At 71.7% G+C, this 457,098-nt stretch carries 397 protein-coding genes, 6 pseudogenes and 1 riboswitch (2 of these 404 running past the window's edge); of the genes and pseudogenes, 197 read left to right on the top strand and 206 right to left on the bottom strand.

Annotated features, from left to right (window positions below):
* The 5 genes from HS041_RS20765 to HS041_RS38515 form a co-directional block, all read left to right on the top strand.
* Positions 1 to 458: the 3' portion of a 5-dehydro-4-deoxyglucarate dehydratase gene (locus tag HS041_RS20765; RefSeq protein ID WP_196442304.1), read on the top strand. 418 nt of this gene lie to the left of the window's left edge; 458 of the gene's 876 nt are visible here — the last part of the coding sequence; its start codon lies beyond the left edge, outside the window; its stop codon occupies positions 456 to 458.
* On the top strand, positions 455 to 1,516 hold the full coding sequence (locus HS041_RS20760) for a mandelate racemase/muconate lactonizing enzyme family protein (protein ID WP_196442303.1): 1,062 nt from the start codon (positions 455 to 457) through the stop codon (positions 1,514 to 1,516). Before HS041_RS20765 ends, HS041_RS20760 begins: the two co-directional genes overlap by 4 nt.
* Before the next feature lie 14 nt (positions 1,517 to 1,530).
* Positions 1,531 to 3,543 (top strand): DUF6807 family protein, encoded by a 2,013-nt coding sequence (locus HS041_RS20755; protein WP_196442302.1) that lies wholly within the window; start codon positions 1,531 to 1,533, stop codon positions 3,541 to 3,543.
* A complete protein-coding gene (locus tag HS041_RS20750; RefSeq protein WP_196442301.1) occupies positions 3,540 to 5,702 on the top strand; it encodes an aldehyde dehydrogenase family protein in 2,163 nt (720 codons plus the stop codon). Before HS041_RS20755 ends, HS041_RS20750 begins: the two co-directional genes overlap by 4 nt.
* A gap of 230 nt (positions 5,703 to 5,932) precedes the next feature.
* A complete protein-coding gene (locus HS041_RS38515) occupies positions 5,933 to 8,194 on the top strand; it encodes a pectinesterase family protein (protein ID WP_230879158.1) in 2,262 nt (753 codons plus the stop codon).
* 76 nt (positions 8,195 to 8,270) lie between these two features.
* Here HS041_RS38515 and HS041_RS20740 read toward each other — a convergent pair whose 3' ends face one another.
* Positions 8,271 to 8,666 carry a hypothetical protein gene (locus HS041_RS20740; protein WP_196442300.1) on the bottom strand — a complete coding sequence of 132 codons (396 nt, stop codon included), beginning with the start codon at positions 8,664 to 8,666 and terminating at the stop codon, positions 8,271 to 8,273.
* A gap of 206 nt (positions 8,667 to 8,872) precedes the next feature.
* Between HS041_RS20740 and HS041_RS20735 the strand changes: the two genes are divergently transcribed.
* Entirely contained in the window at positions 8,873 to 9,514 is a 642-nt protein-coding gene (locus HS041_RS20735; RefSeq protein ID WP_230879157.1) for a DUF4396 domain-containing protein, read from the top strand.
* A 272-nt stretch (positions 9,515 to 9,786) separates the two neighbouring features.
* Complete coding sequence (locus HS041_RS20730; protein WP_196442299.1) at positions 9,787 to 10,650, top strand: MBL fold metallo-hydrolase; 864 nt, start codon at positions 9,787 to 9,789, stop codon at positions 10,648 to 10,650.
* Between the two features lie 75 nt (positions 10,651 to 10,725).
* On the opposite strand, the gene HS041_RS20725 is transcribed toward HS041_RS20730, so the two are convergent.
* Positions 10,726 to 11,577, bottom strand: coding sequence for a DUF72 domain-containing protein (locus HS041_RS20725; protein WP_230879156.1), 852 nt, complete (start codon positions 11,575 to 11,577; stop codon positions 10,726 to 10,728).
* Positions 11,578 to 11,619: 42 nt separating this feature from the next.
* A complete protein-coding gene (locus HS041_RS20720; RefSeq protein WP_196442298.1) occupies positions 11,620 to 13,209 on the bottom strand; it encodes a serine/threonine-protein kinase in 1,590 nt (529 codons plus the stop codon).
* Positions 13,210 to 13,321: 112 nt separating this feature from the next.
* Between HS041_RS20720 and HS041_RS20715 the strand changes: the two genes are divergently transcribed.
* Entirely contained in the window at positions 13,322 to 14,044 is a 723-nt protein-coding gene (locus tag HS041_RS20715) for an FHA domain-containing protein (protein ID WP_196442297.1), read from the top strand.
* Between the two features lie 65 nt (positions 14,045 to 14,109).
* Here the strand turns inward: HS041_RS20715 and HS041_RS20710 are convergent, their stop codons facing one another.
* Together HS041_RS20710 and HS041_RS20705 are read right to left on the bottom strand one after the other, a co-directional pair.
* Complete coding sequence (locus tag HS041_RS20710) at positions 14,110 to 15,057, bottom strand: M23 family metallopeptidase (RefSeq protein ID WP_196442296.1); 948 nt, start codon at positions 15,055 to 15,057, stop codon at positions 14,110 to 14,112.
* Between the two features lie 23 nt (positions 15,058 to 15,080).
* Positions 15,081 to 15,971: a M23 family metallopeptidase gene (locus HS041_RS20705; protein WP_196442295.1), complete on the bottom strand. Its 891-nt coding sequence runs from the start codon at positions 15,969 to 15,971 to the stop codon at positions 15,081 to 15,083.
* Positions 15,972 to 16,184: 213 nt separating this feature from the next.
* Here HS041_RS20705 and HS041_RS20700 point away from each other — a divergent pair, with 213 nt between their 5' ends.
* Positions 16,185 to 16,436 (top strand): TfoX/Sxy family protein, encoded by a 252-nt coding sequence (locus tag HS041_RS20700; protein ID WP_196442294.1) that lies wholly within the window; start codon positions 16,185 to 16,187, stop codon positions 16,434 to 16,436.
* A 41-nt stretch (positions 16,437 to 16,477) separates the two neighbouring features.
* Here the strand turns inward: HS041_RS20700 and HS041_RS20695 are convergent, their stop codons facing one another.
* Positions 16,478 to 17,428, bottom strand: a complete 951-nt coding sequence (locus HS041_RS20695) for a helix-turn-helix transcriptional regulator (protein ID WP_196442293.1) — start codon at positions 17,426 to 17,428, stop codon at positions 16,478 to 16,480.
* Between the two features lie 88 nt (positions 17,429 to 17,516).
* On the opposite strand from HS041_RS20695, the gene HS041_RS39410 reads away from it, so the two are divergent.
* The 3 genes from HS041_RS39410 to chrA (HS041_RS20685) all read left to right on the top strand — a co-directional run bounded on the left by HS041_RS39410 (position 17,517) and on the right by chrA (HS041_RS20685) (position 19,753).
* On the top strand, positions 17,517 to 17,648 hold the full coding sequence (locus HS041_RS39410; RefSeq protein WP_255529981.1) for a hypothetical protein: 132 nt from the start codon (positions 17,517 to 17,519) through the stop codon (positions 17,646 to 17,648).
* Positions 17,645 to 18,253, top strand: a complete 609-nt coding sequence (locus HS041_RS40105; protein ID WP_196442292.1) for a YdeI/OmpD-associated family protein — start codon at positions 17,645 to 17,647, stop codon at positions 18,251 to 18,253. Before HS041_RS39410 ends, HS041_RS40105 begins: the two co-directional genes overlap by 4 nt.
* Before the next feature lie 216 nt (positions 18,254 to 18,469).
* Positions 18,470 to 19,753, top strand: a complete 1,284-nt coding sequence (gene chrA, locus HS041_RS20685; RefSeq protein WP_196442291.1) for a chromate efflux transporter — start codon at positions 18,470 to 18,472, stop codon at positions 19,751 to 19,753.
* A 44-nt stretch (positions 19,754 to 19,797) separates the two neighbouring features.
* Here the strand turns inward: chrA (HS041_RS20685) and HS041_RS20680 are convergent, their stop codons facing one another.
* Positions 19,798 to 20,871 (bottom strand): hypothetical protein, encoded by a 1,074-nt coding sequence (locus HS041_RS20680; RefSeq protein WP_196442290.1) that lies wholly within the window; start codon positions 20,869 to 20,871, stop codon positions 19,798 to 19,800.
* A 129-nt stretch (positions 20,872 to 21,000) separates the two neighbouring features.
* Here HS041_RS20680 and HS041_RS20675 point away from each other — a divergent pair, with 129 nt between their 5' ends.
* Entirely contained in the window at positions 21,001 to 22,053 is a 1,053-nt protein-coding gene (locus HS041_RS20675; RefSeq protein ID WP_196442289.1) for a sensor histidine kinase, read from the top strand.
* A gap of 76 nt (positions 22,054 to 22,129) precedes the next feature.
* Positions 22,130 to 22,771, top strand: a complete 642-nt coding sequence (locus HS041_RS20670) for a response regulator (protein ID WP_196442288.1) — start codon at positions 22,130 to 22,132, stop codon at positions 22,769 to 22,771.
* 89 nt (positions 22,772 to 22,860) lie between these two features.
* Here the strand turns inward: HS041_RS20670 and HS041_RS20665 are convergent, their stop codons facing one another.
* Positions 22,861 to 25,833 carry an ATP-binding protein gene (locus tag HS041_RS20665; protein ID WP_196442287.1) on the bottom strand — a complete coding sequence of 991 codons (2,973 nt, stop codon included), beginning with the start codon at positions 25,831 to 25,833 and terminating at the stop codon, positions 22,861 to 22,863.
* Positions 25,834 to 26,175: 342 nt separating this feature from the next.
* Between HS041_RS20665 and HS041_RS20660 the strand changes: the two genes are divergently transcribed.
* Entirely contained in the window at positions 26,176 to 26,778 is a 603-nt protein-coding gene (locus HS041_RS20660; RefSeq protein WP_196442286.1) for a hypothetical protein, read from the top strand.
* 74 nt (positions 26,779 to 26,852) lie between these two features.
* On the opposite strand, the gene HS041_RS20655 is transcribed toward HS041_RS20660, so the two are convergent.
* Positions 26,853 to 27,767 (bottom strand): LLM class flavin-dependent oxidoreductase, encoded by a 915-nt coding sequence (locus HS041_RS20655; RefSeq protein ID WP_196442285.1) that lies wholly within the window; start codon positions 27,765 to 27,767, stop codon positions 26,853 to 26,855.
* Positions 27,768 to 27,826: 59 nt separating this feature from the next.
* Between HS041_RS20655 and HS041_RS20650 the strand changes: the two genes are divergently transcribed.
* Positions 27,827 to 28,306: a MarR family winged helix-turn-helix transcriptional regulator gene (locus HS041_RS20650; RefSeq protein ID WP_196442284.1), complete on the top strand. Its 480-nt coding sequence runs from the start codon at positions 27,827 to 27,829 to the stop codon at positions 28,304 to 28,306.
* Positions 28,307 to 28,347: 41 nt separating this feature from the next.
* Here the strand turns inward: HS041_RS20650 and HS041_RS20645 are convergent, their stop codons facing one another.
* A complete protein-coding gene (locus HS041_RS20645; protein ID WP_196442283.1) occupies positions 28,348 to 29,454 on the bottom strand; it encodes an FAD-dependent oxidoreductase in 1,107 nt (368 codons plus the stop codon).
* Positions 29,455 to 29,751: 297 nt separating this feature from the next.
* On the opposite strand from HS041_RS20645, the gene HS041_RS20640 reads away from it, so the two are divergent.
* From HS041_RS20640 to HS041_RS20605, 8 genes are all read left to right on the top strand, one after another.
* Positions 29,752 to 30,378: an HAD family hydrolase gene (locus tag HS041_RS20640; RefSeq protein ID WP_196442282.1), complete on the top strand. Its 627-nt coding sequence runs from the start codon at positions 29,752 to 29,754 to the stop codon at positions 30,376 to 30,378.
* Between the two features lie 242 nt (positions 30,379 to 30,620).
* Positions 30,621 to 31,613, top strand: a complete 993-nt coding sequence (locus HS041_RS20635; RefSeq protein WP_196442281.1) for a fumarylacetoacetate hydrolase family protein — start codon at positions 30,621 to 30,623, stop codon at positions 31,611 to 31,613.
* Positions 31,610 to 32,572 (top strand): cyclase family protein, encoded by a 963-nt coding sequence (locus HS041_RS20630; RefSeq protein ID WP_196442280.1) that lies wholly within the window; start codon positions 31,610 to 31,612, stop codon positions 32,570 to 32,572. Before HS041_RS20635 ends, HS041_RS20630 begins: the two co-directional genes overlap by 4 nt.
* Before the next feature lie 7 nt (positions 32,573 to 32,579).
* Complete coding sequence (locus HS041_RS20625) at positions 32,580 to 33,707, top strand: FAD-dependent oxidoreductase (RefSeq protein WP_196442279.1); 1,128 nt, start codon at positions 32,580 to 32,582, stop codon at positions 33,705 to 33,707.
* Positions 33,704 to 34,711, top strand: a complete 1,008-nt coding sequence (locus HS041_RS20620) for an amidohydrolase family protein (protein ID WP_196442278.1) — start codon at positions 33,704 to 33,706, stop codon at positions 34,709 to 34,711. The genes HS041_RS20625 and HS041_RS20620 overlap by 4 nt, the downstream gene beginning before the upstream one ends.
* Before the next feature lies 1 nt (position 34,712).
* Positions 34,713 to 35,648, top strand: a complete 936-nt coding sequence (locus HS041_RS20615) for a VOC family protein (protein WP_196442277.1) — start codon at positions 34,713 to 34,715, stop codon at positions 35,646 to 35,648.
* A gap of 7 nt (positions 35,649 to 35,655) precedes the next feature.
* On the top strand, positions 35,656 to 36,591 hold the full coding sequence (locus tag HS041_RS20610) for a fumarylacetoacetate hydrolase family protein (RefSeq protein ID WP_196442276.1): 936 nt from the start codon (positions 35,656 to 35,658) through the stop codon (positions 36,589 to 36,591).
* Positions 36,592 to 36,752: 161 nt separating this feature from the next.
* Positions 36,753 to 37,667, top strand: a complete 915-nt coding sequence (locus tag HS041_RS20605; RefSeq protein ID WP_196442275.1) for a LysR family transcriptional regulator — start codon at positions 36,753 to 36,755, stop codon at positions 37,665 to 37,667.
* Between the two features lie 201 nt (positions 37,668 to 37,868).
* On the opposite strand, the gene HS041_RS20600 is transcribed toward HS041_RS20605, so the two are convergent.
* The 3 genes and pseudogenes from HS041_RS20600 to HS041_RS20590 all read right to left on the bottom strand — a co-directional run bounded on the left by HS041_RS20600 (position 37,869) and on the right by HS041_RS20590 (position 40,206).
* Positions 37,869 to 38,441 carry a hypothetical protein gene (locus tag HS041_RS20600; protein ID WP_196442274.1) on the bottom strand — a complete coding sequence of 191 codons (573 nt, stop codon included), beginning with the start codon at positions 38,439 to 38,441 and terminating at the stop codon, positions 37,869 to 37,871.
* A gap of 33 nt (positions 38,442 to 38,474) precedes the next feature.
* Positions 38,475 to 39,487 (bottom strand): annotated as a pseudogene (locus tag HS041_RS20595) (IS5 family transposase).
* A 179-nt stretch (positions 39,488 to 39,666) separates the two neighbouring features.
* Positions 39,667 to 40,206, bottom strand: coding sequence for a hypothetical protein (locus HS041_RS20590; protein ID WP_196442273.1), 540 nt, complete (start codon positions 40,204 to 40,206; stop codon positions 39,667 to 39,669).
* 228 nt (positions 40,207 to 40,434) lie between these two features.
* Between HS041_RS20590 and HS041_RS20585 the strand changes: the two genes are divergently transcribed.
* On the top strand, positions 40,435 to 40,881 hold the full coding sequence (locus HS041_RS20585; protein ID WP_230879155.1) for an MFS transporter: 447 nt from the start codon (positions 40,435 to 40,437) through the stop codon (positions 40,879 to 40,881).
* 88 nt (positions 40,882 to 40,969) lie between these two features.
* On the opposite strand, the gene HS041_RS20580 is transcribed toward HS041_RS20585, so the two are convergent.
* Entirely contained in the window at positions 40,970 to 41,131 is a 162-nt protein-coding gene (locus HS041_RS20580; protein ID WP_196442272.1) for a heavy-metal-associated domain-containing protein, read from the bottom strand.
* Positions 41,132 to 41,186: 55 nt separating this feature from the next.
* Here HS041_RS20580 and HS041_RS20575 point away from each other — a divergent pair, with 55 nt between their 5' ends.
* Genes HS041_RS20575 through HS041_RS20565 form a run of 3 tightly spaced genes read left to right on the top strand, consistent with a single transcriptional unit; the run spans position 41,187 to position 45,491 of the window.
* Positions 41,187 to 41,930 (top strand): (2Fe-2S)-binding protein, encoded by a 744-nt coding sequence (locus HS041_RS20575; protein ID WP_196442271.1) that lies wholly within the window; start codon positions 41,187 to 41,189, stop codon positions 41,928 to 41,930.
* Positions 41,931 to 41,945: 15 nt separating this feature from the next.
* Entirely contained in the window at positions 41,946 to 43,640 is a 1,695-nt protein-coding gene (locus tag HS041_RS20570) for an ABC transporter ATP-binding protein (RefSeq protein ID WP_196442270.1), read from the top strand.
* A 15-nt stretch (positions 43,641 to 43,655) separates the two neighbouring features.
* Positions 43,656 to 45,491 (top strand): ABC transporter ATP-binding protein, encoded by a 1,836-nt coding sequence (locus HS041_RS20565; RefSeq protein ID WP_307845382.1) that lies wholly within the window; start codon positions 43,656 to 43,658, stop codon positions 45,489 to 45,491.
* A 139-nt stretch (positions 45,492 to 45,630) separates the two neighbouring features.
* Here the strand turns inward: HS041_RS20565 and HS041_RS20560 are convergent, their stop codons facing one another.
* Genes HS041_RS20560 through HS041_RS20550 form a run of 3 tightly spaced genes read right to left on the bottom strand, consistent with a single transcriptional unit; the run spans position 45,631 to position 62,760 of the window.
* Complete coding sequence (locus HS041_RS20560; protein WP_196442269.1) at positions 45,631 to 45,852, bottom strand: MbtH family protein; 222 nt, start codon at positions 45,850 to 45,852, stop codon at positions 45,631 to 45,633.
* Positions 45,849 to 61,664: a non-ribosomal peptide synthetase gene (locus tag HS041_RS20555; RefSeq protein ID WP_196442268.1), complete on the bottom strand. Its 15,816-nt coding sequence runs from the start codon at positions 61,662 to 61,664 to the stop codon at positions 45,849 to 45,851. The genes HS041_RS20560 and HS041_RS20555 overlap by 4 nt, the downstream gene beginning before the upstream one ends.
* A 43-nt stretch (positions 61,665 to 61,707) precedes the next feature.
* Positions 61,708 to 62,760, bottom strand: a complete 1,053-nt coding sequence (locus HS041_RS20550) for an iron-siderophore ABC transporter substrate-binding protein (protein WP_196442267.1) — start codon at positions 62,758 to 62,760, stop codon at positions 61,708 to 61,710.
* 214 nt (positions 62,761 to 62,974) lie between these two features.
* Here HS041_RS20550 and HS041_RS20545 point away from each other — a divergent pair, with 214 nt between their 5' ends.
* Together HS041_RS20545 and HS041_RS20540 are read left to right on the top strand one after the other, a co-directional pair.
* Complete coding sequence (locus HS041_RS20545) at positions 62,975 to 64,066, top strand: FecCD family ABC transporter permease (RefSeq protein WP_307845381.1); 1,092 nt, start codon at positions 62,975 to 62,977, stop codon at positions 64,064 to 64,066.
* Positions 64,067 to 64,069: 3 nt separating this feature from the next.
* Positions 64,070 to 65,137, top strand: coding sequence for a FecCD family ABC transporter permease (locus tag HS041_RS20540; RefSeq protein WP_196442265.1), 1,068 nt, complete (start codon positions 64,070 to 64,072; stop codon positions 65,135 to 65,137).
* 89 nt (positions 65,138 to 65,226) lie between these two features.
* Here HS041_RS20540 and HS041_RS20535 read toward each other — a convergent pair whose 3' ends face one another.
* Positions 65,227 to 66,543, bottom strand: coding sequence for a lysine N(6)-hydroxylase/L-ornithine N(5)-oxygenase family protein (locus HS041_RS20535; protein ID WP_196442264.1), 1,317 nt, complete (start codon positions 66,541 to 66,543; stop codon positions 65,227 to 65,229).
* 166 nt (positions 66,544 to 66,709) lie between these two features.
* Here HS041_RS20535 and HS041_RS20530 point away from each other — a divergent pair, with 166 nt between their 5' ends.
* A complete protein-coding gene (locus HS041_RS20530) occupies positions 66,710 to 67,657 on the top strand; it encodes a methionyl-tRNA formyltransferase (protein WP_196442263.1) in 948 nt (315 codons plus the stop codon).
* Between the two features lie 181 nt (positions 67,658 to 67,838).
* Here the strand turns inward: HS041_RS20530 and HS041_RS20525 are convergent, their stop codons facing one another.
* Complete coding sequence (locus tag HS041_RS20525) at positions 67,839 to 68,555, bottom strand: TetR/AcrR family transcriptional regulator (protein WP_230879154.1); 717 nt, start codon at positions 68,553 to 68,555, stop codon at positions 67,839 to 67,841.
* 256 nt (positions 68,556 to 68,811) lie between these two features.
* On the opposite strand from HS041_RS20525, the gene HS041_RS20520 reads away from it, so the two are divergent.
* On the top strand, positions 68,812 to 70,068 hold the full coding sequence (locus HS041_RS20520) for a YncE family protein (RefSeq protein WP_196442262.1): 1,257 nt from the start codon (positions 68,812 to 68,814) through the stop codon (positions 70,066 to 70,068).
* Positions 70,069 to 70,110: 42 nt separating this feature from the next.
* Here HS041_RS20520 and HS041_RS20515 read toward each other — a convergent pair whose 3' ends face one another.
* A complete protein-coding gene (locus tag HS041_RS20515) occupies positions 70,111 to 71,622 on the bottom strand; it encodes a vanadium-dependent haloperoxidase (RefSeq protein ID WP_196442261.1) in 1,512 nt (503 codons plus the stop codon).
* 712 nt (positions 71,623 to 72,334) lie between these two features.
* Between HS041_RS20515 and HS041_RS20510 the strand changes: the two genes are divergently transcribed.
* The 6 genes from HS041_RS20510 (at position 72,335) to HS041_RS20485 (ending at position 79,186) form a co-directional block, all read left to right on the top strand.
* Positions 72,335 to 73,600: a YibE/F family protein gene (locus tag HS041_RS20510; protein WP_196442260.1), complete on the top strand. Its 1,266-nt coding sequence runs from the start codon at positions 72,335 to 72,337 to the stop codon at positions 73,598 to 73,600.
* 90 nt (positions 73,601 to 73,690) lie between these two features.
* Positions 73,691 to 74,125 carry a DUF6153 family protein gene (locus HS041_RS20505; RefSeq protein WP_196442259.1) on the top strand — a complete coding sequence of 145 codons (435 nt, stop codon included), beginning with the start codon at positions 73,691 to 73,693 and terminating at the stop codon, positions 74,123 to 74,125.
* A gap of 90 nt (positions 74,126 to 74,215) precedes the next feature.
* Positions 74,216 to 74,833: a DUF305 domain-containing protein gene (locus HS041_RS20500; protein WP_196442258.1), complete on the top strand. Its 618-nt coding sequence runs from the start codon at positions 74,216 to 74,218 to the stop codon at positions 74,831 to 74,833.
* Between the two features lie 184 nt (positions 74,834 to 75,017).
* Positions 75,018 to 75,704: a class I SAM-dependent methyltransferase gene (locus HS041_RS20495; RefSeq protein WP_196442257.1), complete on the top strand. Its 687-nt coding sequence runs from the start codon at positions 75,018 to 75,020 to the stop codon at positions 75,702 to 75,704.
* 183 nt (positions 75,705 to 75,887) lie between these two features.
* Positions 75,888 to 77,564, top strand: coding sequence for a carotenoid oxygenase family protein (locus tag HS041_RS20490; RefSeq protein WP_196442256.1), 1,677 nt, complete (start codon positions 75,888 to 75,890; stop codon positions 77,562 to 77,564).
* Positions 77,565 to 77,713: 149 nt separating this feature from the next.
* Positions 77,714 to 79,186 (top strand): AMP-binding protein, encoded by a 1,473-nt coding sequence (locus tag HS041_RS20485; protein WP_196442255.1) that lies wholly within the window; start codon positions 77,714 to 77,716, stop codon positions 79,184 to 79,186.
* A 155-nt stretch (positions 79,187 to 79,341) separates the two neighbouring features.
* On the opposite strand, the gene HS041_RS20480 is transcribed toward HS041_RS20485, so the two are convergent.
* The gene (locus HS041_RS20480) at positions 79,342 to 80,340 is read right to left on the bottom strand and encodes a zinc-binding dehydrogenase (protein WP_196442254.1); all 999 of its coding nucleotides are present in this window, start codon (positions 80,338 to 80,340) and stop codon (positions 79,342 to 79,344) included.
* Between the two features lie 297 nt (positions 80,341 to 80,637).
* On the opposite strand from HS041_RS20480, the gene HS041_RS20475 reads away from it, so the two are divergent.
* Positions 80,638 to 81,336 carry an alpha/beta hydrolase gene (locus tag HS041_RS20475; protein ID WP_196442253.1) on the top strand — a complete coding sequence of 233 codons (699 nt, stop codon included), beginning with the start codon at positions 80,638 to 80,640 and terminating at the stop codon, positions 81,334 to 81,336.
* Between the two features lie 64 nt (positions 81,337 to 81,400).
* Here HS041_RS20475 and HS041_RS20470 read toward each other — a convergent pair whose 3' ends face one another.
* Positions 81,401 to 82,081 carry an NADPH-dependent FMN reductase gene (locus HS041_RS20470; RefSeq protein WP_196442252.1) on the bottom strand — a complete coding sequence of 227 codons (681 nt, stop codon included), beginning with the start codon at positions 82,079 to 82,081 and terminating at the stop codon, positions 81,401 to 81,403.
* A 326-nt stretch (positions 82,082 to 82,407) separates the two neighbouring features.
* Here HS041_RS20470 and HS041_RS20465 point away from each other — a divergent pair, with 326 nt between their 5' ends.
* The 3 genes from HS041_RS20465 (at position 82,408) to HS041_RS20455 (ending at position 86,241) form a co-directional block, all read left to right on the top strand.
* The gene (locus tag HS041_RS20465; protein WP_307845380.1) at positions 82,408 to 82,977 is read left to right on the top strand and encodes an STAS domain-containing protein; all 570 of its coding nucleotides are present in this window, start codon (positions 82,408 to 82,410) and stop codon (positions 82,975 to 82,977) included.
* 20 nt (positions 82,978 to 82,997) lie between these two features.
* A complete protein-coding gene (locus HS041_RS20460; protein ID WP_196442250.1) occupies positions 82,998 to 83,624 on the top strand; it encodes an NUDIX hydrolase in 627 nt (208 codons plus the stop codon).
* 244 nt (positions 83,625 to 83,868) lie between these two features.
* Complete coding sequence (locus HS041_RS20455) at positions 83,869 to 86,241, top strand: putative bifunctional diguanylate cyclase/phosphodiesterase (protein ID WP_196442249.1); 2,373 nt, start codon at positions 83,869 to 83,871, stop codon at positions 86,239 to 86,241.
* Positions 86,242 to 86,314: 73 nt separating this feature from the next.
* Here HS041_RS20455 and HS041_RS20450 read toward each other — a convergent pair whose 3' ends face one another.
* The 4 genes from HS041_RS20450 to HS041_RS20435 are packed head-to-tail and all read right to left on the bottom strand — an operon-like array spanning position 86,315 to position 92,561.
* Positions 86,315 to 87,658 (bottom strand): FAD-binding oxidoreductase, encoded by a 1,344-nt coding sequence (locus tag HS041_RS20450; protein ID WP_196442248.1) that lies wholly within the window; start codon positions 87,656 to 87,658, stop codon positions 86,315 to 86,317.
* Entirely contained in the window at positions 87,655 to 89,514 is a 1,860-nt protein-coding gene (locus HS041_RS40100) for an ABC transporter ATP-binding protein (protein WP_196442247.1), read from the bottom strand. The genes HS041_RS20450 and HS041_RS40100 overlap by 4 nt, the downstream gene beginning before the upstream one ends.
* Positions 89,515 to 89,519: 5 nt before the next feature.
* The gene (locus HS041_RS20440; protein WP_196442246.1) at positions 89,520 to 92,357 is read right to left on the bottom strand and encodes a type 2 lanthipeptide synthetase LanM family protein; all 2,838 of its coding nucleotides are present in this window, start codon (positions 92,355 to 92,357) and stop codon (positions 89,520 to 89,522) included.
* 15 nt (positions 92,358 to 92,372) lie between these two features.
* Positions 92,373 to 92,561 (bottom strand): DUF6229 family protein, encoded by a 189-nt coding sequence (locus HS041_RS20435; RefSeq protein WP_196442245.1) that lies wholly within the window; start codon positions 92,559 to 92,561, stop codon positions 92,373 to 92,375.
* Positions 92,562 to 92,654: 93 nt separating this feature from the next.
* Here HS041_RS20435 and HS041_RS20430 point away from each other — a divergent pair, with 93 nt between their 5' ends.
* The gene (locus tag HS041_RS20430; RefSeq protein WP_196442244.1) at positions 92,655 to 93,296 is read left to right on the top strand and encodes a response regulator; all 642 of its coding nucleotides are present in this window, start codon (positions 92,655 to 92,657) and stop codon (positions 93,294 to 93,296) included.
* Here the strand turns inward: HS041_RS20430 and HS041_RS20425 are convergent.
* Both HS041_RS20425 and HS041_RS20420 read right to left on the bottom strand, forming a co-directional pair.
* Positions 93,271 to 94,491: an ATP-binding protein gene (locus HS041_RS20425; RefSeq protein WP_196442243.1), complete on the bottom strand. Its 1,221-nt coding sequence runs from the start codon at positions 94,489 to 94,491 to the stop codon at positions 93,271 to 93,273. The two genes, HS041_RS20430 and HS041_RS20425, sit on opposite strands and share 26 nt — an antisense overlap.
* Before the next feature lie 220 nt (positions 94,492 to 94,711).
* Positions 94,712 to 95,284, bottom strand: a complete 573-nt coding sequence (locus tag HS041_RS20420) for a TetR/AcrR family transcriptional regulator (RefSeq protein ID WP_196442242.1) — start codon at positions 95,282 to 95,284, stop codon at positions 94,712 to 94,714.
* A gap of 90 nt (positions 95,285 to 95,374) precedes the next feature.
* Between HS041_RS20420 and HS041_RS20415 the strand changes: the two genes are divergently transcribed.
* The 5 genes from HS041_RS20415 (at position 95,375) to HS041_RS20395 (ending at position 100,399) form a co-directional block, all read left to right on the top strand.
* A complete protein-coding gene (locus tag HS041_RS20415; protein WP_196442241.1) occupies positions 95,375 to 97,306 on the top strand; it encodes a fumarylacetoacetate hydrolase family protein in 1,932 nt (643 codons plus the stop codon).
* Positions 97,303 to 97,920, top strand: a complete 618-nt coding sequence (locus HS041_RS20410) for a DUF2867 domain-containing protein (protein WP_196442240.1) — start codon at positions 97,303 to 97,305, stop codon at positions 97,918 to 97,920. Before HS041_RS20415 ends, HS041_RS20410 begins: the two co-directional genes overlap by 4 nt.
* Positions 97,917 to 98,372, top strand: a complete 456-nt coding sequence (locus tag HS041_RS20405; protein ID WP_196442239.1) for a DUF6463 family protein — start codon at positions 97,917 to 97,919, stop codon at positions 98,370 to 98,372. The genes HS041_RS20410 and HS041_RS20405 overlap by 4 nt, the downstream gene beginning before the upstream one ends.
* A gap of 143 nt (positions 98,373 to 98,515) precedes the next feature.
* Positions 98,516 to 99,733, top strand: a complete 1,218-nt coding sequence (locus HS041_RS20400; RefSeq protein WP_196442238.1) for an exonuclease domain-containing protein — start codon at positions 98,516 to 98,518, stop codon at positions 99,731 to 99,733.
* A gap of 180 nt (positions 99,734 to 99,913) precedes the next feature.
* Positions 99,914 to 100,399, top strand: a complete 486-nt coding sequence (locus HS041_RS20395) for a VOC family protein (RefSeq protein ID WP_230879153.1) — start codon at positions 99,914 to 99,916, stop codon at positions 100,397 to 100,399.
* 129 nt (positions 100,400 to 100,528) lie between these two features.
* Here HS041_RS20395 and HS041_RS20390 read toward each other — a convergent pair whose 3' ends face one another.
* From HS041_RS20390 to HS041_RS20375, 4 genes are all read right to left on the bottom strand, one after another.
* On the bottom strand, positions 100,529 to 101,251 hold the full coding sequence (locus HS041_RS20390) for a class I SAM-dependent methyltransferase (RefSeq protein ID WP_196442237.1): 723 nt from the start codon (positions 101,249 to 101,251) through the stop codon (positions 100,529 to 100,531).
* A complete protein-coding gene (locus tag HS041_RS20385; RefSeq protein ID WP_196442236.1) occupies positions 101,251 to 102,204 on the bottom strand; it encodes a TauD/TfdA family dioxygenase in 954 nt (317 codons plus the stop codon). The genes HS041_RS20390 and HS041_RS20385 overlap by 1 nt, the downstream gene beginning before the upstream one ends.
* Positions 102,205 to 102,791: 587 nt before the next feature.
* Positions 102,792 to 104,384 (bottom strand): AMP-binding protein, encoded by a 1,593-nt coding sequence (locus tag HS041_RS20380; protein WP_196442235.1) that lies wholly within the window; start codon positions 104,382 to 104,384, stop codon positions 102,792 to 102,794.
* Positions 104,385 to 104,438: 54 nt separating this feature from the next.
* Positions 104,439 to 104,963 carry a thermostable hemolysin gene (locus HS041_RS20375; protein ID WP_196442234.1) on the bottom strand — a complete coding sequence of 175 codons (525 nt, stop codon included), beginning with the start codon at positions 104,961 to 104,963 and terminating at the stop codon, positions 104,439 to 104,441.
* A gap of 424 nt (positions 104,964 to 105,387) precedes the next feature.
* On the opposite strand from HS041_RS20375, the gene HS041_RS20370 reads away from it, so the two are divergent.
* Complete coding sequence (locus tag HS041_RS20370; protein WP_196442614.1) at positions 105,388 to 107,055, top strand: sensor histidine kinase; 1,668 nt, start codon at positions 105,388 to 105,390, stop codon at positions 107,053 to 107,055.
* A 94-nt stretch (positions 107,056 to 107,149) separates the two neighbouring features.
* On the opposite strand, the gene HS041_RS20365 is transcribed toward HS041_RS20370, so the two are convergent.
* The 4 genes from HS041_RS20365 to HS041_RS20350 form a co-directional block, all read right to left on the bottom strand.
* Positions 107,150 to 107,581 carry a pyridoxamine 5'-phosphate oxidase family protein gene (locus HS041_RS20365; RefSeq protein WP_196442233.1) on the bottom strand — a complete coding sequence of 144 codons (432 nt, stop codon included), beginning with the start codon at positions 107,579 to 107,581 and terminating at the stop codon, positions 107,150 to 107,152.
* 30 nt (positions 107,582 to 107,611) lie between these two features.
* A complete protein-coding gene (locus HS041_RS20360; protein WP_230879151.1) occupies positions 107,612 to 108,280 on the bottom strand; it encodes a response regulator in 669 nt (222 codons plus the stop codon).
* A 162-nt stretch (positions 108,281 to 108,442) separates the two neighbouring features.
* Complete coding sequence (locus tag HS041_RS20355) at positions 108,443 to 109,129, bottom strand: helix-turn-helix domain-containing protein (protein ID WP_196442232.1); 687 nt, start codon at positions 109,127 to 109,129, stop codon at positions 108,443 to 108,445.
* Between the two features lie 107 nt (positions 109,130 to 109,236).
* The gene (locus HS041_RS20350; RefSeq protein WP_196442231.1) at positions 109,237 to 109,380 is read right to left on the bottom strand and encodes a hypothetical protein; all 144 of its coding nucleotides are present in this window, start codon (positions 109,378 to 109,380) and stop codon (positions 109,237 to 109,239) included.
* A 108-nt stretch (positions 109,381 to 109,488) separates the two neighbouring features.
* On the opposite strand from HS041_RS20350, the gene HS041_RS20345 reads away from it, so the two are divergent.
* The 4 genes from HS041_RS20345 (at position 109,489) to HS041_RS20330 (ending at position 112,045) form a co-directional block, all read left to right on the top strand.
* Positions 109,489 to 110,037, top strand: coding sequence for a nitroreductase/quinone reductase family protein (locus tag HS041_RS20345; RefSeq protein WP_196442230.1), 549 nt, complete (start codon positions 109,489 to 109,491; stop codon positions 110,035 to 110,037).
* Between the two features lie 288 nt (positions 110,038 to 110,325).
* Positions 110,326 to 110,820, top strand: a complete 495-nt coding sequence (locus tag HS041_RS20340) for a hypothetical protein (RefSeq protein WP_196442229.1) — start codon at positions 110,326 to 110,328, stop codon at positions 110,818 to 110,820.
* A gap of 71 nt (positions 110,821 to 110,891) precedes the next feature.
* Entirely contained in the window at positions 110,892 to 111,554 is a 663-nt protein-coding gene (locus HS041_RS20335) for a nitronate monooxygenase (RefSeq protein WP_230879150.1), read from the top strand.
* Positions 111,551 to 112,045 (top strand): hypothetical protein, encoded by a 495-nt coding sequence (locus HS041_RS20330; protein ID WP_230879149.1) that lies wholly within the window; start codon positions 111,551 to 111,553, stop codon positions 112,043 to 112,045. Before HS041_RS20335 ends, HS041_RS20330 begins: the two co-directional genes overlap by 4 nt.
* 103 nt (positions 112,046 to 112,148) lie before the next feature.
* On the opposite strand, the gene HS041_RS20325 is transcribed toward HS041_RS20330, so the two are convergent.
* Positions 112,149 to 112,559, bottom strand: a complete 411-nt coding sequence (locus HS041_RS20325; protein WP_196442228.1) for a pyridoxamine 5'-phosphate oxidase family protein — start codon at positions 112,557 to 112,559, stop codon at positions 112,149 to 112,151.
* Positions 112,560 to 112,934: 375 nt separating this feature from the next.
* Here HS041_RS20325 and HS041_RS20320 point away from each other — a divergent pair, with 375 nt between their 5' ends.
* From HS041_RS20320 to narI, 7 genes are all read left to right on the top strand, one after another.
* Positions 112,935 to 113,468, top strand: coding sequence for a DUF8744 domain-containing protein (locus HS041_RS20320; RefSeq protein WP_501224833.1), 534 nt, complete (start codon positions 112,935 to 112,937; stop codon positions 113,466 to 113,468).
* A complete protein-coding gene (locus tag HS041_RS40095) occupies positions 113,465 to 116,098 on the top strand; it encodes a multicopper oxidase domain-containing protein (protein ID WP_196442226.1) in 2,634 nt (877 codons plus the stop codon). Before HS041_RS20320 ends, HS041_RS40095 begins: the two co-directional genes overlap by 4 nt.
* A gap of 52 nt (positions 116,099 to 116,150) precedes the next feature.
* Positions 116,151 to 116,588: a hypothetical protein gene (locus tag HS041_RS20310; RefSeq protein ID WP_196442225.1), complete on the top strand. Its 438-nt coding sequence runs from the start codon at positions 116,151 to 116,153 to the stop codon at positions 116,586 to 116,588.
* A gap of 249 nt (positions 116,589 to 116,837) precedes the next feature.
* The gene (locus HS041_RS20305) at positions 116,838 to 120,572 is read left to right on the top strand and encodes a nitrate reductase subunit alpha (RefSeq protein WP_196442224.1); all 3,735 of its coding nucleotides are present in this window, start codon (positions 116,838 to 116,840) and stop codon (positions 120,570 to 120,572) included.
* A gap of 87 nt (positions 120,573 to 120,659) precedes the next feature.
* A complete protein-coding gene (gene narH / locus HS041_RS20300; RefSeq protein WP_196442223.1) occupies positions 120,660 to 122,315 on the top strand; it encodes a nitrate reductase subunit beta in 1,656 nt (551 codons plus the stop codon).
* Positions 122,312 to 122,938 (top strand): nitrate reductase molybdenum cofactor assembly chaperone, encoded by a 627-nt coding sequence (gene narJ / locus HS041_RS20295; RefSeq protein WP_196442222.1) that lies wholly within the window; start codon positions 122,312 to 122,314, stop codon positions 122,936 to 122,938. Before narH ends, narJ begins: the two co-directional genes overlap by 4 nt.
* Positions 122,935 to 123,666, top strand: a complete 732-nt coding sequence (gene narI / locus HS041_RS20290) for a respiratory nitrate reductase subunit gamma (RefSeq protein ID WP_196442221.1) — start codon at positions 122,935 to 122,937, stop codon at positions 123,664 to 123,666. Before narJ ends, narI begins: the two co-directional genes overlap by 4 nt.
* Before the next feature lie 611 nt (positions 123,667 to 124,277).
* Here the strand turns inward: narI and HS041_RS20285 are convergent.
* From HS041_RS20285 to HS041_RS20260, 7 genes and pseudogenes are all read right to left on the bottom strand, one after another.
* Complete coding sequence (locus tag HS041_RS20285) at positions 124,278 to 125,528, bottom strand: nitrate/nitrite transporter (RefSeq protein WP_304609535.1); 1,251 nt, start codon at positions 125,526 to 125,528, stop codon at positions 124,278 to 124,280.
* A gap of 348 nt (positions 125,529 to 125,876) precedes the next feature.
* Positions 125,877 to 126,422, bottom strand: a complete 546-nt coding sequence (locus HS041_RS40090; RefSeq protein WP_374058867.1) for a pyridoxal-phosphate dependent enzyme — start codon at positions 126,420 to 126,422, stop codon at positions 125,877 to 125,879.
* Positions 126,410 to 126,493: pseudogene (locus tag HS041_RS40470) on the bottom strand (serine O-acetyltransferase); the annotation flags it as partial. The pseudogene HS041_RS40470 and the gene HS041_RS40090, both read right to left, overlap by 13 nt.
* 203 nt (positions 126,494 to 126,696) lie before the next feature.
* Entirely contained in the window at positions 126,697 to 127,143 is a 447-nt protein-coding gene (locus HS041_RS20275) for a hemerythrin domain-containing protein (protein ID WP_196442219.1), read from the bottom strand.
* Positions 127,144 to 127,302: 159 nt separating this feature from the next.
* Positions 127,303 to 128,964 (bottom strand): sensor histidine kinase, encoded by a 1,662-nt coding sequence (locus HS041_RS20270; protein WP_304609534.1) that lies wholly within the window; start codon positions 128,962 to 128,964, stop codon positions 127,303 to 127,305.
* Positions 128,965 to 129,140: 176 nt separating this feature from the next.
* Entirely contained in the window at positions 129,141 to 130,001 is an 861-nt protein-coding gene (locus tag HS041_RS20265; protein ID WP_196442217.1) for a universal stress protein, read from the bottom strand.
* Between the two features lie 192 nt (positions 130,002 to 130,193).
* A complete protein-coding gene (locus HS041_RS20260; RefSeq protein WP_230879148.1) occupies positions 130,194 to 130,730 on the bottom strand; it encodes a flavodoxin family protein in 537 nt (178 codons plus the stop codon).
* A gap of 168 nt (positions 130,731 to 130,898) precedes the next feature.
* On the opposite strand from HS041_RS20260, the pseudogene HS041_RS40465 reads away from it, so the two are divergent.
* A pseudogene (locus HS041_RS40465) lies at positions 130,899 to 131,123 on the top strand (alcohol dehydrogenase catalytic domain-containing protein); the annotation flags it as partial.
* A 132-nt stretch (positions 131,124 to 131,255) separates the two neighbouring features.
* Here the strand turns inward: HS041_RS40465 and HS041_RS38495 are convergent.
* From HS041_RS38495 to HS041_RS20245, 3 genes are all read right to left on the bottom strand, one after another.
* Positions 131,256 to 131,411: a hypothetical protein gene (locus tag HS041_RS38495; RefSeq protein WP_230879147.1), complete on the bottom strand. Its 156-nt coding sequence runs from the start codon at positions 131,409 to 131,411 to the stop codon at positions 131,256 to 131,258.
* 291 nt (positions 131,412 to 131,702) lie between these two features.
* Positions 131,703 to 132,032 (bottom strand): hypothetical protein, encoded by a 330-nt coding sequence (locus HS041_RS20250; RefSeq protein ID WP_196442215.1) that lies wholly within the window; start codon positions 132,030 to 132,032, stop codon positions 131,703 to 131,705.
* Positions 132,033 to 132,363: 331 nt separating this feature from the next.
* Positions 132,364 to 132,729, bottom strand: a complete 366-nt coding sequence (locus HS041_RS20245) for a GvpU-like protein (protein WP_196442214.1) — start codon at positions 132,727 to 132,729, stop codon at positions 132,364 to 132,366.
* Between the two features lie 207 nt (positions 132,730 to 132,936).
* Between HS041_RS20245 and HS041_RS20240 the strand changes: the two genes are divergently transcribed.
* From HS041_RS20240 to pflA, 3 genes are all read left to right on the top strand, one after another.
* Entirely contained in the window at positions 132,937 to 133,899 is a 963-nt protein-coding gene (locus HS041_RS20240) for an Acg family FMN-binding oxidoreductase (RefSeq protein ID WP_196442213.1), read from the top strand.
* A gap of 270 nt (positions 133,900 to 134,169) precedes the next feature.
* Positions 134,170 to 136,431 carry a formate C-acetyltransferase gene (gene pflB / locus HS041_RS20235; protein ID WP_196442212.1) on the top strand — a complete coding sequence of 754 codons (2,262 nt, stop codon included), beginning with the start codon at positions 134,170 to 134,172 and terminating at the stop codon, positions 136,429 to 136,431.
* Between the two features lie 82 nt (positions 136,432 to 136,513).
* Positions 136,514 to 137,239 carry a pyruvate formate-lyase-activating protein gene (gene pflA, locus HS041_RS20230; RefSeq protein WP_196442211.1) on the top strand — a complete coding sequence of 242 codons (726 nt, stop codon included), beginning with the start codon at positions 136,514 to 136,516 and terminating at the stop codon, positions 137,237 to 137,239.
* A 163-nt stretch (positions 137,240 to 137,402) separates the two neighbouring features.
* On the opposite strand, the gene HS041_RS20225 is transcribed toward pflA, so the two are convergent.
* From HS041_RS20225 to HS041_RS20190, 9 genes and pseudogenes are all read right to left on the bottom strand, one after another.
* Positions 137,403 to 139,718, bottom strand: coding sequence for a phosphoketolase family protein (locus HS041_RS20225; RefSeq protein WP_196442210.1), 2,316 nt, complete (start codon positions 139,716 to 139,718; stop codon positions 137,403 to 137,405).
* Between the two features lie 152 nt (positions 139,719 to 139,870).
* Positions 139,871 to 140,272, bottom strand: a complete 402-nt coding sequence (locus tag HS041_RS20220) for a BON domain-containing protein (protein ID WP_196442209.1) — start codon at positions 140,270 to 140,272, stop codon at positions 139,871 to 139,873.
* 11 nt (positions 140,273 to 140,283) lie between these two features.
* Entirely contained in the window at positions 140,284 to 140,883 is a 600-nt protein-coding gene (locus tag HS041_RS20215) for a hypothetical protein (RefSeq protein WP_230879145.1), read from the bottom strand.
* Positions 140,884 to 141,350: 467 nt separating this feature from the next.
* Complete coding sequence (locus HS041_RS20210) at positions 141,351 to 141,842, bottom strand: hypothetical protein (protein WP_196442208.1); 492 nt, start codon at positions 141,840 to 141,842, stop codon at positions 141,351 to 141,353.
* Complete coding sequence (locus tag HS041_RS20205) at positions 141,832 to 142,263, bottom strand: MarR family winged helix-turn-helix transcriptional regulator (RefSeq protein ID WP_196442207.1); 432 nt, start codon at positions 142,261 to 142,263, stop codon at positions 141,832 to 141,834. The genes HS041_RS20210 and HS041_RS20205 overlap by 11 nt, the downstream gene beginning before the upstream one ends.
* Before the next feature lie 99 nt (positions 142,264 to 142,362).
* A complete protein-coding gene (locus HS041_RS20200; RefSeq protein WP_196442206.1) occupies positions 142,363 to 142,740 on the bottom strand; it encodes a hypothetical protein in 378 nt (125 codons plus the stop codon).
* 386 nt (positions 142,741 to 143,126) lie between these two features.
* Positions 143,127 to 145,565 carry an ATP-binding protein gene (locus HS041_RS20195; protein WP_196442205.1) on the bottom strand — a complete coding sequence of 813 codons (2,439 nt, stop codon included), beginning with the start codon at positions 145,563 to 145,565 and terminating at the stop codon, positions 143,127 to 143,129.
* Between the two features lie 161 nt (positions 145,566 to 145,726).
* Positions 145,727 to 145,843, bottom strand: a pseudogene (locus tag HS041_RS40605) (IS30 family transposase); the annotation flags it as partial.
* 323 nt (positions 145,844 to 146,166) lie between these two features.
* Positions 146,167 to 147,417 carry a serine hydrolase domain-containing protein gene (locus HS041_RS20190; RefSeq protein WP_196442204.1) on the bottom strand — a complete coding sequence of 417 codons (1,251 nt, stop codon included), beginning with the start codon at positions 147,415 to 147,417 and terminating at the stop codon, positions 146,167 to 146,169.
* 506 nt (positions 147,418 to 147,923) lie between these two features.
* Here HS041_RS20190 and HS041_RS20185 point away from each other — a divergent pair.
* From HS041_RS20185 to HS041_RS20175, 3 genes are all read left to right on the top strand, one after another.
* Positions 147,924 to 148,541, top strand: coding sequence for a hypothetical protein (locus HS041_RS20185; RefSeq protein WP_196442203.1), 618 nt, complete (start codon positions 147,924 to 147,926; stop codon positions 148,539 to 148,541).
* The gene (locus HS041_RS20180; RefSeq protein ID WP_196442202.1) at positions 148,495 to 151,701 is read left to right on the top strand and encodes an AfsR/SARP family transcriptional regulator; all 3,207 of its coding nucleotides are present in this window, start codon (positions 148,495 to 148,497) and stop codon (positions 151,699 to 151,701) included. The genes HS041_RS20185 and HS041_RS20180 overlap by 47 nt, the downstream gene beginning before the upstream one ends.
* Positions 151,702 to 152,174: 473 nt before the next feature.
* Positions 152,175 to 152,345, top strand: a complete 171-nt coding sequence (locus HS041_RS20175) for a hypothetical protein (protein WP_196442201.1) — start codon at positions 152,175 to 152,177, stop codon at positions 152,343 to 152,345.
* A 286-nt stretch (positions 152,346 to 152,631) separates the two neighbouring features.
* Here HS041_RS20175 and HS041_RS20170 read toward each other — a convergent pair whose 3' ends face one another.
* The 3 genes from HS041_RS20170 to HS041_RS20160 form a co-directional block, all read right to left on the bottom strand.
* Positions 152,632 to 153,498, bottom strand: coding sequence for an NAD(P)-dependent oxidoreductase (locus tag HS041_RS20170; protein WP_196442200.1), 867 nt, complete (start codon positions 153,496 to 153,498; stop codon positions 152,632 to 152,634).
* 468 nt (positions 153,499 to 153,966) lie between these two features.
* On the bottom strand, positions 153,967 to 154,266 hold the full coding sequence (locus HS041_RS20165) for a hypothetical protein (RefSeq protein WP_196442199.1): 300 nt from the start codon (positions 154,264 to 154,266) through the stop codon (positions 153,967 to 153,969).
* A 193-nt stretch (positions 154,267 to 154,459) separates the two neighbouring features.
* A complete protein-coding gene (locus tag HS041_RS20160; protein ID WP_196442198.1) occupies positions 154,460 to 155,197 on the bottom strand; it encodes a hypothetical protein in 738 nt (245 codons plus the stop codon).
* 846 nt (positions 155,198 to 156,043) lie between these two features.
* Between HS041_RS20160 and HS041_RS20155 the strand changes: the two genes are divergently transcribed.
* Positions 156,044 to 156,562 (top strand): hypothetical protein, encoded by a 519-nt coding sequence (locus HS041_RS20155; RefSeq protein ID WP_196442197.1) that lies wholly within the window; start codon positions 156,044 to 156,046, stop codon positions 156,560 to 156,562.
* A gap of 205 nt (positions 156,563 to 156,767) precedes the next feature.
* Here HS041_RS20155 and HS041_RS20150 read toward each other — a convergent pair whose 3' ends face one another.
* Complete coding sequence (locus HS041_RS20150) at positions 156,768 to 156,998, bottom strand: hypothetical protein (protein WP_196442196.1); 231 nt, start codon at positions 156,996 to 156,998, stop codon at positions 156,768 to 156,770.
* A gap of 45 nt (positions 156,999 to 157,043) precedes the next feature.
* A complete protein-coding gene (locus HS041_RS20145; protein WP_196442195.1) occupies positions 157,044 to 157,670 on the bottom strand; it encodes a TetR/AcrR family transcriptional regulator in 627 nt (208 codons plus the stop codon).
* A 113-nt stretch (positions 157,671 to 157,783) separates the two neighbouring features.
* Between HS041_RS20145 and HS041_RS20140 the strand changes: the two genes are divergently transcribed.
* Positions 157,784 to 158,338 (top strand): carboxymuconolactone decarboxylase family protein, encoded by a 555-nt coding sequence (locus tag HS041_RS20140; RefSeq protein WP_196442194.1) that lies wholly within the window; start codon positions 157,784 to 157,786, stop codon positions 158,336 to 158,338.
* A 121-nt stretch (positions 158,339 to 158,459) separates the two neighbouring features.
* On the opposite strand, the gene HS041_RS20135 is transcribed toward HS041_RS20140, so the two are convergent.
* The 3 genes from HS041_RS20135 to HS041_RS20125 all read right to left on the bottom strand — a co-directional run bounded on the left by HS041_RS20135 (position 158,460) and on the right by HS041_RS20125 (position 161,209).
* Positions 158,460 to 159,023, bottom strand: coding sequence for a carboxymuconolactone decarboxylase family protein (locus HS041_RS20135; protein WP_196442193.1), 564 nt, complete (start codon positions 159,021 to 159,023; stop codon positions 158,460 to 158,462).
* Positions 159,023 to 159,631, bottom strand: a complete 609-nt coding sequence (locus tag HS041_RS20130) for a TetR/AcrR family transcriptional regulator (protein WP_196442192.1) — start codon at positions 159,629 to 159,631, stop codon at positions 159,023 to 159,025. Before HS041_RS20130 ends, HS041_RS20135 begins: the two co-directional genes overlap by 1 nt.
* Before the next feature lie 579 nt (positions 159,632 to 160,210).
* Positions 160,211 to 161,209: an NADPH:quinone oxidoreductase family protein gene (locus tag HS041_RS20125; protein ID WP_196442191.1), complete on the bottom strand. Its 999-nt coding sequence runs from the start codon at positions 161,207 to 161,209 to the stop codon at positions 160,211 to 160,213.
* A 110-nt stretch (positions 161,210 to 161,319) separates the two neighbouring features.
* Here HS041_RS20125 and HS041_RS20120 point away from each other — a divergent pair, with 110 nt between their 5' ends.
* Positions 161,320 to 161,946, top strand: a complete 627-nt coding sequence (locus tag HS041_RS20120) for a TetR/AcrR family transcriptional regulator (RefSeq protein ID WP_196442190.1) — start codon at positions 161,320 to 161,322, stop codon at positions 161,944 to 161,946.
* Positions 161,947 to 162,209: 263 nt separating this feature from the next.
* On the top strand, positions 162,210 to 163,274 hold the full coding sequence (locus HS041_RS20115) for a LacI family DNA-binding transcriptional regulator (RefSeq protein WP_307845378.1): 1,065 nt from the start codon (positions 162,210 to 162,212) through the stop codon (positions 163,272 to 163,274).
* Between the two features lie 70 nt (positions 163,275 to 163,344).
* Here HS041_RS20115 and HS041_RS20110 read toward each other — a convergent pair whose 3' ends face one another.
* From HS041_RS20110 to HS041_RS20085, 6 genes are all read right to left on the bottom strand, one after another.
* On the bottom strand, positions 163,345 to 164,217 hold the full coding sequence (locus tag HS041_RS20110) for an alpha/beta hydrolase (protein WP_196442189.1): 873 nt from the start codon (positions 164,215 to 164,217) through the stop codon (positions 163,345 to 163,347).
* 89 nt (positions 164,218 to 164,306) lie between these two features.
* Positions 164,307 to 166,961, bottom strand: a complete 2,655-nt coding sequence (locus tag HS041_RS20105; RefSeq protein ID WP_196442188.1) for a family 78 glycoside hydrolase catalytic domain — start codon at positions 166,959 to 166,961, stop codon at positions 164,307 to 164,309.
* A 159-nt stretch (positions 166,962 to 167,120) separates the two neighbouring features.
* Complete coding sequence (locus HS041_RS20100; protein WP_196442187.1) at positions 167,121 to 167,915, bottom strand: alpha/beta hydrolase; 795 nt, start codon at positions 167,913 to 167,915, stop codon at positions 167,121 to 167,123.
* Positions 167,912 to 169,186: an amidohydrolase family protein gene (locus tag HS041_RS20095; RefSeq protein ID WP_196442186.1), complete on the bottom strand. Its 1,275-nt coding sequence runs from the start codon at positions 169,184 to 169,186 to the stop codon at positions 167,912 to 167,914. The genes HS041_RS20100 and HS041_RS20095 overlap by 4 nt, the downstream gene beginning before the upstream one ends.
* A 243-nt stretch (positions 169,187 to 169,429) precedes the next feature.
* Positions 169,430 to 170,254, bottom strand: coding sequence for an IclR family transcriptional regulator (locus tag HS041_RS20090; RefSeq protein WP_196442185.1), 825 nt, complete (start codon positions 170,252 to 170,254; stop codon positions 169,430 to 169,432).
* 101 nt (positions 170,255 to 170,355) lie between these two features.
* Positions 170,356 to 170,949 (bottom strand): PadR family transcriptional regulator, encoded by a 594-nt coding sequence (locus tag HS041_RS20085; RefSeq protein ID WP_196442184.1) that lies wholly within the window; start codon positions 170,947 to 170,949, stop codon positions 170,356 to 170,358.
* A 223-nt stretch (positions 170,950 to 171,172) separates the two neighbouring features.
* Between HS041_RS20085 and HS041_RS20080 the strand changes: the two genes are divergently transcribed.
* The 5 genes from HS041_RS20080 to HS041_RS20060 are packed head-to-tail and all read left to right on the top strand — an operon-like array spanning position 171,173 to position 175,063.
* On the top strand, positions 171,173 to 171,928 hold the full coding sequence (locus HS041_RS20080) for an SDR family NAD(P)-dependent oxidoreductase (RefSeq protein ID WP_196442183.1): 756 nt from the start codon (positions 171,173 to 171,175) through the stop codon (positions 171,926 to 171,928).
* A complete protein-coding gene (locus HS041_RS20075) occupies positions 171,925 to 172,500 on the top strand; it encodes a carboxymuconolactone decarboxylase family protein (RefSeq protein WP_196442182.1) in 576 nt (191 codons plus the stop codon). Before HS041_RS20080 ends, HS041_RS20075 begins: the two co-directional genes overlap by 4 nt.
* On the top strand, positions 172,497 to 173,369 hold the full coding sequence (locus HS041_RS20070; protein ID WP_196442181.1) for a fumarylacetoacetate hydrolase family protein: 873 nt from the start codon (positions 172,497 to 172,499) through the stop codon (positions 173,367 to 173,369). The genes HS041_RS20075 and HS041_RS20070 overlap by 4 nt, the downstream gene beginning before the upstream one ends.
* Complete coding sequence (locus HS041_RS20065; protein WP_196442180.1) at positions 173,366 to 174,253, top strand: fumarylacetoacetate hydrolase family protein; 888 nt, start codon at positions 173,366 to 173,368, stop codon at positions 174,251 to 174,253. The genes HS041_RS20070 and HS041_RS20065 overlap by 4 nt, the downstream gene beginning before the upstream one ends.
* Positions 174,254 to 174,277: 24 nt before the next feature.
* Positions 174,278 to 175,063, top strand: coding sequence for an SDR family NAD(P)-dependent oxidoreductase (locus HS041_RS20060; protein ID WP_196442179.1), 786 nt, complete (start codon positions 174,278 to 174,280; stop codon positions 175,061 to 175,063).
* Positions 175,064 to 175,152: 89 nt separating this feature from the next.
* Here HS041_RS20060 and HS041_RS20055 read toward each other — a convergent pair whose 3' ends face one another.
* Positions 175,153 to 175,986, bottom strand: a complete 834-nt coding sequence (locus tag HS041_RS20055) for an IclR family transcriptional regulator (RefSeq protein WP_307845377.1) — start codon at positions 175,984 to 175,986, stop codon at positions 175,153 to 175,155.
* Between the two features lie 177 nt (positions 175,987 to 176,163).
* Here HS041_RS20055 and HS041_RS20050 point away from each other — a divergent pair, with 177 nt between their 5' ends.
* Complete coding sequence (locus HS041_RS20050; RefSeq protein WP_196442177.1) at positions 176,164 to 177,480, top strand: MFS transporter; 1,317 nt, start codon at positions 176,164 to 176,166, stop codon at positions 177,478 to 177,480.
* Between the two features lie 401 nt (positions 177,481 to 177,881).
* On the opposite strand, the gene HS041_RS20045 is transcribed toward HS041_RS20050, so the two are convergent.
* Positions 177,882 to 178,646 (bottom strand): hypothetical protein, encoded by a 765-nt coding sequence (locus HS041_RS20045; protein ID WP_196442176.1) that lies wholly within the window; start codon positions 178,644 to 178,646, stop codon positions 177,882 to 177,884.
* 533 nt (positions 178,647 to 179,179) lie between these two features.
* Entirely contained in the window at positions 179,180 to 179,557 is a 378-nt protein-coding gene (locus HS041_RS20040) for a helix-turn-helix transcriptional regulator (RefSeq protein ID WP_196442175.1), read from the bottom strand.
* 212 nt (positions 179,558 to 179,769) lie between these two features.
* On the opposite strand from HS041_RS20040, the gene HS041_RS20035 reads away from it, so the two are divergent.
* Positions 179,770 to 180,213 carry an STAS domain-containing protein gene (locus HS041_RS20035; protein ID WP_196442174.1) on the top strand — a complete coding sequence of 148 codons (444 nt, stop codon included), beginning with the start codon at positions 179,770 to 179,772 and terminating at the stop codon, positions 180,211 to 180,213.
* 181 nt (positions 180,214 to 180,394) lie between these two features.
* Here the strand turns inward: HS041_RS20035 and HS041_RS20030 are convergent, their stop codons facing one another.
* Positions 180,395 to 182,740 (bottom strand): ABC transporter permease, encoded by a 2,346-nt coding sequence (locus HS041_RS20030; protein WP_196442173.1) that lies wholly within the window; start codon positions 182,738 to 182,740, stop codon positions 180,395 to 180,397.
* Complete coding sequence (locus HS041_RS20025) at positions 182,737 to 183,426, bottom strand: ABC transporter ATP-binding protein (RefSeq protein WP_196442172.1); 690 nt, start codon at positions 183,424 to 183,426, stop codon at positions 182,737 to 182,739. The genes HS041_RS20030 and HS041_RS20025 overlap by 4 nt, the downstream gene beginning before the upstream one ends.
* Positions 183,427 to 183,541: 115 nt before the next feature.
* On the opposite strand from HS041_RS20025, the gene HS041_RS20020 reads away from it, so the two are divergent.
* Positions 183,542 to 184,126: a TetR/AcrR family transcriptional regulator gene (locus HS041_RS20020; RefSeq protein ID WP_307845376.1), complete on the top strand. Its 585-nt coding sequence runs from the start codon at positions 183,542 to 183,544 to the stop codon at positions 184,124 to 184,126.
* Between the two features lie 42 nt (positions 184,127 to 184,168).
* Here HS041_RS20020 and chrA (HS041_RS20015) read toward each other — a convergent pair whose 3' ends face one another.
* From chrA (HS041_RS20015) to HS041_RS20005, 3 genes are read right to left on the bottom strand one after another with little or no spacing between them, the layout of a single operon-like run.
* A complete protein-coding gene (gene chrA, locus HS041_RS20015) occupies positions 184,169 to 185,545 on the bottom strand; it encodes a chromate efflux transporter (RefSeq protein WP_196442170.1) in 1,377 nt (458 codons plus the stop codon).
* A 30-nt stretch (positions 185,546 to 185,575) separates the two neighbouring features.
* The gene (locus HS041_RS20010; protein WP_196442169.1) at positions 185,576 to 186,007 is read right to left on the bottom strand and encodes a chromate resistance protein ChrB domain-containing protein; all 432 of its coding nucleotides are present in this window, start codon (positions 186,005 to 186,007) and stop codon (positions 185,576 to 185,578) included.
* Positions 186,004 to 186,603 carry a Chromate resistance protein ChrB gene (locus HS041_RS20005; RefSeq protein WP_196442168.1) on the bottom strand — a complete coding sequence of 200 codons (600 nt, stop codon included), beginning with the start codon at positions 186,601 to 186,603 and terminating at the stop codon, positions 186,004 to 186,006. Before HS041_RS20005 ends, HS041_RS20010 begins: the two co-directional genes overlap by 4 nt.
* Positions 186,604 to 186,828: 225 nt before the next feature.
* On the opposite strand from HS041_RS20005, the gene HS041_RS20000 reads away from it, so the two are divergent.
* From HS041_RS20000 to HS041_RS19980, 5 genes are read left to right on the top strand one after another with little or no spacing between them, the layout of a single operon-like run.
* Positions 186,829 to 187,845 (top strand): sulfate ABC transporter substrate-binding protein, encoded by a 1,017-nt coding sequence (locus HS041_RS20000; RefSeq protein ID WP_196442167.1) that lies wholly within the window; start codon positions 186,829 to 186,831, stop codon positions 187,843 to 187,845.
* 6 nt (positions 187,846 to 187,851) lie between these two features.
* The gene (gene cysT / locus HS041_RS19995; protein WP_196442166.1) at positions 187,852 to 188,706 is read left to right on the top strand and encodes a sulfate ABC transporter permease subunit CysT; all 855 of its coding nucleotides are present in this window, start codon (positions 187,852 to 187,854) and stop codon (positions 188,704 to 188,706) included.
* Entirely contained in the window at positions 188,699 to 189,493 is a 795-nt protein-coding gene (locus HS041_RS19990) for a sulfate ABC transporter permease subunit (RefSeq protein WP_196442165.1), read from the top strand. Before cysT ends, HS041_RS19990 begins: the two co-directional genes overlap by 8 nt.
* Positions 189,494 to 189,500: 7 nt before the next feature.
* Entirely contained in the window at positions 189,501 to 190,466 is a 966-nt protein-coding gene (locus HS041_RS19985; RefSeq protein ID WP_196442164.1) for a sulfate/molybdate ABC transporter ATP-binding protein, read from the top strand.
* Between the two features lie 46 nt (positions 190,467 to 190,512).
* Positions 190,513 to 190,908, top strand: a complete 396-nt coding sequence (locus HS041_RS19980) for an RrF2 family transcriptional regulator (protein ID WP_196442163.1) — start codon at positions 190,513 to 190,515, stop codon at positions 190,906 to 190,908.
* A 112-nt stretch (positions 190,909 to 191,020) separates the two neighbouring features.
* Here the strand turns inward: HS041_RS19980 and HS041_RS19975 are convergent, their stop codons facing one another.
* The 4 genes from HS041_RS19975 to HS041_RS19960 form a co-directional block, all read right to left on the bottom strand.
* Positions 191,021 to 191,173, bottom strand: coding sequence for a hypothetical protein (locus HS041_RS19975; protein WP_196442162.1), 153 nt, complete (start codon positions 191,171 to 191,173; stop codon positions 191,021 to 191,023).
* Positions 191,174 to 191,257: 84 nt separating this feature from the next.
* Positions 191,258 to 191,626: a DUF1259 domain-containing protein gene (locus HS041_RS19970; RefSeq protein ID WP_196442161.1), complete on the bottom strand. Its 369-nt coding sequence runs from the start codon at positions 191,624 to 191,626 to the stop codon at positions 191,258 to 191,260.
* Between the two features lie 268 nt (positions 191,627 to 191,894).
* Positions 191,895 to 192,395 carry an MTB12 C-terminal domain-containing protein gene (locus HS041_RS19965; RefSeq protein ID WP_196442160.1) on the bottom strand — a complete coding sequence of 167 codons (501 nt, stop codon included), beginning with the start codon at positions 192,393 to 192,395 and terminating at the stop codon, positions 191,895 to 191,897.
* 140 nt (positions 192,396 to 192,535) lie between these two features.
* Complete coding sequence (locus tag HS041_RS19960; protein WP_230879141.1) at positions 192,536 to 192,859, bottom strand: ArsR/SmtB family transcription factor; 324 nt, start codon at positions 192,857 to 192,859, stop codon at positions 192,536 to 192,538.
* Between the two features lie 84 nt (positions 192,860 to 192,943).
* On the opposite strand from HS041_RS19960, the gene HS041_RS19955 reads away from it, so the two are divergent.
* Both HS041_RS19955 and HS041_RS40460 read left to right on the top strand, forming a co-directional pair.
* Entirely contained in the window at positions 192,944 to 194,071 is a 1,128-nt protein-coding gene (locus tag HS041_RS19955) for a cation diffusion facilitator family transporter (RefSeq protein ID WP_230879140.1), read from the top strand.
* 68 nt (positions 194,072 to 194,139) lie between these two features.
* On the top strand, positions 194,140 to 194,628 hold the full coding sequence (locus tag HS041_RS40460) for a copper resistance CopC family protein (RefSeq protein WP_196442159.1): 489 nt from the start codon (positions 194,140 to 194,142) through the stop codon (positions 194,626 to 194,628).
* A gap of 18 nt (positions 194,629 to 194,646) precedes the next feature.
* Here HS041_RS40460 and HS041_RS19945 read toward each other — a convergent pair whose 3' ends face one another.
* The 7 genes and pseudogenes from HS041_RS19945 to HS041_RS19915 form a co-directional block, all read right to left on the bottom strand.
* A complete protein-coding gene (locus tag HS041_RS19945) occupies positions 194,647 to 195,885 on the bottom strand; it encodes a Dyp-type peroxidase (RefSeq protein WP_196442158.1) in 1,239 nt (412 codons plus the stop codon).
* On the bottom strand, positions 195,882 to 196,475 hold the full coding sequence (locus tag HS041_RS19940; RefSeq protein WP_196442157.1) for a copper chaperone PCu(A)C: 594 nt from the start codon (positions 196,473 to 196,475) through the stop codon (positions 195,882 to 195,884). The genes HS041_RS19945 and HS041_RS19940 overlap by 4 nt, the downstream gene beginning before the upstream one ends.
* A gap of 553 nt (positions 196,476 to 197,028) precedes the next feature.
* The gene (locus HS041_RS19935; RefSeq protein WP_196442156.1) at positions 197,029 to 198,381 is read right to left on the bottom strand and encodes a PepSY-associated TM helix domain-containing protein; all 1,353 of its coding nucleotides are present in this window, start codon (positions 198,379 to 198,381) and stop codon (positions 197,029 to 197,031) included.
* A 216-nt stretch (positions 198,382 to 198,597) separates the two neighbouring features.
* Positions 198,598 to 199,143, bottom strand: a complete 546-nt coding sequence (locus tag HS041_RS19930) for a hypothetical protein (protein WP_196442155.1) — start codon at positions 199,141 to 199,143, stop codon at positions 198,598 to 198,600.
* 133 nt (positions 199,144 to 199,276) lie between these two features.
* Entirely contained in the window at positions 199,277 to 200,554 is a 1,278-nt protein-coding gene (locus tag HS041_RS19925) for an FAD-dependent oxidoreductase (RefSeq protein ID WP_196442154.1), read from the bottom strand.
* A gap of 167 nt (positions 200,555 to 200,721) precedes the next feature.
* Entirely contained in the window at positions 200,722 to 201,033 is a 312-nt protein-coding gene (locus tag HS041_RS19920) for a hypothetical protein (RefSeq protein ID WP_196442153.1), read from the bottom strand.
* Positions 201,034 to 201,144: 111 nt separating this feature from the next.
* Positions 201,145 to 201,943, bottom strand: a pseudogene (locus HS041_RS19915) (SDR family oxidoreductase).
* Positions 201,944 to 202,329: 386 nt separating this feature from the next.
* Between HS041_RS19915 and HS041_RS19910 the strand changes: the two are divergent.
* A complete protein-coding gene (locus tag HS041_RS19910; protein WP_196442152.1) occupies positions 202,330 to 202,554 on the top strand; it encodes a hypothetical protein in 225 nt (74 codons plus the stop codon).
* A 44-nt stretch (positions 202,555 to 202,598) separates the two neighbouring features.
* A complete protein-coding gene (locus tag HS041_RS19905) occupies positions 202,599 to 202,811 on the top strand; it encodes a hypothetical protein (RefSeq protein ID WP_196442151.1) in 213 nt (70 codons plus the stop codon).
* A 267-nt stretch (positions 202,812 to 203,078) separates the two neighbouring features.
* Here HS041_RS19905 and HS041_RS19900 read toward each other — a convergent pair whose 3' ends face one another.
* Entirely contained in the window at positions 203,079 to 204,722 is a 1,644-nt protein-coding gene (locus HS041_RS19900; protein WP_196442150.1) for an ATP-binding protein, read from the bottom strand.
* A 492-nt stretch (positions 204,723 to 205,214) separates the two neighbouring features.
* On the opposite strand from HS041_RS19900, the gene HS041_RS19895 reads away from it, so the two are divergent.
* The 3 genes from HS041_RS19895 to tcmP all read left to right on the top strand — a co-directional run bounded on the left by HS041_RS19895 (position 205,215) and on the right by tcmP (position 211,060).
* Positions 205,215 to 207,755 carry an ATP-binding protein gene (locus HS041_RS19895; protein ID WP_196442149.1) on the top strand — a complete coding sequence of 847 codons (2,541 nt, stop codon included), beginning with the start codon at positions 205,215 to 205,217 and terminating at the stop codon, positions 207,753 to 207,755.
* Between the two features lie 915 nt (positions 207,756 to 208,670).
* On the top strand, positions 208,671 to 208,802 hold the full coding sequence (locus tag HS041_RS39395; protein ID WP_255529980.1) for a hypothetical protein: 132 nt from the start codon (positions 208,671 to 208,673) through the stop codon (positions 208,800 to 208,802).
* 1,073 nt (positions 208,803 to 209,875) lie between these two features.
* The gene (gene tcmP, locus HS041_RS19885) at positions 209,876 to 211,060 is read left to right on the top strand and encodes a three-Cys-motif partner protein TcmP (RefSeq protein WP_196442148.1); all 1,185 of its coding nucleotides are present in this window, start codon (positions 209,876 to 209,878) and stop codon (positions 211,058 to 211,060) included.
* On the opposite strand, the gene HS041_RS19880 is transcribed toward tcmP, so the two are convergent.
* Positions 211,046 to 211,798: a DUF5131 family protein gene (locus HS041_RS19880; RefSeq protein WP_196442147.1), complete on the bottom strand. Its 753-nt coding sequence runs from the start codon at positions 211,796 to 211,798 to the stop codon at positions 211,046 to 211,048. The two genes, tcmP and HS041_RS19880, sit on opposite strands and share 15 nt — an antisense overlap.
* Before the next feature lie 92 nt (positions 211,799 to 211,890).
* Here HS041_RS19880 and HS041_RS39390 point away from each other — a divergent pair, with 92 nt between their 5' ends.
* Both HS041_RS39390 and HS041_RS19870 read left to right on the top strand, forming a co-directional pair.
* On the top strand, positions 211,891 to 212,142 hold the full coding sequence (locus HS041_RS39390; protein WP_307845409.1) for a helix-turn-helix domain-containing protein: 252 nt from the start codon (positions 211,891 to 211,893) through the stop codon (positions 212,140 to 212,142).
* 88 nt (positions 212,143 to 212,230) lie between these two features.
* Positions 212,231 to 213,163, top strand: coding sequence for a DUF3644 domain-containing protein (locus HS041_RS19870; RefSeq protein ID WP_196442145.1), 933 nt, complete (start codon positions 212,231 to 212,233; stop codon positions 213,161 to 213,163).
* A 33-nt stretch (positions 213,164 to 213,196) separates the two neighbouring features.
* Here the strand turns inward: HS041_RS19870 and istB are convergent, their stop codons facing one another.
* The 5 genes from istB to HS041_RS19845 form a co-directional block, all read right to left on the bottom strand.
* Complete coding sequence (istB, locus tag HS041_RS19865; protein ID WP_196442144.1) at positions 213,197 to 213,994, bottom strand: IS21-like element helper ATPase IstB; 798 nt, start codon at positions 213,992 to 213,994, stop codon at positions 213,197 to 213,199.
* Positions 213,994 to 215,217, bottom strand: a complete 1,224-nt coding sequence (gene istA / locus HS041_RS19860; RefSeq protein ID WP_196442143.1) for an IS21 family transposase — start codon at positions 215,215 to 215,217, stop codon at positions 213,994 to 213,996. The genes istB and istA overlap by 1 nt, the downstream gene beginning before the upstream one ends.
* A gap of 48 nt (positions 215,218 to 215,265) precedes the next feature.
* A complete protein-coding gene (locus HS041_RS19855; RefSeq protein ID WP_196442142.1) occupies positions 215,266 to 218,403 on the bottom strand; it encodes a hypothetical protein in 3,138 nt (1,045 codons plus the stop codon).
* A gap of 227 nt (positions 218,404 to 218,630) precedes the next feature.
* Positions 218,631 to 219,851, bottom strand: coding sequence for an acyl-CoA dehydrogenase family protein (locus HS041_RS19850; protein WP_196442141.1), 1,221 nt, complete (start codon positions 219,849 to 219,851; stop codon positions 218,631 to 218,633).
* Between the two features lie 246 nt (positions 219,852 to 220,097).
* Positions 220,098 to 221,054: a glucosyl-3-phosphoglycerate synthase gene (locus HS041_RS19845; RefSeq protein ID WP_196442140.1), complete on the bottom strand. Its 957-nt coding sequence runs from the start codon at positions 221,052 to 221,054 to the stop codon at positions 220,098 to 220,100.
* Between the two features lie 135 nt (positions 221,055 to 221,189).
* On the opposite strand from HS041_RS19845, the gene HS041_RS19840 reads away from it, so the two are divergent.
* Positions 221,190 to 222,728, top strand: coding sequence for a CHAT domain-containing protein (locus HS041_RS19840; protein WP_196442139.1), 1,539 nt, complete (start codon positions 221,190 to 221,192; stop codon positions 222,726 to 222,728).
* Here HS041_RS19840 and HS041_RS19835 read toward each other — a convergent pair.
* On the bottom strand, positions 222,713 to 224,182 hold the full coding sequence (locus HS041_RS19835; protein ID WP_374058858.1) for a helix-turn-helix domain-containing protein: 1,470 nt from the start codon (positions 224,180 to 224,182) through the stop codon (positions 222,713 to 222,715). The two genes, HS041_RS19840 and HS041_RS19835, sit on opposite strands and share 16 nt — an antisense overlap.
* 313 nt (positions 224,183 to 224,495) lie before the next feature.
* On the opposite strand from HS041_RS19835, the gene aceA reads away from it, so the two are divergent.
* The 3 genes from aceA to HS041_RS19820 all read left to right on the top strand — a co-directional run bounded on the left by aceA (position 224,496) and on the right by HS041_RS19820 (position 226,832).
* On the top strand, positions 224,496 to 225,785 hold the full coding sequence (gene aceA, locus HS041_RS19830; RefSeq protein ID WP_196442138.1) for an isocitrate lyase: 1,290 nt from the start codon (positions 224,496 to 224,498) through the stop codon (positions 225,783 to 225,785).
* A gap of 268 nt (positions 225,786 to 226,053) precedes the next feature.
* On the top strand, positions 226,054 to 226,266 hold the full coding sequence (locus HS041_RS19825; RefSeq protein ID WP_196442137.1) for a hypothetical protein: 213 nt from the start codon (positions 226,054 to 226,056) through the stop codon (positions 226,264 to 226,266).
* Between the two features lie 278 nt (positions 226,267 to 226,544).
* Complete coding sequence (locus tag HS041_RS19820; protein WP_196442136.1) at positions 226,545 to 226,832, top strand: HU family DNA-binding protein; 288 nt, start codon at positions 226,545 to 226,547, stop codon at positions 226,830 to 226,832.
* A gap of 417 nt (positions 226,833 to 227,249) precedes the next feature.
* Here HS041_RS19820 and HS041_RS19815 read toward each other — a convergent pair whose 3' ends face one another.
* From HS041_RS19815 to HS041_RS19805, 3 genes are all read right to left on the bottom strand, one after another.
* Positions 227,250 to 227,984: a DUF7873 family protein gene (locus tag HS041_RS19815; RefSeq protein ID WP_196442135.1), complete on the bottom strand. Its 735-nt coding sequence runs from the start codon at positions 227,982 to 227,984 to the stop codon at positions 227,250 to 227,252.
* 54 nt (positions 227,985 to 228,038) lie between these two features.
* A complete protein-coding gene (locus HS041_RS19810) occupies positions 228,039 to 229,646 on the bottom strand; it encodes a serine/threonine-protein kinase (RefSeq protein ID WP_196442134.1) in 1,608 nt (535 codons plus the stop codon).
* A 272-nt stretch (positions 229,647 to 229,918) separates the two neighbouring features.
* On the bottom strand, positions 229,919 to 230,920 hold the full coding sequence (locus HS041_RS19805) for an alpha/beta hydrolase (RefSeq protein ID WP_196442133.1): 1,002 nt from the start codon (positions 230,918 to 230,920) through the stop codon (positions 229,919 to 229,921).
* Positions 230,921 to 231,211: 291 nt separating this feature from the next.
* Here HS041_RS19805 and HS041_RS19800 point away from each other — a divergent pair, with 291 nt between their 5' ends.
* From HS041_RS19800 to HS041_RS19790, 3 genes are read left to right on the top strand one after another with little or no spacing between them, the layout of a single operon-like run.
* Positions 231,212 to 231,985: an ABC transporter permease gene (locus HS041_RS19800; RefSeq protein WP_196442132.1), complete on the top strand. Its 774-nt coding sequence runs from the start codon at positions 231,212 to 231,214 to the stop codon at positions 231,983 to 231,985.
* A 29-nt stretch (positions 231,986 to 232,014) separates the two neighbouring features.
* Complete coding sequence (locus HS041_RS19795; RefSeq protein ID WP_307845375.1) at positions 232,015 to 232,803, top strand: ABC transporter permease; 789 nt, start codon at positions 232,015 to 232,017, stop codon at positions 232,801 to 232,803.
* Between the two features lie 4 nt (positions 232,804 to 232,807).
* The gene (locus tag HS041_RS19790; RefSeq protein WP_196442130.1) at positions 232,808 to 233,581 is read left to right on the top strand and encodes an ABC transporter ATP-binding protein; all 774 of its coding nucleotides are present in this window, start codon (positions 232,808 to 232,810) and stop codon (positions 233,579 to 233,581) included.
* Positions 233,582 to 233,617: 36 nt separating this feature from the next.
* Here HS041_RS19790 and HS041_RS19785 read toward each other — a convergent pair whose 3' ends face one another.
* Positions 233,618 to 234,142, bottom strand: a complete 525-nt coding sequence (locus HS041_RS19785) for a hypothetical protein (protein WP_307845374.1) — start codon at positions 234,140 to 234,142, stop codon at positions 233,618 to 233,620.
* Positions 234,143 to 234,382: 240 nt separating this feature from the next.
* On the opposite strand from HS041_RS19785, the gene HS041_RS19780 reads away from it, so the two are divergent.
* Together HS041_RS19780 and HS041_RS39795 are read left to right on the top strand one after the other, a co-directional pair.
* Positions 234,383 to 234,931 carry an MFS transporter gene (locus tag HS041_RS19780; RefSeq protein ID WP_230879137.1) on the top strand — a complete coding sequence of 183 codons (549 nt, stop codon included), beginning with the start codon at positions 234,383 to 234,385 and terminating at the stop codon, positions 234,929 to 234,931.
* Positions 234,932 to 235,015: 84 nt separating this feature from the next.
* Positions 235,016 to 235,810 (top strand): YcnI family copper-binding membrane protein, encoded by a 795-nt coding sequence (locus HS041_RS39795; RefSeq protein ID WP_196442128.1) that lies wholly within the window; start codon positions 235,016 to 235,018, stop codon positions 235,808 to 235,810.
* A 73-nt stretch (positions 235,811 to 235,883) separates the two neighbouring features.
* Here HS041_RS39795 and HS041_RS40600 read toward each other — a convergent pair.
* The 4 genes and pseudogenes from HS041_RS40600 to HS041_RS19760 form a co-directional block, all read right to left on the bottom strand.
* Positions 235,884 to 236,099, bottom strand: a pseudogene (locus HS041_RS40600) (four-helix bundle copper-binding protein); the annotation flags it as partial.
* Positions 236,100 to 236,115: 16 nt separating this feature from the next.
* Entirely contained in the window at positions 236,116 to 237,066 is a 951-nt protein-coding gene (locus HS041_RS19770; RefSeq protein WP_196442127.1) for a DUF2705 family protein, read from the bottom strand.
* Positions 237,053 to 238,000: an ABC transporter ATP-binding protein gene (locus HS041_RS19765; RefSeq protein ID WP_196442126.1), complete on the bottom strand. Its 948-nt coding sequence runs from the start codon at positions 237,998 to 238,000 to the stop codon at positions 237,053 to 237,055. Before HS041_RS19765 ends, HS041_RS19770 begins: the two co-directional genes overlap by 14 nt.
* Positions 237,997 to 239,178: a LolA family protein gene (locus tag HS041_RS19760; protein ID WP_307845373.1), complete on the bottom strand. Its 1,182-nt coding sequence runs from the start codon at positions 239,176 to 239,178 to the stop codon at positions 237,997 to 237,999. The genes HS041_RS19765 and HS041_RS19760 overlap by 4 nt, the downstream gene beginning before the upstream one ends.
* A gap of 203 nt (positions 239,179 to 239,381) precedes the next feature.
* Between HS041_RS19760 and HS041_RS19755 the strand changes: the two genes are divergently transcribed.
* The 4 genes from HS041_RS19755 (at position 239,382) to HS041_RS39785 (ending at position 245,210) form a co-directional block, all read left to right on the top strand.
* A complete protein-coding gene (locus tag HS041_RS19755; protein WP_196442124.1) occupies positions 239,382 to 240,056 on the top strand; it encodes a response regulator transcription factor in 675 nt (224 codons plus the stop codon).
* Positions 240,046 to 241,521, top strand: coding sequence for a sensor histidine kinase (locus tag HS041_RS39790; RefSeq protein ID WP_196442123.1), 1,476 nt, complete (start codon positions 240,046 to 240,048; stop codon positions 241,519 to 241,521). The genes HS041_RS19755 and HS041_RS39790 overlap by 11 nt, the downstream gene beginning before the upstream one ends.
* A 317-nt stretch (positions 241,522 to 241,838) precedes the next feature.
* Positions 241,839 to 243,257 (top strand): pyridoxal phosphate-dependent decarboxylase family protein, encoded by a 1,419-nt coding sequence (locus HS041_RS19745; RefSeq protein WP_196442122.1) that lies wholly within the window; start codon positions 241,839 to 241,841, stop codon positions 243,255 to 243,257.
* A 180-nt stretch (positions 243,258 to 243,437) separates the two neighbouring features.
* On the top strand, positions 243,438 to 245,210 hold the full coding sequence (locus HS041_RS39785; RefSeq protein ID WP_196442121.1) for a S8 family peptidase: 1,773 nt from the start codon (positions 243,438 to 243,440) through the stop codon (positions 245,208 to 245,210).
* A gap of 142 nt (positions 245,211 to 245,352) precedes the next feature.
* Here the strand turns inward: HS041_RS39785 and HS041_RS19735 are convergent, their stop codons facing one another.
* The 3 genes from HS041_RS19735 to HS041_RS19725 form a co-directional block, all read right to left on the bottom strand.
* Positions 245,353 to 246,015 (bottom strand): potassium channel family protein, encoded by a 663-nt coding sequence (locus HS041_RS19735; protein WP_196442120.1) that lies wholly within the window; start codon positions 246,013 to 246,015, stop codon positions 245,353 to 245,355.
* Positions 246,008 to 246,868 (bottom strand): dihydropteroate synthase, encoded by an 861-nt coding sequence (gene folP / locus HS041_RS19730; RefSeq protein ID WP_196442119.1) that lies wholly within the window; start codon positions 246,866 to 246,868, stop codon positions 246,008 to 246,010. The genes HS041_RS19735 and folP overlap by 8 nt, the downstream gene beginning before the upstream one ends.
* A 105-nt stretch (positions 246,869 to 246,973) precedes the next feature.
* Entirely contained in the window at positions 246,974 to 247,843 is an 870-nt protein-coding gene (locus HS041_RS19725; protein WP_196442118.1) for a LysR family transcriptional regulator, read from the bottom strand.
* A gap of 514 nt (positions 247,844 to 248,357) precedes the next feature.
* Between HS041_RS19725 and HS041_RS19720 the strand changes: the two genes are divergently transcribed.
* Positions 248,358 to 250,094, top strand: coding sequence for an LCP family protein (locus HS041_RS19720; RefSeq protein ID WP_307845372.1), 1,737 nt, complete (start codon positions 248,358 to 248,360; stop codon positions 250,092 to 250,094).
* 102 nt (positions 250,095 to 250,196) lie between these two features.
* On the opposite strand, the gene HS041_RS19715 is transcribed toward HS041_RS19720, so the two are convergent.
* Positions 250,197 to 252,242: a spermine/spermidine synthase domain-containing protein gene (locus HS041_RS19715; protein WP_196442116.1), complete on the bottom strand. Its 2,046-nt coding sequence runs from the start codon at positions 252,240 to 252,242 to the stop codon at positions 250,197 to 250,199.
* A gap of 185 nt (positions 252,243 to 252,427) precedes the next feature.
* Here HS041_RS19715 and HS041_RS19710 point away from each other — a divergent pair, with 185 nt between their 5' ends.
* Positions 252,428 to 253,780 carry a S8 family serine peptidase gene (locus HS041_RS19710; RefSeq protein ID WP_196442115.1) on the top strand — a complete coding sequence of 451 codons (1,353 nt, stop codon included), beginning with the start codon at positions 252,428 to 252,430 and terminating at the stop codon, positions 253,778 to 253,780.
* 10 nt (positions 253,781 to 253,790) lie between these two features.
* The gene (locus HS041_RS19705; RefSeq protein ID WP_196442114.1) at positions 253,791 to 254,024 is read left to right on the top strand and encodes a hypothetical protein; all 234 of its coding nucleotides are present in this window, start codon (positions 253,791 to 253,793) and stop codon (positions 254,022 to 254,024) included.
* Between the two features lie 85 nt (positions 254,025 to 254,109).
* On the opposite strand, the gene HS041_RS19700 is transcribed toward HS041_RS19705, so the two are convergent.
* Positions 254,110 to 254,841, bottom strand: coding sequence for an ABC transporter permease (locus HS041_RS19700; RefSeq protein ID WP_196442113.1), 732 nt, complete (start codon positions 254,839 to 254,841; stop codon positions 254,110 to 254,112).
* Positions 254,838 to 255,644: an ABC transporter ATP-binding protein gene (locus HS041_RS19695; protein ID WP_196442112.1), complete on the bottom strand. Its 807-nt coding sequence runs from the start codon at positions 255,642 to 255,644 to the stop codon at positions 254,838 to 254,840. The genes HS041_RS19700 and HS041_RS19695 overlap by 4 nt, the downstream gene beginning before the upstream one ends.
* 76 nt (positions 255,645 to 255,720) lie before the next feature.
* On the opposite strand from HS041_RS19695, the gene HS041_RS19690 reads away from it, so the two are divergent.
* Together HS041_RS19690 and HS041_RS19685 are read left to right on the top strand one after the other, a co-directional pair.
* Entirely contained in the window at positions 255,721 to 256,356 is a 636-nt protein-coding gene (locus HS041_RS19690; RefSeq protein ID WP_196442111.1) for a TetR/AcrR family transcriptional regulator, read from the top strand.
* Between the two features lie 197 nt (positions 256,357 to 256,553).
* Positions 256,554 to 257,042, top strand: coding sequence for a nitroreductase family deazaflavin-dependent oxidoreductase (locus HS041_RS19685; RefSeq protein WP_196442110.1), 489 nt, complete (start codon positions 256,554 to 256,556; stop codon positions 257,040 to 257,042).
* A gap of 125 nt (positions 257,043 to 257,167) precedes the next feature.
* Here the strand turns inward: HS041_RS19685 and rpsD are convergent, their stop codons facing one another.
* Positions 257,168 to 257,782 (bottom strand): 30S ribosomal protein S4, encoded by a 615-nt coding sequence (gene rpsD, locus HS041_RS19680; RefSeq protein ID WP_196442109.1) that lies wholly within the window; start codon positions 257,780 to 257,782, stop codon positions 257,168 to 257,170.
* Between the two features lie 86 nt (positions 257,783 to 257,868).
* On the opposite strand from rpsD, the gene HS041_RS19675 reads away from it, so the two are divergent.
* On the top strand, positions 257,869 to 258,609 hold the full coding sequence (locus HS041_RS19675) for a DUF2470 domain-containing protein (protein WP_196442108.1): 741 nt from the start codon (positions 257,869 to 257,871) through the stop codon (positions 258,607 to 258,609).
* A 137-nt stretch (positions 258,610 to 258,746) separates the two neighbouring features.
* Here HS041_RS19675 and HS041_RS19670 read toward each other — a convergent pair whose 3' ends face one another.
* On the bottom strand, positions 258,747 to 259,325 hold the full coding sequence (locus HS041_RS19670) for a ClpP family protease (protein ID WP_196442107.1): 579 nt from the start codon (positions 259,323 to 259,325) through the stop codon (positions 258,747 to 258,749).
* A 304-nt stretch (positions 259,326 to 259,629) separates the two neighbouring features.
* On the opposite strand from HS041_RS19670, the gene HS041_RS19665 reads away from it, so the two are divergent.
* Positions 259,630 to 260,838, top strand: a complete 1,209-nt coding sequence (locus HS041_RS19665; protein ID WP_230879466.1) for a GAF domain-containing sensor histidine kinase — start codon at positions 259,630 to 259,632, stop codon at positions 260,836 to 260,838.
* A gap of 111 nt (positions 260,839 to 260,949) precedes the next feature.
* Here HS041_RS19665 and HS041_RS19660 read toward each other — a convergent pair whose 3' ends face one another.
* The 3 genes from HS041_RS19660 to HS041_RS19650 all read right to left on the bottom strand — a co-directional run bounded on the left by HS041_RS19660 (position 260,950) and on the right by HS041_RS19650 (position 263,669).
* The gene (locus HS041_RS19660; protein WP_196442105.1) at positions 260,950 to 261,423 is read right to left on the bottom strand and encodes a hemerythrin domain-containing protein; all 474 of its coding nucleotides are present in this window, start codon (positions 261,421 to 261,423) and stop codon (positions 260,950 to 260,952) included.
* Positions 261,424 to 261,469: 46 nt separating this feature from the next.
* Positions 261,470 to 262,651: a zinc-dependent alcohol dehydrogenase gene (locus tag HS041_RS19655; protein ID WP_196442104.1), complete on the bottom strand. Its 1,182-nt coding sequence runs from the start codon at positions 262,649 to 262,651 to the stop codon at positions 261,470 to 261,472.
* Positions 262,652 to 262,715: 64 nt separating this feature from the next.
* A complete protein-coding gene (locus tag HS041_RS19650) occupies positions 262,716 to 263,669 on the bottom strand; it encodes an LLM class F420-dependent oxidoreductase (protein WP_196442103.1) in 954 nt (317 codons plus the stop codon).
* Positions 263,670 to 263,915: 246 nt separating this feature from the next.
* Between HS041_RS19650 and HS041_RS19645 the strand changes: the two genes are divergently transcribed.
* The 3 genes from HS041_RS19645 to HS041_RS19635 all read left to right on the top strand — a co-directional run bounded on the left by HS041_RS19645 (position 263,916) and on the right by HS041_RS19635 (position 267,649).
* Entirely contained in the window at positions 263,916 to 264,284 is a 369-nt protein-coding gene (locus HS041_RS19645) for an STAS domain-containing protein (RefSeq protein WP_196442102.1), read from the top strand.
* A gap of 52 nt (positions 264,285 to 264,336) precedes the next feature.
* A complete protein-coding gene (locus tag HS041_RS19640) occupies positions 264,337 to 265,401 on the top strand; it encodes an NAD-dependent epimerase/dehydratase family protein (RefSeq protein ID WP_196442101.1) in 1,065 nt (354 codons plus the stop codon).
* A 175-nt stretch (positions 265,402 to 265,576) separates the two neighbouring features.
* Positions 265,577 to 267,649, top strand: a complete 2,073-nt coding sequence (locus tag HS041_RS19635; RefSeq protein WP_196442100.1) for a catalase — start codon at positions 265,577 to 265,579, stop codon at positions 267,647 to 267,649.
* A 104-nt stretch (positions 267,650 to 267,753) separates the two neighbouring features.
* On the opposite strand, the gene HS041_RS19630 is transcribed toward HS041_RS19635, so the two are convergent.
* Entirely contained in the window at positions 267,754 to 268,203 is a 450-nt protein-coding gene (locus HS041_RS19630) for a DUF4383 domain-containing protein (RefSeq protein WP_196442099.1), read from the bottom strand.
* A 124-nt stretch (positions 268,204 to 268,327) separates the two neighbouring features.
* Here HS041_RS19630 and HS041_RS19625 point away from each other — a divergent pair, with 124 nt between their 5' ends.
* Positions 268,328 to 269,260 (top strand): DUF72 domain-containing protein, encoded by a 933-nt coding sequence (locus HS041_RS19625; RefSeq protein ID WP_196442098.1) that lies wholly within the window; start codon positions 268,328 to 268,330, stop codon positions 269,258 to 269,260.
* Positions 269,261 to 269,276: 16 nt separating this feature from the next.
* Here the strand turns inward: HS041_RS19625 and HS041_RS19620 are convergent, their stop codons facing one another.
* The 11 genes from HS041_RS19620 to HS041_RS19570 all read right to left on the bottom strand — a co-directional run bounded on the left by HS041_RS19620 (position 269,277) and on the right by HS041_RS19570 (position 280,703).
* Positions 269,277 to 269,660: a response regulator gene (locus tag HS041_RS19620; protein WP_196442097.1), complete on the bottom strand. Its 384-nt coding sequence runs from the start codon at positions 269,658 to 269,660 to the stop codon at positions 269,277 to 269,279.
* Positions 269,657 to 270,808, bottom strand: a complete 1,152-nt coding sequence (locus tag HS041_RS19615; protein WP_196442096.1) for a PAS domain-containing sensor histidine kinase — start codon at positions 270,806 to 270,808, stop codon at positions 269,657 to 269,659. Before HS041_RS19615 ends, HS041_RS19620 begins: the two co-directional genes overlap by 4 nt.
* Before the next feature lie 107 nt (positions 270,809 to 270,915).
* The gene (locus tag HS041_RS19610; RefSeq protein ID WP_196442095.1) at positions 270,916 to 271,884 is read right to left on the bottom strand and encodes a UDP-glucuronic acid decarboxylase family protein; all 969 of its coding nucleotides are present in this window, start codon (positions 271,882 to 271,884) and stop codon (positions 270,916 to 270,918) included.
* Positions 271,884 to 272,930, bottom strand: coding sequence for a glycosyltransferase family 9 protein (locus HS041_RS19605; RefSeq protein ID WP_307845371.1), 1,047 nt, complete (start codon positions 272,928 to 272,930; stop codon positions 271,884 to 271,886). The genes HS041_RS19610 and HS041_RS19605 overlap by 1 nt, the downstream gene beginning before the upstream one ends.
* Before the next feature lie 28 nt (positions 272,931 to 272,958).
* Complete coding sequence (locus HS041_RS19600; RefSeq protein WP_196442094.1) at positions 272,959 to 273,639, bottom strand: SDR family oxidoreductase; 681 nt, start codon at positions 273,637 to 273,639, stop codon at positions 272,959 to 272,961.
* Positions 273,640 to 273,655: 16 nt separating this feature from the next.
* The gene (rfaE2, locus tag HS041_RS19595; protein ID WP_196442093.1) at positions 273,656 to 275,104 is read right to left on the bottom strand and encodes a D-glycero-beta-D-manno-heptose 1-phosphate adenylyltransferase; all 1,449 of its coding nucleotides are present in this window, start codon (positions 275,102 to 275,104) and stop codon (positions 273,656 to 273,658) included.
* Positions 275,101 to 275,697 carry a D-sedoheptulose-7-phosphate isomerase gene (locus HS041_RS19590; RefSeq protein WP_196442603.1) on the bottom strand — a complete coding sequence of 199 codons (597 nt, stop codon included), beginning with the start codon at positions 275,695 to 275,697 and terminating at the stop codon, positions 275,101 to 275,103. The genes rfaE2 and HS041_RS19590 overlap by 4 nt, the downstream gene beginning before the upstream one ends.
* A gap of 2 nt (positions 275,698 to 275,699) precedes the next feature.
* Positions 275,700 to 276,908 carry a glycosyltransferase gene (locus tag HS041_RS19585; RefSeq protein ID WP_196442092.1) on the bottom strand — a complete coding sequence of 403 codons (1,209 nt, stop codon included), beginning with the start codon at positions 276,906 to 276,908 and terminating at the stop codon, positions 275,700 to 275,702.
* Positions 276,905 to 277,972 (bottom strand): glycosyltransferase family 9 protein, encoded by a 1,068-nt coding sequence (locus HS041_RS19580; RefSeq protein WP_196442091.1) that lies wholly within the window; start codon positions 277,970 to 277,972, stop codon positions 276,905 to 276,907. Before HS041_RS19580 ends, HS041_RS19585 begins: the two co-directional genes overlap by 4 nt.
* An 83-nt stretch (positions 277,973 to 278,055) precedes the next feature.
* On the bottom strand, positions 278,056 to 279,066 hold the full coding sequence (locus HS041_RS19575; RefSeq protein ID WP_196442090.1) for a glycosyltransferase family 2 protein: 1,011 nt from the start codon (positions 279,064 to 279,066) through the stop codon (positions 278,056 to 278,058).
* Positions 279,063 to 280,703, bottom strand: coding sequence for a carbamoyltransferase family protein (locus HS041_RS19570; protein WP_196442089.1), 1,641 nt, complete (start codon positions 280,701 to 280,703; stop codon positions 279,063 to 279,065). The genes HS041_RS19575 and HS041_RS19570 overlap by 4 nt, the downstream gene beginning before the upstream one ends.
* Before the next feature lie 187 nt (positions 280,704 to 280,890).
* Between HS041_RS19570 and HS041_RS19565 the strand changes: the two genes are divergently transcribed.
* The 4 genes from HS041_RS19565 (at position 280,891) to HS041_RS19550 (ending at position 283,682) form a co-directional block, all read left to right on the top strand.
* The gene (locus tag HS041_RS19565; RefSeq protein ID WP_307845370.1) at positions 280,891 to 281,502 is read left to right on the top strand and encodes a D-glycero-alpha-D-manno-heptose-1,7-bisphosphate 7-phosphatase; all 612 of its coding nucleotides are present in this window, start codon (positions 280,891 to 280,893) and stop codon (positions 281,500 to 281,502) included.
* Positions 281,499 to 282,488, top strand: coding sequence for a glycosyltransferase (locus HS041_RS19560; protein WP_196442088.1), 990 nt, complete (start codon positions 281,499 to 281,501; stop codon positions 282,486 to 282,488). The genes HS041_RS19565 and HS041_RS19560 overlap by 4 nt, the downstream gene beginning before the upstream one ends.
* A gap of 30 nt (positions 282,489 to 282,518) precedes the next feature.
* Complete coding sequence (locus HS041_RS19555; protein WP_196442087.1) at positions 282,519 to 282,914, top strand: hypothetical protein; 396 nt, start codon at positions 282,519 to 282,521, stop codon at positions 282,912 to 282,914.
* A gap of 93 nt (positions 282,915 to 283,007) precedes the next feature.
* Positions 283,008 to 283,682: a DUF6766 family protein gene (locus HS041_RS19550; protein WP_196442086.1), complete on the top strand. Its 675-nt coding sequence runs from the start codon at positions 283,008 to 283,010 to the stop codon at positions 283,680 to 283,682.
* A gap of 71 nt (positions 283,683 to 283,753) precedes the next feature.
* On the opposite strand, the gene selD is transcribed toward HS041_RS19550, so the two are convergent.
* Both selD and HS041_RS19540 read right to left on the bottom strand, forming a co-directional pair.
* Entirely contained in the window at positions 283,754 to 284,740 is a 987-nt protein-coding gene (selD, locus tag HS041_RS19545; protein WP_230879134.1) for a selenide, water dikinase SelD, read from the bottom strand.
* Between the two features lie 323 nt (positions 284,741 to 285,063).
* Complete coding sequence (locus HS041_RS19540; protein WP_196442084.1) at positions 285,064 to 286,206, bottom strand: PQQ-dependent sugar dehydrogenase; 1,143 nt, start codon at positions 286,204 to 286,206, stop codon at positions 285,064 to 285,066.
* A 548-nt stretch (positions 286,207 to 286,754) separates the two neighbouring features.
* On the opposite strand from HS041_RS19540, the gene HS041_RS19535 reads away from it, so the two are divergent.
* The 8 genes from HS041_RS19535 (at position 286,755) to HS041_RS19500 (ending at position 291,371) form a co-directional block, all read left to right on the top strand.
* Positions 286,755 to 287,492 carry a hypothetical protein gene (locus tag HS041_RS19535; RefSeq protein ID WP_196442083.1) on the top strand — a complete coding sequence of 246 codons (738 nt, stop codon included), beginning with the start codon at positions 286,755 to 286,757 and terminating at the stop codon, positions 287,490 to 287,492.
* A 2-nt stretch (positions 287,493 to 287,494) separates the two neighbouring features.
* Complete coding sequence (locus tag HS041_RS19530; protein WP_196442082.1) at positions 287,495 to 287,986, top strand: thioredoxin domain-containing protein; 492 nt, start codon at positions 287,495 to 287,497, stop codon at positions 287,984 to 287,986.
* Positions 287,983 to 288,474: a twin-arginine translocation signal domain-containing protein gene (locus HS041_RS19525; protein ID WP_196442081.1), complete on the top strand. Its 492-nt coding sequence runs from the start codon at positions 287,983 to 287,985 to the stop codon at positions 288,472 to 288,474. Before HS041_RS19530 ends, HS041_RS19525 begins: the two co-directional genes overlap by 4 nt.
* Positions 288,475 to 288,477: 3 nt before the next feature.
* Complete coding sequence (locus tag HS041_RS19520) at positions 288,478 to 288,621, top strand: hypothetical protein (protein WP_196442080.1); 144 nt, start codon at positions 288,478 to 288,480, stop codon at positions 288,619 to 288,621.
* Between the two features lie 18 nt (positions 288,622 to 288,639).
* On the top strand, positions 288,640 to 289,185 hold the full coding sequence (locus HS041_RS19515; RefSeq protein WP_196442079.1) for a hypothetical protein: 546 nt from the start codon (positions 288,640 to 288,642) through the stop codon (positions 289,183 to 289,185).
* A complete protein-coding gene (locus HS041_RS19510) occupies positions 289,182 to 289,568 on the top strand; it encodes a MauE/DoxX family redox-associated membrane protein (protein ID WP_196442078.1) in 387 nt (128 codons plus the stop codon). Before HS041_RS19515 ends, HS041_RS19510 begins: the two co-directional genes overlap by 4 nt.
* A 154-nt stretch (positions 289,569 to 289,722) precedes the next feature.
* Positions 289,723 to 290,232: a SigE family RNA polymerase sigma factor gene (locus HS041_RS19505; protein WP_196442077.1), complete on the top strand. Its 510-nt coding sequence runs from the start codon at positions 289,723 to 289,725 to the stop codon at positions 290,230 to 290,232.
* A 29-nt stretch (positions 290,233 to 290,261) separates the two neighbouring features.
* Positions 290,262 to 291,371 carry a TolB-like translocation protein gene (locus HS041_RS19500; RefSeq protein ID WP_196442076.1) on the top strand — a complete coding sequence of 370 codons (1,110 nt, stop codon included), beginning with the start codon at positions 290,262 to 290,264 and terminating at the stop codon, positions 291,369 to 291,371.
* Positions 291,372 to 291,448: 77 nt separating this feature from the next.
* On the opposite strand, the gene HS041_RS19495 is transcribed toward HS041_RS19500, so the two are convergent.
* Positions 291,449 to 292,816 (bottom strand): DUF2254 family protein, encoded by a 1,368-nt coding sequence (locus HS041_RS19495; RefSeq protein ID WP_196442075.1) that lies wholly within the window; start codon positions 292,814 to 292,816, stop codon positions 291,449 to 291,451.
* A gap of 259 nt (positions 292,817 to 293,075) precedes the next feature.
* On the opposite strand from HS041_RS19495, the gene HS041_RS19490 reads away from it, so the two are divergent.
* Positions 293,076 to 293,492, top strand: coding sequence for a CBS domain-containing protein (locus HS041_RS19490; RefSeq protein WP_196442074.1), 417 nt, complete (start codon positions 293,076 to 293,078; stop codon positions 293,490 to 293,492).
* Positions 293,493 to 293,610: 118 nt separating this feature from the next.
* On the opposite strand, the gene HS041_RS19485 is transcribed toward HS041_RS19490, so the two are convergent.
* From HS041_RS19485 to HS041_RS19465, 5 genes are all read right to left on the bottom strand, one after another.
* On the bottom strand, positions 293,611 to 294,522 hold the full coding sequence (locus tag HS041_RS19485; RefSeq protein WP_196442073.1) for a carbohydrate ABC transporter permease: 912 nt from the start codon (positions 294,520 to 294,522) through the stop codon (positions 293,611 to 293,613).
* Complete coding sequence (locus tag HS041_RS19480) at positions 294,519 to 295,430, bottom strand: carbohydrate ABC transporter permease (RefSeq protein ID WP_196442072.1); 912 nt, start codon at positions 295,428 to 295,430, stop codon at positions 294,519 to 294,521. The genes HS041_RS19485 and HS041_RS19480 overlap by 4 nt, the downstream gene beginning before the upstream one ends.
* A 133-nt stretch (positions 295,431 to 295,563) precedes the next feature.
* Complete coding sequence (locus tag HS041_RS19475; protein ID WP_196442071.1) at positions 295,564 to 297,009, bottom strand: extracellular solute-binding protein; 1,446 nt, start codon at positions 297,007 to 297,009, stop codon at positions 295,564 to 295,566.
* A 262-nt stretch (positions 297,010 to 297,271) separates the two neighbouring features.
* Positions 297,272 to 298,927 (bottom strand): catalase, encoded by a 1,656-nt coding sequence (locus tag HS041_RS19470; protein WP_196442070.1) that lies wholly within the window; start codon positions 298,925 to 298,927, stop codon positions 297,272 to 297,274.
* 185 nt (positions 298,928 to 299,112) lie between these two features.
* Entirely contained in the window at positions 299,113 to 299,508 is a 396-nt protein-coding gene (locus HS041_RS19465; protein WP_196442069.1) for a ChaB family protein, read from the bottom strand.
* A gap of 119 nt (positions 299,509 to 299,627) precedes the next feature.
* Here HS041_RS19465 and HS041_RS19460 point away from each other — a divergent pair, with 119 nt between their 5' ends.
* Both HS041_RS19460 and HS041_RS19455 read left to right on the top strand, forming a co-directional pair.
* On the top strand, positions 299,628 to 299,906 hold the full coding sequence (locus tag HS041_RS19460) for a hypothetical protein (RefSeq protein ID WP_196442068.1): 279 nt from the start codon (positions 299,628 to 299,630) through the stop codon (positions 299,904 to 299,906).
* 83 nt (positions 299,907 to 299,989) lie between these two features.
* Entirely contained in the window at positions 299,990 to 300,985 is a 996-nt protein-coding gene (locus HS041_RS19455) for a hypothetical protein (RefSeq protein ID WP_196442067.1), read from the top strand.
* Between the two features lie 57 nt (positions 300,986 to 301,042).
* Here the strand turns inward: HS041_RS19455 and HS041_RS19450 are convergent, their stop codons facing one another.
* Positions 301,043 to 302,212 (bottom strand): ROK family transcriptional regulator, encoded by a 1,170-nt coding sequence (locus HS041_RS19450; RefSeq protein ID WP_196442066.1) that lies wholly within the window; start codon positions 302,210 to 302,212, stop codon positions 301,043 to 301,045.
* Between the two features lie 144 nt (positions 302,213 to 302,356).
* Here HS041_RS19450 and zwf point away from each other — a divergent pair, with 144 nt between their 5' ends.
* The 7 genes from zwf (at position 302,357) to HS041_RS19415 (ending at position 310,418) form a co-directional block, all read left to right on the top strand.
* Entirely contained in the window at positions 302,357 to 303,832 is a 1,476-nt protein-coding gene (zwf, locus tag HS041_RS19445; protein ID WP_196442065.1) for a glucose-6-phosphate dehydrogenase, read from the top strand.
* 68 nt (positions 303,833 to 303,900) lie between these two features.
* On the top strand, positions 303,901 to 305,775 hold the full coding sequence (gene edd, locus HS041_RS19440; RefSeq protein WP_196442601.1) for a phosphogluconate dehydratase: 1,875 nt from the start codon (positions 303,901 to 303,903) through the stop codon (positions 305,773 to 305,775).
* Positions 305,772 to 306,737, top strand: a complete 966-nt coding sequence (gene glk / locus HS041_RS19435; RefSeq protein WP_196442064.1) for a glucokinase — start codon at positions 305,772 to 305,774, stop codon at positions 306,735 to 306,737. Before edd ends, glk begins: the two co-directional genes overlap by 4 nt.
* Positions 306,734 to 307,354, top strand: a complete 621-nt coding sequence (gene eda / locus HS041_RS19430; RefSeq protein WP_196442063.1) for a bifunctional 4-hydroxy-2-oxoglutarate aldolase/2-dehydro-3-deoxy-phosphogluconate aldolase — start codon at positions 306,734 to 306,736, stop codon at positions 307,352 to 307,354. Before glk ends, eda begins: the two co-directional genes overlap by 4 nt.
* Before the next feature lie 182 nt (positions 307,355 to 307,536).
* Positions 307,537 to 308,340, top strand: a complete 804-nt coding sequence (locus HS041_RS19425) for a MerR family transcriptional regulator (protein WP_230879133.1) — start codon at positions 307,537 to 307,539, stop codon at positions 308,338 to 308,340.
* Positions 308,341 to 308,412: 72 nt separating this feature from the next.
* Positions 308,413 to 309,576, top strand: a complete 1,164-nt coding sequence (locus HS041_RS19420; RefSeq protein WP_196442062.1) for a TIGR03118 family protein — start codon at positions 308,413 to 308,415, stop codon at positions 309,574 to 309,576.
* A gap of 242 nt (positions 309,577 to 309,818) precedes the next feature.
* Positions 309,819 to 310,418 carry an ATP-binding protein gene (locus HS041_RS19415; RefSeq protein ID WP_196442061.1) on the top strand — a complete coding sequence of 200 codons (600 nt, stop codon included), beginning with the start codon at positions 309,819 to 309,821 and terminating at the stop codon, positions 310,416 to 310,418.
* 28 nt (positions 310,419 to 310,446) lie between these two features.
* Here HS041_RS19415 and HS041_RS19410 read toward each other — a convergent pair whose 3' ends face one another.
* The gene (locus HS041_RS19410) at positions 310,447 to 310,926 is read right to left on the bottom strand and encodes a DUF6789 family protein (RefSeq protein WP_230879132.1); all 480 of its coding nucleotides are present in this window, start codon (positions 310,924 to 310,926) and stop codon (positions 310,447 to 310,449) included.
* A 229-nt stretch (positions 310,927 to 311,155) separates the two neighbouring features.
* On the opposite strand from HS041_RS19410, the gene HS041_RS19405 reads away from it, so the two are divergent.
* On the top strand, positions 311,156 to 312,022 hold the full coding sequence (locus HS041_RS19405) for a GNAT family N-acetyltransferase (protein ID WP_196442060.1): 867 nt from the start codon (positions 311,156 to 311,158) through the stop codon (positions 312,020 to 312,022).
* A 59-nt stretch (positions 312,023 to 312,081) separates the two neighbouring features.
* Here the strand turns inward: HS041_RS19405 and HS041_RS19400 are convergent, their stop codons facing one another.
* Together HS041_RS19400 and HS041_RS19395 are read right to left on the bottom strand one after the other, a co-directional pair.
* Positions 312,082 to 312,318: a hypothetical protein gene (locus tag HS041_RS19400; RefSeq protein WP_196442059.1), complete on the bottom strand. Its 237-nt coding sequence runs from the start codon at positions 312,316 to 312,318 to the stop codon at positions 312,082 to 312,084.
* A 181-nt stretch (positions 312,319 to 312,499) separates the two neighbouring features.
* The gene (locus tag HS041_RS19395; protein ID WP_196442058.1) at positions 312,500 to 312,952 is read right to left on the bottom strand and encodes an Lrp/AsnC family transcriptional regulator; all 453 of its coding nucleotides are present in this window, start codon (positions 312,950 to 312,952) and stop codon (positions 312,500 to 312,502) included.
* Between the two features lie 112 nt (positions 312,953 to 313,064).
* Here HS041_RS19395 and HS041_RS19390 point away from each other — a divergent pair, with 112 nt between their 5' ends.
* Positions 313,065 to 316,673, top strand: coding sequence for an indolepyruvate ferredoxin oxidoreductase family protein (locus tag HS041_RS19390; RefSeq protein ID WP_196442057.1), 3,609 nt, complete (start codon positions 313,065 to 313,067; stop codon positions 316,671 to 316,673).
* A gap of 36 nt (positions 316,674 to 316,709) precedes the next feature.
* On the opposite strand, the gene HS041_RS40085 is transcribed toward HS041_RS19390, so the two are convergent.
* Both HS041_RS40085 and HS041_RS19380 read right to left on the bottom strand, forming a co-directional pair.
* A complete protein-coding gene (locus HS041_RS40085; RefSeq protein ID WP_196442056.1) occupies positions 316,710 to 317,597 on the bottom strand; it encodes a carbohydrate kinase family protein in 888 nt (295 codons plus the stop codon).
* A gap of 34 nt (positions 317,598 to 317,631) precedes the next feature.
* Complete coding sequence (locus HS041_RS19380; RefSeq protein WP_196442055.1) at positions 317,632 to 318,696, bottom strand: LacI family DNA-binding transcriptional regulator; 1,065 nt, start codon at positions 318,694 to 318,696, stop codon at positions 317,632 to 317,634.
* A gap of 297 nt (positions 318,697 to 318,993) precedes the next feature.
* On the opposite strand from HS041_RS19380, the gene HS041_RS19375 reads away from it, so the two are divergent.
* Positions 318,994 to 320,283 carry an ABC transporter ATP-binding protein gene (locus HS041_RS19375; RefSeq protein WP_196442054.1) on the top strand — a complete coding sequence of 430 codons (1,290 nt, stop codon included), beginning with the start codon at positions 318,994 to 318,996 and terminating at the stop codon, positions 320,281 to 320,283.
* 45 nt (positions 320,284 to 320,328) lie between these two features.
* Here HS041_RS19375 and HS041_RS19370 read toward each other — a convergent pair whose 3' ends face one another.
* The 7 genes from HS041_RS19370 to HS041_RS19340 form a co-directional block, all read right to left on the bottom strand.
* Entirely contained in the window at positions 320,329 to 320,967 is a 639-nt protein-coding gene (locus tag HS041_RS19370) for an ACT domain-containing protein (RefSeq protein WP_196442053.1), read from the bottom strand.
* A 121-nt stretch (positions 320,968 to 321,088) separates the two neighbouring features.
* On the bottom strand, positions 321,089 to 322,375 hold the full coding sequence (locus HS041_RS19365) for a right-handed parallel beta-helix repeat-containing protein (protein WP_230879131.1): 1,287 nt from the start codon (positions 322,373 to 322,375) through the stop codon (positions 321,089 to 321,091).
* 143 nt (positions 322,376 to 322,518) lie between these two features.
* Entirely contained in the window at positions 322,519 to 323,571 is a 1,053-nt protein-coding gene (locus HS041_RS19360) for a LacI family DNA-binding transcriptional regulator (RefSeq protein ID WP_196442052.1), read from the bottom strand.
* A 5-nt stretch (positions 323,572 to 323,576) separates the two neighbouring features.
* On the bottom strand, positions 323,577 to 325,199 hold the full coding sequence (locus tag HS041_RS19355) for a glycoside hydrolase family 13 protein (protein ID WP_196442051.1): 1,623 nt from the start codon (positions 325,197 to 325,199) through the stop codon (positions 323,577 to 323,579).
* Between the two features lie 49 nt (positions 325,200 to 325,248).
* A complete protein-coding gene (locus HS041_RS19350; RefSeq protein ID WP_196442050.1) occupies positions 325,249 to 326,115 on the bottom strand; it encodes a sugar ABC transporter permease in 867 nt (288 codons plus the stop codon).
* Entirely contained in the window at positions 326,112 to 327,128 is a 1,017-nt protein-coding gene (locus HS041_RS38455) for a carbohydrate ABC transporter permease (protein WP_196442049.1), read from the bottom strand. Before HS041_RS38455 ends, HS041_RS19350 begins: the two co-directional genes overlap by 4 nt.
* 3 nt (positions 327,129 to 327,131) lie before the next feature.
* Positions 327,132 to 328,424 (bottom strand): extracellular solute-binding protein, encoded by a 1,293-nt coding sequence (locus HS041_RS19340; protein ID WP_196442048.1) that lies wholly within the window; start codon positions 328,422 to 328,424, stop codon positions 327,132 to 327,134.
* A gap of 367 nt (positions 328,425 to 328,791) precedes the next feature.
* On the opposite strand from HS041_RS19340, the gene pulA reads away from it, so the two are divergent.
* Positions 328,792 to 334,635 (top strand): pullulanase-type alpha-1,6-glucosidase, encoded by a 5,844-nt coding sequence (pulA, locus tag HS041_RS19335; RefSeq protein WP_196442047.1) that lies wholly within the window; start codon positions 328,792 to 328,794, stop codon positions 334,633 to 334,635.
* Between the two features lie 192 nt (positions 334,636 to 334,827).
* Positions 334,828 to 336,606: a carbohydrate-binding module family 20 domain-containing protein gene (locus tag HS041_RS19330; protein ID WP_196442046.1), complete on the top strand. Its 1,779-nt coding sequence runs from the start codon at positions 334,828 to 334,830 to the stop codon at positions 336,604 to 336,606.
* Between the two features lie 365 nt (positions 336,607 to 336,971).
* Here the strand turns inward: HS041_RS19330 and HS041_RS19325 are convergent, their stop codons facing one another.
* Positions 336,972 to 337,466, bottom strand: coding sequence for an NUDIX domain-containing protein (locus HS041_RS19325; RefSeq protein ID WP_196442045.1), 495 nt, complete (start codon positions 337,464 to 337,466; stop codon positions 336,972 to 336,974).
* Positions 337,467 to 337,579: 113 nt separating this feature from the next.
* Between HS041_RS19325 and HS041_RS19320 the strand changes: the two genes are divergently transcribed.
* The 5 genes from HS041_RS19320 to HS041_RS19300 all read left to right on the top strand — a co-directional run bounded on the left by HS041_RS19320 (position 337,580) and on the right by HS041_RS19300 (position 341,824).
* Positions 337,580 to 337,825, top strand: coding sequence for a hypothetical protein (locus tag HS041_RS19320; RefSeq protein WP_196442044.1), 246 nt, complete (start codon positions 337,580 to 337,582; stop codon positions 337,823 to 337,825).
* Positions 337,822 to 338,016 carry a hypothetical protein gene (locus tag HS041_RS19315; RefSeq protein WP_196442043.1) on the top strand — a complete coding sequence of 65 codons (195 nt, stop codon included), beginning with the start codon at positions 337,822 to 337,824 and terminating at the stop codon, positions 338,014 to 338,016. The genes HS041_RS19320 and HS041_RS19315 overlap by 4 nt, the downstream gene beginning before the upstream one ends.
* Positions 338,017 to 338,091: 75 nt before the next feature.
* Complete coding sequence (locus HS041_RS19310; protein ID WP_196442042.1) at positions 338,092 to 339,057, top strand: alpha/beta hydrolase; 966 nt, start codon at positions 338,092 to 338,094, stop codon at positions 339,055 to 339,057.
* 257 nt (positions 339,058 to 339,314) lie between these two features.
* Positions 339,315 to 339,500, top strand: a complete 186-nt coding sequence (locus HS041_RS19305; RefSeq protein ID WP_196442041.1) for a CsbD family protein — start codon at positions 339,315 to 339,317, stop codon at positions 339,498 to 339,500.
* 260 nt (positions 339,501 to 339,760) lie between these two features.
* A complete protein-coding gene (locus HS041_RS19300) occupies positions 339,761 to 341,824 on the top strand; it encodes an N-acetylneuraminate synthase family protein (protein WP_196442040.1) in 2,064 nt (687 codons plus the stop codon).
* A 98-nt stretch (positions 341,825 to 341,922) separates the two neighbouring features.
* Here the strand turns inward: HS041_RS19300 and HS041_RS19295 are convergent, their stop codons facing one another.
* Positions 341,923 to 343,461 carry an RtcB family protein gene (locus tag HS041_RS19295; protein WP_196442039.1) on the bottom strand — a complete coding sequence of 513 codons (1,539 nt, stop codon included), beginning with the start codon at positions 343,459 to 343,461 and terminating at the stop codon, positions 341,923 to 341,925.
* A gap of 416 nt (positions 343,462 to 343,877) precedes the next feature.
* On the opposite strand from HS041_RS19295, the gene HS041_RS19290 reads away from it, so the two are divergent.
* Positions 343,878 to 344,807: a glycosyltransferase family 2 protein gene (locus HS041_RS19290; protein ID WP_196442038.1), complete on the top strand. Its 930-nt coding sequence runs from the start codon at positions 343,878 to 343,880 to the stop codon at positions 344,805 to 344,807.
* Between the two features lie 117 nt (positions 344,808 to 344,924).
* On the top strand, positions 344,925 to 346,238 hold the full coding sequence (locus HS041_RS19285) for a polysialyltransferase family glycosyltransferase (RefSeq protein WP_196442037.1): 1,314 nt from the start codon (positions 344,925 to 344,927) through the stop codon (positions 346,236 to 346,238).
* A 79-nt stretch (positions 346,239 to 346,317) separates the two neighbouring features.
* On the opposite strand, the gene HS041_RS19280 is transcribed toward HS041_RS19285, so the two are convergent.
* Together HS041_RS19280 and HS041_RS19275 are read right to left on the bottom strand one after the other, a co-directional pair.
* Positions 346,318 to 347,589: a DUF6716 putative glycosyltransferase gene (locus HS041_RS19280; RefSeq protein WP_307845369.1), complete on the bottom strand. Its 1,272-nt coding sequence runs from the start codon at positions 347,587 to 347,589 to the stop codon at positions 346,318 to 346,320.
* Between the two features lie 11 nt (positions 347,590 to 347,600).
* Entirely contained in the window at positions 347,601 to 348,641 is a 1,041-nt protein-coding gene (locus HS041_RS19275; protein WP_196442035.1) for a hypothetical protein, read from the bottom strand.
* Positions 348,642 to 348,785: 144 nt separating this feature from the next.
* Here HS041_RS19275 and HS041_RS19270 point away from each other — a divergent pair, with 144 nt between their 5' ends.
* The 9 genes from HS041_RS19270 (at position 348,786) to HS041_RS19230 (ending at position 359,377) form a co-directional block, all read left to right on the top strand.
* Positions 348,786 to 349,613, top strand: coding sequence for an aldo/keto reductase (locus HS041_RS19270; RefSeq protein WP_196442034.1), 828 nt, complete (start codon positions 348,786 to 348,788; stop codon positions 349,611 to 349,613).
* A 118-nt stretch (positions 349,614 to 349,731) separates the two neighbouring features.
* Positions 349,732 to 349,869: riboswitch (cyclic di-AMP (ydaO/yuaA leader) on the top strand.
* 15 nt (positions 349,870 to 349,884) lie between these two features.
* Positions 349,885 to 350,610, top strand: a complete 726-nt coding sequence (locus tag HS041_RS19265; RefSeq protein WP_196442033.1) for a CHAP domain-containing protein — start codon at positions 349,885 to 349,887, stop codon at positions 350,608 to 350,610.
* A 1,015-nt stretch (positions 350,611 to 351,625) separates the two neighbouring features.
* Complete coding sequence (locus tag HS041_RS19260; RefSeq protein ID WP_196442032.1) at positions 351,626 to 352,978, top strand: ABC transporter substrate-binding protein; 1,353 nt, start codon at positions 351,626 to 351,628, stop codon at positions 352,976 to 352,978.
* Positions 352,979 to 353,060: 82 nt separating this feature from the next.
* On the top strand, positions 353,061 to 354,041 hold the full coding sequence (locus HS041_RS19255) for a carbohydrate ABC transporter permease (RefSeq protein WP_196442031.1): 981 nt from the start codon (positions 353,061 to 353,063) through the stop codon (positions 354,039 to 354,041).
* Positions 354,038 to 354,919, top strand: coding sequence for a carbohydrate ABC transporter permease (locus HS041_RS19250; RefSeq protein ID WP_196442030.1), 882 nt, complete (start codon positions 354,038 to 354,040; stop codon positions 354,917 to 354,919). The genes HS041_RS19255 and HS041_RS19250 overlap by 4 nt, the downstream gene beginning before the upstream one ends.
* Positions 354,916 to 356,337 carry a GH1 family beta-glucosidase gene (locus tag HS041_RS19245; RefSeq protein ID WP_196442029.1) on the top strand — a complete coding sequence of 474 codons (1,422 nt, stop codon included), beginning with the start codon at positions 354,916 to 354,918 and terminating at the stop codon, positions 356,335 to 356,337. The genes HS041_RS19250 and HS041_RS19245 overlap by 4 nt, the downstream gene beginning before the upstream one ends.
* A 30-nt stretch (positions 356,338 to 356,367) precedes the next feature.
* Positions 356,368 to 357,375 carry a LacI family DNA-binding transcriptional regulator gene (locus HS041_RS19240; protein ID WP_196442028.1) on the top strand — a complete coding sequence of 336 codons (1,008 nt, stop codon included), beginning with the start codon at positions 356,368 to 356,370 and terminating at the stop codon, positions 357,373 to 357,375.
* A gap of 79 nt (positions 357,376 to 357,454) precedes the next feature.
* On the top strand, positions 357,455 to 358,336 hold the full coding sequence (locus HS041_RS19235) for an aldose 1-epimerase family protein (protein WP_196442027.1): 882 nt from the start codon (positions 357,455 to 357,457) through the stop codon (positions 358,334 to 358,336).
* A 51-nt stretch (positions 358,337 to 358,387) separates the two neighbouring features.
* The gene (locus HS041_RS19230) at positions 358,388 to 359,377 is read left to right on the top strand and encodes a phosphotransferase family protein (protein WP_196442026.1); all 990 of its coding nucleotides are present in this window, start codon (positions 358,388 to 358,390) and stop codon (positions 359,375 to 359,377) included.
* Between the two features lie 88 nt (positions 359,378 to 359,465).
* Here HS041_RS19230 and HS041_RS19225 read toward each other — a convergent pair whose 3' ends face one another.
* Positions 359,466 to 359,762, bottom strand: coding sequence for a hypothetical protein (locus tag HS041_RS19225; protein WP_196442025.1), 297 nt, complete (start codon positions 359,760 to 359,762; stop codon positions 359,466 to 359,468).
* Between the two features lie 368 nt (positions 359,763 to 360,130).
* Between HS041_RS19225 and HS041_RS19220 the strand changes: the two genes are divergently transcribed.
* Both HS041_RS19220 and HS041_RS19215 read left to right on the top strand, forming a co-directional pair.
* A complete protein-coding gene (locus HS041_RS19220) occupies positions 360,131 to 361,348 on the top strand; it encodes an FAD-dependent oxidoreductase (RefSeq protein WP_196442024.1) in 1,218 nt (405 codons plus the stop codon).
* 137 nt (positions 361,349 to 361,485) lie between these two features.
* The gene (locus HS041_RS19215; RefSeq protein ID WP_307845368.1) at positions 361,486 to 362,817 is read left to right on the top strand and encodes a class II 3-deoxy-7-phosphoheptulonate synthase; all 1,332 of its coding nucleotides are present in this window, start codon (positions 361,486 to 361,488) and stop codon (positions 362,815 to 362,817) included.
* 111 nt (positions 362,818 to 362,928) lie between these two features.
* Here HS041_RS19215 and trxA read toward each other — a convergent pair whose 3' ends face one another.
* Positions 362,929 to 363,297, bottom strand: coding sequence for a thioredoxin (gene trxA, locus HS041_RS19210; RefSeq protein ID WP_196442023.1), 369 nt, complete (start codon positions 363,295 to 363,297; stop codon positions 362,929 to 362,931).
* A gap of 128 nt (positions 363,298 to 363,425) precedes the next feature.
* Here trxA and HS041_RS19205 point away from each other — a divergent pair, with 128 nt between their 5' ends.
* A complete protein-coding gene (locus tag HS041_RS19205) occupies positions 363,426 to 364,064 on the top strand; it encodes a class I SAM-dependent methyltransferase (protein WP_196442022.1) in 639 nt (212 codons plus the stop codon).
* 171 nt (positions 364,065 to 364,235) lie between these two features.
* Here HS041_RS19205 and HS041_RS19200 read toward each other — a convergent pair whose 3' ends face one another.
* Complete coding sequence (locus tag HS041_RS19200) at positions 364,236 to 366,578, bottom strand: ExeM/NucH family extracellular endonuclease (RefSeq protein WP_196442021.1); 2,343 nt, start codon at positions 366,576 to 366,578, stop codon at positions 364,236 to 364,238.
* Between the two features lie 120 nt (positions 366,579 to 366,698).
* Complete coding sequence (locus tag HS041_RS19195) at positions 366,699 to 368,039, bottom strand: IS630 family transposase (RefSeq protein ID WP_230879130.1); 1,341 nt, start codon at positions 368,037 to 368,039, stop codon at positions 366,699 to 366,701.
* 192 nt (positions 368,040 to 368,231) lie between these two features.
* Here HS041_RS19195 and HS041_RS19190 point away from each other — a divergent pair, with 192 nt between their 5' ends.
* The gene (locus tag HS041_RS19190) at positions 368,232 to 368,933 is read left to right on the top strand and encodes a permease prefix domain 1-containing protein (protein ID WP_196442019.1); all 702 of its coding nucleotides are present in this window, start codon (positions 368,232 to 368,234) and stop codon (positions 368,931 to 368,933) included.
* 62 nt (positions 368,934 to 368,995) lie between these two features.
* Here the strand turns inward: HS041_RS19190 and HS041_RS19185 are convergent, their stop codons facing one another.
* Positions 368,996 to 369,325, bottom strand: coding sequence for a PadR family transcriptional regulator (locus HS041_RS19185; protein WP_196442018.1), 330 nt, complete (start codon positions 369,323 to 369,325; stop codon positions 368,996 to 368,998).
* 95 nt (positions 369,326 to 369,420) lie between these two features.
* Here HS041_RS19185 and HS041_RS19180 point away from each other — a divergent pair, with 95 nt between their 5' ends.
* The 8 genes from HS041_RS19180 (at position 369,421) to HS041_RS19145 (ending at position 377,815) form a co-directional block, all read left to right on the top strand.
* Positions 369,421 to 370,602: a cytochrome ubiquinol oxidase subunit I gene (locus tag HS041_RS19180; protein ID WP_196442017.1), complete on the top strand. Its 1,182-nt coding sequence runs from the start codon at positions 369,421 to 369,423 to the stop codon at positions 370,600 to 370,602.
* Between the two features lie 9 nt (positions 370,603 to 370,611).
* Positions 370,612 to 371,370, top strand: coding sequence for a cytochrome d ubiquinol oxidase subunit II (locus HS041_RS19175; protein ID WP_196442016.1), 759 nt, complete (start codon positions 370,612 to 370,614; stop codon positions 371,368 to 371,370).
* Between the two features lie 18 nt (positions 371,371 to 371,388).
* On the top strand, positions 371,389 to 373,122 hold the full coding sequence (cydD, locus tag HS041_RS19170) for a thiol reductant ABC exporter subunit CydD (RefSeq protein WP_196442015.1): 1,734 nt from the start codon (positions 371,389 to 371,391) through the stop codon (positions 373,120 to 373,122).
* On the top strand, positions 373,119 to 374,867 hold the full coding sequence (locus HS041_RS19165; protein WP_307845367.1) for an amino acid ABC transporter ATP-binding/permease protein: 1,749 nt from the start codon (positions 373,119 to 373,121) through the stop codon (positions 374,865 to 374,867). Before cydD ends, HS041_RS19165 begins: the two co-directional genes overlap by 4 nt.
* Positions 374,868 to 375,097: 230 nt before the next feature.
* On the top strand, positions 375,098 to 375,724 hold the full coding sequence (locus HS041_RS19160; protein WP_196442014.1) for a hypothetical protein: 627 nt from the start codon (positions 375,098 to 375,100) through the stop codon (positions 375,722 to 375,724).
* Entirely contained in the window at positions 375,721 to 376,041 is a 321-nt protein-coding gene (locus HS041_RS19155; protein WP_196442013.1) for a transcriptional regulator, read from the top strand. Before HS041_RS19160 ends, HS041_RS19155 begins: the two co-directional genes overlap by 4 nt.
* A gap of 55 nt (positions 376,042 to 376,096) precedes the next feature.
* Positions 376,097 to 377,005 (top strand): ABC transporter ATP-binding protein, encoded by a 909-nt coding sequence (locus HS041_RS19150; protein WP_307845366.1) that lies wholly within the window; start codon positions 376,097 to 376,099, stop codon positions 377,003 to 377,005.
* Between the two features lie 72 nt (positions 377,006 to 377,077).
* Positions 377,078 to 377,815: an ABC transporter permease gene (locus HS041_RS19145; protein WP_196442011.1), complete on the top strand. Its 738-nt coding sequence runs from the start codon at positions 377,078 to 377,080 to the stop codon at positions 377,813 to 377,815.
* Positions 377,816 to 378,027: 212 nt separating this feature from the next.
* Here HS041_RS19145 and HS041_RS19140 read toward each other — a convergent pair whose 3' ends face one another.
* The 8 genes from HS041_RS19140 to HS041_RS19105 form a co-directional block, all read right to left on the bottom strand.
* Positions 378,028 to 379,395 (bottom strand): S1C family serine protease, encoded by a 1,368-nt coding sequence (locus HS041_RS19140; protein WP_230879129.1) that lies wholly within the window; start codon positions 379,393 to 379,395, stop codon positions 378,028 to 378,030.
* A gap of 184 nt (positions 379,396 to 379,579) precedes the next feature.
* A complete protein-coding gene (locus HS041_RS19135) occupies positions 379,580 to 381,115 on the bottom strand; it encodes an acyl-CoA synthetase (protein WP_196442010.1) in 1,536 nt (511 codons plus the stop codon).
* A 159-nt stretch (positions 381,116 to 381,274) separates the two neighbouring features.
* On the bottom strand, positions 381,275 to 381,874 hold the full coding sequence (locus HS041_RS19130; protein WP_196442009.1) for a hypothetical protein: 600 nt from the start codon (positions 381,872 to 381,874) through the stop codon (positions 381,275 to 381,277).
* A gap of 174 nt (positions 381,875 to 382,048) precedes the next feature.
* Complete coding sequence (locus tag HS041_RS19125) at positions 382,049 to 382,891, bottom strand: MetQ/NlpA family ABC transporter substrate-binding protein (RefSeq protein ID WP_196442008.1); 843 nt, start codon at positions 382,889 to 382,891, stop codon at positions 382,049 to 382,051.
* 67 nt (positions 382,892 to 382,958) lie between these two features.
* A complete protein-coding gene (locus HS041_RS19120) occupies positions 382,959 to 383,615 on the bottom strand; it encodes a methionine ABC transporter permease (RefSeq protein ID WP_196442007.1) in 657 nt (218 codons plus the stop codon).
* 55 nt (positions 383,616 to 383,670) lie between these two features.
* Entirely contained in the window at positions 383,671 to 384,633 is a 963-nt protein-coding gene (locus HS041_RS19115; RefSeq protein WP_196442006.1) for a methionine ABC transporter ATP-binding protein, read from the bottom strand.
* A 369-nt stretch (positions 384,634 to 385,002) separates the two neighbouring features.
* Positions 385,003 to 385,734 (bottom strand): response regulator, encoded by a 732-nt coding sequence (locus tag HS041_RS19110; protein WP_307845365.1) that lies wholly within the window; start codon positions 385,732 to 385,734, stop codon positions 385,003 to 385,005.
* A complete protein-coding gene (locus HS041_RS19105) occupies positions 385,731 to 387,020 on the bottom strand; it encodes a sensor histidine kinase (RefSeq protein WP_196442005.1) in 1,290 nt (429 codons plus the stop codon). The genes HS041_RS19110 and HS041_RS19105 overlap by 4 nt, the downstream gene beginning before the upstream one ends.
* Before the next feature lie 230 nt (positions 387,021 to 387,250).
* On the opposite strand from HS041_RS19105, the gene HS041_RS19100 reads away from it, so the two are divergent.
* On the top strand, positions 387,251 to 388,495 hold the full coding sequence (locus HS041_RS19100) for a serine hydrolase domain-containing protein (RefSeq protein WP_196442004.1): 1,245 nt from the start codon (positions 387,251 to 387,253) through the stop codon (positions 388,493 to 388,495).
* Positions 388,496 to 388,611: 116 nt separating this feature from the next.
* Here HS041_RS19100 and HS041_RS19095 read toward each other — a convergent pair whose 3' ends face one another.
* Together HS041_RS19095 and lon are read right to left on the bottom strand one after the other, a co-directional pair.
* The gene (locus HS041_RS19095; RefSeq protein WP_196442003.1) at positions 388,612 to 389,805 is read right to left on the bottom strand and encodes a cytochrome P450; all 1,194 of its coding nucleotides are present in this window, start codon (positions 389,803 to 389,805) and stop codon (positions 388,612 to 388,614) included.
* A gap of 189 nt (positions 389,806 to 389,994) precedes the next feature.
* On the bottom strand, positions 389,995 to 392,397 hold the full coding sequence (gene lon / locus HS041_RS19090; RefSeq protein WP_196442002.1) for an endopeptidase La: 2,403 nt from the start codon (positions 392,395 to 392,397) through the stop codon (positions 389,995 to 389,997).
* 178 nt (positions 392,398 to 392,575) lie between these two features.
* On the opposite strand from lon, the gene HS041_RS19085 reads away from it, so the two are divergent.
* The 5 genes from HS041_RS19085 to HS041_RS19065 all read left to right on the top strand — a co-directional run bounded on the left by HS041_RS19085 (position 392,576) and on the right by HS041_RS19065 (position 397,457).
* Entirely contained in the window at positions 392,576 to 393,847 is a 1,272-nt protein-coding gene (locus HS041_RS19085; protein WP_196442001.1) for a sensor histidine kinase, read from the top strand.
* A 13-nt stretch (positions 393,848 to 393,860) separates the two neighbouring features.
* The gene (locus tag HS041_RS19080) at positions 393,861 to 394,535 is read left to right on the top strand and encodes a response regulator (RefSeq protein WP_196442000.1); all 675 of its coding nucleotides are present in this window, start codon (positions 393,861 to 393,863) and stop codon (positions 394,533 to 394,535) included.
* 227 nt (positions 394,536 to 394,762) lie between these two features.
* Complete coding sequence (locus HS041_RS19075) at positions 394,763 to 395,503, top strand: alpha/beta hydrolase (protein WP_196441999.1); 741 nt, start codon at positions 394,763 to 394,765, stop codon at positions 395,501 to 395,503.
* A complete protein-coding gene (locus tag HS041_RS19070) occupies positions 395,496 to 396,743 on the top strand; it encodes an acyltransferase family protein (protein WP_230879128.1) in 1,248 nt (415 codons plus the stop codon). Before HS041_RS19075 ends, HS041_RS19070 begins: the two co-directional genes overlap by 8 nt.
* 60 nt (positions 396,744 to 396,803) lie before the next feature.
* Complete coding sequence (locus HS041_RS19065; protein WP_196441998.1) at positions 396,804 to 397,457, top strand: biliverdin-producing heme oxygenase; 654 nt, start codon at positions 396,804 to 396,806, stop codon at positions 397,455 to 397,457.
* A 33-nt stretch (positions 397,458 to 397,490) separates the two neighbouring features.
* On the opposite strand, the gene HS041_RS19060 is transcribed toward HS041_RS19065, so the two are convergent.
* Positions 397,491 to 398,597, bottom strand: coding sequence for a winged helix DNA-binding domain-containing protein (locus HS041_RS19060; RefSeq protein WP_196441997.1), 1,107 nt, complete (start codon positions 398,595 to 398,597; stop codon positions 397,491 to 397,493).
* A gap of 138 nt (positions 398,598 to 398,735) precedes the next feature.
* Between HS041_RS19060 and HS041_RS19055 the strand changes: the two genes are divergently transcribed.
* The gene (locus tag HS041_RS19055; RefSeq protein ID WP_196441996.1) at positions 398,736 to 399,329 is read left to right on the top strand and encodes a TetR/AcrR family transcriptional regulator; all 594 of its coding nucleotides are present in this window, start codon (positions 398,736 to 398,738) and stop codon (positions 399,327 to 399,329) included.
* 10 nt (positions 399,330 to 399,339) lie between these two features.
* Here the strand turns inward: HS041_RS19055 and HS041_RS19050 are convergent, their stop codons facing one another.
* Positions 399,340 to 399,747 (bottom strand): PaaI family thioesterase, encoded by a 408-nt coding sequence (locus tag HS041_RS19050; protein WP_196441995.1) that lies wholly within the window; start codon positions 399,745 to 399,747, stop codon positions 399,340 to 399,342.
* 48 nt (positions 399,748 to 399,795) lie between these two features.
* Here HS041_RS19050 and HS041_RS19045 point away from each other — a divergent pair, with 48 nt between their 5' ends.
* Positions 399,796 to 400,410 carry a TetR/AcrR family transcriptional regulator gene (locus tag HS041_RS19045; RefSeq protein WP_196441994.1) on the top strand — a complete coding sequence of 205 codons (615 nt, stop codon included), beginning with the start codon at positions 399,796 to 399,798 and terminating at the stop codon, positions 400,408 to 400,410.
* A gap of 168 nt (positions 400,411 to 400,578) precedes the next feature.
* On the opposite strand, the gene HS041_RS19040 is transcribed toward HS041_RS19045, so the two are convergent.
* Together HS041_RS19040 and HS041_RS19035 are read right to left on the bottom strand one after the other, a co-directional pair.
* Positions 400,579 to 400,902: an ArsR/SmtB family transcription factor gene (locus tag HS041_RS19040; RefSeq protein ID WP_196441993.1), complete on the bottom strand. Its 324-nt coding sequence runs from the start codon at positions 400,900 to 400,902 to the stop codon at positions 400,579 to 400,581.
* A gap of 185 nt (positions 400,903 to 401,087) precedes the next feature.
* A complete protein-coding gene (locus HS041_RS19035) occupies positions 401,088 to 402,041 on the bottom strand; it encodes a serine hydrolase (RefSeq protein ID WP_196441992.1) in 954 nt (317 codons plus the stop codon).
* A 156-nt stretch (positions 402,042 to 402,197) separates the two neighbouring features.
* Here HS041_RS19035 and HS041_RS19030 point away from each other — a divergent pair, with 156 nt between their 5' ends.
* The 4 genes from HS041_RS19030 (at position 402,198) to HS041_RS19015 (ending at position 404,769) form a co-directional block, all read left to right on the top strand.
* Positions 402,198 to 402,524, top strand: a complete 327-nt coding sequence (locus HS041_RS19030; RefSeq protein ID WP_196441991.1) for a DUF8820 family protein — start codon at positions 402,198 to 402,200, stop codon at positions 402,522 to 402,524.
* Between the two features lie 27 nt (positions 402,525 to 402,551).
* Entirely contained in the window at positions 402,552 to 403,583 is a 1,032-nt protein-coding gene (locus HS041_RS19025) for a DUF6745 domain-containing protein (RefSeq protein ID WP_196441990.1), read from the top strand.
* Positions 403,584 to 403,807: 224 nt separating this feature from the next.
* Positions 403,808 to 404,032 (top strand): hypothetical protein, encoded by a 225-nt coding sequence (locus tag HS041_RS19020; protein ID WP_196441989.1) that lies wholly within the window; start codon positions 403,808 to 403,810, stop codon positions 404,030 to 404,032.
* A 521-nt stretch (positions 404,033 to 404,553) separates the two neighbouring features.
* The gene (locus HS041_RS19015; protein WP_196441988.1) at positions 404,554 to 404,769 is read left to right on the top strand and encodes a hypothetical protein; all 216 of its coding nucleotides are present in this window, start codon (positions 404,554 to 404,556) and stop codon (positions 404,767 to 404,769) included.
* A 282-nt stretch (positions 404,770 to 405,051) separates the two neighbouring features.
* Here HS041_RS19015 and HS041_RS19010 read toward each other — a convergent pair whose 3' ends face one another.
* The 7 genes from HS041_RS19010 to HS041_RS18980 form a co-directional block, all read right to left on the bottom strand.
* A complete protein-coding gene (locus HS041_RS19010; protein ID WP_196441987.1) occupies positions 405,052 to 405,939 on the bottom strand; it encodes an STM4011 family radical SAM protein in 888 nt (295 codons plus the stop codon).
* Positions 405,926 to 407,293 carry an STM4012 family radical SAM protein gene (locus HS041_RS19005; protein ID WP_196442592.1) on the bottom strand — a complete coding sequence of 456 codons (1,368 nt, stop codon included), beginning with the start codon at positions 407,291 to 407,293 and terminating at the stop codon, positions 405,926 to 405,928. The genes HS041_RS19010 and HS041_RS19005 overlap by 14 nt, the downstream gene beginning before the upstream one ends.
* Positions 407,294 to 407,313: 20 nt before the next feature.
* The gene (locus HS041_RS19000) at positions 407,314 to 408,132 is read right to left on the bottom strand and encodes an STM4013/SEN3800 family hydrolase (protein ID WP_196441986.1); all 819 of its coding nucleotides are present in this window, start codon (positions 408,130 to 408,132) and stop codon (positions 407,314 to 407,316) included.
* Positions 408,129 to 409,241, bottom strand: a complete 1,113-nt coding sequence (locus HS041_RS18995) for an STM4014 family protein (RefSeq protein WP_196441985.1) — start codon at positions 409,239 to 409,241, stop codon at positions 408,129 to 408,131. Before HS041_RS18995 ends, HS041_RS19000 begins: the two co-directional genes overlap by 4 nt.
* Positions 409,238 to 410,245, bottom strand: coding sequence for an STM4015 family protein (locus HS041_RS18990; protein WP_230879127.1), 1,008 nt, complete (start codon positions 410,243 to 410,245; stop codon positions 409,238 to 409,240). The genes HS041_RS18995 and HS041_RS18990 overlap by 4 nt, the downstream gene beginning before the upstream one ends.
* Before the next feature lie 70 nt (positions 410,246 to 410,315).
* Complete coding sequence (locus HS041_RS18985; protein WP_196441984.1) at positions 410,316 to 411,269, bottom strand: STM4015 family protein; 954 nt, start codon at positions 411,267 to 411,269, stop codon at positions 410,316 to 410,318.
* Between the two features lie 81 nt (positions 411,270 to 411,350).
* Positions 411,351 to 412,247 (bottom strand): STM4015 family protein, encoded by an 897-nt coding sequence (locus HS041_RS18980; protein ID WP_196441983.1) that lies wholly within the window; start codon positions 412,245 to 412,247, stop codon positions 411,351 to 411,353.
* 242 nt (positions 412,248 to 412,489) lie between these two features.
* On the opposite strand from HS041_RS18980, the gene HS041_RS18975 reads away from it, so the two are divergent.
* Positions 412,490 to 413,947 carry an MFS transporter gene (locus tag HS041_RS18975; RefSeq protein ID WP_196441982.1) on the top strand — a complete coding sequence of 486 codons (1,458 nt, stop codon included), beginning with the start codon at positions 412,490 to 412,492 and terminating at the stop codon, positions 413,945 to 413,947.
* Between the two features lie 73 nt (positions 413,948 to 414,020).
* Here the strand turns inward: HS041_RS18975 and HS041_RS18970 are convergent, their stop codons facing one another.
* Positions 414,021 to 415,253 carry a cytochrome P450 gene (locus HS041_RS18970; protein WP_196441981.1) on the bottom strand — a complete coding sequence of 411 codons (1,233 nt, stop codon included), beginning with the start codon at positions 415,251 to 415,253 and terminating at the stop codon, positions 414,021 to 414,023.
* A gap of 94 nt (positions 415,254 to 415,347) precedes the next feature.
* On the opposite strand from HS041_RS18970, the gene HS041_RS18965 reads away from it, so the two are divergent.
* Positions 415,348 to 416,796: an FG-GAP repeat protein gene (locus HS041_RS18965; RefSeq protein ID WP_196441980.1), complete on the top strand. Its 1,449-nt coding sequence runs from the start codon at positions 415,348 to 415,350 to the stop codon at positions 416,794 to 416,796.
* On the opposite strand, the gene HS041_RS18960 is transcribed toward HS041_RS18965, so the two are convergent.
* The 4 genes from HS041_RS18960 to HS041_RS18945 form a co-directional block, all read right to left on the bottom strand.
* Positions 416,777 to 417,325: a hypothetical protein gene (locus HS041_RS18960; protein ID WP_196441979.1), complete on the bottom strand. Its 549-nt coding sequence runs from the start codon at positions 417,323 to 417,325 to the stop codon at positions 416,777 to 416,779. The genes HS041_RS18965 and HS041_RS18960 overlap by 20 nt on opposite strands.
* A gap of 40 nt (positions 417,326 to 417,365) precedes the next feature.
* Positions 417,366 to 418,922: an alkaline phosphatase D family protein gene (locus tag HS041_RS18955; protein ID WP_196441978.1), complete on the bottom strand. Its 1,557-nt coding sequence runs from the start codon at positions 418,920 to 418,922 to the stop codon at positions 417,366 to 417,368.
* A 165-nt stretch (positions 418,923 to 419,087) separates the two neighbouring features.
* Positions 419,088 to 419,921, bottom strand: coding sequence for a hypothetical protein (locus HS041_RS18950; protein WP_196441977.1), 834 nt, complete (start codon positions 419,919 to 419,921; stop codon positions 419,088 to 419,090).
* A gap of 12 nt (positions 419,922 to 419,933) precedes the next feature.
* A complete protein-coding gene (locus HS041_RS18945; RefSeq protein ID WP_196441976.1) occupies positions 419,934 to 420,572 on the bottom strand; it encodes a hypothetical protein in 639 nt (212 codons plus the stop codon).
* A gap of 67 nt (positions 420,573 to 420,639) precedes the next feature.
* On the opposite strand from HS041_RS18945, the gene HS041_RS18940 reads away from it, so the two are divergent.
* Both HS041_RS18940 and arfB read left to right on the top strand, forming a co-directional pair.
* On the top strand, positions 420,640 to 421,281 hold the full coding sequence (locus tag HS041_RS18940) for a TetR/AcrR family transcriptional regulator (RefSeq protein ID WP_196441975.1): 642 nt from the start codon (positions 420,640 to 420,642) through the stop codon (positions 421,279 to 421,281).
* 31 nt (positions 421,282 to 421,312) lie between these two features.
* Positions 421,313 to 421,732: an alternative ribosome rescue aminoacyl-tRNA hydrolase ArfB gene (arfB, locus tag HS041_RS18935; protein ID WP_196441974.1), complete on the top strand. Its 420-nt coding sequence runs from the start codon at positions 421,313 to 421,315 to the stop codon at positions 421,730 to 421,732.
* 145 nt (positions 421,733 to 421,877) lie between these two features.
* Here arfB and HS041_RS18930 read toward each other — a convergent pair whose 3' ends face one another.
* Positions 421,878 to 423,176 (bottom strand): MFS transporter, encoded by a 1,299-nt coding sequence (locus tag HS041_RS18930; RefSeq protein WP_196441973.1) that lies wholly within the window; start codon positions 423,174 to 423,176, stop codon positions 421,878 to 421,880.
* Positions 423,177 to 423,258: 82 nt separating this feature from the next.
* On the opposite strand from HS041_RS18930, the gene HS041_RS18925 reads away from it, so the two are divergent.
* Positions 423,259 to 423,702, top strand: a complete 444-nt coding sequence (locus HS041_RS18925; protein WP_196441972.1) for an NUDIX hydrolase — start codon at positions 423,259 to 423,261, stop codon at positions 423,700 to 423,702.
* A gap of 64 nt (positions 423,703 to 423,766) precedes the next feature.
* Here the strand turns inward: HS041_RS18925 and HS041_RS18920 are convergent, their stop codons facing one another.
* The 4 genes from HS041_RS18920 to HS041_RS18905 form a co-directional block, all read right to left on the bottom strand.
* Positions 423,767 to 424,666 (bottom strand): TIGR03619 family F420-dependent LLM class oxidoreductase, encoded by a 900-nt coding sequence (locus tag HS041_RS18920; RefSeq protein ID WP_196441971.1) that lies wholly within the window; start codon positions 424,664 to 424,666, stop codon positions 423,767 to 423,769.
* A gap of 100 nt (positions 424,667 to 424,766) precedes the next feature.
* Positions 424,767 to 425,399 carry a hypothetical protein gene (locus HS041_RS18915; protein WP_230879126.1) on the bottom strand — a complete coding sequence of 211 codons (633 nt, stop codon included), beginning with the start codon at positions 425,397 to 425,399 and terminating at the stop codon, positions 424,767 to 424,769.
* A gap of 44 nt (positions 425,400 to 425,443) precedes the next feature.
* The gene (locus HS041_RS18910) at positions 425,444 to 426,226 is read right to left on the bottom strand and encodes an HAD-IIA family hydrolase (RefSeq protein WP_307845364.1); all 783 of its coding nucleotides are present in this window, start codon (positions 426,224 to 426,226) and stop codon (positions 425,444 to 425,446) included.
* Between the two features lie 244 nt (positions 426,227 to 426,470).
* A complete protein-coding gene (locus HS041_RS18905) occupies positions 426,471 to 426,902 on the bottom strand; it encodes a nuclear transport factor 2 family protein (protein ID WP_196441969.1) in 432 nt (143 codons plus the stop codon).
* 235 nt (positions 426,903 to 427,137) lie between these two features.
* Between HS041_RS18905 and HS041_RS18900 the strand changes: the two genes are divergently transcribed.
* Positions 427,138 to 428,076: a phosphotransferase family protein gene (locus tag HS041_RS18900; RefSeq protein WP_196441968.1), complete on the top strand. Its 939-nt coding sequence runs from the start codon at positions 427,138 to 427,140 to the stop codon at positions 428,074 to 428,076.
* Between the two features lie 47 nt (positions 428,077 to 428,123).
* Positions 428,124 to 428,411 carry a TFIIB-type zinc ribbon-containing protein gene (locus HS041_RS18895; protein WP_196441967.1) on the top strand — a complete coding sequence of 96 codons (288 nt, stop codon included), beginning with the start codon at positions 428,124 to 428,126 and terminating at the stop codon, positions 428,409 to 428,411.
* A gap of 80 nt (positions 428,412 to 428,491) precedes the next feature.
* On the opposite strand, the gene HS041_RS18890 is transcribed toward HS041_RS18895, so the two are convergent.
* The 3 genes from HS041_RS18890 to HS041_RS18880 form a co-directional block, all read right to left on the bottom strand.
* The gene (locus HS041_RS18890) at positions 428,492 to 429,517 is read right to left on the bottom strand and encodes a hypothetical protein (protein ID WP_196441966.1); all 1,026 of its coding nucleotides are present in this window, start codon (positions 429,515 to 429,517) and stop codon (positions 428,492 to 428,494) included.
* Between the two features lie 116 nt (positions 429,518 to 429,633).
* The gene (locus tag HS041_RS18885) at positions 429,634 to 431,280 is read right to left on the bottom strand and encodes an ABC-F family ATP-binding cassette domain-containing protein (RefSeq protein ID WP_196441965.1); all 1,647 of its coding nucleotides are present in this window, start codon (positions 431,278 to 431,280) and stop codon (positions 429,634 to 429,636) included.
* Positions 431,281 to 431,570: 290 nt separating this feature from the next.
* Positions 431,571 to 432,140: a TetR/AcrR family transcriptional regulator gene (locus HS041_RS18880; protein ID WP_196441964.1), complete on the bottom strand. Its 570-nt coding sequence runs from the start codon at positions 432,138 to 432,140 to the stop codon at positions 431,571 to 431,573.
* Between the two features lie 59 nt (positions 432,141 to 432,199).
* On the opposite strand from HS041_RS18880, the gene HS041_RS18875 reads away from it, so the two are divergent.
* The 6 genes from HS041_RS18875 to HS041_RS18850 all read left to right on the top strand — a co-directional run bounded on the left by HS041_RS18875 (position 432,200) and on the right by HS041_RS18850 (position 439,570).
* Positions 432,200 to 434,035, top strand: coding sequence for an AMP-dependent synthetase/ligase (locus tag HS041_RS18875; RefSeq protein WP_196441963.1), 1,836 nt, complete (start codon positions 432,200 to 432,202; stop codon positions 434,033 to 434,035).
* Positions 434,036 to 434,226: 191 nt separating this feature from the next.
* Entirely contained in the window at positions 434,227 to 435,333 is a 1,107-nt protein-coding gene (locus HS041_RS18870; RefSeq protein ID WP_196441962.1) for a hypothetical protein, read from the top strand.
* Positions 435,334 to 435,335: 2 nt separating this feature from the next.
* Entirely contained in the window at positions 435,336 to 436,520 is a 1,185-nt protein-coding gene (locus HS041_RS18865; protein ID WP_196441961.1) for a toxic anion resistance protein, read from the top strand.
* Positions 436,517 to 438,124: a substrate-binding domain-containing protein gene (locus tag HS041_RS18860; protein ID WP_307845363.1), complete on the top strand. Its 1,608-nt coding sequence runs from the start codon at positions 436,517 to 436,519 to the stop codon at positions 438,122 to 438,124. The genes HS041_RS18865 and HS041_RS18860 overlap by 4 nt, the downstream gene beginning before the upstream one ends.
* A 53-nt stretch (positions 438,125 to 438,177) precedes the next feature.
* Positions 438,178 to 438,795, top strand: coding sequence for a hypothetical protein (locus tag HS041_RS18855; RefSeq protein WP_196441960.1), 618 nt, complete (start codon positions 438,178 to 438,180; stop codon positions 438,793 to 438,795).
* Positions 438,796 to 438,982: 187 nt separating this feature from the next.
* Positions 438,983 to 439,570 carry a hemerythrin domain-containing protein gene (locus HS041_RS18850; protein WP_230879125.1) on the top strand — a complete coding sequence of 196 codons (588 nt, stop codon included), beginning with the start codon at positions 438,983 to 438,985 and terminating at the stop codon, positions 439,568 to 439,570.
* An 80-nt stretch (positions 439,571 to 439,650) separates the two neighbouring features.
* Here HS041_RS18850 and HS041_RS18845 read toward each other — a convergent pair whose 3' ends face one another.
* The 14 genes from HS041_RS18845 to HS041_RS18780 all read right to left on the bottom strand — a co-directional run.
* The gene (locus HS041_RS18845; protein ID WP_196441959.1) at positions 439,651 to 440,853 is read right to left on the bottom strand and encodes a hypothetical protein; all 1,203 of its coding nucleotides are present in this window, start codon (positions 440,851 to 440,853) and stop codon (positions 439,651 to 439,653) included.
* 161 nt (positions 440,854 to 441,014) lie between these two features.
* Positions 441,015 to 441,797 (bottom strand): polyphosphate kinase 2 family protein, encoded by a 783-nt coding sequence (locus HS041_RS18840; RefSeq protein WP_196441958.1) that lies wholly within the window; start codon positions 441,795 to 441,797, stop codon positions 441,015 to 441,017.
* A gap of 75 nt (positions 441,798 to 441,872) precedes the next feature.
* Complete coding sequence (locus HS041_RS18835; protein ID WP_196441957.1) at positions 441,873 to 442,307, bottom strand: protease inhibitor I42 family protein; 435 nt, start codon at positions 442,305 to 442,307, stop codon at positions 441,873 to 441,875.
* Positions 442,308 to 442,518: 211 nt separating this feature from the next.
* Positions 442,519 to 443,148: a GTP-binding protein gene (locus HS041_RS18830; protein WP_196441956.1), complete on the bottom strand. Its 630-nt coding sequence runs from the start codon at positions 443,146 to 443,148 to the stop codon at positions 442,519 to 442,521.
* Positions 443,129 to 443,515 carry a DUF742 domain-containing protein gene (locus HS041_RS18825; RefSeq protein WP_196441955.1) on the bottom strand — a complete coding sequence of 129 codons (387 nt, stop codon included), beginning with the start codon at positions 443,513 to 443,515 and terminating at the stop codon, positions 443,129 to 443,131. The genes HS041_RS18830 and HS041_RS18825 overlap by 20 nt, the downstream gene beginning before the upstream one ends.
* The gene (locus HS041_RS18820) at positions 443,512 to 443,943 is read right to left on the bottom strand and encodes a roadblock/LC7 domain-containing protein (RefSeq protein ID WP_196441954.1); all 432 of its coding nucleotides are present in this window, start codon (positions 443,941 to 443,943) and stop codon (positions 443,512 to 443,514) included. Before HS041_RS18820 ends, HS041_RS18825 begins: the two co-directional genes overlap by 4 nt.
* A gap of 91 nt (positions 443,944 to 444,034) precedes the next feature.
* Complete coding sequence (locus HS041_RS18815; protein ID WP_196441953.1) at positions 444,035 to 446,626, bottom strand: sensor histidine kinase; 2,592 nt, start codon at positions 446,624 to 446,626, stop codon at positions 444,035 to 444,037.
* 213 nt (positions 446,627 to 446,839) lie between these two features.
* Positions 446,840 to 448,501, bottom strand: coding sequence for a prenyltransferase/squalene oxidase repeat-containing protein (locus HS041_RS18810; protein WP_307845362.1), 1,662 nt, complete (start codon positions 448,499 to 448,501; stop codon positions 446,840 to 446,842).
* 53 nt (positions 448,502 to 448,554) lie between these two features.
* Positions 448,555 to 449,439, bottom strand: coding sequence for a terpene synthase family protein (locus tag HS041_RS18805; RefSeq protein WP_307845361.1), 885 nt, complete (start codon positions 449,437 to 449,439; stop codon positions 448,555 to 448,557).
* Positions 449,436 to 450,830: a cytochrome P450 gene (locus HS041_RS18800; RefSeq protein WP_196441951.1), complete on the bottom strand. Its 1,395-nt coding sequence runs from the start codon at positions 450,828 to 450,830 to the stop codon at positions 449,436 to 449,438. The genes HS041_RS18805 and HS041_RS18800 overlap by 4 nt, the downstream gene beginning before the upstream one ends.
* 416 nt (positions 450,831 to 451,246) lie before the next feature.
* Entirely contained in the window at positions 451,247 to 452,218 is a 972-nt protein-coding gene (gene meaB / locus HS041_RS18795) for a methylmalonyl Co-A mutase-associated GTPase MeaB (RefSeq protein WP_196441950.1), read from the bottom strand.
* Between the two features lie 49 nt (positions 452,219 to 452,267).
* On the bottom strand, positions 452,268 to 454,475 hold the full coding sequence (gene scpA, locus HS041_RS18790) for a methylmalonyl-CoA mutase (protein ID WP_196441949.1): 2,208 nt from the start codon (positions 454,473 to 454,475) through the stop codon (positions 452,268 to 452,270).
* Between the two features lie 67 nt (positions 454,476 to 454,542).
* Positions 454,543 to 456,534 carry a methylmalonyl-CoA mutase family protein gene (locus tag HS041_RS18785; RefSeq protein WP_196441948.1) on the bottom strand — a complete coding sequence of 664 codons (1,992 nt, stop codon included), beginning with the start codon at positions 456,532 to 456,534 and terminating at the stop codon, positions 454,543 to 454,545.
* Between the two features lie 86 nt (positions 456,535 to 456,620).
* Positions 456,621 to 457,098: the 3' portion of a TetR family transcriptional regulator gene (locus HS041_RS18780; RefSeq protein WP_196441947.1), read on the bottom strand. 170 nt of this gene lie beyond the right edge of the window; the window shows 478 of its 648 coding nt (coding positions 171-648); the start codon falls outside the window, past its right edge; the stop codon is at positions 456,621 to 456,623.

The raw sequence follows: 457,098 nt of genomic DNA, 5'->3' as shown, positions 1-457,098 counted from the left end.
CGGCCTCGGTGGTGGAGCTCGCCCGCATCCCCGGCGTGATCGGCCTGAAGGACGGCGTGGGCGACATCGACCTGATGCAGCGCATCGTGCTGGCGGTCCGGCGGGAGATCGGCCCGGACTTCACCTTCTTCAACGGCCTGCCGACCGCCGAGCTCACCATGCCCGCCTACCGCGGCCTCGGCGTGGAGCTGTACTCCTCGGCCGTGTTCGCCTTCGCTCCCGAGATCGCCATCGCGTACTTCAACGGCCACGACCGGCTGCTGACGGAGTTCTACGCGCCGCTGGTCGAGCTGCGCAGCAAGGCGCCGGGGTACGCCGTCTCCCTGGTGAAGGCCGGACTGCGGCTGCGCGGCCTGGACGTCGGGCCGGTCCGGGCCCCGCTGACCGACCTCACCCCCGAGCACCTGGCCGAGCTCGACGGGCTCATCAAGAACGGCCTCGCCCTGGTGTCCGAATGACCACCGGCATCATCAAGGACCTGAGGACCACCCTGCGCTCGGCGCCGCTGCGCCGTCCGTGGGGCGAGGACGTGCCCTGCAACCACGTGATCGTGTGCGAGGTCATGCTGGAGGACGGGCGGATCGGCACCGGTTTCTCCTGGACCCCGCAGATCGGCGCGAGAGCCGTGCAGGCGCTGCTGGACAACGACATCCGCGAGGCGCTGATCGGCGGCCCGGCCCACCCTGAGCTGGTGTGGGACCGGTTGCGCACGCACCTGAGCGAGGCCGGGCGCGGCGGGCTCACCACGGTCGCGATGGCCGGGGTCGACCTGGCGCTGTGGGACCTGCGCTGCGGGGAGTCGTCCCTGGTGGACGTGCTCGGACCGCGCCGGGAGAGCGTCCCGGTGTACGGCAGCGGCGTCAATCTGCACTACTCGCTGGAGGAACTGGTCGAGCAGGCCGGGCGCTGGAGCGCCGCGGGCTACCCGGCCGTCAAGATCAAGGTGGGCAGACCCGACCTTGCCGAGGACGTCGAGCGGGTCGCCGCGGTCCGCGAGGCCGTCGGCCCCGGCACGATCCTGATGATCGACGCCAACCAGCGCTGGGACCTGCACCGCGCCCGCCGCGCCATCGCGGCGCTGGAGCCCTACGGCCTGCACTGGATCGAGGAGCCGCTGCCCGCCGACGACGTCGCCGCCCACGTGGAGCTGCGGCGCAGCATCGGCGTGCCGGTCGCGGTGGGCGAGAACGTCTACACCGTCCACGGCTTCCGCGACCTGCTCGTCGCGGGCGCGTGCGACGTGGTCCAGCCCAACGTGGTCAGGGTCGGCGGGATCACCCCGTTCCTGCGCATCGCCGAGCTGGCCCGCGCCTTCGACGTCCCGGTCTACCCGCACCTGCTGACCGAGCTGTCGGGCCAGCTGGCCCTGACGCTGCACCACCCGGTCATGGTGGAGCTGGTCGAGGACGCCTCGCTGGCCGACCTGGGTCTGCTGGCCGAGCCGTACCCGGTGGAGGTCGGGGACGCCCGGCTGCGCTCGGCGGGCAATGCCGGACTGGGGCTGGCATGGACGTGACCGGAGAAGAAGGCATGACCGAGGGCACGACCGGTGACCGGGTGACCAGGGTCGTGCTCGCGGGCGCGTACGGCCACGGCCGCTCGCATCTGGAGAACCTGCGCGGGCTGGCGGGGCGCGGGCTGGTCGAGCTGGTCGGCGTCTGCGATGTGCGTCCGGTGGAGGAGGACCGGCTGCACGGCCTCGGCGCTCCCGAGCAGGCGCGCCCCGACGGCCTGGCCGGGTTGATCGAGCGCACGGGCGCGGAGATCACCATCCTGTGCACGCCCATCAACACCCACGCCGACCTCGCCGTGACCGCGCTGCGCGCGGGCTCGCACCTGCTGCTGGAGAAGCCCCCCGCGTCGTCGCTGGCCGACTTCGAGCGGATCGCCGCGGCGGTCACGGAGAGCGGGCTGGCCTGTCAGGTCGGCTTCCAGAGCCTCGGCTCCGCCGCGGTCCCCGCGCTGCGCAAGCTGATCGCCTCCGGCGAGCTCGGCGAGATCCGCGGCATCGGGGTGGCGGGTGCCTGGGAGCGGCCCGCCGACTACTTCACCCGCTCGGCCTGGTCGGGCCGGCGGCGGCTGGACGGACGGGACGTGGTCGACGGCGCGCTGACCAATCCGTTCGCGCACGCCACGGCCACCGCCCTGGCGGTCGCCGGCGCCGAGGAGCGCGGCGCGATCGCCTCGGTCGAGCTGGAGCTGTTCCACGCCAACCCCATCGAGGCCGACGACACCGCCTCCGCCAGGATCCGCCTGGCGGACGGCCGGGTGATCACTGTGGCCGTGACGCTGTGCGCGACGGGACGGACCGAACCGTACCTCATCGTGCACGGCTCGGCGGGCACGGCCCGGCTGACCTACACCACCGACGACCTCGACGGCGCCGTCCACCCCCGGGCGAACCTGCTGGAGAACCTGGTCGCGCACGTCAGGACCGGCGCGGAGCTGCTGGTGCCGCTGGCCCGCACCGGCGCCTTCATGGAGTTCCTCGAGGCGGTACGGCTGGCGCCCGACCCGCTGCCGATCGCCGACGGGCATCAGGTGATCCATCCCGACCGGCGCGAGCTGCCCGGCGTCCGGGAGCTGACGGACCGCAGCGCCGAGCGGCTGGCCCTGTTCTCTGAGCTGGACGCGGCCTGGGCGGTCACGCGGGAGTCCGGAGCGGGTGAGTCGTCCGCGCGAGAGCTGGAGGCGGACGAGGCGGCCGCCCGGGAGCTGCAGGTGGGCGGGGCGGCGGTCGCCTCCTACGTGTGGCGGCCCGACCTGCCGGTGACCGACGCGCCGCGGCCGTACCTCCACCCGGTGCGGACCCTCGGCGGCGCGGAGGTGACCGAGTTCCGCCCCGCCGACCACGTCCACCACCTGGGCGCCGGCCTGGCCATAGCGGACGTCGGCGGGGTGAACTTCTGGGGCGGCCGGACCTTCGTCCGCGGCCGGGGCCCGGTCTGGCTGGACGACCACGGATGCCAGCGTCACGACGCCTTCACCGAGATCGAGGGCGGGTTCCGCGAGGAGTTGACCTGGCTCGGCCCCGGCGGCGCGGCCGTCGCCCGCGAGGAGCGGACCGTGCTGGCCAGGCCGCTGCCGGCGGACGCGCCGATGGGCGCCTGGGCGCTGGACTTCGCCTTCGCGCTCACCGTGCGCGAGCCGCTGGAGATCAGGAGCTCGGCGTGCAAGGGGCGGCCGGGTGCCGGGTACGGCGGATTCTTCTGGCGCGCGCCCGCGGGCGCGGCGGGGCCGGCCGTGTTCACCGGCGAGGCCGAGGGCGAGCGGGACGTGCACGGCAGCCGCTCCCCCTGGCTGGCGCTGGTCTCGGACGCCTGGAGTCTGGTCTTCGTCCAGGTCGGGCACGTGGACCCGTGGTTCGTGCGCGTGGCCGAGTATCCCGGCGTCGGCCCCGCGCTGGCCTGGGACCGGCCGCTGGCCGTCGCGGACACGCTGCGGCGGCGGGTGGTGACGGTCGTGGCGGACGGGCGGCTCGGCAGGGCCGTCGCCGCGGAGCTGGCAGGGGCCGCGGCGGCGGGGACGGAGGCGGCGTCGTGAGGGTGTTCGTCGCGGGAGACTCCACCGCTGCCACCTACCCGGTCACGCTCGCGCCGCAGGCCGGCTGGGGGCAGGCGCTTCCGCTCTTCTGGGACGTGCCCGTCGTCAACGAGGCCGTCCCCGGCGCCAGTGCGCGCACCTCGGTCGAGCGGCTGGGGATGTACGAGCGGATCATGTCCGCCCTCGGCCCCGGCGACGTCCTGCTGGTCTGTTTCGGCCACAACGACGGCAAGCACGAGCAGGGCCGCTTCGCCCCGCCGTACGGCGGTTACCAGGAATTCCTGCGCCGCTACGTGCACGGGGCCCGGGAACGGGGCGCCCGCCCCGTGCTGGTCACCTCCGTCGAACGGCGCACCTGCGGCACGGAGGGCACACACGGCCGCTACCCCGGCGCGATGCGGGACCTGGCCGCCGCCGAGGCGGTACCGCTGGTCGATCTGCAGGCCGCCAGCCTGCGGCGCTGGCGGGAGCTCGGCCCGGAGGCGACCAGGGAGCTGTTCCTCTGGCTCGACCCGCACCCCAACTACCCGCGCGGCAGCGCCGACGACACCCACTTCACCGCGCGCGGCGCGGTCGAGGTGGCCAGGCTGCTGCTGGAAGCCGCCGGCGACCTGCTCCCCCGGGCGGTCAGGACGCCCGACCCCGACCTCATGGATTGGAGACCGGTCATGCCTGTCTGGAGCATCGACGCCCGCTCGGGCGAGCGCCGCCACGAGTACGCCTCCACCAGCCCGGAGGAGGTCGGCCGCGCCTGCCGCGAGGCCGAGGCGCTGCTCCCCCTTCTGGACGTCTCCGGGCCGCCGGGGCGGGCCGCCCTGCTGGAGGCCATGGCCGACGCGCTGGACGCGCGGGTGGACGACCTGGTCGCCGCCGCCGACGCCGAGACCGCGCTCGGCCCGCCCCGCCTGACCGGCGAGGTCGCCCGGACCAGCGGCCAGCTCCGGCTGTTCGCCGAGGCGCTGCGCGAGGGCTCCTTCCTCGACGTGCGGCTGGACGCCGCCGACGGGGTCAAGCCCGACCTGCGACGGATGAACGTCCCGCTCGGCGTGGTCGGCGTCTTCTCCGCCAGCAACTTCCCCTTCGCCTTCAGCGTCGGGGGCGGCGACACCGCCAGCGCCCTGGCCGCGGGCTGCCCGGTCATCGTCAAGGCCCATTCGCTGCATCCGGAGACCTCCGAGCTGACCCTGGCCGCGCTGCAGGAGGGCGCCCGCGGCGCGGGTTTCCCCGCCGAGGTCGTCCAGCTCGTCCACGGCCGTGAGGCGGGCGTCGCGCTGGTCAGGAATCCGCTGGTCAAGGCGGTCGGGTTCACAGGGTCGATTCCCGGCGGGCGCTTCCTGTACGACATCGCCAAGGCCCGTCCCGAGCCGATCCCGTTCTACGGCGAGTTGGGCAGCCTCAACCCACTCGTCGTCACCCCCGGCGCGGCGGCCCGCCGTACCGAGGAGATCGCGGCGGGGCTGGTGGCCTCGGCGACGCTGGGCGCGGGGCAGTTCTGCGTCAAGCCGGGGCTGGTCCTGGCCCCGGCGGACGGCGCGCTGGTCGAGGAGATGGCGCGGCACTTCACCGAGCTGGACCCGCAGGTGCTGCTCGGCGACGGCATCCGGGAGAGCTTCACGACGGGCGCGGGCGAGCGGGAGGTCATCCCGGGCGTGCGCGTGGCGGCCACCGGGCAGGTCGGCGGCGAGCGGCAGGTGACGGCCCGGCTGCTGACCGGGCCCGTCTCCGCGCTGAACGCCTCCGAGCTGCTGCTGGAGGAGTGCTTCGGGCCGATGACCGTCGTGCTCACCTACGGCGACGAGGACGAGCTGCTCCATGCCCTGGCCGCCACCCCCGGCAACCTGACCGCGACCCTGCACAGCGAGCCCGAGGAGGAGAAGCTCGCCGCCCGGATCATGACGGTGATGCGGGACCGGGCCGGGCGGCTGGTCTTCGACGCCTATCCGACCGGGGTCGCGGTCGGCTGGGCGCAGCAGCACGGCGGTCCGTACCCGGCGACCACCGAGCCGTCGACCACCTCGGTCGGCACCGCGGCGATCTTCCGGTTCCTGCGGCCGGTCGTCTACCAGAACTGCCCCGCGCACCTGCTGCCCGAGGCGCTGCGGGACGACAACCCGTGGCGGCTCCCCCGCCGCCTGAACGGGATGCTCACCCTGCCCTGACCCTTCCCGCCCCGGCGGCGCTTCCCCGCCGCCCTTTCACCCTCGTCCCGTCCCACTTCCGCGGCCCCGGTGGGCCTCCCCGTCCCCGGGGCCGCAGGCATGCCCCGATTCCGCCATGAACTGCAATCGATTGCAGGAATGACCCGTGATTTTCTAGTGGGTATTGACGTTAATGCGGGATTACGTCAGCGTTTCATACAACCGATTGCCGCTTCCCCTCAAGGTTGCACATGCGACTTCTGACACTCCCCCCGGTGATCGCTCTCACGATCATCGCGACGGCCGCCCCGGCCGTCTCCGCCACCCCGCCTCCCGCCACCATCGTGGTCGCGGCCGACGGCTCCGGCGACCACAGGACCGTGCAGGACGCGATCAACGCCGTCCCCTCCGGCAACGCCAGGCCGGTCACCGTCCTGGTCCGCGAGGGCACCTACAAGCAGCAGGTGGTCATCCCCGCCGACAAGCCGTACATCTCGCTGGTCGGCGCCACCCGCGACCCGAGCAAGGTCGTGCTCACCTTCGACGCCGCCGCCTCCGCCCCGAAGCCCGACGGCTCCGGGACCTACGGCACCTCGGGCAGCGCCTCCTACGCGATCAGCGCGCCCGACTTCACCGCCCGCAACCTCACCTTCGAGAACTCCTACGACGAGGCCGCCAAGGGCAACAGCCAGGCCGTGGCCGTACGGACCACCGGTGACCGGCAGGTCTACGAGAACGTCCGGTTCATCGGCAACCAGGACACCCTCTACGCCAACACCTCCTCCGCCACCACCGTGGCCCGGCAGTACTTCCGCAACTGCTACGTCGAAGGTGACGTCGACTTCATCTTCGGCCGGGCCACCGCGGTGTTCCACAACTGCGTGCTCAAGGCCCTCGACCGCGGCAGCACCGACAACAACGGGTACGTCACCGCCGCCAGCACCGAACTGTCCAACCCCTACGGCTTCCTGATCTACCGCAGCCACCTGGTCAGCGACGCCCCCGCCAAGACCTTCCACCTGGGCCGTCCGTGGCCGGCCGGCGGTTCGGCCACGGCCCGGGGCCAGGTCCTGGTCCGCGAGTCCTGGCTCGGCCAGCAGTTCAAGGACGCGCCCTGGACCGACATGTCCGGTCTGAACTGGCGGGAGGCCCGGCTCTCGGAGTACCTCAACCGCGGTCCGGGCGCAGCCGTCAACGGCGACCGGCCGCAGCTGACCAGGGAGCAGGCCAGGCAGTTCGATCCGGAGGACTACCTGAGGGGCCAGGACGGCTGGGACCCCTTCCGCAGCTTCCCCACCGGCTCCGACCACCAACCCGGCCGCCAGGTGCTCCCGAAGAACGACGGCTGGGCCGCCGCGGGCACCGGCACCACCGGCGGCTCGGCCGCCCGCCCCGAGGACATCCACATCGTCTCCACCCGGGCGCAGCTGCTCGCCGCGATCGGGGACCCCGCCGACAACACCCCGAAGATCATCTATGTGAAGGGCGCCGTCGACGCCGACACCGACGACGCGGGCAACCCGCTCACCTGCGCGAGCTACGCGGTGGACGGCTACAGCCTCCAGGCCTATCTCGCCGCCTACGACCCGGCGGTCTGGGGCAGGGACAAGGTCCCCTCAGGCCCGCTGGAGGAGGCGCGCAAGGCGTCCTACGAGAAGATGGCGCAACACGTCACCGTCACCCTCGGCTCCAACGTCACCCTGGTCGGGCTGGGTCCCGACGCCGCGCTGAAGAGCTTCGGCATCCGGATCACCAACGCCGACAACGTCATCGTCCGCAACCTCACCATCACCGACACCTCCGACTGCTTCCCGCAGTGGGACCCGACCGACGGCGAGGACGGCGCGTGGAACGCCTCCTTCGACAACGTCGAGGTCTCCGGCTCCACGCACGTGTGGCTGGACCACAACTTCCTCAGCGACGGCGACAACCCCGACTCCGGCCAGCCGCTCTACTTCGGCCGGCCGTACCAGGTCCACGACGGGCTGCTGGACGTGGTGCGCGGCTCGAACTACGTGACTCTGTCGTGGAACCACATGAGCAACCACGACAAGGTGACGCTGATCGGCAACACCGACAACCCCACCAGGTACGGCGAGGCCGACAAGCTCAAGGTGACGCTGCACCACAACCACTTCGAGGGCCTGGGCCAGCGGACCCCGCGGGTGCGATTCGGCCAGGTGCACGTGTACAACAACTACTACACCGGTTCGGACATCTACCAGTACAGCATCGGCGTGGGCTACGGCTCGCAGGTCTACGCGCAGGCCAACGCCTTCGACGGCATCCCGGCCGGGAAGGTGCTGTCGGTCCTGAAAGGCACCGCGGCCACCGCCAGGGACAACCTGGTCGACGGCAGGCCCGCCGACCCGGTCGCCGCCTACAACGCCGCCAACGGCGCCGCCCTCGGCTCCGACGCGGGCTGGACGCCCACCCTGTTCACCCAGGTCCACCCCGCCCATGCGCTGCGCGGTCTCGTCCCCGCGCGGGCGGGAGCCGGGCGCATCGGCTGAGGAACCGGCGCCGACGTCCGGTACGGCCCGCGCCGCGCGGGCCGTACCGGACGCGACCGGTCAGGTCGTCACGGCGTCACCAGTCACGCCACTCGTCGGTGATCTCCGCCCGGCCGATGCCGCGGCGTGCGGCCAGCGCGTCCACATCGATCCCCGCCCCGGACAGGGAGGCGTCGATGTAGTCGCACAGATCCTCCCGGTCGAGGGTGTCGAAGCCGACGCCGCACTCGGCGTCGATCGTGTTCAGCGCCACCGCCACGCGCTCGACGGCGGCGAACACGTGGTCGTCCGAGGCGGTGGCGAGGGTCTTCAGCTCCTCCTCGAAAACGCGGAAGGCCTCCTCGGCAGGGGTGACCGCATCGCCGTAACGCGCGGCGTAATATGCCTCGCTCGCGGCCAGCTCGCCCGCGGCGATCTGCTGTGCCTCTGTTTCGATGCGCTTGCGCCATCGGTCCGTGGGACGAATCGTCATGCCGGAAACCTAGCGGAACCACCCGACAGTCCCCGTGCCGACGGGACCGAAGATCCCGCCCGGGCGGCGGCCTCGGCACCCGGCCCGCAAACGGGTCCTCCGGATTCGCGGCGACAGCCGCGAGACGCCGGGGAGCCGGTTGCGATATACCCCCCAGGGGTATATCGTCAGAGGTGTCACCCCGACCGATCGACAAGGAGAGCACGATGACCGGACCCGCCGACCGAACCCGGCACGAAGGACACCACGGCTCCCACGACCACCACCGCCACGAAACGCACCACGGCCCGGACGACCACGAGGAGAGCGCCCGGCACGAAGGGCACGAGCCGCGGGAACACCACGGTGAGCACGGGCAGCACGAAAGCCGTGAGGACCATGGCGGCCACGCGCACGCGGGCCACCCCGCCAGGACGACCTGGCGGATGGCCGCCTCCGCCACCCTGCACTGCCTCACCGGCTGCGCCATCGGAGAGGTCCTCGGGCTGGTCATCGGCACCGCGCTGGGCTGGGCCACCGCGCCCACCATCGTCCTGGCCGTGGCGCTGGCCTTCTTCTTCGGCTACCTGCTCACCCTGATCCCGCTGCGCCGCGCCGGGGTGAGCTGGGGCACCGCGATCAAGCTCGCTCTCGCCGCGGACACCGTCTCCATCATCGTCATGGAGATCGTCGACAACGGCGTCATGCTGGTCATCCCCGGCGCCATGGACGCCGGCCTGGCCACCGGCCTGTTCTGGGGCGCGCTGGCCTTCGCCTTCCTCGTGGCCTTCCTCGTCACCACCCCGGTCAACAAGTGGATCATCGGCCGGGGCAAGGGCCACGCGGTCGTCCACGCCTACCACCACTGACCCCGCCGGCCGCCTCACCGCAGGACGGAGGATCTCGTGCAACGGCTCGCCGCCGGGTCCGCCGCATCCGGCGAGCCGTGCAGGACGCCGGAGGACGAGATCCGCTCACAGCCCCGGGCACGGGCCGCGGATTCCCGGACAGACGCTCCCCGAGTGTTCCGTAGTGAACGGCACCGTCCCATCTGACGGTTGACCCCCGCTCCCATCAGGCGGTACCTCCTTTTCCGAACACTCCTGTTCGATATGGAAACCCGCTCTCCGAGGAGCCGACCGTGTCCCTGCACATCCCGCCCCAGCCGGCGTCCGTCGCGGTCGGACGGCGCACCGTCGTCCCGCTGATCGACGCGGCCGGACAGGTCCTGCCCCCCGAGCGGCTGTTCCCCGACCTGCCCCCCGAGGAGCTGACCCCGCTCCTGGCCGCCGGGGGAATGCGCGAACCGATGGTCGTCACCGGCTTCGCCGTCCTCGGCGCCGGCACCACGATCCTGGTCGACACCTGTCTCGGCGGCGGCAAGCAGGGAAGGAAAGGGCCTTTCCCCGGCTTCACCTCCCGGTGGATGACCACCCTCGAGGAGGCCGGGATCGAACCCGACTCCGTGGACGTCGTCGTCAACACCCACCTCCACCACGACCACATCGGCTGGAACACCACCGAGGACCTGAAGCCGGCCTTCCCCCGCGCGCGCTATCTGCTGGCCGAGGCGGAGTACGAGCACTTCACCACGGGCCGCGTCCGGCATGCCGACCGGGTCGGCGAGTGCGTCCTGCCCCTGCGGGACGCCGGCCTGCTCGACCTGGTCGCCGGGATCCACGAGATCGACGAGGGGGTACGGCTGCTGCCCGCCCCCGGGCACACCCCCGGCCACCTCGTCGTGGAGATCACCGACGGCGGCCGGACCGCGGTCATCGCGGGCGACCTGGTCCACCACCCCCTGCAACTCGCCCGCCCCGACGTCTCCTCGTCCCTCTGCGACGACCCCGCCCTGGCCGCACGGTCGCGCCGCCGCGTGCTCGACGACCTCGCCGACCGCTCCGGCATCTTCCTGGCCGCCCATCTCGCCCGCTCCGGAACGGTCCACCGGCAGGGCACCGGCTTCCTCCTCCGGGCCCCGCAGGCGGCCCCGCCGTCGGCGTGAAAGGCGGCTCGGCCGGGTCCGGCGGACCGTGCCCGGCCGAGCCCGAAGCCGTCCACCGCGGCGCGGTCCGGCCGGTCAGAAGAGGGTCAGCGGCTCGACCGGCGTCGGCTGGGGCAACGGCTCGACCTCCGGCAGGCAGGCCCGCACGTCGTCGTGGAAGCGGCGGGCCAGCGTCAGCGCGTCGGCGTTGTCGGGAGTGTGGATGAACACCGTCGGCGACCGGCCCTCTCGCAGCCACCCGGTGACGGTGCCGATCCACTGCTGCCAGCCCTCGACCGTACGCGCCGTGTCGTCCCGGCCGAGGTAGCGGACGATCGGGCGGTCGGTGAGCGCCCGCGACCGGCGCGGCATCCGCGGTTTCTTCGTCCACGCCTCCCGCTCCGCGTCGCTGGTCGGAGGGCTCTGGAACAGCGCGGTGGTGTCGAACGGGATCCACTCGGCCCCCGCACCGGAGAGAACCCTCTCGAGGAGCCCTTCCGACCTCGCATCGTCGAAGAACGCTCGGTGGCGCACTTCGACGGCGTATCTGTACGCGGCGGGGAGCCTGCGGAGGAAACCGGCCAGGACGCCGAGGTCGGCCGGAGTGAACGACCCGGGTAGCTGCACCCAGAGGGCGTGGGCCCGCGGGCCGAGTGGCTCGATCGCCTCCAGGAACGACCGGAGCTCCTCGTCGGCGCCGGTGAGACGACGCTCGTGCGTGATCGCTCTGGGCAGCTTGACCACGAGACGGAAGTCGGGGGCGACCTGCCGCGCCCACGACTCCACGGCGCTTCTCGCCGGTGTCGCGTAGAACGTCGTGTTGCCCTCCACCGCGTTGCACCAGGTCGCGTAGGCCCGCAGGCGCTCCCCCGGAGGGAGCGGGTGAGGCAGGAGGCGTCCCTGCCACGGCTTGTGCGTCCACATCGCGCACCCCACATGAAGCTGCATGGCCTCGACGCTACCGAAGCCCCGCGGGAGCCTGGCCGGCCGTCAGCGCGGCCGGTAGTCGTCGAGATACCGCTTGACCCGGGCGGCGTGCTCGCGCCACTCCCCCGGGACACCGCCGTGCTCGCGCACCACGTCGACGCCGGTGCGGTAGAGGCCGACCAGGTTCGCCTCGGGGTCGCCCGGCACTTCGGCGATCTGCGGTCCGAGCTTGCAGAAGAACCGGCCCATCGCCGGGATGGACAGCTCGGGCGAGAGCGGCGGCTCGGGCACGGGGTTCTTCCGACCGCCCGGCTGCCAGAACCGCAGCACATGCGGCGTCCACCTCGCGATGCCGTACTCGTCGCGTTCGGGATCGGACAGATCGGGGTCGAAGCCGCTCTCGGCCTTGAGCAGGGCCGCGATGAAGGCGGGGCTGAGACCGGGCAGGTCGCAGGTGTGCCCCGCCTGAACGATCAAGTCGCGGTACCGCTCGGGAACGTCACTGCGCACGTTGAGCCAACGGGCGTGGCGGTCGGTCGCGGCCGGCGCCCCGGTCGCGGAGGAGGCAGCCGGGCCGGAGGGGGTGGACGAGGCCGGGCCGCCGGCCGGCAGGTCGGCACCGCGCAGCAGCAGGGCGCCGCTCGCGAGGGCCGCGATCAGGACGCCTCCACCGAGGAGGGCGTGTCGTCTGAAGGGCGCCACGAGGTTCGGGATGTGCCGCGTGCGGCCTGCGACCGGCCGCGCCTCATCACCGCCCCGGGCGGTCCGCGCCTCATCACCGCCCCGGGCGGTCCGCGCCTCATCACCGCCCCGGGCGGTCCGCGTCCCTCCGCCGCCCCGTGCGGGCTCTGCCTCCCGGCGCTCCGCGGCGGCCGAGAGCGCGTCCGCGAACGCCCGCGCGGACGGCCAGCGGGTCTCCTGGTCGGCGGCCAGCGCCTTCATCACCACGTCGCCGACCGCCGCGGGGATCTCCGGACGCGTCGCCTCCGGGCGCTCCTGCTCGCCGTACGGCGCCGGAACCCGCCCGGAGATCAGGTGGTAGACGAGTGCGCCCAGGCCGTAGACGTCCGTGCGTGCGTCGAGGCCCTGGCCCAGCGGCAGCTGCTCCGGGGCGGCGTACCCGGGGGTGCCGAGCCCCGCCGTGGGCCCGTTGGTGGCGGCGAACCGCTTGGCGATGCCCAGGTCGGACAGGAGCAGCCGATCGCCGTCCTCCCCGCTGGCCGGCGAGTGGACGAGCACGTTGGAGGGCTTGATGTCGCGATGGACGACGTCCGTCGCGTGCAGGGCGGTGAGGCCGGACGCCACCGCCTCGGCCACGCGCAGCACCTCGCCGAGGGGAAGCGGGCCCTCGGCGAGCCTGTCCTCAAGGGTGCCCCGGTCGGCGTAGGTCATGACGAAGTACGGCCGGCCGTCGGGGAGTTCTCCGATGTCGAAGACCTGGACCAGCAGGTGGGAGTCGACCCGGCGGAGCAGCCGAGCCTCCTGGAAGAAGCGCTGCCTGACGCCCTCCCGTTCCGCCCAGTGGGATGCGAGGATCTTGATGGCGACGGGCGCGTGCAGTTCCTCGTCATGGCCCAGCCACACCGTCGCGAACCCGCCTTCGCCCAGACGCCTGTCGATGCGGTAGCGCCCTGCATAAGTCGGTTGGTGCATGCATAACCTGTAACACTGGTGCGAATAGGAACAAAGCTCCCCCTGGCCACCATGAGTATCAACACTGCGGAATCGTCCGTCAACGCTCCGATATGCGGCTAGGGTGCGGCAGGTGGAAACGGTCCTGATCCAGACAGACGCGGCGGACGACGGAGCCGACCTGCGTTCCTGGGAGCTGACCCCCGGCAACGCCGTCACCTTCGGCCGTGGGGCTCCCGACATCGAGGTGGACATCGTTCTCCACCACCCGGCGGTGTCCCGGCTCGCCGGCCGGATCCGCGCCGTCGACACCTACTGGACCCTCACCAATCTGGGCCGGGCCCACACCTACGTCGTGGAGAACCCCGAGGGCGGCGGGGAGTTCGTCAAGGTGGTCCCGGGACGGGTCGACGCGCCGGTCCCGTTCGAGTTCGCCAGAGTGATCCTTCCCAGCGACGAGGGCGCCACCTCCTTCCTCGTCTTCGCCCCCGCCCATCCCTTCCTCGACCCCCTGTCCGTCTCCTCGGGGACCAAGACATCCGTGGCCTTCCCTCTCGACCCGACCGCCAAGTACTTCCTCGTCCTCGTCGCACTCTGCGAGCCCCGCCTGCGCGACCCGTCGTCGCCGGTGATCCCGACGGTGCCGCAGATCACCGATCGGCTCGCCGGATCCGGCCTCACCCCCTCGGCGATCTCCTTCCACATCAAGTACCTGGCCGCCAGCAAACTCCGGGTCCGGCAGGACGGCGACGAGGGCAAGGCCGACTGGCAGCGGGCGGCGCTGGTCTCGCTCGCGCTCCGGTTCGACCTGGTACGGCGGGAGCATCTCGCCCTTCTTCCCCGGCCCGGTGCCTGACACGACGCGGCGGGGGCGGCACCTGAGGTGGTGCCGCCCCCGCCCTTCCCCGGTCGCCGCCCCGATCAGCAGTCGCGGATGTCGTTGCCGCTGTTGTCCTTGGCCTGGTCGTTGCCCCAGCGGGAGAGGTAGTAGGCCGAGACCCACTGGTTCCGCCAGGGGTTGCCGGAGTCGAGGTCGGTCTTGAGCCACCAGTGGTTGTAGTCGGCGCCGACCTGGACCTTGGGACCCCGGGTGCGGCAGTAGACGTAGCCGGTGCCCTTGTTGAGGGTCCCGGTGCGGGTGCCGCCGGGAGAGGAGTGCCCGGGCGCGGCCGAGTGGATGTCGACCATGTACTTCCTGGGGTTCGGCCCGGAACCGGTGCCGCCCCCGTCGTTGCCGCCGCACTTGTTGCGGCTGGTGACGTTGCGGAAAGTCTGGTTGTTGCCGCTGCCGTACGTGACGCCGTTGAAGGCGGCCTTGACCCGCTCGGCACCCGAGAAGCCCCAGGACGCCTGCCCGTCCCCGTTCGAGTCGTACCCGAGCTCGAAGTGCAGGTGCGGATGGTTGTTGGAGGTCGGCCCCGTTCTGCCCACCTTGCCGATCACGGTGCCCTGCTGCACCCCGGCACCGACGCCGACGGCCCGTGACTGGAGGTGCAGATACGTGGTGAACCAGCCGCCGCCGTGGTTGATCTGGATCACGTTGCCCGCGTTGTTGTGCCAGTAGGACTGGCTGACGGTTCCGGCAGCGGGGGCGACGAGTGCGGCGCCCTCGGTGCCGCTCTGGTTCGGTTCCTTGACCATGTCGAGCGCGGGGGCGTGCGCCCAGCTGTCCAGCCTCCACTGCTGGTTACACGGGAAGGGCAGCTGCAGGCTGGGGGCCGCCGCCCCGGAGGTGGACTTTCCTGCGGACCCCAGGGCGGGCGGGGACGCCGCGGAGGCTCCGGTCGTCTGGAACGTGGTCGCGGCCAGCACGGTCAGCCCCGCCATGCTCAGCAGCAGTCGCATGCGCCGTGATCTGTCTGTCGTCATGGGAATCGGTCCTTAGGTCGGAGTCAGCAGTCGCGGATGTCGTTGCCGCTGTTGTCCTTGGCCTGGTCGTTGCCCCAGCGGGAGAGGTAGTAGGCCGAGACCCACTGGTTCCGCCAGGGGTTGCCGGAGTCGAGGTCGGTCTTGAGCCACCAGTGGTTGTAGTCGGCGCCGACCTGGACCTTGGGACCCCGGGTGCGGCAGTAGACGTAGCCGGTGCCCTTGTTGAGGGTCCCGGTGCGGGTGCCGCCGGGAGAGGAGTGCCCGGGCGCGGCCGAGTGGATGTCGACCATGTACTTCCTGGGAGCGGGGGGCGGGTTGTTCCCCCCGCCACCGCAGTTGTTGCTGGTCTCGGCGTGCTGGCCGTACGACCACTTGACAGGGATGAGGTGCCCGTTGACGGTGGCCTGGACGACCGCCCCGTTCAGCTTCTGCTCGTAGTGCAGGTGCGATCCGCTGGTCCACGTCCCCGAGTTGCCGACGGCGCCGATCCGCTGGCCCTGGCCGACCGTGGTGCCGACCCCGACGGCCCTGCTGTCCAGGTGCAGGTAGCGGGTCACCCAGCCGCCGCCGTGATCGATGACGACGGTGTTGCCCGCGTCGTTGTAGTAGGCCGACGTGGTCACCCGCCCGGCGGCGGAGGCGAGGACGGCGGTGCCGTGTGTGGCGCCGCTCTGCGAGATCATGTCGACCATGTACTGGTTGGCGTGCCCGCCGTGGGTGGACGTCGTCCATCGCTGACCGCAGGGAACCGGCAGCTGGAAGCTCGGTCCCGCCGTTGCCGCCCGCGTTCCGGCGGTGCCGGTGGCGTCGGCCTGAGCGGGCAGGCCGGCCAGGACGAGAAACGCCGTCGCGGCGGTCGCGCAGGCGGCCTCAGCCGTCATGCGGGCGGTCGGGGACCGTCTGGTCGTCGTCATTGTCATTCCCTCCCGTCACTCGTGTTGCTCGGTGACGGGATGAGACAACAGGAGAACAGGGCGGGCCGGCTACCTCCCAGTTACGAGGATGGGGTGCGGCACCCGGGCCTTCCCCGCGCCGGCGCCGCCCTTTCCGGCCCGCCCTCGCGCCCGTGACCCCTCACCACGGTCCCCGCCGCACCGCCGCGGAGCGCGGTGCCGGAGAATAGCGGGGTGAGGATCCGCGACCTGCGCAACCTGGGCCCCAAGAGCGAGGTGTGGCTGGAGCAGGTGGGTGTCCGCGACGCCGGCCTGCTGGCCGAGCTCGGCGCGGTGGAGGTCTACCGGCGGCTGCGGGACGCCGCCGTGCCGGGGTTGTCGCTCAATGCCCTGTGGGCGATGGAGGGCGCGCTGGCCGACGTCGACTGGCGCCTCCTGCCCGCCGAGCGCAGGCAGGAGCTCCTCGCCGAGCTCGCCGAGGAGTGAGCGGGCGCGCCCACGGCGCCGGTCCGGCCAGGAGCGTCCGGCTAGTGCCGGCCGGAGTAGCGGCCGGAGAGCTCGGCGCCGATCCGCGCCAGCTCGGCCTGGACGGACGGCGGTTCGACCACCTCGACCATCGCGCCCCAGCCGGCGAGGTTCCGGGCGATGTCCAGCGGGGTCGGGGCGGCGAGGCGGACCCGCGCACGGCCGTGGTCGAGCTCGCCGACGGTGTGGCAGTGCCGCCCGAACTGGTTCTGCAGCACCGGCACGAACCTGGCCTCGATGATCACAGTCGCCCAGGTGCGTGAACGCCGCTGCTCCACCTCGCCGACGACCTCGTTCCACGCGGTGGCGAGCGTGAAGTCGTCCGGGCGCTCGGCGGGCAGATCGGTCGGTTCGGCCTCGGCGATCCGGTCGACCCGGAAGGTCCGCCGCCCTCTCTCGGTGCCGGCGAGCAGGTACCAGATGTCGTCCTTGTCGACCAGGCCCCACGGGTCGACCAGCCGTTCGGTCCGCTCCCGGGCACCGCTGGTGTAGGTCAGGCGGACCTTCCTCCGGCGGACCACGGCGGTCTGCAGCAGGTCCACGATCTCGGGTCGGCGGCGATCGCGCTCACCCCACCGGGTGGGGTCGATCATTGTGGCGTCGGCGGCGGCCTCGGCGTCGGCCCGGAAGGTCTGCGGCAGCGCCCGTACGAGCTTGCGCAGCGCCGCTTTGGCCTCGCCCGAGACGGCTGCGGCCGGGCCGACGAGCAGGAACAACGCCTGCGCCTCGGCCGCCGACAGGCCGCTGAGGTCGGTGCGGGCGCCGCCGACGAGCGACCAGCCGCCGCCGCGTCCGGGCTGCGGGTACACCGGGATGCCCGCTGCGGACAGCGCCTCCAGGTCACGGCGGGCGGTGGCGACGGACACCTCGAGCTCGGCGGCCAGCTCGGCGGCGGTCACCCGGCCACGCGCCTGCATGAGCAGGAGGGCGGCGACGAGCCGGTCAGCGCGCATGCTTTCAGCTCTCCAACAAAGTGATCAGTTGATGAGCACTTTAGACCGGAGAATGGTGGCTGTCACCGACCGAAGGAAGGAAGCCCCGATGTTGCGAGGACTCACCACCGTCAGCTTCTTCGCCGGCGGCCTCACGGCCGCCCGGAGCCGGCGCACCGAGGTGCCCGGCGTCGTCGACAGCCGGTTCGCCGCGCACGGCCGGACGGAGGCGGGGGCGTGAACACCCTTTTCGCGAGCACCACCGCCGACTGGCGTGCGTGGCTGGCACGCAACTGCCGGTCCGAGAAGGAGGTATGGCTGGTCATCCATCACAAGGACAGCGGCACGCCGAGCCTGCGGTATCACGAGGCGATCGAGCACGCGCTGTGCTACGGATGGATCGACAGCCAAGCGCGCAAACGCGATGCCGACAGCTCCCAACTCCGCTTCACCCCGCGCAACCCGCGCAGCAGGTGGAGCGGGGTGAACCGGCGGCGCGCCGCGCAGATGATCGAGCAGGGTCTGATGACCGAGCACGGCCACGCATCGATCGAGCTGGCCAAGGCCAACGGGACCTGGCAGGTCCTGCCGGACGCGGAGAGCGCGACCGTACCCGATGACCTGCGGGAATCACTCGATCGGAACGAGGCCGCCCGCACGAACTTCCAGAGTTTCCCGCCGTCCTCGAAACGGCTCATCCTGGAGTGGGTGGCGGCGGCGAAAAGACCGGAGACCAGGCGGCGCCGAATCGACCGGACGGTCAGCCTCGCGGCGGTGGGCGTCCGGGCCGGTCACCCCGGAACCCGCGTGCGCGACGGAGGCGAACCCGGCGGGGAATCGTCGTAACGAGCCCGCGGGGACGGCCGGGGTCGTCAGCGTGGAGGCTCCGAGCTTTCATCGGGGCCTCCGGCGGCCTCTCGGCGCGGTTGTGCGAAGGCGGCTTCGCGCGAATCCGCTGATAGCGTCGTCCGGGCTGCTGATCGCCACCTGCTGATCGCCACCTGCTGATCGCCACCTGCTGATCGCCACTGGGGCCGTGCCGCTCACCCGGGCCATCGGGTGATGCGATCGGCGGCGGTCATCGTCGCCGCCCCCGGCGTTCACCTCGCGTTCAACGGGCTGGTCGACAATGCCTCACCTGACGGATTCGGCTGGAGGTCACGGATGGGCGGCTCGTACGGCGGAGCACGCGAGGAGGATCGCGGCGCGCGTCCGGGCAGGGCACTGGCCGAGGTGATCGGGATCTTCCTCAAGCTGGGCGTGATCGGCTTCGGCGGGCCCGCGGCGCACACCGCGATGATGCGCGACGAGCTGGTACGGCGGCGCGGCTGGGTCTCCGACGAACGGTTCGTCGACCTCATGGGCGCCACCAACCTGATCCCGGGACCGAACTCCACCGAACTGGCCATCCACCTCGGCCACGAACGCGCCCGGTGGCGCGGGCTGATCGCGGCGGGGGTGTGCTTCATCCTGCCCGCGTTCGCCATCGTGCTGGCCCTGGCGTGGGCGTACACGCGCTACGGCCGGACGCCCGCCGCCGAAGGCCTGCTGTACGGGATCAAGCCCGTGGTCGTGGCGATCGTCGTCTGGGCGCTGGCCGGACTGCTGAAGACCGCGGTCAAAGGCCGGCTGACCGGCCTGGTCGCGGCGGCGGCGCTGGCGGCCTACCTGCTCGGAGTCGACGAGCTGCTCGTGCTGGCGGCCGGGGGGCTCCTGGTCATGGCGGTGCGCACCGGGGAGAGCTGGCTTCCCCGGGGCGGGGCGCCCGCCCTGTTCCTGCCGCTCCTGGGCGATCCGCGCTTCCCCGATCCCACGGGCGGCCAGCTGACCCAGCTCTTCCTGAACTTCCTGAAGATCGGATCGGTGCTCTACGGCAGCGGCTACGTGCTCCTGGCGTTCCTGGAGGGCGACTTCGTCGAACGGCTCGGCTGGATCACCGGAGACCAGTTGCTCGACGCGATCTCCATCGGCCAGGTCACCCCCGGGCCGGTCTTCACCACCGCCACTTTCATCGGCTATGTGGTCGCCGGGCTTCCGGGTGCCGTGCTGGCCACGGTAGGGATCTTCGCACCGTCGTTCGTGTTCGTCGGCCTGCTCACCCGGGTCGTCGACCGCATCCGTGACCGGGCCTGGTCGTCGGCGTTCCTCGACGGGGTCAACGCCACCGCGCTGGCCTTGATGGCGGGGGTGACGATCGAGCTGGCGGGCGAGGCGTTCGTGGATCCGCTCACCGTCGGCCTGGCCGTACTCGCGCTTCTCCTGCAGTGGCGCACCAAACTCAACACCGCCTGGTTCATCGCCGTCGCCGCCGTGATCGGCCTGGCCCGAGTGCTGATCATGCAGTAGACCCACCGGCGCGTCACCGCGGACGTCCGGACGGCGGGCGGAGGCTATCCGCACCGGCGGCACCTCCCCCGCCTGCGCAGGTGATAGCCCAGCGTGGCGACGCCGAGCGCGACGGCCCACAGGGGCCAGTACGCCATCGGGCTGAGCAGCCAGGCGGCCGGGTCGCTCCAGTCCGTGATGCGCACCGCCGTGGCACCGGCCGACGCCAGCACGGCCGTGACCAGCGAGGCGAAGACGACGGGGAAGGCGGGGGGCACACGCCTGCCGGCCAGCCCCACCACCCAGCGCGGCCAGATCTCCCCCCAGCGCTGCGTCAGCCCGAGTGCGAGAACCCCTCCGATCGCCGCCAGCGTCGCCAGCGCCGCACCCGCCCAGACCAGCCCGCTTCGGTGGAGCCCGTCGAGGTCCCGCTCGGAGAGCAGCAACGGGATCCCCAGCGCCCACGCCCACCGCACCACGGCGTAGAACAGCGGCACGGCGAAGGCGACGTACGCCGCCCGGCGGCCCCACCGCTCCGCCGAGGCAGGGCTCGCCCATCCGGGGGCCCGGCCCTCCACCCGGCCGCAGCTCTCGCAGGCGCCACGGGTGCGCCGCTGGAACGCCAGCGCCGCGGCTCCCCACAGCACTCCGCCGGCCAGGCAGACCAGCAGGTTCAGCACCGGCCACGGCAGCGCGACCTCGAAGTAGTCCGCATCGGGCCAGCCCCACGGCGCCCCGGCCAGGAAGATCGGCGCGTAGGCCAGCGCGAGCAGAACCCGTGCGTCGGGAACGAGTGCGACCAGCGTGAAGGCGGCGCTCCACGCGGAGACGAGTGCCAGGGCGCGAAGCACGCCGCGCGGCCGTACCAGAGCGAGCAGCGGTGCCAGCAGCGCGCCCCCGGCTCCGAGGACCGCGATGACGGGAGCGGTTCCCGCCGCGGTCGCCGAGCCGAGGAACGATTCCGCCCGCGCGTCGGGGACGTCGCCTTCCCCGAAGGGGAAGCCGGGCCCTCCACGCGACCACCAGAGTCCGAGCGCGCCGTACCCGAGCGACCACACGCCCGCCGCGGGCGCCGCCCACCGGGCCCACCGCTCCCGCCGCGCCCACCGGGCCTTCTCCTGGGTGATTGTCGTGTCCATGGCGACCAGCCTGGCCGGGGGCGGGCCTGCGGCCTATCCGCCGTCCGGCGGATCCGGTACGGCCGCCGCCCCGCCCGATCGGCCGTTCGGCGGATCCACCCGCGGGCGCTTCCCCCTAGAGTCCATCGCATGGACGTGATCGCGGCTCTCGCGGCGCTGGGTGCGATGGTCGCGGCTTTCGTGCCGCGGGTGCCCCTCGCCCAGGCGGCGGGGACGGCCGGTGCGGTGTCCCTGGTCGTCACCGCCGTTCACCCGCCGCTCGGACGGCAGGCCGCCGGCGTGGCGTGGCTGATGGTCGAGGTGCTGGCGCTGCTCGTGCTGGTCCTGCGGGCGGCCCGGTGCGTGCCGGGCCGCCGGGCGATCGCGGCGGCGGGGCTGCCGGGCGCCGCGGTCGCCTTGGTGCTCATGCGCGTCCTGTGGCCGGGCGAGCCGTCGCTCATGGTCACCGGCTGCGCGGGCTGGTCTCTCCTGGCGATCGCGGCCGCCGCGATGGGCCTGTACACACGCTCACTGGACACGGCCCGGAGCCGCGCGGTGACCGAGGCCAAACGGGCGCAGCGCCTCGCACTCGCCCGCGACCTGCACGACTACGTCGCCCACGACGTCAGCGGGATGCTCGTCCAGGCCCAGGCCGCTCGCATGGTGCCCGGCCCGCTGCCCCCCGCGGTGGCCGACGCGCTGCGGCGCATCGAGGAGGCCGGCCTGCGGGCGCTGGCCTCCATGGACAGGACCGTGGAGATGCTCCACGATCGACCGGACGCCGGCCTCGACCGCCGGCTGCCGGGCGTCGAGGGCCTGGAAGGGCTGGTCGACGGATTCTCACCACCGGTGAGCCTCAGGGTCGATCCCGGCCTCGACCTGTCCCGCGAGACATCCGCCACGGTCTACCGCGTGGTGACCGAGGCGCTCACCAACGTGCGCAGGCATGCCGGACAGGCGACTTTCGTCGAGGTCGAGGTCACCGCGGAAGGGCGGGCGGTACGGGTGCGGGTCGCCGACGACGGTGGCGGGCGTTCCGAATCCGCCGGCAGAGGCGGGTTCGGGCTGGCCGGGCTTGCCGAGCGGGCCGGCATGCTGGGCGGCTCGCTCTCGTCGGGCCCCACCCGGGCCGGATGGCATGTCACCGCCCTGCTGCCCGCTCAGGCTCCCGAAGCCGCGGATGCCTCCGAGGTCACGCGGTGACGGCCCCGGACCCCGTCCCCTCCGGCTCTCCCCGCAAAGACACGGCCGCGCCGGCCCCGGCCCTCTGGAGGGTGACATGACCACGCGGATCCTCATCGCCGACGACCAGGAGGACGTGCGGATCGGCTTTCGGCTCATCCTCGACTCCCAGCCCGACATGACCGTCGTGGCCGAGGCCGCCGACGGGCGAAGCGCGCTCGAACAAGCCCGCCACCTGCGCCCCGACGTGGTGCTCGCCGACATCCGAATGCCGCGCCTGGACGGGCTGGAGGTCACCAGACTTCTGGCGGCCGAGACCCGGGTGATCGTGGTGACCACCTTCGACCTCGACGAGTACGTCCATACGGCGCTGCGCAACGGCGCCTGCGGGTTCCTGTTGAAGCGGTCGGGGCCTGTGCTGCTCGTTGAGGCGGTCCGCGCGGCCATGGCCGGCGACACGCTGATCAGCCCGCAGATCACTGTCCGGCTCCTGCGTCACCTGCGCGTCCCCGCAGCCTCCGGCCGGCCGCCCGCCGAGCCGCTGACCGGCCGGGAGCTGGAGATCGCCCGGCTCGTGGCGCGCGGCGGGACGAACGCCGACATCGCCGCCGAACTGATGATCAGCCCCGGTACGGTCAAGACACACATCGCCAACATCCAGCGCAAGACCCGCACGGCCAATCGCGTCGGCATCGCGGCATGGGCGTGGAGCGCCGGCCACATGGAGCACACCGGTTAGCGTCCCGGGGGCGGACCCCGGGCACCGGGCAGCGCCGCACGGGCCGGCCGCGGCGTCGGGGCCGCCCCGGCGTCGGCCGGCGGGTCCGTTCAGCTCTGCGTCGGCGGATCCACCGGCAGGCGCACGGTGAAGACGGTGCCGCCGCCGTCACGGGGCGCGGCGGTGACGGTGCCGCCGTGCGCGGTGACGATCGAGCGGGTGATGGCCAGCCCCAGGCCGGTGCCCTTGATCCCGGCCTCCTTGGCGGTGGAGGCGCGGAAGAACCGGGAGAACAGCTGCCCGTACTGCTCCGCCGGGATGCCGATGCCGGTGTCGGCGACGGTGATGGTGACGCCGTCGCCGCCCCCGCCCCCGCCGTCGCGGTCGGCGGACGCGGCGGTGACGGTGACGGTGCCGCCTTCGGGGGTGTACTTGATCGCGTTCGACAGCAGGTTGTCCAGCACCTGGCGCAGCCGCACCGGGTCGGCGTGGACGGCCAGCCGGGCGGGCAGGTCGGTGATGACATCGATCTTCTTGGCCTTGGCGGCGGGCCGGTGGTCGTCGACGGCCTGGCCCACCAGCCGGGTCACGTGGACCAGCCGCAGATCGATGGCGATGTGCCCGGCGTCCAGGCGGGCCAGCTCCAGCAGGTCGTCGACCAGGCGCTGCAGATGGGCGCTTTTGCGGTCGATGACGTCGACGAACATCTGCTGGGCGTCGGTCAGGTCCGCATCGTCGGCCAGCATCTCGGCATAGCCGCGGATGGCGCTGACGGGATTGCGCAGCTCGTGGGTGACCAGCGCCATCAACTCGTCCTTCATCGCGTCCAGCTCACGCAGCCGCCGTACCTGCCGCTGTTCCCGAGCGAGGAGGCGCTCACGCTCCTCTTCCATGCGGCGGCGGTCGGTCATGTCGGTGGAGACGCCGTCGACGAACAACCGCGCGCCTTCGCGGCGTGGCCTTCCCCGGATCCAGATCCATCGCATGGCGCCCTGCAGGTCGACGAAGCGGCATTCGATCTGCGCCGGCGCGCCGTTCACGAGGGTGGTGCAGAAGTCCATGTAGGCCTTGCGGTCGTCGGGGTGGACGTAATCGGCCATGACGGCGATCATGTCGCCGCTGCCGACCGATACCCGGTCGCCGACCACGCCGCCCTCGGTGGAGCTGAGATACACCGGCCGGGCCTCGCCTTCAGCGGTGATCTCGACGCTCCACACATCGTCGTTGAGCTGGGCGACGACCTGGTCGAGGCGCCGGCGGCTCTCGGCCAGGGCCATGGCGAGCTCTTCGGCGCGGCGGCGCTCCGTGTAGCGGCCCACGTGCGCGCAGACGCCGTCGAGCAGGTCGACCAGCTCATCGTCGGGTTCCTGGACGGTGTCGGCGTAGAAGCCCAGCACCCCCAGCACCTTCTCACCGCTGCGCACCGGCAGGGCGATGGCGGCACGCAGTCCCGACCGCAGCGCGGCCGGCTTGCGCACGAAGTCGCGCGGATCGGCCGTCAGGTCGGGGATCCACACCGCACGGCCGGTGGTCCAGGCCAGCCCGGCCAGCCCCTGTCCCGGCCTGAAGCTGATCTCCTCATCGCTGGTGAAGGCCGACACGTCCCGACCCGGCGTGCTCCAGGAGCCGATGCGGGTGATGCCGTCACCGTCGGGGTCGGCCTGCCAGTATTCTCCGCAGGTCCAGCCCAGTGCCTCGGTGACCGCGGCGACCGCGCCGGTGGCGGCCTGCCTGCTGGAGACGGCCTCGGCCAGCGCCTTGGCCACGGCGTGCTGGGCGTCACGCAGCACCTCGGCACGATGCTGTTCGGTGATGTCGTGCACGACGGCCACCGCGCCCAGGCGGCGGCCGTCGGGGGCCTCGATCGGCCGGCCGTTGACCAGGTAGCGGCGCAGGCCGGCCGGGGTGCGCACCCCGTAGTGCCTGCCGTCGATCGTCTCACCGGCCAGTGCTCGTGCCAGCGGTGTCTGCTCGCAGTTCAGCGGTGTCGGCTCGTAGTCCAGCGTCACCTGCTCGTCCACGGCGAACAGCTCGTAAGGCGCCAGGTCGCACACGTGCTCCGGCTGGTGCAGGAGGTGGGGGTCCTCGCGCAGCGGCTGGTTGAACAGCACGATCCGCCCCTCGCTGTCGCAGGCGGCCACCCCGACCTCCAGATTGTCCAGCAGCGCCTGCAGGAACACCTGCCGATCCTGCAACGGCACTTCGCCCGCCCGCTCGCCGTCGGCGACGTGCAACAAGGCGTGCAGGACCGGCTCGCCGTGCTCGACGGCGGCCCGCACCACCAGCTCAGCGGGGAACTCGCGCCCGTCGCGGTCGGCCCCGGTCAGCTCCAGGCGCTCGGCGGGCGCCGCCGCGCCGCGTCCGAGCACCCGGCGCACGTCCTCCTCCAGGGTCTCCCGCATCCGCTCGGGAACCAGCACCTCCCCGGCCGGCCGCCCGACGGCCTCGGCCTCCGTCCAGCCGAACACCCGCTCGGCCGCGCCGTCCCATCCCGTCACCGTCGCGGTGGCGTCGACGCACACGAACGCGTCCGCGCGCTGGTCCAGCACCGTGCGCATGCGCGCCTCCTGCGCCTGCGCCCGGGCCCGGGCCAGCCGGGCGGCGATCTCCGCCTCCACCATCGCGGCAAGGTCGTCCAGAAGCCTCAGCTGCTCGGCGCTCCACTGCCGGGGTTCGGGATCGATCACACACAGCGCGCCCAGCACCTGGCCTGCGTCGGTGCGCAGCGGCGTCCCGGCATAGGCCGTCACCCGCCCCTCGCCCACGGCGTCGATGGCGTGCCACCGCGCATCGGCGCGCGCGTCAGCCACCACGAGCGGGGCATCGGTCGCCACGATCTGCCGGCACATGGACTGCGACAAGGAGCTGTCGCGGACCGGCCCGGAACCGGCGGACCCGGCCGCGCTGATGACGACCTGCCGATCTCGGGTGATCAGCGACACCATCGCCACCGGCGCATCCACCAGCCGCACCGCCAGCCCGGTCACCCGATCCAGCAGCGGCACCTCCTGCGCCTCCAGCAGGCCGGTGGCATGCAATGCCCGCATCCGCCACGCGTCCTGGACGCGATCTGTCGTCACCACGGTCTTATCCCCCTGACCTGGTGTTATCCACACCCGTCCCCTCCTTCAACGGTAGGCGCCGACATCGGCGACACCGGCTCAGCCCCCCGGACGCGGTCCTGCGCTCCCGAAGACGTCCCGCGTCGCCGGGCGTCGGTCCCGCAGGGGCGCCCCGGAGGCGACCGGCACGGTCCGGCCGGGCCGGAGGGTTCTCGATCGCCGGTCCCGCGCCTGCCGGGAGGGGACGGAGTCCTTTCCCGGCGATTACCTGCAGCAAGGCGCCCCGGCTGCCGATGGAAGACATGCCATCGACGCGGTCTGGACCGTGCCGTCCACCTCGAAGTGTCACGCGCAAGGAAGCGTATGGAACTGCATGACCGCCACGGAGGGCGGGTGTTGTGGCTGGGGGACCTGCCCGGCCAAGGGGCGACATACCGGCTGCGCCGCGGCCGGATGTGGCTGGGCGACCACGGCCGTGAGGCCTTGGCCGCCGCGGCGGCCTACCACGGCATCACCCTGGCCGAGTGCCGGCCGGCCGCTCACTTCAGCTGCACCACGGTGAACCTGAGCAACCGGACGTGCTGTCGGCGACGGGCCCGTACGGCGCGCACCGACACCACGACCGGCCTGATCCACCGTCTGTGCAGCCCCTGCTATGAGGCGTCCGCGCAACTGGCCGGGACCACGCAGGGGCCGCCACCCGCCCTCGCGGCGGCCGCGGCCGGCGATGGCCTGCTGCCCGGCTGGAGCGATCTGGACGAGTGGTGGCTACGCCTGCGTGAACACGAGCGCCAGCGCATATCAGCCGATCTGCGCGGTGCGATCACCGTGATCTACGCCGCCTGCGAGAACCTCATCGACATGGACCTGCCGCCCGGCCTGCAGGGCGAGTTGCTGACGCTGATCTACACGCGTGCCACGGGTCTGCGTGACCTGCTGGCCACCACCAGGTGGGCGGGTCTGTGACCCGACCGGGACCCGGCCGGGTCCCGGTCGGGGGAGGCCGGAGCCGGGGATGACCGTCCGGGCGGCCTCGGCCGTCAGGAACCGGCCGCCACGGCCTCCCGGACCCGTGGGACGACCTCCTCCGCCCAGCGGCCGAGCGCGACGTCGGCGGCCGTGTCGTCGGCCGTGAAATAGATGAAACCGGCCGCGTCATGCTTCAGCACCGCGTTGGTGAGCTCCTCGGCCCACTGCTCGGCCGAGCCGCCGATCCAGCGGCCGTCGCGGTCGCGCGTGGCGGCGAGCGGGGTGGGGGTGATGACGCCGAGCATGTTGTAGATCGTGGCGACGTCGCGGGGGTCCCTGCCGGCATCGGCTGCCGCCCGGTCGATGACGGGACGCGATGTCCGGTATCGAGGGCTGAGCCAGTCCGCGGCGTGTCCGGGGATCCAGCCGTCGGCCAGCCGGCCGGTGACGGCCAGCGATTTCGGCCCGACCGAGCCGGTCCACACGGGCGGAGCCGGGGCCGGAGCGGGTTCAAGGTCTGTGACCTGGTAGAACTCGCCGTCGAAGGTCACCGGGTCGCCACCGCCGGACAGCGCCCGCACCAGGGTGATCGCCTCTCCCAGCGCGCGGACCGCGGCGCCCGGCCCCAGCCGCGGGACGCCCAGTTTGGCGATCTCGTCCCACAGGCCGCCCGCGCCGAGACCCAGCACGATCCGGCCTCCGGACAGGGCGGACAGCGAGGTGACCGTCCGCGCCAGCATGGGTGCGGGGCGGCTCGGGAGGTTCGTGACGTTCACCAGCCCCGAGATGCGGGTGGTGCGGCCGAGAGCCATCCCCACGATGGAGTAGGCGTCCAGGCGCCCGCCGACATAGGGATGATCGGAGACCGTGAACAGATCGAGCCCGGCGCGGTCTGCCCGGGCCGCGTGCCGGAGAGCCTGCGGCGCCGCGTCGGCCGCGGTCGAGATCCCGACACCGAACATTGTCTTCCGTCGTGGCGTCGTCATGGTTTCCCTCCATGGTGTAAATAGTTCGTGTGGCGAACCATGCGTGGTAGCCTGGCCGGATGGGCAAGGCTGAGGAGAACTGGGGGGTCGTGACCGCGTTGGTGCGGTCGTCCTTCCTGGTCAACGCCGTGTACGCCGAGGCGGCCCGGGAGTACGGGCTGACCCCCCAGCAAGGTCAGCTGCTCTGCGTGCTGATGGCGCAGCCGTACGGGATGAGCGAGCTGGGCGCGGTGCTGAGGCTGGCCAAGTCCAGCCTCACCGAGCTGGTGAACCGCAGCACCCAGCGCGGCCTGGTGCGGCGCGAGCCGGACCGGAAAGACCGGCGAGCGGTTCAGGTCACGCTCACCGAACAAGGCGGCGAGCTGGCCGAGGCGTTCTACACCGCAGCCTGCCGGCGGATCGACGAGCTTCCGGCGGGCCTGGACGAGGCGGAGCGCGCCACGCTCACCGAACTGCTCAGCCGGGTGGTACGGGACAACAACGTGCCGATGGTCTTCCTCGGGCGGGACGAGGCGGCGCCCTCCGCGCACGGCCGCTGACGGCTCCTGCGGGGGCCGGGCCTGTCACGGCACGGGCAGGATCAGGCGGCCGCGGGGGCGCCGCCCACGCCGAACAGGTCCGCGAACCGGCCGGTGAACAGGTCCGAGCCCTTGTACTCGGCGACCTCCCGCGCGGACAGGACGACCGGCCCGTCAGGGGAAGGCAGCTGGCCGACACCGCCCTCGGGCCCGAGCGGGAGCAGTACGAAGGGAACGGGAGACGGCCGGTAGACCGCCGCGGGCCGTTCACCGCGCACCTGGGCGATGATGTTCTTCGCCACGACCTCGGCATGCTGCATCGCGTTCCCGGCCATCTTGGCCTCCGCGACGTCGGTGATGTCACCGACCGCGTAGACGTGACCGTAGCCCTCGACGTTGAGGGTCTCGGTCACCCGGACATATCCCTCCGGCGTGCGTGCGTCCGCCAGGCCGTCACCGAGGTAGTCGCTGTCGACGCTGACACCGTGGGCGCGGAACCAGATGTCGGCGGAGATCTCTCCGCCGGTGGAGGGCACGGTGAAGGGCTGCGCCCGGCCGGGCTCGGTCGGCGGCTGCGCGCCCAGAGCGGTGGCCAGCCGCAGCTCCACGCCGAGCACGCCGAGTTGGCGACGCAGGTCTTCACGCATCTGCGGATGGAAGCCGGGGAGCAGCAGCGGCGTCGGGTCGACGACGGTGACGTGCTTGTCCGGCCAGACCGCCTTGATCTCGCCGGACAGCTCCAAGCCGACCGGTCCCGCACCGGCGATCAGCACGCGGGCGGCGCCCGCCAGCTCGGCGTGGACGGCCAGGAGCCGCTCTCGCGCCTCACTGGACAGATCGGTGTCGAATTTGAACGGGAAGGGATATCCGGAGCCGGTGGCCAGAACGAGGTAGTCGGCGTCGACGCGCCCGCCGGACGCCAGGACGACCCCTCCGGAGTCGACCGAGACCGCGCGTTCGCGGATGACCCTGCCGCGCTGGAGCAGCCCGTCGTACGGGAAGAACAGGTTGCCCGCCCAGTCCGGCCGGACCAGCGCTCGAAGAGACACCGCGTTCTGGACGAAAGCGTCCTTGGGCTCGATGAGGACGACGTCTGCGTCCTGATCCAGCGCCTTGGCGACGGCGGCGCCTCCGTAACCTCCACCGATGACTGCGACCGTGTGACCCATTGTGCTCGCTCCCATGAGGACGACATCTGGTTCGTGTCACGAACCATATTAGTTCGTGACACGAACCACAAGTCACCGGCCCCAGGTTTCGCGGCCCGCCTCCAGGACGAACGGCGCCCAGCAGAGCGAACGGGGTTCCCGAAGCCGGTCGTGGACGGAAGCCCGCGCCGAGGACGACAATGACCGCGGGCACGATCGGGATCCGCGAACGGCAGGCGAGCCCGGGAGGTCGAGCGGGCGCCGGCGACGCCCGCCGGACTCTCGGCCGCCTCGGACGAACCGACGGGAGTGACGACCATGAGCGGTGGGGGGCGCCTGCCGTACGACGCGGTGCTGTGCGACTTCTACGACGTGATCGGCTACGTCGACCTGACCGGGCACGAACGGCGCGAACGCTCCTGCGGGCTGGCGCCGGGCACCACGGAGAAGATCGCCTTCACTCCGGAGCGGGCCGTACCGGCGGCTCTGGGGAGAACCACGGCCGAGCAGTGGACGGAGTCGATCGCCGCCGAGCTCATCGCACTGGTCGGCTCGGAGGAGAGGGCCCGGGAGCTGAGCCGGGGGTTCGTCGAGGCGGAGTGCCGGATCGACGAGGAGGTCGTCACACTCCTGCGGCGGGCCCGGACCCGGGTGCCCGTCGTGCTGGTGTCCAACTCCACCCTCCAGATCAACGCCGTTCTGGAGTCGGCGGGCCTGAGCCGGTCCTTCGACGCGGTGGTCACGAGCGCACAGGTGGGGGCGGCCAAGCCGGATCCGCGGATCTACCATGCCGCCGCGCGGGAGGCGGGCGCTCCCGTCGGCCGCTGCCTGTTCGTCGACGACCAGGCCCCGAACGTGGCCGCGGCGGTCGAGCTGGGAATGACCGGTGTCGCCTACCGCGGACCCGCGGATCTGCGTGAGGCGCTGGCTCCGCTGCTGAGCTGAGGGCACGGCTCGGCCGCCTCCCCGCAACCGAGGCCGGCCGGCGGTCCGCAGCGACGGACGGCCTGCCCGGACGGTACGGACCCACCCGCCGACGGTCCCGTCCCGCTCTCGCCGCCGGACCGGAGAGGTCCGCGAGGCCCTTCTCCAACCATCCACCCGGTGGATACCTGCATCTGAAGAATCAATTTCCCAGATCGGTTCCATTAGCCCAAGGTTGGGGGCACACACCGGGAGGAAACATCGTGGAAACACCCCCGTCTCTTGCCGGCCCGTTCGCGCTCGGCACCTTCTCCGCAGGGAACGGCTCGGCCTTCCCCGGTCTGGTCACCGGCGATCGGGTCCTGGACCTGCGCACCGTCCCCGCGCTCCGCGCACCGGGCGCCGGCGAGCCCACCACCCGCACACTGCTGGAGCGGTGGGAGAGCGCGCTGCCGCTGCTGCACGCCGCCGCCGCATCGGCGGAGAGCGAGTGGCTGCCGCTGGCGGACCTGCGGGTGCACGCCCCCGTCGAACCCCGGCAGATCCTGCAGTCGGGCGCCAACTACCGCACCCACGTCATCGACCTGGCGGTCGCGCACGAGCCCGAGGGCGGCCGCCCCGCCGAGCAGGTGAGGGCGGAGGTCGCGGCGATGATGGACCGCCGAGCGGCCGAGGACCAGCCGTACGTGTTCATCGGCCTGCCGTCCTCGGTCGCCGGCCCCTACGACGACGTGGTGATCCCCGGCTGGTGCGCCAAGCCCGACTGGGAGCTGGAGCTGGCCGCGGTGATCGGCCGCCCGGCCTTCCGGGTCCCGGCCGAGCGGGCGCTGGAGCACGTGGCCGCCTACACCATCGCCAACGACCTCACGGCCCGCGAGCTGGTGTTCCGCCGCGACATGCCGGAGATCGGCACCGACTGGCTGCGGGCCAAGAACGCCCCGACGTTCACCCCGCTCGGCCCCTACCTGGTGCCGTCCGCCTTCGTCGCCGACCCCGGTGACCTGCAGGTGACGCTGAGGCTCAACGGCGAGGTCATGCAGGACGAGTCCACCAAGGACATGATCTTCGACGTGGCGCGGCTGGTGTCCTACGTCTCGCAGACCGTGGAACTGCTCCCCGGCGATCTGGTGCTCACCGGCAGCCCGGCCGGCAACGGCATGCACTGGGGCCGGCTCCTCCGTGCCGGTGACGTGATGGAGGGCACGATCACCGGCCTGGGCGTCCAGCGCAACCGCTGCCTCGCCGAGGGATCATGATGCTCGACCGTACCGATCCCGAGGGCGCCATCGCCGAAGCCGCCGCCGCGTGCTCCAACTGGGGCCGCTGGGGGGACGACGACGTGCTGGGCACCGTCAACTTCATCGACGAGGCCAAGCGCCGGGAGGCCGCGGCGCTGGTCCGCCGGGGCATCCCCTTCTCGCTGTCCCAGCGTTTCGACACCGACGGCCCGCAGAAGGGCTGGCGGCGCCGTACCAACCCGGTGCACACCATGACCGACACCGGCCTGGACGCCGTCCACGGCGGCCAGGGGTTCCCGCACGGGTTCGGCGGCGCGGACGACGTCATCGCCATGCCGCTGCAGTGCTCCACCCAATGGGACGGCCTCGGCCACATCTTCGACCACGGCAGGGCGTGGAACGGCCGCCCCGCGGACAAGGTCGTCACCTCCCTCGGCGACCTTGTCACCGGAATCGAGCACCTGGCCGCGCCCGTCGCGGGCCGCGGCGTCCTCCTCGACGTCGGCCGCGTGTTCGGGCAGGAGGGAGAGCTGCCGGACGGCTTCGCGATCACCGAGGAGCATCTGACCGCCACCGCGCGGGCGCACGGCGTCGCGGTCGGCCGCGGCGACATCGTGTGCGTGCGCACCGGGCAGCTCACCCGGGCCCGCCGCGACGGCTGGGGCGACTACGCCGGCGGCCCCGCACCCGGCCTGTCGTTCACCACCGCGGGCTGGCTGCACCGCACCGAGATCGCCGCCGTCGCCACCGACACCTGGGGCTTCGAGGTGCGGCCCAACGAGTTCGAGAACGCCTTCCAGCCCCTGCACCAGGTCGTCATCCCCCACATCGGCCTGCTCATCGGCGAGATGTGGGACCTGGACGCCCTCGCGGCGCACTGCGCCGCCGACGGTGTCCACGAGTTCCTCCTCACCGCCGCCCCGCTGCCCGTCACCGGCGCGGTCGGCTCCCCCGTCAACCCCATCGCCATCAAGTGAGGTCTCCATGGCAGCCGTAGGGAACGTCCTCATCGTCGGCGGAGGCACCGCCGGATCGGCCCTGGCGATCCTGCTCGCCCGCGGCGGCGTCGCGGTCGACGTCGCGGAGCTCAAGCCGGAGCTGACCGCGCTCGGCTCGGGCATCACACTGCAGGGCAACGCGCTGCGGGTGCTGCGCGACCTCGGCGTCTGGGACCGGGTCGCCGCCGCGGGCTTCGCGTTCGGCTCCCTGGGGATCCGCACCCCCGACGGGCGTCTGGTCGCCGAGATCCCCGACGCCCGCACCGGCGGCGCCGACCTGCCGGCGACACTCGGCATGAACCGCCCCGAACTGGCCGCGATCCTCGCCGACGCCGTACGGGAGTCCGGTGCGAGGATCGGCCTCGGCCTGACCGTGGAGACCCTCACCGACACCGGCGACGGCGTGCGGGCGCGGTTGTCCGACGGGACCGCCGGCACCTACGACCTGGTCGTGGGCGCCGACGGCATCCGCTCCAAGGTCCGCGGGCTCATCGGCGTCGAGGCCGCCCCCCGGCCGACCGGCATGGGCATCTGGCGCATCCACACCCGCCGCCCCGAGGACGTCGAGCGCACCGACCTGGTCTACGGCGGGCCGTGCTTCATCGCCGGTTACTGCCCCACCAGCGAGGACAGCATGTACGCCTACCTGGTGGAGAGGGCCCGGCCCCGCGAGTCGGTGGCCGACGCCGACAAGCCCGCCCGCATGCGAGCCCTCGCCGAGGGGTACGGCGGCGCCTGGGACGGGATCCGCGCCGACATCACGGATCCGGACCGCATCAACTACACCTGGTTCGAGTCGCTGCTGGTGGACCGCCCCTGGAACCGCGGCCGCGTCGTCCTGATCGGCGACGCCGCGCACGCCTGCCCGCCCACCCTCGCCCAGGGCGCCGCCCAGTGCCTGGAGGACGCCGCCGTCCTCGCCGAGCTGCTGCTCGCCGCCGACCGCCTCGACCAGGCGCTGTTCGACGCCTTCATGGACCGCCGGTACGAGCGCGTGAAGGCCGTGGTCGAGGCGTCCCTGCAGCTGGCCGACTGGCAGCTGAACCCCGTCCCGGACGCCGACGTGCCCGGTCTGATGGGCCGCATCGCCGCGATGGTGACGCAGCGTCCATGAGCGCGCCACGTGTGAGAACCGTCGACGTGCACGCCCACGTCATCCTGCCGCAGGTCGAGCAGGCCGTGGCCGGGCAGCCGGGCCTGCAGGCCCAGCGGGAACTGGACGCCCGCCGCAACGGCCCCGACGCCCTGGCGGTCTCCGGGCGGATGGTGGGCGAGCGCATCGCCCGCCTCACCCAGGTCCCGGTACGACTGGCCGACATGGACGCCGCCGGGGTGGACGTGCAGATCGTCAGCCCCTCGCCCTCGCACTACCACTACTGGGCCGGCGAGGAGCTCGCCGAGAAGGTCTGCCGACTGGCCAACGAGGGCACCGCCGCGCACTGCGCCCAAGCCCCCGGCCGGCTGTACGGCCTCGGCCTGGTCCCGCTCCAGCACCCCGGTCTGGCCGTCGAGGCGCTCGACCACGCCCTGGCGCTCGGCCTGAAGGGCGTGGAGATCTCCTCGCACGCCCCCGGACGCGAGCTGTCCGACCCCGCCTACGAGCCGCTGTGGGCGCGGGCGGCCGAGACCGGGGCGGCGGTCTTCCTGCATCCGTTCGGCTGCACCCTCGACGAGCGGCTGGACCGCTGGTACCTGTCCAACATCGTCGGGCAGCCGGTCGAGAACGCCGCCGCCCTCTCCCATCTGATCTTCTCCGGGGTCCTCGACCGGCATCCCGGCCTGAGAATCGTGGCCGCGCACGGGGGTGGTTACCTCCCCACCCACCTGGGCCGGGCCGACCACGGCTGGCGGGTGCGCCCGGACGCGCGCGGCTGCGCCCGCGAGCCGAGCAGCTACCTCAAGGACCTCTGGTTCGACTCCCTCGTCCACGATCCGGCGGTGCTGCGCCACCTCGTCAGCGCCGCCGGGCCCGGCCGGGTGCTGCTCGGCTCGGACCACCCCTTCGACATGGGCACCGACGATCCCGTGGGCGCGCTGCGCGCCGCCGGGCTCGACGATGACGCCTTCGACGCGATCCGCGGACGCAACGCCGTACACCTCTTCGAGATCGAGGACTGACATGCAACGCCTGATCACCCACCTGCGCCACGTCGACCTGGCCGTGCCCGACTACGACAGGCAGCGCGAGTTCTACTCCGGGGTCTGGGGCCTGACCGAGGTCGCCGGTGACACCGGCATCAGCTTCCTGGCCGCCGAAGGCTCCCCTGAGCAGTACGTCATCCGGCTGCGCAAGGACGCCGGCAAGCGGCTGGACCTCGTCGCCTTCGGCGCCGCAACCCCCTCCGACGTCGACGCCCTGGCCGAGCGGCTGCGCGTCGCGGGCGTCCGGCTGATCTCCGAACCCGGGAAGATCGACACCCCCGGCGGCGGGTACGGCTTCCGCTTCTTCGACCTCGACGGCCGCACCGTCGAGGTCTCCGCCGACGTGGCCGTGCGCAGGCACCGCCGGCTGGAGGCCAAGGAGGCCGTCCCGGTGCGGCTCTCCCACGTGGTGCTCAACTCCCCCGACATCGACGCCACCCGCGCCTGGTACGAGACGCACCTGGGCTTCGCGCTCTCCGACACCCTCGCCCATCCGCGCATGGGCCAGGTCATGCACTTCATGCGCTGCAACCCCCAGCACCACAGCATGGCCATCGCCCGCGGCCCCCACGCCAGCCTGCACCACATCAGCTTCGAACTGCGCGGCCTGGACGAGTACATGTACGGCACCGGCAGGCTGCTGCGCGCCGGGGTGAAGATGATCTGGGGACCGGGCCGCCACCTGGCCGGCGACAACACCTTCTCCTACTTCCTGGACCCGCACGGCAACACCGTGGAGTACACCACCGAGCTGGAGGAACTGGACGAGGACGCCTGGCACCCGCACGTCTACGACTTCTCCCGGCCCGAGGTCACCGACCAGTGGGGCACCGCCAACCCGATGAACGAGCTGGTGGCCAAGGAGTCGTTCAACGATGTCGACCGCGGCGTCTTCGTCGCCCCGCCGGTCTGAGCCCGTCATGCGTCTCGCGACCTTCGAGTATCTCGGCCTGCGCCGCAGCGGCGTCGTCGACGGCGGCTCCGTCCTGCCCTTCCCCGAGGAGACCGGCCTCCTCGACGTCGTCCGTACCGGCTCCGTCCCGGACACCGGAGCGGCCGTGCCCCTGGCCGCGGTGCGGCTGCTCCCGCCGATCGAACCGCCCTCGGTCCGTGACTTCGTCACCTTCGAGGAGCACGTCGAGGGCGTGCGCCGCAGCGTGAGCGGCGCCGCGGGCGTCCCGGACGCCTGGTACGACGCGCCGACCTTCTACTTCACCAACCCCTGCGCGATGGTCGGCGCCCACGACGACGTCCCCGTCCCGCCCGGCTGCCACGCCCTGGACTTCGAGCTCGAGGTGGCCGCGGTCATCGGCCGCGAGGGCCGCGACCTCTCCCCCGAGCAGGCCCGCGACCACATCTTCGGGTACACGATCTTCAACGACTGGTCGGCCCGCGACCTGCAGTCCCGGGAGATGCAGGTCGGGCTCGGCCCCTGCAAGGGCAAGGACTCGGCGGCCACGCTCGGCCCCTGGCTGGTGACCGCCGACGAGCTGGAGCCCTACCGCGACGCCGACGGATTCCTGCGGCTCGCCCTGACGGCCGAGGTCAACGGCCGGGAGGTCGGCCGCGATCTGCTGTCCAACATGGCCTGGCCGTTCGAGGATCTGGTGGCCTACGCGTCACGCGGCGCCCGGGTGCGCCCCGGTGACGTGCTCGGCTCCGGCACCTGCGGCAACGGCGGCTGCCTCGCCGAGCTATGGGGCCGGAACGGACGGCAGGACCCTCCGCCGCTGCGGCCCGGGGACACCGTCACCCTCACCGTGGAGGGCATCGGCACCGTCTCCAACACGGTCGTCCCCGGCACCGCGCCGGTGCCGGTGCCGCCGGCCCGCAGACGCCCGCGCACCCGTCCCTGACCACGGTCCCCGGTGGCCGTCCCGCGCTGCCGTGCCCGGTTCCCGCCGGATCCGGGCACGGGCGCCCCGCAGGGGCGAAGCGTCCCCCTGGGACAAGCCTGCGGATTTGACAAGCAGATAGGTTGTATGAGCGCATCCATCGCATGAATCCGGAGAGGCCGATGGGGCTGGAGAGCCTGGACCTGAACCTGCTGACCACGCTGCACGCGCTGCTGGAGGAACGCAACGTGACCCGCGCCGGTCAGCGGATCGGGCTCAGCCAGCCCGCCACCAGTGCCGGCCTGGCCCGCCTGCGCCGGCACTTCGACGACGAGCTTCTCCTGCGCGTCGGCAACGGCTTCGAGCTCACGCCACTCGCCGCCTCACTGGTCGACGCGACGGCGCTGGCGGTCAGCGTCGTCGATCGGGTCTTCTCCGCCCGGCCCGATTTCGATCCCGCCACGAGTGACCGCGAGTTCATCCTGGTCAGCTCCGACTACGCACTGACCGTCCTCGGCAAGGAGCTGATGCGCACCGTCGAGCACGCCGCTCCCGGCATCCGGCTGCGGTTCCTGCAGATCAACGTCCCGCGGGTCGACGACATCGACACCACACTGCGCTCGGTGGACGGCCTGCTGATGCCGCACGGCTTCGTCTCCGCCCATCCGGCGGTGGACCTCTACACCGACAGGTGGGTCATCATCGCCGACCGGGACCATCCCGACCTGCGCGACGGCATCACCATGGACCACCTGCGAGAGCTTCCGTGGGCGGTGACCTTCCGCGGTCCGACGGCGATCGCCTCGGCGGCCCGGCAGCTCACCATGCTCGGCGTGGAGCCGCGGGTCGAGGTCGTGGTGGAGAACTTCCAATCTCTGCCGTTCCTCGTCCCCGGCACCCGGCGCATCTCCCTTCTCCAGGAGCGGCTGGCCAGGCGGATGTCCGGGCTGGAGGACTTCCAGATCCTGCCCTGTCCCTACGAGGCGGTGCCCGTCATCGAGGCGTTCTGGTACCACTCGGTCCACCAGGCCGACGCGGGGCATCGGTGGCTACGCGAAATCCTCGTCGGCGTCGGAGCGCGGGTGGGCGGGCGGTGAGATGGAATGCGGCGCCTCGTCCCCGCGGTTCGCCCGTGCACGTCCGCACCTTCCGGCCGGGTACCGCTCCAGCGCGTCGGCCCTGCTCGCGCCGGCTTTCCTCGCCGTCACCCGGGCTCGCCGCCCGGACGATCACGACCGGACGCCCGACGCCCGGAGGGAGGCGAACACCGGCCCCTCCAGGGAGCAGAGAAGCCATGATCAGTACGAACACGTTGTCTCCGTCCCATGCGCCTCCCACAGGTGCATCCCCAGCAGGTACAGGCCGAGGATGAGAACCGGTGACAACCACGCGATCACCCGCGAGCGGCGAGCCGCGATGAGCAGGACCACCAGAGCAGGCGTGGCCGAGAGGGCGAGGAGACCTCCGAGCGCCTCCACCTCCGGGGCGGGCCGGTTCAGCGACTCGAAGGAGCAGCCTGTGCCGCTTCCGCTGCGCTTGTCGTGTTGCAGGATGAGGTCGAAAAAGGCGAACAGGCCACCCACCAGCCAGGCCGCCACCGCGAGCAGGCGGCCCGGCATGGAACTCCCGCGAGAACCGCCTGCGTCGGCGCGTCCTGCCCGGACACCGCAGACGATCATCAGAGTGACCACGACGGCGATCGCCACGGTGATGACACCCGCCACCACGCCCCAGTACGGCGTGCGCGACTCGTTGTCCTGAGCGAACCAGCGCCACGCCGCAGCCGCAGCCGCGAACGCGGCCCATCCTCCGATGACCACCATCGCCTCGGGGCGGGGCCGCGACACGTGCTCCTTACCGGTGAACGCCATGCCGGCGACACTAGGAGCTGTTCGAGGTTCGGATCATGTGGTTGAGGTGAGGAACTTCAGCCACATGATCGAACCTCGAAGGTAGAGTCCAGCCTCGTAGCTCTCCGGGGCCTTGTCATAGCGGGTCGCCAGAGCGCGCCAGGTCTTGATCTTCTGGAAGCAGCGTTCAACGGTGTTGCGCTCCTTGTAGAGATCGGTGTCGTGACTGACGGGCCGACCGCCCCGGCTGCCCTTCCTCCTGCGATTGGCGGCCTGGTCCTTCTTCTCCGGGATGACCGCCTTGATGTGGCGTTTCCTCAGGTAAGCACGGTTGGAACGGGAGGAGTAGGCCTTGTCCGCGGCGAGGGCGCCCGGCCGGGTGCGGGGCCGACCGACCGGACCGGGAACGCGGATCTTGTCCATGACGGTGATGAACTGCGGGCAGTCGGCGGCCTGGCCGGGCGTGAGCACGAAGGCCAGCGGCAACCCTCGGGTGTCGACCGCGGCATGGACCTTGCTGCTCAGCCCGCCGCGGGACCGGCCGAGCCCGGCGGCCTTGGTCCGGGCCCTGCGGCGTCGCCGCGCAGCGGCGCGATCCTGCTCCGACGAGGTGTCCGCGCCGGGTGTCACCGGAGGCGCATCACCCGCAGCACCGGCGGCTGCTCCGATAGCGGAGCCCCCTTTTCCTCGGTCAGGGCCTGCTCCAGCGCATCCAGGGTCTCCCCGGCCACGGCCAGACCGGCCGATTCTTGATGCGCCCGCACGATCGTGGAGTCCACGCTGACCAGTTCCAGCCCGACCTGCCCGCGCGATGCCGCCTCAGCGATCAACGCGTCCATCAGCCCTTGGAACACCCCGGCCTTGACCCAGCCGTTGAACCGGGAGTAGAGCGTGGACCAGGGCCCGTAGCGTTCGGGGACGTCACGCCAGCCGGACCCGGTGCGAAAACGCCACAGGATCCCGTTGAACTGATCACGCACCCGCCGCGGCAGCGGCCCGGTGGCCGCCACCGGCAGATACGGCTCGATCAACGCCCACTCGGCGTCCGTCACATCAAAACGCGCCACGTCCGAGTTCTACCAGCCGCCGGCCCGCCACCGGGCCCTACCTAGATCCGAACCCCAAACAGCTCCTAAGGGAAGGGTCGTCAACCAGCCAAGACGGATGATCCTCCCGGGGAGAAGGGCGCCCGGAGAGGCGAGACGGCCTCGGTACCCGCAGCGGGCACCTCACCCAGGGATGATGATCAGAGCCAGCTCTCGCGGATGCTGTCGGCCGCTTCCTCTCCGGACGGCCGGTCGAGTCCTCCGGCCCGGACCTTCACCAGCAGCCGGTTCACGCTGTCGAGGATTTCCGGAACGCACGCCCGGACCCGGCTCGCATCGGCGGCGATCACGTCGTCACCGTCGATTCCCGCCTCCTGCAGCACCCCGTCCAGTTCGGACAGCCTGCCCGCCAGCCAGCCGAGGGGATCGCTCGACAGCTCCTTGCTGAACACCCGCGGGCCCGGGTCCCAGCCGGTGAAGACGGGATGGTGATGGGCCCGGTCGAAGCTTCCGGGCTGCCCGGCGACCGATTCCAGCAGATCCACGCGCCAGATGGGCTGATCGACGTGAATGGGGCGTGCCGAGTAGATGGAACCCTTCAGCTGTCCCCGCTCCAGCATCCGCACCTCCAGGCGGACGCCGCGCTCAGCTCCTTCCTGACCCTTGTTCGGGTTCGGGTCGACGAAGAAGATGTCGCTCACCGCCACACCGATCCGTTCGAAGCCGAAGACGTACAGCATGAGGCGGCCTCCTCCGACGCGTGTCCTTCGGGCTTCCCTCCCGGGGAAGGGGATTCCGGCCACCGCCGGCGGTCTTCCTGCTTCACCGCGCCGGTGGCCGCTTCCAGCATAGTCCGGCCCCCGCAAGGTGATCGTTTTCCGCCGGGCCCGGCGGGCCGGAAACCGGCCGGGCCCGCGCGGCCCGGGGATCGGCGCGCCCCCGAACAGGGCTGGAGCTCGGCCGCCACCGTGCTGGAGCTGGCCGGGGCCGTCGCACTCCTGGTGGCGTTCCTGCTCATCCAGCGCAGCGTGCGCGAGCCGCTCATGCCGCTCGCGATCTGGCGCACCCCGGGCCTGGCCACCGCCAACCTGGCCATGGCGCTGCTGGGGGCGGCATGGATCCCGATGCGGTACTTCCTCAACCTCTATCTCCAGCAGGTGCTGGGCTACGGCGCCTTCGCCAGCGGCGCGGCGCTGCTGCCGATGACCGTCGCCATCATGATCTTCATGATCGCCACCTCCTCCGGCGCCGACCGGCTCGGCGACCTGCCCCGGCTCACCGGCGGCTTCCAGGCCGCCTTCATCGGCGCCGGGACCGTCACGGCGGCCGGGGCGGTCCTGACGGTGCTGCTCATGCGCCAGCCGAAGCCCGCGGTCACCGGGCAGGACATCCGGCCCGAGGCGGTACGGACCTGATCCGGGCACGGCTTCCACACGTCCCCGCCATCGCGAGCCCTTCCAGGGGCGTGATGGCGGGGATGTGACGCTTCGGGTGGCGTACGCCCTACAGGGCCAGAGCGGTCAGTTCGTAACCGGCCCTGCGTACGGCGTCGGCGATCCGGTCGGCGGGCAGCGGACGGCCGCCGGTGACGGTGACCTGTCCGGTGGGGAGGTCCACGGTGACGTCGCGGACGCCGTCGATCCGCCGATCGAACCCGCACGGCACTCCCCCATTCGATCGTTTTAGGTTAGCCTTACCTGACCTGATGATCGGAGGAGGCGTGAACGCGACGGGGACCGCGCTGCTGGGCGGCGAGCCGTCCGCCGAGACGATGCTGGAGCCGCTGACCGCGCGTCTCCGCGCCGCCGCCGAGGCCGGGCTTCCTCTCGCGCTGACGCCCGGCCTGTACGCCGGAGGACCGGACTGGTACACGGCGGCGGAGCTGGCGGCCCCGCCGTACCGGCGGCTGGGTGAGCTCCTCGACGTGGCCCGGCGCGAGTGGGAGGCGCCACCGCACGTGGCCGCCGCCCTGTGGTGGAAGGGATTCTCCTACTGGACCACCCTTCCGGTCGTCATGGGATGGGCCATCAACCGGCACGTCCCCCTGATGACCGCGCGCAACACGGTGCTGCGCTCGTCACCGGCCGAGCCCCGCCTGCGGTTCGGGCTGTGCGAGCCGCTGGTAGCCGGCGGCGGGCTTGAGGAGCTGGGCGCGGTCATCCGCAGCACGTTGCTGGAGGACCTGCACGCGCCGCTCATCGAGGCGCTGCACGCGCTCACCCGGACCGGCAGACGGGGCCTGTGGGGTTCGGTGGCCGAGGCTTTCGCCCAGCCGCTCGTCTCCTTCGCCCAGGACCTGCTCGACGATCCCGCCGGCGCGGCGGAGGCCCTGCTGCGGTCGGCCGGAGGCCCGGTGGCCGATCTGCTGGAACTGCCCTCGATGCGCCGGCGCACCTGCTGCCTGTGGGTGACGCTCCCGGGGCGGGAGGCCTGCTCCACCTGCTGCCTGATCACATGCGACTGACCTGGAGGAGCGGCGATGCCGATCGAAGGCCGTGACGTCCTGCGACGTTCGATCACCGGGCACTGGAGGCACACGGCGGGCGGCTCCGCCCTGGCCGCCGGGCACCAGGCCTGCGAAGCCCTGGTGCCCGTGATGATCGGAGTGGTCATCGACAGGGCCATCTCGACCGGTGACGCCGCGGAGCTCGCCGGCTGGATCGCGGCGCTGGCCGCGGTCTTCGCCGTGCTGTCCTTCAGCTACCGTTTCAGCTTCCGGATCGCCGAGCGGGCGTCCGAGCTGGCCGCGCACGGGCTGCGGGCCGAACTGGCGGGCCGGGTCCTGCAGGCCAGGGGCGGCGCGGAGGCCGGACGGCTCCCGGGCGAGCTGGTCGCGGTCGCCACACAGGACGCCAAGCGGGTCGGCGCCGTGAACGTGGCCCTGGCCGCCGGCGTCTCGGCGCTGGCCGGGCTGCTCGCCGGGGGAGTGGCGCTGCTCCGGGTCTCCGTGCCGCTGGGCCTGGTGGTCCTGCTGGGGATCCCGCCTCTGCTGCTGCTCGCGCACCTGCTGGGCAAGCCGCTGGAGCGGCGCAGCGGCGCCGAGCAGGAACGCGCGGCGCACGCGTCGGGCGTGGCCGCCGACCTGATCGCCGGACTGCGGGTGCTCAAGGGCATCGGAGCGGAGGCCGCAGCGGTCGACCGCTACCGGCGCACCAGCCGGGACTCGCTGGCCGCCACCCTGCGGGCGGCACGGGCCCAGGCCTGGCACGACGGCGGCATGCTCACCCTGACCGGCGTCTTCATCGCCATCGTGGCCCTGGTGGGAGGCCGGCTCGCCGCACAGGGCGAGATCAGTGTCGGACAGCTGGTGGCGGCGGTCGGGCTCGCCCAGTTCCTGCTCACCCCGCTGTCCATCCTGTCCTGGGCCAACGGGGAATTCGCCCAGGGGCGCGCGTCGGCCGCCCGGGTCGCCTCGGTGCTGGCCATGCCGCCCGCGGTGACCGGAGGCGACGACGTCCTCCCGGAACCCCTTCAGGGCCGGATCCGGTTGCACGAGGTCACGCACGGCGCGCTGCGCGGGCTGAGCCTCGACGTCGCACCGGGCGAGCTGCTGGGCGTCGTGACGGCCGATCCCGCGGTCGCCGCCTCACTGCTGCGGGTGCTGAACCGCACCGCCGATCCCTCGTCGGGCGTGGTGGAACTGGACGGTGTGCCGCTGCGCACCCTCGACCCCGCCGAGGTGCGCCGCGCCGTCGTCGTCGCCGACCACGACGCCGACCTGTTCGAGGGGAGCCTGCTCGGCAACGTCACCGCCGCCATGCCGCCGGACGCGGCTCCGGACGCGGCCGAGGCGGCGATGGCGGCCGCGGCGGTCGACGAGATCGCCCGGGTCCTGCCGTACGGCGCCGCCACCGCGCTCACCGAGCGAGGCCGTTCGCTGTCGGGCGGGCAGCGCCAGCGGGTGGCCCTCGCCCGCGCCCTGGCCACCGGCGCCCCGGTCCTGGTCCTGCACGATCCGACCACCGCGGTCGACGCGGTCACCGAGGCCCGGATCGCCGAGGGGATCCGCAAGGTCAGGTCCGGACGGACGACGATCATGCTGGTCACCAGTCCGGCGCTGCTCGCGGCGGCCGACCGGGTGATCTTCGTGGACGGCGGGGTCCCGGCGGCGGAGGGCCGCCACGTCGAGCTCGTCCACGACAACGAGGCCTACCGGGCAACGGTCCTGGCCTGAGCCCGGGAGGATCCGGTGGAGGAGAACACCCAGATGAGCATGACCGGCACGGCAGGAACACGGCAGGACGAGGATCGGGAGCTGCTGCCCACCGCGACCGCGGCGCAGACCCGCGCGGCCGTACGCGAACTGGCCCGCCCCCACCGCGCGGCGGCCCTGAGCGGCCTGGCGATCCTGATCGCCTCGACCGGGGTCGGGCTGCTCACCGCGCCGATCCTCGGCCACATCATCGACCTGGTCGCCGCAGGGCGGCCCGCCGCCGCGATCACCGCCCCGGTGGCCTGGCTGGCGGTCATCGCGGTCGCCCAGGGGGTGACCGCCGCGGCCGGCGTCTCCTTCATCGCCCGGCTCGGCGAGGGCATGCTGGCCACGCTCCGGGAGCGGTTCGTGGAGCGGGCCCTCGGGCTCCCCCTGGAACGGGTGGAGCGGGCCGGGTCGGGAGACCTGACCTCGCGCGTCACCAACGACGTCTCGGTGATCACGAACGCGGTCCGCGACGCGATGCCGGCATTGGCCCGCTCGCTGCTGACGATCGGCCTCACCCTGGTCGGGCTGGCGGTCCTGGACTGGCGGTTCCTGCTCGTGGCGCTGGTGGCCGTCCCCATCCAGGTGCGCACGGTGCGCTGGTACGTGCGCCGGGCGGTCCCGCTGTACGCCGCACAGCGCGTCGCCGTCGGCGCCCAGCAGCAGCAACTGCTGGACACCGTCGGCGGGGCGTCCACCGTCCGGGCGTTCCGGCTCGCCGAGGAGCACGTCCGCCTCGTCGGCACCCGCTCACGCGCGGCGGTGGACCTGGCGCTGCGCGGTGTCGGGCTGGTGACGCGGTTCTACTCCCGGCTCAACCTCGCCGAGCTCGCCGGGCTGTCCGCGGTGCTCGCGACCGGGTTCCTGCTGGTGCGGAACGGGGATGCCAGCGTCGGTACGGCCAGCGCCGCGGCGCTCTACTTCCACAGCCTGTTCACGCCGGTCAACATCGCGCTCGGCCTCGCCGACGACGCGCAGGCCGCCGTCTCGGGTCTCGCGCGGCTGGTCGGGGTGGCCGACGCCGCGCCGGTCCCAGCCCCGAGCCCGGCCCCGGCCCCGGTGCGGGCTCTCCCGGCCGTCTCCCTCCCGGTCCGCGTCTGCGGCGTCGAGTACGCCTACCGGCCGGGCCACCCGGTCCTGCACGGCGTGGACCTCGACATCGCCGCCGGGGAGCGCATCGCCCTGGTCGGCACGAGCGGCGCGGGGAAGACCACACTGGCCAAGATCATCGCAGGCGTCCATCCGCCCGGCAGCGGCTCGGTCACCGTGGACGGCACGGAACCCTCCGGGACGGACCGGGCGGCGGCCGGACGGCCCGTCGCGCTGGTCACCCAGGAGGTCCACGTCTTCTCCGGCACTCTCGCCGACGACCTGCGGCTGGCACGGCCGGAGGCGGGGGCCGACGAGCTCCGCCGCGCGCTGGAGCGGGTCGGGGCGCTGACCTGGGCGCAGGCGCTGCCCGAAGGGCTGGACACGGTGGTCGGCGAGAACGGCCACCGGCTCACCCCCGCCCAGGCGCAGCAACTGGCGCTGGCCCGGCTCGTCCTGGCCGACCCTCCGGTGGTCGTGCTCGATGAGGCGACGGCGGAGGCGGGCAGCGCGGGGGCACGGCTGCTGGAGGCCTCGGCCTCCGCCGCGGTGGACGGCCGGACCGCGCTCGTCGTCGCGCACCGGCTCACCCAGGCCGCGGCGGCCGACCGCGTCGTGGTGCTCGACGGAGGAAAGGTGGCCGAGACCGGTACGCACGCCGAGCTGGTCCGTGCCGGCGGCGGCTACGCGGCGCTGTGGGAGGCGTGGTCGGACAACCGGCAGGCGCCGGGCGACTGAGCCCGTCGCGGCCGCCATGATCCGCGGGACACGCCTCAGGTGACGCGGCCGGCCCTCATCTCGTGGTCGTCCGGCCGCGAAAGGACGGCGGCTCCGCCCCGGCCGGTGCCGGGGCGGAGCCGCCGTCCGCGTGAGCGGGTCAGTTCCGCGTCTCGCCCATGGCCTCGGCCAGGCTGCGCGGGCGCAGGTCCGTCCAGTTCCGCTCCACGTACTCCAGGCAGGCGTCGCGGGAGTCCTCGCCGAAGACCGGCTCCCAGCCCGCCGGCACCTCGGCGAAGGTCGGCCAGAGCGAGTGCTGGCCCTCGCCGTTGACCAGCACCAGGTAGCGGCCCTGGGGGTCCTCGAACGGGTTGGTGCTCATGAGTCGTTCCTCCTGTGGTCGTCGTGGATGGGCGGCCGGTCGGGATCGGCCACCGCCGTCTTCAGGATGCGGACCAGATCGTCCGCGAGCTGCCGGATCGTGTCCCGGTCGAACAGGCCGGTGTCGTACTCCAGCAGGCAGTCCACCGGTCCGTCGCCGCGCGGTTCGAAGAAGCTGAGCGTCAGATCGGCGTTGAGCGCCCCGGTCGGGACCGGTTCGAACGCCGCCCCGATGTCCTCCATCTCCGCCATCCGCGCCTGCTCGTGGTGGACCAGCATCACCCGCGGCGCGGGCAGGCCGAGCTCCCGCGCAACCCGGGCGAAGGGGACGTCCTGCCGGTCGAGCGCGGCGAGGTCGGCCTCCCGGATGCGCGCGAGCAGCTCGCGGAAGGTCGGCTCGCCCGAGGTGTCGGTGCGCAGGATGACCGTGTTGAAGAAGCATCCGACCAGGTCGGTGAGCGCCTCCTCGGTACGGCCCGCGACCAGCGAGGCGATCGGCAGGTCCGTCCCGGCCCCGTGCCGGGTGAGCAGGGTCGCCAGCGCCGCCTGGAGCACCATGAACATGCTGGTGCCCGTCCGCGCGGCGAGGTCGTCGACGGCGGCGTGCAGGACCGGGTCCAGCACGAGATCGACGTGGTCGCCGCGTCCACCGGGCTCACCGGCCCCGCCGGGACCCTGCCCGCGCGGCCGGTCGTACGGCAGCGCTGGGTCGAGGGGCAGCCCGCGCAGGGTCTCCCGCCAGTAGCCGAGCTGCCGGTCGGCGACCCCGCCGAGCAGCTCGTGCGCCCACGACGTGTAGTCGGCGTAGCCCACCGGCAGCTCGCTCCAGGCCGGGGTGTTCCCCCGCCGCCGGGCCGTGTAGGCGGTGACGAGGTCGCGGACCAGCGGCACGATGGACCACTCGTCCACGCCGATGTAGTGCACCGTCAGCAGGAGCGCCTGAGCGCCGGAGCCGTCGGTGAGCAGCCGCGCCCGCAGCGGCGGGCGCCCGGTCAGGTCGGCTTCCTCGGCCGCCAGCGCGCGCAGCCGCTCGTCCAGGTCGGTGACCTGGACGAATTCGAGTCCCTGCGTGGCGGGCTCCTGGACCAGTTCCACCCCCGGCACGGCGGGTTCCCGGGCCGGAGGGCAGATCTCGCCGTCCCGCCCGGCGGACCCGATCGCGGGCTGTCGGCCGCGCTCGGTGAGGACCGTGCGGAGCGGCTCATGGCGTGCGGCGACGTCGGCGAGCGCGGCGGCGAGCGCCTCCGCGTCCAGGCCGCCGGGGGCGCGCAGCGCGAATGCCATGTCGTAGGCCCGGCCGGTCCCGGTGCGGTACCGGGTCCACTGCCACTCCTGGGGCGGCGCGGCCGGCAGGACCGGCGGCCTGCCGGTCCGGGCGAGCCGCGGACGCTGGACGCTCCCGGTCTCGTCCGCGCGGTCGCCCAGGCGCTCGGCCAGCGCCGCCACCGTGGGCGCCTCGAAGACGTCGCGCAGGGCGAGGTCGGCGTCCAGCACCGTGCGGACCCGGCCCAGCAGCCGCATCGCGGACATCGAGTGACCGCCCAGCAGGAAGAAGTTGTCGTGGATCCCCACCTCGGGGAGTTCGAGGATCTCGGCGAACAGCTCCGCCAGGGCCCGCTGCCGCCCGGTGACGGGGCGGGCCGTGCCGGTCAGCGCCGACCAGTCGGGCGCGGGCAGCGCCCGGCGGTCCAGCTTGCCGTTGGGCGTGAGCGGGAGCGGCCCGCCGAGCACCACCACCGCGGCCGGGACCATGTAGTCCGGGAGCAGCTCCGCCACGTGGGCGCGGATCCCGGCCGGGTCGAGCGGGAGGCCGGTCCCGTCGCGGCTGGGAACCGCGTAGCCGACCAGCCTCGGCTCCTGCCCGCTGCGGTCCACCACGACCGCCGCCTGGGCGACGGCCGGGTGCCGGGTCATTGCTCCGGCGATCTCGCCCGGCTCGATCCGGAAGCCGCGGATCTTCACCTGGTCGTCGGCCCGGCCGAGGAAGTCGATGTTCCCGTCGGCACGCCAGCGTGCCCGGTCGCCGGTCCGGTACATCCGCGTGCCGGGCGGGCCGAAGGGGCAGGCCACGAACCGTTCCGCGCTCAGACCGGGCCGTCCCAGGTAGCCGCGGGCGAGGCCGCGGCCGGAGACGTACAGCTCCCCCGCGACGCCGGGCGGCACCGGCCGCAGTCGCGCGTCCAGCACGTACGCACGGGTGTTGGGGTCGGGCACGCCGATGGGCACCGCCCCTGCCCAGCCCGGCTCGGCCGGCCACAGCGTCGAGTTCACCGTCGCCTCGGTCAGTCCGTAGGCCGCCAGCAGCCGCAGGCGCCCGGCCCACCGCGCGATCACGGCGGGCGGCACGGTCTCGGTGCCGACCAGTACGGTGGCGCCCTCCGGCAGCTCGCAGTCGGCGGGCAGGGCCGCCACCAGTGAGGGCGGCAGAATCGCGTGGGTGATCCGCTGCCCGTTCATGAAGTCGGTCAGCTCGCGGCCGGGCACCCGGGCCTCGTCGGGGACGAGCACCAGGCAACCGCCGTGACACAGCGCCATGGACAGCTCGAAGATGGTCACGTCGAAGCCGATCGAGGCGAACTGCAGCACCCGGCTGTCGGGGGTCAGCCCCATCCGGTCGACGGCCGTGGCCACCAGGCTGCCGATCCCCTCGTGCGGGACGAGGACGCCCTTGGGACGGCCGGTCGAGCCCGAGGTGTAGATGACGTAGGCGGCCTGGTCCAAGGCGACGGGCGGGAACGGCCCGCCCGCCTCGATCCCGGCCAGTTCCCCGGCGACCCCGGGGGCGTCGAGCAGCAGCGCGTGCAGCCCGTCGACCTCGGGGATCTTGCCCGCGACCTGCTCGGTCGCCACGACGACTTCCGCCCGCGCGTCGCCGAGCATGTACGCCAGGCGGTCGGCGGGGTGGGCGAGGTCCAGCGGGAGGAAGGCGGCGCCCAGCTTGTTGGCGCCGAGCATCACGGCGACCATCTCCACCGAGCGCGGCACCGCCACGCCGACCACGCTCTCGGCGCGCACGCCGTACCGGGCCAGCAGCCGGGCCATGCGGTCCGACAGCGCGTCCAGCTCCGCGTAGGTGACCGAGCGCGGCCCGTCCACCACGGCGACGGCGCCGGGGCGCTCAGCCGCGCGCCGCCGGAACATCTCCGGGAAGCTCTCCTCCGCCACGATCCGGTCGGTCCGGTTGAAGCCGGTGACGACCTGCGCGCGCTCGGTCTCGGTGAGCACGTCGACGCGGCTGACCGGGAGGCCGGGGTCGGCGGCCACCGCGCCGGCGAGCGCGGCCAGCCGGTCGCCCAGCGTCGCGACCGTGGCCCGGTCGAACAGGTCGGAGCGGTACTCGATCACGCAGGCGATCCGGCCGCTCCCGGCGTCCTCGGCGAAGCTGAACACCAGGTCGAACTTCGCCGTGCGGGCCTCGACCGGCTGCGGCAGCACCTCCAGCCCGGCCATGGCGAAGCCGTCGTCCGCGCGGTTGCGGTAGCCGACCATCACCTGGAACAGCGGGTTGCGGTCGGGCGAGCGCACCGGGTTCAGCTCCTCCACCACGGCCTCGAACGGCACGTCCTGGTGGGAGAAGGCGGCCAGGGCGGTCTCCCGGACCCGGCCGACGAGTTCGGTGAAGGTCGGGTCGCCCGACACGTCGGTACGCAGCACGAGGGTGTTGACGAAGAAGCCGACCAGCTCGTCCAGGGCCCCGTCGGTGCGGCCCGAGATCGGCGCGCCGAGCGGGAGGTCGTCGCCGGCCCCCAGGCGGTGCAGCAGCGCGGCGACCACCGCGTGGCACGCCATGAACATGCTCGCCCCGGCGCCCTGGGCGATCCCGCGCAGGCGCGCGCAGTCCTCCGGGTCCAGCTCGACGACCAGTTCCCCGCCGGACGGGCTCGGCCGCGCCGGATGGGGCCGGTCGGTGGGCAGTTCGAGCTGCTCGGGCGCGCCCCGAAGGGCCTCGGCCCAGTAGGCGAGCTGGCGCGCGGCCAGGCTCCCGGGATCGGAGCGGTCGCCGAGCAGTTCCCGCTGCCAGAGCGTGTAGTCGACGTACTGGACGGGCAGGGGCTCCCACCGGGGTTCCCGCCCGCTGCGGCGGGCGGCGTAGGCGGCCGACAGGTCGCGCAGGAACGGGCCGTCAGACCACTCGTCGGTGGTGATGTGGTGCAGCAGCAGCGCCACCACGTGCTCCTGGGCGCCGAGCCGTACGGCCGTGGCACGCAGGGGAAGCTCGGCGGCCAGGTCGAACGGGCGGCCGAGCACCTCGGACAGGACCTCTCCGAGCCGCTCCTCGTCCGCCTCGACCACCTCCAGGACCGGGCGGGCGGCCTCGGCCGGGACGACGTCCTGGTACGGGCGGCCCTCCCGCTCGGCGACGAGGGTGCGCAGCGCCTCGTGCCGCGCCGCCACGTCGGCCAGCGCGGCCCGCAGGGCCTCGACGTCGAGCGCGCCGCGCAGCCGGATGACGAGCGGGAAGTTGTAGACCGCCGACGGGCCTTCGAGCTGCTCGATCACCCACAGCCGCTGCTGGGCGGACGAGAGCGGGGGCTCGGCGGGCCGCTCGTCCGCGGGCGCCAGGGCCGGGCGCCGTACGGCGTCGGCTGCGACGACCCGGGCCGCCAGCTCGGCGACCGTCGGGGCCTCGAACAGGTCCCGGATGGCCAGTTCGGCGCCGAGCGCGGCACGGGCCCTGCTGACCAGCCGGGTGGCCAGCAGGGAGTGCCCGCCCAGGTCGAAGAAGTCGTCGTCGATCCCGACCTGCTCCACGCCGAGCAGCTCGGCGAAGAGCGCGCACAGGACCCGCTCGTGCGGCGAGCGCGGCGGCCGGCTCCGGCCCCCGGCGGTGACGGCGGGCCGGGGCAGCGCCCGCACGTCCAGCTTGCCGTTCACGGTGAGCGGCAGGCGGTCCACCACCATGAGCGCGGCGGGGACCATGTAGCCGGGCAGCCTGGCCTTCAGCGACTCCCGAAGCGCCGTGACGAGCTCCTCGGCCTCCGAGGGGTCCCCGAGAGCCCGTTCGTCCTGGGGCACGACGTAGCCGACCAGCCGCTTGGCGCCGCCCGGCCCGGAGCCGTCGGCCACGACGGCGGCGTGCGAGACCAGCGGGTGGTCCTCCAGCGCCGCCCCGATCTCCCCCAGCTCGACCCGGTAACCGCGGATCTTCACCTGGTCGTCGGTGCGGCCGAGGAAGTCCAGGTTCCCGTCGGGGCGGCGGCGCACGAGGTCACCGGTGCGGTACATGCGCATCCCCGGCTCGCCGCAGAACGGGTCGGCGACGAAGCTCGCGGCGGTCAGGCCGGGCCTGCGGTGGTAGCCGCGTGCCAGGCCGACGCCGCCGATGTAGAGCTCGCCCGGGGTGCCCGGCGGGACCGGGCGCAGCGCGGAGTCGAGCACGTAGGCGCGGGTGTTCCAGATCGGCCGCCCCACGGTGGAGGTCGGGCTGTCGTCGGTGGAGGCGCCGAGCGTGTTGATCGTGTACTCGGTCGGCCCGTACAGGTTGTAGCCGAAGGTCCCGGGGGTGTCCCTCAGTGTGCTCCAGACCGTCTCCGACACCGCCTCGCCGCCGAGCAGCACCAGCGGGGGCCGGTGCCCGTCGAGCAGGCCCTCCTCGATGAGGTGGTGGGCGTAGGTGGGCGTCACGTTGACGACGTCGACGCGCTCACGGTCGCAGTAGGCCACCAGTGCCTCGGCGTCGCGGCGCAGGTTCTCGTCGCAGACGTGGACCTCGTGCCCCTCGACCAGCCACAGCAGCTCCTCCCACGACATGTCGAAGGCGAAGGAGACCGTGTGGGCGATGCGCAGCCGCCGCCCGCCGGCCGCCGCGATCGCCGGTTCGAAGATGGCCTCGCGGTGGTTGAACTGCATGTTCGTCAGCCCCCGGTAGGGCGTGACGACGCCCTTGGGGCGGCCGGTGGAGCCCGAGGTGAAGATCACGTACGCCGGGTGCTCCAGCCGGTGCGGCAGGTCGCGGGCGAAGGCCGGGCGCTCGCCGTCGGAGAGCGTGCCGGAGGGCAGCGCCGCCAGTGCCGCGGCGGTGACCGGGTCGTCGAGCAGGACGCGCACCACCCCGGTGTCCGGGAGCGTCGCGGCGACCGCCGTGGTGGTCACCACGCACGCCGGGGCGGTGTCCTCCAGCATGAACTCCAGCCGCTCCGCCGGATACTCCAGGTCCAGGGGAAGGTAGGCGGCGCCCGTCTGGAGCACCGCGAACAGCGCCACGACCATGTCGGCCGAGCGCGGCAGGGCCAGCGCGACCACCCGCTCCGGTGCGGCGCCGTGCGCCAGCAGCAGGCGGGTCATGCGGTTGATCCGCGCGTCGAGCTCGGCGTAGGTCAGGCGCTCGGCGCCGAAGACCAGGGCCACCTCCTCCGGGGTGCGCGCCGCCTGCTCGGCCAGCAGCTCGGCGACGGTCGCCGGGGGCAGCGGACGGCGCGTGGCGTCCCACTCCGCGCCGAGGCTGCGCCGCTCGCCCGGCAGGAGCAGGTCGAGCGCGCCGGTCCGCTCCGGCAGGCCGTCCACCAGGCGCTCCAGCACCGCCGTGTAGCGCTCCAGCAGCGCGGCGGCCTCCTCCGGCCCGAACACGTCGGGCCGGTACGACAGCGTCACGCGCAGCCGGGCGCCCTGGGTCACGATGAGGGTGAGCGGATAGTGGGTGGCGTCGATGCCGGCCACGTCCACGATGCCGTTGCGCCGGGTGAACGCGGTCATCCGGTCCTCGCCGTCGGCGTCGCGCAGCACGAAGAGCGTGTCGAAGAGCCTGCGGTGCCCGCTCTCCCGCTGCAGCTCGCCCAGGCCCAGGTGCTCGTACGGCATCAGCGCCACGCGCTCGTCCTGCACCCGCCGCAGGAGGTCGAGCACGGACTCGCGCGGGTCGAAGGAGATCCGCACCGGGACGGTGTTGAGGAACATCCCGATGATGCTCTCCACCTCGGGTACGGCCACCGGCCGGCCCGCGACCGCCGCGCCGAAGACCACGTCGTCGCGGCCGACGGTGGCGGCCAGCATGAGCCCCCAGGCGGCGTTGAGCACGGTGTTGAGGGTCAGGCCGTGCTCGCGGGCCGTGGTGCGCAGCCGGTCGCCGAGCCCGGCGGGGAGCAGGCTGTCGAGGTTCAGCGGGATGACCGGGCGCAGGCCGTCGTCGGCGGGCCGCAGGAGCGTCGGCTCGGTCAGGCCGGACAGGGCCTCGCGCCAGGCCGCCAGCGCCGTCCCGGACTCCTGCCCCGCGAGCCAGGCGAGGTAGTCCCGGTAGGAGCCGGGGGCGGGCAGGCCGCGGTCGTCTCCGGCCTGGTCGTACAGCGCGAACAGCTGCTCCAGGAACAGCCACGCCGACCAGCCGTCCCACAGGATCAGGTGGTGGCTGACCACCAGCCGGTCGTGGTCGCCGAGCCGGATCAGCAACAGCCGCATCAGCGGCGGGCTGGACAGGTCGAAGCGCCGGGTCCGGTCCTCGGCCAGCAGGGCGGCCACCCGCTCGTCCCGCTCGGCGGCGGGCAGGTGGGACAGGTCGATCTCGCTCAGCGGGGAGGGCACGTCGGCGCCGATGAACTGCACCGTCCGGGGCAGCCCCTCGCCGGTGAACCCGGCGCGCAGGCTCGGGTTGCGCGCCAGCAGCGCCGCGCAGGCCGCGCGGAGCCGGTCGGCGTCGATCCGCCCGGCGAACGCGAAGACGTCCTGCGAGGTGTAGACGTCGATCGCGTCCGCGTCGTTGGCGTCGTAGGTGGAGTGGAAGAAGATGCCCTCCTGCAGCGGGGAGAGCGGCCAGACGTCCTCGACCGGGACGGGGCTCGCCATCCGCACCCGGTCGGTCTCCCCGGCGGTCAGGTGGATCAGCTCCGCCTGATTCGCCTGATCCGTGTGACCGGCGTCGGCCGCCTGCGCCCCGGCCGCCGCCGCCAGCGCGGCGGGGGTCCGGTGCGCGAAGACGTCGCGGGGGCTGAGCGGCAGGCCGGCCCGGCGGGCGCGCCCGGAGACGGCGATGGAGGCGATGCTGTCGCCGCCGAGCACGAAGAAGTCGTCGTCCGCCCCGGTCTCGGTCCCGAGGACCTCGGTGAAGATCTGGCAGAGCAGCGCCTCCCGCCCGGTGCGCGGCGCCCGCACCTCCCGCCGGGCGGTTCCGGCGGCCTCCGGGACGGGCAGGGCGGCGCGGTCCACCTTGCCGTTGGGCGTCAGCGGCAGCGCGTCGAGCACGACGACCGCACCGGGGACCATCGGGGCGGGCAGCGCCGCGGCCAGCGCGGAGCGGAGCGCGGCGCCGTCGAGCCGGGCGCCGGGCTCCGGCAGCGCGTAGCCGATCAGGCGCGCGGCGGTCCCCGAGCCGTGGACCACGACCACGGCCCGCGCGACTCCGGACTCGCCCGCCAGCCGCGCCTCGACCTCGCCGAGCTCGACGCGGTTGCCGCGGATCTTGACCTGGTGGTCGGTCCGCCCCAGGTACTCCAGCGCGCCGTCCGCGCGGCGCCGTACCAGGTCGCCGGTGCGGTACATGCGCGTGCCCGGCGGGCCGTACGGGTCGGCGACGAATCGCTCGCCGGTCAGGCCGGGACGGCCGTGGTAGCCGAGGGCCAGCTGGGCTCCGGCGATGTAGAGCTCTCCCGGCACGCCCTGGGGGACGTGCCGCAGGCAGGCGTCGAGGACGTAGAGGCGGGTGTTCCAGACCGGCCCGCCGATCGGGACGGCCTCGCCGCCGGACGGCTGCGACTCGGGCTGCTGCGACTCGGGCTGGTGGGCCCCGTCCTGCCAGGTGACCTGGACCGTGGCCTCGGTGGGCCCGTAGCAGTTGTCCACCGGCACGCCGGTCAGCTCCCGCCAGCGGCGGGCCACCCCGGCGGTCAGCGCCTCGGCGCCGCCGAAGACCTTGCGCAGGCTCGCGGCCCACGCTGAGTCGCCGGCGACCTCGTCGGTGGCCAGGAACGCCTGGATCATCGAGGGGACGATGTCCAGCACGGTGACGCGCCGCTCCTGGATGAGACCGGCCAGGTAGACCGGGTCGAAGTGCCCGCCGGGCTCGGCGAGCACGACGGCGGCCCCGGTGCACAGCGGCCAGAAGATCTGCCAGACGGAGGCATCGAAGCTCGCCGACGCCTGCTGGAGCATGCGGTCGCCGGAGCCCATCCGGAACTCGCCCTGCGCCCACGCGAGATGGCCGGTGATCGCCTGGTGCGTGACGACGACGCCCTTGGGGCGGCCGGTCGATCCCGACGTGTAGATGAGGTAGGCGGGATCGCCGGGCGCGGCCGGGCGCGAGCCGGAGCCGTCGGCGGCAGCGGGCCCCGCCCCGGCGGCGGGCTCGGTCTCCGCGCCGTCGATGACGCCGCCGATGACGACGTGCTCCACGCCGTCCGCCTCGGGGAGCCGTGCGGTCGCCTCCGCCGTGGTGACCACGGCGCGGGCGCCGCAGTCGGCGAGCATGAACGCCAGCCGGTCCGCGGGGTACTCGACGTCCAGGGGCACGTACGCCGCGCCCGACTTCAGCACGCCGAGCAGCGCGACGATCATGTCGATCGAGCGCGGGACCGCCACCGCCACGAACTGCCCCGCACCGATCCCCCGGGCGGCCAGCCGCCGGGCGAGGGCCTCGGCCCGGCGGTCCAGCTCGGCGTAGGAGACCTCCGCCGCACCGGAGATCAGCGCGGTGGCGGCGGGTGACGCGGCGACCTGCGCGCTGAAGGCCGTCGCCAGCGTCTCCTCCGGGAGCGGCCTGACCGCTCCGGTGAGTGCCGCCCGCTCGCGGTCGGCGGCGGGCAGCAGGTCGAACCGGCCGGCCGGGCGGCCGGGGTCCGTGACCATCTCCTCGAGCAACCGCATCAGCCCCGCCGAGAGCCGCGCGGCCGTCCCGGCGTCGAAGCGCTCGGTGTCGTAGTCGAGCCGCAGGTCCAGCCGGTCCCCGGGCACCACGGTGAGGGAGAGGGGATAGTGGGAGGCGTCGCGGACGTCGACCCCGGTGATCTCGAAGGCGCCGCCGGGAGCGCGCAGGTCCCCGGTGACGGGATAGTTCTCGATCACCACGAGGGTGTCGAACAGGCTCCGCGCGTCCGGGTCGGTGAACCCGGCCAGCCGCTGGATCTCCGCCAGCCCGAGGTGCTGGTGGTCGAGCAGGTCCGCCTGGGCGTCCTGCAACCGGGCCAGCAGGTCGGCCGGGCGCTCGTCCGGCCGCCACGTCACCCGCACCGGCAACGTGTTGACCAGCAGGCCCACCATCGACTCGACGCCCTCGACGGCGGCCTGGCGGCCGGAGACGGTGGTGCCGAACACGATGTCACGGCGGCCGGTGAGGCGGCCGGCCAGCAGTCCCCAGGCGCCCTGGATGACGGTGCCCAGCGTCAGCCCGCGCGTCCGCGCCCAGGCGGTCAACCCTGCGGTCAGCTCCTCGGTGAGCTCGGCGCGAACCTGCCCGATCGGCCCGGGAGCGGCCTCACGTCCGGGTACGGCCTCGCGCCCGGCCCGCGCCAGCAGGGTCGGCTCCTCCAGCCCGGACAGCGCCCGCCGCCAGGCCTCGCGTGCCGCCTCCCGGTCACGGTCCCTCAGCCAGGAGAAGTATTCGCGGCAGAGCGAGACCGCGGGGAGAGCGTCGACCGCCGTCTCTCCGGTCGCGTACCCGGCGAGGAGGTCACGCAGCATGATCGGCACTGACCAGCCGTCGGCGACCAGGTGGTGCAGCGTGAGGATCAGCCGGTGGCGGTCCGCGCCGCGGACGAATGCGGCACGCACCAGCGGCGGCGCGGCCAGATCGAACCGGTGGGCCCGCTCCTCCTCCGCGACGGCCTGGACCGTTTCGTCGCCCGTGTCCGGCGCGTCGATCTCCTGCCACGGCACGGTCACCGCGTCGGGGAGGAACTGCACGACCCGCCCGTCGGGCCGCTGCCGGAACCCGGCGCCCAGGAGCGGGTGCCGCTCCAGCAGTCCCCGCACCGCGCGGTGCAGGGCGCCGCCCGCCGAGCCGTCGACGGCTCCGGTCAGCTCGATGACCTGCTGGACGGTGTAGACGTCGGAGGCGTCCTCGTCGAAGAGCGCGTGGAAGAACAACCCCTGCTGGAGCGGCGTGACCGGAAGGACGTCCCGCAGTCCGTGCGGGGCCGCCTCCAGCTCGTCGATCTCGTCCTGCCCGATCTCCACCAGGGGGAAGTCCGAGGGGGTGTGCCCTCCCGCGTCCGGGCCGGACAGGTGCGCGGTGAGTCCCCGCAGCGCCTCCAGCCAGAGGCCGGCCAGCTCGGCGACGCCGGAGTGGTCGAGGACCCCCTCCGGCCACGACCAGGTCGCGCTGAGCTCCGGTCCCGCGGCCCCGTCGCGGACGATCGCGTTGATCTCCAGCGGGTGCCCCGACGGCATCCCCGGGTCGCGGCCGGCCGTCAGCGGCTCGGTGTCGCCGGCGAGCCGCCAGTCCCCGCTCTCGCCCGCCCGGAAGCGGCCCAGGTAGTTGAAGAGCAGCTGCGGCTGCGGCGCAGCGGCCAGCGCACCCGCCGTCTCCTCGTTCAGGTGGCGCAGCTGCCCGTAGCCCAGGCCGGCCCCGGGCAGGGCCCGCAACTGCTCCTTCACCTGCTTGAGCGCGCGACCGGCGGCGGGCCCGCCGGCCCGGAACTGCTCCCAGTCGACGTCGTCGGCGTCGATCCGGACGGGGAAGACGCTGGTGAACCAGCCCACGGTGCGGGACAGGTCGGCCCCGCCCGCCAGGTCGTCCTGCTCGCGCCCGTGGCCCTCCAGCTCCAGCAGGAGTCCCCGGCCCGCACCCGGGCCGGGATCCGAGCCGGAGCCGCTCGGGCGGTCATGACGCCAGCGGGCGACGGCGACGGCGAGCGCGGTCAGCAGAACGTCGTTGACCGTGCCGTGGTAGGCGGCGGGGAGGTCGGCGAGCAGCGGGGCGGTCTGGTCGCCGGACAGCGACACCGTCAGCGAACGCTCGCTCGCCGCCGTGTCGGCCGCCGGGTCCAGCGGACGCAGGCCGAGTGCCGGGGCGGGCTCGCGGAGCAGGTCCTGCCAGGTCTCCAGCTCGGCCCGGCGGGAGGCGGTCAGCGCGTCCGCGGCCAGCATCCGCGACCAGCGCGGGAAGGAGGTGCCGACCGGCGGCAGGGCGACCGGCTGCCCGGCGGCGAGGGCCTCGGCGGCCTGGGCGAGATCGGCCAGCAGGATGCGCCAGGACACCCCGTCGACGACGAGGTGGTGGGCGACCAGAACCAGCCGTCCGGGGGCGTGCCGCCCGGCGTCGAGCCAGACCGCCTGGAGCATCCGGCCGTCGTCGGGGGCCAGCCGGCCCACGGCCCGGCGGCGGTGCTCGGCGATCACCTCGTTCAGGATGTCCGCACCGTCCGAAAGGTTCGTCTCGTGCGGGGTGTTCGTAGCGGGGAGGGCACTCGCGCCGATCTCGACCCGCTCCAGGAGGTCGGCCGCCCGGACCGTGCCCGGCGGCGGGACCTCCAGGGCCCAGTCATCGGCCCGCACCAGCCGGGCGCGCAGCATTCCGTGGTGGTCGAGTACGGCCTGCAGGGTGGCGGCTAGCACCTCGGCAGTGAGGTCCGCCGGAACCTGCAGTGTCACGGCCTGGTAGAAGCCGTCGATCGGCCCGCCGGTCTCCGCGCGCTCGCGCAGCCAATGGACGATCGGGGTCGCCGGCGCGGTGCCGACGCCGGGGTCGTGAACCTGCTCCGGGGCCTGACCGGCCCGTTCGCGGGCGAGCGCGGCGACGGTCCGGAGCCGGAAGACGTCACGGGGGGTGATGACCAGCCCGGCGCGACGGGCCCGGTTCACCAGCTGGATCGCGACGATGCTGTCGCCGCCGAGCTCGAAGAAGCTGTCCTGGACGCCCACCGCGGGCAGCCCGAGCAGCTCGGCGAACAGCTCCGCGAGGACGCGCTCGGCGGGGGTGGACGGGGCGGCGCCGCCCGCCTGCGCGGTCCACTCCGGCTCCGGCAGGGCCTTCTTGTCCAGCTTGCCGTTCGGGGTCAGCGGGAGCACCCCGTCCAGCACCACGATCGTGCCGGGCACCATGTGGTCCGGGAGCGAGCCCGCCACCAGGCTCCGCACCTCCGCCACGTCGACGCCTCCGGCGTCGGTTCCCGTCACGTGTGTTTCCGTCACATAGGCCACGAGCCGCTTGACGCCGCGGTGGTCCTCGCGGGCGACGACCGCCGCCTGCGCGACGGCGGGATGGGCCATCAGGGCGCTCTCGATCTCACCGGGCTCGATGCGGTGGCCCCGGATCTTGAGCTGGCCGTCCTCGCGGCCGAGGAAGTCGAGGTTGCCGTCGGCGCGCCAGCGGGCCCGGTCGCCGGTGCGGTACATGCGCGATCCCGGCGCGCCGAACGGGTCGGCGACGAAGCGCTCGGCGGTCAGGCCATGCCGGCCGAGGTAGCCGCGCGCCAGGCCGCGGCCGGCGACGTACAGCTCGCCCACGGTGCCGGGCGGCACGGGCCGCAGCGCGGAGTCGAGCACGTAGCAGCGGGTGCCCGGGTCCGGCACCCCGATCGGGACCGGACCGGGCTGGTCGGGGTCGGCGAGCCAGAGCGTGGAGTTGACGGTCGCCTCGGTCAGGCCGTACGCCACCACCACCTGCATCCGCCGTCCCCAGCGGGCGATCAGTTCGGCCGGGACGGCCTCGGTGCCCACCACGAGCACCCCCCCGGCGGGCAGTTCGCAGTCGGCGGGCAGCGCGGCCACCAGCGACGGCGGCAGGATCATGTGGGTCGCGCGGTGCTCGGCGAGATAGTCGGTCAGCTCGTGGCCGGCGACGCGGCGCTCGGCCGGGACGACGATGACGGTACCGCCCACGCACAGGGACATGACCAGATCCCAGACGGCCACGTCGAAGCCGACCGACGCGAACTGCACGACGCGGCTGGCGGCGTCCACACCGAGCCGCTCGGCGGCGGTGGCGATGAGGCTGCCGATGCCGTCGTGGGAGACCACCACTCCCTTGGGGCGTCCGGTCGATCCCGAGGTGTAGATGACGTAGGCGGCCCGGTCCAGCTCCGGGCCGGCCGCCTCGGCGAGGTCGGCGTCCTCCAGCGCGGCCAGCTCCGCGGTGACGGCGGGGTCGTCCAGCAGCAGGCGGGGCACGGCGGACTCGGGGAAGTCGGGAAGGTCGCCGGCGAGGGCGGTCACGGAGACGACGGCACGCGCCCGCGCGTCCTCGACCATGTACGTGATGCGGTCGGCCGGGTGGTCGGAGTCGAGGGGGAGGTAGGCGGCGCCCGCCTTCATCACGCCGAGCAGCGCGACGACCATGTCGGCCGAGCGCGGCACGGCGACCGCGACGACGTCCTCGGTGGTCACCCCGCTGCGGCGCAGCAGCCGCGCCAGGCGGTTGGCGCGGCCGTTGAGCTCCGCGTACGACAGCCGCTGCGCCTCGCAGACCAGGGCGGTCGCGTCCGGAGTACGGGCCGCCCGCTGCTCGAACGCCGCGGTCCACGACAGTTCCCGGACCTCCGGCTGCGTGCCGGCGAACCGGGTGAGCACCAGCTCGCGCTCGTCGGCGGAGGCCAGGTCGATCGAGCCCAGCGGCCGGTCCGGATGGGCGGCCATCGCCTCCAGCACCGACAGGAGGCGCCGTTCGTGCCGGGCGAGCTCGTCGGGGTCGCACACATCGGCGTCGGCGTCGAGGTCGATGCGCAGGCCCTGCCCGGCGGGCCGGTCGTAGACGGCGACGGACAGGTCGCCGACCGGGCCGAGGGACAGGTAGTGGACGGTGCCGGACAGGTCACCGAACCGGATCTCCCCGTGGAACGGCATGACGTTGACGGTGGGACCGATGAGGGCGCGCAGGCCCTCGGCACGCCCCAGTTCCCTGGCCAGGTCCTCCCCGCGGTAGCGCGCGTGCTCGCCCAGCTCGCGGACCCGCCCGGCGATGTCCTGGACGAGCTGCGCGGGCGTCGTGCCGGGCCGCACCGTCAGCCGCAGCGGCAGGACGTTGGACACCATGCCGGGGGTGTATTTCAGCTCGGGGTCCAGACGGGCGGTCACCGGCAGGCCGAGCACCACGTCCTGCTCGCCGGTGACCCGGTGCAGGTAGGCCGCCACGGCGGCGATGGCCAGGCGCGACAGGCGGGTCCCGGCGGAGGCGGCGGCCTCGCGCAGCCGCTCGGTGCGCTCGGCGGACAGCTCCGCGGTGCGCCGCCGGGTCCGGGCCGCCTGCGCGGGCGGGCACTCCACCAGCCGGGCGGGCTCGGCGGGCAGGCCGGCGAGCCGCTCGTGCCAGAAGCCGCGGTCGGCCGCGTGCCGGGCCGAGCCGCGGTAGTCCGTGTCACCGGCCACCAGGCTGCTCAGGGACCAGTCCTGCGCGAGCGCCGCGCCCTCCTCGGGCCCCGAGCCGTACAGCTCGGCGGTGCGGTGGATGAGCTGCAGGATCCCGAACCCGTCGGTGAGCAGGTGGTGGTAGCGCTGGTACCACCACAGGCCGCGCTCGCCCAGATCCAGCAGTGCGTGCGCGAACAGGGGACCGCGGGCGAGATCGGTCGCGCGGCCGGCCGAGGCGAGGTCGGCGTCCATCCAGGCGCGGGCCGCCGCCTCCGGATCGGCCTCTTCCGCCAGGTCCACCACCGCGGGTGACCAGTCACCGGGCGCGCGGAGCACCTGGGCGGGCTTCCCTCCGTCTTCGACGAAGACCGCGTGCAGGGGCTCGGCCTCCCGTACGGCACGGCGCACCGCGGCGGCCAGCCGGGACACGTCGGGCGCCTGCCGTTCGGTGGCGGTGTCCGCCCGTCCCCGGACGGGTCCGGGAAGCTCGACGTAGCAGCCGATGGTGTAGGCCGGGCTGTCCGGCTCGATCTGCTGGGCCAGCCAGATTCCCGTCTGCGCTCCGGTCAGAGGCAGCGCGAAACCGTCACCGAACATCGTCTTCATGCCTTCCGTGGCCTACCGCGGTGGATATCGTCGAACTGGAGGATCACTTCTTGAGCAGCGGCACGACCTGCTCGACGGCATACGGGATGCTGAGCACCGTGTTGAAGGACAGCGCCGCACCGATCGGCGGGTCCTGGTAGGTCAGGAAGAGGTCGCGGCCCTCCTTGGCGACCTTCAGCTCCTTGTAGACCTTGTCGTTCTTGATGCGCTCCCAGGGCTCCTTGCCGGTGGTGAGCCACACCAGCCGGTCGACCTCCAGCATGTTCAGGCCCTCGGAGCCGAACTCCGCGACGTTGGACGCGCCGGCCTGCTTGGTGATCTCCTCGGGGATGGTGAAGCCCAGCTCGGCCAGGAACGCCGACTTGGGGTCGCCCTTCTGGAAGGCGGAGTACTGGCCGGGCTTGAAGCTGTCGGCGGCGACCGCCGTCTTGCCCGCCCACTGCGGGTTGTCCTTGCGCACCTGGGCGAACCGCTCGCCGATCCCGGCGATGAGCTGCTCCGCCTTGGCCTCCTCACCGAGTGCGCGGCCGGCCAGGCGGGTGATGTCCTGCCACGGGGCGGCGTAGGGGTCGTAGCCCTTGGGCTGCGCGACCACCGGGGCGATCTTCGAGAGCTGGTCGTAGTGCTCCTTCTGGATGCCGGAGTACATGGCGAAGATCAGATCGGGCTTGAGCGCGACCAGCTTCTCGAACTTGACGCCGTCCTCGCGCAGGCCGAGCACCGTGGGCTCGGCCCCTCCCCACGCCTGCTTCGCCCACGGCCAGTCGGTGAACGGGCTGCGCTGGAACCAGTCCACCACGCCGATCGGCTTGTGGCCGAGCGCCAGCACCGGCTCGTGGTCGCTCAGGCCGAAGGTGACGATCCGCTCCGGCTTCTTGGTGATCTCCGTCGTGCCGTACAGGTGCTCGACCTTCACGGGGAAGGCGCCCGCCGGAGCGGAGGAGGCCGCACCCGCGCTCGACGGTGCCGCGGTGCTTTCACCGGACCCGCCCGCGCTGCCGCAGGCGGCCGCCGCGGTCAGCGCCAGTACGGCGAGGGCCGCCAGCAGGTGCCTGAGCGGCCGGGCGCCTGTGATGGAGGTGGAGGGATGGGCCATCGTTTCCTCTTCGAACTCGGGTCGGCGTGCGGGCCGTCTTCCGGCCTCCGGCATCCCTGTGGGACCACCGGCCGGATGGCACGCGCCGTACCGGCGGACAACATCAACAAGGAGATACTAAGGTTAGCCTTACCTACATTCAATTCCGCTTCAAGCCTTGCATATCACTGCGAACTGAGGTATGCCTTACCTAAAAGTCCATGATGGGATCTTCGTGACACCCCAGAAAACCTCGCCTCCGACCGGGGCGTCACCAGACCGTGACACCGCACAGGGGACACCCATCGGTACGGCGAGGCCGCGATCGGCCCGGCGCCCGCGGCTGGTCATCGCGGCTGCGGCCTCCCTGGTCGGACTGTGCCTGCTGTCGCTGGCGGTGGGGAGCCGGGCCATCCCTCTCGACCAGGTGGTGCGCGCCCTCCTCGACCCCGGCCATCCCGGACTCGACACCGAGGTGGAGGCCATCGTCCGGGGCACCCGGCTGATCCGCACCCTGGTCGCCGTGCTCGCCGGCGCCGCACTGGGCCTGGCCGGAGCGGTCATGCAAGGACTGACCCGCAACCCGCTGGCCGACCCCGGCCTGCTGGGCGTCAGCGCGGGCGCGGCCTTCGGCATCGTCACGGCCACCGGCGTGCTCGGCATCACCACGCTGGCGGCCTCGATCTGGTTCGCCTTCGCGGGTTCCGCGGTCGCCGCCTGCGTGGTCTACCTGCTGGGCAGCCGGGGCGGCGGCGCCTCCCCGGTCAAGCTGGCCCTCGCCGGAGTCGCCGTAACCTACCTGCTGGACTCTCTGACCAGCGGTGTCGCACTGACCGACCCCGAGTCGCTGGACCGCTACCGCTACTGGTCGTCGGGCTCCCTGACCGGGCACGACGGCGACGCGCTGCTGGGCATCGCACCGTTCCTCGCCGTCGGCGCGATACTGGCGTTGAGCACCGCACCGGCGCTCAACAGCCTCTCCCTCGGCGACGACGTCGCCACCGCGCTGGGCCGCCGGCTGGGCCTGGTCCGCCTGAACACCGCGCTGGCGGTCATGCTGCTGACCGGCGCGACGGTGGCGGTCACCGGCCCGATCGTATTCGTCGGCCTGGTGGTGCCCCATCTCGTCCGGATGGTCACCGGTCCCGACCATCGCTGGCTGCTGCCGGGCACGATGCTGGTCGCGCCGTGCCTGCTGCTGGCCGCCGACATCATCGGGCGCGTCGTGGCGCGTCCGCAGGAGATCGACGTGAGCCTGATCGCCGCGTTCCTCGGAGCGCCGTTCTTCATCGCCCTGGTCCGCCGCCGACGGCTCGCGGAGCTGTGAGCGATGTCCGGACTCGAACTGACCCGCTCCGGCCGGCGCGTCGCCTTCCGGCTGACCCGGCCCGGCGTCTCCGGCGTCCTTCGCCTGCGCCTGGCCCTGGTGTGGCTGACCCTCGCCGTCGCCGCCGCCGGGACCTTCTGCCTGACCGTGGGCATCGGCAGCGGTGACTACACCGTCCCGCTGGGCGAGCTGCTGCCGGCGCTGTGGGGCACGGGCGAGCCCGCCACGGTGTTCGTGGTCCAGGAGCTGCGCCTGCCGCGGGCCGCGGTGGCCCTGCTCGGCGGCACCGCCTTCGGCATGGCCGGCGCGATCTTCCAGGCCGTCACCCGCAATCCGCTCGCCAGCCCCGACATGCTCGGCATCACCCAGGGAGCCGGTGCCGCCGTGGCCGCCGGGATCGTCCTCGGCACCGGACCGGGGCTGAGCACGCAGACGCTGGGACTCGCGGGCGCCCTCGGCGCCGGCCTGCTGATCTACCTGCTGGCCTGGAACCGGGGCACCACCGGGTACCGGATCGTCCTGGTGGGCATCGGGATCAGCTGGATGTGCGTCAGCCTCACCTACTACCTGCTGAGCCGGGCCGAGCTGTACCAGGCGCAGAAGATGCTGGGCTGGCTCGTGGGCAACCTCAACGACCGGGGCTGGGCCCACGCCGAACCCCTGGCCCTGGCCCTGGCGGTGCTGGTGCCACCGGTGCTGCTGCTCGGGCGGCTGCAGCGGGCACTGCTCCTGGGTGACGAGGTGGCCGCGGGGCTGGGCGCTCCGGTGCAGCGCGTCCGCATGGCCCTGCTGATGTGCGGGGCCGCTCTGGCCGCCTTCGCCACCGCCGCGGCCGGCCCGGTCCTGTTCGTCGCGCTGGCCGCACCGCAGATCGCCCAGCGGCTGGCCCGCTCCCCCGCCCCGCCGGTCACCTCCGCGGCCCTCACCGGTTCGGCGATCGTGCTGGTGAGCGATCTGATCAGCCAGCGGCTCCTGCATGACACGGTCCTGCCGGTCGGCGTGGTGACCGGGGTGCTCGGCGCGCCGTTCCTGCTCTGGCAGCTCAGCCGTACCGGCCGGACCGGCTCCTGATGTCCGGAGGCCGGCGCCCCGGAGCGCGCCCGGGCGGCCGGGGCGGACCCGCGCGTCTCCCCCGCCGGCGGGCGGGGGAGACGCCGGCCTCAGCGCTGGAGCGCGTAGGCGGAGCGGCCGGCTTCCCGCCGCCGCCCGGCGACCGAGCGGACGATCTCTCCGACCCGCACGGCGGTGTTGGACAGCAGGGTCGAGGTGATGCCGTGAGTGTGCTCGGTGGCGCCCTGCACGTAGATGCCGCAGCGCACCGCGTCGGTGGTGACGACCCGGTAGTCGCGGTCGATGCGCAGGCCGCCCCCGGGCAGGCGCAGGCAGTGCTCTCCGGCCTCGCCCAGCAGGGTGAGGGGGTCACCGGACCGGTAACCGGTGGCGTAGACGAGGAGGTCGGCGTCCAGCACGGTGCGCTCCCCGGTCGGCAGGAACTCGACCGTGGCCCGCAGGCCGGTCGCCGCCTCGGCCACGTCGACGAGCCGGGAGGCGTTGAAGATGCGCAGCCGCTCGATGCCGCGGACCTTCTCCTGGTAGTGGCGCCGGTAGAGCTCGTCGATGAGCTCGAGGTCGACCACCGAGTAGTTGGTCGAGGCGTGGTAGCGCCGCAGCGTCTCCTTGACCTCCTCGGGCGCGGCGTAGAAGTGGTCGACCGCCGCGGGGTCGAAGATGCGGTTGGCGAAGGAGCTGTCGTCGGCGGGGGTGTAGCCGTACTTGGTGAAGACGGCGCACACCTCGGCGTCGGGGAAGGAGCCGTGCAGGTAGTCCGTCACCTCGGCCGCGCTCTGGCCGGCCCCGACCACGACCATCCGCTGCGGGTCGCGCAGCTCCGGCACCCGGATGAGCAGTTCCTCGCTGTGCCAGACGCGCTCGTCGCTCACCACGCCCTCGGGCAGGACCGGTTCCAGGCCCGTGGCGATCACCAGGTTGCGGGTCCGCCGGGTGGTCAGCTCGTCGCCCCGGCCGCCCTGCCGTACCACCACGTCGAAGTACTCGATCATCCCGTCGGCGGTGACCGGCGTGACCGCGACGACCTCCGATCCGTACTCCACCTGATCGGCGAACGGCGCGGCGGCCCACTCCAGGTAGTCGTGGAACTCCAGCCGCGAGGGGAACATCGTCTTGTGGTTGATGAAGTCGATCAGCCGGTCCTTGTCCTGCAGGTAGCGCAGGAAGCTGAACTCGCTCGTCGGGTTCCTCATCGTGACCAGGTCCTTCAGGAAGGACACCTGCATGGTCGCGTCCTGCAGGAGCATCCCCCGGTGCCAGCCGAAGGCCGGCTGCTTCTCGAAGAACACCGCATCGATCGGGTCGCCCGTCTGCGCGCCGTGCTCTCGCAACGCGATCGCCAGCGCGAGGTTGGACGGTCCGAAACCGATGCCGACAAGGTCGTGGACACGCTTCTCCGACGGAGACATCTGGGGCCTTTCCTGGAGTGGACTCAACGGGGGCGGAAGCCGTACGGCACGCCCCGATGACCGCAGGCGTGCATTTCGGCGGCTTCCAATGATCCGAAATTTAGTTTAGGTTAGCCTCACCTAATAAAACCCTAACCGGCCTTGATCCACCTGACAAGGAGAGACCATGCGGATCGCGATGTTCGGCTACCAGACATGGGGGCACCGAACGCTGCAGGCGCTCCTGGACTCCGGACACGAGATCGTCCTCGTGGTGACGCATCCCAGGAGCGACCACGCCTACGAGAAGATCTGGGACGACTCGGTGGCCGAACTGGCCGAGGCGCACGGCGTCCCGGTGCTGCTGCGCAACCGCCCCGACGACGAGGAGCTGATGCTGCGGCTCAAGGAGGCCCGCCTGGACCTCATCGTCGCCAACAACTGGCGGACCTGGATCCCGCCGGAGATCTTCACCCTCCCCCGGCACGGCACCCTGAACGTGCACGACTCGCTGCTGCCCGCCTACGCGGGGTTCTCCCCCCTCATCTGGGCGTTGATCAACGGCGAGGAGGAGGTCGGGGTCACCGCGCACATGATGAACGAGGAACTGGACGCCGGCGGCATCGTGCTGCAGCGCGCCGTTCCCGTCGGGCCCGCCGACACCGCCACCGACCTGTTCCACCGCACCGTCGACCTGATCGGACCCGTCGTCCACGAATCGCTCGCCCTCATCGCCTCCGGGCGGACCGACTGGACCCCTCAGGACCGGTCCAAGGCCAGCTTCTTCCACAAGAGGTCCGTCGAGGACGGCAACATCGACTGGACCTGGCCCGCCGAGGACATCGAGCGCCTGGTCCGGGCGCAGTCGGACCCGTATCCGAACGCCTTCACCCACTACAAGGGCGAGCGCATCCGCGTGCTGAAGGCCTCGGTCTCCAAGGGCGTCTACGGCGGCACCCCCGGCCGCGTCTTCATCCGCGAAGGCGACGGCGTGGTCATCGTCGCGGGCGCGGACGCCCGCCGCGGGCGCAGCCACGGCCTGGTCATCGAACGCGTCCGCACCGAGGACGGCACCGACCTGCCCGCCACCGAGGTCTTCCGCACCATGGGCGGATATCTCACCAGGACGGCCTGAACGTCAGCAGGACGGCTGCGGCGCGACCGCGATGAGCATGACGCCGCGCACAGGCGTCATGAACAACGCGGTCGCGGCTCCCGCCGGTGGGCGGCGCGCCCGTCCCGGCCCCCACCCGGGCGATCCGCCCCTCCGTCCGCCACCACTTCCCGATCTCGCTCCGGACCGCCGCGCGGGCGGGTCAGGCCGGCGCGCAGGGTCCGGGCGGGCGGTGGCCGGGTGCGGCGGGCGACGGCATGGTGCGGAGGTTGGCCACGAGCATCCGCAGGAGTTCGTCGGTGATCTGGTCGAGGGTGGCGTCGACCCAGCCGACGGTCCAGTCGTGCATGAGGCCGTTGACGGCTCCGATGAACGCGGCTGCGCTGATGCGGTAGTCGCGGGAGGGGAGTTCGCCGCGGTCGACGGCGGCTTCGGCTTGTGCGCAGATGAAGTCGATCCAGCGGACGCGACGGTCCAGGCGCTGGCGGTCCACGCGGGGGCTGACGCCGATGATCTCGACGAAGGCGACACGGGTGTGGCGGGGATCGGTGGTGGCTCCGGCGGCGTAGGCGCGGAACAACCGGGTGCAGCGGTCGATGAGGTCCAGGTGCTGCACCTGGGGGAGGACGGCCAGGACTGCCTGCTCGGCGACGTCGTTGACGTACAGGTGCAGCTCGGCCAGCAGGTCCTCCAGGGTGTGGAACTCCTCGTAGAACTGGCGGGTGGACAGCCCTGCGGCCTTGCAGACATCAGTGATCTTGGTGGCGCGGTAGCCGGGGCCGCCGCCGAACAGATCCAGGCCCGCCTGCAGGAAGCGCCCGCGGCGTTCGGCCTGCCGCTCCGTGGCCGGCCTGCCCCCGTACCGGCCCGTCGCCGGTGTGATCCTGCCCGCCACCGCGCCCTCCGCTCTGCGATGCATTGATTTTCTCGCATTGGGTCTTGTGGCGGGCATCACACGTGCCTACCATCCAGTAACAAACTCTGAATATTGAGATATTCAGAGTTGACGGGATCCGCCGCGGGCCCCGATGTCTGCGGACTCTCCCGCCCTGCCCGACCACCGTCCGGTTGCTCCGCTTCGTCCGAGTGAAGGCCCCGCAGGCCGTCACACCGTTCCTGAGGCGCGGAGTCCGTTCCGCGCTCCTCCCGCCCCTCCCGCCCCCCGGAGGAAGAACATGCGCGCTCCGTCCCCTGCACGCTGGCGCAACTCCCTGATCGTCGGCGCCGTGGCGGCCGTCGGCGTCGTGTCCGGCGTCCCCGCCGGTCCCGCGAGCGCCGCCCCCGCACTGCAGGAGGTGATGCTGGTCGGCAACAACTGGGCCGGCACCGCCGACGTCATCACGTCCGCCGGCGACTTCGCCAGGATCGGCCGGATCAACCTCGTCCCCGACAAGAACGAGCGGCTGCGCGAGATCTACAGCAACCCGATCCGGCTGGCCTTCTTCCTGGGCATCCGGGAGACCGCCGGCGAGGGCCACGACCAGTACGTCGACGATATGTACACCACCTCCGACGGCTCGGCCATCGTGGTGTCGCGGCCCAGCTTCGCCGACGTCGCCTCCATCGACACCGCCACCGGCAGGCTCAGGTGGCGCTTCCCCGTCTCGGGCTTCCGCTCCGACCACATGGCGGTCTCCCCCGACGGCACCCGCGTGGCGGTGTCGGCCTCCACCGGCAACACCGTCCATGTCCTGGACATCGGCACCGGGCGGCAGGTCGGCTCCTTCAGGACCGGCGACAAGCCGCACGAGAACGTCTTCACCGACGACGGCAGGTACATCTGGAACATGTCGATCGGCGAGGTCAACAACGACTTCGACGCCCCGTCCCAGGACTGGCTGAAGGGCGACCGAAAGATCACCATCGCGGATGCCGCCACCTACAGGACCGTCAGGACCATCGACATGCGACAGCGCCTGAACGCCTTCGGACGCAAGGACCTGTCCGACGCGGTCCGGCCCGTCGCCTTCACCCCGGACGAATCGAGGCTGTACTTCCAGGTGTCGTTCTTCAACGGCTTCCTGGAGTACGACGTCGCCACCGACAGGATCCTCCGGGTCAAGACGCTGCCGAAGAACCCCGCCACCAGCGATGACCGCACCACCTACGTCAACGACTCCCGCCACCACGGCATGTCCATGAGCCCCGACGGTGCCAAACTCTGCATCGCCGGGACCATGGACGGCTATGCCACCGTCGTCGACCGCGCCTCCCTGCAGGAGGGACCGCTGGTGCCCGCCGCCAAGCCGTACTGGGCGACGGTCAGCGGCGACGGGAGGGCCTGCGTCATCTCCGAGAGCGCCGCCGACCAGGTCACCGCTATCGACTTCGCCACCGGTCAGAAGATCGTCTCCGTGCCGGTGGGCGACCACCCCCAGCGGGTCCGCCTGGCCCACCTCCCGGTCGGCTGGACCGGCCCGACCGGCGGCTGACTCCCCCTCGGTACCCTCCGGCCGGGCCGAATCCCTATCCGATCAGGGGTTGGGGCACGTGGAGATGCACGTCAGCTTGTTCGCGTAGACGTAGGAGGCGATCTTCTCACCGAGTTCGAGTCCGTCGGTGGCGTCCCACGGATAGTGCACGCCCAGATAGACGCGGCTGTCGGCGTTCTCCTTCGCCGCCTGGCTGAAGCTGGTGAAGTTCTTGGTGCGCACCGGGGCGTGCGGGTCCTCGCTGGTGAGCTGGACGGGGACGTTGTCGGTGCCGAAGAACCGCTTCATGACCCCGGCCCAGGCACCGGCGAAAGCGGCGTGGCCGGAGGCCCAGGCCGGGAAACAGGGGGAGAAGCTGACCCCGTCACGACCGGCCGACAGGGGGCGCCAGTTCGGGTCCAGCCCCCCGTCGCGGATCGCCGACTCCGGCCGCCACAGGTCGATCGGCGTGCGGTACTTGACGTCCCACTCGGCGATGGCGGCGTCGGCCATCGCCAGCGACACCAGGGTGAACAGGCGGGCGTTCTCGTACTTGCTGGTGATCCCCCGCTGCTTGGCCACCAGGCGGGTGTGCTCGATCAGCTGGCCCGGCGGCTTGTAGGTGCCGTCCAGGTCGTTGGCCCAGAACCAGGCGGCCGCAGTCTGCGCCGTGGTGCGCTCGTTGCGGGTGGCCGCCGTGGAGGCGGCCCCGCCCAACCGGCGCACCTCCGCGACCTGCTGCTGGTAGGCGGGGCTGTTCAGCAGTTCCGCATAGCTCGAATACGTCTCCGGCGTCGGCGGCCGGAACACCGAGCCGCTGGTGATCGCGAACGGTTTGACCTCGCCCCACCTGGGCGCGACGGCGTCGGCGGCCGACGCGCACGAGCTTCCGGGCCCCCCGGTGGGCCGCCACGCGCCGGGCTGGCCGTCCAGGACGTAGACCGTGGAGTCATCGGAGCCGTCACCGGCGCGGTCGTTGCGCATTCTGGTGACGACCGAGCTGACCACCTGGATGTCCAGGTAGTCGTCGGCGGTCGGCTCGGTTCCGAACCTGGCCTTGAAGCGCTGGTCCAGATAGTCGGTCTGGTCGGGGCTGTCCATGAGCTTGTTCGCCCCGAAGAGGTCGAGGAGGATGTTGTAGGCCGTACGCCCGATGACCCGCTCCTCCTCGTCCGGGGTCTCGACGAAGGAGAAGTAACTCCCGGCCTGCAGGTACGGACGGTACTTCCGGACCTTCCACTTGTCGTGGTACATGGTCTCGGCGTCGAAGATCGCCGCGTTCATCATCGCGGCCGCCCGGGCCAGCCTGCCCGGGGCCGCGTCCCGCCCCTTGAGGTTGCGGAACACCTGGACCAGGGTGCTGTTCCAGTACTGGGTCGGATCGCCCTCATAGTTCGGGGCTGCGGCGGCGGCCGGCTGCGCCGTGACTGTCACCGAACCGGTGGCCATGAGCAGGGCGGCGGCCACGGCGGCCACTCCCCTGCGCGCTTTTCCCCTCCCCGCCGGTCCGGCGGTGCGGGGAAGTCCCCCCGCACCGTCCACGCCCACCGGCATGTTGTCCCTCTGCGATCTCATGCGCTCTCCCGCTGTGTATGCGTGCGCCCTCCGCACGCCGTCTCGGCGTGCGGAGGGCGCACCGGGGCCTGACGAACGCGATCAGCAAAACATTCGGAGATCGACCCGGGCGTCCCCTGGAAAGTCGAGATCCATCGTGACTTTGGCGGTAGGACTGCAGGGATTTCCACCTTTTGCGGTACGGAAAGTCAACTCGGCGGCTACGGCCCCGGCATCGAGCGGGCCGGAGTGGAGACCGGCTCCCGGGTCGCCGGCGGCAGCCGGCGGTCACCTGCGGACAGGCGTTCTCACCGGCCTCTCCCACTAGCCTCCATAGGAGCTTCCACCGCCTACAGGGGTCCCTCCGTCCGGGTCCCTCCGCCGCGGCCACCCCGGCGAGCACGACGGCGGTCCGGCGAACCCGGGACCGATCGAGTCGGGCGTCGGCGGCTGGCGGCGGCGCAGTACGGCGGGCGGGCCGCCGGAACCGTACGAAACGGGTGTGCCGTGCCCCTAATCTATGGCGGTGGGGCGGTCGCCATCCCGGACTTCGTCCATGTCGCCGTGCGCGGTCGCATCGGGGAGGGTCTCCGCTCGGTCACCGGCGCGGGATGTCATCGCCTGACCGCCGGGAGATCGGCGGGCCGGCTCTCCGGGCGTTCCGGGCTTCCCGGTCCGGCCCCTGCGGCCTCCCTCCGTCCGCTTCCACTGCCTTCGAGGAGAGCCTGACACCATGGGCGCCAACCACTCCCACGGTCCGGCCATCCCCCGCTCGCGGGCGACGGTGTGGGCGACCTTGGCCGTCATCGTCCCCCTGGCGATCGCCACACTCGTGACGCTGGTCTGGATGTGGCCGACCGAACCCGTCTCCACCGCCGAGCAGCCGAAGTTGCAGCGGGTGACCGGGACGATCACGAGCATCACCCTCACCCCGTGCCCCGAGGAGCCTCCCCTCGAAGGGGCTCCCCCCACCGCGCCGCCGCCCTCCGACCCCGCCACGTGCGGTGATGCCAAGGTCGAGCTGACCGACGGCGCGCAGGCCGGTGAGCGCGTCACCAGTCCCCTGCCCAGCGGTCCGGGCGCGCAGCGGTTCTCCGCGGGCGACGACGTGGTGCTGATCCACACGCCTGACAGCACGCTGGATGTGCCGCCGTACCAGATCTCCGACCACGACCGGTCCTCACCGCTGCTGCTGGTCGGTGCCGCGTTCGCGCTGGCCGTGATCGCTTTCGGCCGATGGCGCGGGGTGACGGCGCTGGTCGGCCTGGCCATCACCTTCGTGCTGCTGCTGATGTTCGTCATCCCGGCGATCCTGGCCGGTCAGCCGCCCCTGCTGGTGGGGATCGTCGGCTCAGTGGCGATCATGCTCAGCGTGCTGTACCTCACCCACGGATTCACCGTCACCACCTCGGTGGCGATCGTGGGCACCGTGGTCAGCCTCAGTCTCACCGGCGCGCTGTCCTTCGTCGGCATCGGCATCGCCGACCTCAGCGGGATCACCGACGAGAGCTCCTTCTACCTGGACAACAGCTATCGCATCAACACCCAGGGACTGCTGCTGGCCAGCATCATCATCGGCTCGCTGGGTGTGCTCGACGACGTCACCGTCACCCAGGCCGCCACCGTCGCCGAGCTCGCCCACGCCAATCCGGGCTACGGGTTCGCCCAGTTGTACCGGGCCGCCGCCCGGGTCGGCCGCTCGCACATCGCCTCGGTGATCAACACGATCATCCTCGCCTACGCCGGCGCGTCCCTGCCCCTGCTCCTGCTCATCAGCGTCGGAGAGGAGCCCGTCGGGCAGGTGGTGACCAACCCCGTCCTGGCACAGGAGATCGTCCGCAGTGTCGCCGGCACGCTGGGGCTGATCGCGGCCGTCCCGATAACCACCGCGCTGGCCGCCCTGGCCGGTGCCCGCGGCGGTTCCACCGACCACGACCACTCGCCGCGCCGGGCACGGCACCGGCGACCGCCGGACGTCCTGTCCGATCCCGTCTCCTGAGGCGGGATCCGGCACCGCTCACCGATCTACGATCATGGGCCGTAGAATGGCCGTGGCAACGATCCGGATCGCAGCGCACGGGGAGGGGCGGTGGACGATTCGACCCGCCGGTCCGCCGTACGCGCAGGTCGCTGGACCCTCCTCCTCGCACTGGTGCTGGGTGTCGCGGGAATGCACACGCTCGGGCACCTCGACCACGAGCGCCGGCACGACGGCGTCACCGCCTCCGGGCATGCCCCGGCCGCCGGCCATGGACATGCGCGGGCGCACCTCCCGCCCGCGACGGCCGACGGCACGCAGCCGGTTTCGGGTCTCGGTGACCTGCCCGCCGGTTTCGACCCGACCTCTGTCTGCCTGGCCGTACTGGCCTCGGTCCTCCTCGTCGTCGCCGGCGCGCTCTGGGCGTGGATACGGCGAGCCTCGGAAGTTCGAGCCGCCGGAGTCCGGCCTGCCCTGTTCGTAGCCCGGCCTCCTCCGCGGCGGACGGCTCTGCGCCTGGCTCGTCTCTGCGTTCTGCGCATATAAACCGGTCTCTTCGGGGACGGGTGATCGCTGAGCCCTGCCCCCGGACGATCGGCACGCAGAAACGACGAACCGGAAAGAGACCGAGCAGCCATGTCCACGAACCGATCCATCGACTCCAGGCTCGCCCTGACCACCGCGGCCGGCGCCGCGGCACTGGCGCTGCTCACCGCCTGCGGAGGCGACCCGATGGCGGGCCACACCATGACCGCGAGCACTCCCGCGGCCACCGCGAGCGCGCAGCCGTCGGCCGCCTTCAACGACGCCGACGTCGCCTTCGCCCAGATGATGATCCCGCACCACGAGCAGGCTGTGGAGATGGCCGAGCTCGCCGAGACCCGAGCCGCGGATGCGGAGGTCAAGGAGCTGGCGGCGAAGATCAAGGCCGCTCAGGACCCGGAGATCGCCACGATGACCGGGTGGCTGACGTCGTGGGGCAAGGATGCCGTGCCCCACGGCGGCCACGGCGGGCACGGCATGCCGGGCATGATGACCGAGGAGGACATGACCAAGCTCCAGCAGGCCAAGGGCGCGGAGTTCGACCGCATGTTCGCGGAGCTGATGATCGTTCACCACAGGGGCGCGATCGAGATGGCCAGGACCGAGCAGTCGCAGGGCGCCAATCCTGAGGTCAAGCAGCTGGCCAGGACCATCGAGACCGCCCAGCAGGCCGAGATCGAGCAGATGGACAAACTCCTCGAACGCCTCTGAGTCACACCTCGCGGCGGGTGACGCCCGGACCGCACGCCACGGTCCGGGCGTCACCGCTCCGTCTGAGCGGGTGACGACAGGCGCTCTCCCGCGGACAGGTGAAGGGGTTTTTGCTGCTGCCACGGCCGGGTTCGGCGGCTGGCGGCGTGGGCGGCGACGGGGACGGCGCCCCAGAATGGGAGGCATGACCTCACTGCGGCTCTACCACGGCACAGGCCCGGGACCGATCACCCCGGACGGCTGCGCGGTCGATTACTACGCCACCCTCACCGCAGGCGGCGAGCCCGAACTCATCCACGCCGCGGTCCCTCCCGGAGCCGGCGTCCTGGAACTCGGCGCCGGCGCCGGACGCATCACCCGCCCCCTGCTCGCCCTCGGCCACCAGGTCGTCGCGGTGGACGAGTCCCCCGAGATGCTCGCCCACATCACGGGCGCCGAGACCGTCTGCTCCCCCATCCAGACCCTGGCCCTGCCCCGGACCTTCGACCTCGTGCTGCTCATGTCGTTCGTCATCGAGACCGCCGACGACGACCTGCGCGCCGCGTTCCTGCGCACCTGCCGCCGCCACGTCGCCGCCGACGGCTGCGTGATCCTGCAGCGTAAGCCTCCCGAGTGGTACGACACCGTCCAGCCGTTCGAACGCGCCACCGGCGACGGCCGCACCGTCCGCATGACCGGCATCAGCAGGCCCGGCCCCGGCCTGCTCGAGGCCACCATGGAGTACACCGTCGGCGAACGGCGCTGGACCCACACCTTCGTCAGCAGACGCCTCGACGACGACCGTCTCGAACGCGAGCTCGACCAGGCCGGCCTGGCGATCTCCAGATTCCTGGACGACGACCGCGAATGGGTGCGCGCCGTACCCCGCTGACACCCGCCCCTCCCCAGATCGGGGAGCCCGCCTCGGGGCCCGAGCCGGCGTGGCCGCCCGGACATCGGTGTCGGTCTCGAGGCGGCTCCGCGCCGGCCCGCCCAGCCGTTGACGGGTTGACGCGGGGCACGCGAGACGATTCGTTGGCAGTAGTGCCGACCAGAATGCGATTCGGAGGCTGCCGTGCCGATCCCGCGCTCCATCCTGACCAAGGGCGACCTTCCCGACCTGGAGCTCACGGTGGTGAGCGGCCGGTGGCCGGACGACATTTCCGGATATTTCCTCATCAGCACCTCGGATCAGCGAAGCAATCCGATCCACGCCTTCTTCGGCGACGGCATCCTGGTGCGGCTGTCGCTCACTCCCGACGCGGGCGGCCGCTTCGCATGGCGTCCCCGCGTGATCGACTCTCCTTCCGTACGGCTGCGCCGGATGAGGCCGGAGCTGTTCCAGGCGGGACCGGTCGGCACCAACTCCCCGTTCGGCGCCGTCAACGCCGCCAACACCGCGCCCCTCCCCTGGGGCGACCGGCTCTTCGCCACCTGGGATGCGGGACGGCCGATCGAGGTGGATCCGGCAACCCTGGCGTTCGTCGCCGAGGTGGGCCATCGCGACGACTGGGCGCCGGTGCTGGACGCGCCGGTGCTGCCGTCGATCCTGTCCACCGCCCACCCGGTGATCGACCCCGAGCGCGGCTGCCTGTGGTCGGTCACCCGCGATCCGCTCACCGGTGTCCTGTCGGTCGTCCGTTACGACGGCAGCGGCAGGCGGGTGCGCCGCTGGCCGGTCGAGGGCGCCCTCTTCCCCCAGGCCACCCATACGATCACGCAGACCAGGGACTGGCTGGTGCTGGCCGACACCGCCTACAAGGTCGATTTCGACGAGGTGCTCGGCTCGGGTGACCGGAAGGTGGCCAACAACCCGGACGGGCCGCTGGTGCTGGTGCGCAAGTCCCGGTTGGAGGAGACGCCGTCCGGTGAGGCCGTACAGGGAGAGGTCTTCCGGATCGCCCCGGAGGTGAACCACTTCTACGCCGCCTACGACGACTCCGGCGGCGTCAGGGTGCTCCTGGAGCACACACCGGGCGTGGACATCGGCATGTATCTGCGGGAGGACGACCTCGACGCCTTCGGCCGGCCCGTCGACCCGGCCCTGCGCGGGATGTACTGCCACGGGATGAGTCCCGCGGTCACCACCGTCATGGAGTTCGACCCGGTGGGAGGCCGGATCACCGAAGTGGCCCGGCTGCGCGACCCGGAGAGGTACTGGCAGGCGGAGCTGTCGGCGATCGACTGGTCGTTCGAGGGGCAGCTCGCCCCCACCCGGCACCACCTCCTCTTCCAGGGCTTCCACCCCGAGGCGGTCAGTCAGCGGGTGCTGCGCAACTACGGCGAGCGCATCGACCGCTCCCTGTTCCCCGGCGAGCAGACCCCGGCGGTCCTGGCCTCGCTGGAGCGCGACTCGCTGAAGCCGCTGTCGGAGTGGGCGTGGGGGCTGGACGACTACCCCACCTCGCCCGCCTTCGTGCCCCGCGCCCCCGGGGCGAACGGGCGCTCGCGCTATGCCGGGGCGGCCCCCGGCGGACACGAGGGGTATCTCGTGGTGATCGTCCACAACGACCGGCGTTTCCGTGTCGAGCTGTTCGACGCCTCCGACGTCTCCAAGGGCCCGATCGCGGTGCTCGCCCCGCCCCTCGGCGTGGTCGCCCCTTTCATGATCCACGCTGCCTGGATGCCGACCGCGCTGCCGCACGACCCGTCGGTCGAACGCCTGCGGTTCGCCGACGACCTGGACGACCGGCTCACCCAGTTGGATCCCGATCTCCAGGAGGTCGTCCGGGAGGTCGCCGCCGATCGCTGACGACCGCCCTCCCCGTCGTCCCTCTGAACGGGTACCGCTTCCGTGCCCGCTGACGCGCGCAGGGAAGCGCCGCGCCGAGCAGGCGCCCGTTCTGCGTCCCGGCGGCAAGACCGCGTCCCGCCTGTCATCCCTTCGCAGGAGACCACCGCATGACCGATCCTTCCGGCACTCCCCCGCCCCCGTCCCTGGGCCGCCGCGTCCGCGAGTTCGCGGGGGAACGCCCCGGCGCGCCCGCCGTCTCCTGCGGGGAGTCGACGCTGACCTGGGCGGAGCTCGACCGGTCCACGAACCGCCTGGCCCGGGCGATGGCCGCTCGCGGCGTCCGGGAGGGAGCGCTCCTCACGATCGCCCTGCCGAACGGGATCGGGTTCGTCCGGGCGTGCGTGGCCGCGTGGAAGCTGGGCGCGGTACCGCAGCCGGTCTCGTGGCGGCTGCCCCGGGCCGAGCTCGACGAGATCGTACGGCTGGCGCGCTCCGCGCTCGTCCTGCTCCCGGACGACCTGGCGGGCCCGACCTCGCCGTACGGGGTCCGCCTCGGCGAGCTCGACGCCGACGGGCGCGAGGCCACGCCCCTGCCCGACGCGGTCTCGCCCTCCTGGAAAGCTCCCACCTCCGGGGGCAGCACCGGCCGGCCGAAGCTGATCCTGGCCGGAACGCCGGGCGTCGTGGACGGCTGGGCATCGCGGTTCTGGCGGTGCGGGGACGGGGACGTCCTGCTCATGCCGGGCCCGCTCTATCACAACGGCCCGTTCTCCTCGGCCTTCGCCGGGTTCTTCCAGGGCGCCCACCTCGTGGTGATGGAGCGCTTCGACCCGCTGCGCACCCTGGAGCTGGCCGAGCGGTGGCGGGCGACCTGGTTGTACCTGGTCCCGACGATGATGAACCGCATCTGGCGGTTGCCGGAGGCCGACCGGCTCCGTCCCGACCTGTCCTCGCTGCGGACCGTCTGGCATCTGGCCGCGCCCTGTCCCGCCTGGCTGAAGCAGGCGTGGATCGACTGGCTCGGAGGGGAGCGGATCTGGGAGTTGTACGGCGGGACCGAGTCGATCGCCACCACGGTCATCAACGGCGCCGAGTGGCTGGAACACCGGGGTTCGGTGGGGCGCCCGGTCCACGGTGAGGTCACCGTCCTCGACGTGGACGGGAAACCGCTCCCGCCCGGCGAGACCGGAGAGGTCTACATGCGCCGCACCCCCGGCACCCCGCCCACCTACGCCTACGTCGGCGCCGCGCCCCGGGCGCGCGGAGAGTGGGAGTCGCTGGGAGACATGGGTCGCCTCGACTCCGACGGCTACCTCTACCTGGCCGACCGGCGGCCGGACATGATCCTCGTGGCGGGCGAGAACGTCTACCCCGCCGAGGTCGAAGCCGCGCTCGAGGAGCACCCGGGGGTGCTGTCCTGCGCCGTGATCGGGCTGCCCGACGAAGACCTGGGGCAACGGGTGCACGCCATCGTGGAAGGAGCGGTCCCGGAGCAGGAACTGCGCGCGCACATGGAGGAACGGCTCGTCCGGTACAAGCTGCCCCGGTCCTACGAGTTCGTGGACCGGCCGGTCCGCGACGATGCCGGCAAGGTCCGGCGCTCCTGGCTGATCGCCGAAAGGACCGCCGGACGAAGCTGAGAAGCCGGCGGCCTCCGTCCGCCCGCCGTACGGCACCTGTACGGCGAGCGCGTGCGCGGCGACGTGCGGGTCGACCCGCCGGGACCGGAGCGGGCCGGCGCAGAGCAGAAAACCCACAGTCATGATCTGCAGCATGCGGGTCGTTCACACCGGTCTCACCTGGTGAAGCCGGAGGAGGACGGTGTCGGCCGTCCGGTCAGCAGCAGCGACTTGCCCACCGTGGTGCGCGCGGCCAGGGCGCGGTGGGCGTCGGCGGCCCGCTCCAGCGGGTAGGTGGCGCCGATCGACGGCCGCAGCCGCCCCTCCGCGGCCCGCTCCAGCGCCGAACCCAGCAGTTCGCGTACGGTCTCCTGGCCCGGCGGGCCGTCCAGCAGCGGGGTGAACAGCCGTACGCCGCGGCGGGCGGCCAGTTCCGGGTCCAGAACGGCGAAGCCGTCGGCGGTGCCGTAGGTGACCAACCGGCCGCCGTCGGACACCGCCTCCAACGCGGCCGTGCCGAGCGGGCCGCCCGCGCCGTCGTAGACGAGCGTGACGCCGCCGCCGGTCGCCTCGCGCACCCGCTCGACCCAGTCTGGTCGCGTGTAGTCGACGGTGATCTCCGCGCCCAGGTCGCGGGCCAGTGCCAGCTTGGCGTCGCCGGATGCGGCGGCCACCACCCGGGCCCCGGCGTCGGCGGCCAGCTGCACCAGCAGCGACCCGGCCCCGCCGGCCGCGGCCGAGACCAGCACCCACTCGCCCTTCTCCGGTGCGCCCAGCCGGTTCAGGCTGAGTGCGGTCACACCGTCGTGCACCAGCGCCGCCGCCGTCTCGGCGGCCAGGCCGCCGGGAACCGGCATGATCTCCCCGACGCCGGCGACGACCCGTTCGGCGTAGCCGGTGGCGGTCCGCACGACCACGCGCCGGCCGACCCATGCCGGGTCCACCCCCTCACCGGTCTCCAGCACCTCGCCCGCTCCGCCGCCACCCGGCACGTACGGCAACGTCCGCGGGAAGAAGTCCTGGCCCCAGCCGCCGCGCAGCAGGGTGTCGAGGAAGATGACGTCCGCCGCGGCCATGCCGACGACGACCTGGCCCGGCCCGGGCACCGGGTCGGGCAGCTCCACGGGGGACAGCACTTCCGGACCGCCGAACGAGGCCACCTGGATCGCACGCATGAGCAGCACCTTTCACTTGGGGGGGCGTCCCCGTCAGTGTTCAACCTGAAGCAAGGTCGAGGTCAAGGTGCGACCGAAGCCGGCTTCCGATCCGCCCCTCACCCGCCGGATCCGCCCCCGGCCGATCCACAGGACGCATCAGAGCCGTCGATCCCGGGCGGACCCGACGCCGAGCAGCCGATTCGCCGGCCGTCCGCGGCGATTGCCGAACCATGAACCCGTGTGCCCTCTCACCGCGCCGGGAACAGTGCACGGGAAAAGTGCACGGGAACAGACAGGCAGTGGAAGGTGATCGGAGTGCCGGCGCCGGAAGAGACCTCTCCCCATCCCCGCCCGGACGAGGGCGTACGGCACGGCAGGCTCACCGCCCGCCCGGCCGCGAACCCCGTGGCGGTCGAGCCCGGCACGCACCGGCTGGACGGGCGAGCGCTGCTGCATGTGCCCCCGGACCCGGAGGACGGGCCGTCCCGCCTGGCCGTGGTGCTCCACGGAGCGGGCGGCACCGCGGAACAGGCCTTGCGGTGGCTGTCCCCGCACGCCGGCGCCGATGGGCTTCTCCTCCTGGCACCGCAGTCCGTCTCCTCCACCTGGGACGTGATCGTCGGCGGCTACGGCCCCGATGCGGCCCGGCTCGACGCCGCGCTGAAGGAGGTCTTCGCACGCACGGCGATTGACGCGGACCACGTGGCCGTGGCCGGGTTCTCCGACGGAGCCTCCTACGCGCTCTCGCTGGGAGTGGCCAACGGGGACCTGTTCCGCACGGTCCTGGCCTTCTCCCCGGGGTTCATGGCGCCGATGGTCCGCCACGGCCGTCCGCGGTTCTTCGTCTCGCATGGCACCGGCGATCCCGTGCTGCCGATCGACCGGTGCAGCCGGCGTCTCGTCCCGGCGTTGCGGGAGACCGGGTACTCCGTCACCTACCAGGAGTTCGACGGTGGTCACGAGATACCGCCGCAGACGGTGACCGCCGCGGTGCGGTGGTGGACGGACGGGTGAGAAGGCTCGTCTCCGGAACGCCGGCCCCGCCGGAGCGCCGGCTGCGACCGACGCACGGCAGGGATCAGGAAAGGGACGAGGCGCGCTCAGCGAGGACCGCGCGGTTGCGCGGGCGTCCACCGGAGTCACCCGCCGGAGGCGGCGCGAGGGCCGGCGCGGGGACCGCTGCCGGGCTTGCGGGAGCGACCAGCCCGGACACCCGGCAGGCGGCCTTGACCTCCAGAGCTCCGCGGGCCGATGCGTGCATCATCCGTAGCACCGAGCGGACCCGGTCGCGGGCCACCGGATCGGCGAGCCTGCCGATGGCGTTGAACTGCCGGGCGACCGCGGACACGGCGAGGTCGGTGCCATGCACGACCGCACCGCCCATCCCGAGAAGCCGGTGCAGCTCCGTCTGCGCCCACATCGCCTCGTGCGGGCTCACGCAGGAGGTGATCACAGCGGCCGGCTTGCCCACCAGGGCGCCGCCCGCACTGGGCGACGCCGCCCAGTGCAGCGCGTGCGTCAGCTGGATCGGCAGGGCGCTGTGCCCCGGAGCCACGATCAGCAGGCCGTCCGCCGCGGCCAGCACCCGGCACAGCTCGGCGGCCTCAGGCGGGAGCGGCCCGCCGACCGGGGGGATCGACTCCAGCCCGTCCCACAACTCGACGTCCGCCGGTTGGGGGAGCTCCAGCGTGACCGCGTCCAGCAGGCGGCGGACATACGCTCTCGGACGAAGGACCCCCACGATTCCTACGATCTTCACTCTGCCCTCTCCTGGTTCGTCGGCCCGCCCGCACGTTGCTAGGCCCGCTGATGCCCTGTCGAGGCGGTGACGAACGTGTCACCAGGTATCGATTTCGCGAGGAAGGGATGGTCCGGCAAGGCAGATGACGATCTTCGATGTGCGGCGGATCCTCCGGATCCCCTCAGGGGATTCGCACCCACGGCGTCGTCCGGCTCTCGCCGTGCCCGCCCGCCCTCCGATCCCGAAGATTTCCGACATTCCGGTGGACGACAGGCATGAACGGGCGCCTGGCGGTAAGAGGCAGGTGTGCCTGCCCTGTCCCCCGCAGGCGTAAGGAGCCCACGGTGACATTCCCCCATGGCCGCGGTCGGCCGACGCTCACCGTCTCCACCGGGCTGCACGATGAGGCCGTCACCGTGCGCGCCATCGGCGAGCTCGACCTGGCCGGCACGCCTGTCCTGCGCGCCCACCTGGAGCACGTCTGGGAGCTCCCCGACGGGATCGTGCTCATCGTGGACCTGAGTGAGCTGACCTTCTGCGACTCGACCGGGTTGAGCGAGCTCGTCCGTACCCGGCAGCGCGCCCGGGCTCGCGGGATCCGGCTGGTGCTGGCCGGCGTCGGCGCCAATCTGGCCCGGACCCTGGCCATCACCGGGCTGCGTGACGGCTTCGAGATCCACAGTGATCTGAGCGCGGCCCTGGAGGCCGTCACCGACCGGCGCGAGCGGCCCGGGATGAGCGGCTCGGCTCCGCACCATGACCCCCCGGCTGACCGTCAGACGCCCCCGACCCGCGTCACCGCTCCTTCTCGGGCGTACATGGCCTGCACCGGGAACCGGTCCGGGTCCGCGGTCGGACGGCCGCCCCCGGACACCGGCTCCTTCGAACCCCCGCCCGAGCCGGCGAGCGGGTGATCGTCTGACATCATGCGTCCATGAGCGATCCCCTCAGCGACCTGGCGGCGTTCCGGGCGTCCGCCGTCGCCCGGCTGTCCGCTCACCGGCACATGACGCTGCCCGACGCGCCGGGCATCCGGCGGGCCGCGGTCGCGTTGTGCGTCGTCGAGCATGCGGGCGTCCCCTCGGTGATCGTCATCAAGCGGGCCTACCGGGGCCGCAACGCGGGCCAGTGGGCGCTGCCGGGCGGACGCCTGGACCCCGGCGAGACCCCGCTGCGGGCGGCGCTGCGCGAGCTGCACGAGGAGATCGGGCTGGTCGCCGCGCCGGACGCCGCGCTGGGGCGGCTCGACGACTTCCCCGCCGCCTCGAGATTCACGATCACCCCTCTCGTGGTGGCGGTGGCGGATCCGGGACCGCTGGCGCCCAGCGCCGACGAGGTCCACTCCGTGCATCATGTGCCGCTGCGCCGGCTGGCCGCGGAGGACGTGGTGCGGTGGGTGCCGCAGCAGGACGGCGGGCAGCTGCTGCAGATGCGTCTGGGCCCGGAGATGGTGGTGCACGCTCCCACCGGAGCGCTGCTGTGGCAGTTCCGCGAGGTGGTGCTGCTCGGGCGTACCGCACGGGTGGCCGACTTCCTGCAGCCGGAGTGGACGCATCGCTAGCGCGCCGACGAAGCCCGGGTTCCCGAACGACACTCCGGTCGGCCAGGCCGGTGACGCGCTGCCGATGGAGGCCGAGCCGCCCTCCCCGATCCGCTGACGCGACGGAATCGTGATCCTTCGCCCACGCCCCGACCTCGCCACGATTCACAAAGGACCGAATATCCGCAAAACGCTCATGATAGGCAAAAACGCGCCGATGGTGCGCTTTGACCGATCATCGGCACACCGGCGAAGAGAGGGAGAGATGAACCGAGTCGCGTCGGCGGTGCTCGTCTCCGCCCCCTCTCCTCGTATCTGCCATCCCCGCAGCTGGCTGGTCTATCTACTGGCCGGAGGACTGCTGGTGGTTGTCGCCTCGTTTTCGCTGGGCCTGTCACCGGTCACCGATGTACTGGCCTGGGCTCTGGTGCAGGGCGCCACCACGGTGGCCGTCGCAATCGCCATCCGCCGCCACGGCCTGACCCGGTCCTGGCCCTGGCGCCTGATCGGTGGTGCTGTCGCGGTCAGCGGGCTGGCGGTCACGCTGGCGTGGGGCATCGGCTGGATCGGGCTGGGGATCGGATTCTTCCTGGACCTCTACAACGTCTCCATCGTGGTCGCCTACGGCCTGTCGCTGAGCGCCCTGATCATGCTGAACATGCGGGCTCCGGGAGCGCGCAGCACGGCGCTGCTGGACGCCGGCATCATCACCGTCGGCGTGGCCATGCCGATGTGGTCGCTGTTCATCGACCCGGCCCTCGACCACAGCGCGCACACGGGCGTTGACCTCGCCTTCCACCTGATCATCCCCGTCCTCGACCTGTTCACCGTCGGCCTCGCGATGCGGCTGGCCCTGGACAACGGCCGCGCCCCCTGGCTGGTGCTGCTCGGTGCCTCCTTCCTCGCCCTGTTCTTCGCCGACGGCGCCTACCTGCTCGATGTGGCGGCGGGCCGCCCCTACGACTCTCTGTCCATGGCCGGCTGGCTGGGCTGGTCGGTGCTGGTGGGCAGCGCGGTGCTGCATCCCAGCGCGGCCGGCGCCGCCCGGTTGCGGGCCCCGGTCGTCTCCAGCCGGGCGCGGGTGACCGTGTTCCTGGCGCTGGCACTGCTCAGCCCGCTGATCTCCGGTCTGGGCCAGATGCTCGCCGGCCCCGCCGGGGCAGGGAACCTCCACGACGGCATGGTGATCATCGCATTCACCGTGCTGCTGGCCGTGCTGCTGATCCTGCGTCTGGCCATCGTCGCCCGCCTGGCGGAAGAGCACGCCGCCGACCTGGGCGCCGCCCTGTACCGGCAGGAGATCCTCCGGCGCAGCCTGTCGCACAACGCCCTGCACGACCCGCTGACCGGCCTGGCCAACCGGACCCTGCTGGGCGAGGCCCTGCAGCACTCCATCACCGTCGGCGCCGCCACCCCCGGTGCGTGCCCGCCCGCACTGCTGCTGCTGGATCTGGACGGCTTCAAAGACGTCAACGACACCTTCGGCCACCCCATCGGCGACGCGCTGATCACCCAGGCCGCCACGAGGCTGCAGGCGGTCATCGGCGACGGCCGGCTGCTGGCCCGGCTCGGCGGGGACGAGTTCGCCGTCATCCTGCCCGGAGCCGGTGCGGACGAGGCGCTCGCCCTGGCCCGGCGCATCCTGTCCGTCATGCAGGCGCCGTACCGTGTGGACGGCCTGCAGTTGCATGTGACCACCAGCATCGGCGTGCTGGCCGGCCTGGCCGTCGCCACTCCGTCGCAGGCCCTGCGCGATGCGGACCTGGCCCTGTACGCGGCCAAGAACGCCGGCAAGAACCAGATCACGCTCTTCACGCAGGAGTTGCGCCAGGCCCGCCTGCAGCGCGTCCAGCTGACCGACGGCCTGCGCCAGGCACTGGCCGGCGGCGAACTCACCCTGGAGTACCAGCCGGTCGTCGACCTGGCCTCCGGCGACATCCACAAGGTGGAGGCGCTGCTGCGCTGGAGACCTCCCGGCGAGCGGCCGGTGCCGCCGGATGTGTTCATTCCCATCGCCGAGGAGACGGGGCTGATCGTCGCCATCGGCCGGTGGGCGCTGGAGCAGGCCGTCGCCGACGCCCGCCGCTGGCACACCCGGTACGGCGTCACCGTCACCGTCAACGTCTCCGGCCGCCAGCTGCGCGAGGAGAACTTCAGCGACCTGGTCCTGGACATCCTGGCCCGGCACGGCCTGCCCGCGCGGGCACTCATCCTGGAGATCACCGAAAGCATGCTGCTGGCCACCACCCCGGCCGAGACGATCCGCATCATCGCCTGCCTGACCCGGTTGCGCGAGCACGGGGTGCGCATCGCCCTGGACGACTTCGGCACCGGGTACTCCTCGCTGTCGTACCTGCGCACCCTGCCCGTCGACATCCTGAAGATCGACAAATCCTTCGTCCCGGCGTCCGGCCACACCGATCACCAGCAGATGCTCGCCTTCGTCAAGGCCATCGTGGAGTTGTCGGCGAGTCTGGGCCTGAGCACCGTCGCCGAAGGCGTCGAGACGCGCGAGCAGGCCGTGCTGCTGCAGCAACTGGGCTGCCCGATGGCGCAGGGGTACCTGTTCTCACCCCCTGCAACCGCCCACCAGATCGACGGCCTGCTGCACACCGCGCCCTGGCGGCAGGCGGCCTGATCGAGGCGGCACGCCTCCGTGGCCGAAGAGCCACGCGGCAGGACCCGGGACGGCGTGCACGGGTGCGGCCCCTTCAGCGCAGGGACTGGGCGAAGCGGAACAGGCCGGCGGGGTCGTAGGCGGCCTTCACCTCCCGCAGTCTCGGCAGGTTGCTCCCGTAGTACGCCTGCGCCCAGTCCTCCAGGTCGGCGTCGGGGTAGTTCGGGTAGACGGCCCCGGAGGCCCACGGCGACAGCCGCGCCCACGCCCCGCACAGCCATGCGTGCGCGTCCCGTCTGCGGCTGTCCGTGGCGCGGAATCCCACCTGGACGGCCTGCTTGAGCAGAAAGCGCGGGGTGCGGTGGACGAAGGCGCTCGCGTCGGGGGCGACACGGGCGATCGCGCCCGCCCAGGGCACGAACTCCAGATCCCGGATCTCGCCGCGGACGCGGTCGGCGACCAGCCGCCCCAGCAGGTCCTCGATGACCACCCGGGGCAGATACCCGTCGAAGAAGCCCGACTTGTTCAGGCGGAGCCCGGGCCGCTCGCCGTACGGCAGCGCCGTGACGGCGCCCTCCCCGCCGTCGGCGTAGGCGTGGTGGCAGGCGGCCGCGGCGCCCTCCAGGCGGGTGAGCCGGAGGCGGTCCAGCGGCGCGAGGTCGCCGACCAGCTTCCCGGCCCACTCCTCCGGCCCGGCGACGATGCCGAAGAGCACGGCGTAGGGCGGTTCTCCGGGCTCGTCACCGGAGACGACGGCGATCTCCAGGTTGACCTCGTCCGGCGCTTCGGGTGCCCAGTGCTGCCACGCGTCGACGAGATCGGCGGCGCGGCCGAAGTCGCAGACCGCCTGGACGGCGGTGATCGGCACGATGGGCCGGGTGCGCAGCGTCAGCTGCGTGACCACGCCGAAGTTGCCGCCGCCGGCCCCGCGCAGCGCCCACAGCAGATCGTCTCCCGCCTCGACGCTCCGCCCGTCGGCCAGGACTGCGCGCGCCGCCAGCAGGTGGTCGGCGCCGAGCCCGTACAGGCGGCTGAACGGGCCGTATCCGCCGCCCAGCACCGCTCCGGCCACGCCGACCGTGGGGCACCAGCCGCAGGGCACCATGCGCCCGTGCTCGGCCAGGCGCCGGGCCAGCTCACCGATCTGCACGCCGGGGCCCACCCGCACGCTCTCCGCGCCGACCTCGATCGTCTTCATCGCGCCGAGGTCGACGAGCAGCCCCGTCGTGGAGGAGTGCTCGGCGAAGCTGTGGCCGCCGCCGCGCAGGGCGAACGGCAGACCGCGGGCGCGGGCGAGCTCCAGGGCACTCACCACGTCCGCCTCCGAGGCGCAGCAGGCAACGGCGACGGGCAGTTCCTCGGCGAGCGTACCGAGGAAGGCCTTGCGCCTGGCCTGGTAGCCCGGCTCGTCGGGGTGGATCATGCGCGGGCCCGTCACCGGCGGGCCGCCTTCCCGGTCTGCAGCGCGTACAGCTCGGCGTAGCGTCCCCGCAGCGCCAGCAGTTCCTCGTGCGTGCCCTCCTCGGCGATGCGCCCCCGGTGCAGCAGGTAGATGCGGTCGGCGTGCCGTACGCTCGTCAGCCGGTGCGTGATGAGCAGGACGGTCCGCTCCCCCGCGATCTTGCGGAGCGTCTCGTAGACGGCGTACTCCGCCTTGGCGTCCAGCGGCGCGGTCGGCTCGTCCCAGATCAGCAGGGGCCCGTCGCGGAAGAGCCCGCGGGCCACGGCCAGGCGTTGCCACTGCCCCGCCGACAGCTCGTGACCGCCCCTGAACTGCTTGGACAGCAGGGTGCGCCATCCGGCGGGCAGGCCGGCGACGACATCGTCGGCCGCGGCGAGCGCGGCGGCCTCGTGCAGGACGCGGTCTCCCGGGTCCGGGCGGTCGTGGCGGCCCATGCGCACGTTGGTCCTGACGTCGTGCGGCCAGCGGACCGGGTACTGCGGCACCAGGACCACGCGGTCGGCCACGGTGTCCGGGTCCAGATCGGCGGTGTCGAGCCCGTCCCACCGCATGGTGCCGCCGGTGGGCCGGTAGAGACCGGCCAGCAGCCTGGCCAGCGTGGTCTTGCCCGAGCCGTTCTCGCCGACGAGCGCGATCGTCTGGCCCGCGTGGATGGTCAGGTCGATCTCCCGCAGTGCGGGGCTCCGGCTGCCCGGATAGGTGAAGCCGACGCCGTGCAGGGTGATGCGCTCGGGGGAGCGCGGCGCCGCCGTACCGCCCGCCGGCGGTCTCCTGGCCTCGGCGTCGGCGAGGAAGTCGTGGTAGTCGGCGACGTACAGCGCCTGCTCGAACAGCTGGTTGGCGGCCTGGGCGAGCTGCCGCAGCGACGCGGCCGCCACCCTGACGGCGATCACCGCGGTGCCCGCCGCGGCCAGCACGATCCAGCCGGAGTGCAGCATCAGCCCGAGGCCGGCCAGCACCCCCGCCATGGCCAGGCCGCCCGCGGCGCGGCCCGCGGCCTTGATCCGCGCCATGGACAGCCCGACCCGTGTCTCCTCCGCCCTCAGCACGTCCGCCGCCCGGCGGTACTCGGCCAGCACGTACGGCTGGGCCTGGCAGGCCCGCAGCTCGCCCGCCGGTTCCCGCTCGGTGGCCAGCTCGGCGAGCTGGTCCACCCGGCGGTTCAGCGTGACCATGCTCCTCATGCCCGCGTACCCGAGCTGCGCGGCCTTCAGCACCGCCCACGCCTCCGGGATCACGCTGACCACGAGCAGCGGCACCAGCAGCGGGTGCAGGACGGCCAGCCCGGCCGCCGCCGCCGTCACCCCGCAGGCGGCGCCGAGCAGGTCGATGGTGTTGCCCGCCGAACGGTCGAGGTGGAACAGCCCACGGTCGCGTGCCCGGTGCAGGCCGTCGTAGAAGTCCACGTCGTCGAAGTCGGCGAGCTGCACGCCGAGGGCGGCGGTGAACAGCCGCTCCTCCGCCGCCCGCCGCAGCGCGGGCTCCAGCCGCGCCCTGGCCAGCTCCACCGCCGCCTCCGCCGCGCCGCGCAGGGCCACGATCGCGGCGACCAGGGCCAGGCCGGGCACCGCCGCCAGGAGCCGGTCGGAAGCCGCTCCCGAGGCCAGCAGATCTTCCAGCACCGCCGTGGTCGCCAGCAGCCCGCTGGCCGTCGCGGCGCCCGCGGCGAGCTGGAGGACGAGGATGACGAACGCGGGCCGCCGCCCGCTCTCCCAGATGAGCCGCAGCACCGGCGCGGTGAGCGCGGGCAGCCGCCGCAGCGTGCGCCGGGGCCCGTCCGGCCGGTCCAGGTGCCAGTAGGGGGTGGCGAGCTCCTCCACCTCCTCTTCCACCGGCTTCACTCCAGGTCCGGGAGCAGGACGGAGGGCAGTGCACACTCCGGGTGCATGCGCAGCAACTGGTAGGCCACCCCGCCCAGACCGGGTAGCAGGCCCGGCGCGAAGGCGTCTCTGGCCAGGCCGCTGACCGGGCCGTTGACTTCCAGGCTGCCCAGGATGCGGGCCTCCAGCAGCTCCCGCTCCACCGGCGCGACCCCGGCCGCCCGAGCCTGTTCGATCGTCTCCCAGCAGCCGAGGTCGCCGTGGCAGAGCGTGTGGTTCCAGCCGACGCCGTCGGCCCAGCAGGAGGCGGCGGCGCGCGCCAGCCGGTCGCGCCAGTGGGCGCCGCCCTCACGGGCCAGCCGGTCGGCGGCGACGATCCCGATCCCGCCCGCGCCATGGCACCATGCTTTGGCGGCGAAGCCGTCGTTGCGCAGGTCCAGCCAGCCGCGCTGGTCCGGGTCGTAGAGGGAGTCCTCGTAGGCGAAGGCCGCCTCGGCGAGCTCCCGCATCTCCTCGGAGCCGTCGGGGGATTCCGCCAGCCGCGCCAGGGCCCAGCCGATGCCGGTCGCGCCATGGGCCAGCCCGCCGAGCCCCTGCGGGAAGCGCGGGCTGGGCCAGCAGACCCCGCCGGAGCGGCGCTCCGCCAGCCCTGCCAGGCGTACCCCGACCGATCGGGCCAGTTCGGCCCACTGCGCTTCCCCGGTCTCCCGGCTCAGCCGCAGCAGTGGGACGATCGCCCCCGCCATCCCGGAGAGCAGGTCGTAGTTGTCGTCGGCCTCGATCGACTCCGGGAGCAGTCCGGCCAGCACGCGGGCGCGTTCCAGCGCCTCCTGACCGGCCACGCCGAAGGCGCGCAGCAGCAGCCAGCCCCACGCCTGCGAGGCGATCCCCAGGTAGGCGCCGGGCGGCTCCGGCCGCACCCGCATGGCCTCCTGCCGCTTGGCGGCGTCGCGGTCCTCCATGCGGCGTATGGTGCGCAGGACCGCCTCCAGCAGGCCGGGCAGTTCCCCGACCGGCTCGGCCCTGCCGTCCGCGGCCTCGCCGATGTAGGCGGCCAGCAGGAACGCCACGCCGTGGGCTCCGCCGTACAGGTCGGGCGAGAGCGGCTGCACGGCCCAGCCGGTGGGGTTGAGCACGGGCGTGATCCAGGTGACCGTGCCGTCCGCGCCGCGCACGGCGCCGTCCAGGACGCCGCGCATGATTGCGGCCGCCGCCGCGCGCCGCCGGGGCTCCAGGCGCTCGGTACGGATCAGGCCGGGTGAGAGCCGCGCGTCCTCCGGCATCCAGCCCTCGTTGAGGTAGGCGCTGACCAGGGCCGCCTGGGCCACCCGGCGGTCCAGGCCGTGGTCGCGCGCCCGCCAGCGGGCCACGGCGTCGGCGATCAGATCGTTCTCCGGGCCGCACCTGGTGTCGGCGGGGCCGCGCAACATGCCGACGCGCGGGGTGGTGTCGAACATCGGGATGTCACCGTGACACAGCTCCTCCACTTCGGCGGCGATGATGGCGGGGTCGCCGGGGGCCCCCGGCACGTTCTCCGACATCTTGGCCAGCAGCGCGGCGGCCTTCGCGCGGGCGGGCGCCTCGTCGTGGAGGGCGGCGGGATGCCAGAGCATGCGGCCCAGCTCGGCGTACGACTCGGTGGAGCGCAGCACCGCGCGGACCGGGCAGTCGGCGAAGCCCGCCAGCAGCGGCTCCAGCTTGCCGGACCGGTCCAGTTCGGCCAGCCGGTCGTCGAGCTCGTCGAACCCGGTGATGATCACGTCCCAGTAGCGGCCGAGCACCGGTTCGGGGCTGGGATGGTTGGCCGCCAGGGGCAGTTCCACCCGCTCGGTGCCCATCCGGGGGCTGTCGGTGCCCGCGCCGAGCACCACCGGCAGCTCGACCTGCGGCTGCTGGCCGGGAAGCGCGCCCGCCCCCGACATGTCCACGCCCCGCCATCCCAGGGCCACCCCCCGTCCGGGGAGCAGCCCGGTGCGCATCACCGAGGTGTCCACCAGTTCCACGGCCAGGTCGACGGCCTGGCCGTACCCCGAGGGGCGGGCTTTGGCGTGTGGGGCGAACAGGCTCTCGCAGTCGACGACCACGGGGTGCGGTCCGGCGGCGATGAGGTTCTCGGCGTGCAGGTCGCTGCCGCCGAGCAGGCGCATGAGCGCCAGCCAGTGGCCCATGCCGCGGTAGAAGGCGCGCAGTTCTCCGGCTCCGGCGCAGTGGCGGTGCTCGATGTGCTCGGCCCAGCCGTACCCCTGCCCGGTCACCACCGCGGGCACGCGCATGGTGGAGTCGCCGAGGTGGGTGAGCAGCCCGGCGAGTTCCGCGTCCACCGCCAGCGAGCGCGGCTTGTAGACCACCCGGCCGTCCGCGGCGTGCAGCACGACGACTGTCTGCCCGCCCCGGTGGCTGTCCCCGGCGCCGAACTCGACGCGTTCCAGCGCGCCGGACGGCGCTCCCGGGAGCGTGGCCAGCGCTCCGCGGTCGGCGGCGAAGCGTTCGGCGAAGCGCGCGGCGGCCTCGCACCGGTTGCGGATCGCCGTCGCCAGCCTGGGCATCATGGTGGGGTACGGCACCGCCAGACCGTCCCAGAACGCCGGTTCGGCGACGCTCCGTTTCCATTCCTCCCAGCGGGCGGCGGGGTCGGGGGCGGTCAGCCGACCGGACAGCCGGGCGGCGTTCAGCTCCAGCACCAGCACCCTGGTGATCTTGCGGCGGACGTCCTCCTCGACGGACAGCGCGGCTCCCGCCAGGACGGCACCGCGCTCGGACGGGGCGAGGCCGGTGAGCGACCCCAGCCGGGCCTCCAGGTCGGCCAGGGCTGGTCCGATCAGCGGGTCCAGCGGAGGGTCGAACTCACCGGCCATGCGTTTCGGCCCCTCTCAGCAGCACATGTAGGTTCGGGAGCCCGAGCAGGCGGTCCCGCAGCGGCCGGAGTAACCCGGCCCGGTCATCGTGATCTCGGACTCGACGTACATGCCGGGCAGCACCGGGCCGACCGGGCTGTCCGGCTCGTCGCCCGACCTCCAGGCGGCGATGATCTCCTCGGCCCTCTCGAGCGTGACGGTCATGCTTGCTCCCTTCTCGGACTTGGCGCCATGATCCACGTCCAGTCTCTGGACCGGTAGCCGCCATAACTGCGCACTTGACATGAATTGCCGGATATGGGAAAGACAGACGTGATCACCGTTTCTGTAGTGGACGACGACCGGATGCTCATCGAAGGGCTGGCCGCCTGGCTGGCCGGCGTGCCCGACGTACGGCTGACCGCCTCGGCCGCCACTGTCGCCGAGTTGCTCGAAACGGAGCCGTCACCGGCCGACGTGGTACTGCTCGACCTGCTGCTGGCCGACCGCTCCGACCCCGTGGACAACGTGCGCACGCTGGCGCGGCTGCGGCGGCGGGTGATCGTGGTCAGCGTGGTGACCTCGGGCGACATGGCCAGGCAGATGATCGACGCGGGAGCGGGCGGGTACCTCACCAAGGACCACGACCTGGCGGCTCTGGTGGCGAAAGTCAGGGAGGTGGCGAAGGAGGAGGTGGCCGTCTCCCCCGAGCTGGCGCTGGGCTGGCTGGCCGATCGCAACGACGATCGGCCCGTTCTGTCTCCGCAGGAGCGTGCGGTGCTGCTCGCCTACGCTTCCGGCATGACGCTCAGCGCGGCGGCCCGCAGCGCCGGGGTGCAGCCGGGAACCGCCAAGAACTACCTGGAGCGCGTCAAGGACAAGTACCGGAAGGCGGGCCGTCCCGCCTACACCAAGCTGGAGCTCGCCACCCGCGTCAGAGAGGACGGTCTGGCCACGTGAGCTCTACGCACACCCCCTCGCCGGGAGCCGTGATGATCTCCGCGCTTCCGCCGATCTCGCGCATGCGCCCGATGACCGAGGAGCGCAACCCGTAGCCGGGCTCGACCCCGCCGGGATCGAAGCCCTGGCCGCGGTCGACCACACGGACGGTGACCACGCCGTCCACCTCGACGGCGGTGAGCCAGGCCTCCCGCTCTCCGGAGTGCCGGACCACGTTGTTGAGCGCCTCCGCGCCGGCCTCCGCCATGGCCGCCGCCACACCGGCCGGCAGGTCCTCGGGCAGCGCCTCGGCGGCGTAGCGCACGCACAACCCCAGCCCCGCCGCCCTGGCCACGACGCGGGTCAAGGCGTTGCCCAGCCCGGTGGCGGGGCCCGCGGCGTCTTGTCCGATCAGCGCCCGGACGTAGGCCGCGTCGGCCGCGCACCGCCGCCGCACCTCCTCCGTGTGGTGGTCCAGCCCTCCCCGGGCGATCGCGGTCAGCGTGGCCAGGACCGTGTCGTGCAACTGCCGGTAGTGCGCCAGCCTGGCCTGCTCCGCGGCCTGTTCGGCCTCGGCCGCCCGTCGCTGATCCGCCAGGACGTCCAGTCGCGCGGCCTGGGCGGCCAGGTAGCGGCGGATGAAGAAGACGATGACCGCGAACCAGACGTAGCCGTTGACCCGCACGGCCAGCTCCAGCATGGGCGGGAAGCGCTGGCCGAGGTCGTCGGCGTGCGCGATCGCGTAGACCCCGATCGGCGGCAGCAGGGCGGCGAACTGGAGGGGGCGCTCGCTGACCGCGCCGATCAGCGCTCCCGTCGCCAGCAGGGCGTGCGAGGACCAGTTGGTCACGCACGTACCCGACCCGGGCAGGCACGCATCGGTCACTCCGATCATGAAGGCGCAGGTGGCCAGGACATCGATCACCACGGCCTGCGGCGTGAACCATCCGCGCCGCGCGACCCAGCGGAACAACGTCACGTTCCAGGCCAGGGCCAGCGCCAGCAGCACCGCGTTGCGACCGCGGGCGGAGAAGAGCGCCTCACCGGCGAACAGGCTCGCGCACGCGGGCAGCAGGTAGCTGAGCCGCTGCAACATCAGCAGCATCGCCACGAACCGGCGTACACGCTCGCCGCTTGGCCTGGACGCCAGGAACAGCGGATCCCGCCAGCCGAGGGAGCCCCGTCCCACCGTGGCCTGTTGGACGGTGTCGCGCACGGATGGTGGCTGCATGCGAAGTGACGCCCTTCTGACGAACCGGACTCAACGATCTATCGATCTTGACGCGCTCTCAAGAGCAGGCCGTACATGAGCTTGTTCCGCTTTGACGGGCACCGTCGTCGTGACGGTCGAAACGCGCAGGGCGGAGCGGGCCCACCGCGCCCACTCGCTGCTGGAACGCGCCGGACGGTGCCCCGAGCCGGAGGGCGGCGCGGCGTCAGGTCCGTCCGGGACCCGCCGGCAGCAGAGCGCGGATCGTGGCGTGCACGGCCTCGAGGTCCACCGCCTCGGGGGCGACCCGCCACTGGGCGTGAACGCCGATGACGGCTCCCACCAGCAGGACCGTCAACGCCTCCGGGGTGGTTCCGGCGGGTAGCGCTCCGGCCGGTATCCGGGCCTGCACCCCCTTCCGGAGCGCCGCGTGGAGCCGCGCGTAGTGCTCGCGGACCGGCGAGCCGACCTCCACGGCCTCGGCGAGCAGGGTGATGAACAAGCGCGTGGCAGGCAGGCGGATGAAACCCATGACCTGGTCCAGCAGATCGCCGGGGCGTTCTCCCGCGGGCGGGGCGAAACCGGTCAGCACGGCCTGGAGCCGGTCGTCGACCACCGCTTCCAGCAGTCCCAGTTTGTTGCCGAAGTGCCACGGGATGGAACCGCGGCTGATGCCGGCCTTGTCTGCGATGTCGATGAAGCTCGTCTGCCGGTACCCCTTCTCGGCGAAGAGCTCGGCGGCGGCCGCCACCAGCAGCCGTCGGCTCTCCTGAGTCCTCTCGATGCGTCGCGTGGCCATGCGAAACATCTAACCAGGCATGCCGGTCGGCAGACCAAATGTTGGCTGATATAGCCTATGTCAGCCAACACAGAAACAAGGAGGTTCTCCATGCGCTGGGTGACGTACGCGACGGACGCCGGGGACCGCGTCGGGGTGATCGGCGGGGACCGGATCCACCCCGTCACTGCGGGTGTGAGCCTGCTCGAGCTCATCGGCCGGGGCGGGGAGGAGATGCGGGCGGCCGGGGAGGCGGCCCTGGCATCGGCGGAACGGACGGTTCCGCTGGCCGAGGCCGGGCTGCGCCCGCCGATCCCGCGCCCACCCTCAGTCCGCGACTGCCTGTGCTTCCTGGACCACATCCGCAACTGCCAGCAGGCCGCCGGCTCGCCCCGCACGCTCAAGGACGCCTGGTACCGGATCCCGGCCTTCTACTTCGCCTGCCCCTCGACGATCGTCGGCCCGCACGACGATGTGACGGTCTCCCCCGGCAGCGCCTGGTTCGATTTCGAGCTGGAGATCGCCGCGGTGATCGGCCCGGGTGGCCGGGATCTCACCCCGGAGCAGGCCGAGGAGCACATCATCGGCTACACCATCTACAACGACTGGTCGGCCCGGGACCTGCAGATGCGCGAGACGCCGCTGGCCATCGGCCAGGCCAAGGGCAAGGACGGCGCGACCACGCTCGGCCCGTTCCTGGTCACCCCGGACGAGCTGGAGCCCTACCGCCGCGACGGCAGGCTCGCCCTGCGGGCCGAGGCGAAGGTCAACGGCGTGACCGTCGGCTCGGGCCGTACCGACGCCATGGACTGGAGCTTCGGCGAGGTCATCTCCTACGCCTCGCGCGGCGTGGACCTGGTGCCCGGTGACGTGTTCGGCTCGGGCACGGTGCCCGGCTGCTGCCTCGTCGAGCACCTGTCCCTCACCGATCCGGCCGCCTTCCCCGGCTGGCTGCGGGACGGCGACATCGTCGAGCTGACGGTCGAGGGGCTGGGCCGTACCCGCCAGACCGTCCGCGCGTCCGCCGCGCCGTACCCGTTGACACCCCGGCACGATCCCGACCGGCGCCCGCCACGCCCGCGCGTGAACCGCGCCCCGTCGAGGCTTCCCTACACCCGCGGTCTGCACGAGGTCGGCGCGAGGGTGTGGGCCTGGCTGCTGCCCGACGGCGGGTACGGCTGGAGCAACGCGGGACTGGTCGCGGGCGAGGGCGCCTCCCTTCTCGTCGACACCTTGTTCGACCTGCCGCTGACGGCCGAGATGCTCGACGCCATGCGCACCACCACTGATCGGCACCCGCTCACCCACGCCGCCATCACCCACTCCAACGGCGACCACACCCACGGCAACCAGTTGCTGGGCGAGCATGTCCGGATCATTGCCGCGGAGGCCACCTGCGCGGAGATGCGGCATGAGATGCCTCCCGAGATGCTGGCCGCCACCCAGGTCGTGGACATCGGCCCGGCGACCCCCTACTTCCGCGAGCGCTTCGGCGCCTTCGACTTCAGCGGCATCCGCCTGCGACTGCCCGATGTGACCTACGACAGGGAGCTCACTCTGGACATCGGCGGCCGCGAGGTGCGCGTGATGGACCTCGGCCCCGCCCACACCGCCGCCGACTCGGTCGTGCACGTGCCGGACGCGGGCGTGCTCTTCGCGGGCGACCTGCTGTTCGTCGGCTGCACCCCGATCGTGTGGAGCGGCCCGATCGCCAACTGGATCGCCGCCTGCGACAAGATGATCGCCACCGGCGCCGACACGATCGTCCCCGGCCACGGCCCGGTCACCGATCCCGACGGGGTCCGCGCGGTGCGGGGCTACCTCACCCACGTGATCGAACAGGCGGACGCCGCGCACGCCCGCGGCCTGTCCTTCTTCGAGGCGGTCGAGGCGGTGGACCTCGATGAGTACGCCACCTGGCTGGACGCCGAACGGATCGTGGTCAACCTCCACCGCCGCTACCGCGAACTCGATCCCACCGCTGCGCCCGATCTGGACCAGATGACACTGATGGCCATGATGGCCGAAAGGGGGCTCTCATGAGGCTGCCGGAGACCGCGCACACCTCCCGCCCGTGGCGCATCCACGACCTCACGAGCGACTTCTCGGTCGAGGATGTGTGGTCGTTCCGCACTCCCGGCGCCGGGCCTGACGACTTCCCGGCGATGCTCGCAGCGATGCGAGCCGCAGGCGGACCCGCGAAGCACCCCTGGCCGGTCAGGTCCTTGTTCGCCCTTCGGTGGAAGCTCGGCGCACTCCTCGGCTGGGACGAACCGTCAACGGGCGTCGGTGAGCGGGTTTCCTCGCTTCGCGACCGCCTGCCCGGCGACATCCGCGACGCCCCCCGCGGTCCGGACGACGAGAGCATGCCCCTCAAGGCGATCTACGAGCTCGACACGGAGGCCGCTCGCGAGCTGGCGAACAAGACCGTGCACACAGTGATGCATCTCGGCTGGGTCCGAGGGACGAACGGCGACCATGAGCTGCGGATGGCCGTCCTCGTCAAGCCCAACGGATGGTTCGGTCGGCTCTACATGGCCGCCATCGCGCCCTTCCGATATCTCATCGTCTACCCGGCCCTCACCCGGCAATGGGAACGGGCCTGGCGCGACCGCACCCGTCCCGAGACGGAGCACGAAGAAGGGACGTCGCGATGAACTCCGGAAAGCGGCTGCTCCGCTGGGCGAGCGGGATCATGCTCGTGCTGGGGACAGGGCACCTGTCCTTGCTCGCGCTCGTCGCCTGGGAGGACATCGCCGGCTGGGTGGACCGCGGGATGTGGGCAGCCGTCCCGCTCGCGCTCACCGACGGAGGCGCCGTCCAGGCGGTGGAGTCCCTTCAGAACAAGGTCACCTTCTGGGCCGGTCCGGGAAGCTTCTCCGTGCCCCTGATCCTCCTGGGCTGCCTGACATGGCACCTCGCTGGACGCGGGGTGGCGGTGCCCGCCGCAATCGGCTGGGGGCTCGCGACGTGGTGCGCCCTGGGCGGCGTCCTGCTCGTGCCGTCCCCCTTCTTCGCCGGGATCGTCTCCGGGGCGCTCATCATCGTGGCAGCGCGGAAGGAAGGCCGACCGGAAGCGGCCAGGGACCGGGAGAAGGAGCCGGCGTGATTCGCACCCTCACGCGAGCGCGGCAGGCGGCCGATCTCCGATCCCGTTTGTCACGAGACCATTACGCTGTGCTTATTTGCGCTGCTCATCCGGGCCTAGCATGTAATCGTCCGCGGAGACGGTCACTGCAGAAAGGCATCGCGATGCTCGACGACTCCTCCGGCTACGCGGTCATCGACGTGGAGACCACGGGGCTGCATCCCTCCCTGCACGACCGGGTGATCGAGATCGGCGTCGTGCACCTCGATCCCGCAGGCGACGTCACCGGCGAGTGGAGCACCCTCGTCAACCCCGGACGCGACCTCGGCCCGCAGCGCGTCCACGGCGTCACCGCCGCCGACATCCGCCACGCCCCCGCCTTCGCCGACATCGCGGGCTCCTTGGCCGCCCTGTTGCGCGGACGCGTCCCGGTCGCCCACAACCTCCCCTTCGATCTCGGCTTCCTGACCTGCGAGTTCCAGCGGCTCGACGTGAGCGCGCCGCTCCGCCACGACGTCGGTGTGTGCACCATGGCCGAGGCCGTCCGCTTCCTCCCCCACGCCCCGCGGACCCTCGCCGGTTGCTGCGCCCTGGCCGACATCCCGCTCGTCGACCACCACGACGCGCTCTCCGACGCCCGTGCCGCCGCCGGGCTGCTGCGTCACTACCTCACCCTGACCGGCCCCACTCCCCCGTGGCACCCCCTGCTCGCCACCGCGACGCGAACCCCCTGGCCCACCCTTGCCGACATCGCCACACCCTGGGTACGGCGCGGCGTCTCCGCCGAACGCGACCCCCACTTCCTCGCCCGCATCCTCGACCGCCTTCCCCGCGTCCCCGAGCCCGCGGCGGCCGACTCCTACCTCGCCCTGCTCGACCAGGCTCTGCTCGACCGGCACGTCTCCGCCACCGAGGCCGACGGCCTCGTCCGGCTCGCCACCGACCTCGGCCTGACCCGCACCGACGCTGAACGCCTGCACCGCGACTACCTGACCGCGCTCGCGCACGCCGCCCTGGCCGACGGCGTCGTCACCGCCGCCGAGCGGGCCGAACTGGACCTGGTCGCCGTGCTGCTCGGCCTGCCCGGCGACTCCGCCGACGAGGCGCTCACCCGCGCCTCCCGGGAGTCCTCCCCCTCGTTCCCCCGCTTCCGGCTGCTCCCGGGCGACCTGGTGGTGTTCACCGGCGAGATGGGCGACGGCCGCGAGGCCTGGGAGACCCGCGCGCGTCAGGCTGGATACGTCCCCCACTCCAACGTCACCAAGAAGGTCCGGCTCCTGGTCGCCGCCGACCCCGACACGCTCTCCGGAAAGGCGCGCAAGGCCCGCGCCTACGGCATTCCCATCGTCACTCCGGAGGCATTCGGCCTCATGCTGGGCTGAACCGGCCTTGAGCGAACCACGCCGGGTTCCGTGGGGGCGGATGAGCGCTCACATTGCGAACCGCATCTTCGGGGCGGCGAGCAGGGCCGCGCCGGCGGTTGACCTGAACCAAACTTGAGCTTCTAGGTTCCTCTTGGGCCGCAGGAACCGACCGGCGGCTCCTTTCCGAGGAGGTTCGCCATGACCGAACGCACAACTCACATCGAGATCCCCGACCGCTACCACTACGCGGTGATCCCGCACATCATGGTCGACGACGCCGCCGCGGCGATCGATTTCTACCAGCGGGCGTTCGGCGCCCGTGAGGATTTCAGGCTCGACGCTCCGGGCGGCGGGGTCCTGCACGCCGAGATCACCATCGGGCGGTCGGCCCTCATGCTGGGCGACGCCAGCGGGGGCGAGGCGGAGACCGCCTCCTTCGCCGCGCCGGCCTCGCTCGGCGGAGGCACATCCGTCACGCTGCACGTCTTCGTGCCGGACGTCGACAGCCTGGCGGAGCGCGCAGAAGCTGCCGGCGCCGAGATCCTCCAACCGCCGAAGGACATGTTCCACGGCGACCGCACCGTCATCCTCAAGGACCCTTCGGGTCACATATGGGTGTTTCTGACCCACGTGGAAGACGTCTCGGAGGAGGAGCTTCGGCGCCGCCTGGCCGCCGCCGGGTGATCGGCCGCCGTGCACGCGGCGACCAGGCCGAATATCGAGGACCGTACGTGACGGAACTCGCCCGCTGGAGCACTCGGGCCCTGTCTGACACCCCGCGCGGGCCCTCGGCCCCGGCCGTCATGCGACTCGTCACTTGATCGCTCGGATGCCCACGATGGTGGGGTTGGCCCGGAAGTCGTCCCAGAATGCGTCCTCGCCTTCGGCTGTCAGCACCGCGGGAAGGATCTCCACTGAGCGGAAACCCGCTTCGCGCAGCGCGGTGACTATCGGTTCCTCCTCCCAGAAGCAGGCCTGGAACGAGATGGGAGGGTCCACGTGCGCGGTGACCGTCAGTTCCTTTCCGCCTGGGAACTCCGCGTCGGGACGATGGGTCAGGCCGTACGCGGTGGCCTTGGGGCCGCTCCAGTCGAAGCGAGGATTCATCTCCACGCCCACGTAGACGCCCCCGCGGGCGAGGTTGTCGTAGATGGCACCGGCCATGGCGGACAGGTCGAGCCGGTTGCGGGCGTAGCACAGCAGCCACACCGCGGTGACCATGTCGAAGCGGCCGACGGTGTCGAGCAGCCGGGCGTCGCAGACCTCGTACCGGATGCCGAGCGGCTCACGGGCCTCGGAACGTTCGGCGGCGGCGACCATTTCCTCGGAGATGTCCACTCCGAGCACCGAGGCCGCGCCCGCGCGGGCGAGGGTCCTGCTGTACCAGCCGGTCCCGCACGCCAGATCCAGCACGGACCTGCCCTCAACCTCGCTGGTCAGCGCCTCGAACGTCGCCCGCTCGGGGCCGCGGGCCAGCGGCATCTCCCGCTTGAGCCGCTCGTAGGACTGGCCGATCCCGTCGTACTGGGTTCCCATCAGGCGCTCCTGCGGCCGGGGGACGCCAGCTCGCGCACAGCGCCGACGATGTCGTCCTTGGCGTAGCTCTGGGCGTTGTAGAGAGAGCGGCGCGGATCACGGATCTTGCGCCTGCCGTGCATGAGCCTGCTGTTGTCCACCAGCGCGATGTCGCCCTCGTGCCAGTCGATCTCGTCGGTCTCCAGTTCCGTGGCTTCGATGACCTGACGCATCAGCATGGCGTCCAGCGGGCGGCCGTCCTCAAACTCGATCACCGGAGGCTCGTAGTTGACCGACGGGGTCAGGATGCTGTTGGCGAACGCGATGTCGGTGCCGAACAGCGTGGTGTGGGCGGCGTAGGTGAAGTACTTGTAGTGCACGGAGCCGTCAGGACGTAGCTGGTATTTGACGTCGACGTCGTCGTCGGTCACCGTGAGCAGGTCGTCGAAGGTGATCTGCTCGACGGACTTGGCGCCGTCGAGAAGGCGGAAGACGAGGTTCTTCCACTTGTCCTCAGGCATCGGCCTGGCGAAGGTGATCCGCGTGGACAGGAACAGCTCCTGGGTGCGCGCGGGCAGCCGGTCCCACACGTACAGCCCGTCGCAGATGGTGGTCTGCGAGCCGATCTTGGCCGGGGTCTCGCAGTAGAACCACACCAGGTCCGGCACCCACGGCGTCGCGCCGTTCTCCACATGCAGGCCCTGCGGTACCAGGCCGGCCTCGATCTTCTGCGCGACGTTGCCGCCCGCGAACTTGCGCGCCGGGTCCAGGGTGATCCGCGAGGACACGCTCTGGATGAGCGCGGAGAATGTGACCGGGTCGGAGTCGAAGCCGCGCAAAACGACGTAGCCGTGCTCGGCGAGTGCGGTCATCAGCTCGATGCGGTCGACGGTGTCCACTCCGGCGCGGTCGGCGGTGGTGACGACCAGGCCCTTGCCCTCGGTGTGATCGGTCGTGACGAAACGGTCCAGCATGGTTCAAGCCTCCATTGAGATAGGGCAGTCTCCTGCTTTTCCCGGTGGTTTTCTCTGGGGAACCGGTCCCCTCTCGCAATAAAACTCTGCTGCATATCTGCCGGGCGGACCAGGAAATCTGCGGTCATCAAGCTGTCCCGGGGCATCCACTTCCTGCCATCCGCGGATTCATGGCCGGGCCGGGAGGGTGGTAAGACGTCGTTCCGGAATAAACGGTGCGTCGACCGGCAGCCGGAAACCGGGCGTGCACGAGCCGGCGACGGGAGAGGCGGATGCTCCTCGCCTCATGGATTGGCGCGGATCTGCGTCCGAACGCGCCGGCGAGGAGATCAGGCGGCTGTCGTATCAGCCGTTTCTGCGGCCGTGCCCCGGTACCGCCTTTCGCGGGAGCGGTTCATCGACGCCAAGGCCAGTCCTGCGGATCACGAGGGCCAGGCCGGAATGGCGGCCGGCAGGATCCGGCAGCGGTGAACGACCGCGCGGCGGCGGGCAGGGTGCTACGTGTTCACAGGTCATCGGGAACGGGCCGGAAGGACACACGGCCGGTCTTGCCCGGGCGGGCCGGCCGTCACCGGCCGGCCCGTCACTCATCTCTCGACGGGCTGCAGGTCGAATCGGCCGGTGGCGAGCGCGTCCTTGATCTCCTTGCGGCGGGGGCGTCCGGTGACGGTGAAGAACTCGGTGTAGAAAGCCTCGGTGGCCTCGACGAGCGCGGCGCTGCCGACTCGCTCGATCTCCGAGAGCACCTCGCTGTTGATGTGACGGATCTCGGTGAGTGCGGCGGCTGGGTCGGCGCCGCGTTTGACGACGAAGATCCCGATCAGCTGCTCCATGTTGTCGCCGAACACGGCGGCTGCCTCGATGCTGGGCTGGCTCTTGTACTGCGCCTCGACCCACTCCGGGCTGACGTTGCGCCCGTTGGATGTGATGATGATGTTCTTGAGCCTGCCGGTGATGGTGACGTAGCCGTCGGCGTCGATGTCGGCGATGTCGCCGGTGTGCAGCCAGCCCTCGGAGTCCAGGGGAAGGGCGGTCGGGTCGTCCGATCCGAGATAACCGGTGAGCAGGGACGAGCTGCGGATGAGGAGTTCGCCGGTGTCGGAGCGCTTGACCCTGCAATGGCGAAGGGGTTTGCCGACCGTGCCGAGGCTGACGAGCCCGGGGCCGTTGAGTGTGGCGACGGAGCCGTTCTCGCTCAGGCCGTACGCCACGTACACCGGCAGGCCGCGATCCCACATGACACGCAGGACCTCGTCGGACACCGGGGCGCCGCCGCTGAACAGCAGCATCGGGTCCTCCCGGCCGTACACCGCCAGCGACAGCTCGCGCGTGGTCGCGTCCGGGGTGGTCTTGGCGCGGGCCGCGATGGCCTCCACGAGGGACGGCGGCACCAATGACACGGTGGGCCGGGCCGTGGCGAGCAGCCCGCACACCTGCTCGACGTCGCCGCCGGCGGTGCCCAGCGGCTTGGCCTCCTCGGGCAGGAACACGACCGTGCCGCCTGCGAGGAAGGTCAGGTAGACGGCGAAAACCTGCTCCACCAGCAGGCTCAGCGGCACGACGGAGACGTAGCGCTGCCACGCCTCCACGCCGATCCGGCTGGTGATGGAGTCGATCAGGTCGTCCACCGCGCCCCGGCGGAGCATGACGCCCTTCGGGGTGGAGGTCGTGCCGGACGTGTGAACGATCTTGCAGATGGCGGACTCGTCCAGCGCCGCCGCGGCCCGGATCCTGCTGGCGATCTCTTCCGGATCGTGCCCGCTCCCGACCGTGACCGGGATGATCTCGCAGCCTTCGGGGAGGATCTCGGCCTCGCCGCCCCACTCCGCCAGGCGCTTGCGTCCTTGCTCGTCGACCAGGCAGACGATCGAGTGCGACAGCAGGTGGCGGGCCTGGTCCCGGCCGAAGGCGATCGGGATGGGCACCGACCGCACGCCGGTGAGCAGGCAGGCCAGGTCGCCGACGACTCCCTCCACGCCGTTGCCGGTGAGGATCCCGATCGTAGCGGTGTCGCTCTGCCTTTCGCCGGCCGCGGACACGATCGCATCGCCGGTACGGACCGCCGCACCCAGTACGGTCCCGTAGGTGTACCGGCGGGACGGGCCGGATGATCTCAGCTCCTCGACGGCCACCGCTTCCAGCGAGTCGAGGCGGTCGAGGGCGTGTCCAAGCCAACGCATCGGCGGACTCCTTCTGCGCATTCGGATTTTTTGTCGCTCTTGAAATGAACTTCTCTAACCGGTGGCTCGCAGGGCGACACTCTGCTCACAGTGGAGAATGCCCGTACGGGGTTTCGTGGAGTAATAGGTGCCCCAGTCGGCGGTCTGGGGCCCGATGAGGTCGGCGCGGCGGGCGTTGGTGAGAGTGTGGAATTCCCAGCCCACGGCCTTGACCACCTCGTGGAGTTTCTCGGTCAGCGTGGAGAGCAGGAAGTCATATCCCGAGGAGAACGCGACCCACGGCAGATTGCGCATGAGGAATGCTCCAATGCCCGGGTGAAACGATGCGACCGGGCCCATTTCCGCGATACGGCTGCGGTCGGCGCGGATCCCGGGAACCAGGTCGGCGCATGCCTGCTCGATCGGGACGTCCAGATAGTCCTCCGACAGGAGCCTGCGTCCGGCGGCGTTGGTGAGCCCCGCGACGCCCAGCGTGCGGCCGAAGGTGGGCGAGTGGCGGGCGCTGTCCCACGCGGTGACGAACAGGTCGGGCCGGGGGTCGACCACGGCGCCGTACCGGTCGAGATACTTGCGCTTCACCTGGTCGACGCAGAACCGGTAGTGCGGCGTGCCGGGGTGGACGAGCCCGGTCTGGAGACAGAGGGAGGCGGCCGGCCCGGGTCGGCCCCTCTCCGGCGGGAGGAGGGACGCGGGAAGGGAGGCAGGCGCAGTGCCGATCGTCGTCATTGCGTGCTTACCACTCACTTCTGCCTTTGGGCGCGATGCGGTCTCGAGCGGACCATCCGATACCGAATGCATGAAACAGAGTGACACTTGCCGAACGACGCCTGCTTCTTCGGCGTTGCTGTGGTGTGACGGTGACGCACCGCAGCCCGGGCGTACTCGTGTATCCGGGGATGTTCTTTCTGCCCCGCCGAGGGGGGATGAAAGACTGGCCGGGAGAAGCACGCCGGACCGGCGGGAGGAGAGAGCAGGCGTGGCCGACAAGCCGCTGGTTCCGCACATGCGGCTGGACGACCTGCTGTCGGAGCTGCACAGCCGGCTGGAGGCGGTCCTCGCGACCCGGGACCGGGTCCACGCCCTGCTGGAGGCCGTCGTCTCGGTCGGCAGTGACCTGGATCTGGAGACCGTGCTGCGGCGGATCACCGAGGCGGCCACCCGGCTGGTCGACGCCCGTTACGGGGCGCTCGGCGTGGTCGGCGAGGGCGGCACGCTGGAGCGGTTCATCCCCGTGGGGATGACCGAGGAGGAGATCGCGCGGGTCGACCACTGGCCGCACGGCAAGGGCCTCCTCGGGCTGCTGATCAAGGAGCCCCGGACGCTCCGGATGGCCGATATCACCGACCATCCCGAGTCCTACGGCTTTCCCGACGGCCACCCGCCGATGCGCAGCTTCCTGGGCGTGCCCATCCGGGTCCGCGACGAGGTGTTCGGCAACCTCTACCTGACCGAGAAGGCCGGGAACGGGGTGTTCGACGAGGACGACGAGGCCGTGGTCACCGCGCTGGCCAGGGCCGCGGGCGTCGCGGTCGAGAACGCCCGGCTCTACGACGAGACCCGGCGACGCGAGGACTGGCTCCGGGTCTCCACCGAGATGACCACCGGCCTGCTCTCGGGCGACGACCCGGACGAGGTGCTCGTCGCCATGGCCCGGCGTGCTCGGGAGCTGGCCCGCGCCGACACGGTCACGGTGAGCTTCCCGCACGGCGAGACCATGCGGATCGAGATCGCCGAGGGGTTCGGCGCCGAGCTGCTGCGTGGGCGGGACGTGCCGTTGGAGAGCTCGCTGGCCGCCGCCGCGTTGCGCACCGGCGCGTTGCAGAGCACGCCGGACCTGCGTGCGCACACGGCCTACCCGGCGCATCTGGAGCAGGTGCCGCTGGGGCCGGCGATCGCCGTCCCCCTGGGTAGGGCCGGTACGGCCCGCGGCGTGCTGAGCCTGGCCAAACGGGTCGGGCCGCCGCCGTTCAGCGAGGCGGACCTGCGGATGGCCGAGGCGCTGGGCGGGCAGGCGGCGGTCGCGCTGGAGCTGGCCGACGCGCGCCGCGACGCCGAGCGGCTGGGCCTGCTGGAGGATCGCGACCGCATCGCCAAGGACCTGCACGACGTGGTCATCCAGCGGTTGTTCGCGGTGGCGATGACGCTGATGAGCACGGTCAGGATGGTGGACCACCCCACCGCCACGACCCGGATGCAGCATGCGGTGGACGAGCTGGACCAGACCATCAAGGAGATCCGCTCCACGATCTTCGCGCTGCAGTCGCCGCCGCAGACCGGTCAGAGCCGCAGCCTGCGCGGGCAGGTGACGGAGCTGGTGGAGGCGGCGCGGGATCAGCTCGGCTTCATGCCCGGCATCCGGATGGAGGGCCCGCTGGACAACACGGTGCCCGAGGAGGTGGCCGAGCAGCTGCGGGCGGTGCTGCGTGAGGCGCTGTCCAACGTCGCGCGGCACGCCCGGGCGAGCAGGGCCCGGGTGCTGGTCGAGGCGGGCGGCGGCGCGCTGCTGCTGGAGGTGAGCGACGACGGCGTCGGCATCCCCGAGGGCGGGCGGCGCAGCGGGCTGCGCAACCTGGCGGACCGGGCCGCGCGCCTGGGCGGCACGTTCACCGCGGAGCGCGCCGAGGGCGGCGGGAGCCGCCTGCGCTGGCAGGTTCCCCTCGACCGGGGATGAACGCGGGGGCGCCCTCCGGGAACGGCTCCGGGTGCGGAGCGTCCGCCCCTGACCGGACCGGCGCTCACGAACGGTGCCGGGCGTCCGTCCCGGATCAGGGATAGGCCTCGACCCGGCGGCCGGAGACCTGCTCCACCGGGAGCACGATGTAGTGGTCCCGGTGCTCCGGCCGCTGCCCGTCCCGGGGCGTCCAGGGCGTCAGGGGCAGGAGGGCCAGCCGGCTGAACTCGCGGCCCTCCGGCACGGCGCGCGCGTGCCCGACCACGGTCACCGACCAGCCGGTCCGGCCTGCCGGGTCGAACGCGTCGGCCTCCAGGGCCACGACCGCATCGCGCACCGCGGTGGCCAGCTTGGAGCCGGCCCTGGTGCGGATCACCAGCCGCTCCCCGTCCAGCACGTAGTTGACCGGCTGGACGGCCGGCAGCGCGCGGTCGGTGAAGACGATCCGCCCGATCGGCGCCGAGGCGAGCAGTTCCATGCACTCGGCCCGCGAGAGCACCCGCAGGCCCGTGGAGTCGGCTTTCATGCCTCCAGCATCGGCCTCGGGCACCGTCTCTCACCAGGGACGAAGGTCTCCCCGCTCACCGCGTTCGGCCTTCAACCGGGTGACCAAAGCCGCCGCCTGAGTGCGCCGCTGCATGTCGAGCTTGCCCAGCAGGTTGGAGACGTAGTTCTTGACGGTCTTCTCCGCCAGGAACATGCGCTCGCCGATCTGCCGGTTGGTCAGTCCCTCGCCGATCAGCTCCAGGATCTGCCGCTCCTGCGCCGACAGAGCCGACAGCGGGTCCTTCCTGCTGTCATGCTCGCGCAGGCGCGCCAGCATGGCCGCGGTCGTCTGCGGGTCCAGCAGCGACTGGCCCGAGGCCACCGTGCGCACCGCGCCGACCAGGTCGGAGCCGTGGATCTGCTTGAGGACGTATCCCGAGGCGCCCGCCATCACCGCGTCGAACAACGCGTCGTCGTCGGCGAAGGAGGTCAGCATCAGACAGGCCAACCCGGGAACGGCCGAGCGCACCTGCCGGCACACCTCCACGCCGCTGCCGTCGGGCAGGCGCACGTCCAGCACCGCCACATCCGGCCGCAGCGCGGTGATCCTGGCCACGGCCGACTCGGCGGTCCCGGCCTCCCCGACCACCTCGATGTCGTCCTCCGAATCGAGCAGGGCCGCCACACCGCGTCGCACCACCTCGTGGTCGTCCACCAGCACCACGCGAATCACACTCATGCCCTCAGCCCTCCTCCACCACGACCGCGGGCGACCGGGCCCTCCAATCGACCCTGTCCTGCGGGAGACCATCAAAACACAGACCACGGCGTGACCGGCGTGCAGGTTCCCGCCAGAAGCGAGGATCCCGCGGCCCGGGAGGCCTACGGCTCGGGCGGGAGGTCACCCGTGGTGCCGGATCCGGCGGCCGGTGACCTCCGCGGGAATTATCTTTACGTAGAGCTCCCGCTCGCCGCCCGCCCAGGACTGCACGTCCGCCGCCTTCACGATCGCCTGCTCCTCGGCGGAGGAGACCAGGTGCGCGCCGCCCCTGATGAGCACGCTCCAGCCCTCCCGATTGGGGTCGTCGATCCGGTCGACCTCGAAGGCGACCTTGAACTCGACCCCCTCCACACCGGTCCGCAGGTTCTCGTCGAACGGGCCTCCGACGGCGGTGCGGAAGACCACGGCGTTATCGTGCAGCACGTAGTTGACCGGCAGGATCATCGGCCCACCGGCGTCGGTGAAGGCCACCCGGCCCACACCGCCAGGGAAGATCAGGTGCAGGCACTCGTTGGGATCGAGCATGTCCAGCGAGGGCGCGGCGGCGGCGGGACCGCGTCCGGGCGGCAGATCGACCGTGCCGCCGAGCAGTTCCTCAGGAGTGGTCTCCAGGGCGGCGGCCAGGCTCTGCACGGTCTCGCTGGTCGGGGACGCGGCGCTCTCCTCCAGGTAGGCGAGGTAGCCGGAGTCGATGTCCGCCTGCCCGGCCAGCTGCTCGCGGCTGAGGCCGAGGGCCTCGCGCCGCGCGGCGACCCGCCTGCCGAGGTCGCCGGGGGCCGCGCCGGGCGCCGTGCTGTGTTCGGTCATGGATTCTCCCGGTGGAAGACGGAAAAGCCGGCTCGGGTCCGGTGATGATCGGAGGGCTGCGGATCCGGGTCCGGATCACTTCCGGACCTCCCCCGGGGCGGCAGACTCTAACCCGCCGGGCGCCCGACCCGGACAGCCTGCCGTACCGGATCGGTACGGCGGACCGTGATGACCTGATCGGTCACGACTGCGCTGACCAGCATGGCCACGACTTCCTCCGGCGTCCGCTCTCCTGTCATCCCATCGTCCACCGGGGCTCCGTGCAAAGGCCGGAGGTCCCTGCCGGCAGGGTCTTTGGACCACTGCGGGACGGGCGGGGAAACGGTCGAATGACAGCAGGACGCTGAGGAGGCGCGGACATGACGGCGTACACGACGGGGCACACGACGGGGACGGGCGGCACGGCTCCGCCGTGCGGGAAGCCCCTGACCGGGAGCGACCTCGACCGGGTGGTGGTGCGCCGGCACCTGACGGACAGGCTCCGGAACCGCCTGGTCAACCCGGTCGTGCGAGGACTGGCCCGCTCCCCGCTGCGCTTCCTGCTGGACGACGCGGTGGTCCTGCTGACCGTGCGCGGCCGCAGGAGCGGCAGGGAGATCACGGTGCCCGCCGGCTACGCCGAGCAGGACGGCGAACTGCTGCTGGTCAGCCGTACCGGCCGCCGGTGGTGGCGCAACCTGCTGGACGGGGCGCCGGTCCGCGTGCTCCTGCGTGGACGCGAGCAGCGGGGAACCGCGCAGGTCTTCACGGACATCGGGCAGGTCACGCAAGTCCTGCTGGCGATGTCGGCGGCGCCGGGCCACCTGTCGGGGGCCGCGCAGTCGGCCTGGGCCCGCGACGCGGTCGCGATCCGGATCCGCCTCGACGACCCGAGCCCGGCTGAGGACCGAAGTCCCCCGCACCGGTGACGGCGATCCCGGAGGAGACGACGATCGAACGAAGAACCCCGCCCACCTGAGACTGACCAGGTTCCGGGGCGAGCTCTTCCTGATCGACTTCGCTCCCTTCCCCTGGCTGCCCGAGCCCGTCGATGGGACCTTCAGCCCGGATATCGGGGACCGGTGACCCTGCCCGATGCCCGTGCCGAGAACGCACTCTTTCTGTGCGGACCTCTCGAAAGGGTCCTGCATCGGACCGGTCACAGGCCGGTCACCCATCCCATGGGTCTCATCGTGAGTCGGCAAGGAGAAGAACCGGTGGACAACGTGCGAGGGCTGACGCTGATGCTGCTGCTGGGCGGCGTCGGCGTCGCCATGCTGACGGCCGGCGCGGTCATGACGGTCCGCGGCCTGCGGGGTAAAGAGGAGATCCGCGACGAACTCATCCGCCAGAAGATCACTTTCCCGGCCAAGGGCCTGCCCGCCGAGCACGGCCGCTACGCCGGGCGCCGGGTGGAGAACGGCACCCACGCCCGTGTCTTCTCCGAAATGATCAGCGGCAACGTGCGAAAGGCCACCGGTGGGCGCAGCTACTCGGAGATCAGCGCCGACCTGCACGCCTCCGGAGGCAAGGACGAGAAACTCGCCGAGCTGCGCCAGACCGCGTTCATGGGTGAGACGCTGCGTGCCTCGCTGATGAGCGCCTACCAGGCCTGGCAGGTCACCTCCCTGGCCGTCGGCCTGGGCGCGATGCTGATGGGCACCGGCGCCGCGCTCGTCGCGGTGGGCACCGTCTTGTCCGCGGCGCAGTAGCAATCCGCCGCGGGGCGGCATCCGTCCCACAGCGGTTCGCGGACCGGCATCGCCGATGGCTTGCTCGTCTGTTGCCGCAACGGACTCCGGCAGGTGACCGGGGCCCCATCCGCGGGACTTTCGGCGCCGCCAACTTCACCGAGGTGTTCCTCGCCCGAGAAGGACACGACGGCCCCATCGGCGTCAACTACCTGGAGAAAATCCAGATGGTCACACCCGTCGGCGGGCACAGCGCGCCACCGCGCGGCCGGATGCGGCTCGGCCCGACCGGCGAACCCGTATACGGGCCCCGTGACCATGCCGACGCCTCCAAGGTCGCCGAGCTCGGCCTGCCGTTCTGGCTCGCCGGTGGATACGCCGGACCCCACGGCCTGGCGCGGGCGCTGCTGGCCGGCGCCACCGGCATCCAGGTCGGAACCGCCTTCGCCCTGTGCCGTGAGTCCGGCCTGGACGACGCCCTCCGGCGTGACCTGCTGCGCCGCGCCGCCGACGTCTACACCGCCCGCCCGCGCCTGTGCGATCTGGGACACCTGCGCACGCCATACCTCAAACCCGACGGCACACCCGGCTACCGCTGCCCCGCCGAACCCGTCGACGCCCACATCCGCAAGGGCCGCACCATCGCCGACACCGACGGACGCCGCTGCCTGTGCAACGACCTGCCCGGCGACTACACCGCCGCCGACGTCGTCGGCCACCTGCTCGGCACCGGCTGCGAAGGGAACACATCATGAAGGGCGACGTGAGCCCACCCCAGCGGCACATCCTGCAGGCCCGCGGCGCCGACCACGTGGAAACACTCGGGCTGGGCCCCCTCTACCACGCCCCGCGGCGGCGCGCCGTACACTCCGGCCTCGTCCGCGCCACCCGCACCCGCCGCCCGCCGATCGACGTCAGCGCCGGCCGTGGCCTGGTGTTCGTCTCCCACACCGGGCAGGTCTCCCCGTCGGGATTCCTGCCGCTCCCGGCCGGCAGCGTCCGCGTCCACCCGCTGACCGAGATCTACCGGACCTCCCCGGTCTTCACCGCCCTGCGCGACCCCGGTCTGCTGGCCGGACGCTGCGGGGCATGCGAGTTCCGCACCGTGTGCGGCGGCTCCCGCTCCCGCGCATTCGCCACCAGCGGCGACGTCCTCGCTGAAGAACCCTGGTGCTCGTATGTGCCCGGAAGCTTCCCCCACCAGGACGACCTGGCCGGCTACCTCGGCGCGGCCCCCGGAGCATGACGGCGGGCCGTCGTCCCCGGGAAAGCCTCCGCGCCGCCTCATTCCGCGGTGGCGACTTCAGCGAGGCGGCCGGTCCGCGAACACGAGCCGGCAGGTCCCCGGCTCAGCCGCCACCGATGCGGCGGCCGGAGACCTGCTCGGCCGCGATGACGATGAAGTGGTCCCGCTCGCCCGGTGCCCACGGCGTCAGGGGCAGCCCCGCCAGCCGCGCGGCCTCCGCCGGATCGTCCACGGCCCGCGCGTGTCCCACCGCGGTCACCGACCAGCCGGTGCGCTGCGCCGGATCGAAGTCGTCGATCTCGAACGCCACGACCGTCCGGCGCGTCGCGGCGGCCAGCTTGGATCCGGCCGTCGTACGGATGACGATGTCCTCGCCCTCGAGGTGGAAGTTGACCGGCTGCACCGCCGGCAGGGCACGATCGGTGAAGACGATCCGCCCGATCGGAGCCGTCGCCAGCAGGCGCATGCACTCCTGGTGGGAGAGCACCTGCAGGCCGGCGGAATCGAGTTTCATACCCTCCAGCTTCACTGATCGTCCACCTGATCGGTTAGGGACGAAAGTCCTCTTCCCACCCGCTGTTGTCCCCTGCGTTCGATCCGACGTGTTCCGAAGGGACCGGCAGCGGAGGGCACGCTCCTGCCCGGAAGTCCGCGGGCAGGACTCCGATCAGGCGGTTACGAGACACCTCGGCACACCTCGGCGCGGCGACGGAGGACTTTGGTCCCTGCGGTCGTGGCCTTTGAGCCCGGTCCCTGTCACGACGGTGGAACTTAGGCTCGGCTGAGTCCATTCATGTGACGATCAGTGGAGACGATCTGGCCGTGGCCACACCACCGATGATCGCGGGATCCCCCGATCGTCCCCGTCCGTCCGTCCGGCACGGCTCCGGTGAGCCCGCCGCGCGCCCGGCCCCGCCCGGCCGCCGGGCGGCTTCCGATACTGTCCGGTGCCGCCGTCGCCCTGCTCGCCGGCCTCTACGGGGGTCTCGCGCTCCTGTTGCCCGGGGTTCCCGCACCCCCGTCTGTGTCCCGTGAGCACGGGCCGCTGATGGCGCTCGGCTTCCTGGGCACGCTGCTCTGCCTGGAGCGCGCGGTCGCGCTGCGCCGCCGCTGGGGGTACGCCGCACCCGTTCTGTCGGCGCTGGGCGCGCTGTTCCTGGGGTTCGTCATGTCGATGGTGTTCGGGCACGCCCCGGTGATCCTGCCCGCGGTGCTGCGGGTCGGCCTGCCCTACCGCCCGGTGCTGTACGCGCCGCTGGCGCTGCTGCACGCGGCCGTGGCGGTCCACGTCGCCGGGGATCTGGCCGCTGCCGACGCGGTGCGCACCGCCGGCGGCCTGCTCGCCGAGATTTCTCTGCTCGTATTCGTCGGATGCGCCGCAATGCTGGCGCGCCGGGCCCGATGGGAAGGTGACCCGAGGTGACATCGGTCGAGGTGCATATCGAGAAGGGCCCGCCGGCCGGGCCGCCCTCCGGACCTGCGCGCCACCGTGCGCCCTGGCACCTGCGGGCCAACGCGCTCGTGGTGGCCTGGCTGGGGCTGACGGTCGCCGCCGCGGCGGTCGGCGACGGACTGCCGGCTCCGCGCTGGCTGCTGATCCACGTCTTCCTGCTGGGCGCGGTCAGCACCGCGATCCTGATCTGGAGCGAGCACTTCGCCGTCGCGCTGCTGCGCGCCCGCACGCCGGAGCCGCGCTGGAGCCTGTCCCGCCTCGCCCTGCTCAACGCCGCGACGGCGGCCGTGCTGTACGGCGTGACAGCCGGTCCCGCGGCGGTGGCGGTGGCCGGGGCGGGCGTGATCGTGGCCGTCGTGCTCTGGCACGCCGCCGCGCTGGTACGGCTGACCCGACGGGCGCTGCCCGGCCGGTTCGGTCACGTCATCGCCTGGTACGTGTGCGCGGCCGGGGCGCTGGCTGCCGGCGGAACCCTCGGCGGTCTGCTGGCCGCGCACGTCGGCCACGGCGCGGTGCACGAGCGGCTGCACGCCGCGCACGCCCAGGTGAACCTGTTGGGCTGGGTGGGCCTGACCGTGCTCGGCACGCTGTTCACGCTGTGGCCGACGGTGCTGCGCACCCGCGTGCCGGAGCGCACCCGCCTGGCGTCCCTGGCGGGGTTGCGGCTGGCCGTTCCCGGGCTGGCGCTGCTGACCGGAGGGCTGCTGGCGGATCTGCGCTGGGTGGCGGCGGCAGGGGTGGCGGCGTACGCGGCCGGGGCGGCCGCGGCGCTGCTGCCGCTGGTCGAGGCGCTCCGGGCGCGCCGCCCGCACACCGGGGCGGCCTGGATGCTGGGCGCCGGCGTGGTCTGGTTCGAGGTGGCGCTCGCCGCGGACGTGGTGGTCGTGGCGACCCGGCCGGCGGGCGGGGTGGCCGCGGCGCTGGAACCGCTGCTGCCGCTGGTGCTGGCCGGGTTCGTCGGCCAGGTGCTGCTGGGGTCGCTGCTGCACCTGCTGCCGGCGGTGCTGGGCGGCGGCCCGGCCCGGTTCAAGGAGAACGCGGCGTTGCTGGAGCGCGGCTGGGCGGTCCGGTTGACCGCGCTCAACGCCGGCGTGCCGCTGCTTGCGCTGCCGGTGCCGCGGCCGCTGGCCCTGCTGGGCTGGGCCCTGGTACTGGCATCGGCCGCGGCGTTCGTCGTGCTGGCGGTGACCGCCCTCACGCGGGCCTGGGCGGCCGAGCACCCCGAACGCCGGGCGCTCGCCTCACCCGCGCTGGCCGGGATGACGGCCGGGTGCCTGCTGACGGCCGCCGCGGTCGTCGTCGCCGTCACCGGAGGCTCCGGCCCCGCCACCGTGGCCGCCACCGGCACCCGGACGGTCGAGGTGACGCTGTCGGGGATGCGGGTCCGGCCGGCGGTGATCGAGGCCGCGCCGGGCACCGCGCTGACGCTGCGCGTCACCAACACCGACGCCCAGCGGCACGACCTGCGGCTGGCCACCGGGGAACGCACCCCGTTGCTGGGAGCGGGCGAGAGCGCCACTCTGAGGCTCGCCCCGCTCGGCGAGGCGGTCGACGGCTGGTGCACCGTGGCCGGGCATCGCGCAGCGGGCATGACGATGCGCATCGTTCCCACCGGCGCACTCGCCCGGCCCGGCACCGATACCGGGCACGGCGCGCACGGCTCGGCCGGGCGGGCGACGTCCCCCGACGGGAACGGCGGCACGGCGGCCGGCACCGGGCAGGCCGGCCTGGACCTGGCCGCGCCCGTGTCACCGGGGTGGAGGCCGTACGACGCGACGCTGGCGCCCGCGCCCGGCGGCGCCGAGCACGAGGTGGAGATCCGGGTGGACGACAGCGCGGTGCTGGAGGTCGCGCCCGGTGTGCGGCAGCGGATGTGGACGTTCAACGGGACCGTGCCCGGGCCGGTGCTGCGCGGCACGGTGGGCGACGTGTTCACGGTGACGTTCGTCAACGGCGGCACGATGGGTCACGGCATCGACTTCCACGCCGGGGCGAACGCACCGGACGGGGTGATGCGCACGATCCAGCCGGGCGAGCGGCTGACCTACCGGTTCCGGGCCGAGCACGCGGGGGCGTGGCTGTACCACTGCTCGACGATGCCGATGACGCAGCACATCGCAGGCGGCATGTACGGGGCGGTGGTCATCGATCCGCCGGACCTGCCGCGGGCGGATCGGGAGTTCCTGCTGATCCAGGGCGAGCTGTATCTGGGCGAGCCGGGCAGCGACGCGCAGGTCGCAAAAATTCGCGAGGGCCGTCCGGACGGGTGGATGTTCAACGGCACCGCCGCCGGTTACGACCACGCGCCGCTGCGGGCGAAGGCGGGTGAGCGGGTGCGGATCTGGGCGGTGGCCGCCGGGCCGAGTTCGGGTACGGCGCTGCACGTGGTGGGGGCGCCGTTCGACACCGTCTACAAGGAGGGCGCCTACCTGCTGCGCGCGGGCGGCGCGGGGGGTGCGCAGGTGCTGGACCTGGCTCCGGCGCAGGGCGGGTTCGCCGAGCTGGTCTTCCCCGAGCCGGGCACGTATCCGGTGGTGGACCACACGATGCGCCAGGCCGAGGGCGGGGCGCACGGGCTGTTCCGGGTGGGTGCCCCGTGATGTCCGAGACGACGTTCGAGGGGCGGCCGATGCCGATGGAGGTGGATGTGCGGTGACGTGGTGGTCGGTGGTGCGGTTCTTGCACGTGTTGTCGGCGGCGCTGTGGGTCGGCGGGCAGCTGACGGTCTCGCTGGTGGTGCTGCCGCTGGCGCGGCGGCTGCTGGAGACCGAGCGGCGCGGGCAGGTGATGCGCGCGGTGGGGCGGCGGTTCGGGATGTTCACCGGGGCGGTGTTCCTGCCGGTGCAGCTGGGCACGGGCGTGGCCATCGCCTGGCGCAAGGGCGTCACGTGGACGTCGCTGGCCGAACCGGGTTACGGGCGGATCCTGGCGGCGAAGCTGGCGCTGTTCTGCGCGGTCATGGTGGCGGCGGGCCTGCACGGGTGGGCCACCGGCGCGGGGCGTCCCGGCTTCGCGCGGGCGATGGCGGTGTCCGCGCTGGTCGGCTCGGTCGGGGTGGTGCTGCTGGCCACCGCGCTGCCGGCCACCTGAGCCGGTGTCCGCCGCTCGCCTGGATCTTTGGGTCTTTGGGCCGGTTGCGAGGGACTAAAGACCCTGAGATCGGGATATGTGCCCCAACGAGGATGAAGACGTCGCACCGGACGCCCCGGTGCCGGAGTGATCGACACCGACATCGCGAGAGATTCGGTGAGCGCCGGTTTTCCGCGCGGTTCGCGCGGCCACGAGAGCACACATGCCGGAATTGCCTGGTTCGCGATGGAAGAAAAGAGGAGTGCACATATGGCGGGCATGGACGGGCCGGTCGACGACGCCCTGCTGCGGCTGGGCCGGCATCTGCGTGCCGGGAAGGTCTCAGGTGACCTGCGGACGCTGCACCAGATCGGCGGCCGCCAGGCCGACGCCTTCTACCGCGACCGGTGGAGCCACGACAAGGTGGTGCGCTCCACGCACGGGGTGAACTGCACCGGCTCGTGCTCGTGGAAGGTCTACGTCAAGGACGGGATCATCACCTGGGAGGCGCAGCAGACCGACTACCCGAGCGTGGGCCCGGACCGGCCGGAGTACGAGCCGCGCGGCTGCCCGCGCGGGGCGGCGTTCTCCTGGTACACCTACTCCCCCACCCGGGTGCGCTTCCCGTACGCCCGCGGGGTGCTGGTGGAGATGTACCGGGAGGCGAAGGCGCGCCTGGGCGACCCGGTGGCGGCCTGGGCGGAGGTGACCTCCGACCCCGACAAGCGGCGCCGCTACCAGTCGGCCCGGGGCAAGGGCGGGCTGGTGCGCATCACGTGGGACGAGGCGACCGAGATGATCGCCGCCGCGCACGTGCACACCATCAAGGCCTACGGCCCGGACCGGGTCGCCGGTTTCTCCCCCATCCCGGCCATGTCGATGGCCTCCCACGCCGTCGGCGCCCGGTTCGTGTCGCTGCTGGGCGGCACCATGCTGTCGTTCTACGACTGGTACGCCGACCTGCCGGTGGCCTCCCCGCAGGTGTTCGGCGACCAGACCGACGTGCCGGAGTCGGCCGACTGGTGGGACGCGGCCTACCTGATGCTGTGGGGTTCCAACGTGCCGGTGACGCGCACGCCCGACGCGCACTACATGACCGAGGCCCGCTACCGGGGGCAGAAGGTCGTGGTGGTCAGCCCCGACTACAGCGACGCCACCAAGTTCGCCGACGAGTGGCTGGCGCCGCGTCCGGGCACCGACGGGGCGCTGGCCATGGCGATGGGACACGTGATCCTCAAGGAGTTCTTCGTCGACCGGCAGGTGCCGTACTTCGTCGACTACGTCAAGCGCCACACCGACCTGCCGTTCCTGGTGACGCTGGAACAGCGTGACGGGGAGGGCGGCGGGGATCAGTACGTGCCCGGCAAGTTCCTGACGGCCGCCGACCTGGGGCGGGAGGGCGAGCAGGAGGCGTTCAAGACGGTGCTGCTGGACGCGGCGAGCGGCAGTCCGGTGGTGCCCAACGGCTCGCTGGGCTTCCGTTTCACCCCCGAGGGCGAGGGGCGCTGGAACCTCGACCTGCAGGGAGTGGACCCCCTGCTGAGCCTTGACGGCGGGGCGGTCGCGACGGTCCTGCTGCCCCGCTTCGACCAGGCCGGCGGCACGACCGGCGACGGGGCCGGTGACGGGGTGCTGCGCCGCGGGGTTCCGGTCCGCACCGTCGCCGGCCGGCTGGTGACCACGGTCTTCGACCTCATGCTCGCCCAGTACGGCGTCGCCCGGCCCGGCGGGGCGAGCGCGGCCGACGGCCCGCAGGGGGCCCGGCAGTGGCCGGCCTCCTACGACGACGCAGGCGCACCGTACACACCGGCCTGGCAGGAGGCGATCACCGGCGTGCCCGCGGCGAAGGCCGTGAAGATCGCCCGCGAGTTCGCCCGCAACGCCGAGGAGTCCGGCGGCCGCTCGATGATCATCATGGGGGCGGGGACCAACCACTGGTTCCACTCCGACACGATCTACCGGTCGTTTCTGGCGCTGACCACGCTGACCGGCTGCCAGGGCGTCAACGGCGGCGGCTGGGCACACTACGTGGGGCAGGAGAAGTGCCGGCCGGTCACCGGATGGGCGCAGCTGGCGTTCGGCCTGGACTGGTCGCGCCCGCCCCGGCAGATGATCGGCAGCGCGTTCTGGTACCTGCACACCGACCAGTGGCGTTACGACACCTACAGCGCCGAGGTGGTCTCCTCGCCGCTGGCCCCCCGTGACGGGGCGTTCGCGGGGAAGGCCACCGCGGACCTGCTGTCGCAGTCGGCGCGGATGGGGTGGATGCCGTCGTATCCGACGTTCGACCGCAACAGCCTGGAGCTGGCCGAGGAAGCGGCGGCCTCCGGGCAGGAGGCGGGGCCGTACGTCGCGGCGAAGGCCGCCGTCGGGGAGCTCGGCTTCGCCTGCGAGGACCCCGACGCGCCGCAGAACTGGCCGCGGGTGCTGACGGTGTGGCGGGCCAACCTGCTGGGGTCGTCGGCCAAGGGCAACGAGTACTTCCTGAAGCATCTGCTGGGCGCCGGAGGGGCGGTGCGCGCTCACGAGGCCGCGCCCGAGCAGCGGCCCGCCGACGTGACCTGGCGGGACGAGGCGCCGCAGGGCAAGCTCGACCTGCTGTTGTCGCTGGACTTCCGGATGACGTCGACGACGCTGTTCTCCGACATCGTGCTGCCGGCCGCCACCTGGTACGAGAAACACGACCTGTCCTCGACTGACATGCACCCGTTCGTGCACGCCTTCAGCCCGGCGATCGACCCGCCCTGGCAGACGCGCACCGACTTCGCCGCCTTCCACGCCGTCGCCGAGGCCTTCAGCGCGCTGGCCAGGACCCACCTGGGCGTGCGCAGGGACCTGGTGGCGGTTCCCCTGCTGCACGACACCGCCGACGAGTACGCCACCCCGCACGGGCGGGTCCGCGACTGGCGGGTCACGGGTGAGACGCCCGTTCCGGGCCGGAACTTCCCGAAGATCACGGTGGTGGAGCGGGACTACGGCGCGGTCGCCGAGAAGATGGCCGCGCTCGGGCCGCTGATGGAGAAGCTGGGCGCCACCACCAAGGGCCTGACGTTCGACGTCGCCGAGGAGGTCGGGCGGCTGGGCCGGCTGAACGGGACCGTGCGCGGCGGAGTGGCCGACGGCCGGCCGTCGCTGGCGCGCGACATCGACATGTGCGAGACGATCCTGGCGCTGTCGGGCACCACCAACGGGCACCTGGCCGCGCAGGGGTTCGCCACGCTGGGCCGCCGGACCGGCACGAGCTTCGACGGCCTGGCCGACGAGCACAAGAAGATCACCTTCGCCGACACGCAGGCACGGCCGGTGCCGGTGACGACGTCGCCGGAGTGGTCGGGCAGCGAGACCGGGGGGCGCCGCTACTCGGCGTTCACCATCAACGTCGAGCACCGCAAGCCCTGGCACACCCTCACCGGCCGCCAGCACTTCTTCCTGGACCACGACTGGATCCACGAGGCCGGGGAGGCGCTGCCGGTCTACCGGCCGCCGCTGAACATGACGGTGCTGTTCGGCGAGCCGGGCATCGGCTCCGGCGGCGAGCAGGGACTCGAGGGGATCACCGTGCGCTACCTGACCCCGCATTCCAAGTGGTCGATCCATTCGGAGTATCAGGACAACCTGCTGATGCTGACCCTGTCGCGGGGCGGCCCGAACATCTGGATGAGCCCGGCCGACGCCCAGCGAGCGGGTATCCGCGACAACGACTGGGTGGAGGCGGTCAACCGCAACGGCGTCGTGGTGGCCCGGGCGATCGTCTCGCACCGCATGCCCACCGGGACGGTGTACATGTACCACGCCCAGGAGCGGGTGGTGGACGTGCCCAAGAGCGAGATCTCCGGCAGGCGGGGAGGCATCCACAACTCCCTCACCCGTCTGATGATCAAACCCACCCATCTGATCGGCGGCTACGCCCAGCTGTCGTTCGCGTTCAACTACCTCGGGCCGACCGGCAACCAGCGGGACGAGGTCACCGTGATCCGCCGCCGCAGCCAGGAGGTCGACTACTGATGCATGGGCGAACCCGACGTGGCGAACGGAGCGGTCGGCCGTGGAACGAGGCCGCCCGCACAGTGGATGAGGAGCAGTGAGCGAACGATGCGAGTGATGGCACAGCTCGCCATGGTCATGAACCTGGACAAGTGCATCGGCTGCCACACCTGTTCGGTCACCTGCAAGCAGGCGTGGACCAACCGGGCCGGCACCGAGTACGTGTGGTTCAACAACGTCGAGACCCGCCCCGGGCAGGGCTACCCGCGCACCTACCAGGACCAGGACAAGTGGAAGGGCGGCTGGGAGCTCAACTCCCGCGGCCGGTTGAAGCTGAAGGCCGGCGGGCGGCTCAAGAAGCTGTTCTCGATCTTCGCCAACCCGCTGATGCCGTCGATCCAGGACTACTACGAGCCCTGGACCTACGACTACGACCGGTTGTTCTCCGCGCCGATGCAGGCCGACACCCCGGTCGCGCGTCCCCGCTCGCTCATCACCGGCGAGCCCACGAAGATCAGCTGGAGTGCGAACTGGGACGACAACCTGGCGGGCGGGCCGGAGCTGGCGCCGGCCGACCCGGTGCTGCGCAAGGTGTCGGACCAGGTGAAGCTCGACTTCGAGAACGCCTTCATGTTCTACCTGCCGCGCATCTGCGAGCACTGCCTCAACCCCTCGTGCGTGTCGTCGTGCCCGTCGGGGGCGATGTACAAGCGCTCGGAGGACGGCATCGTCCTGGTCGACCAAGACCGCTGCAGGGGCTGGCGGATGTGCGTGACGGGGTGCCCGTACAAGAAGGTGTACTTCAACCACCGCACCGGCAAGGCCGAAAAATGCACGTTCTGCTTCCCCCGGGTGGAGGTGGGCCTGCCGACCGTCTGCTCGGAGACGTGCGTGGGCCGGCTGCGCTACATCGGGATCATCCTCTACGACGCCGACCGGGTGCTGGAGGCGGCCTCCGTCGCCGACGACAAGGCCCTGTACGAGGCGCAGAAGAGCGTGATGCTGGATCCGCACGATCCGGCGGTCATCGCCGCGGCGCGGGCCGAGGGCATCCCGGAGGACTGGCTGGAGGCGGCGCGCCGCTCCCCCATCCACCAGCTGATCTTCGAGTACGGCGTGGCGCTGCCGCTGCACCCCGAATACCGGACGATGCCGATGGTCTGGTACATCCCGCCGCTGTCGCCGGTCGTCGACGTCCTGTCCGGCACCGGTCACGACGGTGAGGACGCCGGGAACCTGTTCGGCGCGATCGACGCGCTGCGCATCCCGATCGGTTACCTGGCCGAGCTGTTCACCGCCGGGGACCCGGAGCCGGTGCGCGGCGTGCTGCGCCGCCTGGCGGCGATGCGCTCCTACATGCGGCGCCTCAACCTCGGCCAGGAGCCCGACGAGTCGATCGCCCGGGCGGTCGGCATGACCGGCGAGCAGATCACCTCGATGCACCGGCTGCTGGCCATCGCCCCCTACGGCGAGCGCTACGTCATCCCCAAGGCCCACGCCGAGCAGGGCGCGCAACTGGAGGAGCTGGCCACGGGGTGCAGCCTCGACTACGAGGGCGGCCCCGGCATGGGCGGCCCGTTCGGCGAGGCCTCCGGCAGGACCGCCCCGATCGCGGTGGAGAACTTCCACGCGCTCAAGGAACGGCAGACCGGTGACGACCTGGAAGAGGCGCACGAGCTGCGCGGCCGGGTCAACCTCCTGAACTGGGACGGCAAGGGCACGCCCGACGGCCTGTTTCCGAAGAACGGCGAGAAGGAGTCATGAGCGCACTCAGCGACGGCGAGCTGCGCACCGCCCACCTGGTGGCGTCGGTGCTGCTCGGCTATCCCGACGACACGTTGTACGGCGGGCGGCGGGTGCTGGCCGGGTCGGTGGCGGCGCTGCCGGCCGGTGAGGTCCGCACCCGTCTGGCCGCCTTCCTCGACCACGTCGAGGCGACCCCGCCGACCGAGCTGGCCGCCCACTACGTGGCGACGTTCGACCTCAAACGGCGCTGCTGCCCGTATCTCACCTACTACGCCTACGGCGACACCCGCAAGCGGGGCGGGGCGTTGCTGCGCTTCAAGCACGCCTTCGCCGCGGCGGGTTTCGAGCTCGCCGACGGGGAGCTGCCCGACCACCTGGCGGTGGTGTGCGAGCTTCTCGCGCGCGGCGCCGTACGGGAGGCCAGGCGTCTGCTGATCGAGCACCGCGCGGGCCTGGAACTGCTGCGCACGGCCCTGCGGTCGGAGGACTCGCCGTACGCCGACGTCGTGGCCGCGGTGCTGGCCACGCTGCCGGCGGCGAGCCTGCGCGACCAGGAGGCGGCGCTGCGGCTGGCGACCCAGGGGCCGCCGGCCGAGGAAGTCGGACTCGAACCCTACGCCGTGATGGAGGCAAGCCGGTGAACGCGCTGGATGTGGCGCTGTGGGTGGTGGCGCCCTACGTGGCGCTGACGGTGTTCGTGCTGGGGCACGTGTGGCGCTACCGCTACGACAAGTTCGGCTGGACCACCCGCTCGTCGCAGATGTACGAATCCGGGCTGCTGCGCATCGGCAGCCCTCTGTTCCACTTCGGCATCCTGGTGGTGGCGCTGGGTCACATCGGCGGCCTGGTGATCCCCAAGAGCTGGACCGAGGCGCTGGGGGTCAGTGAGGAGCTCTACCATCTGGTCGCGGTCGTGCTGGGCACGATCGCGGGGGTGGCGACGCTGGGCGGCATCGCGATCCTGATCTACCGGCGCCGCACCGTCGGCCCGGTGTTCACCGCCACCACCCGCAACGACAAGCTGATGTACCTGGTCCTGGGCGTCACCATCGTGCTCGGCCTGGCCGCCACGGTCGCGGCGAACATCATCGGCGGCGGCTACGACTACCGCACCACCATCTCGCCCTGGTTCCGGTCGATCTTCTACTTCCAGCCGGATCCGGCGCTGATGGCCGGCGCCCCGCTGCTGTTCAAGCTGCACGCCCTCAGCGCGCTGCTGCTGTTCGCGATCTGGCCCTTCACCCGGCTGGTCCACATGCTGACCGCGCCGGTCGGCTACCTCACCCGGCCCTACGTGGTCTACCGCAGCCGCGACGAGCAGCGGGCCGGTGCCCGCGCCCCCCGGCGGGGCTGGGAGCCGTCACGCTGACCTCCCGACGGAGCCGACCGCCCCTGCGGGGGCGGCGAGGCGGAACAGCATCCCGCCGGTCAGCCCGCCCGTCACCGCCTGCCCGATCGGCGAGGGCGGCCTGTGCGCCGCCGGCGTCGTAAGGAGCGCCTGCTCAGCCGGACGGCGTGCCTTGCGCTGACCGCGCCAGGTCTTCGGCCCTGTGGCTCTGCCCGCGGATGCCCGGGCTTCACCTCGGGGCATCTTCTGAGGGCTTGGGCGCCATGCCGATGGCCGATGCTTCGCCCACCCGGCGTGCACGACACGGTCGGCAGGCTGGTCAGGAGTCCGACCGGCGCCCGGCGAGTTCCAGAATCCCATCGCGACATGGATGCCCGGCGGGGTGAAAGGTGCGGAGCCGGGGCGTGGATGTGCCGCCGCGTGGCCGGTTGCGCGCCGCGGTCCGGACCGCCTGGCAGACGGCTCACGCGCCGTCGATGAACTGACGAGGACCGCCGGCACTGAGCTGCCGGCGGTCCTGGGAATCGTCGTCTCTCGCTGCGGGGTGCGGATCTCCGGAAAAAGGGCCGTGGTCCGATCTCACGGCGATGAGCCGGCAGCCGGTGGGACCGGCCGCCGGCTCATCGCCGGTGTCACCGCGAAGACACCGTCCGCGCCTGCGGCGCGGGCGAGCGCCGGCGGGCCGCCGAGCGCACCGCGGTCACCGTCAATACCAGCGTCATGACCGACACCCCTGACAGCAGGGCCAGCCCCAGGCCGTAGGACCCGAGCCGGCTATAGATGAGGCCCATCACCAGCGGGGGCACGAACCCGCCCAGACCGCCGGCGGCGCCGACCAGGCCGGTGACCGACCCCACCTTGTCGGCCGGGGCCACCTGCGCGACCAGCGCGAAGGTGGCCCCGCTGCCGGTGCCCAGCGCCGCGGCCATGGTCAGGAACGCGATCGTGCCCACCGGCATCAGGGACGGGGTGAAGGCCTGCACCGCCGCGCAGAGCGCGACCACGGCGAAGACGGCGGTCAGCACCGGCAGCGGCCCGATCCGGTCCGACAGCCAGCCGCCGATCGGGCGCATCAGGACCGCCAGGAGCACGAAGCCGGCCATCCGGTTGGCGGCGTCGGCCTGCTCCAGCCCGTAGGCGGTCTGCAGGTAGGCCGGCAGGTACACCGAGAACGCGACGTACCCGCCGAACGCCACCGCGTAAAGGATGCATGCCTGCCAGGTGATCGACAGCTTCGCGGTGGCCGCCAGGCGCGCCATGAGCGGCTGGGTCGGGACCGTGCGGCCCGGCGCGTCGCGCATGACCAGCCAGGCCAGGACCGCGTAGGCCGCCAGCACGATCGCGGTGATCACGAAGGGCGTGGCCGCGCCGCCGGTCTTGACCAGCTTGACCGTGGTCAGGGCGCTGATCGCGGTGCCGCCCATACCCGCGCCGAAGATGCCGACGGCCAGGCCGCGGCGGTGCGGGGGGAACCAGGCGTTGACGAAGGGCACGCCGACGGCGAACACCGTCCCGGCGATGCCCAGGAAGAACCCGCCCACCAGCAGCGCTGTCAGCGAGCCCTGCCCGGCCACGCCGATGAACAGGACCGGGACGATGGTGGCGGCCGAGATCAGCGGGAACATCGCCCTGCCGCCGAAGCGGTCGGTGAGCGCGCCGACGGGGATGCGGCCCAGCGAACCGACGATCACCGGGACCGCGACCAGCAACGCCTGCTGGGAGGCCGACAGGCTCAGCAGTTCCTTGAAACGCGGCCCCAGCGGGCTGAGCAGCGCCCACGCCCAGAAGTTCACCGCGAAGCCCAGCGTCGCCAGCGCGAGCATCAGCGCCGGGCGGCGGTCGACGCCGCGTCCGGCTTGCCCGGTGGTCACATCGGTGTCCATCTTGTCCATCCTTATTATCGCGATCCATGCTCGGACACCGAGCGTGCCGAGCCTTGCTCCGTCCGGCGGATGAGCAGGCCTGCGGGGAGCCGAGCCGCACGGCTCGGCTGGAACGCTCGGATCGGGTTCCCGCCCGCGGCGGCAAGGCGCGGTCAGCCGCGGCCCGCTCCTGGGGCGGACCATCTGGATGGTCCGCCGCCCCGTCAGGCGCTGCCGGTCGGCAGCAGGTTTTCGTCGAGGGTTTTCTTCCTCGTCGTCAATTCCACCTCAGAAGCCTTGTACCCCTGTAGGGGCCAAGGTCCCGTTCACGAGGGACCTGCTCCCTTTTGCGGCCTTCAGCCGACATGATCAGGGGCGGCCGACGCGCACCCGCCACACCGCAGGGCCGGAATCGACGTAGTCCCAGGTGAACTCGCCGGGGCGCTCGGCGGCGAACTGGTAGTACAGCGGCTTGGGATCGTGGTCGTTGACGAGCACGAACGCCATGCCCGCGGGCAGCTCCGCGAACGTGGCGAAGATCTGCGCGTGGCGCTGGGCCGGGATCAGACGGCGCGCGTCGGCGCCGCCGGAGACGCCCGTGAGGATTCCCTCGGCGCGGGCCAGCCGCCGGGCGGCGTCCCGGGCGGTGTCCCGGGCGGTGTCCACATCGACCAGGAGCATTTCGCCGTAGACCCCGGTGTCCAGTACCTCGGGCACGAAGCCCGCGCCGAGGCCCTGGATCCCGTGCGGTCCCGGCGCGCCGCCGGAAAGCACCGGGGACTCTGCGGGCTCGACCGCCACCACCTGCACATCCGGCTTCTTCTCCCGCAGGAACCAGCCCACCCCGGTGACGGTGCCGAGACCCGGGCCCCGGCGGGCACGTCCTTCAGGACCAGGGCGTGGGCGCCGATCGATGCGTCGTCGCCGACGTGCACGCGCCCGAGGATCGAGGCCCCCACGCCGACGATGACCCGGTCGCCGAGCACCGGGTGGCGGGTGGCCCCCCTTGCCGTCGGCCTGGAACCCCCGGCCCCGGGCCGCCGTCACCACCGCAGGTCACTCCGGGACGGGACCTTCGGCCCTGGATTCCCGGGACGTTCGGCCCGGGCGGCTCACAGCGGGAGGTCGTCCCCGGCAGGCGCACGGTCCATGGGGCGGAGACCGTGCGCCTGCCGGGGGCGACCCGCTCCTATCCTCCGACCGTGGACTGCTCCGGGGTGATGCGGTCCCAGGCGGCTATCGGCAGCATGATCACCGAGGCGGGGAACAGGCCGTGCTCCTCGTTGTCGATGTGTCGATGCAGTTTCCGGATCGCCTCCAGCACGGCGGGCCAGTCCGGTGCCGTGCGGTCGATCGCGCCGAACACCCCGTGGATCTCGTCGTGCTCGGCGCAGAGCCGGTCGACCGCCTCGGTCAGCGACCCCTCGGCGCGCAACTCGGCGAACAGCCCGTTCTCCTCGGTGGCGGTGTGCGGGACGAGCTGTGCGAGCAGCTCATCGAGGAGGAGTACGGCCTCGCCGTACCGGCTCTCGTTGATGGCCCGGCGCAGTGCCCCGGCGGTCTCCTCGATCTGCCAGTGTTCCTCGGAGAGCCGGCCGAGCAGCGGGAACTCGCGGCAGCCGCAGTAATTGCACATAATTCCTCTTCCCCCACGTTCATGGTGACTTCACCATGCCTGCCGGGGGCTTTCCCCGGTAGGGCACGTGGTCGGTCAGGAACAGGGCTTTCGTCCTTCACTCCGTCGTCGCCCAGACCTGGGCCGGTGCGGCCCTTGACCCGCCATGAGGCACAGGGATCACAGCGGGATGCTCCAGCGCAGCCGGGTGCCGTCCTCCTCCCCCGTCGTGACCTCGAACGAGCCGCCCAACCCGACAGCGCGTTCCTGCAGGTTGCGCAGACCGCTGCGACGGCCGCCGACCGGCAGGCCGACACCGTCATCCCGCACCACCAGCGTCAACCGCCCACCGGCCACCTCCACCGCCACCTCGGCCCTGGTCGCCTTGGCATGACGCACCAGGTTCGACAACGCCTCACGCAGCACCGCCAGCAACTGCTCGACGACCGGCTCGGGCACCTGGTTGTCCAGCGGCCCCTCCATCCGCAGACCCGGCATGAACCCCAGATGCCCGCGCGCGCCCTCCACCAGCTCCACGATCTGCGCCCGCAGACCGGGCGCGGCATCATGACCCGAGGCCTGCAAAGCGAAGATCGTGGAGCGGATCTGCCGGATCGTCTCATCCAGCTCGTTGATCGCATTCTGCAGCCGCCCCGACGCCTCGGGCCGCTCCACCAGCCGCACCGTGCTCATCAACGTCATCGCCACCGCGAACAACCGCTGGATGACCACATCGTGCAGATCCTTGGCGATGCGGTCGCGATCCTCCAGCAACCCCAGCCGCTCGGCGTCCTTACGCGCCTCGGCCAGCTCCAACGCGATCGCGGCCTGCCCGGCGAACGCCGCCAGCATACGCAGATCGGCCTGGCTGAACGGGCTGCGACCGGGCTTCTTGGCCAGCACCAGCACCCCGCGTACCGCCTGCGCGGCCCCCAACGGCACCATCAAACCGGGACCGAACCCCGACGCCCGCAGCGGCGAGGCCGGGTAGGGAATGTCCTGCAGGTCGGCATAACTCGCCGGCTCACCCCGGGAGAAGACCGCGCCCGCCGCCGACCCCTCGATGGGGAAATCCATCTCCTGAAGCCGATCCGCCCCAAGACCTTCGGCGATCCCCACCCGCAACATCCGCCCGCCCCCATCGGGCAGCAGGACCTGAGCCAGGTCGGCATCGGTCATCTGCCGCGCCCGGCGGGCGATCAGGGTGAGCACCTCGTCCGGCCCGGCTCCCGACAGCAGGCTGGTGGTCACCTCCGATGAGGCCTGCAACCAGGTCTCCCGGCGCCGCGTCTCCTCGTACAGACGGGCGTTCTCGATCGCGACACCGGCGGCGGTGGCCAGCGCCACCACGATCGCCTCGTCCTCTTCGTCGAACTCCCCGCCACCGCGTTTCTCGGTCAGATACAGGTTGCCGAAGATCTCCTCGCGCACCCGCACCGGCACGCCCAGGAACGAGCCCATCGGCGGATGACCGGGCGGAAACCCGTAGGACTCCGGATGATCGGAGATGCGCGCCAGCCGCAACGTCTGCGGCTCCTTGATCAGCAAGCCGAGCAGGCCCAGCCCGTGCGGCCAGTGCTCGATCGCCGCGATCTCCTCCTCACTCAACCCCACCGGCACGAACTGCATCAGCGTGTGGTCCTCGCCCACCACGCCCAACGCACCGTAGCTGGCCTCCACCAGGGTGGTGGCGGTCTCCACGATCCGCCGCAGCACCGTCTCCAGATCCAGGTCACTGCCGACCGAGACCACCGCCTCCATCAGCGCGTGCACCCGATCCCGGGTGGCCAGCACCGCGCTCAGGCGGGTCTGCAACTCCGACAGCAACTCATCCAGCCGCATACCCGGGACCAGGGAACGCGACTCCTCATCCGTCATAGCGGCAGCTTCGCATCACAACCACACCGGTGCCCACCCCGCCCGGCTCCAACGTCATCTGCCGTAAGGACCAACGGCTCCCGCGAACGACCTCGCGGGCACGGTGGACTCAGGAAACCGGGCTCCCAGCTATACGGCCGTCAAGCGCGCGGTGACCGGACCACGGCCACGGCGCCGCGGGCGTGGTGCAGGATACCGCGGCTGACCGAGCCGAGCGCCAGCGACCCCAGGGCTCCCCGGCCGTGGGAGCCCACGACGACCAGATCCGCCTTCTCCGAGGCCGCGTTCAGCGCTTCGACCGGGTGCGCGGACCGGACGTCCTCGACCACCTTCACCTGAGGATACGTCTGCCGCCACGAGGCGAGCTTGGCGGCTGCGACCTGGTGCTGGGCCCGACGGATCTCATCCATGTCGTAGACGATCTCCGGAGCGTAGGCGTGCACCGGGGCCTGCCAGGCGTAGAGCGCCCGCAGCGTGGCACCGCGGAGCACAGCCTGTTCGAAGGCGTAGGCGAGGGCGGGATCGCACTGCGGGGAGTCGTCGATGCCGACGACGATCTCTCCGTGGGCGGTCCGGAGGCCGGCGCGGACGACGACCACCGGCCCGCGGGCGTGCCCGGCCACGTGCACGCTCACCGAGCCGAGCACGGCTCCGGCGAACCCGCCCAGGCCCCTGCTGCCGACCACGATCTCGGCGGCGCCGTCGGCCTGGTCCCGCAGGACCACAGCGGGCGCCCCCTCGATCGCCTGGGTGGTCACCTCGATCTCCGGCCGGCGTTCGCGGGCGAGGGTTTCGGCCTCGGTCAGGACTTTCTCCGCGTTGCGGGTCAGGGCGTCACCCCACTCGCGAGTGGAGAACTTCGGAATGTCGTACGGCGAGCGGTCCAGGGCGAAAACGATGCGCAAGGGGGCGCGCATGCGCGCCGCGTCATCCGCGGCCCACTCCACGGCGGCGGAGCCGGCGGCCGAACCATCAGTGCCCACGACGACGGGATCGGACATGGACTTCTCCTTCACTCTTTCTCGGTCTTACCCTCATCTCACTCCCGACGGAGTGCGATTTGACCCGCTATGACCATGTACGGCTGCCACGCAAGACTCGGGCGCGGCACGAGCGCCGCCTTCACCCGGTGAGAGCACGATGTGCCCGGTCCGCTTCCCCGGTTCCTCTCGGGTATGGCGCCGAGTGGTTTCCTACGCGATCCGGTGGGTGCCGGCCTGCCGGGCCGTGGCCAGCGCCGTACCCCAGTAGCGTGCCCGCTCCGTCTCCCCCTCCAGGAGAGGACCGGGAGTACCGGAGACGTAGAAGCTCTGCGAACCGGTCAGGATCGCGAAGCCCTGCCTGCGCAGGCGTCTTTCGGCTCCGTGCCGGGCCGAGCCGGGAATCCAGGGGTTCTTGACCCGGGTGTCGAACGCCGCGGCGGCCACATCCGGGGCGTGCCCGCCCAGCGCGGCCAGCCACTCGCGCAGCCCTTCCCCCTTCGACACCAGGCCGCCGGGGGCCTGCTGGGCGGCCGAGCGCCGGGTACCGGGCCGGCTCATGCCGAAGGCGTGGGTGGGTGCACCCACGACGAGCAGGTCCACGTCATCGGGAACGGCCGCCGGAGCGCTGCCGACCTCGACGAGGTCCACGTCCATGCGGGTGGCCAGACCGTCGGCGATCGCCTCGGCGACCGCTTGAGTGTTGCCGAACATCGATTCGAAGACCACGAGCGCGCGCATCAGGATCATCTCCCTGTCCATTGACGCTCGGCAGGAGGCGGGATCGGGGGCGGTCTCGCCTCCTGCCGGTCGTCTTCAGAATCCCGCCCGCCGGTTCGCGGGTGAAGGGGCCTACGGCCACCGCGGGGAGGACCAAAGGCCCTGATCCCGCCCGGCCGCCGGGGCGAAGGCTCGGAGATGAGAACGAGGAAAGGGAGAACCATGAACATGCGCGCCGCCGTCGTCACCGCGTTCGACAAGCCCTTGGAGATCCAGGAGGTCCCCATCCCCGAACCCGACGCCCACCAGGTCCTCGTCCGCATCGAAGCCAGCGGCCTGTGCCACACCGACATCCACGCCGCCCACGGTGACTGGCCCGTCAAGCCCGCGCCGCCCTTCACGCCCGGCCACGAGGGTGTCGGCGTCATCGCCACGACGTATCTCCGATGCACCGTGACGACATGTTTTGCGCCCTTGCATCCGTCACGCCACAAGCCGTCCCGCGACGTCGTCGGCAGGTCCGTGCCGTCGACGGACGGCATCGCGGGCCGCCGGCTACCGTTCTGTGGCCATGCGTGCGGCCATCTCCACCAGCCGGTCGGCATAACCCCGTTCGTTGTCGTACCAGCCGAAGACCTTGACCAGCTCGCCGTCGGCCTGGGGCAGACCGGAGTCGAAGACGCAGGAGGCGGAGCCGTTGATGCCGATCATCGGTGGTTCCCTCCGACGTCGAGTTCCGACCTCATCGTCCGGCGCGGTGACCGGCCGTTTTAGGGGCAAAGGGCCCGCCGAAACGGCACGATGGCCCGGTAACGAGGGACTGCAGCGAGGCGGAGATCGCCGCACGGATGGCGCTGCGGATCAACGGTGTGGTCGACGCCGTCAACGAGATCCAGTGGAACGAGGACGACAGCCCGGCCTGGACGGGCCGGTAGAACCCGTACGGCTCCCGCCTCCCCGGGATCAAGCTCCCGGTCCGGGTGTCCACCGGCCCGAGGTCCCTCACGCCGAGGACGGGCGGTGGGCCACCGCCCGCACCGAGGCCCGTACCCGTTCCGGGTCGTGGCTGACGCTCGCCTGCCCGGTGCGCTCCTCACCGCGCAGGGTGAACCGGAGCGGGGCGCCGCCCTCGATGCTGCGCCACCGGGTCCGGGATCGCTTGCTGATCAGCGTCAGCCTCTGACCGTCCCGGGCGTACCGCGCCGGGACCAGGAGGATGGCTCCGCTGCTCACGACGGCGACGGCCAGGCGGATACGCTTCTGCCTGTGGCGCTCGGCGGCAGCCCTGGCGTCGCGTAGCTCACGGGATCTGGCCCGTGCCTGCGTACTCATGATCTCGTCTCCCGTGCTCCCGCGTGGATGAAAGCTCGGACATCACGGCTGCGGCGTTGCCGCCTCTTCGGCCGGCGCTCGGGAATGACCCGGTCCGCGCTCGCCGGTGGCGTCCACCGCCCGGTCTGCGGTGAACCGCCCCTCGCGGACCGGAGGCTAAAATCCCTTACCGCCACGACCTCCGTCCCAGAGCAGACGATGAGGACTCGGTGCCGGCAGTGCGGCCGGATGCCTGACGCGCCGAGCCCGCGGGCGAGTGCCCGCGGTCCAGGCAACGCGGCGAGCTGACGGCGCCGGGCCGGTGTGAGGCGGACGGAGCCACGCCGGCCAGCTACCTCAGCATGGACACCTGGCCGCAGGACCATCCGCTGACGTCGGCGATCCGGATGCGCCACCAGCCGCCCTCTCCCTGGAGGGCCTCAGCGCACGTGGTCAGATGCGCGTTCCTCAAGTGCAGGAACTCCCCGCGGGCAGCCTCGCCGAGGTGCTCGAAGAGGAGGTTGAATCCCTTGACGTCCTCGGAGGCGAAGTCGTGTGCCCGGCTTATCTGCTGGGCGACGTTGGTGGCGAACTCCTCGGCGGAGATGAGTATCCCGGTGATGGGCGCGCCGTCGGCTGTCACGGTGATGTTGATATCGGCCTGCGTGTGGGTGACGACATCGACGAGGGTCTGGAGTGCGACATCTGATTTTGACATGAGGGCAGATTACGCAATGTCACCGCTTGAATCCGTGCAGCGAGGTCGAGGCGCTCCCGGGAGCCGGTGTCGTCCCGTCTCACGACCCGGGCGCGCCCTTCTCCCGTCCGCAGGTCCCTGCGGTCCGGAGGTCCCCCATCACCGGGACCTTCGCCCCTGCCCCCGGCCGGTGGCGGTGCACGAATCTCAAGGCAAGGAGGTTCCGCCATGCTCAACCCACTCGCCACGCACGCCGGAGCACGCCGTCTCATCACCGCGGCCGGAGCCGCGCCCTCGGTGCACAACACCCAGCCGTGGCGCTTCATCGTCCGCCATCGGGAGTACGTCGAACTCCACGCCGACCCGGACCGCTGGCTGAAGGTCGCCGACCCGCGCGGCCGCTCCCTGCGCATCAGCTGCGGCGCGGCCCTGCTCAACCTCCGGCTCGCCCTGCGCGTGAGCGGCCACCGGCCGGTCACCTGGTCCGTCCCGGGCGCCGGGGACGGCTCACCCACCCTGCTGGCCGCCGTACGGCCCGCATCCGCCGCGCCCGCCTCGGCGGCCGAGCACGACCTGTACGGAGCGATCAAGACCCGGCGCACCAACCGGCAGCCGTTCACCGGCGCCCCCGTCCCGCAGACGGTCATGGACGAGCTGATCACGACGGCCCGGATCGAAGGGGCCGCTCTGGTCCCCCTCCGCGCCCCGGCGAGCGCCGCACTCCTGGAGGAGGTCGCCACGGCCGAGGAGGCGCTCACGGGCAACCGCGGCTACCGCACCGAGCTGGCCCGGTGGACCTCCGGGCAGTCGGACTCCGACGGCGTGCCGCCCTACGTCCAGGGGCCCCGGCCGATCGGCGACCTCGCGCCCGTACGCGACTTCGCGCGGGTGACCAGGGAGAGGGTCCGCTTCGAGGCCCATCCCCAGCTCGCCGTCCTGACCACCCCGGGTGACGGCCCGGCGGACTGGCTGCGCGCCGGTCAGGCCCTGCAGCGCGTCCTGCTCGTCGCCACCCTGCACGGCGTCTCCGCCTCGTTCCTCAACCAGCCTCTGGACCTGCGCGACATGCGCCGCCACACCGACCCCCGGCACCCCGGCGGCCACCCCCAGGTGATCATCCGTCTCGGGTACGGCCCCGCCGTACCGCGCGCCCCGCGCCGGCCGGTCCCGGAACTGCTCCGGGCGGCGTGACCTGCGGCGATCCCGCACGCCGTACCACCACAGAGCCGTACCACCACAGAGCCGCATCCCCGTAGAGCCGTGACCCCGTAGAGCCGTGACCCCGCACGATCCGCCGGACGTGCGGGGTCACGCGTTCCACGCCCCCGCTGCTGCCGGAGGGCCGTCGGACTTCATCCGCTCGTGACCAAGGTCCCCCTCCGCGGGGACGTCTTCCTCCGGCCGTCCGGCGTCCGGCTGCCGAAGATGGGATCACTACCGAAGTTCGCAGGAGGTCCCGTCATGAGCATCACCCTTGAGACCTGGCACGTCGCCGAGAAAGGCGCCTGGCGCGGCTTCCACCGGGGGATCTGGTGCTCGGACATCGACGTGCGGGACTTCGTGCGGGCCAACTACACGCCCTACACCGGGGACGAGGGCTTCCTGGCCGGGCCCACGACACGCACGCTGGCCGTCTGGGACCGCCTGACCGCGATGTTCCCCGAGGAGCGGGCGCGCGGGATCCACGACGTGGACGCCTCGACCCCCTCTTCGATCACCTCGCACGCCCCCGGTTACATCGACCGGGACCGCGAGCTGATCGTCGGGTTGCAGACCGACGCCCCGCTGAAGCGGGCGATCATGCCCAACGGCGGGCTGCGGATGGTCGAGAACGGCCTGGCCGCCTACGGATACACACCTGACCCCCGGGTGAACGAGATCTTCACCAAGTACCGCAAGACGCACAACGCCGGCGTCTTCGACGCGTACACGCCGCGGATCCGGGCGGCCCGCCGTTCGGGCGTCATCACCGGCCTGCCCGACGCCTACGGCCGGGGCCGCATCATCGGCGACTACCGGCGCGTCGCCCTCTACGGCGTCGACCAGCTCATCGAGGTCAAGAAGGCTGAGCTGCGCACCCTGGACGAGGTGCTCTCCAGCCCGGACGTCATCCGCGACCGGGAGGAGCTGGCCGAGCAGATCCGCGCGCTGGGCGAGCTCAAGGAGATGGCCGCCTCCTACGGCTTCGACATCGCCGGGCCCGCCGGCACGGCCCAGGAGGCGATCCAGTGGCTGTACTTCGGCTATCTGGCGGCCGTCAAGGAGCAGAACGGTGCCGCGATGTCGCTGGGCCGCACCTCCACCTTCCTGGACGTCTACCTCCAGCGCGACCTGGAGGAGGGCACGATCGACGAGAGCTGGGCCCAGGAGCTGGTCGACGACTTCGTGATCAAGCTGCGGATCGTGCGGTTCCTGCGCACCCCCGAGTACGACCAGCTGTTCTCCGGCGATCCCACCTGGGTCACCGAGTCGATCGGCGGGATGGGCCGCGACGGCCGCACCCTGGTCACGAGGACCAGCTTCCGGTTCCTGCAGACGCTGCACAACCTGGGACCCGCGCCCGAGCCCAACCTGACCGTGCTCTGGTCGCCCGACCTGCCGGAGGGGTTCAAGCGGTTCTGCGCCCGCACCTCGATCGAGACCAGCTCGATCCAGTACGAGAACGACGAGCTGCTGCGGCCCGAGTACGGCGACGACACCGCCATCGCCTGCTGCGTCTCGGCCGCGCCGGTGGGACGGCAGATGCAGTTCTTCGGCGCCCGGGTCAACCTGGCCAAGACCCTGCTGTACGCGATCAACGGCGGCCGCGACGAGATCACCGGCGAGCAGGTCGGACCCGCCCTCCCCCTGGTCACCGGCGATTACCTCTCCTACGACGAGGTCGCCGCGGCGCTGGACCGGATGATGGACTGGCTGGCCGAGACCTACGTGGACGCCCTCAACGTCATCCACTACATGCACGACAAGTACGCCTACGAGCGCATCGAGATGGCGTTGCACGACTACCCCGTCAAGCGCACCCTCGCCTGCGGCATCGCCGGGCTGTCAGTGGCCGCCGACAGCCTCTCGGCCATCAGGTACGGCGGTGTGCGGGTGATCCGCGACGAGACCGGCCTGGCCGTCGACTACGTCGTCGAGGGCGGCTACCCGGCCTTCGGCAACGACGACGACCGGGTCGACGACATCGCGGCCGGGCTGGTGCGGAGCTTCATGGAGAAGATCCGCAGGTACCCGTCCTACCGCGGCGCCGAGCACACCCAGTCGGTGCTGACCATCACCTCCAACGTGGTGTACGGCGAGCACACCGGCAACACCCCCGACGGCCGCCGCGCGGGCGAGCCGTTCGCGCCGGGCGCCAACCCGATGAACGGCCGCGACCGGCACGGCATGGTCGCCTCGGCGCTCTCGGTCGCCAAGCTCCCCTACGATCAGGCCAAGGACGGCATCTCGCTCACCAACACGGTGACGCCCGCCGGGCTGGGCCGTACCCCCGCCGAGCGGATCGGCAACCTGGCCGGCCTGCTGGACGGCTACTTCGACGGCGGCGGCTTCCACATGAACGTCAACGTCCTCAACCGCGACATCCTGCTCGACGCGATGGACAACCCCGACAAGTATCCCCAGCTCACCATCCGGGTCTCCGGGTACGCGGTCAACTTCGTCCGCCTGACCAGGAAGCAGCAGCTCGATGTCGTCAACCGCACCTTCCACGGCTCGCTCTGAGCCGGGCGCCGCGGCCCGGCCCACTGCCGGGCTCACTGCCGGGCTCACTGCCGGGCTCACTGCCGGGCTCACTGCCGGCCCCGTGACCGGCTCCGTCCACTCCTGGGACATCTCCACCGGGGTGGACGGGCCCGGCACCCGTTTCGTGGTGTTCACCGCCGGCTGTCCGCTGCGCTGCCTGTACTGCCACAACCCCGACACCTGGCAGCGGCGGTCGGGTACGCCGACCACCGCCGACGAGCTCATGGCTCGCATCAAGCGCTACCGCAGGTTCATCGAGATCGCCGGCGGCGGTGTCACCGTCAGCGGCGGCGAGCCGCTTCAGCAGCCCGCCTTCACCGGTGAGATCCTGCGCCGCTGCCGCGAGCTGGGCCTGCACACGGCCCTGGACACCTCCGGCTTCCTCGGCGAGCGCGCCACCGACGCGATGCTCGCCGACACCGACCTCGTCCTGCTGGACGTCAAGTCGTGGGACCCGCGGACCTACCGGCGCGTCACCAGGGCCGGCCTCTCCCCCACGCTGCGCTTCGCGCGCCGCCTGGCCGAGCTGGGCACGCCCACCTGGATCCGGTTCGTGCTGGTGCCCGGACTGACCGACGCCGAGGAGAACGTCGACGGACTCGCGGCCTTCGCCGCCACGCTGCCCAACGTCGAGCACGTCGACGTCCTGCCGTACCACCGGATGGCGGAGCACAAGTACGCCGAACTCGGCCTGCCCTACCCCCTCCCGGGCGTCGAACCGCCGGACGCCGCGCTGCTGGAGCGCGTGCACGCGCAGTTCCGCGCCCACGGCGTGACCAGCCGCTGAGCTCACCGGACCCGGCGGCCGGGTCCCACATCGCAATCGCCACCGGAGCCGGGGGCGACGCCGGGCTCAGAAGGGGAGCCTCTGGACCCGACTCGCCGCCGCCGGCCGACGATGGTCATCTACCGCTACCGGTTCCCGGAATCCCGGCAGAGGCTGTCGTCGATCACCGGGGCCAGGTCCAGTCGCGGATGTCGGGGACGTCCTCGCCGTGCTCGCGGGTGTGGGCGCGGGCGCGCAGGCGGGTGTCGGACATCTGCTGGCGCAGGTGGGCGGCGGTGGTGCCGAGGCCGGGGACGCGGTCGATGACGTCCATGACCAGGTGGTAGCGGTCGATGTCGTTGAGCATGACCATGTCGAAGGGAGTAGTGGTGGTCCCCTCCTCCTTGTATCCGCGCACATGGATGTTGGCATGGCCGGCGCGGCGGTAGGTGAGGCGGTGGATCAGCCAGGGGTAGCCGTGGAAGTTGAAGATCACGGGCTTGTCGGTGGTGAACAGGGCGTCGAACTCGGCGTCGGGCATGCCGTGCGGGTGCTCGGTCGACGGCTGCAGGCGCATCAGGTCGACGACGTTGACGACGCGGACCTTCAGCCCGGGCAGGTGCTCACGCAGGAGCGCGGCGGCGGCGAGGGTCTCCAGGGTCGGCACGTCGCCGGCGCAGGCCAGCACGACGTCGGGCTCGGCTCCGGCGTCGTTGCTGGCCCATTCGATGATGCCCAGACCACGGGTGCAGTGGACGATGGCCTCGTCCATGGTGAACAGATCGAGGACGGGCTGCTTGCCGGCGACGACGACGTTGACGTAGTTGTGGGAGCGCAGGCAGTGGTCGCCCACCGACAGCAGGGTGTTGGCGTCCGGCGGCAGGTAGACCCGCACCACGTTGGCTTTCTTGTTGACGACGACGTCGAGGAAGCCGGGGTCCTGGTGGCTGAAGCCGTTGTGGTCCTGGCGCCAGACGTGGGAGGACAGCAGGTAGTTGAGTGAGGCGATGGGCCGCCGCCAGGGGATGTCGTTGCATGCGTCGAGCCATTTGGCGTGCTGGTTGAACATCGCGTCGACGATGTGGATGAAGGCCTCATAGCAGTTGAACAGGCCGTGGCGGCCGGTCAGGAGATAGCCCTCCAGCCATCCCTGGCACAGGTGTTCGCTGAGCACTTCCATGACGCGGCCGCCGGGGGCGAGGTCGTCGTCGCCGGGCAGGGTCTCGGCGTTCCAGGCGCGGCCGGTCGCCTCGAAGACCGCGCCGAGCCGGTTGGAGGCGGTCTCGTCGGGGCCCATCAGGCGGAAGGTGTGCGGGTTGGCGGCGATGACGTCGCGCAGGAAGGCGCCCAGGACGCGGGTGGGCTCGGTCAGCTGGGCGGCGGGGGCCTTGACCTCGACGGCGTAGTTGCGGAAGTCGGGGATGGCCAGGGGGCGCAGGACCTCACCGCCGTTGGCGTGCGGGCTGGCGCTCATCCGGCGCCGGCCTTCGGGCACCAGCTGCACGATCTCGGGCATCGGGCGGCCGTCGGCGTCGAAGAGCTCTTCGGGCCGGTAGGAGCGCATCCATTCTTCGAGCATCGCCCGGTGGGCGGCGTCGTCGCGGACCGCGGCCAGCGGCACCTGGTGGGAGCGCCAGGTGCCCTCGACCTGGAGGCCGTCGACCTCGCGGGGGCCGGTCCAGCCCTTGGGCGTCCGTAGGATGATCATGGGGAGGCGCTGGGCGCGGCCGTCCTTGAACTCGGCGATCTGGTCGAAGACGGTGTCGAGGGTGCGCTGCATGAGCTCGTGCATGGTGGCCGGGTCGTCGCCGGAGACGATGTGGGGGCGGTAGCCGTAGCCCTCCATGAGCTTGATCAGCTCTTCTTCGGGGATGCGGGCCAGGACCGTCGGGTTGGCGATCTTGTAGCCGTTCAGGTGCAGGATGGGCAGCACGACGCCGTCGCGGTAGGGGTCGAGGAACTTGTTGGAGTGCCAGCTGGCGGCCAGGGGGCCGGTCTCGGCTTCGCCGTCCCCGATGACGCACGCGACCACCAGACGGGGGTTGTCGAAGGCGGCGCCGTAGGCGTGGGCGAGGGCGTAGCCGAGTTCGCCGCCTTCGTGGATGGAACCGGGGGTCTCGGGGGCGACGTGGCTGGGGACGCCGCCGGGGAAGGAGAACTGACGGAACAGCTGGCGCATGCCTGCCGCGTTCTGCGGGATGTCGGGGTATTTACTGGAATAGGAGCCCTCCAGCCAGGCGTGCGCGACCGCGGCGGGGCCGCCGTGCCCGGGACCGGCGATGTAGATCATCTCCTGGTCGCGTTCGATGATGACCTGGTTGAGGTGGGCGAAGCAGAAGTTCAGTCCCGGCGTGGTGCCCCAGTGCCCGAGCAGGCGGGGCTTGACGTGCTCGGCGGCCAGGGACTCGGTCAGCAGGGGGTTGTCCAGCAGGTAGATCTGCCCGACCGACAGGTAGTTGGCCGCTCTCCAGTAGGCGTCGATCCGCTGTAGTTTCTCCATGGATCCGACCCTTCCCGCATCCCCCTTGATCATCTAGGGGATTTGGTCCTCATTGAGAAAGCCATGTAGCGGCATAGATGAGGAAAATGGACCTCTCGAAAGCACAGACGTCGCCGTCCCCGCGGGAAGCGACGCGAAGGCTTCGCCTCGGTTCAGAGGCACGGCAGGGCAGCGGCGGCGAGGTCGTCGTCCTGGAAGGTCACCGCCTCCCTGACCTCCTCCACCCCCTCGGCCTCCGCAACGGCCGCCACCAGCGGGGCGACCTGCGAGCGCAGGGCGACCTGCCCGCTCAGCGTGACGACACCGTCCTCGACGCCGACGGTGACCCCTCGGGCGGGAAAGCCGCGCTGTGCCAGGTCGTCGACGATCTCCTGGCGGATGTCGGCCGGCGGGCGCATGAAGACCTTCAGCAGGTCACCCTGGTGGACGGTTCCCACGATCTTGCCCGTCATCGCGTCGATCACCGGCAGCTGCTTGTGCTGGAGGCTCCCGCTGTACGGCAGCCGCTCCTTCGAAACGGATGCCCGTCCCCTGGTCTTTCGGGGGACGGGCATCGTGCGGGCGGTCACTTCAGGATGGGGAGTCGCTTGACCAGGGCGGTCCTGCCCCACCAGGCGCCGATGCCCAGGGTGTCGCCGGCGCCTGCCAGGGCCAGGCCGACCAGGACGACGGCGTAGACGATGTGGTCGTCCATGAACGGGTTGGTGGCCAGCGGCAGCGAGGCCGCCCACATCATCAGCATCATCACCGCGCCCGCGCCGGCCGCGATCCGCAGGCCCGCACCCAGCAGGAGCGCGCCGCCGACGCCGAGCAGGCCGAGCATGAACAGCCAGTCGACCCAGGCCTGTCCGGCCAGGCCGGAGAAGAACCCGCCGAGGGCGTTCTCACCGCTGCCCTTGAGGAAGCCGGTGGTCGGGCTGCCGCCGCCCGCCCACGCCTTGGCGGCCGGGGTGGCGAAGCCGAGGCCGAAGGTCTTGTCGACGAAGGCCCACAGGAACACCCAGCCCAGGGCGATGCGGGCGGCGGCCCAGGCGTAGGCGGCGGCGGGGGTGCGGCCCCGCGCGGCGCGGGCCCCGGCGGGAGCGCCGGTGGGGGCCGGGGCGGGGGTCGGGGCGGGGGTGGCGGCGCGGCCGTTGACCGGCGTGCGCCCTTCGATGACGGCCATGACTGGCTCCTTGTCCGATGTCCTTGGTTCTCTTACCTCACCCAGTACATCGGCCCGGCCTGGCCTTTCCACAGAGCCGTACGGCTCGCGCCCGCGACTCCAAGGTCCTGGAGCCGATGGGACTTCCGTCCCGGTCCCGCCCGCAGGGACCAGCGGCGCCGAACCGTACCGGCTCACCGGCGCGGTCGGCGACGTCGTCGATCGCGTGGAGCGCAGTGCGTGGTTGTCAGCGTCGTGAAAGGCCCACCCGAATCCGGAGGAGTCACAACAGATGAGGCGTTCCGGGCCCGGTGACCCCGACAGTGCTGGCATTCCGTACATCGGGCCGGCGCTTCTTGCTCCGCGCCGGGCGGCTCGGGAGCAGCTGAGCAGCCCGGCGCGGAAGGGCTCAGATGATTGTTCTTCGTCCGGGTTCAGCCGGGCACCAGAGACCAGGTGCGTCCGCCGTCGATGGCCCTGCGTCCGAATCAGCCGTGTTCGGCGTGCTCGCCGTGGTCGCTCACCTGGGCGTCGAACCAGGCGTGCAGGGCCGTCACCAGGACGGGGTCAGAGGCGGTGTAGGTGAGTTTGGCGCCGTCGGGAAGCTCGGCGTAGGCGACCTTGATGTTCCGGTAACCCGTCGACAGCTCGCGCAGGCCCGGCATCTGCCCGCCGTGGATGGAGGCGGGGTCGCCGAAGTCGCCGCGACCGAACCGGGCGGCCTCCTCGGTGAGGTGTTCGCGGATCAGGCGGATCTGCGCGGCGTCGGCGGGGTCGTCGGCGGTGACGGTCTGCACCCCGCCGTCGCCGGCCTTGGCGAACCGGTGCGTGGTGCGGTCCAGGTCGAACGGCATGACGGCCCGTCCTTTGGCCGCCACCTCCTGCTGACGGGTGCCGCCGGTCGACGTGAGCAGTGCGATCGCCGTCACCAGGGCGGCGGCCCCGGCGACGAGGATGATCAGCATGCGGTTACGGCTCATCAACGGCCTCCGTGAGCAGGGTGAGCGCACGCAGGACGGCGTCGCGCTCGTCGGCGGGGATGCGCTCCAGCGCGGTGCCGAAGCGCGCTCGGCGGGCGGCGGCCAGTCGGCGGGCGGCCTGGTGGCCTTGGGGGGTGAGCCGGACGAGGACGCCGCGGCCGTCACCGGGGGCGGAGGCCCGTTCGGCCCAGCCCCGCTGGACCAACTGGGCGACGATACGGCTGGTGGTGCTTTTCTCCAGCCGCAGCCGGTGCACCAGCTCGACCTGGCGCAGCTCTCCGTCGCGAGCGAGCTCCCCCAGCGCGTGGGCCTCCGAGGTCGGGATGGACGTGCCGCAGGGGGTGCGGTCCGGCTGGTGCAGGCCGAAGGCCCGGACGAACCGGGCCACGGCCTCCTGGAGATCGGCTGCGTCGGACGACATGGTTCGACCATACAACCAGATAGTTCGATAATGCAACCAAATGGCGGTGTGGCCGAATCAGTCGCCGGCAGTCAGCGGGCCCTGTCGACCGGCGGCCCCTCATCCGCAGTTGAAGGTTTTCGATCTGTCCCAGTTGGTACGCCATACGGTGGGCGCGGTGGTGATGCAGTCGTACCGATAGGTCAGCGCGGGTCCACCGGAGATGGAGGCGACGAGAACGCCGTTGCGGTAGACCTTGAGTGAGATCGGCCCTACGCCGCAGCTCTCGTCGGGGAGTTCGGCGTGGGCGATGATGGCCGCAACGGGTTGTTGGTAGAGCTCATGGTGCACCAGGCAACCGTTCGCGACCGGCGCCGGCGCCGCCGAGGCGGGCGCCGCCATCAGAACGAGTACGGCGGCGGGCGCCATGGTGATGCCGAGCGCTCGCCGGAGGCGGCGCTTGATGCGACTGCGGGATTCAGGGCTGCCGGTGGCCATGACGGTCTCCTCGTGACTTCGGGCGTCCTCATCGGAGGACGCTGCTTTGGGGCGCTTGACGAGGGAGCGGTACAAAGAGCGCAGCACCGCTCCCCGCTTTCCTTCGAACCGGTTCGCCACCATTTGACTCCGAGGCCCATCAGGTGCGCATCCGTGCTCAGTACGGAACTCCCGTCAGTGGTGAGGGCCATGCCCGCATCTACCGAGACACCGTCGAGGCCGCCTCGAGCAGGCCCCAGCCCTGCGACCCGGCTCCGTCGGAGGCCTTGAACCGCGGGGACGCCGGGACGAAGCCGCCCGGATGCCCCACCACCGCCTCTCGAGTGTCCGTCACCGGCCGCGGACACCCACCGCCGCCACCGACATCGCCATTGAAATGGCCCGGGTCACCGGGAGAGCAGGGTGGTGAGCGGAATCCGGTGCCCGGCGGCAAAGGCGGATGCGAAGCCCACGGGACCGAGCCGGTCGCGCAGTGCCGTCCGTAGCGCCTGGTCATCCGGCACGGGGTTCCCCCGGCCTTCGGGATCGAGACGTCGGGCGGCGCCGAGCAGGTTGGCGGCGCGCCTGAAGCAGCCGGTCGCGTGGTCGGACTCGGCGAGCAGGTACAGGCCCGTCAGCGTGGCGCGGAGGTCTCCGACGCCGACGGCGAGTTCGACGCCTTCGGCGAGATGGCGCCGTGCCTGTCCGTGGTCGCCGCCGAAGGCCGCGGCCCGGCCGAGACCGAGCAGGCAGCGGACCATGCAGCGGTGGTCGCCGATACGGCGGAACTCCGCGAAGAGCCCGCCGAACCGGGCTTCGGCGCTCGTATGATCTCCGCGGTGCTGGTCGAGATCGGCCAGGGAGACCTCAGCGTGCAGCCGTTCGTGGTCGTTGCCGCTGAGCCGGGCCAGCCGCGCCGCCTCGGTCAGCCAGCTTCCCGCCTCGTCGAGGCGGGTCCGGCCCTCGATCGCGCGGATGGCCATCTGGGTGAGGCAGCTCGCGCGATCGACATGGTCGTGGAGCCGGGCGAACAGATCGGCGGCGCGGGACAGCAGCGTCTGGGCGAACTCGGTATCCGATGTGGCGTGCGCGAGGCCGAACAGTGCGATGGCATGGTGCCAGTCGTCGTGCAGCCGCTCGAAATGCGAGGCCGCCCGTTCCAGGTGCGTGATCGCAGGTGCGCGTTGCTCGCCGGACATCGTCGCCCAGCCGAGGGCGAGAAGGGCGAGTGCCTGCTCGCGCTCGCCGCCGTGCTCGGCGCGCTCATGCGCCTGCTCGGCGAACGTCAGCGCCCGGCCGGTGTCCTGGTAGCACAACAGGAGGGCTGAGGTGACCGCGGCCTGGATGCCCAGGTCGCCCGCAGGCAGGGGCCGTTGGAGCAGCCTGTCGATCCAGTCGAACAGCTCGCCGCGTGTGCCGAGTATCTGCCAGCCCGTGCCGACACCGGCGAGGAACTGCCAGGCCGGGGTGGTCTCGGGCTGTTGCAGGGCCCAGCGCATCGCGGTCCGCAGGTCCGCCCAGTGCCGCTCGAACCAGCGCAGCGCGCCCGCCTGGTCCCGGCCGCGCAGGTCGGTCAGCAGGGCTGCACCATGGCGCAGATGGTGGCGGGCGTGCCGCTCGTGTGACGCATCGGCGGCACCGCGCGATTCCAGCCGCCCGTGAGCGAACTGGCGGACGCTGTCGAGCAGACGGTATTCGGTGGCCTGGCCCCGGCGCCGGCGGGAGATCAGCGAGCGGTCCAGCAGACGCGGGAAGAGCCGGAGGAGGTCGGCGGAGCCGAGCGGAGGGTGGACCAGGACCTCCGCCGCAGTGTCGTAGTCGAACTCGCCGGGAAACACCGAACAACGCTCGAACAGCAGCCGTTCGCCGTCGCCCAGCAGGTCGTAGCTCCACCTCAGGGCTTCTTCCAGCGTGCGGTGCCGGCTCGGAGCGCCGTGTGCCCCATCGGTCAGGAGGGCGAAGCGGTCGTCAAGACGCGCCAGCAGCTCGGCCGGAGAGAAGAACCTGACGCGCGCGGCCGCCAGCTCGATGGCCAGGGGCAGGCCGTCCAGTCGCCGGCAGATCATCGCGACGTGCCGGGCGTTGTCGGCGGTGACCTCGAAGCCTGGCGAGACCGCGGCCGCCCGGTCGGCGAACAGCCGCCCGCAGGCGGCACCCAGCACAGCCGCCGGATCGTCGGGCTTCTCGGAAAGCGCCAAAGGCGCGATCTCGTAGACGACCTCCCCTGCCACTCGCAGCGGCCCGTGGCTGGTGGCCAGCACGCGCAGGTGGTCCGTGGTGGCCAGCAGATCGGCGAGCAGTGCCGCCGCGGTGGCGCTCACGTGCTCGCAGTTGTCCACCACCAGCCAGTGCCGGTCCCCGGCGAGCACCTGGCGTATCAGGGCGGGCAGCCGACGCTCGTCCCCGGAGACGCCGAGGGCGTCCGCGAACGCTCGTTCCACGCTGTCGCCGGGAGGCACGGATGCGAGATCGACCAGGATGGCGGGCGGCAGCGTGGTCACCGAGTGAGCCACATGCAGCGCCAGCCGGGTCTTGCCGACGCCGGCAGGCCCGGTCAACGTCAGCAGCCGGTGGACGTGGACCAGCCGCAGCAGGTCGTCGGTCTCCTGGCTCCGCCCCACGAACGACGACAGCGCTCTGGGCAGCGCGCTGCCCGGCCCCCGGCGGGCGCGAAACCGCGTCGCCGCGTCAACCAGAGCCAGCCGGTTGGACCCGCCGAGCTTGCGCAGCAGGGACGACACGTGGCTCTCCACCGTCCGCTCCGACAGCCGCAGGCTCTCGGCGATCTCCCGGTTATGCAGGCGGTCGCCCACCAGCCAGAAGACGTCGAGCTCTCGTGGTGTCACTCCGGCCGTCCGAAGCGGACCGGGTAACGCGTCCGGACTCATGGAGCCAGTATCCCGCCACGAACGAATTCCACACCGAGCACGGGTGCCGCGGCGCCCGGGTCCGGGATCGAATGACCGTACCGTCGGCAGCCAGTGCCGTTTAGTTAACGATGACGGCCTCAAAGGATCAACGCGTCACCGCTGCTCAAGATCTCAGCGTAGACCTCCGCCGGGGTGCGGTAGTCGTGGATCTTCCGAGGGCGGTCGTTGAGCTCGGCGGCGATGGCGTCCAGGTCGGGAGGGCGGGACCGCAGAATCCGGCCGGGCCCGCGCAGAGCACCGGGCCGGAGAATCGATGTATCCGTTCTCCACGCAACGCATTTCGACTTCGACCGCAAGAGGTCACCCGAGGAGCCGGTCAAGGCACGTGACCACGTCGTGATCGCAGCGGGAAGGGTAGAAGGCTTCGGACAGGGCCGCGATATCTACACCCTGGTGACTTTGTCCGCGAAAGACGGCTCCACATGACAGTCAGCCAGTACTACAACGACATTTCGTTGTAGTACTGGTGGGCGTTTCGAAAGTGGGTTAAGCGGTGGCGTGCGGGAGTACCGGGCCGTCACGGTGTGGCCGTGCCCCCGTCCACGCCGATCGGCAAAAGCGGCCGCGCTGCCTTGGTCGCCGCCCCCGCGTCAGGCCCGCACGCCGCCTCCAGCAGGTGGTCCCCGATCGCGAAGTCGATGGCGTGCGCGACTGGACTACCGTTCTCATCGAGTTGCTGGTAATTCCTCAGGTTGATGCCGAAGGCGAACTGGCGGCCGCCGTCGGCACTGGAGAACGCGAAGGTCTGCATACCGGGGACACTCCCGTCGTGCCCCCAGAACCTGCCGCACGGCAGATCGAGGGGAAAGATCCCGAGACCGTAGTCGACCACGGCGCCCGAGAGCGACCGGATGGACACGGTCTTCTGCATCTCGTCGAGCAGAGCCGCGTCGAGCAGTTCGCCGCGCAGCAGCAGCCGGAAGAAGCGGTTGAGGTCCTCCATCGTCGAGACGACCGCAGCCGAGGTCCAGCCCCAGGACATGTTGTAGACGCTGTAGTCCCTGGGCGGGTCGAAGAACCCGAAGAGCGCCTCGTACGCCTTGGAGCTCGGCCCGGGCAGGTACGGCGTACGCGGGAACACCGTGTGCCGCAGCCCGGCCTTCCGGAAGACGTGGTCGGTGATGTACCGCTCGGCACTCATGCCCGTCACCTTCTCCAGCAGCAGGCCGGCGATGACGAAGTTCGTGTTCGAGTACGCCCCGGGTGTCACCCCCGGCTGCCCGGTCGCGGGGGCGCCGAGCCCCGCCCGCGCCAGCTCCTCCGGCAGGAAGGCACGGAAGCGGTTGGCGTCCAGGCTCTCGACCGTCGAGAAGAGCACGTCGGTGTGGTTGGCGATGTGGCTGGTGTGGTTGAGCAGCATGCGTACGGTGATCTGCTGCCCGCGCTCCCCCGGGACCAAATCCGGCAGATAGCGGCCGACGGGGGCATCGAGCTCGATCGTGCCCTTGCCGACCTGCTGTAACACGGCCACCGCGACGAACGACTTGGTGATGCTCCCGGCCCGGTGCACCATCTCGGGACGCATCAGGCGGCGGGTCCCGACGTCGGCGACGCCTGCGGCGCCCTTCCACCTCCGCCGGCCGTCCACGACGTTCGAATAGATGCCGTACATGCCGGCCTCGTGCACGGCGTCCAGCGTCTGGCGCAGCCGCTGCCGGTCGAGGCCGCCGTCCGCAGTGGCGGCCGCGGGACTCGCCGCGAGCAGCGCGGCGGCCAGGGTCACGGCTCCCAGCCGCGAGGCGAACGTACCGAATCGACGAATGGTCATGGCGCCCAGCATGCGTCTTCCGCTTCATGTACTGGCTTGCTCGTCGGCGCGACTGCCGTAGGCGCGTGGTAAGGCGGGCTTACTCAGGGGTAAGGCGGGCTTACCCGCTGCGCGCCACCGGCCGCACGGTATAGGCGATCGACTCGCTCTCGGTCGCCCGTCATCAGGAGCGTCATAGCGTCACCCGGGCCAAGGCTGACCACGCCGACGCCGACGGACATTCTGCGTGCCGACGCCGCCCGTCATCGGCCTCGCCTGCTGATTCCGAACTCGTTCAGGCGGATGAACCGGCTTTCCCCATCGGCGTGGTCCGGACGGTAACCGAACTGGGGCCGCTGGCAGCGGCGGTCTGTGCGGCCCGTATGGCGAAAGACCGCGCTGGGGCGTGGCGGCGCTGGTCTACCTGCTGTCGGTCACCATCGCTCTTGCCGAGCACGGGCCGTATCTCGCCGTATCTCACCGTGCGGCATCTGGCCTGCTGGGCCCTACTCGCCCTTCTCTCCGTCATGTCCGAGCCCAAGGAGACGGAGGCGCAGAAGAAGACGGCGGCCGGTGACTACGCCGCGACCAAGCAGGTCAGGACGGAGTACGGTTACCGGATCTTCTCCCAGTTCGTCTACCCCGACGACTCCGCCTCGGGCACGCTGGTCGCCGACGTGATCAAGATGCACGTCGACCTCGAGAAGCAGCTCACCACCCGGCGGGTCGACGGCGACGCCGAACTGGTGCGCCTGGCCGCGACGTCCGGCGACTGCCTCAAGGGCAGGGGCTGCACGATCACCTCGCTCAAGCCGAAACGAACAGGCTGCCGTGAAGCGGGCCGTCGAGGTGGCGAGGAGCTGACGGTCACGGCAACGTCGCCCTCGAGCGACAGTGTCGAGTGTCGCCCTCGAGCGACAGTGTCGAGTTCTGCATCACATGCACGCGGAAGCCATCCCGGGTCAGCTCGTCGTAGACGCCCTACCGGCCCTTCAAGATCGAGTAGGAGAATGGGTCAATGGCACCACGGTCGCCGCATGGCGATGGGTGTTCGCGATCAGGACGGAGCTTCCGCCGGCTTGTCGGCTCCAGAGGAGGATGACGTTGCAGTTTCGCGTACTGGGGCCGGTAGACCTGTGGCGTGACGGATGCTCGATCACGGTCACCGGTGAGAAGCAACGGACGCTGCTGGCGGTGCTGGTCATGCACGCCGGGCAGACCGTTTCCCGGGATCGGCTGCTGATCGCGCTGTGGGGAGTCGAGCCCCCGGCCTCGGCTCGAAGACTGCTGCATAACTACGTGTGGTCACTGCGCCGCCTGCTGAGCGATGCCGACGCCTTGACGCGTATGCCCACCGGGTACTGTCTGCGGCTCGCACCAGGTGATTCGGATCTGGAGGTGTTCCTCACCACTGCCCAGGAGGGGCGCCGTCTCGCCGCGGCAGGTGAGGTTGAGCAGGCGGCACAGCGATTTCACCAGGCTCTGGCATTGTGGCGGGGTCCTGCTCTCACCGGTACCAGTGCCGAACTGCAGTCGACGGATGGGAGCACGCTGGATGAGCAACGGATAGCCGTTCTGGTCGAGCGGATCTCAGCCGACTTGGCGTTGGGCCGCCATACGGAACTGGTCGGTGAGTTGCGCCGGCTCGTGACCGACCACTCCCTGCACGAACCGCTGCGCGGGCTGCTGATGCTTGCGTTGTATCGCGCCGGCAGGCAGGCCGAGGCGCTGGCCGTCTTCCGCGAGTTGCGCCAGGTGCTCAACGCTGAGTTGGGCACCGAGCCGGGACCAGACCTTCAGCGCTTGCACCAGCGTGTCCTGGCCGCCGATCCGGCGCTTCAGACGGCCTCGCCCGCGAGTGCCCCGGCACCGGCCATGGCCCGGCACGTCACCGCCGAGGCGGTATCGGAAGATCCGACCCTTTCGGCGAAGGCGGCAGGACCGTGTCAGTTGCCCCGGGCCGTCGGCGATTTCACCAGCCGTGATGACGAGGTGGCCAGGCTGGTGCGTGCGACGACCGGCGAGGAGCCCTCCGCGGTGGTCATCGATGCGATCGACGGCATGGCCGGAGTGGGCAAGACCGCTCTGGCCGTACATGCGGCCCATCGGCTGGCCGCCCGCTTCCCCGACGGGCAGCTCTATGTGAACCTGCACGGCCACACTCCCGGCTACCAGCCGTTGCCACCCCTCGATGCGCTGCGGACCCTGCTGCGCGCGGTCGGCGTGCCGGCGGAGAAGATCCCCGACAACGTCGAGGAGGCCGCCGCGGCATGGCGCTCGGCGATGGCCGGGCGCCGGATGCTCATCGTGCTGGACGACGCCGCCACCGCCGACCAGGTGCGGCCGCTGCTGCTGGGCCGGCCGGGCAGCCACCTCATCATCACCAGCAGACGGCGGCTGGCAGATCTGGAAGACGTCGCGGTGCTGTCACTGGATGTGCTGACGCCTGACCAGGCCACGGCCCTGTTCACCCGGATCATCGGCGTCGAGCGGGCCCGTGCCGAAACCCAGGCCGTCGCTGAGGTGGTCGGCTTGTGCGGCTACCTGCCGCTGGCCCTGCGGCTGGCGGCCGCCCGGCTGCTGCACCGTCCCGCCTGGACGGTGCGGGATCTGGCCGTGCGCTTGAGCGACCAGCAGCACCGGCTGCGGGAGCTGCGCGCCGGTGATCGCGACGTCGCCACCGCCTTCGCGGTCTCCTATGAGCAGCTGACCGCCGCCCAGCAGCGCATGTTCCGGCTGCTGAGTCTGGTGCCGGGTGATGACTTCGACGCTTACGCGGCCGCAGCGCTCACCGGCCTGGCCGTACATGAGGCCGAACAATGCCTGGAAGAGTTGCTGGACGCCCATCTGCTTCAGCAGCACACCGCGGGCCGCTACCGCTTTCACGACCTGCTGCGCGATTACGCCCGGCAGGAAAGCCAGACCGGTGCACCGCAAGTCGAAGGCACCGGCGCCCCGGCCCGCCTACGCGACTACTACCTGGCCACCGCGCTCCGCGCCACACAGATCCTCGGTCACCGCGACCCGCGCCGCCCCCTGCGCACCGAACCCGCCGCGATTGCGGACTATCCACCCCTCGCGAATGCCGACCTGGCGACCGCCTGGCTGGAGACCGAGCGCGGCAACCTCCTCACCGCAGCCCTCGCCTCCCAAGGCGAGTGGGCCGTCGATCTGTCCACGGCCCTGTGGCGGCATCTGCATTTCAGCGCTCACCGCAATGAGGCGTTGGCTCTACAGGAGCATGCCGCATCTGTCGCTCACCGGCTCGGCGACCAGGAAGCACAGATCCAGGCATTGATCGATCTGGGTATCAGCTGCTGTCAGACGGCGCAATACGAGCAGGCGCTGGAGCATCAACGCCAAGCCCTCGCCCTGGCCTGCCAGATCGGCGACCGCGCCGCGCAGAGCCGGGTGCTGAACAATTTGGGCGTCACCTGCTCGGAACTGGGACGCATCCAGGAGTCGAACGACTACTTCGAGCAAGCTCTGATCCTGGCCCGTGATCTGAACGACCGCCAACGTCAGCGCCGCGCCCTGCTCAACCTCGGCACCAATCACAACCGGCTGGGCGACTACCCGCGCGCCCTCCGCTACCAGCAGCGATCCCTGACATGCGCACGCGAGATCGACGACCGGGCGGGCGAGAGCCGGGCTTTGAACAATCTCGGCTACACCTACTCCCAGACGGGGCGCTATGAGCTTGCCGAAAGCCACTGCCGGCTGGCGCTCACCATCGCCCGCCAGATCGGTAACCGGGTGATGGAGATCGCCGCGCTGAATTACCTCGGCATCGCCTGCAGCGGGTTGGGACGCCACCAGGAAGCCCTCGACCACCACCACCAAGCCCTCGCCTTCTGCCGCCGAGCAGACGACCCCACCACCCAAGTCGACGTGTTGGTCCACCTCGGTAACCTCTGCCTGCGACTGGGCCGCTACCAGGATGCCTACGATCACCATCGGCAAGCTCTGGCAACCCTCGGCGAAACCTGCGATCCCGTCACAAAGATCACGGTGCTCAACGGTCTGGGCCGGGCCCTGTGCGCCACAGGCGAGCCCGCCGCAGCTCTCGATCACTATCGTCAGGCTTTGGCACTGGCCCTCGACATCAGCCATCCTTACGGACGAGCCTGTGCTCATCGCGGCATCGGCGACGCCCTGCACCTCACCGGGCACGTCGAAGCCGCCACCGCCTCATGGCAACAGGCGCTCGGCCTCTTCACCGCCCTCGGCGTTCCCGAACGCGAGGAGATGAGCCTGAGGGTGAAAGGCGGAAGTCACGGCGGCTCGGAACCGGATCCGGTCTGAGCGATGACACCCTCCGGCAGGCCGCGGCGTGCATCGCATCCACTTGAAGCACGCCGGGTGCCACGGAGGCCGTGGTGTGCCCCGCGACACCCGGCGCGGTTCACCTGCGACCCTTCAAGATCAACAGCAGCCGGCTGGAGGAAACCACCCGGAGCGCCAGAGCGGCCGGCAGAGCACGTCCTTTCGCTCCGGTGACCGCATCCATCCGCTCGCCCCGCCGGATGTCAGCGGGCCGAGTACACACAGCACTCCGACCTCCCCAAGGCCGTGACCATCCTGATGCAGCTCCCGATCGCCCGAACACGCTTCTCCCCCGACATCGCCTGACGGGCGGTTTTTCATGACGGGCGGGATCTCCGCGGAGAGAACACCAAGATCTCGACATTCTGACCGACAAGAGCAAGAGCGCCGTACGGCATGCTCGAGATGATCGTCCCCGGCTGTCAACGCCGATCAACACCGAAGGGACAAGAATGAACCCGAAGAACATAGCCTTCGTGGTGACGATGGTCTACAGCGTCGCCGTCGCCCTGCTCGCGATCTTCACCTCGTGGTCGGTCACCGCGTGGGTAGCCATCCCGGGTGCGTTCCTGGTGGGAGGCCTCTACATGTGGGCGTCCATGAGCAAGCAGCGGTCCACGTAGCCGACTCGGGACCAAGGGCGGACCGGCACCCGCCCGGCCTGCCGGCTCACCACGGCGTCGAGCCGGATGACACTGATCCGACCGATCCGCTCCTTGCCCGACCCGCAGCCGGCATCCGCTCCCCCGCTGCTGGGCGTGGACGACTTCGCGCTGCGACGTGGCCACACCTACGGAACGATCCTCATCGACATCACCACCAGCCGACCCATCGACGTATCGTTCGACCGGTCAGCCGACGGGCCGGCCTCCTGGCCGCGCACCCATCCAGGCGGCGGTGAGCTGAGCGCTACCCGATCGTCGCGGTCAGCCCCTCGCCTCCGCGGCCGTCTGCGATGAGCGCTTCGATTCTCGCCGCCACCTCCGGCAGCCCTCCGTCGCCGAGACGCCGGCCGCTCCGGAGCACGACGAGGTGGCGGATGACCGCGAGGTGCTCGGTGAGGCCGGCGGGACCTGCGGGATAGTCGGCCCGCAGCAGTTCGGAGACGGTGCCGGGAACCGCCTCGACCACGTGGCCGAGCTGGAGACCGGCCGTGCGGGAGAATTCGGCGACGTCGATGCCGGCTTCCCGCACGGTCTCGAGGGCGCGCAGCAGGCCGAGCTGGGCGTCGTACCAGACGCCGAAGAGGGCGAGATCCCAGATCGCGGCCGCCTCCGGCGCCTCCCCGACGAAGCGCGGCCTGCTCAGCAGTCCAAGGGCCGCGGCGTGTTGTTCGAACGCGGACCGGTGACCGCTGTACAGGATGGTCGCCGCGTCGGTGCCGATCATGTCGGGCGAGGCCTGGATGCCCGCGTCCAGGTAGCGCGCTCCCAGGGCTGCGACCCGCTGGGCGGCCGACCGCGCGTCGTCGGCGGTTCCGGTGCACATCGCGACGATGGTCCGCCCGGACAGGTCCGTATCCAGGGCGGCGAGGCACTGCCGTACCGCTGCATGGTCGGTAAGGGTGAGCAGGACCAGAGGGCTGGATGAGATGGCCTCCCTGATCGATCCCGCGGGCAGTGCCCCCTCCTCCACCAACCGGGCCGAACGGCTCGCCGTGCGGTTCCACACCACCACGTCGCGTCCACCGGCGAGCAATCGGCGCACCACCGCACTGCCGATGGCCCCTGTGCCGATCACGGTGACCCGCGGCGTCGAGTTTTCGATCTCTGTCATGGCGACGATCTTCGGACATCAACCATGCTCGAGGTCAAGATGGCGCCTCTGCCCTGGGGCTCGCAGTGACTCGATCGCCTTCCGGGAGGCGGGTCCACCGATGACGGGAACGGCGGGCGGTGCGGCCGGACGCCGTTCATCGTGAAGCACACCGCCACAGGCAGGAGACGGCATCGACGCGGGTGGAGCTGTAGGAGCAGAAGTCGATCACCTGTCTGCTGGTCCGCAGCAGGTAGGCGCTGTCGCGGCCGTCGTTCCATGCGTACTGCCGCCGGCCCCAGTAGGCGGATCGTCCACCCCTCGAGGCCGATCGCCTGCCGGGCGACATTCATGATCGTCACGGGGCCGTCGTGGCCAGGCAGGTCGATCGCTCGCGGCAGGACCCGGGCGCCGGCCGGACATGGCCGGATACGACAGCGGCCCCGTCTCAGAGGACAGGGCCGCCCGGCCGGGATCGAACCCCCTGGGTCAGCAGCCTTCCAGACCCCACCGGCTCATGACGGGGGTGTCGTCTTTCGAGTGCAGTACTCCCGAGGTGTAGGGAGGTACGATCTTGCACCCTCCCCAGGTCCGCCAGATGCCGAAATCGATCCACGCCCGCATCCTGAACGAGTTCGTGCTGCCGCAGTTGCGGTAGACGACGTACTGCACGCGGCCGGACACATAGGAGCTCGCGCCACACGGCTCGGCGTGGGCCGGCGAGGCCGGGATGGTCAGGGTTCCTCCGACGAGTGCGGCAACGGCGGCTGCCCGGATGGCTCGTTTCATGGTGTCTCCTCGCAGGCATGGGGTCTGTGATCAGCATTGGCCTGGCTGCCTGCCGAAACCCTGCAGATTTCTCAACGTCCTGGGTACGGCCTCCGGGGAGCCGGCAAGCGGCGCCCGATTTCTCCGCGCGCAACAGTTCGCACCCAGGTGGCAGTGAGTGCTGCACCGTTCGCGCTTGCCCCGCACGCGATCGCTATCGCAGTCGCATCAGGTCGAGGTCCCTGCCCCATGCGTCCAGCACCGCGCCGTGACCGGCGCGCCGGGCGGCTTCCTCGACGCGGGTGAAGAGGCTCCGTTGCAGGGGCACGTCGCCCGTTGCCGAGATGCGGTCCGCGACCTCCAGCAGCGTGCCGGTGTCCCAGCCGGGCAGCGGGTGGCGGGTGAGTTCCCATTCCAGGTACTTGTTGTAGGGGCGGGGGCGGCGGTCGAGTGCGAAGAGCAGCTCCAGCAGGAACCGGACGCTGTCGGCGGCGTCGAGGCGGGCGGCGCGTGAATGTCCGTCGCGGTCGTTCTTGATGGAGCGGTAGAGGGAGTTGGCGTAGGCGTCGAGCCATTCACCGGAACTCCGGAAGGCTTCGCCGGCGTCGAGCCGGGCCTTGGCGGCCAGGATGCGGGCGATGCCTCCGTCGAGCCGGTCGAGCACGATCTGGGCGCGGGCGAGGGCGTAGCGCTCGAAGCCGGGCATGCCGGCCGCACGGAACTCGGTCAAGGTGATGACGGCGAGGTCGAGATCGGGGGTGCGGTGACCCGTGAACCGCGTGAGATCCGTCCTCGCGCCGTCGGCGAGGACGACGTACAGGTCGTGGTCGGAGTGCTCGGTGGTCATGCCGTCGTGGGCGCGGGAGCCTTTGAGGACGAGCCCGACGACGGCGGGATCGGCGGCGGCGAGTTCGACGAACGCGTGGTAGGTGAGGGGCTGCGGGATGGGCATCGTATTCTCCGGTGGGGTGGTGACGGGTGTACCTGTCGGGGCGGTCCACCTGCCGGGGGATCGCCTGCACCGTCCGCGGCAACCTTGGTCGCCGCCCGGGAGATCAACGCACGCGTGGACTCTACCGTCCGGGCGGTCCGAGAGGTGCCGGCTCCGGTGTGGCCTTGAGCGAGGCCGGTACCGCAGGACGGCACGAGCCCCGCGCGAACCTCGGCCACAGCCGTTCATCGGCGATCGTGATCCGAACGCTCCATCGCCCGAAGCTGCAAGATGATTCCGGACACCCAGCGGCGGTCTCGTCCGGGCCCGCATTGCAGCTCGCAGACCAGCGTCGCGGAAAGGTGCAGCCTTCCGCCGGAAGGGACAAGCATCCCCCGGGTGTCGTCAGTGGATACGCCCGGTTGATGGGCTCTGGCCCGCTTTCGGTGATCCCGGAAGCAGAGCGTGCGGAAGGGGCGATCAGCCCGAAGGCAGGAGGCCGACCCGTAGGAGGTCGGAGCCGACCTGGTGGTGCCCCGCAGGCTGGTTGCCTCGCTCACGGTCACGCCGTCACCGGAAGTGGGCCAGAGCCTGAGTAGCAGCAGCGTTTCTCGGTCAGTTCGGACAGCACTCGGAGGCTGATCGGGCCGGGAATGTCGGTGAGAAGTAGCAGCACCCGGAGGCTCGACTACTCGCCTAGCGTGTTCGTGTGATTGCCGATAGGGACGTTCGGGGTCAGCGCGGCGCCGGGCGCATGAGCTCGGGGGTGCCACCGGAATACGGCTGGAACGGCTGTCCGCCGGTTCCGCAATCCCGAGAACAGCGCGTCGTTATCCTGGGGGCGTGATCTCTGGTAATGATCCCCGCATGGCCGCCACCCAAGTCTCCGTCATCTCGGCGGCTCGCGCTCAGGGCTTGACCTCCGTGGCAGACATCCGACATGCCGACACGCAGATCTCCGGTTTCTCACCTGTCAGAGAGCCGACCGTTCCTTCGGGCACGGACCGTCAGGCCGTGCGGTTTGGCCGAGAGACCATGATTGCGGGCACCCTCCTCGGCCGTGCTCCACGCACGCTGAGCACTCACCATGCGAAGGCTTGGGCCACCAGCCTGCTGCGGACGCGACTGCTGCCCTGGACGGAAATCGAAGAGGACTGCTGGCACACCACCAGCGACCTGCTCATTCAGCAGTATGCTCTCTTCTCCGACCGCGGTTGGATCCTGCTCGGTGGGGTCGTCCGGGCGCCCCGGCCGAGTGCGGGCACGAACGCGTACATGCTGGCGTGGGCTGAGGAGGCGCTCGGCTTGGCCGATTCTCCGGCGTGGCTGCCCGGACCGGAACATGACGGCACGTGGTACGCAGCCCTGCCTGACACGAAACCCTAGGATGCACTGACATAGGCGCCCTCGGCTGTCGGCGTCCGGCAAAGCAGGTCCACGCCGGCACGACAACGATGGCGCCAGTCGTCTGGATCAACCAGCTCGGCATCGAGGCCCGCCGTACGCACCCACTGAGCAGATCCTCATCGCTCTGCGCCAGCCGAATCCCTGGAAACCAGGAGTCCCAGAGTCTCGGGCGTTTCCCAGGCCGTCAGATGCCGCTCTGGGTCGTTTCCTCCTGCGCGAATTGGTTGATCAGTTCGGCGAGGGCTCGCCGGTCCTGATCTGACAGGTCCTGCAGGAGGGCGATCACCGGCTCCGGCAACCGCGGCGGCGCCGTGTCTTCGGCGCATGACGGCGGAGGCTCGACCGACCACCATGCGTCCTCGTAGGTGTCGGTGTCTTGCCCGGTGCGCGGCGACGACCGCCAGGCGATGACCAACGAGGGTTCTTCCGGGTACGGTCGGCCCGGGCCCGCGTCGAGGCCTCAGCCGCCCGGCAGGCCGCCACGGGCTGGCGCCCCTTTTCCGCCGTCGCCGGCGGATCCCTGGCCGTGGGCGGTGAGCAGGAGGGCCGCGGTCGAGCGCGCGGTCGCGGCGGCGCGGGTGTCGCGGTCCAGGTGAGCGGTGGTGATGGCGCCGTCGCACAGCTGCACCAGGGCCGCGATCAGGGCGTCGTCGGCCGGCGGTGGTTCCAGCAGCCGGCCGAACAGGTCCGGCAGCCATTGCCGGTGGTAGGCGATGACGGCCTGGATACCCTCATGGCGGGGGTATTCGGCGGCGGCGTTGACGAACGGGCAGCCGCGGTAGGCCGGGTCCGACAGCTGCTCGTGGAAGACGTCGAAGAGCGCCAGCACCCGTCCGGCCGGGTCGTCGGCGCGGGCGTGCACCTGGGCCTCGACGTGGGCGCGCCAGGTGTCGGTACGGCGGCGCAGGTAGGCGGCGACCAGGTCTTCTTTGGTACGGAAGTGCACGTACATGGTGGAGCGGGAGACCTGGCTGTCGTTGATCACCCGGTCGATGCCGACCGCCCGGATGCCTTCGGCGTAGAACAGCGCGTCGGCGGTGGCCAGCAGGCGCTCACGCACCGGCGAGGGCTTGGGGTCCGTCTTCACCCCGCCAGTATCGAACCGAACGTTCTGTATTGACAAATCAGGTGGCGCGTCTCTAGCGTCACCTCTCGAATCGAACCGATCGTTCTGTTCGATCGGAATTGAAGGAGTCTGCCATGTCCCGTGTGCCCCTCATCGACCCGGCCACCGCCACCGGCGCCGCCGCCGAGCAGCTCGCCGCCACCCAGCAGACCATGGGCCTGACCCCCAACATGGCCAGGGCGCTGGCCAACAGCCCCGCCGCGCTCAAAGGCTTCCTCGGCCTGTTCGGCGCCTTGAAGCAGGGCACGCTGCCGCCCGCCCTGCAGGAACGCCTCGCGCTGGCCATCGCCGAGGCCAACGGCTGCAGCTACTGCCTGTCGGCCCACACCATGGTCGCCCGCAACGTCGTCAAGCTGCCGCAGGCGGAGATCGAGGCGGCCCGCCACGGCCGCAGCGCCGAACCGAAGGACCAGGCCGCGCTGAGCCTGGCGCTGGCCATCACCCGCAACCGCGGCCCAGTGGAGAAGGAGGTGTTCGACGCCGCCCGCCAAGCCGGACTGAGCGACGAGGAGATCGTCGAGGTGATCGCCAACGTCGCCCGCAACATCTTCACCAACTACGTCAACGAAGCCCTCGAGGTCGACGTCGAGTGGCCGCGGGTCACCCCCTTCGCCCACACCCCCGCCTGAGGTCGGAAGACAGCGCGGGAGGGGTGCGCACCGAAACGCGGTGCGCACCCCTCCCGCTGATCACAACTGCCAGACGCACAACCTCTCCGCCCGCCCCCGCCGTCAGGCCGTCACCGGGGATTCAGGCGCCGGCGGGCTCGCGGCTCCACTCCTGGCCCTGCCAGGCCGGGTCCAGAGGGGTGTGGGCGAGGTGGTTGGTGTAGTTCGACAACGTCTTCATCCCGACGCCGAGCACGACGTCCAGCACGTGGCGGCGGGTGTGGCCGGCGGCCAGGAACGCCTCGATCTGCGCGTCGTCGACCCAGCCGCGCTGGGCGACCATCGCCCGGGTGAGCCACCGCACCGCCTCCAGCGCGGCGTCGGCAAGCGGTGCACCGGCCCGCAGGCCCTCGACCACCTCGGCCGGGACGCGGGAGCGCAGGGCGAGGGTGGAGTGCGCGGCCACGCAGTACGCGCAGCCGTTCTCCACGCTGGCGGTGATCTGCACCACGTGCTTGGCCGGTCCGGGCAGCGAGGACTTGGCGAACTGCTCGGCCAGCGCGTTGTAGCCGGCCAGCAGCTCCGGTGATTCGGCCATCACCCCGTTCAGCGTGGTCACGAACCCCATCCGCTTCTTGGCCGCCTCCAGCACCGGGCGGGCCGCTTGGGGGGCGTCGCTCTCGTCGTACACGCGAAAATCGATCACTATCTCTCCTCGGTCGTGGTGGGATCGGAAAAGCCGTCCAGGACGGCACGCACGCCCGCCGTCAGCTCGGCCGCCTCGGCTCCGGCCCGCGAGCGCAGGTTGACCCCGTAGGCCAGCAGCGCCAACGTCTGCGCGCCCGCCTCCAAGTCCATTGCGGGCCGCAGCTGACCGCGCTCTCGTGCCGCCTGCAGTGCGGCGTGCATCGCCGCGCACAAGGCGGCGTGGTGGGCGTCCAGGACCTGCCGGATCTCGGCGACCTCGCGGGCGGCGCTGGTGTGGGTGTTGGTGACCAGGCAGCCCCAGCGGGCGTGCTCGCCCGTGCAGCGCGCCGCCACCAGCCGCTCGAAGAAGGCGGCGACGGCGGGCAGGCCGCTCTCGTCGGCGGCCAGGGCCTCCAGCACCGGGCGGGACCGCCGCTGCAGGTAGCGGCGCAGCGCGGCGGCTTGCAGCTGTTCCTTGCCGCCGAAGGTCGCATACAGGCTGGAGCGGCTCAGCCCGGTCGCCTCCACCACCTGGGCGATCCCGGTGACATCGGCCCCGCGCTCCCAAAACAGGCGCACGACCTGCTCCAGCACGAGGTCGGGGTCGAAATGCTTGACGTCCGGCATCTCCGAACTCCCATCTTGGAACGACTAGTCCAAGATAAGGGGATGGATCTCTCCAGGGCAACCGGCGCATGCACGCGAACACTGCCGGCCGCAGAATCCGGCCGGCCGCACCCGCCTCCTTCGGACCTCACCTCCCGCTGGAACCCCAAAGGCGACAGTTCCGCGTTCCCAGACCGGCGGCGGGTTTCCCTCGGCGCCGTCCCAGCCTCCACGGCCTGCCGGTCGCTATCGATCTCCCGGTGGAGGTCTTCACTGTCCGCCGCAAGGGTTCGGGCTTAACCGCGCTGCTCAGCGCCTTCTGCGAGCGCTGGACGGCATGCTCTTCCACTCGACACCGGTCAGTTCCGCTGCACCAGCCCGCCCTCTCTCCTGGTGCGGATGCACGACGTCCTGGCCGCTCCTGGAGTGCGCAGGTTCGGATTCTCCGCATGGACCAGACCAGATCTGCGCTGCCTCTATCAGCGTCGATGCGCCCGAGGAAGCCGACGGTCTCCGCGAGCGCCAGCCTTCCATCCTGGGCAAAGCGGCGTGGCCCTCGGAGAAGCAGAGGGGACCCCGCCGCCTGGCCTCGCGGTCCGCTCAGGGCAGCAGTGCCAGCTTGCCCACCGTGGCCCGTGCTTCCAGTTCCGCGAGTGCTTCCGGCCCCTCGGCCAGTCCATAGACGGTGGGCTGGCCGGGGCCGAGCACCCCGGCTGCGAGGAGCCCGAACATCTCGCCCATGACCTCGCCGAAGATCTGCGGTGCAGCCTGGATCAGGATGCCGATGTTCAGGCCGATGACGTGGATCTGGTGCTTGTAGACCAGTTCCCAGTTGGTGATCGCGGCTTGGCCGCCGGCCGTGCCATAGACGACGACCCGGCCGGTGACCCGCTTGGTCGCGGCAAGGCTGGTGGCGAGGGTGGCGCCGCCGATCGATTCCAGCACCAGGTCGGCGCCCGCGCCGTCGGTCAGCCGCAGGACCTCGGCGGTGAGGTCGGCGCCGTGGGAGTCGATGACGTGGTCGGCGCCCAGCGCCCGTACCACCTCGTGCTTGCCTGGCGAGGCCGCGGCGATCACCGTCGCGCCGTAGTGCTTGGCCATCTTCACCGCGGCTTGGCCGGTCCCGCCGGCCGCGGCGTGGATCAGTACGGTCTGCCCTGCGGAGAGGCCGCCCAGCGGCTTGAGCGCCGCCAGCGCGGTCGGCCAGTTCACGACCAGGCCCAGTGCCTGCTCGTCGGCCCAGCCCGCCGGCACCGGCACTGCCCCGGCCGCGGGCAGCACCATGTACTCGGCGAAGGCGCCGCCTGCGATACCGACGCCGATGACGTGGGCGCCGAGCCCCAGATCAGTCACCTCCTCACCAACCGCGATGACTTCACCGGCGCCCTCGACGCCGGCCAGATACGGCGGCTGCGGGCCGCCTGCGAACGTGCCGCGGGCCTGCGAGATGTCGACGAAGTTGACACCGGCGGCGGTAACCCGGATCAGGACCTCGCCCGGGCCCGGGCCCGGTACCGGCGCGTCAGTGATCAGGCGCAGATCCTGCGGACCGTTCAGGGACGTCTGCTGCAGGGCGCGCATGGTCGCGGGAATGCTCATGACGATGGCCTCCTTTGTTTATCGAACGACAAATAAACCGTGGCATGGTCACTCAGCGCAGGTCAAGGTAAACTTGATCGAACGACAAACAAATGTGGAGACGCATCCCGATGGCTACTCGCGGCAGGCCGCGCACATTCGACCCGGACACCGCCCTGCGCCAGGCGCTGGACCTGTTCTGGGAACGGGGCTACGAGGGCACCTCGCTCAACGACCTGGCCCAGGCCACAGGCATCGCCTCGGCCAGCATCTACACCTGCTTCGGCAGCAAGGAGAACCTGTTCCGCAAGGTCATGGCACTCTACGGCACGACCTCAGGCGAGCCGCCCAGGCGCGCGCTGCGCGAACAACCGACCGCCCGCGCCGCGATCCACGCCATGCTGCGCGCCACCGCCGATGAGATCACCCGCCCCGACGCCCCGCACTACTGCATGCTCATCCTGGCCGCACCGACCGGCGCCGTGGAAAACCACGCGATCCGGGAGTTCCTGGCCGGCCTCCGGCACGACCAGCTCACCACCATCAAAGACCGGCTCGCCCGCGGCGTCACCGACGGCGACCTCACCGCGCCGCCCGCCGGCCTGGACGCCCTCGCCCGCTACTACACCACCGTGGTGCAGGGCCTGTCCGTGCAAGCCCGCGACGGCGCCACCCGTGCCGAGCTGGAAGAGGTCATCACCTGCGCGATGGCCGCCTGGGACACGCTCGCCCCCGCACCGTCACACATCGGCGGTTGAGTCGTGTTCGTTGCCGGCGTCAACGAGTCCCTCGCCGAGGTCAACCCGCGTCCCGGGAATACCGCAGCCTCCGGATACCGCGGCCTCCGAAAGCGAATCAAGGATCACTTGATAATGAAACGTTTCATGGCGGGATGTCACCGTAAGACAGGGCTCATGACGCGGCCGAGCCGGCAGGGGTCCCACACGGTCGCGCCCGGGCGGATGCGGCGACCGGGGTCTCCCTAGAATCCGGTATGACGTTTCACGGCAGAAGGGCCGGGGTGACACAGCAGATGCGCGACAGCCGGGCTCCGTCGGCCAAAGACCCGTCGGTCAAAGATGTGGCCGCAGCCGCGGGCGTCTCCCTCGGGACGGTCTCCAACGTCCTCAACCGGCCGTCAACGGTCAGCGCCGCCACCCGGCAGCGGGTCGAGCGGGCCATGTCCGAGCTGGGCTTCGTGCGCAACGAGTCGGCCCGGCAACTGCGCGCGGGCAGGAGTCGGGCGCTGGCGTACGTCATGCTCGACGGCGGCAACCCGTTCTTCCACGACGTCGCCGCCGGGATCGAACCGGCGGCCGAGGCCGCCGGCCTGTCGCTGTTCGTCTGCAACAGCGACGGCCGCGCCGACCGGGAGGCCAGGCACCTCGACCTCCTGGTCCAGCAGCGGGTGCAGGGCATCCTGCTCACTCCGGTGGACCCGGACGCCCCCCACCTGGCCGAGATCAGCCGCCGCGGCATCCCGCTGGTCATGGTGGGCCGGTCGAACCGGGCCGGTGACCGGTGCTCGGTCACCGTGGACGACGTCTCGGGCGGCCGCATCGCCGCCGAACACCTGGTGGACCGGGGCCACCGGCGAATCGCCTTCGTCGGCGGCCCGGACTCGATCGGCCAGGTACGCGACCGCCTGCGCGGCGCCCGCGAGATCTGGGCCGAGTACGGCCGCCTCGCCGAGGACCTGATCCACCTGCCCACCGAGGCGCTCACCGTCGGCGAGGGCCGGGCCGCCGGCGAACGGCTCGCCGGCCTGCCGTCGCGGCGGCGGCCCACGGCTGCTTTCTGCGCCAACGACCTGCTCGCGCTGGGCCTGCTGCAGCACGCCGTCAGCGTGGGCCTGCGCGTCCCCGACGACCTGGCCATCATCGGCTACGACGACATCGACTTCGCCGCGGCCGCCGCCGTCCCGCTCACCTCGGTGCGCCAGCCCCGGCGCGAGCTGGGCCGGACGGCCGCGCGGCTGGTGCTCGACGAAGCCGCCGATCCCGGGCACCGCCACGAGGAGGCAGCCTTCGCACCGGTCCTGGTCGCCCGCGCCTCCACCGGCACGATCCGGTCCCACGCGGGGTGAACGGCTCCCTTCCCCCGCCTCCCGGCGAGGCGGCGGCGGTCTCCCCCGCCGGGACGTCCCGGCGGCCCGATCAGGCGGGCAGGACGTCCAGCCAGGCGGTGAACCGGTTGATCGTACGCCGCGCCGCCGGGTCGTCGGTCCTGTCCAGGTAGCCGTGCCCGGTACCGCGCTCGCGCAGGACGGTCACGTCGACACCGGCGAGCGCCAGCTCGGCGGCGAAGGCCTCGCCGGACTTGCGTAGCCGGTCCGTCTCCGCGTTGACGATCAGAACCGGTGGCAGACCCCGCAGGTCGTGGCCGGCGGGATAGACGTACGGGTCGTCGAGAGCGTCTCCGGCGTAGTTGTGGTTGACGGCCCGCATCACCTCCGGCGGGAAGGCCAGCATCGGGGGCAGCGGCGCGAGCATCGCCGTCAGCTCGTCGTCGACCGGGGGCACAGTGTGGTGCAGAACCGGATAGGCGAGCAGGACGAAGCCGGGCCGGACGCCGGCGCGGTCGCGCAACCGCATGGCCGCGGAGGCGGCGAGGTTCGCGCCGGCGGAGGCACCGCCGATGCCGACACGGTTCCGGTCGCCGCCCAGGACGGCCGCGTTGGCCGACGCCCATTCGAAGGCGGCCGCCGTCTGCAGCGAGGCGACGGGGAAGCGGGCACGCGGCCTCTGGGAGGCCGGCACCGGTGGCGGCGGTGCTTCGAAACCGGCCGGCAGCGGCAAGGCGGCCAGCGCGTCGAGCGGGGCGAGCGTGTAGTCGACCGAGACCACGCCGATTCCGTGCTCGGTCAGCCGGCGGGCCACCTGGTCCGCCTCCGGCATGTCCAGGTCGCCGAACATGAACGCGCCGCCGTGCAGCCACACCAGCACTGTTCCGGACGGCTGAGCGGGGATGTACAACCGCAGCCCGAAGGCGTGCCCTGCAGCCTCCAGCTGGACTTCCTCGATCTTCACGGATCTCCTTTCGAGTCGATGCCCCGCCCGCGCCGGGCGGGGCGTCGTATCAGGTCACGGGAGCCGGGTGGTCCGGCGGCCCGATCGGGTCATCGGGGAAGCGGCGGGGTGGCCGCGAAGGTGTGTCGCCCCGGTCCTGCGATGTGGGTCCGGCCGTCGGGCAGGACGACTTCGGCGCGGGTGCCGCTGGGGACGGCGACCCGCAGCGTGAACCGGTCACCGTCGATGTCCCAGGAGGACTCGATGCGCCCGTACGGGGATTCGTGCGCGGCCTCGGCCGAGGCGAGGCCGCCGCCCGGCCGGGGCCGGATCCGGAAGCGCCGGTAGGCGGGCGCGTCGTCGAGCGGTTCGATCCCGGCGGTGTACCGGTGCAGGAAGGAGACGACCGCGCCTTTGGAACAGTGGTTGAGCGACTCGTGCGGTACGCCGTCGGCGTCCACCCCGTTCCACGCCTCCCACACCGTGGTGCCGCCGCGGTCCACCATCACCAGCCAGGACGGCTCGGTGTCGGTGAGCAGCAGTTCGTAGGCGACGTCGAGGTGGCCGGTGTCGGCGAGCACCGGCAGCAGGTACGGGGTGGCCAGGAACCCGGTGGCGAGGTGGGTGCCGGCTCCGCGGATCAGCTCGACCAGCCGCCGCGCCACGGACGGCCGCAGACCGGCCGGCACGAGGTCGAAGGCGAGGGCGCGCACGTGGTTGGCCTGGGTGTCGGGTGTCAGCCGTCCGTCGGCGTCGAGGTACTCGGCCTGCCAGGCGGCGCGCGCGTGCTCGCTCAGCTCCGCGTACCGGACGGCCTCATCCTCCTCGCCCAGGAGCTCGGCGATCCTCGCCATGAGCCGGGAGCTGTGGGCGTAGTAGGCGGTGGCGACGTCACCCTTGTCGGCGGCGGTGAACGCGGGGAAGTCGTGGATCTGCTCGCCCGGGACGAGCCACTCGCCCCAGTGGAAGCCGCTGTCCCACAGGTACCGCTCGTGCGGCGCCGGGTCGGGTCGGCGCGCGACCCTGTCGGGGTGCCGCCGGGTGGCCGCCTCGCGCTCGACCCGGTCCATCCAGCGGGTCATCGTCGGCCACAGTTCGGCCAGGACGGCGGTGTCGCCGTACGCGCGGTACAGCTCCCACGGGACGATCACGACCGCGTCGCCCCAGCCGGCGGAGCCGTTGAGGAACGCCGTCGGCCCGTCGGGCCCGTCCGCGCGGGCGTTCGGGCTGATGTTGGCGACGGTGCCGTCGGGCCACTGGTCCGCGGCGACGTCGCGCAGCCACTTGACCGACAGGCCCGCGACGTCGTACAGGAACGCCGCGGTCGGCACGAAGAGCTGCCAGTCACCGGTCCAGCCCGCGCGCTCCCGTTGCGGGCAGTCGGTGGGGATGTCGCAGGCGTTGCCCCGCAGGCTCCACACCGCGGCCTCGTGCAGGCGGTTCACCCGCTCGTCGCTGCAGGAGAACCATCCCGTGCGCCGCATGTCGGTGTGCACGACGACGCCGCGGACGTCGGCGACGCCGAGGTCTTCGGGGTGCCCGTCGATGCCCACGTACCGGAACCCGTGGGTGGTGTGGCGCGGCTCGAACACGTCACCGGGCGCACCCGCCGAGACGACGTGATCGACCTGCCCCGCGGGCAGCGGGTGGGGCAGGAACGGCACCGCCGGCCGGAGGTGGTCGGTCGTGACGTCCCCGTCCGGGCCGGTCCACTCGGCGTGGGTGAGGGTGAGATGTGTGCCTGCCGGGCCCAGCCGGGTCAGTCGGATCCAGCCGTTGATGTTCTGGCCGAGGTCGACGACGTGCCGCCCGCCGGGCAGCCTGGTCACTGAGCGCGGGACCAGTTCCTCGATCCGGCGTACCGGCGGGGCCGGGGAGTCGACCAGACCGGTGTGGCCGTCGGCGAGCACCACCACGTCGTCCCAGCCGGTGTCGTCCCAGCCGGTGTCGTCCCAGCCGCGTGGCAGCAGCGGGAATTCGACGGTCTCGCCCGCGATGAGGTCGGCGGCCGTGACGTGCCCGAGCACGCCGCGCCAACCGGGGCCGGTGCCCACGACCGTGCGCGAGCCGTCGTCGTGCGTCAGGTGCAGCTGCGCGAGCAGAGCCGTACGGTCGCCCCACTGGTCGGCATGGCGCGGGATGCCGATCTGACCGCGGAACCACCCGTCGGACAGGATCGCACCGATGACGTTGCGGCCCGGCCGGACCTGAGCGGTGACGTCGTAGGTCTGTACCTGCAGCCGGGCGTCGTACTGGGTGAATCCGGGGGTGAGTTCGGCGTCGCCGACCCGGCCGCCGTTCAGGAAGGCCTCGTACAGGCCCCGTGCGGTGGCGTGCAACCGGGCCGAGACGACGGGCCGGTCGACGACGAAGGCCCGCCGCAGCAGTGCGGCGCCGCGGGTACCGGGCGCCCCCTCCGGCATCCGGGCGGGTTCGATCCATGCGGCCCGCCAGTCCTCGGCGGTCAGCAGGCCGGTCTCGAACCACGCCGGATCCGACGGCCGGCTCTCGCCCAGGTCGGTGCGGACCCGGACGTGCCAGGTCACCCGCTGCGAAGAGCCGAGCCCCGGCCCGGTGTACGGGACCAGGACGCTCTGGTCCGAATCGACCCAGCCGGTGTCCCAGCCGTTGTCGGCGACGACCCGGTAGGCGTGCTGCTCGGCCGCGCCGTCGGGCAACCGCCACGACAGCCGTGGCGTCGCCGAGCGGATGCCGAGGGGGTGATCGAGGTGCTCGACCCGCAGGCCGGACGGTGCGGCGGTCATCGTGCTCCCTGTGGCAGACGTGGCGGGTGTCAGGATCCTGCCTGATTCACCCGAACTTTTTTGTAACGTTTCATCAACGGCCGAGCCCGGTGTGCGGGCGGACTGGGCGTGGTACTTCGTGACGACCACGGCGCGCTCGCACGCCGGACGGCCGGAGTCTCAGACGTGCCGGAGGAGCCATCGGGCCGAGCGTGCCGCCAGCCGCCGCAGCGCTTCCAGGCCGAGCTCGGGGAACATGTGGCCCGCGCCGGGGACCTCCTCGACGCCGGCGACGCCGCCGACCGTGCGCAGCGCCCGTGCCAGCCGATGGCTCTGCCGGCAGGGCACGGCGACGTCCCGGTCGCCGTGCATGAGCAGGAACGGCGGAGGGCCTTGCCGTACGGCGTGCACCGGGCTGGCGGCGCGAGCCAGGTCGGGGCGCTCGGCGGCGGTCGCGCCGAGCAGCAGCGCCTCCCGCGAGCCCGGGCCGCGGTCGGCCTGTCCTCCCGCGGCGTCGATGTCGTCCGGCAGGTGGAGCAGGTCGGTCGGCGCGTACCAGCAGACGACGGCGGAAACCGCCGGCGTCGGCGTCGTCAGAGCGTGCAGCGCGGCGAGGTGTCCCCCGGCGGAGACGCCCCAGCTCACCGTGGCGTCCGTGGAGACGCCGAAGTCGCGCCGGTGTTCGGCGAGATAGCGCGCCGCGCCGGTCAGGTCCTCCAGTGGCGCGGGGAAGCGCGCCTCGCCGCTGAGCCGGTACTCGATGCTCGCCACGGCGAGGCCCAGCCGGGCGATCCGCTCGAAGAACGACGGATCGTCGAAGGGCGGCCGGGTACGGCTGCCGACCCGCCAGCCACCGCCGTGCAGGTAAAGGCACAGGGCCGCCGGCTCCGGCGGCACGTGGAGGTCCAGGCGGAGCGGGCGGAAGCCCGGCGGCTGCGCGTAGACGACTTCCCGGAAGACGGCCACCTCGGTCACGGGGCGGAGGCTCCGGGTACGGGCTCCTTGTGGAAGCGTCCGCCCTGCATGATCGCGAGGATGTTCTCCCCGTCCTGCAGAATTGTGACGTCGCTCGCCGGATTTCCCCGCACCATGAGGACGTCGGCCAGGTAGCCGGGTGCGAGCAGGCCGAGCTCGTCGCCCATGCCCATGACCTGGCCGCCGTACCGCGTGGCGGCGCGCAGGGTCTCCAGCGGGGTGAAGCCGAGCAGTTCCACGAAGAGCTGAAGGTCACGGGCGTTGCGGCCGATGGGGTTGTTGGGGAATCCGTAGTCGCCGCCGGGGAGGACGCGGATGCCGCGGGCGCGGATCTCCGGGTAGATACGGATCATGCCCTCCAGCGCGGCGACCGATCCCATCTTCTCCGCCGTGGCGCGGTCGATGCCGAACTCCTCGCCCTCGTGGACGTTGGCGTAGATGATGCCGGGCGCCGGGGAGACGAAGATCTCGTCCTTGACCGACTCCAGCAGGTCGAGGGCCTCCTCGTCCGCGTAGGTGCAGTGGTAGATCGAGCGGAAGCCGGCGCGTACCGCGATCTTCACGGATTCGGCGGACTGCGCGTGGCAGTTGAGCCACACCCCGCACTCGCGGGCCGCCTCGCCGGCGGCCGAGGCCTCCTCCTGGGTGTACTGGGTGAGCTGCGAGCCGCCGGGGATGAACACGTCGTCGTTGCTGAGCAGGAACTTGACGCTGTCGAAGCCCATGGCGGCCTGTTCGCGGACGAACGCCCGGCAGGCGTCGGGCCCCTGCCAATCGGGCTCGACATGGCCGTCCGGCCGCACGGGGTGGTTGTCGCGCTCCATGCTGGCCGCGCGCAGGCGCGGGCCCGGCACCGCCCCGGCGGCGATCTTGTCGCGCAGGATCACCTCGGTCGGCATGGGCAGGAGGGATCCCGCCGAGTAGGCGGAGGTGAAGCCGGCGTCCAGCAGGATCGCCGCATTGCGTTCGGCCCGGGCGACCTCGGCTTCCAGTCCTTCGATCCGGCCGAAGAAGCTGACGTCGAGCGGCGGGTTGAAGCCCGTGTCGATGTGGCCGACCGCAGAGGGGAAGGTCAGGTGGGAGTGGGACTCGACCAGGCCGGGCATGACCGTGCAGCCGTGGGCGTCCACCACCTGGTCCTCACCGTGCTCGTCCCGCCAGCCGCCGCGGACCTCGACGATGCGGTCACCCTCCACGACCACTTCACCGGGTTCCGGGGGCGAGCCTGTTCCGTCGAAGACGAGTCCGTTGGTGAAGACGATTCGCTTCATGGTGCACGCTCCCGACTTATTCTCACTGTGCGAGAACAATTTTCTTCATCTGTATTGAAGAAAGGGTGGCCACGGAGCCGCCGCCTGTCAATGCCCCGGAAACGCCGATCATCCGCACGGCCACGGCTCGCCCGTCCAAGGTACGCGCCGCGCCGAGCACGTCTTGCCAGGTCACCGCAGCGTTCAGGCCACCGCAGCCCGCGGATCTCACCACGACGAGCGGGCCGTCGGTCTGGCAGGCCGTCAGCTCGCGGGACAGCCGAGCAGGGTGGAGATCTCCTCGCCGGTCCGCGTCGCCTGCGGGCAGAGCTCCCTGATGAGCCGCTGGGTCGACCAGTCGCGGGCCTGGACCGCGACGTTCAGGCCCGCGATCACCCGGCCCGAGGCGTCACGCACCGGTACGGCGAGCGAGCGCAGGCCGAAGGAGAGCTCCTCGTCCTGGACGGCCCAGCCGTCCCTGCGGATGTCGGAGAGCTCGCTCCGCAGCTCGTCCAGCGACAGCTTCGCGTTGGGGCCGTGCGGGGGGAGGAAGGAGTCGGCGGTGACGCGGGTCTCGAGCTCGGCGTCGTCCAGGTGCGCCAGCAGCAGCTTGCCGATCGAGGTGTAGACGGCCGGCAGCGTCGAGCCGACCTGGATGTTCGCGGTCACCAGGTCGGAGTTGCGCAGCCGGATCAGGTAGAGCACGCGGTCGCCGGTGAGCACGCACAGGTTGACGGTCTCCCCGGTGGCTTCGGCGAGCGCCCTCAGCGCCGGGGTCGCGAGTTCGACGAGGTCCATGCCGCGCAGCGCGGCGGTCCCCAGGGTGAGCACGCGCACCCCGGGCCGGTAGTCGCCGTTGGGCAGGTGGACGAGATAGCCCTCCGCGGCCAGCGTCATGACCACCCGGTAGACCGTCGGGAGGGGGATGCCGGTGGCCGCAGCCATATCGCTGACCCGCCAGACCGGGTGCCGCTCGGTGAACAGCGACAACAGCCTCAGACCCTTGGCCAGCGCCTCGATGCGGTATTCCGGCCGGGAGGCGGGCGCGGTCGCCGACACGGTCTGGGCGGGCCTTCGTCTGGCGGGCATGCCACGCGCCTCGCTCTCTCACGCCGTCCCGGGCGACTCGCTCACTTGGGAACCGTTTTCGAGGCGCGAGAATACCATGGGCGCGTCGACCGGCAGGCCGATCAGGCGGACGGCGGATCCTCCATGCCCTCCAGCCAGGCGAGTGCGTCCTCGGCCCAGGCGATCTCGGCGCGGGAGCGCGCGACGTTCCCCTGCATGGCCAGCACCTTGAGCCCGGTGACGAGCGCGTGCGCGCCGCGAGGGCGGTTGGCGAGCCGCTTGACCAGCCGGGGAAGGACGCCGCGGTGCATCTCGCGCAGCTGTCGGGTGTAGACGGCGAGCAGGTCCTCGTGGTGCTTTCGATGCGCCTCCAGATGGTGCCGGATCACCTCTATGGGGACGGTGTCGAGGAACATCAGCTTGACCCGTTCGACGTCGCGGACGGGGGGATACTCCACCGGCTGCGCCAGCCACGCCTGCAACTCGGCGGCGCCCTGCTCGGTGAGGCGGTAGGTCCGCTTCGGCTTGCCCGGATTGTCATGGGTCACGGTGCTGGTGACCAGCCCCTGGCTCTCCAGCCGCCGCAGCTCCGGATAGATCTGGGTGTGGGAGGCGTGCCAGAACCACCCCAGCGACTCGCCGAACTCGCGCGCCAGGTCGTATCCCGAGGTCGGCTCGGTGCTGAGGAAACCCAGCAGGGCGTACTTCAAAGACATCTGACCGTCCTCCACGCTCGGGGTCCGTACGGCGGAGCCTGCCCATAACCTAATGTCAATCCTTACATGGATTCTGCGGGACCACGCAGGATCAACGTGCCGAGATAACAGTGCATTGTGACATTCCAGTTTGGCCGCTGGGCGTGGACAGGGGCGCAGGCCCGGGCTAGCATGGCCGCCGATTCTGAAAGCAACTTTCGTCTAGTGAACTTGGAGGCCGGTCATGGGTTGGCTCGGTCTGAACGGCCGCAAGGCGCTCGTCATGGGCGCGGGCGGCCTGGGCGCGGCCTGCGCCGGAGGCCTGGCGGATGCCGGGGCATCCGTGCTGGTCGTCGACGTGGAGGAGGCCAGGCTCAAGGAGCTGCAGGCCGATCCGCGCCTCGCCTCCGCCGACCTCCGCGTCCTGTCCGCGGACCTGACGAGCGCGGAAGCGTGTGAGGCGGCGGTGACGAGCGCCGCCGAGAACCTCGGCGGACTGGACCTGCTCGTGCACGCGGTCGGGACCAACGACCGGCGGCCGGTGGTCGACACCCCCGACGAGGTGTGGGAGCGCATCATCACGCTGAACCTCTCCAGCGCGTTCTGGATCGGGCGGGCCGCGGGCCGGCTGATGCGGGAGGCCGGCGGTGGCGGCATGGTCTACTTCTCCTCGGTCTCCTCGCAGCTCGCGCACCCGCACCACGGCCCCTACGCGGCCAGCAAGGGCGGCCTGGACCAGCTCGTCAAGGTCATGGCCAGGGAGTGGGCGGCCGATCGGGTGACCGTCAACGCGGTGGCCCCCGGCTACACCGAGACGGAGCTGACCCGCGGCTACCTGGCCGAGCCCGGGAGGCGGGAGGAGATGACCCGGCTCGTCCCCGCGGGCCGTCTGGGGACGCCGGACGACGTGGTGGGCGCGGTCCTGTTCCTGCTGTCACCCCGGGCCTGCTTCATCACCGGCCAGGTGCTGTACGTCGACGGTGGCAGGACGCTCGTATGACCGCCCGGCTGGCCGGGCTGCTTCCGCAGGACCTGGACGACGAACAGGCCGAGGTCTACCGCGCCGTCACCGGCGGACCGCGGGCCGCGGGGCCGCAGGCCTTCCCGCTCACCGACGGGTGGGGACGGCTGCGCGGCCCGTTCAACGCCATGCTGCTGAGCCCGCCCGTCGGCCTCGCCCTGCAAGAGGTCGGCGCGGCTGTGCGCTACGGCTCGGTTCTGACCGGCCGGATCAGGGAGATGGCCATCCTGACCGTCGCCGCGCACTGGGGCAGCGACTTCGAACGCGAGTCGCACGAGGCGGTGGGCCGGACCTGCGGCCTGACCGAGGAAGAAATCGCCGCGCTGCGCGAGGGCGGGCTGCCCGACCTGGCCGATCCGGACGAGCGGGCGGCCGTGCGGGCCACCGCCGCGCTGACCGGTGCGGGCGCGCTGACCGACGAGGAATACGGCGAGGCGGTGGCGGCAATGGGGGAACGGGGCCTGTTCGAGCTGACGACACTGGTCGGCTACTACGCCACGCTCGCCCTCCAGCTGCGTGTCTTCGCAGGTGAACACAAGGAGAGAGCATGAAGCTGATCACTTTTGACGACGGCCGCGTCGGGCGGCTGGAGCTGGAGGAGCGGCTCGTCATCCCGCTGGAGGTCCCCTCCACTCGGGCGTACTTCGAGCACGGGGGCCACGCCCCGGAGACCGGCGAACGCCTGAGCCTGGACGACGTGCGGCTGCGGGCCCCGATCGCGCCCAAGAAGTTCTTCCACACCTCCGGTAACTTCCGGGAGCACGAGGACGAGTCGAAGCACGTGGACTGGTCGCACCCGATGCACAAGGGCATCGTGTTCTTCCAGAACGTCGACGCCATCGTGGGCCCGGACGAGCCGGTCGTCTACCCCGAGCACCTCACCGGCGAGCTGGACTACGAGCTGGAGATCGCAGTGGTGATCGGCAAGCCGGGCAAGTTCTTCGGCGTGGACGACGCCCCCGGCCACATCGCCGGATACGTGGTCTACAACGACATCACCGCCCGCGACATCCAGCGCCGGGAGATGGAGTCGGGCGTGTTCTCCTTCTGCAAGGCGATCGACACGTTCAACCCGCTGGGGCCGTACATCGTCACCGCCGACGAGATCCCGGACCCGCAGAACCTCGACATGGAGCTGCGGGTCAACGGCCGCATCCGGCAGAAGTCCAACACCAGCCGGATGTCGGTGTCCATCCCGCACCTGGTGGCCTACCACTCGCCACAGGGCTACAGCGCCGGCGATCTGATCTCCACCGGGACGATCCAGGGGGTGGCCGGCTTCAGCGGCGACCCCGATCTCTACCTCAAGCCGGGCGACGTGATCGAGGCCGAGGTCGAGCGGCTCGGCGTGCTGCGCACCCCCGTCGTGAGCTGGGAGCAGGCGTACGGCACCCCAGCGCCGGAGAAGGTGGACTGGTGAGGCTCGGCGTCCAGGACGGCCGGGCCGTGCTGGTGCGCGATGACCGGGCCGCGGACGTCGCCGCCACCGGGCTGCCCGGCGATCCGGCGGTGCTGCTGGAGCGGTGGCCGGAGCTGCGCGAGCGGGCGGACGGCCTGCCGGACGACGTCTTCGACCTGCCGATCGACCACGGTGCCTGGCAGGCACCGGTGCCGAACCCGCGGCAGGTGTTCGCGGTCGCGCTGAACTACCCGCCGCACGCCGCCGAGGCCGGTTTCGAGCCACCGGCCGACCCGCTGGTGTTCACCAAGTTCCCGACCTGCCTGACCGGGCCACGCACGACCGTCACCCTGCCCGAAGGGCCCGGAGGCCCGACCGGGGTCAAGGTGGACTGGGAGGCCGAGCTGGTTGTGGTGATCGGACGGCGCGCGCACCGCGTCCCCGAGGATCGGGCATGGGAGCACGTGGCCGGATTCATGGTCGGCCAGGACCTGTCCGAGCGCGTCACCCAGAGCAGGGGCACGCCCGCGCAGTTCAGCCTGGGCAAGTCCTTCCCCGGCTTCGGCCCCACCGGCCCGGTGCTGGTCACCCCGGACGAGCTGGCCGACCCGGACGACCTGGAGATCACCTGTCTGCTCAACGGCGAGGTGGTCCAGCACGACCGCACCGGATCGATGATCTTCCCGGTGCCGGATCTGATCGCCAGGATCTCGGCCGTGGTGCCGCTGCTGCCGGGAGACCTGATCTTCACCGGCACCCCGGCCGGTGTCGGCAACCGCCGCACCCCGCCCCGCTACCTGGGAGCGGGTGACGAGCTCGTCACCCGCGTCCAGGGCATCGGCGAGCTGCGCCAGCGTTTCCGGTCGAAGGGTGCGCCTACTGCGGCGCGTCCCGGCTGGAGGTAATCGATGAGGACAGGAGAGTTCCGCGTGTCAGAGCAGTCCATCCCCCGGCGGTTCGTCGGCAAGAGCGTCCTGGTGACCGGGGCGGGCACCGGCTACGGCGCTGAGATCGCCGTCCGGGCCGCCCAGGAGGGTGCCTCGGTGGCCGTGCACTACAACACCTCGGCCGCCGGCGCGGAGCGCACCGCCGCCCGGATCAAGGACCTGGGCGGCGAGGCGTTCACCGTCCGGGCCGACATCAGCAGCTTCGCCGACATCCGCCGCATGGCCGAGGATGTCTTCGCCCGGTTCGGCGGCCTGGACGTGCTGGTCAACAACGTCGGCGACGTGGCACCCGAGCAGATGTCCTGGCGCGACCTCACCGAGGATTCCGTCGACCGGGTGCTCGCGGTCGATGTCAAGGGCACCATGCTGTGCACCCACGAGTTCGGCTCACGCATGCTGGAGCAGGGCCACGGCTCGATCATCAACATCGGCTCCACCGTCATCGTGCGAGGCAGCCCCCGCGCCCCGCAGTACGCCGCCGCCAAGTACGGCATCCTCGGCATCACCAAGTCCTACGCCGCCGCGTTCGCCCCGACCGTGCGGGTCAACACGTTCGCGCCCGGCTTCATCGAGACCGAGGCCACGTTGAACCGGCACGACTGGAAGTCCGGCCGCCGCGAGGAGCTCGTCTCCCGCACTCCGATGGGCCGGATCCCCGGCCCGGCCGAGCTCGCCGGGACCGCGCTGTTCCTGGCCACCGACGACGCCGCTCACATGACCGGCGTCTACCTCAACGCCGACGGCGGATACAACATGCTCGGCGCCTGATCACCGGTTCCCGCACCGCCTGCGAAGCCCCCTCCGCGAGCAGCGGGAGGGGGCTTTCGCGGGTGCGGCCCCGGCCGTCAGCCCGACTGTCAGCCCGGTCGAGGGCCGTCGGATGACGGCGCGTCGGTCGGACGGCGGCTGCCCAGCTCACGCGAGATTCCCCGCGCGGCGGTCTGCACCGCCAGCCCCATGCGCCGGGGCTCCGCGGTCCGCGTCGGCACCAGCACGCCCAGGACGCCCACCACCGTCTCGTCCCGGCCGAAGACCGGTGCGGCGATCGAGACGATCGACTCGTCCTCACGGTGGAACACCGCCAACTGCTTCAGGCGCACATCGGCGAGCGTGCGGCGGAGCGTGCCGGCGGGGATGAGCCTGTTGCCCGGCTCGCTGTAGACCGGTCTGGCGAGCAGTTCCTCCCGCACCTCCTGGGGCGCGAAGGCGAGCAGGACCAGGCCGACTCCGGTCGAATGCAGGGGGAGGCGGCCACCGGTCCGGTACTCCACCGACGCCGCCTGGTGCGCGGAGAGCCGCTCCACGAGCATCGCCTGCATTCCGTCGCGTACAGCGAGCTGCACGTGCTGGCGGGTGACCTCCGCGAGGTCGTGCATGAACGGCAGCGCGACCTCGCGGAGCCCGTGCCCTCGCGGGGCCAGCGTGGCGATCTCGAGCAACCGCAGCCCGACGCAGTACCGGCCCGCGCCGTCCCGTTCGAGCGCACCCCAGTTCACCAGGCGGTTCGCCAGGCGGAGGGCGGAGCTCGGAGGGATCTGGCTGCGACGGCTCAGCTCGGTCAGGGACAGGGTGCGGTGGTCGGTGTCGAACGCCGCGAGCAGGGACAGCGCGCGGTCCACGACCGGCTCGCCATGCGGAGGCCTGCGGCCGCGCACCTGGGGAGGCGAGGAGGGCGCGGCGGTCGCCGCCACATCGGATTGGCCGGATTGTGATGACTCCGGCTTTCCATTGATTGGCATGACGATTCAACCGTACATCACTGCGGCGCCATTCTTCCTGCATGTCAGGCGTGTGAAGGTCGACGGCTTTGAGATGCCTTCGCGTGATTCGCCCGCCGATGGCTGACCGCTCGGCGAAAGGTGCCAACGATGAGTACTCCCAACCTGCGAGGCGGAAACCGGCCGGATCCGGCGGTTCCCGTCCCGGACGACCACGGCGCCCCTCCTGGAGGCTGGCCCAACCCTCGCAACGGGTTCCTGTTCTTCCTCGGCTTCGCCGGCATCGGCGCCGCGATGGCGAACCTCGTGCCGCTCGTCCTGACGATGTCGATCAAAGCGACGGCGATCGACCCGCAGAACGCCACCACTGTGCTCTCCGTCGTCGTCAGCGTCAGCGCCCTGTGCTCGCTCGTCATGTTCCCGGTGTTCGGCAGGCTCAGCGACCGCACCACCGGGCGGCTCGGACGGCGCCGGCCGTACCTGCTGCTGGGCGCCCTGCTGATCCTGATCAGCGCGGTCGTCATGCTGACGGCAACCACCACGCTGACGCTGGCGATCTCGGGCGTCCTCACCTCGGTGGGGCTCAGCGCGGCCACCGTGGCCCTCACCGCGGTCCTCCCCGACCAGTTCGCGCCGGACCGGCGGGGCCCGGGGTCGGCGATCGTCGGTCTGAGCCTCCCGGTCGGCGCGGTCGTCGGCCTGTTCATCGCACAGCTGGTCTCACCGAACCTGGCGGCGATGATCCTGCTCCCTGCGGGCATCGGGGCCGCCGGCTGCACCCTGTTCGCCGTCACGCTGAAGGACCGTCAGCTGTCAGCGGCCGAACGCGCACCTTTCGGCTGGGGTGAGCTGCTCAGCACCTTCTGGGTCAACCCGGCGCGCCACCCCAGCTTCGGATGGGCCTGGCTGAGCCGCTTCCTGGTCTTCCTCGGCGTGGCCGCCGTACAGGCGTACCAGGCCTTCTATCTGATCAGAGTCCTGCACTTCCCGCCCTCGGAGGTCGCCGGAGCCGTCTTCGTGTCGACGCTGGTCCTCACCGTGGCCGCGCTGGTGTTCGCGCCGATCGCCAGCAAGGTCTCCGACCGGATCGGCCGCCGCAAGCCCTTCGTCATCGCATCGGCGCTGATCTTCGGCGTCGGTCTCCTCCTCGCCGCCTTCGCGAACTCCTTCCCGTTCTTCCTGGTGGCGATCGGCATCATCGGGCTCGGCCAAGGGGTCTACTTCGCGGTCGACATCGCGCTGGTGACGCAGGTCCTGCCGGACCCGGCCAATCCGGCGAAGGACCTCGGCATCATGAACCTCGCCAGCAGCCTGCCGTCCTCGGTCCTGCCGGCCATCGCCCCGGCGATCCTCGCGATCGGCGCCACGGCGGCGGCGCCCGAGAACTTCTCGGCGCTGTTCGTCCTCGGATCGATCGCCGGTCTGCTCGGTGCGGTCCTGATCCTGCCGATCCGGACGGTCAGGTAACACCACGATCGGTCCGGCGACGCACGGAACGCGCCGCAGAACGCGCAAGGTCCCGGTCCCCTCCGCACCCTCGGGACGTGCGGGGAGACCGGGGCCTTCGAATGGTCTGGCGTCCGGTCGCCGGACCTTCGTGCCGTAGAGCGAGCTCAGCGGAGAGGCACGAGGACCGTCGCCGCCAGGGATGATCTTCCACGATGCGCGGCCGGACGCTCTGACGGAACAGCGACGGAACAGGGACCGAAACCGGTGCATCACGCCGTGATCAGAAAACCGGACATCTTCAGCGAACAGGCAGGTGACGGCGCGGCCACCGCGGTTCCCCCTCAGCGACATGCCGACCGCGATCGGAACATCCGATCCCGACATGGACCTGCCGGCTCCCGTAGCCGGGCTCTCGTCCTCTACGCCAGGCCCCGGCCGAGCCCGGATGAGGGATCGGCCGCCTCGACGGCCCTCAGCTGCGCGGCGATCGCAAGGGTCTCCTCCGACGCGTCCGCGCCCGGGTGGTGGATCCACCACCCGGTCCCCCAGCGCAGGACCTTGCCGTAGAGGGTCAGGACCAGGCCGCCGTCGAAGTCGTCCGCCGGGACGCGCACCGACCGAACCAGCGGAGCACCCTCGGAGAGGGACTCGTAGGTCCCCTTGCCGGGCACGTAGCGCCGGGCGGGCTCGTCCCAGCAGTCGAAGAACGCCCACTCCCCCGCCGCGGAGACGTAGCAGAGAACCCGCCCGCCGACGACCAGACCGGGCGCCCCGAAGACCGCTTCGACCTCGTCGCGCCGTACGTCCCGCTCTCCGATGCGGCCGCGCACCTCCCCGATCAGGGTGTTCCACGCGCTCTCGCCGAGCACACGGCCGGCTTCCAGGTAGCCGAGACGGTGGAGTTGCTCGGCGTAGACCGAGGCCACCTCCTCCACGCAGTCGCGGTCGTGCCCGAACATCGCGGCGAACGGCCCGTGCACGCCGAACTTGCCGTAGCGGTCGGCGAGCATCCCGCCGACCGCGGTGAGGTCGTCGTCGCGTTCATCGACGAAGCAGAGGTTCTCCAGGAGGGTCCGGCCGACGGTCTCCATCTCCCGGCCGTCCCTGGCGTACATGCGGGTGCGCGCCATCACGCGGGGGATGGTCTCCAGCCAGCGCTGCCGCAGCTCGGTCGCCGAACGCACTCCGTCACCCTATCCGCCGGGGCAGCGGGCTGCTCCTAGGAACAGCCCGTCAGGATCAGCGCCGTGGTCACCACCCGCTTCCGGCTCGTGCCCGCACTGGCCAAGGCCCTGTCGGTGGCGACTCCGGCCCTGCCGCAAGCCCGGCACGGTCTGGGTAGCGCTCGACCGCCACCGCGAGCGCGCCCTCGAGGCCGGGCACACCGGCCGCCTGCTGGCTCCGGACGGCCGCTATGAGCACCTGCCGCTGCGTCCGGTCGACGTGGAGGCGGCCGATGCGGCCACGCTGTCGGCGTCCGCCAAGACCCTGGGCGACCCGGGCGCCGGCCACGTCGTGCGCGAGGGCTTGGAGGATGGCCGGTCCAGCCTTCCCGCCGACCAGCTCATGATGCGCACAGCGCAACTGGCCGGACTGCTGGATCTGGAAGTCACCCGGACACCGCGATGCTGCGCGAGCGCCTGGCCGCCGTCGACCCCGGCGCCGACGTCGTGCCCACCGCCGCAGAAGAGGCCGCCTACCAGCGTGGCCACCCGGTTCAACGAGATGTGGACGCTGGGTCGCGGCTTGGACCGCTTCCTGTGCCGAGTGCGGAGGCACCGGTATCGGGCAGGTCGTGCTGGGTGAACAGGTCGATGAGCAGCCGGACGGGCAGGTTGGCCTCGGTCGGATAGCGAAAGCCGCGCTCGGGGTTGAGGGTGTAGTGGTTGCGGCGGCCGACCTTGCTGAGGGTCAGGTAACCCTCCTGGTGCAGGTCGGACACGATGCTCTGCACGGCGCGCTCGGTGATGCCGATCCGGGTGGCGATGTCGCGGATGCGGGCGTGCGGGTCGCGGGCGATCTCCAGCAGCACCCGGGCGTGGTGGGTCAGGAACGTCCAGGTGGAGGTGGGTCCACCACCGTTGGCTGAGACCATGTCACCTCTCTTCGGGGCTAGCCTGATCCGGCCGGGGAGCGACGGCGGCACATCCTTACCATAAGATTACTACCTGAAGTTTCTTTCAGGTATACGTCTTCACGAAGCAAGATGCGGGTGAGATGATGCCAGTCAACCGGTCTCCCTCCTGTAGTGGGGGTCCTCATGCCTGCGCTTCCACCCTCGCGCCCGTACCTGCGCACGGCCTTCAGATGCACAGCCGGCCCCGTCTCTCCTCGGTCCGCAGCGCCGTGAGCTTCCCGCACGATGACGCCTTCGGCGTCCCCGCCTCCGACGGCGCCGCCTCTGGCGTCGTCGGCGCGGTCCTGTATGCCGATCGCCAGCTGCGGCTGACCTACCATCCCCACCCCAGCGCGACCCTGATCCAGCTGATCGGGGAGGTCGATTTCACCAACGGCGCCGCGCTGGAGGAGACGCTGAGACGCGCCGGGCACGGCGACGATCGTCTCCTGGTCGACCTGCGGCACCTGCGCTTCATCGACACCGGCGGGATGCGCCTGCTGGCGCGGTTGTGCAGCACGGGCGCGGTCCGGCTGGTCAACGTGCCGCCCTACTTGCGGCGCCTGGCGGATCTGCTGGACCTGCCGCTGCGCATCAGCACCCCGGACGGCACCACGGCGCACGATCCCCGCTGATCGCGGTGGTGCACGTGGACGTCGACGGACCGTAGAGGGCGTCCGCCGGGGGCCGCTTCCTCCGCTCCGGGTGCGATCCGTGAGCGGCGCTGGGAACCTCGCCAGGGGGCGTGCCGAGTAAGCGTCAAAGACGCACTCCGGTCACAGACCATGGCTGAAACCGGTCCCGGGGCGGAGTATCTCATTCGTAGGCGAGAGTCTCCCTGATCGTGAGCCGGGAGGCGCGGCGGGCTGCGGTGAGGGTGGCCGTTGTCGCGGCGGCCAAGCCCAGCACCGTCCAGGCGGCCATTCCGGTCACTGACAGCTCCAGCGGGAGCGGCAGGCCGAAGGAGAGCCTGCCCAGGAAGGAACCGACCCCGGCTGACAGGGGCACCCCGACGGCCAGCGCGATGAGACAACCCGTCAGGCCGATCGCCAGACCTTCCCAGATGATCGTCAACCGGACGGTGCGCGAGGTGGCGCCGATGGTCTGCATGATGCCGAACTCGCGGGTCCGCTCGGTAACCGCGATCCCCATGGCCGAGGCCAGGCCCAGCGCGCCGACCATGGCCATGAGCGCGGCCAGGACGATGAGAGTCTGGATGAAGATCAGCACGTGTTCGTCGATGGCCATACTCAGCTCCGTCACGGGCATGACCGTCTGGGCGTGGATGCCTGCCGTGGCGAGATACCGTTCGACCTGACCGGGAACGGACGGGTCGTCATGGGCCAGACGGATGGCGGTGGCGGTGGGCACGGCCGGATCCGCCGCGGTATAGACGGCCGCAGGTCCGCCTACTTCGGCGGCTATGCCTACCAGACGCAGTACGCGGGTGCGCCCTTCCACGCTCAGTGTGATCTTCTCACCCGGGCGGGGGTTCCCCAGTCGGGTGGCGGCGCCCTGGTTGATGACGGCTCCGTCCTGGTCGCCGGTGTCCAGCCATCGGCCCTCCAGTATCTCGAAGTCGATCAGAGGGCTCTTGGCGGGCAACGCGATGAGGTTGAAGGCGCCGTGGCCGCCGTCGGGATAGGTTCGCGATATCTCGGCCTGCCCGTCCCGGACGGGGGTGGCGGGCAGGACCGCGAGGGGTTCGGCCGCGCTCAGACCGTCGACATCGCGCAGCAGGGCGGTGAGCCGGTCCGCGGAAACGGGGGCGGTCAGGGTGATCTCGGTGTCGTAGGAGCGGCGCGCAAGCCCCTCTCGCACCCAGGTGTTCCATGCGTCCGCGGTGTTCAGGCCTCCGGTGAACAGGGCGCCGCCCACAGTGAGCAGAACCAGGGTGAGCATCAGCCGGCCGCGTCTGCGCAGCGCGTTGCGGACGGCGAACGACAGCATGCGGTTGCCGCCGGGGATGCGGATCGCCCGCTGGCGGGTTCGACTCGCGGTAGCGCCCCGGTGGTCCAGAGCGGAACGCACCGTGGTGCGGGCGGCTCGTGTCAGCGGCACGAGCGCGACCGAAAGCGGTACGCCGAGCCCGGCGGCGGCCAGGGCAGCGAAGACCCGTAGGGGTACGGAGGTGTCGGTGATGTCCAGGTTGAGCAGGCCCGCCATCAGGTCGGTCAGGGCCAGCCCCGCCAGCACGGACGGCCCGGCAGCCAGGATGAGCGCCGCCACCGCCACCGTCAGGGTCATCAGCAGATAGGTGCCGAGAACCTGCCCGGTGGTGGCACCGAGGGTTTTGAGCACCCCGATCTGGCGGGTCTGCTGGGCGAGCATCCCACCCAGTGTGGTGGCGACCACGACGGCCGCCAGTACCAGTGCCGCTGCTGCGAAGCCGAGAAAGAGCAAGGTGATGGTGTCGACCTGGTTCTGGTGCGGATGGCGGCCCGGCGGGGGTGCCTGGACGGCGTGAACGGCGTGTCCGCCTGCGGTGAGCCATGCCGCCAGTTCACGGGCACGGGCGTCGACGGCGTCCTGGTTGCCGGAAACGATGATCTTCAGCTGGTCCCGGTTCGGACTCAGGCCGAGCCGGGACAGGCCCGCCGGGGTCAGGTAGCCGTACCCGGTGCGCTCTTGTGCAGCGGGGGCCAGGGCCGCGTCGTGGACCACACCGGTCACGGTGAAACTGCCGCTGCGCCCGCCTGGTGCGGTGACGGTCAGGACGCGGGGACCGCCGAGCACGGCCAGTGCCGAGCGTTCCAGCAGTAGACCGTCAGCGGGCGGGGGCCAGGCGCCGCGCTCGACGTCGAAGCGGGCGACGCGCAGCGGGTCGTCGGCGTCGATGACGAACAGCAGCATCCTGTGCCAGGTTCCCCCGACGCGAACGCGAGCGGTGACGGTCTGGCGGGCGGTGGCTTCGGTGATCCCAGGACGAGTGCGGACTTGTTCCAGCAGGTCGCCGGTGACGCCGCCGGCCACGTCCAGGGTGGCCGAGGCGGGATGGGTGGCGGCGTAGTTGGCGGCGGCCTCGCGCAGCACGACGGTGCGCGCGGTCAGCATCGCACCGATGGCGATCAGGCTGAGAGCGACCGCCACGATCATCAGTACCACGCGGCCGCGCGCGTGCCACAAGTCGCGCCGGAGTTTGGTGTAGCGGGGACGGCTCATCGTGTGGCTCCGGTGGCGATCCGCCCATCGGCCAGGTCGATCCGGCGGTGCGCCCAGCGGCCGAGATCGCGTTCGTGGGTGACCGCCACCACTGCGGTTCCTGAGGCGGCCTGAGCGGCGAACAGCTCCCAGATCACCTCGGCGGTGGCCGAGTCCAGGTTGCCGGTGGGTTCATCGGCCAGCAACACCGGCGGATCGTTGGACAGGGCCCGGGCGATGGCGGCCCGCTGCTGCTGCCCGCCCGACAGGGTGGCGGGCAGTTTGTCGGCCTGCTCGGCGATGCCGACCCGCTCCAGCAGTTCCATGGCCCGGGGGCGGCGGAGACGCGGGGGGTAGGTGGCGCAGAAATCCATCGGCAGCATCACGTTCTCAGCGACGGTGAGGGTGGGCAGCAGCTGGAAGAACTGGAAGACCATGCCTATGGTGCGGCCGCGCCAGGAGGACAGGCGTGATTCGGGCAGCAGGTGCACATCGGTGCCGGCCACCTGGATCTGCCCGGAGGTGGGCCGGTCGATTCCGGCCAGCAGATTGAGCAGGGTGCTCTTGCCGCTGCCCGAACGGCCGGTCACGGCTACGAACTCGCCGGGGACGACAGCCAGATCCGTCTTGTCCAGGGCGAGGAAGTCTCCGGCGGGCGTGGGGTAGGTCTTGGTGACCCCGTTCAGTGTGATCACATCAGCCGTCATGAACGCTCCATTCATAAGCGAACAGCTTGTTCGGTTATGAATGGTGCGTTCGCTAGCATTGGCGGGTCAATCCACAAAGCAGGCGAGCTGTGCCGTAACGAACGGGAACGGGAAAGTGTCCGGAAACGGTAGCGGGAAAGAGATCGACCGGAGGGTACGGCGCACGCGCGAGGCGATCAGGAAGGCGCTGGTCGCGCTTATCGTCGAGCGGGGCTACGACGCGGTGACGGTCACCGACGTCATCGCCCGAGCCGACGTCGGCCGTTCCACCTTCTACGCTCACTTCACCGATAAACGGGACGTACTGGCCGCCAACCTGGAGGAGTTGGCGGGTTTCCTGCGAGCGAGCAGTGCGGCCGGGCCGGACCGGCTGTTCGCCTTCAGCTTGCCGATGTTCGAGCACATCGATGAGCAACGCGACCTGGTCCGGGCGCTGCTGGGCCGCCGGGGAGGCGGCGCGGTCGTCCCGTACATCGAACAGGTCCTGGCCACCATCGTCCGGGAGGAGTTGCTGTCTCGGCTTCCTGCGGGCGCGGCACCATCTGATCTCGACCTGGTGGTGGCGTGTGTGGTCGGCGCGTTCATGGCCCTGCTCGCCCGGCACGCCGACGGCGAGATCTCGACGACTCCCCGGCAACTGGACGCGGCCTTCCACGCCGTGGTCGCTCCAGGCGTGCAGGCGATCCTGCACCAGCGGTGAAGCCATCAAGAGCGCAGGACCATCCGGAGGCAGGCCGCAGGTTCAGGGCAGCAGGATGGTGCCCATGCCCAGCAGGGCGCAGACACCCAGGATGCGCAGCATCGGCCATTTCAGGACGAACGTCATGAGCAGCGCGGCCACGGTGATCGCCAGGGCGGCGGGGCTGAGCGTGCCGGGTTCGGGCAGTTGGACGCTGAACGGGCCCCAGGCCCAGGTGGACGTGCGGGCGAACAGGGTGTGCTCGGCGAAGTACAGCGCCAGGTTGGCGATGACCCCGACCACGGCGGCGGTGATGCCGGTCAGGGCCGCGCTGATGGCGGTGTTGTGGCGCAGGCGCTCGACGTAGGGGGCGCCGAGGAAGATGAACAGGAAGCACGGCACGAAGGTGACCCAGGTGGTCAGCAGGGCGCCGAGCAGCGCACCCGCCCAGGGGGTCAGGGTTCCGGGGTCGCGGTAGGCGCCGAGGAAGGCGACGAACTGCACTACCATGATCAGCGGACCCGGGGTGGTCTCCGCCAGCGCCAGGCCGCGCACCATCTCGCCGGGGGTCAGCCAGGCGTAGGTCTCCACGGCCCGCTGGGCGACGAAGGCCAGCACCGCGTACGCGCCGCCGAAGGTGACCAGCGCGGTGCCGGAGAAGAACAGGCCCTGGGTGGTGAAGACGCTGCCGGTCCCGGTGAGGACGGCGACCGCGGCCACCGGCAGCCACCAGGCGGCCAGACCGACAGCGAGGATCTTTCCCGCCGAGCGCCAGGACGGCCGGGCGTGGTGCAGGGCGTCGTCGGGGATCAGCGGGGCGGGTCCGCCGTCGCCGCCGTGGCCGGTGCTTGTGGCGAAGGCGCGCGGGGCGAGCCGGTGCGCCGTCCAGCCGATGAGCGCGGCGACGGCGATCACGATGGGGAACGGCACACCGAACAGCGCCAGGGCGGCGAAGGCGGCCGCCGCCACGGCGATGAACACCGGGTGGGTCAGGGAGCGTTTGGCCACCCGGATGACGGCCTGGGCGACGATGGCCAGCACCGCCGGGGCGATTCCGGCGAACAGGGCAGCCACCACGGTGGTGTCGCGCCACAGGATGTAGACGGCCGACAGGGCCAGCAGCGCGAGCATGCCGGGCAGCACGAACAGGATGCCGGCGGCGAGGCCGCCGCGGGTGCCGTTGAGCAGCCAGCCGACGTAGATGGCCAGTTGCTGGGCTTCGGGTCCGGGCAGCAGCATGCAGTAGGACAGGGCGTGGTTGAAGCGCTGCTGGCCGATCCAGCGTTTCTCCTCCACCAGGGTGCGCTGCATGACGGCGATCTGCCCGGCCGGGCCGCCGAAGGTCTGCAAGCTGATCAGGAACCAGGTGCGTACGGCCCGGCGGAACGGGATCACGTCATCGGCGGGCAGCGGGCCGGCGGCGGGCTGGATATCGCTCACGAGGGCTCTTCCTTGGTTCAGGCAGGCGGGTCAGGCGGGTGGGCGGCCGAGGAGGAACGCCCGCCGGTAGTACTCGTACATCCCGTCGAACAGCGGGCCGGTCAGCTCCAGGACACGCTCGTCGGCGCAGGTCATCGACAGCCCGCGCAGGATGACGTCCAGCCCGGGAGCCTCGGGGGCATCGAAGCGCTCGTCGTCGAGGTCGGCCTCGTGCACGATCTCGGCGATCTTCCACAGCACCGGGTCGGTCAGCTCGTAGCGGCGCAGGATGGTCTCGAAGCTGCAGTCGCCGCCGCGGTGGCCGAGATCGACGCCGCGCATGTCGAAGGCGGTGGCATCGGGCGGGACCTGGGCCGGGTCGTCGACGAAGACGAAGGCGGCGTCGGCGTCGATGTGGCGGCGGATCAGCCAGGCGCAGGCGGCCCGGTCGATGTGCACCCCGGCGCGGGTGACCCACCTCATCGCGCACCGCCGTCGGCCGGGACGTCCCCGGTCGAGACGTCCATGACCGGGGCGTCCGCGGCCGCTGACGCCCCGCACTCCGGCCGGTCCGGCGCCGCGCTCACCGGCGGCCCGTCCGCGATGGCGGCGCCGGCGCCGGGGTCGGTCAGGGCGCGGACGGCCCGCTGGGCGATCTCGCGCTCGGCTGGAGGGAAGAAGTCCCGGCGCGTGATCCGCTGCAGCTGCGCCCGCAGCCGCCCGGCCAGGCGCGCGCGCTCGCCCGGCCCTGCCGCACCGGCGGCCCGCGCCTGGTCGACGACCGCCTGGTATTCGGCGGTGCGGGCCTGGCGCATCTCCTGGACGATCGCCCGTTCCTGGGCCGCGGCGGCGGGTACGGCCAGCCACACCGTGGCGCTGCCCCCGGCGTCGAGGACGTCCTGGGCGATCCAGTCGAGCTGTTCGCGGGTGCGGGCGTCGGCGGGCAGGCCGACCAGCCCGTCGCCCAGGCGGGCCACCCCGAGGCGTTCCAGCTTGCGCCAGATGGCGATCCGCGGCGAAGACGGCTCGCGGGGGATCTTGTAGGCCAGCAGCACCCACCGGCCATCTGCGTCGGTCACGATGTCCGCTTCCGCATACCAGCCGCCCTCCGGGTCCCGTGCGTCCTGCACCCTTCATGTGAAGGCAACCATGGTTACCGCAACCGTTGTTACGAGTCAAAGCCGCGCGCAGAAGGAAGAGGGAAACGAAACGGTAACGAAGGATCGCCGCCCCCTTGACCGTCGCGCCCTCCGCTCCTTGAATTACCTATTGCAGACTTGTTAAGTAGGAAATAGGGAGAATCGATGAACGTTCGCAGGCTCCGAGGTCTGGCGGCGGCCACGGCCGTGGCGTCGCTCACCGCTGTGACCGCGGCCTGCGGGGGCGGTGACGCGACCGGGGGCCAGGGGGCCAAGGTCCGGCTGGCGCTGGTCGCCTACTCCACGCCGCAGGCCGCCTACGAGAAGATCATCAAGGCCTACCAGGCCACGCCCGCCGGCAAGAACATCACCTTCACCAAGTCCTTCGGCGGCTCCGGTGACCAGAGCCGGGCCGTGGAAGCGGGCCTGCAGGCCGACATCGTCGCCTTCTCCCTGGAGCCGGACATGACCCGGCTGGTCAAGAAGGGCCTGGTGGCCGAGGACTGGAACACCGGCCCGACCAAGGGCATGGTCACCGACTCCGTCGTGGTCATCGCCACCCGCAAGGGCAACCCCAAAAACCTCAAGACCTGGGACGACCTGACCAAGCCCGGCATCGAGGTGATCACGCCCAACCCGTTCACCTCCGGCGGCGCCCGCTGGAACGTCCTGGCCGGCTACGGCGCCAAGTCCAACAAGGGGGCCGACGAGGAGGCGGGCGTGGCCTACCTCAAGGCGTTGTTCGCCAACGTCCCGGTGCAAGACGACAGCGCCCGCAAGTCACTGCAGACCTTCTCCACCGGCAAGGGCGACGCCATCCTGGCGTATGAGAACGAGGCGATCTTCGCCCAGCAGAGCAACCAGCCGCTGGAGTACACGGTGCCCGACTCCACGATCCTGATCGAAAACCCGGTCGCGGTGACCAAGAACTCCAAGCACCCGGCCGAGGCCAAGGCGTTCCTGGACTTCCTGTACTCCGCCGACGCGCAGAAGATCTTCGCCGAGAACGGCTACCGTCCGGTGACCAAGGACGTGCCCGGCGCCGCCTTCCCCACCCCGCCGGCGCTGTTCACCATCGCCGACCTGGGCGGCTGGCCGAAGGTCACCGCCGAGTTCTTCGACCCCAAGGGCAGCATCATGGCCGACATCGAGCGCGGGCTCGGCGTCTCGATCGAGAAGTAGCAGCCGGTGTCCACTTCGACCATCCCGGCACCTGTCTCCGGGTCCGGCACGCCGCCTCGGGGCAGGCGGCCCGCTCTGCCGCGGGGCGGTGGCGCCGCGTTCGGCCTGGGCGCGGCCGTCATCTACATGAGCCTGATCGTGCTGATCCCGCTCGCGGCGGTGGTGTGGCGCTCGCAAGAACGCGGACTGGGCTACTTCTGGGAGGCGGTCACCACCCCCGACGCCTGGGCGGCGCTGACGCTGACCGTGGGCGCCTCCCTGGTCGTGGCGGTGATCAACCTGGTGATGGGCACCATCATCGCCTGGGTGCTGGTGCGCGACCGCTTTTGGGGCAAGGGCGTCATCGACACGCTCATCGACCTGCCGTTCGCGCTGCCGACCATCGTCGCCGGTCTGGTGCTGCTGGCCCTGTACGGGCCCAGCAGCCCGCTGGGCATCGATCTGGCCTACGCCCGCTCCGGCGTGGTGCTCGCGCTGCTGTTCGTCACGCTGCCGTTCGTCGTGCGCACCGTCCAGCCGGTCCTGCTGGAACTCGACCCCGACATGGAACAGGCCGGCGCCTCACTGGGGGCCAGCCCGTTGCAGGTCTTCCGCCGGATCATCCTGCCCAACCTGATTCCCGCGATGCTGTCGGGTACCGCGCTGGCCTTCGCCCGGGCGATGGCCGAGATCGGATCGGTCGTGCTGATCTCAGGCAACCTGCCGTTCAAGACCCAGGTCGCCTCGGTGTACATCTTCGGGCAGATCGAAACCGACAACCCCATCGGGGCCGCGGCGACCTCCACCGTGCTGCTCGTCGTGGCCCTGGTCACCCTGGTCGCGTTGGACCTGCTGCAGCGATGGGGCAGCCGCCATGCCTAAAAACCTCATCCGCTACGCCCTTCGCGCGCTCGCCGTGGGCTACCTGCTGTTTCTGCTGGTCCTGCCGGTCGTCCTCATCGGCTGGCGGACCTTCGCCAACGGGCTGGGCCCGATCTTCGAGGCGCTCAGCACCCCGCAGGCGATCTCCGCCTTCCAGGTCACCCTCGTCGTCGCGTTCTGGGCGGTGGTCGCCAACACCGTCTTCGGCGTCGGAGCGGCGATCTTGCTGGTCCGCCATGCCTTCCCCGGCAAACGCGTCCTGAATGCGCTCATCGACCTGCCGATGGCCGTCTCCCCCGTCGTGGTCGGCCTGGCGCTCATCCTCGTCTACGGCAAGTTCGCCGCCGTCGGCGGCTGGCTGGAAACCCTGGGCGTGCAGGTCATCTTCTCCGTCCCCGGCATGGTCATGGCGGCGGTGTTCATCTCCCTGCCCCTGGTGGTACGCGCCGTGGTCCCCGTCCTGGAAGAGCTCGGCGACGAACAAGAACAGGCCGCCCGCACCCTGGGCGCCGGCTGGTGGCAGACCTTCCGCCGCATCACCATCCCCGGCATCCGATGGGCGCTGGGATACGGGATCGTGCTGTGCCTGGCCCGCGCGCTCGGCGAGTACGGCGCGGTCGCCGTCGTCTCCGGCCGCCTGGTCGAACAGACCCAGACGCTCACCCTGTTCGTCGAGGAACGCTTCCAAAACTTCGACGAAACCGCCGCCTTCGCCGCGGCGACCAGCCTGGCGCTGCTGTCTGTGATCACTCTCCTGCTCACCAAGATCCTGCGTCCGAAGGACTGAACTTTCCATGGCCATCGAAGTACGAGATGTCAACAAGTCCTTCGGGGTGACCCCGGTGCTGCGCGACGTCTCCATCGACGTGACCTCCGGGTCGCTGACCGCCCTGCTGGGCCCCAGCGGCGGCGGGAAATCGACCCTGCTGCGGGTCATCGCCGGTCTGGAGCAGCCCGACACCGGCACCGTGGTGATCTCCGGCGTCGACGCCACCCGCCTCTCCCCGCAGCGGCGCAACGTGGGCTTCGTCTTCCAGCACTACGCCGCGTTCAAGCACATGACGGTCTTCAAGAACGTCGCCTTCGGGCTGGAGATCCGCAAACGGCCCAAAGAGGAGATCCGCCGGCGCGTCATGGAACTGCTCGAACTGGTCCACCTGGACCAGATGGCCGAGCGCTACCCCTCGCAGCTGTCCGGCGGCCAGCGCCAGCGCATGGCCCTGGCCCGCGCCCTGGCCGTGGAGCCGCAGGTCTTGCTGCTGGATGAGCCGTTCGGCGCCCTGGACGCCCAGGTGCGCAAGGAACTGCGGACCTGGCTGCGCCGGCTGCACGACGAGGTCCACGTCACCACCGTGTTCGTCACCCACGACCAGGAGGAGGCGATCGAGGTCGCCGACACGATCGTCGTGCTGGCCGACGGGCAGGTCAAGCAGGTCGGCAGCCCCGCCGAGGTCTACGACAACCCCGCCGACCAGTTCGTGATGCGCTTCTTGGGCCCGGTCACCCGGCTCGGCGACAGCCTGGTGCGCCCGCACGACATCGAGATCAGCCCTGCGGCCGACCCCGCCGGCACCACCGCCACGGTCGTGCGGGTGGTGCGCCTGGGCTTCGAAGTCCGGGTGGAGCTGCTCATCGACGGCCAGGAAACGTGGGCGCAGCTGGCGCGCTCCACCGCCGACCGGCTGGACCTGCAACCGGGCCAAGCGGTCACCGTGCGGCCCAGCCCGGCCGCACGGCCGCTCGCCCTGAGCGCGTCATGACCTGCTACGCCCGGAGCCGCTGGGGACTGCACCAGCGCGTGTGCTGATGCGTATCTCCGCCCGCACCCAGTACGCCCTGCGGGCCGCCGTCGCTTTAGCCGCGGCCGCCGACAAACCGATGCACGCCGAGGAGATCGCCGCCGACCAGGACATCCCCCGCCGGTTCTGCGACAACATCCTGCTGCAGCTGCGGCGGGCCGGACTGATCCGCAGCCAACGCGGCCCGGAGGGCGGGTACTGGCTGGCCCGTCCCGCAGCCGAGATCACCCTGGCCGACATCGTCGAAGTCACCGAAGGCGTCCCGGAGGAGATCGGCCAGTTCCCCGGCGTCGCGGGACCGCTGGCCGACGTGTGGGCGATGATGCGCGAGCACGAGCACGCCCTGCTGAGCGAGGTGACGCTCGCCCACATCGTGGCCTCGGCCCGAAGCGATCCCTCCTAGGAGGCGCCCGTTCCCCAGCGCCGAGGACGGCCCTGCACCGCAGCGATCCGCGGCGAAGACGGCTCGCGGGGGATGCGATAGGCCGGCAGCACCCAATGCCCCACGGTGCCGGTCACGACTCCAGCACCCGCACCAGCAGCCGGACCCGCTGCTGCAGCTCGGCGGCCATCTGCTCATCGAAGTCGGCGTGACGCAGACGCCAGTGCACCGCATCCGGCAAAACGCCGGGCGGGCAGACGAACAACACCGCCCCGCCCATTCCCATCTCCCTGTCACAACCACGGTTACGGTAACCACCGTTGCGGCAAAGAAGGCAGTCGTGGATCGAGCGACTCGACGGTCGACTCGGTCAAGCCGCCCGCAGGCGCTCTTCGTCACCGCCCCCTCGCAGCGCGGCGATGACCTTTTGCACCTCGGCGGCGGTCATCACGAAGTCACCGTTGACGGAGGCCTTGCCGCCACCGGTGGACTGGAAGTTCAGCGCGGTGCCGACCCCCATGCCCGCACTGATCACCCGGCCGTGTGAGGTGACCTGCTCGGTGCGGGCGAAGGAGCCCAGGGCGAACCCCGGCTTGATCGCCCCCCCGTGGGAGGTGACTTTGAGGTCGGCGCGGAGGAAGCCGACGCGGTAGACGGTGCCGTCAGCCGACAGCTTGCCGGACCGGCTGTTCCCGATCGACCGGGTGGCTCCTGAACGCGCGACCGGAAGACAGGACAAGGGGGGCGTCGCCCAGCCGGGAGCAACCTTGCCAAGGTCGGCCGGCCCGTTCGGCGTCTGACCCGGACCGACCCCGGAGACCGCGGTGCTGCAAGGACGACGACCAGCAGCACCCGCTGCCGCAATCCCCACCCTGACGACCACGCCTCAGATCTCGATACCGTCTCCGATCTTGCGGATTGCGTCTTCGGCGCCCACGTGCTCTGCCCTCCTTTCCGCAGGAAACAGACGGGGCGGTGGCCGGGAGGTGCGGCGATGACCCGGCTCGTCAGCAGCCGGACGCCTCGGCGGTGCTGGAGCCGTACGGCATCCACGAGCACAGGGTCGTGCGGGAGAGCTTCCAGCGGCCGTTCTCACGGACGGAGACGCCGGTGCTGCGGGGCAGCACCGATCTTCCGTCGCGGAACAGGGAGTAGGTGACCTGGGCCCGGGTCGCAGAGGTGAACGCTACGATCTCGACACGGGCCAGCAGTCTGCGGGCATATTCGTCCTTGAGGAAGGCCCGCACCAGCCGTTCGTTCGCCTCGCCGCTCTCGATGAGGCGTTTCTTTTCCGTGTTGGCGACCTGGGGATCGGTGAACTTCTCCCATGCTCGGCTGATGTCATCCTCGGCACTGGTCGGATCGGCTGGCGCGGTGGGTGTCGCCTCGATCACGGCCGCGGTGTGAGATCTGGCCACGCCGGTGCCGGCGGTTTGTCCGCAGGCCACCGTGAGCGGGAAGGTCGCCGCCGCGAAAACGCACACACCCCATCGAGTCGCAGACGCCATGCTCCTCACCCCCAGGAGCCGTCCTTATCTTCCCCTACCCCGGGCTGTCGGCGTCATTCCTGCTCAGCGTGGGTTCAGGCCGCTGCGGTGGGGATGCCGACTGCACCGGGACGCCTGCGGAGCCGAGGATTGAGGCATGGTCAGTCCTCGTGGCGGGGGATGCCGGAGACCTCGTGATCGGCGTGGAAGAGAGCTTGAGTGATCAGGCCGCGCACGTGCACATCTCTGGCCCGATACAGCACCCGACGGCCGTCTCGGCGGGTGCGTACCAGGCCGGCCAGACGGAGTTTGGCCAGGTGCTGGGAGACCGACGGGCGCGCGACACCGATGGTCTGGGCCAGGGAGGAGACGTCGTACTCGCCGGAGGACAGCAGCCACATCAGCCGGAGCCGGGTGGTGTCGCTGAGCATGCGGAAGGCCTCGACGGCCGTCTCCACCTGGGCGTCAGTGGGTTGCTGTTGCAATGGATGCGCACCTGATTCGTTGTCGCGTGCGTATATGGATACATATACTCCGGGCTGCCGCTGTCATCCGCAAGTGAGGTAGCCATGTCCGAGCAATCGCATCCCGATCCTGCGCCCATCGACGGACCTGGCCCCCAGCACGGGCACGGACACGGGCACGGGCACGGGCACGGGCACGGACACGGGCACGGACACGGACACGGGCACGGGAAGACAGGTGGAGGCGGCAGAGTCCGTGCGCTGCTGGCCCGGGCCGGGCATGCCTTCGCCCCGCACAGCCATGACAGCGCGGAGAAGACCGACGCGGCGCTGGAGTCCAGCAGTCGTGGGATGCGGGTGCTGGTCGTCTCCTTTGCGGCGTTGATGGTCACCGCGCTGATCCAGGCGGTGATCGTGGTGGCCTCCGGGTCGGTGGCGCTGCTGGGCGACACGCTGCACAACGTCGCCGACGCGCTGACCGCGGTGCCGCTGGGCATCGCGTTCTGGGTCGGGCGCCGCGCTGCCACCCGCCGCTTCACCTACGGCTACGGCCGGGCTGAGGACCTGGCCGGGATCGTCATCGTGGTCATCATCGCCGCCTCCGCCGGCCTGGCCGGATACGAGGCGATCAAGCGGCTGATCGACCCGCAGGACGTGCGGGCGCTGGGCTGGGTTGCCGCCGCAGGCCTGGTCGGCTTCCTGGGCAATGAGTGGGTGGCCCGCTACCGGATCACGGTCGGCCGCGAGATCGGCTCGGCCGCCCTGGTGGCCGACGGGCTGCACGCGCGCACCGACGGCTTCACCTCCCTGGCCGTGTTGCTGGGGGCCGGCGGCGCCGCGCTCGGCTTCCCGATCGCCGATCCGATCGTCGGGTTGCTGATCACGGTGGCGATCTGCTTCGTGCTGCGGGATGCGGCCCGGCAGATCTACCACCGGCTGATGGACGCCGTCGATCCGGCCCTGGTCGATCAGGCCGAGCAGATCCTTTCTGCCACCCCCGGGGTGCGCCGGGTCGGGGCGGTCCGGATGCGCTGGATCGGCCACAGCCTGCGCGCCGAGGTCGACATCGCGGTCGATCCGGCGTTGTCGGTGGTGACGGCGCACGCGGTCGCGGTGGAGGCTGAGCACCGGTTGATCCACCAGCTTCCGCGGCTGCGGGCGGCCACGGTGCACGCCGACCCCGACGGCCCGGCCGACGCCGACCACCATGCCGTCTTGACCGACCACCGCTAGACCCCAGAGGCGAAGAGGTCTCCCAGCCCCACCGGTTGTCATATCGCCAGTGCATCGGGCGCGCCTTGATGACGGTGGCGGTCGCTGTCGGTCTGTTTGCCGCCATGACCGGCACTGCATCGGCGCACGCGCATCTGGAGCCGAGTAGTCCGGCCGACGGTGCGACCGTCACGCAGATCCCCGCCGAAATCGAGCTCGTCTTCAGCGAGACCGTCAACCGCAACTTCGCCACAGTCGTGGTCACCGGTCCCGGCGGGGAGGAGATCGCCGACGGCAAGCCCGCCGTCAACGGCGGCGGCGGCCGATGCGCTTTCTCCGTCTCCTGCCGCCATCACCTCCGACGACGGGCAGAACGGCGGATCGGGCGCGGCGATCACTGTGATGATCGGCGTCCAGCGGGCCCTGCCATCATCGGACCGGTGTCGTGTCGACGTCGAGAGCCAGTCGGCCCGCTGAGCGGCCCGCCGTCACCGCGGAGCGCTCCGCGGTACCCAGCACGCCCTCGGGGCGAGTCTCCTTCTGCGTACTGTCCGGGTGCCCGGTCACCGGGTGCGTGACCGGGCACCCGGCGGCGGTCAGGACAGCAAGGTCTCGCCGATCCAGCCTCCCTCCGCACAGCCCGGCGGGATGGCGAACACCGCCGAGCCGATCGGCGTCGTCCACTCATTCAGTAGGTCGGCCTCAGCCAGACGTTTCTGGATCGGAAGGAACTGCCGGGCGATGTCGGCCTGGTAGGAGGCGAACACCAACCCCGAGTCAGCATGTCCCTGGGAGGTCAGACCCTCGTCGTAGTTGTAGACCCGGCGGAAGATCCGCAAGGCCGGGTCGGTGACATGAGCCCGGCGGATGTGGGCCTGTTCAGCGATGACGGGGAAGCCCACCGGGGTGAGCGTGGCGAAGTCCGGCTCATCGTGTTCCCTCGTTCCGGTGAGCGGGGCACCGGTGTCCAGACGGCGGCCCACGGCGAACTCCTTGCCCACCCGGTCGACGGCGTCCCAGGTCTCCAGCTCGGCCCGGATGCGCCGCAGCACCAGCGTGGTGCCGCCGCGCATCCCGTCGGCCCCCTCGGATATCCATACGGCCCGGTCGAAGTCGGCCGTCCCCGGCGCGGGGTTGACGGTCCCATCCAGCTGGCCCATGACGTTGCGCTGGGTCGTCCCGGGCGCCTGCGCATGGGCGGCGCGCCGGAAACCGCGCTGGAGCCAGCGCGCCCTCGCGAAGGAGCGGGCGTCCTTGACCGTCATGCGCAGCGCGTGCGCTACGGTCAGGGCGTCGTCGGCGCAGATCTGCACCAGCAGATCGCCGCCGCTCCACCGCTTTTCCAGCCTGTCGATCGGGAAGGCGGGCAGGGGCGCCACCGATTCGGGCCGCAGGTGCTCGGCCTTGGCCGCGGTGAACAGGCCGGGGCCGAAACCGAAGGTGACGGTCAGCCGGGCCGGGAGCGCGGCCAGCTCCGGTTCGGTGTCGGCCAGCGCGGGGGCGCCCTGCGTCAGGCGGCGTGCGTCATCGGTGAGCAGCCTCATCAGCCGCACCACGGCCTCCCGGCCGGTTCCGGGCAGCAGGTCCAGGCCGACGAAGACGGCGTGGGTCTGCGGTGGCGTGGCGACGCCCGCCTGGTGAGCGCCGTGGAAGAGCTCGACGGCCGTGCCCGAGGAGGCTGCGAAAGAGGGGGCGGCCGAGGGACCTTGTCCGCGCGCGGCGGCTGCCTGCGGCGCGGTGAGCGCCTCGGGTGAGCACCCTGCCGCGACTCCGGCCGCCACGGTGGCGCCTCCCGCCAGCAGCCCCCGCCGGGTGATCGAGGGACCGGCCGTCACTGGTCGTCCTTGCCGGTGTGGCCGCCCTTGTCGCCGCCCATGTCCATGCCGGGCTGGTAGTCCTCCTCGCCGCCGGCGAAGTCCTTGCCGACGGCGGTGAACTCCAGGATCGAGCCGTCGGCGAGGGTGAGGGTGAAGGCGACCTGCGCGCCGGGCTTCACCTCTTCGGTGACGCCCATCAGCATGATGTGGTCGCCGCCGGGCTGCAGGGGATGCGTGCCGCGCGCCGGAACGACGAAGCCGCCCTCCTTGGGCCGCATGACCATCTTGCCGCCGGAATCGACGACCTCGTGCAGCTCAACTTTCGGTGACAGCGGGGAGGCGCCGGAGACGATGACCACGTCGGTGCCGGTGGTGTTGACCAGGGTGCCGAAGGCGGCGGTCATGCCCTCCTTGGTGGTCTTCACCCACGGGTCGGTGATCGTCAGCGGGGATGAGGCGGTGGAGGTCGAGGGGGCTGCGGATGGCGTGGCCGCGGCGGACGCGGTGCTCGCGGGTGCGGCCGAGGTGGTGGTCTGGGAAGCGCATGCGGTGAGCGCCACCGCGGCGGCCAGCAGGGCGGCAGCGGAACGAGTGCGGCGAGAAAGCACGCTGAAAAGCCTTTCTGGTGGTACGACAGGCCGCCATGGAAAGAGGGGCCGTGCCGGAAAGCGACGTCAAACGGGTCGAATTCGCCGGGCCACGACACCGGCGGCCCCGGCGGGCATGCATAGGCCCGCGGCAATGCGAAACCGGCCTCCGGCGATCCGAACGGTCAGCCGAAGGCGGCGTCGGCCCGGCGGGGAGGGCCACGCCGGTGCACGGCGTGACGCAACCGGACCGAGTGCCATGTCCGGGGTCCTGTCGCGGGGACGGCGAAGGACGGTATCCGCGGCGAGGAGGCGCACCTGCGAAGGAGAGGGCGCAGCCGGAGCGGCAGCCGCCGTAGCAGCGCCCGCCGCGCCGCGCACGCCGACGGAGCCTCCGGCCAGCAGGTGCGCCGTCACGCTCAGCCCGAGGCAGAGCGCGGTGAAGACGGCAGCGCGGAGGAGGCGGAAGGACGGGGAGGCGGCCATGACGCGATCATCCTTCCGTGCGGGGTCGACGCCTTGGTGTCGGGACCGGTGCGGTGCCGGCGTGCAAGCGGTCAGGGGTTGGACGGACTCAGCCGGCCGCCTTAACCCTGCCGAGGACGACGTCGGCGAGCAGGAAGGCGAGCAGGGAGAGGCCGAGCAGCGGGATGAACACCCCGACCGCGATCACCACTGCCGCCGCGGGCAGGAGCACCGCCAGGGGCACGTCCCGCCAGCCGCCGCGCGCGTAGGGGGCGGCGAAGCCGCGGGTCGGGCGGCGCTGCCACCACATCCGGTAGCCCCAGACGATCATGAAGATCGCGCTGAGTGCCAGCGCCATCAGCAGGAGCTGGTTGGCCAGGCCGAACAGCACGCCCATGTGCCCGTCGATGCCCCAGCGGATCAGTTTGGCGACCAGGGGGAAGTCGTCGAAGCGCAGTTCCCCGGCGACCCGGCCGCTCGCCGCGTCGATGGCGACCTGGTCGTTGCGCTGCGGCCACTCGCGGTCCATCTCCTTGACCGTGAAGGCGGCGCCGGACTCGGCGGGCCAGACGATCTCCAGCGGACCGGACAGCCCGGCGCCGTGCGCCGCCTGCACGATCCGATCGGCGTCGGCCTCGGCGGAAGTGCCAGCGGAGTGACCCGCATGGCCCGAGTGGTCCCCGGCGGAGGCGGGCAGGGCCGGGGTCGTCCAGCCCAGCGCGGTCTGGATCTTGTCGACGTTCGCCCCGGCATACGCCGACCAGGTCAGCCCGGTCGCCGAGAGGAAGAGCAGGCCGATCGTGATCCACAGCCCCACCGAGCCGTGCCAGGACAGGGTCCGCCGCAGGCCGTGGACCCTGCGGTCGGGACGGAAGGTCCGGCGGCGGTGGCTCAGCCAGAGCACCGCGCCGCCGAGCGCGACCACCCAGAGCCAGCTGGCCGCCAGCTCGCTGTAGAGGCGGCCGGGCTCGCCCAGCTGCAGATGACGGTGGAGGGTGGAGATCCAGGCGCGCACCGGGAGCGCCCCCGAGCTGCCGTAGCTCTCCAGCGCTCCCCTGACCTCGCCGGTGTAGGGGTCGACGAAGACCGCCAGCCGGGTGCTCTCCGGCAGGCCCGGCACATCCAGCAGGACCCGGGTGGTCTCCTCCGGCTCGGCGGCGGGCCGCAGCGCGCCGATCGTGCCCTGCGGATGTGCGGCCCGGGCGGCGGCGAGCTGCCGGGCCAGCGGGAGCCGCTCCTGCCCGGGCGGCACGGCGCCGACGGTGAGCTCGTGGGAGTAGACCGCCTTCTCGATCTGGAAGGAGGCGGCGTACAGCAGGCCGCTCGTCGCCGCCACCAGCAGGAAGGGCGCCACCAGGATGCCCGCGTAGAAGTGCAGGCGCAGCACCAGCGCGCGCAGCGCCGGCCAGGGGGAGGGCCGGGATGGTTCCACGGCGGGCTGGATCTGGACGTCAGACGTCATGAGGTTCTCCGTTCACGGAGCGGCGCGCTCGTCAGGGGGTACGCGCCGTTCCGGCGTGGGGTTCGTCCGTTCGGGAAAGCCGCGGCCGGCGGTGCGAGAGCACAGCGGCCCGGATCGCGGCGGGTGACGACGGCCGCGACGGCAGGCGGCCTGCGGGCGTGCCCGCGCCGGACCGGACGAGGTGGACGTCCGGTCCGGCGCGTGCGAAAGCCCGGATCAGATGGCGGAGAACCCCACCGGCGGCCCGCGCCGGGAGACGGCCGCGGCGAGCAGCCGGGAGAGGAACGAGGGACCGTCCTGCTCGGTGATCGGCCGGGTGACGTGCCCTGCCGCGGGCGCCCGCCACACCAGCAGGATGAGGACGGAGGCCACCAGCAGGCGCAGCAGCGTGGCCAGCGCGCTCTCACCGCGCTCCAGCCAGTAGGCCGACAGCAGTGCCGTCACCGCGTGGGCCAGCAGCATGGCCACGTCCGCGGCCAGGCCCCCGTGCCCGTGGGCGGGGACCGGCGGCTGCGCCGCGGCCGCGGCCGCGGAGAACACGTGATGCAGGCCGTACTGGGTGGCGAAGGCCGCGGTGAGCAGGACTCCCAGACCCTGTTGCCGCCGAGCCAGCACGAACGCGCCAGCGCCGACCGGTGTCACCGCGGCGGCAAGGACGGCCGGGTCGACGGCGGCGCCGCCGGCCAGCACGTGCATGCCCAGTGACATCAGCACGCACACGACCGCGAATGCGGTGGCGCGCAGCAGACGCAAAGCGGGCATGCCCCCATCGTGGCAGAGATCGCCGAGCATGCCCAACCTGTCGAGCCCTTTGTGAAGACCCTGGTGATCTCCACGAAACTCAACGCAGTTCAGCGGTTCCCCGGTAAACCGGGGGATCGAAACCAGGCTCTGATCAGCGTTGCTCCATCCGCCGCGCCAGGTGAGCGCTGATGCGTCCCGCTGCGAAAGCGGTGCCGGCGACGAAGCGCAACATCGGCCCGAACATTGGCGCGGCCAGCGACCCGGCGAAGTACAGCCCCGGGAGCGTCGACTCCAAGCTCCTCGACAAATGCGGGGCCCGGGAACCGGGCACGCGGGCCACCCGCCGGCGTACCGCCTCGGACAAAAACCCCAAAGCGTCCAGGTCGATGCGATAACCGGTGGCAGCCAGCACATGGTCAACCGTCAATCCGGTCGGCCCCTCACCCTGACCTGCCAGCAGCAGGCGGACCTCAGCCCCGGTCAACGACGCCTGCGTGATGCGGCGTCGGAGATGAACAGGGACGACGCCTTCGACGCGATCACGCAGCCACCACCCGCCCGAGGGCCCCAACGCGCGGCGAAACAGCCACAACCGGGTCGCCGCAGGCAACCGGCGGACCGCGCCCGGCGCCCGGCACACCCCGCTCAAAGCCCAGCCGGAGCCCAGCGGGGAAGCAGGGTGCATGATCCGCTGGCCCAGCGGACGTTGTAGCACCGGGACCGCTCCCCACCGCACCTGAGCACTGCGTACCAGGACATGCGGTTCGGCGCCCGCCTCGTGCAGCAGCGCGGCGCTCTCCAACGCCGACTGCCCGCCCCCGACTACGGCAACGCGCCGCCCGGCGTAGCGGGACAAGTCGGCGTGCTGGCTGGTGTGAGACAGCACCCCACCGGGACCTGCCCCCTCGGGCGCCAGGTGCCGCAGCTGGCGGGGAATATGCGCCAGTGCCCCCAAACCGGTGGCCACGACCACGGCAGCGGCCTCGATCTCCTCACCGTCCTGCAGGCGCACGGTGAAGCCGGCGTCTTCCTGCTCGACGGCCGTTACGTGTGTCGCTTCGACCTCACCGACGTATCGGCGGGCGAACCACATGCCATAGCCGACGAACACCTCGCACGGGATCGGAGTCAGCTCGGTCAATTCCGGCTCGCCCGATTCTCTGCGGAAATCCGCCAATCTCCCACCCGGCACCGGGGCCGACAGATCGGTCGCCTGCGGAGTCGACTTCAAGAACATGCCGGTGGCCATCGCGTGCCGCCAGCTCCCCATCGTTTCCCCGAAAACCCGCACCCGGACCCCGGCAGCACGCAGATGTGCAGCCACCGACAACCCATACGGCCCAGCACCGACCACGACCACGACACGGCTCGACCGCCCAGGTGCCTGCTGGGCTTGGCCGTCACGGTATTTCAGAACCGGCTGCGTCATACATTCCCGATCTTCGACACACCCGCCGGGGATGTGCACCCACCTTCGGGGCGGCCCACGAGCAGGTGCCGCATTCGCCGATCCCCCTCGGCACCAGGATGGCGCTCCCCCACAGTGCCGGCGCTCGCTACCACAACGCCGCATCCAAGGCTTTGCCGTCTTCATCCCTACTTCAGGAACGGGGCGGCGCCTGCCGCGATGCCACCGGCCGCCCATATGGAGGCGGACAGGACTGTGAGGGCGGGCAGGCACAACACCAGCGGCGCCCAGGGATGCAACCGCCGCCAGATGGGCCGCCAGCCGGCCGCGGCAGCCATCGCCTGCAGCACGGCCAGAGCGAGGAACAAGGGACGCTGACCGGCCGGGACCGACAACAGCACCTCCGCCGCGGTCTGCACACCGCAGGCGACGACGGCCAGGCCGCAGCCGCCGCCGGGCAGACGCGCCCGGACGACGACGAGGAGATCTGACCTTTTCATGGGTTCCCGTGGCAGTCGCGGGAAAATCCACCGGGCCCAACGCTGACCTGCCGATACCGGTCGCATTTGCGCGGACCGGTGCGGATCGTCGCTGCGGCGGTTCGTGCCGGTTCAGGAGGCGTCGTCGTGGGCGAGGGAAGACGACAGGTCGCGGTGGGCGCCGGCCTGGGCGAGCAGGGCATGGGCCTTCTGCTCGACGGCGCCGACCGCGTCGGCCCCGGCCGCCCAGCGGGCCGGCGGCTCGTCGGAGCCGGCGAGCTGGACCAGCGCCGCGGCGAGCTTGGCGGGGTCGCCGCCCTGCTGCCCGTTCATGCCGTTCCAGGCCGTCACGGTCTGCCGGGTCCGTTCGGCGTAGTCGTCGATCGAGGGGGCGGCGTAGCTGGTCGGCTCGGGGGACAGCAACTCGGTGCGGAAGAACCCCGGCTCGACCAGCATCACGCGGACGCCGTAGGGCGCAATCTCAGGGGCCAGGGACTCGATCCAGCCCTCAACGGCGAACTTGGAGGCGGCGTAGGCCGACACGAACTCCTGCCCGACGATCCCGGCGACCGAGGAGATCGCCACGATCAGCCCGGATCGCTGGGCGCGCATGACCGGCAGGACGGCGCGCGTGACATTGACCGGCCCGAACAGGTTCGTCTCGATCTGGGCGCGGAAGTCGGCGGGGGTGATCTCCTCGAAGTACCCGGCGTAGAAGTTCCCGGCGTTGTTGACGCACGTCGATCGTGCCGAACCGGCCCACGGCCGTCTTGACCGCGGCGTCGACGCTCGCGGGGTCGGTCACGTCCAGCATGGCGACCAGGAGATCGGCGTGCTCTCCGACTGCGGAGGCCACCTTCTCAGGGTTGCGGCCGGTGGCCACGACCGCGTACCCGGCCGCCAGAGCGGCCCGCGCGATGTCCACGCCCATGCCCCGCCCCGCGCCGGTGATCAGCCAGACCTTCTTGCCAGTGCTCTCGGCCATGTCCTCATGCCTTCGTCTCGGAAGTTCGGAAGTTGGGCCCGCCCTGGGCGGCCGAGGCCCGCGGAGGGCTCCGCGTCCCGGCCGGGGCGGCGTGAAACCCATGCAACCCGGTACCCGAGCAGGGGAGAAGTCACTGCTGGAAGGTGTACTGGCAGCCCGCCCCTCAGCTTCGGATCCTCACCCAACGCGGCAAGGGTGGACAACCGCGACGAGGTCAAGACGTTCCTCAGTTCCCGCCGGGCCAAGATCAGCCCGGCCCAGGCCGGGCTGCCCGACTCGGGCCGGCGAGCAGCCACTACGCGTTGGGCGGATCACGAACGTACGGTAAGGGCATGCGAAAGATCATTAAGATTCTCGGCTTCATCTTGGGCGCTTACCTAATCATCCGCGCCATCGCGGAACCGTTTGTCATCGACGTATCCGACCCGGCCACGTACCGAAACGACTGGGGCGGTCCTAGCCTCGCCGGGGTACTTGCAGTGCACTGTGGGCCCGGCCTTGTAGCAGCCGCGTTGATGGTGTGGGCACTGATGCGCCGCCGGGTCACGGCCTCGTAGGGGGGCAGACCGAGTTTGGATGGCTGTCCAGAACGGAGGATGCGATGACCGAACCCTCGCCCGAGATCACCGGACCGGGTGGCGTCCACGGTGGCGCCGACCCCGGTGAGGCGTACGAGCGCCACTGCCGCCGCCTGCTGCGGCTGGCCTACCCGCCCCGCTTCATCCAGACGCGGGGTGAGGAGGTGCTCGGCACGCTCCTCGACCTCGCCGAGCCCTTCCTGGCCCGCGCCGGCTTGACCGGCGGCCAGGGCTGACCTCTGCTCGCCACCGCCCCGATCGGCCGGATCGGCCCCGGGTCGATCGCCGGGGTCATGGCAGTGGTCTCCTACACACCCGCCATCCCTGATCCCGACGGCCTGGTCGGCTTCCTCGCCCTGCTCGTCCAGACCACCCTGCTGACCGTACGGCCAGCGCGGTACGACTTGCGGGAGAAACGACTCGCCAGCGGTAGGCATGAGGTGCCCGAAGCGGTCGGCCAGGGGGTTGCCGACATGGATTTCCGCCGCGAATGGCCGAGGCTCTCAGGCGGGCAGGGTCAGGGTGAAGGTGGAGCCCTCGCCCGGAGTGCTGGTGGCGGTGATGGTGCCACCGTGCGCCTCGGCGATCGTCTTGACCAGCCACAGTCCCAGGCCGACGCCCTGGATGGCGTTGTCCTGGGCGTAGCGGGTGCGGTAGAAGCGCTCGAACACGCGTGGCAGGTCCTCGGCCTCGATGCCGACGCCGTGATCGGTGACCGCGACCGCCACCTGCCCGCCCTCCGGTGAGGCGTGCACGGTGATCGGCGTGTTGATGGGCGAGTACTTGACCGCGTTCGACAGCAGCGCGCTGATCGCCCGCACCAGCAGGTCGTGGTCGGCGGTGACGGTCTGCACCCCGGCGTCGATGATCCCTACCTCGATGAGGTGGCTGCTGCTGCGGGCCTGGGCTCTGGTAGCGCGCACCGCGCCCTCGACGGCCTGACTCACCGGCACCGCGGCCGCGTCCACGACCAGTTCGCCGCCCGTCAGGGTGTTGGCTGCCAGCAGATCCTCCACCAGGTTCTGCAGCCGGGCCGCGTTACGCGTCATCGCCTCCAGCATGCGCCGCTGGACGGGGTCGGTGTCGTCGAGCAGCTCCAGATATCCGCTCAACGTGGTCAGCGGGGTGCGCAGCTCGTGGGAGACGGTGGCGATGAAGGCGTCTTTGGCCGTGTCCAGTTCCTTGAGGCGGGTGACGGTCTGCTGCTCGGTCTCATAGGCCTGCCGCAGCGCCTGCTCGGCGCGGCGGCGCTCGGTGATGTCGTGCACGAACGCGTGAAAGGCCCATGTGTTCGCCTCACGGGTGGCCCACACCACGATCTCGATGGGGAACTCACTGCCGTCGGGCCGGGCACCGGCCAGTTCCAGGCGCCGGCCCAGCACGTTCGACTGTCCCGTGGTCAGAAACCGGGTCCGGCCGGCCTGATCGGCTCTGCGGTAGCGCTCCGGCATGATCGTCTCGTGCACCAGCCGACCCAGCACCTGCTCACGCGCACGGCCGAACATGTGCGCGGCCGCGCTGTTCCACTCGGTGATGTGCCCGGCCGCATCGGTGGAGATGAACCCCTCCACCGAGGCGTCGACGATCTGCTGCAGCCGGTCCCGGCCGGCCTGGGCGGTGTCGCGGACCTTGCGGCGGTCGGCCACCCGGCCCAGCTGATAGCCGATGGCCGCCATCACCCGCAGCAGCGGCTCGTCTCGAGGGATCACCTGCTCGGAGAAGAACTGCAGCACCGCCACCACGCCGTCGACCGCGATGACCGGGAAGGCGAAGACCGCCCGCACGCCCGGGTCGCGGCCCCGCAGCAGGCGCACCGCCAGCGGATCGGCGGTCATATCGCGAGACCACACCGGCTCGCCGGTGGCCGCGACCCGGCCGATGACACCGGTCCCGGCCGTGAAGCGGGTGGTGGCGGCGATCTCGCGCAGCACCGGAAAGTCCTCGATCGGCCCGATCCAGATGCCGGCCGAGACGAACGCCTCACCGTCGCCGGCGGGCACGCCCAGGTGTCCCAGCGGCCAGCCGGTCACCTCGCACACCTCCGACAGCGTCGCGCGCGCGGCTTCTTCCAGGTCATCGGTAGCGTTGGCCACCGCGGTGATGTCATCGATCAGTGAGACCAGTGCCATCTCCCGCTGCCTGCTCATCGGTCCTCCGCCCTTTTCCTCAACCGATGCCGCAGCCGACGCGGCCGTCCGCCCCAACCTATCGCTCTCGCATCCGATTGATTACCTGGAGTGATTGATGGAAGGGTGGAGCGACCGACGATCTGTGCGGGTCGGCGAAGATGGCTCGCCGACAGGTCACTGCCCGGTGAAAGGATCTCGGCGCTGCGGTGCGTCGCCAACGACGGTGATCGCCTATGCAACAGGCCGTCGAGCCCGAGCCATCCAGGACGGGATTCGTTTCATGAGGCGCTGCAGATTCCCAAGCAAAGCCTCATCACGCTTAGGCAGGCTCCACCCGGTACGGCCCCGCTCGGCCGACACCGGCTTCCCAGGTCTGGCACCGGACAACGATCCGGGGCTGTCGGGGCGGCTGATCGCCCAGCGCTGCCGGGTGCGTAACGTGGCTGGTAGGCGAGGGGGCGAACCCGGATATACACAGGGCCCGGCGAGGGGCCGGGTTCGCGGGAGGAGATGACGACCATGCCGGCCACCGACCGCATCCACGACGCGCGACGGTTGCGGCTGCTGCACGCCACCGGCCTGCTGGAGGAGAGCGAGGTGCCGCTGCTGGACCGGGTGACCCGGCTGGCGGCCCGGTGGCTGCGGGCGCCGGTGGCGATGGTCTCGCTGATCGAGGCCGATCGTCAGGTCGTGGTCAGCTCGGCCGGGCCCGCCGACCCCTGGCGGGTCGAGCACAGTCCTCTGTCGCAGTCGCTGTGCCAGAACATCGTGGTCGACGACGCGCCGCTGACCGTGGCGGACGCGCGGGCCGATGTGCGCTGGCGCGCGGTCGAGACGGTCTCCGGCGGAAAGCTGACGGCCTACGCCGGGATGCCGCTGCGGGCCGGCGGCGGCCAGGTGCTGGGCGCGTTGTGCGTTATCGACGACCGGCCCCGGCAGTGGAACAGCGAGAACCTGCAGACGCTGGAGGATCTGGCCGCGATGGTGGAGTCGGAGATCGCGGTGCGGCTGGCCCGCACCCAGGCGGTGCTGGACCGGGTGCCGGAGGCGGCGCTGTCCTTCGACGCCTCCGGCGCGGTGACGGCGTGGAACGTCGCAGCCGAGCATCTGTTCGGCTGGTCGACGGCCGAGGCCACCGGCTGTCAGGCCGGCGCGCTGATCAGCCCGCGGCAGCTGCGGACCGGCTGGGAGCAGGTGGTGCGCCGGATACGTCAGGAGAGCACGTCATCCCCGATCGGGCAGCGGCTGGAAGTGACCGCGGTCGACCGGTCCGGGCGGGAGTTCCCCGCCGAGATGATCGTGCAGGTCGACGCCGAGCAGGACGGGTCGCTGTGTCATGCGGTGCTGCACGACATCACCGCCCAGCGCCGCATGCAGATGCTGCGCGAAGCCCATCACGCCGTGGTGCGGGTACTGGCCGACGCGCACTCCAGCCAGGAGGCCGCCGCCGGCGTGGTCACCGCCATTGCCGACGCGCTGGGCTGGACCTGCGGCGAGTACTGGCAGGTCGACCCCGGCCAGAACGGCATCACCCGCACCGCCTCCTGGTGCCGGCCCGGGCGGGACGTGTCGGCCTTCACCAGCTGCGAGCCGCTCACCTTCACCCGCCGCCAGGGGCTGGCCGGGCTGGTGTGGGACAGCGGCCACCCGATGTGGGTGGACGACCTGGCCACCGATCCCCGCAATTTCACCCGCAAGCCCCAGGCGATGCAGACCGGCCTGCACGCGGCCATCGGCCTGCCGATCCACAGCGGCGAGCAGGTGCACGGCGTGCTGACCTTCTTCACCGACACCGCCCAAGAGGCCGACGAGGACCTGGTCGCCCTGCTCGACAGCATCTGCGCGCACGTCGACCGCTACATGGAACGCCGCCGCGCCGAGGAACTCGCGCTGGAGCTGGCCGAAAGCCGCCGCCGCTTCGAGCAGATCATCGCCCAGCTCGACGATGATGTGTGGACCATCGAGATCGGGCCGGACGGCGCGCCCCGGGCGCTGGAGGTCAGCCCGAACCTGGCCAAGCTGCTCGGCGGCCCGATCCCCGCCGGCACCGACCCGTCCGAGCTCGTCATGCGCCAGGTCCACCCCGACGACCGCCCGGCCGTATCCGCCTTCCAGGCCACTACCGCCTCCGGCGGGAAGGCCGAGACCGAATACCGGCTCATCGGCCTGGACGGCGTCACCCGCTGGATCTGGATGCGCGGCATGCCGCGCCGCGAGGGCGATCTGCTGGTGGTTGACGGTATCTCCACCGACATCACCGACCGCCGGCAGCTGGCCGAACAGCGCGAGCGCCTGCTGGCCGCCGAGCAGCAGCAGGTACGGCGGCTGCGTGAGCTGGATGTGATGAAGGACGAGCTGATGGCGCTGGTCACCCACGAGCTGCGCAACCCCATCGGCGCCATCCGCGGCTACGCCGAACTGCTGCTGGACGATGAGACCTTGACCGGCGAGCAGCGTTCCTTCGCCGACGTCATCGACCGTAAAAGCGCCCATCTGCAGCGCCTGGTCGACGATCTGCTGGACCTGGCCCGGCTGGAGGCCGGAGGCCTGGGCATCGACCCGCGCCCGGTCGCGCTGACCGGCCTGCTGCGCGAGACCATCGACGACCACCGGGCCGCGGCCGCGGCCAAGCGGCTGACCATCGTCACCGACCTGGCGCAAGCCTTGCGGGTGCACGCCGACCCGGTACGGATCCGTCAGCTGGCCGACAACCTGCTGTCGAACGCGATCAAGTACACCCCCGTGGGCGGGACGGTCACCGTCACCGCCGCACCCGCCACCGGCAGGGATGGTTGCGTGGGTGAGGAGGTGGTGGTGACGGTCGCCGACACCGGCATCGGCATCCCGGCCGAGCAGTACGGGCAGCTGTTCTCGCGGTTCTTCCGCGCCTCCACCGCCAAAGCGGCCGGGGTCAAGGGCACCGGCCTGGGCCTGGCCATCACCAAGGCCATCGCCGAAGCGCACGGCGGCACCATCACCGCCGCCCCGCGCGAGGGCGGCGGCACCGTCTTCACCGTGTGCCTGCCGATCGACCCATCGTCCGGCCGTTGAATCCGCCTGGCGACAACATGAATGTTCATGCAGGCAGGCGCATACTTGACCGTGGTGTGGAGGAAGGTCCGGCGCGACGCTCTGACGGAACAGCGGCGGAGCAGAGGCCGAAATCGGGCTCTCACGCCGTGATCAGAAAACCGGCCATTCTAGCGAACGGGCAGGCCGGTGACCGCGCGGCCGATGATCAGGCGCTGGATCTCGCTCGTGCCCTCGAAGATGGTGTAGTTCATCGACCCACGCTCCGTCCACCTGCGAAAATACGCCGATCAGCACGCTGACCAGCATTTACACCTTCAGTCGCCACCCATGGGTATGCAGTGTCTTTCACCCTCTGGCGGAACAGCGACGGAACAGAAACCGCTGGTGATCTTCACTCTGGATCCACTGAGGCGGCTACGTAGCGTGATGGCCGGCTTCGCTCCACACAGATCCCGAAACTTCAGTCACGGCAGTCACTGGCCACCCGTACGCACCGATGCCCACCCTCTAGTGCCCAGCTGATGAGACTGCACCGATCTCCCTCGACACCGGCCAGTCCGTCGATCCACTCCGACAGGAACGGGCGATGGCCTGGCCACTCCTGGAGTGCGTAGGTTCGAATCCCCTGCGTGGACCGGACCAGATCTGCGCTGCCTCTACCAACATCGATGCACCTGAGGAAGCTGACCGTCACCGCGAGCGTCGGTCTTCCAACCTGACCCTCACCCGTCACACTCCGCGCTCGCGCGGCCGTGACGGGTGAGGGACCATCCGCCACGGCTTTGATCCCACCCTGTAGAGGAGGGCAAGACCCCTGAAGGAGCCTACGAGCGCCCCGCCCCGCCCCGCAACCCAGCGTCGATCACACCTTCTACGACCGAGCAGGAGGTACACGGCAAGCCGGATGCCGAGGAGCAAACGACCGCGCCTGCCGTGGAGAGGTTCATCGCCCGCACCCTCACCACCTTCATGATGCTGATCGCGCTGCTGGCCTTCGTCTTCAGCTTCGGCAACGTCTGGCACCTGGCGTTGATGCTCGGCGTCCCGGCGTGGATCGCACCCTGATCGGATCGGCCGTGGGCCTATCGGCAGTCGGACTCCTGCTGGGCATCCAATACGTCTGTCTTCGCAGCCCGAGTCCGAACGGACTCCGGTCGGCCCGTGCCCTGCTCATCTTCTCCGGCCTGGCCCCCTCGGACTCAACGTCGCCGAACCCCTCTCCTGCGGCCGGTACGGCAAAGCCGCCGTCAATGCCGTTGCCCTGCTCCTCTGATCGGCTGGTCCGAAGTCGGACCCGGCCTGCTCCGCCAGATCTACGCCGTGCGGTCCGACTACACCACGGTTTCCCAAGCGGACTCCCCCCAGCTGCAACGACCACCGGGAGTCCGACTCAACACACCAACTGGAACAACGCACCACCCGTCACCGACCTCCACGGAATGCAACAAAGATCGACCGAAACGCCTCAGAGCCCGACTCAGCCCTGTTGAAACGTGCTCGTCACATCAACAAACTGCACCATGACCAGCACGGCTGTCCCATCTCCGCCGACAACCTCCGTCGTGAACTAGCCATCAGACAGCCAAGGCCCGCATCCTTACTGCGGCGCTTCGTATCGAGTCCGGCTCAGCCACATGAACCACATTGGCGGCGTAGAGCGGCGCCCTCGAAAATTGAACGCATGTGCGAGTCCGTCATTGTTCACAGTTCTGCCCGGACTCTCACCTGCTACACCCATCCAGTCTCCGCCCTGAGCCAACGGACCCGCGCTCCGGGCAAGGAGGATCTGGTCCGAGAGAAAGCCACCCACCACTCGGTATGCCCGACAGGCGGTCCGACAGACCAGAGACGAGCACCAAGCTCGCCCCCCGGCCACCTATATAACGACACTACTACACTATCGAACATATGATCCAGAAAACCTCAACTATCTCCATTGTCAAGGGCGAATCATGACAGATGTATGAACAAATATCGAACGCACCTGACCCAGACAGGCTCTTCTGCGAAGTTCAGCTCACCTATTCCCGCACGTTGAGGAACACAGGTACCGTTTAATAACCTTGACGGAAACACCGACCTCACGTACTGGTAGAGCGCGGGTTACCTGTTGTAAACGACGTGAGTCGGGAGAGTTTATGTCGACGGGCACATCAGGCGACCTACTTGACGATCGCAACAAGCATGCCCAGTCAGTCTTCAAGCATGAGATACTGCGTCACTACATCAAGCCCTTCATCGCGATGCCCGGTAGCACCGCAGCGGACAACCGTGTTGTCATTCTCGATGGGTTCGCTGGCAGGGGAAGGTATCCCGACGGAGAACCCGCCTCCGCCGAACTCATTCTGCAGGCAATCAGAGAGCTTCAAGCATCACGTAAGGTAACCGGCTTCTTCGCCGAGAAGGAGCGAGTGTCGTTCGAGAGCCTGAGCCGGGTGGTGCGAGAGTACCAAGCAGGCGGTCTCGACGTACTCGCTCTTCCGGGCAATGTAGAAAACCATCTAGATAAGGTCGTAGCCGCCGCGATCGGCGTCCCGCTCTTCCTCTTCCTGGATCCATGCGGCGCTGGTCTCCCGTTTGAACGGCTCCGTACCGTCCTCAGTGGGCCGCGGCGCGAAAACCGCCCACAGACGGAAGTGCTCCTCAACTTCAGCGCTGACCTTTCCCGCCGAACTGGCGGGCTGCTGAACAAGAATTCGGATGCGGAAGCAGCCTGGATGGATGACGCATGCGGCGGTCCATGGTGGCGAGATATCGCCATGAATGCACTACGCGCGTCAGAGAAGGGAAGCTTCGAACCCGTAGTCCATGCTGTGGCGGAGGAGTACGCACGACGACTCGCAGAAGTTAGCGGCTCCTTCCCTATCGTGGTGCCGGTGCGCCGGAGGCTTCATCACCAGCCCATCTACCATTTGATCTTCTTAACGAGAAGTCCTTATGGGTTGTGGGTATTCGCCGATGCGGTAGGCAAGGCGAGGGCGATCTACCTTCGGCATCTAGGGCAGCTGGACGATGACGAACCTGAGATGCTCTTCACTCCGGCAGACGACATGGAATGGCTGATCGAGCGTGAATGGAACAAAGCCATAGAGATCGTTAAAGGCAATATCCGAAATCTTCTTCGGGCCAGGAAAGGTCAACCGTTCAAGCTTGTCCAGGAGGCCAAGGCCGTATTCGGCAGTTCGTACGGCTTTGCAACTGAGTCCGTAGTAGTCGCAGCTCTCCAAGCTCTCGTAGCCAGCCGGGAGGCGGTCATCGTCGACCCGGGAAAGCGTCTGCGGGAACGAGTGATCGGGGCTGCGTCGCCACTACGAGCCGGCTAGCGAAAGGGCTGGCATCTCGTCCCAGGAGCGACCGTCAAGCTCGCGTCCTCCGCGCTTCGGGGTACGCCCACCCCACTGCTTGAAGAAGAAGGGTGTGCCCGATGCCACGCATCGATCCCGGATCACGCTTACCCACGCGGGATCGAGCGGACGATGACCCGGGCCGGACTCCCCGCCCGCTATCACCCAGTCGATATCAGTGAGATCAAGACCAGGCAAAGGACCGAGAAGCGGTTCGCATGATAGAAATCGCACCCGTGCGGGGGTGGCTCGAAGGTCATCAACTCGGTAAAGAACATCGCCACTCTCTACCGAGACCCCCATCCAGAGATTGTCCGGCCAGTCGAGCCGGTCTGCGATCTTCCGAAGGCGGGCCGACCGCTTTGTAAGCACCTGGTACGTATGCTGGGGCGTATCAGCTATGACTTCGAACACCGCTCGAACGAAGTCCAGCGAAACCCGGGCGTGAAACAGGTCGCTCATCGAGTTGACGAACACCACTCTCGGCGTTCGCCAGCTGTACGGTTGTTGCAGCGCAGCAGGATGCGTGGTTAACCCGAATCCTGGTCCTGACGTCCGCGGGTCACCATCGTTTTGGTACTTTTCCGCCCCCATCGCCTTCAAGCGCTTCGCCAAGGTCAAGGCATAGCAGTTGTCGCAACCGGAAGAAATCCGGTCACAGCCGGTTGTGGGGTTCCATGTGACCTCGGTCCATTCAATGCCTGTCCGCTTGGCCATGGGTCAGCCTCCCTGAACTCCAGACTCTCGCAGCTTCGCGATCTGCACCAGAGTAATGATAAATTTTTATCGGTATTAATTTATCACTGTTGGTGGTCTTGGTGCGCCCTGGACGAAGAAAACGCGAGGTCAGTCGCTACGCCGACCAGGCGGCGCGCCTGTCCGCACAGCTGCGCGCCCTACGCGAGCAAGCCGGCATGACACAGCTGGAGCTCGCCATCCGAGCCGAGGTCTCAGAGTCGACCGTACGGAAGATCGAACAAGGCCAGGTCATCGAGCCCGGGTTCTTCCTGGTGATGGCCCTGCTCAAGGCCCTCGGCACAACACCCGCAGCCCTGGACTGATCAGCTAGAAGGTGATCGCGAGCAGGCTTGTTGACTGTGTGCGCATACTGAGATGCGCAGAGAGAGCGAGTTCGGGATCATATGTGACGTGAAGCTAAAGCAGGAGACCAGGGTGCTGGAGGGGAAGGCACTCTCTTCCTTCCGGCAAGCGCTGACCGCCTTCAACTCACCAGAGGAGGACGGTCGCGCCACAAGAGTCCTACTCTGCCTCCAACATTCGTTCGAGATGCTGCTGAAGGCCACCCTGGTCCAACGCCGAGGTGCCTCCCATGTCTTTGACAGCAAGCTCGGCCGATCGATCGGCTTCGACAAGTGTCTCAACCCGGCGAGTAACGACTCCAAGATCAGGCTAACTACAGGTGAGGCCGGCACCCTGCGTGCGATCGACACAATGCGCGACGACGAGCAGCACTGGTACAACATCGTCCCCGAACAGGTGCTGTACCTTCATGCCCGCGCCGCGGTCACGATCTTTGATGATCTACTGGCCCGTGTGTTCTCAGACCGTCTCGCGGACCATCTCCCGGTCAGAGTACTGCCGCTGTCGACCGAGCCTCCTCAGGACCTGCAGCTTCTCATCGACCGAGAGTACAGCCAAATCCAGAAGCTTCTCACGCCCGGGCGGCGAGTGGGCCACGATGCCAAGGCAAGGATCCGTACCCTCCTCGCACTAGAAGCTCACGTTGACCCAGATGTCCGCGTCAGCGACAAGGACGTTACTCGCGTGGAGAAAGCCATTAAGACTGGCTCACAGAGGACTCAGATATTCCCCAAGTTGAGCAACCTCGGAACCGCCATAGAAGACACCGGCATAACCGTATCTGCCCGAATTTCCAAGGCAGAATACTGCTTGCCCGTCCGCCTCGTAACCGGCGACGAAGCAACAGAAGCTGCCGCCATCCGCGAATTCGATCTTCAGAAGAGATATCCGCACTCGGCTGCCGACCTTGCCAAGAAGCTGGACATAACAGGATGTCAACGACGCTCGAACTCTGACCCCCTACCGACGACTGAAAGTTGACCCCCTGACGCTGATGTTGGTCACGGATTGTCGCTAATGGTCGCTGCCGGATTCGGCCGCAGGAATCCTGCCCAGATCACGGTTCTTCAGCCGGTAACTGTCTCCCTTCAAGCTGATGACCTCGGCGTGATGGACGAGACGGTCGATCATCGCCGCGGCCACCACATCGTCGCCGAACACCTCACCCCAGCGCCCGAACGGCTTGTTGCTGGTGACGATCAGCGACGCCCGCTCGTAACGGCTGGACACCAGCTGGAAGAACAGGTTCGCCGCCTCGGCCTCGAACGGGATGTAGCCCACCTCATCGACGATCAACACCGGGATGCGGGAGAGCTTGACCAACTCGTCCTGCAACCGGCCGCCGGCATGTGCCTCGGCCAGGCGGGCGACCCATTCGGCCGCGGTGGCGAACGCGACCCGGTGACCAGCCTGACAGGCCCGGATGCCCAGCCCGATCGACAGGTGCGTCTTGCCGGTGCCGGGCGGGCCGAGAAACACCACGTTCTCTCTGCCCACCACGAAGTCCAACGTGCCCAGATGAGCGATGACCTCGCGCTTGAGAGAGCGCTGATGATCGAAATCGAAGTCCTCCAGCGCCTTGCGCGCCGGGAAACGCGCCGCGCGGATGCGAGCCTCACCGCCGTGCGATTCGCGGGCGGCGACCTCACGCTGCAGGCAGGCGGCCAGGAACTCCTCATGGCTCCAGGACTCGGCCCGGGCGCGTTCGGCCAGGCGCTCCACCGCCGCCGCCAGCGACGGCGCCTTCAGCACCCGGGTCAGATAGGCCAGCTCAGCGGCGACGTTGCGCGAGCCGGTCGCAGCAGCGGCCATCAGGCCACCCCCTCGATGCCCAGCAGCGTGTCGTAGTCACTGAGCCGCCGCTGCTCGACCTCCAGCTCGGCCGGGGGCCGAGCGGCCTGGTTGACCGAGCGGCGCATCGCCGCCGCCGCGGCGGCGTGACCGGCATCAGTGATCGTCTGGTGGGCGGCCCAGCACCGCTCATGCCGGGCCACCAGACGACCGCCGCAGGTCACGACCACCTGCTCCAGGTCGGCGGCGACCTCGACCAGCCGGCCAATGACCGACGGGTGGACCGAGTAGTCGTTGGAGGCGATGCGCACGTAGTGGTCGCGGGCCAGCCGGGTCGAGCTGCGCCAGCCGGTCACCGGGGCGACCGGCGGCAACGTGACCATCGCGGTCCGGTCGGCGTCGAGGCGGTCGATCGGCCGGCACTCGATGCGCCGGTGATGACGCGCGTTGGCGCGATTCAGCCAGTCGGTCAGCTGGGCGTTGAAGTCGTGCGGGCCGGCGAAGGAGCGCCCCGGCAGGAACGAGGTCTCCAGATAGCCGTTGGCCCGTTCGACCAGGCCCTTTGCCTCGGGATCGGCCGGTCGGCACTGGTGGATGGCCACGCCCAGCGTTCCGCGGAACGCGCTGGCCTCGGTGGTCAGTTGCGGTCGGCCCGCCTTCCACTGCCCGATCGCGCTCTCGTTGTCCCACACCAGCGTCTTGGGCACCGCACCCAGAGCGGTCAGCAGGGCCCACATCCCGGCGAACAGGTCCCCGGCCGCGCGTGAGGGCAGCATGCGGGCCATCAGCCAGCGCGAGTAGCCGCTGACCATGACCAGCACCGGCAGGATCGCCGTCTGTCCGGCGCCCACCGGGATCCGCACCGGCGGGAACCACAGGTCGCACTGGGCCAGTTGCCCGGGCTGATACGTCGTGCGCGAGGCCGGGTCGGCGGGTTTGTAGTGCGGCCGCAGCAATCGGATGCGGTCCTTGAGCACGGTCAGGGAGTTCTGCCAGCCGATCCGCTCGGCGATCACGGTGGCCGGCATGTCCGGGAACTCCTCCAGCAGTTTGCGGATCTGCGGCTCGGCCGCGTCTGCGATCGATCCCTTGCTCGCCCGCCGGTACTTCGGCGGTTCTGTGGCCGCCAGCGCGCGCTTGACGGTGTTCTTCGAGATGCCCATCCGCCGAGCGATCGCCTTGATCGGCATGTTCTCGGCCCGGTGCAACCGGCGGATCTCCGCCCAGTCCTCCACCTTGATCACCCTCCACGATGACAGCGGAGGGGTCAGATTTCGGCCGTCGCCTGAGAGTCAGTTTTCACGCGTCGTCGACAGCTGTTGGACTGATGCCGTCATCGACAACCGTCTCACGGAGTAGCGCCGATCCGAGGCCAGTACCTGCTGCACTTCGGGAGCTGGGACTTCAGCCTTGGACAAGGTACTTGCCAGCGTCCGGCGGACGATGGCGGACCTATCTTCGGCCAATCGCAAGCCGATCTCCAAGGAGCGCTGAGCTGTGCTCGCCGCCCACCTTACGGCGGCCAGGGCACGAACACTCGAATGAGGATGCGCAATGAGCATGGCTGGAGGCGTCAGGGCGGCGTGCGGGGGGAGCCAGGACAGCGCGGCGGCGACCGTTCGTGCTGTCACCTCGTCGGCATTGACCAGAAGCGCTATTCCAAGGGCTTCAACTTCGGAGGCGCGGTCACTCCCGCAAAGAGCACTCGCCAGCTGCAATCCGGGAACAGCAAGACGTGTGTCCCCCATCGTGAAGCGGAAGAGGCTCAGCGGGTGTGAGCTGTCCGCGAATGGCCCGTTCTGAGCGGCACCGTCCTCACCTCCTTTCGCAAAGGAGATCGCTGCCTCGAACAAGTGCTCCCTCGTCTCAGCAGAAAGGGAATCAGCCAAAACAGTGAGGGCCGTCAGCGCCTCCCGGCGGTTGACCGACGCCTCTTGGAGATCACTGGCGCGCGTAAGGAGAGCTTCGGCGACTGATTCCCTATCTTCCTGCGTGAGTTGGGTGACCAGACGAGCTCGCTGGGCGAGGCCGCTGGCGTAGGAAATGACTCCAGGCGGATGAGCGTACGGGGCCAAGAGCGCGTCCCTGGCCTTCAAGGCCAATGTGAGGTCGGGAAGCGGCGCGTCCATGAGGACCAGCAAACGAGCCGCTGACGACCGCACTGTGGCTGCCGCTGTCAGGCCCTTCTCGAAAAGATCTCGCCGCTCTGCGATAGCGGATCCCGCGATCTTCGCTACCTGCTTCGAGATGGAGGCTTCGAGCGAAAGCATCCGAATGAGTTGACCGGCCGCCTGCTCGGCGAGGTCCGTGTGGCCGTTCAGCACACCGACAAGCACCTTGATGTGCGCCTCATCGGAGAACCGGTACCTGTTCACTTCCCGGCCGACCAGGGGCTCGAGCAGTCCCAACAGGCGAAGCACTTGCGACGGGAGCGCTCGCTCGGTGAGTTCGGCTAGGAGTTTTAGGGCGGCGAGTCCTGCGGACGGGCTCAGGAAGCCCTCTCTCGTGGCACCGAGAAGGTATCTTTCCCACTCGTCGAGCGCCACCTCGACCATGGTCTCGACTCGGCTGTCCGGAATCAGATCTGCCTGTACTGCCATACCAGTGAACGCAGCAGCACGGTGTCCGGGTACGGGGTTGGAGACGTACCCCGTCAAGTCGACGTACTCGTCCTCGAGAGTGCCCAGAAGCTTGGCGAGCGTCTCAGGCTGGCTTAAACGAACGTACAAGCCTGCGGCGCGCGCATGTTCGCCAGCCGCGGTATAGATCTCTGCGAGTAGATCTCGTGCGAACTGCTCGCTGTGAAAGTGCCCGGCCGCGATCGCAGCGCGCAGCGCGCGCCGGGCGGCGTGCGCCGCCCGTGGCAGCTTCTGGCGCCTCAACGCAGTCGCAGCGTCCTCATAGTGGTTACGGCGGTGTCGAAGGATCGCGCTCCCCCCGCTGGCGCGCATGGCCTGCGCGAGAGGGTGTGTCTCGATGTATTCGGAATCCGGGCCGTACATGGAGACGCAGGTGCGCACCGAGTAGAGCCACTCGGCGGTGTCATCGCCCAATCCGGCGAGCGCGCCGACGTTGATGGCGTCCCACCACATTTCGATGGCCGCATCCGCCGAACCGGTCAGCGTGAGATAACGGGCGTATCTGGCGAGGATGAGCGCCGCCATCTCGGGCAGAACACGTCTTCGCTTGGCCAGCGTGACGATGTCCTGCCAGTCAGCGGTCACCTCCGCGATGATGAGCTTGATCCGGATGCCTGTAGCGGAGGACGGCTCTGCGGCTTCCGCTTGAGAGAAAACGTTCAGCCGGTCAGAGATCACGGTTGGTTGATCACTGGCAATGGCGAATTCCCCCAGCGCCACAGCGTATTTGGGCAAGCGATCGTCCTTGATCGCGGCAAGGGCGTCCACGGCTTCTGAGAGGGAGCCGAGGTCGTCAAAGGCATTCCATGTAGCCGTGTGAAGAGCTAAAGCCGCAGCCGCACGTTCCCTGGCGGGAGAGGTCAGGTTTCCTGTGTGGAACAACCGAGCAAGACGATGACGGACGTCACCATCTTCGTCCGCCCCTTCGTGTTGTGCGTACTGCTCGACGATGTCGGCGAACAGGATCGCGGCTCCGTTGGGGTCCCCTCCTGCCTCCAGGGTGCCACCGGCGCGGATCAACATGAGAAGTTCATGACCTTGGTAGTCCGCAGCTCCCAACGAGGCCGCGATCTCCCGATAAAGGGTCGCGGCGTGGATCGGATCCTGAGCCTGCGCGCCCTCGGCTCTGGCAAGCTTTTCGGCCAACCCCGGGATCGCATTGACCGGCCCACGCGCCAGCGCATCCGCCCGAACCGTCAGGTCCACCGCCGACCGTTCCCGGTCCGGCGCTTCCTCCGGCGCACCGGCAAGAAGCGCTCGGGGAAGATCGAGGTACCGCTGGGCAATCCAGCGGGTCTCGGGGTCACTCAGATTGCGGGCGATGGCGCCACCATCGAGAATCTCCAGTTCCAGGCCGTGAGTGCGATCCGCCCATTCCTGCAAGCCGTGTCGGAGCTTGACTGTCACATCAGCCTCGACGAAGGCGTACACCACGTCGACCTTCCGGCCGGCCATCACCGTGGTGACATCAGATTTGATCTTTCCCGCGATGTCCTTGCGCTGCAACGTGCAGGTGAAAACGATCGTCTTGCCAGCCTCCCGGGAGACGAAGGCGCCAGGCAAGGACTCGCGTACGAAGCTGCGGAAGGTTTCGAAGTCGCGGCCCTGATCACCACCCGCAGATACAGGGCCGGTCGCGGGAAGGATGTTCCGGCTGATGGTCGCACGAGCGAGTTCACGGCATACATCCTCAAACTTGTGATGCCCGTTATGAACCGGCAGCTGGGAAAGCGCCCAACGCACCATCTGGGTGATCACATCAGGAGTTTCAGCGAACATCTGCTCAGACATCAGCTCAGAGGTTACCGGGAAGGTCGCCGCCTCCGGGGAAGACCGAGCCGAGCACAGTTCAGACGACCTTCCGAACCCCCGTGAGCAACTACTGTCCGTAACCGATCTGGGTCCACCTCTCGTCAGCCGACGATCTCTTCTTCGGAAGCGTCTCCGGCTCTGACTGAACAGGGACTGAACAGGCCCTAAAACGAGGGGTCAGGACTCGCTTTCGGGAAGCGGACATTTCAGCGAACGGGCAGGCCAGTGACCGCGCGGCCGATGATCAAACGCTGGATCTCCGACGTCCCCTCGAAGATGGTGTAGATCTTGGCGTCGCGGTGGAAGCGCTCGACCGGGTGCTCGCGGGTGTACCCCGCCCCGCCCAGGATCTGGATCGCCTGCTCCGTCACCCAGACCGCGGTCTCCCCCGCCACCAGCTTGCACATCGAGCCTTCGGCCTGGTCGAAGGTCCTGCCGTTACGGGCCATCCAGGCGGCCCGCCACGTCATCAGGCGGGCGACGTCGACGCGGGTGGCCATGTCGGCCAGCAGGAAGGCGATGGCCTGGTTCTCCCCGATCTTGCGCCCGAACTGCTCGCGCTCGCGGGCGTAGTCGCGGGCGTACTCGAAGGCGGCCCGGGCGATGCCGACCGCCATGGCGGCCACCGAGGGCCGGGTCGTCTCGAAGGTGCGCAGGGCGGCCTGCTCCCCGGACCGGCCGCCCTGGCGCACGCGGGCCAGCCGGGCGTCGAGTTTCTCCTTGCCGCCGAGCAGGCAGGAGCCGGGCAGGCGGACGTTGTCGAGGACGACCTCGGCGGTGTGGGAGGCGCGGATGCCGTGCTTCTTGAACTTCTGGCCCATCGACAGGCCGGGCGTCCCCGGCGGGACGACGAAGGAGGCCTGGCCCCGGGTGCCGAGGGAGGGGTCGACCGAGGCGACGACGACGTGCACGTCGGCGATGCCGCCGTTGGTGGCCCACGTCTTCACCCCGTTGAGGATCCAGTCGCCGGAGGCCTCGTCGTAGACGGCCCGGGTCCGGATGGCCCCCACGTCGGACCCGGCGTCCGGCTCCGAGGCGCAGAACGCACCGAGCTTGACGTCGTCGGGAGTACCGAACATCTGCGGGAGCCACTGCCCGATCTGCTCGGGGGTGCCGCTCGCGGACAGGGCCGCCGCGGCCAGACCGGTGCCGACGATGGACAGGCCGATCCCGGCGTCGCCCCAGAAAAGCTCCTCGAACGCCACGATCAGGCCGAGGCCGCTGGGCTCGAACCACTGCTGGGCGAAGAAGTCGAGCGAGTAGAGGCCGATCTTGGCCGCTTCCTGGATGACCGGCCAGGGCGTCTCCTCGCGCTCGTCCCATTCGGCACCGGCCGGGCGGACGACCGTACGGGCGAACTCGTGCACCCAGTCGCGCACCTCGCGCACGTCGTCGCTCAACTCCGGGCAGAAGCCGGTCTCGCTCATTCTTCCACTCCTCCAGGGCTGCGTTACCAACGGTAACACCCATACCTTACTGGCCGGTACAGCCTTCCGCGCAAGGTGGGTGACCGCTGGATCTCCCCCTCTTACCTGCCCCGCGGCGAGACGAGAACGCCCCGGCGCCCACGCCCCGGACGAGGTGGCCGGGGCCCCGGCGGCATCCGGCGACGATCCGGCGCAGCACGTCGGCAGGCTCTACGGCTTCCGCCTCGCCGACCCCCGCCCGCCCGGTCACTCCCCCGGGCGGGAGCCGTACCCGGGGACGGTGATGATCGGAGGACGCTCGGCCACGGCGACGTCCCGCACCGTCGCGCGGTGCCCGCCCTCGCCCCGGCGGAACTGGGCCAGCCGGGGGGACGGCTCGTGCAGGGGGATCATCTTGTCCTGGCGCTCCAGCCGGGACCAGGAGGTCTGCAGGAGCTGCGCGGCCATGCCGCCGAGGGCCTCGGTGGACTGATGGGAGTGAACCCGGCGGCCCAGGTCGACCTGGGCGAGGGCGTCGAGCCCGGCCAGCTCCAGCAGGTCGATCAGCAACCCGAGCTCCACCCCGTAGCCGGTGACGAACGGGACCCGCTCCAGCACCGCACGCCGCCCGGCGTACTCCCCCGCCAGCGGCTGGACGAACCCGGCCAGCAGCGGCCAGTGCAGGTTCAGCAGAGGGCGGGCGACCAGCTCGGTGACCCGGCCGCCGCCGTTGCCGATGTCGCGCAGCGGCCGGTCGTAGCAGCCCTTGACGTAGACGACGCCGGGATCGCCGAGCAGCGGGCCGAGCAGCCCGGTCACGAAGGACGTGCGGAACTCCCGCAGGTCCGCGTCGATGAAGACCAGCAGGTCACCGGAGGTCACGGCGAGGGACTTCCACAGCGCCTCCCCCTTGCCGTCCAGCGGTTTGAGGTCCGGCAGGATCTCGTCCTGCGCGACCACCACGGCCCCGGCCGCCGCCGCGCGGGCGGCGGTGTCATCCGTCGAGCGGGAGTCGATGACCACCAGCTCGTCGACGAGCGGCACCTCTTCCATCAGCTCGCGCCGGATCGCGGCGATGATCTCCCCGACCGTCTCTCCCTCGTCCCTGGCGGGCAGCACGACGCTGATCGTGGTGCCGCCCTTGGCCTGCAGCAGCCACGGCAGGGACCAGTCGTCCGATGATGATGTACGGCTGCGCAGCCATGCCTCCACCTCAGGCAGCACAGCTCACCCTTCCCATCACCTCGGAATCCACGGGTATCACCCTATGGTGCACTGATTCGCCCCAAGCACCGGCTCCCGTCTCCGGCCGCGAGATGGGAAGATCAGCTCAGGCCCGACCGAGCGGGAGGAGACGGCATGGATCCGGCAGTCCCGGCCCGGCGGAAACGGCCCTCGGTGCTGCACCGGCTGACCGGAGCCTTCCGCAAGCCGGACGGGGGCCGGGCGGCCCCGGCGGAGTGGGCGGCGTTCCCGCTGATCGACACGGCCGGGGAGGTCGTGGCGGGCGGGGACCTGGAGCTCCGGGTCGGGATAACGGCCGGCACGGTCCCGGACGTCACGGCGGGCCCGCGGGGCGCCGCGGCGCCCGGCGAACCGTTCGAGCTGGACGTCCAGGTCGTCGCCGAGGGCTTCGAGGCGCCGGACGGCTGGCGGGTACGGCTCCGCGTGGACGAGACGTCACCGTATCCCTGGGCGGTCCTGCGCCTGGTCGCCCTCCCGCTGGACTCCCAGCGCCCGCAGAACCCCGGCGAACCGCCGGAGCGCGGGGGCCGCAGCGGTCCCGGGGACGCGCGGGCCCCTCACCCGCCACCGGACCGGGAAGCCGCCCGGGCGGTGGTCCGGCGGATCCAGGCGGTCTACTCGGTGCGGGGCCAGGTGATCGGTTGCGGGGCGCAGGCCGTCGCGGTCCTCGACTCCCCCGGCCTGCTCGGCCGCGACGCCGTCCCGGCGCCGGTCACGGGCACCCCCGTCCGGCCGTTCCCGCCCGGCGGCTTCGCGGACATCACCGTCGTCATCACCCACGGCGACCGGCCGGGACGGCTGTGGTGGTCCTATCTGTCACCGCACTTCGTCACCCCTGACCGGCCCGAGGTCTGCGACCTGGGCACGCGGGCCCCGGCGTTCGGCCGGGATCTGCTCGGGCAGGTCGCTGCGGGGACGGGTCACGCCGGAGCGGGCCTCCCCCCGCGGAGCGCCGCCGGGCGGCGGCTCGCGCCGAAGGTCCCCGCCGGGTTCCGGGAGCTGCTGGAGGCGGTGGCCGCGCGGATCTCACCGCGTCCGCCGAGGATTCTCCTGCTCTCGGAGGATCCGTACGTCCCGTGGGAGCTCGCGGCGCTGGAGCGCCCGATCGATCCGTCGCTGCCTGCCTCCCTCGACTGCCAGGCGGTGGTGGGCCGGTGGTCCCTCGGCGGGCACCGGCCGGAGCTGCCCCCGCCGCCGGTCATCCGGGGTGAGGCGGCCGGCCTCCGCGACAGCCTGGCGGCGCTCCACGGCACGCTGGCGGCGTACGGCGAGCCGTCGGAGCTGATCGGCCTGACCGTGCCCGGGGGAACCGGCGGCCTGCTCTGGATCGGCGGCTCGGAGCCGGTGTCCCGCGTGGTCGCCGGGCAGCGCCTGGAGGGCGCGCCCTTCGTCCTCCTCGCCGGGGAGGCCGCCGCGGACCTGGCCCCGGCGTTCCTGGTGGCGGGAGCGGGCGGGGTGGCCGCCCCGCTCTGGCCGGTCGGCGTCGAGGCCGCGCGGGAGCTCGCACTGGAGCTCCACCGGCGCTGCATGGCCGGTGAGGCCCCCGCGGACGTCCTGCGTTCGCTGCGCTGCGCGGGCTCGGCCGCGGCGCTGGCCTACCGCTTCTCCGGCCACCCGTCGGCCGTTCTCACCCCGCCTCACTCGACGGCGTGACGCTCCAGGAAGGTGTAGACGTCGGCCTCGTCCACGCCGGGGAAGGAGCCCGGCGGGAGCGCGGCCAGCACGTGGGAGTTGGCGCGGGCCGAGGGCCAGGCGTAGCCCTCCCAGCGCTGGGTCAGCTCGGCGGGCGGGCGGCGGCAGCAGTCGCCGGTGGGGCAGTTGGACTTGGTGCGGTGGGTGGTCTCCCGGCCGCGGAACCAGCGTGACTCGCGGTAGGGCACGCCGAGGGTGATGGCGAAGTCCCGCTCGCGGCTCGGGTCCACGTGGGCGACGCAGAAGTAGGTGCCGGTGGGAGAGTCGGAGTACTGGTAGAAGACCGAGAAACGGTCGGGCGAGGCGAACACCTGGCGGCCCGACCACTGCAGGCACATCCGCTGGCCCTCGATCGCTCCCTGCTCGTCGGCGGGGAAGACGATGCCGTCGTTCTCGTAGGCCTTGTAGATGATCCCACCGGCGTCGTTGCGGACGAAGTGGCAGGTCAGGTCGAGGAAGTGCGTGGCCAGGTTGGTGAAGCGGTGCGCGGCCATCTCGTAGGAGACGGCGAACACGTCGCGCAGGTCCTCCACGCTGAGCGCCCGGTCCTGCTTGGCCTCCCGCAGGTACGGCACCGCGGTGGCCTCGGGCACGAGCACGGCCGCGGCGAAGTAGTTGGCCTCGGTGCGCTGGCGCAGGAAGTCGGCGAAGTCGCGGGGTTTGTGGTGGCCGAGGGCCAGGTGGCCGATGGTCTGCAGCAGGATCGTGCGGGGGGTGTGCATGCCGACCTGCTCGTGCTTGACGTAGATGCGCCGGTTGCGCAGGTCGGTGATCGAGCGGACCGTCCGGGGCAGGTCCTGCACGGTCTGCACGGTGTAGCCGAAGTGGGTGACCAGCGCCTGGACGGTGCTCTGGGACAGCGCCCCCGACCGGTAGCCGACCGCGGCCAGCGCCTCGGCCGCGGCCTTCTCGATCTCCGCGAAGTAGTTGCCCTGCTCGCGCTGCTTGCGGCGGAGCTCGGCGTTGGCGACCCTGGCCTCCTCGGGGGTCGCGGTGCCCTTGGTCTCGCGGGCGCGCAGCTCGCCGTACAGGCCGAGGATGTGTTCGAGCACGTCGTTGGGGACGCGCGCGGAGACCTTCAGCCTGGCCAGGCCGAGCGCGGAGTAGAGCGGGTCGCGCTGCGCCTCCTCCAGGGCCATCTCCAGTTGCGCCCGCCGGTTGGGCGCCTGCCTGCGCAGCAGTTCCTCCACCGGTACGCCCAGCGCGGCGGCGAGTCCCTTGAGCAGCGAGAGCTTCGGCTCGCGCTTGCCGTTCTCCAGCAGGGAGAGCTGACTCGGCGCGCGGCCGACGCGTTCACCCAGGTCGGAGAGGGTGAGGCCGCGCTGTTTGCGCAGATGGCGCAGGCGCTGCCCGAAGGCGATGAGATCGAGCTCCTGCGTCAAAGAAAGCGGTTCTTCACCCACCAAGGATCCCATGACCCCGATCCTAAGCGAAATTTCCCCGTATTTTCCACCGGGTGAGACCGCCCCGGGCTCCCCGTCCGCCGACCACGGCGCGACGCGTCCCACTTCTCGCTCTCGTACGCCCGGCGTCCGGAGTGGTCTGCACCACAGGCCCGATTGGTCTAGTCCATAGCGAAAACTGGGAAGTTCTTCTCTGCCAAATACCCGCCAGTATTCCCAAGGAGAGAAGAAATGAGATTCTTTCCGCAAAATCAGCCTTGTTTGCCCGTTTCGTCTGGGCACAGACTCAGGGCAAGGCACCCAGGGGACGACAAGGAGTGAAAAAATGAACGATCGCCTCAAGGGAGCCGCAGAAGAGCTGCGGCGCGAGTGGGAGACCAACCCCCGCTGGAAGGGCATCGAGCGGTCCTACACCGCTGAGGACGTGATCCGGCTGCGGGGTTCGGTCCAGGAGGAGCACACGCTCGCCCGGCTCGGCGCCGAGCGCCTGTGGAACCTGCTGCACACCGAGGACTATGTGCACGCGCTCGGTGCGCTGACCGGCAACCAGGCCGTCCAGCAGGTCAAGGCCGGTCTGAAGGCGATCTACCTGTCCGGCTGGCAGGTCGCTGCCGACGCCAACCTCGGCGCGCAGACCTACCCGGACCAGAGCCTCTACCCGGCCAACTCGGTCCCGGCCGTCGTGCGCCGCATCAACAACGCGCTGCTCCGCGCCGACCAGATCACTTGGTCCGAGGGCGACGAGAACGCGCCGCACTGGCTCGCTCCGATCGTGGCCGACGCCGAGGCCGGCTTCGGCGGCGTGCTGAACGCCTTCGAGCTGATGAAGGGCATGATCGCCGCCGGTGCGGCGGGCGTGCACTGGGAGGACCAGCTCGCCTCCGAGAAGAAGTGCGGCCACCTCGGCGGCAAGGTGCTGATCCCGACCAGCCAGCACGTCAAGACCCTGAACGCGGCCCGCCTCGCGGCCGACGTGGCGGGTGTCCCGTCCCTGATCATCGCGCGGACCGACGCCCAGGCCGCGACGCTGCTGACCACGGACGTCGACCCCCGCGACCAGGCCTTCACCACCGGCGACCGCACCGCGGAGGGCTTCTACCGGGTCCGCAACGGCGTCGACGCCTGCATCGCCCGCGGTCTGGCCTACGCGCCCCACTCCGACCTGCTCTGGATGGAGACCTCCACCCCGGACCTGGACGTGGCCCGCGAGTTCGCCGAGGCCATCAAGGCCAAGTACCCGGACCAGATGCTCTCCTACAACTGCTCGCCTTCCTTCAACTGGAAGAAGCACCTGGACGACTCCACCATCGCCAAGTTCCAGCGCGAGCTCGGCCACATGGGCTACAAGTTCCAGTTCATCACGCTGGCGGGCTTCCACTCGCTCAACTACTCGATGTTCAACCTGGCCCAGGGCTACGCCAACGACGGCATGACCGCCTACGTCGAGCTCCAGGAGGCCGAGTTCGCCGCCGAGTCCCGCGGCTACACCGCCACCCGCCACCAGCGCGAGGTCGGCACCGGATACTTCGACCTGGTCAGCACGGCCATCGCGCCGGACTCCTCCACCACGGCGCTCAAGGGCTCCACGGAGGAGGAGCAGTTCGAGGCTCACTGATCTCGGACGCGGTCTTCGCGTCGAGCCCGCCCGAACACTTCCAGGGCATGGGATGGTTCCCCGGGCGGGCTCGATGACCCCCGATGACCGTTTGACGACCAGGTCGTCGAACGAGGCCCCGCCGTACGGACTTCCCCCCCGAGTCCGCACGGCGGGGTCTCGCGCGTACTCCATGGATTTCACGCGATTGCCCTGGTTGCCACTAATCCATCCCGATATGCCCTATTGGTTACCCCATGCTTACCCCCCTCTCCGTAGCCTCGGACCCATGGGGATCTGGCAAGGGCCGGACGGCATCCAGGTCGAGGCGATCGTCCGCGACGACCAGCCGTGCCTGCGTGTCACGCGCATGGTCGGCGGGGAACGGCTGCTGATCGCGTACTGCGCCGGGGTGCGCGAGGTGGGACGGTACGTGGACCTGGCAGCGCTGGTGCCGGTGGAGACCGGGAAGAAGACGACGCCGGGTCACGCACCGGTCTGATCCGAATAGAGCGTGAACTTTTGTGGCTCGTGGGGCGTCGGTGTAATCAGGGAGGCCCGATGGACGTTCTGGACGGCCTCGCCGACGAAGACCTCCGCCTGGAGCTCGTGCTCGTCGAGGCCCTGTACCTGGAGGCGGAACGGCTGGCCGCACAGCCCGCCCGCCCCTGAACGACCCTCCCGTGCCCGCCGCCTTCTCCGAGGCGGCGGGCACGGGTTCTACCGGCCGGGGCGTTCCCCGTAGTGTTGGCCCTCCCGGGCACACACGAGGACGAGAACATGAACAAGCGCGAGCTGATCGAGAAGGCCGCGGCGGAGGCGGGCCTCACCCGGCGGCAGACCGCCGCCGCCCTGGACGCGATCCTGGACACCATCCAGCACGCCGTCGCGAGCGAGGACAAGGTCGCGATCCCCGGCTTCGGCTCCTTCGAGATCGTGCACAAGCCCGCCCGCACCGGGCGCAACCCGCAGACCGGCGAGCCCCTGGAGATCGCCGAGACCTGGACCGCGAAGTTCAAGCCGAGCCCGGGCTTCATGGGACTGATCCGCCAGCGCAAGAAGGACTGACCCGGCTCCCGGCCCGCCTACGCCGGAAAGGCGGTGGCCCCCGGGGAAGTGTCCATTCCCCGGGGGCCGTCTGTGCCGCCATGTCGCGGCGCCGGCACGTTTAAGAGGGCCGGTCATCCGTGATGATGTCGTGCTCTGCCGTTAAGCTACGGACGCACGTGGAGCGTCCAGTGGGACTCGAACCCACACCCGACGATCTTCGCCTGCCCTCGGTCGATCCGGCGCTCGGCGGCGAATGCTGAATCTGGAGCGATAGTCTGAGCTTGAGCGGCCGCCTCTGCCTGTTGGGCCATCCCGGCGTGGAAGTGCCGGGAGAGGGACTCGAACCCCCACCGATGCCGCGTGTCAGTCTGATCTTTCAGTTTCAGCTTTCGCGCTCTCGCGCGTCCCCGCGCTCCCACGGGGAGTCTGCAGAGACTACCTCAGGAGGTAGTCAAAGATCTTGTCTCCGATCCGCTGGTCGGCGACCTCGGTGCCGTTGGCCTCCTCGCGGGCGAACTTCACGGCGTCCTGGAGCTTGCTCACCCGCTCCAGCAGCTCGTTGACCCGCTTGCGGGGCACGGCGCCGGAGAAGACGACCTTGGTCCAGAAACCGATGACGATGTCCTCGTGGTAGACCTCGACCTGGGCGGGGTGCTTGTCGGTCGCCTCGGCCTTGACGTGGTTGCGCGGGACCCGTTTGGTCCGGGTCGTCTTGACCGGCTCGGTCCGCCAGCAGTCGGTCGAGGCGTCCAGCGCCCAGGTCTCGGCCGCGTCCAGCACCGGCAGTTTGGAGATGAAGGTGTGCAGGTCGACCAGCTGCTTCTCCAGGAAGAGCAGGTAGGTGACCGGCACCTGCTCCAGCAGGACGACGCCGTCGACCTTCACGTCGGCGTGCGCGGTGCGGTTGGCCCAGTCCTTGGTGGCGGTCACGTCGAACAGCCGGGTCAGCGCGGCTCCCACCTGCTTGAGCAGATCCTCGGCCTGGACCTGCACCCGCGTCGACTCCGCCGGGAGGTGCTCCCCGTCGTCGTCGATCGGCTGATAGGTCCGCGAGATGCCCGAGAGCAGGGCGTTCTTCTGGATCGTGTGGTACGCGTCGGTCACCTTGCGTTGGGTGTCGGACTTGACGCCCTTCTCCACGGCGAGGATCTGGTTCAGCTTGGTCGCCATGCGGCCAGGGTATCGACAAGATCCATGACGTTCATCCCGTTTTATTCCGGTGCCTCAGCCTCCGATCTGGATCGAGGGGCTGGGCGTCGGGGACACCGTGGCTGCCGGCGTCCCCGGCGTACTCGCCGTCGGCGTCGGTGACGGGCTCTCTCCGTCACCGGTCTGCGGGATCTGGGTGAAGGAGGGCTTGGGACCGGTCGTCGCGGTCGGGCAGCCCTTCGCCCCGCCCCTGCCCTTCCCCTTGCCCTTGCCCTTGGCGTTCACGTCCGCGCAGGTCTGCGGCTCTCCGGGATCGTCAGGTGCACCGGCGCCCGGATCGTCGGGCGAGCCCTGCGGATTCTCCGGTGAGGGCTCCTGCAACCGGTCGGTCGTCCCGGGCAGCGGGACGGTCCGGGTGGCGGTGACCATGATCGTGGAAGGGCTGACCGGAGGCGGGCTCCCCACGCGGCCTCCTGGGGGCCGGGTCCCCCGGGAGGCCGCGCCCGCGGTCGTCCCATCGGCGGGGATCACCATCGGGACGTGCTCGGGCACCCCGCCGCGGCTCGCTCCGGGACCGCCGTTTCCCGCGGCGACCACGGTGAACGCCACCATCGACACGGTGGCCAGCGCCGCGAAGCTCGCCTGCGGCAGGTGCGCCCCCCGGCGCGGCTCGGCCCGGCGGGACCGCCGGGCCGGGGGCCGGTCCGAGACCGGCCGCTCCGGGCGGTCCGCCGGGGCGGCCGATCCGCCGGAGGCCAGCCGGAGACGACCGCCTCCGGGCGGGTACGGCACCGGCGTCCAGATCTCGGCCAGCACCTCGGCGACCGCCTCGCGCAGGTCCCACGGGTCGCCGATGCCGCCGGCGGCGAGCAGCGCCCCGAGCAGGTCCGCCGCCCTGGGCCGGCGTGCGGGCTCCCTGGCCAGCGCCGCCTCCACCGCCGGGCGCAGCAGCTCGGGCACCGCGGACAGGCGTGGCGGCTCGACCAGGATCCGCCGGGTCAGCACGTCGGGCTCGCCCGCGCCGAACGGGTGGTGGCCGGTGGCCGCGTAGGCGATCAGGCAGCCCCAGGAGAAGACGTCCGAGGCGGGCAGGGCGGGACCGCCGGTGAGCCGCTCCGGGGCGACCCATCCCGGACTCCCCATCACCTGCCCGGCCTGGGTGTGCGCGGCGAGGGTGTCCACGTCCCTGGCGATCCCGAAGTCGATCAGCCGGGGACCGGTCTCCGAGAGCAGCACGTTGCCCGGCTTCAGGTCCCGGTGGACCAGCCCGGCCTCGTGCACCGCCGTCAGCGCGCCCGCCACGCCGAGGGCAACGCCGTAGGCCAGGTCCGGGGTGAGCGGGCCGCGCGCGGCGACCACCTGGGAGAGCGCGGGACCGGGGATGTACTCCGAGACCAGGTAGGGCCGCTCCCTGTCGGTGCCGTCCTCCACCACCGCTGCGGTGCAGAACGGCGTCACCCGCCGGGAGAACTCCACTTCCTCCGCGAAACGGGCACGCAGCGTGGGATCGTTGAGGTGTACCGGATGCGGCGTCTTGAGCGCCACGACCCCGCCCTGGGGATGCTCGGCCAGGTAGACCACACCCATGCCGCCCGTGCCGAGACGGCCGAGCAGGAGATAACGGCCGATGATGACCGGGTCCCCGACGGTCAGGGGCCGCACGCCGGGTGGCATGCCGCTCATGGGGCCAGTTCCGCCACGTGCCATCCGGATCGAGCCTCTCTGTACGGGCTACGGCAAGCACACTGTGACGGGATCCGAGAGGAGTTCGCCCCTGACTAGTCATAAGGGATATAGCGGGTAAGACCAATCATCCCTCAAGGTAAGTAACCATTGGGATCAAAGGGGCTGGACAGGCGAATGTGACCGCTGGGAGCGCCGAGCGGCGCGGCCTTCTGCGGGGCGGCCCGGCAGGCGGATCCGCAGTGTCCCGGCCCCGGCCCGGGGCGGGGCCGTCAGGCGGCGGCCGTACGGTCTCCGGCATCCCCCTGGACGTCCCGGGCGGTGAGCCGCTGGGCGGCCGCGAGGAAGCGGGAGATGTGCTGGAACACCTTACGGGCCTCGGGGACGACGTCGGCGAGGATCGGGAAGACGTGCGGCATCCGCCGCCACTCCTCGTAGGTGACCGGGACCCCGGCCGCGCGGGCGCGTTCGGCGACCCGCCGGCCCTCGTCGCGGAGGACCTCCGTCGAGCCCGTCACGATCATCATCGGAGGCAGGCCGGTGTAGTCGCCGAAGACCGGGGAGACGAGAGGATCGCGGGTGTCGAGGCCGGAGGTCCAGCGGCGGGCGAGCCAGTCGACCCGGCCCGCCGGGATCACCGGGTCGAGCAGCCGGTTGACCCGCCGCGGGGCGTCGGTGAGATCGGCCCAGGGCGACAGGCACACTGCGGCGGCGGGCAGCGGCACCCCCCGGTCGCGCAGCGCCAGCAGGGTGGCCAGGGTCAGGTGGCCCCCGGCGGAGTCGCCGGCGACCAGGACGTCGGCGGGATCGTAGCCCCGCTCCAGCAGGCACAGGTAGGCCGCCACGGCGTCCTCCAGCGACTCGGCCAGCGTGTGGACCGGCCCCTGGCGGTAGTCGACGGCCAGCACCGGGCGGCGGGCGGTGACCGACAGGCGCCAGGTGATCGGCCGGTGGGTGGCCGGGGAGCAGACGAAATAGCCGCCGCCGTGCAGGTAGAGCAGCACCTTTCCCTCGTCGAGCCCGTGCCCGGCGCGGACCCACTCCCCCGGGCACCCCCCGGCGTGGTCCGGCACGAGGCTCACGTGCGCAGGCAGCCGGAGCGGCACCCTGCCCGCGGCCGCGACCAGCCGCGAGGCGGCGAGCACGCTGAGGTCGGAACGCAAGAGAAGACCGGAGATCGGTTTGACCGTGCCACGCATGATCGCGTTGAGCGCCGAGGCCTGCCAGCTGACGGGGTAACCGGGACAGACGTCCACGTCGATCTCATCGCGCATGCGGGAACCTCCTGAGAGGAGGATTCCCAGCCAGAACTTCGTTCTATCATGTATCGGACATATCGCTAGGGTTACGGCTGCGTGTCGCGCCGCCCCGAACACCCCCCTCCATCGCGGGCCGTACGTCCCGCGCGGCCCGTCCCGATCGCTCGCCCCACCGCTGCCCCCGAGCCGGTCGCACCGGGCCCCGGCCGCAGGCGCCGCGCCATAATCCGTTGCCGCGGTCACGGGCCGCGAGGAAGATGGGACGGTTGCCCGCACGCGTCCCGGGAGGCCGCCTTCCTTCTCTACATGCGCATCGCCTGGTACGGCTTCCGCCGCCACTCCGCCTACCGGGCCGCAGCCCTCGCCGGGGCCTTCACCAACACCGTCTTCGGGATCCTGCGCGCCTACGTCCTGATCGCCCTGTGGGAGGCCCGCCCCGGCCTGGCCGGGTACGACGTCGCCGACGCCGTCACCTTCTGCTTCCTCAGCCAGGCGTTCATCGGCCCGATGCAGCTCTTCGGCGGCGGGGTCCAGCTCGCCGAGCGCGTGCGCACCGGCGACGTCGCCGTCGACCTCCTGCGCCCGGCCTCCCTGCAGACCTGGAACCTCGCCGACGACCTGGGCCGCGCCGGCTACCTGTTCCTGCTGCGCAGCGTACCGCCGACACTCGTCGGAGCCGCGCTGTTCGGCATCGTCACCCCCGCGGAACCGGCCACGTGGGCCTTCTTCGCCGCCAGCTTCGTGCTCGGCGTGGTCGTCAGCTTCGGCTGGCGCTACCTGGTGGCGCTGTCGTCGTTCTGGATCGTCGACGACCGGGGCACGCAGTCGCTGTCCATGGTCATGTCGATGTTCTTCAGCGGCATGGTCCTGCCGCTGAACCTCTTCCCGGGCTGGCTCGGCACCGCGGCGCAGTCCCTCCCCTGGGCCGCGATGGTCCAGGTCCCCGCCGACGTCTACCTCGGCAAGAAGGACGTGCTGGAGGCCCTCGGCTTCCAGGCCCTGTGGGCGGCGGCGCTGCTGGCCCTCGGCGCCCTGGCCACCCGCGCCGCCCGACGGAAGGTGGTGGTCCAGGGTGGATGAGCGCGCGGGGCCGCTGCGGGAGGCCGCCCGTGGCTAGGATCTACCTCCTGCTCGCCTGGACCTGGCTGCGCGCCTCGGCGCAGTACCCGATCCCGCTGGTCATGATGACCCTGGGCTCGTTCGTGCTGAACGGGCTGGACGTCGCGGCGATCTGGATCATCTTCGAGCACACCGGATCGCTGGGCGGTTTCGGGCTCGCCGAGGTCATGTTCCTGTACGGCACCGCGGGCATGTCGTTCGCCCTGGCCGACATGCTCTTCGGCAACGTCGACCGGCTCAGCCAGCACATCCGGGCAGGCACCTTCGACGCCATGCTCATCCGCCCGGTGAGCGCGTTCGTGCAGATGGCCACCGACCGGTTCGGTGTGCACCGGTTCGGCCGCCTGGCCCAGGCCGCGGTGGTGCTCGGCATCGCCCTGCCCCGGCTCGACCCGCCCTGGAGCCGGCTCTGGATGGTCCCGCTGATGATCGGTTGCGGGCTCGTCATCTTCGTCTCGATCTTCACCATCGGCGGCGCGCTGCAGTTCCTGCTGACCGACGCGCCCGAGGTGAGCAACGCCTTCACCTACGGCGGCAGCACCCTGACCCAGTACCCGCTGACGGTCTACGGCGGCGACCTCGTCAGGGCCGTCACCTTCATCGTCCCGCTGGCGTTCGTCAACTGGCAGCCCGCCCTGTACGTGCTGGGCCGGGACGACCCCTTCGGCCTGCCGTACGGGCTGCGTTTCGCCGCGCCCGCCGCGGCCCTCGCCCTCGCCCTCGCCGCCGCCCTCGCCTGGCGGACGGGCATCCGCCGCTACCGCTCCACGGGGAGTTGACCGCATGATCGAAGTCGACCGGGTCGGCCGTTCCTTCACCGTCGGCCGCGGCCGGGCCCGCAGGACCGTGCACGCCGTGCGGGAGCTGTCGTTCACCGTCGGGGCCGGGGAGTTCGTCGGCTACCTCGGTCCCAACGGCGCGGGCAAGTCCACCACCATCAAGATGCTCACCGGCATCCTCGCACCGACCTCGGGCCGCCTCGAGGTGGCCGGGCTCGACCCGACGCACCGCCGTACGGCTCTCGCGCGCCGGATCGGGGTGGTCTTCGGCCAGCGCACCACCCTGTGGTGGGATCTGCCGCTGAGGGACAGCTTCGAACTGGTCCGCCACCTTTACAAAGTAGATCGAGATGATTTCCGCAGCAGGCTGGCCGAGCTGGCCGAGCTCCTCGACCTCGGCGGCTTCCTGCACACCCCGGTCCGCCAGCTCAGCCTGGGCCAGCGCATGCGCGGCGACATCACCGCCGCGCTCCTGCACGACCCCTCCGTCCTGATCCTGGACGAGCCCACCATCGGGCTGGACGTGGTGAGCAAGGCCGCCATGCGCGAGTTCCTGCGCCGGCTCAACGCCGAGCGCGGCACCACCGTGCTGCTCACCACCCACGACCTCGGCGACATCGAGAAGCTCTGCCGCCGGATCATGCTCATCGACCGCGGCCGCCTCGGCTTCGACGGCACCCTCGACGACCTGCGGGCCACCGCTCCCGGCGGGGACTCTCTCGAGGACGTCGTGGCCCGCCTCTACACCGGCGAGCGCGAACCGGCGCCCGGCGGCTGACCCTCACCCGCCGGAGCGGCGGCGGGTCCGGCCGTGTCAGTAGTAGGACGGCTCGCCGGCCTCCTCCTCGTACTCCTCGGCCTCGCCGGAGCGCCGCCCCGCCCAGCGGGAGGGCATCAGGACGGGCAGGAAGAGGGCGACGCCGATCATGGCGTAGACCCCGCTGGCGAGCAGGGTGCTCATGCCCACGGGCGCCGTGTCGAGCGCCTCGTGGAAGGTGGGCGTCTCGGTCAGGAGGCTCACGGCCCGCCGCGCGTCGAGAGCGTAGATCACGGTCCCGGCGAGCAGGACCATGGACGGGACGAACCCGGCCAGCGGGGAGACCCTGCCGGCGATCACCAGGCCGAGCAGCAGGCCGATCCCGGCCATGACGCCCAGGGCGATCCAGATCTTCGCATCGGTGGACGAGACGGGTGCGCCGTCCACACCGGGCACGGGCCGCGCGAGGGTCGTCACGGCCGCCCAGCCCCCGCCCAGGAGCAGGGCCGCCGTCGTCACCAGCCCGATGAGCAGCCCGAAGAAGTGCCGCATCGCCACCACCCCGGCTCCACGTGCTTTCACGGTCGCGGCAACCATAGCTACAAAAGCCGCAAAACGGCAGGCATCACACACCATTGGTTATCTCGCTCGATGCCCGGACGCCTCCGCCCGGTCCCGGTATCCGGCCCGCACCGCGAGAGCCGGCCCCGACGGCCGCCCCGATCAGCCGGACCGGGTGGCTCGCGCCGTTCGGGTCGAGGACCGGCGGTCGGGCGTGAGACCATGTCCGGCGTCATGCGTGCCCGCCTCCCGCTCCGCCTCATGCGTTCGGCCGCCTTCTCGGCCGTCTGCGTGACGCTCGCCGTCCTCGGCCACGTGGCCGCGGGCGGCTCGGGGCCGGAGCCGTGGGCGGTGGCCGCCGGGACGGCGGCCGTCACGATGACGGCGCTCTCCCTCGCCGGGCGCGAGCGGTCCGCCACGACCGTCCACACCACGCTCACCGGCGCGCAACTGCTCCTGCACGAGCTGTTCGCCCTCAGCGACCCCTCCGGGGGCTCCCCGGGCTTCCACCCGCACGGCCAGGGGCTCGGCGAGAGCCTGGGCATGCTCCTGGCCCACCTCACCGCCACGCTGATCACCGGCTGGTGGCTGGCCCGCGGCGAGAGCGCCCTGTGGGCGCTGCTGCGCGCGGCAGGGCACCGGCTCGCCGCCGCCGGGCGCCGCGCCGGCGCGGCGTTCCGGTTGCTGGCGGTCCCGGCGAGCCTCCGGGCCGCACCGCCCGCCACCCCGCCCGGCACCGTCCCCCTTCCCGTCCGGGCCCTTCTCCGCCACACCGTCAGCAGGCGCGGCCCTCCGCTCCGCACCTGCTGAGCTCCTTCCCTTCCCGGACCCCGCCGGGGCTCCCGCGAGCCCCGGGGTTCCGGCGACCCCGAATCCCCGAAGCGGAGAACATCCATGTCCCTTTCCCCCGTGCGCCTTTCCCCCGTGTGCCGCCGCGCCGCGGCGGTCACCGCGGCCGCCGCCGCCCTCACCGTCGCCCTGGCCGCACCCGCCCTCGCACACGTCACGATCAACCCCGGAAGCGCCGAACAGGGCGCTTTCACCAAGGTCGCCTTCCGGGTGCCCAACGAGCGTGACGACGCCTCGACCAGCAAGGTCGAGGTCGCGTTCCCCGCCGACCACCCGCTGCCGTTCGTCTCGGTCAGGCCGGTGCCCGGCTGGAAGGTCGAGGTGACCGAGGAGAAGCTCGGCACGCCCGTCACCACGGAGTACGGCGAGATCACCGAGGCGGTCACGAAGATCACTTGGTCCGGCGGGAGGATCGAGCCCGGCCAGTTCCAGGAGTTCGAGGTCTCGATGGGCATGCTGCCCAAGGACACCGACCAGCTGGTCTTCCCCGCGACCCAGACCTACACCGGCGGCGAGGTCGTGAAGTGGGCCGACGAGCCCAAGGCCGACGGCTCCGACCCCGCCCGGCCGGCCCCGGTCCTCAAGCTCACCCCCGCCTCCGGCGGCGCCGGCCACGGTTCCGGCCACTCGGCCACCCCGTCGGCCGGACCCGCCTCCGGATCCGCGCCGTCGGTGACCCCGGTCGCGGCCGCCGATACGGCCTCCGCCGACGGCACCGCCCGCCTGCTCGGCGCGGGCGGCCTGCTCGCCGGGCTCGTCGGCACCGTGATCGGCGCCCTCGGCCTGCGCCGCGGGAGCCGCGGGGCCTCCGCGGGCCCGGATCAGGCACCGGTCGCATGACCGGCTCCGGCCCGGCCCGTGCGGAAACGGGCCGGGCCGGGCGCCTCCGGGGTTCGCCGACGCGGCAGGCATCGGCGCAGATGCGGCAGTGCCGGTGGGCGTCGGCGTGGCCGGCGCACTCGTCCCCGCAGGACTTGCACGCCATGGCGCAGGCCTCCGGCAGGGTCCGGCTGATGCCGGCGTCGTAGCCGGTGTGCCGCGACAGCACCCGGGCGGTGGTCGCGCAGATGTCGGCGCAGGCCATGTTGGTGCGGATGCACTGGATGCACTTGGTCAGCTCGGCCACCATGCCCGCGTGGGCGCGCTCAGGAGGTGATGTCCTTGCCGGTGAAGCGGGCCCAGGCGATCGAACCGAAGATCACGACGTAGGCGGCGAAGACGAGCAGGCCCTGACCCATCTCGCCGGCGGCGACCGGATCGCGCAGGACGCCGTCGAACTCGTTCCACCACTGCGTCAGCAGGTACGGCTGCAGCCAGGCGAGCTGCGGGATCACGCCCAGGACCTGGATCACGATCACCGTCACCACCGTCGCGGCGATGGCGCCGATCGCCACTTCGGTCAGCGTGGACAGGGCCAGGGCGAACGCGGCCAGGGCGGCCATCCCCGCCGTGACGTAGAGCACGACCAGGCCGATCCTGAGCAGTCCTTCGGCGAAGGAGATCGTCGTGCCCGACAGCAGGGTGATGGGCCCGATCGGGAACAGCGCCAGCCCGGTCACCAGGGCCGACAGCGCGATCACGCTGACGGCCGCCAGGCAGAAGAGGACCGCGTTGCCGTACTTGGCGGCCAGCAGGCGCGTCCGCCCCGCCGGGGCGGTCAGCAGGTAGCGCAGCGTGCCGCCGCCCGCCTCCCCGGCGACCGCGTCACCGGCCACCACCGCGACGGCGACCGGGAGCATGAGCTGCACCAGCACGGAGAGCGCGGCGAAGGTGAGGAAGAGACCGTTCCCGGTGATCTGCGCGAAGATGGCCCCGCCGTTCCCCGGCCCGTCCGCGGCCTCGGCCGCGATCGGCTCGGCGAACAGCCGCATGACGACCCCGATCAGCACCGGGATGATCCCGAGCACGGCCAGCACGGCGAGGTTGCGCGGGCGGCGGAAGGTCAGCCCGGCCTCCGAGCCGAGCAGCCGCAGCCAGGCGCGCGCCGCTCCCGGCCTCCGGGAGGCGGGCGTGTCCTCCCGGAGGCCGGGGGCCGCGTCCGGCACGGGGGCGGGACCCGCCTCGGCCGTGACTCCCGTGACGTCAACCGTCGACATCGAAACCCTCCCCGGTCAGTCCCACGAACACGTCCTCCAGGCTCGGCCGCTGCACGGCCAGCCCGCGTACCGCGACGCCCGCCGCCACCAGCGCGGCGGTGACGCGTTCCGGCGCCTGCTCGCCCAGCTCGGCGGCGGCCTCCCCGGCTCCGGTACGCACCCCGGCCAGGCCGAGTCCCGACAGCACGGCCGCCGCCTCGGCGGTGTCCGGGGTCTCGACCCGGACCCTGACCGCCTCCCCGCCGAGAAGCCCGGCGATGGGTCCCTCGGCGACCAGCCTGCCGGTCCGCATGACGCCGACGTGGGTGCACATCTGCTCCACCTCGGCGAGCAGATGGGAGGAGACGAACACGGTCGTCCCGTCGGCCGCGATCTCCTTCACCAGCGCCCGCACCTCACGGGTGCCCTGCGGATCCAGGCCGTTGGTCGGCTCGTCCAGGACCAGCAGTTCCCTGGGGCCGAGCAGCGCGGCGGCGATGGCCAGCCGCTGGCGCATGCCCAGCGAGTAGGCCCGGTAGCGCTTGCCCGCCGCCGCGGTCAGCCCGACCCGGTCCAGGGCGAGCCCGATCCGCCGGGAGGCGGTGCGCGGGTCGGCCGCCGGGTCGGCGGCGTCGTAGCGGCGCAGGTTGGCCTCGCCCGACAGGTAGGGATAGAACGCCGGCCCCTCGACCAGCGCACCCACCCGGGGCAGCACCGCGGACACCCCGCCCGGCATCGGTGTGCCGAGGAGATCCCAGCCGCCCTGCGTCGGCGCGACGAGCCCGAGCAGCATGCGGATGGTCGTGGTCTTCCCCGAGCCGTTCGGGCCGAGGAAGCCGAAGACCGACCCGCGCGGCACGGACAGATGGAGATCGTCCACGGCCACCTGGCCGCCGCGGAACCGCTTGGTCAGCCCGCGCGTGACGATCGAGTGGTCTCCGGCTTCCGTCGTCACCGCCCGGCCACCTCGGTCAGCTTCTCCGGGGTGACCGCGCCGAAGAGCAGGCGCCCGTCGTCGGTCAGCAGCGCGGAGACCAGCTTGGTCCGGACGACCTTGCCGCTGCCCCACGGCCCGCTGACCGGGGTGGCGGACTTCAGCAGGGCGTCGGTCACCGCCTGGGCCTCGGGGGACCCGGCCTCCTCACCCGTCTGCCCCTGCGGGGCCAGGCCCTTGAGGTCCTGCGCGGAGAAGGGGAGCACCGCGACCGCGGTCCAGCCCTTGCCGACGGTCCGCATGCCCTCGGCGATCTTCCCGCCCTTCTCCTGCCGGGCCTGCGGATCGGCCCCCAGGCCCTTGGCGAGCTCGTCCAGCGACTGCTCCTTCACCTTGGCGCCGGGCGGCGGGGTGAAGGTGAAGTTCTCCGGGGCGGGCGGGGTGAAGCTCACCGAGGTGAAGCCGACCTCGAAGGCGGGTTCCGCCGCGCTCTTGGCGTAGACCTGGACCCTCAGCGGGACGAAGGTCTCCCCGTCGAGGGCCAGCTTGACCTCCTTGACCAGGGACGAAGCGTCCTTGGGGGCAAGGGTGAGCTGGTAGGCGTCACGCCCGGCGACCTTCTCGCTGGAGCTCACGCCGACGGCGGTGTCGGCGTCGGCCCGCTGGAGCACCTCCTTGGCGATCTGCTGCGGCGTGGCCGCCGTGGGCAGGGCCTCGGGGTGCCCCGACTCGTGCCCCGACTCGTGCCCCGGCCCCTTCCCGGACGCGTGCCCGGCGGCCTCGCCGGTGTCCTTGATCCGGGTGGCCGTGCTGGAGTCGCTCTCCCAGAGCCAGGCCTGGTCGCCGTTGACGATCAGGTCGGTCTCGCTCATCCGGCCGGGCATCGCGAGGCGGAGCCGTTCGTCGCCGCCGTACCAGACCTTGAGCTCGTGGGAGCCGGTGAGCAGGGCGGCGGGCGAGGTGCCGCCCATCCCCGACGACACCTCCGGCAGCCCCGGAACGCCGAGGGAGGCGGTCTGCAGGACGGTGCCCGACATGGGCGTCGGACCGGACTTCGTGGCCTGCAGCGCGTCGGCGAGCAGCTGCTCGGCCGTGCGCTCGGGCAGCACCGGATCTCCCTGGACCGCGGCGATGACGGGTCCGGCGCCGACGGCCCCGGCGACCACCGCGACCGCGGCGATCGGTACGCCCCACCTCACGGCGCGCCCTCGACGCGCTCGCCGCTGCTGTGTTTGCTCTGACATGTCACTCCTCAACGGTATGCCGTCACTGCCTTTCACCAGCAGCCTGCGTGAACGCTCCTGTGCGGGAGCTGAGACAGACTGAGAGGGCTCACAGACTTCTCAGCCGGGTCTCAGGCGCGCTGCCCGACAATGGGCGGGTCAGGTGAAAGGGGCAACAGATGCGGGTTCTCGTCGTGGAGGACGAGCGGCGGATGGCCGCGGCGCTCCAGCGCGGGCTGCAGGCCGAGGGGTTCGCGGTCGACCTCGCGCACGACGGCGAGGACGGCCTGCACCTGGCCAGGCAGGGCGAGTACGACGTGGTCGTGCTGGACATCATGCTGCCGAGGCTGTCGGGCTACAACGTCTGCAAGCAGCTGCGCGCCGAGGAGAACTGGGTGCCGATCCTGATGCTGTCGGCCAAGGACGGCGAGTACGACATGGCCGACGGGCTCGACCTGGGCGCCGACGACTACCTCACCAAGCCGTTCTCCTACGTGGTGCTGGTGGCCAGGCTCCGGGCGCTGCTGCGCCGCGGCGGGAGCCGCCGGCCCGCCGTGCTGCAGGCCGGGGACCTCTCCCTGGACCCGGCCCGGCGCAGGGTGGCCAGGGGGGAGACCCCGGTGGAGCTGACCCCCCGGGAGTTCGCCCTGCTGGAGTACCTGCTGCGCCGGCACGACGAGGTGGTCTCCAAGACCGAGATCCTGGAGCACGTCTGGGACACCTTCGACACCGATCCCAACGTGGTCGAGGTCTACGTCGGCTACCTGCGCCGCAAGATCGACGTGCCGTTCTCGCGCAACGCGCTGCAGACCGTGCGGGGCGCCGGATACCGGCTGGCCGGCGATGGAGGCTGAGCCGGGCTCCGGAGCCGGACTCCGGCCGGCCGGGCGGCCCCGGAAGGAGGCGGGCGCCCGCCGTACCGCCGGGTGGTGGCGGCGCAAGAGCCTGCGCTTCCGGCTGACCGCGGCCGCCTCGGCGGTGCTGGCGGTGGCGCTGGCGGTCTCGGCCTACGTGATGATCGGGGTGCTCGGTCAGGCGCTGATCGCCACGATCGACGATTCGATCTACCAGCGGGCCCGGGAGATCGTCTCGCAGGCCGACGCCGGGCAGGTACCGGACGAGCTGGCCTCGCCCGACGGCGTCCTGATCCAGGTGATCGACTCCGCCGGTCGCATCACCCACGCCACCACCGGGACCGACCGGCTGGTCCCGCTGCTGGACGCGGCGGAGCGGTCGGCGGCGATCGCGGAGAAGCGGGCGCGTTTCCTGCACGGCGGGCCGTACGGGATCCCGCACATGCTGCGCGTGCGGGTGCTCAGCGCCGACGAGGGGCGGACGGTGATCGCGGCCCGGCCCTTCAGCGAGGTCGAGACCAGCCTCCGCACCGCGGGACACGTGCTGTTCGTCGGCACCCCGCTGCTGCTCGTGCTGCTCGCCGGGGTCAGCTGGGTGATCATCGGCCGGACGCTGCGGCCCATCACCGCGCTGCGCCGGGGCGCCGAGGAGATCACCGGCACCGCCCGCTCCCGCCGCCTGCCGGTCCCCGAGTCCCGCGACGAGGTGCACAGCCTCGCCACCACTCTCAACGCCATGCTGGACCGGCTGGAGCGGGCCGACGCCCGCCAGCGGGCCCTGGTCTCCGACGCCGCGCACGAGCTGCGCAGCCCCCTGGCCAGCATCAGGCTCCAACTGGAGGTGGCGCTCGGCCATCCGGGCGGGCAGGACGACTGGCGGGAGACCGCCGAGGGCGTGCTGGAGGACACCACCCGCCTGACCCGGCTGGCCGAGGATCTGCTCGCCCTGGCCCGCCTGGACGAGCGCGGCGGCGCGCTCGCCCGCAGGGAGCCGGTCGGGCTGGACGATCTGGTCCCCCAGACCCTGGAGCGGTACGGCGGGGCCGTGGTGTTCAGGATCGGCGGCGGCCCGGCGGCCCGGCCCGGGGACCCGGCGGGGAACGGCTCCCGGGCGGGCGACCCGATCGTGGTGGCCGGGGACGCCCTGGACCTGGGGCGGGTGCTGGTCAACCTGGTCGACAACGCGTTGCGGCACACCGCCGCCCCTGTGGTGGTCGAGCTGCGGGCACAGGGCGCGGACGCGCTGCTCACCGTCACCGACGACGGGCCGGGCATCCCCGAGGCCGACCGGGAGCGGGTCTTCGACCGGTTCACCCGGCTGGACAGCGCGCGCAGCCGGGACGAGGGCGGGGCCGGGCTGGGCCTGGCGATCGTCCGCGAGACGGTCAACGCCCACGGCGGCGCGGTCCATCTGGAGGACGCCTCCCCCGGCCTGCGCGCGGTGGTGCGGCTGCCGCTGTCCTGACCGCCCCACCGGCCGGCCGGCCGGCCACGCTCAGGCAACCCGCGGTCGTCCGTTCCTCCCGGTGAGAGGGCCGGCGCGATTCCGTGACCCCCATGGCCGACATATCTCAATCAATCAATTGATTAGGCAGGAAGGGCAGACATACTGTCACTTCCGTCGCGTGCCTGGCGGGAACGTCTCGGCCTCGCGTCCCCGCCCCGCCCTCCTCCCGGGGAGCCCTCGGTGATCGCCTGCCCTCCGCCCGGCCGCGGACGCCCGCCCCGCCCGGGCCCGGTGGGCGCCGGGGTCTTCCCAGCCGTACGACAGAAGGAGTCTCCATGAACCTGCCCGACAAGGGCCGCGACGCCGGCGAGCTGCTGACGGAGATCGCCCGGCTGAAGGAGGCCGACCTGCCGGTGCGGGGAGGCAGGGTGACCGCCTACGTCTACGACACCGGCCGCCCGGAGGTGCACGAGGCGGCGACGCGGGCCTATGTCGAGATGCTGGAGGTCAACACGCTCGACCCGACGGCCTTCCCCAGCGTGGTGGAGATGGAGCGGCAGGTCGTCGGCGCGGTCGCGGACCTGCTCGGCGGCGGCACCGGGATCTTCACCAGCGGCGGCACCGAGTCGATCATGCTGGCGGTGAAGGCGGCGCGCGACTCCCGCCCGGTCGCGGGCCGTCCCCGGATGGTGGTGCCGGTCACCGCCCACCCGGCCTTCCACAAGGCCGCGCACTATCTCGGGGTGGTGGTGGACGCGGTGCCGGTGGACCCGGTGACCTTCCGGGCGGACGCCGCCGCGGTGGAGGACGCCATCACCGGCGACACGGTCCTGGTGGTCGCCTCGGCGCCCTCCTACCCGCAGGGGGTGATGGACCCGGTCGAGGCGATCGCCGCGGCCGCCTCGGCGCGCGGCGTGCTCTGCCACGTGGACGCGTGCGTGGGCGGATGGCTGCTGCCCTGGCTGCGCGAGGCCGGCGCCGAGATCCCGCCGTTCGACCTGTCGGTGCGGGGGGTCACCTCCATCTCCTGCGACCTGCACAAGTTCGGCTACTCCCCCAAGGGCGCCTCGGTCGTGCTCTTCGCCGACCCCGCGCTGCGCCGCGCCGCCTACTTCGCGTCGGCGTCGTGGCCGGGCTACACCGTGATCAACGCCACCGTGCAGAGCTCCAAGTCCGCCGGCCCGCTCGGCGGCGCCTGGGCGACCCTGCAGGCCCTCGGCCGGGAGGGCTACCTGGAGCTGGGCCGCACCACCCTGGCGGCCGCCCGCCGCCTGCGCGAGGGCGTCGCCGCGATCGGCGGCCTGCGGGTGCTCGGCGAGCCCGAGTCGTCGCTGGTCGCCTTCACCTCCGATGAGATCGACGTGTTCGTGCTCTCGGACGAGGCCAGGAGGCGCGGCTGGTTCCTGCAGCCGCAGTTGTCCTACGCCGGCATCCCGGCCAACATCCACATCACCGTGACCGGGGTGACGCTGGGCGGCGTGGAGGCGATGCTGGAGGTGATCGCGGAATCGGCCGCGGCCGCCCGGGAGCGGGGACCGGCCGAGTTGCCGGAAGGGCTGGTGGAGCTGGTGGCGGAGCTGGACCTGGAGGCGCTGGACGACGCGGCCTTCGGCGAGCTGGCGGCCTCGGTCGGGGTGGACCTGAACGGCTCGGGCCAGCCGGAGATGGCGGTGGTCAACGCGGTGCTCGACGCGCTGCCCGCCGACCGGCGGGAGGCGGTCCTGATCCGCTTCCTCTCGGTCATCTACGGCTGAGCAGCCGGCGCACGCCGTTACGTCCACGCCTCTGTCCGGAACGGAGTATGTAACAAATAAATTTACGTCAGTCAGGATATTGCAGCAAAAATCGTGGCGGTTCACGATAAGGGCGCTCACCTCCGTCCGGAACACCCTACGAGGGCTCCGGATTCACCCCCCACCAGGAGGATCGTCATCATGAGCAGGATCTCCCCCGCCCGATTAACCGGACTCACGGCCGCGGCGCTGGCGCTCGTCCTCGGGACGGCCCAGCCCTCCTCCGCCGACCCCGCGCCCCAGGGCGCGATCACGGCCGCCGACAGCCCCACCGCCGTCGCCGGCAGCTACATCGTGGTCCTCAAGGGCCAGCTCACCCGCGCCGACCGGGACCGCAGGGCGCGCGAGGTCGCCGACGCCGAGGGCGCCTCGGTGAGCGCCGTCTACCAGCGCGCCCTCAACGGCTTCGCCATGAAGGCGACCGAGGCGCAGGCCCGGGCCGTCGCGGCCCGCTCCGACGTGGCCTACGTCGAGCAGGACCAGGAGTTCAGCCTGATCGAGCAGCCCGCGCGGCAGAGCGTGGCGCAGGCCGTCGCGTCGTGGGGTCTGGACCGGGTCGACCAGCGCAACCTGCCGCTGGACGGCAACTACACCCCGCCGAACAACGGCTCGGGCGTGCGCGCCTACATCATCGACACCGGAATCCGGATCAGCCACTCCGACTTCGGCGGGCGGGCGCAGAACGGCCGCGACGTCTACGACGACGACAACGACGTGGCCGACTGCAACGGCCACGGCACCCACGTCTCGGGCACGGTCGGCGGAAGCCAGTACGGCATCGCCAAGGCCGTCACGCTCGTCGGCGTGCGGGTGTTCGGCTGCGGCAGCACCACCTCCACCTCGATCATCATCGAGGGCGTGGACTGGGTGACGGCCAACGCGGTCAAACCCGCCGTGGCCAACATGAGCCTGGGCGGAGGTGCGAGCGCCGCGCTGGACACCTCCGTGCGCAACTCCATCAACTCCGGCGTCGTCTACGCGCTGGCCGCGGGCAACGAGAACACCGACGCCTGCACGCGCTCCCCCGCCCGGGTCGCCGAGGCGATCACCGTAGGCGCCACCACCAACACCGACGCGCGCTCCTCCTTCTCCAACTACGGCACCTGCCTGGACCTGTTCGCCCCCGGCTCGTCCATCACCTCGGCCTGGCACAACGGCGACACGGCCTCCAACACCATCAGCGGCACCTCGATGGCCTCCCCGCACGTCGCGGGGGCCGCGGCCCTGCTGCTGAACGCCGGCCCGTCGTCCACCCCGGCGCAGGTCCGCGACGCGATGGTCACCGCCGCGACCACCGGCGTGGTGAGCAATCCCGGCGCCGGCTCCCCCAACCGGCTGCTGTTCGTCGGAGGGGGCGGCGGCGGCCCCGACCCGACCGTGGTCTACTCCGACGACTTCGAGGCCGACCGCGGCTGGACGGTCAACCCGGGCGGCTCCGACACCGCGTCCACGGGCCGCTTCGAGCGCGGTGACCCCGGGCAGACGACCAACGGCGGCACGGTGATGCAGCCGGGGACCACGCCCAGCGGGAGCAACGCCCTGGTCACCGGTGCCGCGGCCGGGTCGAGCGTGGGAGCCGGCGACATCGACGGCGGCGTGACGAGCGCCCAGTCACCGGCCATCACGCTTCCCGCGAGCGGCACGCTCACGCTGTCGTTCTCGTGGTATCTCGGCCACCTCACCAACGCCAGCAGCGCCGACTACATCCGGGTCCGCGTGGTCGGCACGACCACCACGACCGTGCTGGACCAGCGGGGCGCGGCGTCCAACCGGGCCGCCGCCTACGCCACCGCAACCGCGAACGTCTCGGGCCACGCCGGCCAGACCGTCCGCATCGTGGTGGACGCCGCCGACGCCTCAGGCGCCAGCCTGGTCGAGGCCGGAGTCGACGACGTGAGGATCACCGCTCAGTAACCCTTCGGAGAACCCGGAGACCTCCGGAAGAAGTGAGGCTCCACCCCGCCTCACCTGGCCGGGCCACCCGTTCCCCCCGCGGGTGGCCCGGTCCTGTCCGTCTTCTGTCCGCACGGTCTTCTGTCCGCACGGCCCCGCCCCGTCAGGGCAGCTCGGCGAAGCGCTCGACCTGCTCGATCTTCCCCGCGATGATGATCACGTCGCCGTAGCCGAGGACGGTGTCCGCCCCGGCGTAGGTGAACTCCTCGCCCTGTCCTTTGACGCAGACCACCGTCACGCCGTACTTGCGGCGCAGGTTGGTCTCCCCGAGCGGGACCCCGATGTAGTCGCGCGGCGGGCGGGTCTTGACCAGCGCGTAGTTCTCGTCGACCTCCATGTAGTCGAGCATCCGCCCGTTGAGCAGGTGCGCCACCCGTTCCCCCATGTCGTGCTCGGGGAGGATCACGTGGTGGGCGCCGACCCGCTCCAGGATCCGGCCGTGGTCGCGGCTGATGGCCTTGGCCCAGACGTCCTCGATCTCCAGCTCCACCAGCAGGGAGGTGGTCAGGATGCTGGACTCGATGTCCGTGCCGATGGCGACCACGGCCCGGTAGAAGTCCGGCACACCGAGCTGGTTCAGCGCCTCCAGGTCGGTGGAGTCGGCCGCGACCACGTGGGTGAGCCTTCCCGCCATGCTCTGGACCACCTTGGGCCGGTGGTCGATGGCGAGCACCTCGGTGCCCCGGCGTACCAGCTCCGCCGCGAGCGAGCTGCCGAACCGGCCCAGCCCGATCACCACGACGGGATCGTTCCTGGCGTCAGGCAACGGTCGTCCTCTCTTCGGAGAGCCCGCGGAGACGGGCGACGGCGGCGAGGGCCGTACGGGCCGAGGCCGCGTCGTGGACCCGGAACACCCGGGCGCCCTGCCACGCGGACACGGCGAGAGTGGCCATGGTACCGGCGTGACGCTCGTCGACCGGCAGGCCGCCGAGGGTCTCGCCGACGAAATCCTTGTTGGAGACCGCGACCAGAACCGGCCAGCCGGTGGCGGTCATCTCGCCGAGGCGGCGGCTGACCTCCAGGGAGTGGTAGGTGTTCTTGCCGAAGTCGTGCGCCGGGTCGATGAGGATCGACTCGCGGGGGACCCCGGCGGCGGCCGCCCGCTCGGCCAGCTCGGTGGTGTAGCCGATGACGTCGGCCACCACGTCGTCGTAGGCGATGCGGTGCGGACGGGTGCGCGGGGCGACGCGTCCGGCGTGCGCGCAGACCAGGCCGAGGCCATGGTCGGCGGCGACCCGCGCGAGGGCCGGATCGACCCCGCCCCAGGTGTCGTTGAGCAGGTCGGCGCCCGCCGCGGCCACGACCTCGCCGACCTCGGCCCGCCAGGTGTCGACGCTGATGATCAGATCGGGATAGCGATCGCGGACCGCCGCGACCAGGTCGGCCACCCTGCGGATCTCCTCGGCCGGGTCCACCTCGTCACCGGGGCCCGCCTTGACGCCGCCGATGTCGACGATGTCCGCACCGCCGCGGACGGCCCCGTCCACCGCCTCCAGGGCGGCCTCGAAGCCGTAGGTCCTCCCCCTGTCGAAGAACGAGTCGGGGGTGCGGTTGACCACCGCCATGATCGCGAACTCATCGGGCCGGAACTCACGGCCACGCAGGCGCAAGATAGTCATCGGGACCGAGCCTATCGCCCGGTGCCGGAGAGGCCGGCGCTCCCACCTGCGCCGCCTCTGTGGGGTGTCACAACGGTTCTCACGGGCGCCGTGCCCGCGGCGGTCCTACGCGGCCGACCCACCCTCGGCCACGGTCAGGAACTCCTGCGCGACGGCGGGCAGCCGCCGCCGCGCGTGCACGATGGCGATCACCCGGCGGACCGAGGGATCGAGGGGCCGGACCACCAGGCCGGCCCTGGCGGCCTGCTCGGCCATCCCGCGGTACCAGAGCAGGGAGGCCGCGCCCGCGCGGACCGGCCCCAGCCAGTTGCCGCGCTCTTCGGTCTCCAGGGCCGCCACCGGGGCGACGCCGTACTTGGCGAACAGCGAGTCGAACTCCCTGCGCCGGGCGCTGCCGGAAACCGGCAGCACCAGCCGCATGCCGTTGAGCCTGCTCATCGGCACCGGGTCGGGCAGGTCGAGGCCGGGCGGGGAGATCAGCACGATCTCCTGCCGCTCCAGCGGATGGCTGATCAGATCGGTGGGGACGGGCAGGTCCGTGAGGCCGATGTCGGCCCGCTGGTTCCTGATGGCGTTCACCACGCCGTCCCGTCCGTCGCAACGGACGATGTGCACTCGCACCCCTGGGTGTTCGGCGGTGTAGGCGGGGAGGATCCGCCCGGCCAGTCCCGGCTCGAGGCTGGGCGTCGAGGCGATGCGGAGCTCCGCCTCGGACGAGTGGCCGTGGGTGGACAGCGCCTCGATCTCGTGAACGGCGTCGAGCGCCTCCCGGGCCAGCTTGACCACCCGGCGCCCCTGCGCCGTGACGACCACGCCGCGCCCCGAACGGGCGAACAACGTCATTCCGAGCTCTCGTTCCAGGTCTCTGATCGCACGGGAGAGCGCAGGTTGTGCGATGTACAGCGACCTGGCCGCGTCGGTCATGGTGCGGTGCTCCGCCGTCGCGACCACGTAGCGGAGCTGCTGCAGATTCATGGCTCCGAAGCTAGGACAACGGAAGCGGCCGGGTCCGGCACATCGCGGAGATCACCTCGAATGATTTCGGACCGTAGCCGAATACGGTCACATCCGTGACGGGTGATAAATCTGGGGGCTTACGTCCAGAATTATGCAAAGGCCCCGGCGATTCGGCCGTACCGGACCTCCAGCGCCGTAGAGCCACGGAACGGCAGTCAACGGGCAGCACCCTCCAGCGTCACCCTCATCCCACAGACACCCGCGGCGGCCGCCTTCCCCCGGCCTCCATCGATTAAACGGCCATTCACCCTAGCTTGGGCATCTGTCTGTCATGTCCGGGTATGGGGGCTAGAATCCAGGGCAATTCTGTGCAATCGGGGGACCTCGGCCGTTTTGCCAGGTGAACCGGGACGAAGACCGAGTAGGAAGCGGTGTGACGATGCGCCTTGGGCAGGACTCGGGGGATCTCTCCGGTGAGGCCGGGAAACGGCGCCCTCGCCGGCGCGGGAGCCGCGCGGCCCGGCCTGCGGGCGTGCCCGACGCGCGTGCCGACCGCGCTCCCGCCTCCTCTCCGGAGCACACCCCGGGGGATCGCGCCGGGGCGGCGGCGACCGCGGCCTCCGCGGCGGAGCACGGAGCGCTCCCCGCGCAGGCGCCGGCCGCCCGGGCGCAGCACGGCGCGGCGGCGCGCGGCGGGACCGCCACCCAGGTGAAGCACGATCCGGAGCCCGTGCCGCAGGACGGCGGACCCTCCCGGGACCGCCGCCCTCACCCGCCCGCACCGGGCCCGGCCGCCCCCGGCACCGGCGGCTCCGCCGCGCGGCCCAGGTTCGCCCGGCCGCTGACGACCGGCTCGCTCATCGGCTGGACCGCGCTGTCGGCGATCCTGCCGGGCATGGCGCACCTGCGGGCGGGGCGCCGCCGTACCGGCTACGTCCTGCTCGGCGCCTTCGGCGTGCTGCTGGTCCTGGGAGTGATCGCCGGGATCACGCTCACCGGCGAGGGCAACACCGGCATCGCCTCCCGGGACGGCGTGCTCGGCCTGGTCGCGGGCCTGGCTGCGCTCGGCGCGCTCGGCTGGTTCCTGCTGGTGATCTCCTCCTACATCGCGCTCGGCCCCAACCGGCTCAACAGCACCGGCCAGATCGTCTCCGGCATCGTCATCGGCACGCTCTGCGTGACAGTGATGGCCCCCTTCGCGCTGGCCGCCAGCACGGTGCTGACCGCCAAGGAGACGATCAACGACATCTTCCCGAACGCGCCGCAGGACCCGGCCGCCCCCACGTTCAAGCCCGAGGACCCGTGGAACGGGCAGGACCGGGTCAACTTCCTGCTCATCGGCGGCGACGGCGCGGGCAACCGAGAGGGCGTGCGGACCGACAGCATGAACGTGGCCAGCATCCACATCAAGACCGGCAACACCGTCATGTTCAGCCTCCCCCGCAACCTGCAGCACGTGCGCTTCCCGCCGTCCAGCCCGCTGGCCAAGCAGTTCCCCGACGGATTCATGCGCGAGCTGCCCAACGGCGGCCTGCTCAACGAGGTCTGGCAGTACGCCGAGGACCACCCGGAGATCATGGGCCGCAAGCACCAGGGGCCGCGGGCGCTCATGGACGCGATCGGCTACACGCTCAACCTGAAGATCGACTACTACGCCCTGATCAACATGTACGGCTTCGCCCACCTGGTGGACGCCATCGGCGGGCTGAAGATCAGGATCGACCAGGACGTGAAGTACGGCGGCTCGTTCGGCACCGCCGGCACGATCAAGGCGGGCTACCGCACGCTCTCCGGCGAGGAGGCTCTGTGGTACGGCCGCTCGCGCGTCGGCAGCGACGACTTCTCCCGGATGGCCCGCCAGCGCTGCGTCATCGGGGCCTTCGCCAAGCAGGCCACCCCCGGCACCGTCCTGACGAACTTCACCAAGATCGCCGGCGTGGCCAAGAAGGCGGCCCAGACCAACATCCCGCGTGACATGCTGGAGCACCTGACCAACCTCGCACTGAAGGTCAAGGACGCGAAGATCACCAGCCTGCAGTTCGTGCCGCCGGAGTTCTACACCGGCTCCCCGGACTGGCAGAAGATCCGCGCCGCGACCGCCAGAGCCCTGCGCCAGTCGCTTCAGCCCAGCCGCCGCTCCCTGGCCGGCCGGGCGACGCCCACGCCGGGCGCCACCGGTGCCTCCCCGACCCCGACGCTCACCGCGCCGAGCAGGACCCCCACGGCCAACAAGAGCGCCCAGTCCCTCGACGAGCTCTGCGGCATCTGACGGAGCCGTGACGCCCGGGGCCTTCCGGCCGCCCCGGGCCCGCGCTCCGTCCGCCGGCGGCGCGGGCCCGGGGGCCCGATCAGGACCCCGCAGGGGAACGGCTCAGCCCGCGGTCCGGGCGCCCCTGGGCAGCAGGGCGAACGCGCCCAGGTAGAGCGCGCCCGCCACGACCAGCAGCGCCTGGTAGCCGACGACCAGCGCCAGGTACTCCAGGCAGCCGCCGACCATCGCGCCGAGCAGGTTCGCGCCGAAGGCCGTGGTGCCGTCGGCCGAGTCGGCGAAGCGCTTGGCGAACACCACGTTGGCCGCGAAGATCGGCAGGAACGCCACGACCACGGCGACCACCGCGCGCAGCGGCACCGGCAGACCCAGCAGCCAGGAGTTCGGCACCAGCCAGGCCAGCACCAGGCCGGCCAGGAGCACGCCGTACATGACGGGCAGCGACGGGGTGCGGAAGCGGCGGGTCACCTCCACCGCGGCCAGCACCGCGACCAGGACCCCGGCGAACACGATCGCGTTGACCACCCAGGTGGTGCCGAACAACAGCGCGAACCCGGTCACGCTCTTGGTCTCCAGCAGCAGGAACGCCACTCCCAGCAGGAACAGGTCGGCGTAGGGGCGCATCCGGGCGTACGGCCCGGCGACCGCGCGGACCGCCAGCACGCTCACGATCAGGATGAGGAGCAGGGTGATGACGTAGATCTCCGGGATCGTCCGGTCCTTGAGGTAGAGGAAGGGCCGGTCGTCACCGGAGGGCGGCGGGGTCGCCGCGGTCGCCCCCGCCCACTCGGCGCCGCAGGCCTGGTCGGCGGCGCCGAGCCCGGAGGTGATCACGGCCTGCTGGCCGGTCTCGCTGACGATGTCCACGCACGGCTTGTGACCGAAGGCGGCCTGCACCGTGGAGGCGAGCCGGTCCACCAGCCAGCTCTCCCGGTAGTAGTTGTACATCGAGAAGGTGCCGCCGGGCTTGAGGCGATCTCTGGCCGCCTCCATCGCCTCCTTCGTGAACAGGTAGCTCTCCAGCCGCAGCGAGCTGGCGCCGGAGACGAGGGTGAGCGAGTCGGGCAGCGCGAACAGGATCAGGTCGTACCTGCGGCCGGTCTGCTCCAGGAACGCGCGCCCGTCGGTGACGTGCGTGGTGACCCGGGGGTCGTCGTAGGGCCGGTCCGGGTGGTAGGTCCCGCCGAGCTGCCGGAGCTTGGGGTCGATCTCCACGGCGTCCACCCGCCCGGCGCCCTTGGACAGCGCGATCGCCACGTCGGTTCCGCTGCCCGCGCCCACGATCAGCACGTCGTCCAGCCGCCCGGCGGCCGAGCGCTCGTACGGCAGGGCGTACTGCCGCTCCCACTCCAGCCGCCTGTCCGCCGGGACGGCCCGCTGGTGGGGGATCCCGTTGACCTGGATGTCCATCACCGGCACGTCCTGCTCGGTGAAGCGGCTGTGGGTCACCTTGTAGTACGGCGACCACAGCGCCCCGGCGGTCAGCGTCTCGGCCGCCAGCGCCGCGACCACCACCAGCGACGGCACGGCCAGCGCGACCCGGGCCCAGACCCGCCTGGGCCGCAGCAGGACGGCGTAGGCGAGCGCGGCGATCACTCCCCACACCACCGGGGGCGCGCCGAGGAACGACAGCGCGGTGAACAGGCCGATGCCGGTGAGGCTGCCGATCAGGTCGTAGCGGTAGGCCTCCAGCCGCCCCAGTTCGGGGAAGCAGCGCCCGACCAGCTCGGCCGGGCCCATCAGCACGATCGCCGCGGCGGCGAAGACCACCGGCAGGATCAGCCAGGCCGGCGGTCCGGCGGTGCTGAGACTGGTCCAGTACAGCACGCCCTCGGTCTGCCGGTCGACGGTGACCGGGAAGACCAGGACGACCATGACCAGGACGGCCAGCGTGATCGGCGAGTAGTACGGCTGCCGGGCCGTGCGGCCCACTCTCAGGAACCCCAGCCCGATGCCCAGGAACGAGCCGAGCAGCACGAAGTTGGTGAAGTAGCTCAGATGCACGATGTTCGACCCGGTCCACCGGATCAGCGCCAGTTCCAGGAAGAGCATGAAGGCACTGGCCACGATCAACCTGGGCCGGGTGGCCAGCCAGTGCGCGCGGACGTCGTGGCGGGGAGGTGGCGTGGTCTGCGCCGCTGCTGTCATGCCGTCAAACGCTAGTGATCCCTGTCCCGCCGGGGAAGGAAAAATGACCACGATGGTTTGCGGAGTTCGCACCCGAGGATGCTGGTGAGAGGCGATTTGGACCGGTGGACGTGATCGTCATGATGAAGGAATGTGGTGGGGTGCGTTTCCCCTAACCGGTTTCCCGACCAGCAGGTGGTGGCATCATGCGCGTCCTGATCCAGCTCCGCCCCTCATCCGACCTCGTCGCGGCCGTGACCGACCCGGCCGTGAGCGTGACCGCGGCCGACGTGGCCGGCGGCCTGCCCGGGATCGCCCTCGACTCCTCCTTCGCGCCGGTGGCGGTGCCGCGCCCGGTGCCCGCCGCCGGGGGCGACCCCCTGTCGATGAGCGGTCCGCTGACCTTCTCCCTGGCGGCCGAGGACGCCTCGGTCCTGGTGCGGGGGGAGATCTCCGACGACGAGTTGTCCACCCGGGTCAGCCTGCTGCCCGGCACCCGGCCCGACGTCGTCGGCGTCTTCGCCGACCCCGTGATCGAGCCGTACCTCACCTGCGGCGGCGATCCACCGGTGGGCGACTGGCACGACGTGGAACGCCTGCTGGCCGTCGCGGAGCTCGCGGCCGGCGGCCTGGACGGCTCGGAGGTGGCGCTGGCGGTGCTCGACACCGGGATCAACCTCGACCACGTCTCCCGCCACCTGGACCGGGAGGTGGCGCTGGACGCCGAGCGCAGCTGGGTCCCGGGCGGAGTGGACGGCACGCCGGGCCGGTTCGACGTGGACCACGGCACGATGTGCGCCTTCGACGCGCTCATCGCCGCGCCCAAGGCGACGCTGCTCGACCTTCCGGTTCTGCTCTCCCGGCGCCAGGGCGGTTCCGCCCTGGACGGCCTGCTCTCCGACGCGGTCGCGGCCTTCGCCCACCTGCGCGAGGTGCTGGGCGCCCAGCCGGAGGAGAGCCGGGCCCTGGTCGTCAGCAACAGCTGGGGGTCGTTCTCCCCGCGCTGGGACTTCCCGGTGGGCCACCCCGGCAACTACTCCGACAACCCCGCCCACCCGTTCAACGTGATCGTGGCCAGCCTGGAGCAGGCGGGCGCCGACATCCTGTTCGCCGCCGGCAACTGCGGACGCGACTGCCGCGACGGCCGGTGCGCCTTCCCCGACCGCCCGATCGTGGGCGCCAACTCGCACTCCGCCGTGCTGTCCATCGGCGGCGTGGACGTCGAGAACGAGCGGGTCGGCTACTCCTCCCAGGGACCCGGCCGCCTGGCCAAGCGCAAGCCGGACGTCTGCTCCTACACGCACTTCTCCGGTTCCAAGGCCTTCGGCGACGACCAGCCCGACTCCGGCACCTCCGCGGCCTGCCCGGTCGCCGCCGGTCTGGTGGCCGCCGTCCGCACCCAGTGGCCCGCCTCCCGGCTGTCCCCCGCCCAGTTGCGCACCCTGCTGCGCCGCACCGCCGACGACCGCAGCACCGCCGGGTTCGACTACGACTACGGCTACGGCATCACCGACGCGAAGGGCATCCTCGCCGCACTGCGGCGCAGAAAAGACGCGTAGCGTAGGGTCCATGTTCCTCGTCACGGTACGGCTCCCGCCCGAGGCGACGCTGGCTCAGGCCATCGAGCGCCTCGGGCTCTCGGAGGACGACGTCGACACCGGTTACGGCCTGGTGCTGATCGACCCCACCCAGGATCTGTACGGCCTGCGCGTCACCGAGGCCGCCGCCCGCCGGATCGATCCCGCCATGGGCGAGGGCCCCTACTCCGACCCGCCCATCGAGCCTTTCGGCCCGCCCCGGTAGCGACGCGGCGGATGATCGCGCACGGAGGCGGGCGGGCCCCTGTAGACCGCCGGCGCGGGCTCCCTCCGTCTTCCCGTGTCTTCCGTCAGGCGTTCTCGCGGTTGAAGATCCGGGTGCCGACGGCCACGCACGCCAGCGTGAGCACGACGGTCGCCGCGGCCCCCGCCGCCACCGTCCAGGTGGCGTAGCGGCCCGCGAACAGGTCGCGGATCGCCTCCACCACATGGCGGAACGGGGTGGCGAGGGAGATCGCGTCCAGCCAGGCGGGTGCCATGGACATCGGCAGGAACGCTCCGGACAGCAGGACCAGCGGGACGATCGCGGTGCCCATGACCGGCGCGAAGAGGTCGGGGTTCATGGTCAGCGCGATCGCGTTGGACAGCGCGGCCAGGCCGACGCCGAGCAGCGCCATGAGGACGAGCCCGGCCAGTACGCCGGGCAGCGGCGCGCGCAGGCCGAAGGCGTAGCCGGCCGCGAGCAGCACGACCGACTGGATCAGCAGCGTGAACGAGCTGCCCAGGACCCGGCCGAGCAGCAGGGCCGTGCGGTGCGCCGGGGTGACCCGGAGCCGCTCCAGCACGCCGGAGCGCGCGTCCATGACGATGCCGAACCCGGCCAGGCCCGCGCTGAACAGGGCGACCTGGGCCAGCAGTCCGGGGACCAGCGTCTCCCAGGTGCCGATCGTGGCGAACAGCGGGCCGAACAGCACCAGGTAGAGCAGTGGCTGCAGCACCCCGAAGACGATGCCCGCCTTCTGCCGCAGGGCGATGCGGGTGTTGTGCCGGAAGACCAGCCAGGTGTCGCGGATCGCGTTCACGCCGCCCCTCGCTTCCCCGCCGTGCCGGCGGCCGCCGTCCCGTTCCCCGCCGCTCCGGGTTCCCCGGTCCCGCCGTCCTCCCTCAGGGAGCGGCCGGTGATGGCCAGGAAGGCGTCGTCGAGAGTGCCGGCACCCCCCTTGATCTCGGCAGGGGTTCCCTCCGCGACGACCGCGCCGTGGTCGATGATGACCAGCCGGTCGGCCAGCGCGTCCGCCTCGTCGAGATAGTGGGTGCTGAGCAGCACCGTCAGCCCGTCCTCGTCCCGCAGGCGGCGGATGTGGTCCCAGAGGTTGGCCCGGCTCTGCGGGTCCAGGCCGGTGGTCGGCTCGTCCAGGAAGAGCAGCGCCGGCCGGTGGACCAGGCCGAACGCCAGGTCGAAGCGGCGGCGCTGGCCGCCGGAGAGCGCGCCGCCCGCCCGGTCCGCCAGGCCCGCCAGTTCCAGGCGCTCCAGCGTCTGCGCGACCCGCTCGCGTGCCTGGGCCGGGCGCATGCCGTACAGCATGGCGTGCAGCTCGAGCTCCTCTCCCACCGGATTCAACGGGCCGATCCCGCCGTCCTGGGACACATAGCCGATGTGCCGCCGCACGCCCTGCGGATCGGTGAGCAGGTCGCGCCCGGCGACCGTGGCGGTGCCCGCGGTGGGGCGGAGCAGGGTGGTCAGCATGCGCATGGTGGTCGTCTTGCCCGCGCCGTTGGGACCGAGGAAGCCCACGATCTCTCCGGAATCCACGCTCAGATCCACGCCGCGGACGGCCCGGACGCCGCCCCTGAAGGTCTTGCTCAGACCCGATGTCTTGATCATTTCATCGCCTCCAAATTTACAGTAACACTAAATTTTAAGTCACTGCAATATTTGTCCGGCCCCATAGAATGCCGGGATGAGCGAGAGCCTGCGCGAGCGCAAGAAGCGGGAGACCCGGCTGCGCATCTCCGACACGGCGACGGGGCTGTTCCTGGCCCGCGGGTTCGACAACGTGACCGTGGCCGAGGTCGCCCGGGCCGCCGACGTGTCGGTCAACACGGTCTTCAACTACTTCGCGGCCAAGGAGGACCTGCTCCTGGACCGCACTCCCGAGATGGAGGACACCCTGGCCCGGGTGGCGCGGGAGCGCAGACCGGGAGAGAGCGTGCTGCAGGCGGTGCGCCGGGACTTCATGGAAGCGCTGGAGAGCCGCCACGAGCGTTACGGGTTCCACGAGGGCAGCGACGCCTTCACCCGGATGATCGAAGCCAGCCCGTCTCTCGTCGCCCGGGTCCGCGAGCTGAACGAGACGAGGGACCGCCGGCTCGCGCAGGAGATCGCCGGGGAAATCGACGCCGACCCGGACGACCTCGCCCCCGCCGTGGTCGCCGCGCAGATCGGCGCCGCCCTGCGCACCGTGGTGGGCTACGCCGTACGGCGGATGATGGCCGGCGAGACCGTCGAGGCCATCGCCCCGGACCTGCGCGAACGGGCCGAGCAGGCCTTCTCCCTGCTGGAGACGGGGATCGGCGGCTACTGCGTCCGCGGATAGGGAAGCGGGCTCCGCACCGCCGGGGACGGCGAGGTCCCCAGCGGCGAGGCCGGGCAGCCGGTCGGCCGCCCCCGGCCGCCGAGGCGGGGGTGTCGGCAATAAACCTAGCGCTTGCTACGATCCAGGACGGGTGGTCGCCCCGGCCGCCCGGGGTACCGCGGGCCCCTCATGCGCCGCCCGGGAAACAGGAGGCCACCATGGGTTCACGCCTCGTCGAGAGACTCAAGCCGATCTTCCAGTGGCTGGCGACGACCGACGCGTTCATGAAGGCCGGGCCGAAGATCGTGCCCCGGCTGGACCGGGCCGTGCACCGCCTGACCGGCGGCCGGCGGGTCATGAGCGATCGGATGATCCCCACCCTCCTGCTCACCACCACCGGCAGCAAGAGCGGCGAGCCCCGCGTCTCCCCGCTCGCCTGCCTGCCCGAGGCAGGCGGCTCCTTCCTGGTCGTCGGCTCGAACTTCGGCCGGGAGCACCACCCCGCCTGGAGCGGCAACCTGCTCAAGACCCCGCAGGCGGAGGTCTCCTTCCGCGGCCGGGTGGTCCCGGTCACCGGCCGCCTGCTGGACGGCGAGGAGCGGGACCGGGCGTGGGAACAGCTGCTGAGGATCTGGCCGGTCTATGACCGCTACACCGAGAAGTCGGGCCGCGAGCTGCGCGTCTTCCGCCTCTCCCCCATCCGCTGACCCCTGAGCGCCCCGGCCCGGCACCGGCCGGGGCGGGGCGGAGCGGCTCCCCGGCCGGGCGGCACCGCGCCGCGCCCGACCGACCGACCGACCGACCGACCGACCGACCGACGGGAGCAGAACCGTCAGCGGGAGTAGAACTCCACGACCATCTGCTCGTCCACCGGGACCACGATCTGCTCGCGCAGCGGGCGGCTGACCACCGTGAAACGCAGGTCTGCGTGGCTGACATCCAGATAGGAGGCGATCCGCTCGTCGGCGTAGACGCCCTCGGCGGCGGCGACGAACGGCTGCATCCGGCGGGACCGCTCCCGTACCGCGACGACCTGGCCGGGCTTGACCAGGTAGCTGGGGATGTCCACCTTGCGGCCGTCGACGGTGATGTGGCCGTGCGCGACGTACTGGCGGGCGGCGTAGATGGACGGGGCGAGACCGGAGCGCAGGACCAGGGAGGCCAGGCGGCTCTCCAGCAGCACCACCAGCTCGGCGCCGGACCGGCCGGGGCTGCGCAGCGCCATGTCCCAGTAACGGCGCATCTGCCGCTCGGAGACGTCGTAGTACCAGCGGAGCTTCTGCTTCTCCATCAGCCGAAGACCGTAGTCGCCGGTCTGGCGGCGGTTGGTCTTACGGCCGTGCTCGCCCGGGGGATAGGGCCGCTCCTCGAAGTAGCGGACGGCCTTGCGGGTGAGCGGGACGCCGGCACGGCGGGAGAGCCGCACCTTGGGTCCGGTGTAGCGCACGATCGCTCCTTGTGGTTAGGTGTGCCTTACTGAGGTAAGGCTTACCTTAGACGTAACCGTCGCCCGATCTCAAGGAGAGCCGGTCCATGCAGCACCCCGTCACCGCTCCGCCGATCCCCGAACGGGTCCGCACGCTCGCCGCGACCGCCACGCCCACTCACGTCTCCCTCGCCGGCACGGCCCGGCCCGCCCGGCCCGCCCGGGGCGGCGTGGACGCTTCCGGCCGTCCCGTCCTGCTGGTCCTGCCGGGAGACCCGCTGTACGGCGTGCGGGACGAACCGGTGGTGACCGTGGATCTGACCGCGAGCCGCTCGCTCGGCGGCGCCGAGCTCTCCCGCGGCCTGCTCAAGGTGCAGGGATGGGTGCAGACCGTGCCCGCCGGCGAGCTGCGCGAGGCCGCGGTCGCGATCGCCGAGCGCTGCCCGGACGAGGCCCTGTTCGAGGCGGTGGAGGATCCGGGGAGCCCCGGCTGCCCGCGGCTGCTCCGCGTGGACGTCGGCCAGGTGGTGTATCTCACCGGCCCCGAGTCCGGCGTGCTGGACGCCGAGGAGTATCTCGGCGCCGCGCCCGACCCTCTCCTGGCCGACGCCGAGCGCATGATCCGCCACATCAACGGCGCCCACCGGGACCGGCTGGAGACCGCGCTGGCCTCCCTGATGGCCGCCCCGGTCGCCGACGCCTGGCTGTGGGAGCTGGACCGGTTCGGCGTCACCGTGCGTTCAGGCGCCCTCGACCGGCCCACCCTGGTCCGCCTGCCCTGGCCCGCGCCCGTCACCGACGCGGACTCCCTGGAGGCGGCCCTGCACTGCCTGCTCTGCCACCGCTGACGGCGGCGCGGCCGGGCCCCGTCCCGCCGGCGCGGCACCGGCCGCGCCGGCGAACTCCGCGTCATCGGGAACGGCCGAAGAATCCGATCGGCGGCCAATGGAGAACGGCCCGGTAAATTTATTCGGAAAGCGGAATCCTAACGTTCCGGAAGTGCTTCGCTCGTGCTCCGGACGACGTGGTCGACGAATCCGTAGTCCCTGGCCTCGGTGGCGGTGAACCAGCGGTCGCGGTCCCAGTCCGCCTCGATGCGGTCCAGGGCCTGGCCCGTGTGGAAGGCGATCCTCTCGCGCATCATCTGCTTGGTGTAGAGCATCTGCTCGGCCTGGATGGCGATGTCGGTGGCGGTACCGCCCAGGCCGCCGGAGGGCTGGTGCATGATGATCCTCGCGTGCGGCAGGGCGTACCGTTTGCCGGGGGCTCCCGCGCAGAGCAGGAACTGCCCCATCGAGCCCGCGATGCCCATGGCCACGGTTACCACGTCGTTGGGGACGTACTGCATCACGTCGTAGATGGCCATCCCGGCCATCACGGAGCCACCGGGCGAGTTGACGTAGAGCGAGATGTCCCGCCGGTCGTCGTCGGCGGAGAGCAGCAGCAGTTCCCCGCAGATCCGGTTGGCCACCTCGTCGTTCACCTCGCTGCCGAGCACGACGATCCGGTTGCGCAGCAGGCGCTGATAGAGCTGATCCTCGTACGCGGGGTGCGGACTGGCCATCTTCTCTCCCTGTCCCGAGCCGGAAATCCGGCGAAGCGAATCCATGCGACCATAACGCCGGAGACCTCCGCATTTTCCCCTCGTTCGCTTTCAGCGCTTTTCGCTGACGGCGCAGAACTGAATCGCTTTTCATCCGCCCCGGTTTTCCGCGCGTTTCTCTTCTCTCCCGGGAAGGGCGGGCCCGGCCTCACCTCCATGACCTCTCCTTTACCTCGCCTCCGGCGCGTGCGCCGCGGCCCACGGGCAGGGAACGGGATAGAAGTGGCCGTGAAGACACAGGGAGCGCCCGAGGGGGGTGACGACGATGATGCCGGTCCCGCCCGACGAGGCCGCCCGGTTGCGGGAACTGGAGGATCTGCAGGCACTCGACGCTCCGCTGGAGCCCGACTTCCAGTCGATCGCGGAGCTCGCCGCCTCCATCTGCCGGACCCCGATAGCACTGGTCACCCTGGTGGGCAAGGACTGGCAGCACTTCCGGGGACGCAGCGGTTTCGACACCCCCGAGCTGGAGCGGCGAATCGGGTTCTGTCCGTACGTCGTCTCCGGCGGCGAGCCGCTGGAGGTCCCCGACGCGCTGGCCGACCCGCGTTTCCAGGACGATCCCCTGGTCGCCGGGGAACCGCACCTGCGCTACTACGCGGGGGTGCCGCTGTCCGGCGGCCGGGGCCACACGCTGGGCACGGTGTGCGTGCTGGACTACCGTCCCCGGCGGCTGGCCCCGGAACAGCACCGCACCCTGGGTGTTCTGGCCTCCCACGCCGCCGCCCTGCTGGAGCTGCACCGCCATGCCCGCCAGGCCGGCGAGGTCGCCCGGCGGCTGCAGGACGTGGAGGAGCTCAAGCAGCAGTTCCTGCGCAGCGTCAACCACGAGCTACGCACCCCGCTGACCTCCATCCGCAGCTATCTGCAGCTCATCCAGGACGGCGGGCTGGACGAGCCCACCGAGCGGAACTTCCTCGGGGTGATCGAGCGCAACAGCGAGCGCCTGCTGAGCCTGCTGGACGAGCTCCTCCTGATGGCCAGCCTCAACGCCCACACCGCCGTCTTCACCCCCGAACGGGCCAACCTGTCGGCCGTCACCCGCGAGGCGGTGGACATCTCCATGGCCAAAGCCGGGCGCAGGGACCAGGCCCTGCGCATGCACGCGCCCGCCGAGGTGCCGGTCTGGGCCGACGCCGGGCGGCTGCGGCACGCCCTGGTCCACCTGCTGGACAACGCGGTCAAGTTCACCCCCGCCGGAGGGAGGATCGACGTCGTCGTCACTCCCGGGCCCGGGCCGAGAGTGGAGATCCACGACACCGGGATCGGCATCGGGGCCGAGGACCTGGAGCACGTCTTCGAGGACTTCTACCGGGCCCCGGAGGCGGAGAGCCAGGCGATCGGCGGTACCGGCGTGGGCCTGTCCATCGTCAACAAGATCATCCAATTGCACGGGGGGGCCATCCGGATGAACAGCAAGCCGCACGAGGGCACCTGCGTCCAGATCAGCCTGCCCGACCCGCCCAGGTCGTAGCGCCCCGTCCGGAGTCCTCGCTGGTCCTCGCTCCCGGAGCGCCGCGGGCCTCACCGGCCCCGGCGCCCGCTCCCGGCGGGCGCCGGACGGCCGTGTCCCGTCTCCTCGGTCCTACTTCCTGGCGCTGGGTACGGCCAGCGGCTGCGACGGCGCCTTCCCCTTGGCCTCGGCCATCTGCTCGCTGAGCTCCTGGAGCCTGTTGCGGCCCATCGCCTTACGCACCTCGGGGAACCACTCGTCCTCCTCCTCCTCGACGTGGTGGCGGACATTCTCCATGAGAACGGTGACCTTGGCGTCGAACCGCTCGTCGCGGGGGTCCATGTCCTTGAGCTCGGAGAGCATCCAGACCACCACGTGGTGCTCCTCGATGCTCTCCAGGACGTGCTCGCAGACCTCCGGCGCCTCGGCGCGGACGGTGGGGTAGAAGATCTGCTCCTCGATGTAGGCGTGGGCGGTGAGTTCCTCGATCATCTGGTCGACGAGCTTGCGCTTCTCGTCGTAGGCGTCCTCACCCGCCTTCTCGAACTGCTTGAACAGCTTCTCGACCGTCTTGTGGTCGTCCTTCAGGAGCACGATGGCGTCCACGGGGTTCCCTTCCTCTGGTTCGATGGGGTTCACGGGTTCGGGGGGTTCACGGGTTGAGCAGGACCTTGACGGCCCCCTCGCGCTTCTTCTGGAAGATCTCGTAGCCGTGCGGGGCCTGGTCCAGCGGAAGCCGGTGGGTGGCCAGGTCCATCACCCCGAGGGGATCGGCGTCGTCGGTCACCAGCGGCATCAGGTCGTCGATCCAGCGCTTGACGTGGGCCTGCCCCATGCGCAGGGTGACGCCCTTGTCGAAGATCCTCAGCATCGGCATGGGGTCGGCCATGCCGCCGTAGACGCCGCTGATCGAGATGGTGCCGCCGCGCCGTACGGTGTCGATGGACTGGTAGAGGGCGGCCAGCCGGTCCACGCCCGCGTGCGACATCAGCGGGGCGGCGATCGCGTCGGGCAGCAACCCGGCGAGCGTCTGGGTGAACTTCGCCACGGGGGAGCCGTGGGCCTCCATGCCGACGGCGTCGATGACGGAGTCGGTGCCGCGGCCGCCGGTCAGTTCGCGGACCGCCTCGGCGACGTCGGGGGTCGCAGAGGCGTCCAGCACCTCGACGCCGTACCGGCGCGCCATCGCGAGCCGTTCCTGGACCCCGTCGACGCCGATCACCCGGTAGCCGAGGTGCTTGGCGATGCGGGCGCTCATCTGGCCGATCGGCCCGAGGCCGAAGACCGTGACGCTGCCGCCGTCGGGGATGTCGGCGTAGTCCACCGCCTGCCAGGAGGTGGGCAGCACGTCCGACAGGTAGACGAACCGCTCGTCGGGCGGGCCCTCGGGCACCTTGATGGGACCGAACTGGGCCTGCGGGACCCGCAGGTACTCGGCCTGTCCGCCGGGAACCTCGCCGTACAGCTTGGTGTAGCCGAACAGGGCGGCGCCCATGCCGTGGTCGCGGACCTGGGTGGTCTCGCACTGGGCGAACAGCTTCATGCCGCACATGTGGCAGTGGCCGCAGGAGATGTTGAACGGGATGACGACCCGGTCGCCGGGCTTGATCTGCCCGACGTCGGCGCCGACCTCCTCGACGATCCCCATGGGTTCGTGGCCGAGGATGTCGCCCTCCGCGATGAACGGGCCCAGCACCTCGTACAGGTGCAGGTCGGAGCCGCAGATCGCGGTGGTGGTGACCTTGATGATCGCGTCGGTCGGCTCCTTGATCGCGGGGTCGGAGACCTCCTCGACCCGTACGTCGCGCTTGCCGTGCCAGGTGACGGCCTTCATGGTCTGTCTCCTCTTCGATCCGGCCGGAAAAAGACCGGCTACCCGCTGTCGGGCGGGTAAACGGTCAGCGCAGGCGGGGCAGGACCTCTCTGGCGTAGAAGTCGAAGAAGGCGTCCTGCTCCTCGCCGATCTGGCTGATGTAGACCTCGTCGAAGCCGGCGTCGAGGTACTGCTTGATCGCCTTGACGTGCACCTCGGGGTCGGGGCCGCACGGCGAGCCCTTGCTCGCCTCCTCCTCGGTGACCATCTGGGCGAGCTGCTCGAAGTGCCGGGGCAGCGGGAGCAACTGGGCCGCCTCGCCCTGGACGCCCTGGGTCGGCCAGAGCCGGTGCACGGTCTTGCGCGCCGTCCCCTCGTCCTCGGCGTAGCAGACCTTCAGCCCGCCCTGCACGGTCTTGCCCGCCCCGCCCGACGTGCGGAACCTGCCGACCATCTCGGACGAGGGACCGGTGGTGATGTAGCCGTCGGCGATGCGCCCGGCCAGTTCCACCGACTTGTCCCCGAAGCCGGACATGTAGATCGGCGGCGGCTCGTCGGGCAGCGTGTAGATGCGGGCGGTGTCCACGTCGTAGTGCTCGCCGCGGTGCGTCACCAGCTTGCCGCTCCACAGCTCCCGCATGATCTCGACCGCCTCCTCCAGCATCTCCAGGCGTTCCTCCGCCGGAGGCCACCGGGAGTCGACGACGTGCTCGTTGAGCGCCTCGCCGGTGCCGACGCCCAGCCGGAACCGGCCGCCGGTCAGCACCGCGCTGGTGGCGGCGGCCTGGGCGATGATCACCGGATGGATGCGGACCAGCGGGCAGGTGACGGCGGTCGTGATCGGCAGCGAGGTCGCCTCGGCGATCGCGCCGATCACCGACCAGACGAACGGACTCTGGCCCTGCTCGTCCAACCACGGGTGGAAGTGGTCGGAGATCCACAGGCCCTCGAACCCCGCCTGCTCGGCGAGCTTCGCCTGCCGCACGAGCTCCTTGGGGCCGTGCTCCTCGCTCGACAGGAAATATCCGAATTTAGCCACATCTCCTCCTTGGCCTGAGCTGCACGGGCTTCTCCATACCCTTGAGGAAAGGGACAAACAGATCACTCCGGCCGAGGCGGATCGCGCAGCGGCGGCGGCCCGGCCGACGGGGGACCTGCGGAGACGGCAGCCGCCCGCTCCGCCTTGTGCCCGCACCGTCACAGGGGCGAGACTGGGGGGATCAGGCGCATGAGCGGGTCCGGAGATTCCGGGACCGCTGCGATCATGCCGCCTCTGGAGCCACCTATGACGCTGGAGATCAGCAGGGAGCACCGCAACGACTTCACCATCATCACGATCGTCGGGGAGGTCGACAAAACCGAGGCGGCGATGCTCAGCGCTCAGATCGACGAGGCGTTCACGGCCACCCCGCCGCGGTTGCTCTTCGACCTGTCGTCCATGAACTTCATCGACTCGTCCGGCCTGCGGCTCCTGGTCCAGGCGTCCAGCAGGGCCCACCGCTGCGGCGGCAGCTGCGCCCTGTGCTGCCTGAACCCCGTGCCCCGCAGGATCATGAGGCTCACCGGGCTCGACGCCGCCTTCGACCTCTACCCCACGCTCGGCGCCGCGCTCACCCGGGGAAAGCCGGAGAGATTCGCCTCGGCGGAGTTCTGACGCCGACGGCGGCCGGGCGCTTATCCCGGCCCTCCCGGGGCATCCGGGGGATATGCGTGTAACAGTCGTCGGGGCGACCGGGAACGTGGGCACGAGCGTGGTGTCCGCCCTGATCGCCGACAAAAACGTCACCTCCGTCCTCGGCCTGGCCCGCAGGACGCCTTCCTGGTGCCCGGAGAAGACCGAATGGCGTTCCGTGGACGTCTCCACCGGTGACCTGGCACCGCATTTCGAGGGCTCGGACGCGGTCGTGCACCTGGCCTGGCTGTTCCAGCCGACCCGCGACCCGCTGACGACCTGGCACGTCAACGCGCTGGGCAGCCTCCGCGTCTTCGCGGCGGCCGCCCGGGCGAAGGTGCCCGCCCTGGTGTACGCCTCCTCCGTGGGCGCCTACTCCCCCGGGCCGAAGGACCGCCCCGTCTCCGAGGACTGGCCCACCCACGGCTGGCCCGGCGCCGCTTACGGCCGGGAGAAGGCCTACGTGGAACGAGCCCTGGACTCCTTCGAGCAGAGCCATCCGGAGATCCGGGTGGTACGGCTGCGCCCCGGTTTCATCTTCAAGCGGGAGGCAGCCACCGAGCAGCGGCGGCTGTTCGCCGGACCTTTCCTGCCCCAGCGGCTCGTACGGCCCGGCCTGATCCCCTTCGTCCCGGACATCCCCGCCCTCCGGTTCCAGGCGGTCCACGGCGACGACATCGGCGAGGCCTACCGCCTGGCGGTGGTCGGCGACGCCTCGGGCGCCTTCAACATCGCCGCGGACCCGGTGATCGACCCCGCGGTGCTGGCCGAGCTCCTCGGCGCCCGCCGGGTGCCCGTCCCCGCCGGGCTGCTGCGCGGTGCCGTATCCGCCGCCTGGCGGATGCGACTGGTGCCCGCCGCCCCGGAACTGCTCGACATGGTGCTCGCGCTGCCGATCATGGACATCTCCCGGGCCCGGGCCGAGCTCGGCTGGCAGCCCCGGTACTCGGCGACCGACGCCTTCCGCGAGCTGCTGGAGGGCCTGCGCACCGTGGCCGGCATGGCCACACCGCCGCTCTCCCCGCAGACCGGGGGACCCGGGCGGATCGGTGAGCTGGCGAGCGGGGCCGGGAAACGGGACATGGCCCGGATCCCCTGATCCCGGACCCCCTGATCCCGGACCCTCTGGCCTCGGATCCTCCGACGGAGGCGGACCGTCCCGCGCCGGGCGGGAGACGGTATCAGGCCGTGCTCTTTCCCCTCCCCTGGCACGCGAGGGGTATGCCGCTCCGTGGGCGGGACGCCTCCTGCCCGACCACGCACCAGGAGGATCGATGATCGGTGACGGCCGCACGGACAAGGACCGGCAACTGGACGACGTACGGGTCGACTACCAGGACACCTCCCTCACCACCGACCAGGGCGCCAGGGTGGACGACACCGACAACTCACTCCGCCCGGGTGAGCGCGGCCCGACGCTGATGGAGGATTTCCACTTCCGGGAGAAGATCACCCACTTCGACCACGAGCGCATCCCCGAGCGGGTGGTCCACGCCCGGGGAGCGGCCGCGCACGGCTACTTCGAGCCCTACGACGACTCCCTGGCCGCCTTCACCCGCGCGGAGTTCCTCACCTCGCCCGGGACGCGGACGCCGGTGTTCGTCCGCTTCTCCACCGTGGCGGGCTCGCGCGGCTCGGCCGACACCGTCCGGGACGTACGCGGCTTCGCGGTGAAGTTCTACACCCCGCAGGGCAACTTCGACCTGGTCGGCAACAACATCCCGGTCTTCTTCATCCAGGACGCGATCAAGTTCCCCGACTTCGTGCACGCCGTCAAGCCCGAGCCGCACAACGAGGTCCCGCAGGCCTCCTCGGCCCACGACACCCTCTGGGACTTCGTGCAGCTCCAGCCGGAGACCACCCACATGATGATGTGGCTGATGTCGGACCGGGCGCTCCCCCGCAGCTACCGGATGATGCAGGGCTTCGGCGTGCACACCTTCCGGCTGGTCGACGCCGCCGGCCGGGGCACGTTCGTGAAGTTCCACTGGAAGCCCAGGCTCGGCATCCACTCGCTGGTCTGGGACGAGACCCAGAAGATCGCGGGGAAGGACCCGGACTTCAACCGCAAGGACCTGTGGGAGGCCATCGAGACCGGCAACCTCCCCGAGTGGGAGCTCGGCGTGCAGCTCGTGGCCGAGGAGGACGAGCACGCCTTCGACTTCGACCTGCTCGACGCCACCAAGATCATCCCTGAGGAGCAGGTGCCCGTCCGGCCGGTCGGGCGGCTGGTACTCGACCGCAACCCCGACAACTTCTTCGCCGAGACCGAGCAGGTCGCCTTCCACATCGGCAACGTCGTCCCGGGCATCGACTTCACCAACGACCCCCTGCTGCAGGGCCGGCTCTTCTCCTATCTCGACACCCAGCTCATCCGGCTCGGCGGCCCGAACTTCCCGCAGATTCCGATCAACCGGCCCCTGGCCGACGTGCGCAACCACCACCGCGACGGCTACCACCAGATGACCATCCCGCGGGGACAGGCGAGCTACCACCCCAACTCCACCGGCGGAGGCCGCCCCGCGGTCGGTGAGCCCGGCGCCTACACGCACTTCCAGGAGCGGGTGGACGGCAACAAGATCCGCAGGCGCAGTGCGAGCTTCGCCGACCACTACAGCCAGGCGACCCTGTTCTGGAACAGCATGTCCGCCTGGGAGAAGAAGCACATCGTCGCCGCCTTCCGCTTCGAGCTCGGCAGGGTGGTGCGGCCCTCCATCCGCGAGGGCGTCATCCGCAACCTCAACAACGTCGACCACGACCTGGCCGCCGAAGTCGCCGCGGGCATCGGGGTCGCCGCCCCGCCCGCGCCCGCCGTGCCCAACCACGGCCGCAGCTCCCCCGCGCTCAGCCAGGCGCACGCCCCTGTGCAGAGCGCCGCCACCCGGAAAGTCGCGGTCCTGGTGGCCGACGGCGTGGACGCCGCCCAGGTGGAGGCCGTACGGGCGGCGATCGTCACCATGGGCGCGATGTGCGAGGTCCTGGCCCCGCGGGGCGGCGCCGTACGAGGAGAAGGCGGCGAGCCGGTCCCGGTGACCCACGCGCTGAACACCATGGCCTCGGTGCTCTACGACGCCGTCCTGGTGCCCGGCGGACAGGAGTCGGCCCGGACGCTGAGCATGGACGGCGAGGCCGTGCACTACGTCGCCGAGGCGTTCAAGCACGGCAAGGCGGTGGGCGCCCTCGGCGCCGGGTCCCTGCTGCTCGAGACCGCCGGGCTCGGGCCCGGTCCTCACCCGGGCGTGGTGGTCGGCACCACAGGGGACATGGAGGACTTCATCGAGGCCTTCGGCACGGCCGTGGCCGCCCACCGCCACCCGGAACGCGCGGCCGACAGCGTTCCCGCGTAGGCCGCAGGGCCCGTACCGGGGCGCATGCGCGGCCCCTCGGCAGCGAGAAGGTCCCATGCGTCATCGCATGGGACCTTCTCCGCTTCTCCGGCTCCGCGGTCGCCTCAGATGCGAGAGGTGACGGCGCGGCGGCCGAGCAGGAAGCCCAGCGCGACCATGCCCAGGCCGAGGAACAGGTGCAGCCAGTTGTCCGCGGCGTTGAGCGGGACGAAGTTGGCCGGGCTGTCATGGGCGATCAGCATGCCGTACAGCCAGAGCAGCAGGTAGACCGCCCCGCCGCCGATGAGGTAGTTGCGGGCACCGGCCCAGGTGCGGGCGAGGGCGACGCCGGCCACCCCGAACAGCAGGTGGACGATGTTGTGCAGGATCGACACCTCGAAGACTCCCAGCAGCAGCGCGTCCGACTGATGCCCGGCGAACTCGAGCTCGTCGACGTTGGACGTGATGCCGGGGATGAAACCCAGGACTCCGACGAGAAGGAATACGATTCCCACGACCAGCGCGGCGAGTTGCAGCGGCGACCGGGGGGTGGTGCGTGCGGGCGAGGGGTTCATGACGCCTCCCATATGTGAATGCCTCTGGACCGGCCTCGCTACCCTCCCTGACCGCGGATAGTCATAAACGACGGTCTCCCGTATCACCGGTGATACGGCCGCCTCCGTGGGCAGGGGCAGTCGCATGGCGGAGACGATCCTGGTGGGTACGGCCTCGTGGACCGACCGGTCGCTGCTCGACTCGGGCTGGTACCCCTCCGACGCCTCGACCCCCGCAGAACGGCTGGCCTACTACGCCGGGCGGTTCCCGCTGGTCGAGGTGGACGCCACCTACTACCACCCGCCGGCGCTCAGGACGGTGGAGGCGTGGCGGGACCGCACGCCTGCGGGATTCACCTTCAACGTCAAGGCGTTCTCCCTGCTCACCGGTCATCCCACTCCCGCCAGGTCGCTCTACAAGGACATCCGGGTACGGCTCGGCGACCCGGACGGCACCCTCTACGCGCGTGACCTCGGCCCGGAGGTCGTCGACGAGGTGTGGCGGCGTTTCCTCGGCACGCTCGCGCCTCTGCACGAGGCGGGCAAGCTGGGCGCCGTCCTGCTGCAGTTCCCCCCGTGGTTCCCGGCCGGGGAGCGCAACCGGCGTCACGTCCTGGAGTCCGTACGGCGCTGCGCCCCGCTGCGCGCCTGCGTGGAGTTCCGCAACCGCACCTGGATGGAGGGGGACGGCGCGGAGGAGACGCTCGGCTTCCTGTCCGCCAACGGCATCCCCTACGTCAGCGTCGACATGCCCCAGGGTCACCCGTCGTCGGTCCCGCCGATCCTGGCCGCCACCGCCGACCTGGCCGTGGTGCGCTTCCACGGCCATTCGGAGAAGTGGGCCAGCAAGAAGATCGAGGAGCGTTTCGCCTACCTGTACTCCGAGTCGGAGCTGGAGCGGTGGGCGGCCAGGCTCCGGGAGTTCTCCGGCCGGGCGGAGACCCTCCATGTCCTGATGAACAACTGCTGCCGCGACAACGCCCAGCGCAACGCCGCCCGTCTCGGGGAGCTTCTCGGCGTCACCCGGCCGGTGACCGCCCGGCCCGGCGTGGCCGGCACGGCCGCCGAACGGTCGTGAGCCCGGGACGGCCCGCTCAGCCGGTGGCGGCCAGCCGCCGCACCGCCGCCACGATCTCGGTGTTCGGCACACCTTTGATGAGGTAATCGGCCACGCCCGCGCGCCGCATCTCCGCCACGATGCCGGTGTCGCCGTAGGCGGAGAACGCCATGACCCGGGTCCCCGGCGAACGGCGCAGGATCTCGCGGGCGGCGCCGGCCCCGCCGCCCGGCATCCGCACGTCCAGGATGACGACGGCCGGCGCGTGCCGTTCGGCGAGCCGGACGGTCTCGGCGGCGTCCGGGGCGACCGCGACCACGTCGAGGTCCGGCTCCGCCTGCAGCACCTCCCGGAGCACCTCCCGGATCATCGGCTCGTCGTCGCCGATGAGCACGGTCAGCCGCCTGGGCACGGCGTTCACAGCAGGGGACCCCCCTCGCCGTGCGCCAGCGCGGGCACCCAGAACTCCACGGTCGTTCCGGCGCCCGGCTGCCCGTGCATCCTCCACCAGCCGCCCGCCGTCTCCGCCCGCTCCCGCATGTCGATCAGGCCGAAGTGGTCGGGCCGGACCAGCGCGTCGACCGGCCGGCCGATGCCGACGCCGTCGTCGGCGACCCGCACCAGCACGCCGTGGCCGGCCGACACCAGCGACACGGTCACCTTCTTCGCCCGGGCGTGCTTGCCGACGTTGGCCAGCGCCTCCTGGCAGATCCTGAAGACCGTGATCGCGGCCTCGGACGGCGGCTCGCGGTCCAGGTCGTGCCGGAACTCGTAGGCCAGACCCGCCTCCCCCATCATCTGGTCGAGGTAGCCGGACAGTCCCTCCACCAGCCCGCCGCGGTCGATGCCCGGCGGGTGCAGGCGGAAGGTCAGCCCGCGCAGGCGGCTGACGGCCTCGTCCACGGCGTCGTTGAGCCGGCGCATCGCCGGGGCGTGCTCGCCGGGCAGCCGGCCGGCCAGGAGCTGCAGACGCATTCCGACCGCGACCATCGCCTGGATCGTGTCCTCGTGCACGTTCCAGGCGATGCGGCGCCGTTCGGTCTCCTGGGCCTGGACGAGGCGCGACAGCAGCCTGCCCCGCTCGTCCAGGGCGCGTTCGGCGGTGCGCCGCTCGGTCATGTCCCGGGTGACCTTGCCGAATCCGCGCAGCCGCCCGGTCTCGTCGAACAGCGGGGTGATGACCACGTTCGCCCAGAACCGGGTGCCGTCCTTGCGCACCCGCCAGCCCTCGTCCTCCAGCCGCCCCTCGACGACGGCGGTCTTCAGCTCCCTGCCGGGCTTGTCGGCGGCTACTTCCTCCGGCGGGTAGAACACCGAGAAGTGCTTGCCGATGGCCTCCGCGGCCGTGTAGCCCTTGATCCGCTGTGCGCCGGCGTTCCAGCTCGCGATCCGGCCGTCGGAGTCGAGCATGAAGATCGCATAATCGACGACGCTCTGGACCAGCAGGCGGAAGCGCTCCTCGCTCTCGCGCAGCGCCTGCTCGGCGGGGTGCTGCCCGGTCGGGTCCGGCCCTCCCCTGCCGGACCCGCGCGAGCGCCCGCTCTCGTCGAACAATTCAGCATCGGGCATACCAAAGCTTCGCACGGCCGGGCGGTCGCCGCATGCCACATGCGGACGGCGGCGTCGCCGCGGCTCAGGTCACGGCGGGCCGCTCCCCGCGCCTGGCGGGACACGCCCTAACGGCTGGCCAGGGCATCCCGCTCCTCGCCGAGTTTGTCGGCGACCCAGGTAATGGTGCGGCGCAGCCCGTCGACGGCCTCCACCTCCGGCCGCCAGTCCAGCCGGGAGGCGGCCAGGGTGGTGTCCGGGCGCCGGACGGCCGGGTCGTCGGCGGGACGGTCGACGAATTCGATCGGCGAGGACGAGCCGGTCAGCTCGCGGATGGTCTCGGCGAGAGCGAGCATGGTCAGCTCCGCGGGGTTGCCGATGTTGACCGGGCCCGCGAAGTCGCTGTCGGCCAGGGCGAGGATGCCCGCGACCGTGTCGGTCACGTAGCAGATGGAGCGGGTCTGGCTGCCGTCACCGGTCACGGTGATCGGCTCGCCGGACAGCGCCTGGCGGATGAAGGTGGGGATGGCGCGGCCGTCGTGCGGGCGCATCCTCGGCCCGTAGGTGTTGAAGATCCGCACGATCGCCGTGTCGGTCCCGTGGGAGTTGCGGTAGGCCGTCGTCAGTGACTCGGCGAAGCGTTTGGCCTCGTCGTAGACGCTGCGCGGGCCGACCGGGTTGACGTTCCCCCAGTAGCTCTCCCGCTGCGGGTGCTCCAGCGGATCACCGTAGACCTCGCTGGTGGAGGCGAGCACGAACCGGGCGCCCTTCTCCCGGGCGAGGCCCAGGGCGTGCAGCGTTCCGAGGCTTCCGACCTTGAGCGTCTCGATCGGGTGACGCAGATAGTCGAGCGGGGACGCCGCGGAGGCGAAGTGGAGCACCAGGTCGACGTCGCCGGACACGTGGACGAACCCGGTCAGGTCGCATTCGACGAGCCGGAACAGCGGCCCGCCCATCAGGTGGGCGACGTTGTCCGGCGAGCCGGTGAGGAAGTTGTCCATGCAGATCACCTCCGTCCCCCGTTCCACCAGCCGTTCGCACAGGTAGGAGCCGAGGAATCCGGCCCCGCCGGTCACCACCGCACGTCGTGTGCTCATCAGACGCTCACCTCCAGCAGGTTCAGGGCCGCGTCGAGGACCTCCGGTACGTCGATCCGCAGCAGCCCGGGATCGGGTTCGCTTCCATGGGGGTCCCCGGACCGCCCCGCCCACAGGGCGATGTGCGGCCCGGTGGGCGGCGGGCCCCAGAGCGCGGGTGCGACGGGCCCGAACAGCACCACGGACGGCGTGGCGCACGCGCTGGCCAGGTGGGCGACCCCGGTGTCGCCGCAGACGACCAGCCGGGCGCCGGCCACCACCGCGGCCAGCTCCCGCAACCCGGTACGGCCCGCCAGCACGTGCTCGGCGGGCAGGTGCGCCAGGGCGGCCACCTGGCGGGCGAGCTCCCGTTCCGAGGCGTTGCCCGTGATCACCACATCATGCCCGGCACGGCGCAGACCTGCCACTACCAGGGCGAACCGTGTCGGGGGCCAGCGCCTGGCAGGGGAGGCCGCTCCCGGATGGACCACGACCGGCCCTGTTCGCGCCCCGGCCGGCCCGGCGACCGGAGGACCGGAGGGGCCGGAGGGATCCGTCAGGAGCAGGTCGGCGGGGTCGGCCGGGATGCCGTACCAGCCGAGCAGGTCGCACCATCGCCGCACCTCGTGCACGCCGGCCCGCCACTCGGGGCCGGGCACGGCGGGGAAATCGGGGTGGGCGTGGGTCAGCAACCGTCCCGGACCGGTACGGCTCAGCGCCTCGACGCTCTGCGGGCCGCGACCGTGCAGGTTGACCGCGATGCCGGGAGAGCCGAGGGGCACCGGTCCCGGTCCCGAGACGTCCAGCAGCTCGTCGACGGCGCCGATCATCGGCAGCAGCTCCGCCAGGGCCGACGGTGCGGCCAGCACGAGCCGGTGCTCCGGGAACGCCCGCCGCAGCGCCCGCAGCGCGGGCACCGCGGTGAGCAGGTCCCCGAGCGCGAGGCCGCGCAGCGCCAGCAGAACCGGGCGGCCGTCGTCACGCTCCCCCGCCCGGGCCCGCCCGTCACTGCGCCCGTCCGCCCGCCTCCGGCCGCCACCGGCTTCTCCGAGGCCGTCGGCGGTCACGAGGGCTCCGCAACGGCAACGGCGACGCTCACGGCCATGACGTCTCCGTGGACGGGCAGACGAGCAGCTCCCTGATCTCGCATCCCGCCGGCTGGCCGAGGGCGAACACGATGGTCGCGGCCACGTCCTCAGGCTTGTTGAGCCGGGCGTCGGGCCCCGGCTTGTACTGTTCGTCGCGGTCGTCGAAGAAGTGGGTCTGCATGCCGCCGGGGACCAGCAGGGTCACCCCCACCTGGCCGGCCAGCTCGGCCGCGAGAGCGCGGGTGAAGCCGACCACGCCGAACTTGGACGCGCAGTAGGCGGTGGCGTCGCTCACCGCCCGCAGGCCGAGGGTCGAGGCGCAGGTCACGACCCTCCCCCGGGATGCGGTCAGGTACGGCAGTGCCGCGCGGACCACCGAGACGGTGCCGAACAGGTTGACCTGGACCACCCGCTCCCAGCGGTCGGCGGGCACGTCGGCCAGGCGCCCGCAGGCGTCGATGCCCGCGGCCGTGACGACGCCGTCCAGCCCGCCGGCCCGTCCGGCCAGTTCGGCCACGGCACGCTCCGCCTCCGCCCGGTCGGACAGGTCGGCGAGGACGTGGTCGACCTCGTAACCGGGCGCGGTGACGTCGACGACCAGCGGCCGGCCGCCCGCCTTGGCCACGGCCTCGGCGGTGGCCAGGCCGAGGCCGGACGCGCCACCGGTGATCAGAATGTTCCCGACCATGGTTGTTCCTCCGGTCTCACAGGGCCGCCCGGGCGGCGGCGATCAGATTGGTGGTGGACTGGCCGGGGACCAGGGGCAGGATCACGGTCTCGCCGCCGGCGCGACGCACCGCCTCCGCCTCCGGCAGGTCGGATTCGGTGTAGTCGCCGCCCTTGACCCACACATCCGGCCGTATCCGCTCGATCAGCGAAGTGGGGGTGCTCTCGCCGAAGACCGCCACGGCGTCCACGCACTCCAGCGCGCGCAGCACCTCGACCCGGTCCTCCTCGCCGACGACGGGACGGCTCGGCCCTTTGAGGCGGCGGACGGACTCGTCGGAGTTGACGCAGACGATCAGCGCGTCGCCCAGGGCGCGGGCCCGGCGCAGCAGGCTGACGTGACCCGAGTGCAGCAGGTCGAAGCAGCCGCCGGTGGCCACCAGCCTGCCGCCGCGTGCCCGGACGACCTCCGCGACCTCCAGGGGGGTGCGCGGGCGGTCTCCCAGCTCCGGCCCGAAGAGCCGCTCGCCCGGTTCCCGCACGGCGAGCCGGGCGCTCCGGCCGGGCCCCGAGAACCGGCCGTCCGGGGCGAGCGACCGGACGGCGGCCGCTCCCCCGCCCTCCACGAACCGGGTGGCCTGACCGACCGCCGCCTTCACGGCGTCCTCGGCCGAGGACCCGTCGCGCAGCGCCAGTGCGGCGGTCCCGGCGAACCGGTCGCCGGCCCCGCAGGTGTCCGCCCCCGTCACGGGGAAGGGCGGGGGCACCTGGGTGAACCGGCCACCCCGCCGCGCCACCCCGGCGCCGCGGGCGCCCAGCGTGACGGCGACCGCCTCGGCGTCCAGATCGCGGGCGAGGCGCCGGGCCGCCTGCTCGGGCGAGGCGTGCGCCTCTCCGCACAGCAGCCGGGCCTCGGCCTCGCTCGGCGTGACGAGCGCGCAGCCGGGGACCGGGGTGAGCCCGCGCGGGTGCGGGTCCCAGACCAGCGGTGCGGTGGCCCCGGCCAGCGCCTCACGCAGGACCGCCGCGGTTCCGAGCCCGTAGTCGGAGACCAGGATCGCTCCCGCGTTCCTGATCGCATCGGTGGCCCGGCGCAGCTCCGGCCCGCGCGCCCGGCCCCCGCACTCGCCGGTCTCCGCCCGGCCGTCACCGGTGTCGACCCGCAGCAGCGTCTGGCCGCGTGCCCGGATCCGGGTCTTGGTCACGGTGCCGCCGCTCAGCGGGAGCCTGACGGTCTCCACCGCGCCGGAGAGCAGTTCCCGCAGCCGCAGGCCGGGTTCGTCGTCACCGGCCGCGGTGACCAGCACGACCTCGGTCCCTTCGTCGGCCGCGAGCAGGGCGGCGAGTCCCGCGCCGCCGGGGCGCCGGTGCTCGCGGGTCCCCGCCACGACAGGCACGGGCGCGTCGGGGCACAAGCGCTCCGCGTCGCCCTCGACGTCCACGTCGAGCAGGCTGTCCCCGACGACCACGAGCGGTCCGCGCCTCATCCGCACGCCTCCTCCAGCATGTCCGCGCAGGTCTCCCCGGCCTCCTCGCACGCCTCCTCCATCGCGTCGCAGAGCATGTGGATCACAGCGAGGTGCACCTCCTGCACGGTCGCGGTGTCCGCCACGGCGACCGGGAAGGCGTCGTCGCACAGCTCGACGAGCGGGTTGGGCGCCGGGCCGGTCAACGCCCACGTCGTGACGCCGACCTCCCTGGCGGCGAGAGCGGCGGCGAGGATGTTCGGGCTGGCCCCGCTGGTGGACAGGCAGAGCAGGACGTCACCGGGACGGCCGTGCGCCCGCACCTGGCGGGCGTACACCTCCTCGGCGCCGAAATCGTTGCCGATCGCGGAGACCGCGGAGGTGTCGGCGTGCAGCGGGATCGCCGCGTACGGGCGGCGGTCGTCGCGGAAGCGGCCGACCAGCTCGGCGGTCAGGTGCTGGGCTTCAGCGGCTGATCCACCGTTCCCGCAGGCCAGAAGCCTGCCACCGCCGGTGAGTACGGCGGCCAGTTTGCGGCCCCATACGGAGATCGTCGGAGTGTCGGCATCCACCGCGGCGAGCGCGGTACTCAAGCGTGACAGGTGCGGGTGCATGGTCATCCTCCTGCCGTGGCGGCGATCCGGTTCTGGTCGTGGTTCCGTTGACCGGCGATCACGTCGAGGTAGACGGCCTCGGTGCGTTCGGCGATCCGGGGCCAGCCGTACCGGGACCGGGCGCGGCGCTCACCCGCCAGGGCGAGGGCGGCACGCAGGTCCGGGCGGTCCAGCAGGTCGCGCAGGGCGCGGGCGAGGGCGCGCGGGCGGCGCGGCGGGACCAGCGTCCCGCAGCCCGCCACCGTGTCCAGATGGCCGCCGACGGCGGAGGCGACCACGGGGACGCCGCAGGCCATGGCCTCCAGCGGCACGATGCCGAACGGCTCGTACCAGGGCACGCTGACCACGACGTCGGCCGAGCGCATCAGGGCGGGAACGTCGGCGCGGCCGACGCTGCCGATCAGGCGGACCCGGTCGGACAGGCCATGCGCGGCGGCCAGGCGGGTCAGCCGAACGGCCTCCTCGTCGTCCGGTGCTCCCCCGGCGATCACCAGTTCGGCGTCGGGCAGGTGGCGCAGTGCCTCGACGACGGTGCCGACGCCCTTGCGGGGGACCATGCGGCCGATGCTGAGGATCCGGCAGCGCGACCCGCGTGGGGCGATCGGGCCCTGCGAGTGGAACCGGGTGAGGTCGACCCCGCACGGCACGACGGCGACGCGCTCGCCGGGCACGCCCATCGCGAGCAGCTCATCCACCTCGTCGCCGCAGGTGGCCACGATTCCCTGGGCCCGCCGCCCGATGTCGGCCTCCGCCGCGATCCGTTGCGGCGGGCTGGTGTCCGCCGCGCCCTGCCAGCGGCGCTTCACCGTGCCCAGGGCGTGGAAGGTCTGCAGGACCGGCACCCCGAGCTCACGCGCGGCCTCCAGCGCCGCCAGGCCGCTCATCCAGAAGTGGGCGTGCACCACGTCGGGCCGCCGCTCCGCCCAGCGCCGCCGCAGGTGGTCGGCGAAGGCGGGCATGTACGGCGGCAGCTCGTCCTTGGGGACGGGGGCCGCCGGACCGGCCGGGACGTGCTCCACGGTCACCCCCGGGTGGAGCGGCACGAGGCGAGGCACGTCCGGACGGTCGCGCCGGGTGTGCACCACGACCTCGTGCCCTCGGTCGGCCAGGGCGGTCGCCAGCGCCGCGACGTGGACGTTCTGCCCGCCGGCGTCGACTCCGCCGACCGCGGCGAGCGGGTTCGCGTGCTCGGATATCAGAGCGATCCTCATACAACCGCCTCTCTCGGTACGGCCATGCGGCGGACGGCCTCGACGACCTGTCCGGCCGGCACGGACGACAGACAGGGATGGCCGGGAACCGGGCAGACCCTGGCCCTGGTGCCCCGGCACGGGGCGTGCTGGTCTCCGAGGAGCACGGACGGTACGCCGTACGGCGCCCAGCGGGCGGCCGGGACGACGGGGGCGAAAAGGCTGACCACCGGGGTGCCGACCGCCGCCGCCAGGTGTGCGGGGCCGGTGTTGGCCGCGACGACCGCGCTCGCCCCGGCGAGCACCGCGGCGAGCTCGGCGAAGGTGGTCGCGCCCCCCAGGTCGGTGACGGCCCCCGCTCCGGCGATCCGCGCGGTCAGTGCTCTCTCGCCGGGGCTGCCGGTCACCACGACCCGAAGCCCGGCGGCGGTGAGTTCCTCCACCAGGCGGGACCAGCTCTGCTCGGGCCAGGCCCGCGCGGGCGCCGAGACGCCGGGGTGCACGGCCACGTAACCGGGCGGTCCGGCCAGATGCCGGACCTGCGGCAGCGGATGCCGCACGGCGAGCCTGCCGTCGTCGCCGGGCGGCAGGTCGAACCCCGCAGCCCTGGCCAGGCCGAGCATGCGCTCGGCCTCGGGCACGTCCGCGTCCTCGTCGACGACCCGCCGCAGGTCGAGCAGCGAGCCGGGGTAGTCGGTGCTGATCGCCGAGATCCTGGGCACTCCGGCGAGCCGGAGGAGCAGGGCGAGCGGGAGCGGCGACTGGTGGAAGGAGGTCAGGATCAGGGCCTCCTCGGGCGCGGCCCGCCGGACGGATCTGATCAGCCGCGCGGTGTGCGCACCGGTCACCGGCGGCGGCTCGGGGTCGATCCACGGCGTACGCCACTCGATCACCCGGGACACGCCGGGCAGCAGCTCGGCCGCGGCCCTGCCGTGCGGCCCGGCCAGCAGGACGACCTCGCGCGCCCCGGCGGCGACCGCCCGGACCGCCGGACCGGCCAGCAGGACGTCGCCCGCGTTGTCGACGCGGGCCACCAGCACCGTGCCCCGCGCGGGTCCCCCGGCAGGGCCCGCAGCGGAACTCACAGCGGAACTCACGGCGGAACTCACGGCACGACCGGCACCCGGAACCGCACCCCGGCCTCCGAGGGGGCCCGGCACCGGACCGGTCACCGGCGCACCCGCAGTTCTCCGCGGAGCCGGTGCGCGCAGGCCACCGGTGGGATGACCATGCTGGTGACCGCCATCCGCCGGATCTCCTCCGCGGTTCGCGGTCCCGGGGCGATGCGGGCCCAGGCGAACTCGGCCGTGAGCAGCGCCCACACCGCGCCCGCCACCGCGGACGCCCGTCGCCGCCCGGCCAGGCCGGCCCCGATGGAGAGCAGGCCGAACGCCGTGACCAGGGCGTGCCGGCGCAGCCGTCCCGGCGCGCCGCCGAGGGCGGCCCGCCAGGCGGGGCCGTGCACGCGCCGCATCAGCGCGTCGTCGGCGTTGCCGCGCTGGAAGCGCACGCTGGCCCAGAATCCGTCGTCGCGGACCGGGTGCCGGGTGACGCGCTCGCCGCGCACCAGCCGGTAGCCCGCCGCCCGCATCCGCAGCGCCAGGTCGGCGTCCTCCCGGTAGGCCCGGGGGAAGCGTTCGTCGAACCCGCCGGTCCGCTCCAGCGCGGCCCGCCGGTAGGCCATGTCGGCGGTGATCCATTCGGCGGTCGCCAGGCCCGCGGTGTTGCGCTCGGCGTCGGTGGGCCTGCGGTCGGCCGGCAGCGGGACCTCGATGCGGCCCTGGCTGCCGCCCACGTCGGCGGGCAGGTCCTCCAGGTCGGCGCGGACCGCCTTGTCCCAGCCGGGTTCGGGGATCACGTCGTCGTCGAGGAACACGATCCACGGCGTTCCGGCCGCGCGCCATCCGGTGTTCCTGGCGGCGGCGGGGCCCCGCCCCCCGGAGCGCAGGACCCTGACCCGGCCGTCCGCCGCGCGCAGCGCGCCGAGGAGGTCCGCGTCGCGCTCCACCGACGCCGCTCCCGTCAGGAGCGGGCCGTCCACCGACGGTTCGGGCAGGAGGTCGACGGCCAGCTCGTCGGGGCGGTCGTCGACCACGATGACCTCGGTCTTCGGGTCCAGGGCGGCGAGGGTCGCGGCGAGGGTGGGCCGGCCGATCGTCGGGATGACCACAGTGATCACGACGCGAACACCTGCCCCCGCCGGATCAGGTACGGCCCGAGCACCAGCAGGTCGACCGGGGCCGACCCGAAGCACTCCAGCGCGTCCCTGGGGTCGTCGACCATGGGCCGCCCGGCGGTGTTGAGGCTGGTGTTGACCACCACCGGGATCCCGGTCCTGGCCTCGAACTCCTCCAGCGTCCTGGCCATCAGCGGGTCGTCGGCCCGGTCCACGGTCTGGATCCTGGCGGTGCCGTCGACGTGCACGACGGCGGGGATGCGCTCGCGCCACTCCGGCCGCACGTCGTGGACGAAGAGCATGTAAGGGCTGGGCACCGGGCCGCGCTCGAAGATCTCCCCGGCGCGCTCGGCGAGCACCATCGGGGCGATCGGGCGGAACTGCTCGCGGCCCTTGACATCGTTGAGCCGCTCGGTGTTGGCGGCCCGGCCGGGGTGGGCCAGCAGGGAGCGGCGGCCGAGCGCACGCGGGCCGTACTCGCTGCGGCCCTGGAACCAGGCGACGATCCGGTCGGCGGCCAGCTCCGCGGCGACGGCGGCGGCCAGGTCGGCGGGGCGCTCGTACGGCACCCGCGCGACCTCCAGCCAGCTCGCCAGCTCCTCGTCGGTCCAGCCGCGGCCGAGGTCGGCGCCGGGCATCGGCGCGGCCGGCTCCCCGGCCGCCTGGGCCAGGTGCAGCGCCCCGCCGAGCGCGGTGCCGGCGTCTCCGGCGGCGGGCTGCACCCAGATCTCCTCGAAGGGGCCCTCGGCCAGCAGGCGCGTGTTGGCCACGCAGTTGAGGGCCACGCCCCCGGCCATGGTCAGGTACCGCTCGCCGGTGCGCTCGTGCAGCCAGCGGGCGAGGTCGAGCAGGACCTCCTCCAGCCGCTTCTGCACGCTGGCGGCGAGGTCGGCGTGGTCGGCCGACCACTCCTCTCCTCTGCCGAGGGCCTTGGCGTAACCTCCCCAGTTGATCGGCTCGACGCGGAAACCGCCGTCGCCGGTGGTGTGGATCAGCTCGCGCAGCTCGCCCAGGAAGCGGGGCTCGCCGTAGGAGGCCATGGCCATGACCTTGTACTCGTCGCTGGAGCGCAGGAAGCCCAGGTGCTCGGTGACCTCCTCGTACATCAGCCCGAGGGAGTGCGGCAGCTCCTGGGTGGCCAGGATGTCCAGCTCGCCGTCGAGGTAGCGCCCGGCCAGGTGGGAGACGGCCTCGCCTCGGCCGTCGCAGACCAGCACCGCCGAGTTCCGGTACGGCGCGGCCAGCCCGGCGGAGGCGGCGTGGGCGACGTGGTGGGGCACGTAGCGGACCTGGGCGGGGTCGAGGCCGGGCAGGGCGGTGGCCAGGAAGGCGGGAGCCCGGTGGGCGTAGGTGGTGCGCAGGTCCTCCCAGCGCTCGTCGAGCCCCTGCTGGCCGGGCCGGACGAGCGCGGGGTCGTAGGAGTAGGCGACGGCGTCGAGGTCCTCGGGCCGCAGACCCGCCTGTTTCAGGCACCAGGCGGCGGCCTGCTCGGGTAATTCCCAGGCGGAGAAGGGAACGGGACGTTTGCCGTGCTTGCGACGGCTGAACCTTTCCTCCTCGGCGGCGGCCACCACTTCGCCGTCCACTACGAGCGCCGCTGCCGGGTCATGAAAAATCGCGTTTAATCCCAGAAAGTTCATGGATTCGCCTCCCGCAGATGCTTAACCACTACCGAGAGAAGCGCTTCTCAAACACCATCATTGGGTAGAAGTGCAGCTAGAAAGGCTGCGAGCTGCGACTTGTTACGCTAAGTAGTTTTTTTAGGGTTAGTTTTCGGACGACCGGGTAGCGACCCGAGACCAGCGAACAATCCCTCCGGAGGTGCTCGTGCCGCACGGGAAACGGCCCGCCGCCGTGCTGTTCGATCGTGACGGAACACTCGTTCACGACGTCCCCTACAACAACGATCCAGAACTGGTCGAGGCGGTTCCGGGCGGGCGCGCCGCGGTGGACCGGCTCCGCCGGGCGGGCGTGCCGGTGGGGGTGGTGAGCAACCAGTCCGGCGTCGCCAGGGGCCTGATCGGGCCCCGGGAGCTGGAGGCGGTCAACGCCCGCGTCGAGGAGCTGCTCGGGCCGTTCGACGTGTGGGCGATCTGCCCGCACGACGACGCCGACGGATGCGCCTGCCGCAAGCCCGCCCCCGGGCTGGTGCTGCGCGCGGCGGCGGCCCTCGGCGTGGATGCCCGCGACTGCGTGGTGATCGGCGACATCGGCAGGGACGTCGAGGCCGCCCGCGCGGCCGGGGCCCGGGGCATCCTGGTGCCCACGGCCGTGACGCTGCCCGGGGAGGTCGCCGCCGCCGGGGAGGTCGCCGCCGACCTCGCCGCCGCGGTCGACCTGGTCCTCGGCCGCACCGCGGAGCCCGCGGCGGTGGAGCGGCCCCCGCTCGCCGTACCGGGCGGAGAAAAGATCCAGACGGCCGGGGAGGTCGCATCGTGAGAGTCCTGCTCTGGCACGTGCACGGCTCGTGGACCACGTCGTTCGTGCACGGCGCCCACGACTACCTGGTGCCCCTCACCCCGGACCGGGGCCCCGACGGGCGCGGCCGGGCGCAGACCTATCCCTGGCCGGAGGCCGCCCGCGAGGTGCCCGCCGACCGGCTCCGCGACGAGGACGTGGACCTGGTCGTCCTGCAGCGTCCGCACGAGCTGGAGCTGGCCGCCGAGTGGCTGGGCCGCCGCCCGGGCCGGGACGTGCCGGCCGTCTACGTCGAGCACAACACCCCCAAGGGCGAGGTCCCGGCCACCCGGCACCCGCTGGCCGAGCGCGACGACATCCCCGTGGTCCACGTGACCCACTTCAACCACCTGTTCTGGGACTGCGGCCGGGCCCCCACGCGCGTGATCGAGCACGGCGTCGTCGATCCCGGCTACCTCTACACCGGCGAGCTGCCCCGGGCGGGCGTCGTGGTCAACGAGCCGATCCGGCGCGAGCGGGTCGCGGGCACCGACCTGCTTCCGCAGTTCGCCGAGGAGGCGCCGCTGGACGTGTTCGGCATGGGGGTCACCGGCCTGCCGGACCACCTCGGCATCCCGGTGGGCGTCTTCGAGGACCTGCCGCAGGCGCGGATGCACGCCGAACTGGCCCGGCGCCGGGTGTACCTCCACCCCTACCGGTGGACCTCGCTCGGCCTGTCCCTGATCGAGGCCATGCTGCTGGGCATGCCGGTGGTGGCGCTGGCCACCACCGAGGCCGTGGAGGCGGTGCCTCCGGAGGCCGGGGTGATCTCGACCCGCGTCTCCGTCCTCACCGCCGCGCTGGACGCCTTCGTCGGCGAGCCGGAGCTGGCCCGGCAGGTCGGCAGGACCGCCCGCGCCGCCGCGCTCGCCCGCTACGGCCTGGGCCGGTTCCTGTCCGACTGGGACCGCCTGATCGCCGAGGTCACCGGGGACCGCCCGGCCGTCCTGACCGATCTGCTCATGTGACGTCGGTTGTCGGCGGGGTAGGAGGGGCCGATGAACACGCGAAGCACACTCGCGGCCGGAGCGGCTCTGACGAGCCTGCTGGCTCTGTCCGGCTGCGCCTCCGCCGATGGGCCGGCCGCCGAGCGGGCGGTGCTGCGCTTCTACGCCGCGGTGGCGGGCGGGCAGGGCGGTCAGGCCTGCTCGCTGCTGACCCCCGAGGCCGCCGAGGGCCTCCGGGCCGCAGGCGAGACGTGCGAGCAGGCCGTCCTGGCTCTCGCCCTGCCCGGCGGCGACGTGACAGGGACCCGGGTCTGGGGCGACGAGGCCCAGGTACGGCTGGCGCGCGACACCGTCTTCCTGCACCGCTTCACGCAGGGGTGGCTGGTCCGGGGGGCGGGTTGCCGCCCCCGCGGCGACCTGCCCTACGACTGCGAGGTGGAGGGCTGAGATGCGCCTGATGTTCGTCACGACACTCGTCATCATCGTGGCCGGCCTGGCATATCTCCTCGCCGTCGGCCTGCTCGACCGATAGGAGGGACCGTGAGACGTTTCGCCAAGGACAACGCGCTCAGCCTGTTCTTCCTGCTCCTGTTCGCGCTGGCGCTGGCCGGCCAGTCCGTGGCGGGCAACGCCGCCTACAACGAGCGCCAGCGCGCCGAGGGCGGAGCCGCGGTCTCCTGGCCGGAGTACGTCACCTCCTCCGAGTTCGCCGTCGACGTCGCGGAGAACTGGCAGTCGGAGTACCTGCAGTTCCTGCTGTTCATCATGGCCACGGTCTGGTGGGTGCAGCGCGGCTCGCCGGAGTCGAAGAAGCCCGGGGACGAGGGCCCGGAGAGCGACGAGCAGCAGAAGGTCGGGCGGCACGCCGATCCGGACAGCCCGGCCTGGGCCAAGGCCACCGGCCTGCGGCAGACGCTGTACGGCAACTCCCTCGGCACCGTGATGGGGCTGGTCTTCCTGCTGTCGTGGCTGGCCCAGTCGGTGGCCGGTCAGGCGAGCCGCAACTCCGAGCGGCTGGCCCGGCTCCAGGACCCGGTGAGCTGGGGGGAGTACGTCACCTCGGCCGACTTCTGGAACCGGACCCTGCAGAACTGGCAGTCGGAGTTCCTCGCGGTGCTGTCGATGGTGGTGCTCTCCATCTACCTGCGGCAGCGGGGCTCCCCCGAGTCCAAGCCGGTCGGCACGCCGCACGGCGCCACCGACGTCGAGGGCTAGTGTCCCGAGGCGGTGGTCCGTCCGGCCGGGCAGCCGGAGCGAGACCTCTGCGCGGTGTCAGCGCAGGAGTGTCAGCGCAGGATGAGCACGTGCCCCGCCCGGGGCACGAGTTCCCCGATCACCGGCGCGCCCGGGATTTCCCCGGCGAGCAGCAGCCCGCCGGAGGTCTGGGCGTCGGCCAGCAGCAACCGGGTCCCCTCGTCCGCCCGGCCGAGGTCGGCGTGCGGCGCGACCCAGTCGAGGTTGCGCCGCGTCCCTCCCGGCACGTACCCGTCACGCACGGCCTCGCGGGCTCCGGCCAGGTACGGCACCGCCGCCGTGTCGACCACCGCCGACACCCCCGATGCCCGCGCCAGCTTGTACAGGTGGCCGAGCAGCCCGAACCCGGTGACGTCGGTGGCGCACCGGACGCCCGCCTCCAGGGCGGCCCGGCTGGCCTCGGCGTTCAGCCGGGTCATCGTCTCGACGGCCTCCTTGAACACCTCGCCCGTCGCCTTGTGCCGGTTGTTGAGCACGCCCAGGCCGAGCGGCTTGGTCAGCGTCAGCGGCAGCCCGGCCGCTCCCCGGTCGTTGCGCAGCAGCCGCTCGGGGTCGGCGGTCCCGGTCACCGCCATGCCGTACTTCGGCTCGGGGTCGTTGACGGTGTGCCCGCCCGCCAGGTGGCACCCGGCCTCGGCCGCGACCGCCGCACCGCCGCGCAGCACCTCCCGGGCGACCTCGTACGGCAGGACGTCCCGGGGCCAGCACAGCAGGTTGACCCCGATCAGCGGGCGCCCGCCCATCGCGTACACGTCGGACAGCGCGTTGGCCGCGGCGATCCTGCCCCAGTCGTAGGGGTCGTCCACCACGGGTGTGAAGAAGTCGGCGGTGGCCACGACGGCCGTACCGCCCTCGATCCGGACCACGGCCGCGTCGTCGCCCGTCTCCAGGCCCACGATCAGCTCGCCGCAGGCCTGCTCCGGAGCCGGGACGCCCAGCCCGGTGAGCACCTCCTCCAGCTCCCCGGGCGGGATCTTGCAGGCGCACCCGCCGCCCTGCGCGTACTGCGTCAACCGCATCGCCGTTCCCCCGTTCATCGCCGTCCTCTCGTTCCCACATGAAGTTCCGGGTGTGCAGGGCCGACAGCCCGGCCGCCTCGTCCGGCGGGAAGCCGAGGCGGACCAGGCGGTTCCTGCGCCCGTCGAACATCTCGGCCTGCAACCGCTGGACGGCCGCGTGCCCGTCCGCGATCGCCTCCGGCGTCCAGGAGCCCGCGGCCAGCAGCGACGTCAGCGAGGCACGCCCGCCGGCCGACGACGTCCCCAGCTCCCGCCCGCGGAGCGTGGCGCGGCGACGGCCCCGGCGGCGGTCTCCTCGCCGGTCGCGGAGAGCGGTTGCGGTGTCACGGCTTCACACTCAGGATCTTGTCGTCGCCGGGGCGCGGGGTGCCGAGCTGGTCGCGGTTGCTCGTGGTGAGCCAGAGCTTCCCGCCGGGAGCGCGGACGACGGTGCGCAGTCTGCCGTACTCGCCGGTCAGGAACGCCGCGGGAGTGCCGATGCCCTCGCCCTGCAGCGGGATGCGCCACAGCCGCTGGCCGCGCAGCCCCGCGATGTAGATCACGTCGTCGGCGATCGCGAGCCCGCTGGGGGACGCCTCGGCCGGGGACCACTGCCACAGCGGATCGACGAAGCCCGGAGTCGACGCCTGGCCCTCCACGACCGGCCAGCCGTAGTTGGCGCCCGGCGTGATCAGGTTCAGCTCGTCCCAGGTGGCCTGGCCGAACTCCGAGGCCCACAGCCGCCCCCGGGAGTCCCAGCCGAAGCCCTGCACGTTGCGGTGGCCCAGGGAGTAGACCGGCGAGCCCGGGAACGGGTTGCCGGGCGCGGGCGCGCCGTCGGCCGTGATCCGCAGGATCTTGCCGCCCAGGCTCTGGCGGTCCTGCGCGGAGTCCGGGGTGCCCGCGTCGCCGGTGCCCACGTAGAGGAAGCCGTCGGGGCCGAACGCGATCCGCCCGCCCAGGTGCGAGGTGCCCGTCGGGATGCCGGTCAGCACCGGCTCGGGCGCGCCGAGCCTGCCGCCGGTGTAGCGCATGCGCACGATCCGCTGGTCGGTCTCGCCGGTGAGGTAGGCGTAGACGTAGCGGTCCCTGGCGAAGGACGGGGAGACGGCCAGGCCCATCAGCCCGCCCTGGCCGGCCGCGTTCACACCCGGCACGACGCCGACCTCGCGGACCTTGCCCGACGGGGTGACCGACAGCACGCGCGCGGTGTTGCGCTCGCTGGCGAGCGTCTCGCGCCGGGGCAGGAACGCCACCCCCCAGGGGACCTGCAGGTCCGTGGCGATGGTTTTGTGCACGACCGGATCGGTGGCGGTCGCCGTATCGGCGTGAACCGCCGCGATTTCCTTGGTCACCGTGTTCGCGTGCGGTGCCGCATTCGCGTGGGCGGCGGCCGGAACCGCCACGAGAACGGCGACGCCGAGTAGCGCCGCGCGTACGTATTTCGACCTGCGGGCGGCGTTCTCCGAGGGCGTCGGGAATGACATTGTTCGCTTCCTTCGGACGAGAGCGGTCGTTCACCGAAGTGAGAAATGGCCGAGGAGCGTTTTTCTCTGGGATCCCCGCCGCCGACCGAACCTACCGAATCGCAACAACATGATCAAGTGCCGTCGTCGCGACCGCGGGACCGGTGCCCGGGACCGGCGCCGGACCCGCCCCCGGGCCGTTCCCTGAACGGCCGACCAGCGTCGGACCGGCCCTGAGACCACTCCTCGGAGCGACCCCGGAGCGACTCCGGGACCGGCCCTCCGCGACCGCCCGACGCCCGGCCGCCTCGGGAGACATGCGGCCCGGAAATGAGGGCGACGATATTTCTGAATTTCTCTTGCGTTAAACCTCCTCCATGATCAACCATGGGGGGCGTTCACTCGGGGTGCGAACACGGGGAGAGATCGACGGGGAATCCTCTTGAGCATGCCCATTTCCGCTGCTCAACTCGTCTGTCGTCATTCTTCTCGGCGTCGCTGTTCTCCCTTCACCTATCGCCAGGAGAGGAAAAACGAACAGAATGGTCCAAACTTCAACCGTCCGTGCGGTGGATAATTCTCTGGTCACGCTCGATCTGGAAGGGGTGACCGCCGAGGAACTGCACTCCTGGACCGGGCACATCCGCTACACCCCGCGATACGGCGCCCGGGGGAACACCGCCGACGTGTGGGCGATGGAGCTGGCGCCCAAGAGCTCGCTGGGCGCCGGGGCCAACTCGGTCCGCGGCACGGAGCGCGAGCGCTTCGCCTACAACGGCGGCGAGGTCATCATCTACGACTGCGGCGACATCCCCGACGCCCGGTGGGCGACCTGGGTGGGGCCGTGGAACATGGTGCACGGCATGTTCTACGCGCCGCAGTGGGAGGCCAACGACGTCCTGCAGGTCCTCTCCCGGGTCCGGTGGACCGACACGCCCGAGGGCATGACCGTCTCCCCGGGGCGGCGTTTCAACCTCCAGCTCGTGCAGTACTTCCTGCCCGTGGCGGGGGTGGGCACCCTGCAGGTCGAGCCGAAGAGAAGCTCCTCCACCCCGGTGCCGGCCTGGCGGGGACTGTCCACCCCGGCCGGCGAGATCTGGCGGATGAGCAGCACCGAGGGACCGGAGTACGAGTCGCTCATGCTGGCCACCGAGAGCGCGGTGGTCACCCTCGACCCGTGGGACGTCCCGCGCAAGGGCCAGCAGGGCCAGTCGCCGCAGGCCCGGTCGGCGCAGGAGCAGAGCAACGCGCTGGGCGTCGCGGCCGACTTCCTGTCCCGGGTCAAGAGCGCCCGCTGGGGAGCGTGACGGTGGAGCCGACCACCGCCGCGCTCGTCATCCTCTTCGTGCTGGTGGCCCTGCTCGCGGCCGCCGGGGCCGGGCTGTTCCGCCGGGTCAAGGAGCTGGAGCTGGCCACCTACAACGGCGTGGGGATTCAACTGCCGCAGGAGAGCCTGTCCATCGGACGGCCGGGCGCGACCACCCTCGTGGCCAAGATCAACCGCCGCTGCCCCATCTGCGACGACGTCGTGGCGGCCATCGCCAAGCTGGCCCCGGAACTGCCCGACGACGTGTCCTTCGCCGTCATCTCCGACGACCCCGCCTTCGACAAGCCACTGCCGGAGAACGTCCAGGTCGTCACCGACGCGAAGGTCTGGCGCTCGATCAACGTGCCCTACACGCCCGCCCTGCTGGTCGTCGACGAACAGGGCACGATCGTTTTCACCACCCCCGCGGGATCGGGGGAGGCCGTGGCCGCCCTCGTCGAACGCGCCGCCGCCAGAAAGGAACCCTCCCTGTGACAGACATCCTCAGCCGCATCCCCAGTGCCGAGGTGATGCCGGAGAACGCCCAGCCCAGCCGGGTCGCCGTGAAGGAGACCGCCCGCTGGAGCCGCCGCCGCCTGCTGGGCACCGTCGCCGGCGTCACCGTCGCCGCGGGACTGGGGGCTCTCGACCTGCTCCCGTGGTCCAAGCCGAAGGCCGCCGACGCCCTGACCCAGTGGGGGATGGGAGACTGCCGCGGCTACTTCGACTCCAGCACCGTCTGCGTGCCCAGCAGCGCCCTGTTCAGCGGCAACTGCAACGGCAGCTGGCACAAGGACCAGGGCGGCTCGGGCACCTGCTACAACTTCCGCTATCGGCCGAAGCCCACCGAATGCGACGGCAGGAACGCCTGGCGCTGGACCGGCCGTACCGCCCGGCGCAAGTGCTCGGACGGGCACTACGAGTACCACGACTGCGGCGGCGGCAACGTCTCCCGCTTCTCCATCTGCCGGACCGCGATCTGATCCATGACCACAGCGACTCGCCTGCTCGTCCCGGGGCTGTCGGCCGTCGTCGTGGCCGAGCTCGCAGCCTTGTGGTACGGCCCCGGCGGCTTCGTGTGGCTCGCGGCCGCGCTCGTGGCGGGGTTCTCCCTGTCCGGCTCGGTTTGAAGCCTCAACAGCGCCTGGGTGCTGTCCTCGTCGGTCCGGCGAGGTTCTGACGCGGCCGGTTTCATCACCGGCCTGTTTCTCGCGGCGCTGCCGACCGCGCTCGCCTTCGTGGTCGTCGGCTCGGTGCTGCGTGCTCCGCTGCCCGAACTCGCCCGCCAGGTCCTGGCCGGGCTGGCCGCGCTGGTCTTCGTCCTGCGGGAATTCAATGTGCTGAAGTTCCCGCTCCTGCAGAACGCCCGGTTGGTGCCGCAGTTCGTGGCGATGACCCCGTTCTGGGGCTCCGTGCAGTTCGGTGCGGAGATGGGAACCGGTATGCGCACGTATTCGCCCACCGGTCTCCCCCACATCATGGCGCTCTGCCTGCTCCTGCTCGGCTCGTGGTCCGACGCGCTCCTGGCGGGCACCGGGTTCGCGCTGGGCCGGGCGCTGATGCTCCTCACCTTCCTGCTGGCACGGGACAAGGCCGCGGCGGACAAGGCCTTCGACTTCGCACTGCCGGAGTTGAAGCCGCTGTTCGTTCTCGCCTCCGTCCCCCTGGTGTTCGTCCTGGTGGTTCTGCGGTGACCACGCTCCTCGCCCGGTACGGCCTGGCCGTCCTCCTCGCCCTCGCCGTGGCGGGCAAAGCGCGGCACTTCACCGCCTTCCGCCTCTCCCTGGGCCGCTACGGGCTGTACGGCCCGGCGACCTGGGCGGGCGCCTCCACGATCATCGCCGTGGAGGCGCTCGCGGTGGCACTGGCCCTCTCCCCCGCCCCTGCCGTACTGGTGGGGGCGGCGGGTACGGCCCTCGGCACGGTTTTCACCGGCCTGCAGGCTTACCTGCTGGCCGTCGGGGACCGGGCGCCCTGCCTGTGCTTCGGCACCGCCGCCCCCGTCTCGGCGGTCTCCTTCGCGCAGGCGGCGGCGGTGCTGCTCGCCGGGCTGCTCCTGCTGCTCGTCCCGGCGTGAACGTCCGTCCCCGCGCGGGCGCCCGTCCTGCACGGGCGCCCGCAACGGCGTGACGTTCCCGCAGCGGCGTGAAATTTCTGCGCCCGGCCCCCAACCTTTCGCGTGCCGGCATCGGTTTACCGGGGTGAGAACATCCGCGAGGCGAGGGGCACCCGTGACAGATCCTGAAGGCTTCCACGAGTTCGTGGCCGCTCGCGGCCTCGCGCTGTCGCGGACCGCCTTCCTGCTCACCGGCGACCACCACACGGCGGCCGACCTGCTGCAGGAGGCGCTGACCAGGACGGTCACGCACTGGCGCAGGATCGCGGCCGGCGGCGACCCGGAGGCGTACGTCCGCACCGTCATGCTCAACCAGCTGCGGACCTGGCGGCGACCGCGCCGCCTGACGTTCTTCAGCGCGGCCGAGGTACCCGAGCCGGTCGCCGCCGACGGCTCGGGCGACAGCGACCGCAGGGTCATGCTCGCCCGCGCGCTGGCCGTCCTGTCACCGCGGCAGAGAGCGGTGCTCTATCTGCGCTTCTACGAGGACCTTCCGCAGGAGCAGATCGCCACGCGGCTGAACTGCTCGCTCGGTACGGTCAAGCGGCATCTCCACGATGCTCTCGCCCGGCTGCGCAAGGTCGCGCCGGAGCTGCTGGAGACGTCGAAGGAAGCGCGCCCGTGAACGCCGGACCGCAGGAGGGGAGCCGTTCCATGGAGGACAGGGAAGCCGAGGTGCTGCGCACCGCGTACGGCGAGCTGGAGCAGGGCGCGCGCGACTACGCCGACCCGGCCCGGGCCGTCGCCGCGGCCGGGCGCCGCAGGACCCGGCGTGCGACGGCGGCCGCCGCCCTCGCCGCGGCCGCGGTGGCGGCGGTGACGGTGGGGGTGACCGGGTACGGGCCGTGGACGTCCCAGGGCGGCGGACCCGCCACCGGCACGACGGCCTCCGCGGGGCCCGCACCCGGCGCCACCGGGCCGATCGCGGTCAGGCCGCCGGAGAACGCGCCCCCGCTCCCCGAGGGGGGCACCGGCGTCTCCGGCCGGCTGATCTACACCGCCTGCATGCACGGCTGCCCGACCTACCTGCTGACCGCCGACGGCCGCCAGTACCTGCTGGGCGAGAAGACCGCGCCGCCGCACGGCAACCTGACTCTGTCACACGACGGCCGCTGGCTCGGCCTGCCGACCGCGGCCGGCTACGAGCTGCGCGACCTGACCGGCGGCACCGTCCACAGGATCGAGGCCCCACGGGACGGCGCGCCGGGCGCGGTCTACAGCCCGTGGACCTGGTCGGCCGACGGACGGCGGCTCGTGCTCGGCCACCACGCCGACGGCGAGGTGGGGGCCTACGTCACGGTCGACCTGGCCGATGGCCGTACCACCGCGCTCACCCCGCCCCCGGGGTTCGAGCCGGTCGGCATGCTCGCCTCCGGCGAGCCGCTGCTGTTCGACGAGAGCCGGTACGGCAAGCGCTCCACCCGCGTCACTCTGGCCGTCGGCGACTCCGGGCGGCGGATCACGCTGGAGGCGGGCACCGTCCCGCTGGTCACTCCGGACGGCGGCCCGGCGATCCGGGTGGCCGGGGAGAGGATCTACGCCGTGGCACCGGACCTCACGGCGGTCGTCGCGTACGACACCGGAGGCCGGGAGCTGGCCCGGTTGCGGCCCGGTCCGGGCGAGACGCCGATCGCGCCGGTCGGGGACGGCTTCGCCGTACTGACCGGGTCCGTGCTGGAGACGTGGACGGAGGCGGGGGGCCGGACGCCGCTGTACGACCTGCCGCAGGAGGCGCAGATCGTGCTGCCCGGCGGTACCCGGTGAGATCCGCACCGGTGCGTGCGGGCCTGTTCGCGGCTCCCCGTACGGAAGGATCGGCGGATGCGGGGACCGGAGCGGCCTCAGCGGTACCGGAAGGGACGCGGCCCGGTGATGTCGTACTCGTCGAGGTGGCCGATGAGGTCGTCGTCGAGGCCGCTCTCCCTGACCAGGCGGGGGCCCATGTCGCGGACCTGGTCGGCCATGTCCTCGCGGCCGATCGCGTCGAACGCGGCCCGCAGCTTGGCCAGGCCGCGCCCCATCTCCACGCTGGCCACATGCGACAACGTCGCCGGAAGCGCCCGCTGCAGGCTCCTGACCGCGATGTCGCGGTCCCGGCCGGCGAGCTGGGGCAGGATCTCGGCGAGGGTCGACAGCGCCACGGCGCAGGTCTGGTGCTGCCGGGAGGAGGTGCTGACCACCACCAGGTCGACCAGGGCCGCCACGATCCGGCGCTGCAGGGCGTCGTCGTAGACCACCGGCAGCTCCCCGCCGTACGCCTGCGCGTCCGGAACCCCGGCGGCGGCGCAGCGGGCCGACAGATCACGCAGCGCGCCGACCGAGGCGAGCGCGACGTCCGGGTTCTGCCGGGTGGAGGTGGCCGCCCAGGCGACGTTGCCCAGTTGCTCGATGGCGTGGTCCGGGTCGACGTCGGCGTTGCGGACCCGGTCTATCGTGACGCAGTCGAGCACGCTGTCGGCGACCGTACGGCGCTGCCGTTCGCTCCCGCCGCGGATCCGCGCGACGGTGTCGCCGTAGGCGAGCAGGTCACCGATCCGCACCTGGAAGGCGACCTCGACGGCGTCCCCGGTGGGGGCCAGCAGCTTGGCCAGGCGGGCCGTGCTGATGTCGACCACGTAACCGGTCGCCCGGGTGGTCACGGGGACGGACTCCCCTTCGAGGAGCGGCCGGATGCGGGATCGGGCGAGCAGGGGGAGCTGGCGCAGCCGGGCCTTGAAGGCCAGCTCCTGGATCGAGCGCACCACGGAGGTCGGGCGCATCTGGTCGATCATGGCGTAGGCCATGAACACCAGCAGGACCAGCGCCACGGCGGCCAGGACGAGCGCGAGCAGCGCGCCGACCCCGGCCCACTCGGGTCGCATGACGGCCATGACGAGATAGGTGTAGGTGGCGCAGCCGGCGACGTAGCCGAAGTAGGCCTGGTTGGCCCTGCGCCGCAGGAACTGGTCGAACACGACGGGGGCGACGGTCGTCGCGGTGTGCGAGATCGCCACCAGCAGCGCCGAGAGCGTGAGCGTGGTCACCGTCACCAGCCCGGTCGCGACCACCCGCAGCATGCTGACGAGGTTGTCGTGCGGGAACAGGCGCAGGAAGACGCCCCGGACCTCGCCGGGCCAGTCCGGCGAGGACCTGTCGAGGAGGACGGCCCCCACCGCGAGCGCGACGGACCCGAGGACCATGAGCAGGGGAGTGAACAGGAACTCCGTCACCGAAAGCCGCCAGCGGACCCGGAGATCCTGACGTGCAGGGACATAACGTCGTAATCGCGATAACTCGGACACCGCACCTCGTTACCCCTGGCCCCGCACGGCAAACGGTCCTCCGCCGGCCGGAGACATTTCGCCGGCCCCCTTGCGCAGCTCAGCCGCGCGATACCGGTCTCTTGCGCCGCGTTCCGCCCGTTCCGGCGGTTTCATCCGGTTCCCCGCGGGCAGCCGCAGGATTCCGCAACCACCGAAAGGAGCGAGAATGCCGACCGCACGCGACATCATGACGCCGAACGCGGAGTGCGTGAACGCCGACGAGACGGTTCTCGACGCGGCCAGGAAGATGGCGCGCCTGGGGGTGGGTTCCCTGCCCATCTGCGGCACCGACGACCGGCTGAAGGGCATGCTGACCGACCGCGACATCGTGGTGAAGGTGCTCGCCGAGGGCAAGGACCCCGGGTCCTGCCTGGCCGGAGAACTGGCCCAGGGTGAGGCCGTGACCATCGGCGCCGACGACGACGCCGCGGAGATCCTCCGCACGATGGCCTCGCACCGGGTGCGCAGGCTCCCGGTGATCGACGGCCACAAGCTGGTCGGGATCGTCGCCCTGGCCGACGTGGCCCGGGCACTGCCGGACCGGCCGGTCGGGGACCTGCTCGACGCGATCAGCAGCGACTGACCGCCACCGGCCGGACCTCCGGCACCGGAGGGTCCGCACCACCGGCCGCGGGGCCGTCCTCTCCCGAGAAGGACGGCCCCGCGGCCTTCCGGCTGCCGGGGCCCGCCGGCGGGTCCCCTCAGCGGTGGCCGGTGGTGGCGATGCCCTGGACGAAGTAGCGCTGGCCGAGGAAGAAGATCCCGATCAGCGGAAGCGTGGTGACCACGCTGGCCGCCAGGACGATCTCCCACTTGGGGTCGCCGCCCTGGTAGAACTGGTCGACGACCGCCTTCAACCCGCGCGGCAGCGTGTAGAGCGCCGGGTCCTGCAGATAGATCAGCGGCTTCATGAGGTCGAACCAGCTGGCCTTGAGCTCGAAGATGAAGGCGATGATCAGCGCGGGGCGCGAGAGCGGCAGCGCGATCCGCCAGAACAGGTCGAGGTAGGACGCGCCGTCCACCCGGGCGGCCTCGAAGACGTAGCGGGGCACGCCGAGCAGGAACTGCCGCAGCAGGAAGATGTAGAACGCCGAGCCGAACAGGTTGCCCGCCCACAGGGGGACCTGGGTGCCGGTCAGCCCCACCGAGTTCCAGATGAGGAAGGTCGGCACCAGGGTGACCGCGGCGGGGAGCATCATCGTCGCCAGCACGCTGCCGAAGACCAGGTTCCGGCCGGGGAAGCGGAAGTAGGCGAAGCCGAAGGCGACGAAGGCGCTGGACAGCGTGACCGTCAGCGCCGCCGCGACGCCGACGACCACCGTGTTGACCAGCCAGGTCAGCATGGGCGCGGCGTCCCAGACCGCCGCGTAGTTCTCCGGCCGGAACGGCACCGGCCAGGGCAGGAACGGGTCGGAGAAGGTCCGGTCGCGCGGCTTGAGCGAGGCGACGACGAGCCAGACGAACGGGAACAGGAAGATCACCGAAGCGGCGGCCAGGACGGTGAGGAGGAAGACCTTTCTGGTGCCCCGCCCCGCCGGATCCGCCGCCGGGCCGGCCGCGGCGGGGGCGGGCCCGGCCTGGACCGCGGCCCGGATCGGTTCGGCCGCGGTCATCCGGCGTGCTCCTCGGCCTCGTAGTAGACCAGCCGGTTGCCCACCTTCACCTGGACCAGCGTGATGATCGCGATCACCAGGAACAGCACCCACGCCAGCGCCGAAGCGTATCCCATGCGCAGGAACTGGAAGGCCTGCTGGAACAGGTACACCACGTAGAACAGGGCCGCGTCGCCGTACGACTGCTGGGCCGTCTGGTTGCCGAAGAACATCGTGTACACCTGGTCGAACATCTGCAGCGAGGTGATCGTATTGATGATCACCACGAAGAAGAGCGCCGAACTGATCATCGGCAGGGTCACCGCGCGGAAGCGCTGCCAGGGCCCGGCTCCGTCGATCATCGCGGCCTCGCTCAGCTCGCGGGGCACGTTCCGCAGGGCCGCGAACAGGATGATCGTCGTGGAGCCCAGGTTCCACAGCGACATCAGCACGATGCCCATCAGGATCCAGTCGGGGTCGGTGGTCCACTGCGGCCCCTCGACACCGAACAGGGCGAGGAACTGGTTGACCACGCCCGCCTGGCCGTTGAGCAGGAAGAGGAAGAGCACGCCGACGGCGACGTAGGGGGTCATGGACGGCAGGTAGAAGATCGTCCGGAACGCCCCTGCGGCCCGGCCGGTGACCCGGTTCAGCACCAGCGCCAGGGCCAGCGCCAGGGCGATGGCCAGCGGGACGTGCAGGAGCGTGTAGACGACGGTGTTGCCGATCGCGCGGGCGACCTTGGGATCCTCCATCATCCGCGCGTAGTTGGCCGTCCCGGCGAACTCCGGGGAGCCGATCAGGTCGTAGTCGGTGAACGACAGCACCAGGCTCGCGACCATCGGCCCGGCCTGGAAGAGCACCAGGCCGATCAGCCAGGGCAGCACGAAGACGTACGCCCAGCGGGTCTCGGGTCTCAGGCGTCTCACCCGGTCCTCCCGGTCCCCCCGGTCCCCCCGGTCCGCATCCTGATCCGCTCCCTCATCCGCACCCTGATCCGCGCCCTGATCCGCGCCCTGATCCGCGCCACGGTCCTGGCCGGTCGCCGTCGCACGGCGCCGGTCACGAGGTCGCCTCGTCGATGGCCTTCTGCCCCTCCGCGTGGGCCCGGTCCAGGGCGTCGGCCGCCTTCTGGTCCCCCTGCAGCACCCGCAGCGCCGCGTCCTCCCACGCCTTCCTGAACTCCGCGGCCGCCGCCGACTGCGGCACCACGAACCCGGCCTGCTGCACCGAGCGGATCACCTTGACCGCGTCGTCGAAGGCCTTGCGCCCGCTGGGCTTGACGATCTCGGAGAAGATCACCTCATCGGCCTTGGCATTGCCGGTGTAGGTGCCGGTGTAGGCCTTGCCCTCCTGGGCGCGCTTGTCGGCGCGGGCCCGCGCCGCGGCGATCCAGGTGTCGGCCGCGGTCATGGTCTTGACCCAGGCGCACGCGGCGTCGGGGTTCCTGGCCCCCTTGGGGATCACCCACGCGTTGCCGCCCACGTTGTTGACCGGGTTGCCCCGGCGGTCCTTGAAGGGCAGCACGGTGATGGCGACGTCCGGCGTGGTCCCGGCCATCGCGGTCACCACGAACTGCTCGGTCAGCATCGCGCCGATCTGGTCCTTGGCGAACGGGTTGCCCTCGCCGAAGTAGTCGAAGGTGTCGGTGAACGCCTTGAGCTTGGTCCAGCCGCCCTGCGCCTCCACCAGCCGGTGGGCGTAGGCCAGCGCCTCGGTGACCTTCGGGTCGTCGAGGCGGGAGGTGCGGCCGTCGGCGCTGAGGATGTCGGCGCCGTTGGCCTTGGCCCACAGCGGCAGGAACTCCGGCAGCTTGGGATAGAAGCCGAAGCGCTCGATCGTGCCGCCCTTGGCCCGCGTCATCTTCCCCGCCAGCTCCGCCAGCCGGTCCCAGTCGGAGGTGTCGATCCCCGCCGGGTCGATCCCGGCGTCCTTGGCGGCCTTGTCGTTCACCACCAGGACGATCGAGTTGTAGAACTCCGGCATGCCGTACCACTTGCCGTCGTACTTCACCTGCTGCTGCGCGGCCGGGTAGAAGTCCCCGGTCGGGATGCCCTGCTCGGTGACGCAGCCGTCCAGCGGCTGGATCGCGCCGCGGGCCGCGTAGCCGCCGATGCGGTCGCGCGGCAGGTAGACGACGTCCGGTGGGTTGCCGGCGGCGATCGCCGACAGGAACGCCTGCTCGTCGAACTGCCCCTCGTTGATCTGGAGGGCCACGTCGGGACGGGCCTTTTTGAAGGCCTCGACGCGGACGGTGGCGATCTCGTCCGGGAGCCCGAAGCCCATCGTGGTCAGCGAGGCCCCTCCGCCGCTCTTCTCCCCGCCGCCTCCGCCGCCCGAGCCGACCCCGCCGCAGGCGGCCAGGGCGGCGACCAGCGCCGAGACCAGCACCGGGGCCAGCCCCGCGCGGCGCGATCTCGCCGGGCCGGTGCGCCCCGGGCTCACCGCGGCGGCGCGGTCGGGGGGCACCGCCGTGGTGCGAGCGGGGTTCACCGAGCTGCCGGACATGGGGCCTCCTCACGAATCGTCGCTCCCAGCCCGCGTTGCGGCCGAGCCCGGCGGGGGATCCATCACGTCGAGGATTCGGCCGCCGAGCAGCCGTTCCCGGCCGGGCGACCGGGCTGGGAGACCCGACTGCCCCGCGGGGGCCGGTTGAATCAACGTTTTCCGGAGAACCGCTTCTCGTCAAGGCGTGTCATGTCCCGGGTCGACGGCGGTCGCCCCGGCGCCCGCGCGGGTGGAGACCGGAGCGCGGGCGCCGGGCCGGACCTCAGGCCATGACGGCGCGCTCGTTGGGCACGCAGTGGGTCATGCTCAGGCCGGTGACGTCACGCGGCCCGTTCTTGCCCAGCCGCGACAGCCGCTCGCGGTCCTCGTCGGTGAGGTCCTGGCTGGCCAGCGGCTCCAGGTAGGCGACGTCCTCCGGAGCGATGCCGAGCCCCTCCCCCACGCGCAGTCCGAGCTCGTCCTCGACCAGCAGGAAGTGCCAGACCATGCGCTCCTGGATGGGGCGGTCGCACTGCGACAGGAGCGTGACGAAGTTGAGCACGAGGTCGTCACGCTCCCACTGCTCCATCAGCCGGAAGCGCTGCCCGGCCTGCTTGTAGTCGTTGGTGCGGGGGATGCGCTTGCGGGTGAGCCGCCCGGCGATCGTCGGCCCCTGCTCGTCGTGCGTGGGGTACTGCGCCTCGCGCAGCCCTCCGGTGATCGAGGGCTCGTAGTTGACGTGCGGGTTCTCTCCCCGGCCGTCGACGTGGTAGGTCATCAGGCCGTCGCGCTGGTTGGTGCGCACGTCGGCGTTCTTGGCCTGGTTCACCGGGAGCTGCAGGTAGTTGGGACCGACCCGGTAGCGCTGGGTGTCGCTGTAGGAGAAGGTGCGGCCGACCAGCATCTTGTCGTCGGAGAAGTCCAGGCCGTCGACCAGGACGCCGGTGCCGAAGGAGATCTGCTCGTTCTCGGCGAAGTTGTTGCCGACGTTGCGGTCGAGCACCATCCGCCCGACGAGCCGGGCGGGGAACTGGTCCTCCGGCCAGACCTTGGTGTCGTCCAGCGGGTCGAACTCCAGCTCGGGATGCTCCTCGTCGGTCATGATCTGGACCAGCAGCTCCCACTCGGGGTAGTCGCCCCGGTCGATGGCGTCGCGCAGGTCCTTGGTGGCGTGACCGAGCTCGTTCGCCTGTACGGCGGCCGCGTCGGCGGCGGTCATGCTCCGCACGCCCTGCTTGGGCATCCAGTGGTACTTCACCAGGTGCGTCTCGCCCTTGTTGTTGACCCACTTGTAGGTGTTGACGCCGAACCCCTGCATGTGCCGGTAGTCGGCGGGGATGCCGCGCGGGCTGAACAGGTTGACCAGCATGTGCATGCTCTCGGGCGTCTGCGACATGAAGTCGAAGATCCGGTTGGGCTCCTGGCGGAAGGTCACCGGGTCGGGCTTGAGCGCGTGGATCACGTCGGGGAACTTGATGGCGTCCCTGATGAAGAAGACGGCCAGATTGTTGCCGACGAGGTCCCAGTTGCCGTCCTCGGTGTAGAACTTCACCGCGAAGCCGCGCGGGTCGCGCGCGGCCTCGGAGGAGTCCCGCCCGCCGATGACGGTCGAGAACCGGATGGCGAGATCGGTGCGCTTGCCCGCCTCCTGGAACAGCTTGGCCCGGGTGTAGCGGCTGATCGGCTCATCACCCAGGTAGCCGGTGGCCTCGAAGTAGCCGTAGGCGGTCGTCCCCCGGGCGTGCACCACCCGCTCGGGGATGCGCTCCCGGTCGAAGTGACTGATCTTCTCCAGGAACTGGTAGTTCTCCAGCGTCGCGGGCCCTCGGGCGCCCACCGTGCGCTGGTTCTGGTTGTCGTAGACCGGGTGTCCCTGGCGGTTGGTCAGCACCGGGCGCTCGTCACCCGGCTGCGGACCCTTGCTCGACACGTCCGTCATGAGGACGTCTCCCTCCGTGCGGCATCAGCTCCCGGCCTTCCTTTCCGATGGAACACCGCTTATAGCTCAGGGAGAAAGAATTTTCATCAAAACGGACAGCCCTTCATGGCCCGCGGCCCCGCCCGGGAGTCCGCGAGTCACCCGGACGCGCGGACTCCCGGGGCGCGGGCGGCCGGCCGGGCCGGTCAGCGGGCCTTGGCGGTGGCCCTGGCGTTGGCCTTGCGAACGGCCTCGACGAGCTGGTCCTTGCTCATGGTGGACCGGCCCCTGACGTCCAGGCGCCGGGCCAGGTCGTACAGGTGCTGCTTGGACGCGTTCGCGTCCACGCCCTCGGCGGTCCTGCCCGCCTTCGGCGTGCTCTTCCTCGCCTGGGCGTCGGAAGGGCCCTTGCCGTCTTTCTTCGCCTCCCAGTGGTCGCCCACCTTCTCGAAGGAGTGCTTCAGCGCGGCGAAGGCCGTACGGTGCGCCCGCTCCCCCTCCCCGTAGCTCTCCACCGCGGAGTCGTGCGCCTTGATCCAGGTCTCCTGGGCCTTCTTGGGGGAACGGCGCAGGGTGGACGGCAGCTCTTCACGTGCCGGCATCGCGAACCTCACCTCTTTCCGCTTGTCGGAACCCCTCCATTGCCCATGCCGTACCCGATCATGCGACGTGCATGGGAGGGGGCGGGGCGGGTACGGGAGGTCTGATACTGAGGAGGGAAATGATGATGACTTCCGAACCGCAGCAGCCGGAGGAGACCTCGAAGACCGGCAAGCCCATGGTCCCGGCGACTCCCCGCGACGTGGCCCACATCCGTCTTGGCTCCTTCGCCCTGATCGCCGCCCTGGCGATCGGCGCCCTCGCCTTCGCCGGCGGCATCGTCTGGCTGACGGTCGTGATGGTCGTGCTCGCCATCGTGGCGGCGATCGACATGGCCCTGGCGATCCGCCGCCAGAACCAGAGCCGCAAGATGCGCGGAGGCATGACAGAGGCGGGCTGAGCACGGCCCGCCGCCGCCCGGCCCCCCGAGCCGGCGGTGCACCGGGGACCGGTCAGGCCGCCACGCCTGCGGGGAGGCGCACCATGTCGACGAGCGCGTCAACGGGCCCGCCGCGGGATGCGGCCGGCCCCAGGACGTCCTCGTGGCGTCAGCAGGCGCTGGCCGTCATCGCCGAGCTGCAGACGCAGCTCGACCGGCTGGGCGACGGCTCCGCCCTGGCCGTGGGGGCGCAACGGCACCTGGACGTCGCGCGGCAGGCGGCGGCGGAGCAGCACGGCCTGCTCTCCGCGCTGACCGGAGCGGCCGTGGACCGCACCTGGGCCAACATCCACCAGGCGGAGGCCACCCTGCTGAGGCTGACCCCGGACGCCGAACTCCCGTGGTGGAGCGCCGACGTCCTCGCCCGGGCCGCCCAGCACCTGGGGCCCGGCGACCCGCGGAGAGCCAGGCTGGAGGCGCGCCTGCGCAAGACGGACGGCCGGCTCGTGCCGGAGGACCGGGCCCTGGCGGTCAGCACGCTGCAGGCGGCCAACGTCTCCGCCCAGATCGAGAAGTGCAGCCTTCGCAGCTTCCGCAACATCGTCCTGGCCTCGGCCCTCATCATGGCCGCCATCGCCGTCGTCCTCGCGGTGGTGGGGTTCCTCCAGCCGAACAAGCTGAGGCTCTGCTTCCACGACCCGTCGACCGGTCCCGCCTGCCCCATCCGGAGCTCTCCGGACAGGTGGGATGTGGCGATCGTGGAGCTCGTGGGGCTGGCCGCGGCGGCCCTGACCGGCGCCGCCGGTCTGCGCCACATCCGGGGCACCGCGACCCCTTACACGCTGCCGATGACGCTGGCGTTGCTGAAGCTTCCCGCGGGCGCCGTCTCCGCGGTCCTGGGTCTGCTGCTCGTCCAGGGCGGCTTCGTCCCCGGCCTGAGCAACCTCGACACCAGCGCCCAGATCATCGCCTGGGCGGTCGTCTTCGGAGCCGCCCAGCAACTGGTGACCCGCCTGGTGGACGCGCAGGGGCAGGTCGTCCTGCGCAACGTCCGCGACTCCTCACGGGCGGTCGACAAGCGGCCGGAGCCCACGTCGTGACGGCCGGCCCCGGCCCCGCGGCCCCGGTCCGGCTCCGCCCGGCGGAACCGCACGGGCTCAGTGCGGGGAGTCGATCGCCTCGGGGGACAGGATGTGGTCGAGGACCATGTGGGCGCAGCCGGTGATGCCGGCCGCCGGGCCGAGGCGGCTGCGCTCGATGCGCAGGTTGCGGGTGGACAGCGCGGTGGAACGGCGGTAGACGACCTCGCGGACGCCGGAGACCAGGGGCTGGAACGTCTCGGCGACGTCGCCGCCGAGGACGACGACGGCCGGGTTGAGCAGGTTGACCGCGCTGGCGACGACCTCGCCGAGCATCCGGGCGGCGTCGCGGATCACCGTCATGGTCTCGGCGTCGCCCGCGCGGACCAGGGCCACCACGTCGGCGAGGGTCTTCACCTCGTGTCCGCGCGCCCGGAGGGTCTTCAGCAGCGCGGTTCCGCTGGCGACCGAGTCGAGGCAGTCGGTGTTCCCGCAGCGGCAGAGCACTCCCCCGCCGTGCCGTACCGGGATGTGGCCGATCTCCCCGGCCGCGCCCAGCGCGCCGCGCAGGATCTCGCCGCCCGCGATGACACCCGATCCGATCCGGGTGGAGACCTTGATGAACAGCAGATCGTCGGCCTCTCCCGCGTAGATCGCGCGGTGCTCGCCGATGGCGATCACGTTCACGTCGTTGTCGAGGAAGACCGGGACCGGGAAGCTCTCCTCGATGATCGGCGGGATGGCCACCCCCGTCCAGCTCGCCATGATCCGGGCGCTTTCGGTACGGCGGGCCGCGAACTCCACGGTCGCGGGGACGCCCAGGCCGACACCGCGGACCAGGGAGGCGGGGCGATCGCCGAGCAGGTCGCTCCAGGTCCGCATGACCAGCGGGAGCACGACGTCGGGGCCCTCCTCGACGTCGATGCCGAGGTCGGTGCGGGCCAGCTCGGCGCCGGCGAGGTCGCAGACGGCGATCTGGGTACGGCTCGCGCCGAGCGAGGCGACCAGGACGACCCCGCCGGAGGCGTTGAAGGCCAGCCGCGCCGGCGGGCGGCCGCCGGTGGAGGGGCCTTCGCTGTTCTCCACGACCAGGCCACGGTCGAGCAGCTCGGTGACGCGCAGGGAGACGGCGGGCCGGGACAGGCCGGTGACCCGTCCGATGTCCGCGCGCGTGACGGCTTCGCCCGTGCGGATGAGGCGGAGGACCTCACCGCTCGTGGCGAGCGCGGCAGCGGGACGTCGGGGCATCGGCCCAGTGAACCACACCCCCTTACGAAATGAAAAGTTCCAACTTTCTCATCTCGAATTACAAAACTCTGCTTGTGTAGAGCGCAAGACATGGCTAGTGTCCGATCTATCCTCAAACCGGTAGATCACTAACGGAGCTTCCCCATGTCCGAGACCCCGCAGCCCGCCGACCTGATCGTCTTCGGCGGCACAGGCGACCTCTCCATGCGGAAGCTCCTGCCCGCGCTCTACCACTGCGACCGCGACGGCCTGCTCGCCCCCGAGACCCGGATCATCGCGATGTCGCGCGGCGGGCTCGACGACGCCGACTTCCGCGGCAAGGTGGACGCCGAGGTCCGCGGCTCGGTGCCGGTGGACGACCTCGCCACCTGGCAGCGCTTCCTCGGGCGCCTGCACCACGTCTCCATCGACGTCTCCGGCGGGGACAGCACGGGCTGGGCGAAGGTCACCGCCCTGCTCGCCGGCCACGAGCAGCGGGACCGGGTGTTCTACCTGGCCAGCCCGCCCATGACGTTCGGCCCGTTCTGCCGGGAGGCGCACCGCGCCGGGCTGGTCACCCCCGCCTCGCGGGTGGTGCTGGAGAAGCCCCTCGGCCGCGACCTGGCCAGCGCCCAGCACATCAACGACGAGGTCGGCGCCATCTTCCACGAGCGGCAGATCTTCCGCATCGACCACTACCTGGGCAAGGAGACCGTCCAGAACCTGCTGGTGCTCCGCTTCGCCAACGCGTTCCTGGAGCCGATCTGGAACTCCCTGTGGATCGACCACGTCCAGATCACCGCCGCCGAGACCGTCGGCACGCCCGGCCGCCGCGGCTACTACGACCACGCGGGCGCGCTGCGCGACATGGTGCAGAACCACCTGCTCCAGCTCCTCTGCCTGGTCGCCATGGAGCCCCCGGCCCGCAACGACCGCGAGTCCATCCGCGACGAGAAGGTCAAGGTGCTGGAGTCGCTGCGGCCGATCACCGGCGGCGAGGTGGACCGCTTCACCGTCCGCGGCCAGTACACCGCGGGCGTCTCCGGCGGAGTGCAGGTCCCCGGCTACCTGGACGAGCCCGACAACACCCCGCCCACCGAGGCCTCCCACCGGGTCGAGACCTTCGCCGCGATCCGCGCCGAGGTGAAGAACTGGCGCTGGGCGGGCGTGCCGTTCTACCTGCGCACCGGCAAGCGCATGCCGTACCGGTCCTCGGAGATCGTGGTCCAGTTCAAGGAAGTGCCCCACTCGATCTTCCCGGGCAGCACGCCCAACCGGCTGGTGCTGCGGCTGCAGCCGAGCGAGGGCATCCGGCTGGAGCTGATGGCCAAGGAGCCGGGCGCGGGCGAGGTGGCGCTCAAGCCGGTCCCGCTGAGCCTGAGCTTCGCCGAGACCTTCACCGCCCGCGTGCCCGACGCCTACGAGCGGCTGCTCATGGACGTCCTGGCGGGCAACCCGACCCTGTTCATGCGGCGCGACGAGGTGGAGGCCGCCTGGCGGTGGATCGACCCGATCCTCACCGAGTGGGAGTCGCAGAACATGCTGCCCGAGCCGTACCCGGCGGGCACCGCCGGGCCCGCCGGAGCGCACGAACTCGTCGGTCGCAGCGGCCGCGCCTGGCACGAGGAGGACCTCGCATGAGTGACCGCACCGACGACACAGGCCGTACGGCCCACAGCCATCGCACCGACGACCACGGAGGAGGCCGGATGAACCCCGTCATCCAGGAGATCACCGACCGCCTGATCGAGCGCAGCCGCGCCAGCCGCGGCGCCTATCTCGCCCGGCTGGACGCCGAGGCCGAGGCGGCCCGCCGCCGCGGCCCCGCCCGCTCCAGCCTGGGCTGCGCCAACCTGGCGCACGGCTTCGCCGCCGCCGGGATCGACAAGCCCGACCTGCGCGCGAACGTCAAGCCGGGCGTGGCGATCGTGTCGAGCTACAACGACATGCTCTCGGCGCACCAGCCGTACGAGAGCTACCCGCCGATCCTGAAGGCGGCCGTCCGCGCGGCGGGCGGCGTCGCCCAGTTCGCCGGCGGCGTGCCGGCGATGTGCGACGGCATCACGCAGGGCCGCGCCGGCATGGAGCTGTCGCTCTACAGCCGCGAGGTCATCGCGATGTCCACCGCGATCGCGCTCTCCCACGACATGTTCGACGCCTCGCTCATGCTGGGCGTCTGCGACAAGATCGTTCCGGGTCTGCTGATCGGCGCGCTGCACTTCGGCCACCTGCCCGCGGTCTTCGTGCCCGCCGGGCCGATGGGCTCCGGACTGCCCAACAAGGTCAAGGCCCGCACCCGGCAGCTGTTCGCCGAGGGCAAGGTCGGCAAGGACGAACTCCTGGACGCCGAGTCGCAGTCCTACCACTCCCCCGGCACCTGCACCTTCTACGGCACCGCCAACTCCAACCAGGTCATGATCGAGGTCATGGGCCTGCACCTGCCCGGCGCGACGTTCGTCAACCCGCGCACCGAGCTGCGCGAGGCCCTGACCAAGGCCGCGGGCCGCCGCGCGGTGGAGATCACCGCGCACGGCGGCGAGTACACCCCCGTCGGCCGGGTGGTCGACGAGAAGGCGATCGTCAACGCCTGCGTGGCGCTGCTGGCCACCGGCGGGTCGACCAACCACACCATGCACCTGGTCGCCATCGCCGCGGCGGCCGGCGTCGAGCTGCTCTGGGACGACCTGGCCGCGCTGTCGAAGGCCGTGCCGCTGCTGACCCGGATGTACCCCAACGGCCAGGCCGACGTGAACCACTTCCAGGCTGCGGGCGGCATGCAGGTGCTGATCGGCGAGCTGCTCGACGCCGGGCTGCTCCACGGCGACGTGCTGACCATCGCCGGTCAGGGCCTGGACCACTACCGCTCCGCCGCCGAGCTGAAGGACGGCGAGCTGGTCTGGAGCGAGCGCACCGAGGGCAGCACCGACCTCGACGTGCTCCGGCCGGTGAGCGGCGCCTTCTCGCCCGACGGCGGCATCCACATGCTCGACGGCAACCTCGGCCGCGCGGTCAGCAAGGTCTCGGCCGTCAAGGACGAGCACCTGGTGGTCGAGGCCCCGGCCAAGGTCTTCGACGACCAGCTGGAGCTGCTGCGCGCCTTCGAGGCCGGCGAGCTGGACGGGCAGGACTTCGTGGCGGTCATCCGCTACCAGGGACCGAGCGCCAACGGCATGCCGGAGCTGCACAAGCTCACCCCGCCGATGGCGGTCCTGCTGGACCGCGGTCAGCGGGTGGCGATCGTCACCGACGGCCGCATGTCCGGGGCGTCGGGCAAGGTCCCGGCCGCCATCCACCTGTCGCCGGAAGCCGCCCACGGCGGCCCGATTGCGCTGGTGCGGGACGGCGACCCGATCCGCCTCGACTCCACCGCCGGCACCCTGCAACTGCTGGTCCCGGCCGAGGAGCTGGCCGCCCGCACCCCGCAGGGGGCACCGCTCACCGACGCCCAGTGGGTGGGCACCGGCCGCGAGCTGTTCAGGGCGTTCCGCTCCGCGGCGGGGCCCGCCGAGCGCGGCGCCGGAATCTTCGCCCTGAACGGCCGCGCCGAGAGCCTGGCGAGCGAGGGCAGCGGGGACAGGGCATGACGACTCCCTGGCTCGTCGCCGACATCGGCGGCACCAACGCCCGGTTCGGTCTGGTCACCGAGGCCGGTGGGCAGCCCGAGGCGATAGCCGTACTGGCAGGAAAAGACCACGCCGGCCTCCCCGAAGCCGTAGCCGCCTATCTCGCAGACCATGCGGGCGGAGTTCAGCCGGGAGCGGCCTGCATCGCCATCGCCGGTCCGGTCGACGGCGACCGCTACCGGCTGACCAACGCCGGGTGGTCGGGCTCGGTCCGCGACCTGGGGATCGCCCACGTCGAGCTGCTCAACGACTTCGAGGCCCTGGCCGCGTCCCTGCCGCACCTGGCCGGGGACGACCTGGTCTCCCTCGGCGGGCCGGAGCCCGCGCGCGGGGTCAAGGCGGTGCTCGGCCCGGGGACCGGTCTCGGCGTCGCGGGCCTGGTGCCCGTGGCGGAGGGATGGATGCCGGTCCCGTGCGAGGGCGGGCACGTGACCGTGCCGGTCCTGGACGAGCGGGACCACGAGGTCGTCCGGGTGCTGCGCGCCGAGGGGCTGGAGCACGTGGTGGCCGAGCACCTGCTGTCCGGACCGGGACTGACCCGGCTGTACCACGCGCTGGCGCTGGTCAACGGCGTGACCACGCCGGACCTGCCCGCCTCGGACATCGTGGCCCGGCTGGACGACTCGCTGTGCGCCGAGACCGTCGAGGTCTTCTGCGGCCTGCTCGGCACCTTCGCCGGGAACGTCGCGCTGACCATGGGCGCCCGGGGCGGGGTCTACCTCGGCGGCGGCGTGCTGCCCCGTATCGTGGGGCGGGTGTGCGCCAGCGACTTCCGCCGCCGCTTCGAGGCCACCCCGACCCTCGGCGACTACCTGTCCGCCATCGCCACCACGCTGATCGTGGCGCCCCAGCCCGCGCTCACCGGTGCGGCGGCCTGGCTGGAGCAGCGCCTGACGAACACGTCCAACCTGGAGTACGCATGAGCCTTCTCGACATCGCCCCGGTCGTCCCGGTCGTCGTCATCGACGACCTGGAGACCGCGGTGCCCCTGGCCCGCGCCCTGGTGGCGGGCGGCCTGCCGGTCATCGAGGTCACCCTGCGCACGGTCCCCGCGCTGAAGGCCGTCAAGCGGATCGCCGCCGAGGTCCCCGAGGCGGTGATCGGCACCGGGACCGTCCGGACCAGGAACGACGTGCTGGCCTCCGTGGAGGCGGGCGCCAAGTTCCTGGTCAGCCCGGGCAGCACCCCGGCCCTGGTGGACGCCATGGAGGCGAGCGGCCTGCCGTTCCTGCCGGGCGTGGCGACCGCGTCGGAGGTCATGACGCTGGCCGAGCGCGGGCTGACCGAGATGAAGTTCTTCCCCGCCGAGGCCGCGGGCGGGTTGCCGTACCTGAAGTCCCTGGGCGGCCCCCTGCCCGACGTGCGCTTCTGCCCCACGGGCGGGATCAAGCTCGCCACCGCCCCCGACTATCTCGCGCTGCCGAACGTCGGCTGCGTGGGCGGCACCTGGCTCACCCCGGCCGACGCGCTGGCCACCGGTGACTACGCCCGCATCGAGAAGCTGGCCGCCGAGGCGGCCGCGCTCCGCCCGGGCGCCTGAGCCGTCCGGTCCGCCGGCCCCGGCCGGCGACCGTCGTCCGGTGGCACCCGGCGAGCGGGTGCTTCCGGTCCATTGCGGTCACCGGCATTCGCGCCTTCACGTTTCCCTTGAAGCAAGGAGTTGATACTTTTCATCCATCGCAGGCGTCGCGGCCAGCAGGCTTCCAGCGGACCCTCAAATCGTTGGATGACCCCTGTCACCGGGAGGGCGGGCAGATGAGCCGGGAGGGAGCGGGCCTTCGCCCCGTCGACCTGGCGCGGCTGGCGGGCGTCTCGACCCAGCAGATCCGCAACTACGGCGATGCGGGCATCCTGCCGCCCACCCCGCGCTCCCCCGCCGGCTACCGCAGGTTCGACGACCGGCACCGCCGGGCCCTGCTCACCTACCGGGCCCTGGCCAGAGGGTACGGGCCGGACACCGCCCGGTCGATCATGCAGGCCGTTCATGCGGGCGACCTCCCCGCGGCGCTCGCGCTCGTGAACGCCGGCCATGCCGCCCTGCACGAGCAGCGGCTCTCCCTCCAGGCCGCGAGCGAGGCGCTCGCGGCGCTCGCGGCTCAGCCCCCGGACACCCCGGCGCTGCCGCGATCGGGCATGCGCATCGGCGAGGTGGCCGCCCGCCTCGGCGTGCGCACCTCCGCCCTGCGGGTGTGGGAGCACGCCGGCCTGCTGGCACCCGAGCGCGAGCGGGGCACCGGGTACCGCCGTTTCAGCCCGGCCGACGTGCGGGACGCGCGGATGATCGACATGCTCCGGCAGAGCCGTTACTCCTTCGCCCAGATCCGGCCCGTGCTCGACGGCCTGCGCCGGACGGGCGGCAGCGACGCGCTCCGCGCGGCCATCGCGCAACGCAGGACGGGGCTGGCGCAACGGGCGGCGGCCATGCTCGAAGGCTCCAGCCATCTGCACCGCTACATCACCCCCGTCACCGGCGAAGACTCCGTCTCCGGCCACCGGGACGCCCTGCGGCCGGCGCCCGGCTGCTAGAGCGGCTCTGAACCGGGCACGCGCCCCACGCGTATCTCGCGGCGACAGCACTCCCGAGCAGAGGAGGCACCGATGCGTGTACGCATCGTCGCGGTATGCACGGCACTGCTGGCTCTCGGAGCCGGTACGGCGCACGCCGGAACGCCCCAGACCCCCGACCGCCTTCGGACCCCCGACCGCCTTCAGACCCCCAACCGCTACGCCGTCGCCAACCTGGTCTCGGACGTGAAGGGCCGGGCGGCGGTCACCGACCCCACGCTGGTCAACCCGTGGGGGCTGGCCATGGGGAAGACGCTGTGGGTCTCGGCCACCGGCAGCGACCTGGCCACGGTCTACTCCGGCGGCCAGGGCACCGTGCAGCAGGAGAGGACCCGGGTCCGCATCCCCGGTGGCCGGCCCACCGGGCAGGTGGTCAACCCGGGCCAGGAGTTCGTGGTGAAGGGCGCCGGCGGGTCCGGCCCCGCGACGTTCATCTTCGCCAGCCCCAGCGGGGCGATCACCGGCTGGAACGCCCAGGCCGACGCCGACGACGCGATCATCGGAGCGTTCGTGCGCGGCGCCGACTTCAAGGGACTGGCCATGGCCCAGACCAACCGGGGCCCGCGCCTGCTGGCCGCCGACTTCGCCAACAACCGCGTGCACGTCTTCGACGGTGACTTCAACCACCTGCGCACGCACCGCCGCGCGTTCCGCGATCCCGGCCTGCCCGACGACTACTCGGCGTTCAACGTCGAGGTGGTGGGCCGCTCCATCCTCGTGGCCTACGCCAAGCGCGACCCGGAGACGGGGAAGTCCGTGGCCGGGCCCGGCAAGGGGTTCGTCAGCCAGTTCGACGGCGACGGCCGGTTCGTGGGCCGCTTCGCCGCCCGCGGCGCACTGAACGCCCCCTGGGCGATGACGCTCGCCCCGCGCGGCTTCGGCCGCATGTCGGGGGCGCTGCTGGTGGGCAACTTCGGCGACGGGCGGATCCTCGCCTACAACCCGCGCAACGGCCGCCCGCTCGGGGCCCTGCGTGCCGCCGACGGCAGGCCGATCGTCCTGGGCGGCCTGTGGGACCTGGAACCCGGCACCGCAGCGGTGGGCGGCGAGAACGCCCTGTGGTTCAGCGCGGGCAGCGACGGCGGCACGCACGGCCTGCTCGGCCTGATCCGCCCTGCCGGAGCGGGGGGCGGCGCCACGGCGACGCCCAGCGCCACACCATCCGCGACCGCGACGACCCCGCCGAGTTCCTACTGACGCGGTAGGGCTCCACCGGCCTCCCGCCGACGGTCCCGCCCTTGCGCCCCGTCCACTCCCCGTGCCCCGCCCCCCTTCCCGCCATCCCGGAGCCGGGCGGCCGGTCCGGTGAACCCACACACCGGGCCGGCCGCCCGCGGGGGACTAGGGGGCTCCTCCGGGAGCGCGCACGTGCACGTGTGGTCCGCGCGGCCCCCATGATGGGAGGACGTCTCCCCCTATCCCCATGCGAGGTACATGCGATGGCCGTCACTCCGGCCTGCTCGTCGTCCGTCGAGGATCTCACCTACCCGGCCGGATCGCTGGTGCTGCTCACCGGTCTCCCCGGCGCGGGCAAGAGCACCCTGCTGGACCGCCTGTACGGCCTGCGCGGCGACGAGACCGGGCCGGTGACGGCCGGTGACACCGTGGTGATCGACTCGCGGCAGTCCCGTGCCTGGTGGGCGCCCCGCCTCGTCTCGCTCCCGCCCCGCCTGCGCACCCCGATCGTGCACGCCACCCACATGACGCGCATCGCCCGCGCCGTGCTCGGCGGTCGCGCGGTCGTCGCGCACAGCCGGGGCACCTGGCCGCACATCATGCACGGCCTGGCCTGGGTCGCCCGGCTCGGCGGCGCCGAGATGCACCTGATCCTGCTCGACGTGGAGCCCGGGGTCGCACGCGAGGGGCAGGTCTCCCGGGGCCGGGTCGTGACCCCCGGCCTGTTCGTCCGGCACTGCCGCCGCTGGCAGCGGCTCGTCACCCGCGCCCGCGCCGGAGCCCTTCCCCCGATGGCGAGTGCCACGATCCTCGACCGGTCCGCCGCGGACCGGCTGCAGGCCATCCGCTTCGCCGAGCACTGAGTCCGCCGGATGCACACGCATGGGGCCGCTACCCCCGTTCCCGGTTGAGGCGGCTAACCGCGGCGGCGAGCGCGGCGCCGTACACCACGTGCGCCGCCCCCATCACCGCGACCCGGCCCGGTCTGTCCCGGGAGATCGGTGGCAGGATGCCGAGGCCGGGAACCCATCCCTGGTAGCTGGCCAGCCAGATCGCCAGGCCGTACCCGACGCCCACCGGGACCGGCGGGCGGCGTTCCCCGGCCAGGAGGCCGAACAACGCCCCGCCGGCGGCGCCGAACCCGACGTGCGCGACGGCGCCGAGCACCCCCTCACCCGGCTTGGGCCGGTACCGCCCTCCGGGCAGGAACGCGCGGGTGATGCGCTTGGGGGGCTGGTCGCGCATCAGCCCGGCCAGGTCCCCGGCGACCATCACCACGCTCATGGCGGCGGTGGCGAGCATCCCGCCAAGACCGCCCCGCACGAGGTCCCCGCTCATGGCGGCCGTTACCCGGCCCGTTCGCTCTCCCATGCCGACCGACTCCCCCTCCAGACTCCCGGCAAACAACCCTCGGGCGCGGACCGTCCGATCCGCAGGTCGAAAGCATCGCTCAGGTGGGTCGCCGGTGGACGTGGCCAGGGGTCAGGGGTCAGGGGTCACCGCATGCTTGCGAGCGGACGGCGGACTCTCACTCCCCACCGCGCCGACCGGCCGGAAAACCGGGTGCGGACTGCCCCTGCGGTGGGGTGTGATCGGGGATATGGCGATTGCGGTGGGTGAGCCGGGAGTCGACGGGCTGAGCGAGGTTGTGGGCGCGCTGCGGAAGTGGCAGCACGACGGGGCGCCGATGCAACTGCATCCGGGGGACCTGGGCTGGTTCTGGCGGTTCGGTGCGGAGGCGACGGCTGCGGCGGTCCGGACGTGGAGCCGGGACGGACAGATTCTCGCCGTCGGGCTGCTGGACCATCCCGCGCTGTTGCGGCTGGCGGTCGCGCCGGCCGCTCAGCGGGACGAGGAGCTGGCGCAGCAGCTGGTCGAGGACGTCACCGAGCCGGAGCGCGGCGTGCTGGTCGACGGGAAGGTGCACGTCGACGCTTCGATGTGCACCATGGTCCAAGATCTGCTGTCGAAGGACGGCTGGCACGCCGACGAGCCGTGGACGCCGCTGCGCCGCGACCTCACGAAGCCGGTGAAGGACCCAGGCGTGCGGATCGAGGTGATCGGGCCGGAGCAGGCGCACGTGCGGACCGCCGTACAGCGGGCGTCGTTCGACGGATCGACGTTCACGGACGAGCGCTGGCACGCGATGGCGGCCGGACTGCCGTACGCCGACGCCCGGTGTCTGGTCGCCTACGACGGCCGGGGCGACGCGGTGGCGGCGGTGACGGTGTGGTCGGCCGGTCCGGGTAAGCCCGGGTTGCTCGAGCCGATGGGCGTGCACCGGGGACATCGCGGTCACGGCTACGGCGAGGCGATCACCGTCGCCGCGGCGGCCGCGCTCCGGGAGCTGGGCTCGTCGAGCGCGATCGTCTGCACCCCGAGCTTCAATGTCGGCGCCGTCGCCACCTACAAGTCAGCCGGCTTCCAGCGACTTCCCGAGATCCACGACCACTACCGGGACGCCTAGCCGGAACCGGGTCTCGTCATGCCTGCCGGCCCTGTCCTCGGCGCCCGCGCTGCGGGGACTCAGTAGCGGAACCCGGCGACCAGCTCGCGCAGCTCGCGCAGCTCACCCGACATCCGGGACAGCTCGCCGACGGCCCGCGGGGCCCGGGCCACCGTCGAGGTCGCCAGGCTCACCCCGACCACGCCCGACAGGCTCAGCAGGATCTTGTTGCGGACGGCGAGGTCGGCGAACCAGGCCATGCCCGGTGCCCGGCGCCGGGGCGGTGCGGCCTCCACGGGCGCGACACGCTGCCGCATCGACGATGGCATTGAAAACTCTCCCGAATCATCACTGGCCCCGGCGGTGACGCCGGAAGCCGTTCCGCCTCCGGTCAGGAGGCCGTCGTGAGAGATCGCCCCCGCACGGCCGTGGTGAGAACCCAGTGAAGTGGCTTGCCTCACGAGCACACGCCACCGGTCCGAGGCCTCTCCGGAGTCCTCACAACGGCAGCACGCCGCCGGGTTTGAGAGCCTTCATGGCGATCTGGGAGGTGAGCTTGTCCAGGCCGGGCAGGCGGCCGAGCCGCTCCAGCCGGAGCTGACTGTAGGCCTCCATGTCGGGCACCGCGACCCGGAGCACGTAGTCGGGGCGGCCGAACATTCGCAGGCACTCGACCACGTCCTCGATCTCCATGACGGCCGCCTCGAAGGCGGTGACGGTCTCGGCGTCCTGGCCCGCCAGCTCGACGTAGGCCAGCACCTGGAAACCGCGCCCCACGGCGACCGGGTCGACCACGGCCCGGTAGCCGCTGATCACTCCGGACTCTTCCAGATTGCGGACCCTGCGCAGGCAGGGCGAGGGCGTCAGCCGTACTCGCTCGGCCAGTTCCTGGTTGCTCAGCCGTCCCTCGACCTGGAGAAGAGCGAGGATTGCGCGATCGAGGTTGTCCATAGCATCAGATGCTAATGCGAGTGCAAGTGAGCACGAATGTTGGCATCGGATTCCGCCCCTCGTGACATAACCTTGCCGCAATCCAAGCGGGGCCGACAGACGGGACCACAGCATGACGATCTTCGCAGACTCCCGCGAGATCACTCCCGACGACCGGTACCTCCTCGATGAGGGCCAGGTCTTCATGAGCGGCACGCAGGCGCTGGTGCGGGTGATCCTCGACCAGATGCGTGCCGACCGCCGCGCCGGACTCGACACGGGCGCGATGGTGTCCGGCTACCCGGGGTCGCCGCTGGGCGGCTTCGACCTGGAGCTGGCCCGCGCCCGCCGGCACGCCGAGCCACTCGACGTGGTGCACCGGCCCGGCCAGAACGAAGAGCTGGGCGCCACCGCCGTCTGGGGCAGCCAGCTCGTGCCCACGCTCCCCCGGCCGCGCAAGGCCGGCGTGCTGGGCGTCTGGTACGGCAAGGCCCCGGGCGTGGACCGCGCGGCCGACGCCTTCCGGCACGGCAACTTCGTCGGCGCCCATCCCGAGGGCGGACTGATCGCCCTGTGCGGCGACGACCCGACGTGCAAGTCCTCCACGCTCCCCTCCGCCACCGAGAGCGCGCTCGCCGCCCTCGGCATGCCGATCGTCCACCCTGGCAGCGTCCAGGAACTGCTCGACCTGGGCCGCCATGCGATCGCGGCGTCCCGGGCGAGCGGGCTGTGGGTCGCGGTGAAGGCCGTCTCCAACGTCGTGGACGGCACCGGCACCGTGAGCGTCGGGCATGACCGGGTCGTCCCGGTCATGCCCGACGCCGGAAACGGGAACGGCGGCGGATACGGCGTCGAGTACCAGGGCAGGCCGTACCGGCACATGCCCAACGCCACCCTGCTCACCCCGTGGTCGCTGGAGATGGAGCGCACGCTCGTCGGCCCTCGCACCGAGCTGGCCCGCGCCTACGCCCGCGAGAACGGTCTCAACCGGATCACCGCCGACCCGGCGGACGCCTGGCTCGGCATCGTGGCCTCAGGCACCGCCTACTACGACGTGCGCGAGGGCTTCCGCAAGCTCGGTGTCACACCGGAGGAGGCCGGCGTCCGGCTGCTGAAGATCGGCATGATCTGGCCGCTGGAGCCGGAGATCGTCCGGACCTTCGCCCGCGGCCTGGAGGAGATCATGGTCGTGGAGGAGAAGGCCCCGCTGCTGGAGACGCTGGTCAAGGACGTCCTGTACGGCACCGCCAACGCCCCGCGCGTCCTGGGCAAGCTGGACGAGAACGGCGCCCGGCTGATCCCTCAGGAGGGGGGTGTGGACGCCGACCTGGCGGCCAAGGCCATCGCCTTCCGCCTGCGCCGCAAGGGCGTCACCACCCTGCAGGGGACCACCGGGCAGGACGCCTCCGACCTCGGCGACCGCGTCGCCAGGAGCCTGGCCGTCATCTCCCGCCCGGAGCCGCTGAAGCTGCTCACCGCCCAGCGCACCCCGTTCTTCTGCTCGGGCTGCCCGCACAACCGCTCCACCGCCGTCCCGGACGGCGCGCCGGTCGGCGCCGGGATCGGCTGCCACACCATGGTCGTGATCAACCCCGAGGGCAAGGGCACCCTCACCGGCCTGACCCAGATGGGCGGCGAGGGCACCCAGTGGATCGGCCAGGCGCCGTTCACCGACACCCCGCACATCTTCCAGAACCTCGGCGACGGCACCTTCCACCACTCCGGCTCGCTCGCGGTGCGGGCCGCCGTCGGCGCGGGCGTCAACATCACCTACAAGATCCTCTACAACAGCGCGGTCGCGATGACCGGCGGTCAGACGATCCAGCCCTCCCTGGCCGTGGCCGACCTGACCCGCTGGCTGGAGGTCGAGGGCGTGCGCCGGGTGATCGTCACCACCGACGAGCCGGCCCGTTACCGGGGCGTCAGGCTGGCCCCGATCGCCGAGGTCCGCGACCGGAGCGCGCTGGAGGACGCCCAGCGGGAGCTGGCCGCGATCCCCGGGGTGACCGTGCTCGTCCACGACCAGCAGTGCGCCGCCGAGAAGCGGCGCCTGCGCAAGAAGGGCGCGCTGCCCGACCCGGTGCGACGGGTGGCGATCAACCAGCGGGTCTGCGAGGGCTGCGGCGACTGCGCGAAGAAGTCCGAGTGCCTGTCGGTGCTCCCGGTGGAGACCGAGTTCGGCCGCAAGACCGAGATCCACCAGTCGTCGTGCAACAAGGACTACTCCTGCGTGGAGGGCGACTGCCCGTCCTTCGTCACCGTGGTCCCGGGGAAGGCGGGGAAGGCCGGCAGGCGCGCCGTACCGGCCCCTCCGGAACTGCCGGCCCCCGAGGTGCGCGACGGGGAGGCCACGATCCGCCTGGTCGGCATCGGCGGGACCGGCGTGGTCTCGGTCGCCCAGATCCTCGGCACCGCCGCCCTGCTCGACGGCAAGCAGTCCCGCGGGCTCGACCAGACGGGCCTGGCGCAGAAGGGCGGCACGGTCGTCTCCGACATCCTGATCTTCGACGGTGAGGGCGACCGGTCCGGGCAGGCCAGCGCGGCCAGCGTCGACGCCTATCTGGCGCTGGACCTGATCGGCGCCACCGACCCCAAGCACCTGCGCACGGCCGACCGCGACCGGACCGTCGCCGTGGTCTCCACCAGCCTGGTCCCGACCGGTTCCATGGTGCTCGACCCGTCCACCCACCTGACCGAGCTCGGCTCGCCGATCGGCGCGCTGGAGGCCCGGACCCGCCGTGAGATGAACGTTTACCTCGACGCCGAGGAACTGGCCCAGGCGATCTTCGGCGACCACATGCCGGCCAACACGATCGTGATCGGCGCGGCCTGGCAGCGCGGGCTCATCCCGCTCAGCCTGGAGTCGATCGAGCGGGCCATCCGGACGGGCGGCGGGAAGTCCGCGGAGAAGACCGTTGCGGCCTTCCACTGGGGCCGGGCGGTCGTCGCCGACCCCGAGGCCGTGGCCAGGGCGACGGGCTCGCCCTCCGCCGCCGCGGCGGCCGGGCGGCCCTCGGAGGAGGTCCTTCGCCTGGTCGGGTCCGTGGGCGCGGCCGAGGGGAGCGAGCTGCACCGGCTGCTCATGGTCCGGGTGCCCGACCTGGTCGCCTACCAGGACCTGCGTTACGCCGCCGGATACGCCGACGCGGTGCGCGAGGTGCTCGTCCGCGAGCGGCGGGGCCACCGCCCGGTCTCCGAGGCCCCCGTCACCGAGGCCCCCGTCACCGAGGCCTCTATCACCGAGACCCCCGTCACCGAGGCCTACGCCCGCCACCTGCACCGGCTGATGGCCTACAAGGACGAGTACGAGGTGGCGCGCCTCCACCTCGACCCGGCCGAGCGGGCCAGGATCGCCGCCGAGTTCGGTCCCGGAGCGAAGATCTCCTACAACCTGCACCCGCCGCTCCTGCGGGCGCTGGGCATGAAGCGGAAGATCCGCCTCGGCACCTGGTTCGATCCGGCCTTCCGCCTGCTGTACGGCATGCGCAGGGTGCGCGGCACGAAGCTGGACCCGTTCGGCATGGCCGGGGTCCGCAGGGTCGAGCGCGAGCTCGTCGCCGAATACACCCGCGACGTGCACCGCGCCCTGGAGCACCTGTCCCCGGAGACCGTGGGCCAGGTCCGCGAGCTGGCCGAGCTGCCCGAGATGATCCGTGGCTACGAGCACGTGAAGCTGGGCAACGTGGCCGCCTACCGGGAGCGGGCCGCCGCCCTGCTGGGGAGGCTGGGCTCCGGCCGCTGACGCTCCCGCCCCTGCGGGCAAGGCCCTCCCGACCGGTCAGACCCGGTCGAGGAGGGCCTTCTCCGTGACGGGGTCCTCGTGGGTGCCCTGGACCGTGCAGGCGTGGGCTCCGGCGACCGCGCCGAACCTGACGCACTCCTCCACCGGCCGGCCGCGCAGCCTGCCGTACAGGAACCCGCTGACGAAGGCGTCGCCCGCACCGTTGCTGTCGGCCACCGGGCCGGGCAACGGCGCGGCGGGGAAGTGCCGCAGGCCCTCGGAGTCGAGCACGTGACAGCCGGCGGCGCCCGCCGTGCAGACGACGGTCTCGGCGCGACCCGCCTCGAGGATGCCCCGCATGACCGCGTCCCGCCGTGCGCCGAGCGCGGTCTCCGAGAGGAAGACCAGGCCGGAGGAGCGGGCGAAGTCGCGGTGGTGGTCGTTCTCGCCGTCCCAGTCGTGCAGGTCGGTGGAGACGGTGGCGGCGTCCCTGCCCGCCAGGTCGGGGTAGACGTGACGGGCGAAGTCCATGATCGAGACGTGGACGTGACGGGCGCTGCGGGCGGCGTCGAGGTAGAGCTCTCGCGGGAGCCGCTCCTGCGGGTCGGCGCGCGGGTCGAACAGCGAGGTGCGCCGCCCGTCGGGCCCGACGAGCAGGACGCTGCGCCGGGTGCCCTGCGGGGCGGGGCCCCAGCCCGCCTCGATGCCCCGGTCGGCGAAGTGCGCCCGGATGAACCGGCCCTGGGGATCGTCGCCGACCAGGTCGACGAGCCGCACCCGCAGGCCGAGCGCGTGGCAGCCGAGCGCCACGCCGCTGCCCGTGTTGCCGATCCGGTCGACGACCGGGGGGACGGCGTAGGTGTCGGCGTACGGCAGGGGCAGCTCGGGCACGTAGACGGTGGTGTCGACACCGGTCCCCCCGATCACGGCCACGTCATGGGTCACCGATTCGCGTTCCTTTCCGGGAGGTGACGGGTCGTCACCGGTTGACCAGGGGCCCGGAGCCGGTGGAGCGGCGCACCACCAGCTCGGGCTGGAAGACCAGTTCGACGTGGCGGCCCGGCGTGCCGTTGACCCCCTCCAGGAGGGTCTCCACCGCCGCGGCGGCCATGGCGCCGATCGGCTTGCGCACGGTGGTCAGCGGCGGGTCGGTGAACGCGATCAGCGGCGAGTCGTCGAAGCCCACCACCGAGACGTCCCCGGGCACCGACAGGCCCCGGTCCCGGCACGCGCGGATCGCGCCCAGCGCCATCAGGTCCGAGGCGCACACGATCCCGGTGCACCCCCGCTCCAGCAGCCTCACCGCCGCCGCCTGGCCGCCCTCGACCGAGAACAGCGAGTGCGAGATCAGCTCGTCGACCTCGGTCACCCCCAGCAGCTGCGCCATCGCCCGCCGGTAGCCCTCGATCTTGCGGATCACCGGCACGAACCGGCCCGGGCCGACGGCCAGGCCGATGCGCTCGTGCCCCAGGTCCACCAGGTGCTGCACGCCCAGCTGGGCGGCGAGCCGGTCGTCCGGGGAGATGAAGGGCGCGTCGATCTGGTCGGTGTAGCCGTCCAGCAGGACGATGGGGAGCCCGCGGTCGGTGAGCCGGGTGTAGCGGTCCATCCGGGCCGTGGTGTCGGCGTGCAGCCCGGAGACGAAGACGATCCCGCTGACCCCCCGGTCGGTCAGCAACTCGGTGAACTCGTCCTCCGGGGCGCCGCCGGGCAGTTGGGTGCAGAGCACGGGGGTGTAGCCGTGCTGGGTCAGCGCCTTCTCGATCGCCTGGGCGAAGGCCGGGAAGATCGGGTTGTCCAGCTCCGGCGTGACCAGCCCGATCAGCCCGTTGCTGCGCTGGCGCAGCCGCTGTGGCCGCTCGTAACCCATCAGGTCCAGCGCGGTCAGCACCGACTGCCGGGTGGCCGCGGAGACGCCCGGCTTGCCGTTCAGCACCCGGCTCACCGTGGCCTCGCTGACCCCCGCCTGGGTGGCTATGTCGGCCAGGCGGGTGCCCGCCCCGTCGGGGCGCGGTCGCGCGATCCGCGTTGCTTCACCGTCCATCCGACGTACCTCACCATGGGGGCGGAGGGGACGCAAGCCGGATGGGAGCCCGGCCCGGACCCGTTGTGAAAATTATTTCCGAAATTTTCCGCAACTCTAACATCCCCCACCCGTCGGCGTCGCGAACCTCCGAAAACGGACAGGACTCCAGGCCGGTTATCGACCAGAGATACAGATGTAACCACCGGATATGCGATTTCTAACGTCATCTATGGACACATGGGCAAGTGTCGCGATGTACTACCTCATCAATCACAGGGTGGATCCGGACGCCCCGTCCGGGAGGAACGAGCGCGAATGAGTACCGTCGTCCTGGACAACGTGACCAAGGTGTACCCGGGGGGGTACCTGGCAGTCGATCGGATGAATCTGCGTGCCGGCGACGGTGAGTTCCTTGTCCTGCTCGGCCCCTCGGGCTGCGGGAAGTCCACGCTGCTGCGGATGATCGCGGGCCTCGAGGAGGTCACCTCCGGCGACCTGTGGCTGGGCGGCGAGCTCGCCAACGACCTCGCCCCGCGCGACCGCGACGTCGCCATGGTCTTCCAGAACGGCGCGCTCTACCCGCACCGCACCGTGCGCGGCAACCTCTCCTTCCCCCTGGAGATCGCCAAGGCGGACCCGGCGATGGTCAGGGAGCGGGTCACCGAGCTGTCCAAGGCGCTGCACATCGACGAGACGCTCGACCGTCGTCCTGGAACGCTCTCAGGCGGCCAGCGGCAGCGGGTGGCGATGGGCCGCGCGATCGTCCGCCAGCCCTCGCTGTTCCTGATGGACGAGCCGCTGTCCAACCTGGACGCCGGCATGCGCACCGAGCTCCGGATGGAGATCTCCGCGCTGGTCCGCGCTCTCGGGGTCACGACGATCTACGTGACGCACGACCAGGTCGAGGCGCTGACCCTGGCCGACCGGATCGCCATCATGAACCGGGGGGTGCTCCAGGACCTCGGCACCCCCGGGCAGGTCTACAACGACCCGGCCACCGCCTTCACCGCGGCCTTCCTCAGCTCACAGCAGCTCAACCTGCTCTCGGCGACCGTCCGCACGCCGCAGAACCAGTTCATCCTGCTGGACTTCGGCCCGCACCAGATCACCATTCCTTGGACCGATCCGCGCGCCTACGCGATCTCCCAGCACGTCGGCAGGCAGATCATCGTCGGGCTCCGCCCCGACTGCCTCGCCCCGGTCCCGGAGACCTTCGACGGCCCCACCTTCCTCGGGCGGGTTCGCGCCCTGGAGTACCACGGGCACGAGTGGCTGGCCTACGTCGAGTCGGGCATCACCTCCGTCGCCGTCCCCGAGCCGCCGGACCCCCGGCTGAACGCCCGCAACGGCGCGGGGACCGGCGCCCAGGGCAGCAGGATCCGCTCCATGATGCGCCGGCTGTTTCCCAGCGCGGACGCCGAGGCCGACCCTCAGTACCAGAACCAGGAGCAGACCGGCGGCACCCACCGCCGGGCCGACCTCATCGTCCGCGTCGGCTCCCGCCCCGTCTGGCGCGCGGGCGAGCCCGCCCGGGTCGGCGTCGACGCCACCCGCCTGCTGCTGTTCGCCGCAGACGGCTCCCGCATCGACCCGCCGCACCGCTGAGCCCCGGCCGCGAGCACGGCCGGGCGACGCCCTCCGGCGGAGGTCTCAGATGGAGGCGGCGATGATGGAGACGATCTCCACGACCCGGTTGGCACGGTCCACCTCGGCGCGGTGGAACGGCGGGCCCTCGGTCCTGGCCAGGACCACGTGCAGGGCCGTGCCGGGAACGGGCAGGCTCATCAGCCGGTAGGGGCCGGAGGTCAGGACGGCGGGGCGCAGGGGCGTGAGATCGCCGATCTTGACGCCGACGAGGCCGCCGGTGTCGTCGAGCCCCGCCGGGGCCTGCCAGCTGCGGTGGACGAGCTCTCCCGCGCCTGAAGCGAGGGCGACGGCCCATTCGGCGCCCACCAGATCGGGCACGGCGTCCACGAAGGTGGGGAAGGCCCGCGAGGGGTCGGCGGCGACATGGCGCAGCAGGTCGTAGTCCGGGGCCGCGCCGGGACTCTCGCGGGTGGGCCAGACGCCCTCGACCCGCATCCCCGGGACCACCGCCAGGCGGTCCCGGACGGCCGCGGAGTCCGGGGCCCCGGGCCAGGAGACGATGAAGTCGTCCACGGCCCGGCCGGTCTCGCGTTCCAGCACCGTCACCTGGAGGATGTCCGCGCCCAGCGTGCCGAGCACCCGTGCCACCTGTCCCAGGGCACCCGGCCTGTCGGGAAAGGACACCCGCAGCCGAAGGATCATCGCCGACCACCTCTCTTCGGGCACCAGAGTGCCCTGGACAGGTTTCACGAATGTTCTGAGAAGATGTCCAGGATATGTCCTGAACAGCGGCGATCTTGAGGGGCGTCCGGGGCAGGGGACGCTATTTCTGGTAGGCGCCCGCCGCGGGGGCCGAGGGCAGGGGCCTGCCGGACAGGTCGCGGGCCAGGGCGGCGCCGCCGTACCAGGCGGGCTCGAGCTTGAGAGCGCGGCCCATGGCCGGGGAGCCGGAGGCCAGGCGGAGGTTCCTGGTGCTCCGGAAGCGCGGATCGGCCACGATGGACCGGGGGCCGAGCTTGAACTTGATGGAGCGGCCGCGGTAGACGCTCCCGCCCTCGTCGGCGCCCTTGCCGTCCTCGTAGCCCATCGTCCCGCCGACCACGATGACGTTGTTGCGGAGCTTGAGGATGGCCGCCGAGCAGCCGTCGTGGCAGGACCAGCCGATGGTGTCGCGAGCCGGAAGGTAGACCGAGTTGTGCACCGCGACGGTGCCCTTCACCGGGCCGACGGCGTGCCTGGCGCCCCGGGTGATCAGGAAGGAGCCACGCTTGCGGCTGGAGGTCACCACGTTGTGCGCGAAGACGTTCCCGGTGGCGGTCCTGCCCTTCTGCGCGCCGAGTTCGGCGAAGGTCTCGTTGTTGTGGGCGATGTTGTGGGTGACCCGGTTGCGGTCGCCGTTGTAGACCTCGACGGCGGCGCCGTCGGTGCGGTAGTCGCGGCTGGGGGCGTAGCTGCCGGTGATCGTGTTGCCGGTGACGAGGTTGTCGTCGCCGTTGAGCAGCACGCCGAAGGCGCCGGAGTCGTCGTCACCGCCCCTGTCGTTGACGCTCATCCGGTTGTTGCCGGTCAGGGTGCTGTTCTTGACCGTGTTGCGGGAGCCCATGATGTGCACGCCGCTGATGTTGCGATCGGCGCGAACGGCGTCGAGCTCGTTGAGGTTGCCGCTGATCTCGAAGCCGGCCCACCGGCAGTCGCTGGCGCGCAGTCCGGTCACCCGCACGTAGGACCCGCTGATCTCGACGCAGTTGCCGTCCCTGCCGCTGATCTTCGGGAAGGCGCCTTCGCCGTACGCCTCCACGGTGATGCGGGAGGCGGCGGTGCCCTTGCCGCTCAGCGTGAGGGTGCCCTTCCAGCTACCGCCGCGCTTGAGCCGGACGGTGTCGCCGGGCTTGAGCTCGGTGCCGTTGACGGCTTCCAGGGACTGCCAGGCCGTGGCGGCCGAGGTCCCCGCCGCGGAGTCGTTGCCCCGCTGCGAGTCGACGTAGTAGGTCGTCCCCGCCGCCGCTGCGGCCGGGGCGGGAACGAACATCCCGCCCGCCACGAGCATCCCTAATGTGGGAACGATCCACCGCCTGGTCGGCTCCATCCGGGCACGCTCCATCGCCGTCATGATTGGAAAGGTCGACTTGAATCCTTTCACAACCATTGCCGGGACTGCCATTTCGAGACCGTACCTCCAGCCAACCGTTACCGCACGCCAGAGGATGTTTCCCGGGTCCGGCGACCGCTTCGGGAGGCCGGCGGCGACGTTCCTCAGCGCACGATCTTGGGACCGGAACCCGTCGAGCCGCGCACGATGAACTCCGGCTGGAAGATGAGTTCGGAGTGCTGGCCGGGCGTGCCGGCGATGGCTTCGAGCAGGGTGTGCACCGCGGCGGTCACCATCGACTGCACCGGCTGGCGCACGGTGGTCAGCGGCGGGTCGGTGAACGCGATCAGCGGCGAGTCGTCGTAGCCGACGATCGAGACGTCCCCGGGCACCGACAGGCCCCGGTCCCGGCACGCGCGGATCGCGCCCAGCGCCATCAGGTCCGAGGCGCACACGATCCCGGTGCACCCCCGCTCCAGCAACGTCGCCGCCGCCGCCTGGCCGCCCTCGACCGAGAACAGCGAGTGCGAGATCAGCTCGTCGACCTCGGTCACCCCCAGCAGCTGCGCCATCGCCCGCCGGTAGCCCTCGATCTTGCGGATCACCGGCACGAACCGGCCCGGGCCGACGGCCAGGCCGATGCGCTCGTGCCCCAGGTCCACCAGGTGCTGCACGGCCAGCCGCGCGGCGGCCCAGTCGTCCGGGGAGATGAACGGGGCCTGCACGTCTCCGGAGTGCCCGTTGAGCAGGACGATGGGAACGCCCTGGCCGAGCAGCTGGGTGTAGCGGTCCTGGTTGGCGGTGACGTCGGCGTGCAACCCGGAGACGAAGATGATCCCGCTGACCCCGCGTTCGACGAGCAGTTCGGTGAACTCGTCCTCGGCGGCGCCGCCGGGCAGCCGGGTGCACAACAGCGGCGTGTAGCCGTGCTGGGTCAGTGTCTTCTCGAAGGCCTGGGCGAAGGCCGGGAAGATCGGGTTGTCCAGCTCCGGCGTGACCAGCCCGATCAGCCCGTTGCTGCGCTGGCGCAGCCGCTGCGGCCGCTCGTAGCCCATGACGTCGAGCGCCGCCAGCACCGACTGCCGGGTGGCCGCGGAGACGCCCGGCTTGCCGTTCAGCACCCGGCTCACCGTGGCCTCGCTGACCCCGGCGTGCGCGGCGATGTCGGAGAGTCTGGCCGTGCCGGGCGCCAGCGGACCACCGTTGTACGACGTCATCGCGCTCAGCATTCCCACCAGGCGGCGGAATCCGGCGCGAGCCGCACCGTGCCGCTCCCGGCACCCGGGCCGAGCGGCTCCGCGCTGGACAGCAGGAGCCTGCCGGGCGCGGGCAGCTCGACCGGCTCACCGGTCAGGTTGACCGTGACGGCGAGCCCGTCGCCCCGGCGGAAGGCCAGGGTGCCCTCCGGGGAGTCGAGCCAGGTCAGCGTGGCGTCGTCGGAGAAGTCGCGCTCCCGTCTGATCCGCAGCGCCTGCCGGTAGAGGTGGAGCGTGGAGGCGGGGTCACGCAGCTGGGACTCGACGCTGAGCGGACCCCAGGAGACCGGCATCGGCAGCCACGATTCCTCGATGCCGGGCAGGCTGAACCCGAAGTGCGGCTGCACGTCGGCCCACGGGATCGGCACCCGGCAGCCGTCGCGGCCGTCCTCGGGGTTGCGCAGCCGCTGCGGGTCGCGCAGGTACTCCTCGGGCAGGTCGAGCACCTCGGGCAGGCCGAGTTCCTCACCCTGGTAGACGTAGGCGGAGCCGGGCAGTCCCAGGGTCAGCAGGGCCGCGGCGCGGGCCCGGCGCAGGCCGAGCTCGCCGTGGCCGTACCGCGTGACGTGCCGTTTGACGTCGTGGTTGGACAGCACCCAGGTCGCGGGCGCACCGACCGAGCCGGCACTGGCGAGCGACTCGTCGATCACCGTGCGGAAGGCGGCGGCGTCCCACGGGGTGGTCAGGAAGTGGAAGTTGAACGCCTGGTGCAGCTCGTCCGGGCGCACGTAGTTGGCCAGCCGGTCCAGGGACGGCACCCATGCCTCGGCAACGCCGATCCGCTCGCCGGGGTAGGAGTCGAGCAGCCGGCGCCAGGCTCGGTGGATCTCGTGCACGCCGTCCTGGTCGAAGAACGGGACCACCTCGGTGCCGATCATCTTGACCTGGCCGGCGTGGCCGACGTCGGGCAGCCCCTCGGCCTTGACCATGCCGTGGGAGACGTCGATGCGGAAGCCGTCCACGCCCAGGTCGAGCCAGAACCGCAGGATCGACTCGAACTCGGCGTGGACCTCGGGGTTCTCCCAGTTGAGGTCGGGCTGCTCGGGGGCGAACAGGTGCAGGTACCAGTAGCCGTCGGGCAGCCTCGTCCACGCAGGTCCGCCGAAGACCGACTCCCAGTCGTTCGGCGGGAGCTCGCCGCCGGCGCCCTTGCCCTCGCGGAAGATGTAGCGCTCCCGCTCGGGGCTGCCCGGTCCGGCGGCCAGCGCCTGCTGGAACCACACGTGCTGGTCGGAGGTGTGGTTGGGCACGACGTCGACGATGATGCGCAGATCGTGCGCGTGCGCGTCGTCGATCAGGGCCTTGGCGTCGGCGAGCGAGCCGAAGATGGGGTCCACGTCCCGGTAGTCCGCCACGTCGTAGCCGAAGTCGGCCATCGGCGAGGTGTAGAACGGGTTCAGCCAGATCGCGTCGACGCCCAGGTCGGCCAGGTAGCGCAGCCGGCTCCGCACACCCAGCAGGTCGCCGATGCCGTCGCCGTTGCCGTCGGCGAAGCTGCGCACGTAGACCTGGTAGATCACCGCGTCGCGCCACCACCGGGTCGCGGTGCTGACGGCCTCGGCATGGCCCACGTGGACGAGCTCGGTCATATTTGTCCCCCGATCAAGCGACATATCAGGACGTGATAGCACAGTGGTGTTACAGCTTCGTGGCGCCGGCGGTGAGACCGGCCACGAGGTTGCGCTGGACGAGCAGGAAGACGACCGCCGCGGGCACCGCGATGAGCACGGCCGCGGCCGTCATCAGGCCCCAGTCGGACCAGTGCTGTCCGACGAACTGCTGCAGGCCCGCGGCGAGGGTGCGCGTGTCGTCCCCCGTCATGAACACCGAGGCGTAGGCGACCTCGCCCCAGGCGGTCATGAAGGAGTAGAACGCGGTGACCGCGATGCTCGGCCGGGCCAGCGGCAGGATGACCCGCCAGAAGGTGCCGAACGGCGACAGCCCGTCGATCATGCCGGCCTGGTCGATCTCGCGTGGGATGGAGTCGAAGTAGCCCTTCATCATCCACGCGCAGAACGGCACCGCCACGGTCATGTAGGCGATGACCAGGCCCGGGATCTGGTTGAGCAGCCCCAGGCCCGCCATCAGGTTGTACAGCGGCACGATCAGGATCGCCACCGGGAACATCTGGGTGACCAGCAGCATCCACATGACCCCGCGGTAGCCCGGGAACCGGAAGCGGCTGATCGCGTACCCGGTCGTCGAGGACAGGAAGACGCCGATGACCGTGGTGAGCCCCGCGATGATCACGGAGTTGAGCAGCCAGTTCGGGAACTGGGTCTCGGTCAGCACCCGGACGTAGTTGTCCAGCGAGGAGTCGTCGAAGAGCTTCAGCTCGGTGGAGAGCCAGCCGTCGCGCGGCTTGAGCGAGGTCAGGACGAGCCAGACGACGGGGAACAGCGAGATGAGGGACGCGACGATCAGCGTCCCGTGCAGCAGGACCGAGCCGCCGAGGCTGCGCTCGCCGCGGCCGCGGGCCCTCCTGCGGGTGGTGACGGCGCTCACCAGACCTCCCCTTGCTTGCGCAGCGCGCGGCGGTAGACGACGGCCATCACGACGAGGAGCAGCAGGATGAGCACGCCCCAGGCCGCCGAGCCCGAGTAGTTGCGGATGCCGGTGAAGGCCTCGCGGTAGGCGTAGGTCACCAGGATCTCGGTGGAGCTGCCCGGCCCTCCCCCGGTGATCAGGAAGATCAGCGGGAACATGTTGAACGTCCAGATCGTGCCCAGCAGCAGGACGGTGCTGGAGACGGTCCGCAGGCCCGGGACGGTGACGAAGCGGAAACGCTGCCACGGCGTGGCGCCGTCCACCTCGGCCGCCTCGTAGAGCTCCCTGGGGATCGACTGGAGGCCGCCCAGCATCGCCAGCATCATGAAGGGGATGCCGATCCAGACGTTGACCGCGATGACGGCGATCTTGGCCGTGGTCGGGTCGTCGAGCCAGCCCACCGCGCCCAGACCGACGGACCTCAGCATCGCGTTGATGACGCCGTAGTCGCTGTTGTAGAGGTAGCGCCAGATGAACGCGGCGACGAACGGCGGGATCGCCCAGGGCAGGACCAGCATCAGCCGGTAGGCCGAGCGGAAGCGCAGCCTGCGGTTGAGCATCAGGGCCAGGCCGAGGCCGAGGCCGTAGTGGAGCGCGACGCAGGCGACGGTCCACAGCACCGTCCAGGTCAGCTTCTCCCAGAACAGGCCGCCGGTCAGGATGCCGACGTAGTTGTCCAGCCCGACGAACTCGTAGGTCGAGGGGATCACGTTGACGCCGATGGTGCGGCCCATCGTGGCCTCGGTGGCGTCGGTCAGGGAGAGGTAGACGCCGCGGACCAGCGGCCAGCCGATCAGCGCGACGGTGACCACGACGACCGGGACCACCATGGCCCAGGCGTACCAGTACTGCGAGACCGCCCGCCGGACCGGGCCGGCCTGCTTGGGGCGGCCCCGGCCGCGGGCGCCGTCAGCGGCGCCCGCGGCCCGGTCCCTGGTCGTGCCGGTCACACGTCCAGTGGAGGTCGCCACGGATCAGCTCCAGTCCTTGAAGATGCCGCGGTACTTCTCGTCGACCGTCTTGAGCATGTCCTCAGGGGAGGTCTTGCCGCCGACCAGGGACTGGTAGCCCTCCAGGAGCGGCTGGAAGAGCTGGCCGCCCTCCGGGATCCACGGACGCGGGGTCGCGGTGTCCATGATCGGCTTGAAGACGGCGACGTCGGGGTTGCCCTGGACGTCGGGGTTGTCGTAGGCGGAGGTGCGGGTCGGCAGGAGGCTGATCTCCTTGGCGACCTTGGCCTGGGCCTCGGGGGTGCTCATGAAGCGGATGAACTCGTAGGAGGCGTCGATGCTCTTGGAGCCGGCGTAGATGGCGTAGTTCCACCCGCCGGTCGGGGCGCCGGCCTTGACCGAACCCGCCGGGACCGGGGCGATGCCCAGGTTCTCCTTGTCCTTGAACTCCTTGCCCTGGTAGAGCTCCGACAGCGCCCACGGGCCGTTGTAGATCATCGCGGCCTTGCCGTCCTTGAGGGCGGTCATGGCGTTGGCGTAGCTGTCCTGGATGGCCGGCTTGGCCGCGGCGCCGGAGGTGATCAGGTCCGAGACCACGGCCATGGCCTTGGCGTTCTCGGGGGAGTTGATGGTGATCTTCTTGCCCTGCACGTCGAGCAGGTCACCGCCCTCGCCGTACATGAAGGGCAGCAGGAAGTAGGCGTCCACGTTGAGCGCGAGGCCGTTGACGCCGGTCTTCTCCTTGACGTCGAGCGCGGCCTTCTTCAGCTCCTCGATCGTGGCGGGAGCCTTGTCCCAGCCGGCCTCCTTGAGCAGCTTCTTGTTGTAGATCAGCGCCAGGGTGTCGGTGACCTGCGGCACGGCGTAGGTCTTGCCGTTGTACTTGGTGCTGCTCAGCGGCCCGGCCAGGAAGTCGGACTCGTTCTCGACGGCGCGGGTGCCGTCCAGCGGCTGGAGGTAGCCGAGTGAGGCGAACTGGGAGGTCCAGGCGACCTCGGAGCGGATCACGTCGGGCGCGCCGGTGCCGGCCTGGGCCGCGGTCTGGAACTTGTTCTGCGCCTGGTCCGAGGGGACGTTGACGTAGTTGACCTTGATCTTCGGGTACTTGGCCTGGAACTCCTTGATGAGGGCCTGGAACGTCGGCCCCTCGCTGTCCGGACGGACCGTGTCCCACCAGGTGATCTCGCCGCTGATCTGGGACGGGTCGGCCGGGGCGGACTGGGCCGGAGCCGCCGAACCGCTGTCGCCGCCGCCACAGGCGGAAACCGCCAGGGCGAGGGCCGCGACTATCGTCGCGGCAGAGAAGGCTCGCCGCATGATTTCTCCTCATAGCTCAGGGGGGCCGGACCTCTGGCGGAGAACCACCGGGCCGGTGTTGGAGTACGCCGGACGTTACGCCGACGTGAACCCCATTGGAAGAAGTTGCTGCAAGAGTCTGCAAACTTGTTACATATCGAACCAACGCCGTGAACTGGGAGAACTCGCCCACCGCACATGGATTAGAGGATATGCGCAGGTCAAAGCTGCTTTAGCGGACGGAAGCCAGAGCTCGCCGGGACCTCTCGGACTCCCTGGAACCGAGGCGGCCATCACGATTCAGAAAGTTGCCGCAAGGCATTGCATAGATCATGCCCAATGAGTAACTTCCGGGCAACACCCCCGAAACAACTCCGTGGAGGCCCCAGTGGTCTGGCCCCTCCCCCCACGGCGTGCGAGAGCGACCGTCCATGCGGGCGCCGCGTTCGCGGTCACCCTGGTCACCGCCTCCCTCGCCGTCCTCACACCTCCCGCCGCCGCGACGGCGCGCCCTTCCCTCGCCGATTCCGCACTCGCCACGCCGGGCCGTACGTCCGGACCGCTCGTCTCCCCCTTGAGCCGCACGGCCGGGCCCGCCGACCGTGATCTCGCCCGTGACGCGCTCCGCGCCGACCTGAGCCGCGAGCGCTTCTACTTCGCCATGACCGACCGCTTCGCCAACGGCGACCCCGGCAACGACCGGGGCGGCCTGTCCGGCGACCGGCTCGCCACCGGTTTCGACCCCACCCACAAGGGCTTCTACCAGGGTGGAGACCTGAAGGGCCTGCTCGGCAGGCTCGACTACATCCAGGGACTCGGCAGCACCGCGCTCTGGATCACCCCGGCCTTCGCCAACCGCCCGGTCCAGGGCGTCGGCGAGAGGGCCTCCTCCGGATACCACGGCTACTGGATCACCGACTTCACCCGCATCGACCCGCATCTCGGCACGAACGCCCAGATGAGGCAACTGGTGCGGGAGGCGCACAAGCGCGGGATGAAGGTCTTCTTCGACATCATCACCAACCACACGGCCGACGTGATCGACTACAGGGAGAAGACCTACTCCTACCGTTCCAAGGGCGCCTACCCCTACGTCGACGCCTCCGGCACCCCGTTCGACGACCGGGCGTACGCGAGCGGGAACACCTTCCCGAAGGTCACCGCCGACTCCTTCCCCTACACGCCGGTCGCGCCGGCGAAGGCCAAGACCCCGTCGTGGCTGAACGACCCGACGATGTACCACAACCGGGGCGACTCCACCTTCAGCGGCGAGAACGCCGAGTACGGCGACTTCTTCGGCCTGGACGACCTGTGGACCGAGCGTCCCGAGGTAGTCAGGGGCATGACCGACATCTACAAGACGTGGGTGCGGGAGACCGGCATCGACGGTTTCCGCATCGACACCGCCAAGCACGTCAACATGGAGTTCTGGGAGAGGTTCTCCCCCGCCCTGCGCGGCTACGCGGCCCAGCGCGGCAACAAGCGCTTCTTCATGTTCGGCGAGGTCTACTCCAGCGAGCCGTCCTTCACCAGCCGCTACTCCACCCGCGGCGGCATGAACGCCACCCTGGACTTCCCCTTCCAGGAGGCCGCCCGCTCCTTCAGCGGCGGCAAGGCACCGGCCGCGAGGCTGTCGCAGCTGTTCGCCGGCGACGACTACCACACCGACGCCGACGGCAACGCCTCCTCGCTGCCGACCTTCCTCGGCAACCACGACATGGGCCGCATCGGCCGGTTCGTCGCCCAGGACAACCCGGGCGCGCCGGACTCCGAGCTGCTCAGGCGGGACCTGCTCGCACACGAGCTGATGTACCTGACACGCGGCCAGCCGGTGGTCTACTACGGCGACGAGCAGGGCTTCACCGGCAAGGGCGGCGACCAGGACGCCCGCCAGTCCATGTTCGCCTCGAAGACCGCGTCCTACCTGTCCGACGGCCTGATCGGCACCGACGCCACCCACGCGCAGGACAACTACGTCTCCACGCACCCGATCTACCAGGGCGTCGCCGCCCTGGCCGAGCTGCGTGAGGCCCACCCGGCCCTGGCCGACGGCGCCCAGATCGAGCGCCTGGCCTCCGGGGGCGTCTACGCCTTCTCCCGGATCGACGCGCGCGCCCAGGTCGAGTACGTCGTCGCGGTCAACAACGCCGAGCAGGCGGCGACGGTGCAGGTGCCGACGTTCTCCGCCGGCATGGGCTTCGCCAAGGTGTACGGCGACGCCGCGGCCTCCGTCACCACCGGGGCCGACGCCAGGCTCGGGGTGACCGTCCCGGCCCTGTCGGCGGTCGTCTACAAGGCTTCCGCAAAGCTTGCGCAACCGCCGGCGGCCCCGGCCGTCTCGATCGCGCTGCCGGGCACCGAGATCAGGGGCACCGCCGAGGACGGCCGGATCCCGGTCACCGCGACCGTGCCGGGCGCCGGCTTCGACCAGGTCACCTTCGCCGCCAAGGCGGGCGACGGAGCGTGGAAGGTGCTCGGCACCGACGACGCGCCCTCCGCCGCCGGTGAGAACCGTACGTTCCGGGTCTTCCACGACCTGAAGGGCGTCGCGGCGGGAACGAAGATCACTTACAAGGCCGTGGTGAAGGACTCCGCGGGCCGTTTCGCCTCGGCGACCGCGGCGGCGACCGTGGCCCCCGAGCCGGAGCCCGAGGAGCCGGGCGCGGTCAAACGTGACTGGCTCGTCGTGCATTATCAACGGGCCGACACCGCGTCTGATCCCTACAGCGGCTGGGGCCTGCACGTCTGGGGTGACGTCGAGAACCCCACCGACTGGGCCGAGCCCCTCCCGCTGACCGGCGAGGACGCCTACGGCCGCTTCGCCTGGATCAAGCTGAAGCCGGGCGCGACGAACGTCGGGATCATCGCCCACAAGGGCGACGAGAAGGACGGCGGCGACCGGATCGTCAACCCCGCCAAGAACGGCGAGGTCTGGCTGGCCGAGGGCAGGCCGGACACCTACCCCTCCCGCGCCGCGGCCCAGGGCTACGCCACCGTCCACTACAGCCGGGCCGACAAGGACTACGACGGCTGGGGACTGCACCTGTGGGGCGACGGCCTGGCCGACGGCGTGCCCACCGAGTGGGCCGCGCCGCGCCCGCCGGACGGCGCCGACGCCTACGGCGCGTTCTGGAAGGTCCCGCTCAAGAACGCCTCGGTCCCGTTCAGCTACATCATCCACAAGGGCGACAGCAAGGACCCCGGCCCCGACCAGACCTTCACCCCCGCGCTCCAGCCTGAGGCCTACGTCAACTCCGGTGTGGCGGCGGTCCACCCGACCCGGGCAGCCGCCGAGAACGTCGCGATCCTGCATTACCACCGGCCCGACGGGAACTACGACGGCTGGGGACTGCACCTGTGGGGGGACGTGGCCGAGCCCACCGAGTGGGCCGCCCCGCTCCAGCCCGCCGGCAAGGACGGCTTCGGCGTCTTCTTCCGCGTCCCTCTGACCGAGGGAGCGAAGAACGTGAGCTACATCATCCACAGGGGCGACGAGAAGGACCTCCCGTCCGAACAGGCCCTGAACCTGACCGCCACCGGCCACGAGATCTGGCGGGTCGCGGCCGCCGAGGGCCACGTGCTGCCGCAGTCGGCGGCGCGCGGCGCCGACGCCGACCTGTCCAAGGCCTCCGCCCACTGGATCGACCGGAACACCGTCGCCTGGAAGGTCCAGCCGTCGGCCTCACTCCGCTACTCGCTGGCCTTCTCCGCCAAGGGCGGCATCGCCTACGCCAAGGGCGACCTGACCGGCTCCTACCGGGTCGTCCGCCTGAATCCCGCAAGCCTCACCGACGCGCAGAAGGCCCGGTGGCCGCACCTGGCCGGGCACGCCGCGCTCGCGGTGGACCCGCGTGACGCCGACCTGGTGGAGGAGGCCCTGCGCGGCCAGGTCGTGGCCGTCGAGCGGGACGCCTCCGGCGCGCTGCTGACCGCCACCGGCGTGCAGATCCCCGGCGTGCTCGACGACGTCTACGCCGGGGCGACCGGCGCCGACCTCGGTCCGGACGCCTCCGGCGCGCTGCCCCGCCTGTCCGTCTGGGCGCCGACCGCGCAGAAGGTGGAGCTGGCGCTCTACCGGGACGCCGCGGGCGGCGGCCGCAGCGTGCACCCGATGCGCCGTGACGACGCCACCGGCGTCTGGTCGGCGCGGGGCCTGCCCACCTGGAAGGGGCGCTACTACACCTTCCTGGTCACGGTCTACTCCCCCGCCGCCGGGAAGGTCGTCACCAACGAGGTGACCGACCCCTACAGCGTCTCGCTGGCCGCCGACTCGGTCCGCAGCCAGCTCGTGGACCTGTCCGACCGCTCGCTGCGGCCCGACGGCTGGACCTCGCTGGCCAAGCCGCCCGCCGTGCCGCAGGAGAAGGCGTCGGTCTACGAGCTGCACGTGCGCGACTTCTCCGCCTCCGACGCGACGGTCCCGGCCGAGCGGCGCGGCACCTACGCGGCCTTCGGCGGCGAGTCCGCCGGGATGAAGGAGCTGCGCGCGCTCGCCGGGGACGGGCTGACCCACGTGCACCTGCTGCCGGTCTTCGACATCGCGACCATCCCCGAGCGCAAGGCCGACCGCGCCGAGCCCGACTGCGACCTGGCCTCGCTGCCGGCCGACTCCGACAAGCAGCAGGAGTGCGTGGCCGAGACCGCCGCCGAGGACGGCTTCAACTGGGGCTACGACCCGCGGCACTACACCGTGCCGGAGGGCTCCTACGCCTCCGACCCGGACGGCACCGCGCGCATCAGGGAGTTCCGGGGCATGGTCGCCGGCCTGAACGGCGCGGGCCTGCGGGTGGTCATGGACGTGGTCTACAACCACACCCACGCCGCCGGACAGGATCCGACCTCGGTGCTCGACCGGATCGTGCCCGGCTACTACCACCGGCTGCTCGACGACGGCGCGGTGGCCACCTCCACCTGCTGCGCCAACACCGCGCCCGAGCACGCCATGATGGGCAAGCTGGTCGTCGACTCCATCGTCACCTGGGCGAAGCAGTACAAGATCGACGGTTTCCGGTTCGACCTGATGGGCCACCACCCCAAGGCGAACATGCTCGCCGTGCGCAAGGCCCTGGACGGGCTCACGCCCGCGAAGGACGGCGTGGACGGCAAGTCGATCATCCTGTACGGCGAGGGCTGGAACTTCGGCGAGGTCGCCGACGGCGCCCGGTTCGAGCAGGCCACCCAGCTCAACATGGCCGGGACCGGGATCGGCACCTTCAACGACCGGCTGCGCGACGCGGTGCGCGGCGGCGGCCCGTTCGACCCCGACCCCCGGGTGCAGGGCTTCGGCTCGGGCCTGGCCGGGGCGCCGAACGGCTCGCCCGCCAACGGCACCGCCGAGCAGCAGCGCGCCCGCCTGCTCGGCTACCACGACCTGCTCAAGGTCGGTCTGACCGGCAACCTGCGCGACTACCGCTTCACCGCCTCCTCCGGGAAGGAGGTCACGGGCTCGCAGGTCGACTACAACGGCGCCCCCGCCGGGTACACCGCCGCGCCCGGCGAGGCCGTGACCTACGTGGACGCGCACGACAACGAGACGCTGTTCGACGCGCTGGCCTACAAGCTGCCGCAGGCGACGCCCATGGCCGACCGGGTCCGCATGCAGACGCTCTCGCTGGCCGCCTCGGCGCTCTCCCAGGGCACCGCGTTCGTGCACGCCGGCAGCGAGCGGCTGCGTTCCAAGTCGCTGGACCGCAACTCCTACGACTCCGGCGACTGGTTCAACCGGCTGCTGTGGGACTGCGGGCAGGGCAACGGCTTCGGCGCGGGCCTGCCGCCCAAGGCCGACAACGGGGACAAGTGGCAGTATGCCAAGGCGCTGCTGGCCGACCCGGCGCTGAGGCCGGACTGCGCCGCGATCGGTTCGGCCCGGGCCGGGTACGGCGAGCTGCTGAAGATCCGTTCCTCCTCCCCCGCCTTCGCGCTCGGCTCCCTGGCAGAGGTGCAGAAGCGGCTGTCGTTCCCGGTGAGCGGCACCGCGGAGACCCCGGGTGTCGTGACCATGCACCTGGACGCCTCGGGAATCGACCCGAAGTGGAAGTCGATCACCGTCGTCTTCAACGCGACCCCTGAGCGGCAGGCGCAGACCGTGGCCGCGCTCAAGGGCGGCCAGGTGGCGCTGCACCCGGTCCAGGCGGGGGGCGGCGACGCCGTCGTGAAGCAGTCGGCCTTCGAGGCCGCCACCGGCACGCTGACGGTCCCGGCCCGCACGGTCGCCGTCTTCGTGCAGTCCTAGCGTCCCGGCCGGTCCCGGGCCTTCCCAGGACCGGCCGGACGGCACGAAACTCCCGGAAAGCGATTTCATGCGATCCGGGGAGCCGTCCGCGGGCCCGCCGTCCCGGTGGACCCGCCACAAGCCGCCGGGCCGGGTGTTGCAGCACCCGGCCCGGTACGGGAACCCGTCCAACTCTCCTGGAGGCCCCCGGCCATGCGATCCTACAAACCCCCCGCCCCCCTGACCGCCGCGGTGCTGAGCGTCCTGGCGGGCGCCGCCCTGCTCGCGCCCGTCTCACTCGGCGCCGCCTCCTCCGCCGCCGCTCAGGCCGCGCCCCCGGCCGGCACCGGGCCCATCGTCAAGCTCTGGAGCTGGAACTGGAACTCGGTCGCGCGCGAGTGCACCGACGTCCTCGGCCCCGCCGGCTACGGCGCCGTCCAGGTTTCCCCGCCGCACGACTCGATGAGCAAGGGCGGCTCGGTCTGGTGGGACATCTACCAGCCCGCCCGCTACACGCTCACCAGCAAGTTCGGCGACGAGGACGCCTTCAAGCGGATGATCAAGGCCTGCCACGACGCGGGCCTCGAGGTCCACGCCGACGCGGTCATCAACCACATGACCGGCCAGGGCAGCACCAGCTACGGCGGCTACGGCTTCAGCAAGTACGACTACCCCGGCACCTACTCCTCCTGGGACTTCCGCAACTCCCCCGCCTGCGTCATCGACGACGCCGACTACAGGAACGACGGCTGGCGGGTGCAGAACTGCGAGCTGTCCGGCCTGGCCGACCTCAACACCGGCTCCGAGTACGTCCGCAACCAGATCGCAGGCTGGCTCAACAGGCTCACCGCCCTGGGCGTGGACGGCTTCCGCGTCGACGCGGCCAAGCACATCCACCCCGACGACCTGGCCGCCATCAAGTCCAAGCTGACCGGCTCGCCGTACCTGCATCTGGAGGTCATCCACGGCGACGGCGAGAAGGTCCAGCCGGGCCAGTACACCGGCATCGGCGACGTGCACGAGTTCGTCTTCGGCCGCAAGCTGAAGGAGCAGTTCACCGGCCAGATCCACTGGCTGGAGACGTTCGGCCAGAGCTGGGGCCTGTCGGTGCCCGGCGACAAGGCCGTGACGTTCGTCGACAACCACGACACCGAGCGCAAGGAGTCCTGGAAGAACGACGCCACGCTCACCTACAAGTACGGCGACACCTACAAGCTCGCCAACGTCTTCATGCTGGCCTGGCCGTACGGCACACCGCGCGTCTACTCCGGCTTCACCTGGAGCGACAAGGAGGCCGGCCCGCCCTCGTCGGGAGGCGGCTTCGTCACCGACGCCGACTGCGGCAGCGGCCGGTGGACCTGCTTCCACCGGCAGATGACCGGGATGGTCGGCTTCCACAACGCCGTGGCGGGCACCTCGGTCGGCAACTGGTACGACAACGGCAACAACGTGATCGCCTTCAGCCGCGGGAACAAGGGCTGGGTCGCGATCAACAACGAGGGCGGCTCCGTCACCCGCACCTTCACCACCGGCCTGCCCGCCGGCACCTATGCCAACGTCGCCGGGAGCGGCTCGGTGACCGTCGGCTCGGACGGCACCGCGAGCGTGACCGTCCCCGCCAAGAGCGCGGTCGCCGTCCACGTCGGCGGCGGACCCACCCCGACGCCCACGCCGACGCCCTCTCCGACGGTGGACCCCGGCAGGATCGCCACCTCCTTCAACGCGAACGTGACGACCTCCTGGGGCCAGAACGTCTTCGTCGTCGGCGACGCGGCCGAGCTGGGCGGGTGGAACCCGGCGAAGGCGGTGGCGCTGTCGTCGGCCGACTATCCGGTCTGGAAGGCGACGGTGAACCTCCCGGCCGGCAGGTCGATCTCCTACAAGTACATCAAGAAGAACCCCGACGGCTCGGTGACCTGGGAGAGCGACCCCGACCGCTCCTTCACCACCCCCTCCAGCGGTACGGCGACGCGCACCGACACCTGGCGCTAATCTCCGGGCCCCGGCCGTACCCGAGATCGTCCTGCCCCGGTGTCGCGGCGCCGGGGCAGGGAGGGCGCTTCCGGGATCACGCTTCCACGGGCTCCCGGAAGCACCGTTCCGGTATCGCCGTGGATCAGGAATGATTGAGCCGATATCTCGCGCCATATGCCAGACGATCGTTCACGCGTGCTGGCAGGCCGGTACCGACTGCAGGAGCCCCTCGGCGAGGGCGGCGTGGGGATCGTCTGGCGGGCCTGGGATCCGGCGTCGGGCTGTTCTGGTTCTTCATCCCCGAAGGCGAGTGGGCCGAGGCCGGCGCGCACGTCGACACGTTCACCCGGACCTTCCAGATCAACTGACCGCCGGCGCCGTACTCAGCCGCCGTTTCCGGCCGGTCCGCCCGAGAGGTAGATGGTCCGCCTCTCCTTGCGGGCGCGGCGGGCCGCGGGCAGGCGGGGCGCGTTGTGGGCGGCGAGCAGGGCCGCGGCCTCCTCCCACGGCAGGAACGCCGCGTCGTCCAGTTCCTCGGCCTGCAGCCGGAGCTCGACCGGGCCGTCGAGGACGCCGCCGTCGAACAGGAAGTTGACCAGGACACGGGGGCGGTCGTCCACGGGCGGGGACCAGTCGACGACGAGAAGGTCGCCGGCCCGCACGGCCAGGCCGAGCTCCTCGCCGATCTCCCGCGCCGCGCACTCCTGGGGCAGCTCGCCGGGCTCGATGACGCCCCCGGGGATCATCCAGTACGGCCGGTAGTTCGGCTTGACCAGCAGGACGCGGTCCTCGGCGTCGGTGAACAGCAGGCAGGCCGAGGCGAACACGGTGGGCAGGGTGGCGTACCACTCCGCCGGCTCAAGGTGGGGCTCACTCATCTTGATCACGCTACCTCCGCGAGCCGGACACGGCTGCGGGGATCGCGGTCGGCGCCTGTTCCCACCGGGGACGCCGTGCTGTCACCACGCTTATTTATATGTACATTGGTACCATGGTAACAGTTGAACGGGTCCAGACCGGGCTCCGCATCGAGAAGAGCATGCTGAAGGTCCTCAAGGGCCTGGCCGAGTATCTCGACATGTCCGTCGGAGATCTCGTGGAGGGCATCGTCCTGCACGCCTTCGAGGGCAGGGCCCCGTTCTCGCCGGAGACGACGGCCAAGATCGACCAGCTCAAGGAGGTCTATTCCATGACGCTGACCTCCGCCGACGCGCACAGGCTCAAGGAGGCCCCGTGAAGCTCACCGGGACTCTCACCGTCCCCCTCCCCCCGGAGGAGGCCTTCCACCTGTTCACCGCCCGGGGCGAGGAGAGGTGGGTGGAGGGCTGGCGGCCCCGGTTCCCCGTCCCCGTCGAGGACGACACCGCACCGGGCACCGTCTTCGAGACCGGCGCCCACGAGGCGGGCACCGGACACCGCGCTCGATGACGGACACCGGCCGGCCGGCATGCCGCCGGCGTGAAGGGCTGTTCCCGGTCCCGTCCGGCGGGCCAAGATTGTCCGGTGAACCGTACGGCCACGCGCCTGGGCGTGATCCTGCTCGCCGGACTTGCGGCGGCCGCCGTCGCGCTGGCCCTGCCGTCGCCTCCGTCTCCCCGCTCCTCCCCCGGCGCCGCCGGAGACACCGCGCAGACCGCGCCGCCCGGCGTGCGGGTGGAGCGGCGCAGCGGGCGGGACCACGTGCTCACCGTCGCCTCGCCCGCCCTGGGCCGCGAGGGCAGGGTCCGGGTGCTGCTCCCCGGGGGCTGGCGGCCGGGCTCGGGCCCGTGGCCGGTGCTGTATCTGCTGAACGGCTGCTGCCAGCCCGCCTACGACTCCTGGGCGATCGAGGGGGAGGCGGCGAGGCTCACCGCGCGCCACCCGGTGATCGTGGTCATGCCGGAGAGCGGCTCGGTCGGCTTCTACTCCGACTGGCGCGACGGCCCGGGATGGGAGACCTTCCACCTCACCGAGGTCCGCGGGATCCTGGAGCGCGACTACGGCGCCGGGGACCGGCGGGCGGTGGCGGGGCTCTCGATGGGCGGGTTCGGCGCGATCTCCTACGCGGCCCGCCACCCGGGCATGTTCCGCGCGGCGGCCTCCTTCTCCGGCGTGCTGGACACCACCGAGAGCGCCCCCTGGCTGCTGGAACGCCACGGCGAGGATCCGGCGGACCTGTGGGGGCCTCCGGGCGGCCCGCTGTGGCGGGCGCACAACCCGGTCGCCCTGACCGCGCGCCTCAAGGGCGTACGGCTCTTCGTCTCCTGCGGTGACGGGAACCCCGGCCCGCTGGACGACCCGTCCGCTTCCCGCGACGGCGGCGAGGCCACCCTGCTCGCCCAGGCCGAGGCGTTCGCCGAACGGGCCAGGGCGGACGGCGCCGACATCACCACCGACTTCTACGGCCCCGGTACGCACAGCTGGCCGTACTGGCAGCGCTCCCTGGAACGCGCCCTCCCCATGCTGATGGACGCGATCGACGCCGGGTGACGCCGTCCGGCCGGTCCGGGGTCCCGTCCCCGCGGCCGGTGGAGGCGGCCAGGGCAGGCTCACGCGCGGTGCGCGCGGTGCGGCGCGTGCCCGCTGGGTCTCGCACGACCGGGACGGCGCGGCGCTCCCGCCGGGGACTCCAACGGGATGCCAGCGACAGGTGTTGTGTCACCTAAAGATACCTAGATCGCGATTATCGCCCTAATTTCCGGTTATGACACTGCTCGACAACCTGTCATTCCAACGGGGAAGGAACCATGACGAACTTCGATCAGATCCGGGGCAAGGCCAAAGAAGCCACCGGAAAGGTGACCGGCAACGAGGGCATGACCAGCCGCGGCCAGGCCGAACAGGCCAAGGGCAAGGCGAAGCAGGCGGCCAAGAAGGTCAAGGACCGCGCCAGGGAAACGGGCGAGAACGCACGGGACACCTTCACCCCGTAACCGGAACGCTCCGGATCGCCGGCGCCGCGGACGGGTTCGCCCGTCCGCGGCGTCTCGCGTGTCAGGCCCCTTGCCAGGTTCTTGCCAGGCTCCTGCCAGGCCCCTCATATCGAGCTCCGCACGGACCGGACCCCCATCCCCGGAAAGTTAAGCCGGGCGACTCCGGACGTTCAGCCCGCGAACCCCTTACCGGTCACCCTCGTGGCTAGCGTGCTTAACACCCCAGCTCAGGGGCGCTGCCGTAGGTAAGAGGAGTCACCTTGCGAGTCCTGGCCGTCATCCCCGCCCGTGGAGGTTCGGCGGGCGTCCCGCTGAAGAACCTGGCCGCCGTGGGCGGCACGCCTCTCGTCGCCCGCGCGGTGAAGGCCTGCGTCCGGGCCGAGCTGATCGACGAGGTCGTGGTCAGCACCGACCACCCGGAGATCGCCGAGACCGCCCGCGCCGCCGGGGCCGCCGTCATCGACCGGCCCGGCGAGCTGAGCGGCGCGACGGCCTCCAGCGAGTCGGCCGTGCTGCACGTGCTCGACCACATGCCCGACCTCCCCGACGTGGTCCTGCTCGTCCAGTGCACCAGCGCCTTCATCGACCCGGCCGACCTGGACTCCGCGATCGCTAAGGTCCTCGACGGCAGCGCCGACGTGGTCTTCTCCGGACTGGAGACGCACGAGTTCCTGTGGGACGCCGCGGGTGCGGGCGTCAACCACGATCCGTCCTTCCGGCCGCGCCGCCAGGACCGGGAGCCGCACTACCGCGAGACCGGGGCGTTCTACGCGATGCGCACCGAGGGACTGCGCGAGCACGGGCACCGCTTCTTCGGCGCGGTCGCCGTGCAGCCGGTGCCGTCGCGGCACGCCGTCGAGGTGGACACCCCCGAGGACCTGGAGATCGTCCGGGCGCTGGCGCCGTTCGTCGACCTGCCCGAGCCGATCGACGTGGACGCCGTGATCACCGACTTCGACGGGGTGCACACCGACGACCGCGCCTACGTCGACTCCGACGGCCGGGAGATGGTCGCGGTCAGCCGCTCCGACGGCATGGGCATCTCGCTGCTGCGCCGGTCCGGCGTCAAGCTCATGATCATGTCCACCGAGCACAACCCGGTGGTCGCGGCCCGGGCCCGCAAGCTCGGCGTCCCGGTCCTGCAGGGCCTGACCGACAAGCGGACCGTGCTGCGCGACTGGCTGGCCATCGAGAACCTGGACCCGGCGCGCGTCGCCTACGTCGGCAACGACGTCAACGACCTCGGTCCGATGAGCGACGTCGGCTGGCCGGTCACCGTCCCCGACGCGCACCCCAGGGTCCGCGCCGTCGCCCGGGTCGTGCTCACCCGGCCGGGCGGGGCGGGGGCCGTACGGGAGCTGTGCGACCGGGTCCTGGCCGCCCGCCCCGAGCAGTCCGCCGTGCTCCCGGCGGCCTCCGCGCCCCGCGCCGAGCTACGGCTCGCCCCGGCCGCCCGGCCCGTCCGGATCGGTGACGCGCTGGTCGGCGCGGGCGAGCCGGTCTACGTGATCGCCGAGATCGGCATCAACCACAACGGCGACCTGGACATCGCGCGCCGGTTGATCGACGTGGCCGCCGAGGCGGGCTGCCAGGCGGTCAAGTTCCAGAAGCGCACGCCGGAGATCTGCGTCCCGCTGGAGCAGCGCGACCAGATCCGGCAGACGCCGTGGGGCGAGATGACCTACATGGAGTACAAGATCCGCACCGAGTTCGGCGTGGACGAGTACACCCAGATCGCCAAGTACGCCGCCGAGCGCGGGCTGCACTGGTTCGCCTCCCCGTGGGACGTGCCGTCGGTGGAGTTCCTGGAGGAGCTGGAGGTCGTCACGCACAAGGTCGCCTCGGCGAGCGTGACCGACCTGGAACTGCTGCGCGCGCTCGCCGAGACGGGCAAGCCGATCATCCTGTCCACCGGCATGTCCACCCTGGAGGAGATCGACCGGGCGGTGGAGATCCTGGGCACCTCCAGACTGGTGCTGATGCACGCCACCTCGACCTACCCCCTGCCGCCCGAAGAGGCCAACCTGCGCACGATCGTCACCCTCCAGGAGCGCTACGGCGTGCCGGTCGGCTACTCCGGTCATGAGCGCGGCCTGCAGATCTCGCTGGCCGCCGTCACGCTGGGCGCGGTGACCGTGGAGCGGCACATCACCCTGGACCGCACCATGTGGGGTTCCGACCACGCCGCCTCGCTGGAGCCGGCCGGCCTGGAGCACCTGGTCCGCGACATCCGCATCATCGAGACCGCACTCGGCGACGGCGTCAAGCGGGTCTTCCCCGGCGAGCAGGCCCCCAAGTCCCGCCTGCGCCGCGTCACGGTCTAGGTTCCCTCACCGCGAACCGGGCCTCCGCCGTCCGGCCCCGGCCCCGATCGGGGCCGGGGCCGGACCCGTGCACAGGCCGGGCCGGCAACCGCCGACCGTCAGCCTTTGACGGTCAGCAGCGGGCGCAGCTCGACGACGGGGTCGGCCACCCCGGCCCGGCGGAGGCTGGAGACGACCGGTCCGATGTCCTTGTAGACCCACGGCGCCTCCTGTTTGAGGTCGCGGCGCCAGGCGGCCATCACGTCGGAGCGCCGGGTGACGGCCGGGTCACGGTGGTCGAGCGGGGTGACCACCCGGAACTCCCGCAGGAAGGCGTCCAGGTCGGCGTCGCTCGCGCCGGCCGCCGCGCCCCGCCGCACCCGGCGGCCGGCGCCGTGGCAGGCGCTCGCCAGCGTCCGGGAGCTGCCGCGCCCGCGCAGCACGTAGCTGGGCGCCCCCATCGAGCCGGGGACGATGACGGGCTCACCCCACATCGCGTACGGCCCGCCCTCCGTCTCGGCGTACCCGCCCGCCGGCGTGGCGCCCTTGCGGTGCACGACGTACCCGTCATCGTCCTGCCACAGCAGGTTGTGCGGGGCGTCGTACACGAGATCGGCGGCGAGATCCCCGCACTCGGCGGCCAGTCCGGCGCGCATCATCAGCGCGAGGAAGAACCGGTTGCCCACCGCGAAGTTCGCCGCGTTGCCGAACGCGTCGAGGTAACGCCGCAGCATCGGCTCGGATCTCCCGCCGAGCGCCATCGGGAGGATCCTGTTGGCCGGCAGGGGGACGCCGCCGGGCCAGGCCGCCCTGGCCTGGTCCAGCCCCGTGGCGTTGGCCTGGTGTCCCAGCGACAACGAGCCGCTGTGCGCCATCAGCACCACCTGCCCGGGGACGAAGCCCCAGGCGTAGGCGGCCTGCCGGTCGTGGACGGCCGAGACGTACTGCAGTTCCGCGAAGTGGTTGCCTCCGCCCACGCTGCCGATGATGCTGTCGTAGCTGGTACCGCCCGCGCTGTGGATCCAGTCGCGGAAGGCGTCCGCGGTGCCGACCGGGTAGCGGGCCCCGTGGATCCGTCCCGGGAGCGCGTCGCCGGGCTGCAGCGCCGCCCACACCCCGTCCGCCGTCCGCGGCGTTCCCGCACCGAGCAGGCCCGGCAGCCCGTCACGCAGAAGCGCCTCTCGCTGGAGACCGGACAGTGCGACGCGTCGGCCTCCCTCGAAGAACAGGTGCCGCAGCCGCCGTTCCAGCGCGTCCAGCCGGGGATGCACCTGCTCGACGGTCAGCGACGTCGTCTCCAGCCGCATGCCGCAGTTGACGTCGTTGCCGACCGCCTGGGGCACCAGTGCCCCGCGCGTCTGCAGAACGGTGCCGATCGGGATGCTGGCGCCCTTGTGGAAGTCGGGGGTGAGCACGACCCGGCTGATCGCCGCGTCCGCGTGCCCGGCCGCGGCGCCGAGCCGCTCCAGGGTGTCGGCGGTTTCGAGCAGCGTGAGGATCTCGTCGACGGCGCCGGACTCGATGGGTACGTCGACGCCGGCGCAGAGGTCCACGGGAATGCCCCACCGGTTGGGCAGGCGGAGCCAGTTGTCGTCGATGCGGACCAGCCTGGGGTCCTGCTGGGGCGCGGCGGCACCGCGCCGCCTGGAGTTCGCCATGAAGACGTCAAGCCTTTCTGTCGGCCGCTGATGGGGAAGGGAGGATCCGGCGCGGGGAAGGCGGGTTCCCGCGAGGAGGGGAGGCCCTCAGGCGTCCCGCCGGTGGACGGTCGGGGACGCGGGCACGGTCGCGCGCGGCGCATACAGACGCACGCGGGCGCGCGTGACGACGCCGGCATGCGGGCCGGCGGACTCCCCGGGGTTCAGCAGCCGCGAGGCGATGTCCGCCCACCATAACGGCGGCGCTCGGCGTTACCAACCGGTTTTCGCCGCCCCGACCGGCCCTGCCGCGGGACCCGCGGGCCGTACGGCATCGCAGATGTTCACCGCCGCGTCCCGGCGCGTTCAGCCCGGGCACTCCGGAGATCGCTACGGTTCAGGCGACCGTGTCCGCTCCAGACCCGCGAGGGAAAACCTTGATCAAACTGTCGGTCGTCGTCCCGGTGCGGGACGCCGAGCCCTACATCTCCGACGCGCTCACCTCGCTGTCGCGCAACGCGCGGCGGGACTTCGAGTTCATCGTCGTGGACGACGGGTCTGCGGACGCGACCGGGCAGGTCATCGAGGACTTCCGCGGTGACCTGCCGGGCCTGGTCGTGCTGCGCAACGAGACCCCGGTGGGCCTGGCCGACGCCCGCAACCTCGGGCTCTCGCTGGCCTCCGGCCGCTACGTGACCTTCATGGACGGCGACGACTGGCTCGCACCCGGCTATCTCCCCGGCCTCGTCGCCGCGATCGAACGGCTGGGCTGCGACTTCGTCCGGGTGGACCACGTGCAGGCGGAGGGACGCAGGCGGGTGGTCCACCGGGCACCGCTGGCCGTGCGGGAGACGGTGTTCAAACCGCGCGAGCACATCCTGCCCGCCCGGTCGAAGACCATGGTCGACTACCCCTACGCCTGGGCCGGGATCTACCGCCGCGACCTGGGCGAGCTGCTGACCTTCCCCGGCCACCTGCACACCGCCGAGGACCGGCCCTGGATCTGGCGGCTGCACCGGGAGGCGAGCTCGTTCGCGGTGGTCTCCCTGACGGGTCTCTTCTACCGGCGGATGGTGTCCGGTTCGCTGACCCAGGTCGGCGACGAGCGTCAGCTGCACTTCTTCGATGCCTTCGAGCTGGTCTTCGACGACCTTCCCGAGGAGTTCGCGGCCAAGGCGGTGCGCCAGTTCTGCGCCCTGCTCGCCCACCACCTGGAGCTGCGCGAGCGCTTCTCCCCCGGGTTGCGTGCCCGCTTCGAGCGACGAGGCGCGGACGCCCTGCGCCGGCTCCCGCAGGACCTGCTGGCCGCGACGAGACTGGACCCGGAACGTGACGAGATCCTGCGCGGGCTGCTGGAGGCCCGTTGAGCTCCTCCCGGGTCCGCAGAGTCCCCGGGCGGGGTTCCTCCACACCGGAGGTCCGATGTCCCGCCGCCCGAGGCCGGAGCCCGCGGCCTCCCCACCGCCTCCGAACCGGGAGATCCGATGACGCAACTGTTCTACGCCTCGACCCTGTTCGGCGCGATGACGCTGGCCGCCGCGATCGACGAGGGCGCGTTCGGGCCGGGCGGGAGCCGCAGGATCCTGCTGGTCTCCAACAACGCGGCCGTCCCGGAGATCACCCCCTCGCTGGACGGGACGCCGGGGTTCGCCGCGCTGCGCCCGCGCTTCGACGAGGTGTGGTCGTGGAACGAGATCGTGGCCCCGCTGCACCCGTCGGACTGGAAGGCCCGGATCATCGAGGTGCCGATGACGGGCCGCCTGCTCTGCTCCCACCTGTCGCTGGGTGACGGCCCGGACGAGCTGGTCGTGGAGTCCGTCGCGGTCCCCCCCGCGCGGACCCTCGCCGGGCTGATCAGGGACTGTCCGATCACGGTCTACTCCGACGGTCTGATGAGCTACGGCCCCACCCGCGACCCGCTGCCCGGTGAGATCGCCGGCCGGATCACCAGGCTGCTCCACCTGGACCTGGTGCCGGGCCTGGCGCCGCTGCTGCTGTCGGAGTACGGGGTGCCCGCGCGGACGGTCGGTGACGAGGCGTTCCTGCAGGTCCTCGCCGAGGTGTCCGGCGCGGGAGACCCCGTGCCGGGAGCCGGCGCTCCGGAGGGCGGCCGGGCGATGATCCTCGGGCAGTACCTGTCGGCGCTCGGCATCCTCACCCCCGAGGAGGAGACCGGGCTGCACGCGGACATGCTGCGCGCCCTGGCCGCGCGCGGCTTCGCCTCCGTGCTGTTCAAGCCGCATCCGGCCGCCGGGCGGCGGCACGCGCGGCAGCTCCGCGAGACGGCCGCGGAGCTCGGCGTCGAACTGACGGTGGCCGGGGAGACGGTCCCGGCCGAATCATGCTTCGCGGCGCTGCGGCCGGAGCTGGTGACCGGCTGTTTCTCCACCGCCCTGGTCACCGCCCGGCGCCACTTCGGGCTGGAGGCGGCGACCGTCGGCGGGGAGCTGGTGCTGGAGCGGCTGACGCCGTACGAGAACAGCAACCGCGTCCCCGTCACGATCACCGACGCCCTGCTGCCCCGGCTGGGGGCGGACGGCTCGCTGGAGGAGCCCCCGGCGGCCGACCTGCCGGGGCTCGTCCGCGCGGTCGGCTACTGCATGCAGAGTGAGGCCTACCCGGACCTGCGCGAGGAGGCCGCCGCCTACCTGGAGGCGCACGGCGCCGCCCGCTACTTCAAGCGCCAGCGCCTGGCCTCCCTGGACCTGCTGCCCGCCTCCTGCGCGTCCGGCTCCGCCGTCGCGCCGTCCGGCGCTCTCGGCAGGATCCGCCGCCGCCTGTCCCGGGTGCTGCCCTGACCGGGAGGTCGCGCCCACGGGCCGGTGGATCCGGCGCCGAGGCGGGCGGGAAGACCCACCGGGTCTCCCTCCCGCCTCGTCAGCCGAGCGTCTTCAGGTAGCGGCTCATCCGGCGTTTGGCCCGGTAGCCGGCCCGCAGCACGTTGGGCGGCACCTCGACGCGGAGCCGGGCGCGGCGGCGCGCCGCGGCGTGCTGCGGCCCGTCGAGCAGCGAGCGGGCGGGTGCCAGGCGGCCGGAGCGGGCCTGGCCGACGAGGGCGACCAGTCTGCTCGACCAGTCGCTCTCGGAGCTGTCGTGGAAGTAGTTGGCCCGGCACCAGTCCGCGTCCGGGGTGAGGAAACGCCCGTGGGACAGGTCGTCGAGCGTGCCGAGCACCCCGCTGCCCTCGAAGACCAGGTTGATCATCTCGGCGTTGACCCCGAAGTCGGACAGCACCAGGAGAGGCACCGACTGGGCGATCGCCTCCAGCGCGGCGGTCGAGCTGACCGTGACGAACCCGGCCGCGCGTTCCAGGTGCTCGCGCATCGGCCCCGCCGCGAAGCGCAGCGTGTCCTCGGGACCGCCCAGCTCCTGCCAGAGGCGCTGGTAGTGGTGGCGCTCATTGTGCGTCTGCCGCTCGCCGTCCAGCGCGCGGAGCTTGACCACCACGTCCAGGTCCGGCCGGTGCCCCGCCAGCTCGGCCAGGGAGGCCAGGATGCGCTCGCGCTCCTCGCGCCGCCTGGGCACCTTGGCCTGGGTGGCGAAGACCACCCGGTTACGCGGCCCGGTGCCCGGGGTCCGGCCGCCGGGAGCGGCACCGTGACCGCCGCCGTGACCGCCGGCGCGGCCGTCACCGTGCAGGAAGGGCAACCGGGCCAGCCCCACCTGCCCGCCCCCGCCCAGCCTCCGGCCGACCTCGGAGAACTCCTCGACCTCCCGTCCGCTGTGCAGCACGAACAGGTCGCACCCGCTCCGGAACAGCCACGCCTTCTCGGTCGCCGGGATCGATATCCCGGGCAGCCCCGAGACGAACACCGGCCTCGGCGACAGACCCGCGAGCACCTCGCCGGCGAGGATGTCCACCACCGGCCCGGTACAGGCCAGCAGTACCACGTCCGGCCGGAGCCGCTCGGCGGCACGGCGCAGCGCGCGGGCCGACAGCACCGGCGGCTCACCCGCCTCCCCGGGCGCCGGGCCCGCCGTCCCGGCCGTGGCCGGGCGAGGCCGCGGCGCTCCCGCCACGGCGGCGTGGATCTGCGCCGGAGACGGCGTGATGGGGGTGCGGATCACCGTCAGCTCCGCCGTGCAGCCCGGGGGCAGGTCCCCCAGCAGGCAGGCGGCCCATTTCAGGTAGGAATCCGAATCGGCCACGGCCAGGACTTTCAACCGCTGACTCCCGTGTCGTGATGGGCGAACATCGAAAGATGAGAGCGGAGCGAGGGTGCCGCCCGGGCGGTCCACCACTCGTCGGGGACCTCCACCGTCTCCACGGTGACGCCCCGGGCCGCCAGCAGGACCCGCAGGGAGGTGACCGCCGTGGAGGGCAGGCTCAGCACCCGCTGTTCCGCGGCCAGCCCGCGCAGGGTCATCTCCGCGGGCATCCCGCCGTCGTAGACGGTGATCCCGGGCTGCTCCCCGACCCGGGCGAGGTCGCCGGGGTCCTCCCGCCGGTGCGGGAAGTAGGCGACCGGCTCGGCGGAGCCGAGACCGGCCAGCCAGCCGAAATAGCGGTCGCGGTGGATGAGGCCGTTGCGGACCAGCGAGGTGCCCAGCACGACGGTGCGTTCCTCGGGCCGGGGCCTGCGCAGCGGCTGGGCGCGCAGCCAGGCGAAGTCGTGGGTGACCAGCTCGGCCCCGGTGCGCCGTACGGCCTCCGCCAGCCCGGCGGGAACCGGCAGCGCCGTGAAGACCGCCAGCCGTCCGGACCGGGCCGCGGCGCGCAGCCGCAGGCCCGCGGCGGTCCCCAGCAGGGTCCTGGCCGGGTTCGCGGCGGCCCGGGCCCGCAGCAGCGGCGTCCACATCCGGCCGGCGAGCAGTTCGAGGAGCCTGATCGTGGCCAGCCCGTCATCCACGATCACGATGCGGCGGGGGGCCGCCGTGAGCCATCCGGCCTGCACCTTCCCGGAGAACGCGTCGCCCACCACCCAGGTCAGGCCGCGGGGCGGGCGGGGCATGCCGGGTTCGGGCTCGGCCAGCTCCAGCCCGTCGGGCAGGGCGAGCCGCCGCAGCTCCCGGCGGGTGACGGTGAGCGGGCGCAGCCTCGCGCGGGGCACCAGGCGGGTGCGGGCGCCCAGCAGTCCGGCATGGTGGGCCTCCGCGACGCAGAGCATCTGCAGCGGGGACTCCACCCAGGCAACGGCCGAACCCTGCTCCCGCGCGTGGTCTCGACCGTCTTCCTCCACGCCGGGCGATGACCCGTTCACGACCAGGCCACCGTAGCCTGGCGGCCTTACGCGCCCGGGAACCGGAGGTGAACAGCCGACTACGCCGCCGCGTGCCCGCATGCCGCACGGCCGGGTGCGGTGCCGTCCGCCGGGCGCCCGTACCGGTGGGAGATCATGAGGGGCATGGATTTCGTCACTCTCAACAACGGCGTGAGGATGCCCCGGCTCGGCTTCGGCGTCTGGCGTGTGCCCGGCGGTGAGGCGGCCGCGGCGGTGTCCGCCGCGCTGGAGGCGGGCTACCGGAGCGTCGACACCGCCAAGCTCTACCGCAACGAGGAGGGGGTGGGCCGTGCGATCCGCGCGTCGGGGGTGCCGCGCGAGGAGCTGTTCGTCACGACCAAGCTCTGGAACGACGACCACGGCTACGACGCCGCGCTGCGCGCCTTCGACGCGAGCATGGACCGGCTCGGCCTCGACTACCTCGACCTCTACCTGATCCACTGGCCGGTCCCCGCTCAGGACAGGTACGTGGAGACGTGGAAGGCCCTGGAGAGGCTCCACGCCGAGGGCCGGGTCCGGGCCGTCGGGGTCTCCAACTTCACGGTGGAGACCCTGGACCGGCTGCTCGGGGAGGCCGGGGTCGTGCCGGCGGTCAACCAGATCGAGCTGCACCCGATGCTTCCCCAGGCGGAGCTGCGCAGATACCACGCCGAGCGCGGCATCGTCACCGAGGCGTGGAGCCCGCTCGGCCAGGGGCGGGGGCTGCTGGCCGAGCCGGTCCTGGCGAAGCTCGCCGCCAAGCACGGCAGGAGCCCGGCCCAGGTGGTGCTCCGCTGGCACCTCCAGCTGGGCAACGTCGTGATCCCCAAGTCGGTGACGCCGTCCCGGATCGCCGAGAACATCGACGTCTTCGGCTTCGCCCTGGACCCGGAGGACATGGCGGCGCTCGCCGCACTGGACACCGGCACGCGCCTGGGGCCGGACCCCGCGACGTTCAACCGCTTGGGCTGATTTATCAGCATTTTTGGCTTCTTTTGCTGAAGGGAGGCGGGGGGAGGCCTTCCGGCCCGGCATCTTGCCCAGCCGTTGCCGGGTCATGACTCACCCCGCCGAACCCGGTGCCGATGGGGTGGGCACAGAGCCGAATCCGCGAAACCGCGGAACCGGGAACCCACCTTTCCCGGGGTGAATCAGCGCGACCCCGCGCTGTAGGGCACTTCCCAGCCCGAACCCGTCAGCTAACCCGGTAGGCGCTATGGAAGCCAAAGGAGTCAATCCCTCGATGGGCAAGCACCGCCGTGTCTCTCCCCCGAAGAAGCGCCACCTGACCCGCGTGATCCTCGGGATGTCCGTCGCCGTCACCGGCGGCGCCGTCACCGCCCCCCAGGCCTTCGCCGCCGGCGCGCACGACCCCCTCAACGCGCCCGCCGCCGAGGTCCCCCAGCTGAGCTGGGCCGCCTCTGCCCCGTCCTCTCCCAAGACCCGCCTGCAGGTCATCGCCGAGGGCCTGCCCAAGGTCTCGGCCGCGCAGCTGCTGGCCGTCGCCGAGCAGCAGATCGGGATCCGGGAGAACTCCTCCGGCGGCGGGACCAAGTTCCACTCCTGGTACATGTCCTCCCCCCGGGTGAAGGAGACCATCGCCCGCGACGGCGGCAACGTGCAGGGGTACGCCAACGCCCCCTGGTGCGACATGTTCGTCTCGTGGGTCGGCGAGCAGGTCGGCATCCGCCCGACCGTCGGCTGGGACGCCTACACCGTCTCCCACGCCCAGTGGTTCCAGAACAACCGGCACTGGGGCGACACCCCGAGGCCCGGTGCGCTCGTCTTCTTCGACTGGAGCCGCGGCGACAGCATCTACGGGATCGACCACGTCGGCTTCGTCAAGCACGACAACGGCGACGGCACGATCACCACGATCGAGGGCAACACCGGCAACGGCAACGTCGAGCAGCGCGTCCGGCCCGAGTCGGAGGTCGTCGGATACGGCTACCCGGTCTACTCGTCCTGATCACGGAGCTTTCCGAAAGGGGTACGGTCCGCGTGAGCCGTACCCCTTTCCCGTGCCACCGCGAGTGGCCGGGTGATGGCGCCGGCCGGAATCCCCGCCCGGTGGAGCGGCCGCACCGAGGCCGTCGTCTCACGGCCTTTGACGGGACGACGGAAATAACGCCCCGTGGAATCACGTCAGGCGCCGGCGCCGGTCGACTCCGCCATTGCCTGCGATGTCGCCCATAACACCGATCGCGTCCACGGCCGCTCCTTCCCGGAACGGCGGCGACCGGGGCCCGGGCGGCTCGTCACGGTGACGGCGGTGGCAGGCGAGGCCGTGCCTCCCGGGCGATCCGCCCGTCTCCCACCAGGCGAGGAACCCCTCACAGTGCGTTCGCCCGCCGCACCGATCCGCGATCCCGGTGTCGTGGGGCGGCTTATCCGCGCCAGGGCCGAATCGCGCGAGGACGGCTTTCCCCGCCAGGCGGCGGACAGCACGTTTCTCTTGTTCCGGTCAACGTGGAAACAGTTTTTCACGGGCATTCGGATTTCGGGCGGGAATGACGTCTTCGCCGTTCGTCGTCGAAACGGTCCGCGCGCCCTCGGTCCGGTGGCGGTCCTTTCCCGACCGGCGAGGAGGGCCGCCCGGTCGTCACGAGCGCCTCGCCGCGATCGGGGCGGCACGTCCCCCTCCCGGCCGGAGGCCGCCCGGACACCTCCCGGGCCCTGCGCCAAGAGGCCGGTCGAGGGGCGTATGAGGCGGGAAGCGGCGAGATGCCACCTCCCGTGATGGGAGCGCTCCCAAGTGCCTGCTTGAGCACTTCCTCCCCGTTGACCATCAGATGTCCTGGGCATGTAGCCGCGATGTAACGGTTGAGTTTCGGGATATTGACGCCCCGGTGGCCCTTCGTCCACTCTTCGTGGGAGCGCTCCCAAAACACGCTGACGATTCACCCGTTGAGGCCGAGCTGTCGGGGACCGGCCTGCGACGTCACCTCCCATCGATTCGGGCGACCACCTGAGAGGGGTCCGGAATGTTGAACAACAAGCGGCAGGGCAAGCTGGCGGCCGTAGCGGTCATGGCGGCCACCGCCCTGGCGATCACCTCCTGCGGTTCGAGCGAGCCCAGCAAGCCCGCCGCCGACGGCGGCTCCGCGTCCGCCGCGGCCGAGCCGGTGACGATCACCGTCCACACCTTCGGCGGCGGCGAGAACTTCGGCTACGACGAGGCCGTCAAGAAGTGGAACGCCGAGCACCCGAACATCCAGGTCAAGTACCAGAACCTGACCGACCGTTTCGAGGACGTCTACCTGCCCCAGCTCCTGCAGAAGCTGCAGGCCGGCAGCGGCACCGCCGACATCGTCGGCATCGACGAGGGCGCGATGGGCCTGATGAAGGCCCGCCCGCAGTTCTTCGCCGACCTCGGCCAGTACGGGCTGGAGAGCCGCAAGGCCGACTTCCCGGCGGCGAAGTGGGAGAACGGCCTCAACAAGGACGGCAAGCTCTTCGCCCTCGGCACCGACATCGGCGGCATGACCATGTGCTACCGCAAGGACCTGTTCGAGAAGGCCGGTCTGCCGGGCGACCGCGAGGAGGTCGGCAAGCTCTGGCCCGACTGGAACGCCTTCATGGAAGTCGGCAAGAAGTTCCAGGCCGCCAACCCCGGCAAGGGCGACCCCAAGTTCCTGGACGGTCCGAACACCCTCTACAACGTGGTGCTGTCGCAGGAAGGGCCGAAGAACGGCAACATCGCCTACTTCGACACCAACAACCAGCTCGTCATCGACAAGAACCCGGCCGTCAAGACCGCGTTCGACACGGTGAAGTCCTTCAGCGAGGCCGGTCTGACCGCCAAGCTCGCCTCCTTCACCCCCGAGTGGAACGCCGCGATCAAGAAGGGCGGCTTCGCCACCATGGGCTGCCCGGCCTGGATGCTGGGTGTGGTCTCCGGCGCGGCCGGTGACGAGAACAAGGGCAAGTGGGACGTGGCCGCGGTTCCCGGCGGCGCCGGCAACTGGGGCGGCTCCTACCTCGCGGTGCCCGCGCAGAGCAAGCACCCCAAGGAGGCCGCCGAGGTCCTGAACTACCTCACCGGCAAGGAGGGCCACGTCCTGGCCTTCCAGGAGGCCGCAGCCTTCCCGAGCTCCCTGCCCGCCCAGCAGGACCCGGCGGTGGCCGACCTGAAGAACGAGTTCTTCAACGACGCGCCGACCGGCCAGATCTTCGGCGCCTCGGTCAAGGACCTGCTCCCCCTCTTCCTGGGTGAGAAGCACGCCCAGGTGAAGACCGCGGCGGAGAAGGTCCTGGAGGGCATGGACAAGGGCTCGATCCCCTACGGCGAGGCCTGGACCAAGTTCGTCGAGGCCGGCACCAAGGCAGCGGGCTGATCCCCGTCCCGATCTCCACGGGCCCGGCGGCGGCCATCCCGCCGCCGGGCCCGTGGCCTGCCCCCCGCTGAAAGGCTGACCGATGACCCTGAACGTCGACACCCCCGCTCCGGCGCGGCCGGAGGGCCCCCGCCGGGCTTCCGGGCACCGGAGCTCGGGACGCGGCGGCAACGGACTCGCCCGGTTCGACCTCCGCGCGACCCCCTACTTCCTCGTCTCGCCGTACTTCCTGCTCTTCGCCGTCTTCGGCCTCTTCCCGCTCGTCTACACCGCCTGGGTGTCCCTGCACGACTGGGAGCTCGCCGGGGACAAGACCTTCCTCGGACTCGACAACTACGCCGAGCTGATCGCCGACGAGGCGTTCTGGAACGCGGTGGTCAACACTCTCGGGATCTTCGTCATCTCGACGATCCCGCAGCTCGTCCTGGCGCTGATGCTCGCCAACGCGCTCAACAAGCGCATCCGGGGCCGGCTCTTCTTCCGCCTGGGCATCCTGCTCCCGCTGGTGACCTCGGTCGTCGCGGTCGCCGTGGTCTTCACCCAGCTCTACGGGCGCGACTACGGCATGATCAACTGGTTCCTCGGTCTGTTCGGCGTCGAGGCCATCGAATGGCAGAACCAGAGCTGGACGGCGTGGATCGCGATCTCCACGATGATCGACTGGCGCTGGACCGGCTACAACGCGATCATCCTGCTGGCCGCCATGCAGACGATCCCCAAGGACCTCTACGAGGCGGCCTCCCTCGACGGCGCCTCGCCCCGCCGGCAGTTCTGGCAGATCACCGTCCCGATGCTCCGCCCGACGCTCGTCTTCGTCGTGTTCGTCTCCACCATCGGCGGTCTGACCTTGTTCGCCGAACCGGTCATGTTCGAGGGCAACCCGACGATGGCGGGCGGCGCCACCGGCCAGTACCAGACGGTGGCCATGTTCATCGTCAAGGAGGCCTTCCGCGACTTCGACATGGGCTACGCCTCGGCCGCCGCCTGGATGCTGTTCGCGCTGATCCTCGTCGGCATCCTGATCAACTACTCCTTCACCCGCCGCATCGGGGGTAAAAAGTGACGGCGATCCAGACCCGGCGGCGCCCGGCGGGCCCCGCATCCGCGGCGAACCGCATCTGGGACGCGGGCCCGCTGACGAAGGTGGTCCTCGCCTTCGCCCTCGTGCTGTCGGCGTTCCCGATCTACTACATGTTCATCATGGCCACGCGGAGCAAGGACGAGGCGCTGGACACCCCGCCTCCGCTGCTCCCCGGCGGCCGCCTCGGCGAGAACATCCGGCAGCTGCTCGACAACGAGAACGCCTACTTCGCCGCCGGCCTGATCAACTCGGCCATCATCGCCACCACGGTGACCCTCTCCGTGGTGGTCATCTCCACCCTGGCGGGCTTCGCCTTCGCCAAGCTGAAGTTCAAGGGCAGCAAGATCCTGCTGGGCTCGATCCTGCTGACCATGATGGTCCCGCTCCAGCAGATGGGCATCGTCCCGCTCTACGAGATGATGGTGACCCTCGGCTGGACCGGCCAGATCCAGGCCGTGATCCTGCCCTTCCTGGTCAACGGGTTCGGGGTCTTCATGATGACCCAGTACACCACCCAGGCCGTGCCGGACGAGCTCGTCGAGGCGGCGCGCGTCGACGGCGCCTCGACCATGCGCATCTACGCCAACGTCATCCTGCCCGCGGTACGGCCCGGCATGGCCGTTCTGGCCCTGCTCACCTTCATGCAGAACTGGAACGAGTTCATGTGGCCGTCGATCGTGCTGAACCCGGACAACCCGGTGGTGCAGACCTCGATCGCGGCGCTCAACCAGGCGCAGGGCACGGACTACGCCATGCTCTTCACCGGCACGGCCGTCTCCGTCCTCCCGCTCATCATCGTGTTCATCGCATTCGGCCGGCAGATCGTCGGCGGACTCATGGAAGGTGCGGTCAAGGCGTGACCACGCAAGAGACGCATATTCAGAGCCCCGATCTGGTGTTCCCGGCCGGTTTCGCCTGGGGTGCGGCCACCTCCGCCTACCAGATCGAGGGCGCCGTCTCCGAGGACGGCCGCGGCACCTCCATCTGGGACACCTTCGTCCGGCAGCCCGGCCGGGTGGTCAACGGCGAGCACGCCGACGTGGCCATCGACCACTACCACCGCTACCGCGACGACGTCGCGCTCATGGCCGAGCTCGGCCTGGGCGCCTACCGGTTCTCCGTCTCCTGGCCCCGGATCCAGCCCGGCGGCGGCGGCGCGGCCAACGCCAAGGGCGTGGACTTCTACAGCAGGCTCGTCGACGAGCTGCTCGCCAAGGGCATCGACCCGTGGGTGACGCTCTACCACTGGGACCTGCCCCAGGCGCTGGAGGACGCGGGCGGCTGGCCCTCGCGTGACACCGCCGAGCGCTTCGCCGACTACGCGGCCCTCGTGCACGACGCCCTGGGCGACCGGGTCCGCAACTGGAGCACGGTCAACGAGCCGTGGTGCGCGGCCTTCCTCGGGTACGCCTCCGGCGAGCACGCCCCCGGGCGGCGGGAGCCGGCCGCCTCGCTGCGGGCCGCGCACCACCTGCTGCTCGCGCACGGCCTGGCCGTACAGGCCATGCGGGCCCAGCGCTCCGACAGCCGGATCGGCGGCTGCGTCAACCTCTACGCGATCTCGCCGCAGACCGGCTCCGAGGCCGACCTGGACGCGGCCCGCCGCATCGACGGGCTGCAGAACCGGTTCTTCCTGGACGCCCTGCTGAAGGGCGAGTACCCCGCCGACGTGCTGCAGGACCTGGGCGCGATGGCGGACTTCGCCCGGGACGGCGACCTGGCCGTCATCTCGGCCCCGCTGGACATGCTGCTGATCAACTACTACAGCCGGTTCACCGTCTCCGGGGTGCCCGGCGGCGCGGCGTCTGCGGCGGCCGCGCCCACCGACACCGGTTCGCCGTGGGTGGGCAGCGAGCACGTCTCGTTCGTCAACGCCGGGCGCCCGGTCACCGCGATGGGCTGGGAGATCGACGACTCGGGACTGCACGAGATCCTGCTCCGGCTGACCCGGGAGTACCCGCGGATCCCGCTGGTCATCTCCGAGAACGGCGCGGCCTTCGACGACGTCATGACCGACGGGGCCGTCAGCGACCCCGAGCGCCTGGCCTACATCGAGGCCCACCTGCGCACCTGCCACGCCGCGATCGAGGCGGGCGTCCCGCTCGAGGGGTACTTCGCCTGGTCGCTGATGGACAACTTCGAGTGGGCGTGGGGGTACGGCAAGCGCTTCGGGCTGGTCCACGTCGACTACGAGACCCAGCGGAGAGTTCCGAAAGAGAGCGCTCTCTGGTATGCCGATACCATCAGGCGCGGAGGCCTGAGCGGTCCGGCAGAATAAAGGGTCATCGATTCTTCCATGGGGGCGAAAATGAACGGCGACCGTCGTCCGACGCTCGAGGCGGTCGCCGCTCTGGCCGGAGTCGGCCGGGGCACGGTGTCGCGGGTCATCAACGGCTCGCCGAAGGTGAGCGAGAAGGCCCGCGACGCGGTGCACCGGGCGATCGACGAGCTGGGCTACGTGCCCAACCGGGCCGCCCGCGCACTGGTCACCCGGCGCACCGACACCGTCGCGCTGGTGGTCTCGGAGTCGGAGCTGCGGGTCTTCGACGAGCCCTACTTCGCCGGGACCATCCGCGGCATCGGCTCGGCGCTGTCCGAGACCGGCCTCCAGCTCATCCTGGCCATGGCCCAGTCGGCGCAGGATCACGAGCGGCTGGAGCACTACCTGACCGGGCAGCACGTCGACGGCGTGCTGCTGATCTCGCTGCACGGCGCCGACCCGCTGCCCGGGCGGCTGGAGGCGATGGGCGTGCCGACCGTCATCGGCGGCCGCCCGATCGGCCTCGACCCCTACAGCTACGTCGACGTCGACAACCGGGCCGGCGCCCGCCAGGCGGTGAAGTACCTCCTGGCCAAGGGGCGCCGCCGGATCGCCACCATCGCCGGGCCGCAGGACATGGGGGTGGGCGTCGACCGTCTGGCGGGCTACCGCGACGCGCTGCTCGCCACCGGGGTGCCGGAGATCGTGGCCTACGGCGACTTCAGCGAGGAGAGCGGCATGTCCGCCATGCGCGCGCTCCTGGCGGACACCCCCGACGTGGACGCGGTCTTCACCGCCTCCGACCCGATGGCGCTGGGCGCGATGCGGGTCCTGCGCGAGGAGGGCAAGGACATCCCCGGCGACGTCGCGGTGATCGGCTTCGACGACTCCCCGGCGGCCGCGCACTCCTCCCCCGCCCTGACCAGCGTGCACCAGCCCACCGAGGCGATGGGACGCCAGATGGCCCACCTGCTCGTCGCCCGGATCAACGGCGAGCACCTGGAGCAGCCCGTCGTGATCCTGGACACCCACCTGGTCGAGCGGGCCTCTGCGTGACCGGCGCCGGCTCGCCTGCGCATCCGTGAGCCGGCGGCATCCCTCCACCTCCGTCGTCCCCCTGGCGAAAGGACCCCCCGTGTCCCGGCAGTTCACCCTCAGCAGCGGCGCCCTGCGCGCCGAGATCACCGAGCGGGCCGCGGCCCTGCGCGTGCTCCGCCGCGGTGAGCGCGACCTGGTGACGAGCTGGCCCGCCGACGGCGCGATCCCCTGCTACAGCGGCACCCTGCTCGCCCCCTGGCCCAACCGGGTCGGCGGCGCCTCCTACAGCTTCGCCGGGCGGGCCCACCGCCTGCCCGTCAACGAGGAGGACCGCGGCAACGCCCTGCACGGGCTGGTCGCCGAGGTCGCGTGGGAGGCGGTGGAGGACGGCCGGGACCACGTACGGCTGGCGCACACGATCACCCCGGTCCCCGGCTACCCGTTCACCCTGGCCCTGCAGGTGCTCTACACCCTGGCCCCCGAGGGGCTGACCACGACGCTCACCGCCCAGAACCTCGGTGAGGAGGCCGCGCCGTACGGCTGCGGCCCGCACCCGTGGCTGCTGGCCGGCGGCGACGTCGAGGAGTACGAGCTCCATCTTCCCGCCGGCCGGGTGCTGCTCGTGGACGAGGCGCTGCTGCCCCGTTCCCTGGAGGACGTCTCGGCGACGCCGTACGACTTCAGGACCGCGCGCGTCGTCGGCGCCACCGCCGTGGACCACGCCTTCACCGGGCTCGTCCCGGAGGACGACGGGCTGGCCGGAGTACGGGTGCGCGGTCCGGAGGGCGGCGTCGGAATCCGATGGGAGGCGGCGGCGATGCCCTGGGTGCAGGTGTGCACCGGAACCGGGCTCGACCACGCCGGGCTGGCCGTCGAGCCGATGACCTGCCCGCCGGACGCCTTCAACTCCGGTACCGACCTCATCGTCCTCCAGCCCGGGGAGAAGGCCGAGCACTCCTGGACGATCTTCCCCTGCTGAGCGCCTCCGGCGATCCAGGCCCTCACCGACGCCGTCATCCGAGGAGAGGCGATGCAGAGCAGAACCAAGCGGGCGCTCACCGGGACCGAGCTCGACGAACTGATCCGGCGGGCCCTGGGAGCGGGCGTCGTCTCCTCCGCCGAGCTGACCGACGGGTTCGCCAACGCGGTCTGGCGGCTGGCCCTCGACGACGGCCGCGAGGTGGTGCTCAAGCTCTCGCCCCCGCCCGAGCTCGAGCAGCTCCGCTACGAGCGCAACCTGCTGCGCGCCGAGGCCATGGTCTACCGCCTGGCCCCGCTGCCGGGCCCCGAGCTGCTGTGCGCCGGGTTCGACGACCCGGTGCTCGGCGGCGACTACCTGATCCTGTCCGTGCTGGACGGGGTGGCGTGGAACCACGCCCCCGAGGCGCCGTCCGGAGTCCTGCGGAGGGAGCTCGGCGGCCACCTGGCACGGCTGCACACCGTCACCGGCGACGTGTACGGCTACCCGCACGCCGGGCTGACCGGGCCGACCTGGCGCTCGGCCTTCCTGTCGATGACCGGCGCGATCCTGGACGACGCCCGGCGCTATTCCATCGCGCTCCCGCTGCCCGCCGACTCCATCGCGGCGGCCGTCGCATCGGCCGCGTGGGCCCTCGACGAGGTGAGCGTGCCGTCGCTGGTCCACTTCGACGTCTGGCCGGGCAACGTCTTCCTCACCCCCGGCTCCGTGAACGGCGGCCCGGCCCGGATCCAGGCGATCATCGATCACGAGCGCGCCTTCTGGGGCGACCCCCTGGCCGACTTCGTCACCCCGACGATCTTCGGTGAGCTCGAGGAGAGCGACGAGATCGTGGCCGGATACCGCGAGGCGGGTGGCGTCGTCCCCTTCGACGAGGGCGCCCTGGTGCGGATGGCCCTCTACCGGGCCTACCTCGCCCTGATCCTTCTCGTCGAGAACGGCCCGCGCCAGTATCCGGAGGAGGAGTACGCCCCCCTGCGCGACCTCAGCGCCGCCGCCGTCGTCCGCGCCCTCGACCTGCTGCGCTCCTCGGGCCGGTAGCCCCGCCCCCTTCCCTCCCGCGGGCGGCTCCGCGGGCACACGGACGGGCCGCGCCCCTGTCAGGCGCGGCCCGTCCGCAGGTGTCCGGCTACACCCGGGCGTGCGAGGGCATCCGGCCCTCGGCGTAGGTGCTGTCGAACATCTCGCGCTCCGACAGTTGGGCGTTGCTCGCGTGGGTCTCCTCGATGCGCAGGGCGATGCCCATGGCGAAGAAGGTGGGCGCCCACTCGCCGATGAAGATGCCCCAGCGGTCCGCCCGGGCGAGGCTGGCGTTCTCGACGTTCTTGGAGGTCAGCCATGACGCGAACGACAGGCCGATCGAAGCGATGCCCGCGCCGTACATCAGGCCGGACTTCACGCCCATCTTGTGAAGCATACTGATCATTTCTCATCCCCCCGATGGTGGTTCGTCCCTATCGTTACCCGTCCATATCAATCCGTAATCGGATTAAAGCGCACGGTGATTCCGCAGGGGACGCTCAACCGTCCCGCCGGAGCCGGAACATCTCCGATTCCAGGCCGAAGAAGCGGCGGGTCCTGCCGAGAGGGACCATGCCGAGCCTGCGGCAGACGGCCGGTCGAGGTCGGCCCGTCCGGCGGTCCACTCACGGATGATCAGGCGTTCGGTCTCGTAGACGGTCATGCCGCGCACTCTGCCGCAACCCGCGTGCCCGCGCCTCAGCCCCCAGGCGGATCCCGGCGCCCGTTCCCCCGCAGAGGGTTCCGTGCCATAATTTCAATGGGTGATGAATTATGAGCCGGAACACATGTGTGATCGCCGGGGGCGGCCCCGCGGGGGCCGTGCTGGCGCTGCTGCTGGCCCGTGCGGGCGTCCAGGTGACGCTCCTGGAGAAACACGCCGACTTCCTGCGCGACTTCCGGGGTGACACCATCCACCCCTCGACCCTGCAGGTCCTCGACGAGCTCGGCCTGGCGGAGGAGTTCCACCGCCTCCCGCACCGCAAGACCCACCGCGTGTCGATCCACACCGACGACGCCGAGATCCCTCTCGCCGACCTGTCGAAGCTCCCGGGCCGGTACCGCTACATCGCGTTCGTCCCGCAGTGGGACTTCCTCAACCTCGTGACCGCCGCCGCCGCGCGCTACCCGGGCTTCCGCCTCGTCATGAACGCCGAGGTGACCGGAGTGGTCCGGGAGGGCGGCAGCGTGCGCGGCGTCCGCTACCGCGGCCCCGACGGGGAGCACGAGCTGCGGGCCGCGCTCACCGTGGCCGCCGACGGCCGCCGCTCCGACGTGCGCCGGGCCGCCGGGCTGGTGCCGGTCGAGCACGGGGCCCCGATGGACGTGCTCTGGTTCCGGCTGCCCCGGGAGCCCACCGACCCCGATGAGACGTTCCTGCGGGTCTCCACCGGTCATCTGATGGTCTCGATCAACCGGGAGAGCTACTGGCAGCTCGCCTACGTGATCCCCAAGGGCGGCTTCGAGTCGCTGCAGGGCCGGGGCGCCGGGGCGCTGCGCGAGCCGGTGGCCCGGATGCTGCCCTTCCTCGGCGACCGCGCCGAGTTGATCGAGGACTTCGACGACGTCAGCGTGCTGTCGGTGGCGCTCAACCGGCTGCGCCGCTGGCACCGCCCCGGGCTACTGGTGATCGGCGACGCCGCGCACGCCATGTCCCCGGTCTTCGGCGTCGGCATCAACCTGGCCGTGCAGGACGCCGTGGCCGCCGCCAATCTGCTGGCCGGGCCGCTGCTGGCCGGTGGCGAGATCCCCGAGTCGCTGCTGGCCCGGGTGCAGCGGCGGCGCACTCCGCCGACCGCGATCACCCAGTTCGCCCAGCGGATGGTCCAGAACCGGCTGATCCGCCCGGTCCTGGCCGGAGACGCCGGGCCGGTGCGGCTCCCGCGCGGCCTCTCCCGACTCCCTGTGGTCGCGCCCCTCGTCCGCCGCTTCGTCGGCCTGGGCGTACGCCCCGAGCACGTGCGCACCCCCGAGGCGCGCGCCCGGGTGTGACGCGGGGGCACGCGGGCCCGATCCCGCCCCCTCTCCGGATCCCGCATCACCCGCGGGGTCTCACCAGGGAAAAAGACTTTCTCACTACGTGGACATTAGGGTCTGTTCGCCAGGCGGCTTGCAATAGCCTGTCATTCGTGAGCATCAACCACGATTCCTGGCGACGGCTGCCCGCGGCGCAGCAGCCCGAATGGCCCGACCGCGACGAGCTGAAGAAGGTCGTCACAGAGCTGGAGGGCCTGCCGCCCCTCGTGTTCGCCGGAGAGTGCGACAGCCTCAAGGCGGACCTGGCAGCGGTGGCACGGGGCGAGGCCTTCGTGCTGCAGGGCGGCGACTGCGCCGAGACCTTCGCCGGAGCCACCGCCGACGCCGTACGCAACAAGCTCAAGACGCTGCTGCAGATGGCGATCGTGCTCACCTACGCGGGGAAGGTGCCGGTCGTGAAGATCGGCCGGATGGCCGGGCAGTTCGCCAAGCCGCGCTCCAGCGGCACCGAGACCCGCGAGGGCGTGCAGCTGCCGGCCTACCGCGGCGACATGGTCAACGGTCTGGAGTTCACCCCCGAGGCCCGCAACCCCGACCCGTGGCGGCTGCTGCGCGCCTACCACTCCTCCGCGGTGACGCTGAACCTGATCCGGGCCTTCACCAAGGGCGGCTACGCCGACCTGCGCCAGGTGCACGCGTGGAACCAGGACTTCGTGGCCGAGTCCCCGGCCGGCAAGCGCTACGAGCAGCTCGCCCGCGAGATCGACCAGGCGCTGGCGTTCATGCGCGCCTGCGGGGCCGACCCCGAGGAGTTCCACACCGTCGAGTTCTACTCCTCGCACGAGGCGCTCATCCTGGACTACGACCAGGCGCTCACCCGGATCGACTCCCGAACCGGCCTGCCGTACGACGTCTCGGCCCACATGGTCTGGATCGGCGAGCGCACTCGCCAGCTCGATCAGGCGCACGTGGAGTTCTTCGCCGGCATCCGCAACCCGATCGGTGTGAAGCTCGGCCCGACGACCACGCCGGAGGACGCCCTCGCGCTGATCGAGAAGCTGAACCCGGACGACGAGCCGGGCCGCCTGACCTTCATCACCCGGATGGGCGCGTCGAAGATCCGTGAGCGCCTGCCCTCCCTGGTGGAGAAGGTCACGGCCAGCGGCGCCCAGGTGGCCTGGATCTGCGACCCGATGCACGGCAACACCTTCGAGGCGCCCAGCGGCCACAAGACCCGCCGCCTGGACGACGTGCTGAACGAGGTGGCCGGATTCTTCGAGGTGCACCGCGCGCTCGGCACGCACCCCGGCGGCATCCACATCGAGTTCACCGGCGACGACGTCACCGAGTGCGTGGGCGGCGGTCAGGAGATCGTCGAAGGCGATCTGGCACTGCGTTACGAGACGGCCTGCGATCCCCGCCTCAACCGGAGCCAGTCGCTGGACCTCGCCTTCCGCGTGGCCGAGCTCTACCGCTCGGCCTGAGCTCCGCCCCTCCGGAGGCCGCCGGGCGGATCCGGGCAGGCCATCCGTACACCGCGAAAGCCCCGTGGCCACCAGGCCGCGGGGCTTTCCGCCGCTCTCCGGTCCCGCGCGTCAGTTCTGCGCGCCCAGTTCGCTCGCGAGCTCGGTGCGGATCGCCTCCATGTCGAGCGCGCGGACCTGGGTGATCAGGTCCTCCAGGGCGGGCGCGGGCAGCGCGCCCGGCTGGGCGAAGACGACGATGCCGTCGCGGATGGCCATGACGGTCGGGATCGACGTGATGTCGAACCCCTGGGCCAGCGCCTGCTCCGCCTCGGTGTCGATCTTGCCGAAGGTGATGTCCTCGTGCTTCTCGGAGGCCTTCTCGAAGATGGGCCCGAACGTCCGGCACGGTCCGCACCAGGCCGCCCAGAAGTCCAGCAGGACGATCCCCTGGTCGGCGATCTCGTTGAAGTTCTTCTCGGTTACCTCGATGGTCGCCACCACTGGCTCCTCTTGTCTCGGGCGTCTGTACGGCTCGCATAACCCCGTACCCCGGCTGAGCATTCCATCCCCTGCTCCCGGTGGAAACCGCGGGACGGGCGGGCCCGGCCGGATGGGATCCTGGGCCGATGGGAGAGTCGACAAGCCGCTGGGCGGAGATCACGGGCGGGAACGCCGGAGAGCGGTATGCGGCGCGGTTCGCCGAACTGGCCGCCTCGGGCGCGGACGTGCACGGGGAGGCGCGGTTCTGCGCGACACTGGCCCCCGCGGGGGCGCGGGTGCTGGACGCCGGATGCGGCACGGGGCGGGTGGCGATCCGGCTGGCCGAGCTGGGCTACGAATGCGTGGGCGTCGATCTGGACGAGTCCATGCTCGCGGTGGCACGGAGCCGCGCACCCGGGCTGAGGTGGATGACGGCCGACCTGAGCACCCTCGACCCGGCCGTTCTCGCCGGGGAGGGCGGCCCGGACGAGGAAAGGCTCTTCGACCTGGTCGTCACCGCGGGAAACGTGATCCCGCTGCTCGCGCCGGGGACCGAGGCGCAGACCGTACGGCGGCTCGCCGCGCTGCTGCGGCCGGAGGGGAGGCTGGTAGCCGGGTTCGGGCTGGACGCCGAGCACCTCCCGCTGGCCTCGGCCCCCACCGGGCTGCCGGAGTACGACGCGTGGTGCGCGGCGGCGGGCCTGGTCCTGGAGCGGCGCCTGGCGACGTGGGACGGGGCCCCTTACGACGGGGGCGGCTACGCGGTGAGCGTGCACCGCCGGTGACGGCCTCAGCGGTCTGCTCCGAAGCCGGCATGCCGTCGGCGCGGACCGATCGGGCGGGGACATGACCTGCGACAAGCCTGCCCCCGAACCTGCGTGAGGGGACGGGGAAGGGGCCCCGCTCCGCCGGTGACGGCGGGGCGAGGCCCCTCTCGGACGTCTCGACGTCCACGCTCAGTGCTTGCCGCCCGGCAGGCGCAGGCCGATGATCACGGGGTCGTGGTCGGAGGAGCGGAACGCGTCGGGCGCGTACAGGCCCGGCGGGTTGTACTCCATGTTGTAGTCGAGAGACCTGGTCTCATCCGAGTTGATGTGCCAGATCGTGGCGCCGGTCACCCGCTTGAGCAGCTGGCTGCCGGCCAGGGCGTGGTCGAGCTCGCCGAGCTGGCCGTCGAAGAGGTAGCTGTAGCGCAGCGGCGCCGGGACGAACTTCTTGGTCACGCTGTCCAGGCCGCCGGCCTCCAGGGTGTCGATCGGGTCCTCCTCGCCGTAGGCGTTGAGGTCGCCCAGGACCAGCGGGTTGGGCAGGTCCAGGCTCTCGATCAGGCCGAGCGTGGCCCGCGCCTGGCGGACGCGCTCTCCGTTGTAGCAGCTCTGGCCGTCGCCCGCGTCGGCGTCCGGGCCGGTGGCCTGGGCGTCGCAGCCCTTCGACTTGAAGTGGTTGACGAGCACCGTGAACGGCTGGCCGCCCTGGACCCGGCGGAAGGTCTGGATCAGCGGGGGCCGCCGGAAGACCGGGTCCGTCGAGGACTGGGCCGCGCCGACGAGCTTCACCTTGGCGGGCTTGTAGATCATCGCCACGTGGATGAGGTCGGTGCCGGGGTACGGGTGGGCGAGCGCCGCGTAGGTGCCCGCGCCGACCTCGGCGTTGAGCGCGTCGACCAGCGCCTGGAGCGCGGTCTGGCCGTTGTTCTGGACCTCCATCAGGCCCACCACGTCGGCGTCCATGCCCTTCAGCGCGGCGACCAGCTTGGCCAGCTGCCGCTTCTGCTCCTCGGCGGTGTTCGCGCCGCGCGAGCCCAGGGTGGTGAACCAGTTGAGGGTGTTGAAGCTGGCCACCTTGACGTTGCCGCCCACCGGGAGCGGCTTGGACAGGCGCGGGCTGGTGCGCAGGAACGTGATCGGCTTGGTGGGCTGGAGCCGGTACTTGCCGAAGCCGTAGCCCACCACGCCGGTGACGCCGAGCGTGGTGTCGCCCAGCCGGACCACGCGCGGGTCGGTGTGCGGGATGACCGGCGGATTCTCCGCGGTGGAGCCGTCGTCCACGAGGAGGGTGCGGCGCGCGTTCCTGGCGGCGTCCACGCCCGGCCGGTCGGTCGGCTGGTACACCCGTCCGTCGGAGGCGAGGTTGATCTCGCCGTAACGGCCCAGGTTGTAGTGGTCGGTGACGGTGAGCGGCTCGGGGAAGGTGACGAGCATGCTCTCGACCGGCTCGAAGGTCGTGCCCTCGGCGCGCGGCAGGTTCTGCCTGGCCGGGGCGATCGTGCCGGTGCCGCAGACGTCCACGGCGGCGACCGGGGAGATCTCGGTCCAGCCGTTGAACTCCACGACCTTGCCGGTGACCAGCACGCGGTCACCGGCCTTGACGTCCTTGAAGGAGGCGCGGGCGAAGGCGAACAGGCCGTCGGAGGTGGCCGGGTCGGCGTCCGGGGTCGGGTCCTGCAGGAAGAACCCGTTGAGCTGGTTGCCCTGCTGGAAGTCGGCGGTCACCACGCCCTCGACGCGGACGGTCTGGCCGACGATCGGGCTGGCGTCGCCGCTGCCCTGGACCTGGGCGATCTGATGCGTCGCGGGGGTCTCGCACGGCTCGCCCGTCGGGGTCGGGCTCGGCGTGGGAGTCGGCGTCGGGGTGACGTCGCCGCAGGGCGCCGGGGTGGTGGCCCGGTTGCGCGGCGCCGGCGCGGCGGCCTCGAAGTCCGTGCCGTTGGCGTCGGTGTCGGCGCAGCCGTGGTTCCCGCGGAGTCCGGCCGTGGTGGCGGACAGGCCGGGGGCGGCGGTGCCCTCGAAGTAGTTGGCGCTGCCGTAGCCGACGAGGTCGGCGATGAGCGCGGTCTGCTCGGGGGTGCAGGGCACGGAGCCGCCGTTGCAGGCCAGCCCTTCGGCCGAGCGGACCAGGACGACCTTGCCCGCGCTCCCGCTCATGTTGATCGAGCCGGTGCTGTCGGGCGCGGGCAGCGCGGCGCCGTTGGCCCCGCCGGCGAGCTGGACCAGGTGGTACTGGCCGGGCGCCAGGGTGCCGGACAGGGGCACCGTGCCGGACCCGAAGGTGCCGGTGCCGGTGGCGCTGCCGTACTGGACGGACCAGCCGTCCAGGGCGACCGGGGCGGAGCTGCGGTTGAACAGCTCCACGAAGTCGTTGGCGAACGGGGCGCCGCTGTTGCCGCCGCCGCCGTAGACCTGGCTGACGACGACGGAGCCCGGCGCGGCCAGCGCCGGAGTCGAGGTGAGAGCCGCGACGCCGGCGGCGGTGACGCCGACGGCCGCGAGGGCGGCGAGCGCCCGGGATAAAGCACGCATGGCAGGAGCGTAGAGCCCATTCGATCCCCCTAGGTCCGCCTATAAGTGGACGGAAGGTGAAATCGGCAAAGATTGACACTTCATGTCGATCGGCGGCGGGCAACATCGGCTGGCCTTGACCTAGTGTCCTGCACCTGAAATTCGTCGGCAATATTTAGCGAGGGATTCCAGGATCTCTTCGGCGCTCTTGGTCCACACGAACGGCTTGGGATCATCGTTCCACTGATCCATCCAGGCGCGGATGTCCTTCTCCAGGGCCTGGACGCTCTTGTGGACTCCCCGCCGGATCAACTGCTCGGTCAGATAGCCGAACCACCGCTCGACCTGGTTGATCCACGAGGAGCCGGTCGGGGTGAAATGCATGTGGAACCGAGGATGACGAGCCAGCCACGCCCTGATCGCCGGGGTCTTGTGCGTTCCGTAGTTGTCGCAGATCAGGTGGACGTCCAACTCGGCGGGGACGCTCTTGTCGATGGTGATCAGGAACTTCTTGAACTCGGTGGCGCGATGCTGTCGGTGCAGTTCACCGATCACGGTGCCGTCTTCGACGTTGAACGCGGCGAACAGGCTGGTGATCCCGTTGCGCACGTAGTCATGGGTGCGGCGCTCGGGCATCCCCGGCATCATCGGCAGCACCGGCTGGGACCGGTCCAGGGCCTGGATCTGCGATTTCTCATCCACACACAGCACCACGGCCCGCTCCGGCGGGTTGTGATACAGGCCCACGACGTCGACGACCTTCTCCACGAACAACGGATCGCTCGACAGCTTGAAGGTGTCGGTCCGATGCGGCTTGAGTCCGAAGTCCCGCCAGATCCGCCCGATCGTCGACCTGCTCAGCCCGCTGCGCTCGGCCATCGAGGCCCGTGACCAGTGCGTGGCCCCTGTGGGCGTCTCCTCCAGTGTCGCCACCACCACCTGTTCGACCTGGTCCAGGGTGATCGACGGCGGCCGGCCCGGCCGCTGTTCGTCGATGAGCCCCTCCAGTCGCAGCCGGCTGAACCGGGTCCGCCATTTGGACACCGTATCGGGATGTACCCGCAGTTCAGCGGCGATCTGCTGGTTGTCCTTGCCGTCCGCACACGCCAGCACGATCTTCGACCGCATCGCCAGGACCTGTGACGATTTGGCCCGTCGTGCCCATCGCTGCAGCGTGGCTCGTTCCTGGCCGGTCACCGTCAACTCCGACTTCGGTCGTCCTGGACGCGCCTGGTCGATCAGCCCGTCGATCCCGCCGTGGGCGAAGGCCGCCCGCCATTTGCGTACCGTGGCCAGAGCTGCTCCCAGGTCCCGCGACACCTGCGCGTTACTTGCCCCCGGCTCGGCACACGCCAGCACGATCTTCGCCCGGATCGCCCGCCTCGACGGTTCCGCCGACATGCCGATCAGCCGAGCACGCTCAGCCTCACTCAGATGGATCTCCACCGCCGATGGACCAGGATGCGACATACGAATCAGCATAGAAACTTATGCGGCGAATTTCAGGCGTATGACACTAGTCGACCTGCCGCGAGTCCGCTGCACGGTCCCAGCCGGAGCGCGGCCCGGCGACCCCGGGGTCTTCTCAGGGTCCTCCCTGATGTGAGATTCCCCTCAGAAGGGCGAGGATGGGTGCCGGACACCCTGGAAGGGGATCGCGCACCTGGGGAGATCATGGCGAGCACCGGAGTCATCGACGACTACGTCACCGGGCTCGGCCGTGCCCTCAAAGGGCCGAGGGGCGCCAAGCGCGACCTGCTCACCGAGGCGCGCGACAGCCTGCTCGACGCCGCCGAGGCCCTGGAGCTCGACGGCCTGGACCGGGCCGAGGCCGAGCGGGCGGCGGTCGCGGAGTTCGGCGCGGTCGCCGAGATCGCGCCGGGATACCAGGACGAGCTCTCGGCCGCCGCGGGCCGCAGGCTGGCGACCCTGCTCTTCCTCGCCGTGCCGCTCACCGCGCTCATGTGGACCGCGATCTGGAAGCTGTTCCCGATGGAGCCGGTCTCCTACGCGGCCAAGCCCGCCTGGTTCGTCCCGGTGGCCCGTGCCGTGGACATCCTGCAGATGGGCCTCGGCGTGATGGGCGCCCTCGCGCTCTTCGCGCTCGGCCGGGGACGGCGCACGATGCGGCGGCCGCGGCTGGTCTCCCGGGCGTTGGCACTGCTCGTCTGGGCCATGCTGCCGGTCATGCTCGTGCTGTGCGGGGCTCTGGTGTACGGCTCCCGCGGACCGGTCGGCTTCTCCGGCTACCCGCCCGGCATCGCCGCCTCGGTGGTGAGCTACGGGCTCTGGGGCCTGCAGGTCTACTGTGCGACCCGCTGCATCGGCGTCACCCGGTATACCGCGCGGCGGTCGCCTGACACCGCGACCGCCTGACACGGGCCGCGCGGCCGCCACCCGGAGGGACCCCGGCCCCCGCCGCGCGGGGAGCGGCGCCCTCACTTCGTGGCGCGCGGCTCCAGCACGCTGCCGATGGTGCTGGCGAACCTCTGCCAGGCCGAGCGCTCGCCGGCGAGAGCCGTACGGCCCGCAGAGGTCAGCCGGTAGGTGCGCCGCTTGCGCCCGCCGACCGTGGCCCACTCGCTCGCCAAGTAGCCGGCCTGCTCCAGGCGGCGCAGCGCGGGGTAGACCGTGCCGGTCGGCACGGCCAGGGCACCGCCGCTGCGTTCCTGCAGCGCCTCGATGATCGCGTAGCCGTGCAGGGGCTCGTTCTCCAGCACGGAGAGCAGGAGGGCGTCCATGTGCCCCCGGAGCGCGTCGGTGTTCACGTTCTCACCCTACCTCTCGAATAGACAGCCTACATGTAGGCGCTCTACATGTAGAGTGTCTATAGGTAGACAGACGTAACAACGGAGGTGACGCCATGGACGTGCTCGACCTGGCCCGGATGCAGTTCGCGGTGACGGGGAGCCTGCACTTCCTGTTCGTCGTGCTGACACTGGGCCTGGCCCCCCTCGTGGCGATCATGCAGACTCTCTGGACCTTCAGGGGCGACCCGGTCCACGAGCGGATGACCCGCTTCTGGGGCCAGATCTATGTGATCAACTATGCGCTCGGCATCGTCACCGGCCTGGTGATGGAGTTCCAGTTCGGACTGAGCTGGAGCGGGCTGTCGCACTACGCGGGGGACGTCTTCGGTGCGCCGCTGGCGATCGAGACCCTGGGAGCGTTCTTCCTGGAGTCCACGTTCCTCGGGCTGTGGATCTTCGGCTGGCACCGGCTGCCCCGCGGGCTCCACCTGGCGTGCATCTGGATCGTCACGCTGACCGCCTACGCCTCGGCGTTCTGGATCATGGTGGCGAACTCGTTCCTGCAGAACCCGGCCGGGACCGTGGACCGGGGCGACCACCTGGAGCTGGTCGACTTCGGCGCGCTGCTCGCCAACCCGATGCTCACCATGGCGCTCCCCCACGTGGTCGGCGCGGCCCTGCTCACCGGCGGCTCCGTGGTCATGGGCGCCAGCGCCTACCAGCTGTTCCGCAGGACCCCCGAGCAGGAGTTCTTCACGAAGTCCCTCCGGCTCGGCGTGGTCGTCGCCTCCGTCGGCGTCGTGCTCGCGGTCGCCTTCGGCTACGCGCAGTTCGGCCCGGTCGGGGAGTTCCAGCCGGGCAAGTTCGACGACAAACCCCTGGCCGGCCTCGGGCTCGGCTTCATGATCATGATCGGCTCCCTGCTCCAGCTCGTCGTGCTGTTCTTCCTCCTGCCCGTCATCCGCTGGCTGCCGCGCTGGCGGTGGGCGCACCCGGTGGTGATGCTGATGACCCCGCTGCCGTTCCTGGCCGCGATCCTCGGCTGGCTGGCCCGCGAGGCCGGACGCCAGCCCTGGCTGATCAACGGCAGGCTGACCGTGGCCGACGCGATGTCCCCGGGGCTCACCTCCGGAATGGTCACCACCTCCCTGATCGCCTTCACCGCCGTGCTGGGCCTGCTGGCGGTGGTCGACTACGTCCTCATCGCCCGGGTGGTGCGCCGCGGCCCCGCCGCCGTCGCCCTGGGCGCCGGCCCCGGCCCCGACCGCGAGCGCGCCGCCGCGCTGAGCCTGTAAGGAGGCACCGTGGACATCCTCTGGTTCGGCGTCTTCGCCGTCCTGTTGCTCGGCTACTTCGCCCTGGAGGGCTTCGACATCGGCCTCGGCATGCTTCTGCCGGTCCTCGGCAGGAGCCAGGAGGGCCGGGACCGTGTCGTCGCCGCCATGGCACCGTTCGTCCTGGCGGGCGAGGTGTGGCTGGTGGCCGTCGCCGGCGTGCTCTTCGGCGTCTACCCCCGTGCCGAGGGCGAGGTCCTTTTCGGCCTCTACCCGCTGGTCGTCTCACTGCTGGTCTCGTGGATCGTGCGCGACGCCGGGCTCTGGTTCCGCCGTCGCCTCGACGGCCGCGCCTGGCGTGCCGGGTGGGACGGCGCGATCTGCCTCGGCTCCTGGGGCCTGGCGCTGAGCTGGGGCACCGCCCTGGTGGCGCTGGCGGACGGGATGTCGGTCACCCCGCTCGGGCTCGCCGGCGGAGCCGTGGTCGCGGCGGCGCTCGCCTTCCACGGGTGGACCTTCGTCTCCTGGCGGCTGCCCGGCCAGGTGACGGGCGCGAGCCGGGGCGCCGGAGCGCTGCTCGCCTCGGCCTGCGTGGCCGCCGCTCCCGCCGCGGTGCTGCTGGCCGGGGCAGCACCCTGGCTCCTGGGGCACACCGCCCCCGCCGATACGCTGAATGTGCTCAGTTTCATGATCCTGCCGCTCGCCCCGCTGATGGCGGGTGGGCAAGTATGGGTGTGGCGGACGTTCGGCCCCCGGGGTGCGGCCGACCGGATCCCCTCGTTCTTCTAGGCACCCTGTAAGGGACGCATGCACAAGGACCTCCTCCGGCTCGCACGCGGCGAGCGGGCCGTCCGCCGTCACCTGGCTCTCTGCCTGACCGCCGCGGTCGGGGCCGGACTGCTCGTCCTGGTCCAGGCGGAGCTGCTGGCCGGGGTCCTGTCGGGCCGGTTCACCACCTCGGCCCTCCTCCTCCTGGCCCTGGTCGCCGGGGTCCGCGGGGTGCTCGCGCTCGTGCAGGGCGTGGCGGCCGGGCGCACGACGACCGCGGTGAAGTCGGTCCTGCGCCACCGGCTGCTGTCTCGGCTGCGGGACCTCGGCCCGGCCCGGCTCGCCTCGCAGCGTTCCGGCGAGCTGGTGACGCTGGCCGGCCGGGGCCTGGACGCCCTCGACCCCTACCTGAACGGCTATCTCCCGGCGGTCGCGGTGGCGGGCGTCGTGCCGGTCGCCGTGCTCGTCCGGTTGTCCGCCGCCGACCTGGCCAGCGCGGTGATCGTGCTCGTCACGCTCCCACTGATCCCGATCTTCGGCGCGCTGGTCGGCATGCACACCAAGGCCGTCACCGAACGCCAGTGGCGGGCCCTGTCCCGCCTCGGCGGGCACTTCCTGGACGTGGTCCGCGGCCTTCCCACGCTGCGCGCCTTCGGCCGGGCCGGGTTCCAGGCGGGCGTGATCCGGCGGGTCGCCGACGAGCACCGGTCCGCGACGATGCGCACGCTCCGGGTGGCGTTCCTGTCGTCGCTGGTGCTGGAGCTGGCCGCCTCGCTCTCGCTCGCGCTGGTCGCGGTCCCGATCGGCCTGCGCCTGCTGGGCGGGACGCTGGACCTGACGACCGGGCTGCTGGTCCTGCTGCTGGCCCCGGAGGCCTACCTGCCGCTGCGGAACATGGGCAACAGGTTCCACGCGGCGATGGAGGGGGTCGCCGCCGCCGACGAGGCCTTCGCCGTGCTGGACGGGGAGAAGGCCTCGGATGGGGCGGTCTCGGAGGCCGGGCCGGACGGGACGGCCGCGGCCCGGGGCGGCGGGGCGCCGGGCGCGGGGCCGGACGGTGCGGCACCGGGTACGGCGGCGCGGGCCAGGGCGGAGAGCCCGGAGATCCGGCTGGAGAACGTCACGGTGCGCTATCCCGGCCGCGAGGAGGCGGCGCTGGAGGACGTCTCGCTGGTGATCGCGCCGGGCGAGCGGGTGGCGCTGGTCGGTGAGAGCGGCGCGGGCAAGAGCACCCTGCTCCACCTGCTGCTCGGCTTCGTCACGCCGGAGAGCGGGCGGGTGCTGGTCGGCGGGGCCGAGCTCCCCGGCGCCTCCTGGCGGCCGGCGTTCGTGCCGCAGCGCCCGCACCTGTTCGCCGTCTCGGTGGCCGACAACATCCGGCTCGGCTCCCCCGGCGCGACGCCGGAGGAGGTCGAGGCGGCGGCCCGGGCCGCGCATGCCGACGGGTTCGTGGCGGAGCTGCCGGAGGGCTACGACACGGTGCTGGGCGAGCGCGGCGCGAACCTCTCCGCCGGGCAGCGGCAGCGGGTCGCGCTGGCCCGCGCGTTCTGCCTGCCGGCGGCGGACGCCCTGCTGCTGGACGAGCCGACCGCCCGGCTCGACGGCCGGAGCGAGGCCGCGATCGTCGCCGCCACCCGCGAGCTCTCCGAGGGACGGACCGCGGTGATCGTGGCCCACCGGCCCGCGATGATCGACCTGGCCGACCGGGTGATCCGGATCGCCGGCGGGCGGGTCGTGTCCGATTCGGCGATGATGATCGGGGAGGCGCGGTGAACCGGACGGGCGGGCGGCTGGTCCTGGCGATGGCGGCCGGGGCCGCGGCGGAGCTGGCCGGGCTGGCCCTGATCGGGTCGGCGGCGTGGCTCATCACCAGGGCGGCCGAACAGCCGCCGCTGGCGGCGCTGAGCATGGCGATCGTCGGGGTCCGCGCGTTCGCGACGAGCAAGGGCGTGTTCCGGTACGGCGAGCGCCTGGCCGGGCACGACGTCGCGCTCCGCGCCCAGGCGGCGACCAGGGAGGACCTCTACCGGGCGCTCATCCCGGCCGGTCCGCACGGCCGGCGCGGAGCCGACCTGCTCAGCCGGATGGTCGACGACACCGACGCGGTCCAGGACCTGCTGGTCAGGGGTCTGCTCCCGGGAGCCGCGGCGCTGGTGACCGGGCTGGCGGCGGTCGCGCTCGGGCTGTTGCTGCTCCCGCCGGCGGCGCTGGTGCTGCTGGCCGGGCTGCTGGCCGCCGGCGTCCTGCTCCCCGCCGGGGTGACCGCGGCCACACGGCGCCGGGCGGCGCGCATCGCCCCGGCCCGGGCCGAGCTGGCGGCCCGGGTCGCCGACCTGCTGCACGGGGCCGCCGACCTGGCGGCCTATGGAGCGGGCGAGCGGGCCCTGGCGGCCTCGGCCGAGGCCGACGCCCGGCTGGCCGCGCTGGAGCGGGGCCAGGCCAGGGTGAACGCGGTGGCCGCCTGCCTGGGCGTGCTCGCCCAGGTGCTGACCGTGACCGCAGTCGTGCTGGTCGCCCAGGCGGGTGAGGCCGGTCCGGTCGCGACCGCCGTGCTCGCGCTCACCTCACTGGTCGCCTTCGAACCCGTGCTGCCGATGGCGGCGGCCGCCGAGCGCATGGCCGGGGTGTTCGCCGCCCTGCGCCGCCTGAAGGAGATCCGTACGACCCCGCCCGCCGTCGCCGAGCCCGTGCGCCCGGCGGCCGTTCCCGGCGGCCCGCTGACGGTGGAGGTCGAGGACCTGGTCGTACGGCATGCCGCCGGCCGCTCCCCCGCCCTGAACGGCGTCACCCTGACCTTGGCCCCGGGAAGGCGCGTGGCCGTCGTCGGCCCGAGCGGCGCGGGCAAGAGCACCCTGCTGGCGGCCCTGATGCGCCTGGTGGAGCCCGAGGCCGGTGCGATCCGGCTGCGCGCCGGGAGCGACGGCACGGGGAATCACGGCGCGGGGGATGACGGCGCGGGGGATGACGGCGCGGAAGCCGTCGTCGACCTGCGGGAGCTGCCCTCGGACGAGGTCCGGCGGGTGATGACGGGACTGACGCAGGATCCCTACGTGTTCCAGGCCTCGCTCCGGGACAACCTGCGGCTGGCCGGGCCGGAGGCCGGCGAGGAGGATCTGGCCGAGGCCGTACGGCGGGCGCGGCTGGAGGGGTGGGTGGAGCGGACCGGGTGGGACACCCCGCTCGGGGAGGACGGGCGCACGGTGTCGGGAGGGCAGTTGCAGCGGCTGGCGCTGGCGCGGGCGCTGCTGAACGATCCGCCCGTGCTGTTGCTGGACGAGCCCGCCGAGGCCCTCGACGAGGAGACCGCCGACGCGCTCATGACCGACCTGCTCGACGCCACCCGGGGACGCACGACGCTGCTGGTCACCCACCGGCTTCGCGGCCTGGAGGAGGTGGACGAGATCGTCGTGCTGGAGAACGGCTCGGTCGTCCAGCGGGGCACCCACGGCGAGCTGGTGAACGCGCCGGGCTACTACCGGGACCTGTGGCGCTCGGAGGCGCTGGTCGCGCGTCGGTAGCCCGGCCGCGTCCTCGGTCTCCGATGCTCTCCGCGCGGCCGGAAGACCGCATGATCGGCGCGCTCCGCACACCCCGGCCTGGCGACGTCCCGTGGATCGCGGGCGGGAAGCGGCCCGTACCGGCCGCTTCCCGGCGAGGGCCGGGGGCTTGAGTTGGAGGCGCAGTGTGGTTTACAGTTCAAACCAGGTGGTTTGCGATGCAAACTCCTTTGAGCCTCCAAGGAGGTCCGGTGGACGAGGATGAGCGGGCGTTGAGTCCGGAGGAGACGCTCCGGCTGATCGAGCAGCAGGGCGCCGCGGCGGTGCACCGGCTCATGCCCAACCCGGTGCCGCACTACCTGGCGTGGGGAGTCGCCTGGTTCGTCGGGTTCGGTGTGCTCTTCCTGCACCACGGCCTGGCCGGCACGCCGTACGCGCCGATCCCCATCGGGGTGGCGCTGGCGCTGCTGTTCGGGCTGATGGCGCTGGCGATGCTGGTCAGCGCGCTGACGATGTGGCAGCTCGGCAGCCCGGTGCGGGGCGTGTCCCAGGAGCGCGGCGTCATGTACGGCTTCGCCTGGTCCTTCGGCTTCTTCGCCATGTGGATGATCGCCGTCCGGTTCGGCGGGCACCTGCCCGACCCGGAGCGGAACCTGCTCTGGGCGAGCCTGTCGATGATGGTGGTCGCCATCCTCTACATGGCGGGCGGGGCCATCTGGCTCATCCGGCCGATGTTCGTCTTCGGCGCGGGGCTGGCCGTGCTCAACGCGGTCGGCACCGCCGCGGGGCCGGGCTGGCACGCCCTGCTGATGTCGGTGGGCGCTGGAGGCGGATCCGTCGCCGCCGGACTCGTGCTGCGCCGGAGGCTGCGCAGATGACTCCCGAGCTCGACCCGGTGATCCACGCCCAGGCCCGGCTGCGGGTGGTCGTCACGCTCAACACCCTGCCCGAGGGGGACCGGATCGCCTTCCCCGGCCTGAAGGACCTCCTCGGGATGACGGCGGGAAACCTCTCGGTGCATCTGAGCAAGCTGGAGGAGGCCGGATACGTGGAGATCGTCAAGACCCACAGGGGGCGCACCCCCGTCACCTACGTCGCCCTCACCCGCCGGGGCCGCGTCGCCTTCGAGGACTACACCGCGGCGATCCGCGGACTGCTGGACGCGGCCGTGACCCCGCAGCCCGGCGACACCTGACCTCCGCCCGAGAATAAGGAAGGCCCCTCCCATGGCAGGACCCACGACAGCACCCGTGACAGGACCGGACACGCGATCGGAGACGGAGACGCTCGCGCGTGCCGTCGGGGTCACCCGGCGGTACGGGAACGTGCTGGCACTGGACGACCTCTCCCTCGACATCCGTTCCGGCGAGCTGGTCGGCCTGCTCGGCCCCAACGGCGCGGGAAAGTCCACGCTGATCAACCTGTTCGTCGGGCTGCGCAGGCCGACCTCGGGCCGGGTGGAACTGCTCGGCGGCTCCCCCACCGACCCCGCACGGCGACTCGGCATCGGCGTCACCCCGCAGGAGACCGGGCTCCCGCCGACGCTGCGGGTCCGCGAGGTCGTGGACTTCGTCGCCGCCCACTTCCCGCGGAGCGTCGAGCGCGGTGCGCTGCTGGAGCGGTTCGGCCTGTCCGGGCTGGAGCGCCGCCAGATCGGCGGGCTGTCCGGCGGCCAGAAGCGGCGGCTCGCGGTGGCGCTGGCGTTCGTCGGCGACCCCCGGATGGTCTTCCTGGACGAGCCGACCACGGGCCTGGACGTCGAGGCGCGGCGGTCGTTGTGGGAGGCCATCCGGCACTTCCACACCGAGGGCGGCACCGTGGTGCTGACCAGCCACTACCTGGAGGAGGTCGAGGCCCTGGCCGAGCGGGTCGTGGTCGTCGGCCAGGGCCGGGTGCTCGCCGACGGCACCACCGCGCAGATCCGGGACATCACCGGCATCCGCCGGGTCACCCTGACCAGCGAGAGCCTGCCGGAGCTGGCCGGCGTGCTCAGCGCGGAACGCGACGGCTCCCGGATCCACCTGCTCACCACCGACGCCGACGCCCTGGTCCGCGACCTGGTCCGGGCCGACGTCCCCTTCTCCGGCCTGGAGATCCGCCCCACCTCCCTGGAGGAGGCGTTCCTGACCATCACCGCCCGCGAGTCCCCCACCGCCTGAGGCACGGAGCCCCGGCCCGCGCGCCGCCGTGCGGCCCGGCTCACAGCCGCCCCCTCCTGAGAGGACCGCCCCATGTCCCTTCTTCTCACCCACACCCGGTACCAGATCCTGGAGACCGTCCGGGTCCCGATCGCGGTGATCGGCAACGGATTCTTCCCCGCCGCCTCGATGCTCTTCTTCGTGGTGCCCTTCGCCGGGGACCACCCCGTCGGGGCGACGCTGGCCACGGCGTCGATGATGGTCTTCGCGGTGATGTCCAGCGGCCTGTTCACCCACGGCCTCGGCGTCGCCGAGGACCGCGCCCAGCCCTGGGACCCCTACACCCGCACCCTGCCCGCCGGGCCGTGGCCGCGGCTCGGCGCCCGGATCCTCAACGCGGTGGTCATGACGCTCATCGGGATCGTGCCGGTGCTGATCGTCTCCGCGCTGCTCACCGAGGCCGCCGTGACACCCGTCCGGCTGCTGCTCGGCCTGGGCGCCCTGCTGGTCGCGTCGGTCCCCTTCCAGCTCCTGGGATTGTTCATCGGCTACGCGCTGCCGTCCAAGGCCGCGATCGCGGTGGTGCAGCTGACCCTGTTCCCGATGGCGGTGGGCGGCGGTCTGCTGACGAACCCGATGGACGCCCCGGCGTTCATCGACGCGGTCGCGCCCTTCCTGCCCAGCCGGGGCGCGGTCGAGCTGGTCTGGGCGGCGGTGGGCCACGGCACCCCCGGCACGCTGCCGCTGGTCATGTTCGGCATCTGGACCGCGGTCGCCGGAACTCTGGCCGTGTGGGCCTACCGCCGCGACGAGGGCAACCGCTTCGCCTGAACGCCCGCCGGCGCCGCACGAGGCGGTGCCGCCGGACCCCGCAGCGGTCCGGCGGCACCGTGGTCCTCCGTCTGGCCCTCCGTCTGGCCCTCCGCCCGGTCCTCCGTCTGGTCTTTCGTCTGGTCTTTCGTGTAGTCCTCCGCGAGCGGTCTCCCAGGTTTCCCGATCCCCGGGAGACCGCTCGCCGGCTTCTCGCCCCGATGCCCGGCGGGCTATTCGCCGGTCTTCTCCACCAGGGTCGCGGTGGTGGTCTGGGTCCGGCCGTCGCGGACGTAGGTGAGGACGACCTTGTCGCCCGGCTTGAGACTGCGGATCGCGCCGACCACGGTGGAGGAGCCCTCGACCACGGTGTCGCCGATCCTCGTGATCAGGTCGCCCTGCTTGAGGCCCGCCTGCGCCGCCGGGCTCCCCTCGGTGATCTGCTGGACCATGGCGCCGCCCGCGTCGCCGATGGCGTCGGCCATGCTCACGCCGAGGAAGGCGTGGGTGACCTTGCCGCTCTCGACGAGCTGCTCGGCGACCTGCTTGGCGGTGTTGATCGGGATGGCGAAGCCGACGCCGATGTTGCCCTCGCCGCCGTTGGTGGCGATGGCGGTGTTGATGCCGATCACCTGTCCCTGCGCGTTGACCAGCGCGCCGCCGGAGTTGCCCGGGTTGATCGCCGCATCGGTCTGGAGGGCCCCGCCGATGGTGGTGGCCGTGCCCCCGCCCTGCTGCTCGCCGCCCCAGCCGGGCGGGAGCTGCCGGCGCTGCTCGCCGCCCACGTTCACGGTGCGGTCGAGCGCGCTGATGATCCCGGCGCTGACCGAGCCGGACAGTCCGAGCGGGCTGCCGATGGCGAGCACAGAGTCGCCGACCTTGACCTGGTCGCTGTCACCGAGCGAGGCCTTGGTGAGGCCGGAGACGTTCTCGGCCTTGATGACCGCGAGGTCGGTGGCGGGGTCGGTGCCGATCAGCTTGGCGGTGGCGGTCTTGCCGTCGCTGAACTTGACGGTCAGCTGGCCGCCCTGGCCGGCGGAGTCCACCACGTGGTTGTTGGTGAGGATCATGCCGTCCTCGGAGAGGACCACCCCGGAGCCCTCGCTGCCGCTCTGGCCGCTCCTGACCTCGATCGAGACGACCGAGGGCTGGACGGCCTCGGCGACGTCGGCGACCGTGGCGTTGTCGCCCACCGGCCTGACCAGCGGGGCCGCGGAGGCGACCGGAGCGCCGCCGTCGAAGGCGGTCGCGGTGACGGCTCCCACCACGCCGCCGCCCACGGCCATGGCGGCCAGTGCGAGCCCGGCACCCAGCTTCTGCGCGGTGCTCAGCCGCGCCCGCTGGGCGGGGATCACGGGCGTCCCGGCGGGCGGTCCGGCGAAGGTCTGCTCGGCGAGCTGCTCGGGAACGGGGTGGATCAGCGTCGGCTCCGGTCCGGCGGCCTGGCCGGCGCGGAAGCCGCCGGAGTTCGGCGGCACCTTGCCGAACTGGGTCCAGCCGCCGCCGGTGGCCGTGCCCGCCGGGTCCGGGGTCGTCCCGGGCGCTCCGGAGGCGGCCTCGGCCGGGGTGGTGTCCTGCTCGCGCTTGTCGTCCATCGTCATCCCCCATGTCCTACGTCCACCCGTGGACGCCACGGTGACGACCGGTTCCTCCGGTGACATCCACGATGCCGGGTAGGGTGTAAGAACCGTTTAAGAGGATGTTCGCGATGATCCGCACCCCCTGACAGCCGCTTTATCAGCCGTGCTCAGAGGGGCGGACGCTAGCCGTACAGAAACTAAAAAATCATGATTTAGCGGGCCAGTACTCGTCGCGAAGCAGCCGCTTGTAGAGCTTCCCGGTGGGATGGCGGGGCAGTTCCTCCCGGAAGTCGACCGACTTCGGGCACTTGTACGGCGCCAGCCGGGCACGGCAGTACTCGATCAGCTCCGCCTCCAGCTCCGGACCGGCGGCCTCCATGGAGAGCGGCTGGACGACGGCCTTGACCTGCTCGCCCATCTCCTCGTCCGGGACGCCGAAGACCGCCACGTCGGCCACCTTCGGATGGATCGCCAGCACGTTCTCGGCCTCCTGGGGGTAGATGTTCACCCCGCCAGAGATGATCATGTAGGAGCGGCGGTCGGTGAGGTAGAGGAAGCCCTCCTCGTCCAGGTACCCGATGTCGCCCAGGGTCGTCCAGCCCCGCCCCAGCGGGTCCCGGGAGGCCATCGTCTTGTCCTCGTCACCGTGGTAGACGAACGTGGGCCCGTCGGAGAAGTAGACCGTGCCGTGCTCGCCCGCCGGCAGCTCGGCGCCGTCCTCGTCGCAGACGTGCACGACGCCGAGCAGCGGGCGGCCGACCGTGCCCTTGTGTTTGAGCCAGTCCTCCGAGCCGACGTAGAGGAAGCCGTTGCCCTCGGTTCCGGCGTAGTACTCGTGGATGATCGGACCCCACCAGTCGATCATCCGCTCCTTGACCGGGACCGGGCAGGGCGCGGCGGCGTGGATCGCGCACGCCAGCGACGACAGGTCGTAGCGGGCGCGGGTCTCCCCGGGCAGCTTGAGCATCTTGATGAACATGGTCGGCACCCACTGCGAGTGCGTGACGCCGTATCTCTCGATGAGCGCGAGCGCCTGCTCGGGGTCGAACCTCTCCATCACCACGATGGTCGCGCCGAGCCGCTGGAAGCTCATGCAGTAGCGCAGCGGCGCGGCATGGTAGAGCGGCGCCGGGGAGAGGTAGACGCTCTCGGCCGAGGGCGCGAACAGGAACTGGATGAGCTGGAGCAGCGGGCCGGGGGCGTCGAGCGGAGCCTTCCACAGACCGGGCTTGACACCCTTGGGACGGCCGGTGGTGCCGGAGGAGTAGAGCATGTCGGCGCCCTGGCACTCGTCGGCGATCGGCGTGACCGGGTAGGCGGCGACCGCCTCCTCGTAGGAGTCGAAGCCGGGGGCGACACCGTCCAGCATGAGCCGGAGCGCGACGCCGGGGGTGGCGGCGGTGACGGAGGTGGCGACGTCGGCCAGGCCGGCCGAGGAGATGAAGACCCGGGCCTCGCAGTTGTCGACGATGTAGGCGAGCTCGTCGGTCTTGAGGCGCGAGCTGATCGCCGTGTAGTAGAGGCCCGACCGGTGCGCGGCCCAGGCCACCGCCAGGAACAGCGGATGGTTCTCCAGCATGAAGGCGATGTGGTCGCCCGGCCGGAGCCCGGCGGCGCGGAACAGGTGGGCCAGGCGGTTGGACTCCTCGTCCAGCTCGCGATAGGTGACGGTCCGGCCGGAACCCGCCATGATCACAGCGGGTCTGTCGGGGGAGGCTGCTGCGATGGCTCCGGGGTGCATGAATCCGAACGCTACTCGGTTTGTTCTCCGGTGAGAAGTGTCCGCTTACCGCCGGGGCACTCCCCTCATGCGGCGGGGCCGCGACCTCGCGGGAGAGGTCGCGGCCCCGCTCATGGGACGGCGGCTCGGGATGGTTGCCATGCCGCCGGAGTGTCCTGGTCAGACCTGGCTGTAGACGTGCTCCCAGCCGCCGAAGTAGCTCTTGGGCTCGTTCGGGTTGCCGCGGCTCACCTGGACGTAGACGGCCTTGGCGTCCTTACCGCTGAACGAGTAGAACTTCGCGTGCTTGTTGCAGTTCTTGAAGCTCTTGTAGTGGACCGAGTCGTCGAAGCCGACGACCTTGAAAGTCTCCCACGCGCAGTGGTGCTTCCAGTTACCCCACCACTTGTGGTTGATGAGCTTGCTGTCCACGGTGTAGGGGTACTCGTGGACCCACTTCCAGACCTTCTTCTTGTGCCAGGTCTTGATCCATGCGCACTTCTTGTGACCGTTCTTCCACCAGCACTTCTTGACGGTCTTGGAATACTTCTTCCAGTACCAGTGCTTGGAGGAGTTCTTGTGGACCGTGACCTCGCCCTGGGCCTCGGCCTTGTGGTTGTCGGAGAAGTACGGGCCCCACGTGTCGTGGAAGTACGGGCTGGTGGCGGTTGTGGCGGCTGTGGCGGGAGCGGCGGTCGAGGCGTTGGCCGCGACCGGGGCGCCCATGGCCAGAAGGGCGGCCGCGCCGGCGCCGACCAGGATACGGGTGGCGAATCGCATTGAGGGGTCCTCTCGGGAATGAGGATTTTCTGACATTCCCGTTGTATGACCCGGCGATTGCCACCCGCTTTCAGTCCGCTTTAAAGGCCAGGCCACGCCGCGAATCCGGTAGGTGGATTTTCCCGATCTCCCGGAACGGAAGATCGGGAATTCAGCGGCGCGGCCCGGCCGCTCTCACTTACCGCTTGCGGGGATGACGGATCCGCTGTAGGTCTGCTCGATGAACTGCTTCACCTCGGGACCGGACAGCAGCGCGGCGAGCTTGACCACGCGCGGGTCCTGCTCCTTGCCCGCCGCGACGACCAGGCCGTTGGCGTACGGGTTGCCCTCGGCCTTCTCCAGCACCAGCGCGTCGGCGGCGGGCTTCAGACCGCCCTCGATCGCGTAGTTGCCGTTGATGACGGCGGCGTCCACGTCCTCCAGCGAGCGGGGCAGCTGGGCCGCCTCCAGCGGCTGGAAGGTCAGGTTCTTCGGGTTGGCGGTGACGTCGCGCTCGGTGGCGGCCGTGCCGACGCCCTCCTTCAGAGTGACCACGCCGTTGTCGGCCAGCAGCTTCAGCGCCCGGCCCAGGTTGGTGGCGTCGTTGGGCACGGCCACGGTCGCGCCGTCGGCGAGCTCCGCGACCGCCTTGATCTTCTTGGAGTACAGGCCCAGCGGCTCCAGGTGCACGTCCTTGACGTAGGTCAGCTTGGTGCCCTTGGAGGCGTTGAAGTCGTCCAGGTACGGCCGGTGCTGGAAGAAGTTCGCGCCGAGCTGGCCGTCGTCGAGCTGGACGTTCGGCTGGACGTAGTCGGTGAACTCGACGATCTCCAGGTTCAGGCCCTGCTTGGCGGCGAGGTTGTCCTTGACGAACTTGAGGATCGCCGCGTGCGGGACCGGGGTGGCGCCGACCTTGAGCACCTCCTCCGCGGCGGGCGTGGCGGAGGAGGTGGCGGTGCCGGACTCGGTCGAGCCGCAGGCGGTCAGCGCCAGGGCCAGGGCGGTGGCGGCGGACGCGACGGCGAAGAACCTGCGCATGGTGCGCTCCTTTTCGGGGTGTGAGAAGCCAGGGCCCCCGCTCGTGGCGGGGTCCCGGAGGGAAAAGTCAGTGACGCGCGAGACGGCGGGCGACGGTGTCGCCCAGGGTCTGCACGAGTTGGACGATGACGATCAGCACGATGACCGTGACCACCATGAGGGTGGTCTCGAAGCGCTGGTAGCCGTAACGGATGGCCAGGTCGCCGAGACCGCCGCCGCCGATCACCCCCGCCATGGCCGAGTAGGAGATCAGCGCGACCACGGTCACGGTCAGCCCCGCGACCAGGCCGGACCTCGCCTCCGGCAGGAGGACCTTGCCGATGATCGTCCAGCGGCCTGCCCCCATGGCCTGGGCGGCCTGCACCGTGTCCCTGCCGACCTCGCGCAGTGCGGTCTCCACCAGCCGGGCGAAGAACGGCGCGGCGCCGAGCGTGAGCGGGACGACGGCGGCGAAGGTGCCAATGGTGGTGCCGACGATCAGCCGGGTCAGCGGGATGACCGCGATCATCAGGACGATGAAGGGCAGCGACCGGCCGATGTTGACGACCATGCCGAGCACGCTGTTGAGCGGCCGGGAGGGCAGCAGCCCGCCCCGGTCGGTGACGACCAGCGCGACGCCCAGCGGGAGCCCGAACAGCACGGTGAACAGCGTGGACCAGACGACCATCTGGGCGGTCTGCCCGGTCGCCTCCCACAGCAGAGGGCTCATCTCTTCCCAGGTCATGGGTGCTCCTTCGTCGGTTCCACGACCGGGCTGCCGTGTCCACCGGCTCGCTCGCTCACCGGGCCTCCTCCACCAGCAGGCCGCGCTCGGCCAGGTAGCCGAGGGCGGCGACGCGCTCGCCGCCGGCGAGGCGGACCCGGAGCCGGCCGACCGAGGCGCCGGCCACCTCCTCCAGGGCTCCGCCGAGGATGCTCACGTCCACGTCGAACTTGCGCACGACCTCCGAGACCACGGGCTCGTCGGCCCGCCCGGTGAAGGTGATCGTGACGTCTCCGGGCGCGGGGTCGGGCAGCGGGAAGAGCTCGGCCGCCAGCCGGGAACCGGGCCGGGCGATCAGCTCGGCGATGCCGCCCGCCTCCTCGATGAGGCCGTCGCGCATGACGGCGACCGAGTCGCAGATGCCCTTGACGACGTGCATCTCGTGGGTGATCAGCAGGATGGTCAGGCCGAGTTCGCGGTTGAGGCTCCTGAGCAGGGCGAGGATCGACTGGGTTGTGCCCGGGTCGAGCGCCGAGGTGGCCTCGTCCGACAGCAGCACCGCGGGGTTGCCCGCCAGCGCGCGGGCGATGCCGACCCGCTGTTTCTGCCCGCCGGACAGCTGCCCCGGGTACGCCCCGGCCTTGTCGGCCAGGCCGACCAGCTCCAGCAGCTCGGCGACGCGCCTGGCACGCTCGGCCCGGCCGGCGCCCATCACCTCCAGCGGGAAGGCGACGTTGCCGGCGACGGTGCGCGAGGACAGCAGCGCGAAGTGCTGGTGGATCATCCCGATCCGCTGCCGGGCCCGGCGCAGCTCGGCCCTGCCCAGCGAGGTCAGCTCCTGCCCGGCCACGGAGACGGCGCCCTCGGTGGGCCGCTCCAGCAGGTTCACGCAGCGCAGCAGCGTGCTCTTTCCGGCCCCGCTCTGCCCGAGCACGCCGAAGATCTCACCCTGGCGTACGCGGAGGTCGACACCGCCCAGGGCGACGACCTCCCGGCCTCTGTCCCGGTAGACCTTGCGCAGGCCTGACACATCGATCACAACGGTTCCCCCAACATGAACAGATCGCGAAAAGAAGACTTCGGGAAGGGGGTACGGCTAGCGCGTGCCGGGGTGGAACGGCAGGTGGCTCAGGCGGCGCAGGACGAGGGTGTCCGCGGGGCAGTTCATGGGGCAGGGCCTTCTCGGGGAGGGAACGGGGCTTCGTCGCGAGGCGGGGGCTCAGCGCATGGAGGGCATGCCGCCCATGGCACACATGCGGGACGTCCCACACCTGCGCATGCCACGACACATGACCCGGCCCTGCGGGGTCATGTCGATGCCGTGTGCCACGTTCACACTTCCGCCAACACCCAGGTCAACCGCACTATTCCCGGCCCGGCGTGACGTCCGTCACATGGGGTGCGCCGCTCAGGTCGCGGAAGGGCCGTCCCGGTCCTGGCCCTCCACCAGACCGGCCTCGTAGGCCAGGATCGCCGCCTGGACGCGGTTCTCCAGTCCCAGCCTGGTGAGGATGCGGTTCACCCGGCTCTTGACCCCGGCCTCCGACAGTCCGAGGCTCCTGGCGATCTGGGCGTTGGACAGACCCCTGGCCACCAGGATCAGGACCTCGCTCTCCCGCGCGGTGAGCGCGTCCAGGCGCCCGGTCCGCCCCGGGGCGCGCGGTCCGGCTCCGGAGCGCGGCTCGGCGAGCAGGACCTCGGGGATGGTCGTGAACGTCCCGATGAGCCGCCGGGTGACGGTGGGGGCGAGGGCGGCCTCCCCCGCGGCGACCGTGCGGATGGCCTCGGCGAGCTGGTCGGACGAGCTGTTCTTCAGGAGGAACCCGCTGGCGCCGGCGCGCAGGGAGGCGTGGACGTACTCGTCGACGTCGAACGTGGTCAGCATCAGCACGCGCGGGCGTGGATCGCCGTGCGGCCAGTGACGCAGGATGCGGCCGGTCGCCTCGACGCCGGTCAGCCCGGGCATGCGCACGTCCATCAGCACCACGTCGGGCCGCAGGGCGAAGGCCGCGGCCACGGCCTCCTGCCCGTCGGCGGCCTCCCCCACGACGCTCAGCCCGTCACGCCGCTCGATCATGACGCGCAGCGCCGACCTGACCAGCTCCTGGTCGTCGGCGACGAGCACGCGGACGGGCATCATGCCGCGCCCTCCGAAGGCACGTCACCGGGCGGCGGGTCCGGTGCCGGGTCCGCGAGCCGGAAACCGGCCTCCACCTGCCATCCGCCGTCCTCGCGGGGGCCGGCGCGCAGGGTGCCGCCGAACAGTGTGACGCGTTCGCGCATGCCGATCAGGCCGAGCCCGGAGCCGGCCAGCGGTGTGTGCGCCGGCGCCGGCGGCCCGTTGCCCACCGTGACGGTCAGCCGTCCCTCGTCCCGGCGCAGGACGATCCGCACATCGGTGGCGCCCGCGTGCTTGAGGACGTTCGTGAGCGCCTCCTGGACGACCCGGTAGGCCGAGACCTGCACCGCGGGCGGGAGGCCGTCCACCGGGTCCGCGTCGATCTCCGTCCGGCATCCGGCGGCGGCGGCCGCGGCGGCGAGCCGGTCCAGGTGGCGCAGAGACGGTTCCGGCCGCAGGCCGGACGGGTCGAGGTCGTCGACGAGCAGCCCGAGCAACCGCCGCATCTCGATCAGCGCGGAGTCGGCGGCCGTCCCGATCCCCGCCACCCCCCGGTGGACCAGCGGGTGGTCGGGGTCGTCGGACATCACGTCGGCCGTGGCGCGCGCCTGCATCGCGATCGCGCTGACGTGGTGGGCGACCAGGTCGTGCAGGTCCCGCGCGATGCGCGCGCGCTCGGCCACCACCGCGCGCCGGGTGCTGATCTCCCGCTCGGCGCGGAGCCTCTCAGCCAGTTCCCGCAACCGTGCCGCGTCGGCGTGGATGTGGCGCTGGGAGACACCGAGCCACCAGACCCCCGCCGACAGCGCGACGACCAGCACCACCCCGACGGGGCCCACCACCGGCTCCCGCGGGACCGGCAGGCTCAGCCACGGCCCGGCGAACTCCGGCGACAGCACCGCCGCCGCGACCACGCCGACCACGGCGGCGCTTCCCGGCGGGCGCGCGTGGCGGGCGACGGCGTATCCGGCGAACAGGATGCACACGCCGTCCTTGAAGTCGACCATGGGGTCGGCCAGTTCGTAGGCCACGTAGGCGGCGGCGACCACTGCCATGACCGGCCACGGGTGCGAGCGGCGCCATGCCAGCGGCGCGGCCTGCACCAGCAGCAGCGCGATCACCGTCACGTCGTCGGCCGTGCGGGAGGGAAGCCCTTCACCTCGCCGGAGCAGCAGCACCAACGCGGCCAGCGCCGCCGCGAGCAGCGCGTCAGCGAGCAGCGGACGGGCCTGGAGACTCCCCCGCAGCGCAGAGATCGGGCCCGGGGACCGGATCGCGGAGATCGAGCCTGTGATGAGTGTCTTCATTCGCCTCAGAGGGACCGGGCGCCGGCCCGGCCGACGATCACCTGTACGCCGCCAAGCGTAGGACACCGGCCCCTCCGGAGGAACGCATCCAAAGTTGCGCCGATGTCCGCCCACTCCTCCCACAGGCCGACGGAACTCCGGGCTTATGGCCGATTCGGCGGACGATCTCCCTTCCTAGGGTCGGATCACCCGCCGGGACGACCGGCACCGACGACGAAGAGGACAACTCCATGAACCGCACCGTTTCCCCGCGTTCCACCGCGTCCCCGCACTCCGGCGCGCCGGCGTCGAGAGGGAACGGACGGCGCCTGGCGGCGCTCTCCGCCGCCTGCGCGGTGACCGCCGTCCTGGCCGGCTCCCTCGTATCCCCGCCCGCCTCCGCGTCCGCCCCCGCCTCCGGGCCCGCCACCGCTTCCGAGTACGGCCGGGCGCAGCTCCAGCGCGACGTCGACGCGCTCCGCAAGATCGGGGTCATCGGCGTCGACACGCAGGTGGCCACCGCCGACGGCGGGCGCCTGGTCGTCACCGGCGGCGTCGCCGACCTCCGGACCAAGCGGCCCGTCCCCGCGGGCGGCTACACCCGGATCGCCAGCGTGACCAAGATCTTCGTGGCCACCGTGGTCCTGCAGCTCTCCCAGGAGGGCACGCTGTCCCTGGACGACACCGTCGAGCGCTGGCTGCCCGGCGTGGTGAAGGGCAACGGCAACGACGGCGGCGCGATCACGATCCGCCAGCTCCTCCAGCACACCGGCGGCGTCCCGGAGGCCTACCCGACCTTCACCTCGGTGGAGGAATACCTCAAGCACCGCTACGACCCCTTCACGCCCGGGCAGATCGTGGCCGAGGCCATGAAGAAGAAGCCGGACTTCGCTCCCGGCAAGGGGTGGATGTACTCCAACACCGGTTACATGCTGATCAGCATGATCATCGAGAAGGCCACCGGCAACCCATGGCACGTCGAGGTCCGCGACCGCATCAGCCGGCCCCTCGGGCTGCGGCACACGCGCTGGTCGGGCGCCTCGGTGAACGTCCCCTCGCCCCACGCCAAGGGCTACCTGGTGGGCGTGCAGAACACGCCGGTGGACGTCACCAAGCACTTCGACGGCGACGCGGCCGGTGGCCTCATCTCCACCACCGGCGACGTCAACCGGTTCCTGCGCGCCCTGATGGGCGGCAGGCTGCTGCCGCCCGCGCTGCTGGAGCAGATGCGCGCCACCGTCCCGGCCACGGCGTTCGAGGCGGCCTGGCCGGGCGTGCGCTACGGGCTCGGAGTGATGTCGCGCCCGCTGTCGTGCGGTGGCGTCTACTGGAGCCACGGCGGCGACGACCTCGGGTACAGGACCCGCACCGGTGTCACCGCCGACGGCCGGCGCAGCGTCGTGCTGGCGATGTCCACCCAGTTCGGCGACGCCCGTACACAGGCCCAGGAGAAGGCCGCCACCGAGCTGATCGACCACGCGCTCTGCGGGAAGTGAGCCGGACGCGCCCTCGGCCGGCTACCGGTAGAGGTCGCTGAGCGGGGCGGTCCGGGCGGCGAGACAGCGTGGACGAGGCATCCCGGCCAGGCGGCTCGATGATCCGTCCACGTGTGTCATCCGCCCATGCGGACCGGCATCTCCTTGATGGAGTTGACGAAGTTGGAGCGCAGGCGGCGCACCCGCCCGGCGGGCGCGATCTGCGGGGCCCGTTCGGCGAGGACCTCGAACAGCACCCGGACCTCCATGCGGGCCAGGTGCGCGCCCAGGCAGAAGTGCGGGCCGCCGCCGCCGAAGCCGATGTGCGGGTTCGGGTCGCGGCCGATGTCGAAGACGTCCGCGTCGGGGAAGACGGCGTCGTCGCGGTTGCCCGCCGGGTAGTAGAGGACGACCTTCTCCCCCGCCGGGATCGCCTGGCCTCCGAGCTCGGTGGCGGCGAGCGTGGTGCGGCGCATGGTGATCACCGGGGAGACCCAGCGGACGACCTCGTCGGGCAGCGTGCGCAGCAGCGACCGGTCCTCCAGCAGCCGCCGCCACTGGTCCGGGTGGTCGAAGAACGCCTGGAGCCCGCCGGAGGCGGCGTTGCGGGTGGTCTCGTTGCCCGCCACGGCCAGCAGCATCACGAACACCCCGAGGGAGAGGTCGTCCATGCTCGTGCCGTCCTCACCGGGGGCGACCAGCTTGCTGACGATGTCGTCGCGCGGCTCGGCACGACGCCGCGCGCCGAGCGCCGAGGCGTATGCGAACAGCTCGAAGGCGGGCGTCTGGTCGCCGGTGGCGAACTCGGGGTCGTCGGCGCCGATCAGCGCGTTCGACCAGGTGAAGATCTTCTCCCGGTCCTCGGGGGGCGCGCCGAGCAGCTCGCAGATCACGTACAGCGGGAGCGGGGCCGCAACGTCGGCGACGAAGTCCACCGAACCGCGGTCCAGGGCGGCGCCGACCAGTTCTCGGCAGATCTCCCGGATGTGCTCCTCGAGCTTGCCGATCATCCGGGGGGTGAAGCCGCGGTTGACGACGCCTCGCGTGGCGGTGTGCTCCGGCGGGTCCTGGAAGAGCATCATGAACCGGTTGCGGGCGAGCTGCTCCTCCGTCGGGTCGGGCACCATGATGCCGCCCGCGTGGGAGGAGAAGATCTCCGGGTGCCGGGAGACGTGCTGGATGTCGGCGTGCCGGGTGACGGCCCAGAAGCCGGGCCCGCCGGGCTCGGCGTGCCGGTGGACCGGCGAGTTCTCCCGCAGCCAGGCGTAGCTCGTCCACGGCATGCCGGTCTCGTACAGCAGGGGGTCGTAGATGTCGATCTCGGTGGTCATGGGGAGCCTTCTGTGCGTCATGTCCGTGCCGTGAAGAAGTCTCCCAACTCCCCCGTCCCCACGGGACCCCTCCCGGCAAATCGTGATCTTGCCTTCACGTCCCCGTCCGGGGCCCCGGTACGGCGACGCGGAACGGCCCGCCCTCCGTGACGGGAGGGCGGGCCGTTCCGGGGGCCGGGGCCGGGCGGGTCAGGCCGCGGCGGCCTCGGCGACCTTCGCCGGGGTGAGCGCGATCTCCAGAACCTCCCGCACGTCGCTCACCGTGTGGATGGTGAGCTCGTCGCGGACGGACTGGGGGACGTCGTCCAGGTCGGGCTCGTTGCGGGCCGGGATCAGCACGGTGGTGATGCCCGCGCGGTGGGCGGCCAGCAGCTTCTGCTTGACCCCGCCGATCGGCAGCACCCGGCCGGTGAGGGAGACCTCGCCGGTCATGGCCACGTCGCCGCGGACCGGACGGCCCGACAGCAGCGAGGCCAGCGCCGTGGTGAGCGTGATGCCGGCGGACGGGCCGTCCTTGGGCACGGCGCCCGCGGGGAAGTGCACATGCACCGAGCGGTCCTTGAGGGAGCCGACGGGCAGCTCCAGCTCCGCGCCGCGCGAGCGCAGGTAGGACAGCGCGATCTTCGCCGACTCCTTCATGACGTCGCCGAGCTGGCCGGTCAGCGTCAGGCCGGTGTCCCCGGTCTCCGGGTCGGCCAGCGACGCCTCCACGTAGAGGACGTCACCGCCCGCTCCGGTCACCGCCAGGCCGGTGGCCACGCCCGGCACCGCCGTACGCTGCCGGGACTCCGGGAGCGAGGACTCGGGCACGTGGCGCGGGCGGCCGAGGTAGCCGACGAGGTCGTCCGCCGTCACGGTCACCGGCAACCCGCCCTCGCCGAGCGCGGCCTTCGCGGTGACCTTCCGCAGGACGCGGGCGATCGATCGCTCCAGGGAGCGCACTCCGGCCTCCCGGGTGTACTCCCCTGCGAGCCTGCGCAGGGCCTCCTCCTCCACCGTCACCTCGTCCGCGGTCAGCCCCGCCTTGTCGAGCTGGCGCGGGAGCAGGTGGTCACGGGCGATGGCGACCTTCTCGTCCTCGGTGTAGCCGTCGAGCGTCACGACCTCCATGCGGTCGAGCAGCGGGCCGGGGATGGCCTCCAGCACGTTGGCCGTGGCCAGGAAGAGCACGTCGGACAGGTCGAGCTCGACCTCCAGGTAGTGGTCGCGGAAGGTGTGGTTCTGCGCCGGGTCGAGCACCTCCAGCAGCGCGGCCGTCGGGTCGCCCCGGTAGTCGGAGCCGACCTTGTCGACCTCGTCGAGGAGCACGACCGGGTTCATCGAGCCGGCCTCGCGGATGGCGCGGACGATGCGGCCGGGCAGCGCGCCGACGTAGGTGCGCCGGTGCCCGCGGATCTCGGCCTCGTCGCGGACGCCGCCGAGGGCGACGCGGACGAACTTGCGGCCCATCGCGCGAGCCACGGACTCTCCCAGCGAGGTCTTGCCGACCCCGGGAGGACCGGCCAGCGCGAGCACGGCGCCGCTGCGCCGCCCGCCCACCGCGCCCAGGCCCTTGGCGGCCCGGCGGCCGCGGACGGCGAGGTATTCGACGATGCGGTCCTTGACGTCGTCGAGGCCGGTGTGGTCGGCGTCGAGGACCTCGCGGGCTGCGGCGATGTCGACAGCGCCCTTAGGCGCGCCTTCGGCACGGCGCTCCTCGGTGTAGACGTTCCACGGGATGTCGAGGACGGTGTCGAGCCAGGTGCGGATCCAGCCGGTCTCCGGGGACTGGTCGGAGGTCCGCTCCAGCTTGCCGACCTCCTTGAGCGCGGCTTCGCGCACCTTCTCGGGCAGGTCGGCGGCCTCGACGCGGGCGCGGTAGTCCTCCTCCTCGGTCTCGGCGGAGTCACCGTTGAGCTCCCTGAGCTCCTTGCGGACCGCGGCGAGCTGCTGGCGGAGCAGGAACTCGCGCTGCTGCTTCTCCATGCCCTCCTGGACGTCCTTGCGGATCGTCTCGGCCACGTCGAGCTCGGCCAGGTGCTCGCGGGACCACTCGACCAGCATCGCAAGGCGGTCGGCGGGGTCGGGGGTCTCGAGGATCTCGGCCTTGCGCTGGGTGCTCAGCCAGGGGGCGTAGCCGGAGTTGTCGGCGAGGACCGACGGGTCGTCCATCGCGTTGACGGCGTCGACGACCTGCCAGGCGCCCCGCTTCTGCAGGATCGTGGTGGCCAGCGCCTTGTACTGCTTGGCGAGCTCCTCGGCGCGCTCGCCCGCCGGGACGGGGTCGATCCGGGTGGCCTGCACCCACAGCGCCGCGCCGGGGCCGGTCGTGCCGGAGCCCACGCGGATGCGGTCGACGCCGCGCACTACGGCCGCGGGCTCGCCGCCGGGCAGCCGGCCGACCTGTTCGACGACCGCCCGCACGCCCACCGGCCCGTACCGTCCGTCGATGCGGGGAACGAGGAGCACCTCGGGCTTGTTCTCGTCCAGTGCCTGGGCGGCGTCGATGGCGGCCCGGATCTCGTTGTCGGACAGGTCCAGCGGGACGACCATCCCCGGAAGCACGACCGCGTCGTCGAGCGGAAGGACCGGGAGGATCAAGCTCTCACTCATCTGCACTCCAGGGGGTTGAGTTATACCGACTCAATTAACAGGAGCCGCAGATTGTTCCCAGGGTTGAGTCTTTTCGCTGTGAGCGATCGTAATCGTGTAATTATCCCTCTCCGGAGTGAGGCGGGAGATCACCCCCCGGCGTGATCCGGGGGACCGCCCGGCTCCCTAGACTGACCGGATGACCTCTCCCCCCGTCCCGCGCGCACGGCGGCGGCGCCCGCTCGCCTGGCTGGCGCGCGCGCTCGGCGGGGCACTGTGGACCGGCAGGCCCGGCCCGCCCCATCCCCGCCCCCGGCGGCTGGCGCCTCGCATGCCGGGATTCCTCGGGCTGCTGCCGTTCCGGACGATCGACCTGGTCCTCCTCGCCGATCTCGCGCTGGCCTTCGTCCTGTTCCGCGCCGTCCAGTCGATGAACAACGGCGGAGCCGAGCTCTCCGCTCTGGCCGCCTCACTGCCGCTGGTGCTGCGCAACCGGTGGCCGCTGGCGGCCTGGCGGCTCGCGACGGTTCTGGCCCCCCTCGACGCCGTCACCCGCGAGCAGTCCTCGGACCTCGTCTACTCCGCCGACACCGTGATCATGTATCTCCTGGTGGTCTACGCGGTCGCGGTCCGCTGCGAGCGGCACGTCACCATCGGCGTGTGGATCATCTCGGCCGTCGGGCTGTGGATCACCGACATCGTATTCGCGACTGCCGGCACACTGCTCCTCGGTGTGGGCATGGTGACCGTCACCGTCCTGCTCGGCTACAACATCCAGGCCAGGCGGACGGCCGCCGGGCGCCTGGCCGAGGAGGAGCGGCGCAGCGAGCAGGCACTGGCCGGCCAGGCCGTGCTGGAGGAGCGGGCCAGGATCGCCCGGGAGCTGCACGACGTGGTGGCGCACCACATGTCGGTGATCGCCATCCAGGCGGAGGCCGTACCGCTGAAGGCGAAAGGGGAGGTCCGGCTGCTGGAGGAGGGCCTGACGGAGATCCGCACACTGTCGCTGGCGGCCATGACCGAGATGCGCCGCGTGCTGGGCGTGCTGCGGGACGCCGACGGAGCGCGGGACACCGCGCCGCAACCGGGCCTGGGGCGCCTGGAGGAGCTCGTCGCCACCGCCCGCTCCGCCGGGCTCACCGTGTCGCTCAAACTGGGCGGGGACCTGCTCGAGCTGCCCACCGCGGTGAGCCTGTCCGCCTACCGGATCGCGCAGGAGTCGCTCAGCAACGCCATGCGGCACGCGCCCGGTTCGACCGTCTCGATGAAGATCATCCGGTCCGGCGACGAGCTGCACATCAACGTGACCAACGGCGCCGGGAACCGCCCCGCCGCGCAATCGGGCAAGGCGGGGCACGGCCTGCTCGGGATGCGGGAACGAGTGGCCATGCTCGGCGGGAGACTGTGGGCCGGACCGGTCGGCACGGGCTTCGCGGTCACCGCCATACTCCCGATCACGGACAATTCCTGATCACGGAGGATGTATGACGATCCGGGTACTCATCACCGACGACCAGGGCATGGTGCGGACGGGTTTCACGGTCTTCCTGAGCTCACAACCCGACATCGAGGTCGTGGGCGAGGCCGCCAACGGGCAGGAGGCCGTGGAGCGGACCGCCGAACTGCGACCCGACGTCGTGCTGATGGACGTGCGCATGCCGGTCATGGACGGGCTGGCCGCGACCCGGGAGATCCTCGCCCCCGGCCGGCGCGAGGAGGGTGACGGGCACCTGCCGAAGATCCTGATCCTGACCACGTTCGACCTCGACGACTACGTCTACGAGGCGCTGCGCTCCGGAGCCAGCGGCTTCCTGCTCAAGGACGCCTCCGCGCACCAGCTCGCCGAGGCCGTCCGGGTGGTCGCGGCCGGGGAGGCGCTGCTCGCGCCCTCGGTGACCCGGCGGCTCATCTCGGAGTTCGCCCGCGTCGGGCCGCGCCGGCCGCGCGCCCGGCTGGACGACATCACCGAACGCGAGACCGAGGTGCTCGTCCTCATCGCCCAGGGCCGCTCCAACCAGGAGATCGCCGAGGAGCTTGTGCTCTCGGAGCAGACGGTCAAGACGCACGTGGGCCGGATCCTGGCCAAGCTGAACCTGCGCGACCGGGCCCAGGCGATCGTGTACGCCTACGAGTCCGGGCTGGTCCGCCCCGGCGAGTGAGCCCTCCGGCGGCACCGCAGCGCCCTCGGGGCCCTCGGGGTCCCCGGGGCCTTCGGGGCGTCCGTGCCCCCGCCGCCGCCCGGAACCGCGGGAGCCCTTTCACTCCGCGGGTGTGCCCCGGGTCCCTCCACGGAGGGACGCCGCAGTGAGCACCCCAGGACGACGCGGGCGACCGATCATGGTTCGTAACGTCCTGTCCCGTTCCCCCGAACCGGACAGGAGGCTCCATGCTCCGCCCCTCACTCGCCGTCGCGGCCGTCGCCGCGCTCACCTACCTGGTCGTCCCCTCACCGCAGGGCGACCGGATCGTCCGGGTCTACGGCGACCTCGGCACGGCGGAGCACGTGGCCGTCATCGTCCCGGGCGCCGACACCACGGCCGCCACCTTCGACGGCGGGCGGGCCAAGGTGCACAGCACTCCGGGAGGCGGAGCCCGGGCGCTGCTGGCTCAGGCGCGGGCGCTGGACCCGGGCGCGCGGCTGGCGGTGGTGGCCTGGCTCGGCTACGACAGCCCGGCCACCGTCAGCCTGGAGGCGGCGACCGGCTGGGCCGCTGAGGAGGGCGGCCCTGCGCTGCGGCGCTACGTGAACGAGACGCTCCGCGGCAAGCGGGTCACCCTGCTGTGCCACAGCTACGGGTCGGTGGTGTGCGCCAAGGCCGCTCCGGGGGTCCGGGCGGACGGCCTGGCCGTGTTCGGCAGCCCCGGGCTCGGGGTGTCCTCGGCCGCCGAGCTGGGAGGCGTCCGGCTCTGGGCGGGGAGCGGCACCGCGGACTGGGCGCGCGGCATCCCCAAGATCCGCATCGGCCCGCTGGGCTTCGGCCGCGACCCGGCGGAGCCCGGCTTCGGCTCCCGCGTGTTCGCCACGGGCGCGGCCGGGCACAGCGACTACCTCGCGCCGGGCGGCGAGTCCCTTCGCAACCTCGCCCTGATCGCCCTGGGGCGGACCTCCGAGGTGTCCCATGCCTGACGCGGGACACCGTACGGCGGTGCCGGAGGCGCGGCTCCCGGGCGCGGGACGGGCGACGGCCGGGCGGGAGACCGCGGAGCGCGCCGGAGGCGGGCACCGGCCCACGGGAACGGCGCCCGGATGGGCGGGGCGGGTCGAGGCGATGACGCCGGCGGGACGCGACCGGGGCGTGGACGCGCTGCGGGCCCTGGCGATCTGCGGAGTGGTGCTGGGGCACTGGCTGGTCACGGCCTGGGTGCCCGGCCCCCGGGGGACCCTGTCCGTCTCCAGCCCGCTGAGCCGGCTGCCGGAGTTCACACCGCTGTCGTGGGTGCTGCAGACGCTGGCGGTCTTCTTCTTCGTGGGCGGTTACGCGGCGGCGCGCAGCCTGCGGGCGGCGGGCGGCGGGCGGTCCGGGGCGGGCGGTCCGGCGTGGGCGCGGGCCAGGATGGGGCGGCTGCTGCGGCCGGTGGTCCCGCTCGTGCTGGTGTGGGCGGGGATCTCGGCGGGGCTGGTGCTGCACGGCATGCCGTACTCGTCGATCAGGGCGCTGGCGCTCCCGGCGCTCGGCCCGCTCTGGTTCCTGGCGGTCTTCGTCGTGCTCACCGCCGCCACCCCCCTGCTGCTGAAGGTGCGCCCGGGTGTGACGGCCGGTTCGGCGGTCGCGGTGGTGCTCGCGGTGGACGCGGTCAGGTTCGGCCTGGGCGGACCGGCCTGGCTGGGGTGGGTGAACCTCGCCGCAGGGTGGCTGGTGCCGTACGCGCTGGGGATGGGCTGGGCGGGCGGCGCGCTCGCCTCCCGGCGGGCGGCGGTGACGCTGCTGGCCGGAGGAGCGGCCGGAGCGGCGGTCCTGGTGGCGGCGTTCGGCTATCCGGCGAGCATGGTGGGCGTGACCGGAGCGAAGGTGTCGAACCTCAGCCCGCCCACGCTCGCCGCCGTCGCCTTCGGGACCGCCCAGGTGGGCCTGGCGCTGTTGGCCCGCGGGCCGCTGGCGCGGCTGATGCGGCGGCCCCGGCTCTGGGCGGTGGTCGCGGCGGTCAACCTGTCCGCAATGACGATCTTCCTCTGGCATCTGACGGTGGCCGCCGTGACGGCCCTGGTCGCACTCCGCCACGGCGCCGTCCCGGGTCTGCTCACCCCGCCCGTCGAGGCCGCCTGGCTGCTCCACCGCCTGGCCTGGCTGCCGGTGTTCGCGGCCCTGCTCGCGCTCGCGTGGCCGCTGGGAAAGCGGTTAAATGACAGGACGTCGTCATCGGCTTGACGTGAACTCCGATCCTTTGTGACACTGTGTCATGAAAGACCCCTTCGTCACGGAGTGATCATGACTGAGTCGCCGTTCTCCGAAGTGCTCAGGAGCGCCACCTGGGGCGCGCACGAGTCGGCCGAGGACGAGAGCTACCTCAAGGCCCTGATGACGGGGCGGCTCAGCCGTGAGGCCTATGGCGAGATGGTCGCCCAGCACTACTTCGCCTACGTCGCCCTCGACAACGCCTCCCGGTCGCTGGCCGGGGACCCGATCGCCGCGCCGTTCGTCTTCCCCGAGCTCTACCGCGAGGAGGCGCTGGTCCGCGACCTGGAGACGGTCTACGGCTCCGGCTGGTCGAGCAGGATCGAGCCCTCGAAGCCGACCCGGACCCTGGTCGCCCGCATCGAGCAGGTCGCCGCCTGGCCCGGCGGCTACATCGCCCACCACTACACGCGTTACATGGGCGACCTGTCCGGCGGCCAGTTCATCCGGATGGAGCTGGAGAAGATCTACGGCTACGGGGCGGGGGGCGGCGTCGACTTCTACCGCTTCGACGCAGTCGGCAGCCTGCCCCGGTTCAAGAACGAGTACCGCGCCCGGCTGGACGCCCTGCCCGTGGACGAGGCCGAGAAGCAGCGCATCATCCGTGAGACCAAGCTCGCCTACCAGCTCAACACCGAGGTGCTGGCCGACCTGGGCCGGGTGGCGCGCTCCGAGCCCGCCGCCTGACCGGCCCGGACGGGAGCCGCCCTCCCGCCCGTCTCATCCCGGCTGCGGCGGTGCGAACACGATGTCACGGGCCTTCGCCCCTGCCGCGGCGAAGGCCAGCAGGGCGGCGCCCTCGGCGCTCACCGCCTCCTCCTCGGCCCCGGTCAGCTTCCGGAACGGGCGCACCGTCAGCGTCGCCGTCCCGCGCCTGGTGACGAGCTTCCAGGTGGCGGCGGCGAAGCCGTCGACCAGGACCGAACTCGGTTCCTCCCCGGTCATGCCGAACCCCTGCGCGGCGTAGTCCACCGTGACGAGGCGGCTCAGGTCGGCGTGCGAGCGCAGCAGGTTGTCGTAGTCGTAGACGAACCGCACCGGCGCGGGCGTGTCCGCGTCCGGGCGCGGCGCGTCCGGCAGGTCGAACAGCTCGCGCCCCCGCTCGTCGCGGAAGACCGCCAGCCCCGGCCGGAGCCGTTCGACGATCTCGCCGAGCCGGGTCAGCCCGCACCAGTGCTGGACGTCGCGGACGGTCGCCGGGCCGAAGGCGGCCAGGTAGCGCAGGACCAGCCGCTCCAGCGAGGCGCCGGTCTCCACCGGCCGCCCGAGCCACGTCTCGACCGCCTGGTGGGCGGCGGGCCCGCTCTCGCCCCACACGCCGCGCGGCGGCACCTGCACCAGCGGTACCGACGCGCGGATCGCCTGGGCCATCGAGGCCGGATCGTTGTCCGGCCACCGCCCGGCCAGTGCGCGCCCCAGCTCGCTGAAGGCCATCGGACGCTCCGCCAGCAGTTCGCGGCCGGCCGCCACCAGCTCCGCGCGGTCCAGACCGGCCAGGCCGCGGCGGAAGTTGGCCATCGTCATGCGCTCGATGACCGGCTCCACCAGGGGCCGCAGCCACAGGCAGTCGGCGGCGGTCACCAGGTGGATGGTCGAGCGCATCAGGGCCATCCGCACCACGGCCCGCTCGCGCAGCAGCCGCGCCGTGCCCTCCGGCGCGTAGTCCGCCAGCCGTGACCACAGCCCGATGTACCACGTGTGCGGGCTCTGGGCCTGGAGCCCTGCCAGCCGCTCCAGCGCCTGCGGCACCGTCAGCTCCGAGCGGCGCAGCAGCAGCTGCCTGTCGAGGGTGGCGCGGTTGAGCGCCCTGGGGCCGAGCAGCGTCATGGGTCGTCTCCCGTTCTGGCGGTCTCGCCGCCGGTGGCAACGATGCCACTCATTGCGGAAAGTTAGCTTCCGCAATGGCGGCGGGTTCGGGCCGGATCGACCAAGCCCGAACCGCCGGGCCTGTGCGACCATGGGACCATGCCCCGCATTTCGGCCGCGACGATCGGCGAGCACCGCGCCCAGACCCAGGACCGCATCCTGCAGGCGGTCTCGCGGCTCTCCCGCGACCAGGGCATCGACGCCATCTCGATGACCGACGTGGCGAACGAGGCGGGGATCACCCGGACCGTCCTGTACAACTACTTTCCCGACAAGGCCGCGCTGCTGCTGGCCTTCACCGAGCGGGTGACGCACTACTTCATCGAGGCCTACGAGCGGGAGCTGCCCGGCGACGCCTCTCCCGCCGAGCGGCTGCGGGTGTTCGTCCGCCTCCAGCTCGCCGGCCTGCTCGCCCACCCGCACCCCGGCCCGGCCGACCTGTCGGCGGCCCTGGGCCCCGACGCCTACCAGCGCCTGGCCGAGCACGTCGCGCCGATGCAGCACATCCTGACCGGCATCATCGACAGCGGCGTGGAGGCGGGCGCCTTCCAGGCCCCCGACGTACCGGCCACCGCGCGGATCATCATGGCCGTCATCGGGGCCGAGCGGTTGCCGCTGCTCGGCGGCACGGTGACGGTGGAGCAGGCCGAGGAGACCGTCTCCGGCTTCGTGCTCCGCGCTCTGGGCGCCTGACGCCGCGGCGTCAGGCGACAGGGATGAGAATCGTCTGGCCGTTGGCGATGAGCCTGCCGGAGTCGTGGTCGCGGAGTTCCGCGTGGGCGAAGATCTGTCGCCTGCCGGCCTTGACCGTTTCGGCGGTTGCCACGAAGGCGGAGCCGGATCCGGGGGCCAGGTAGTTGACCGCGCAGTGCGAGGCGACGACCAGACCGGAGAGCGTGAATGCGGCGAAGCCGCATGCGGTGTCGATGAGCGCGGACACGAGGCCGGCGTGCAGGTGTCCGGCGTACTGGCCGAATTCCGTTCGCCATTGCATCTGCAGGGAGACCCGGCCGGGTGCCGCCTCGGTCACCTCGAAGCCGGCCCACCGGTTGAACGCCGCGGCCGAGTTGACCTGGCGCAGTTGCACGAGAAGATCACCGGAAGATTCCATATAGACTAGTCTATATAACCACGGTTCCGAGTAGCGAGGTCACCCGCCATGTCCGCTCCGGCCAAGCATCGCGAGGCGATCGTCCGCGCCGCCGCCGCCCTCTTCCGGCAGAAGGGCTACGCGGCGACCGGGCTCAACGAGATCCTGGCCGCCAGCGGCGCGCCGAAGGGCTCGCTGTACCACTACTTCCCGCAGGGGAAGGTGCAGATCGGCCAGGAGGTGACCCGGCAGGCGGGCAGGCTGGTCGGCAGAACACTGGCAGACCTCGCAGCGCGCGAGTCCTCCCCCTCCATGGTGCTGCGCGCCTACGCACGGATGGTCGCCGGCTGGATGGCCGAATCGGGCTTCCGGGACGGGTCACCGATCACCACCACGCTGCTCGAGCTCACTCCGCAGGAACCCGGCGTGACGGCTGCCGGGCGCGAGGCGTTCGCCACCTGGTCCGCAGTGCTCGAAGACGGGCTGACCGCCGCATCCGTGCCGCCCGCCCGCGCCCGCCGCCTCGCGGGACTCGCCATCGCCGCACTCGAGGGATCACTGGTACGGGCCCGTGTCGAGCAGGACGGCCGACCGATCCTCGAGACGATGGACGAGGTCGCCGACCTGTTCGACACGGCGGTGTCCGCCTCCGCCCCACGGCGGAACCGAAGCGCCGCCGGCTGAGGCGCTCCGGCTTCGGCGGAGACCGCGGTCCGCTCCGGATCGAGTGGAGCCGGCCCGCCCCGGCACGCGATGCCGGAGGGACGCGGCGAAGACCGCCGAGGCGGCCGTGCCGATCGGCCGAGCCCGGTGAGCGCCGTCAGCCGGTCGCCGAGCCCCACGGCGCCGGCGCTAGCCGGTCTCCGTGCCGGAGCGTTCGGCCACGTCGGTCGCGGCGGCGGCCAGGGCCAGCACGGGGAAGATCGCATGCGCCGGCACCCGGTAGACGCCCCGTTCGGGCTGCTCGACCAGCCCGGCCGAGGCCAGCGTCTTGAGGTGGTGGTAAAGCTGACCGGGGGAGGCGAGCCCCAGTGCGGCCTGGAGCTCAGCGATGGGCTGGGGCCCGGTGACCAGCATTTGCAGGATCTCGAAGCGCGCCGGGTGCCCGGCGGCGGCCAGGATGGCGGCCAGGGGCGCGGCCGGTCGCCTGAGCAGCCAGCCGGGGAAGCGGCTCATCTCCCACTCCCATTGGTAGCCGCCGAACCTGGCCCGGCCGCCGTAGGTGAGCAGGCCGGTGTCATCGTCGGCCGCCTGCGTCGCTCCGGCGGAGGCGGTGAGTCTGGCCTCGAGGGCCGCGACCCGCGCCTCGAGGTCCTGGAGCCTGTCGTCGACGCCAGTCAGCGGAACCTCACCTCACTCCCTCATTCCAGCGCCGCGCGCACCTTCGCGAAGAAGGCGGGATCGGTCGTCAGCCGCACGATGAACTCCTGATGAGCATAGCTGCGCATCCCGGAGTACCAGGTGGCCTCCGGCAGCCGGTGCAGGACCAGAACGGTCTCGCGGGGCTTCTCCCCGGGCCGGACGGTGTACATGGCCTCGCTGATGACGCCGGGCAGCGCACCGCCCTTGGTGCCGATGCGCAGCGTGGCGGGGTCGGCGCCGGGCTGGCGCATCGGCCACTCCAGGTGCCTGCCGGCCACCTTGTCCTTCCTGAGACCGGCCAGCACCCGGCGCAGGACACCGGGTTCCACGCGGATCACGGTCTCGGCCCACGCGGCCTGCCGGGTGAAGTCCGGCAGCGCGGGCGAGACCTGCCTGCCCGTCTTGACGTACCGCTTCAGGCAGGCGTCCGCGGACAGCGTGCAACCGCCGAAGGCGCGCAGGATCTCGCCGTTGATCGTACCGACGCGGGTCTGCGCGATCCGGCGCAGCTCACCGGGGCCGATGCGGTCGCGGAGCAGGTCGGCGGCGGCGTTGTCACTCTCCTCGATCATGGCGGAGACGAGCTGGTCGAGCGTGACGCTCACGCCGGCCTTGAGCCGCTTGAGCGCCTTCTCGTGAGCGCCGCCGTCGGTGCCCGGCACATGGTAGGCGTTCCACAAAGCCGTGGGGACACGCTCGCCCGGCTCGACCCTGCCCCTGCGGAGCGCGTCGACGTAGGCGGCGAGATGAATGATCTTGATGCCCGACGCCACCGGGGCGAGGCGATCGGCGTTGTGGCTGATGCCCCGGGTCACCAGCGCAACGTCACCGGGGTGGGCCCGGATGTGGGCAAGAACGGCCTCGGCGTCCTCGAGACCGGCGGAAGCGGGGGTGGCATCGGCCGCCGGGGCCACCAGGATGGCCGCCAGGGAGATGCTCAGGATGGAGTTCATGGCTCCACCTTAACCGATAATCCGAAAGTTCGGAATATCAAACTTTCACACGAGGGGGGCGCGCCGGTGAGGGTCCGATGCCGACCGAGGAGGGCCCGGAAATGTCGGTGGCGGGCGCTAGTTTTCGATCAACCCCGATCCGAGGAGCAGCGACACATGTACCGTCAGGGCGACATCCTGATCGTGCCCGTCCCAGAAGAGGCCGTGCCCGCCTCGGTCCAGGCCGCCCCGTCCGCGCCGCGCGACGCCCGCGGCCGCCTGGTGCTCGCCCTGGGCGAGGCGACCGGTCACGCCCACGCCGTGGTCGGCCCCGGCGTCCTGGTCCGGTCCCCGCGCCCGATGGACCCCGACTTCCTGCACGTCCCCTCCGGCGGCCGGGTGGTCCACGAGGAGCACGCGGCGATCCCCCTCCCCAAGGGCTGGTACCGCGTGCAGCGCCAGCGCGAGTACGTCCCCGGCGCCTTCCGCGTCGTCGCCGACTGAAGTCCCCCAACGACAGGAGCCTGCCGAATGACCGTCACCATGGAGCTCGCCGACGTGCTGACCGCGGCGGCGCTGCGCTGGGAGGACGTGGCCTTCCAGACCGGTCCCGCAGACCGCCCCGCGGCCGAGGCGGGAGTGCGGCTCGCCTACCGGGCCGCCGGGCTGGCCGAGCCAGAGAAGATCATCTGGGTCGACTCGCCCGCCGCCGGCGCGCGGGCGATCACCACGCTGGGCGCCGGGAGATCGGTGCGCGAGCAGGTGCGCACCCGGCCCTGGGAGCAGGCCAGGGCCGAGGTGCACGCCTCGCTGGGTCCGGCGGACTGGCCGGTGGCCTGGTCGCTGACCGGCGGGCGGCTGTGGGACCCGGTGAGCGCGCTGGTCACCCGGATCCGCCAGGGCATCGCCGCGACGGAGGACTCCGAGGCCGCCGGGGCGGCGCTGCGCGCCTCGACGCTGGACGCGGTGCTGGGCCAGCAGGACGCGCCGTGGCTGGCGCTGTTCGACGCGCTCGGCAGGCCGGAGGTGGAGGGCCTGGTCCGGGTGGCCCGGTCGGCGGGCTGGTGGTGGCCGTTCGAACACGTCGCCATCGTCTGCGAGCGGCCCACCGAGCTGCACCGTGACGAGCTGCACCGCCTGCACCGCGCCGGCGCTCCGGCTCTGCTCTTCCCCGACGGCTTCGCGGTGCACGCCTGGGGCGGCATGCCGGTCCCGGCCGACTTCGCCGCCTCCATGGCGACGCTGACCCCGGAGCGCATCCGCACCGAGGGCAACGCCGAGCTGCGCCGGGTCATGCTGGAGCACTTCGGCTACGACCGCTACCTCGCCGAGTCCGGCGCGACCCCGCTGCATCAGGACGAGACGGGCGTGCTCTGGCGGATCGACCTGCCCGACGACGAGCCGGTGGTGATGGTCGAGGTGGTCAACTCCACCGCCGAGCCCGACGGCACCTTCCGCAAGTACTGGCTGCGCGTCCCGCCCTCCACCCGTACCGCCCGCGCCGGCGTGGCATGGACCTTCGGTATGTCCGAGGCCGACTATCGCCCCGAACGCGAGACCTGACGCCGCCCGTCGCTTTCCCCACGCCGATCGGTGAATCGGTGCGGAGGGGCGAGTGAAACACTGGCCATCGCTAAAAAAACATCGCGAGCCTTTGGCTGAACGCAGTGGAAATCGCCTGGAACGACGCCCTGAGCGGTGAGAGCATCTATGACGACGAGCGGCTCACCGGAAACGGTCCGTCGCTAAAGTCATCGATGATTCTCTGTTTCCATGGAGGAAAACTCATGATTAGGCGCATTCTCGCTGGCGCGGCCATCGCAGGCTTCGCAGGCCTGGTCTTCGCAGGCCCCGCCGCAGCCGGCTGCGACAACGGCGGCCACGGCGGCCACGGCGGCGGCGGCCACGGCGGCGGCTACGGCGGCAGCTACGTCTACATCGACGACAGCAACCACAACGAGGTCCTGAACGACCTCATCGACATCGCGGTCCTCGGCATCATCGAGAACTGACCCCCTCCCGGGGGCACCGGGGGCCCGGCCGCACGTGCCGGGCGGCTCTGCCCGGAGGTCGTCCGCCTCCGGGCACTCGTGCCGGCCGGGAAATGACCGAGGGGTTTCCCAAATACTTGGGATAAGGCCTTCCTTCTGCAACGCCATCCCCATTCAGGGGACACTTCTGGCAATTCAAAATATCAGCAAAGAGCGGCTTCACGGCCATCTACCGGCCGTGAAGCCGCTTTTTGTGTCGCCTACCCGGTGATACACCGCCACGCGAGCGGAACCCACGGCACGGGACCGGCCCGGCGGCCACAGGGAATGCGCCCAGAATGCCGACAGCAAAGACGGGACAGGGCGGCCGGGGAAACACTGACACCTACCAAAAGACATCGCAAGCCTATGGTCGAATGTGGAGGAAACCCCCTGGAGCGACCTCTGGGACAAGTGAGACCATTGAGTACGACGAGCGATCGACCGAGCACGGTCCGTCGCGGAAGTCATCGATGATTCCCTATTCCCATGGAGGAAAAATCATGATCCGTCGTATCATCGCCGGTGCAGCCATCGCAGGCTTCGCCACCCTGGCCTTCGCAGGCCCCGCCGCAGCCGGCGGCGACCGGGACTGGGACGACCGGGACCACGGCTGGCACCACCACGGCGGCAGCTACATCTACATCGACGACAGCAACCACAACGAGGTCCTGAACGACCTGTTCGACTTCGCGTTCCTCGGCATCATCGAAAACTGATCTCCTCCGGAAGGCACCGGGGCGCTCGCGCAGCCGGATGCTCCTCCCGGAGACGGTCCGTCTCCGGGAGCCCGTGCCGGCCGGGAGGTCAACGAGGGATACCCGAGAGTCAGGAGGTCACCGTCCTGCTGGAACCCTCCCCGTTCAGGGGACCCTTCTGGAAGACCAGAAGACGGAACGGAAAGCGGCTTGACGACCATGGAAAGCGGCCGTAGGGCCGCTTTTGCATGCCGGTCCCGCCATGCCGCACCCGTCCGAGCGGACGTGGCGGACAGGACCGGGTCAGCGACCGTGCGGGATGCGCTCCAGGACGCCCCCGGCGAAGACGTCGTACAGACCGGTCGGCTCCAGGTGCACGTAGCCGATGTGGCAGTCGCACAGCGCCGCCGGGCACGGCCGGGCACGGCGGCGGAAGGTGCCGTCGTAGAGGTTGCCGAGCACCGCCGGGACGAAGTGGCAGCGCCGTACGGTGCCGTCGCCGTCCACGGAGACGACGCTGTCGCCGGTACGGCAGGGCTGCCCGGCGCTGCGGTGCGGGGTGCGGCTGTAGTGGAACAACGGGTCGATCGCCGTCCACCCGGCCGCCTCGCCGTCGGTGTAGAGGTGGCCTTCGGCGGCGTTCACCCAGAGGTACACCGCGTCCGGGAGATCGGCCCGGAGCCGCCGGGCGTGCTCCAGGTGCTCGGGCAGGCCGACGATGCCGACGCTGAACCGGACTCCCTTGGCCATCAAGTCACGACATTTCTTGATGAATCGTTCGTAGGCGACCTGATCAGGGTGGTAAGTGACCCAGAGGGCGAGCGTGCCCAGGTCGGCCTCGGCCAGCCAGTCCGGGCGGCAGCTGAGATTGGTCTGGATCGCGACCCGCCGGACGTGCGGCAGGTGGCTGAGCCCGACCATCGCGCGCCGGTACCAGGACCTGACGAGCCCCTCGCCCCAGGGTGTGAACAGCACCGAGACGGGGTGCTCCCGCCCGGCGACCCACCCGGTGAACCGCTCCAGCGCCGCCCGGTCGGCCCGCAGCCGCTCCGGGCTGTCGCGGCGCTTGGCGAACGGGCAGTAGGGGCAGTCGTAGTCGCAGCTCGACAGCGGCCCCCGGTACAGGATCGTCAGGTGCCCGGAGTCGTCCGCCGGGGCTCCGCCTGCGGAGCCGGCGTCAGCGGGCTTCATACTCGGCCATCAGCGTGCGGACCCTGCCGGAGAACAGCGCCGGGCCGATCGCGTCGGAGTGCGCGAGGCCCTCGGCGGTCAACCGGAGCCGGTCGGCCCCGCGGTGGCCCGCCCGGCTCGGCGGCGGGGCCGCGTTCCCTGCGGCGAAAGGCTCCAGCCAGCCCCGCTCCGCCAGGCGCTCCAGGTCGTCGCGGAAGTCCTCGGTGACCTCGGTGCCGAAGCGCGTCCGGTAGGCGCCGGCGTCCAGCCCCTCGGCCTGGAGCAGCGACTGGATCAGGTGGCGGCGGCGGCGCTCGCCGGAGTCGAGGCGGAAGCCGACGTTGGCGAACGCGAACTCCTCCGGCGCGAGCCGGACGTAGTCGTCGATGATCCCCCGTACCTGGCCGGCGGCGACCGCGTACTCGTAGGAGTAGTGCAGGGCGGAGGTGTAGGAGCGGGCCCCGCAGCCGAGGCCGACCATGCCGTCGCTCTGGCAGCAGTACTCGGTCGCGCTCCCCGTTCCCGGCAACCGGAACATCCGCATCGACACCTGCTCGTACCCGGCGGCCAGCAGATGGTCGCGGCCGTGGCGGTAGAGGCCGAGCCGGTGGTCGTCCCAGTCGCGGGCCCGGCGGCCGAGGCCGGTGAGCGGGCGGACGTAGAGCGGGTAGAGGTAGATCTCCTCGGGCTTCCACTCCAGCGCGGCGTCCAGCGAGTATCGCCACGACGGCTCCGTCTGCCCGTCGATGCCGTAGATCAGATCGAGGTTGAGCGCCTCGAACCCGGTCTCCCTGATGCGTCCGAGCGCCGTCTCGACCTCGGCGCGCTTCTGCGGCCGGACCGCCGCCCGCGCCTCGGCGTCGACGAAACTCTGCACGCCGATCGAGATGCGGGTCGTGCCCCGCTCGGCCAGGACCGCGAGCCGGTCGGCCGTCGCGGTCGCGGGCGAGGTCTCCACCGACAGGGGCGCGCCGCGCAGGTCCGCGCCCATGATCTGCTCGGTGAGGTCGAACATGCGGGTCAGCTCGCCCGCGCTCAGGTAGGTGGGCGTGCCGCCGCCGATCGCGGCGGTGGCGAACCTCGGGCCGTCCAGAGCGTCCCGTACGGCGTGCGCCTGCCGCTCCAGCGCGTCCAGGTAGGCGGCGACCAGCTCTTCCGGGGCGCCGGTCCTGGTGAACAGGTTGCAGAACCCGCAGCGCATCTCGCAGAACGGGATGTGCAGGTACAGGAAGAGGCGGTCCGTCGGCTCACCCGCCCACACCTCGCGCAGCGCCGGGCGTGGTTCCAGCGGCCGGTAGGCCGTCTTGTGCGGGTAGGCGTAGACGTATCCCTGGTAGGGGCCCGACGGCGAGCCGTCCTCCGCCGTCCGCAGCATCCGCCCACCGGATCCCCGGGTCACCGCCACTCTCCCCGCCTCAGCTCGAACTCTCCGTACGGCACGGTCCAGACCACCTCGTGACCCACCCGATGCCCGATATATCCGTCTTCACCGTAGGCGGTTCCGTGGTCGGAGCAGACGATCGCGAACCCCGGCCTTCTCTCGCTCACCAGCGCGAACAACCTGCCGATGTGCCGGTCGACGTACTCCAGCGCGGCGGCGTGGCTCTCCCGGCTGTCCCCGTGCTCGCGGGTCGCCCCCGGCAGGTGGAACCAGTTCGGCTGGTGCAGCGCCGAGACGTTGACGAACAGGAAAACCGGTCCGTCCTCCCGTGCCGCCGCCCGGGCGACGGCCCCCTCCGCGCACGCGATCTGCTCCTCGAACGAGGCCGGCGAGGTGACGCCGAAGTCCGGCTCCCAGTGGCTCTCCGCGAACATCCCCGGCAGCACGGACCCGAGCGGGGTGAGCTTGTTGAAGAACCCCACGCCCCCGACGCAGATCGTGTGGTAGCCCGCCTTCGCCAGCCCGGCGGGCAGGTCGGGCGCGTCGAACACCCAGGTCCCGCCGGTCGTGGTCTCGCTGCCGGGGAACGTGGCGGCGAAGAGCCGCGGATGCGGCCCGGGCTCTGCCGGGGTCGGCAGGAACCCGGCGAGGAGCGCGGCGTGCGCGGCGTAGGTGAAGCTGCCCGGGCTGTGCCGCCGCTCCCACCGCCCGCCGGGCAGCGCCCGCGCCAGGTTCGGCAGCCGCCCCGCCCGGACCAGTTCGTCGGCCACGTCGTGGCGGAGCGTGTCGAGCGTCACCAGCAGCAGATCGTGGCTCCCCACGATCGTGTTCATGTCCCGCATGAGATCCTCATCACCGCCCGGACCTGGGCGTCGTAGGTGTCCAGGCCCTCGGCGCCGCCGCCGGGGAAGCCGGTCAGACCGGGCAGCAGGTCGCCGAAGGCGTTGACCTCCGCCACCGCGACCGATCTCCAGTCGACGCCGATCATCAGGTCGACCCCGACGGACGGGCTCCGGGGGAAGCATGCCGCCGCCCGCGAGCAGACGTCCAGAACCCGCGCCCATCCCCGCTCGCCGAGCCGGGCCCGGACCGCGCCGAGATCACCCCGCGCGCCGCCCAGGTGCAGGTTCGTCATGGGTGTACGGCTGGCGCGGACCACCGCGTGGGTGGGCGTGCCGTCCACGGCGACCACCCGCAGGTCGAGCGTGCGCCCGCCCAGGCCCGCCTTGGGGAACCAGCGCTCGACGTGGAGGCCGTCCCCGGCCAGCCGGTCGACGATCACCGCCAGGTCGGCCTCCCGCTCGTAGCGGCGCACCCGCAGCGAATTGTGCAGCCCGCCCGAGGACAACTCCACCGACGTCACCGCCGTGACCCGGCTCCCGGCGGCGTGCAGGGCGATCACCCCGGACGCCGACGAGCCGTGCGCGGGCTTGACGAACACCCGGCCCCATCCCGCCCGGTCCATCCGCTCGCGCAGCGAGGCGTATCCCTCGATGGGACCCTCGGTCGCGGCCTCACCCGGCCCGGTCAGCGCGGGCGGCACCGGCACCTCCGCGGCCGTCAGCCGCGCATGGCACAGCCGCTTGTCGAACATGACCGCGATCTCGTCGACGTCGCCGAGCAGCACCGCCCCGGGAGTGCGCTCCACGGCCTCGCGGACCCGCTGCATCCCCGCGGTGAACGCGGCGTACCAGCGCGCGCCTCCGCCGACCCGGGACGGCTCGCCGGGACCGCGCAGCAGCGCGTCGGTCTCGGCGTCCTCCCCGGGCGAGTCGATCCGCACGAGCGTCGCGGGCTCCAGGGCGATCTCCTCGCCCCCGAGCACCGAGGTCCAGGGAACCACCTGCGGCGGGCGCAGGCCGTACCGGACGCAGGCGTCGGCGAACATCGTCACCCGCCGGTCCCCGGGCGTGCCGACGACCGCCAGGAGCGGGCCGCTCATTCGGAGACCGCCACGAACCGGTCGCTCTCATCCCACTCGTCGTCATCGTCGTATCCGAAGTGCTCCACCAGATCGACAGCGTCGGCCAGGTTCACCCGGCGGGGCAGCGCGTCCAGGATCCGCTCCTGCATCTCCTCGCCGAGATAGTGGTGGTGAAGGTCGAGCACCTTCAGGTGGGTCAGCGGCTGGCCCGACAGCAGCGCCTCGGCGCCGGCGTCGGTCAGCACTCCCATCGACAGGGCGAGTCCCTCCAGCCGGGCGACGATCGGGGCCGAGGCGACCGCCGCGGCGATCTCGTCCTGGATCTCGCTGTCCTGCAGGCCGAGACGGCGCAGCGCGGGCAGCCGCTCACCGGACAGGATCCCGGCGAGGTCGGCCACGGTGGCGTCGCCGCCGTACTGGGAGACGCCCAGCCACAGCTCCAGGTGCTCCAACGCAGGGAACTCCGACTCGCCGACCGCCCGCACCACCCCGGCGGGCAGCCCGCCGCTCTCGAACCGCAGGACCTTGAGCGCCTCGTGGCGGACGGGCCTGAGCCGCAGGCCGCTGCCACCCCTGATCTCCAGACGTTCCAGCAGCGGGAACGCCTCCAGCAGCGGCGTCACGTCAGCCTGTTTGATCCAAGAGATCTCGCACCGCTCGGACGGCATGTCCCCCAGGAAGATCGCCCGGAGCGCGGGGAACGCGGCGGCATTCTCGACGAGCGCGGCGACGACGTGGTCGGCGCTCTCCCGGTAGGGCTGCTCCCAACCGCTCACGATCAGCGCCCGGACTTGAGTGCTGTCGACGTGTTCCACGAAGCGGGCGAGGTTGGCGGCGAAATCGCCTCCGACGTCTTGGAACTCCCAGGCTCCCACCGTCCATGCCGCCTCGGCAGCGGACGGCTGCTGCGAATGGGACGTCTCTGCCAGCGGCAGCCCTGCGTAGCGAGTCCGGTAGTGCTCCATGTCGGGCGGGAACCCGTCGCCGAAGCCGTCGAAGACGTTCAATCGTGGACTCTCCATCTGCGAGCTCTCCTGCGATCCGTTCAATCGCACCGCGGGTCCGCCAGCGGCGCCGTCGTCCTTCACCGGTTCATTCCGAGACCGCGACGTAGCGCCAGTCGTTGTCGATGTCCTCCTGGTCGGACAGGTCGATCCCGGTCCCGGGCAGGGCGGCGCGGACGCGCGCGGCCATGGCGTCGGTCAGGTAGTGGTGGTGCAGGTCCAGGCGCTTGAGGTGGGTCAGCGGCTGGCCGGACAGCAGCGCCTCGGCGCCCGCGTCGGTCAGCGTGCCCATGGCGAGGCTCAGCGCCTCCAGCCGGGCCACCACCGGCGCCCCGGCCACCGCCGCCGCGATCTCGTCCTGGATCTCGCTGTCCTGCAGCCCCAGGTGCCGCAGCGCCGGGAGCCGCTCGCCGGAGAGGATCCCCTGCAGGTCCGTCACCCGGGCGTCGCCGCCGTACTGCTCGACACCGAGCCAGACCTCCAGGTACTCCAGCGCGGGCAGGTCGCACGCGCCCACCGCCCGGACGACCCCGGCGGGCAGCCCGCCGCTCTCGAACCGCAGGACCCTGAGCGCCTCGTGGCGGACCGGCCTCAGCTCCAACCCGTCACCACCGCGCACTTCCAGCCGTTCCAGCAGGGGGAACGCCTCCAGCAGCGGCGTCACGTCAGCCTGTTTGATCCAGGAGATCTCGCACTCCTCCCCCTCCATCGCGCCGAGGAAGACCGACCGCAGCTGCGGGAAGCGATCCGCGTTGTCCAGAAGCAGCCGGACGATCATCGCGCTGCTCTCCTCGTAGGCGTCCTCCCACTCGCCGATGATGATCGCCTTGACGGCGGAGGCGTCCACCTTCTCCAGGAAGCGGGTGAACTGCTCTTCGAAGGTCTCCTCGGCGTCGTAGGTCGCGACCGAGAGGCGCCATGCCGTCTCGCCCGCGGCCGGGACCTCCGTGTCCTCCTCGTCGGGCACCGGCGCGATGGGCAGACCGGCGTAGCGCCCCTGGGAGAGGTTGCCGACACGGTCGTTGAACTCGGTGAGATCCATGGGGGCTCCTGAGAGGCGGAACACGACGGACCATGTCCTACCAGAGATCGCCGACACTTCAGGACAGGGGCTCTCGCCTGGTCACTCCGACACCGCGACGTAGCGCCAGACCTCCTCGCCGTCCTCTTCCTCTTCCTGACGGTCGGACAGGTCGACCACCACTCCCGTCAGCGCCTTCCGGACCCGGTCCATCATCGCGTGGGTCAGATAGTGGTGGCTCAGGTCCAGGCGCCTGAGGTGGGTCAGCGGCTGGCCGGACAGCAGCGCCTCGGCGCCCGCGTCGGTCAGCGTGCCCATGGCGAGGCTCAGCGCCTCCAGCCGCGCGACGATCGGGGCCGAGGCGACCGCCGCGGCGATCTCGTCCTGGATCTCGCTGTTCTGCAGCCCCAGGTGCCGCAGCGAGGGCAGCCGCTCCCCCGCCAGGATCTCCCCCAGGTCGGCGACCGTGGCATCGCCGCCGTACTCGTCGACGCCGAGCCACATGTCCAGGTTCTCCAGGGCGGGGAACTCCGACGCGCCGACCGCCCGGACGACCTCGGCGGGCAGGCCGCCGCTCTCGAACTCCAGCACGCGCAGCGCCTCGTGGCGCACCGGCCGCAGTCGCAGTCCGCTGCTCCCCCTGATGACCAGCTTCTCCAGCTTCGGGAAGCCCTCCAGCAGCGGGGTCACGTCGCCATGCTCGATCCAGGAGATCTCCGACTGCTCCTGGCTGATGTCGCCGAGGTAGATCGACCGCACGTTCTGCAGCCGGTCGGCCGCCCCGCTCAGCAGCCTGACGGGAAGTTCGGACGTGTGGCCCTCGTATCCGGCTCCCCACCAGCCCACGACGATCCGGCGCACCCGGCCGGGGTTCCTGGCGGCCATGAAGTCGTCGAACCGCTGCCGGATCGGCGGATCGGCGTCACCGGCCGGCGCGGTGTCGAAAGGGTCGCCGGCCAGGTTCCAGGTGCCGTCCTCTGTCAGGTTCTCGTCGGTCATCTGCGGTCCTCTGTGATTCTCTGTGATCCTCTGTGGTCTTCTGCGGGATCGCGGGTAGCCTCCATGTCCTACCAGAGATCGCCGACGTTCCCCGCTCCGCGCCTCCGGCTCTTTCCAACCGGAGTCCCGTGATCTCCCTGGCCGGGAATCAGGCGGAGGGGACCGTTGTTCCGGTGATCCTGCGAGATGGGTCACCGGACACCGCGGGCGGTCGTGCGCGGGCATCGGAAAGGACGGGCGCCGTGGACGACGGCCACATCCGGTTCGCCTCACCCACCGGGAGATGGGTGCTGCTGGCGACCGTGCTGGGCTCGGGGATCGCACTGCTGGACGGCACGGTCGTCAACGTGGCGCTGCCCGCGCTCGGTGCGGCGCTCGGCGCGGACATGGCAGGTCTGCAGTGGACGGTCAACGCCTACACGCTCACGCTGGCGGGACTGATCCTGCTCGGCGGCTCCCTCGGGGACCGGTACGGCAGGCGCAAGGTCTTCCTCGTCGGGGTCGTCTGGTTCGCGCTCGCCTCGGCGCTGTGCGGGCTGGCGCCCAATGTGGAGACGCTGGTGGCGGCCCGTGCCCTGCAGGGGGTGGGCGGGGCGCTGCTCACCCCCGGCTCCCTGGCGATCATCCAGGCGTCCTTCGACCGCGAGGACCGGCCCCGGGCGATCGGCGCCTGGTCCGGGCTGGGCGGGGTGGCCGCGGCGGTGGGACCGCTGCTCGGCGGATGGCTGGTGGACACGGCCGGATGGCGGTGGGTGTTCCTGATCAACCTGCCGGTGGCCGCGCTCGTGGTGGCGGTGACCGTGCGGCACGTGCCGGAGAGCAGGGACGCCGGGGCCACCGGCCGGTTCGACGTGCTCGGTGCGGCCCTGGCGGCCACGGCCCTGGCGGGGATCACCTACGGGCTCGTCGACCTGCTCCCGCTCCCGCTCGCGGCGGGAGCGGCCCTCGGCGCGGCGTTCGTCTGGCTGCAGGTCCGGCGCTCGCCGGACGCCCTGGTGCCGGTCGGGGTGTTCGCCTCCGGCGTGTTCACCGCCGTCAACGCGGTCACGTTCGTCATGTACGCCGCGATGGGCGTGGTGTTCTTCCTGCTGGTCGTCCAGCTCCAGGTCTCCTCGGGCTTCTCGCCGCTGCTGGCCGGGTCGGCGATGATCCCGGTGACGGTGCTGATGCTGCTGCTGTCGGCGCGGGCGGGCGAGGTGGCCAAGCGGATCGGGCCGCGGATCCCGATGACGGCGGGCATCCTGCTCTGCGCCGCCGCGCTGCTGTGGATGTCCCGGATCGGGGAGGGATCCGGCTACGTGGCGGACGTGCTGCTCCCGGCGGCCCTGTTCGGGCTGGGCCTGTCGGCGGCGGTCGCACCGCTCACCGCGACCGTGCTGGCCACCGTCGAGGACCGGTACGCCGGGGTGGCCAGCGGCGTCAACAACGCCGTGGCCCGCACCGGCAGCCTGCTCGCGGTGGCCGCCATCCCGCCGCTGGTCGGCCTGACCGGCGACGCTTTCACCTCCGCCACCGCGTTCACCTCGGGGTTCCGCACGACGATGCTGATCGGCACGGCGATGATGGCGGTCTCCGCACTGATCACCTTCCTCACCATCCGGGAGAACGTCCTGGCCGTCTCACAGCCCTGCACGAGCTGCCCGGTCGAGGCCCCGCCGCCGGCCGCGCCCGCCGCGGGCGATCTCCCCCGGCGGGGCTGAAGACGCTGACGGCCATACGCACACCGACGGCGTCGGGCCTCGCGGACGAAGTCGCCGCCGGGCGGGCGCCGGGTCAGAAGGCGAAGCGCTGACTGCGCACGCTGTTGTCGAAGTTGGACAGCAGCAGCTCCGGCTCGCCCACCGAGCGGACCTCGGGCAGCCGCGCGAACAGCTCGCGGAACATGGTGCGGATCTCCTGGCGGGCCAGGTTCGCCCCCAGGCAGAAGTGCGGGCCGGGACCGCCGAAGCCGACGTGCGCCTTGGCGTCACGGGTGATGTCGAAGCGGTCCGGGTCGGGGAAGACCTCCTCGTCCCGGTTGGCCGAGCCGTAGAAGAGCACGACCTTGTCCCCCGCCTTCAGGTGCAGGCCGCGCAGGTCGTAGTCCTGGGTGACGGTGCGGCGGAACTGCATGATGGGCGAGACGTAGCGGACCATCTCCTCGATCGCGCCGCCGATGCGGCCGTCGAAGTCCTCCAGCAGCAGCCGCCGCTGCCCGGGGTTGTCGGTCAGGAGCTTGATGCCGTGCGCCATGGTGTTGCGCGCGGTCTCGTTGCCCGCCACCAGCAGCAGCGCGAAGAAGGAACCGAGCTCGCGGTCGGTCAGCCGCTCCCCGTCCACGTTCGCGGTGACCAGCGCCGAGACCAGGTCACCCGTGGGATTCTCGGCCCGCTCCCTGCCGAGTCTGATCACCATGCGCTGCAGGGCGAGCAGGGCGAGCATGTTCTGCGCCGCCATCCGGACGGTGTGCGCCAGGCTGGGCCGCACGCCCGTGTAGGCGGTGGAGACGTCCACGTGCCGGTGCACCTGCTCCCGGACGTCGTCGGGGACGCCCATCATGTCGCAGATGACGTGGATGGGCAGCCGGGCCGCCACCTGGCCGACGAAGTCGCCGCCGGGACCGGCCGCAACCACGTCGTCGACGATCCGCGCGCAGGCCTTGTCGATGTCGCCCTGCAGGTTGGACAGCATCCTGGGGCTGAACGCCCGGGAGACGATGCGGCGCAGCCGGGCGTGCCTGGGGTCGTCCATGTTGACCATCGACTCGCCGAACACGTGCTTCACCCATCCCGGCGGCTCGGGATTGGTCACGGCGGGCTCGCTGGAGAACACCTTGGCGTTGCGGCTGGCCTCGACCACGTCGGCATGGCGCACCAGCGCGTAGAAGCCCTTGCCGGAGCGAAGCAGCGGCACCCGCTTCTCGGCGAAGAACACCGGCTGGTCGAGTTGTCTCAACCGCGCGAACGCCTCGTGCCGCTCGGCGAGCGGGCGCCGCCAGAACCCCAGGTCAGCCAGGTCGATGTCCATGCTCCAATCCTGGCACGTTGATTACGTGCCCCGGTCACGCAGATGTCATCTCCCGGTGGGGCAGGTGTCCGGAACGCCGGGAAACATCACGGATATGAGAGCTGCGCTCCTCACTTCCTCCGCCCTCGCCGCCGCCTTTCTCTCTCCCTCCGCCGTCTCCCCCGCTCCGGCCGCGGCCCCGCCGCTCTCCTGGCCGCTCCCGGCCGGGCGGGCCTGCTCCGGCGTGCCCTCCGACTTCGACGGCGACGGCCGCGCCGACCTCGCGGTCGCCGCGCCGTACGCGACGGTGGGCGGGCACGCGCGCGCCGGCTCCGTCACGGTCCTGTACGGCATGCGCACCGAGCGGCGGCTCACCCAGGACGGCCCCGGCGTACCCGGTGAGGCCGAGGCCGGCGACGCGTTCGGCTCGGCACTGGCCGCCGGCGACTTCGACGGCGACCGCTGCGCCGACCTGGCCGTGGGGGTCTCCGAGGAGGACCGGGCGGGCTCCGGCGCCGACGGCCGCGGTGCCGTGCACCTGTTCAGGGGCTCGCCGGACGGCCTGCGGCCCGGCGCGGTGCTCGACGCCGGCGACCTGGGACGCCGGCGCGGCCCCGACCGGTTCGGGGCCGCCCTGGCTTCCGGGGACCTGGACGGGGACGGCGACGACGAGCTGGTGATCGGGATCCCCGGACTGGGCGGGGGCGGCGTCGGCGTGCACGGCCTCAAGGGGCGCAAGCCGTACGTGGTCACTCAGGACAGCGGCTGGGTGGACCAGGCCGAGCGGGTGACCGACCAGTTCGGGGCCGTGCTCGCGACCGGCGACTTCGACGGCGACGGGCGGGACGAGATCGCCGCGGGCGCGCCGGCCGACACGATCCTGAAGAACGGGCAGGGCTCGGTCACCGTACTCGACGTACGCCGCCGCAAGGCCGTCCAGCTCACCCAGGACAGCCCGTGGGTCACCGGCCGGGCCGAGGCCTGGGACGCCTTCGGCGCCGCGCTGGCCGTCGGCGACTTCAACGCCGACGGCCGCGACGATCTGGCCGTCGGGGTGCCCGGTGAGGGGCTGACCGCCAACCAGCGGGCGATGGACTACGGCGACGGCACCGTGGTGACCGTCTACGGCGCGCGCGACGGCCTGCAGACCGCGAACTCGGAGGCCTGGTCACAGCGGGGGCTGAAGGGAAGGCCCCGCTACTTCGACCGGTTCGGCGCGGCACTGGCCGCCGGTGACTTCAACGGCGACGGCGATGACGAGCTGGCCATCGGGGTGCCGGGCGAGAACGCCGTCCAGGTGCTCGCCGGGACCAGGTCCGGCGGCCTGACGAAGAAGAACGATCTGCTGATCACCGGCGGCGGCGGGGACTTCGGCGCGGCCCTGGCCGCCGTCCCCGGCCGGAGCCTGGTGATCGCGGCCCCGAGGGCGGGCAGGCTCACCCTGCTGCGCGGCGGCGTGCGCGAGGGCGCCTACCCGGGCCTGCGCCGGGCGGCGGCGACGACCTTCGCCACCGCCGCCGGAGACACCCTGTTCGGCTACGCGATCACACGATCCGGGTCGTGAACTTCGTGAAGCGGACCTCGTCCCGCTCCCAGAGATGCCCGCTGCCGCCCGCGACGTAGCTCAGGCCGAACTTCGCGACGTACGTGCCGCGCTCGGCCGACGACAGCCGGGCGCGGACCGTCAGCACGACCTTGCCGCCCCTGCCGAGAGAGGCGACCTCGCAGTCCAGGATGCGCCGCTTGCGGACCTCGCAGGTGACGCCCCGGGGCTTGCCGGCCACCTTCACCCCGCGCGTGCCGGGCGGGAAGTTCCCGGCGACCAGGACCGACGCCTCGCCCGCGTACCTCCTGTTGACGACCTTGACCTTGTAGGTGACCTGGCCGCCTCTGCGGACGTACTTGCCGAAGGTGACCGAGGCGGTGACGTCGGACCCGGCGACCGTCGAGTCCGCGGCGGTGACGACAGCCGCCGAGTCCGCGGCGGTGACGACGGCCGCCGAGTCCGCGGCGGTGGGACTCTGGGCCGGGAGGGCTCCGCCCAGCGCGGTGGCGAGGGTCGCGACGGCGAGCCTCGACGCGAGACTACTCATACTGGGTTTTCACCACACATTATGAGTTTCCACAAGGAGATCAGCGGGGATCGAGCGCTCTTTCGCCCGCCGGCACGGTGAACCGGGCGCCGGTCCTGGCCGGGGCCCCGCGGCGGCTGATGTAGTCCAGGACCCGGAAGTCGGCCTGGAGCTCCTCGGCCGTCAGCCGGCAGACGATGTAGCCGCGCCGCTGGTCCAGGTAGGAGATGTGCCGGTTCTCCGCGGTCAGCTCGGCGACCCGGCTCTCGTCGCGGTAGCCGTCGCCGTCGCTGGCGATGGAGGAGGTGACCAGCTCCACCGCCGCCCGGGGCGAGTCGGGGTCGTCGAAGTCGAGCCTGAGGTCGGCCGCGTGGTGCATGTGCGCGTCGCCCGTCAGCACCACCGGGTTGGCCGCGCCGGAGTCGCGGAAGCCGGTCAGCAGCCGGGTGCGCTCGGCGGCGTAGCCGTCCCAGGAGTCCAGGTTGACCTCGGTGCCGGGCCCGGCCCGATGGTCGCGCTGGGCCATCAGGATCTGCTGGCCCACCAGGTTCCACCGGGCCCCGGAGGCGGCCAGCCCGTCGAGCAGCCAGCGCCGCTGGTCCTCGCCCAGCAGGGTGCGCCCGGGCGCCAGCCGGTCGTCGCAGCCCGCCCTGACGCCGTCCTCGCACGCCTGGTCGTCGCGGAACTGGCGGGTGTCGAGCAGGTGGAAGCGGGCCAGCGGCCCCCAGTCCACCCGCCGGTGCACCCGGATCGACGATCCGCCGGGCACGCTGGAGCGCCGCAGCGGCATGTTCTCGTAGTAGGCCCGGAAGGCGTTGGCCCGGCGCCGGTTGAACGCGGGCGCCCCGGTGCTGGAGACGCCGGCGGCCCAGTTGTTCTCGATCTCGTGGTCGTCGAAGGAGACCAGCCACGGTGCGACCGCGTGCGCCGCCTGCAGGTCGGGATCGCTCTTGTACTGCGCGTGCCGCATCCGGTAGTCGGCCAGGGTCTCGCACTTGCCCCAGGTGTGCTGCCGCACGCCGCCGCCGGGCGCGGTGTACCCCTGCGGCGCGTACTCGTACATGTAGTCGCCCAGGTGCACCACGAGACCGGGCTCCTGCTCCGCCAGCCGACGGTAGGCGGTGTAGTAGCCGTGCTCGTAGTGGGCGCAGGCGGCGACGGCGAAGGTCAGGGGGGAGAACCCGGCCGGGGCGGTGCGGGTGCGGCCTGCCGGGGACAGGTGCCCCTCGGCGCGGAAGCGGTAGAAGTACTCCCGGCCCGGCTCCAGCCCGTCCAGCTCCACGTGGACGCTGTGGGCCTGCCTCCATCGCGCGCTCGCGGTGCCGGAGCGCACCGGCTTCGTGAACCCCTCGTCGGCCGCGAGCTGCCACTGCACGTCCACGTCCCGGGCGGGCATGCCGCCGCGGCCGTTCACGCCCAGGGGGTCGGGCGCCAGGCGGGTCCACAGCACGAAGCCGTCGGCCGACGGGTCGCCGGAGGCGACGCCGAGGGTGAACGGGTCCGCGGCCAGGGTCCGCGGCCGCAGGGCGGGGGCGTGTCCCGCCCCGGTGAGCAACAGGCCGCCCGCACCCGCGGCGGCGCCGGAAAGGAACACTCTGCGTGACAGGCTCTGCTCCACACGTTCAGTGCAACCGCCGCGCCTGTACCCACTGTGGCCTGCGATGCAAGTGAAGATGAACAGCCGCTGCACAGGCGGAGGCACTGCCCAGGCGTTACCCGGCGTCATTGAACACCGGCCTACCGGCAGACGGCGTCCCTCCTGCCGCCAGGTGAAGAAACGCCGTCAGGACAGGTACGGCCTCAGGTGGTCGTTGAGTGCGCCGCACCCCAGGTATTTCTCCACCGTGTGGAAGTCGACCCAGTCGAGGTCGACCAGGAACTCCTGGTCCACGCCGGTGAAGCACGTCCGCAGACCCGGCGGGATGGCCGCGATGTCGTGCCTGTCGGCGATGTTCACCCACCGCCCCACCTGGCGGGGCCGCTCCCCCCAGCCGTTCACCGGGGCGGGCAGCAGGTGCTCGAAGACCACGTTCCGCATGCCCAGCGGACTGCCGAGGGTGATCAGCAGCTCCACCTCCAGATCCGGGTCGTCCCAGAGCGTCTCGTAGGCCACCACGCTGCCGAGGGAGTGCGCGACGACCACCTGGGGCCGGGTGCGCCGGATCACCTCGGCCACGGCCGCCCGCGCCCCGGCCCGCGCCTCGCCACCGGCGTCGAGATAGGCGGCGACCTCGGGGGCGAAGATCCTCGCGAAGTCGGCGGCCCGGTCCGGCAGGCGGTCCAGCAGCCAGCCGGCCACCCGGTGCAGCGCCCCGGTCAGCCCTTCCCCGAGCGCGTCGAGCTGCCTGGCCCAGGCGACGAAGACCTCCTGCGAGCGCGCGTCCATGCTCTGCACCGCGCGCGGGGAGTCGTCCTTGTGCTCGCCGAGCAGGTGGGCGTAGTAGGCGATCTCGGTGATGTAGCGCTCTCCGGCGTGCGGCGCGCCGCCGGTGAGCCCGCCGTGCAGGTAGCGGTCCCACTTGCCGCGCATCGCCGCCGCCGCCCCGGCGACCGAGTTCCCCGCGTCGCGGTAGTAGCGGTATTTGCCTATCCCGTGCACGCCCACGATCGCGCTCACGACCCCCGCCTCTCATCCACCGGCACGTACGGCCTGCCCCTGGGAAGCCACTGTGGCGGAAGGAGACGAGCGCCACAAGACCACCGCGAGTCCGACCAGCCAGCCACTCCACAGCACGTATCCCGCGAAGTTCGCCAGATCGGCCCCCGGCACCTCGAGCGGGACGAGCACCCCGGAGACGACGAGGGCCGCGGCCGCCAGGCCGCACGCCCTGAGCACCCGGCCCCCCACGACCCTGGTCACCAGCACCGTCCAGGCCGCCGTCAGCAGATAGCCCGTGGTCTCCCCGATCACCGTACCGAGCACGGTCCCGAGCATCCGGAAGGTCTCCGGATCGGTCACGAAGGGCACTGCCAGCGGCCAGCGCAGCAGTCCCGCGACCTGGACGGCCGCCGCCGCCACGCCGACGCGGAACGCGAGGCGGCCGGTCAGCGGGGCCAGCCCGGCCGCGATGGGTGCCAGCAGCCCGGCGCCGAGGGCGAGCAGCAGGAACAGCGCGCTGACGGCCGCCTGGTCATGGCGGAAGTCCGCCATCACCTGCGCGGCCGGGGCCGCCAGTACGTCGGGGTAGTCGAAGACGGCCGCCAGGCCGGCGAAGGCCGTGTTGGCCGCCAGAGCGCCGAGCACCAGCAGGATCGCCGTTCTCTTCATGATCACTCCTTTTCTGTACGGCGTATAATGTACGTCGTACAGAGTTTATACACCGTACAATGACGAAATGAAAGGCCCCAAGCGCAGCCTCGACGTCTCCAAGATCGTGAACGCGGTCATGGAACTGCTCGACGAGGAACCCGCCGCCGCTCCGACCCTCCGGGGCGTCGCCGCCCGCCTCGGCGTGCGGCCGAACACCCTCTACACCTACGTGCCCGACCGGGTCGCGCTGGAAGGCGTCGTGGTCGAACACCTGCTGGAGCTGGCGGGGCCCGCGGCGCTGGCCGGAGGCACCCCCTGGAGAGAGCGGATCACCGGCTACGCCCTGCGCCTGCGGGCCGAGTTGCTGTCCAGGCCCGGCGTCGTGCCGTTCTTCTTCTCCGGCCCGATGAACGGACCGAACGCGGTCATGGTGGGCGAAGGACTGCTGGCCGCCTTCACCGAAGGCGGGCTCCGCCCGGACGACGCCGCGCGGGCGGCGTACGCGGTGATCGTGCACGTGCTCGGTTCGGCCGCGCTCGCGGCGGCCGACCTGCCCGGACCGGGAACGAGCGAGGCGGAGACCCTGGAGGCGCGCCGGACCGCACTGGCCGCCGGCCCCCCGCTCACCGCGGCGACGGCCGCGACGGCCGCGGCCTGGAACTCGCCAGAACAAGCCGAATGGGGGATAAACCGGTTGATCGATGGGTGCGTTCGCTCGCTACGCTGAACCCCACCCCCGCACGAAGGAGTCACCCGCCATGCCCGGCCCGCTTCAGATCAGCGGCTCGGTCTCCATCCCCGAGGCCGAGCTCCACTGGCGGTTCTCGCGTTCCTCGGGACCCGGCGGCCAGGGGGTCAACACCACCGACAGCCGCGTCGAGCTCAGCTTCGACCTGGCCGCCACCGAGGCCCTGCCCCCGCTCCTCAAGACCCGCGCCCTGGAGCGCCTCGCCTCCCGGCTGACCGGGGGCGTCGTCACCATCGCCGCCTCCGAGTTCCGCTCCCAGCTGCGCAACCGCGAGGCCGCCGAGATGCGCCTGGCCCAGCTCCTGCGCGAGGCCGTCGCCCCGCCTCCCAAGAAGCGCCGTCCCACCAAGCCCAGCAGGGGCGCGATCGAGCGCCGCATCACCGCCAAGAAGCACCGCTCCGACATCAAGCGCCTGCGCCGCGACATCTGAACACCGTCCTCCGGGTCGACCGGCGGAGACCGCCCACGGGCTCACCGCCGGACCCCCCGACCAGCACTCTCACCGTCAAGGCCCGTATCTCCCGGACCGTCACCGGGCGGGATCTCCGCGATCGCGTGCGGCCGGTGATCCTGGCCTACGCGGACGGACTCGCCGTCCCGGGCGCCCGGCCCGGCCCGGAGGCGCCGGCGTCGGCCTGCGCGAAGCGGCGCGCGGTGAACGCCGTCGCCGCCCCGGCCATGACGGCCAGTCCGAAGACCGTCATGGCGATCCGGTACCCGGCGGCGTCGCCGAGCGCGTAGAGGGCGACCGAGGCCAGCGTGCCCAGGCCGATGCAGAACACCGCCCAGGCGTAGGCCTGCGAGCGCACCTCCCCCGGGGAGACCCGGCCCACCAGCGACAGGTAGGCCGGCAGGAAGCTCCCGCCGGCCACGCCCATCAGGAACATCACCGCGAACGCCGCCACCGGGACCGGCGACCAGCCCAGCACCAGCAGCGCCGCGGCGAATCCCAGCCCCGACCGCCCGGCGACCGTCGCGACGCCGTGCCAGTCGTCACGCGAGGAGGCCCGGCTCGCCCATCGCCCGCCGAGGAACAGGCCCGCCATCTGACCGACCCCGGCGATCGTCAGCGCCGCGCCCCGCTCCGTCGCGCCGAGCTGGAAGACGTCGCTGAGAAACAGCGAGAGCATCTGCGGCAGCGCGACCAGCCCCATGCCCGACAGCAGCGCCGAGAGCCAGAGCCGCCGCAGCGTCCTGATCCGGAACAGCAGCCGGGCCGCGGCCCGGAACGGCAGGCCGCTCCCGGCCTCGCCCCCGGTCCCGGCCGTACGGGAACGGGCGCGTCCCGGCTCGCGGAGCCGTACGGTCAGGCAGAGCAGCAGGAACGTCGGAACCGCCAGCACGACGAACGCCCAGCGCCAGCCGTAGGCGGCGGCGAGGGCGCCCGCGACGACGGCGGAGACCTGGCTGAGCGGGTTGGCCAGCCGGTGGAACTGGAAGATCCTCGGATGGACCTCGGGCGGGTAGTAGTCGGTGAGCAGGCTTGAGTGCACCACCTCGTTGCTCACCCGGCCGAGCCCCGCCAGCAGCCGTACCGTGAACAGCAGCACCAGCGTGGTCACCAGCCCGGTCAGCGCGCTCATCGTGCCCCACAGCAGCGCCGCCCCCGCCACCAGCCACACCCGGTTCACCCGGTCGGCGACGTAGCCCAGCGGCACGGCGGCCAGCAGGATGAACACGCTCACGATCGACCCGATCGCGCCGATCTCGGTGTCGGTGAGCTCGAACGCGTCGCGGATCTCCGGCGAGAGCGTGGCGAAGGCCAGCCGGTCGATCTCGTCGACGAAGTTCAGCCCGAACAGCAGGGCGAGCGGGAAGACGGGGGCCCCGGCGGTGACCGCGCCGAGGCGGCCGGAGGCGGTTGAGGTCGTCACGGGAGCCCCCCATCTGCCGAATCTTGTTCTGTTGTCTAGGGCCCACCGAAGATCGCGTCAAGGGGGATGGGAGAATTCTGAGATGCCGCTCGTTCCCAGCGTCCGCGCTCTCCTGCTCGACGGCGACCGGCTCGTGCTGTTCCGGCGCGTCGTCCCCGGCAGGGAGCTCTACTGGTCCGTTCCCGGCGGCCACGTCGAGCCCGGGGACGCCTCCCTGGAGCACACCCTCCATCGCGAGCTCATGGAGGAGCTGGGCGCCACCGTCTCCGGCGTCACCCCGCTCACCACCCTGAACTGCGTCCGCGACGGCGGCCTCAAGATCCAGCACGTGTACGGCTGCCGCCTGGTCTCCATGGATCTGGCCCTGCGCTCCGGCCCCGAGTTCAGCGATCCCGCCAAGGGCCGCTACGAGGTGGTACGGCTCCCGCTCGTCCCCGCCGAGATCACCGCCATCAACCTCATCCCGCCGGAGCTGGGCGACTATCTCTCCGGCACCGTCACCCGCCTGCCCGAGCTGATCGGCTGACCCGCCCGGCAGGCCGGGCCGTCACCCGCCCGAAACCCGCTTCAGGACCGGGTCGGGGCGCGGTTCAGGGGGCGAGGGCCTCCAGCGCGGCCTCCGCCCGGCGCATCGACTCCGCGGGATCGGCGCCGGGAGAGCCGATCTCCGGATCGAAGTTCAGATCGTGGAAGACGTCGGTCACCCCCTGAGCCTCCAGCCCCGCGACGTCCTCACGGATCTCCTCGAACGAGCCGGTCAGCGGCGCCCGGCCGGCGTCCCCGGCCGGCCGTACCCGGGTCGCGCCCCGGGTGACGAAACGCAGCGCCCCGGGGTCCCGCCCGGCCTCGCGCGCCGCCCGGCCGACGATGGAGATCTTCTCGCCGATGCGGTCCAGGTCCTCCCGGCTCGCACTCACCCAGCCGTCCGCCAGCCGCCCCGCGCGCCGCAGCGCCGCCTCCGCGCCCCCGCCCAGCAGGATGGGCGGGGGCGTCTCCGGCCGGGGCTCCTGGTGCACCGGGGGCAGCCGGTAGAACTCGCCCTCGTGCTCCACCGTCTCCTCCGTCCAGAGTCTCCGCAGCACGTGGAGGAACTCCTCCCCCCGCCTGCCCCGCCGTTCGAACGGCACCCCCGAGGCGGCGAACTCCTCCGGCAGCCAGCCCAGCCCGAGCCCGGCGTCGAGCCGGCCGCCCGAGACCGCCTGGAGCGTGGCGAGCTGCTTGGCCAGCAGGGCGGGCGAGAAGAACGGCATGTTCAGGACCGCCACCCCCAGCCGGACCCGGGTGGTCGCCCCGGCCAGGTAGGCCAGCGTCACCACCGGGTCGTGCACGCTGCGGTAGACGGGGCCCATCGGATGCCCCTGCGGGTACAGCAGCCGCTGGAAGGTCCACACCTGGTGGTAGCCGAGCTCCTCCGCCCGGCGGGCGACCCGGACCATGTTGGCGGGCGTCGCCCACGACCCCGACACCGGAACCGCGAATCCGATCCTCATACGGGCACCCTACGCGGCGGACCGGGACGGGTCGGGGCGGGCGATCGTCCCGGCGGGAGGACGCGCGACCGGATGCCCCGGGCCACGCGTACGCCCCGGCTCAGACGCGGCGGTCCTGCATCTCCCAGGTGTGGTCGATGACGTGCCACGCCATACGGCGGACGGCGTAGCGGGCCGGCCACCCGCCCGGTTCGAGCGGCCCGCCGTCCGACGGCCGGGACAGCACTTCGGCGATCTCCGCCCGCATGGCGGCCAGGCCCTCGGCGTCCCGGAACGGCTTGTGCCGGACACCGATCTTGCGGGCGTAGGAGCGCTCGGCCTCGATCACGTGGTCGACCATCTTGTCGCGGTCCCGGCCGCCGCCTCGCGGGCCCTTGCGCAGTTCCTGCGGGGAGCCGGCGGCGGTCTCGCCGAACAGCTCCCACGCCGCCCGCAGCAGGGCCGTCGCCCGGCGCGACTCGTCCTCGCCCACCGGGGCGGAGTCGAGTTCGGGAATGGTCTCGATGGCCCCGAAGTCGGTGGTCGCGCCGCCCCCGGTCCGCTCCACGACCACCGGGTCACCCGGCTCGAACACCAGCCCGGCCCGCTCGGCGACCACCCGGTAGCGTGGCGCGTAGAGCGTCAGCGTCTCCAGCGCCGCCTCCTCCGACTTCCCGATACGGCACCAGCCGGGCCACTCGGCCGAGCAGGCGAAGACCCTCTTGGGACCGATCTCCAGATAGACGCGCGTCATACGAGGCAGGATCGCACCGATAGGTGACAGGTGCCGTCAGGAACTCAATCAACCATGTCGATGAGGTCCGCGACCGAGTCGACCACCTGGGAGGGGCGGAACGGGAAGCGGTCGACCTGCTCCTTGGCCACCACGCCGGTGAGCACCAGGATCGTGTGCAGCCCCGCCTCCATGCCGGAGACGATGTCGGTGTCCATCCGGTCGCCGATCATCGCGGTGCTCTCGCTGTGCCCGTCGATGGCCCGCAGCGCGCTGCGCATCATCATGGGGTTGGGCTTGCCCACGAAGTACGGCTCCACGCCCGTCGCCTTGGTGATCAGTGCCGCGACCGCCCCGCAGGCCGGCAGGGATCCCTCGTTGGAGGGGCCGACCGGGTCGGGGTTGGTGGCGATGAAGCGGGCGCCGCCCTCGATCAGCCGGATCGCCCGCGTTATCTGGGTGAAGCTGTAGGTGCGGGTCTCGCCGAGGACCACGTAGTCGGGGTCGAGATCGGTCAGGACGTAGCCGACCTCGTGCAGGGCGGTGGTCAGCCCGGCCTCGCCGACCGCGTAGGCCGAGCCGCCGGGGCGCTGGTCGTCGAGGAACTTGGCCGTGGCCAGGGCCGAGGTCCAGATCGACTCCGGCGGGATCTCCAGGCCCGCGGCGCGCAGCCGTACGGCGAGGTCGCGCGGGGTGTAGATGGAGTTGTTGGTGAGCACCATGAACCGCTTGCCCGTCTCGCGCAGGCGGCGGATGAACTCGTCGGCGCCCGGCACCGGATGCCCCTCGTGGACGAGGACCCCGTCCATGTCCGACAGCCAGCACTCGATCGGCTTGCGCTCGTTCACCGTTCCCCCGCATCTCATCCCAATGTGCAGGAGACAAGGATGACAGGTACAGGACGGCCATATGCCGCCAGGCATGCCGAAATAAGCCCAGCCCCCCACGGGCCCGGCATCCGCATACGCGCGGCGCTCACCGCATGACGTTCGCACCATGACGTTCGCACCATGGAGCCCGCCCTCGGCGTCCGCACGTCCGCACCCGCACGTCCGCACCACGGCGCCCGCCCCCGCCACCCGGCGGGGAGGCTCACCGGATGGTACGCCAGGACTGTTCCTCGACGAGCTCCCGGCTGCGCCAGCCGTACATCGTGCGGACCAGCCTGTGGTGGTACCAGCCGCCGCCCCTGATGAGCCCGGCGGTGTCGGCGGCGATCATCTCCCTGGACGGGGCGAGGGTGTCGGTGAAGGAGGCCGTGACCGCCGCCTCGTCCCCCTCGAAGCGGACGGTCGTCGCCCCGATCAGGTGCTGCCGCCCGGGCCACTGCGGCAGCACCTCGGCCAGCCACCGGCGCGCCTCGTCCCGGGTGCCCCTGATCCCCCCTGCCGCCGTGTAGTCGATCACCGCGTCGGCGGTGAACACCAGGTCCAGGCGCTGCCAGGCACCGGTGTCGATGGCGTGGGCGTAGCGGGCGAGCAGGTCACCGATCTCCAGCCGGTCCGCGATCTCCTGTTGCCTCATGCACGTATCCAACCAAACGCTTGGTACGTAAGCGAGGATCCCGCCCCCCTCGCCGTGTCCCGCACGCCGCCGGTGCCCGGAGCCCGCCGGCGGGCCCTGCCTCCCAACCCGACTGCTCCCCAACCCGGCCGCCTCCAGCCCGACCGCCCCCGAGCCTGCCTGCCGACGGTTCCGAGCTCCCGACTTTACATTGTAGATTCGTTCGTGGGGCCGGGCGCTGTGGTTCACTTTGCGGGTGGATGAGATCGACGACCTGATCGGCGAGCTGGGCCGGATCGGCCTGCGGTACGGCGACGCGCCCCCCGAGGTGCTGCCGACCCGGCCGGACGTGACCATCGTGCGGGCCGGGTCCGTCGTGGTGAAGGCGCACGCCCCCGGAGCGGAGCGGGAGCCGCTGGAGCTGCGGATGCGGGCCGTGCGCCACCCCGCGCTCCGCGGCATCCTGCTCGAACCGGTCACCGAGGAGGTCGCGGAGGTCTGCGGCAGGCTGGTGACCGTCTGGCCGACCGGCGTCCCGGTGGACCACGACGACCCGGACTCCGCCCCCTGGGAGGCGAGCGCCCGGCTGCTGGCCCGGCTGCACGCCGTACCGGCCGGGGCGCTCCCCCCGCTGCCCGCGGCGGGCGGGCCCGCGCGGGTGGGCAAGACCGTCTCCCGGCTGGACGGCGGTTCGGCGGCGGGGCGGGTCGTGCTGCGCGCCTTCGACTCCCTCGCCCCCTTCCTGCCGGGCCCCGGGCGCGACCCCGGCGCCGGGCCGGGCCCGCGGAACGGGGCGGGCCTGCTGGCGCACGGTGACTGGCACATGGGGCAGATGGTCCGCCTCCACGGCGAGTGGATCATCCTCGACACCGACGACCTGGGCGTCGGCGACCCGGCCTGGGACCTGTCCAGGCCGGCGGCCTGGTTCGCGGCCGGGCTGCTGGAGCCGGCGGTCTGGCACCGCTTCCTGGCGGCCTACCGCGCCGAGGGCGGGTGCGCGGTCCCGATGGACGGCGAGCCGTGGGAGCGGCTGGAGATCCCGGCGCAGGCGATGACGGTGCAGCTCGCCGCGGCGGCCGTGGCGGCGGCGGAGCGGGCGGGGCGCGGGTTGGACGAGGTCGAGGGGGTTCTGATCGACACCTGCCAAAGGATTGTCCAGTTTCGAAGTGCCTGCCATAGTGTGCCCACGCAGTAGGTTGTGGTCGTACGGCGACCACGATGCCAAGGCAAGGAGACAACCAGATGCAGTGCCCGAAGTGTCGCGGCAACATGCGCACTTATGAGCGCAATGGTGTCCATATCGACCAGTGCGACGGCTGTCGCGGGATCTTCCTGGACTACGGCGAGCTCGAGACCCTGACGCGCATGGAGAGCCAGTGGTCGCAGCAGCACGCGGCCCCGCCGCCGCCCCCGCCGCCGCCGGCTCACGGCGCTCCCCCGCCGGCCTGGGGTGCCCCGGCTCCGCACTACGGCGGCCACTACGGCCACCACCGTCAGCGCAGCTGGGTGGGCATGCTCTTCTCCACCTGATCCGCTCAAGGGGGGGTGACGACGAGACCGCGATCTCAGGGAGGTCGCGGTCTTCGCGTCTCACGCCCCCGCGCGGCGCCTCACCCGGGGAAGTCGCCCGGCTTGAGCGGCTTGGAGCGCACGGTGCCGCCCTTGACGGAGTGCAGGGTGATCGTCCAGTTGTTCCAGCGGATGTACGAACCGGAGTAGGTGGTCTTGAAGGGCACCGTCTTGCCGAACTGGGTGAACTCGCACGACCGGGTGAACGCCCGGGCCTTGGCGTCCCAGTCGGTCCCGGTGGTGTAGAAGACCTTGTACTTTCCGTCGCGGACGCCGCTGATCGTCACCTTGCCCTTCCCGCGCACGTAGAAGGTGACGACCCGCTTCCCGCCGCGCAGCATCACGACGACGGCGTCGCGCTTGCCTCCGTTGTGGACCTTCAGCGAGCCCCGGCCGGTACGGCTCTCCGAGCGGATGATCCTGCCGTTGGGCAGCCGGCGGTTCCGCTGCCCGGCCGCCTTCACCGACACGACGTCGGCCGGGTAACCGGACAGCCCCGCGGCGGCGTCCTTCATCCGGCTCAGCTCGCCGTACTTCTCCAACCCGGTCAGCACCGCGGGACCCGTGCAGGCCTGCTGCGTCTCCACGTCCTGCAGGGCCCCGTCGAAGGCGGTGCCGAAGGAGCGCAGCGCGCCGACGTAGTTGCCGTGCTGGGCCGCCAGCTCGACGGGCGGCGACAGCGGCTCCAGCCGGGCCACGGCGTCGTCCACCGCGTCGGCGATCCCCTTGACCCGGCGGTCGAGGCTCTTGCCGCCGTTCCCCGCCAGCTTCTTCAGCGCCTCGCGGACCGGACCGCGCGCCTGCTCCAGCTCGGCCCGGTAGTCCTCGGGGGTCAGCGCCGCCGGGGAGGGCGGGGCGCTGGCGGTGGGCGACGGGGCGGCGCCGGAGGAGTCGCCCGGGCCGCCCTGGGCGTCGCCCCGGCCGCCGAACTCCCCCACCACCCCGCCCGCGGTGGCCTGCCCTCGGACGGGCTCGGACTCGGGGAGGAGGGAGGAGCAGGCGGTCAGGGTCAGCATGGTGACCACGGCACACGGGAGCAGACGGCGAGCAGCCGGGGGGATACTCATTTGCCCCACTATTGTGGGGTTGATCAGGGTCCGTCAAACTCTCCCGCCCTCCAGGCGCCCGGCGGCCTGCCGGCGACCGCCGGACGGGGAAGCCGCCGCCCGGCAGCCCCCCCTCCTCAGCCGGAGGTCCCGGGATCTCCCAGGTCCTCCGTGAGCACGCCCTCCCGGTCGAGGACCAGCCGCCGGGTGATCCCCGCCGCCTCCAGGAACGGCAGATCGTGACCGGCCACGATGAGAGCGCCCCGGTAGGCCCGCAGCGCCTCGGCGAGCCGGCGGACGCTGGCCAGGTCCAGGTTGTTGGTCGGCTCGTCCAGCAGCAGGAGCCGCGGCGGCGGCTCCGCCGACAGCAGCGCCGCCAGCGCCGCGCGGAACCGCTCCCCGCCCGAGAGCGTCCCGGCGGGCCGCTCGGCCCGCTCCCCCCGGAAGAGGAACCGGGCGAGCCTCGCCCGGACCGCGTTGACCGGCGCGGAGGGCGCGAACCTGCGGACGTTGTCGACCACGCTGAGCGAGTCGTCCAGCAGGTCCAGCCGCTGCGGGAGGTACCCCATCCCGGGCACGCCCACCTCCACCGAGCCCTCCACCGGTTCGAGCTCCCCGGCGATGGTGCGCAGGAGCGTGGTCTTGCCGGAGCCGTTGGGCCCCAGCAGCGCGATCCGCTCGGGCCCCCGGACGACCAGCTCCGCCACGGCCGTCCCGCTCACGGTCCGCAGGCCGGTCACGGCCAGCACCGTCTTGCCCGGGGGCACCGCGGTCTCGGGCAGCTCGATCCGGATCACCGCCTCGTCGCGCACGGCCTCCTCGGCCTCGCCGAGCCGGTCGCGGGCCTCGGCGAGCTTGGCGGCGTGCATGTTCCGGTGCTTGCCCGCCGCGACCTGCGCCTGCCGTTTGCGCTCCTGCATGATGACCTTCGGTTCGCGCTTCTGCGCGTACATCTTGTTGCCGTAGCGCTCCCGGCGGGCCAGTTTCACCTGAGCCTCCTCCCATTCGCGTTTCTGCCGCCGCACGTCGGCCTCCGCGGCCCGGACCATGCGCTCGGCGGCCTCCTGCTCGGCGGCGAGCATCCTCTCGTAGGCGGAGAGGTTCCCGCCGTACATCCGGATCGCGCCGCCGGTCAGGTCGGCGACGGTGTCCACCAGCTCCAGCAGGGCCCGGTCGTGGCTGACCACCACCAGCACCCCGGTCCACGACTCCAGCGCCGCGTAGAGCCTGCGGCGGGCGTCGAGGTCGAGGTTGTTGGTCGGCTCGTCCAGCAGCAGCACGTCCGGGCGACGCAGGAACTGCGCGGCCAGGCCGACCATGACGGTCTCGCCACCGGAGAGCGCCGCCACCGTCCGGTCGAGGCCCACGTGGCCCAGGCCGAGCCGGTCGAGCTCGGCGCGGGCGCGCTCCTCGACGTCCCAGTCGTCGCCGATGACGGCGAAGCGTTCCGCCAGCTCGTGTTCCGGGACGTCACCGCGCTCGACGGCGAGCAGCGCGGCCCGCTTCTCCGCGATGCCGAGCAGCTCGCAGACGGTACGGCCGGCGCGGAGCGGGAGGTTCTGCGGCAGGTGGCCGACCCGCCCGGTGACGGCGACCGATCCGGACCCCGGGGCGAGCTCGCCGGCGATCAGCCTGAGCAGGGTGGACTTGCCCGAGCCGTTGACCCCGATCAGGCCGGTACGGCCGGAGGGGAAGGCGGCGTCGAGGTCCTGCAGGACGGTCGTGCCGTCCGCCCAGGCGAACGAGAGCCGGTCGCAGATGATGGAGGTGAACGAGGTAGACATGAGGCGGCTCCAGTGATGTGTCATGACCTATCGGGACACGGGAGACACCGCAGGCGCGCACGCCGTCAGGGACGGTTCCACACGAGAAGGGCCGTCACGGGGGACGGAGAGCGGAGCCGGCTGAGGTCAGCGCGCGCCGGGCCGGGGAACGGCTCTCACGACGCGGTGTCTGGAACCTCAGAACTCCAACGGGCTCTCCTACGGGACGACGATACGACACTGTTGAGAATACTGATGCGACTAAAGTCGCGTCAAGGGTTCTCCGGCCGGCCTCCGGACCGTCCGCCGGGTCAGGGCCGCACGATCGCCCAGACCGCGTGCTCGACCTCGGGACGGGCCAGCTTCAGATCGAAGGAGTCCGGCCCGGCCAGGTAGCGCCGGGCGCACTCGTGGGCCGGGCCCATGACCACCGCGTCCAGCGCCCAGGCCGGGACCGGCCGCAGCTCCCCGCAGGCCGTACGCGCCTCGAACCACTCCGCCAGCGGCGCCATGACCCGCGCCTTGAACTCGGCGACCCCGTCCTCGGCGAGCAGCCCGGCGACCGAGGCGCGGTAGACGAACTCCCCGCGGGTCGGGTTCTCCACGATCCAGTCGAGGAACCGCCCCGCCAGCTCGGGTACGACCGCCTCGGCCGGCCGGTCGTCGAGGGCGAGGGCCATCGCCCCGACCAGCTCCGCGAAACTCTCCCGGTAAAGCTCGGCGACCACCCCGCCCCGGCTGCCGAAGTGGTGGTAAATGCTCCCGTTCGAGGCTCCGGAGACCTCGGCCAGCCGGCCGACCGTCATGGCCCCCAGCCCGCCCTCGGCCACGATCCGCAGCGCCGCCTCCAGGATCGCCGCGCGCGTGGCGCCCCTTGCCATCGATCCACCCCCGATTGCTAGAGTAACGCTCTAGAGTGCCACTCCAACCGAGGTGCGTCATGAGCGTCGAATACACCGGTTCCCTCCCCGCACTGCTGCGGAGCCGGATCCGAGCGACACCGTACACGGAGGCCTTCCGTCACCCCTCGGGCGACGGCTGGGCCTCGCTCACCTGGTCCGAGGCGGGTGAGCGGGTCCGTGCCCTGGCCCTGGGCCTGCGCGCGCTCGGCCTCGAACCCGGCACCCGCGCGGCGGTGCTCTGCGGGACCCGGGTGGAGTGGATCATCGCGGACCTGGCGGTCCTGTCCACCGGGGCGGCCACCACCACGATCTACCCCTCCAACACCGCCGCGGAGTGCGCGTTCATCCTCTCCGACTCCGGCAGCGTGCTGGTCATCGCGGAGAACGACGACCAGGTGGCCAAGCTCCGTTCCGTCAGGAGCGAGATCCCCGCCGTCAAGCACGTGGTCGTCATCGACGGCGAGGCCGACGAGGAGGGCTGGGTGCTCACCCTCGACCAGGTGGCGCGCTCCGGCGCGGGGGACGGCACGGGGGACGGCACGGGGGACGGCACCGCCGACACGGCCGACTACGACCGGATGGTGGACGCCGTCACGGAGGACGACCTGGCCACGCTGATCTACACCTCGGGGACGACCGGCCGCCCCAAGGGGGTGGAGCTGACCCACCGCAACTGGCTGCACACCGCCCGCGCGGCCGCCCAGATCGACCTGATGACCCCCGGCGACCTGCACTTCCTCTGGCTGCCGATGTCGCACTCGTTCGGCAAGCTGCTGGAGTCCGTGATGATCGCCGTGGGCACGCCGACCGTGATCGACGGCCGCCTGGACCGCATCGCGGCCAACCTCGGGGCGGTCCGGCCCACCGTGATGGCCGCCGCGCCCCGAATCTTCGAGAAGATCCACAACACCGTGACCGCGACCGTGCAGCGCGAGGGCGGCATCAAGCTGAGACTGTTCCGCTGGGCACGGGCCGTCGGCCTGGAGACGGTCCGCGCCCGCCAGGAGGGCCGGGCCCTCTCCCCCGGGCTGCGGGCCCGCCACGCCCTCGCCGACCGGCTGGTCTTCGCCAAGCTGCGCGCCAGGTTCGGCGGGCGCATCCGCTACTTCATCTCCGGCTCGGCCCCCCTCTCGCTGGAGATGGCCGAGTTCTTCGACGCCGCCGGGCTGACGATCCTGGAGGGGTACGGCCTGACCGAGTCGTCGGCGGGCAGCTTCGTCAACCGGCCGGGGAACGTGAGGTTCGGCACGGTCGGCCTGCCGCTGCCCGGCGTCACCGTGAAGATCGCCGAGGACGGGGAGATCCTGATCGGCGGGCACGGGATCATGCGCGGCTACCACGGCCTGCCCGAGGAGAGCGCCGAGGCGCTCCAGGACGGCTGGCTGCACACCGGTGACATCGGCGAGCTCGACGAGGCCGGCCGGCTGCGCATCACCGACCGGAAGAAGGAACTGATCAAGACCTCCGGCGGCAAGTACGTCGCGCCCCAGCACCTGGAGGGCCGGATCAAGGCCGCCTGCCCGTTCCTGTCCCATGTCGTCGTCCACGGTGACCGGCGCAACTACTGCACGGCACTGGTGACGCTCGACCCGGATGTGGTCGCGCCGTGGGCGAAGGCCGAGGGGCTGCCGGAGGACCCGGCCGAACTGCGCGGGCACCCCCGGATGCGCGAGGAGGTACGGCGGGCGATCGAGAGCGTCAACGCCGACCTGGCCAGCTACGAGACCGTCAAGGATTTCGCGATCCTGCCGGCCGATTTCACCGTGGAGACCGGCGAGCTGACCCCGAGCATGAAGATCCGCCGCCGGGAGGTGGAGGAGCGCTACCGGGACGTTCTCGACTCTCTCTACAAGGACTCGATCCGGCAGGTCTGAGCGAGCCGAAACGGACTCCAAACCATCCGAAACCACCAGAAACATTCACAAAACCGCCGCCAGATCACCGGATATGACGAGAAAATGAACACCCTCTGAATTCTCCGACATATCCTCACATGAAACGCCCACCCCTTTTCCCGACCTCAGATAATCCCCATTAAAGGGGCTATTTCAGGAAAAGGGGTGTGATGAGACGCTCGATCGGCATCGCCCTGGCGCTGCTGCTCGGTGCCGCTGTCGTGGTGGCGGTCGTGCTCGGCAACGGAGCCGGCGGGCCCACGGTCGTGCGGGGTGTGATCGGTTCGGAGAAGAAGCCGTTCTTCGACGACTCCCGGGTGCGCGCGGCCTTCGAGAAGCACGGCCTGCGCGTCGAGGTGGACACCGCAGGGTCCCGCCAGATCGCCACCGAGGTGGATCTCGACGGCTACGCCTTCGCCTTCCCCTCCAGCCTCCCCGCCGCGGAGAAGATCAAAAAGGATCGGGGGGTCGCCCGGGTCTTCTCTCCCTTCCACTCCCCCATGGCGGTGGCCACCTTCAAGCCGATCGCCGACGTGCTGGCCGGAGCCGGGCTGGTGCGCGACTCCGGACGCGGCTACCAGGTGCTGGACATCGCCAAGTACCTGGACCTGGTCGCCGAGGGAACCAGGTGGGACGAGCTGCCCGGCAACACCGCCTACCCCGCGCGCAAGCGGGTGCTGCTGACCACCACCGACATCAGGACCTCCAACTCCGCGGCCATGTACCTGGCGATGACCAGCTACGTGGCCAACGGCGAGGACGTGGTCACCACCGCCGCGCAGGTGCCGCGGGCGGCCGGGAAGCTCGCGCCGGTCTTCCTCGACCAGGGTTACTCCCAGTCCTCGACCGAGGCCCCCTTCGAGGACTACCTCGTGATGGGGTCCGGCAAGACGCCGATGGTGGTCGCCTACGAGGCCCAGTACCTGTCGCGGCTGTTCTCCCGCGACGGCTCCATCACCCCCGAGATGCGACTGCTCTACCCCGCGCCGACGGTGCTCAGCAAGCACACGCTGGTGCCGTTCACCGAGCAGGCGAACGAGGTCGGGCGGCTGCTGACCGAGGACCCCGAGCTGCGCGCCCTGGCCGCCCGGCACGGCTTCCGCACCGCGGACCCGTCGGCCTTCACCGATCTGGTCTCCAGGCACGGCGCCCCGGTCGCCCGCGACCTGGTCGACGTGGTCGAACCGCCCACCTACGACCGCCTGGAACAGCTGATCGGCACCATCGAACGGCTCTACGCCGGCGGCGCCGTACCGCAGGCCGAAGGAGGATCCTGACCATGTCACAGGACACAGCGCACGGCACGGCCGGGGACGCGACCGGTCTGACGCTCACCCCGCCCGCTCCGGTGACGGCCGTACCCGCCGAGCGGGCCGCGACCATGCTCCCGCTGCCCGACGGCCGCGCGGACGAGCTCGCCGCCAAGGCGCGGGACTTCGCCGCGGAACTGGCCGGGATGGACCCTCGGCTGCCGGACTTCACCCGGAAGGTGCACGACGTCTCCTCTATGGGCGACTCGGAGATCCGCGCCGCCTCCCACGTGGCCAACCGCATGCTCCAACGCCCGGTGGCGGCTCTGGCCTCGGCCAGAGGCGAGGCGGCCGACGCCCAGGGCCGGGTGGCCGGGCAGCTGGTGGCGCTGCGCCGCACGGTGGTGGACCTCGACCCGAAGCAGGCCGGCGACGGGCCGCGCAAGCTGCTCGGGCTGATCCCCTTCGGCGACCGGCTCCGCGACTACTTCGCGAAGTACGCCTCGGCGCAGAAACACCTCGACGACATCGTCAGGGCGCTGAAGTCCGGCCAGGACGAGCTGCTGAAGGACAACGCCGCCATCGAGGGCGAGAAGGCGAACCTGTGGGAGGCGATGACCCGCCTGCAGGAGTACGCGGTGATGGCCGCCGCGCTCGACGCCGCGCTGGAGGAGCACCTGCTCCGGCTGGAGGCGACCGACCCGGAGAAGGCGGCCGCGCTGCGCTCCGACGCCCTGTTCACCGTACGGCAGAAGCACCAGGACATCCTCACCCAGCTGGCCGTCTCCGCCCAGAGCTACCTCGCCCTGGACCTGGTCCGCAGGAACAACCTGGAGCTCAGCAAGGGCGTGGACCGGGCGACCACCACGACGGTCGCCGCGCTGCGCACCGCGGTCACGGTGGCGCAGGCGCTGGCCGGCCAGAAACTGGTGCTGGACCAGATCGGCGCGCTCAACGCCACAACGAGCGACCTGATCCTGGCCACCAGCGAGATGCTGCGCACCCAGGCAGGGGCCGTCCAGAACCAGGCGGCCTCGACCACGGTGGACATGGACGCCCTGCGCAGGGCCTTCGACAACGTCTACGCCACCATGGACATGATCGACTCCTTCCGTGCCCAGGCCGTGGAGAGCATGGCCGTCACCGTCCAGAGCCTCAGCGGCGAGCTGGAGCACGCCAGGACCTACCTGGACCGGGCGGAGGCGGGCCGGTGACCGCCCGTCCGCCGGGGCCCGTCCCCGGGCAGATGGCCGCCCGGCCGCTGAGGCCGGTGCTGCGGCGGGTCCTGCGGCCCGTGCTGGCGCTGACGCTGGCACTCGGTCTGTCCTCGTGCGCGTCCGGGCAGAGCGCCGGCGACGACCCGGAGGTGCTGCGGGTCCTCGCCGGCAGCGAGGTCAAGGACCTCGAACCGATGCTGGCGCGCTCCGGGGTCAAGGTGAAGATCTCCTACACCGGCACCCTGGACGGGGCCGAGCAGGTGGCCGGCGGCGGCGCCGACGGCAGATACGACGCCCTCTGGTTCTCCTCCAACCGCTACCTGTCGCTGATCGACGGAGCATCCGCCAGGCTGTCCACCCAGACCAAGATCATGGTCTCACCCGTGCTGCTCGGCCTCAGGACCGCCAAGGCCCGGGAGCTCGGCTGGCAGGACGGGAAGGCGACCTGGGAGCAGATCGCCGGCGCCGCCCGGCAGGGGCGGTTCACCTTCGGCATGGCGAACCCGGCCTCCTCCAACTCGGGCTTCTCCGCGCTGGTCGGCGTGGCCGCCGCGCTGTCGGACGCCGGAGAGGCCCTGGACGCCGGGCAGGTGTCGGCGGTCACGCCGAAGCTGAAGGAGTTCTTCTCCGCCCAGAGGCTGACCGCGGGCTCATCGGGCTGGCTGGCCGACGCCTATGCCCGGCAGGGCGGAGTGGACGGCATCGTGAACTACGAGTCCGTGCTGCTGGGCATGAAGGACCTGACGCTCGTCTACCCGAGCGACGGCGTGGTCACCGCCGACTACCCGCTGACCCTGCTGGCCTCCGCCCCGCCGCACAAGCGGGAGCTGTACGGCAAACTGGCCGCCTGGCTGCGCACGCCGGACGTGCAGCGGGAGATCATGGCCTCCACCCACCGGCGGCCCGCCGTCCCCGAGGTCCGGCCGGGACCGGAGTTCGGCTCGGCGCCGCTGCTGGAGCTGCCCTTCCCCAACCGCAGAGCCGCCGCCGACCGGCTCATCACCGCCTATCTCGACGAGGCGCGCACCCCCGCGCACGCCCTGTTCGTGCTGGACACCTCCGGCTCGATGAGCGGCGAGCGGATCGAGGCGCTGCGCCAGACCCTGGTCATGCTGACCGGAGCCGACCGCTCGGCCTCCGGCACGTTCTCCCGGTTCCGCAGCCGCGAGACCGTGACCATGATCCCGTTCAGCGACCGTGTCGGCACCCCGCGCACCTTCACGCTGCCTGCGGGTGACCCCGGACCGGCGCTGGAGGAGATCAGGGGATACGCCGGGGGCCTCGGCGCCGACGGCGGAACCGCGATCTACGACGGACTGCGGGCGGCCTACGTCCAGAGCCTGCAGGGCGACCCGGACCACTACACCTCTATCGTGCTCATGACCGACGGCGACAACACCGACGGCGCGTCGCTGGAGGACTTCGAGTCCCTGTACCGGATGCTGCCCGAATCCCGCCGGGCGCGGACCTTCGTCGTGCTGTTCGGGGAGAGCGACGCGGCGGAGATGAACAAGGTCGCCGCGCTGACCGGAGGCGCCGTCTTCGACGCCCGCGACAGCTCACTGGCCGCGGCCTTCAAGGAGATCCGTGGCTACCAGTGACGGGCCGGGCACGCGCCCGGCGGCCCCGGGCCGGGACCGGGAAGGAGGCGCGCGTGGTTGACCGGGTGCTCGGGTACCTCGGCTCGACGAGGAACATCGTCGGCTGCGCGCTCGCCCTGGCCGGTCTCCTGGCCCACTTCCTCGGCCTGGCGGGCGCGTTCTGGCCGGTGGTCGTGGCCGGGCTGTACGGCGTGGGCGTGCTGCTGACCCCGCCGGACCGGATCCGGCTGACTATCCCCCACGCCGGGGTGGAGACGGGCCCGCTCCGGGCGGATCTCGACACGCTGCTGTGCGGCGTGCGGGACTCCCGCCGTTTCCCCGGTGACGTGGTGACACGGGTGACCGCCCTGGCCGAGGTGATCGGGGGCGTGCTGGACCGGGCGGAGGTGCTGGCCGCCTCCCCCGACCACCTGCACGTCGTCTCCCAGACGATCCGCGACTACCTCCCGGCCGGTCTGGAGGCCTACGCCAACCTTCCGCGCGCCTACGCACTCACCCGCCGCGGCGACCGTGAGCGCAGCGCCCACGAGGAGCTCCTGGCCCAGCTCGACCTGCTGGAGGCCGCCCTGCGGGAGGTGGCCCAGGCCGTCCACCAGGGTGACGAGCAGGCCCTTCGTGACCAGGGGCGGTTCCTGCGGGAGCGCTTCGGCCGCTCGCCCCTGGACCTGTGACCCGCCGACAGACCCTCGACCCGTGACCGCGCGGACCGGCCGGTCGTCCCCGGCGGGCCGGAGCTCTCCCCGCGCCGGACAAATCCGCACCGAGCAGGGGCGCGGTCCCGGCGCCGCGCCGGAGCGGGTTTCAGCGCCGCGGCGGGGGTAGGCCAGGCGTGCGCGAAGGACACGAAGGGAGACGGACATGACCACCCAGCACCGGCCGATGCCGGAGCTCATGGAGGAGAACGACGTCGTCGATCTGCTGCTGGCGCAGCACGCCCTGATCAGGGACATGTTCGACGAGGTCGAGAGGGCCTCCTCGGCCGATCGGCCCGAGGCGTTCCAGAGGCTGGTGCGGTTGCTGGCCGTCCACGAGACGGCCGAGGAGGAGATCGTCCACCCCTACGCCCGCCGCAAGCTGGAGGGCGGGGACGCGGTGGTCGACGACCGGCTGGCCGAGGAGCACGAGGCCAAGCAACTGCTGATGAAGATGGACGAGGCCGGGCCGCAGGACGCCCAGTTCCTGACGAACCTGGCGCTGCTGCGGGCCGCCGTGACCGCCCACGCCCGCAGCGAGGAGCGGTATGAGTTCACCCAGCTGCGCGCGCACACCTCCGAGGCCGAGCGGCGCGCCATGGCCGCCGGGGTGAAGGCGGCCGAGGCGATGGCCCCGACCCACCCGCACCCGGGCGTGGAGTCGGCGACCAAGAACCTGCTGGTCGGAACGCCGATGGCGATGATGGACCGGGTGCGCGACGTGATCCGCAACGCCATGGGCAAGAACGGCTGAGCACTCCCGGCCGCGCCGGACGGCCCGCGTCCCCCGGCGGGGACGCGGGCCGTACCGTTCGCCGGTCCGAAGGCCGCCGGTCAGCGCTCGGCGCGCAGGCTGGGGACGGGGTGCGGCCCCTCGGTCTCCAGGCGGTACTCCCGCCCGGACTTGCTGCGGTTCTCCTCGATGACGACCTCGCTGGGCGCCTTCTCCCCGCCGTGGATCGTCTGCTGCATCCGCTCGAACCGCTCGTGCATGTCCTGCACGTACCCGGTGCCGATGGTGGTGAAGTCGATCTGCGTGGCCAGCAGCTCGCGCACGTAGGCCTTGTTCGGCTCGAAGGTCACCGGCGCCGGCAGCTGCGAGGCCACCACCTGCTCGGGATCGCGGCCGTCGTGACGGCGCATCAGCTCGGCGGCGATGCGCAGGTGCTCCAGCTCCATGTTCAGATGCAGCTCCCAGATCGCCCTGATCTTCGCGTCGGACTCGGTCTGCATGAACGAGTGGTACAGGTAGCACTCGTTGTACTCGTGGACGACGAGCTGCTCCCACCAGGTCTCGCCCGGGTCGACCAGCGACTCGTAGTGCGTGACGTGCTCCTCTTCGATGAGCCCGATCTCCTGGTACAGCTGCCGGGCGATCGGCTCCATGTAGGTGGGGCCGACGTTCATGTAGAAGTTCATGGTCTGCTGCTCTGCCGCCATGATCGTCAGCGCGTGCAGTTTGGAGATCGGGTCGGTCCCGGCCTTGTCGTAGGGCTCGCGCAGGTTGTCGATCGGGTGGCGGTGGTGCAGGTAGGTCGGCCGTCCCGGGGTGACCTCGGTCAGCCCGTCGACGATCTTCTCCGCCTTGCGGTGCTCGATCATCTCGAACAGGTTGGCGTAGCGGTACAGGTGGTCGAAGTCCTCCAGCACGCCGAACTGGTAGGCCTGCTTGAGGTAGGGGTCGGGCTCCATCCGGGCGACCCAGGAGGTCAGGTCGACCGCGACCTGCTCGTAGGCGATCGTGGTCTCCAGCACCGAGGCCAGCCCCGGCAGCAGCCAGTTGACCGCCTTCTGCTGCTGGGCCTCGATGTAGCGGACCTCGGCCAGCCGCTGGCGGACCGCCGGGTCCGGGCAGTGCCGGGCGAACTGATGGCTGAACATGACCGCCTCGACCTCGATGCCGTTCATCGCGATGATGCGGCAGCGGGTGTAGGGGTCGGCGTGGTCGGGGTCGATCGGGGTGACGTTCAGCTCGCGCCAGTTACGCAGCTGCCGGTCCAGCGGGATTCCCCGCTCCTGCAGCGGGTTGAAGGTCATGCCTGCTCTCCTCATCCGCTCGTCGGGTGTGGATCGCCTGCCCTACCCCCTCCGGGGAAGCCGTACCGCCGGGGGCGCCCGTCCCCGCGCGCGGGCGGGCGCCCCCGGCTGGTCATGGCGGAGAAAAAAATCTCATCCACGGCCGCCCTCTCCGGCGGCTCTCAGTCCTCGTCGCCGGAGCCGGGGGCGGGGTCGGTCAGGTCGTAGCCGCGGGCCGACAGCTCGGCCTCCACCGCCGCGCAGACCGTCTCCGCCACCGCGACCCGGGCATGGCGTTTGTCGTCTCCGGCGATCACGTGCCAGGGCGCGTCCGGGTGGTCGGTGCGCTCCAGCATCTCCTCCACCGCGGCCTCGTACTGCGGGCGTTTGTCCCGGTTGCGCCAGTCCTCGTCGGTGAGCTTCCAGACCCGCAGCGGGTCGCCGGCCCGGTCCTGGAAGCGGCGTAGCTGCTCCTCCTCCGAGACGTGCATCCAGAACTTGACCATGATCATGCCCTCGGCGGCGAGGGTCCGCTCGAACTCGACGATCTCCCCGTAGGCGCGGGACCACTGCTCCTCGGTGGCGAAGCCCTCCACCCGCTCCACCAGCACCCGCCCGTACCAGGAACGGTCGAGCACCGCCATCCCGCCCCAGCCGGGCAGCACCGGCCAGAACCGCCACAGGAAGTGGTGACGCTTCTCGTCGTAGGTCGGGGCCGCGAACTGGGCGACCCGCACGTGCCGCGGGTCGAGGGGGCGGACCAGGCGCTTGATCGCGCCGCCCTTGCCGGAGGCGTCCCAGCCCTCGAACACCACGCACAACGGCGGGCCTATGCGCTTGTCGCCGATCTGCCCGCCGAGCATCAGGCGCAGCCGGAGCAGGCGTCTCAGTGCCGCGTCGAGCCGCTCGCCCGCCTCCTTCTTCGACAGCTTGACGGACAGATCGATCTCAGCAAGTCGGTTCATGCGCACCAGCGTCCCCGATTTCCCCGGCCCAACCGAGTAATTCCGGCATTCCGGGTGTGGCGTGTGGCGGCACCCCTACTTCACGGTGATCCGGAAGGTCGCGTCCCCCGACCGGCTCCTGCTCTGCTCGTCGGCGGGCACCCGGTCGGCGCCGCAGCGCCAGCAGTTGGAGAGCGTGACGACCGCCGTGCCGCCCTGCTTGGCGTTGAAGACGAAGTAGCGCACCCCGCCCGAACCGGTGACGCCGGGCCCGGATTCGCTCTCGTACTCCGCGCTGATGAACGAGGCCACCTTCGGGTCGGGCAGCGACCCCATCCGCCAGCTGTCGCCGATCGAGGCGTTCTCGTCCACGGCGAGGGAGAAGCGCTGGCCGGGTGCGACCTCGACCTCGGCCGTCCGGCCGACCCCTCCCCCGACGACCTCGCCGTAGTCGTACACGGCCGATCCCGCGCCGCAGCCTGTGACCAGCCCCGCCAGCGCCAGGGCGGCGACCCCCGTTCGGTACCTCACGCGGGCAAGGCTATCGAGCGAGCCCCCAGGCCCCGCGGAGGCCCCTTCCCTCTGGGCGGGGCCTCCGCGGGAGGGGCGGGCCCGGTCAGCGCGGGCGGCCGCGGCAGACCGCGCGGGCCCGGTCGTACAGTGCCGGGTGGTCGTCGGGCTGCCGCGGAGAACGCGCCCGGCCCGCGGATGGGTTCACTGCCACTCGGGTGGGTGAACGCGCCTACTGGATGGGCTCCAGAGGTCCCGGCGCGGCGGACGGGGAGCGGCCGAGCCGCACCTTCATCGCGTGCTCCACCAGGGTGATGAGGATCTCCTTGCCGGACTCCCGCCTGCGCGCGTCGCAGAGCACGATCGGGACCTCCTCGGGGATGGTCAGCCCGAGCCGCACCTCGTCCAGGTCGTACCGGGGAGCGCCGTCGAAGCAGTTCACCGCCACCACGAAGGGCGTCTGCCGCCGCTCGAAGTAGTCCAGGGCGGGGAAGCAGTCGGCCAGCCGGCGGGTGTCGGCCAGCACGACCGCGCCCAGCGCCCCCAGCGCCAGCTCGTCCCAGAGGAACCAGAAGCGCTCCTGCCCCGGCGTGCCGAACAGGTAGAGCCGGTAGGCGTCCCCGATGGTGATGCGGCCGAAGTCCATCGCGACGGTCGTGGTGGCCTTGCTCTCCACCCCCGACAGGTCGTCGATCCCGATGCCCCGGTCGGTCAGCGTCTCCTCGGTGCGCAGCGGCTCGATCTCGGAGACCGCACCGACCAGGGTGGTCTTCCCGGCCCCGAAACCGCCCGCGACCAGGATCTTGATCGCCTTGGGCAGCACCGCCCGCCCGGCGTCGCGGCTAGAGCGCACGGAGTCCATCCAGCACCGCCCTGTACAGCCTCTCGTCGTGCATGTCCGTCTCCGAATGTGGTTCTTGCAGGGTGATGAGCCCGTGGTCGAGCAGATCGCTGAGCAGGACGCGGACGGTGCCCGCCGGGAGGTTGATGTGCGCCGCGATCTCCGCCACCGACTGCGGCTGCTGGCACAGGCGCACGATGGCGTGGCACTCCGGGGTGATGCCGGGCTCCCCCGGGGAGGGGGAGCGCACCGTCACCGCCAGGGTGATGAGGTCGAACCGGCCGCGGGTGGGCTCTGTCCTGCCTCGGGTGAGGACGTACGGCCGGACGATCGGCCCGGCCTCCTCCCCGATCCACTGGGCGTCGTGATGCTCGTCGCGAGGGTTCATCGCGGAGCATCGCCCCCGTCGGTCGAGCCCGCCACCCGGGCGGGCGAGGTGAGGTACTGCCCGACCCTGGTGACGAGCATGGCCATCTCGTAGGCCACGAGGCCGACGTCGGCCTCGTTCGTGCAGAGCACCGCCAGGCAGGCGCCCTGTCCCGCGGTGGAGACGACGAGGTACGCCGAGCGCATCTCGATGATGGTCTGGCGCACCACTCCGCCCTTGACCCGGTCGCTGACCCCCCGGCCCAGGCTCTGGATCGCAGAGCCCACCGCGGCCAGGTGCTCGGCGTCGGCCGGATCGAGACCCGCCGAGGCCGCCATGAGCAGACCGTCGCTGGAGAAGACGATCCCGTGCTCGGTCTCCGCCACGCGTGCGACCAGGTCGTCCAGCAACCAGGCCAGGTCGGTGACGGACCCTGTTCCCTGCACCACTCGTTGTCCTCTTTCTGCCGGCCGCCGTTCGGGCTCCGGCGGCTCGTCGGCACGGAGTATTCATGCGCGAATCGAGATCATCGCTGGGCGGTCACATGGGCGGCCGCCCGGCCTCGGGGGACTCGCCGCCCAGCAGCTGTGCGGCGTCCGACCGGCCGCGGCGCGTGCCGGCCTGGAAGGAGGAGAAGGCCGCGCGGATCTCCTCCGGCGAGCGCTCGCCGTCGTCGTCCGCGGGCGGTGGCTCCGCGGCCGGCTCCTCCTCCCGCAGCGGCGCGGCCAGGTGGGTCTGGGGGACGCGGCGGGGCAGGCCCTTGGGGGTGTGGCTGGTGTCGGGGGGAGGCATGAGGGAGGGCGAGGACGTCGACGAGGGGTCGGCGGGCACGGGGGCCTCCACGGGAGTGGGGGACGCGGGAGCGGGGGGTCCGGCCACCGCCGGGTCGGAGAACACGGGTGCGGAGAGCGCGGAAGCCGGGGGCGCGGGAGCGGGGGGCACAGGAGCAGGGGACGCAGGGGACCCCGCCGCCACCGGAACCCCCGGGCCGGAGGCGTCCGCCCGGTGGGCGCCGGGAACGCGGGCGGCGGAAGCACGGCCACCGGAGGCGGTGTGGCCCGGGACTCCCGGGCCGCCCGCCAGCGGGTCCCACTGCCGGGCGGACGCCACGGCGGCGCCATGGGGCCCGGCGGGACCGGCGGGCGCCGTACGGGCCTGGGGGACGCTCCGCTGGGCTCCCCCGCCCGCCGCCGCGCCGGCCTGAACGGGCCCCTGCACGCTGACGCCGCCGTCCGGGGAGGCCCCGTCGCGGTCGCTGATCAGGTGTTGCGGGATCAGGACGACGACGGTCGTGCCACCGTACGGCGAGGCCTTGAACGCCACCCGGATCTCGTGCCGCTCGGCCAGCCGGCTGACCACGTACAGTCCCAGGCGGGCGTTGCCGGAGAGTTTGAGCTCGGGCGGGTTGGCGATGCGCTCGTTGGTCGAGGCGATGTCCTCCGGGCTCATGCCCAGGCCGCGGTCCTCGATCTCCACCGCGTAGCCGTGGGCCACGACGTGGCCGCCGACCTTCACCGTCGTGTAGGGCGGGGAGAAGGACGCCGCGTTCTCGACCAGCTCGGCGATGAGGTGGATCACGTCGCCGACGGCCCGGCCGTCCAGCGACACCTCCCCCATGGGAAGCACGTCCACCCGGGTGTAGTCCTCGATCTCGGCCAGCGCCCCGCGGACCACGTCGAGCATCGGCACCGACTCCCGCCAGGCGCGGCCGGGCGCCGCGCCGGACAGGACGAGGAGGTTCTCGGCATAGCGCCGCATGCGGGTCGCCAGGTGGTCCAGGCGGAACAGGTCGCGCAGTTCCTGCGGGTCCTGCTCCCGGCGTTCCATGGCGTCCAGCACGCTCAGCTGGCGGTGGACGAGGCCCTGGGTGCGGCGGGCGAGGTTGCGCAGGATGTCGGCGATGTCACGCCGGAGCTGGGCCTGTTCGGCCGCGACCTTGATCGCGGTCTGCTGGACGGCGTTGAACGCCCTGCCGACCTGGCCGATCTGGTCGTCGCCGAACTCCAGCGGGGGCGCCTCGGAGGCGACGTCCACGTCCTCGCCGTGGCCGATCCGGTCCACCACGCCGGGCAGCCGCTTGTCCGCCAGTTCCCAGGCCGCGGTCCGCAGCTTCTCCAGCTGCTGGACGAGAGCACGGGCCGTGGTGATGGCCAGCACGACCGACGCGATGACGGCGATGAGGCCCAGTCCGCCGGCCAGCACGAGCCGGACGATGACACCGGTGGCGACCGGGGTCGCGCGCTCCACGACCCCGCTGCCGGCCGTGAGCACGATCTCGGCGAACCTGGCCTGCACGGGCTGCGAGTCGGCGCTCCACCTCCCGGCGTCCACCAGCCCGGCCGACACCGCGTTCCTGGTCCCGGTCAGCAGGTTCTCCATGGAGCGCAGGCGGGTGAACTGCTCGCCCTCCGCCAGCCGCTGGTATGCCCTCTGGTCGGCGTCGGGCAGCTCGGCCACCGCCTGGTCGGTGAGGAAGCGTCGCGCGCCCAGGAGCTGGGTGAGCTGGATGCGCTCGTCGTCGGTGAACCGGCCCGCCGTCAGGGCGCCCATCACCAGGGCGTCCTCCTGGGCCAGCAGGTCGCGGGCCCGGTTCATCGCGATGAGCGTCCGGGTGTCCTTGGCGAGTTCCTCGTCGTCCAGCGTGGCCATCGAGTCGTAGGAGCGGAAGATGGCGTCGACGATGTCGGTGAACGTGGTGGTGGCCCGCGCCCGGTCCGCCCGGCCGGCGTCGATCGCCTTGCGGGCGGCGGGCAGGCCGTCCAGGAGCCGCCGGATCTCGCCGATGCGGCGCTCGAGGGCCGCGCTTCCCATCAGTTCCACGCTGCCGCCGCCGGCGAGCTCGCGGAAGTTCGCGCCGGCCTCGTCGGTGCGCGCGCGCTGGGCGGTCAGCGCCTCGCGCCGTTGCTGCTCCGCACCGGGTACGCCGAGTGTGACCGCGGTGAGCCGCCGCTCGGCCTGCAATTCGACGATGAGCCGCTCGGCCGGCTCGGCGACGCTGGTGTTGAGGGTTGCCACGCCGAGCATGTTCAGACCGTCACGGACGGTGACCCACGCCGTGAACGCCCAGAGTGCGGTGAGCGAGACCAGCAACGCCGTGACTTTGGTCCGCAAGCGCGCGTTGCGCAAGCGCATGGCATCCACCCCGGGAAAGCAGAAAGAAATAGGTAACACGCGTCATGACAGCCGACGCACAAGCGCCGAAAAGTCGCCGTATCGCACGAGCCGACGGGACATCCCGATCACACTCGCCGAACCCTAGCAATGTCAGTAAACACCCTCAAGCTGAACCGGTTACATGAACACTTCTGTCCCATTTATGAATTTAAGACGGACTTCTCAGTACAGTCATCTGACGGACAATGCCCGCCGCGCCATATGAAGCGCGCCCAGAACGGCCGCCCGGACGATCGTCACCGGCAGGTACAGGTCCTTGTCGACCCAGAGCGGCGGTGCCTCACGGGCCCGCAGATCCAGCAGGCTGCGGTATCCGCGCTCCACGGCCTCGCGCCACCGTCCCTGCCGCGGGGCGCCGGCCAGCAGGAGGGTCTGCATCGCGTAGGCGGTCTCCTCCGCGGTGCCCTCCCAGCGGCCCCACGACCCGTCCGGGAGCTGGGTGCCGAGCACCCAGTCCACGGCCCCGGCCACCGCGTCCGCCGACTCCTCTCCGCCGAACTCGCGCAGCGCGATCGCGCAGCAGGCGGTGGCGTAGTACGGCGAGACGTGCCAGCGGTCCGACCAGCTCCCGTTCCCCTTCTGGTTGCCGCGGAGCCAGGCCGCCAGCCTGGCCACGACGGCCGCGTGGCGGGGCCCGCCGCCGCACCGACGCACGTACGCGCCGAAGGCGTCCAGCACATGCGCGTTGGTGGTCAGCGACATCCCCTCCTCCCCGCGCCAGGTGCAGAAGTGGGTCTCCGTCTCGAAGGACCACAGCCCCTCCGGCTCGCGCGCCTCGCCGAGCAGCGCCAGCGCGTACAGCGCGACGGAGGTGGTGTCGGCATCGGCGGGCAGACCCGGCCCCGTGGCGAGCCCGTCCGGGCCGAGCCCGTCCCGCAGGCTCGCGACCAGCTCCGGCGGCACGTCCACGGGGACGCCCGCGCGCCGCAGCCAGCTCAGCGTCCAGCCGCGCTCGAACACGGTGATGGGCAGGGTGCACGGCATCGGCCCGCCGGAGACGGCCGCGACCGCCTCCAGGTACCGCCGGACGGCCGCCTCCTGCCCGGCGTACCGGCCCGGGCCGGACGGCGCGCCGTCCGCGGAGAGCGCCTCCGGCCCCGCCTCCTGTCCGGCGTCGTCTCCGGGCCCGCTCCGCGCGGCCAGCCAGGCGGCGCTCGCGGCGGGCGAGGCGCCGAGGGCCGCCATCCCGCCGCGCATCGGCGTGGGGACGACGCCGGAGGCCGCCGCCGCCTCACCCGCGACCTCCAGGGCGTGCACCAGCTTCTGCGGGACCTCCGCGCCGGAGGCCAGCCACGCCCGGACAGCCGCCAGCTTCGCGCCGTCCATGCCGGAGGGCGGCTCCGGCCCGACCGCGCCGGGCAGGACGCCGTCCAGCTCCGGCACCCCCAGGTCGAGATGCATGCCGATCCGGGAGAGCAGGGACGGCACGATGAGCTCGATCGCCGGCATGTCCGGCAGGGCAGCCGCGGTGACCGGCCGACTCCGCACGGCCTCCAGCCCACGGGCGGCGACCTTGGCCAGCAGCCCGCGATCGGCACAGGGAGCCTCGCGCCGGAGCTCGGCCAGGAGCGCCTCGACCGCGCTCAGCGTGGGCACGAGAGCGTACCCGCCGGGCGGCCCCCAGACCCCGTCCACCCGCTGTGCGGCGATCAGGAAGTCGACCCGCGCGGCGTGCCCGGCCAGCCACGGGGCCAGGCTCACCACCCGGCCGGTCTCGTACGGCGAGGCGGACACCTGCCCCCAGGGCGCGGCGGACAACCCGGCGACCAGCTCCCGCGCCTCGGCGGCGACATCCGGCTCCGGGGCGGTGCCGCCGCCCGGTCGGGCGGCCACGGCCACCACCGCCCCTTCCGGCCTCGCAGGGCCCAATCTCACAGCGCCCGCCATCACAGGGCCCCCCAGTAGTCGCCCACCTGATAGAACCCGGCGCAGAAGTCCATCTGCCGCTCCATGTAGCCGGCCAGCTCCGGGTGGGCGGCCCGCAGCGGGGCCAGCAGTTCCCGGCTCCGGGCCGCGAGCTCGGCGATCCGCCGCTCGACCCCGGCGCGGCCGGTGCCGAGCATCAGGGCGTTGAGGTCGCCCCAGGCGACGTCGCGCTCATAGGTGCCCAGGTCGTTGAGGAGGCGGATGACCCGCTGCACCGCCCGGCTCGCCTCACGCAGCCGCTCGACATCCGCTACCGCGCCCTCGCCGGTGACATGGATCCAGTGGGCGGCGAACACGAAGGAGAAGCCGAGGTTGTCGGCGTTGCCGAGATACTCCTCGAACGTCGGCACGGTCTTGCCGCTCTTCCAGCGCCACTCCTCGAGCATCCCGTCCAGCATGAGCCCCAGCTCCTCACGCCAGACCGGCCCGAGGCCGGGAAAGGAGGGAGCGGCCGCGAGCTCGTCGCGGATGTCGGCGAGCATCCGGGTGAGGTCGTCGCCGGGGACCGGCGGGGCGCCCTCCGCTACGTCCCGGCACCGCCGGGCGATGTCCGCCACCTCAGTCTGCGAGGTGGCGACGTAGTCGACGAGCCAGTCCAGGCCGAACGCCCAGAGGGTGGTCTTGTTCGCCATCCGCAGCTGCTCGGCGGTGAACCACGGCCCGCTGAACGCCATGGCGAGCGAGAGCGTGCTGTACAGCGCCGCGTCGAACGGTTTGGCGGAGAAGAGCTCCGGATAGCTCTGCGCCCACTCGCGCATGTCCCGCTGGGCCCGCCCGGCCCCCGCGCAGACCGCCCCGCTCTCCATCGCCGCCGGCCAGGGGCCGGTGCCGGGCCGTACCGTCACAGGGCCACCGCGTTCCGGTCGCGCCCGGCGAAGGAGACGCCCAGGGTGATCCTTCCCTTGGGCCTCAGGGAGGCCGCCCACGCGATGGTGAACGGCCCCGGGGTGCGCACCGAGAGACGGTACCGGCTGAGAATGGCGGCGACCACGAGCGGCCCCTCGACGTAGAACAGGTGCTCGCCCAGGCACTTGTGCGGGCCTCCGCCGAAGGGGAAGTAGGAGTACCTGTGCCTCCGCTCCCCGTTCGCCGCCTTGTCGGACGCGAACCGCTCGGGATCGAACTCGTTCGGGCGCTCCCAGAACTCCGACAGCCGCTGCGTGGCGTAGGGGGTGATCAGCACCGTCGAGCCGGCTTTGACGCGCACGCCGCCGATCTCGGCGTCCTCCATGACCTGCCGGGGCAGCAGCCAGCCCGACGGGTACAGGCGCAGGGCCTCCAGCAGGACCATCCGGGTGTAGGAGAGCCGCGGTACGTGCTCGGGCCGAGCCGGCCCATCCCCCACCACCTCGTCGATCTCCGCCTGGAGCCGGGCCGCGACGTCCGGGTGCTCCTCCATCAGCAGCCAGAGCCAGGTGAGGATCATCGCGGTGGTCTCCGAGGACGCGGCGTACACGCTGACCAGGGCGTCGCGGATCTGCTTGGCGGAGAGTCTCCCGCCGTCGGGGTTCGTGGAGCGGCAGAGCACGGAGATGACGTCGAGCCCGTCATCGGGGTTGGCCATGGCCTTCTCGACGATCGGGAACACCACGTCGTCGATCTGCTTGACGCCCCTCAGGCAGGCCCGGTCGCGCGGCACCCGGATGAAATAGGGCATGAACGGCATGAGGAACCGGTAGACGAGCGAGTGGGAGACCAGGTCGAAGGCGGGGACGATGCGCTCGCCGTCCTCCCGGCTCAGCTTGTCGCCGAACAGCACCCGGTTGACGATGTAGGTGAGGATCCCCGACATCTCCGCGGTGGCGTCGATCTCCCGCCCGTTCCGGGCGTGCTCGTCCCACTCCTCGACGCGGGCCTCGACGCGGGCCGCCACCTCGTCGGCGATCGTGGCGATGTAGCGCGTGGTGAACAGGGGCTGCAGGATGTCGCGGCTGGTACGCCAGGGTTCGCCGTCGCCCATGATGCTGTGGCCGAACAACCGCTCCAGGGGCCGCCAGAACATCCCCACCCGCTGGTAGTTCGTCCACTCCAGGCGCATCACCTGCTGGACGTGGTCGGGGTGGGTCACCAGGTAGGGGCGGAAGGGCCCCAGCTCCAGCCGGACGACCTCCCCGCCGGCCTCCTCCGCGAACTCGAGGAGCGCGTTCGCCGGATCGTCCATCAGCCTCCGCAGCGCCCGGCGGATCGGAACGGATCGCGCCCGCCGGGCTGCCCCGGTGTCTGTGCCGATCGACATCACCATGCGTCTCCCACCTCGCACGACGTGACCGCGCGCAGCGTGAGACACCGCCCGCGCGGTCGCGCGGGCGGTTCAGCACGTCCAGAGCCGGGATGCCCCTCGCCCCTCTTCCTCGGGGGCGCCGAACAAGACTGCTCGGCCGGCAGTTCTCCGGGACGCCCTCGGGCCTCGCCGGGCGCCCTGCCGGACACCTCTCACCGAAAGCGCGTCACATCACATGTGTAATTCTCTGGGCGAAGTATCACATGATCTACTATCAGTGATCAAGTTCGCATCAACTCAGAATGGCGTCCAACTTCGGACAAATGCCATCGTTAGTGTGGAGTCAACAGATCTGTTCCGACGCTCATGCCTGACTGCCCGCCGGTCGGCGGACGCCCGCCTCCGCCCGTCCCGCGGCTCTCGCCGGGGCCTCAGCCTTCTTCCGTGAAGGCCGCGAGGATGCGGTCGGCGGCCAGGGCCGGGGTCAGCGTGCCGTCGAGCACCTCGCGCTCCACCTCCGCGGCGACGGCCGCCACGCCCGGATGCTCGCGCAGCCGTCGCAGCAGGCGGTCGGTGACCAGTGTCCAGGTCCAGTCCGCCTGCTGACGCCGCCTCTTGGCGGTCAGCTCACCGGAGGCCTCCAGGCCGTCCCGGTGCGCGGCGACCTGCCGCCACAGCTCCTCCAGCCCGGTGCCCTCGCGCCCGCTGCACGTCAGGACCGGCACCGCCCGCTCGGAGCGGAGCAGCCGCAGCGCCCCCGCCAGTTCCCGGGCGGCCCGGCGGGCGTCCAGCTCGTGCGGGCCGTCGGCCTTGTTGACCGCGATCACGTCGGCCAGCTCCAGCACGCCCTTCTTGATGCCCTGGAGCTGGTCGCCGGTCCTGGCCAGCGCGAGCAGCAGGAAGGTGTCCACCATGCCGGCGACGGCGGTCTCCGACTGGCCGACGCCCACGGTCTCCACCAGCACGACGTCGTAGCCGGCCGCCTCGACGACGACCATGGCCTCGCGGGTCGCCCTGGCGACGCCGCCCAGGGTCCCCGAGGTGGGCGAGGGCCGGATGAAGGCGTTGCCGTCCGCGGACAGCCGGGTCATCCGCGTCTTGTCGCCCAGCACGCTGCCGCCCGTCCGGGTGGACGACGGGTCGACGGCCAGCACCGCCACCCGGTGTCCCAGCCCGGTCAGGTGGGTACCGAGCGCGTCGATGAACGTGGACTTGCCGACGCCGGGCACGCCGGAGACTCCCACCCTGCGGGCGTCGCCGGCCAGCGGGGTCAGCTCGACGAGCAGCCGCTGCGCCAGCTCCCGGTGGTCGGCCCTGGTGGACTCCACGAGGGTGACGGCCCGGCCGATCCATCGTCTCGACCCGGACCGCACCCCCCGGACGTACTCCTCAAGGGCTCTCACGGCGCACGGCCTTCGCGGCGCACGGCCGGCGGCCCCGGAAGGCCCGGCCTCACGAGGCGTGACCGAGCCGGGCCGACAGGTCCTCCAGCAGACCGAGGGCGGCCTCCGCGATCACGGTGCCCGGCGGGAAGACGGCGGAGGCCCCGGCCGCGTGCAGCTCCGCGACGTCGCCCGGCGGGATGACGCCGCCGACGACGATCATGATGTCGTCGGCGTCCAGCTCGGCCAGGGCCCGCTTCAGCGCGGGGACCAGGGTGAGGTGGCCGGCCGCCAGCGAGGAGACGCCGACCACGTGCACGTCGGCCTCGACCGCCTGGCGGGCGACCTCCTCGGGCGTCTGGAACAGCGGGCCGACGTCGACGTCGAAGCCGAGGTCGGCGAAGGCGGTGGCGATCACCTTCTGGCCCCGGTCGTGGCCGTCCTGGCCCATCTTGGCGACCAGGATGCGCGGGCGGCGGCCTTCGGCCTTCTCGAACGCGGCGCACGCCGTACGGACCTCGTCCACGCCCGACCCCGCCTCCTCGCGGTAGACCCCGGAGATCGTGCGGATCTGCCCGGCGTGCCGGCCGAAGACCTTCTCCAGGGCGTCGGAGATCTCCCCGACCGTGGCCTTCGCGCGGGCCGCGTCCACCGCCAGCTTGAGCAGGTTCTGCTCCAGGCCGGGCTCGCGGGCGCCGTTCACCGCCGCGTCCGCTCCCCGCGTCAGCGCGGTGAGCGCGTCCTCCACGGCCCGCGGGTCGCGCTCGTCACGCAGACGGCGGAGCTTGTCGAGCTGGCTGGCCCGCACGGCGGTGTTGTCGACCTTGAGCACCTCGATCGGCTCGTCGGCGTCGGGGCGGTACTTGTTGACGCCGATGACCGGCTGGCGGCCGGAGTCGATGCGCGCCTGGGTGCGGGCCGCGGCCTCCTCGATGCGGAGCTTGGGCAGCCCGGCGTCGATGGCCTTCGCCATGCCTCCGGCGGCCTCGACCTCCTGGATGTGCCCCCAGGCCCGCTCCGCCAGTTCGTGGGTGAGCCGCTCCACGTAGTAGGAGCCGCCCCACGGGTCGATCACCCGGCAGGTGCCCGACTCCTGCTGGAGCAGCAGCTGGGTGTTGCGGGCGATCCGCGCGGAGAAGTCGCCGGGCAGGGCCAGGGCCTCGTCGAGGGCGTTGGTGTGCAGCGACTGGGTGTGCCCCTGGGTGGCGGCCATCGCCTCGACGCAGGTGCGCACGACGTTGTTGAACACGTCCTGCGCCGTCAGCGACCAGCCGGAGGTCTGCGAGTGGGTGCGCAGGGACAGCGACTTGGGGTCCTTCGCGCCGAAGCCCGCCACCAGCCTCGCCCACAGCAGCCGGGCGGCCCGCAGCTTGGCGACCTCCATGAAGAAGTTCATGCCGATGCACCAGAAGAACGACAGCCGCGGCGCGAACCGGTCGACGTCCAGTCCGGTCTCCACACCCGCCCGCAGGTACTCCACGCCGTCGGCGAGGGTGTAGGCCAGCTCCAGGTCGCAGGTGGCCCCGGCCTCCTGGATGTGGTAGCCGGAGATCGAGATCGAGTTGAACTTCGGCATCCGCTCGCTGGTGAAGGCGAAGATGTCGGAGATGATCCGCATCGACGGCCCCGGCGGGTAGATGTAGGTGTTGCGGACCATGAACTCCTTGAGGATGTCGTTCTGGATGGTCCCGGCGAGCTGCTCGGGCGCCACCCCCTGCTCCTCGGCGGCCACGATGTAGAGCGCGAGCACCGGCAGCACCGCGCCGTTCATGGTCATCGACACGCTCATCCGGTCGAGGGGGATCCCGTCGAACAGCTGCCGCATGTCGTAGATCGAGTCGATCGCCACACCCGCCATGCCGACGTCGCCGGCCACGCGCGGGTGATCGGAGTCGTAGCCGCGGTGGGTGGCCAGGTCGAAGGCGACCGACAGGCCCTTCTGCCCGGCGGCCAGGTTGCGCCGGTAGAAGGCGTTGGACTCCTCCGCGGTGGAGAAGCCGGCGTACTGGCGGATGGTCCAGGGCTGGTTGACGTACATCGTCGGGTACGGCCCGCGCAGGTACGGCACCGCGCCCGGGTAGGTCTCCAGGAAGTCCAGCCCTTCCAGGTCGGCGGCCGTGTAGAGCGGCTTGACCCCGATCCCCTCGGGCGTCTGCCACACCAGTCCGTCCACGCCGCGGCCGGTCCGCTCCCGCGCGGCCCGCGCCCACCGGGCCGGGCCGCCCGGTACGGCGGGCGCCCGCCCCTCCAGCTCAATCCCTGAAAAATCCGGAATCATCGGGTCACCTCCATGGTCCCGTCAGGACACGTGCCCGTCCTGCCGTCTCCCGGCCGTCCGCAGGCTCTCACCGGGTCACCCCCAGGTCGTCGAAGGTCTCGCGGAGCACGGCGAGGGCGTCGCACCCGGCGAAGACGACGGCGTCCACTCCCTCGTAGGTCCCCTTCCCCGCCAGCCAGACCTTTCGTGCCCCGGCTTTCCTGAGCGCCGCGGCCACGGCCTCGGCGTGCTCGCCGTACAGCCGGTCGCTGGAGCACAGGCAGGCCACCGGCGTGCCGCTCGCGGCGAAGGCGGCGGCGATCCGGTCCGGGTCGGTCTCCGGCCCGCCGGATACGGTGGCCAGCCCGCCGGCCTGGAACAGGTTGGCCGCGAAGGAGGCCCGGGCCGTGTGCGCGGCCACCGGGCCGATCGTGGCCAGGAAGACACTCGGGCGGCTGTCCTGGGCGTCGGCCAGGTCCCGCAGCGCCTCGAACTCCTGGGCGTAGGTGATCAGCGGCAGCCCTGCGGCCCCCGGCGTTCTCTCCGGCCGTCCGGCGCCGCCCGCGGACGCCCCGGATCCCGTCGCCGGCTCCGTGCCCGGGTTCGAGCCCGCCGCCGGTCTCGGCGCCCGAACCGGGAGACGCTCGGCGAGGTTCGGGAACTCGCTGACGCCGGTGATCGGATCGCGGCGGCGGGCGATGTTCGCCGACCGCCGCTCCCAGGTGGCCGCCACGCGGTCGGCGACCAGCCCGCGGTCCAGGGCCGCGGCCATGCCGCCCGCCCGCTCGATCTCCTGGAACCACGCCCACGCCGCGGCGGCCAGGTCCTCGGTGAGCCGCTCGACGTAGAAGGAGCCGCCCGCCGGGTCGGTCACCCGGGCCACGTGCGCCTCCTCGACCAGCAGGGAGTGGGTGTTGCGCGCGATGCGCCGGGCGAAGGCGTCGGGCAGGCCGAGCCGGGCGTCGAACGGCTGCACGGTCACCGCGTCGGCGCCGCCGGTCCCGGCGGCGAAGCAGGCCAGCGTGGTGCGGAGCATGTTCACCCACGGGTCGCGGGCGGTCATCATGGCCGAGCTGGTCACCGCGTGCTGCACCTGCCCGCCCGCCGGCCGGCGCGCCCCGGACCCGGCGGGGGCGTCCGGGGCGAGGTCCCGCCCGTCCACCCCGCACACCTCGGCGACCCGCGCCCAGAGCCTGCGCGCCGCGCGGAGCTTGGCGATGGTGAGGAACTGGTCGGCGGTGGCCGCGTAGCGGAACTCCAGCTGCCCGAACGCCTGCTCGGCGGTGAGCCCGGCGCCCGTCAGCGCCCGCAGGTAGGCGACGCCGGTCGCGATCGAGCAGCCGAGCTCCTCGGCGTCGCTCCCGCCCGCGTCGTGGTACGGCGTCGCGTCCACGACCATCGCGCGCAGGCCGGGGAAGTCCGCCGCGCACCTGCGGGCCAGTTCCACGGCGGCGGAGAACCCGCCGCCGGAGCCGTCCTCGCCTGCCTCGCTCCCCCCTCCGCCGTCCCTGGCGGAGGACGCGCCGGGCGCCCGGGATCCGCCGGTCCGGGCGCGCCACCCCAGGGGATCGGCGCCGAGGCTCCCGGTGAGGGAGCCCGCCCCGCGCTCCGCGGCGAGGGCGAACAGGACCTCGGCGGCCTCGCGGGTGCGCTCCCCCGCGTCCAGCGCGACCGAGATCAGCTCCAGGTGGACCCGGTCGAGCGCCCTCGGCAGATCCTCCGGCGCCAGGGCCAGCCAGAGCGAGGTGACGCCGTTCTCCAGGTCGGCGAGGACGGCCTCGGAGTCGGCCGTCTCGTGCCTCTGCCGTACGTCCCAGCCTCCGGCCACCGCGCGCGAGCCGCGCGTGTAGGGGGCGAACCCGGGCAGGCCGGGATCGCCCGGGAGGTCGGACAGGTCGTAGAGGGGCGCGACGGTCACGCCGTCATAGGTGGTCGAGGCCAGCGCCTCCTCGGGGGACGCGGCGTCCACCCCGGACTTGCGCAGCACCCCCAGGGCCAGCTCCCGCCACCGCTCCCGCGTGGTCGGCGGGAACGGCGGGGATCCTGCGGCCGGTCGAAGCTCCTCAGGCGGCACGGTCATGCACCGGATAGTAGGCGCACCTCTTCTAGAATATTCCTCCGGGGTCCCACCGGGTGGACATTCGAAGGCCCGTCGCGGAGGGCGGTCTACTCCGCCCCGGCGGCCCGGCGGGCCGGCGGGAGCAGCCGCAGATATCCCTTGGAGAAGGCGACGAGGACGTCCACCACTTCCTCCAGGTCCGGATAGCGGCCCTCGATGTGGCCGACGGCCATCGCGTTGGTCAGCGCGGTGATCCCGTCGGCGACCATCTCCAGGCGGCGGCGGTCGCGCTCGGTCCCGGTCGGGAAGCCCATGGCCGCCAGGTCGGCGGCGAGATGCGCCCGATAGGCGGCGGAGGTCTCGACGGCGAAACCCTGCAGCGGGGAGGACGGGTCGTGCCGGGCGCGCAGGCCGATGCGGAACAGCTCCGGGTGCCCGCAGATGGCCTCCAGCGGGATGCGGAAGGTGTCGCGGTGCCGTTCGCTGTCGTCGGGGGCCTCGCGTGCCCTCCGCCGGGCCTCGCGCATCGTCGCCCTCAGCCGCTCGCCCGCCTGGTCGCCGAGGGCCCGCAGCAGGTCCTGCCTG

Source organism: Planomonospora sp. ID67723 (assembly GCF_015711605.1).
GTDB lineage: Bacteria > Actinomycetota > Actinomycetes > Streptosporangiales > Streptosporangiaceae > Planomonospora_A.
The sequence above is the reverse complement of the archived record's forward strand: the minus strand, read 5'-3'. Positions and strand labels throughout refer to the sequence as shown.

What these genes read in the sequence shown, in the direction of transcription:
- HS041_RS20760 (WP_196442303.1), top strand. Translation starts at nt 455, where the DNA reads ATGACCACCGGCATCATCAAGGACCTGAGGACCACCCTGCGCTCGGCG.
- HS041_RS20755 (WP_196442302.1), top strand. Translation starts at nt 1,531, where the DNA reads ATGACCGAGGGCACGACCGGTGACCGGGTGACCAGGGTCGTGCTCGCG.
- HS041_RS38515 (WP_230879158.1), top strand. Translation starts at nt 5,933, where the DNA reads ATGCGACTTCTGACACTCCCCCCGGTGATCGCTCTCACGATCATCGCG.
- HS041_RS20740 (WP_196442300.1), bottom strand. Translation starts at nt 8,666, where the DNA reads ATGACGATTCGTCCCACGGACCGATGGCGCAAGCGCATCGAAACAGAG.
- HS041_RS20735 (WP_230879157.1), top strand. Translation starts at nt 8,873, where the DNA reads ATGACCGGACCCGCCGACCGAACCCGGCACGAAGGACACCACGGCTCC.
- HS041_RS20725 (WP_230879156.1), bottom strand. Translation starts at nt 11,577, where the DNA reads ATGCAGCTTCATGTGGGGTGCGCGATGTGGACGCACAAGCCGTGGCAG.
- HS041_RS20720 (WP_196442298.1), bottom strand. Translation starts at nt 13,209, where the DNA reads ATGCACCAACCGACTTATGCAGGGCGCTACCGCATCGACAGGCGTCTG.
- HS041_RS20710 (WP_196442296.1), bottom strand. Translation starts at nt 15,057, where the DNA reads ATGACGACAGACAGATCACGGCGCATGCGACTGCTGCTGAGCATGGCG.
- HS041_RS20705 (WP_196442295.1), bottom strand. Translation starts at nt 15,971, where the DNA reads ATGACGACGACCAGACGGTCCCCGACCGCCCGCATGACGGCTGAGGCC.
- HS041_RS20695 (WP_196442293.1), bottom strand. Translation starts at nt 17,428, where the DNA reads ATGCGCGCTGACCGGCTCGTCGCCGCCCTCCTGCTCATGCAGGCGCGT.
- HS041_RS39410 (WP_255529981.1), top strand. Translation starts at nt 17,517, where the DNA reads ATGTTGCGAGGACTCACCACCGTCAGCTTCTTCGCCGGCGGCCTCACG.
- chrA (WP_196442291.1), top strand. Translation starts at nt 18,470, where the DNA reads ATGCGATCGGCGGCGGTCATCGTCGCCGCCCCCGGCGTTCACCTCGCG.
- HS041_RS20680 (WP_196442290.1), bottom strand. Translation starts at nt 20,871, where the DNA reads ATGGACACGACAATCACCCAGGAGAAGGCCCGGTGGGCGCGGCGGGAG.
- HS041_RS20675 (WP_196442289.1), top strand. Translation starts at nt 21,001, where the DNA reads ATGGACGTGATCGCGGCTCTCGCGGCGCTGGGTGCGATGGTCGCGGCT.
- HS041_RS20670 (WP_196442288.1), top strand. Translation starts at nt 22,130, where the DNA reads ATGACCACGCGGATCCTCATCGCCGACGACCAGGAGGACGTGCGGATC.
- HS041_RS20660 (WP_196442286.1), top strand. Translation starts at nt 26,176, where the DNA reads ATGGAACTGCATGACCGCCACGGAGGGCGGGTGTTGTGGCTGGGGGAC.
- HS041_RS20655 (WP_196442285.1), bottom strand. Translation starts at nt 27,767, where the DNA reads ATGACGACGCCACGACGGAAGACAATGTTCGGTGTCGGGATCTCGACC.
- HS041_RS20650 (WP_196442284.1), top strand. Translation starts at nt 27,827, where the DNA reads ATGGGCAAGGCTGAGGAGAACTGGGGGGTCGTGACCGCGTTGGTGCGG.
- HS041_RS20645 (WP_196442283.1), bottom strand. Translation starts at nt 29,454, where the DNA reads ATGGGTCACACGGTCGCAGTCATCGGTGGAGGTTACGGAGGCGCCGCC.
- HS041_RS20640 (WP_196442282.1), top strand. Translation starts at nt 29,752, where the DNA reads ATGAGCGGTGGGGGGCGCCTGCCGTACGACGCGGTGCTGTGCGACTTC.
- HS041_RS20630 (WP_196442280.1), top strand. Translation starts at nt 31,610, where the DNA reads ATGATGCTCGACCGTACCGATCCCGAGGGCGCCATCGCCGAAGCCGCC.
- HS041_RS20625 (WP_196442279.1), top strand. Translation starts at nt 32,580, where the DNA reads ATGGCAGCCGTAGGGAACGTCCTCATCGTCGGCGGAGGCACCGCCGGA.
- HS041_RS20620 (WP_196442278.1), top strand. Translation starts at nt 33,704, where the DNA reads ATGAGCGCGCCACGTGTGAGAACCGTCGACGTGCACGCCCACGTCATC.
- HS041_RS20615 (WP_196442277.1), top strand. Translation starts at nt 34,713, where the DNA reads ATGCAACGCCTGATCACCCACCTGCGCCACGTCGACCTGGCCGTGCCC.
- HS041_RS20610 (WP_196442276.1), top strand. Translation starts at nt 35,656, where the DNA reads ATGCGTCTCGCGACCTTCGAGTATCTCGGCCTGCGCCGCAGCGGCGTC.
- HS041_RS20605 (WP_196442275.1), top strand. Translation starts at nt 36,753, where the DNA reads ATGGGGCTGGAGAGCCTGGACCTGAACCTGCTGACCACGCTGCACGCG.
- HS041_RS20600 (WP_196442274.1), bottom strand. Translation starts at nt 38,441, where the DNA reads ATGGCGTTCACCGGTAAGGAGCACGTGTCGCGGCCCCGCCCCGAGGCG.
- HS041_RS20590 (WP_196442273.1), bottom strand. Translation starts at nt 40,206, where the DNA reads ATGCTGTACGTCTTCGGCTTCGAACGGATCGGTGTGGCGGTGAGCGAC.
- HS041_RS20570 (WP_196442270.1), top strand. Translation starts at nt 41,946, where the DNA reads ATGCCGATCGAAGGCCGTGACGTCCTGCGACGTTCGATCACCGGGCAC.
- HS041_RS20560 (WP_196442269.1), bottom strand. Translation starts at nt 45,852, where the DNA reads ATGAGCACCAACCCGTTCGAGGACCCCCAGGGCCGCTACCTGGTGCTG.
- HS041_RS20555 (WP_196442268.1), bottom strand. Translation starts at nt 61,664, where the DNA reads ATGAAGACGATGTTCGGTGACGGTTTCGCGCTGCCTCTGACCGGAGCG.
- HS041_RS20550 (WP_196442267.1), bottom strand. Translation starts at nt 62,760, where the DNA reads ATGGCCCATCCCTCCACCTCCATCACAGGCGCCCGGCCGCTCAGGCAC.
- HS041_RS20540 (WP_196442265.1), top strand. Translation starts at nt 64,070, where the DNA reads ATGTCCGGACTCGAACTGACCCGCTCCGGCCGGCGCGTCGCCTTCCGG.
- HS041_RS20535 (WP_196442264.1), bottom strand. Translation starts at nt 66,543, where the DNA reads ATGTCTCCGTCGGAGAAGCGTGTCCACGACCTTGTCGGCATCGGTTTC.
- HS041_RS20530 (WP_196442263.1), top strand. Translation starts at nt 66,710, where the DNA reads ATGCGGATCGCGATGTTCGGCTACCAGACATGGGGGCACCGAACGCTG.
- HS041_RS20525 (WP_230879154.1), bottom strand. Translation starts at nt 68,555, where the DNA reads ATGCATCGCAGAGCGGAGGGCGCGGTGGCGGGCAGGATCACACCGGCG.
- HS041_RS20520 (WP_196442262.1), top strand. Translation starts at nt 68,812, where the DNA reads ATGCGCGCTCCGTCCCCTGCACGCTGGCGCAACTCCCTGATCGTCGGC.
- HS041_RS20515 (WP_196442261.1), bottom strand. Translation starts at nt 71,622, where the DNA reads ATGAGATCGCAGAGGGACAACATGCCGGTGGGCGTGGACGGTGCGGGG.
- HS041_RS20510 (WP_196442260.1), top strand. Translation starts at nt 72,335, where the DNA reads ATGGGCGCCAACCACTCCCACGGTCCGGCCATCCCCCGCTCGCGGGCG.
- HS041_RS20500 (WP_196442258.1), top strand. Translation starts at nt 74,216, where the DNA reads ATGTCCACGAACCGATCCATCGACTCCAGGCTCGCCCTGACCACCGCG.
- HS041_RS20495 (WP_196442257.1), top strand. Translation starts at nt 75,018, where the DNA reads ATGACCTCACTGCGGCTCTACCACGGCACAGGCCCGGGACCGATCACC.
- HS041_RS20485 (WP_196442255.1), top strand. Translation starts at nt 77,714, where the DNA reads ATGACCGATCCTTCCGGCACTCCCCCGCCCCCGTCCCTGGGCCGCCGC.
- HS041_RS20480 (WP_196442254.1), bottom strand. Translation starts at nt 80,340, where the DNA reads ATGCGTGCGATCCAGGTGGCCTCGTTCGGCGGTCCGGAAGTGCTGTCC.
- HS041_RS20460 (WP_196442250.1), top strand. Translation starts at nt 82,998, where the DNA reads ATGAGCGATCCCCTCAGCGACCTGGCGGCGTTCCGGGCGTCCGCCGTC.
- HS041_RS20455 (WP_196442249.1), top strand. Translation starts at nt 83,869, where the DNA reads ATGAACCGAGTCGCGTCGGCGGTGCTCGTCTCCGCCCCCTCTCCTCGT.
- HS041_RS20440 (WP_196442246.1), bottom strand. Translation starts at nt 92,357, where the DNA reads ATGGCCGGTGAGTTCGACCCTCCGCTGGACCCGCTGATCGGACCAGCC.
- HS041_RS20435 (WP_196442245.1), bottom strand. Translation starts at nt 92,561, where the DNA reads ATGACCGTCACGCTCGAGAGGGCCGAGGAGATCATCGCCGCCTGGAGG.
- HS041_RS20430 (WP_196442244.1), top strand. Translation starts at nt 92,655, where the DNA reads ATGGGAAAGACAGACGTGATCACCGTTTCTGTAGTGGACGACGACCGG.
- HS041_RS20420 (WP_196442242.1), bottom strand. Translation starts at nt 95,284, where the DNA reads ATGGCCACGCGACGCATCGAGAGGACTCAGGAGAGCCGACGGCTGCTG.
- HS041_RS20415 (WP_196442241.1), top strand. Translation starts at nt 95,375, where the DNA reads ATGCGCTGGGTGACGTACGCGACGGACGCCGGGGACCGCGTCGGGGTG.
- HS041_RS20410 (WP_196442240.1), top strand. Translation starts at nt 97,303, where the DNA reads ATGAGGCTGCCGGAGACCGCGCACACCTCCCGCCCGTGGCGCATCCAC.
- HS041_RS20405 (WP_196442239.1), top strand. Translation starts at nt 97,917, where the DNA reads ATGAACTCCGGAAAGCGGCTGCTCCGCTGGGCGAGCGGGATCATGCTC.
- HS041_RS20400 (WP_196442238.1), top strand. Translation starts at nt 98,516, where the DNA reads ATGCTCGACGACTCCTCCGGCTACGCGGTCATCGACGTGGAGACCACG.
- HS041_RS20395 (WP_230879153.1), top strand. Translation starts at nt 99,914, where the DNA reads ATGACCGAACGCACAACTCACATCGAGATCCCCGACCGCTACCACTAC.
- HS041_RS20390 (WP_196442237.1), bottom strand. Translation starts at nt 101,251, where the DNA reads ATGGGAACCCAGTACGACGGGATCGGCCAGTCCTACGAGCGGCTCAAG.
- HS041_RS20385 (WP_196442236.1), bottom strand. Translation starts at nt 102,204, where the DNA reads ATGCTGGACCGTTTCGTCACGACCGATCACACCGAGGGCAAGGGCCTG.
- HS041_RS20380 (WP_196442235.1), bottom strand. Translation starts at nt 104,384, where the DNA reads ATGCGTTGGCTTGGACACGCCCTCGACCGCCTCGACTCGCTGGAAGCG.
- HS041_RS20370 (WP_196442614.1), top strand. Translation starts at nt 105,388, where the DNA reads ATGCGGCTGGACGACCTGCTGTCGGAGCTGCACAGCCGGCTGGAGGCG.
- HS041_RS20365 (WP_196442233.1), bottom strand. Translation starts at nt 107,581, where the DNA reads ATGAAAGCCGACTCCACGGGCCTGCGGGTGCTCTCGCGGGCCGAGTGC.
- HS041_RS20360 (WP_230879151.1), bottom strand. Translation starts at nt 108,280, where the DNA reads ATGAGTGTGATTCGCGTGGTGCTGGTGGACGACCACGAGGTGGTGCGA.
- HS041_RS20355 (WP_196442232.1), bottom strand. Translation starts at nt 109,129, where the DNA reads ATGACCGAACACAGCACGGCGCCCGGCGCGGCCCCCGGCGACCTCGGC.
- HS041_RS20345 (WP_196442230.1), top strand. Translation starts at nt 109,489, where the DNA reads ATGACGGCGTACACGACGGGGCACACGACGGGGACGGGCGGCACGGCT.
- HS041_RS20330 (WP_230879149.1), top strand. Translation starts at nt 111,551, where the DNA reads ATGAAGGGCGACGTGAGCCCACCCCAGCGGCACATCCTGCAGGCCCGC.
- HS041_RS20325 (WP_196442228.1), bottom strand. Translation starts at nt 112,559, where the DNA reads ATGAAACTCGATTCCGCCGGCCTGCAGGTGCTCTCCCACCAGGAGTGC.
- HS041_RS20305 (WP_196442224.1), top strand. Translation starts at nt 116,838, where the DNA reads ATGGCGGGCATGGACGGGCCGGTCGACGACGCCCTGCTGCGGCTGGGC.
- narH (WP_196442223.1), top strand. Translation starts at nt 120,660, where the DNA reads ATGCGAGTGATGGCACAGCTCGCCATGGTCATGAACCTGGACAAGTGC.
- narJ (WP_196442222.1), top strand. Translation starts at nt 122,312, where the DNA reads ATGAGCGCACTCAGCGACGGCGAGCTGCGCACCGCCCACCTGGTGGCG.
- HS041_RS20285 (WP_304609535.1), bottom strand. Translation starts at nt 125,528, where the DNA reads ATGGACACCGATGTGACCACCGGGCAAGCCGGACGCGGCGTCGACCGC.
- HS041_RS20275 (WP_196442219.1), bottom strand. Translation starts at nt 127,143, where the DNA reads ATGTGCAATTACTGCGGCTGCCGCGAGTTCCCGCTGCTCGGCCGGCTC.
- HS041_RS20270 (WP_304609534.1), bottom strand. Translation starts at nt 128,964, where the DNA reads ATGCGGCTGGATGAGTTGCTGTCGGAGTTGCAGACCCGCCTGAGCGCG.
- HS041_RS20265 (WP_196442217.1), bottom strand. Translation starts at nt 130,001, where the DNA reads ATGTCCGATCCCGTCGTCGTGGGCACTGATGGTTCGGCCGCCGGCTCC.
- HS041_RS20260 (WP_230879148.1), bottom strand. Translation starts at nt 130,730, where the DNA reads ATGATCCTGATGCGCGCGCTCGTGGTCTTCGAATCGATGTTCGGCAAC.
- HS041_RS38495 (WP_230879147.1), bottom strand. Translation starts at nt 131,411, where the DNA reads ATGATCGGCATCAACGGCTCCGCCTCCTGCGTCTTCGACTCCGGTCTG.
- HS041_RS20250 (WP_196442215.1), bottom strand. Translation starts at nt 132,032, where the DNA reads ATGAGTACGCAGGCACGGGCCAGATCCCGTGAGCTACGCGACGCCAGG.
- HS041_RS20245 (WP_196442214.1), bottom strand. Translation starts at nt 132,729, where the DNA reads ATGTCAAAATCAGATGTCGCACTCCAGACCCTCGTCGATGTCGTCACC.
- HS041_RS20240 (WP_196442213.1), top strand. Translation starts at nt 132,937, where the DNA reads ATGCTCAACCCACTCGCCACGCACGCCGGAGCACGCCGTCTCATCACC.
- pflB (WP_196442212.1), top strand. Translation starts at nt 134,170, where the DNA reads ATGAGCATCACCCTTGAGACCTGGCACGTCGCCGAGAAAGGCGCCTGG.
- HS041_RS20225 (WP_196442210.1), bottom strand. Translation starts at nt 139,718, where the DNA reads ATGGAGAAACTACAGCGGATCGACGCCTACTGGAGAGCGGCCAACTAC.
- HS041_RS20220 (WP_196442209.1), bottom strand. Translation starts at nt 140,272, where the DNA reads ATGCCCGTCCCCCGAAAGACCAGGGGACGGGCATCCGTTTCGAAGGAG.
- HS041_RS20215 (WP_230879145.1), bottom strand. Translation starts at nt 140,883, where the DNA reads ATGGCCGTCATCGAAGGGCGCACGCCGGTCAACGGCCGCGCCGCCACC.
- HS041_RS20210 (WP_196442208.1), bottom strand. Translation starts at nt 141,842, where the DNA reads ATGAGCCGTAACCGCATGCTGATCATCCTCGTCGCCGGGGCCGCCGCC.
- HS041_RS20205 (WP_196442207.1), bottom strand. Translation starts at nt 142,263, where the DNA reads ATGTCGTCCGACGCAGCCGATCTCCAGGAGGCCGTGGCCCGGTTCGTC.
- HS041_RS20200 (WP_196442206.1), bottom strand. Translation starts at nt 142,740, where the DNA reads ATGGCCACCGGCAGCCCTGAATCCCGCAGTCGCATCAAGCGCCGCCTC.
- HS041_RS20190 (WP_196442204.1), bottom strand. Translation starts at nt 147,417, where the DNA reads ATGACCATTCGTCGATTCGGTACGTTCGCCTCGCGGCTGGGAGCCGTG.
- HS041_RS20185 (WP_196442203.1), top strand. Translation starts at nt 147,924, where the DNA reads ATGTCCGAGCCCAAGGAGACGGAGGCGCAGAAGAAGACGGCGGCCGGT.
- HS041_RS20180 (WP_196442202.1), top strand. Translation starts at nt 148,495, where the DNA reads ATGACGTTGCAGTTTCGCGTACTGGGGCCGGTAGACCTGTGGCGTGAC.
- HS041_RS20175 (WP_196442201.1), top strand. Translation starts at nt 152,175, where the DNA reads ATGAACCCGAAGAACATAGCCTTCGTGGTGACGATGGTCTACAGCGTC.
- HS041_RS20170 (WP_196442200.1), bottom strand. Translation starts at nt 153,498, where the DNA reads ATGACAGAGATCGAAAACTCGACGCCGCGGGTCACCGTGATCGGCACA.
- HS041_RS20165 (WP_196442199.1), bottom strand. Translation starts at nt 154,266, where the DNA reads ATGAAACGAGCCATCCGGGCAGCCGCCGTTGCCGCACTCGTCGGAGGA.
- HS041_RS20160 (WP_196442198.1), bottom strand. Translation starts at nt 155,197, where the DNA reads ATGCCCATCCCGCAGCCCCTCACCTACCACGCGTTCGTCGAACTCGCC.
- HS041_RS20155 (WP_196442197.1), top strand. Translation starts at nt 156,044, where the DNA reads ATGGCCGCCACCCAAGTCTCCGTCATCTCGGCGGCTCGCGCTCAGGGC.
- HS041_RS20140 (WP_196442194.1), top strand. Translation starts at nt 157,784, where the DNA reads ATGTCCCGTGTGCCCCTCATCGACCCGGCCACCGCCACCGGCGCCGCC.
- HS041_RS20130 (WP_196442192.1), bottom strand. Translation starts at nt 159,631, where the DNA reads ATGCCGGACGTCAAGCATTTCGACCCCGACCTCGTGCTGGAGCAGGTC.
- HS041_RS20125 (WP_196442191.1), bottom strand. Translation starts at nt 161,209, where the DNA reads ATGAGCATTCCCGCGACCATGCGCGCCCTGCAGCAGACGTCCCTGAAC.
- HS041_RS20120 (WP_196442190.1), top strand. Translation starts at nt 161,320, where the DNA reads ATGGCTACTCGCGGCAGGCCGCGCACATTCGACCCGGACACCGCCCTG.
- HS041_RS20105 (WP_196442188.1), bottom strand. Translation starts at nt 166,961, where the DNA reads ATGACCGCCGCACCGTCCGGCCTGCGGGTCGAGCACCTCGATCACCCC.
- HS041_RS20095 (WP_196442186.1), bottom strand. Translation starts at nt 169,186, where the DNA reads ATGAAGCGAATCGTCTTCACCAACGGACTCGTCTTCGACGGAACAGGC.
- HS041_RS20090 (WP_196442185.1), bottom strand. Translation starts at nt 170,254, where the DNA reads ATGCCCGCCAGACGAAGGCCCGCCCAGACCGTGTCGGCGACCGCGCCC.
- HS041_RS20085 (WP_196442184.1), bottom strand. Translation starts at nt 170,949, where the DNA reads ATGTCTTTGAAGTACGCCCTGCTGGGTTTCCTCAGCACCGAGCCGACC.
- HS041_RS20080 (WP_196442183.1), top strand. Translation starts at nt 171,173, where the DNA reads ATGGGTTGGCTCGGTCTGAACGGCCGCAAGGCGCTCGTCATGGGCGCG.
- HS041_RS20075 (WP_196442182.1), top strand. Translation starts at nt 171,925, where the DNA reads ATGACCGCCCGGCTGGCCGGGCTGCTTCCGCAGGACCTGGACGACGAA.
- HS041_RS20070 (WP_196442181.1), top strand. Translation starts at nt 172,497, where the DNA reads ATGAAGCTGATCACTTTTGACGACGGCCGCGTCGGGCGGCTGGAGCTG.
- HS041_RS20050 (WP_196442177.1), top strand. Translation starts at nt 176,164, where the DNA reads ATGAGTACTCCCAACCTGCGAGGCGGAAACCGGCCGGATCCGGCGGTT.
- HS041_RS20040 (WP_196442175.1), bottom strand. Translation starts at nt 179,557, where the DNA reads ATGGTCTCAGCCAACGGTGGTGGACCCACCTCCACCTGGACGTTCCTG.
- HS041_RS20035 (WP_196442174.1), top strand. Translation starts at nt 179,770, where the DNA reads ATGCACAGCCGGCCCCGTCTCTCCTCGGTCCGCAGCGCCGTGAGCTTC.
- HS041_RS20030 (WP_196442173.1), bottom strand. Translation starts at nt 182,740, where the DNA reads ATGAGCCGTCCCCGCTACACCAAACTCCGGCGCGACTTGTGGCACGCG.
- HS041_RS20025 (WP_196442172.1), bottom strand. Translation starts at nt 183,426, where the DNA reads ATGACGGCTGATGTGATCACACTGAACGGGGTCACCAAGACCTACCCC.
- HS041_RS20010 (WP_196442169.1), bottom strand. Translation starts at nt 186,007, where the DNA reads ATGAGGTGGGTCACCCGCGCCGGGGTGCACATCGACCGGGCCGCCTGC.
- HS041_RS20000 (WP_196442167.1), top strand. Translation starts at nt 186,829, where the DNA reads ATGAACGTTCGCAGGCTCCGAGGTCTGGCGGCGGCCACGGCCGTGGCG.
- HS041_RS19990 (WP_196442165.1), top strand. Translation starts at nt 188,699, where the DNA reads ATGCCTAAAAACCTCATCCGCTACGCCCTTCGCGCGCTCGCCGTGGGC.
- HS041_RS19985 (WP_196442164.1), top strand. Translation starts at nt 189,501, where the DNA reads ATGGCCATCGAAGTACGAGATGTCAACAAGTCCTTCGGGGTGACCCCG.
- HS041_RS19980 (WP_196442163.1), top strand. Translation starts at nt 190,513, where the DNA reads ATGCGTATCTCCGCCCGCACCCAGTACGCCCTGCGGGCCGCCGTCGCT.
- HS041_RS19975 (WP_196442162.1), bottom strand. Translation starts at nt 191,173, where the DNA reads ATGGGAATGGGCGGGGCGGTGTTGTTCGTCTGCCCGCCCGGCGTTTTG.
- HS041_RS19965 (WP_196442160.1), bottom strand. Translation starts at nt 192,395, where the DNA reads ATGGCGTCTGCGACTCGATGGGGTGTGTGCGTTTTCGCGGCGGCGACC.
- HS041_RS19955 (WP_230879140.1), top strand. Translation starts at nt 192,944, where the DNA reads ATGTCCGAGCAATCGCATCCCGATCCTGCGCCCATCGACGGACCTGGC.
- HS041_RS40460 (WP_196442159.1), top strand. Translation starts at nt 194,140, where the DNA reads ATGACGGTGGCGGTCGCTGTCGGTCTGTTTGCCGCCATGACCGGCACT.
- HS041_RS19935 (WP_196442156.1), bottom strand. Translation starts at nt 198,381, where the DNA reads ATGACGTCTGACGTCCAGATCCAGCCCGCCGTGGAACCATCCCGGCCC.
- HS041_RS19930 (WP_196442155.1), bottom strand. Translation starts at nt 199,143, where the DNA reads ATGCCCGCTTTGCGTCTGCTGCGCGCCACCGCATTCGCGGTCGTGTGC.
- HS041_RS19925 (WP_196442154.1), bottom strand. Translation starts at nt 200,554, where the DNA reads ATGACGCAGCCGGTTCTGAAATACCGTGACGGCCAAGCCCAGCAGGCA.
- HS041_RS19920 (WP_196442153.1), bottom strand. Translation starts at nt 201,033, where the DNA reads ATGAAAAGGTCAGATCTCCTCGTCGTCGTCCGGGCGCGTCTGCCCGGC.
- HS041_RS19910 (WP_196442152.1), top strand. Translation starts at nt 202,330, where the DNA reads ATGCGAAAGATCATTAAGATTCTCGGCTTCATCTTGGGCGCTTACCTA.
- HS041_RS19905 (WP_196442151.1), top strand. Translation starts at nt 202,599, where the DNA reads ATGACCGAACCCTCGCCCGAGATCACCGGACCGGGTGGCGTCCACGGT.
- HS041_RS19900 (WP_196442150.1), bottom strand. Translation starts at nt 204,722, where the DNA reads ATGAGCAGGCAGCGGGAGATGGCACTGGTCTCACTGATCGATGACATC.
- HS041_RS19895 (WP_196442149.1), top strand. Translation starts at nt 205,215, where the DNA reads ATGACGACCATGCCGGCCACCGACCGCATCCACGACGCGCGACGGTTG.
- tcmP (WP_196442148.1), top strand. Translation starts at nt 209,876, where the DNA reads ATGTCGACGGGCACATCAGGCGACCTACTTGACGATCGCAACAAGCAT.
- HS041_RS19880 (WP_196442147.1), bottom strand. Translation starts at nt 211,798, where the DNA reads ATGGCCAAGCGGACAGGCATTGAATGGACCGAGGTCACATGGAACCCC.
- istB (WP_196442144.1), bottom strand. Translation starts at nt 213,994, where the DNA reads ATGGCCGCTGCTGCGACCGGCTCGCGCAACGTCGCCGCTGAGCTGGCC.
- HS041_RS19855 (WP_196442142.1), bottom strand. Translation starts at nt 218,403, where the DNA reads ATGTCTGAGCAGATGTTCGCTGAAACTCCTGATGTGATCACCCAGATG.
- HS041_RS19850 (WP_196442141.1), bottom strand. Translation starts at nt 219,851, where the DNA reads ATGAGCGAGACCGGCTTCTGCCCGGAGTTGAGCGACGACGTGCGCGAG.
- HS041_RS19840 (WP_196442139.1), top strand. Translation starts at nt 221,190, where the DNA reads ATGGATCCGGCAGTCCCGGCCCGGCGGAAACGGCCCTCGGTGCTGCAC.
- HS041_RS19835 (WP_374058858.1), bottom strand. Translation starts at nt 224,182, where the DNA reads ATGGGATCCTTGGTGGGTGAAGAACCGCTTTCTTTGACGCAGGAGCTC.
- aceA (WP_196442138.1), top strand. Translation starts at nt 224,496, where the DNA reads ATGAACGATCGCCTCAAGGGAGCCGCAGAAGAGCTGCGGCGCGAGTGG.
- HS041_RS19825 (WP_196442137.1), top strand. Translation starts at nt 226,054, where the DNA reads ATGGGGATCTGGCAAGGGCCGGACGGCATCCAGGTCGAGGCGATCGTC.
- HS041_RS19820 (WP_196442136.1), top strand. Translation starts at nt 226,545, where the DNA reads ATGAACAAGCGCGAGCTGATCGAGAAGGCCGCGGCGGAGGCGGGCCTC.
- HS041_RS19815 (WP_196442135.1), bottom strand. Translation starts at nt 227,984, where the DNA reads ATGGCGACCAAGCTGAACCAGATCCTCGCCGTGGAGAAGGGCGTCAAG.
- HS041_RS19810 (WP_196442134.1), bottom strand. Translation starts at nt 229,646, where the DNA reads ATGAGCGGCATGCCACCCGGCGTGCGGCCCCTGACCGTCGGGGACCCG.
- HS041_RS19805 (WP_196442133.1), bottom strand. Translation starts at nt 230,920, where the DNA reads ATGCGCGATGAGATCGACGTGGACGTCTGTCCCGGTTACCCCGTCAGC.
- HS041_RS19800 (WP_196442132.1), top strand. Translation starts at nt 231,212, where the DNA reads ATGCGCATCGCCTGGTACGGCTTCCGCCGCCACTCCGCCTACCGGGCC.
- HS041_RS19790 (WP_196442130.1), top strand. Translation starts at nt 232,808, where the DNA reads ATGATCGAAGTCGACCGGGTCGGCCGTTCCTTCACCGTCGGCCGCGGC.
- HS041_RS19780 (WP_230879137.1), top strand. Translation starts at nt 234,383, where the DNA reads ATGCGTTCGGCCGCCTTCTCGGCCGTCTGCGTGACGCTCGCCGTCCTC.
- HS041_RS39795 (WP_196442128.1), top strand. Translation starts at nt 235,016, where the DNA reads ATGTCCCTTTCCCCCGTGCGCCTTTCCCCCGTGTGCCGCCGCGCCGCG.
- HS041_RS19770 (WP_196442127.1), bottom strand. Translation starts at nt 237,066, where the DNA reads ATGTCGACGGTTGACGTCACGGGAGTCACGGCCGAGGCGGGTCCCGCC.
- HS041_RS19755 (WP_196442124.1), top strand. Translation starts at nt 239,382, where the DNA reads ATGCGGGTTCTCGTCGTGGAGGACGAGCGGCGGATGGCCGCGGCGCTC.
- HS041_RS39790 (WP_196442123.1), top strand. Translation starts at nt 240,046, where the DNA reads ATGGAGGCTGAGCCGGGCTCCGGAGCCGGACTCCGGCCGGCCGGGCGG.
- HS041_RS19745 (WP_196442122.1), top strand. Translation starts at nt 241,839, where the DNA reads ATGAACCTGCCCGACAAGGGCCGCGACGCCGGCGAGCTGCTGACGGAG.
- HS041_RS39785 (WP_196442121.1), top strand. Translation starts at nt 243,438, where the DNA reads ATGAGCAGGATCTCCCCCGCCCGATTAACCGGACTCACGGCCGCGGCG.
- folP (WP_196442119.1), bottom strand. Translation starts at nt 246,868, where the DNA reads ATGACTATCTTGCGCCTGCGTGGCCGTGAGTTCCGGCCCGATGAGTTC.
- HS041_RS19725 (WP_196442118.1), bottom strand. Translation starts at nt 247,843, where the DNA reads ATGAATCTGCAGCAGCTCCGCTACGTGGTCGCGACGGCGGAGCACCGC.
- HS041_RS19715 (WP_196442116.1), bottom strand. Translation starts at nt 252,242, where the DNA reads ATGACAGCAGCGGCGCAGACCACGCCACCTCCCCGCCACGACGTCCGC.
- HS041_RS19710 (WP_196442115.1), top strand. Translation starts at nt 252,428, where the DNA reads ATGCGCGTCCTGATCCAGCTCCGCCCCTCATCCGACCTCGTCGCGGCC.
- HS041_RS19705 (WP_196442114.1), top strand. Translation starts at nt 253,791, where the DNA reads ATGTTCCTCGTCACGGTACGGCTCCCGCCCGAGGCGACGCTGGCTCAG.
- HS041_RS19695 (WP_196442112.1), bottom strand. Translation starts at nt 255,644, where the DNA reads ATGATCAAGACATCGGGTCTGAGCAAGACCTTCAGGGGCGGCGTCCGG.
- HS041_RS19690 (WP_196442111.1), top strand. Translation starts at nt 255,721, where the DNA reads ATGAGCGAGAGCCTGCGCGAGCGCAAGAAGCGGGAGACCCGGCTGCGC.
- HS041_RS19685 (WP_196442110.1), top strand. Translation starts at nt 256,554, where the DNA reads ATGGGTTCACGCCTCGTCGAGAGACTCAAGCCGATCTTCCAGTGGCTG.
- HS041_RS19675 (WP_196442108.1), top strand. Translation starts at nt 257,869, where the DNA reads ATGCAGCACCCCGTCACCGCTCCGCCGATCCCCGAACGGGTCCGCACG.
- HS041_RS19670 (WP_196442107.1), bottom strand. Translation starts at nt 259,325, where the DNA reads ATGGCCAGTCCGCACCCCGCGTACGAGGATCAGCTCTATCAGCGCCTG.
- HS041_RS19665 (WP_230879466.1), top strand. Translation starts at nt 259,630, where the DNA reads ATGATGCCGGTCCCGCCCGACGAGGCCGCCCGGTTGCGGGAACTGGAG.
- HS041_RS19655 (WP_196442104.1), bottom strand. Translation starts at nt 262,651, where the DNA reads ATGAAGGCCGTCACCTGGCACGGCAAGCGCGACGTACGGGTCGAGGAG.
- HS041_RS19645 (WP_196442102.1), top strand. Translation starts at nt 263,916, where the DNA reads ATGACGCTGGAGATCAGCAGGGAGCACCGCAACGACTTCACCATCATC.
- HS041_RS19640 (WP_196442101.1), top strand. Translation starts at nt 264,337, where the DNA reads ATGCGTGTAACAGTCGTCGGGGCGACCGGGAACGTGGGCACGAGCGTG.
- HS041_RS19635 (WP_196442100.1), top strand. Translation starts at nt 265,577, where the DNA reads ATGATCGGTGACGGCCGCACGGACAAGGACCGGCAACTGGACGACGTA.
- HS041_RS19630 (WP_196442099.1), bottom strand. Translation starts at nt 268,203, where the DNA reads ATGAACCCCTCGCCCGCACGCACCACCCCCCGGTCGCCGCTGCAACTC.
- HS041_RS19625 (WP_196442098.1), top strand. Translation starts at nt 268,328, where the DNA reads ATGGCGGAGACGATCCTGGTGGGTACGGCCTCGTGGACCGACCGGTCG.
- HS041_RS19615 (WP_196442096.1), bottom strand. Translation starts at nt 270,808, where the DNA reads ATGCCCGATGCTGAATTGTTCGACGAGAGCGGGCGCTCGCGCGGGTCC.
- HS041_RS19610 (WP_196442095.1), bottom strand. Translation starts at nt 271,884, where the DNA reads ATGAGCACACGACGTGCGGTGGTGACCGGCGGGGCCGGATTCCTCGGC.
- HS041_RS19600 (WP_196442094.1), bottom strand. Translation starts at nt 273,639, where the DNA reads ATGGTCGGGAACATTCTGATCACCGGTGGCGCGTCCGGCCTCGGCCTG.
- rfaE2 (WP_196442093.1), bottom strand. Translation starts at nt 275,104, where the DNA reads ATGAGGCGCGGACCGCTCGTGGTCGTCGGGGACAGCCTGCTCGACGTG.
- HS041_RS19590 (WP_196442603.1), bottom strand. Translation starts at nt 275,697, where the DNA reads ATGCACCCGCACCTGTCACGCTTGAGTACCGCGCTCGCCGCGGTGGAT.
- HS041_RS19585 (WP_196442092.1), bottom strand. Translation starts at nt 276,908, where the DNA reads ATGAGGATCGCTCTGATATCCGAGCACGCGAACCCGCTCGCCGCGGTC.
- HS041_RS19570 (WP_196442089.1), bottom strand. Translation starts at nt 280,703, where the DNA reads ATGAACTTTCTGGGATTAAACGCGATTTTTCATGACCCGGCAGCGGCG.
- HS041_RS19555 (WP_196442087.1), top strand. Translation starts at nt 282,519, where the DNA reads ATGAACACGCGAAGCACACTCGCGGCCGGAGCGGCTCTGACGAGCCTG.
- selD (WP_230879134.1), bottom strand. Translation starts at nt 284,740, where the DNA reads ATGCGGTTGACGCAGTACGCGCAGGGCGGCGGGTGCGCCTGCAAGATC.
- HS041_RS19540 (WP_196442084.1), bottom strand. Translation starts at nt 286,206, where the DNA reads ATGTCATTCCCGACGCCCTCGGAGAACGCCGCCCGCAGGTCGAAATAC.
- HS041_RS19520 (WP_196442080.1), top strand. Translation starts at nt 288,478, where the DNA reads ATGACCACAGCGACTCGCCTGCTCGTCCCGGGGCTGTCGGCCGTCGTC.
- HS041_RS19500 (WP_196442076.1), top strand. Translation starts at nt 290,262, where the DNA reads ATGGAGGACAGGGAAGCCGAGGTGCTGCGCACCGCGTACGGCGAGCTG.
- HS041_RS19490 (WP_196442074.1), top strand. Translation starts at nt 293,076, where the DNA reads ATGCCGACCGCACGCGACATCATGACGCCGAACGCGGAGTGCGTGAAC.
- HS041_RS19485 (WP_196442073.1), bottom strand. Translation starts at nt 294,522, where the DNA reads ATGACCGCGGCCGAACCGATCCGGGCCGCGGTCCAGGCCGGGCCCGCC.
- HS041_RS19475 (WP_196442071.1), bottom strand. Translation starts at nt 297,009, where the DNA reads ATGTCCGGCAGCTCGGTGAACCCCGCTCGCACCACGGCGGTGCCCCCC.
- HS041_RS19470 (WP_196442070.1), bottom strand. Translation starts at nt 298,927, where the DNA reads ATGACGGACGTGTCGAGCAAGGGTCCGCAGCCGGGTGACGAGCGCCCG.
- HS041_RS19465 (WP_196442069.1), bottom strand. Translation starts at nt 299,508, where the DNA reads ATGCCGGCACGTGAAGAGCTGCCGTCCACCCTGCGCCGTTCCCCCAAG.
- HS041_RS19460 (WP_196442068.1), top strand. Translation starts at nt 299,628, where the DNA reads ATGATGATGACTTCCGAACCGCAGCAGCCGGAGGAGACCTCGAAGACC.
- HS041_RS19455 (WP_196442067.1), top strand. Translation starts at nt 299,990, where the DNA reads ATGTCGACGAGCGCGTCAACGGGCCCGCCGCGGGATGCGGCCGGCCCC.
- HS041_RS19450 (WP_196442066.1), bottom strand. Translation starts at nt 302,212, where the DNA reads ATGCCCCGACGTCCCGCTGCCGCGCTCGCCACGAGCGGTGAGGTCCTC.
- zwf (WP_196442065.1), top strand. Translation starts at nt 302,357, where the DNA reads ATGTCCGAGACCCCGCAGCCCGCCGACCTGATCGTCTTCGGCGGCACA.
- edd (WP_196442601.1), top strand. Translation starts at nt 303,901, where the DNA reads ATGAACCCCGTCATCCAGGAGATCACCGACCGCCTGATCGAGCGCAGC.
- glk (WP_196442064.1), top strand. Translation starts at nt 305,772, where the DNA reads ATGACGACTCCCTGGCTCGTCGCCGACATCGGCGGCACCAACGCCCGG.
- eda (WP_196442063.1), top strand. Translation starts at nt 306,734, where the DNA reads ATGAGCCTTCTCGACATCGCCCCGGTCGTCCCGGTCGTCGTCATCGAC.
- HS041_RS19420 (WP_196442062.1), top strand. Translation starts at nt 308,413, where the DNA reads ATGCGTGTACGCATCGTCGCGGTATGCACGGCACTGCTGGCTCTCGGA.
- HS041_RS19415 (WP_196442061.1), top strand. Translation starts at nt 309,819, where the DNA reads ATGGCCGTCACTCCGGCCTGCTCGTCGTCCGTCGAGGATCTCACCTAC.
- HS041_RS19410 (WP_230879132.1), bottom strand. Translation starts at nt 310,926, where the DNA reads ATGGGAGAGCGAACGGGCCGGGTAACGGCCGCCATGAGCGGGGACCTC.
- HS041_RS19405 (WP_196442060.1), top strand. Translation starts at nt 311,156, where the DNA reads ATGGCGATTGCGGTGGGTGAGCCGGGAGTCGACGGGCTGAGCGAGGTT.
- HS041_RS19400 (WP_196442059.1), bottom strand. Translation starts at nt 312,318, where the DNA reads ATGCGGCAGCGTGTCGCGCCCGTGGAGGCCGCACCGCCCCGGCGCCGG.
- HS041_RS19395 (WP_196442058.1), bottom strand. Translation starts at nt 312,952, where the DNA reads ATGGACAACCTCGATCGCGCAATCCTCGCTCTTCTCCAGGTCGAGGGA.
- HS041_RS19390 (WP_196442057.1), top strand. Translation starts at nt 313,065, where the DNA reads ATGACGATCTTCGCAGACTCCCGCGAGATCACTCCCGACGACCGGTAC.
- HS041_RS19380 (WP_196442055.1), bottom strand. Translation starts at nt 318,696, where the DNA reads ATGGACGGTGAAGCAACGCGGATCGCGCGACCGCGCCCCGACGGGGCG.
- HS041_RS19375 (WP_196442054.1), top strand. Translation starts at nt 318,994, where the DNA reads ATGAGTACCGTCGTCCTGGACAACGTGACCAAGGTGTACCCGGGGGGG.
- HS041_RS19370 (WP_196442053.1), bottom strand. Translation starts at nt 320,967, where the DNA reads ATGATCCTTCGGCTGCGGGTGTCCTTTCCCGACAGGCCGGGTGCCCTG.
- HS041_RS19365 (WP_230879131.1), bottom strand. Translation starts at nt 322,375, where the DNA reads ATGACGGCGATGGAGCGTGCCCGGATGGAGCCGACCAGGCGGTGGATC.
- HS041_RS19360 (WP_196442052.1), bottom strand. Translation starts at nt 323,571, where the DNA reads ATGACGTCGTACAACGGTGGTCCGCTGGCGCCCGGCACGGCCAGACTC.
- HS041_RS19355 (WP_196442051.1), bottom strand. Translation starts at nt 325,199, where the DNA reads ATGACCGAGCTCGTCCACGTGGGCCATGCCGAGGCCGTCAGCACCGCG.
- HS041_RS19340 (WP_196442048.1), bottom strand. Translation starts at nt 328,424, where the DNA reads ATGCGGCGAGCCTTCTCTGCCGCGACGATAGTCGCGGCCCTCGCCCTG.
- HS041_RS19330 (WP_196442046.1), top strand. Translation starts at nt 334,828, where the DNA reads ATGCGATCCTACAAACCCCCCGCCCCCCTGACCGCCGCGGTGCTGAGC.
- HS041_RS19325 (WP_196442045.1), bottom strand. Translation starts at nt 337,466, where the DNA reads ATGAGTGAGCCCCACCTTGAGCCGGCGGAGTGGTACGCCACCCTGCCC.
- HS041_RS19320 (WP_196442044.1), top strand. Translation starts at nt 337,580, where the DNA reads ATGGTAACAGTTGAACGGGTCCAGACCGGGCTCCGCATCGAGAAGAGC.
- HS041_RS19305 (WP_196442041.1), top strand. Translation starts at nt 339,315, where the DNA reads ATGACGAACTTCGATCAGATCCGGGGCAAGGCCAAAGAAGCCACCGGA.
- HS041_RS19295 (WP_196442039.1), bottom strand. Translation starts at nt 343,461, where the DNA reads ATGGCGAACTCCAGGCGGCGCGGTGCCGCCGCGCCCCAGCAGGACCCC.
- HS041_RS19285 (WP_196442037.1), top strand. Translation starts at nt 344,925, where the DNA reads ATGACGCAACTGTTCTACGCCTCGACCCTGTTCGGCGCGATGACGCTG.
- HS041_RS19270 (WP_196442034.1), top strand. Translation starts at nt 348,786, where the DNA reads ATGGATTTCGTCACTCTCAACAACGGCGTGAGGATGCCCCGGCTCGGC.
- HS041_RS19265 (WP_196442033.1), top strand. Translation starts at nt 349,885, where the DNA reads ATGGGCAAGCACCGCCGTGTCTCTCCCCCGAAGAAGCGCCACCTGACC.
- HS041_RS19260 (WP_196442032.1), top strand. Translation starts at nt 351,626, where the DNA reads ATGTTGAACAACAAGCGGCAGGGCAAGCTGGCGGCCGTAGCGGTCATG.
- HS041_RS19255 (WP_196442031.1), top strand. Translation starts at nt 353,061, where the DNA reads ATGACCCTGAACGTCGACACCCCCGCTCCGGCGCGGCCGGAGGGCCCC.
- HS041_RS19240 (WP_196442028.1), top strand. Translation starts at nt 356,368, where the DNA reads ATGAACGGCGACCGTCGTCCGACGCTCGAGGCGGTCGCCGCTCTGGCC.
- HS041_RS19230 (WP_196442026.1), top strand. Translation starts at nt 358,388, where the DNA reads ATGCAGAGCAGAACCAAGCGGGCGCTCACCGGGACCGAGCTCGACGAA.
- HS041_RS19225 (WP_196442025.1), bottom strand. Translation starts at nt 359,762, where the DNA reads ATGATCAGTATGCTTCACAAGATGGGCGTGAAGTCCGGCCTGATGTAC.
- HS041_RS19220 (WP_196442024.1), top strand. Translation starts at nt 360,131, where the DNA reads ATGAGCCGGAACACATGTGTGATCGCCGGGGGCGGCCCCGCGGGGGCC.
- HS041_RS19205 (WP_196442022.1), top strand. Translation starts at nt 363,426, where the DNA reads ATGGGAGAGTCGACAAGCCGCTGGGCGGAGATCACGGGCGGGAACGCC.
- HS041_RS19200 (WP_196442021.1), bottom strand. Translation starts at nt 366,578, where the DNA reads ATGCGTGCTTTATCCCGGGCGCTCGCCGCCCTCGCGGCCGTCGGCGTC.
- HS041_RS19195 (WP_230879130.1), bottom strand. Translation starts at nt 368,039, where the DNA reads ATGCTGATTCGTATGTCGCATCCTGGTCCATCGGCGGTGGAGATCCAT.
- HS041_RS19190 (WP_196442019.1), top strand. Translation starts at nt 368,232, where the DNA reads ATGGCGAGCACCGGAGTCATCGACGACTACGTCACCGGGCTCGGCCGT.
- HS041_RS19180 (WP_196442017.1), top strand. Translation starts at nt 369,421, where the DNA reads ATGGACGTGCTCGACCTGGCCCGGATGCAGTTCGCGGTGACGGGGAGC.
- cydD (WP_196442015.1), top strand. Translation starts at nt 371,389, where the DNA reads ATGCACAAGGACCTCCTCCGGCTCGCACGCGGCGAGCGGGCCGTCCGC.
- HS041_RS19155 (WP_196442013.1), top strand. Translation starts at nt 375,721, where the DNA reads ATGACTCCCGAGCTCGACCCGGTGATCCACGCCCAGGCCCGGCTGCGG.
- HS041_RS19145 (WP_196442011.1), top strand. Translation starts at nt 377,078, where the DNA reads ATGTCCCTTCTTCTCACCCACACCCGGTACCAGATCCTGGAGACCGTC.
- HS041_RS19140 (WP_230879129.1), bottom strand. Translation starts at nt 379,395, where the DNA reads ATGACGATGGACGACAAGCGCGAGCAGGACACCACCCCGGCCGAGGCC.
- HS041_RS19135 (WP_196442010.1), bottom strand. Translation starts at nt 381,115, where the DNA reads ATGCACCCCGGAGCCATCGCAGCAGCCTCCCCCGACAGACCCGCTGTG.
- HS041_RS19130 (WP_196442009.1), bottom strand. Translation starts at nt 381,874, where the DNA reads ATGCGATTCGCCACCCGTATCCTGGTCGGCGCCGGCGCGGCCGCCCTT.
- HS041_RS19125 (WP_196442008.1), bottom strand. Translation starts at nt 382,891, where the DNA reads ATGCGCAGGTTCTTCGCCGTCGCGTCCGCCGCCACCGCCCTGGCCCTG.
- HS041_RS19120 (WP_196442007.1), bottom strand. Translation starts at nt 383,615, where the DNA reads ATGACCTGGGAAGAGATGAGCCCTCTGCTGTGGGAGGCGACCGGGCAG.
- HS041_RS19110 (WP_307845365.1), bottom strand. Translation starts at nt 385,734, where the DNA reads ATGATGCCCGTCCGCGTGCTCGTCGCCGACGACCAGGAGCTGGTCAGG.
- HS041_RS19105 (WP_196442005.1), bottom strand. Translation starts at nt 387,020, where the DNA reads ATGAAGACACTCATCACAGGCTCGATCTCCGCGATCCGGTCCCCGGGC.
- HS041_RS19100 (WP_196442004.1), top strand. Translation starts at nt 387,251, where the DNA reads ATGAACCGCACCGTTTCCCCGCGTTCCACCGCGTCCCCGCACTCCGGC.
- HS041_RS19095 (WP_196442003.1), bottom strand. Translation starts at nt 389,805, where the DNA reads ATGACCACCGAGATCGACATCTACGACCCCCTGCTGTACGAGACCGGC.
- lon (WP_196442002.1), bottom strand. Translation starts at nt 392,397, where the DNA reads ATGAGTGAGAGCTTGATCCTCCCGGTCCTTCCGCTCGACGACGCGGTC.
- HS041_RS19085 (WP_196442001.1), top strand. Translation starts at nt 392,576, where the DNA reads ATGACCTCTCCCCCCGTCCCGCGCGCACGGCGGCGGCGCCCGCTCGCC.
- HS041_RS19080 (WP_196442000.1), top strand. Translation starts at nt 393,861, where the DNA reads ATGACGATCCGGGTACTCATCACCGACGACCAGGGCATGGTGCGGACG.
- HS041_RS19075 (WP_196441999.1), top strand. Translation starts at nt 394,763, where the DNA reads ATGCTCCGCCCCTCACTCGCCGTCGCGGCCGTCGCCGCGCTCACCTAC.
- HS041_RS19070 (WP_230879128.1), top strand. Translation starts at nt 395,496, where the DNA reads ATGCCTGACGCGGGACACCGTACGGCGGTGCCGGAGGCGCGGCTCCCG.
- HS041_RS19065 (WP_196441998.1), top strand. Translation starts at nt 396,804, where the DNA reads ATGACTGAGTCGCCGTTCTCCGAAGTGCTCAGGAGCGCCACCTGGGGC.
- HS041_RS19060 (WP_196441997.1), bottom strand. Translation starts at nt 398,597, where the DNA reads ATGACGCTGCTCGGCCCCAGGGCGCTCAACCGCGCCACCCTCGACAGG.
- HS041_RS19055 (WP_196441996.1), top strand. Translation starts at nt 398,736, where the DNA reads ATGCCCCGCATTTCGGCCGCGACGATCGGCGAGCACCGCGCCCAGACC.
- HS041_RS19050 (WP_196441995.1), bottom strand. Translation starts at nt 399,747, where the DNA reads ATGGAATCTTCCGGTGATCTTCTCGTGCAACTGCGCCAGGTCAACTCG.
- HS041_RS19045 (WP_196441994.1), top strand. Translation starts at nt 399,796, where the DNA reads ATGTCCGCTCCGGCCAAGCATCGCGAGGCGATCGTCCGCGCCGCCGCC.
- HS041_RS19040 (WP_196441993.1), bottom strand. Translation starts at nt 400,902, where the DNA reads ATGAGCCGCTTCCCCGGCTGGCTGCTCAGGCGACCGGCCGCGCCCCTG.
- HS041_RS19035 (WP_196441992.1), bottom strand. Translation starts at nt 402,041, where the DNA reads ATGAACTCCATCCTGAGCATCTCCCTGGCGGCCATCCTGGTGGCCCCG.
- HS041_RS19030 (WP_196441991.1), top strand. Translation starts at nt 402,198, where the DNA reads ATGTACCGTCAGGGCGACATCCTGATCGTGCCCGTCCCAGAAGAGGCC.
- HS041_RS19025 (WP_196441990.1), top strand. Translation starts at nt 402,552, where the DNA reads ATGACCGTCACCATGGAGCTCGCCGACGTGCTGACCGCGGCGGCGCTG.
- HS041_RS19020 (WP_196441989.1), top strand. Translation starts at nt 403,808, where the DNA reads ATGATTAGGCGCATTCTCGCTGGCGCGGCCATCGCAGGCTTCGCAGGC.
- HS041_RS19015 (WP_196441988.1), top strand. Translation starts at nt 404,554, where the DNA reads ATGATCCGTCGTATCATCGCCGGTGCAGCCATCGCAGGCTTCGCCACC.
- HS041_RS19010 (WP_196441987.1), bottom strand. Translation starts at nt 405,939, where the DNA reads ATGAAGCCCGCTGACGCCGGCTCCGCAGGCGGAGCCCCGGCGGACGAC.
- HS041_RS19005 (WP_196442592.1), bottom strand. Translation starts at nt 407,293, where the DNA reads ATGCTGCGGACGGCGGAGGACGGCTCGCCGTCGGGCCCCTACCAGGGA.
- HS041_RS19000 (WP_196441986.1), bottom strand. Translation starts at nt 408,132, where the DNA reads ATGAACACGATCGTGGGGAGCCACGATCTGCTGCTGGTGACGCTCGAC.
- HS041_RS18995 (WP_196441985.1), bottom strand. Translation starts at nt 409,241, where the DNA reads ATGAGCGGCCCGCTCCTGGCGGTCGTCGGCACGCCCGGGGACCGGCGG.
- HS041_RS18990 (WP_230879127.1), bottom strand. Translation starts at nt 410,245, where the DNA reads ATGGAGAGTCCACGATTGAACGTCTTCGACGGCTTCGGCGACGGGTTC.
- HS041_RS18985 (WP_196441984.1), bottom strand. Translation starts at nt 411,269, where the DNA reads ATGGATCTCACCGAGTTCAACGACCGTGTCGGCAACCTCTCCCAGGGG.
- HS041_RS18980 (WP_196441983.1), bottom strand. Translation starts at nt 412,247, where the DNA reads ATGACCGACGAGAACCTGACAGAGGACGGCACCTGGAACCTGGCCGGC.
- HS041_RS18970 (WP_196441981.1), bottom strand. Translation starts at nt 415,253, where the DNA reads ATGGACATCGACCTGGCTGACCTGGGGTTCTGGCGGCGCCCGCTCGCC.
- HS041_RS18965 (WP_196441980.1), top strand. Translation starts at nt 415,348, where the DNA reads ATGAGAGCTGCGCTCCTCACTTCCTCCGCCCTCGCCGCCGCCTTTCTC.
- HS041_RS18960 (WP_196441979.1), bottom strand. Translation starts at nt 417,325, where the DNA reads ATGAGTAGTCTCGCGTCGAGGCTCGCCGTCGCGACCCTCGCCACCGCG.
- HS041_RS18945 (WP_196441976.1), bottom strand. Translation starts at nt 420,572, where the DNA reads ATGAAGAGAACGGCGATCCTGCTGGTGCTCGGCGCTCTGGCGGCCAAC.
- HS041_RS18940 (WP_196441975.1), top strand. Translation starts at nt 420,640, where the DNA reads ATGAAAGGCCCCAAGCGCAGCCTCGACGTCTCCAAGATCGTGAACGCG.
- arfB (WP_196441974.1), top strand. Translation starts at nt 421,313, where the DNA reads ATGCCCGGCCCGCTTCAGATCAGCGGCTCGGTCTCCATCCCCGAGGCC.
- HS041_RS18925 (WP_196441972.1), top strand. Translation starts at nt 423,259, where the DNA reads ATGCCGCTCGTTCCCAGCGTCCGCGCTCTCCTGCTCGACGGCGACCGG.
- HS041_RS18920 (WP_196441971.1), bottom strand. Translation starts at nt 424,666, where the DNA reads ATGAGGATCGGATTCGCGGTTCCGGTGTCGGGGTCGTGGGCGACGCCC.
- HS041_RS18915 (WP_230879126.1), bottom strand. Translation starts at nt 425,399, where the DNA reads ATGACGCGCGTCTATCTGGAGATCGGTCCCAAGAGGGTCTTCGCCTGC.
- HS041_RS18905 (WP_196441969.1), bottom strand. Translation starts at nt 426,902, where the DNA reads ATGAGGCAACAGGAGATCGCGGACCGGCTGGAGATCGGTGACCTGCTC.
- HS041_RS18895 (WP_196441967.1), top strand. Translation starts at nt 428,124, where the DNA reads ATGCAGTGCCCGAAGTGTCGCGGCAACATGCGCACTTATGAGCGCAAT.
- HS041_RS18890 (WP_196441966.1), bottom strand. Translation starts at nt 429,517, where the DNA reads ATGAGTATCCCCCCGGCTGCTCGCCGTCTGCTCCCGTGTGCCGTGGTC.
- HS041_RS18885 (WP_196441965.1), bottom strand. Translation starts at nt 431,280, where the DNA reads ATGTCTACCTCGTTCACCTCCATCATCTGCGACCGGCTCTCGTTCGCC.
- HS041_RS18880 (WP_196441964.1), bottom strand. Translation starts at nt 432,140, where the DNA reads ATGGCAAGGGGCGCCACGCGCGCGGCGATCCTGGAGGCGGCGCTGCGG.
- HS041_RS18875 (WP_196441963.1), top strand. Translation starts at nt 432,200, where the DNA reads ATGAGCGTCGAATACACCGGTTCCCTCCCCGCACTGCTGCGGAGCCGG.
- HS041_RS18870 (WP_196441962.1), top strand. Translation starts at nt 434,227, where the DNA reads ATGAGACGCTCGATCGGCATCGCCCTGGCGCTGCTGCTCGGTGCCGCT.
- HS041_RS18865 (WP_196441961.1), top strand. Translation starts at nt 435,336, where the DNA reads ATGTCACAGGACACAGCGCACGGCACGGCCGGGGACGCGACCGGTCTG.
- HS041_RS18850 (WP_230879125.1), top strand. Translation starts at nt 438,983, where the DNA reads ATGACCACCCAGCACCGGCCGATGCCGGAGCTCATGGAGGAGAACGAC.
- HS041_RS18845 (WP_196441959.1), bottom strand. Translation starts at nt 440,853, where the DNA reads ATGACCTTCAACCCGCTGCAGGAGCGGGGAATCCCGCTGGACCGGCAG.
- HS041_RS18840 (WP_196441958.1), bottom strand. Translation starts at nt 441,797, where the DNA reads ATGAACCGACTTGCTGAGATCGATCTGTCCGTCAAGCTGTCGAAGAAG.
- HS041_RS18830 (WP_196441956.1), bottom strand. Translation starts at nt 443,148, where the DNA reads ATGGACTCCGTGCGCTCTAGCCGCGACGCCGGGCGGGCGGTGCTGCCC.
- HS041_RS18825 (WP_196441955.1), bottom strand. Translation starts at nt 443,515, where the DNA reads ATGAACCCTCGCGACGAGCATCACGACGCCCAGTGGATCGGGGAGGAG.
- HS041_RS18815 (WP_196441953.1), bottom strand. Translation starts at nt 446,626, where the DNA reads ATGCGCTTGCGCAACGCGCGCTTGCGGACCAAAGTCACGGCGTTGCTG.
- HS041_RS18800 (WP_196441951.1), bottom strand. Translation starts at nt 450,830, where the DNA reads ATGTCGATCGGCACAGACACCGGGGCAGCCCGGCGGGCGCGATCCGTT.
- scpA (WP_196441949.1), bottom strand. Translation starts at nt 454,475, where the DNA reads ATGATTCCGGATTTTTCAGGGATTGAGCTGGAGGGGCGGGCGCCCGCC.
- HS041_RS18785 (WP_196441948.1), bottom strand. Translation starts at nt 456,534, where the DNA reads ATGACCGTGCCGCCTGAGGAGCTTCGACCGGCCGCAGGATCCCCGCCG.